Origin of the sequence: Corynebacterium xerosis NBRC 16721 = ATCC 373 (genome assembly GCF_001552415.1) — a bacterium.
Taxonomy (GTDB): domain Bacteria; phylum Actinomycetota; class Actinomycetes; order Mycobacteriales; family Mycobacteriaceae; genus Corynebacterium; species Corynebacterium xerosis.
This window is the reverse complement of record NZ_BCRD01000001.1, coordinates 112810-574182: the sequence shown is the minus strand read 5'-3', so window position 1 is coordinate 574182 and position 461373 is coordinate 112810. Positions and strand designations below refer to the sequence as shown.

Below are 461373 nucleotides of genomic sequence, written 5' to 3'. Positions count from 1 at the left end.
ACAGGGGTCTCCGACGACGGATTGATCACGATGGTGTTGCCGGTCAGCAACGCCGGGGCCATCTTGCGCGCAATGAGGAAGAACGGGAAGTTCCACGGCAAAATGCCGCCGACGACGCCGATGGGGCGGCGGGTGAGCAGGATCATTTCCCCGGCACGGTCGGACGGGATCACCTCGCCCTCGATGCGGCGGGCCCACTCGGCCATGTAATCGAGGTAGTCGGCGGTGAAGTTGGCCTCGACCGTCGCCAAGCCACGGGTCTTGCCCTGCTCTACGACGAGCATGTCGGCGAACTCATCGGCCCGATCGCGCAGCAGCGCGGCGATCTTGCGCAGATACCCCGCCCGCTCGATGTTCGGCAGCGCGGCCCACGCGGGCTGCGCCGCCTTGGCCGCGGCGATGGCGGCGGCAGTCTCCTCCTCGCGTGGTGCGCGGCGGGCGTGTTCCGCCGGCGCGGACGTTGCAAGCGCGAGCCTACCCCCGAAACAACTTTTCCCGGCCGAAGTCAAGCTTTGAATCCAGATCGATTCAGGCCCGGTCAGCGACGTTCGAGCATCGACGAGTCCAGCTCGCCGTGGCGCGAACACCGCGCCGACCAGCCGTCCGGGCGGACCTGGACCACCATGCGGCGGCCGCACAGCCGGCAGTACCGCGGGGCCTCGAGCCCGGCGCGGGCGGAGTGGCTGCGCGGGCGCTCCTCCCCCGCCGCCAGGTGCGCACCGGTGAAGGGGTCGTACTCGGGCGGATCGCCCAACAGCGTCGCCCGCAGCAGTTCCGTCGAATCAGGGTTCGTGCCCCGGCGCGGCACGGTGGAGGTCATCGCTACACCGTCGCGTTCAGGGCCTTGATGGGCAGGCGGATCTTGCCCAGCATGTCCAGGTCCTGCTCGGCGGGGCGGCCCAGGGTGGTCAGATAGTTGCCCACGATGACGGCGTTGATGCCGCCGAGCAGCCCCTGCTCCGCGCCGAGGTCGCCCAGGGTCAGCTCGCGGCCGCCGGCGAAGCGCAGGATCGTCTTCGGCAGCGCCAGGCGGAAGGCGCCGATGGCGCGCAGCGCATCCTTGGCGGCCAGCGGCTCGCGGCCCTCGAACGGGGTGCCCGGGCGCGGGTCGAGGAAGTTCATGGGCACCTCGGTCGGGTTGAGCGCCGCCAGGTCCTGCGCGAACTCGGCGCGCTGTTCCAAGGTCTCGCCCATGCCCAGGATGCCGCCGCAGCAGACCTCCATCCCGGCCTCCGCCACCATGCGCAGGGTCTCGGCGCGATCCTCCCAGGAGTGGGTGGTCACGACGTTCGGGAAGTGCGAGCGCGCGGTCTCCAGGTTGTGGTTGTAGCGGTGGACGCCGGCCTTGGCCAGTCGGTCGACCTGCTCCTGGGTGAGAATGCCCACCGACGCGGCGACGTTGATGTCGACCTCTTCCTGGATGACCCGCACGGCCTGCTCGAGCTGCGACAGGAGGTTCTCGTCCGGGCCCTTGACCGCGGCGACGATGCAGAACTCGGTCGCGCCGGTCTTCTGGGTCTGCTTCGCGGCGTCGACCAGGGCGGGGATGTCCAGCCAGGCGTTGCGCACGGGCGACTGGAACAGGCCGGACTGAGAACAGAAGTGGCAATCCTCGGGGCAGCCGCCGGTCTTCAGCGAAATGATGCCCTCGACCTCGACTTCTTCGCCGCACCACTTCAGGCGGACCTCGTGGGCGAGGGCGAGCAGCTCGTCGATGCGGTCGTCGTCGAGCTGCAGGACGGCGAGGGTCTCGGCGTGGTCGAGCCCCTCGCCGCGGCCGAGCACCTTCTCGCGGGCGATTTCGAGGACGTCGGCGGGCGAAACGGCGGTCATTGATTCTCCTGGCTGGTTGTGGCGTCGGCCGTGCCCGGGCACTGCCGGCGAAAAACTTGAACACCGTATTGAACGATGTTCGGGCCTGAATGTACCCCGCGGCACGAACACCGTTCAAGACGGCTGGCCGGGCCGCTCACCCCCCGCTTTCCGATAACGTGGATCACGTGCAGCTCACCAAGGACATCATCATGGACGCGGCGATGGAGATCCTCGATGAATTCGGACTCCAGGACCTGACCATCCGCCGCCTGGCCCGTCACCTCGACGCGGCCGCCGGCGCGATGTACTGGCACTTCCCTTCCAAGCAAGCGCTTCTCGGCGCCGTCGCCGACCGCCTGCTCCTCCCCTTGTCCGAGCTCGAGCCCACCGGCGACTGGCGTGCCGACGCCACCGCCTTCGCCGAGGCGCTCCACGGCTGCCTGACCTCCCACCGCGACGGAGCCGAAGTCGTCTCCGCCGGCCTGGCCACCGACACCGTCTCCGTCCGTCCCGCCCGGCTGCTGGCCCCTTTGCTTTCCGACGCCCCGATCGACGAGCACCTCACCCGGGACGCCGCGGCGACGCTCGTCTACTTCATCCTCGGCTCCACCGTCGACGAGCAGACCGCCGCCCAGCTGGCGAAGGTCGCCGACCCCGGCGACGACTCCGCCGCCGCGAAGAACGCCGAAACCCACGGCCGGCGCATCCGCAACGGCGTCGACCTCATCGTCGCCGGCATCGCCGCCGGCGGCGCCTGAGCCTCGCAGGCACCGCCACACGAGCGGGCGCCGCATGCGCACCGGGCCCGCCGCATGTGCCCAGGTGGGCGTCGTCAAGCACAAGCCGTGCACCCGTAACGCGCCGAGAGGTTTGCTCGGCACGTGAGTACGGGGGCCATCCCGGTATGGTTATCAACATGACAAACGCGAACTTCGACGGCGAACACCAGGTCTGGCCCGGAGACCCCTACCCCCTGGGCTCCACGTACGACGGTGCTGGCACCAACTTCGCCCTGTTCTCCGATATCGCGGAAAAGGTCGAGCTGTGCCTCATCGACGCGGACGGCGCCGAAACCCGCATCCCGCTCGAAGAGGTCGACGCGCACATCTGGCACTGCTACCTGCCCGGCATCATGCCCGGCCAGCGCTACGCCTACCGCGTCCACGGCCCCTACGACCCGGCCAACGGCCACCGCTGCGACCCGAACAAGCTGCTCGTCGACCCCTACGCCAAGGCATTCGACGGCGACTTCGACGGCCACAAGTCGCTGTTCAGCTACGACATCGACGACCCGAGCCAGCGCAACACCGACGACAGCCTCGGCCACACCATGACCTCCGTGGTCATCAACCCCTTCTTCGACTGGGCCACCGACCGCCAGCCGAAGCACCCCTACTCCGAGACCGTCATCTACGAGGCCCACGTCAAGGGCATGACCATGACGCACCCGGAGGTGCCCGAGTCGCTGCGCGGCACCTACGCCGGCCTGGCGCACCCCGCAATCATCAACTACCTCAAGGACCTCGGCGTCACCGCCATCGAACTGATGCCCGTCCACCAGTTCCTGCAGGACGACCGCCTGCGCGACCTGGGCATGCGCAACTACTGGGGCTACAACACCTTCGGGTTCCTCGCCCCGCACCAGGACTACGCCGCCTCGTCCAAGCCGGGCGGCGCCGTGTCCGAGTTCAAGGGCATGGTCCGCGCGTTCCACGACGCCGACATCGAGGTCATCCTCGACGTGGTCTACAACCACACCGCCGAGGGCAACCACATGGGCCCGACCATCTGCTTCCGCGGCATCGACAACGCCGCGTACTACCGCCTGGTCGAAGGCGACAAGCAGCACTACATGGACTACACCGGCACCGGCAACAGCCTCAACGTCCGCCACCCGCACTCCCTGCAGCTGATCATGGACTCGCTGCGCTACTGGGTCTCCGAGATGCACGTCGACGGCTTCCGCTTCGACCTCGCCTCGACCCTGGCCCGCGAGTTCCACGACGTCGACCGCCTGTCCGCGTTTTTCGACCTGGTCCAGCAGGACCCGATCGTCTCGCAGGTCAAGCTCATCGCCGAGCCGTGGGACGTCGGCGAGGGCGGCTACCAGGTGGGCAACTTCCCGCCGCAGTGGACCGAGTGGAACGGCAAGTACCGCGACACCATCCGCGACTACTGGCGCGGCGAGCCGTCGACGCTGGGCGAGTTCGCCTCGCGCATCACCGGTTCGTCCGACCTGTACGCGAACAACGACCGCCGCCCCACCGCGTCGATCAACTTCGTCACCGCCCACGACGGCTTCACCCTCAACGACCTGGTCAGCTACAACCACAAGCACAACATGGCCAACGGCGAGGACAACCGCGACGGCGAGAGCCACAACCGCTCGTGGAACTGCGGCGTCGAGGGCTACACCGACGACGAGACCATCCTGCGGCTGCGGGCGCAGCAGCGCCGCAACTTCCTGACCACCCTGCTGCTGTCGCTGGGTACCCCGATGATCAGCCACGGCGACGAGATGGCCCGCAGCCAGAAGGGCAACAACAACGTCTACTGCCAGGACAACCAGCTGGCGTGGATGGATTGGAACCAGGTGCGCACCAACTCGGAGCTGGTGGACTTCACCCGCTACCTGCTGGAGCTGCGCGCCGAGCACCCGGTGTTCCGCCGCCGCCGCTTCCTGAAGGGCGGCCCGCTGGGCGCCGAGACCGACGACCGCGACATCGCCTGGCTGACCCACGAGGGCCGCGTCATGTCGCAGGACGACTGGGACTTCGATTTCGGCAAGTCGCTGATGGTGTGGCTCAACGGCGCCGCCATCACCGAGCCCGACGCCCGCGGCCACCGCATCGTCGACGACAGCTTCATGCTGTGCTTCAACGCCCACCACGAGGACCTGACATTCCAGATCCCGGGCACCGAGTACGCCGCGGAGTGGGAGGTCCTCATCGACACCACTGAGCTGACCGGCCGCCCCACGCGCGAGCGCCTGGTCCAGCCGGAGCGCGAGCTGCGCGTCCCGGCGCGGTCGACCATCGTGCTCATCGAGAAGCACTAGGCGACGCCGGCCGGCGCGGCCACGGTCAGCGCGGCCAGTTCGGCCAGCTCGGCTTAACCCACCCCGAATGGTTTAACCCACCCGCTGTAACGGGTGGGTTAAACCATTCGGGGTGGGTTTGCGCATGGGCGCGGGAGCCGGCGGGCCCGGACATGCGAAAGCGGCGCATTCCCTCGTGGGATGCGCCGCTAATTTCTGTCGTGGGCCGGCCGTGCATACATGGGCGGGCCGTGATCGGTGGCCGCCGGGTCGAGCCGGGCTTGCGTGGGATCGAACCGGGTCCAAGGGGGGCGCGTCGGTTTGAGACGGACCTCGCCGGGTCGCGCCGAGCCGAAGCTGGTTGAAGAGGCCTGCCGGGTCAGGCCGAGCCGAAGCGGACCTAGGAAGCCTGCCGGGTCCAGTACTCGGCGCCGGTACCGAAGTAGTCGCCCAGCCGGCGGGCGAGGTCGGGGGTCAGGTTGGTGCGGCCGGTGCGGAAGCGCTCCAGCGTCGAGCTGGGGACGTTGATGGCGACGGCCAGGCGGTAGATGCTCATTCCCCGCGGTTCGAGGAAGCGCTGGTGGAGGATGGTGCCGGGATGGGCGGAGACTGCGTTGGTCATGCGTGCTCTCCTCGTGGATCGTGACTGAGTGTTCAGGCTGATTTCTCAAGGCGACGGCGACCGGGATGGGTGCCCCGGCCGCGCGACGGTGCTCAGATTAGCGCCGGGACCCCCTCCTTGCCGAACGGGCATTCCGGGGTCGAAGAATGTGTGAACCTTTCTTCGCCAAACCATAATGAGTGATGAATCACACTCGCGCAACACTGTTACCCCCGTCACATGGGGGTGGGCCGCTAGGCTCGTGGGCATGCAGGTTCTCGACTTCCGCCTTTCCGGCGCCATCGTCCGCGTGTCCCTGGATTCGCCGCCGTCCGCATCGGCGCACCGCATCGCGCGGACGCGCAGCACCGACGTGGCCGATGCCTCGGCATCGCTTTCCGACGCCGCGGCGGGAGCGTCCCTGACCGCCCCCGGGCGGCTGCTGCCGGGGCGGTTGGATCTCGGCGGCGATCTTCCCTCCGCCCGCGTGACCGCGGCGACGCTGCCGGCGGCCCGGGCGCTGCTGGAACTGCTCGACTCCCCCACCGCCGAGGCGCTCGCGGCGGCCGCGGGGAAGGGCACGCCGGGCGTGACCGTTCCCGAAGATGGCGAGGGCCCCTCGGCCACCGGCAACGGCTCCGCCGACACCGGCCCCGCCGGCGGCACAGCCGGCGGCACCGGCTCCCCCGGCGGCTCCGCGGATGGCGCTCCCGCGGCGGCGGGGACCCCGTCATCGCCGCCGCCACACGGCGACGATCCCGACTTCTTCGCCTTCGACGTCGAGACCGCCAACGCCGACGAGGGTTCGGTCATCCAATTCGGCATCGCCGCCGTGCGCGACGGCAAGGTCGCCGAGACCTACTCCTGGCCCTGTCGACCGCCGGCCGGGCTCGAGCAGTTCGACGAGGACAACATCGCCATCCACGGCATCACGCCCTCCGACGTCGTCGACGCCCCGCCGTTCGCCGACGTCGCCGAGAAGTTCGGCCGCCTCGTCGACGGCACCCCGGTCGTCGCCCACAACGCCAAGTTCGATTTCACGGCCCTCAAGCGCGGGTGCGCCGCCGCCGGCATCGACGTGCCCGACGTCGCCTACGCCTGCACCTACCTGTGGGCGCGCCGCGTCGGGTTGCAGGTGGAGAACTACCGCTTGCCGACGCTCGCGCGGGAAGCCGGAGCCGCCGACTTCGACCATCACGACGCAGCCGCCGACGCCGCGGCCTGCGCCGAAGTCGCCCTGTGGCTCATGCGCGAGCATCCGGGCCCCGAGCCCACGACGAATCCCGTGAAGTACTCCGAGAACCTCGGCATGGAAATGGGGATGCTCTTCGGCAAGCGCCTCGTCCCGATGCAGACCACCGGCCAATCGCAGGTCACTTCGGGTGCGGGCGGGGCCCGTCGCAAAGCGGCGAGGTCCGGAGGCGCGGCGGCGCAGGACCGGCGCGCCAAGTGGGACGCGGTGAAGGCGCCCGAGGTGATCCCGGAGAAGAACGAGGACGCTGACCCGGACGGGTTGCTGTTCGGGCAGAACGTCACCCTCACCGGAGATTTCGCGCCCTACGACAAGGGGCGGCTGTGGGAGCTCATCGCGCAGGCCGGCGCGACCGTGGGCAAGAACACGACGAAGAAGACGACGATCCTCGTCGCGGGGCCGTGGGACTCGATGACGTCGAAGGAAAAGAAGGCCCGCGAATACAAGGACAAGGGCCAGGACATCGAAATTTGGGATGAAAAGCAGCTTTTCACCGTCCTTGGGCTCGAGGAGACGCCTCCCTTCTGAGGTCCTCGGCCAGCCGCCGGAAAGGCGGCTGCCACCCCCGAAATTCACCCCCTCCAAAATAAACGGAACCGTTCCGCGCTGCGGCGCGTCCAATCACGTGACATCGTCCCCCATGCAGGAGGTCCTCACGTGCAACGGCCCGTCCCCGAACTCCGTCCCGCCACTTGGCTGACCACCGCACCCGCAGACGTCGATTGGCGCGACGCGGGTGGCGGGCTGGTCGGCGTGGTCGCCGAACCCGGGTACGGCGTGGAGGCCGCGGCGAGGGTGCTGATGGAACGTCACATCGCCCGCGGCAAGCTCCACCTGACGGCCCGGCCGGCCGCGGCGGTGACCGGATCGGGCGAGGCCGACGTGCGCGCGGGGATCCAGATCGGCTCACCGGCGGCGCGCCCGACCGGGTGGTTGGCCGAGGTCAGCCCGCTGCTGGAAATCGACGGCCACCTGCGGCGGCTGTTCGGCGATCGGCCCGTGTACTTCCCGGCTTCCGTCGATCACCTGCTGGCGCTGCCCGCGGGGGCGGACCTGACCCGCGCGTACCTGTGGTCGGCGCGGACCTGGCGGGCCTCCCCCGACCCCGTGTCTCCTCTGGCCCTGACCCTGGGCGATGACCGGCTGGCGGTCCACTGCCCCGCCGACGGGCACGCGGCCCACGAAGCGCACCGTGCCGCAGTGCTGCTCGCGGCGGGCCAACGCCGCCCGGAATCCCACTACGATGGTCGAAGTGACCGAAACAGGGCCCGCGTGCCCGCCCGCTGAACGGCGGCCGCGCGGGACCCGGTGCCCGGTGGCTCCGCCGACCACGGCGGATCGATGAAAAGCACACAGAAAGGCGCGTGAACGGGTTCCATGAACCGACTTCCCATCACCTCCACCTACCGACTCCAGCTGCGAGGCCCCAAGGCGGACGAGGAAGGCCGGGCGTTCACGTTCGCCGACGCCGAGAAGCAGGTCCCCTACCTGGCGGATCTGGGCATCTCGCACCTGTACCTGTCGCCGATCCTGTCGGCCGTGCCGGACTCCAACCACGGCTACGACGTCATCGACCCGACCACCGTCAATCCGGAGATCGGCGGCATGGCGGGCCTGCAGTCGCTGGCCGAGGCCGCGCACGCCGCGGGCATGGGCATCATCATCGACCTGGTGCCCAACCATCTGGGGGTCGAGGACCCGCAGCTGAACGAGTGGTGGTGGGACGTGCTCACCAACGGCCGCGACTCCCAGTTCGAGCCGTACTTCGACATCGACTGGCACGAGGACAACGGCGCCGGCGGCAAAATGGGCCTGCCGGTGCTGGGTTCCCCGGAGGACGTCGACAAGCTGGAGATCGACCGTTCCGGCGACGAGCCTCTGCTGCGCTACTACGACAACGTCTATCCCCTGCGTCCCGGCACCGACGAGGGCACCCCGCAGGAGATCCACGACCGCCAGGCCTACCGCCTGATGTACTGGCGCGACGGCGTGATCGGCTACCGCCGCTTCTTCTCGGTCAACGGGCTGGCCGGCATCCGCCAGGAGAACCCGGTGGTCTTCGAGCACACGCACCGCATCGTCCGCGAGCTCATCGCCGCCGACATCATCGACGGCGTGCGCATCGACCACCCGGACGGCCTGTCCGACCCGTTCGGCTACCTCTCCGAGCTGCGCCGCCTGCTGGGCGACGACAAGTGGCTGGTCGTGGAGAAGATCCTCGGCCCCACCGAGCCGCTGGACCCGCGCCTGCAGGTCGACGGCACCACCGGCTACGACGCGCTGCGCGAATTCGACAACGTCTTCATGAACCGCGAATCCCGCGACGCCATGAGCATGCTGGCGCTGCAGGAGTCGGGGTCGACGTGGGACAAGTCGGCCGTCCACGCCACCGAGCGGGCCCTCAAGCGCGAGGTCGCCGCGAACGAGCTGGCCGCCGAGGTCCGCCGCCTCGCCCGGGCGCTGCGCCGCGACAACTGGTCGACCGGCGGCGACAACGTCACCGAGGAAGAGCTCATCGACACCATCTGCGAGCTCGTCGCCGCAATGCCGGTCTACCGCGCCGACTACGTGTCGCTGTCGCGCGTGACGTCGTCGGTGATCCAGCAGATGGTCGCCCGTTTCCCCTCCCGCGTGTTCGCGCTGGACCTCATTTCCGCGGGCCTCATCGCCCAGGGCGAGGCCGCGACCCGCTTCGCGCAGGTCTGCGGCGCCGTCATGGCCAAGGGCGTCGAGGACACGACGTTCTACCGCGCCTGCCGCCTGATCAGCCTCAACGAGGTCGGCGGCGACCCGGGCCGCTACGGCATGTCCGCGGCGGAGTACCACCTGCTGCAGTCGGAGCGGGCCCGCCTGTGGCCGCGCACCATGACCGGCCTGTCCACCCACGACACCAAGCGCGGCGAGGACGTCCGCGCCCGCATCATCCAGCTGTCCGACATCGTCGGCGACTGGGCGGAGAAGGTCCGCGACTGGACCGCGGTCACCCCGGCGCCGGACGGCGCCACGGGCTATTTCCTGCTGCAGAACATCATCGGCGTGTGGCCGGCCGACGGCGAGATCACCGAGGAGCTGCGCGACCGCCTGCACGCCTACGCCGAGAAGGCGATGCGCGAGGCAAGCGTCCACACCACCTGGACCGAGCAGAACGCGGACTTCGAGCTGCACGTCATGCGGTGGATCGACGCCCTGCTCGACGGGCCGCTGCGCGACCGCATCACCGAGTTCGTGCAAACCATCGACCCGGCGGCCCGCGTGACCAGCTGGTCGCGCAAGCTCCTGCAGCTGACGTCCCCGGGCATCCCGGACACGTACCAGGGCACCGAGTTCCTCGAGGACTCCCTGGTCGACCCGGACAACCGCCGCTTCGTCGACTACGCCGCCCGCTCCCGGGCACTCGATCAGGTGCGCCGTGGAGACGTGGATCCGGCGGACGGGGACGTCGTCAAGCTCATGGTCACCCACCACGCCCTGACCCTGCGCAACGAGCGACCCGAATCCTTCGTGGGCGGCACCTACCAGCCGGTGTTCGCGGAAGGCTCCGGCGAGCGGTACCTGGTGGGCAACGCGCGCGGGCCCGTCGGCGGCGACCAGGACGTCATCACGCTGGTCACCCGGCGGCCCATCGGCCTGGAGCGAGACGGCGGCTGGGGAGACACCACCATCACGCTGCCCGAGGGCATCTGGACCGACCGCTTCACCGGCAACGCGTGGTCGGGGACGGTGACGGTGGCGGCGATGTTCGGCACGTTCCCGGTGGCGCTGCTCGTCGCCGACGATCCGGAAGCGTAGGGGCCGGCATGGCGAAGTCGAAGGGCGGCGCCCGGCTGCGGGAGCTGCACGCGCGTTACGACGATTGGACCGCCGCGCACCCGAGGGCCAAGGAGGACTTCGCCGGCGCGATCGGGGAATTGCTTTCCGACGCCGGCCTGGCATTCGACAACGTCACCGCGCGGGTGAAGACGTGGCGTTCGCTGCGGATCAAGGCGATGCGGCGGGCCGAGGGCGGCGAGTTCGCCTACCCCGACCCGTGGTCCGACGTCCACGACATCGTCGGCGTCCGCGTGACCACCTACCACTCCAACGAGATCCCCGACGTCCTGGCGGTGCTGGGCGATTCGCTGGAGGTGCTGCGGACGATCGACAAGACCGCCGAGACCCGCATTTCCGGCCAGTTCGGCTACGGCTCCCACCATCTGGTGTGCCGTGTCGGCGAGGGCGCTCCCCCCGGGCTGGCACCGTACCGGGGCCAGCAGTTCGAGGTGCAGGTGCGCACCGTGCTGCAGCACGCGTGGGCCGAGTTCGAGCACGACATCCGCTACAAGTCGCCGGACGGGGTCATCGACCCCCGCATCGACCGGGCGTTCGCCCTGGCGGCGGGGCTGATCGAGCTGGCGGACCAGCAGTTCGACCAGGTGGCGGCGATCCTCGACGAGGAGCGCGACGATGCGGCCGGCGGGGATGGCGCCGGCGGCGACGGGGACGATGCGGCCGATGCCGTGGAGCTCGGCGCCGAGACGCTGCCCGGCCTGCTGACGCTGCTGCTGCCGACCGTGCCGCGGTCGAAGTCGGAGCATTACGCCTGGTTGGAGGAGCTTCTCGACGCCAACGGCGTGACCACCGTCGGGGACCTGCGCGATCTGGTGGCGCCCGAGCGCGTCGCCGCCGTCGAGGAAGCGTTGAAGTACCGGTTCCAGCCGGGCCACGTGCGCATCATCGACGACCTGCTGCTGGCGGCGTTCGGCTCCGACCACGTCACCCGCACCGGCAAGTCCGGCGCCCACCCGGCGCAGCGGCCGGCGCGGTTGCGGTCCCGGCTGGCGCAGATGCGCAAGGCCGGGGTGGTGGGTTAGGCGGGGTCGGGCCGAACCCCACCTCCACGAGAGGCGGGGCGGGCTCACCCCACCTCCACGAGATCACGATCCACGCCCCCAATCGCGATCTCGTCCGACGTGCGGTGAGTCAGTCTCTGCCGCGGAGCTTGTCGATCTGCCGACGCTCGCGCTTGGTGGGGCGGCCGGCGCCGCGGTCGCGGACCGGCAGCGCGGCGTACATCTCGCGCAGCGGCGGAGCGGGCGTCTTGTCCACGTAGCAGGTCTTAGCCACCGGGGCACCGACCCGCTTGGCGATCGTGCGCGTGACTTCCACGATCGTCTCGCGGTGGTTCGCCCACACGCGGATCTCGTCGCCCGGCACGACCTGCTGGGCGGGTTTGACGGCGGTGCCGTTGATTTTCACGTGCCCACCGCGGCACGCGTCGGCGGCCTGCGAGCGGGTCTTGAGCAACCGCACCGCCCACAGCCACGCGTCGACGCGCACGGGCTTGGAGTCGTCGACGTGATTCATGGTGATCGGGCTCTTCGGGGTCGGGAGGGGGTGGCCGTGCCGGGTCTGGCGTTCGGGTCCGGGTACCGGTGCGCCGCTACGCGTTGTCGCGGTGGTTGACGATCTTCTGGACCTTCTGCCAGTTGATGAAACCGCCGACGACGCCGATGACCGTCAGGATGATGAACAGCGACAGCGACGACGCGAGAAGGCCGATGGCCACGCCGGCGACCACGCCACCGCCGGTCCACACCACGGCATTGCGGCTGTACCGGCGCACCGCGTCCTTGCGCTGCTGGATCGGATTGGAGTGGTACGGCTGAAGGCTGCTCATGGGGGACATCTTAGGCAGATCACTCGCCGGTGTAGGTGCCGGGGCGCTTCTCCATGAATGCGTCGAGGGCTTCGCGGTGGTCGCGGGAATGGTGTGCCAGGGCCTGCATCGCCGACGACAGCTCGAGCACGCCCGCCAGCGACTGGTGCTGGGACTCGCGCAGCAGCTTCTTCGCCATGCGCACGGCGTTGGGCGGATTCTTGGCGACGCGGCCGGCCAGGGCGCGGGCGGCGTCGAGAAGCTCATCCGGCTCGACGACCTCGTTGACCATGCCCCACTCCAGCGCCTTCTCGGCGGTGACGCGGTCGCCGGTCAGCGCCATTTCGGCGGCGCGGGCGGGCCCGAGGGTCTTGGTCAGCAACCACGCCCCGCCGTCGCCCGGAATGATGCCCAGGCCGACGAAGCTCTCGGAGAACCACGCCTTCGTCGAGGCCACCCGCATGTCGCACATGAGGGTGACGTCGCAGCCGGCGCCGACCGCCGGACCGTTGACGGCGGCGATGACGGGCACCTCGCAGTTGTACAGCGCCAGCGGAATGCGCTGGATCCCGGACCGGTAGGACTGGCGGATCTGGTGTGGGGCACCGCCGAACATCCCGGAGCGGTCGACCATGTCCTTGACGTTGCCGCCGGCGGAGAACGCCGGGCCGGCGCCGGTGAAGATGACGGCCCGCACGTCGAGGTCCGCGTTGACCCGGTCGACGTTGGCCACGATCGCGTCGATGACGTCCGGCGAGGAGATCGGGTTGCGGATCTCCGGAAGGTTGATCGTCCACGTCTCCACGTGCCCGTCGCGGTCGACGAGCAGCACGTCCTGGGTCATGGTTCCTCCACGTTCGTCCACGTCCACGGGCATTGCGCCCCTTCGGTGACCCAGGTTACAGACGATTCACGCCGGCGCTTCCGTCCACGTCTCCCCCGCCTCGCCCGACGTCAGCGCGCCGTGCGTGATCGCCTGCAGCACGCCGTCGAGGCGGTCGGCGCCTCCGGGTTCGACTTCCACGAGATGCTTTGCGACGGTTCCCCATTCGGTGTCGGAGATGGCGAAGCCGCGGGCGCGCAGTTCGGCCTCGACCCGGCCGGCGTCGGCGGCGTCGACCTCCACGGATCGGATCTCGCGGCGCACCCGCTTCGCGCGCGGCACGTCGGCGAGGCATTCGGACACGGCGTCGGAGTAGGCGCGGACGAGCCCGCCGGTGCCGAGCTTCACGCCGCCGAAATACCGGATGACCACGGCGGCGACGTCGGTCAGCCCCGATCCGACGAGTACGTCGAGCATCGGGCGGCCGGCCGTGCCCGAGGGCTCGCCGTCATCCGAGGACCGCTCGACGCGGTTGGCCCCGGGCACCTCGTGGATGTACGCGGAGCAGTGGTGGCGGGCATCGGGGTATTCGGACTTCGCCATGGCGATGAGGTCGCGGGCTTCCCCACCGTCGTCGGCACGCCCGATCCACGTGATGAAGCGCGAACGCTTGATCTCGATTTCCCCGGTGGTCAGGGAACCGCGGGCCGGGACGATGAGGGACGACATGGCCACATTGTCGCACTCGCCCGCGCGACACCCGGGCCCGGCCTCTGCCGTGAACGTGGCAAACCCCTACCATCGGTGACATGAGCAACTACCGCGTCTGGGCCCCGTACGCCGCCGAAGTGGAGCTGTTGACGGGTGATCCGTCGGCACCCGAGCACCACACGATGACAGCCTGCGAGGACGGACCGGACGGTTGGTTCGAGGCAGACAAGGCGATGGAGGTCGGCGAGCGCTACGCCTTCCGGCTGCGCGCCACCGCCGGCCACGGCGCCCCGCAGGAGGACGACTCGGCCGAGGCCGCCGACTCCGCCGCCGAGGCCGGGGACGCCGCCGCAGCCGATCCCCGCGTCGGCGACTGGACCATCCCGCTGCCCGACCCTCGCTCGCGCCGCCAGCCCGACGGCCCCCACGGCTTCTCCGAGGTCGTCGACCTGGGCGCCCACGATTGGCGGGCGAAGGACTGGACGGGCCGCATCCTCCCCGGCGGATTGATCTACGAGCTGCACGTGGGCACCTACGCCGAATCGGGTGATTTCGCGGGCGTCGAAAAGCGGCTGGACCACCTGGTGGACTTGGGCGTGACGCACGTGGAGCTGATGCCGGTCCAGCCGTTCGGCGGCGACCGCAACTGGGGCTACGACGGCGTGAGCTGGCACGCCGTCCACGAGGGCTACGGCGGGCCGGAGGGGCTGCAGAAGCTCGTCGACGCCTGCCATGCCCGCGGGCTGGCGGTCATCCTGGACGTGGTGTTCAACCACTTCGGCCCCGACGGCAACTACGTCGGTTTCTTCGGGCCGTACACCTCCGGCGGCAACACGGGCTGGGGCGAGGTGGTCAACCTCATCGGGCCGGAGTCCGACGAGGTCCGCACGTACGTCCTCGACGCCGTGCGCCTGTGGCTGGCGGACTATCGCATTGACGGGCTGCGCCTGGATGCGGTGCATGCGCTTCACGACGAAGGCGCGTTCCACATCCTCGAGCAGATGCAGGTCGTCGCCGACACCGTCGCCGCGCAGACCGGCGTGCCGCGCAGCCTCATCGCCGAGTCCGACCAGAACGACCCGAAGCTGGTCAAGCCCCGCGCCGCCGGCGGCTACGGCCTGGCCGCGCAGTGGGACGACGACGTCCACCACGCGCTGCACACGGTCGTCTCCGGCGAGGACCACGCGTACTACTCGGACTTCGGCACCGTGGAGACTCTGGCGCAGACGCTGCGTGAGGCGTTCCACCACGCCGGCACCATGTCGACGTTCCGCGGCCGCATCCACGGCCGCCCGCTGGACCTGTCGGTGCAGCCGCTGAGCGCCTTCGTCACGTACACCACCACGCACGACCAGACCGGCAACCGCGCGTCCGGCGACCGCCCGTCGATGAACCTGACGCCGGCGCAGCAGGCGCTCAAGGCCGCGGTGGTGGCCTGCTCGCCGTTCACCCCGATGCTGTTCCAGGGCGAGGAATGGGGCGCGTCGACGCCGTTCGCGTTCTTCTGCTCCCACGAGTCCGACCTGCTGCTGCGGCTGACCCGCGAGGGCCGCATCCGCGAGTTCGCCCGCGCCGGCTGGAACCCCGAGGAGATCGCCGACCCGGCCGATCCGAAGACGTTCGAGGAGTCGAAGCTGAAGTGGTCCGAGCTCGCCGACGAGCCCCACGCCACCATCCTCGACGCCTACCGCGCGCTGTTCGGGCTGCGCCGCACCCGCCCCGCGCTGGGCTCGCCGTGGGCCGATTCCGTCGAGACCGCCGTCGAGGGCCAGACGCTGCTGCTGACCCGCCGCGCCGACGGCGACGTCGTCCAGCTGGCGGCGAACTTCTCCGGCGAGCCCGCCGAGGTCGCCGTCGACGCCGCGTACCTCGATCTCCTGCACACCCACGTCGACGCGCCGGCTGCGGTCGGCGACGGCGTGGTCAAGCTCCCCGCCTGGGGCTACGCGGTGCTGGGTTAGGTCTGTCGCCGGAACCGTGCGAGCCCACCGACTGGACCTGAAACGATGACCGCGATGGACGGCGCTCGTCTCCAGCGCATCTCCCGCAACGCGGCCCTCGAGCTGCCCGCGGCCGAGATCACGCACCCCTTCGGCCCGGAGTGGGACGTGTTCAAGGTGGCGGGCAAGATGTTCATGCTCCACCACCGCCTCCCCGACCACGGTGCCAAGGACGTCGACGCGCCGGGTGGCACGGCCATCATCGTGGTCAAGGCCGAGCCCGGCGACGCCCACGCCCTGCGCCGGGCGCACCCCTTCGCCTTCCCCGGCTACCACCTGAACAAGAAGCACTGGGTCACGGTGGTCGCGCCGGGCGAGGTCACGGGCGCAGGTTCGCTTGACGACGCCGACGCGCACCGCTTCACCGCCCCCGACGATGCGCCGGAACCCGCCACCGAACTCGACGAGATCACGTTCGAGCGACTCGTTCGCGAACTCGTCGTCGATTCCTACCGCAACGTGGTGCTGGGGCTGCCGAAGGCGAAGCGCCCGGTGGACCCCATGCGCTTCGGGTCGGAGAGCTAGCGGGCTGTCCGGGTCAGCCCTCGTTCGCCGGGGTGACCTCATCCGCCGCGCGGCCGCCGATGATCGCCGTGTAGGTGACCAGGCCGAACGTGATGCCGGTGGCGACCATGACGGCGAACATCATGGGCCCGATCCCGATCGGCAGCAGCGCAATGACGCCGCCGATGAGAGACACGGCGCCGGCGATCATCGTGAGCGTCTTGGTCCGCACGTGCGCCGCACGCCATGCTTCCTCGCTGGCCATCGTCTTCGACGTCCGGATGCCCGCAATCGAGTTCCGCTTGAGCTTCCCCGACGCCGCGGCGCGCGCCATCCAGATCAGCATCAGCCCGGCGCCCGCCATGACGGCGAACATCACCAGTCCCAGAATGTCGGCTTCGCTCATCGTGCTCGCTTCCGTTCGTTCCCTTGTTTGCCGGTGCTCGGTTCCATGCGCGCCGGCACACAGTACTTCGCCCCCGGCGCCTACTCGGAAATGAAGTCCGGCAGGTCGTCTTCGGTGATCTCGGCGGACATCGGGACCTCGTCCACGAGGAGCTCCGGCGCCGCCTCAGACGCCGCTTCAGGCTCCGGCTCCGGCTCGCGCGGCTCCGTCAGGTCGCCGTTGATCGCATGGGTGACCAGGGCGTCGGCGATGAGCAGGTCGCCCATCACCAGCGTCGGCACCATGTCGGCCAGCTCCGCCCACAGCGGGATCAGGCTGCGCACCACGGTGTCGTCGACGTCGGGATTCGCGGCCTTCTGCCGCGCCAGGGCACGGGCGGCCACGGCGATGAGCAGCGACGTGCCCGGCACCAGCGTCCAGTGCAGCGACGGGTCGTCGGCGTCGATGCCGTCGAGCTTGTGGAACCGCACGTTGACGGCCTTGCGCAGCTTCGGCGACGTCCGCGACACCGCCTGGAACAGCGCCCGCGACGCCGCCGCCAGCCCCGGCATGATGCCGGCGTCGACGATCTCGGCGCGGTTGGCCACGACCTCGTGGATGGCGGTGAACCGGGCGTCGTCGTCGGTCAGCGGCCCGGGCACCATGCGGTGAACGTCGAAGACCTGCGCCAGAATGGCGTTGGCCTGCGGCTCCGGCAGCGCGGTGATCTGCACCGACGACTTGTCGATGCACGCCGACTCCAGCGTCGTGTCCTGCCCCGTCGCCAGCGCGCGGATCAGTGCTTCGCCGCCGGCGCGGCGCAGGTGGTCGATCTGTTCCTGCTGCTTCGCGATGCTCGACGACGGATCGGCCAGATCCGCCATCGCCGCCATCGCGCCGAGCCACGGCACGCGGCGGCGGCCCGGCGTCGGGGTCTTCTCGGTGAAGTCGCCGAGCGCCAGACCGGAGGACACGACCATGCCCGGCTGATCGTCCAGTCGGATCGCCGAGCCGTTGAGCGCGGCCAGGCCGGTGCGCGGATCCGCGGTGAGCAGGCGGCGCAGGTTGTCCGGCGCCAGCGTCGCCGACACCTGCGGCATGATCGTCGCGCGACCGGCGCGCAGGGTCTCGAACAGCGACCAGATTCCCGTCAGCTCGCGGACGCCGAGAGAACCGGGGGCGGCGTCCACGTCGGGGGCCACGCCAGCGTCACCGCCATGTCGGGCGGGACCGCCGTCACCGGCGTCCACGCCCACGGCGTCACCGTCGCCGCCGTCACCAGCGGAATCATCCGCCACGACCGCGGCTTCCGGCGCCGGCCACAGCGGACGGCGGTCGGACTCGCGGCCGAAGACGACCTGGACGATGAGCGTGCCCGCGGCGCCGTCGGGAAGCGTGCAGCGGCCATCGACCACGGGCAGCGCCAAGGGCGTGCGCCACGGCTCGGACGGCGACCACACCCAGGCGGTCAGCGGCGACTCGGCGACCGCCGGATCGACGGTGACGATCAACTCGCCGCCGTCGCGGACGACCGAGCGGACCGGATCCTTCGCGGGGGCCTCGACCAGCGGCACCGACAGGCGGCGACGCCCGGTGACGCGCGTCCAATCCAGGCTGGTGGTCAAGTCGGAGAGCATGGCCACGCGGTCGGCGTAGGTGCCCAGGTCCGCGAAGGCGTCGTCGCCGCGCCGGGTCAGGGGCACGCGGCAGATGTCGCGCTCCCCCGACTTCACGGCCAGGTGCGCGTGGCGCAGCTCGCCGGGGGCGAACACCTTGAACACGCCGTGCGCGTCCACGCGGCCCGGGCGGGTGCGCAGGGTGCGCGAACGGCGGGCGGGGGCTTCGTCAGCGAGCGGGATCTCGAAACGCAGACGACCCGGCGTCACCCGCAGCTCCAGGTAGGCGCCCTCCTCGGTGGACAGCTCCACGGTGCCGCTGGACTCGGCGGGGCCCAGGCGCAGGATCGCGGGGGCCACCTCCAGCGGCTTCTCGCCCGACGTCACGCGGACCTCGGCGGGGCTCAGGCCCGATTCCTCGGGGATGCGGAAGCCGTCGCCGCCGCCGCGGCAGGAAATGTCCAGGTCCGCCTGCTCGGCCACCGCGACGTGCGCCTGGAAGCTACGGCCGCGCGGGTTGGTCAGGCGGACGACGAACTCGCCGAGCCACGGGTAGTCATCGTCGGTGAGCACGTCGACCTCGCCACCGGCGGCGGGGACGTCGAGGTCGTAGACCATCACCATGTCCTCGGCGAACTCGCCGTAACCGGTGAACTCGGCGACCTGCACCCGCCAGGATTCGTCCCGGCCGGACAGCGTCGGCGGGAACACCGCCACGGGACCGCCGGCGTGGACCGGGGTGCCGTGGACCGTGGCCGCCGCGTCGAGACGGGCGTGCGGCATGGTCAGCTTCGGGCGGCGCATCGGCGACGCCGACCGCACCTCCCCGACCACGCCGGGGCGCACGACCTGCAGGGCGTGGACGTCGCGCAGGTCGGCCTGCGCCACCTGCCACAGCTCCCACTCCGCGGGCACCGGGCCGGCCAGCAGCGGCACGTCCTCGCCGGTGACCGGGTCGATCAGGCGCGCGTCATCGGGGTAGACCACGTGCACGGACGTCGAATGCAGCGACACCTTGTCGGTGACGGACTGCCCGTCGTCGCCGAAGATCAGCAACGGGTCTTCCGTGTCGATGGCCGGCACGCGCCAGTGCGGGCCGTCGCCGAGCTCGACGAGGACCTCGCGGACCGGCTCCGTGACCGGCACGACGGGACGCGACGTGGCCTCCCCCAATGCCGAAGCGGGCTCGGCGACGACGGTGCCGCCGAAGGTCACCAGCCACGACCGGCCCGCGGGGGCCGACGGGGTGGGCAGCTGCACGCAGACGCGGTTTTCCTGCTCGTCGAAGAACAGCTGCGGGCGGCCGGTGGTGGCCACGACGCCCACGGCCGTGCGGCGCGACGGCGTGCCGGCGGGCCGGGCGCGCAATTCCTCGCGCGCCGCGTCGAGCAGGATCGGCGGCAGCCCGACGTCGTCGGCGCCGAGATCCTCCCGCGACTCCCAGTTGGCCGGGTCGGCGGCGGTGGCCATGACGTAACCCAGCGTCGCCTGCACCAGACGGCGCGCGCGGGCCGGCGCCGACTGCGCCAGCACGCGCAGCGCACGCGGCACATCGGAACCGACGTCCGCGGCGAAGCCCGACACCATCGCATCGACGTCGTCGCGGACGGGCTGCAGCTTCTGCACCAGGTCGCTCGACGACGCCCCCGCCGCGCCCGCGGCCTCCCCGCCGATGCCGGCGGCGTCCTCGATGCGCTCGATCAGCAACGGCATGACCGACTGCTGCACACCGGCGTGGAGCATCATCAGCCGCGACGAATCCTCGCGCGTGCCGGGTTCCGCGGCCGCGCCGTCGAGAAGCGCGACGTCGGGCAGGCCCAGCTCCCCCAGGATTTCCGGGACCCGCTCGACCACGTGCTCGACGAAGGCCCCGACGTCGCCGGAAGCCGAATCCAACTGCAGGCCCGCCGTCCAGTCGGCCCACAGATCGGTGGTCGACGCAACGCGCGCCGCCCGGCCGACCAGGGAGGCCAGCAGCACCGCCGGGAACGCGTCGGCGACGCCGCGGGCGCCGTCGACGTCGACGGTTTTGAGCAGCGGGCCGAGGAAACCGTCGATCCGCTCCACCTCGTCCATCCGGATGCCGCACCAGGCGACCAGGGCCTCCGCGTCGGAGTCGGCCGCCAGCGCGGTCAACCGGCCCCGGAGGTCGGCGTCCGCGGCGGCGAGCCAGGCGCGGAGGGGATTCGGATCATGCGGCGCATCGGCCATGGTTGGGTTCACACTCTCCTCTATGGGTCCCGTTGATCGGACTCATTCTAACGACGTTCGGACAAGTCCACTTCATGGGAGTCGGCGCCGCCGGCGCGGACGTCGGGAAGCACCGCCCGCACGGCTATCGCCGTTGCGATGCAGCAACCCACGGCCACGGCGGACGCCCAGCCCATGCCGCTGGTGAAGGCCTTGTCGGCGACGTCGATGACCGCCGCGGCCAGGTCATCCGGCAGCGATTCCGCCAGCACGTGTGCGGAGTTGACGTTGTCGGACAATTCGGTGCTTTGCGACGGATCCAGCGGAAGGTCCACCGCCGACAGCTCGCGGGAATACGTCCCCACGAGCACCGCGCCGAGGATCGCCGCGCCGAAGGCGCCGCCGAGCTCGTAGCCGGTCTCCGACAGCGCCGACGCCGCACCGGACTGCTCCGGCGGGGCGGAGCCCAGGATGATGGTGTTGGTGACCGGGTCGATCATGCCGGCGCCGACGCCCAGCAAAATGAACGAAGCGCCGAACCACACCTGTGCGCCGGTGCCCGACGACACCGCCGGCCAGATGCCCGAGGCCTCCACGACGTGCATGGCAAGCCCCGCACCGGCCAACGTGATGGCGATGAGCAGCAGCGGGCGGGCGGAGAACTTGCCGACCATCTCGCCGGTGATCATGGTCGCCGCCATCGACGCCACCATGCCCGGCATGAGCAGCAGGCCCGCGTGCACCGGGCTGATGCCCAGCACGACCTGCAGGTACTGCGTCAGGTAGAACATCGCGCCGACGAGCAGGAACGACGACATGGCGTTGATGACCACGGCCATCGCGTACGCGCGGTCGCGCAGCAGCCGCACGTCGACCAGCGGGTGCGGCGAATTGTTCAGGTGCGACACCAGCGCACCGGCGGCGAGGATCGCGGCGGTGGCCAGCAGCGCCGGGATCCACCACGCCAGCCCGGCCGTCGCGGCCTTGAGCGCGCCGACGACGCCGAACAGCGCCGCCATCGACAGCACCGCGCCGGCGACGTCGAACTTGCCCGGCGACGACGACTTCGACTCCGGCAGCACCAGCAGGCCGCCGGCGATGACCGCCACGGCCACGGGCACGTTGATGATGAACACCGAACCCCAGTGGAAATGCTCCAGCAGCCACCCGCCGAGCACCGGCCCGATGATGGCGCCGAGCGAATAGCACGAGATCCACACGGCGATGGCGCGCGGCAGCTCGTTCTTGTCGGGGAACATCGCCTTGATCAGCGACAGCGTCGACGGCATCAGCGTCGCCCCGGCCACGCCCTGCAGTGCACGGGCGATGATCAGCATCAACGGGCTCACCGAGTACGCGGCCAACAGGGACGCCGCACCGAAACCCGCGATGCCCCACATCAGCAGCTTGCGGCGGCCGATGCGGTCGCCCAGCGTGCCCATGGTGATCAGCAGCGTGGCGATGACGAAGGCGTAGATGTCGACGATCCACAGCAGCTGCGTGCCCGACGGATCCAGATCCCGGGAAATCGCCGGCAGGGCGAAGTTGAGCACCGTCATGTCGATGGCCAGGATCACCACCGACAGCGCCAGCACCGCCACTCCCCACCAGCGCAGCGGATACGAGGTGACGTGGGCGTCGCAAAGCCCCGCCCCCATGTTCTTGTCGCGGCCGTTTTCGCGCATGAAAGACCCCTTTCCATCCGTGGCGCTGGCGGACCATCACCTGCCGGGGGCACGGCAGCCGGGGTCCTCCCCGACGTTCACCCGCGTGGATCACGGGGTCGCCGTCCTCCCGCCTTGGATAGCAGGGGTCTTCGTCAGGCCGGCCCCGTGGTGCGGTCACCGCGGGGCCAGTCTTTTCTGCGTGCCGCGCCAGCGTAACAGGCGATTACGCGGCGGCGCCATGCGGCGAAGGCGCGCGACGAAGGCACGCGGAAAGCTACGTCAGGAAGTCGTATTCCGGGGTGCCCGGCATCAGGCGGCGGCAATCCAGCGGAGACTCGTCCATGCGGGCGACCAGCGCGTCGAGATCGCCGGCGTTGCGCAGCTCGATGCCGACCAGCGCGGCACCGGTCTCGCGGTTGTTGCGCTTGAGGTACTCGAACAGGGCGATGTCGTCGTCCGGGCCGAGGATGTCGTTGAGGAACATGCGCAGCTGGCCCGGCTTCTGCGGGAAGTTGACCAGGAAGTAGTGCTTCAGGCCGCGGTAGACCAGGGAGCGCTCCATGATCTCGGCGTAGCGCAGCACGTCGTTGTTGCCGCCGGAGATGATGCAGACGATGACCTCACCCGGGCGGGCGTTGAGCTGGTCGAGCGACGCCACCGACAGCGCGCCGGCGGGCTCGGAGATGATGCCCTCGTTCTGGTACAGGTCCAGCTGCGCCACGCACACCGCGCCCTCCGGGGCGATGACGGTGTGGATGCGCGAACGGTTGCGGTCGATGATCTGGTACGGCAGGTCGCCGAGCTTCTTCACTGCGGCGCCGTCGACGAAGGGGTCGACGGAGGGCAGCTCGACGGGCTCGTCGGCGGCCATCGCGGCGGTGAGGCACGCGGCGCCGGCGGGCTCGACCGCGACCACGGCGGTGCGCGGCGACATGTCCGCGAAGTAGCTGGTCACGCCCGCGAGCAGGCCACCGCCGCCAACTGGGACGCACACCGTGTCGGGCGTGAGGCCCTGGCCGGACAGCTGCGCCACGATCTCCGCGGCGACCGTGCCCTGGCCGACGATGGTGTTGAACGAGTCGAACGGCTCGATCATCCGCGCGCCGGTGGTCTGCGCGTCGGCGCGGGCGGCGGAGGCGGCCTCGTCGAAGCTGTCGCCGGTGACGATGATCTCCACTGCGTCGCGCCCGTGGTAGGCGATGCGGTCGCGCTTCTGCTTCGGCGTCTGGTTGGGCACGTAGATGCGGCCCTTCACGCCGAGGGTGCGGCAGGCGTATGCGACGCCCTGCGCGTGGTTGCCGGCGGATGCCGCGACGACGCCGGCGGCGCGTTCCTCGTCGGTGAGCTGCACCATCGCGTTGTAGGCGCCGCGGATCTTGTACGACCGGACGTCCTGCAGGTCCTCGCGCTTGAGGAAGACCCGCGCCCCCGTCAGCTCGCTCAGCCGCGGGCAGAACTGCAGCGGCGTCGCGGCGATCACCGACGAAATCCTGGCCTGGGCGGCCTGGATGTCCGCCGCGTGGACGAGGCGGCGGGCGGTGTCGGTGGACGGCGCGGAAGAAGCGTTCATGGACGTAGACGATACTCGCCCCGGTCGCCGAAAGTGGAACGCAGGGTTCACGAGATGGGACGTGGGTCGCGCGGCGGGGACCGCGACGGAAAAGTGGCTTCCCCGATGAAATTGTTCGCCGCCGCCGGTAGCGTGAGCCCATGAACGAGCACAGAGCTTTACGACGAACCGCCGCCGCCCTGTTCCTCGTGCCCGCCCTGGCCGCCGGCGCGTGTTCGACGGGCGATGACGGCGCATCCGGCGCAGCGGCGCCCGACGAAGCGAACATGGGCGTCGAGTCGTCCGAAGCCGGCGGCGGCCCGTCGCCGAGCGTGGGCGACGACGGGGGCCCGATCGCGGAGGACGACGCACCCGAGCCCGTGGCCATCGACGCCGACGCCATCCAGTTCGAGCTCGGCGGAACGCAGATGCTGTGTTGGGCGGACGCAGACGACGGCAGCGACGACTCGGTGTTCGGATGCCAGGGCGCGGCGGGATGGGACGCGACCGAGGGCCCCTCCCCCGCATCGGTGCTCCTGTTCACCGTCGCGGACGACGGCGAAGGCGAGGGTAAGGGCGAGGGCGACGGGGACGACAGGGGCGGCGTCGGTGGCGGCGACGCAGACGACGCAAAGGAGGGCGTGCATGCCGTCCAGGCCAATGCCCCGGAGACCGCCTGGCAGATCCAGGGCGTCCGTTCCGGTGGCCGATACCTTCTCGGCGACGCGACGATCGACCTCACCGATCGCGACCGGTTGACGTTCACCGTCGAGGTCGGCGACGGGGAGACCGAGTCCGGCTGGGTCACCGTCGAGGAATACGGCTGGGACGAGTAGCCGCCCCATCTTCGGCACGAACGAACCCGGCAGCTAGATAGACGTCCAATGGACAGAAAGAGGTGGTTGACCACGTCTTTCTGCCCACTGGACGTCTTTCTGCGGGGCACGCTCCCGGGGTGCGGGCCGGCCGTCGCCAAGCAATAGCTGCCCCTGTGAAGAGGCAGTTGCGCCGCAACCACTACCGCGCCATTAATTTTGGCCCGGATAGTATGGAGGCCATGACGCTACGCAAAAGACGCAACTGGAATGACCCCGGCAACTGGGTCCTCCCCGACGTTCTCACGAATCTCGCTGATGATCGAGACGAGGCTGACTTCACCCCAGCCGCCCAAGTACTCGCGCAGTATTTCCGGCGACGACCCGACGGACGCGTCTTCTTCAGCGGCGCGCGCTTCGATCGCCTCGGACGCAGTGATGATTCGAGCACATGCAACCGATTCACCGCCGAAGACATCGTCGCCGTGTCGATGTTGAGCGAGGACATCCCCGCACACGCTGCACTGGAGCTTACCGGTGATCCGGAAAACAAGACCGCCGACGACATCTCAGAAGAATTGAAGAAACTACCGCCCACGCTAACTCTCGCGGAAGCGAAACTCAGGACGACCGTGAACGGGGTCGAAAAGAGGGGTGTGCACTACCTGACGATGCAGCGTCTGTGGAGGCTCGTCACCCGTTCCACCGTGGAGCCATCGGGAGGGGAAAAGAAGGGGATCGGCGTAACCAGAGGCAGCAAACTTCTGGCAAGGAAGCGACCCCACCTGTTTCCCGTCATCGATGACGTCGTCAAGAGAACTCTCGCTCCAGGCGATCAACCCAAGTACGTCGGGGACAATTACTGGGTCTCCATGCAGGACGAACTCACGAAGAACAATGGTCGGCTCTTGCTGGACCTGCACCGGATCCGCCAACGCGCCGGCGATCTTCTCGAACCCATTCAGCACGATTCAGATCTTTCGGACATCAGCGTTCTCCGCGTGTTCGATGTCATCGTCTGGATGACCGGCAAAGGGTACAAGCCCGAGGATTGGAAGCCCTGACACGGTGAGACACGCTCGGCGGCGCGTCAATGCCTGGGAGCGAGTTGGACGAGAAGACAGATAGACGTCCAGTGGACAGAAAGAGCTGGTTGACCACGTCTTTCTGTCCACTGGGCGTCTTTCTGCGGGGCACGCTCCCGGAGTGCGGGCCAACTCGTCGTAAAGCAGCCACAGGGAACGGGACGACGCGCACGAATTCCGGCCACAGCGACGGACACCGACGACGGAAACCTACGTTTCGGCCAGATAGACACGTTTGAACGTGGGTATCTGGCCGAAACGTAGGTAACTGGCTCCAACTGGAGTCGGGCGAAAGCGGAGGCGAGGCCCGGCACGCCATTGACGGCGCCGCCGTCCTGTCACTGCCCGCCGGACCTCCGTCACTGCCCGCCGGCGCGCTGCCCCGCCGCTACCCCAGGATGCCCGTGCCCATCGTGGCCTTGAGATCGCCGAACAGGCTCGACGACTTGGTCACGCGCAGGTGCTCGCCGAGGACCATCAGCGTCGAGTTGTTGCCCTCCACGAGGTTCAAGTAGACGTCCGAGTCGCCCTTGTTGTTGACCAGCACGCCCTTGAGGCGGGCGATGTTCTCCGGCGTGCACTGATCGGTGCGCATGGTCAGGCGGATCGGGCTGCCCGACCCGTTCAGCCCCAGGTCCGGGACCTTCAGGTCATCGCAGACGATGGACAGGCGGTCGTCCCGGTACTGGACCCGGGCGCGGACGAGAACGATCGCGTCCTCGGCGACCAGCGTCGACACCATCGCGTACGTGCGAGGGAAGGCGAGGACCTCCACCGACGCACCGTTGTGGTCCTCGAGTCCGACGATCGCCCACGGCAGACCGTCCTTATTCACGCGGCGATCGACGCTGGAGATGATGCCGCCGATGACCACCTCGGTGTTGTGCGGCACTTCGCCGCCGACGATGGTGGTGATCGCCGTGTCGGTCTGCTGCGCCAGCGACTCCTCGAAACCGTCGAGCGGGTGACCCGAGACGTACAGGCCCAGCATCTCGCGCTCGAGGGCGAGCTCGTGCTTGCGCTCCCAGTTTTCCTCGGGGATCTTCACCTGGAACACGTTCTCGGCGTCATCGCCGGCTTCGTCGCCGCCGCCGAAGTCCGCGAACAGATCGAACTGGCCCTTGTCGGCGGCCTTCTTCGTCGGCAGCGCGGCGTCGACCGCGTCCTCGTGGATCAGCGCCAGGCCCTTGCGCGGGTGGCCCATCGAGTCGAAGGCGCCGCCCTTGATCAGCGACTCCGTCACGCGCTTCGAGCACGGCAGCGTGTCGATCTTGTCCAGGTAGTCCGAGAAGTCCTTGAACGCGCCCTTCTCCTCGCGGGTGGCGACGATCGAATCGACGACGTCGCGGCCGACGTTGCGGATGGCGCCGAGGCCGAAGCGGATGTCCTCGCCGACGGACTGGAAGTTCATCGCCGACTCGTTGACGTCCGGCGACAGCACGTGGATGCCCAGGTGGCGGCAGTCCGACAGGTAGATGGCGGACTTGTCCTTGTTGTCCGCCACCGACGTCAGCAGCGCCGCCATGTACTCGGCCGTGTAGTTCGCCTTCAGGTAGGCCGTCCAGAAGGACACCAGGCCGTAGCCGGCGGCATGCGACTTGTTGAACGCGTAACCGGCGAACGGCAGGATCGTGTCCCACAGCGTCTTGATCGCCGCGGCCGAGTAGCCGTTGGACTTCATGCCGGCCTCGAAGTTGATGAACTCCTTCTCCAGCACCTCCGGCTTCTTCTTGCCCATGGCCTTGCGGAAGCCGTCGGCCTGGCCGGCGGTGTAGTTCGCCACCTTCTGCGAGATCCTCATGATCTGCTCCTGGTAGACGATCAGGCCATAGGTCTCGGAGAGGATCTCCTGCAGCGGCTCCTCCAGCTCCGGGTGGATGGGCACGATGGGCTTGACGCCGTTCTTGCGGTCGGCGTACTCCCAGTGCGCGTTGACGCCCATCGGGCCGGGGCGGTACAGCGCCAGGGCGGCGACGATGTCGTTGAATTCCGTCGGGCGCATGCGCTTGAGCAGCTCGCGCATGCCGCCGCCGTCGAGCTGGAACACGCCGAGGGTGTCGCCGCGCGCCAGCAGCTCGTAGGTCGGGCCGTCGACGACCTCGAGGGTGTCCAAATCGATGTGCTCGTCGCGGTTGGACTGGATGTTCTCCAGGCAGTCGCCGATGACGGTGAGGTTGCGCAGCCCCAGGAAGTCCATCTTCAGCAGGCCGATGGCCTCGCACGCCGGGTAATCCCAGCCGGTGATGATCGCCCCGTCGGCGGCGCGCTTCCACATGGGGATGTGGTCGAGCAGGGGCACCGACGCCATGACGACGGCGCAGGCGTGCACGCCGGTCTGGCGCACCACGCCCTCCAGGCCGCGCGCGGTTTCGTAGATGCGGGCGACGTCGGCGTCGGTCTCGATGAGCTGGCGGACTTCGGCGGCCTCGCCGTAGCGCTCGTGCGACGGGTCGACGATGCCGCCGAGCGGGATGTCCTTGGCCATGATCGGCGGCGGCAGCGCCTTCGTGATGCGGTCGGCGATCTGGTAACCGGGCTGGCCGAACTGCACGCGGGCGGAGTCCTTGATCGCCTGCTTGGTCTTGACCGTGCCGAAGGTGACCACCTGCGCGACCTTGTCCTCGCCCCACTTGTCGGCGGCGTAGCGGATCATTTCGTCGCGGCGGCGGTCGTCGAAGTCGATGTCGATGTCGGGTGCGGAGGGGCGCTCGGGGTTGAGGAAGCGCTCGAACAACAGGCCGTGCTCGATGGGGTCGATGTTGGTGATCCACGTGGCGTAGGCGACCAGGGAACCCGCGGCCGAACCACGGCCCGGCCCGACCTTGATGCCGATGTCGCGGGCGTGGGCGATGATGTCGGCGACGATGAGGAAGTAGGACGGGTAGCCCTTGCCGTCGATGACCTCGATCTCGTATTCGGCGCGGCGGATGTACTCCTCGGGCACCTCCCCACCCTCGAAGCGCTTCCGCAGCCCCTCCATGACCTGGTGGCGCAGCCACGTCGTCGGCGTCTCACCCTCCGGCACGTCCGCCTTGGGCATGCGATCGTGGGGGTGCTCTTCCCAGATCTCGTCGTAGTCGCCGACCCGCTCGGCGATGAGCAGAGTGTTGTCGCAGGCGTCGGGCACCAGGTGGTCCCAGGTTTCGCGCATTTCGGCGGCGGTCTTGATGAAGTAGCCGTCGCCGTCGAACTTGAACCGGTCCGGGTCGTGCAGGGTCTTGCCGGTCTGCACGCACAGCATCGCCTCGTGCGCCTTGGCCTGGTCACGGGTGACGTAGTGGCAGTCGTTGGTCACCACCGGCGGCAGCCCCAGCTTCTTGCCGATCTCCAGCAGCTCGGTGCGCACCCGCGTTTCGATGTCGAGCCCGTGGTCCATCAGCTCGAGGAAGTAGTTGTCCTTGCCGTAGATGTCCTGCCACATGCCGGCGGCCGCCAAAGCCTCGTCGAACTGGCCCAGGCGCAGGCGCGTCTGCACGTCTCCGGAGGGGCAACCGGTGGTGGCGATGATGCCCTCGGCGCGTTCGGCGATGATCTCGGCGTCCATGCGCGGGTACTTGCCCAGCTGTCCCTCGTAGGACGCCAGCGACGACAGGTAGAAGAGGTTGTGCAGGCCCTGCACGTTCTCCGCGAGCATCGTCTGGTGCAGGTAGGAACCGCGGCCGGAGACGTCGTCGCCCTTCTGGTGCGGCTCGCCCCAGGTGATGCGGTTCTTGTTGAAGCGGCTCTCCGGCGCCATGTACGCCTCGATGCCGATGATCGGTTTGACGCCCTTGGCCTTCATCTGCCGGTAAAAGGCGTTGGAGCCGAACATGTTGCCGTGGTCGGTGACGCCCACGGCGGGCATCCCCTGCCGGGAAACTTCGTCGGCGAGCAGATCGATCTTCGCCATGCCGTCCAGCATCGAGTACTCGGTGTGGTTGTGGAGATGCACGAAGCTGGAGTTGGCCATGGATCCGGATTGTAGGCGGTGGCCCGGATCGGGGGCCAATGGCGCGGAATTTAGAACAAAATTAAAGCCCTACCTGCATATATCCATGTTCGCAGACGTGTGCAAGGTCACGTTACCAAAACTTTACAATCGCCGACCCCAAGCCCATACTTGAGCCCATCCTCACGTTTCACCTCAGGAACGTATTCCGCCGGAAGGTCTTCGGCGGGAACCCTCCAAGGAAAGGACACGCGATGTTCGCTCCCCTGCCCGACGGCGTCTTCACCCTCTTCCCCGCCCAGGCCCTGAACAACGCCATCGCCTCGATGGACCGCCGCCCGGTCGCGGCCGGTTACCTGGCCGACGGCGACGTCATCTCCTCGGAGACCGACGCCTCGCGCTACAGCTGGCTCGTCTAAGACCCGTTTATCCGGGTCGGCCGCCGGCCGCTCCGCGCAGCGCCCCTCCGCATGTCCCCGGACATGTCGTGGGGCGCTCGGCATTTTGCTTGACGACGGCCCGTCGCCGGCCCTGCAGGGCCTCACGCGCCTTATGCCGGCAAATCGGACTGCCGTTGACAAAGGCGGCTGAAACGTCCGCGCCGTCCGTCCTGGCGGCGTAATCTTTCTGCCATGAATGCACCGGTCAAGTCCGAGCTCGATCCTGTCCCCCGGACGGTGCGCTCCGCCGTCGCCGCGGAACGCCTGCCGGCGCTCGTCGTCGACCGCGACGCGGTCGACGCCAACGCCGCCGACATGCTGCGCCGTGCGGGCGGCACTCCGATCCGCGTCGCGTCGAAATCCCTGCGCATCCCCGGCCTGATCTCGTACATCCTGTCGAAGCCGGGCTTCCAGGGCGTGTTGGCGTACACGCTGGCGGAGGCCCTCATGCTCTACGCGGAGGGGGTCAGCGACGACATCCTCGTCGCCTACCCCACCGCCGACGATGCCGCCGTGGCGGAACTCGCCGCCGACGCCGGGGCCCGGGCGGCCATCGCGATCATGGTCGACTCCGCCGAGCAGCTTCCCGCGCTGGCGCGCCATGCCTCGGAGGAGGCCCCGTTGCGGGTGTGCCTCGACGTCGATGCGTCGTGGAAGCCGGTGCCGGGCGTGCACATCGGCACGCTCCGTTCCCCGACCCATTCCCCGCGGCAGGCGGCGGATCTGGCACGCGCGGTCGACTCCACGCCGGGGCTGCGGGTCATCGGCGTGATGATGTACGAGGGCCACATCGCCGGAGTCGGCGACGCCGGCTCCGGGCCCCGCGGGGCGGCCATCCGCCTCATGCAGAAGCTCTCGCGCAAGGAATTGGCCAAGCGCCGCGCCAAGGTCGTCGCGGCCGTGGAGGCGGCCGTCGGGAAGCTGGAACTGGTCAACGGCGGCGGCACCGGCTCCCTGGAGTCGACGTGCGCCGAGTCCGCGGTGACCGAAGCCGCGGCCGGCTCCGGATTCGTGGGGCCGACGCTGTTCGACAACTACCGCGCCTTCACCCCGACTCCGGCGAGCTGGTTCCTCCTGCCCGTCGTCAGGCGCCCGAAGAAGGACACCGTCACCGTGGCCGGCGGTGGCCGCATCGCCTCCGGCCCGGCGGGCACCGATCGGCTGCCCAGCCCGTCCTTCCCCGCCGGCCTGTCCTACGCGCCCGACGAGGGCCCCGGCGAAGTGCAGACGCCGCTGACCGGCGACGCCGCCCGCACCCTGCACATCGGCGATCCCGTCTGGTTCCGCCACGTCAAGGCCGGCGAAACCGCCGAGCACGCCAACGCCGCCATCGTCGTCGCCGACGGCGCCATCATCGACCGGTGGGACACCTACCGAGGAAAGGGACTGATCTACTCGTGAACGAAAAGCGGTGGAGCAACTGGTCCGGCACCCAGACGTGCGTGCCTGGCACCGTGCATCAGCCGGCGGACTCCGAGGAAGTCGGCCGCATCGTCGGGGACGCCGCGGCGTCGGGAAGCACCGTGCGTCCCCTCGGCGCCGGCCATTCCTTCACCCCGGTCGCCGTCACCGACGGCCACCGGGTGCAGCTGGACAAGATGGCCGGTTTCGTCGGCGCGGACGCCGATGCCGGCACCGTGACGCTGCGCGCGGGCACCCGCCTGCGCGACGTGCCGGGCATTCTGCGCCCGCGCGGACTGGCGTTGGCCAACCAGGGCGACGTCGACCCGCAGTCGCTGGCCGGCGCGGTGTCCACGGGCACCCACGGCACCGGCCTGGGCTTCACCGGATTCGCCGGCATGGTCCGCGGTTTCCGCATCGTCGGCGCCGATGGCGAGGAAGTCCACGCCCACGAAGGCGCCCCGGGTGTGGCCGGCGAGCTGTTCCGCCTCGCGCGACTGGGCATGGGCGCCTTCGGCGTGGTCACAGAGCTGACCATGGATGGCGTGCCCGCCTTCCGCCTGGCCGCCGACGAGCACCCCGAGGACTTCGACGAGGTGCGCCGCACCTTCCCGGAACGCGTCGCCGCGGTCGACCACATGGAGTTCTACTGGTTCCCGGGCACCGACGTGGCGCTGGTGAAGGAAAACACCCGGCTGCCGGGCATCGAGGACATGGAATCCGCCCACGACCCGGGCCTGCTGGGCCGGGCGGGCGACTTCATCGCCGACGAGGTCATCAACAACGCCGGTCTGCTGGCGATGTGCGAAGCCGCGAAGGCCGTGCCGAAGCTGACCCGGAAGCTCAACGCCTTCGCCGCCAAGACGGTGTCCACCCGCCGCTACGTCGACGAGGCCCACAAGGTCTTCGTCTCCCCGCGCCGCGTCCGCTTCTCCGAGATGGAGTACGCTGTGCCGCTGGAGACTCTGCCGGAGGTCCTCGACGAGGTCCGCCGCACCATCGACCGCCACCGCGCGTGGGTGTCGTTCCCCCTGGAGATCCGCGCCGCCAAGGGCGACGACGTGGCCCTGTCCACCGCCTACGGCCGCGACAGCGCGTACATCGCCGTGCACCGCTACCACCGCGAGTCCTACCGCGATTACTACGGTCTGCTGGAGCCGATCTTCCTCGCCGCGGGCGGCCGCCCGCACTGGGGCAAGCTGCACACCCTCGGCGCCGAACAGCTCCGGGAGCGTTACCCGCTTTTCGACGACGCCGCGGATCTGCGCCGCCGCGTCGACCCGGACGGGGTCTTCCTCAACGATCACCTTCGGCAGCTGTTCGGGGAGTAGCGCTCCCGTTTCGCTCCTCCGCTTCGGCGGGCTCCGTCCGCTCCAACGGATCGGCGGGCCCCACCCGCTCCGCCGAATCCGCGGACCGAACCCGTTCCGCCCGCCGGGCGCGGCGGGTGCGGCGGTGGCGGATGACGATGTCCGCGATGAACACCGCGACGGCAACCCAGATGATGACGTAGCCGATCCAGCGGGCCGGCTCGAGGTGCTCGCCGGCGATGAAGATGGCGATGCTCATCTGCATCGTCGGGGTGATGTACTGCATGAGACCGATGGTCGACAACGGGATCTTCTTCGCGCCGATGCCGAAGAGGAGCAGCGGAAGAGCCGTCGCAAAGCCGGCCGACACCAGCAGCAGCGCATGCCCGGCACCATGCGCGGTGAAGGTCCCCGTGCCCTCCCGGCCCAAATAAACCAGATAGGCGATGGCCAGCGGGGTCATGATCATCGACTCCGCGGTCAGCGACGCGGTCGCCGACAACTGCACCCGCTTCTTCAGCAGCCCGTAGAAGCCGAAGCTGAACGCCAGCACCAGCGCCAGCACGGGAGGCCTGCCGACGCCGATGGTCAGCACGACCACCGCGATCGCGGCGATGGCCACCGACCACTTCTGAAGGGGGCTGAGGCGTTCCTTCAGGAAGATCACGCCGAGCAGCACCGACACCAACGGGTTGATGAAATAGCCCAGGGCGGCCTCGGCGACGTGGCCGGAATTGACCGCGTAAACGTAGACGCCCCAGTTCACGGCGATGAAGATGGCCGCCAGCGACACGATCCCCCACGTGCGCGCGGACGCCTCGCGCAGCTCGCGCCATTTGCGCATGACCAGCAGGACGATGGCCATGACCACCAGCGTCCACACGAAACGGTGCGCCAGGATCTCCACCGGGCCCGCCGGCTGCAGCAGCGGGAAGTACAGCGGGAAGATGCCCCACAGCAGATACGCGAGGAAACCCTGGATCATCGGGGCGCGCCGGCGGGGTCGGGGGCGGGTGCGAAGGCATCGGCGGGGGCGGGCTCCGGCGGCGCGAGCGGCCGGACGCCGAATCGGCCGTACACCGCGTCGGCGGCCAACGCCTCGACTGCGGCGACTCCGGGGCGTCCCTCGATGGCGCGCAACTGCTCGAGCGGCGCCCGGACCAGCAGTCCGGTGATCCCATGCTGGCCACCGCCGACGACGGGGCCGGCAGCGCGGGCGATCAGATCCAGCTCGGCACGGATGACGTCCGCGCGGGACTGGCCGGCCGTCGGCTCGGCGATCGGGCGCGACGCCATCGGGCCGACGTACAGGGTGCCCACGCGAAGGCCCTCGATCCCGTCCACGGCCGCCGCGGCGGCGTCGGCATCGGCGGGCGGATCGAAGGTCACCAGCGCCCAATGCTCCGCCCCCTCCTCCGCGGCCGAACCGTCGGCAAGCGGCGGCGGGGTGCGCAGGCTCTCGGATGCCCGGGCCGCGTAGTCGGCGACCGACTCCCCGTTTTCGGGGCCCGCGAAATCGCCGTTGACGTTCATGGGGCCGCTGACCCGGTCGGACCCGGACATCAGCACCAGGGTGACGGCGAGACCGATGACGCACAGGATCGCAATGGCCGCCATGACGGGACTGACGCCGTCGGGCGCGGACTTCTTTTCCGGCTCCGGGGCGCGGTGGCGGCTCACTGGGCCCTCAACACGTCGAGGGCGTGCTGCAGGTCATCGGGGTACGGGCACTCGATCTCCATCCAGCGGCCGTCCGCCGGATGGCGGAACCCGACCGATACGGCGTGGAGCCACTGGCGGGTCAGGCCCAGCTTCTCGGCCAGCGCCTCGTCCGAGCCGTACATCGGATCACCGCAACATGGGTGGTTGAGCGCGGAAAAATGCACGCGGATCTGGTGGGTGCGGCCGGTCTCCAGGCCAACCTCCAGCAGCGTCGCGGGGGCGAAGGCCTCCAGGGTCTTGTAGTGCGTCACGGCGGGCTTGCCGTCGCGGCGCACGCAGAACCGCCAACCGGCCGACGGGTGCCGCCCGATCGCGGCGTCGATCGTGCCGGACGAAGGATCCGGGTGGCCCTGCACCAGCGCGTGATAGGTCTTGGAGACCTCGCGATTCTTGAACGCGCGCTTGAGCACCGAGTAGCCGCGCTCCGAGCAGGCCACGACCATCACGCCGGAGGTGCCCACGTCGAGGCGCTGCACGATGCCCTGGCGCTCCGGCGGACCGGACGTCGAAATGCGGAAGCCCGCGGCGGCCAGACCGCCGATGACGGTCGGACCGGTCCACCCCACCGACGGGTGCGCCGCGACGCCCACCGGCTTGTGCACGGCCACCAGGTCATTGTCGTGGTATAGCACGTCCATGCCCTCGACGAGCTCTTCCTTGGGCATCAACGGCGCCTGGACCTCGGGCAGCAGCACCGACAGCCACGCGTCCTCGCGAAGGCGGTCGGACTTGCCCACGTCCACACCGTCGACCTGCACGTCGCCGGCTTCCGCCAGCTCCGCGGCGGCGGTGCGCGACAAGCCCAGCAGCTTCGCCAGTCCCGCGTCGACGCGCATTCCCGCCAATCCCGGCGGCACGGGCATCTGCCTCGATTCACGCATCGGCCGTCTCCTCCCCCGCGCCCTCGCGCTTCGTTTCCGTCTCCGTCTTCGCGTCACCCGTCATCTCGTCGACGTCCGGGGAAAACATGATCCATGCGGCGAGCATGATCACGCCGACGGTGATCGCCGAATCGGCGAGGTTGAACACCGCGAAACCGCGCACCGACAGGAAATCGACGACGTGGCCGAAGTAGAACGACGGATCGCGGAACAACCGGTCGATGAGGTTGCCCGCCGCGCCGCCGGCGATGAGGCCGGCGGAAATCGTGGGCCATGGGGTGCGCAGCCACTTCGAGCCGACGGCCACGGCGACGATGAACACGATCTGGATGGTCGTGAACAGCCACGTCGAGCCGGTGCCCATGGAAAACGCGGCACCGGGGTTGCGCAGCAGCGTCAGCTGGAACCATTCGCCGAGCAGGTCGACGGGGGCCTTGCCCTCCAAAGCGTCGACGGCGACGATCTTGGAGACCTGATCGATCGCAGCGACCGCCAGGACCGTCGCCGCCAGCAGGCCCCGCTTCGGGCGCAGGGCCGACCACCGCGAGGCGGTGGCGTCGGGCGGGGAAGTCGGCTCGGGTCCTGTGTTGCGGGGGTTGGTCACCCGTCCATCATCTCCCATGTCCCCCGTTCGGGGCCAACGAGGGGCCGACGGTAGCCTGGGCGGGGTGAAGATGCGTTCGCTTGCCCCCGTGTTGCTCGCCGCCGGCTTGTTCCTGACCGGCTGCGGATCCGACGACGCCCCGGAAACCGCCCCGGTGCCGCTCGAGGTCCCGACGGTCACCCTCGTCGACCCCGGCGAAGGCACCGCCGAGGTGGTCGAATGGGCCGACGATGGCGCGGAACAGGACACTTCGATCGTGGTCACGCAGGGCTTCACCCAGCGCGCCGAAGGCGAGGGCGCCGACGATTCCGCCGACTCCACCACGCCGGACACCCGGCTGGAGATGCCGGTGTCGGCGTCGACGTCGGGCTCCGGCGAGGATCGCGCCGTCGAAGCCGAGATCGGCGTGCCCTTCGGCTCCAACGCCGAACTCAACGACGACATCGCCACGGCCGAGGGTTTCGTGGCGAAGTGGACCGGCGATCGGACCGGCCGCATGCTCGAGCTGCAGCTCGGCGCCCCGGAGGAAGCCTCCGACACCGCCCGCGCCGGCACCGAGGCCGCGCTGCTGCAGTGGGCGCGCCTGCCCATCGTCTTCCCGTCCGAGCCGATCGCGCCGGGTGCGAAGTGGACGGTCGAAAGCCACGTCGGCGGGGATTCCTCGCTGCGCCAGACCCTGACCTTCACGCTCGACTCCCGCGACGGAGACCAGGTCGAACTCGACGTCGAGGTCCTGCAGACCCCGACGGTCACCGAGCTCGACGCCGGCGAGGGTCTGTCGCTGAAGGTCGTCGATTCGGGCACCGAGACCCGCACCGGCGAATTGACCATCGACCTCGGCTCCCCGCTGCCGACGGCCGGCGTCATCGACTACGTCACCTCGGTGTCCTATGGCGACGATGCCGCCGACGAGTCCGGCACCCGCATCGTCCAGCAGACCCACCGGGCCGTGCAGTTCGGCAAGTAGCCGCGCGGCCTGCTCACACGGAGCACCGGCGCGGCGAAGGCCCCGCATCCATGCGATGGGTGCGGGGCCTTCGTGCGTTGCGGTGGCCGTGCGTTGCGGTGCCCGTGCTTTGCGACGGTCCGTGCAGCAGCCGAACCGTTAGGCCGGCGGGGCCTCGGGGGCCGGGGGCGCGTCAGCCGGCGGGGCCGGAGGAGCCTCCGGAGCCGGCGGGGCGGGCTCGGCCGGCGGGGCCGGAGGAGCCTCGGGGGCCGGGGGCGCCGGCTCGGCGGGCGGGGCATCCGGCGCGGCCGGGTCACCTTCCGGGGCCGGCGGCGGGGGCTCGACGCCCTCCGGCAGGCACATCGGCGGCACCTGATCCGGCGCGACGTTCTTGACCAGCTCGCACGCCCACGTCTGCGACAGCTTCCACTGCCCGTCGACGTTGACGAACTCGACGCCCTCGATCAGCTGCGGCTGCTGCTCCGGCAGGATGAAGTTCACGCCCGCCAGGACCGAGTCCGGGGCGTAACCGGGCAGCACGGGCTCGACGACCTCGAGCGCGGCTCCCGACTCCTGCTTGGACCGCGTCATCACGTCGAAAAGCTCCGTGGCCTCCTCACCGTTTTCGACGGTGGCGGCCTTCTCCTCGACCGGCAGGTTCGGGTCGGTGGCGCGGGCCAGGATGTCGTTGAGCTCCATGGCCGTCGGGAAAGCGGCGACCTCGGAGGCGGAGGTGGTGGTCGTCGAGGTGGACTCGTCGGTGCCCTCCCCGTCGTCGCCGCACGCCGCGAGGGTCAGTGCGGTGGCGCCCGCGATCAGCGTCGCGGTCAGGCTGCGGTGGAACTTCATGTCACTCCTCATCGGACCGGCTCCCCGCGCGCGTGTCGCACGGCGTCCCGGCCCGTTGTGCGGGGGTTTCGCTGTTGTTCGGTATGCCCGACGATTCTACACCCGACCACGCCTCCGTAGAGTGGTGCGCATGTCCGACACCGATGCCGCACCCGCCCGTCTCGTCGTCCTGACCACCGGCGGGACGATCGCCTGCACCAGCGACCGCCAGGGGCACCTGCTGCCCGCGCTCGACGGGGAATCCCTCGTCCGGCCGATCGCCGACCGGTTCCCCGCCGGCTCCGTCGAGGTCGAGGTCCGCGAGATCGCCCACGTCGACTCCGCCTCCATGACGCTGGCCGAGGTCGACGAGCTCAACGCCGTCATCCACGAGATCCTCGCTGACCCGGGCGTCGACGGGATCGTGGTCACCCACGGCACCGATTCTATGGAGGAGACGGCCATGGCCGTCGACGTTTTCCACGACGACCAGCGCCCCGTGGTGTTCACCGGGTCGCAGAAGCCGTCCGACCACCCCGAGGCCGATGGCCCGAACAACCTTTTCGAGGCGATGGTCGTGGCCATGGACGCCTCGGCGCGCGGCATCGGCGTGCTCATCGTCTTCGGGCATGCGGTGCTGCCCGTGCGCGGCGCCGTGAAGTGGCACACCACCGACGAGCTCGGTTTCGCCACCAACGCGCCGGAGGATCCGGTGCGCCCGACTCCCCTGCCCGTGCAGGAGCTCGCCGACGTCCGCGTGGACATCATCCCGGCGCATGCCGGTTCCGACGGCACCTTCGTCGACGCGGCGCTGGAGGCCGGCGCGAAGGGCCTGGTCATCGAGGGCATGGGCGCCGGCAACGTCGGCACGGCCATGGCCGCGGCGATCGGCCGGGCCATCGACGCCGACGTGCCGGTGGTCATGTGCACCCGCGTGCCGCGCGGCGACGTCCACGGCACCTACGGCGGTGCCGGCGGCGGCGCGACCCTGGCGGCCCGCGGCGTCGTCGGCGCCGGGTGCGTCCACGCCCCGCAGGCGCGGATCATCCTCGCGGCGGCCATCGCCTCCGGCGCGCACCCGCAGACTCTGTTCTAAGCGTTCCGCACCTCCCCCGATTCCGGCTTTTAGCCGCTCCCCCGTTCACCGCTCCTCGGCTTCCCCGTTTCCCGCGTTCCTTCTGTGACCCGTTTCCAGCTCCTCCCTGATCACACGGCACCACAGCAGTCGTGTTGGGGTACCGCGACGCGACACCGCGTTGCCCGTGGACGCGTACCAGCCTGAGCCAAATCCCGAGATCAATACCCCGAAAGCAGTGGATACACGGCGTTCAAATCCCGAGATCAGACGTGATCTCGGGATTCTCCTTCCGGGGTTTGGAAAACCGGCGGGCCCTTTCGGGGTTTGGAAGGTCGGCGGGCCGACGCTGGGTGAAACCTGGGCGTGGCCGCCCGTTATGCCGCCGGGTCCTTCACCGCCCCGCTGACTCGCCCGACTCGACCGTCGGGTCCTTCACCGCTCCGCTGACTCGCCCGACTCGGCCGCCGGGTCCTTCACCGCCCTGCTGACTCGGCTGACTCGGCCGTCGTGCCAGCCGCCGCCTGCTCCGCCGGCACGTCTTTCGGCGGCTGGTCCGCCCACTCGGCGGCGTCGTCATGCTCGGTGAACCAGTCCTCCCAGTCCAGGCTGCACAGTGGCGAGCATTCCCGCAGATCCGGATCATCCTCGGCGAGGCTCACGCCCCGACCCGGCCCGGACGACCGCGATTCGAAGCGCACCGACACCACGCCGTGGCCCGACCCCTGCACCCACCCGTGCCCGTGCTCGGGATGGTGGACGTCGGAGGTCGGCGCCCATTTCGAGTCGGACGCCCGGAACGTCGGCAACGCCCCGTCGCCCGTGAGCTCGACCAACCCGGCGGGCACGTCGGCCAGTCCCGGGACCGTGTCTTCGACGACCTGCCCGCGGTCGAGCTCAGGAAAGAGAACCGCCTGCATCGTGGCGTCGAGCCCCGACAGCCCCACGCCGACCAGCCGCACCGGCCCGATCGACGCGGGGTCGAACGCGAGGCGGTGCGCCACCGACAGCAGCGTCTCCACGTCCTGGGTGGCGTAGGGCAGCGTTTCCGAGCGCGTGTGCAGGCTCAGATCGGCCAATCGCACTTTGACGGTGATGGTGCGGGCGCCGCGACCGTCGGAAAGCAGCCTGCCGTGCGACTTCCGCCCGGCGCGCTCGATGGCCGACCGCATCTGCGCCGACGACTCCAGGTCGCGCGGGTACGTGTACTCGGCGGAAATCGACTTCGCGATGTCCCGTTCCTTCACCGGCCGATCATCGATGCCGCGGGCCAGCAGCTGCAGCGCCGGCCCGACCGTGCGGCCGAGCGTGATCTCGACGTCGCGGGGCTCCATGGCGGCGAAATCCGCGATGGTTGCCACGCCCTGCGCCTTGAGTTTGGCCTCCGTCACGGGCCCGACTCCCCACAGCTTTCCGACGGGCAGCGGGTCCAGCAGTTCGTGCTGCCGCGACTTTTCGATGATGTACACGCCATCCGGCTTCGCCAGCCCGGAGCCGATCTTGGCGAATTGCTTTCCCGGCCCCGCGCCGATCGACGACGGCAGCCCCGTCTCGTCGCGGATGTCGGCCCGCAGCTTCTGCGCCCATTCCTCCACCGTCGCCGCATCGGCGCCGACGAGTTCGGCGGGCTCCATGAACGCCTCGTCGACGCTGAGCTGCTCGACGACGGGGACGCGCTCGCGGATGATCGAGAACACCCGGCGGGAAACCGGGCCGTAGATGCCCTTGCGGGGGCCGACGACCACCGCCCCCGGCGGCATCAACCGGCGGGCCTGCATCATCGGCATGGCGGAATGGGCGCCGTGGGCGCGGGCCTCGTACGAGCAACCCGCGACCACCCCGCGGCCGCTGACCCCGCCGACCAGGACGGGGCGGCCCCGCAGCGTCGGCCGGGTCAGCTGTTCGACGGACGCGTAGAACGCGTCCATGTCGATGTGCAGGACCCAGCGATGCATGATCGACCAGCATAGGCGGCGCCCCGTGCACCGGGTTCGTCGGGCTCGTCGGGTTGCGAACAGCCCGGCTCAGGCCGCTTCGGTCTCCCCGCCACCGGCGTCACCCGACTTCGCGGCGGGCTCCCGGCCATCGGCATTGGTCGACGTCGCCGCGGTCTCCCTGCCACCGGCATTGGTCGACGTCGCCGCGGGCTCCCGGCCACCGACGCCGCGCTTCTTCGGCCGCACATGGGCCCGTGCCGCCAACAACGACAGCGCGTACTCCACCGCCACCGGCGGCACGTCCATGGCGTCGGCCACGCCCAGGATGACGTCCTTCGCCCACGGCACCGGAACCGCCCTGCCCAGGCCCAGGAAACGCAGCACCCGCACGCCCGGATCCAGCACGTCGGAACCGGCGAGCAGGCGCATGTGGCAAAACGACGTCTCCCCCAGACCATGCACCCGCAGCCATTCGTTGCGCAGGGCCATGGGGCTCACCAGCAGGCGGCCGCGGAAATCCTCCATGCCGACGATCCCGGCATCGTCGAGCACCGTGGCAGCCTCCTCGGCGATGGTCGTCTTGAGCCTGCCGGCGATGCGGTTGCGCGGAAACACCGGGCGCCGCGCCGCGGGTTCGCCTTCCACCACCCGCACCGGGCCCGCCCCCGTCAGGCCCGGCAGATTGCGCAGCGCCACCGCCAGATCCCACGGGGTGACCGACGCGATGCCCTGTTCCATCTGCCAGTGCCGCCACCGATCGAGGATCCGATCGACGTCGACGCTGCGGGCCCGGACCGAGAACACCGCGTCGATGATGCACTCGGCCATGTCCGCCCGGCGCGCCCACGTCCACGGCCAGGTCTTGCCCGGCCCGAACTCCTCCTCCGTCAACCGCGCCACCGCATCGACGGTGCCCAGGTACTCGAGCTCCTCCGGCCCCGTCTCACCGCCATCGGACCACGACGTCGACTTCATCCCCGTTTCCCCCTTGTGTTCCCCGGGCCCGGACCATCCGGTGCCCGACGCCACGAACGCTAAAGCCACCGCCTCCCGAGTGCAGCTCGGGAGGCGGTGGCCGGCAAACGATTGTGGATCAATCGCGGGTTGTGGATGGAACGGATCAGGCCTTGGCGACGTCGGCGGTGCAGCCGTCGCCCAAGTCATGGGCCAGGGCGCCGCCATCGACGACGACCTCGAAGGACGTCGCCAGCACCTCTCCGGCGATGAGGTCCTTGTGGCGCTGCGCCCACTCGGCGCGGGCGGCCGGGACGTTCATGGTCACCGACACGCGGTCGGTTATCTCCAGGCCGGAGGCCTTGCGGGCGTCCTGCAGGCCGCGGATGCGGTCGGCGGCCCAACCGCGGGCCTCCAGGTCTTCGGTGACCTCCATGTCCAGCACGACCAGACCGTCGACGCCGTCGACCTCGGCGGTGGACTCGGCGTTCTCTGCCACCAGGCGGCGGGTGTACTCGCCGTCCTCCAGGGCGATGCCGCCGGCGACGACGCGGCCGTCGACGACCTCGTAATCGCCGGACTTCACCGCCTTGATCACCGTCTGCACGTCCTTGCCCAGGCGCGGGCCGGCCGCGCGGGCGTTGACGGCGACCTCGAAGCGTCCGACGGACGCGACGTCCTCGGTCAGCTCCACGTCGTCGACGTTGACCTCGTCGCGGATGATGTCCTTGAACTGTTCCAGGGCGTCGGCATCCGGGATGGCCACCGTCAGCTTCGGCAGCGGCAGGCGGTTGCGCAGCTGATGCGCCTTGCGCACGCGCGACGAGGCGGAGCACACCGCACGGACGTCGTCCATCGCCGCCACGAGCGCGTCGTCGTCGGAAAGCTCGTCCACGGTCGGCCACGGGGCGAGGTGCACCGACCGGCCGCCGGTCAGGGACTTCCAGATGACCTCCGACGCCATCGGCAGCATCGGCGCCGCCAGGCGCGTCAGCGTCTCCAGCACCGTGTACAGGGTGTTGAAGGCCTCCGGATGCGCCTCGTCGCCCGCCCAGAACCGATCGCGCGAACGGCGCACGTACCAGTTGGTCAGCGCGTCGCAGAACCAGCGGATCTCGTCGGTCGCACCGGCGATGTCCGTGTCGTCGAGCTTCGCCGTGGTGGCCTTCACCGTCTCCGCGAGCTTCGCCAGGATGTAGCGGTCCAGCACATTGGTCGAATCCGTCGCACGCTGCGCCGGCTTGGAGGCGTAGAGCTGCAGGAACGAATACGCGTTCCACATCGGCAGCAGCGCCTGGCGCACGCCGTCGCGGATGCCCTGCTCGGTGACCACCAGGTTGCCGCCGCGCAGGATCGGCGAGGACATGAGGAACCAGCGCATGGCGTCGGAGCCGTCGCGGTCGAAGACCTCGTTGACGTTCGGGTAGTTGCCCTTCGACTTGGACATCTTCAGCCCGTCGTTGCCCAGCACGATGCCGTGGGCGACGACCTTCTTGAACGCCGGGCGGTCGAACAGCGCCGTCGACAGCACGTGCAGGGTGTAGAACCAGCCGCGGGTCTGCCCCGAGTACTCGACGATGAAGTCCGCCGGCGAGTGGGTGTCGAACCACTCCTTGTTCTCGAACGGGTAGTGCTTCTGCGCGAACGGCATGGAGCCGGACTCGAACCAGCAGTCCAGGACCTCCGGCACGCGGCGCATCATGGACTTGCCCGTCGGGTCATCCGGGTTCGGGCGCACCAGCTCGTCGATGTCGGGGCGGTGCAGCGACTTCGGCCGCTGCCCGAAATCGCGCTCCAGCTCTTCCATCGAACCGTAGACGTCCACGCGCGGGTACTCGTCGTTGTCCGACACCCACACCGGGATCGGCGACCCCCAGTAGCGCGAGCGCGAGATGTTCCAATCGCGCGCGCCCTCGAGCCACTTGCCGAACTGGCCGTCGCGCATGTGCTCCGGCATCCACTCGATCTGCTCGCGGTTGAGCTCGACCATGCGGTCGCGGAACTTGGTCACGGCGACGAACCACGACGGCAGCGCCATGTAGATCAGCGGCTCACCCGAACGCCACGAGTGCGGGTAGGAGTGCTCGATGGTCTGGTGGCGCACCACGCGGGCGGCGGCCTTGAGGTCGCGGATGATGTCCTTGTTCGCGTCGAAGACCAGCTGGCCCTCGTACGGCGGGGTCAGGGACGTGAACTTGCCGTCCATGTCCACCGGGATGACCAACTCGATGCCGTACTTCTGGCACGTGTTCATGTCGTCCTCGCCGAAAGCCGGAGCCTGGTGGACGATGCCGGTGCCGTCCTCGGTGGTGACGTAGTCGGCCACGAGGATCTGGAACGAATTCGGGTTGTCGGCGAAGAAGTCGAAGATCGGCTGGTACGTCAGACCCTCCAGCTGCGCGCCGGTGTAGGTGGCCACGATCTCGCGGTCCTTGCCCAGCTCCTTGGCGAAGCCGGCCACCAGGTTCGACGCCAGCAGGAAGGTGCGGCCAACGAATTCGGCCAGCCCCTTCTCACCGACCCGAACCAGCGAGTACTCCACGTCCGGGTGCACGGCCAGCGCCAGGTTCGACGGCAGGGTCCACGGGGTCGTCGTCCAGGCCAAGGCGGCGGCGTCGGAAAGCTCCGGGTGCGCGGCCAGCGTCGCCTCGCCGGCGGAACCGGCCACCGCGCCGGTGACCGGGAACGTCACCGTCAGCGTCGGGTCCTGGCGCATCTTGTACGAGTCGTCCAGGCGCGTCTCATGGTTCGACAGCGACGTGTGCTCGGCCCACGAGTACGGCAGGACGCGGAAGCCCTGGTAGATCAGGCCCTTGTCGTAGAGCTCCTTGAACGCCCACATGACCGACTCCATGAAGTCGGGGTCCATGGTCTTGTAGCCGTTGTCGAAGTCGACCCAGCGCGCCTGGCGGGTGACGTACTCCTGCCACTCGTTGGTGTACTCCAGCACGGAGGTGGCGCAGTACTCGTTGAACTTGGCCAGGCCCATGTCCTCGATCTGGCCCTTGTCGGTGATGCCCAGCTGCTTCTCGGCCTCCAGCTCCGCGGGCAGGCCGTGGCAGTCCCAGCCGAAGACGCGGTTGACCTGCTTGCCGCGCATGGTCTGGTAGCGCGGCACGATGTCCTTGACGTAGCCGGTCAGCAGGTGCCCGTAGTGCGGCAGGCCGTTGGCGAACGGCGGGCCGTCGTAGAAGACGTACTCCTCGTCGCCGTCGCGCTGGTCGATCGACGCCTGGAAAGTTCCGTCGGCGGCCCAGAAATCGAGGACGCGATCCTCCAGGGCCGGGAAGCTGGGGCTGCCGGAGACGTCACCGAACTGGTCGGTGCGCGGGTAGGCGCCGCCTGCGGGGGTGGGCTTGTTCACGTGGGTCCTCCATGGTCGACTGGCCCCCGGTCACAGCCGGGGAAAGTGCCACGGGGACGCCGGTCGGCGCGGTACCACCCCGCTTGACCACGGGCCCTCCGGTGGAAGGTTCCGCGATCCGCTCATCGTCCGGGCTGTGCGGGCCCGACCCGTCCGGTTCTACTGGGCCGCCGCGCCCTGGGGCATGGCGGCCGTTCTTCCGGAAACGCTCCCCGGTGATTGCCGGATCACTGCGCGTGCATACGTTGGGACAGTATAGTCTCCGCCCCCTGCAACGGCGAAGCGCCCGTCCCCATTCCCTCGCGCGGAGGGAAACGGGGGCGGGCGCCTGCGGCCAGGTTGGCGTTACGACGTGCCGGCGCGGAGCCGGTGCACCGTGCCTAGTTGTTGTAGCCGTCGGCCGGGGCGGCGGACTCGCGGGAGTTGAGGTCCTCCAGCTGAGACTCGAGGAACGTCTTCAGGCGGGTGCGGTACTCGCGCTCGAAGATGTGCAGCTCCTCGATGCGGGCCTCGAGGGCCTGCTGCTGCTCCTTGACCGTGGTCATGATCTCGGTGTGCTTGCGCTCGGCGTCGGCCTGCAGCTCGGCGGCCTTCTCCTGGGCGGTGGTGATGGTCGCCGTGGAGCGGGCGTCGGCGTCGGAGATCATCTGCTCGCTGCGCTGGCGGGCGTCGTTGAGCGTGGTCTCGGACTCCGTCTTCGCCTCGGAGAGCATCTGCTCGCTGCGCTGGCGGGCGTCGGCGAGGGTCTCGTCGGCCTCGCGGCGGGCGTTGGCCAGGGTCTCGTCGGCCTCGCGGCGGGCGTTGGCCAGGGTCTCCTCGGAGCGGGAGTCGGCGTCGGCGACGGTGGACTCCGCGTTGGAGCGGGCCAGCGACAGCATCTCGTCGGACTCGCGCTTGGCGTCGGAGGTCAGGCGGTCGGCCATCTCCTGGGCCAGGCCCAGGACGCGGGCGGCCTGCATGTGGGTGTCGGCCGTAGCGGACTCGCCGGACTGGGCCGGCGCGGAGACCAGGCCCTGCGGCTGAGCGTCGGCGTCGGTGCGGGGCTCGCGGGAAGCGGCCTCGGCACGGGCCTCGGCCTCGGCGGCGCGATCCTCGGCGTCGCGGACGCGGTCCTCGGCCTCGGCGCGAAGTCGCGAGGACTCCTCGTCCAGGCGGCGCTCGTAATCCTCGCGGAGCTCGGCCTCGATGGAGGCGCGCAGCGCATCCTCGTCGACGTCGGACGCCGGAGCGGAATCGGAAGCCGCGGCGACCGGGGCGGCGGCGCCGGAGCGCGCGACCTCCAGATCGCGCTCGAGATCCTCGACCCGCAGGCGCAGGTCGGCGTTCTCGTCCTGGAGCTCGCCCAGCGCGTCCTCGACGAGGTCGAGGAACTGGTCGACCTCGTCCTCGTTGTAGCCGCGCTTGCCAATCGGCGGCTTGCTGAACGCGACGTTGTGCACATCAGCTGGAGTCAGCGGCATGGAGAGTTCCCCTTCAAAATTTGTGGACGCTGTAATTTCACGGGCGCCGCCCGCCTTGTCTGGCCGGGAACCCGCACGTCGGACCCGGACTCCCACCGTTGAATGGGCGGGAGTTCACGATCCTCGTTTGACGATACTTGTTTCTTCCCGGTCCATACTACCGACTTAACACCTGCAACACACGTCAAGCGTGGCCCCAAAACCCCAGGAAACCCGCGAGTCGGTGACTTCAACTCGCGCCCCAAACCCTAAACCTCCCGCTCAACCTGGGACTTTGCCCTCTTCCCGGTCAACCGCCGACTCGAATGCAGGGTCCGCGGAATTGAAGGTGATTCACTCGCTTTCGGAACGGTTTACACCGAAACGGACACCCCCCGGACGCTCCCCCGGACGCTCCTCCGGGCACGCCGAACGTGCCCCCGCACCGCCCCGGAAACGCGAAAACCGGCGGGCCACCACCTCGGGTGGCCCGCCGGCGAGCGGGATCAGAACGCGAATCCCGCCAGCACCGCACGGAGGATCATCAGGATGAAGAACAGGACGAGCACCGACACATCGAGCTGCACGCCGCCCATGGGCATGGGCGGGATGACCCTGCGCAGCAGCTTCACCGGCGGATCCGTGATGGTGAAGATGATCTCTCCGACCACCGAAAACGCCCGGCCCGGCTGCCACGAACGGGAAAACGACTGGATCATCTCGATGACGATCCGCGCCAACAGCAGGTACGTGAACAGCTGGACGAGGATGAGAAGGATGCCGAGGAAAGTCTGCACGGCCTAGAGCTTAGACGGACAGGCGGTCGCGGTCGGTATCCGACAGCTCCACGCCCTCCGGCAGCAGCGTGAAACGGGTGCCGTCGGCCTCGATGCGGCCGCGCAGCGCGAACGCCAGGCCGGCGACGAAGTCCAGGTAACGCTTGCGCTCGCCGGGCTCCAGGTCGACCAGGTCGAACACGACGATGTCGCCGTCGCGGAAGTTCTCGCCGATCTCGCGGGCCTCGGAGTACTTGTCCAGGAACTCCGTCTTCGGCGTGATGTGGTGCACCGACGGGGTGACCGGGCGATCAAGCGGGCGCAGGTGCGGGCGGTCGTAGGAGTCGGTGCGCTCGTCGCGGTCCGCGCGGTCGTCGCGCTCGTAACGGCGCACGCCCGCCTCGCGGGAGTAACCGGGCTCGCGGCCGCGGTCGAAGTCGTCCTCGTACTCGTCGGAGTAACCGGCGGAGGGACGGTAGTCGCGGTAGGAATCGCGCTCGTAACCGTCGTCCTCGAAGTCGGAATCGTGGGCCGGCGTCAGGCCGAAGAAATCGGAGAACTTCCTGGAGATGTTGGACATGTCCATCCTTTGCATGTCGTGGTTCATGGTGCGGTGCTGTCCACAAACGTACCCGGAGGGGCCGTGTTCGCCGGGCCGACACGCCCGGCCCCGACATGCGGTGCCGTCGTTTTTCCGACGGCGCCTCAGTCGTCGCCGAGAAGCACCACGACACCGGCCTGACGACCGGTTTTGCCCTCGCGCCGGTACGAAAAGTACTCCGGTTCCGAGATGGTGCAGCGCGGTTCGGCGTTCATGTTGGTCACGCCCAGCCCGTGCAGCTGGCGCATCAGCCCCGCCCGGACGTCGATGCCCGGGGTGCCCTTGCGCGTCACGGTCCGGGACCCGGGCAGGTGCTTTTCGACGTCCGCCGCCATCGCTTCGGGGACTTCGTAGGAATCGCCGCCCGCCGCGGCGCCCAGCAGGGCATGGGTGTTGGCGGGATCGGCGCCGAGCTCGACCATCGCCGCCACCGTGCGGGCGACGATGCCGTTGCGGGCGCCGATGCGGCCGGCGTGCACCGCGGCGATCACGCCGGCGTCGTCGTCGGAAAGCAGAACCGGGACGCAATCGGCGACCAGGACCGTCAGCGCCAAACCGGGCACCGTGGTGACCGTGGCATCGGTGGCCGGCACGGGACCGTCGACGGGGCCGTCGACGACGGTGACCGTATTGGAATGGATCTGCTCCATCCACACGAAGCGAGACGGGTCGAGGCCCATGCCCTCGGCCAGGCGGCGACGGTTGGCGGCCACGGCGGCCGGGTCGTCGCCGACGTGGTCGCCGAGATTGAAGGAGTCGTACGGGGACGCGGAAAACCCGCCGCGGCGGGTGGTCAACACCTTGCGCACGCGGCGGGTTCCGCTCCTCGGAGAGGAGATGCCGGTCATCGGTCGCCCGGCCTAGGCCCAGCCCGGGAGGTCGAGGCCGTCGTCCTTGGGGGCGCGGCGGTCATCGCGGCGATCGTCGCGCCGGCCGTCGCGGCGGTGCTCGCCGCGGTAATCGTCCTCGCGGCGGATCTCGCGGGAACCGCCGGTGAACAGGCCGCCGGAGCGGACGTTGTCGCGCGGGATGAACTCCGAGCCGCGGTCGGCGTCGCGGTCGCGGGCCGGCTCGGCATCGCGGGCGGCGTCGCGGTCGCGGTCGTCCTCGCGGGAACGTCCGAGGTGGTCGCCGCCGGGCAGGGCGGATTCGGTGGCGGCCTGCGGGGCGGGCTGCGCCGGGGTGACCGGAACCTTGCGGGCGCGATCCTCGAAGCCGGTGGCGATGACCGTGACGCGGACCTCGTCGCCGAGGTTGTCGTCGATGATCGTGCCGAAGATGATGTTGGCGTCGTCGTCGGCCTGCTGCTCGACCAGCGAGGCGGCCTGGTTGACCTCCATCAGGCCGATGTCGGAGCCGCCCGCGAAGGACAGCAGCACGCCGGTGGCGCCCTCCATGGTGGTCTCCAGCAGCGGCGAATTGATGGCCATCTCGGCCGCCTTCTGCGCGCGGTTCTCGCCGCGGGCCGAGCCGATGCCCATCAGCGCGGAACCGGCCGAGGCCATGACGGAGCGGACGTCGGCGAAGTCGACGTTGATCATGCCCGGCGTGGTGATCAGGTCGGTGATGCCCTGGACGCCGTTGAACAGGACCTCGTCGGCGGCGCGGAACGCCTCCATCATGCCGATGTTCTCTTCGCCGATCTGCAGCAGCCGATCGTTCGGGATGACGATGAGCGTGTCGCAGGCTTCCTTGAGCTGCTCGATGCCCTCCATCGCCTGCTTCGTGCGGCGCTTGCCCTCGAAGGAGAACGGCTTGGTGACGACGCCGACGGTCAGCGCACCGGCCTTCTTCGCGATGGACGCGACGACCGGGGCGGCGCCGGTGCCGGTGCCGCCGCCTTCGCCGGCGGTGACGAAGACCATGTCGGCGCCCTTGAGGGTCTCCTCGATCTCGTCCTTGTGGTCTTCCGCGGAAGTGCGTCCGACCTCGGGGTTCGCGCCGGCGCCCAGTCCGCGCGTGGCCTCGCGGCCGATGTCGAGCTTCACGTCGGCGTCGGTGAACATCAGGGCCTGCGAGTCCGTGTTGACGGCGATGAACTCGACGCCCTTCAGACCCTCCTCGATCATGCGGTTGACGGCGTTGACGCCGCCGCCGCCGACTCCGACGACCTTGATCACGGCGAGGTAGTTATTCGGGGAGGTCATGTGGTTCTGCTCGCCCTTCCTTTGATTGCGTTCCCGGCTTTTGTTGTCCGCCCCATCATCGTTCATGGAATGGCGGAGGGCCGCCACCGAACGCCCGGCGTGTCGGCACCCTCAAGTAAAGGTTGAAGGCTAGTTTCGCACTGAGGGCGCCACCGGATTGGACACGTTCCAGCGCTGTCCCTCGCGATCCATGACGATCTCGGCGGCACGGCCCTTCTCCGAGGCGCGATCGGACGAACCGAAGTAGATCTCCCGGCCGTCGTGCAGGTTGAGGGAGATTTCCGTGGGGCCCGGGGCGTCGACGCGGGCGACCTCGCCCCGGACGCGTTCCGGCAGCGCGCCCAGCACGTCGAGCACCGCCCGCACGGTGGCGGGGTCGGGATCGAGCTTCCCGGGCGCGGGATTTTCCACCCGCGGCACGCGCACCATTTCGACGCTGCCGGGCGGCGGCGGCGCGACCAGGAACTCGACGCCGTTCGCATTGAAAAGGTGCTCGCCGTCGGTGGCGCGGATGTGCAGCACCGGGGCATGCTCGACGACTTCCACGGTGATCGCCGATGGCCAGGAACGGTCCACGGTCACCTTCTCCACCCACGGCTGCGCGGCCACGGCCCGGGCCGCGGCATCGGTGTCGACCCGCGCCAGCTTCTCGCCGGTGGCGATGCCGGTGGCCTCGGACATGGCGGCGGCGTCGCCGTTGACGACGCCTTCCACGCGGACCTCGTCGACCGTGGCCACGGGCGTGAACCACAGCACCGCCCAGGTGATCGCCGCGAGGACGGCCAGCGCGAGAACGACGATTCCGGCGCGCTTGGCGCCGCCGGAGGCGCGCATCAGCCCAGCTCCCGCAGGATCTCGTCGGCGAGCATGGTCACGCTGCCGGCGCCGATGGTCAGAATGACGTCGTTGGGGCCGGCGACCTCGCGGACCCTGCCCGGCGTGCTGGTGAAGTGCGGCTCGAAAATGGTCGGCACCGTGACGTCGCGGGCGATCAGCGCACCGTCGACGCCGGGCTCCGGCTCCTCGCGGGCGCCGAACACGTCGAGGACGATGACCCGGTCGGCCAGGGACAGCGCCTCGGCGAATTCGACGGAGAAGGCCTTGGTGCGCGAATACAGGTGCGGCTGGAACACCGCGACGACGTTGCCGGTCCCGGCCTCGTCGACCAGTTCGCGGGCCGCCCCGAGCACCGCGCGGACCTCGGTCGGGTGATGCGCGTAGTCGTCGTAGACGCGGGCGCCGTCGAAGTCGCCACCGTCGATGCGGCCGTGGTAGTCGAAGCGCCGGCGCACGCCGCTGAACTCGCTGAGGCCGCGGGCCATCCGGACGAGGTCGGCGTCGACGAGCCGTCCGCCGACCAGGGAGGCCAGGGCGTTGAGCGCCATGTGGCGGCCCGGCTGGCGAAGCTCGAAGGTGATCCGGTCGCCGAGAATCGTGGCTTCGACGCGCGCGCCGCCGCCATGGGCGGTCCACCCGTGGAGGACGCCGCCGGCTTCCAGCGCCGGGTGCGCCTCGAGCGCCTCCGGTCCCCCGTACCCGAGCACGCGGATGCCCGCGGCCGCGGCGCGCTCGCCCAGCGCGGCGGCGTGCTCGTCCTCGGCGCAGACCACCAGCGCACCACCGTCGACGATGCGCCCGGCGAAGGCGTCGAACACCGCGTAGTACTTGTCGGCCGTGCCGTAGAAGTCGAGGTGATCCGGCTCGATGTTGGTCACCACCGCGACCTGCGGCGAGTAGGTCAGCAGCGAGGCGTCGGATTCGTCGGCCTCGGCCACGAAGACGTCGCCGGTGCCGTGGTGGGCGTTGACGCCCGCCTTCGACATCAGGCCGCCGACGGCGAACGACGGGTCCATGCCCGCCGCCTGCAGCGCCGCGACGCTCATCGAGGTGGTCGACGTCTTCCCGTGCGTGCCCGCGATGAGCAGGGCGCGGTTGCCCTCCAGCAACATGCCCAGCACGTCGGAGCGCTTCAGCACCGAGATGCCCAGTTCCTTGGCGCGGGCGAGCTCCGGGTTGGTTTCCGGGATCGCGGCGAAGGACACGACGACGGCCTCCGGCAGGCTTCCCGACGCATCGAGGTTCGCGGCGTCATGGCCGATGGCGACGGTGGCGCCCATCGCGCGCAGGCCGACCACGGCGCGGGAGTCCTTCATGTCCGAACCGGACACGGTCACCCCGCGGGCGAGCAACAGGCGGGCGACGCCCGACATGCCGGCGCCGCCGATGCCGATCATGTGCACGCTGGCGGGCAGGGCGCCCGGGGTGCGGGAATCTCCGGTGATGGTGGAATCGCTCATCTGGTGGTCACCTCAAGGGAAAGGAAGCGGACGGGAAGGAAAGGACCGGTAAAGAAGGAACGGGAAAACGCTACGGGGATCGGCGCCGGCGGCCGTCATCCGCGGCCGTGCCCGGACATCGCGGCCGCGAGCACGCGGCGCGCGATCAGGTCCGCAGCGTCCCGGTGCCCCGACGCCGCGGTGGCGCGGGCCATCTCGGCCAGCCGGTCGGCGTCGGAAAGCAACGGGATGACGGTGTCGCGGATCGACGCCGGGGTCAGCGAGGCATCCGCGATGAGCAGGCCGCCGCCGGCTTCGACGATGTCCGTGGCGTTGAGCGCCTGCTCGCCGTTGCCGTGCGGCAGCGGGACGTAGACCGCCGGCAGGCCCACGGCGGAAATCTCGGCGACGCTCATCGCGCCGGAACGGCACAGGATCAGGTCCGCCGCCGAATACGCCAGGTCCATGCGGTCGACGTAGGGCACGGCGACGTAGGGGTGCTCGGCATCTGCGCCGGCGCCCTCCGGCAGCGTCACCGTGTTCTTCTTGCCGTGGGCGTGGAGCACCGAGATCCCGGCGGCGGCGAACTGCTCGGCCGCGCCGGAGGTGGCCTCGTTGATGCTCCGCGCGCCCTGCGAACCGCCGGTGACGAAGAGGACCGGCCCCTCCGCCGGCAGGCCGAAGAACTCGCGAGCCTCGGCGCGCAGTGCCTCCCGATCCAGCTGCGACAGTGCGCGGCGCACGGGGATGCCGACGACGTCGCCGGGCATCCCGGAGCCGGCGACCGCGGCCAGGCCCTCGCCGCCGAGCTTCACGCCCAGCTTGTTGGCCATGCCGGCGCGCGCGTTGGCCTCGTGCACCAGGAAGGGAATGCGGCGCCCCCGGCGACAGGCCAGGTAGGCGGGAGCGGAGACGTAGCCGCCGAAGCCGATGACCGCGTCCGCGCCGACGTCTTCGAAGATCTTCCGGGCCTCGGCCACCGCGCCGGCGACGCGCAACGGCAGCTTGAGCAGATCGCCGCTGGGCTTGCGGGGCACCGGCACCGGCGGGATCAGCCGCAGGTCGTAGCCCCGGGCCGGGACCAGGGTGGTCTCCAGGCCGCGATTGGTGCCGAGGGCGGTGATCCGGGTGTCCGGGGCGATCTCGCAGATCGCGTCGGCGACGGCCAATGCGGGCTCGATGTGCCCGGCCGTGCCGCCGCCGGCGACGACGATCGACAACGGGGAGCCGTCGGGCCGGGTGAAATCACGGCCCTGCGGGGTGGCTTCGGTCACCGGTTCCTCCTGTCGGGGCCGCCCGGCCGGCGGGTGCCGCGGCCGCGGGGACGGCGATCCCCTCGTTCGGATTCACGGTACCGCTCCGCGACGCCCCGGGAGGAACCGCCCGCGCGGCCTCCCCTGTCGTCGCGTCGGGCCCGCGCATCGGACCGGTCGCCGATGCCCGTCCGGGTCGGCCGGGTTCCGGGCCGTGCTTCACGACGGCCCGCGCGGCGCTCCCCACGGTCGCCGACGACGTCATCGGCGCCCGTGACGGGCGGGCCGAAGCGCCGGGTCTCGCGGTTGCCGGCGGGGACGCGCGCATCCCTGCGGGAGGGGTCGTACGGCAGTGGCTCGGGCAGGCCGAGGATGCGGTCGATGGCCGGGCGGCCGGACGTCTGCATCGCGGAGACGGACTCCGGCTCATGCCGGGCGCACGTGGCCAACAGGCCCATCGACAGCAGGGTCACGATCGCCGAGGTGCCGCCCGCGGAGATCAGCGGCAGCTGCAGGCCCGTCACCGGCAGCACGCCGACGACGTAGCCGATGTTGATGAACGCCTGGACCACGGTGGCCGTGGTGATCGTCCCGGCCATCAGGCGCAGGAAGGGGTCCGCCTGGCGCTGGGCCACGCGCAGCCCGACCCAGCCCAGCGCACCGTAGAGCAGCACGACGATGACCGCGCCGAGAAAGCCGGCCTCTTCGCCGATGATCGCGAAAATGAAGTCGTTCTTCGCCTCCGGCAGATAGAACCACTTCGCACGGGACTGACCGAGTCCCACTCCCGTCATCGACCCGTCGGCAAGCGAAAGAATGCCCTGGTAGGACTGGTACGCCGGGCCCTGCGTGTCCTCGAAACGACCGAACAGGGTGTTGAAGTACACCGAAATGCGGGCCGAGCGGAAACCCGTGGTCAGGGTGGCGATGCCGACGACCGCGACGCCGACGGCCACGATGCCGCCGACGATGAAGCGCGGGATGCCCGCGAACCACATCAGCGCCAGGACGACGAAGCCCATCGACGCCACCATGCCCAGGTCGCGCTGGAAGAACACCAGGCCCAGGATCAGCGTCGAGATCGCGCCGAACGGGATGAAGATCTGCTTGACGTCGGTGGCCGTGCGCAGGCGCTCGGCCAGGAACTTCGCGCCCCACACCGCCAGCGCGACCTTCGCGACCTCCGACGGCTGAATGGAAACGCCGCCGACGTAGATCCACGACTGCGCGCCGGTCTCCTCCAGGCCGATGCCGATGCCCGGGATGAGCACCAGCACCAGCATCACGAAGGCGACCAAAAGCCCCACGGGCGCGAGCTTGCGGATGGTCTCCACCCGCACGCGGCTGACCGCCCAAAACATGAACAAACCGGCCGCGACCATGACGGCCTGGCGGATGAAGACGCTCCACACGCTGCCCTCGGTGCCCGACTGCGCCATCGACGACGACAGCACCATGACCAGGCCGATGCCCGTCAACAGCGCCGTGATCGCCAGCAGCACGTGGTAGTCGAACAACGGGCGCGAGATCCAGTCCCGCAGCTGCGCGCGCATCTCGGAGCCGCGCGCGTCGTTCCGCGCACCGCCCCTGCCCGCGCCCCGATCGGCGCCCTTGCCGGCGCCGCGTTCGCGTTCCGATGGCCGGGTCATGACGTTTCGTCCCCGGTCGCGGTGGCCGCCCGGGCGCCGTCGGCGAAGAAATCGCCGCGCTGGGCCATGCCGGTGAACATGTCCAGGCTCGCGGCGGCGGGCGCCAGCAGCACCACGTCACCGGGCTGCGCCGCACCGGCGGCGGCCGAACACGCCTGCGCCATCGCCGTGGCGGGATCGGTCTCCCCGATCACCGTCACCGGCAGGCCGGGCACGGCGTCGGCCAATGCCTCGGCGATGACCTGTCCGTCGACGCCCAGGACCACGGCGGCGCGCATCCGGTGGGCGTGGTCGGAGATCAGCTGACCGACGTCTGCTCCCTTGAGCTGGCCGCCGGCGACCCACACCACCGACTCGTGGCCGCGCAGGGCGGCGTCGGCCGCGTGGGGGTTGGTGGCCTTCGAATCGTCGATCCAATCGACGCCGCCGGCCGAGTGGACGACCTGCCCGCGGTGCGCGCTGACCGTGAAGCCGCGCAGCGCTTCCGCGATGTCCTCGGCGCGGACGCCGGCGGAACGGGCCAGCGCGGTGGCCGCCAGCGCATCGAGCACGCCGGCCGGGCCCGGCGGCGAAATGCCGTCGACGGCGGCGATGTCCACGCCGCCGAGGCCGGAGTCCTCGTGCGGCACGTCCCGGGACCGGTCGCCGAAGGCGCGGTCGAGGATGCGGCCGTCGCGGACGCCGATCTGCCCGTCCGCCGGTTCCCCGATGGTGAACCCGACGGCAGCTGGAGCCAGACGCCCTGCGGCGGCCAGCGCGTCGACCTGGCCGACCACGTCGGCATCGTCGAGGCCGTAGACGGCCACGCCGCCGGTCAAGGCGATCGCCTTGTCGGCGCCGTAGGCGTCGTAGGAGCCGTGCCAGTCGATGTGGTCCTCGGCGAGATTGAGCAGCGCGCCGGCGTCGGGACGCAGATCGGGCGCCCAATGCAGCTGGAAACTCGACAGCTCGGCGGCGAGCACCTCCACGCGCGGGTCCGCGGTGAGCGCGTCGTGCAGCGCCACCCCGATGTTGCCCACGGCGGTGCCGCGGTCGCCGAGCATGGCGGCGAGCATCGCCGTGGTCGTGGTCTTGCCGTTGGTGCCGGTGACCACCAGCCAGGTGCGCGGGGCACCCCACGCGCCGGCCCGGTCGCCCGCGTAGGCCACCGCGACGTCGCCGACCACCGGGACGCCGGCGTCGGCGGCATCGACCAGCAACGGCGTGTCCGGTCGCCAACCCGGTGACGTGACCACCGCGGCGGCGTCGGAAAGCAAACCCCGCGCCGCATCGGAAGTGCACCACGTGACCCCGTGCGCGTCCGCCATGGCGCGGCCGCGCTCGGCGGAATCGTCGACGAGGTGGATCTCGGGGCAGCCGAGATCCGAAAGCAGCTTGATCGCGCCCTCCCCGGACACGCCCGCGCCGGTGACCAGCACCGCGCCCGAGCGAACCAGGGCGACGAGATCGACGGACGTGTCCGAGCGCGTCATCGCATGACCCCCGATTGCATCAGCCAGTCGGAATAGAAGATTGCGGAACCCAGCATGTTGAAGATGCCGGCCAACAGCCAGAAGCGGATGACCACGGCCGTTTCGGCCCAGCCCTTCGCCTCGAAGTGATGGTGGATCGGCGCCATTCGGAACGGGCGCTTGCCCGTCGTCTGGAACGCCGCGATCTGGATGGCCACCGACGCGACCTCGAGCACGAAGATGAAGCCGATGATGACCATCAGCAGCTCGGTCTTGGTGACGAAGGACAGGCCCGCGATGAGGCCGCCCAGCGCCAGCGAACCGGTGTCGCCCATGAAGATCTTGGCCGGCGCCGCATTCCACCACAGGAAGCCCAGGCACGCGCCCAGGCCCGCCGCGGTGAGGATGCCCACGTCCAGCGGATCGCGCACGTCGTAGCAGCCGGCGCCGATGGCAACGTCGCAGGAATTGCGGAACTGCCAGAAGGCGATGGCCGTGTACGTGCCCAGCAGCAGCGCCACCGCGCCCGCGGCCAGGCCGTCGAGGCCGTCGGTGAGGTTGACCGCGTTCGACCACGCCGCGATGACGATGAACACGAACACCAGGAACACGATCATGCCCAGCCACACCGGGCCCGGGGCGAGGTTCCACGTGGTGATGTCGCGGGCGAAGGACAGGCTCGTCGAGCCCGGCGTGATGCCGGAGGCGTCCGGGAATTGCAGCAGCAGCACGCCGAAGATCAGCGCGGCGGCCAGCTGGCCCACCAGCTTCGCCGTCTTGTTCAGGCCCAGGTTGCGGCCCTTGTACAGCTTGATGAAGTCGTCGGCGAAACCGAGCGCGCCCATCGACAGGGTGAGGAAGAGGACCAACAGGCCCGACGCGGAGGGACCCGAACCGGTCTGGATCATCCCGATCGCATGCGACCCGAAATATCCGGCGAGGATGCCGGCGATGATGGCGATGCCGCCCATCGTCGGGGTGCCGCGCTTGCGCAGGTGGCTCTTCGGCCCCTCCTCGCGGATCTCCTGCCCGATGCCCTCCGCGGAGAAGCGGCGGATCAGCACCGGGGTCAGGAAGACCGACACGATGAACGCGAAGGCCCCGCTGTAGATGAGTTGAGTCACTTATCTCGCCTCTCGGTCGAATTCTGCTGCGCCACCGGAACGAGAGCGTCCGCGACGCGCCACAGGCCGTCGGCGTAGGACGCCTTGACCAGTGCAACATCACCGGGCCGGATCTCCGCGGCAACGGCTTCCGCCGCCCCGCCGGTCTCCGGCGCACGTACGGTATTTAACCCCATGGACTCGGCGGCGTCCGCCAGGGCACGCACGTTGGCGCTGTCGCCCACTGCGACCAGACGGTCGACCCCGTGGTCGGCCAGGTACCCGGCCAGCGCCGAGTGTTCGTCGACGGCGGCGTCGCCGAGTTCGCCCATCTGCCCCAGCACGGCCCAGGAGGTCGCGCCGTCGCGGGCGCCGGCGGCGAGCACCAGCGCGTCGACGCCGGCGCGCATGGAGTCGGGGTTGGCGTTGTAGGAGTCGTTGATGACCGTGACGCCGTCGCCGCGGGTGCGCATTTCCATGCGCCGCTCCGAAGCGGCGACGTGGGTGGACAGGGCGGCTGCGACGTCGGCGGGCGCGAGCCCCGCTTCCACGCCGACGGCCGCGGCGGCCAGGGCGTTGGGCACCTGGTGGGCGCCGTGGACCTCCAGTTCGACGCGGTGCGCGGAACCGTCCGGGCAGTGCAGGGTGAAGGATGCGCGGGCCAGATCGTCGACCGAGACGTCGGTGGCGCGATAGTCGGCGGCACCGGAGGCGACGCCGAAGGTGACGACCTTCGCGCGGGTCCGCGGCGCCATGCCGACCACGAGCGGGTCGTCGGCGTTGAGCACGGCCACTCCCCCGTCTGCGGCGTCGGGAAGCGCCTCGACCAGCTCGCCCTTGGCCTGAGCGATGGTTTCGCGGGAGCCGAACTCGCCGAGGTGGGCGGTGCCGACGTTGAGCACGGCACCGATCTTCGGCGGCGCGATGCGCGCCAGGTGGGCGACGTGCCCGACGCCGCGGGCGCTCATCTCGGCGACCAGGTAACGGGTGTCGCGCGTGCAGCGCAGCACGGTGTACGGATGGCCGATCTCGTTGTTGAACGACCCCTTCGGCGCGACGGTCTCGCCGTCGGTGCGCAGGATCGTGGCCATCATGTCCTTGACGGAGGTTTTTCCCGCCGAACCGGTCACTCCCACGACCACCAGGCCGTCGGCGGCCAGCTCGTCGACGTCGCGGCGGGCCAGCTTGCCCACCGCCTCCAGCACCGCGGCCCCGGAGCCGTCCGGGTCGTGCGCGAAGGCGTCGGCGTTGGATTCTTGGGCGCCCAGTGGCTTGACGACGACGGCGGGCACCCCCACCGGCCGCGCCGCCAGGACCAGCGCGGCTCCGTCGACTGCGGCGCCGGCGGCGAAATCGTGGCCGTCGGCCCGGGCCCCGGGCAACGCGAGGAACACCGACCCCGGGGTCACCCGCCGGGAGTCGAACTCGACCGGGCCGGTCACCACCGCGTCGGCGTCGGCGTCGTGGAGCTCGCCGCCGACGATGGCGGCGATCTCCCCTGCAGTGCGCTGGATCATCTAGTCCTCGCCCTCTCCCTCGGTCGACGTGGTCGCCGCGGAAGCCCCGGACGTGCCCGGAGCTGCGCCGGCACGGCGGCGCAGCGCCGCGCGGACCTGCTCGCGGTCATCGAAATGGTGCTGGACGCCGTTGATCTCCTGGCCCGTCTCGTGCCCCTTGCCCGCGACCACGACCGCGTCGCCGGCGCCGGCGAGGCCGATGGCCACGTCGATGGCCTCGGCGCGATCGCCGATGTTCTCCACGCGGATCGGGTCGATGCCCACCGCAGCGGCCCGCTTGGCCGCGGCCTCCACCGCGCCCTGCGTGACGGCCTCGCGGATCAACCGGGGATCTTCGGTGCGCGGGTTGTCGTCGGTGACGATGACGACGTCGGCGACGCGGGCGGCCTCCGCGCCCATGAGCGGGCGCTTGGAGGAATCGCGGTCGCCGCCGGCGCCGATGACGGCGATGACGCGGCCGACGGTCTGGGCGCGCAGCGTGCGCAGCACCTCGCCGACGGCGGCGGGTTTGTGCGCGTAGTCGACGACTGCGAGGAAGTCCTGGCCCTCGTCGATGCGCTCCATGCGGCCGGGCACGGCGACGCCGGCGATGCCCGCCACGGCGTCGGGGCCGTCGACCCCGAGCGCGGCCAGGGCGGCCCAGGCCACCGAGGCGTTGGCGATGTTGAAGGCCCCGGGCAGCGGCACCTCGAGAGCGACGGACTTTCCGTGCCCGGTCAAGGTCACGTGCTGGACGCCATTGTCGGCGACGGAGATCCCGCCGGCCCGCCACGTGGCGGCCGGCGCGATGCGGGAACCGTCGTCGGCGATCTTCGCGTCCTCCGCATGCGGGGTGCCCACGGTGTCCACGACCACGCCCGGCGCCTCGGCGATCTCCGCCATGCGGCGGCCCCAGGAGTCGTCGACGCACGACACCACGCGGGCGGCGTGCAGCGGCGAATCCGGCCGGAACAGCGCCGCCTTGGCGTTGAAGTAGTCCTCCAGGCCGTCGTGGAAATCCAGGTGGTCCTGCGACAGGTTGAGGAAGCACGTCACGTCGAAGGACACGCCGTCCACGCGGCCGAGCGACAGCGCGTGCGAGGACACCTCCATCACCACGTGGGTGACCCCGTCGGACACCATCTCGTCGAAAAGCCTCTGCAAAGCCGGCGCCTCCGGCGTGGTCAGGTGACTCGGGACCGTGCGGCCGTTGATGCGGGTGCCCGTGGTGCCGATCAGCCCCGTGCGCTTGCCGGAGGCCAGCAGCGCCGCCTCGAGCAGATACGTGGTGGTGGTCTTGCCCGAGGTGCCGGTGACGCCGATGACGGTCAGCTTTTCCGACGGGCGGCCGTGGACCTCGGCGGACACGGTGCCGAGCACCGCGCGGACGTCGTCGACCAGCAGCACCGGGCGGTCCAGCTCACCGGACTCGCGCAGGATGGCCAGGCCGTCGGCGTCGGTGAGGATCGCGGCGGCCGGCGACTGGTGGGCGTACGTCGCCCCGTGCACGCGGGTGCCGGGCAGCGCGGCGAACAGGCCGCCCTCCGGGGTCTCGGCCGCGTTGAGCTCGACGGCGGCGATCGGAGGATCGGCCGGGCCGCCGGATTCTGCTGGCAGCACGGTACCGCCGATCATGTCGGCGAGGTGTCCGAGAGTGACGGTCATGATGCTCCTTGGGCGTTCGGCGGGTGATGGCGATTGTCGTGCGCGGGTCTCGCGCGGGACTGTCGGGCGGTCCCGGCCGGGTGGGCCGGGCGCCCCGGTTACGGCTGCAGCAACAGCGTCCCCTCTTCGCGGGGCGCCGGCGGCACGTTGTAGCGGTTGAGGGCCCATGCCGCGATGTCGCTGAACAGCGGCCCCGCGGACTGTCCGCCCTGGCCGTGGACGCCGCGGACGGGCTCGTCGAGCATGATGCCGATGACGAAACGCGGGTCGTCCGCCGGGGCGATTCCGGCGAAGGTGATGTGGTACTTCGAGTTCGAGTACCGGCCGGTGTCCGGGTCCACCTTCTGGGCGGTGCCGGTCTTGCCCGTGAGCTGGTAGCCCTCGATGCCGTCGCCGGCGGCGGTGCCGGACTGGCGGCCGGTGGGGTCGGACTGCAGCACGGACTGGAACATGTCGCGCACGGTGCGCGCGGTCTCCGGGCTGACCACCTCGACCGAGTCCGGGCGTTCGGCGGGCACGACGGTGCCGTCGGGCGTGGTGGTGGACTTGATGATCCGCGGCGGGATGCGCACGCCGTCGTTGGCGATGGTCTGGTAGATGCCGGTCATCTGCAGCAGCGACATGGCCATGCCCTGGCCGATGGGCAGGTTGGCGAAGGTGCCGCCGGACCACTGCGGCCGCTGCGGCACCAGGCCCGCCGACTCGCCGGGCAGTTCCACTCCGGTGGACTGGCCCATGCCGAAGTCGTGCAGCAGCTCGGCGAAGCGGTCCGGGCCCAGGCGGTCGGCGAGCATGAGGGTGCCCACGTTCGACGACTTGCCGAAGATGCCCGTCGTGGTGAACGGCTCGGGGCCGTGCTGCCACGCGTCGGCGACGGTGACGTCGGACATGTGGATCGAGCCGGGCACGGTGATGACCTCGTCGGGCGTGGTCACGCCGTCTTCGATCGCGCCGGCGGCGGTGATGATCTTCGCCACGGACCCCGGCTCGAACGGCGTCGACACCGGGGTGTTGCCGATGTTGCGGCCGTCCTCGACCTCGCGGCCGATGTCGCGGTTCGGGTTGGCGGTGTCGGACTGCGCCATGGCCAGGATCTCGCCGGTCTTGGCGTCGAGCACGACGGCGGAGGCTTCCTTCGCCCCGGAGTTGTCCTTCGCCTGCTGGACCTGCTGCTGCACGAAGTACTGCATGTCCGCGTCGATGGTCAGCTCGTAGTCGGTGCCGTCGATCGGCGGGTGCTGGTCGCGGGTGGAGCCGGGGATGGCGATGCCGTTGGCGGCGATGTCGACGGTGCGCCCGCCGTTGACGCCCTGCAGCGTCGCGTCGCGGGAGGCCTCGAAGCCAAACTGGCCGACGCCGTCCATGCCGATCTTGCCGATGACGTTCGCCCCGACCGCCCCATTCGGGTACTGGCGGATGTCCTGGCGCTCGGAGACGAGCTCGGGGAACCGTTCGACGACGGCGGCGGCCTTGTCGGGATCGACGTTGCGCACCAACACCTCGTAGGTGCTCTCCTCGTCGCGGAGCTTGTCCAGGATCTCCGTGGAGCTGATTCCGCCGGGGGTTTCGCGGATGCCTTCTTCCTCCGGCTTCTCCTCCGCTTGACGACGGCGGCCGTCGCGCTCCTTTTCGGCGTCCAGATCGGGCATGTCGAGCATCGTCGGCAGCGCTTCGGCGATGTCCTTCAGACGCTCTTCGTAGGTCGGATACTTGTCGGGCCACAGCTGGTGGGCTTCCTCCAGGTGCGCGCGCAGGCTCGACGGGTGCGCGGTGAGGCTGCGGGCCTCCAGCGTGAACGCCAGGGACGCGCCGTCACGGTCGGTGATCGCGCCGCGGCGGGCCGGGTCGACGACCTCGATGGTGCGCTGGCTCTGGGCGCGGGCCGCCAGATCGGGGCCGGCCACGAGCTGGACCCAGCCGAGCCGGGCGATGAGCACGACCACGATGATCGCTCCGATGCCCTGGAGCATCTTGCGCCGGCGGTGGAACTCCGAGCCCGAGGAATCGACGCGTTCCGACGACGCCAGCGCGCGGTTGCGGCGCGGCGTCGGGCGGGTCCCCGATTCGACCGGGATACGACGACCCCGGCGATCCCGGAACTGTCCGGAATCGCCGTGGTCGTCAGAGGAACGGATCATGCCTGGTGCCTTCTCGGTCGACGGAGCGCGGCGGCGTGCCGTGCTCGCATGCGGGCGTCAGTCTACAGCCGGGGCGGGTGCGCCCCCGGGATTGACGTCCTCGGCGGGAGCCGGGGCGGGCGCCGGCGCGGGGGCGGCCGGCGGTCGGGCCGAGTTGGGGGCGTACGGGGCCTGGGCGGGCAGCTGCGGGGCCACCGGGCTGCCTTCCTGAATGGCCGGGGCCTGCATGCCCGGCACCCGGTCGGTTTCCGCGGGATCCGACGTCGGGGCGTCGGGGCGGACCGCGGCGCCGTTGATGTCGACGATGCGCTGATGGGCCGGATCACCGGGACGGACCTCGTGGACGGCGTCGTCTTCGCCGACGACCAGGATGGCCGGCTGCTCGACGTTGAGCATGCCGGCCTCGGCGGCGCGGCGGGCGATCTCGGCGGTGGAGCGCTGGAACTCGACGTCGCGCTCGAGGACGGAGATGCCGTCGCGGAGGCGCTGTTCCTCCTGGCGGGCCTCGCTGAGCTGGAACGTCTGGGAGGTCGACAGGCCCGACAGGCCCATCGCCAGCATGATGCCCAGGACCACCACGATGATCGAGCCGACGGCGAACCGCACCGTCGACTTGTCGGCGGTCGTGTTGGTAAGACGGCGGCCGCGGAGCGAGACGATCTGCCGCGAACCGGTGCGGCCGCGGTAGGTGGAACGCCGCCCCTTGCCCCGCCGGGCGGGTGCGGGCGCCGCGGGCGACGCGACGGAGCCGCGCCCGATCGTGCGGGCGGGGGCGTCGTCCGTGATGGTGGCTGCCATGGCTACTCCCGTGGTCATCGCCGTGAGCGGCGGGTCGTGGTGGTCGGTGTTTCGGTGGGTGGTGCTGTGGTGCTGAGGTGAGTGGGTTATTCGGTTGTGGTCCGTTCGGCGGTCACTGCGGCGCTCCCGGTCAATCGGTCCGGGTGCGTTCGATGCATCTGACGCGAACCGGCGCGGCGCGAGGGTTGTCCTCTATCTCCCGCGCGTCCGCTTTCACGGCCCCGCGGGTGATCAACCGGAACTTCGGCTCGTGGCCCGGCAGTTCCATCGGCAGGCCCGCGGGCGTCGTCGACTTCACGCGCTCCGCGAACTCGCGCTTGACCAGGCGATCCTCGAGGCTCTGGTAGCTCATGTAGACCGTCCGGCCCCCGACCGCGAGGCCCTCGCAGGTCATGGGCAGGACGTTCTCCAGCGCCTCCAGCTCCCGGTTGACCTCCACGCGCAGCGCCTGGAACGTGCGCTTCGCGGGGTGTCCTCCGGTGCGCCGTGATGCGGCCGGGATGGCGTCGTAAAGCAACTCCACGAGACGACCCGACGTGGTGAACGGCTCCTTCTCGCGCTCGCGCAGCACCGCGGTGGCGATGCGGCCCGCGAAACGCTCGTCCCCGTACGTCGACAGGATCCGGGCGAGATCGCCGTGCGAGTAGCCGTTGAGCACGTCCGCCGCGGTCGGGCCCGTGGTGGGGTCCATCCGCATGTCCAGCGGCGCGTCGACCCGGTAGGCGAAACCGCGGTCCACCTGGTCCAGCTGCATCGACGACACGCCGAGGTCGAACAGCGCGCCGGCGACGCCGACGTCACGGGCCAGCGCGATGGCGGGCGCCTGCGGATCGAGGTTGGCGGTGTCGTCGGGATCGAAGCCGGGCACCGCCACGGCGCCGTCGATGCCGATGACGTCCGCGAGGCCGTCGAAACGGGTCTGGACCCCGACGAAGCGGTCGCCGAAACGCGCCAGGCGCTTGCGGGCCGAGGTCAGAGCCGCGGCGTCGCGGTCGAGGCCGATGAGGTGCAGCCCGGGGAAGGTCTCCAGCAGATGCTCGGCGTGTCCGCCGGCGCCGAGGGTGCCGTCGACGACGACGGCGCCGGTTCCGTCGGGCGAGCCAACGGCGGTGATGCCGGGTTCGAGGAGGGCGGTGACGCGATCGAGGAGGACGGGCACGTGACCGTGCTCGCCGGATTTCCGGTCGCCGGGGGCGGCTGCGGAATCGCTCGCGGCGTTGGCCGCCGAGCTGTTCGCGGCGTTGGCCGCCGAACTGCTCGCGGCAGCCGAGGCGCTCATTCCGGATGCAACTTCAGCACCGTCGACCACTCCAGTCACATCGTTGACATCGGTCATCGGCACTCCCTCCGGACGTTCTCGCTTGGCCTGGTTTTCCTCGCTTCATTCGATCGCGGGGTGCGTGCACAGGGCCCTGCCCGACCCGAACCTGGTATCGGGGAAGTACACCAGGGTCGGTTCGGACAGAGTCCTTGCGGACGCTCCCGTCCCGGGCGGCGCGGCGAGTCCTACAGAACCCCGAACAGCGAATCGTCTTCGCCGTCGGAGAAGTCTTCCTCGTGCTCCGCCTGGTAGGCCTCCCAGGACTGCTTGTCCCAGATCTCCAGGAAATCGATCGATCCGATGACCACGCATTCCTTGGTCAGGCCCGCGTAGGTGCGGTGATCCGCCGACAACGTGATGCGCCCCGACCCGTCGGGCCGCTGCTCATCGGTGCTCGCCGCCAGGTTGCGGATGAAGGCGCGGGCGCGGGTGTTGGTCCGCGATGCCTTCGTCGCGCGCTGCGCGAGCTGGATGAACTCGTCCTTGGGGTAGACGGCCAGCGAGTGGTCCTGCCCCTTGGTCACCATCAACCCGCCGGCGAGTTCGTCGCGGAACTTCGCCGGGAGCGTCAGACGACCCTTGTCGTCCAGCTTCGGGGTGTAGGTGCCGAGGAACATGTCGCTGCCGGCTCCTCTCCCCTTACCCGGACGATGCGGTGGCGCCGCATCTCGTCATCTCATCGGTATTCGTCTTTTTCCTGCGATGTCGGTCGACCTCTCCAACATCACGGCCCACAGTACCCCACTTTGCCCCACTAGCAACACCTCCTCGCCCCACTTTCATGCCGTTCATTCACCCTGAAAACCTGTCAACCTGCATATTCCCAGGTGGGGCGTTCGCCCGCACACAGTGTCACGGCATTGCTTCACGACGATTTCGACCACAACGGCGTGGCCACCCGGCGTGTCGCGCATCACATCTTTAAGTGGAACGAGTTTTGCCCCGACCTGGCGTTTCTCCCCACAACTCTCAACTTCGCCCTGCGAGCCCTGGCTCCGACAGCCCGGCACCGGCGGAACGGAAGCCCGTCCGCACGGCCTAGTGGGAGAAAGCGGGGACTCGAGGTGGGGCGAAGTGGGGACAGGCCGATGCGCCTTAACCCACCCCGAATGGCTTAACCCACCCGTTAGAGCGGGTGGGTTAAGCCATTCGGGGTGGGTTTACGTCATCACCGGTGCGACGCGCACCGTTCGGGTCGGCCCCGAGCGCTAAGAGACGCCCGGCGCACGAAAAACCCCGCCCCGGCAATGGCCGGGGCGGGGTCGGGTGAAACTCGGGGATTCCGCGAAGGTTCGGGAAAAACGCAGGGAGCCCGGAGAACTCCGGGAAGTTCGAAAAGCTCGGGTCAGCGCCCCTGGAAACGCCCGCGGAAACGGTCTTCCATGCCGCCGCCGGACGAACCCTGTCGGCGGGGCTTGCGGGACTTCGCGGACGAGCGGGATCCGTCGGCGCCGACGGACACGAGCTTCGCCCCGTCACCGGACCCGGTCAGGGCCCACACGCCGGCGCCGAACATGGCCAGGAAGCCGACGACGCTGAGCGTCACGAACCACAGGCTGATGTTCGCCAGCGCCATGCCGCCGATCAGCAGCAGCAGCCCGACGCCGATGATGGCGATGACGCGGGGACTGAAGCCCCGGGACGTTCCACCGGAATCCAGGCCCATCGACTTTCCGGACATGGCGGAACCGAACTTCGGATCCTCGGCATACAGCGCCGATTCGATCTCGGCGAGCATCCTCTGTTCCTGCTCGGAAAGTCCCATGGAATCCTCCCCTGACCCGTGGTCGGGATAGTCGTTGTCTCGATCACCGCACCGGCGGCACCTGCGCGCGGCCACTACGGTCCTTCTCACAAACTTCAACGGCCGAAGCGCCTCTTTTGTTCCCGAATCCGCCCGGCGCACCGCATGCCGCGCGAAGATCGGGGTCCTCGCCTCATATGCGGGCCAGTGTACGCACGCGCCCCCGCCCGAACCACCACATTCCCGCGGGGATCAGGCCGCGTCTCCCCTCGCGAATCAGGCCACGTCGGACAGCATCCCGAAATCCGCCTCCACCTCCGCCAGAAAGTCGGCCGCCATGGCCTGCACCCGCCGGGCCTCGAGCTCGTCGACGCCGCGCACCAACCCCAGCCGCACGTCCTCCCACTGCCGGGAGAACGCCTCGAACCGGGCCGCCCAGCCGGAGTACTCGGGCGCATGCCGCCGAACTCGCGCCCACGCACTGTGATCCTCCTTGCGGCGCCGGCCCGGATTCGCGGCCAGCACCGCGCCCGCCACCCGCAGCGCCGCCTGATACGACAGGTCCAGACGATCCGCCGGCGCCGCCACCCGCGCTTGCGACAGCAGTGACGACGCCCGCCCCAGGAAACTCACCGCCTGCGGAGACAGCCCCGACGGCGCGACCACCGCGCTCCTCCCGTTCCCGATCCGTGCCATCCGACTTCTCCTTTCCGTTCATCCATCGTCCGCGCCACCACCGGCGCCGACATCGACCACTCTTTCGACGGGTACCGCACCACCGGACCGCCATCGCCTGCGCGACGACCCGAACACTAAATCCTCCGTCGGATTCACCCTCCAGCATAATCGAACATCCATTCGTACACAATGGTCAATCGGCGGTTCCCCGCAGTTCGACGACCCGCACCGGCCCGTCGTCAAGCCCCCGAACCCCGCGCACCCGCCCCGGCTAAGCTGGACGGGTGCGATACAGCGTCCTCCCCCTGCCGGAACCGATCTTCCGGCTCCGGCTCCACGAGGCCGTCTCCCTTTACGTCCGGGCGATGGGCTACGACCCGTCGGTCATCGATTCGCGCGTCCGCGCCTGGGCCCTGGCCCGCCACGAGCCCGGCTGGTCGGCCGTCGCCGCAATCGCGCACCCCCACGACGTCGCGGCCCACGTGGCCCTGGCCGATCCGAGCTTTCCCCTGGCCGGCGTCGCGTATTGCCAGACGGGCACGTCCACGCAGTGGTGGCACGTGCAGGTCCGGGCGGGCTTGGCCGCGCGCCGAGCCCCGCTCGATGCCGTCACGGGCACTCTCGGCGATTACGTCGAGCTCGCCGAGATCCACGTCGACCCCCGCCACCAGGGCGCGCGGCTGGGCGAACGGCTGCTCGTCGAGCTGATGCGCGGCCGCCCCGAGGCCCGCGTCCTGCTGTCGACCCCGGAGGTCGCCGCCGAGGCCAACCGCGCGTGGCGCCTCTACCGCCGGCTCGGGTTCACCGACGTGCTGCGCGACTTCCACTTCGCGGGCGATTCCCGCCCATTCGCGGTGCTCGGGGCGAAGCTTCCGCTGCCGGGCCCGGGCCGCGCGGATTCGCTTGACGACGCCGCCGGCACCGCAACCGCCCGACCGTCCGGGAAGGGCGATCAGAATGACCGTTGAGACGAAATCCCGCACGATCCGCGGGTCCGATCCCGGCGCACGTTCGCCCCGGTGGCGCGGACGCGTCCGGAAAACCCTGGCGGTGGCGGCCCTCGCTCCGGCGCTCGCGTTGTCGGGCTGCTTCACCACCGATGCGGCGATGACCATCACCGGCTCCGACCGCGTCAACGGCACCATCCACGTGTCGGTGCCCCAGGGCGCGACCGACCGCGAGAATCTGTGGGACGTCCCCGATGCGTTCAGCGACGGCGTCACCGTGGAGAACGGCGTGTCCGGCGGCGACCGCACGGCAACCTACGTGGTGCGCGACCTGACCTTCGAGGAGGTCCACGACCTCGTCGATTCCGCGGCGGGCGACGCCATCGACCTCGAACTCGAGCGCATCGGCGGCAACCAGGTGTCGGTGTCGGGCAAGGCCTCGCTCACCAGCCACCCCGGTGCGCGCGTCACCCTGGCCATCGCGTTTCCCGCCCCCGTCACCGGCACCAACGGAACGGTCGATGGCGGCAACACCGTGCGATGGACCATGGACGGCGGCCGGGACACGACCTTCTGGGCCTCCTCCCCCGCCGGCAGCACCGACCGGGACCAGCTGATGCTGTGGGCCGGAATCGTGTCCGCCGCCGGCATCCTGGCCGCGCTGCTGGTGTTCCTGTGGGCCCGGCGCGACCACGACATGAGGGACTAGAAGCCGCCCCGCAGCATGTCCTGCCCGGTGCCCCAGGCCGGCGCCATGCCCAGGTTGTGCAGCACTTCCTGTGTGGCGCGGGCGAAGTTGAGCGTCATGAAGTGGATGCCGGGCACGCCCTCGGAGATGAGGCGCTCGGCCATCTCGGTGGTCACCTCGATGCCGACCTTGCGGATCTCGTCGCGGTTGGCCTCCTCGTCGCCGGCCGCGGCGCGGGTGAGGCGCTCGTCGAGCGCCGCCGGCAGCACCGAACCGGACAGCTCGAGCTGGCGGCGCACCGAACGCATCGACGTGATCGGCATCAGGCCCGGGATGATCGGCTTGGAGCCGTGTTCCGGGTCCGCGGCGGCCAGGCGGTCGCGCAGTCGAAGGTAGTGGTCGACGTCGAAGAACATCTGGGTGATCGAGTACTCGGCGCCGGCGCGGAGCTTGGCCAGCGTGTACCGGGTGTCGGACTCCAGGTCGGGGGCGCGGAAGTACCCCTCGGGGAAGGACGCGATGCCGATTTCGAAATCGGCGAATTCCTCTTCCGACCGGATGAACTCGATCAGCTCCGACGCGTAGCTCAGGCCGTCCTCCATCGGGGTCCAGTCCCCCAGCGGGTCACCCGGCGGGTCACCGCGCAGCACCAGGAGATTGGTCAGGCCGCGGTCGAGGTACGCGCGCAGGATCTCGCGCAGCTCCGGCACGGTGTGGCCGACCAGCGTCAGGTGGACCAGCGTGGTCAGCGGTTCGCGGGACACGCGCTCGGCGATGCGCAGCGTGCGGTCGCGGGAGGACCCGCCGGCGCCGTAGGTGACGGAGGCGAAGGACGCCCCGAGGTCGTGGAACGCCTCGGCCGCGCGGAGCAGCCGCTCCTCCGCCGCGTCATCCCGCGGCGGCATGAACTCGACGGAGAACGGGACGGGGCCGGGACTGGGCAAGGTCAGCGCGTGGCGGACGGGAACCTGGCGGCCCACCGCGGGTGGCGGGAAGTCGGACATGACCGGTTATCTTATTGGGAGTAGGACGCGGCGCGCCGACCCGGCCCCCGTTTGGCGTCGAATACACCCGAAAGGTGGCGTGATGGCCGACTCAGCGAACCATCCGGAGATCAAGCCCGGAATGTCCCCCCTCGACGTCCCGGCGGCGGTGACCGGGGCGCTGACGGACTTCTTCGGGGCCAGGGCCGGCATGGTCGCGGACATCGACGAAGAGTTTTCCCGGGTCATCGGCGCCTTGTCGGACTTCACGCTGCTCGGCGGCAAGCGCGTTCGCCCCGCCTTCGCGTGGGCGGGTTGGCTCGGCGCCGGCGGCGATGCGGGGCTCTGCGCCGACGCCGAGGACCCGGAGGCGGTGTTCCGGTCGGTGTGCGCCCTGGAGTTCATCCAGGCCTGCGCGCTGATCCACGACGACATCATCGACGCCTCCGCCACCCGCCGCGGCAACCCGACGGTGCACAAGGTCTTCGAGTCCCGTCACCGCGACAACGGATGGCGCGGCGACGCCGGGCACTACGGGCAGTCGGTGGCCATCCTCGCCGGCGACGTCGCCCTGGCCTGGGCCGACGACATGTTCCACGGTTCCGGGCTTTCCGACGCCGCCCGCAACCGCGCCCGCGAGCCCTGGTGGCGCATGCGCACCGAGGTCCTCGGCGGCCAGCTGCTGGACATCACGGCGGAAGCCTCCGGCGATTCCCGCGTCGGGGTGGCGGAGAAGGTCAACCGCTTCAAGACCGCCGCCTACACCATCGAGCGGCCGCTCCACATCGGCGCGGCCATCGCCGGCGCCGACGACGCCATCGTCGACGCCTACCGCGAGTTCGGCCTGGACATCGGCATCGCCTTCCAGCTTCGCGACGACCAGCTCGGCGTGTTCGGCGACCCCGCGGTGACCGGCAAGCCCGCGGGCGACGACCTGCGCGAGGGCAAGCGCACCGTGCTGGTCGGCACGGCGCTGGCCCGCCTGCGCGAGTCCGATCCCGACGGCGCCCGCCACCTCGACGACAAGCTCGGCCGGGTCGACGGCCAGGACGACGTCGACGAGCTGCGCGAGCTCATCCGCGGCTCAGGCGCCGATGAGCTGCTGGAAGTCGAAATCGACCGCCTCACCCGCCGCGGATTGGCGGCCCTGGACTCCGCCCCGATCGTCGACGAGCAGCGCGAACGGCTCGCCGAAATGGGCCGCCGCGCCACCGCCCGGGCCTGGTAGCCCGCCACCGGGCCAGACGACAGCCACCGGGCCATACGCCAGCCACAGAACAACGAGGACGTAGAACACGTGCAGAACCCCGCTCCCGCCATCATGAAGTTCCTGCCGCTGTCGCCGGTGCCGGGGCCGCGTCGCCTCGTGCCCGCGGCCGCGGCCGGGCAGGCCCGGGACGTCGTCGTCATCGGGGCGGGGCTGGCCGGGCTGACGGCCGCGCTCCACCTTCTCGGCGCCGGCCACCGGGTCACCGTCGTCGACTCCGCCGACCACGTCGGCGGCCGCTGCGCCACCGAAGACGTCGCCGTCCCGGGTGCGGGCGTCACCGTCCGCGCCGACACGGGCGCCACGGTGTGGACGATGCCCCAGCTGGTGGAATCGGCGCTGGCGGCCGTCGGAAAGCGGATCGCCGACGTCGACCCCGACTTCCAGGTGCGCAAGCTCTCCCCCGCCTACCATGCGACGTTCCACGACGGCCGGTCGATCGACGTCTACGGCAATGCCGCGCGGATGAGCGCCGAGATCCGCCGCTTCGCCGAAGCCGGCGGCGACGATCCGGAGCCGCGCGTCGCCGGTTACCTGGAGATGCGCGAGTGGCTGGCGAAGATGTTCGCCTCCGCGTACCCGCACTTCATGTCCGCCAGCTTCGATTCGCCGCTGGACATGATCGGCGATGCCGGGGCCGCCGGCGATCTGGGCCATCTCGCGCAGCTGGGGGCTTTCGGGTCGCTGGGCCGCCGCGTCGACGCCCTGCTCGGCGACGAGCTGCTGGCCCGCGTGTTCAGCTTCCAGTCCCTGTACGCCGGCGTCGCGCCGAAGAAGGCCCGCGCGGTGTACGGCTGCATCGCCCACATGGACACCACCATGGGCGTGTATTACCCGACGTCGTCGCGCACCGGCTCCGGCATGGGCGCGATGGCGGAGCTGATGGCCGCCGCGTTCGTCGAGGCCGGCGGTGATCTGCGGCTGTCCACGCCCGTCACGGGCCTGGCCGTCGGCGGGCGCGATCGGGGTGTCACAGCGGTGGTGGTCGACGGCGGGTCCTTCCCCTGCGATGGCCTCGTCGCCACGGTCGACCTCCCGGTCGTCGAGGGCTGGCTTTCCGACGCCGGCGCCCCGGCCAAGCGCCGTGCGGTGCCGACCCGGACGTCCCCGTCCGCCATGGTCGCCCATGGTGCGGTGCCGGTCGACGTCGCGCGCCAGTGGCCCCGGCGCCACCACCTGATCTCCTTCGGCGAGGCCTGGGACGAGACGTTCCGCGAGATTTCCGCGCCCCGCGGCGGTTCCCTGATGTCCGATCCGTCGCTGCTGGTCACCCGCCCCGCCGTGACGTGCCCCGACCGCATCGTCGTCGATGCCGACGGCCGCGAATGGGAGCCCGTCAGCGTCCTGGCGCCGTGCCCCAACCTCGCCTCCGCCGACGTCGATTGGGATCTCGTCGGCCCGGCGCACCTGGCCGAGGTCACCGCGCTGCTGGAGGACCGCGGCCTGACGGGCATCGCGGAGCATTGGTCCGTCGGCAGGCTCGACACGCCCGCCACCTGGGCCGACCAGGGAATGATCGACGGCAGCCCCTTCGGATTGGCGCACCTGTTCCGGCAGACCGGGCCGTTCCGGCCGCGCAACCTGTCGCCGCGCCTGCCGGCGAACCTGGTGCTGGCCGGATCGACCACCGTCCCCGGCGTCGGCGTGCCCACCGTCATGATTTCCGGCGCACTGGCCGCCGACCGATTCACCGGAGGTGCGGTGCGATGAACGACGCCGTCACGGACGTCGCATCCGGCGACGCTCTGCCGCAGGAAAACGCCGGGACGGGTGGCGCGACGGCCGTCGCAAAGCCATCCCGGACCGGCACCGCGCGCGGCCGCTGGTTCGGCGACCCCGCACGCCTCGGTTTCCTGGGCGCGCTGCTGGTGGCCATCGGGTCCTACGGCGCCGGCGCCACCCGCTATCGCGGCGGCGTCGTCGACGCGCTCGGCCTGGGCTGGATCACCTACGGCCACGGCTTCGCGCTGTTCGAAACGCTGATCTGGATCGGCATCATCGTGCTGCTCGGCGGTTGGCTGCTGGCCGGCCGACAGCTGATCTGGAAGAACCGGGCCACGCCGGCGGAAACCCGCCTCAACGGGCTCAACCGGTCGCTGCTGTGGTGGCTGGTTCCGCTGTCGCTGTCGGCGCCGATCTTCTCGCGCGACATCTACTCGTATCTGATGCAGGGCGCGATGATGCGCGACGGCTTCGACCCCTACAGCGAAGGCGCCGCCGTCAACCCCGGCCCGATGCTGCTGGAGGTCTCCGCCGACTGGCGCAACACCACCACCCCGTACGGCCCGCTGCACCTGGGCATCAACGAGGTGATCACCCGCATCGTCGGCGACAACATCTCCATCGGCGTCGTGCTGTTCCGGATCCTGTGCATCGCCGGTTTCCTGGCCATCGCCTGGGCCATCCCGCGCATCGCCCGCGAGCTCGGCGGCGACCCGGCGCTCGCGCAGTGGCTGGGCGTGCTCAACCCGCTGGTGCTGCTGCACCTGGTGGCGGGACTGCACAACGAGTCGATCATGGTCGGCCTGGTGTCCCTGGCTCTGGCCGCCGGCCTGATGATGCCCCGCCTGCGCGGCGCGATCGTCGCGTCGCTGCTCATCGGCGTCGCGGTGTCGCTGAAGGCCACCGCGGTCATCGCGCTGCCGTTCCTGGTGTGGATCGCCGTGACCCGCGGCGGGGAGCTGCCCCGGTGGTCCGACGTGTTCCGGCGCTTCCCGTCGCTGCTGGGCTACGGCCTCGGCATGTCGGCCCTCATGGTCGGCGCCCTGACCGCGGTGACCTGGGCGACCGGGTCGACCTGGGGCTGGCTGACCGAGATCAGCGGCAACACCAAGGTCATCAACCCGCTGGCGGCGCCGTCCGCGGTGGCCGGCGTCATCTCGGCGATCATGGCCTGGATCGACGACACGGTGGTGTTCAACTCCATCGTCGCCGTCACCCGCACGGTGTCCTCGGTGATCATGGTGCTGGGGCTGGTCATCTGCTGGTTCGTGTTCCGGCAGAACCCGCGCCGCAACATGGCGGGCATGGTCGCGGCCTATGGCGTGGCCGTGGTGTTCAACGCCGTGGTGCTTCCCTGGTACTACGCCAGCCTGCTGACGCCCATCGGCACCATACGGCCGCGTCGTTGGCTGGTGCAGGGCACCGTCTTGGCGACGCTGATCCTGTGCCTGTCGTTTTCCGGCGGCGGCAACAACCGCTTCTACGACATCCCGTGGATGTTCGTGGTCACCGTGGCCGCCTGGTTCGCATTGCGTTGGTTGGTTAACGGAAAACTCCAGCGGCCGGTGACGTGGCGTGGCACGCTCCATGAAGAAGATGTGGCGCCCGAAAGCAGTCGGAGCCCCTGACCGAGGAGCCCGCCCGTGACCGCCGCACCACCCGCATCACCCACCAGCACCGACACCGCCACCGCCACCAGCACCGACACCACTGGCCCTGGCCGCCTCGCCGGCACCCGAACCGGCCGGGGCTCGCGCCGGCGTTTGGCGGCATCGTTGATGGCGTTGTCGCTGGCGTCCGTGCCCCTGCTGGCGGCACCCGCAATGGCCCAGCCCGCCGGCCCCGATGGATCGGTGGGTTCGGCGGGCTCGTCGGGCTCTGCCGGTTCGGCGGGCTCATCCGCCATCGGCGTCGGCCCGGAGGGGATCGGCCAGGCCCCGGTCGACTCCCCCGTCGTGCCCGCCCCGGCCGGCACGATCCGCGCCGACTTCGGTGCCCCGGGTCCGCATGCGATCACGGTGACCAAGGAGGCGCGCGCCTGCGACGACCTCATCCACGATCTCTACGCCGACGTCGTCGAGGCGACGATGAACGTCCACGAGCGCCCCTCCTGCTACGACACGTTCCCCGGCGGCACCGACTCGCCCATCGGCGTGCAGTTCTACTACCCCACCGGCGTGGCCGAGGGAACGGTCGCCTCGGCCCCGCTGATGATCCTCAGCCCCGGCGTCGGCGCCAACGCCGGGATGATCGACCGGCAGGCGCGCCTCTACGCCAGCCACGGGTACGTGGTCGCGATGGGATACACGCTGGTCAATTGGTTCGGGTACCAGGTCGAGCTCGCCGCGAAGTCGGCCATCGACCATTCCCTGGACCCCGCGTCACCGTTGCACGGGAAGATCGACTTCTCGCGGACGATGCTCGTCGGGCAGTCGGCCGGCGGCGGGTCGGTGGCCCGGATGGGAGGGCTTCTCGACGGCGCCCTCAACGGATACCGCGACGTGGATTTCCGGACGGCGGGGTTCGTGGCGATCATGCCGGGACCGGCCGATTTCGGGACGATGAGCCCGCCGTCGTCGGTGCCGGCGCTGTTCACCATCGCCGAGCACGAATCGCTGGTGCCGTGGCCACTGTCGCGCCCGGCCTACGACCGGCACCAGGGACCGGCCTGGTGGACCGTGGTGAAGGGCACGTCGCACGGGTCCTACCTCGATGACCCGAAGTACACCGCCTACGGCGCCCTGGTGCTGTCGTTTTCGACCCACGTCATGGGCGGCGGGGCCCCGGGCACCGATGGTGCGCAGTCCGCCCCGGATGCCTCGGCCGTGTACGTCGGCGAGGACTACCGGCTCGCGTCGGATCCGGAGCTGATGATGACCGAGCGGAAAGGCTGAGCCGAAACGTCGGGCCGAAGGGCCGGCCGGAAAGGCTAGAACGCCATCGCCTGGGCGCGGCGGATGACCTCGCGCGCCAGGTGGCCGTGCAGGCCGTCGATCGGGCGGCCGGGCAGGGACTCGTCTTCGGTCCACAGCCAGGTCAGCGCCTCCTCGGGGCGGAAGCCACCGTCGGCGAGGACGGCCAGGGCGCCGGACGCGAATTTGTTCACCCCGTCGTCGTCGAGAAGCAGGACCGGGACCTGGGGCACGCCGCGGCGATCGACGGCGACGAGCTTGCCCTCCTGCAGCAGGGCGTGGACGCGGGTCACCGGGACGCCGAGGTGGTCGGCGACGTCGGGGACCACGAGGGTCTCTTCCTCGGCGGGCAGGACATCGGGGCACGTGGGGATCTTTCTCACGCAGCAACCATACCGCGCCCGGGCCGCCCGCCCGCCCGCGTTGGCACCGGCGCGCGGCGGTCGGCCATACTGGTGGGCGGCAACGGGAGGAGAACAGGCTGATGGCTGAAGTGAGCGAGGGCGACGTCCTCGACGGCCGGTACCGCATCGGGCCGCTCATCGCGCGCGGCGGCATGAGCTCCGTCCACCGCGCGACGGATCTGCGGCTGGGCCGCGACGTCGCCGCGAAGGTGATGGACCCGCGGTTCGTCCACGACGAATCCTTCCGCGTCCGCTTCGAGCGCGAGGCCCGGGCGGTGGCCCGCATGGCCGACGAGTCGCTGGTCAACGTCTACGACCAGGGTTCCGATCCGGCCGGGCACGTCTTCCTGATCATGGAGCTCGTCGACGGCGGCACCCTGCGGGAGCTGCTGCGCGAGCGCGGCCCCATGCCTCCCCACGCGGCGGCGGCCGTGCTGCGGCCGGTGTTGCGCGCGTTGTCGCTGGCGCACGAACGGTCGATGGTGCACCGCGACATCAAGCCGGAAAATGTGCTCATCTCCGATTCCGGCAAGGTGAAGCTCGCCGACTTCGGTCTGGTGCGCGCGGCGGCGGATTCGAAGGTCACGTCGAATTCCGTCATCGTGGGCACGGTGGGTTACCTGTCGCCCGAGCAGGTCACCGGCGCAGAGGTCACCCCGGCCTCCGACGTGTATTCCACGGGCGTCCTTCTCTACGAGCTGCTCACGGGCACCACCCCGTTCAGCGGCGATTCCTCGCTGGCGGTCGCGCTGCAGCGGCTGAACAGGGACGTTCCGCCGCCGTCGGAGATCATCGACGGCGTGCCCCCGGAGTTCGACGACCTGGTGGCGCACGCCTGCGCCCGCGAGCCCGGGGACCGGTTCGCGTCGGCCGCGGAGTTCGCCGCCGAGCTCGACGACGTCATCGACGAGCTGGGGCTGCCGCCCTTCCGCGTGCCCGCCCCCGTCGATTCCGCCGCGCACCGCGCCTCCCGCACGCGCGACGACCTCGACGCGCCGGATCCGGAGGACGTGCGGGGAACGGAGCTTTTCGACGGCCCGCCGGAGCCCGGTTTGTTCGGCCCGCACGCCCATGACGGCATGAACGAGACGCGCCATGACGTCCCGGCGGCACCGCTGCCGCTGCCCGGCACCTTCGCCTCCCCCGACGCCGGTGACGGCTACGGCGAGGGTTTCGGGGACGACTACGCGGAGGATTACGGCGACCACGCCGATGACCGGCACGGTTACGACGGCGCCTACGACGACCGCGACGATTTCGCCGCCCGCCCCGACGCCACCTCCGTGCTGCCCGGCGTCGTTCCGGGCGCACCGGGAGCGGTGCCGGGGATGCCGCCGGGCGCGCCCGGCCAGCCGCCGTACCGCGCCGACGTCCCCGCACCCCGCCACGCCGCCCCCGAGCACGGCGACGGCGGCCACGACGGGCACGGCGGACGAGGCGCCACGCCGGCACGTCGTCAAGCCGGAGCGCGCGAAGGCCGCCAGCGCACCCGCACCGGCTGCGCCATCTGGTTGATCATCGCGCTCATCGCGACGCTGGGCATGGGCCTGGGCGCGTGGTGGCTCGGCTCCGGGCGCTACGGCGAGGTGCCGTCGATCTCGGGGATGACCGAACAGCAGGCGTCGGCGGCCGTCAGCGACGCCGGTTTCGAACCCGTCGCGCAACAGCAGTACCACGACGCGGTGCCGCAGGCGCAGGTCATCGGCACCGAACCGCTCGCCGGAGCGCGCGCCGTCAAAGGAGCCCCGGTAACCGTGGTGGTCAGCCTGGGCCGCCCCACCGTGCCCGCCCTGCCCGGCGACCGCTCCCCCTCGCGGTACTCGACGATGCTGAAGGAACGCACCCTCGTCGAAGCGACCGGCGACCCCATGTACTCCGAAACCGTCCCCAAAGGCTCGATCCTCATGATCGAGCCCGCCGCCGGGCAGACCGTCGCCACCGGCTCCATCGTCACCGTCCACCTGTCCAAGGGGCAGGCCCCCGTCAACGTCCCCGACGTCGTCGGCCTGGACATCGACGACGCGCGGAAGGTCATCGAAGACGTCGGCCTCACCGTCGCAGACGTCACCGAGGAGTTCTCCGACAGGTACGACCCCGACGCCGTGATATCCGTCTCCCCCGAGCCCGGCACCGGGCTGGCGCGAGGTTCGGACATCACGCTGACCGTCAACAACGGCATCGAGGTGCCCGACGTGGAGGGCCTGTCCCTCGACGAGGCGCGCAAGAGGCTCACCGACGCCGGCCTCGCCGTCCGCAACGTCACGCGCTCGGAGGACTCCCCGCGCAGGGGCGGCCAGGTCGACTCCACCTCCCCGCAGGGCGGCACCATGGTCGAACCCTCCAACGCAACCGTGGACATCGTGGTCTCCGACCGCGTCGAGGTGCCCAACATCCTCGGCTCGAAGATCGGCGACGCCCGCGAAAAACTCGAAGAGCTCGGGCTGAAACTGAAGATCAGCGGCGACGCCAGCGACGACGACCGCATCTACAGCCAATCCCCGCGCTCCGGCAGCGACGCCAAGCGGAGCGACGAAGTCACCGTCCGCGGCTTCTAGCGGCGCGCGGGCGGCGCGGGCGGCACGCTGGTGGCACGCCCGAGGTGCGCCGAGGCCCCCGATAGCCGAGTTCCCGGCCCTCAGCTTCTCAGCGGGATGTCCACCAACGCCTGGGTGGGTGCCGCGGAACCACCGGCGGGCTCCACCGAGATCATCAGGCGGTCCGCGGCGTCGACGCCGTCGATCTCCACGGTCATGTCGTCCGTGACGTCCTCCGGGCCCATGACGCCGACGGAACGACTCGACTCCGCCCCCACCAGCCACATCTGGTACGCCGACCCCTCGTCGGGCGCCGGGACGCCGGTGAGGTGGACGGTGGCCTCCGAATGGCCCTCGACCAATTCCACCTCGACGACCCCGCCGGCGACATCGACACGTTCCACCACCGTCGTCGGGGTCTCCGACGGCCCCGCCACGACGGAGCCGCCGTCGCCGTCACCCGTGCCATCGGCGCCGCCGCTGCCGTAGGTCGACCACCACACGCCGCCGCCAATGGCCACGACGACCGCCGCCGCGGCAGCCAACCCCCGGGAACGCAGCCGCCACCGATTCATGCCGCGGGTGCCGACGCCTGCGCCGCCACCGGCCGCACCCCGACGCCCGGAGCTGATGGGCACCACGGTGGCGTCCTCCGCCGACGGGGACCTGCCCGCCACGGCATCCAACACGGATCCCCGCAATCCCGCCGGCGGCGCGACCGCGGCGGATGCGGCCAAATCCGCGGCATCACGGCGGTAGCGGTCCACGAGGTCGTCGAAAAGCGGATTGTCCCGGCGAAGCTCCCGGACGAATTCCTCATCCCCCGGATCCACCGCATCGACCGCGACGAGCGCGGCCCACGACTCAAGCTCCGGGGCGTCGCCGCCGCCGGACGTGGAATTGACGTCGTTGACGTTCATTCGCCCAGGCACCTCCTCAATGCGATCAAACCATCCCTGATCCTCGACTTCACCGCGGACAATCCCGTGCCGAGCCTGCGCGAGATCTCCTTCTGCGTCATCCCGCCGAAGTAGGCCAGGTCCAACGCCTCACGCTGCAGTTCGGACAGGGTGCCCAGGCAGTCGGCGACCTCGCGGCGTTCATCGTCGGCGAGGACGTCTTCGTCGGCGCCGCCGCCCACCGGACGCGCGGCGTCACGGTCCGCGGCCGCATCTGCGCGGCGGCGGCTCGCGTCGATGCTGCGCACGGCGTCGACGGCCCGGCGGTGCGCGATGGCAAGCGCCCATCCCGCCGCCGAACCCCGGGTGGGATCGAACGACGCCGCCGAGTCCCAGATCGCCAGCCACGCATCCTGCGCGACATCCTCCGCGATCTTCGGATCGACCACCACGCGCAGCGCCATTCCGTAGACGCGCGCACCGAAGCGGTCATAGAGCTCGGCGAACGCGTCCCAGTCTCCCCCGGCGATCTGGTCGATCAACTCGCCTTCGGAGAGGACCCGCAGCGCGCGGTCGCCGCGTGGAATCGGTGTCGGCACCGGAACTCCCTTCTTGGCCGCCCCTGTCCGTCGCCCATGCGGGGCGCCGCGGGTGCAGGCCGGCCACCTCCGACAGTAACGCGAAAAACTTTTCCGAAAAAGTTCCGCCACCGACCCATCCCCGACCGGTGCGGCTCCGAATACACCGTGACGGCCGGCAATCAGGTTGCAAAGGCCGACGACGATTTCCCACCCGCGGAACCGATTGGCGCGGCCAGGGAAACCGACGTTCACGACCCACGCCGGGCCCACTTCCGGGCCCGACTAACCGAAAAGGAACTCTCATGCGCACCTCGAACCGACGTACCGCCGGCGCCGCCGCCATGCTCGCCGTCGCGGCCCTGACCCTCGTCGCGTGCGGCGACGACGCGGCGACCACGGAGAACACCGACACCACCACGGCGACCTCGACGGCCACGTCCACCACCGAGACCACGGCCACCGAGACCTCCGCCGCCGGCGAGGGCGCCCCGGCCGGCCCGGGCTGCCAGGCCTACGCCGAGGCCCACCCGGATGGCCCGGCGTCGCTGGATGCGATCGCCGACCAGAACATCGTCGACGCCATCCAGAACATCCCGGAGCTGGCCACCCTCACGTCGGCGCTGACGGGCGGCCTCAACCCCGACGTCAACCTTGCGGCGACGCTGCAGGACGGCGAGTGGACGATCTTCGCGCCGACGGAGGACGCGTTCGCCAAGGTCGACGCCGCGACGCTGGAGGCCCTCCAGACCGACGCCGATCTGCTGACCGCGGTGCTGACCTACCACGTCGTTGATGGCCAGGCCGGCCTCGATGCGGTGGAGGGCACGCACGCCACCGTGCAGGGCGACGAGGTCGAGGTGACCATGGACGGCGAGACGATGATGGTCAACGATTCGAACATTTCCTGCGGCGGCATCAAGACCGGCAACGCCACCGTGTACCTGATCGACTCGGTTCTGCTGCCCCCGACGGAGTAGTGTGCGGGCCCGTCCGGCCACTCGGGCGCCCGTCCATTCAATGGCTCTGAAGCCGGTTCCCCTGCCCCGGGGAGCCGGCTTCGCCGCGTGCGCGGGCCGGTACGGTGGTGGCATGGGTGGCATGGACGGAGGCGGGGCACAGGGTGGCGGTGGGCGGCCCCTGTCAGGTCCGGTTGCCCGCAGGCGGGCCGCGCTTGACGACGCCGACGGGCCACCCCATTTGCGCGTCACCGACGAGCCAGCTCATCGCCACCGGCGGCTTCTCGCGGCCAAGCAGCGCGCCGACGCCGTGGTGGAGGAAACCTCCGCCGAGGTGGCGCGGAGCTTCGGCGCCCCGGGCTGGGGTGCGATCGCGTCGCCGGCGTCATCGGGTTCACCCGCGTCGTCTTTCTTCCCGGCCCGTCCGCCGGCCGTGAGCCGGTTGACCTTGATTCTGGTTCTCGTCGCCCTCGTGCTCATCGGGCCCCGGTTGATCGGCACATTGCTGGCCGGGTTGGCGGGCGGGGCGGGGCTGCTGATCCTGGCGATCGTGGCCGGCGCGGGGCTCTACGTCGCCGGTGGCCGGTTGTTCGCGCGGCGCCGCGCCGAACTCGCAGGCGAAAACACCGCGGTGGTCCTCGACCAGCTGGCGTCGGATTCCCGGCGCCGACTCACCGCAATCATCGACGAGTGGTTCCGCATCGACGACACCCTCGGCATCGGCACCGCCCTGGAGTCCGCGTACGCCCGCGAACCCCGGTCGCCGGAGCTGGACCGGGCCCGCCGGTCGATCATCGATTCCATCGACGACGCCATGGCCGACGGCCACGACGCCCTGGCCGCCCTGGGTGACATGCTTGGCCCGGGCGGACGGGCCGGGTTTGGCGGGCAGTCCGGGGTTGGCAACATGACGGGCGGTCCCGATGCCGCCACCAACCCCGATACCCACGCGGCCAGCACCGCCGCCGCCAATGCCGAATGGCTGCGCCGCATAGACGCCGCCGACCACGCCTACCTGCGGCTGCGCTTCTACCGCCGGGCGCTCGACAACTGACGCGACAAAGGGGCCCCGGCAGCCAATCATGCCGGGGCCCCTCATCGCGGGCGCGGGCCGTCGTAAAACAGACGGCGCGGACCTTTAGTTGCGGAGCATCTCCGCAACCAGGAACGACAGCTCCAGCGACTGCTGGGTGTTCAGCCGCGGGTCGCACGCCGAGGCGTAGCGGCCCGGCAGATCGACGTCCGCGATGTCCTGGGCGCCGCCGAGGCACTCCGTGACGTCCTCGCCGGTCAGCTCGATGTGCAGGCCGCCCGGGTGCGAGCCGATGGCGCGGTGGACCTCGAAGAAGCCCTGCACCTCATCGACGATGCGGTCGAAGTGGCGGGTCTTGTAGCCGTTGGACGCACTGTAGGTGTTGCCGTGCATCGGGTCGCACTGCCAGATGACCTTGTGGCCGGTGGCCTCGACGGCCTCGACGATCGCCGGCAGCACCGAGCGCACCTTGTCGTTGCCCATGCGCGACGTCAGGGTCAGGCGGCCGGGCTGGAACAGCGGATCCAGCTTCTCGACGTAGGCGACGGCCTCTTCCGGCGTCGTCTTCGGGCCGATCTTCACGCCGACGGGGTTGCCGATCATCGCGGCCAGCGCCACGTGGAAATCGTCGAGGCCGCGGGTGCGCTCACCGATCCACAGCTGGTGGGCCGAGAGGTTGTACAGCTGATCATCGCCGGACTCGTCGTGGGCCAGGCGCAGCATCGCGCGCTCGTAATCGACGACCAGGGCCTCGTGCGAGCAGTAGATGTCCGCGGTCTGTAAGTTCGAATCGGACACGCCGCAGGCCTGCATGAAACGCAGGGCGTGGTCGATCTCGCGGGCCAGATCCTCGTAGCGGGCACCGGCCGGGGAGTTGGTGACGAACTCGCGGTTCCACTCGTGGAGACGGTGCAGGTCGGCGGTGCCGGAACCGGTCAGCGCGCGGACCATGTTCATGGCCGCCGACGCATTGGCGTAGGCGCGGACCATGCGGGCCGGGTCGTGGACGCGGGCTTCCTCGGTCGCCTCGACGCCGTTGACCATGTCGCCGCGGTAGCTGAGCAGCCCCTCGGAATCGCGGTCGGCCGAACGCGGCTTGGCGTACTGGCCGGCGATGCGGGCCATCTTCACCACCGGCGTCGACGCGCCGTAGGTCAGGACGACCGCCATCTGCAGCAGCGTCTTGATGTTCGCCCGAATGTGGGGCTCGGTGTTGGACTCGAAGGTCTCGGCGCAGTCGCCGCCCTGGAGCAGAAAAGCACGCCCCATGGCCACGTCCGCCAGCTCCTGCTTGAGCTTGCGCACCTCCGGGGCCACCACGATCGGCGGCACCGACTCGAGGATGCGGCGCACGTTGGCCGCCGCCGAGGGATCCCACGACGGCTGCTGCAGCGCCTGGCGCGACAGGGCGTCTTCGAAGCGCTCGCGGATGCCGTCGGGAAGCGGGGGAAGATCGGGGAGATCGTTCACGGGAAGGTCAATGGTCCAACTCACGGAAGCAATCGTAGCCGACCACGAGAACCACTCCCGCAGGTGCCGGGTCCCGGGGGCGGTGGGCAGGCGGCCGAGGCGGAATCAGCGCGGCGGGAAGACCCTCGAAATCTCGCGGAACCGCACCAGATTGTGGCGCGCGTCCTCCAGCGCATCGTGGCGGCCGTCGTCCTGCCTGGACAGGCGCGGCTCCCCCGCCATCTCCCAGTACTGCTTGAGCTCGCGGGTGAACCGCGGGATCTTGCGCGGCAGGCGGGTCATGTCGCCCCACAACTGGGCGAAGACCACGTGGTCGTAGGCGCCGACCCACGCCCACAGCTCCGGGTCTCCGGCACCGGGCGCGAGCAGGAAACGCTGCAGCTCATCGCGGATCGTCGCCCGCGACTTCCACAGCGGCGACGACGGATTGGGCAGCTGGCCCAGCACGTTGGCCCGCACCCACGGGCCCGCGGCGCGGGCATCGAACTCCGAGGAGATCGCGTAGTACTCGCGGCCATCCTCGGCGACGACACCGATGGAGACCAGATCGATGGTCCGGCCGTCTTCGATGAACTCGGTGTCGTAGAAATAGCGCACGATGGACAGGATAACCGCGCCGACCCGGGGAACTGCTCCCCGGGTCGGCGCGGTCGAATATCGGCGGCGGTGAATCGGCCCGCCGGATGCCGCGGGGTCTTACGCCAGCGGACGCTCCAGGCGACCGCCCGGCTCGGTGCCCTCCGGGTATCCGTCGCCCGCGGCCAGCGACGCCTTGACCTCGGCCGAGTACGCGTCGACGTAGGTCTGGCCGCTGAGCTTCTGCAGCGCCACCATCAGATCGTCGGTCAAAGCCCGGGCGTTGGCGTACTCGTCGCCGCGGTCGCGGTAATCGGCCGGGTCCAGCGGATCGCCGATCTCCACGCCGACCTTGCGGGGCCGCGGGAACCAGCTGCCGATGGGATTGACCTCGCCGGTGCCCTTCATCGCCACCGGGTACACGGGCACGCCGGTGCGCAGCGCGACGCGGGCCAGGCCGGTCTTGCCCCGGTACAGGCGACCGTCGGCCGAGCGCGTGCCTTCCGGGTACATGCCCAGCAGGTCGCCGCGCTCCAGCACGGCAATGCCGGCGTCGAGGGCATCCTGGGCGGCGTCGCCGGACTTGCGGTCGATGGGCACCTGGCCGGTGTTGGTGAAGAAGAATTTCTGGATCCGCCCGACCAAGCCCGGGGACGTGAAGTACTCCTTCTTCGCCAGGAAGGTCAACTGGCGGGGAACCACCAGAGGAAAGTAGAACGAATCCATCACGGCGAGGTGGTTCGACGCCATGATCGCCGCACCCTGTTCCGGCACCTTCTCCCCGCCCACGTACGTGGGGCGGTTCCACACGCGCAGGAACGGGCCGATGAGCACGAACTTGAAGAACTTGTACCAGGGGTTATTCACGGTCGCTAACTTTACCCTCAGCTTCGGCGCGCGCCAGATCAGCCGCGCCGATCATCCCCGCGTCGGCACCGAGCCGGGCGACCTCGATGCGGGCGAGCGGGCGGTGGCCGGCACCGGTGATCTCGCGGGCGAACACCGCGCGGGCCCGGTCCAGGTATTGATCGGCGGCCTGGGCGACGCCACCTCCGATGACGATCAGCTCGGGATCGAAGAGGTCGGAAACCAGCGCCAGGGCCCGGCCGAGCCAGTCGGCGAAGTCGCCGACCGCGGCCTCCGCCAGGGGATCTCCGGTCTGCGCCGCGTGCATCACGTCGGAGCCGGTGGCGGTGCCGTCGATGCACGACTCGGCGAGCGGGCCGTGGAACCGTCCGGTCGTGGCCAGCTCCCGCGCCGTGGCCGCCAGCGCGGTGCCGGAGCAGTAGCGCTCCAGGCAGCCTCGCTTGCCGCAGGAGCAGGGACGCCCGCCGGGCACGACGGTGAGGTGCCCGAACTCGGGGGCGGTGCCGTGGGCGCCGCGGAAGATCTTTCCGCCGCTCATCATCGCGCCGCCGATGCCGGTGCCCAGGGCGAACAGGACCCAATCGCGCGCGCCGCGGGCGGCGCCGAAGCGGTATTCGCCCCACGCCGCGGAATTCGCGTCGTGCTCCAGGCTCACGGGGATCGGCAGCCGCTCCCCCAGCCGCGCGGCGACGTCGGCATCGCGCCACGGCAGGTGCGGCGCGAATCGCACCACGCGCCGTTCCGAATCCAGGAATCCGGCGACGGCGAGCCCGACGGCGACCGCATCGGGATGATCGACGAGCAGCTCGGCGGTCATCTCGACGATGCCGTCCTCGAGCGCCTCCGCCGTGCCGTTGGAGGACTTCTGCACCCGGTCGATCACCGCACCGTCGGCCGTGACCACCGCCGCGCGCAGGTGCGTGCCGCCGATGTCGAAGCTGATGGTCGGCCCCTCGGGCGTGGCTCGTGGCGGGATCGTCACGTGGGGCTCCTCATGGGTGGTGGCCGGGTCGGGCGGGGCCGAATCGGTGGCGCGGCAGGTCAGGGCAGCCGCGCTGGATCGGCGCGGAACCAGACAAGAATATCCCCCCAGCCGGACTCCCACGTATCCGGAGGCGTCACCCGCACCTTCTCCTGCTCGCAGACCGACAGGATCGCGGGGGCCGGAAACCGCCTCGAATACCCGGCGACCTGGGCCACCACGCCGGCCGCGGTCGTCTCGACGCTGACGGTGGGTTCGGGGAAATCGGCCGGATCTGCGCCGTCGTCAAGCAAAAAAGCTTGACGACGGGCCGACGCGCGAGCCCCCTCGCCCGCCTCGCCGGAATCGACGCGCGGAGCATCGCCGTCGAACTCGGGGAACGCCAGATGCAGGGGCGCGCGCACGCGCATGCGGTACAGGCGGGCACCGTCACCGCCGACGCCGAGGTCCGCCATGGTCAGCCGCGGCTGCGGCGGGTCGGGCACATCGTCGACCACCACGCCGATCCACGTCGCCAGGCCGGCCACCCGCGCATCGACCGCGCCGCCGGTGCGCAGATGGACTCCCCCGGCCTCGACGATCCGCTGCCACGAATTCCCCCACGACCACAGCGCCTCCAGCAGGCGGGCCCGGCGGGAGCGGTCGCCGAACACGTCCGGCATGGAGCGGTGCCGTTCCACGCGGGGATTGATCAGGTCCAGGATGTCCGCCAGCTGCGCCGGGCCCTGCACGCGCCGCAACCACGACATCTGCCGGTCGGGGGTCGGGCCGATGCGCACGCCCGCCGGGGCCGTGCCCGCGATGGTCTGCGCCTTCGCCCACACCAGCAGCCGCTCCAGGCCCGCGAAACCCGTCAACGCCTCCAGCGCCGACCGGTCGGCGTCCATGCCGCGCAACAGCGCCACCGCATCGGCGACGGGATCCGGGCCGGCCTCCGCCCACTCCAGATCATCCGGCAGAAAGGTCTCCGGGGTGCGGTCGCCGGGGGCCCCGGGCACGAGCACGATCGGATGCCGGGGCGCCCGCGGCGGCTGGGGCATCCGGGGCATCTGCGGTTGCGGGGATTCCAGGGTCACTCAGGCAGACCCTCGACGCGGCGCTTCAGCGACTTCAGCGCCGTGTCCACGATCCGGTGCTCGGCCTTGCGCCGCAACATGCCCAGCATGGGCACGGCGGTGACGATCTCCAGCTCGTACAGCACCTTCGTCGCCCCACCGTCGGCCTCGGTGAGCACGTAACGGCCGGACTGCGACTTCTGCAGCTGCGACGACAGCAGCGACCAGCTCACGCCATCGTCCGCCCATTCGTAGTCGAGCTCATAGACGTCCTTGAGCACCGTTTCCAGCGTGAACTTGGCGCGCTTGGGCCGCAGCGGACGGTCGCCGGCCTCGGTGACCTCGGCCGCCGTGGTGCCGGTGGCCCACTCCGGGTAGGCGGGGACGTCGCCGATGACGTCGAGGATCCGCTCCCGAGGGGCGTTGATCAGGATCTGTCCCTGCGTTCGGTCGCTCATGCCCTCCGAGGTTACCTGCGGGGCCCGCCGCCTGCGAGGATCCGGCAAAGTCGGGCTCCCATGACCTCCCACGTCCAGTGCTCGACGACGTGCCGGCGGCCTTCCTGTCCCATGTGCCGGGCTTTTGCGGGGTCGGCGCACACGCCGATGACCGCTCGTGCAAGTGCCGGGACGGCGCGGCCGTCGACGACGACGCCGGTCACGCCGTCGACGACCGTTTCCGGCGCGCCCCCGGAGTCGCCGGCGATGACGGGCACGCCGCAGGCCTGCGCCTCCAGGTACACGATGCCCAGGCCCTCCACGTCCAGCCCCCGGCCGCGCGTGCGGGCGGGCATGGCGAAGACGGTGGCCGCGTTGTAGTGGTCGGGCAGCTCGCCGTAGGGCACGGAACCGGTGAAGATCACGTGGCCGGCAACGCCGGTGGACGCGGCGAGTTCGCGCAGCGTCTTCTCGTGGGGGCCGGCGCCGACGATCATCAGGCGGGCGTCGGGCAGCTGGTCGAGCACGGCGGGCATCGCCGCGATCAGGGAGTCCTGGCCCTTGCGGGCCACCAACCTGGAAATGCAGACGATCAGCGGTTGATCGGGGGCGATGCCGTGGCGGTCCCGGATGCGCGCGCCGGCGTCGGAATCCGGGCGGAACCGGTCGACGTCGACGCCCGAGGGCAGCCGCTCGAACGCGGTGCGCGGCCCGAAGGCGGCGGCGAAGCGGTTGCGGGTGTACTTCGAGATGTACGTGACCACGTCCGATCCCTCGCCGATGATCCTCAGCGCGGTGCGCGACACCGGCAGCATCGACCACCCGACCTCGTGGCCGTGGGTGGTGGAGACGATCCGGGCCGCCCCCGCCCGCCGGCACGCCTGCGCCAGCAGCCCCATCGGGGCCGCCGCGCCGAACCACACCACGTCGATGCCCTCGTCGGCGATGATCTTCGCCGCCGCCCGTGCCACGTGCGGCAACGGCAGCAGCACCCGGTCCCGGAGCCGGTGCACGCGGTACGGCAGCGCCGCGTCATGCTCGCGGGTCTCCGCGCCCGGGATGCGGGTCGACGCCAACACCGACACCGACTCGGGGTCGAGCGTGCCCAAAAAATCCCGCAGATACGATTCGATGCCGCCCTGGCGGGGCGGGAAATCGTTGGTGATCAACAGAACGCGGCCGTGCGCGCCACGCGGGCCGTCGTCAAGCCTGCGCGCGCTCCCCTGCCCCGGAACGGTCATGGACCCGCGATGCCGGCCGCGGCCGACACCGTCAGTAGCGGACGGCGCCCATGTAGGGGCCGCCCTGCTCGATGGGCACGACCTGCACCGGCACCCCGTAGGTGGAGGCGTGGATGATCATGCCGTTGCCCACGTACATGCCCACGTGCGTGATGCCCTCGTAGAAGCCGATCAGGTCGCCCGGCTGCAGCTGATCGCGCGACACCGGGGTGCCGCCGGCCAGCTGCGCCTGCGACGTGCGCGGAATGGACTTGCCCAGCTGCTGGTAGGCCCAGTACATCAGACCCGAGCAGTCGAAGGCGTCCGGCCCGGCCGCGCCCCAGGAGTACGGGGAGCCGACCTTGGTCATCGCGGCGTCGACGGCCCCGGACGAGCCGAGCAGCTGGCCCAGGCCCTCGGTGATCGGGTTGTCCTTGGCGCGCCAGGCGGCGAGCTCCGCGGGCGACAGGGAATCGACGCGGTCACGGACCTCCTGCGTGCGGCGCTCGAGTTCGCCGGTCTTCTTCTCCAGCTCGCCGCGCTTCTTCTCCAGCGCGCCCAGCTGCACGCCGGCGACGGCCTTCGCCGACGCAGCGCGCGCGAAGCGATCGGCGGCCTCGCGCTGGCGCTTCGACACCGCCGAGAGCGTGCCCTCCTTCTCGCGCGACATCTGCGAGACGTACGACGAACGGTCCAGCGCATCCTGCGCGTCGTTGGAGCCGATGACCGCGGTGATCGGGTCCACGACGTCGCCGCGCATGCGCTGGCGCGCGAACTGCGAAATCTCGTCGCGGTGCCGGTCGACCTCGCCGCGCGCCGCCTCGGCCGAACGGGTCGCTTCCTGGACCTCGCCCTGCAGCTTCCGGACCAGTTCCTCTTGCTTGGCGACGTCGCCGTCGAGGCGCATGACGTCCTGGGAGTTTTCCTCGGCTTCCCGGGACAGCTCCTCCAGATCGGCGATGATGCCGTCGGCGGTGAGTTCCTGGGACATCGCGGACGGAGCGATGGCGACGGGGGCGGCCAGACACGCGACCACGGAGGCGGAGGCGATCAGGCGGCGGAGATGGTTCCTGCGGTGGCGCACGGTGCGGGATGGCCTTTCGAAACGGGATGCGCGGGCGATGGTCGCCGGCGCATCGGCAAGTCCCCGGTCAACGGGTCATTCGGCGTAACTTTAACAACGGTTTCGATGCCGGTCGAATCACTTCGGCGTGATTTCCCGGACATCTGCACCGGGAGTGAAACGTGTTGCCTGAAGTGACCCCCGTGACGGGAAAACCCGGGGCGCCCCACCCGCACGGCCCCCGGAAAAGCACCCGGGACAAGCACCCCGGAAAAACCATGAGGCGGGGCCCGGGAAGAATCCCGTGGCCCCGCCCATCATGGCAGGAGTCGAATTCGCTTAGAAGCGGACGACGGAGTGGACCGGCATGTAGTCGATGCTGGTCTCGTGGACGTTCTGGCCGGACTGCGGCGCGTGGATGACGTTGTTTCCGCCGGAGAAGATGCCCACGTGGGTGGCGCCCGGGTAGAAGACGATGATGTCGCCGAGCTGCTTGCCGCCCATGCCGACCGACTGGCCGCCGTCGGCCTGGGCCTGCGAGGTGCGCGGGATGGACTTGCCGACCTGCGAGTAGGACCAGGAGGTCAGACCGGAGCAGTCGAAGCCGCCGGGCTGGGTGCCGCCCCACACGTACGGGGTGCCGATCTGCGAGCGCGCGGCGTCGACGATCTTCTGGCCGGTGGAGATGGCCGGAGCGGCGGCGGCGGAGCGGTTGACGATCGCGTCGGCGCCCGGGATGGCGCCGGCGATGCCCTCGATGTTCTGGATGTTCTGGACATCCGGGACGTCGAAGGAACCGACGCCCGGAATGTTGATCGGGGCGGCCGACGCGGTCGGCGCGGCAAGGGCGGTGATGCCGGCGACGGTGGCGCCGAAGGCGGCGGCGTTGCGGGCGATGTTGGAACGGCGCTGGTGCTTACCCATGATGAAAAACTCCGTGTTCTCTTCCATTTGGTGCCGACCGGGTTAGCTGACGGGTTCGGGAGAAAAGGAAGATCTCCCTACCCTCCGGCTGTCGCCGGTGGGATTCACCCCAACGAAAGGAGTGGGTCCCCGGTTCGTCGCCCTCGCGGGCGCCGATTAGGCTTTGGTTTCCTGCCATGAGCGGCACCTCTGGGAGGGCCCCGCTTCAATGTCTCGGCAAGGTTACGAAATGGGAACGGCTCTTGTCCAGCCAACGCGCCAAGTCCGAATCGAAATCGGTTCGTTACCGCCATGAACCCCAATCCGTTACCCGCCCGTTATGAAACCCCGTTTTTCCGTCGATCCATAGTGTCACGCCGCGATAACGGGCCGAGACCTGCACCTTTTACACTCGCCCCCGGACTGCGTCGCGACGGCCCCCGACAAGGTGAACGGTGCTAAAATCACACTTATGTGAAACGCGTCACATTTTGTGATTCGAGGCCGGTTCGCGGCTCAGCTTTCACATCCGCCACAGCGACCGGCAACCGCGGTCCGGCCGATCCGGGCGGCACCCTAGAATCGGTCGGGTGACCGCCGATGACCCGCTCCAGCTTTCCTTGACCGACGCCGTTTCCGGCTTCGGCGCCGGGTCGTCGCAAAGCAATGGCGGCGATTCCGGAGATGAACCGGGGCCGGGCACCGACGAACTCGGACTGGGCGAGACCACGTTCGTTGTCGTCGACCTCGAAACCACGGGGATGCGCGCGGGCGAGGACCACATCATCGAAATCGGCGCCGTGCGCGTCCGCGGCGGCGTCGAAGAGGGACGGTTCAGCGCCCTGATCGATCCGGGAATGAGGCTGCCCGGCTTCATCACCGAGCTGACGGGGATCACCGACGCCGACCTCGACGGCGCCCCGCAGCTGGGCACCGTGCTCCCCCGCTTCCTGGAATTCGCGTCGGGCGCGGTGTGGGTGGCGCACAATGCCCCGTTCGACATCGGATTCCTCCGCGCGTCATGCGGGCAATTGGGCATCGCCTGGCCGGCCCCCGCGGTCGTCGACACCCTGCAGCTCGCGCGCCGGTTGCTGGACCGGAAGCGGACGGGCAGTTTTCGCCTCGGCGACCTCGCCCGCTACGTCGGCGCCGAAGTGACGCCGAACCACCGCGCGCTGGATGATGCGGCGGCGACCGTCGACGTTCTCCACCACCTCATCGAGCGTCTGGCGGGGCATTCCGTCGAGACCGTGGGCGACCTGGAGCACTTCTCCCCCGACGTCGATCCCCGACTGCGCGAGAAGAAGGCGCTCATCGCGGATGCCCCGCATGCCCCGGGCGTCTACGTATTCCGGGGCGCATCCGGCGATCCCTTATATATAGGTACGGCGGTGAACCTGCGCCGCCGCCTTCTGCAGTACTTCACGGGCGCCGATCCGCGCCGCCGCATGGTCGAAATGGTGATGCTGGCCGAGTCCGTCGACGTCGCCGAGTGCGCCCATGGCATGGAGGCCGAAGTGCGCGAGGCCCGGATGCTCGCGTCCGCCCGCCCGCCGTACAACCGGCAGCGCAAGGAACCGGGCCATGGGTGGTACCTCAACCCGCCGACGAAGAAGGGCGGGCCGAAGGTGTCGCGTGTGGCCGGCGGCGAGGATGCGATCGGGCCGTTCCGCACCCGCAATGCCGCCCAGGCGACCAAAGACACCCTCGATCTCGACGCGGGCAATTTCGGGGAAGTCGCCGGCGAGCTGCGCGCCGGAGGAGCGGAACTCATCGCACGGCTCGTCGACGACGTCTCCGCGGCGGCCGACGCCGGACGCTACCGCCGGGCGGCGTTCCTCCGGGACATCACCGCGGATCTGATCCTCGCCCTCGATCGGCGACAGCGGTTGGGTGCGCTGGCCTCGATCCCCCAGCTCCAGGCTGCGTTCCCCGATGGCCGCGGAGGGTGGAACCTCGCGGTGGTCCGCCATGGGCGCCTCGCCGCCGCCGGCCGCTCGCCGCGCGGGGCCAATGCCGCCCACGTCGCCGGGCTGCTCGCGGACTCCGCCGAAACGGTGATCCCCGGCGAAGGCCCGTACCTCGGCGCGAATCAGCACGAGCTCCAGGTCGTGCACAACTGGTTGCTTCGCGACGACGTCCGGATCGGACCGAGCGACGCGCCGTGGACGTCTCCCGCCGCGGGCGCGGGCCGGTGGCGTGAATGGGCGGCCGCCGCGGTGGCCGCCCGCAAAAGCTGACGCGGCGCACTCCTTATACAAGGTGCGCCCTTATATAAGGAGTGCGCCGCGTGCCATCGCATCGTGCGCCGTGCCCTTCCGACGCCTGGGACGACGTCGTACGGCGAACGGCTCGTCAGCGGCCCGTGGCCGCCGCCATGATCTCGGCGCAGCGGCCCGAGTCCAGGGTCTCGGTCACGATGGCCAGCGCCCGGGTCAGCGCCGACTTCAGGTCGCCACCCTCGAGCCCCCGGGACGCGACGATCGCGGCCGCCGAGTTCAACAGAACTGCGTCGCGGATCGGACCGCGCAGCTCCCCCGTCCACACCTTCCGGGCGACCTCGGCGTTGTACGCCGGCTCGCCACCGCGCAGGGAATCGGCCGGGGCGAACTCCATGCCGTAATCGCGGGGATCGATGACGTCCTGCACGACGGTGCCATCCTCGACGATGAACACCCGGGTCGTGCCGGTGACCGTGATCTCGTCGAGCCCGTCCGAACCGCGGACGACCAGCACCCGCTGGCCGCGGCGGGCGAACGCCCCGGCCATCGTCTCCATCTGGTCCTCGAAGGCGCAGCCGATGAGGCTCGCCGCCGGCTGCGCCGGGTTGGTCAGCGGGCCGAGGAGGTTGAACAGAGTGGGCACGGCCAACTGCGAGCGGACGGGACCGGCGTAGCGCATCGCCGGGTGGTAGGTCGCGGCGAAAAGGAACCGGAGAGAGAAGTCCGGGTGGGCCGGCGACGTCACGTGGCCGTCGGCGATGTCGAAGCCGAGTGCCTCGAGCATGTCCGCGCCGCCCGACTTCGACGATGCGGCGCGGTTGCCGTGCTTGAGCACCGGAGTGCCGGACGCGGCCACGACGACCGACGACATGGTCGAGATGTTGACGGTGTGAGCGCCGTCGCCGCCGGTGCCCACGATGTCCACTGCGCCGGAGGCATCCGGCACGGCGGCATCGGCGGCATGCGACAGCATCCCCGTGGCCGCCGCGTCGAGCTCGGCGGCGGTGATGCCCTTGGCGAAGATGCCGAAGGCGAAGGCCGCGACCTGGGCATCGGCGGCCTGGCCCGTCATGATCTGGTCCATGGCGAAGCGGACGCCCTCGGCGGGAACCTCGCGGCGAGCGCCGATGAGGCCCAGGACCTGCCGCCAGTTGGCCTGGCTCGGGTTAACGGTCTGCTGGGTCATGCGTCGCTCCTTCTGTTCGATGGTGCCGCGGCCGGGCACCCGGCCCGCCGCGGCGGAATGCCGCTTGCCTGGTGAATATTACGGCGCACTTGGCTTCCGCGTCCCGCCGGGGCGCGGCGAGCGCAAGGGGTGGGTGCGATCGCCTGGCGCACAGGTCGGGTGCGATCGCCGGCTGCACGAGACACATGCGGCCGGGCGCGATGCCCCGGTGCGTTGGTCGTCTGCCGGGGTTTTATCCCCTGGGGGTATGCGCGCCCCCACAACCCATCAATGCCGGGGCATCGGCTAAGATTGCGCACTAACCGAGCGAGCTTTCCGACCCAGGGTCAGGGAACCGCTCACGGTGCGGCCGACTCCATCCCCCTGGGATGGTCGGGAACCGCACCAGCCGTCCACGCGGGATGGGTCCCGCGCCATGGACGGAGGCACGGGGGAACGGGGCCAGAGACGGGCCGTCGTAAAGCAACGCGAGAAGTTCCCGGCGATGGGAAAAATTACTGTAACTCTCAGGAACCTTCAGAAACGACCTGGGGTTTTACAGAAAACTTTCCCAAAACGGGGGTTGCAACGTGACTCTTCCTTAAGAACAGGTCATACTGTCTAACGTGACGAGCGCAGTTGAAAACACAGGTATGACAGCACCACGTCGTGCCGCGACACTGAACCGACCGAACATGGTCAGTGTCGGGACGATCGTGTTCCTGTCTCAGGAATTGATGTTCTTCGCCGGCATGTTCGCGATGTACTTCGTATCGCGCGCGAACGGCCAGGGAGAATCGTGGGATTGGGGTACCGGCCACCTCAACGTCCCGTACGCACTGGCGATCACTGTGATCCTGGTGTCGTCTTCGTTCACCGCCCAGTGGGGCGTGTTCGCGGCCGAGCGGGGCGACGTGTTCGCCCTGCGCAGGTGGTATGCCCTTTCGACGCTGCTGGGCGCGATCTTCTTGGTCGGCCAGGGTTACGAGTACTTCACCCTGGTCGGCCACGGAATGACCATCCAGAACTCCGTCTACGGTTCGGTCTTCTTCATCACCACCGGCTTCCACGCCGCTCACGTCCTCGCGGGCGTGCTGGCGTTCGTCGTGGTGCTGATCCGTACCTTCAAGTCGAAGTTCACCCCGGCGCAGGCGACGGCCGCCATCGTGGTCTCGTACTACTGGCACTTCGTCGACGTCGTGTGGATCGGCCTGTTCATCACCATCTACTTCATCCAGTAGGCCGTAACGGCCGACACCCCCGGTGCGGCCTACTACAGCCATCCACTTTCCACGCACAACAAAGGGAAAAAGATGGAAAACCATAACCCCGCAGCTGAGGACCGCACGTCCTCCGCGGTGGCCGGCCGAAAGGCCAAGGGCCGCCGCAAGATGCGCCGCACCGTTTCCGGTGTCATGGCGCTCGCCCTCGCCCTGACCGGCGCGGGCTTCCTGGCCAATGCCCTGACCCCCGACGCCCAGGTCGCGACCGCCCAGCAGGACGACGCGGCGCTGATCCAGGAGGGCAAGGAGCTTTACGACGTCGCGTGCATCACCTGCCACGGCGCAAACCTCCAGGGCGTCAAGGACCGCGGCAAGTCCCTCATCGGCGTCGGCGAAGGCGCGGTGTACTTCCAGGTGCACTCCGGCCGCATGCCGATGCTCCGCAATGAGGCGCAGGCCGCCCGCAAGACCCCGCGCTACTCCGAGGAGCAGACCCTCGCCCTCGCCGCTTACGTGCAGTCGCACGGAGGCGGCGCCGGTCTGGTCCGCGACGAGGACGGCTCCATCGCCATGGAGTCCCTCCGAGGCAAGAACTACGACGCCGAGAACGGCAAGATGGATCCCCTCGACATCGCCCGCGGTTCCGAGCTCTTCCGCCTGAACTGCGCGTCCTGCCACAACTTCACCGGTCGTGGCGGCGCGCTGTCCGGCGGCAAGTACGCCCCGATTCTCGACCCGGCCAATGAGCAGGAGCTGTACCAGGCCATGCTCACGGGTCCGCAGAACATGCCGAAGTTCTCCGATCGTCAGCTCACCGCCGACGAGAAGAAGGACCTCATCGCCTACATCAAGAACTCGGCGGAGACGCCCGGCCCGTCCGGCTACCCGCTCGGCGGCCTCGGCCCCGTGACCGAGGGCCTGTTCATGTGGATTGCCGGCATCGTCGCTCTGGTGGCGGCCGCACTCTGGATTGGATCCCGACAGTGACCGACAACGTGAAGAAGAACTACAGCTCCGAGGAGCTGTCGAAGATGAGCAACGACGAGCTGGCCCGCCTGGGCACCGAGCTCGACGACGTGACCATCGCCTACCGCAAGGAGCGCTTCCCCATCAAGGGGGACCCGGCCGAGAAGCGTGCCGCCGCCGGCGTCATCGCCTGGCTGGTTCTCGCGGTCGTCCTGGGTCTGGCGTTCATCGCCGTGTACCTGTTCTGGCCCTGGGAGTACAAGGGCCACGGTGACGAGGGCCTGTGGATCTACACCCTCTACACCCCGATGCTCGGCATCACCATCGGCGGCTCGATCATCGCCCTGGGCGTCGGCGCCGTGAAGTACACCAAGCGCTTCGTGCCCGAGGAGATCTCGGTGCAGCGTCGCCACGACGGCGCGTCGTCCGAGACCGACCAGAAGACCATCGTCGCCCTGCTGAACGACTCCTGGGAGACGTCGACCCTGGGTCGCCGCTCCGCCATCAAGGGTCTGCTCGGCGCCGGCGCGGTGCTGGCCGGCATCGGCATGATCCTGCCGCTGGGCGGCATGATCAAGAACCCGTGGAAGCCCAAGCACGACATGGACATCACGGGCGACGGCACCCTCTGGACCACGGGCTGGACCCTGGTCGAGCAGGGCGAGAAGGTCTACCTGGGCCGCGACACCGGCGCCATCGCCGAGGAGGGAAGCCACGGCTTCTCCTTCACCGGCGTTTCCCGCCTGGTCCGCATCCGCCCGGAGGACCTGTCCGCCGGCGCCATGGAGACCGTCTTCCCCCTGCTGGAGGAGGACGTCAACGACGGCGACCGCTACTCGCCCGACGCCGAGGTCTACGAGGCGCACATGCACTCGATCCACGGCTCGCGCAACGCGGTCATGCTCATCCGCCTGCGTTCGCAGGACGCCGCCCGCGCCACGCTGCGCGCCGGCCAGGAGGAGTTCCACTACGGCGATTACTTCGCCTACTCCAAGATCTGCACGCACATCGGTTGCCCGACCTCGCTGTACGAGGCCCAGACCAACCGAATCCTGTGCCCGTGCCACCAGTCGCAGTTCGACGCGCTGCAGTACGGCAAGCCGGTCTTCGGCCCCGCCGCCCGCGCGCTGCCCGAGCTGCCCATCGATGTCGACGAGGACGGTTTCCTCTACGCCAACGGCAACTTCATTGAGCCCGTCGGCCCGGCCTTCTGGGAGCGTCAGTCATGAGCAAGAGCAATAACCGCGTCGCACTGATGGCGCGCAACATGGACGACCGTTACACCATGTCGTCCGGCATCCGCCGCCAGATCAACAAGGTGTTCCCCACGCACTGGTCCTTCATGCTGGGCGAGATCGCGCTGTACAGCTTCGTCGTTCTGCTGCTGTCCGGCGTCTACCTGACCCTCTTCTTCGATCCCTCGATGTCGAAGGTCATCTACGACGGCGCCTACGCGCCGCTCAACGGCGTGGAAATGTCCCGCGCCTACGAGACCGCCCTGCAGATCTCCTTCGAGGTCCGCGGCGGCCTGTTCATCCGCCAGGTCCACCACTGGGCCGCGCTGCTGTTCGCCATCTCGATCATGGCGCACATGTTCCGCATCTTCTTCACCGGTGCGTTCCGCAAGCCGCGCGAGGCCAACTGGGTCATCGGCTGCATCCTGCTGCTGCTCTCGATCGCCGAGGGCTTCATGGGCTACTCGCTCCCGGACGACCTGCTCTCGGGCGTCGGTCTGCGAATCATGTCCGCCATCATCATCGGCCTGCCGGTGATCGGCACCTGGATGCACTGGATGATGTTCAACGGCGACTTCCCGGGCGACATCATCATCCCGCGCCTGTACATCGCCCACGTGCTGATCATCCCGGCCCTGCTGCTCGGCCTCATCGCCGCTCACCTGGCCCTGGTCTGGTACCAGAAGCACACGCAGTTCCCGGGTGCCGGCCGCACCGAGAACAACGTCGTCGGCGTCCGCATCATGCCGGTCTTCGCCGTCAAGGCGCTGACCTTCGGCCTGATCAACATCGGCTTCATGGCCTTCCTGGCCGGCGCCTTCCAGATCAACGCGATCTGGAACCTGGGCCCGTACAACCCATCGCAGGTTTCCGCCGGCTCGCAGCCGGACATCTACATGCTGTGGACGGACGGTGCAGCGCGAGTCATGCCGGCGTGGGAGCTCTACATCGGCTCCTACACCATCCCGGCCGTCGTGTGGGTGGCGCTGCTGCTCGGCCTCCTGGTCGTGCTGCTGTTCGCCTACCCGTTCATCGAAGCCAAGATGACCGGCGATAACGCCCACCACAACCTGCTGCAGCGTCCGCGCGACGTGCCGGTTCGTTCCGGCATCGGCGCGATGGCCCTGGTCTTCTACACCCTGCTGACCCTCTCGGGCGGCAACGACCTGATCGCCTACCACTTCCAGATCTCGCTGAACGCGATGACCTGGGTCGGTCGAATCGGTCTGATCCTGCTCCCGCCGATCGCGTACTTCGTCACGTACCGCATCTGCATCGGTCTGCAGCGTTCCGACCAGGCCGTCCTGGAGCACGGCATCGAGACCGGCATCATCGACCAGCTGCCCTCGGGCGCCTTCATCGAGGTGCACCAGCCGCTGGGCCCGGTCGACGAGCACGGCCACGCCGTCCCGCTGGAGTACCAGGGCGGTTACGTCCCGAAGACGATGAACGCCCTCGGCGCCGCCGGTGCCCCCGGCCGCGGCGGCTGGTTCTCCCCCGACTCGCAGGACATCGCCGACGAGGCTGCCCGCATCGAGGACGAGAATCACCACCAGCGCACCCAGATGCTGCGCGACCTCGAGACCCGCAACGCCGAAACGCGCGGCGAGCTCGACAAGTAAGGCATAGCGCCACGCAACTGCGCTCAACGACGACCGCCCCGGCCGCGAGATGAAAATTTCGCCGCCGGGGCGGTCTCGCATTTCCGGACCCGCCACGCCAACTCGGCGCCATTCGGCCAACTCTCAGGCGCGTAAGCTGGACACATGAACATCTGACGCCTCCCGTCGCGCACGCCATCGTCGTAAAGCAACCGAACGGCGACCGCATCGCGCGACCACTCCCCTCCCCCACTCCAATCCAGCTATGCAGGAGGCGCCGCAATGGCCGAATCTCCCCTTCCCTTCATCGACGGATCCGCGACGCAGCTCGTGGCCAACTCCGTCAACTACGACTACGAGGGCACGCCGGTGCTCCGCGACGTGAACATGACCGTCTCCGCCGGCGACGTGCTGGGGCTCGTCGGGGACAACGGCGCGGGCAAGTCGACGTTGCTGTGGGTGCTGTCGGGCCGTCGCAAGCCGACTTCGGGCACCGTGTCGCACGTGGGCACGCGCGTGCTGGGCTCGCAGGAGCTCGAGGCGCCGTTCGAGTCGACGGCGCGGATGCTCGTCGACGAGGCGCTCGGGCCGTCGAAGCGACGCCTGCAGGCGCTGGAGGACGCCGCGGAGGCGATGTCCGTGGCCGATTCCCCCGCGGCGTCGGAAGCCGCGGAAAAGGCCTATTCCACGCTGTTTTCGGACGTCATGGCGCACGACGACTGGAACGCCGAGCATCACGCGGAAGTCGTCCTCGACTACCTCGGCCTGTCCGGAGAAGGCCCCGATGGCCCGGTGCTCGACCAGAAGTCCGTCGAGCTCTCCGGCGGCCAGCGGGCCCGGCTGGGGCTCGCGCTGACGCTGATCCGCAAGCCCGAGATCCTGCTTCTCGACGAGCCGACGAACCACCTCGACGACCGTGGCCGCCAGTTGGTCATCGACACCATCGTCGCTCACCCCGGCGTCGTGGTGGTGGCCACCCACGATCGCGATTTCCTCGACGCGGTGTGCACCGTCATCGGCGACCTCGTGCCGGGGCGCGAGGGCATCGGAATGTTCCGCGGCAACTACACCGACTACGACAAGCACCGCCGCCACGAACGCCAGCTGTGGGAGCACCAGTGGCGCACCGAGCAGCACGAGAAGGCGCGGCTGGAGCAGACGATCGAGACGGCCGCCGAGGGCGCCGGCCCGGTGCGTGCCAAGCGCGACAACGAGAAGATGGGCTACGACCACTCCGGCGGCCGCGCCGACCGCCAGGTCGCCCGGCGCATCCGCTCGGCGCGGCAGCGGCTCGAGGAGCTCGAGGACGATGGCGTGTCCAAGCCGCCGGCCCTGCTGGGTTTCGACGCGCCGCTGACCAAGCCCCTGTCCACCAAGCGCGCCCCGTCGGGCAGCGACGAGGACTTCCACGTGAAGCTGCGCGGCGTCGTCGTGCCCGATCGCATCCACGTCGGTTCTCTGACCATCCGCCCCGGCGACACCATCGTGGTCACCGGGCCCAATGGCGCGGGCAAGTCGACGCTGCTGAAGGTCATGCTCGGCCAGGTCGCCCCGGCCGCCGGCGAGATGCGCATCGGCCAGGAGGCCCGGATCGCCATGCTGGCGCAGGAGCAGGATTGGGCAGATCCGACGCTGAGCCCCAATCAGCTGTACGACGCCAACCCCAACCCCACCGTCACCCTCGACGACTTGGGGTTGCTCACCGCCCGCGACGCCAAACGCCCGGTCGGCGATCTGTCGGTGGGCCAGCAGCGCCGCGTCGCGCTGGCGCTGGTCGTGGCCAACCCGCCGGACATCCTGCTTCTCGACGAGCCGACGAACCACTTGTCCGTCGACCTCATCGAAGAGGTGCAGGACGCCATCGCGGAGGCCGAGGGCACCGTCATCGTGGTGACGCACGATCGCCGCATGGTCGATCGCCTGGAGGCGCGGCACCTCGTCGTAGAGGAAGGCGAAGTCACCGAGCTACCGCGGGGGAAGAAGCCCGTCGAGTTCGCGTAGGCACGGCATGCGGAAACCCCGCCACCGGAAGGCCGGGTGGCGGGGTTTTGTCGCGTCCGCGTCGGATGATCGGGAGGATCACCCTCGCGGGCTGCCGGAGAGCTGATGCTCCCCGGCGGGCCGGTGAGCTAGTGCTTCTCCGGCGGGGTGATGTACTGCGTGTTCAGCTTCGTGCCGGCGAAGATCAGGATGACCGCGCCCAGGACGATGAGCCAGTACGCCATGAAGGCGATGCCGTAGCCCAACAGCAGGATGCCCATGGTCATCACGAACGGCCAGATGGAGCTGGCGGAGAAGAAGCCCAGGGTGCCCGCGCCATCCGCGACCTCGGCCTCCTCCCAGTCGGAGGGGGTGATGTCCGAGCGGACTTCGGTGAAGTGGAAGTACACGCCCAGGAACAGGGTCAGGAGGGTGGACATCAGCAGGCCGGTGGCGCCGGCCCACTCGAGGCGGCCGTGATTTTCGTTGATGACGCTGCCGGTGTCCTGGAGGTACATCGTGCCGAAGATGTACACGACGGTCATAACGCCCAGGAACACGGTGAGACCGTAAAACAGCTTTGCTGCGGACTTCATGTCTGACTTCTTTCTGGAGTCGTCGGGCGGTTACTGGTTGAGGTCGACCGTGTTCGCCTCGCGGTCACCCATGTCGCGGGTGTCCAGGCGGCCGGCGTTGAACGGGCTGGTCGAGACCGCGAACGGATCCTCGCCAATGGCCTCGAGCGCCTCGGCGTTGGTGGCCTCGGGGTTGTCGAGACGGAACTGCATGTACTCGGCGAAGGCTTCGCGGGAGACCGCGCGGATCTCGAAGTTCATCATCGCGTGGTAGGTGCCGCACATCTCGGCGCAGCGGCCGACGAACGCGTTGGAGTAGCTGTCGCGCGGGTTGTCCACGGGGCGGTTCTCGATCATCGCCGAGGAGATCTCCTCGATCTGGAAGCGACGGTTCGACTTGTTGGCCTCCGGGTGCGGGAAGGCGTCGCGCTTGAACAGGAACTCGGGGACCCAGAAGGAGTGGACGACGTCGGCGGAAGCCAGGTCGAACTCGATCGGGGTGTCGGTCGGGAGAACCAGGACCGGGACCTCGTCGGTGGTGCCGAGGGTCTCGACCTCGTTGAAGTACAGGTAGGACAGGTCGGCCTTGGACTGGCCGTGGACCGGGTAGTCCTTCTGGTTCTGCTCGCCCTCGCCGGAGTGCTCCTCGCCGGTGAAGTAGACCTCGGGGCCGGTGGCCTCGCGGCGGCCCTCGTAGTCCTCGCCGCCCATCAGGTCACCGGAAACGTTGGCGTAGCCGAACTTCCAGTTCCACTGGAACGCGGTGACGTCGACGACGACCTCCGGGTCCTTGTCCATGGCAGTGACCTTGTCCTGCGTCTGGACGGTGAAGAAGAACAGGGACATGACGATCAGGATCGGGACGATCGTCAGAACCAGCTCGAGGGGGACGTTGTACGCGGTCTGGCGCGGGAATTCGTCCTTGCCGGCCTTCTTGGCCTTCTTCGCGGAGAAACCGACCATCGAGTAGATGGTGAGGCCCCACACGGCGATGCCGATGATCCAGGCCGCGACCCAGACCCACACCCAGAAGTTGCCCATGGCCTCGGCCTCGGGCGTAACGCCCATCGGCCAGCCAAAACGCAGCAGCTTGAAGAAGCCGTTCTCCGGCGGGTTTACGTCGCAGCCGGCGAGCAGGGTGGCGCTGCCGGCGAGGACGCCGAGCAGGCCGAGCTTACGGGCGGCTCCGTACTCTCTACGCTGATTCACGTGTGTCTGCCTTCCTGATCCACACAATTCCTTAAGAACCCATCAGGGTTCTGTCTTTCCCAAGCAGGTTAGCCCATTCCTGTGAATTCTCCACACTGGACTGACCCCACGGGGTGTCACCGAGTATAGACGGGCTGATAAAAGGCTGAGAAGGGGCACGGCCATGGGGGTGCCGTAGGTCATGGTGATCCCGGTCACGCTCCCGCGCGGGGGCGCGTGGCGCCGGTTTGCTTTGCGACGCCGAGGTTTTCGCGCAGCGGCGCGGGAATTCGCCCACGCCGCATGGGGGACTATTGTCTTACCGGTCCCCTCCCCCACGAAAGGTGTTCGCGAAAGCCATGTGCGGTCTCCTCGGAATTCTCACGGCCCGCTCCGATGCCGCGGACCTCGTGCCCGCCGTCGAGCGTGCCCTGCCCTGCATGCGCCACCGCGGCCCCGACGAAGCGGGCACGTGGAACGACGCCGACCTCGTCTACGGCTTCAACCGGCTGTCCATCATCGACCTGGCGCATTCGCACCAACCGCTGGTGTGGGGCCCCGAAGACCAGCCCGACCGTTACGTCCTGACGTTCAACGGCGAGATCTACAACTACGTGGAGCTCCGCGAGGAACTCACCGCCGCCGGCTACACCTTCAACACGTCGGGCGACGGTGAGCCGATCGTCGTCGGTTTCCACCACTGGGGCGCCGACGTGGTCAAGCACCTGCGCGGCATGTTCGGCGTGGCCATCTGGGACACGGTCGAGAAGAAGCTGTTCCTCGCCCGCGACCAGTTCGGCATCAAGCCGCTGTACTACGCGACGACCGGCCGCGGCACCGTCTTCGCCTCGGAGAAGAAGACCATCCTCGAGATGGCCCCGGAACTCGGCGTGGACGCCAAGGACGTCGACAAGCGCGCGCTTGTCCATTACATGGACCTGCAGTACGTGCCGGAGCCGGAGTCGCTGCACACCGACATCCGCCGCATCGAGTCCGGCTGCACCGCCACCGTCTCCCCCGGCGGCAAGGTCGAGCAGACGCGCTACTTCCACCCGAACTTCCCCATCCGCCCGGTGCCCAAGGGCGGCGAGCAGGCCGTGTTCGACCGGATCGCCGAAGCGCTGGAGGATTCCGTCGCCAAGCACATGCGCGCCGACGTGACCGTGGGCTCCTTCCTGTCCGGCGGCATCGACTCCACCGCCATCGCGACGCTGGCCAAGCGCCACAACCCGAATCTGCTGACCTTCACCACCGGCTTCGAGCGCGAGGGCTTCTCCGAGGTCGACGTCGCGGCGGAGTCGGCGGCGGCCATCGGCGTGGAGCACATCGTCAAGGTCGTCTCGCCGGAGGAGTTCGCGGCGGCGATCCCCAAGATCATCTGGTACCTCGACGACCCGGTGGCCGACCCGGCCCTGGTCCCGCTGTACTTCGTCGCCGCCGAGGCCCGCAAGCGCGTCAAGGTCGTGCTGTCCGGTGAAGGAGCCGACGAGCTGTTCGGCGGCTACACCATTTACAAGGAACCGCTGTCGCTGGCCGGCTTCGACCGCGTGCCCGGCCCGCTGAAGGCCGGCCTGGCCAAGCTCGGCGACGCACTGCCCGATGGCATGCGCGGCAAGTCCCTGCTGCAGCGCGGCACCACGCCGCTGGAGGACCGCTACTACGGCAACGCCCGCTCCTTCAACTGGGAGCAGCTGCAGCGCGTCCTGCCGTGGGCGCCGCGCGAGTGGGACCACCGCGAGGTCACCGCCCCGATCTACGCCCGCTCCGAGGGCATGGACCCGGTCACCCGCATGCAGCACCTGGATCTGTTCACGTGGATGCGCGGCGACATCCTGGTCAAGGCCGACAAGATCACCATGGCCAACTCGCTGGAGCTGCGCGTGCCGTTCCTGGACCGCGAGGTGTTCAAGGTCGCGGAGACCCTGCCGGTGGACATGCGCATCGCCAACGGCACCACCAAGTACGCCCTGCGCAAGGCGATGGAGCAGATCGTGCCGGCGCACGTGCTCAACCGCCGCAAGCTGGGCTTCCCGGTGCCGATCCGCCACTGGCTGGCCGGCGACGAGCTGCGCGGCTGGGCCGAGGACGTCATCCGCGAGTCGCAGACCGACGAGCTGATCGACAAGGCGCAGGTGCTGCAGATGCTCGCCGAGCACCACCCGACCGAGCGCGACCACTCCCGCCGCCTGTGGACCATCCTGGCGTTCATGGTGTGGCACGGCATCTTCATCGAGGGCCGCATCGATCCCGGCATCGAGCAGCGCGACTACCCCGTGCAGCTTTAGGGCCGCGCGCCGACGACGCACCGACGAGATCGCGATTCCATCCCGGAATCGCGATCTCGTCGTTTCCGGCGGCCATCGGCGCCCACGAGATCACGATCCACGCCCTCAATCGCGATCTCGTCGTTTCCGGGCGGCGCCGGCGCCCACGAGATCACCATCCACGCTTTCGTTCGCGATCTCGTCGGGTGCGCTTCGCCAGGTGCGCGCACCCATTGCTTTTCGGCTTCACGGCGAGCGTCACCACGGGCGGCGCCCCGTCTGCTTTACGACGCCCACCCGCTCCCCGTTCGCCCCTCCCCCAATTCCTGGCCGGCTCGTCGCACGTTGGCCCAACGGACCCCGGTCATTGAAGTTTCGTGCAAATATGGTGCACGCACTGCACATTTGAAGCCCGCGACCAGCGCCGATGCATTGGCCAACGCGCGGGGTGTAACTGCATATGCACGAAACCCCGGAGGCGTGCGACGGCGGCACGAAACCTCCGGATGCGAGCGGCGGCCATGCGGAACGTCGACCGTCGCAAAGCACGGGACGGCGACCGTGAGGCTCGACCCGCCCCCGAAACGCGAAAACCCGCCGCCGACCACGAGGGTCGGGGCGGGATCCGGAGTTCAGTCGATCAGGCGGGGCCGATCATCCGGAGTTCAGTCGATCAGGCGGGGCCGATCATCCGGAGTTCAGTCGATCAGGCGGGGCCGATCAGTTGAACGAGTCGCCGCAGGCGCAGGAGCCGGTGGCGTTCGGGTTGTCGATGGTGAAGCCCTGCTGCTCGATGGTGTCGGCGAAGTCGATCTTCGCGCCCATCAGGTAGGGCACCGACTGGCGGTCGACGACGAGGCGGACGCCGCCGAACTCCTCCGACACGTCACCATCCAGGTTCCGGTCGTCGAAGTAGAGCTGGTAGCGCAGGCCCGCGCAGCCGCCCGGGGCGACGGAGATGCGCAGCGACAGGTTGTTGGCGCCTTCCTGATCGAGGAGGGCCTTGGCCTTGGCGGCGGCGACGTCGGTGAGGGTCACGCCGGTGGTCTGTGCGGTGGTCATAGCGTGGTGCTCCTTGGTAAGCGGTGCTGGGTTACTTCGGGGAACGCGGCCGGGGGACGTTCTATTCCCCATCGGCCTTCCCGTCGGCGATGCGGATCAGCGGGGCCGTGGCCGCCGCCTCAACGCACCGTCGGCGTTCCGATATGGCCGAAGGATACCCTTGGCACCCTAGTCCCGTGGCGCGTGCCCCGCCAGCATCCGGGAAATGTCCCGGAATCCGGCGCCCCTCCCCGGTCCGGCGCGCCACTTTGGGCCGTCGCCGCAGGCCCGATAGGGTGTTGGCCGTGAAGACGCCCTGGAAGAAGAACGAGTCCCCCTCCGCCGCCGCGGACGCAGCCAACGCGGATGCCGCCGGCACCGGCGCCACCGACAATGGCGCCGACCAGCGCGGTCACGCCCCGACCTCGGAGGAGGCCGCCCGCACCGCGACCGGCAAGAGCCGCGCGTACACGCCGAAGAAGGGCCGTCCGACTCCGAAGCGCAACGAGATCGAGCGCGCCCACGGCACCCGCCGCGGCCCGATCACTCCCCCGAAGACCCGCAAGGAGGCCCGCGAGCAGCGCAAGCAGCAGAAGGCCACCATGTCGAAGGAGGAGCTGAAGGCGCAGAAGGCCCGCGAGCGCGCCGATCGCCGCGAGCAGCGCCGCATCGCCGACGAGCGCATGGCCGCCGGCGACCCGAAGTACATGCTGCCCCGCGATCAGGGCCCGGAGCGGGCGCTGGTCCGCGATTGGGTGGACTCGCGCCGCTTCTTCGCCAACGTGTTCCTGCCGGTCGCTCTGGTGCTGCTGCTGATCATGTTCATCGGCCAGGCGTTCCCGGTGGCGGCGAACGTGGCGTCGATCTTCTCGATGATCCTGATCATCGTGCTGGTGGTGGAGGCCATCACCATCGGCAAGCGCGCCAACAAGCTCGTCCGCGAGCGTTTCCCGGACACCGACGCCGCCGGCGCGGGCCTGGGCTTCTACGCGTACTCCCGCGCTTCGCAGCCGCGCCGCCTGCGCACCCCGCGCCCGCAGAAGAACATCGGCGACGAGGTTTAGGCCGCCGGTGCGGACTCTCGTCCTGGGTGGGGCGCGTTCCGGCAAGTCCGCGTGGGCCGAGTCGCTTTTCGACGGCCACCGCCCCTCCGGTTCGCAGGGGGATCCGATTGCCGTCGACTACGTGGCAACGGCGCGGCCCTGGCCGGGCGCCGATGGCTTCGACGCCGATTTCGCCGCCCGCATCGCGGGGCACCGGGATCGGCGGCCGGCGCATTGGCGCACCGTCGACGACGTCGACGCCGTTGAGGCGCTGCGTCGCCCCCTCTCACCGCACGTGCTCCTCGACGATGTGGGCACGTGGTTGACGGGTGTCTTCGACCGCGAGGGTCTGTGGGACTTGCCCCGGGGGTCGGTGGCGCCGTGGACGGACGAGCTCGTCGCCGCGGTCCGAGATTGGCCCGGCGCAGGGCCCGCCACCGGGACGTCGGCCAGGTCCTCCACCGCACCCTTCGCAGGGTTCTCCACCGGCTCTTCCACCAGTCCCTCCGCCGGGTCCGGTGACGGCTCCCCCGCCGTAGCCGATGTTCCGGGCGAATCGGGGGAAACGCGGGACGTCGTCAAGCGCGAACCGCACCTGGTGATTGTCACCCCGGAAGTGGGGATGGGCGTCATTCCCGAACACCGGTCGGGCCGGCTGTTCCGCGACGAAATCGGCCTGCTCAACGGGCGTCTTGCCGAGGTATGCGACCAGGTGGTGCTCGTCGTCGCCGGCATGCCGCTGCGCCTGAAGTGACGGCGCGGACCGGGGCGCCGCCGCCGAACGGACCCGTATCCGATGGCTGGGATAATCTTTTGAACCATGACCAACAATCGCTTCGGTACCGTCGTCGCCCCCGATGAGCATGTCGAGCAGCTCGCCCGCGAGCGCCAGCTCCAGTTGACGAAGCCGACGGGCTCGCTCGGTCGCCTGGAGGACCTCGGCGTCTGGGTGTCCGCGTGCCAGGGCCAGTGCCCGCCGAAGCAGCTGGAGGACTGCCGCGTCGTCGTCTTCGCCGGCGATCACGGGGTGTCGGCCAGCGGCGTGTCGGCGTACCCGACCGAGGTGTCCATCCAGATGCACGCCAACATCAACGCCGGCGGCGCGGGCGTCAACGCCATCGCCGGGGTGGCGGGCGCGTCCGTGAAGTCCGTGGACATTTCGCTGGACCACGAGGCGGAGGGGCCGTTCCGCGTGCGCCGGTCCTGCGGTTCCATCGACGTCGAGGACGCGATGACGCAGGACGAGTGCGACCGCGCCATCGAGGTGGGCAAGAAGCTGGCCGACGACGCGATCGACGAGGGCGCCGACCTGCTCATCGCCGGCGACCTGGGCATCGGCAACACCACTCCGGCGGCGGTGCTCATCGGCGCGGTGACCGGTTCGGAGCCCGTCACCGTCGTCGGCCGCGGCACCGGCATCGACGACGAGGGGTGGAAGCGCAAGACCGCCGCCGTGCGCGACGCGATGTTCCGCGTCCGCCGGCTGCGCAATGATCCCGTTGAGGTCCTGCGCCGCGTGTCCTCCCCCGACATGACCGCCATGGCAGCGTTTCTGGCGCAGGCCGCGGTGCGCCGCACCCCGGTGATCCTCGACGGCGTGGTCACCACCGCCGCGGCCCTGCTCGCCGACCAGATGGCGCCGGGCGCCCGCGCGTGGTGGGTCGCCGGCCACAAGTCGGCCGAGCCCGCCCATTCCATCGCGCTGCGGCACCTGGGCCTGGAGCCGCTGCTGGACTACGGCATGCGTCTGGGCGAGGGTTCGGGTGCCGTGGCGGCGCTGCCGATTCTCAAGCACTCCGTCGCCGTCCTGTCCGAGATGGCGACCTTCGGCGACGCGGGCGTGTCCGACAAGGACGGCGCCGTGCCCGCCCCGACCGCCGCCGACGTGTCCGCACCGCCGGAGGCCGCGGGCTCCACCGACTCCGCGGACTCCCCGGACTCCCCCGACGACCGCCCGGGCCACCGCGAGGGCGGCGAGCAGCCGTCCCAGCGGGACTGATCCGCCCGTGTCGGGAAAGGCCGGCCCGTCCGAGGACGCGTCCCTCGACGGTGACCGCGCGGTTCACGGGAACGCCGTCGCCGAGGGGGTCGGCACGGCCATCTCCTGGTTGACCATCGTGCCCATGCGCGGCGCGACGGTCTTCGACCGCATCACGGGCCGCCGCGCCCTGGCGGCGGCGCCGGTGGCCGGCCTGGTGCCCGGTCTGGCCGCGGTCGCCGTCGCGACGATCGTCGTCGGCGGCGCCCATCTGCTTTCCGACGGGCGGGGGCCCACCGCCTCCGCCGCAAACGCGATTTCCACTGCCGCCGTCGCCGCCGCCTCCCCCGCCACCGCGCCCCTGCTCGCCGCGCTGATCGGCGTGCTCATCGTCTGCGCCTCCGAATTGACCACCCGCGCCATGCACGTCGACGGTCTCGCCGACGTCGCCGATGCCCTGGGCTCGTACCGCGATCCGGAGGGCGCCCGCGAGATCCTCCGCTCCCCCGACGTCGGGCCGATGGGCTCAGCGGCGGTCACTCTGACGCTGCTGGGCCAAACTGCGGCGATGGCGGTGCTCGCGCATGGCTTTACGACGACGCTGTTCCCCACCGAAGCAGCCTTGTTCCCGGGAGTCGGCGGTGCCGCCATCGTGACCGCCGCTCTGGTGCTGGTCCTGCCCTTCATCATCGCGCGGGCCGCGGCAACCACGGCCTGCCACCGCAGTCTCCCGCCGATGTCACCCACGGGTTTCGGCGGTCTCGTCGGCGCGACGCAACCCACGTGGACCGTGGTGGCCTGGTGGTTCCCGCTCACGGTCGCCGCATGGTTCCTCGCGGGGGCGGCGGGGATTCTCGCATGCCTGGCGGTGGTCCTGTTCACCGTTCTTTTCGCGCGCAAGCTGGTCACGCGCCTGGGCGGGATCAACGGCGACGGCCTCGGTGCGATCGTGCAGCTGTCCACGCTGATCGCCGCCGTTTTCCTCGCGCTGGGGTGACCGAGCGCGGATGCGCCCCCTCCACGGCGAACGGGGTTCGCCCTGGTGACGGCCGGTGCCGGGGGTGGGGCCACACCTCTTTCGCACCCGAATTGGACTTACTCGAAAATGACCATTGACGAACTCGGAATGGTCGGCCTAGACTGAGGGCACACCGCCGGAGAGGCGGAGTAGGAGGCTCGTTTCGGGGCTCGCCCAATTAAATCAAGCGCCGTCCGTTTGCCGGGGCGCCACTCACGAGCACACCTTCGACCTCCGGGTTTTACGGAATGCGCCTTGCGGAATGACTGCCGCGAGGCGCATTTTCGTATTCGCCGAGCATTCGCCGCCTAATTTCAGTTTCACGACACGGTGAATCCGATTCCCCCACATTCCCCCTCGCCCCCACACACGTTCCGTAAATGTCGGGGGAATCCAGGCGGACTTCATTTTCCGCTCAGAAACGTACCGGAGGGAACGTGCCGGCGGGCCGTCGTCAAGCTGCACCGCGCAGCGGAACGCAAAGAGAAACACGCCGGGTGGACAGGTACACGTGGTGTGCCACATGTACCTGTCCACCCGACGTGTTTCCGCGAGTCGACCGGGGCGCTACGCCTCCGGGGACTCCACGAGGGTGTGCAGCCAACCGTGCTCGTCGGGGACGTCGCCGCGCTGGATGCCGGTGAGGCGCTCGCGCAGCTTCATGGTCCACTCGCCGGTCTCGCCGCCGTTGATCTTGAACGACCCGTCGCGCGAATCGACCTCGCCGACCGGGGTGATCACGGCCGCGGTGCCGCAGGCGAAGGTCTCGGACATCTTGCCGCTGGTGGCGTCGTTCTCCCAGTCGGCGGTGGACACGCGGCGCTCCTCGACCTCCATGCCCATGTCGGCGGCGACGGTGAGCAGCGAATCGCGGGTGATGCCCGGCAGCAGGGAACCGGACAGCGCCGGGGTCACCAGCTTGACGCCGGCCTCGCACTCGTTGTCCGGGTAGAGGAAGGCGAGGTTCATGCCGCCCATTTCCTCGATCCAGGTGCGCTCGATGGCGTCGAGCCACACGACCTGGTCGCAGCCCTTCTCCTCCGCCTGGGCCTGCGCGGCCAGCGAGGCGGCGTAGTTGCCGGCGAACTTGGCGTCGCCGGTGCCGCCCGGGCAGGCGCGGACGTACTCGTGGGACAGCCACACCTTCACGGGGTTGATGCCGCCGGTGAAGTACGCGCCGGCCGGCGAGGCGATGAGCAGGAAGGTGTAGGACGACGACGGGTGCACGCCGAGGGTGCGCTCCGTGGCGATGAGCATGGGGCGCAGATACAGCGACTCCTCGCCGCCGGCTTCGGGCACCCACGCCTGGTCGACGTCGACGAGCAGGCGCACGGCCTCGAGGAACAGCTCCTCCGGCAGCTCCGGCATGGCCATGCGCGCGGCGGAACGCTGGAATCGGCGGGCGTTCTGCTCGGGGCGGAACGTCACGATCGACCCGTCGGCGTGGCGGTAAGCCTTGAGCCCCTCGAAGATCGCCTGGCCGTAATGCAGCACCGACGACGCGGGGTCCATGGTCAGCGGCCCGTACGCCTCGACGCGCGCCGAATGCCACCCACGATCGGCGTCCCAATCGATGCGGACCATGTGGTCGGTGAAGTACTGGCCGAATCCCGGCTTGGCCAGGATGCGGGCGCGCTCCTCGTCGGAGCGCGGGTCCTCGTTGCGGACGATGTCGAAAGTCGTGGCTGCCATGGCGTACATCGTAGACCCGCCCAGTTTCGCGCGTGGCGAACCCCCGGCGGCCGATGGTGGTGCGGCGGTACGGTGGTGGCGATTCACCGGGATCGGCGGGTTGCTTTGCGACGGCGCCGGTCCCCCGATCCGTCTTGAACCGAAAGAGGAGCGCCCGCATGACCGATTCCCGCACCAATGGTTTCGCCACCCCCAACTCCACCGTCCTGGGGCAGCTGCTCCCGGCGACGGGCACCCGCGTCGACGTCGTCGCCGGCGGCGATGCCGCGGTGGCCGATCTCGGCGCCGATTGCCTGCTGGTGGCCTTGCTCGACGGCGATGATCTGGAGCTCGTCGCCTCGTCGGCGCTGGGCGACAAGGCCGCGGAGGTGCTGACACTGCTGGAGGCCGTGGGCGCGTCGGCGAAGCTGGAGAAGGTCACCCGCATCCCCGCCCCGGAGGGCACCGGCGTGGCGACGATCGCCGCCGTCGGACTCGGCGACGGCGACCCGGATTCGGAGACCATCCGCCGGGCGTCCGGCGCCGCGGCCCGTGCGCTGGGCTCCGTCGGTCACGTGGTCTCCGCGCTCGGCGAGCTCGACGCCGCCGCGGCGGCCGAGGGCTTCGGCATGGGCGGCTACTCCTACGACGGCCTGAAGAAGAAGGGCGCCGATTCGGACGGCGACCATGCGAAGGAAGACGACGAGGCCAACGGCACGCGCACCCTCACCGTCCTCGGTGCCACCGAGGAGGAGGCCGCCCGCGCGGCGGCGGTCATCGACGCCGTGGCGACGGCCCGTGACTTCGTCAACACCGCGTCGTCGCACCTGTACCCGGAGGTGTTCGCGGACGCCGCGGCGAAGCTCGGCGAATCCGCCGGCGTCGAGGTGGAGGTGCTCGACGACGAGGCGCTGGCGGCCGGCGGCTTCGGCGGCCTCACGGCGGTCGGCGGCGGATCCGCGCGCGGCCCGCGCCTGGTCCGCATGACCTGGGCCGGCAGGTCGGGTGACGGGAAGGCCGGGAACACCGCAGCGGCGGACGGCGGAGCCGCCCCGAAGGTCGCGCTGGTGGGCAAGGGCGTCACCTTCGACACCGGCGGCATCTCGCTGAAGCCGGGCGCGAACATGGAGAACATGATCTCCGACATGGGCGGCGCCGCGGCGGTCATCGCCACCGTGGTCCTCGCCGCACGACTGGGCCTGCCCGTGCCGGTCACCGCGACCATCCCGATGGCGGAGAACATGCCCGGCGGCCGCGCCTACCGCCCCGGCGACGTGATCACGCAGTACGGCGGCACGACGGTCGAAATCCTCAACACCGACGCCGAGGGCCGCCTGATCCTCGCCGACGCTCTGGTGCGCGCCTGCGAGGACGAGCCGACCCACCTCATCGACACGGCGACGCTCACCGGCGCGCAGCTCATCGCCCTCGGCGGCCGCACCCCGGGCGTGCTGGGCACCGACGAGTTCCGCGACCGCGTCTCCGAGCTGTCCCGCGAGGTCGGCGAGGGCGGCTGGTCGATGCCGATCCCCGAGGAGCTGGCCGAGGGCCTGAAGTCCCCCGTCGCCGACCTGCGCAACGTGTCCAACTCCCGCGAGGGCGGCATGAGCGTCGCCGCCGCGTACCTGCGCGAGTTCGTCGGCGACGACGTCGAGTGGGTGCACATCGACGTCGCCGGCCCGGCGTTCAACACCAACGCGCCGTGGGGCTACACCCCGAAGCGCGCCACCGGTGTTCCGGTGCGCACCATGTTCGCCGCACTGGAGGATCTCGCGGGCGAGTAAACCGCCCGGCCGGCCCGGGTGGCGACGGGCGTCGCAAAGCAACTGCCCGGCCGGCCCGGGTGGCGACGGGCGTCGCAAAGCAACTGCCCGGCCGGCGCGGGTGGCGACGGGCGTCGCAAAGCAATCGCGCCCCGCCCCCGGTTAACGCCGCAGTCCCCGCCCCACCCGGACGACGGCCCCGCGCGAGCCCGAACCGCACCCCCGCACATGCCCGACGCGCCGCAACCCGGCACGTCGGGCATGCCGCGTAAGCGGGAGAGTTTGCGAAACGGTACCCTAGTTCGTGATCACCAACTATTGAGCGATTGTCGAGGAGAGCACACATGGCGACCTCTGTTGAGATGCCCGAACTGGGCGAATCCGTCACCGAGGGCACGATTACCACCTGGCTGAAGAAGGTCGGCGACACCGTCGAGGTCGACGAGCCCTTGCTGGAGGTTTCCACCGACAAGGTGGACACGGAGATTCCGTCGCCGGTCGCCGGCGTGCTGCTCGAGATCCTGGCCGAGGAAGACGACACCGTCGACGTGGGCGAGGTCATCGCCAAGATCGGCGATGAGGACGAGTCCGGCGACTCCGGCTCCGACGATTCCGCCGACGAGGCGGAGGAAGACGAGGCCGAGGAGGCCGCCGAGGACGAGGCCGCCGACGACGAGAAGTCGGAGGACAAGTCCGAGAAGCCGAAGAAGTCCGGCGGCTCCGGCAAGGCCACCGACGTCGAGATGCCCGAGCTGGGCGAATCGGTCACCGAGGGGACCATCACCACCTGGCTGAAGGAGGTCGGCGACACCGTCGAGGTCGACGAGCCACTGCTCGAGGTCTCCACCGACAAGGTCGACACCGAGATCCCGTCGCCGGTCGCCGGCACCCTGGTCGAGGTCCTGGCCGAGGTCGACGACACCGTCGACGTGGGCGCGGTCATCGCGCGCATCGGCGACGCCGACGCCGCCGCGTCCGACGACTCCGCTGATTCGGACGACGAGGATGCGGACGTGCCCTCCGAGGAAGCCATCGAGGAGTCGGAGTCCAAGGACGACAACGACACCGTCGAGGAAGCCAAGGACGAGTCGGCCGACGAGGAGAAGAAGTCCGAGAAGCCGAAGAAGTCCGGCGGCTCCGGCAAGGCCTCCGACGTGGAGATGCCGGAACTCGGCGAGTCCGTCACCGAGGGCACCATCACGTCCTGGCTGAAGGAGGTCGGCGACACCGTCGAGGTCGACGAGCCGCTGCTCGAGGTCTCCACCGACAAGGTCGACACCGAGATCCCGTCGCCGGTCGCCGGCACCCTGATCGAGGTTCTCTTCGACGTCGACGACACCGTCGACGTGGGCGCGGTCATCGCGCGCGTCGGTGACGCCGACGCCGCCGATGATGGCGACGACGCCGAGGTGGAGGCCGCAGAGGCCGCCACCGAGGAGAAGGAGGAGCCGAAGAAGAAGGACCAGCCCAAGAAGGCCGAGCCGAAGAAGGAGGAGAAGAAGCAGGAGGCGAAGTCGGAGAAGTCCGAGCCGAAGAAGGACGACGCCAAGAAGGACGACGCGAAGTCCTCCTCCAACGCCGAGGTCCCCTACGTCACTCCCCTGGTGCGCAAGCTCGCCGACAAGCACGGCGTCGACCTGTCCAAGGTCGAGGGTTCGGGCATCGGCGGCCGCATCCGCAAGCAGGACGTGCTCAAGGCCGCCGAGGGCGGCACCGAGGCGACCAAGGGCGACGAGCCGGCTTCCTCCAACTGGTCCACGAAGGGCGTCCGCCCCGAGCTGGCCGACCTGCGCGGCACCACCCAGCGCGTCAACCGCATCCGCGAGATCACCGCGGCAAAGACCCTCGAGTCGCTGCAGACCTCCGCGCAGCTGACCCAGCTCCACGAGGTCGACATGACCGAGGTGTGGGACCTGCGCGCCGAGAAGAAGGCCGCCTTCGAGGAGAAGCACGGCGTGAAGCTCACGTTCCTGCCGTTCTTCGCCAAGGCGATGGTCGAGGCCCTGGTGTCGCACCCGAACGTCAACGCTTCGTGGGACGACTCCAAGAAGGAGATCACCTACCACGAGAAGGTGAACCTCGGCATCGCCGTGGACACCGACCGTGGCCTGCTCTCCCCGGTCATCCATGACGCGCAGGACATGTCCCTGCCGGAGCTGGCCGCCGCGATCGTCGACATCGCCGACCGCGCGCGCAACAACAAGCTCAAGCCGAACGACCTGTCCGGCGGCACGTTCACCATCACCAACATCGGTTCCGAGGGTGCGCTGTCCGACACCCCGATCCTCGTCCCGCCGCAGGGTGCGATGGTCGGCACGGGCATCATCAAGAAGCGCGCCGTCGTGGTGACGGAGAACGGCAGCGACGCCATCGGCATCCGCGCCATGGCCTACCTGCCCATGACCTACGATCACCGCCTGATCGACGGTGCCGACGCGGGTCGCTTCATGACCACCGTCGTCGACCGCCTGCAGGTCGCGAACTTCGAGAGCGACCTGGAGCTCTAGTCCGATCGGGTTCCCGGGCGACCGGGAGCCCGACTTGAGCTCGATTTCCGCAGCCGGCCGCTGCATCCGAAAGGGTGCGGCGGCCGGTTTCGGCATTTCCGGGGCCCACCATCCGAAAGGGTGCGGCGGCCGGCTTCGGCATTTCCGAGGCCCACCATCCGAAAGGGTGCGGCGGCCGGTTTCGGCATTTCCGAGGCCCACCATCCGAAAGGGTGCGGCGGCCGGCTTCGGCATTTCCGGGGCCCACCATCCGAAAGGGTGCGGCGGCCGGTTTCGGCATTTCCGAGGCCCACCATCCGAATTTAGTCCGAACTCGGGGGCCTGCCATCCGGATTCTGCCCACGCCCCGGCCCAGGTACACGTCGAATGGACAGGTACATGCGGAATGCCGCGTGTACCTGTCCATTCGACGTGTTCCTGTGGGCCTGTCCCAAGCTTCGACGCCACAGAAAGATGCCGGGCGACCAGAAAGAAGTGGTGTACCGCATCTTTCTGGTCGCCCGGCGTCTTTCTGCGGGACGCGGGCGGACGAGGTGAGCGACGGGGAGGTGCGCGGTCGCGGTGCGGGCGGTCGAGGTGGGCGGCGGAAAGGTGCGCCGCGGCAATGAGGGCGGGTATGCGGGCGACGGGAGGTCCGCAGTCGCGATGCGGGCCGGGGGCGGGCCGCAAGGAGGGACGTGGCGGGCGAGGTGGGCGCGGGCCGTCATAAAGCATGACGGGGCTAGACTGCTTCGCATGACGAACACGGTCAGCACGAAGGAATCCGAGCACGCCACCGCCGCGGACGCCGCCGCAGACGCCACTGCAGCAGACACCGCAGCAGACACCGGCGCAGATACCACCACCCCGGCGACGTCCCCGACCGGCTCGATCCGCGCGTCCGCCGAACCGCTGGAGATCGCCGACCTCGGCGTGGTCGACTACGTGGACACGTGGCACAAGCAGGCCGAGGCCGCGGCCGCCCGCGCCGCCGGCGAAATCGGCGATCAGCTGTGGGCCCTGGAACACCCGAGCACGTACACGGCCGGCAAGCGCACGCAGCCGGAGGACCGTCCGGACAATGGCCTGCCCGTCGTCGACGTCGACCGCGGCGGCCGCATCACGTGGCACGGGCCGGGGCAGCTGGTGTGCTACCCGATCATCAAGCTCGCCGAACCGCTGGACGTCGTCGATTACGTGCGACGCATCGAAGAGGCCGTCATCCACGTCGTCCGCGACCTCGGCCTGGCCGACGCCGGCCGCGTCGAGGGACGTTCGGGCGTGTGGCTGCCGGCGGGCGTCGTCGGCGGGCAGCTGAAGCCGTCGCGCAAGGTCGCGGCGATCGGCATCCGCGTCACGCACGGGGTGACCATGCACGGCGTTTCGCTCAATTGCGACAACACCCTCGACCACTACGGGCACATCGTCCCGTGCGGCATCGCGGACGCCGGCGTGACCACTCTCAGCGAGGAGCTCGGCCGCGATGTCACCGTGGCGGACCTGCGGGAACCTTTGACTTCGGCTATCGCCGCCGCTCTCGACGGCACGCTCCGCGTCGAAAAGCACGATCTGTAGGGTGGGGGCCATGTCTACCGCACCTGAAGGTCGCCGCATGTTGCGCATCGAGGCGAAAAACGCCGAGACGCCCATCGAGCACAAGCCGTCCTGGATCCGCACCACCGCGAAGACGGGCCCCGAGTACAAGGCGATGAAGAAGCGCGTGTCCGGCGCGTCGCTGCACACCGTGTGCCAGGAGGCCAACTGCCCGAACTTGTACGAGTGCTGGGAGGACCGGGAGGCCACGTTCCTCATCGGCGGCGACCAGTGCACGCGCCGCTGCGATTTCTGCAACATCGCCACGGGCAAGCCGGAGCCGCTGGACCGCGACGAGCCGCGCCGCGTGGCCGAGTCGGTCCGCGAGATGGGCCTGCGCTACGCCACGGTGACGGGCGTCGCGCGCGATGATCTGGCCGATGGCGCGTCGTGGCTGTACGCGGAGACGTGCCGCCAGATCCGCGAGCTCAACCCGGGCACGGGCGTGGAGCTGCTGGTCGATGATTTCCGCGGCGACGGCGAGGCGGCGGAGGCCGTGTTCGAGGCCCGTCCGGACGTGTTCGCGCACAACATCGAGACGGTGCCGCGCATCTTCAAGAAGATCCGCCCGGCGTTCCGCTACGACCGCAGCCTGGAGATGATCTCCCGCGCCCGCGCCGCCGGCCTGGTCACGAAGTCGAACCTGATCTTGGGCATGGGCGAGGAGCGCGACGAGATCCTCGGCGCCATGCAGGATCTGCACGACGCCGGCTGCGACATCCTCACCATCACGCAGTACCTGCGCCCGTCGGCGATGCACCACCCGATCGACCGCTGGGTGAAGCCGGAGGAGTTCGTCGAGCTGTCGGAGGCCGCCTACGAGATGGGCTTCGCCGGCGTCATGGCGGGCCCGCTGGTGCGTTCGTCGTACCGCGCCGGCCGTCTGTTCGCCCGCGCGCTGGCCGCCCGCGGCGAGAAGCTGCCGGAGCACCTGTCGGCGCTGGGCGAGGACGTCTCCACCAACCAGGAGGCGTCGTCCCTGTTGGAGCGTTACGGCGCGTCGAAGGATTCCGAGGTCGCCCCGGCCCGCTAGCCCGGTCCCTCCCCGCTAACCCGGCCCCTCCCCTTCTTTCGCGTTTTTGCTTTGCGACGGCCCGGCCGCCACGTCATTCCGTGGCGGCCGGGCCTTCGGCGTGGGACGGTGGTCGTCGTCAAGCAAAAGGGGCGCCCGCCAACGCCCGGGCCTGTTTCATCCCCCGAAACGCGCATGCCCTAGAGTTGTGGCCATGGCGAACAAGGATGAGCTGAAGGCGGCGAAGAAGGCCCAGCGGTCGGCCAAGCGCGCGAAGCGCAAGGAGACCCGCGGCCAGTTGTGGCAGGCCTTCAAGCTGCAGAAGTCCCGCGACAAGAAGCTGATCCCGTACATGCTGCTGGGCCTGCTGGGCCCGGTGCTGGTGCTGTTGCTGATCGGTCTGCTGCTCGGTGGCATGTGGGTGTGGTTCCTGCCGCTGCTGGGCCTGTCGATCGGTTTCGCGGTGGCGATGTGGATCTTCACCAAGCGGTTGGAGGCGTCGTTCTACTCCGAGGCCGAGGGCCAGATGGGCGCGGCCGGCTGGGCGCTGGAGAACATGCGCTCGGGCGTCGGCGTGACGTGGCACGTCAAGACGGCGGCACAGGCGAACCAGCAGCTGGATGCGGTGCACCGCGTCATCGGCAACCCGGGCGTCGTCCTGGTCGGCGAGGGTGACCCGAACCGCGTCAAGTCGATGATGGCCCGCGAGAAGAAGACGCTGGCGCGTTTCCTCGGCGACACCCCGATCTACGAGATCATGGCGGGTTCGGGCGAGGGCCAGGTGCCTGTGAAGAAGCTGCAGCGCGAGATGCTGCGCTTCCCCCGCAACTACAACAAGGACCAGGCCAACAAGCTGGCGTCCCGCGTGGAGTCGATGGAGAAGATCCGCGATGCCCGCGCCGCGCTGCCGAAGGGCCCGCTGCCCAAGGGCGCCCGCCAGCAGTCTATGAACCGCCGCGCGCGCCGCATGCAGCAGCGCCAGGAGAAGCGGGACTAGCTTTTCCCCGGCTTTCCGGTTCGGTCTCCGCCGTCACCCCGTTCGGGGTGGCGGCGGTTTTGCCGTTTCGGGCATTTCCGTGTTTTTCCTGCTTAACGACGCCTCGGCGGCATCTTCGAGCGGCCGTCTCCTCGCCGGGAGCGGATCCGGGAAGTGTGCCACGATGGGGCTCGTGCAGATACTCGTCGAAAATCAGCTGTTGGCGTTGCTCGTCATCATGGTCCTCGGTTTGGCCATCGGCCAGATCAAGATCTTCGGTTTCAAGCTCGGCGTCGCCGCCGTGTTGTTCGTGGGCCTGGGCCTGGCCACGTTCGAGCCGGGGATCCACATCCCGCCGTTGATCTACATCCTCGGCCTGTCGCTGTTCGTGTACACGATCGGCTTGGAGTCGGGGCCGGAGTTCTTCGCGTCGCTGAAGTCGCGCGGCGTGCGGCACAACCTCTTCGGCCTGGGCATCCTGGCGTTCGTGGGCCTCGAGGCGCTGCTGATCATCAAGCTGTTCCCCATCGGCGAGGCGGAGGGCATCGGCACGTTCACCGGCGCCCTGACCAACACCCCGGCGCTGGCCGCGGTGGTCGATTCGCTGCCGCACGTCATCGCGGACGACCCCGACCTGGAGAGCAAGCTGGAGATGCCGGTCATCGGCTATTCGCTGGCGTATCCGATCGGCGTCATCGGCGTCATCGCCTCGGTGGCGATCATGTCCAAGGTGTTCCGGGTCAACCATGACAAGGAGGCCCTGGACGCGGGCGTGGCGGCGCTGCCGCTGCACACCCGACGCATCGAGGTCGAGCGCGCCGGCCTGCCGTCCGTGACGGACCTTCCGGGCAAGCTGGGCGTCGACGTGAGCATCTCGCGCATCGAGCACAAGGGCCGCCTGTACGTGCCGGCGGAGGGCGACACCATCGAGGTCGGCGACGTCGTGTCGGTCGTGGGCACCGAGGACGAGATCCCGGAGGCCGCGAAGCAGATCGGCACGCTGCTGCCGGGTGATCCGACGCACGACGGCCGGCTGGAGTTCCGCCGCATCTTCGTGTCGTCGGACACGGTCTGCGGCATCCCGCTGTCGCAGTTGCACCCGAAGATGAACGGCATGGTCATCACCCGCGTGCGCCGCGGTGACCTGGACATGGTGGCGTCGCCGGACATGAAGCTGGAGCTCGGCGACCGCGTACGTGTCGTGGCCACGCCGGACCGCATCAATTACGCGACGAAGTTCTTCGGCGACTCCTACAAGCGCCTGTCGGACGTCAACCTGTTTCCGCTGGTCCTGGGTCTGCTGCTCGGCGTGCTGCTGGGCATGATCCCGGTGCCGATCCCAGGTGGCGTGTCCATTTCGCTCGGCTCCGCCGGTGGTCCGCTGGTCGTCGCCCTGGTGCTCAGCGCCCTGGGCCGCACGGGCCCGCTGGTGTGGCCCATCCCCTACTCGGCGAACCTGGCGTTCCGCCAGGTCGGTCTGGCGCTGTTCCTCGCCGGCATCGGCACCACCGCCGGCGCGAGCTTCAAGGAGGCCCTGTCCGACCCGTCGTCGCTGACGGTGCTGGGCATGGCGGCGATCATCGCGCTGAGCTCCGCGATTCTGACGCTGGTCATCGGCCACAAGTTCCTGAAGATCCCCTTCGGCCAGACCGCCGGCATCCTCGCCGGCCTGCAGACCCACCCGGCGGTGCTGCAGTACGTCAACGACCACGCGAAGAACGAGCTGCCCGCGATGGGCTACTCCACGGTGTATCCGATGGCGATGATCGTGAAGATCATCATCGCCCAGCTGCTCGTGGTCGCACTGATGTAGCTGCGCCCGTGCCGGCGCAGCCCCACCGAGATTGATCCAACGGCGCCCGTGTTCCCGCAGCAATCCCCGGGGCTCCCCTCATGCGGGGTGGCCGGAACGTGGGCTTCGCCTCATCTGCACCCCGGTTGCACGCCCCGGCCGCCGGAGATCACGTGAGGGCCGCACCCCAGGGGCCCGCCGACCGCCCCGGTTTACGGATCACGGCAAAACGAAACCGCCGTCGCCCCTGGAAAGGGGTGCGACGGCGGTTTTCCGTTGTCACCGGGCCGGTGCCCATTCAGAGGCCCCCACGGCGGGAGGCCCCACGAGAGGACGCCCGGATCCTGGAGCCCGAATCCTGGGCCCGCTTCCGTGGGACCGGTTTCCGCTAACCGCGGACGACGGCGGTGCCGGTGGCGCGGTCGTGCATGCCGCGCAGGTCCGAATCCTGGATCGCCGGCGGCAGAAGCAGCAGGGTCAGGAAGGAACGCAGGAACGAGCGCCACAGACCGACGCGGGTGCCGGGGACGTCGACGCGGGCGACGCCCATGCCCAGCATCGCCTGGCCCGGGGTGCGGCCGAACAACCACACCGACACCGTGCCCACGACCAGGAAGATCAGCAGGGTCCAGGTCGCGGTGAACGACTGCCACGCGATGAACGGGTCGCCGAACTGCTCGAGCTGCTCATCGCTGGGGCCCGCGAACGGGTAGACGGCGGCGGTGAGGAACATGCTCACCACCCAGTCGATCAGGATGCCGCCCACGCGCCGCAGCAGCGACGCCTGTGACCCCTCCCCCGATTGGTTCAGCCCGAGGTTCTGCCCGGGGTACGAGGAAAGGTTGTCGGGGTCGTCGAATTGCCCGGGGACCTGGGGTCCTTCGAGCCAATTGCTCTTGTCGGCCATGGGGCCACAGTGTAGCGGCCCTTTGCTTTGCGACGAGCGTCGGCCGATTCGTCGTCAAGCAAAAAAGCCGGGCCACCGCGAAACCCCTCCCCGCATCGCGACCCGGCCCGAAACGGCCCGTGTGGCGCGCGTTACGTGGGCGGGGCGTAAACGGCGCGGGGGAATTTCGTTAAAGTGGATTACGACATTCGCCACGTAAGGAGTCGCACATGAGCTTCACCTCCCCCGCCGAGGTCGTCAAGTACATCGAGGAGGAGGGCATCGAGTTCGTCGACGTCCGCTTCACCGACGTCCCGGGAACCGAGCAGCACTTCACCATCCCGGCTTCGGCCTTCGACGAGGACGCCGCCGCCGAGGGACTGGCGTTCGACGGTTCGTCGATCCGCGGTTTCACCACCATCGACGAGTCCGACATGACCCTCCTGCCGGACCTGGGCACCGCGAAGATCGACCCGTTCCGCAAGGCCAAGACGCTGAACATCAAGTTCTTCGTCCATGACCCGTTCACGCTGGAGCCGTTCTCCCGTGATCCGCGCAACATCGCGCGCAAGGCCGAGGAGTACCTGCAGTCCACCGGCATCGCGGACACGTGCTTCTTCGGCGCGGAGGCGGAGTTCTACATCTTCGATTCCGTGAAGTTCCGCACCGACGCCCACGCCGGCTACTACGAGGTCGACTCCGTCGAGGGCTGGTGGAACCGCGGCAAGGACGAGAACCCGGACGGCTCCCCGAACCTGGGCTACAAGACCCGCATGAAGGGCGGCTACTTCCCCGTCGCGCCGTACGACCACTACCAGGATCTGCGCGACGAGATGTGCAAGCACCTGGCGGACGCGGGCTTCGAGCTGGAGCGCCAGCACCACGAGGTCGGCACCGGCGGCCAGCAGGAGATCAACTACAAGTTCAACTCCATGCTGCATGCGGCCGATGACCTGCAGAGCTTCAAGTACATCATCAAGAACGTCGCGTGGCGCAACGGCAAGTCCGTGACCTTCATGCCCAAGCCGCTGGCGGACGACAACGGCTCGGGCATGCACGCCCACATGTCGCTGTGGAAGGACGGCAAGCCGCTGTTCTTCGACGAGTCCGGCTACGGCGGCCTGTCCGACATGGCGCGCTACTTCATCGGCGGCATCCTGGAGCACGCCGGCGCGGTGCTGGCGTTCACCAACCCGACGCTGAACTCGTACCACCGCCTGGTCAAGGGCTTCGAGGCGCCGATCAACCTGGTGTACTCGCAGCGCAACCGTTCGGCGGCCGTGCGCATCCCGATCACCGGCTCGAACCCGAAGGCCAAGCGCGTCGAGTTCCGCGCCCCGGACCCGTCGGGCAACCCGTACCTGGGCTTCGCCGCGATGATGATGGCCGGCCTGGACGGCATCAAGAACCGCATCGAGCCGCACGCCCCGGTGGACAAGGACCTCTACGAGCTGCCGCCGGAGGAGGCCGCCGACATCCCGCAGGCGCCGACCTCGCTGGAGGCGTCCCTGCAGGCCCTGCGCGACGACCACGAGTTCCTGCTCGAGGGCGACGTGTTCACCGAGGACCTGATCCAGACGTACATCGATTACAAGTACACCACCGAGATCGAGCCCGTCCGCCTGCGTCCGACGCCGCAGGAGTTCGAGATGTACTACGACTGCTAGGTTCCGCTCCCGGCTTTTCGACGATCACCGCCCCGTTTCGGCCTTCTGGCCGGGCGGGGCGGTTTTCGTCGTGAAGCCGCCTCCAGTCGGATCTATGCTCGATGCCGAAAGCCTATTTTGATGGGGTGATTTCCGTTGAAGACCATGCAACGCCTCAGCGAGGCGTACCGGGGCGCCCGCGTCGAGAACATCGACGACGAGTCGCGGTACGTCATCATGAGCGACTGCCACCGCGGCGACGGGTCGAAGGCGGACGAATTCCTGAAGAACAAGAACTCCTACACCGCCGCCCTCGACCATTACTGGAACGAGGGATTCACCTACGTCGAAGCCGGCGACGGCGATGAACTCTGGGAATACGACTACAAGCACATCATCCGCGCCAATCGCGCCGTGTGGGAGCGTCAGCTGAAGTTCCACCGCGCCGGCCGGCTGATCCGGATGTGGGGCAACCACGACGTCGTTCTGCAGGATTCCGGCTTCGTGCGCGAGCACCTCTGGAACACGGAGCATCCCGGCACCGGCGTGGCCGGGCCGTTCTTCGCCGGACTCGTGCCCGTCGAGGCCGTGGTGTTCCGCCGGGACGACACCGGCCAGGAGATCCTTCTGGTCCACGGCCACCAGGGTGACCTGCCGAACGATCAGATTTGGCGTTTCAATCGCCTGATGGTGCGGTTTTTCTGGAAGTACATGCACCGGCTCGGGTTCAACAGCCCGACGAGCCCCGTCGCCAACTCGTACAAGCGGCACAAGGTGGAGCGCAATTACGTCAAGTGGATCCGCAAGAACCGCAAGGCACTCATCTGCGGCCACACCCACTGGGAGAAGTTCCCGGGCGACGGTGACATGCCGTATTTCAACGCCGGCAGTTGCGTCTACCCGTCGCACATCACCGCGCTGGAGATCGTCGGCGGCACCGTGGCGCTGGTGCGGTGGCGCGTCGACCCGAACGACGACGGCATCCTGCAGGTCACGCGGCGCGTGATCTCCGGCCCGGCGCCCATCGCGGACTTCGACATCCGGAACTGACCCCGGCCCGAAATCGGCCGTTTGTCACGGCTTGGCGACGACCCGCGGGGCACGTGTCTTTTTGTTTCCCGCAATGGGATAATGGCGTTCATGAACGCGAAAAGCACGGGCGCATCCCTCGGCCGACAGGCGAAGTCCCACGGCCGGCAGGCGAAGCGGAAAATCGACCACGGGGCGAACAAGACCGCCGATCATCCGGCGCTGACCATGCTGGCGCGCGCCGGCTACGTGGTCACGGGTCTGCTGCACCTGATCATCGGCTGGTTCGCCATCCGCATCGCCACCGGCGACAGCGGCGGCGAGGAGGCGTCGAACTCCGGCGCGCTGGCCGAGATCGCCCAGGCCCCGGGCGGCAAAATCCTGCTGTGGGTCGCGGTGGCGGGCCTGGCCGGACTCGCCCTGTGGCGGCTGATCGGCATCTTCGTCGAGGAGGAAGCCAAGGACAAGGCGAAGAGCCTGGTCCTGGCGCTGGTCTACACGTCGCTGGCCGTCACCACGTCGACGTTCGCCCGCGGCGGTTCCTCCTCCGACGGTGAGACGGCCACGGACGTCACGGCGAAGGTCCTGGAACAGCCGATGGGCGTGGCGCTCGTCGTCGCCGCCGGCGTGGTGGTCCTCGGCGTCGGCTTGTACAGCATTTGGAAGGGCGCCAGCCGGGGCTTCAAGGAGGACCTCGAGGCCGGCGCCGAATCCGGCCACGTCGGGTCGGCCATCGTCACCGCGGGCGTCGTCGGCTACATCGCCCGCGGCATCGCGTTCGGTATCCTGGGCGTGCTCATCGCCATGGCGGCCATCACCAATGATCCCGAAAAGGCCGCCGGCCTCGACTCCGCGCTGCGCACACTGGGCCAGCAGCCCGCGGGCTCGGTCATGCTCATCGTCGTCGGCGTCGGCGTGGCCCTCTACGGCCTGTACAGCATCGCCCGCGCACGGTACGTGCGCCGCTGACGCCGCTCCCGCGCCTTTCCGCGCCACGTGGGCGTCGTAAAGCGCCCTACCCCAGGCCAGTCTCGCGCAGCGTGATGTTGATGCGCCCCGCCCCCAGCCCGCAGCCGGCGGGCGCCGTACCCGCGTGCACGGCCGTGACCCCGTGGTACGCCAGGCGCGACGCGCCGCCGAATACGAACGCGTCACCGGACTCGAGCACCACGTCCCGGTACGGGCGATTGCGGTTGTCGGAGTTGCCGAAGCGGAACGTGCACGCGTCGCCGATGGACAGGCTCACCACGGGCGCGCGGCTGACCTCGTCGCGGTCCTGGTGCATGCCCATCCGCGCGTCGGCGTCGTACCAGTTGGCCAGCGCGGCATCCGGGGTGTAGCTCTGCGTGGGCCCGGGGATTCCGCTTGACGACGGCCCCGCGCCCCCACCGTCCGCCGCGGTCCCGCGAAGCAGCGTGGAGCCCGCCGCGGTCTCCTCCACCGTCGCCGCCGCCTCGACGGCCGAGCGGCCCAGGCGCACCATCCAGTCGGGAAACGGCAGGACGGGGTTGCCGTTGACGTCGATCGCGGTGCGCGTGTACTCGTACGGCCGCCAATGCCAGCCCAGGCACACGGTGCGCACGCTCATCGGTTTGCCGTGGATGGCGGCGGCGCGGGCGGGCACGGGGCCGGCGGCCCACTCGCGGAAACGATCGGCCAGCCACGCCTGCTGCCGCAGATCCAGGAACCCCGGCAGCCACACCGCGCCCGGCGCGATGACCGCGTCGGGTCGGGGATCCGGGTGGGCGTCGAAAAGCGTGGGCATGGTCCGATCGTAGGCCCGAAACACCACGGTTATGACAGTGGCGCAGCTCACAACAGGTGTTACATGCGCGAAACACGCAGGAACGGGATGCGAAACCTCGGTCCCATAATTTCGTTTTCGTCAGATAGCGAGGGCCGGGACGTCCCGGCGCCTCGCCCGCACATTCCCCGACAGTCCAATCGAGGAGTCACCGTGGGCTTCACCTCCCCCGACCAGGTCATCAAGTACATCGAGGACGAAGGCGTCGAGTTCATCGACGTCCGCTTCACCGATGTCCCCGGCATCGAGCAGCACTTCACCATCCCGGCGTCGGCCTTCGACGAGGATGCCGCTGCCGAGGGCCTGGCCTTCGACGGTTCGTCCGTCCGAGGGTTCACCACCATCGACGAGTCCGACATGGCGCTGCTGCCCGACCTGGCGACCGCGACCCTCGATCCCTTCCGCAAGGCCAAGACGCTGAACATCAAGTTCTTCGTCAACGACCCCTTCACCCTCGAGCCGTTCTCCCGCGACCCCCGCAACATCGCCCGCAAGGCCGAGGAGTACCTGCAGTCCACCGGCATCGCCGACACCTGCTTCTTCGGAGCCGAGGCGGAGTTCTACATCTTCGACAAGGTCCGCTACTCCACCGAGATGAACGCCGGCTTCTACGAGGTCGACTCCGTCGAGGGCTGGTGGAACCGCGGCAAGGAGAACAACCCCGACGGGACGCCGAACCTGGGCTACAAGACCCGCATGAAGGGCGGCTACTTCCCCGTCGCACCGTACGACCACTACCAGGACCTGCGCGACGAAATGTGCCTCAACCTGGAGCAGGCCGGCTTCGACCTGGAGCGCGCCCACCATGAGGTCGGCACCGGCGGCCAGCAGGAGATCAACTACAAGTTCAACACGCTGCTCCACGCCGCCGACGACATCCAGAGCTTCAAGTACATCATCAAGTCCACGGCCTGGCGCAACAACAAGTCCGTGACCTTCATGCCCAAGCCGCTGTCCGGCGACAACGGCTCCGGCATGCACTGCCACCAGTCGCTGTGGAAGGACGGCAAGCCGCTGTTCCACGACGAGGCCGGCTACGCGGGCCTGTCCGACATCGCCCGGTTCTACATCGGCGGCATCCTCAAGCACGCCGGCGCGGTGCTCGCCTTCACCAATCCGACCCTGAACTCGTACCACCGCCTGGTCAAGGGCTTCGAGGCCCCGATCAACCTGGTGTACTCGCAGCGCAACCGCTCCGCTGCGGTCCGCATCCCGATCACCGGCTCCAACCCGAAGGCCAAGCGCATCGAGTTCCGCGCCCCGGACCCGTCGGGCAACCCCTACCTGGCGTTCTCGGCGATGATGATGGCCGGCCTGGACGGCATCAAGAACCGCATCGAGCCCCATGCCCCCGTGGACAAGGACCTCTACGAGCTTCCCCCGGAGGAGGCCGCCGACATCCCGCAGGCGCCGACCTCCCTGGAGGCCGCGCTGGAGGCGCTGCGCAACGACCACGAGTTCCTCCTCGAGGGCGACGTGTTCACCGAGGACCTCATCGAGACGTACATCGCCTACAAGTACGAAAACGAAATCGAGCCCGTCCGCCTGCGCCCCACGCCGCAGGAGTTCGAGATGTACTACGACTGCTAGGCGCCGCCAGTCGCTTTCCGACGCCCCGCTTCGGCCATCCGGCCGGGCGGGGCGTCGTCGTGAAGCTTTTGCGGTGAAGCCATCTCCGGTCGGCTCTATGCTCGGTTGGGAGAGCAGATTTCTTTTTGGAGTGATCCCGTTGAAGACCATGCAGCGCCTCACGGAGGCGTACCGAGGTGCTCGCATCAAGCCCATCGATGACGGGACGCGGTACGTCATCATGAGCGATTGCCATCGCGGGGACGGGTCGAAGTCGGACGAATTCCTGAAGAACAAGAACTCCTACACCGCCGCGCTCGACCACTACTGGAATGAGGGCTTCACCTACGTCGAGGCCGGCGACGGTGACGAGTTGTGGGAGTACGACTACAAGCACATCATCCGCGCCAACCGGGCCGTGTGGGAACGCCATCTCAAGTTCCACCGCGCCGGCCGGCTGATCCGGATGTGGGGCAACCACGACGTCATGCTCCAGAATCCGGGGTTCGTGCGCGAGCATCTGTGGCGCACCGAGCATCCCGGCACCGGCGAGGACAGGGAGTTCTTCGATGGGCTCGTGCCGGTCGAGGCGGTGCTGTTCCGCCGGGGTGGCACCGGCCAGGAGCTCCTGCTCGTCCACGGCCACCAGGGGGACCTGCCGAATGACCAGGCGTGGCGCTTCAACCGCTTCTGGTTGCGGGTTTTCTGGAAGTACATGCACAGGCTCGGCTTCCACAGCCCGACGAGCCCCGTCGCGAACTCGTACAAGCGGCACAAGGTGGAGCGCAACTACGTCAAGTGGATCCGAAAGAACCGGGTGGCGCTTATCTGCGGCCACACGCACTGGGAGAAGTTCCCGCGCGACGGTGACTTGCCGTACTTCAACGCCGGCAGTTGCGTCTACCCGTCGCACATCACGGCGCTGGAAATCGTCGGCGGCACCGTGGCGCTGGTCCGGTGGCGCGTCGACCCCAACGAGGACGGAATCCTGCAGGTGACGCGGCGCGTGATCTCGGGGCCGAAGCCCATCGAGGACTTCGACATCCGGGACTGACCGTCGGCAAGCGTCCCGTGCCCGTTCCACCCGGGGAGAAGTCCCTCCCCCACCTGCGGCTCCGGTGAAGATCGCTCACGAGGACAGGGCGGCGCGGGTGGCCCACAATCGGTGCATGCATATTGCCGCCGCCGGATCCGGCTGGTCGAAAAGCCGCATCCTGATGCTCACCGACTGCTACGCGCCGACGGTGAATGGCGTGGTCAGGTCGATTGTCGACCTCGCGGACGGCCTCCGCGACGCGGGCCACGACGTTCGGGTGCTCACGTTCGGGGAGGGGCTCGGCACGTCCTTCGATGGCCACGTGTACCGGTTGCCGTCGGTGAGCGCGGGTGCGGTGTACCCGCACGCGCGGATTGGCCAGATGATCGGGCGGCGCGTCCTGCGGCTCGTCGCGGAGTGGGCGCCGGACGTGGTGCACAGCCACACGGAGTTTTCGGCGTTCCTGTGGGCGCGGGCCATCGCGCGGAGCACCGGCGCCGCGCTCGTGCACACGTACCACACGCTGTACGCCGACTACACGCACTATTTCTGCCCGAGCGAGCGCATCGGACGGGCGCTGGTGCGGTCGTGCACGCGGCACGTGATGAACCGCCCCGACCGCATCATCGCGCCGACGGGCAAGGTGGCGTCGGTGCTGCGGGACTATGGGGTGGGGTGCCCGGTCGACGTCATCGGCACGGGCGTGGACCTGGGGCGTTTCCGCCCCGATGTGCTTGCCGACGCCGCCGGCCCCGCGCCCAATTCGACGTCCGGCTCCGCCTCCCGGGATCTCGCGGCCGCCGTCGGCCTCTCCCCCGGCGTCCCGACGGTCCTGACCGTCGGCCGCATCGCCGCGGAGAAAAACCTCCGCGAGTCGCTGGCGTTGCTGGCGCGGCTGGACGTCCCGTGGCAGTGGCTCATCGTGGGCGATGGCCCGGATGCCGGGAACGTCCGCGACCACGTCGGCAAGCTCGGTGTCGGCGACCGCGTGCACATGACCGGCGCGGTGCCCGCCGACGAGGTGCCCCGGTATTACGGGCTGGGCGACGTGTTCCTGACGTCGTCGCGCAGCGAGACGCAGGGCCTGACCTGCCTGGAGTCGCTGGCGTCGGGCGTGCCGGTGGTGTGCCCCGCCGATGAGGCGTTCGCGGGCGTCGTCGTCGACGGGATCAACGGGCACCGATACACCGGCGCCGACGACTTCGTTGCGGCGATGACCGCCTTGCTTTCCGACGCCGACCTGCGGCGCTCGCGATCCATCGCGGCGCGCAGGAGCGCGGGCGCGCTGGGCCGCGACCGGTTCGTCGCCGAGGTGCTGGCCGCGTACGGGCGGGCGCGGGCCGATGCGATGACCCGGTGCCGCGGCATCCTCCGCCGGCGCGATGCGGTGCGGGTGCGGGTCCGGTGACTACCGAGCGCGGGTGCGGGTGCAGTGACTACCGAGCCGGGGTGCGGGACCAGATGTCCGCGCAATCGGCGCAGGAGTCGTCGGCGATGACGCCCCCGCGCTGCAGCTGCGCGTAAAGCCAGCAGCCGAGGCAGAAGCCGGCGAAGGCCTCGAGGCCCACGGCGACCAGGAACACGGCGAGGATGCCGACCGCCACGAACGGCGCGCCCGCGACCAGCGCCGTCAGCGCCGCGGCCGCGAACACCACGCCGATGCCCTGGGCGAACCGCTTCGGGGCGGCGGACGTCAGCCGCGGCTCACCGAACAGCGGCGCCAGGAAATGCACCGACAGGCGCCCGAACGGCGACAACTTCGGCCCCGAGATGACCCGCAGCACGAAACCGATGAAGAGCACGGCGGCCAACGCGACGGCCACGCCGCCCGCGCCCGCCCTCCCCGACCCGGCGGCGGCCCCGTCGGCAAGCGCGGCCTGCCGGCGGACGCTAGGCGTTGACCTCCGCGCGGATCTTGTGCTTCATGATCTTGCCCGAGGGATTGCGGGGCAGACCCTTCGCGATGATGACTTCGCGCGGGATCTTGTACTTCGCGAGCTTCTCGGACAGGTGGCTGCGCAGCTCATCGACGCCGAGATGCTGCCCGTCGGACGTCACCACCACGGCGACGACCGTTTCACCCCACTCCGGATGGGAACGGCCGACGACGGCGACGTCGCGCACCCGCTCGATGCCGCGGATCGCCTCCTCCACCTCGTTGGAGTACACGTTCTCGCCGCCCGTGATGATGATGTCCTTCTTGCGGTCGATGACGTAGACGTACCCGTCCTCGTCCACGCGGCCGATGTCGCCGGTGCGGTACCAGCCGTCGATGAACGCCTCGGCGGTATCGCGCGGGTTGGACATGTACACCTCCATGACGCTGTCGGTGCGCATCCAAATCTCTCCCTCGCCGCCGGCCTCGACGTCATGGCCATGGTCGTCGATGACCTTCAAATCAACGCCGAGCATGCCGCCCTTGCCGATGGAACCGGCCTTGCGGACCTGGTCCGCGGGCTTGAGGACCGCGCCGGCCGGGCCGGTCTCCGTCATTCCGTAAACCTGGTAGAAGTTCTGCGTGCCATAGGCGTCGATGAGCATGCGGGCCATGTCCTCGCCCAGCGGTGCCGCACCGTAGATCAGCTTGTCGGCGGCACTGAGGTCGTAGTCCTTCGGAGACTCACCCTCGGCCTTCGCCATCTGGACCGGGCCGATGAAGGCGATCGGCGCACCGAACACCGAGGTGATCTTCTCGCGCTCCATCAGGGGGAAGAACTCGGCCGGGTCGTAGTCGCGCATGAGCACGACGGTCGCGCCGACGAACATCATCGTCAGCAGCCAGTTGTTCAGCGGGGACGCGTGCCAGATGGGCATGGCCATGAGGAAGCGGTCGTCGCCGGTGAAGTGGATGTTGGCCGTGACGTTCGGGGCGATGGAACTGACGCCCCGGTGCGTGTGGACGCAACCCTTCGGGGCGCTGGTCGTGCCCGAGGTGTAGAGGATCTGCGCGTACTCGGTGTCCTCCGCGAGCGGGCCCGAGAACGGTTCGGCGTCGTCGACCGCCCGGTCGAAGGTGCCGCCCTCCCAGCTGGTGGTCATCCACTCGAAGCCCGGCGCGCCCTCCCGCGCGGCCTCCACGAGCTCCTCCGACGCGATGCCGAGGACGGCGCCCGAATGGCCGGCGATGTGCTCGAGTTCCGGCCCGGTGAGCTTGTGGTTCACCGGGACGAGGACGGCGCCCATCCGCCACAGGCCGTACATGGCGACCACGAAACCGGGGTCGTTGTACGTCATGACCAGCACGCGGTCACCGGGCAGGACGTTCTTCGACTCGAACACGGTGGCCGCCCGGTCGGCGGCGTCGCGCAGTTCGCGGAACGTCATTTCCCGGTCGCCCCACTTGAGTGCGGTGTGGTGCGGTCGGCGACGAACGGTCGCGTCCAGGACATCGACGAGATTCATGGATTTCTTCCCTCCAAGTGGTTGCGCAATGTAGCGTGGGTCACATTGAACCACAGTTCAATTCTTGAGCGAAAGGTTTTCCGGGGATGGCCTACAAACCGACGGAAGAGACGCGGCGCAAGGGCGTCGCCAAGCGCAGGCGCATCATCGACGTCGCGCACGGACTCCTGTCCACGGGCGGTTTCGCGGCGGCGACCGTGCGCAGGACCGCCGACGGGGCGGGCATTTCGACGGGCTCGGTGTACTCCTACTTCGGCAGCCGGGACGAGCTGCTCGCGGAGCTGTTCCGGGAGCTCGCCTCCCATGAGTTCGCCGTGGTCGACCAGACCGTCCGCGCCGCGGAACCCGCGGCCCGGCAGCGCCTCACCGCCCTGGTGGAGACCTTCGCCCGGCGCGCCCTGCATGCCCCGCAGACGGCGGAGTCACTTCTGTTCGAGCCGGTGAACCCGCTCGTCGAGGCCGAGCGCCTGAAGTTCCGCCGCCGGTACCACGGGCTCATCGTCGAAATCCTCGAGCAGGGCATCGGCGACGGGACCCTGCCCGCCCAAGATCCCGAGGTTTCGGCCCGCGCCATCACCGGCGCCATCGCCGAGGCCCTCATGGGCCGCCTGTCCCCCGAGCCATCCGAGGCGGACCCAGAAACACTCATCGCCAACATCGTCACTTTTTGCATCCGAGCAGTTGCATCCGAGCAGTAGGAGTATCAGCGTGAGCCCCACCCATACCGTCCTCAACCAGGCGGCGCCGCGCGTCGACGTCAACGAGTTCACCGCGAACACGGCGCTCGTCGAGTCGGTGGCGAAGTTCGCCCCCGCCGCCGACACCGCGAAGCTCGAGGAGATCGGCCGCGTCGTCGGCACGGCGGGCTACCAGCGGGACGCGGAAATCGCGAACACGATCACGCCCGTCCACCACTCCCACGACCGCTGGGGGAACCGCGTCGACGACGTCGAGTTCCACCCCTCCTACCACCGCATCATGGGCCAGTCGGTCGAGTGGGGGCTGCATACGTCGGCGTGGGCATCCCCCGGCCCGGGCGCGAACGTGGAGCGGGCGGCGGGGTTCATGCTCGCCAGCCAGATCGAGGCCGGCCACGGGTGCCCCATCTCCATGACGCACGCGGTGGTTCCGGCGCTGCGCTACTCCCCCGGCATCGCCGACGAGTGGGAGCCGAAGCTCCTGTCCACCGACTACGACCCCGAGCTGCGCGACCCCGCCACGAAGCAGGGAGTCATCTTCGGCATGGCCATGACGGAGAAACAGGGTGGCTCGGACGTCCGCGCGAACACGACCACGGCGACGCCGAACGCGGACGGCACGTACACGCTGCGGGGCCACAAGTGGTTCTGCTCGGCCCCGCAGTCCGATGCTTTCCTCGTGCTCGCCCAGCTGGAGGAGGGACTGAGCTGTTTCCTCGTGCCGCGCATCCTCCCGGGCGGCGAACGCAACCCGTTCTACGTGCAGCGGCTGAAGAACAAGCTGGGCAACAAGTCGAATTCCTCGTCGGAGATTGAGCTCGACGGCACCATCGGGCATCTCGTCGGCGAACCCGGCCGTGGGGTGCGCACCATCATCGAGATGGTCAACCGCACCCGCCTGGACTGCGTCCTCGGCGCTGCCGCCGGCATGCGCCAGGTCGTCGCCGAGGCGTCGTGGCATGCCCGGCACCGCAAGGCTTTCGGGGCGACGCTCATCGACCAGCCGGCCATGACGAACGTCATCGCCGACCTCCACCTGGAGGCCGAGGCCGCCACGTGGCTGGCGCTGAGCCTCGCCGCGGATCACGACGATCCGGCCCAGGCGTCCTACCGCCGGTTGGCCACCGCCGTCGGCAAGTACTGGGTGTGCAAGCGCGGCCCCCATCACGCGTACGAGGGGATGGAGTGCCTCGGCGGAAACGGCTACACCGAGCTGTTCCCCCTGGCGCGCCGCTACCGCGAGCAGCCGGTGCTGGCGATTTGGGAGGGCTCCGGCAACGTCATGGCGCTGGACGTGCTGCGCGCGATGGCGAAGGAACCCAAGGCGTTCGCCGCCTTCGACGAGCGCATGGCGCGCTCGGCGGGCTCCCACGAGCTTTACGACGCCCAGCTCGCCCGCACCCGCGATCTCGTCGGCCAGGCCGCGAAGAACCCGGCCGGCGCACCCGCAATCGCGCGCCGCCTCATCGAGGCCATGGCCCTGACGATGCAGACGCAGACGCTCATCGAGCACGCACCCGACGCCGTCGCCGACGCCTACATCCGCGGCCGCCTGTCCGGCGACCGCGGCATCGAATACGGCACCCTGCCCGAAGGCACCGACGTCAAGGCGCTCGTCGAGCGCGCGTGACCGTGTGAGACCCGCCCATTTCAACGGATCCCGCACAAATCACCCCCGCAGGCCGCCCCTATCGACCCGGTGCCTCACTGGAGAAAGACCACCGGACGAACATATGTTTGAACCCGTCCTGGCCCGATCCCCGGAGCGCATTCCTTCCGGTGAATAAGATGAGCTTATACGCGCGAACAACACGCGCGTGATATCCGGCAATTTTTCCAGATACCCGAGCAGCGCAACCCCCGATAGCCGCCGTCACCCCGGGCGATAGGCGGGTTTCGCACACCGGCGGATCATTCACAAAGCAAATGAGGATAAGTTAATCGTGCAGTTGACGGAGCCATCCGAAATAATCGACTTCATCTCCGACGAAGACGTCAAATTCGTCGACATCCGTTTCACGGATTTGCCGGGAACCGAACAGCATTTCACGATTCCCGCATCCGAATTCGATGAGGCCGCAATGGAGGAGGGGCTTGCGTTCGACGGGTCCTCGATCCGCGGCTTCACCACCGTCGACGAATCCGACATGACGCTCCTGCCCGATTTGTCGACCGCGCACGTCGACCCCTTCCGCGCCGCGAAGACGCTGAACATCAAGTTCTTCGTGCACGACCCGTTCACGTTGGAGCCCTTCTCGCGGGACCCGCGCAACATCGCCCGCAAGGCGGAGGAGTACCTCCAGTCAACCGGCATCGCGGACACCTGCAACATCGGCGCCGAAGCCGAGTTCTTCCTTTTCGACAAGGTCAGCTACTCCACCGAATCCAACAACGGCTTCTTCCACGTCGACTCCGTGGAGGGCTGGTGGAACCGCGCGGAGGACGCCAACCCGGACGGTTCACCGAACCTCGGCTACAAGACGCGGATGACCGGCGGCTACTTCCCCGTCGCCCCCTACGACCATTTCCAGGACCTGCGCGATGAAATCAGCCTGGAACTGGAGGGATGCGGTTTCCAGTTGGAGCGATTGCACCATGAGGTGTCCACCGCGGGCCAGCAGGAAATCAACTACCGCTTCAACTCGCTGCTCGCCGCCGCCGACGACATGCAGGTGTTCAAGTACGTCGTGCGCAACACCGCCTGGCGGGCGGGCAAGTCCGCGACGTTCATGCCGAAGCCGCTGGGCCGCGAAGCCGGCTCCGGCATGCACGCCCACCTGTCGCTGTGGAAGGACGGGGAGCCCCTCTTCTTCGATGAGGAGGGTTACGCCGGACTGTCGGACATGGCCCGCCACTTCATCGGCGGCATCCTCGAACACGCCGGCGCGCTCATCGCGTTCACCAACCCGACGATGAACTCCTACCGCCGCCTCATCCCCGGATTCGAGGCCCCGACGAACCTGGTGTACTCGCAGCGGAACCGCTCCGCGGCCATCCGCATCCCCATCACGGGCGCGAACCCGAAGGCCAAGCGCATAGAATTCCGCGCCCCGGATCCGACGGCGAACCCGTACCTGGCGTTCGCCGCGATCATGATGGCCGGCCTGGACGGCATCAAGAACCGCACCGAACCCTCCGAGCCCCTCGACAAGGACATTTACGAGCTCGACCCGGAGGAGGCCGTGGGCATCCCGACCACCCCGGCGTCCCTGTCCCTGGCGCTGGACGCGCTCGAGGCGGACAAGGAGTTCCTCCTCGAGGGCGACGTGTTCACCGAGGACGCCCTGGCCGCGTACATCGCGTACAAGCGCGAACATGAGATTGCGCCGTCCCTGCTGCACCCGACCCCGTTCGAATACGAAATGTATTACGACGCCTAAAGCGGCGGACCGCGGCGCCAGTCACCGCCGAACCACCGCCCGCAACAACGGGCCGCAACAACGGGCGGAAACCATCGCCCAGAACAACCGGTTCCCGACAATTTTCCCATCCCCCAATTCGAAAGGTATTCATGCCCACTTCCCCGTACGACGGCATGCCCAACATCGATTTCCTCTACCTGTCCGAGCCCGAAATGATCGAGGCCGGCGTCACCGATTCCGTGGCGTGCGTGGAGACCATGGAGGAGACGCTCATTCTGCTCGCCGACGGCGATTACCGGATGGCGGGCGCCTCCGCGAATTCGCACGGTGCGCAGGTCAACTTCCCGGACAACCCGGAGCACGAGGGCATGCCCGCCAATGGCCCGGACCGCCGCTTCATGGCGATGCCCGCGTACCTGGGCGGCCGTTTCCGCGCGGCCGGAGTGAAGTGGTACGGCTCCAACGCCGAGAACCGCAAACATGACCTGCCCCGCTCCGTCCACGTCTTCGTGCTGAACGACGCGATCACCGGCGCCCCGATGGCGATCATGTCGGCGAACCTGCTGTCGGCGTACCGCACGGGCGCGGTGCCGGGCGTCGGGGTGAAGCACCTGGCGGTCGAGAACGCGGAGACGGTGGGCATCATCGGCCCGGGCGTCATGAGCCGCACCATCTTCGACTCGGCCATGTCCCAGCGCCCGGGCATCAAGCGCCTGAAGATCAAGGGCCGCTCCCCCGAGTCCACGAGCCGGGTGGCCGAGTACTTCCGCGACAAGTACCCGCAGCTGGAATCCGTCACGGTCGTCGATTCGGAGCAGGCCGCCATCGAGGATTCCGACATCCTCATCGCCGGCACGTCGACGTCCCCGGACGGCCCGAGCGGTTTCCCGTACTTCAAGCGCGAGTGGATCAAGCCCGGCGCACTCATCCTGTGCCCGGCCGCCGCCCGCTTCGACGACGACTTCATCGCCTCCGACGCGGCGAACCTGGTGGTCGACTACACCGGCCTGTACGAGGAGTGGTTCAACGAGAACGGCCCCGACGTCACCTACGAGCGCCTGCTGGGCATCCCCGGCAACCGCTGGTGGGACATGGCCGAGGAGGGTTCGCTGCCGAAGGAGAAGCTGGTCAACATCGGCGACATCGCCGCCGGCCGCGCCCCGGGCCGCGAGAACGACGAGCAGATTTTCTGCTACTCCATCGGCGGCATGCCGGTCGAGGACGTCGCCTGGGCGTACGACGTCTACGAGAACGCGCGCGCCAAGGGCATCGGCACCACCCTGAACCTGTGGGAGAACCCGGTCCTGAAGTAGCGCGGGACCCCCGACCGCGCCGCACCGGGCGCCGTCATTGCCCGGGATCGCCGGAACCGCGCCGTCGGAAAGCAACTGCTTGCCGACGGCGCGGTTCCGCCTTCGGGTGAGGCCCCGCCCCGCCCGCTCCTACAGCGAGTCGCCGAAGTCCTTGCGGAACTGCTCGACGAGGTCGCCCATCCAGTTGCCCTTGGTCTTCAGGCGGCCGTAGAAGAAGCGCAGGATCTCCGGCTCCTCCTCCCATTCCATGCCGCCGATGAGGCGGCGGTTCTGGTACAGCCAGTCGAGGCGGTCGATGACGTAGTTGACCTGCGACAAGGTGAACACGCGGCGGGGCATGGCCAGGCGCACGAGCTCCATGTCGGCCAGCGGCTCGTTGCCGTCGGCGTCGCGCTGCTCGGCCATCGTGCCGCGTTCCATGCCGCGGACGCCGGAGGCGACGTACAGGGCGGCGGCCAGGGCGGCGGCGGGGTACTCGTTCTGCGGGACGTGGTCGACGAAACTCATCGCGTCGACGTGCGCGCCCAGGCCACCGGCCGGAGTGATGACGGGGATGTTGCGGCGATCCAGCTCATCGACCATGTACTCGATGAACTGCGGGCCCTGGTTGATCATGTCCTCGTCCATGGTCTCGTCCAGGCCGACGGTGATGGCCTCCATCTCGCGGACGGACATGCCGCCGTAGGTGAGGAAGCCCTCGAACATGGGCACGTAGCCGCGCATCTTCTTGAAGGTCTCTTCGTCGCGGATGCAGATGCCTCCGCCGCGGCCGAAGCCGAGCTTGCGTGCCGAGAAGTACAGGACGTCGACCTCGTCGGCCATCGCGCGGGTGATCTCGCGGATGGACATGTCCTTGCACGCCTCTTCGCGGGTCTTGATGAAGTGCAGGTTGTCGGCCAGCAGCGACGCGTCGAGGACCAGCGGCAGCGAGTGCTCGCGACAGGTGGCCGCGACCTCGCGGAGGTTCTCCAGCGAGAACGGCTGGCCGCCGATGAGGTTGGTGCCGGCCTCCATGCGCACGTGGCTGATCGCCTCCGCGCCACGCTCGTCGATGAGGCCCCGCAGCGCCTCGACGTCGAAGTTGCCCTTGAACGGATGGTCGGAGGTGACCTCGAGCCCCTCGGGGCGGATCAGCTCCACGACCTCGCCGCCGTTGACGGTGATGTGCTGCTTGGTGGTGGTGAAGTGGTAATTCATCGGGATCAGCGTGCCGGGGCGGATCATCGTCTGGCTGATGATGTTCTCCGCGGCGCGGCCCTGGTGGGCGGGCAGGAAGTAATCCATGCCGAAGATCTCGACGAGCTTGTCGTACAGGCGCGTGTAGGTCGCGGAGCCGGCGTAGGCGTCGTCGGCCATGAGCATCGCCGCCTGCTGATCCTGGCTCATCGCGTTGACGCCGGAGTCGGTGAGCATGTCCAGGAACACGTCGGCGTTCTGCAGCAGGAAGGTGTTGAAGCCGGCCTCTTCCATCGCCTCGCGCCGCTGCTCGATCGGCAGCAGCGTCAGCTTCTGAATGATTCGCACCTTGTGGATCTCGAGCGGCAGCTGCTCACCGCGGTAGAACTTCACCTTCGATACGTCCGGGGCTCCTTTACATAGGCGGATACTCACGTTGGCCGGGACCGAAACCATCATCCCATGCGGGTGCGGGTATCGGCCCTTCGGGTGACGATCACTTCAGGCGAGCGAACCAGTACTGCGCGACGGGTTCTTCGGTGTCCGCGAAAGCGAGGCTCGCCGGAACGACGCCCTCGGGCACCTCGAAGATCCACGTCATGGACGTCGAAAAGCCGGGGTTCATCATGTCGTCGCACACGGGATTGCCGGGGATGTCGTGGAGCGCGTCGACCCGCTCATGCCTCCGCCCGAGGTCATCGACGAGCTGCACCCGGACGTCGTAGCCGCAGACGAGGTCCCATGCACGGTCCCCCGTGTTCACGACCGTCGTGCGCACGGTCGCAAACGTCCCACCGGGCCGGGCGTCGACCTGCTCGACGTACGTCACAGGCCCTTCGACGCCGACCTCGAAGCGGTGCTTCACCACGTCACGGGCCGGGGCCACGGTGACCTCATCGATCGTCAACGTGATGCCGGGGCCTCCACCGGCTGCCCCGGCGACGGACCATGCACCGGTCTCGTCCGGCGCTCGGACCGGTCATCCGCGCCCTCCGCCACCGGATCCGCGTCTCCGATGGAGTAACCGCCGAAGCCCCCGCCACCCGAGGACCCGGAGGGGATGGCCACGCCCACGCCGACCCCGAGTGCGAACACGACCGCGATGACCGCGACCTTCACCGCCGAAGATCCCCGGCGAGCACCATCCGTCCACGTCATGGCATCAATGGTACGGCCCCCAAAACCTCACGCCCCGGTAACGATCCCGCTTCCATGTGAAAACGATCCCTTGCGCCGAGAGTGCACCTCGTACACCATGGGCGGAAGGAGCAACTTTGCAGCCCGGCGAACCATCGGACGATGGGCGTCGCAAAGCAAAGTCGCCCGGCTGCATCCCGACCCGCAGCACCCCGATCAACGAGGAGAACGACATGCGCAAGACCACCATCACCCGCACCACCGCCGCCATCTTCGGCGCCACCCTGCTGCTCGGCGCCGCGGCATGCTCGTCGGACGAAGTCAAGGACAACACCGCCCAGGCCACCGACGCCGTCGAGTCCGCCGTGAACGACGCCACCGGCGGCAACGAGGCCTCCGAGGAGACGTCCGCCGAGGAGTCGGCCGCCCAGGACGAGGGCACCGGCGAGGAGGCGGACGTCGAGACCGAGGACGTCGCCGAGGGCGATGTGCCGGTCGAGGTCACGGAAGCCGCGCAGGCCGCCAATCTGGGCGAGTTCAAGTCCGCCGAAAAGGCCGGCGACAACGTCCTCGCCGAGTACGAGAACGGCTGGGTCGCCGCGTCGCCGGACGGCGGCACCCACCCGATCGTCGGCATGATCGGCGAGACCTGGAAGGAAGACGGCGCGCTCGGCAACGAGGTCGGCCTGCCCACCGCCGGCGAGACCGAGATCGAGGGCGGCTGGGAGCAGACCTTCACCAACGGCACCATCCAGTGGACCCAGGACGAGGGCGGCGAGTTCTCCGCCAAGTACGTCTAAGCGGCTCAACGCGAGCCCATCGCTTGACGACGGGCCGACGCGCACCATTGACCGGCCCAGCCCCGGGAGCATCGTCGGATGCCCCGGGGTTTTGGCGTACCCGGGCACATCTCCCCCGCCTCGCGCGACTCAGGAGAGGCCGCGCACACCACAGGATTAATACCCCCCGGGGGATATGGGTTACAGTTGCCACATCAACTAAATCGGCCGCGCCTTCGGGCGCGGCCGCCCCATGTCCACGGAGGTCCGATCATGTCCCCCACCCAGACGAAGGCCCCGGCCGCTGCAACGCCCATCCGCGGCCTCATCCCGCCGCTTCTGCTCGGAGTGCTGGCCCTGGTGTCGGCCGCGGAACCGATGTCGATCAACATGTACCTGGCCGGATTGCCGCAGCTGGGCGACGAGTTCGACATCGACCAGGCCGCGGCCCAACTGACCATCACCTTCTTCCTCGCCGGCATGGCCATCGGGCAGCTCGTCGCGGGCCCGGTGTCGGATTCGCGCGGGCGCCGCGGCCTGTTCATCGCCGGCGCCGCGGGACTGCTCCTCGCCACCGCCGCGGCGGCGCTCGCCCCCGGAATCTGGACGCTCTACATCGCCCGCCTGGTCCAGGGCCTCGCCGGCGGCACGGCAGTCGTCCTGGCGCGCGCCGCGGTCGTCGACCTCGTGCGCGGCCCGGAGGTTGCGCGGATCTTCTCCATCCTCATGCTGCTCGGCGGCATCGCGCCGGTGCTCGGCCCGATCATCGGAGGCCTGCTGGTCGAGCCCGTCGGCTGGCGCGGCATCTTCTGGGTGCTCGTCGCCATCAACGCGATGATCCTCGCCGGCGTCGTCTTCGCCGTCCCCGAGACCCTGCCCGCCGAGCGTCGCAAGGACGCCGGTTTCGCCCCGATGCTCGCCAGCGCGCGGTCGCTGTTCTCCGACGGCGCGTACGTCGGCTTCGCGGTCGCCTTCATCACCTCCTTCGGCACGATGTTCGCCTACGTCGCGGCGTCGGCGTACGTCCTGCAGGAGCACTACGGCTTCTCCCCCGTGCAGTACTCGGCGATCTTCGCCACGAACACCACCGGCCTGTTCATCGTTGGACTGGTCAACGCGCGGATCGTCCGCAAGCTCGGCCCCCTGCCCATCGCCAAGATGGGCAACGCCATCTTGCTGGCGGCGACTGCGGGATTGGTCGCAGCTTCGCTTGCCGACGCCCCCGCCCCCGTGATCCTCGCCCTGCTGTTCATCACGGTGGCTTCGATGGGCGTGAACATGCCCAACAACTCCGCGCTCGCGGTGTCCCGCGCCACCGGCATCGCGGGTTCGGCCTCGGCGTTCATGGGCTCGGGCCAATTCATCGTGGCCGGCCTGCTCAGCCCGCTCGTCGGAGTTGCGGCCGCCGCCGGCATGTCCCAGCCGGTCGCCATGGCCGTCGTCATGTTGGCCTGCGCCGCAACCGCCACTGCATCGTTGCACGTCGCGGCGCGGGCGGCGTTCCCGAACTCGACCGATGGCCCCACCGATGGCGCCACCAATGACGCGAGCGACGGCACGAGCACTGGGACGAGCGCCGACACACGCCTTTCCGACGACCATCGCCGTGCCCGAAAGGTCCACAGGTCGACCAGAAGGGGAATCGTTACAGAACCGTGATGCTCCCCGGGCTGATTCTCAGGTTCGAAACGCCCCTCTCGAACGACCTGGGTGAACATCGTTTGTAACCCATGTCACAAACTGAGAGCTTCCCGTGAAGGCACGCGCTTCCCCGCCCGAAACGGCCCGATGGACCCGACCCGCCAGTGCACGTGAACAACATTCTCCTTACCGTGGTCGACACCGGCCGCCGCTCAGGGGCGGCCCGAGAAAAGCACCACGGAAGGAAGATCGACATGGCCAACGAGAAGAACATCAAGGATCTCTTCAACGCCACCGCTTACGACCGCAACGGCGACAAGCTGGGCGCGGTCAAGGAGGTTTTCGTCGACGACAACTCCGGCCAGCCCACCTTCGTGGAGGTCGGCCACGGGTTGTTCGGCATGAGCAGCAGCCTGGTGCCCATGCGCGGCCACCGACTTTCGGGTGACCAGCTCCAGCTGGCCTTCGACAAGGACCGCATCAAGGACGCCCCCAACCTCGACGCGGACAACCACCTGACGCCCGAGGACCAGCGCAACATCTACGGCCACTACCAGCTGACGGATGCCCAGGACAGCGAGCGCTACCTCGCCGATGAGCGCCGTGAGCGCCACGCCGATCCGCATCACGACGGCCGACGCGACGGTGACCGCGACCTCCGCGACGGCGACCGCGATCTCCACCGCGACTCCGCCGCCGGTGCCGGCGGTGCCGGCGTTGGCGCGGCCGGTGCCGGAATCACCGCCGGGCTCGCCGATGACGGCCGAGTCGGCCGCGACGAGCACGGCATTCACGACGAGCACGACGTCCGCGATGACCGCGATCTCCGCGACCGCGGCCAGACCCGACCGGGCCAGGTCCATGACCGCCCGGACCACGTCGACTCCGATCTCACGCCCGAGGAGCTGAAGCGCCGCGCGGCCCTGCGCGATGACGCCGACCTCCGCGACGCCGACCGCGCCGCCGCCCTCGACGGCCAGGCGCCCCGCGACGACGATCGCCACGGCCACGTCGGCCACCCCGACGACGTCGACCGCCACGACGTGTCCGATCTCGGCGGCCACGACGCAGTCGGCCGCGACCGTGATGCCAGCGCCGGCCACGGTGCCGACCACGACTCGGGCCACGGTGCCGACCGCGACTCGGGCCTGGGCGAGGTCCGCCTGCGCCGCCACGTGGTCACCGACTACGAGACCATCGAGGTCCCCGTGACCCGCGAGGAGATCCGCGTCGAGCGCGACACCATCTCCGATCGCGACGCCCACGACGCCGGCCACGGCTCGCGCGACGCCCGCGACCTCCGCTAGGCCCATCCCCCGGCCCCCCCACGGGAACCCGGCCACGGCCCCAACGCCGCGGCCGGGTTTTCGCGTGCGCACCGCGGCCGCTTCACGACGATGCGGCCGAGACGTGCAGCCAGTGGCCGTCGTAAAGCACACCGTTCAGTAAGGTTGGCCCCGTGGACTACATTTCGACGCGCGACCCGAAGCGAACCCCCGCCAAGTTCTCGGACATCCTCCTCGGCGGCCTCGCCCCCGACGGCGGTCTGTACCTGCCGGTCGAGTACCCGCAGATCGACGACGCGACGCTTACGCGTTGGCGCGACGTTCTCGCCGACGAGGGCTACGCCGCCCTGGCCGCCGAGGTGCTGCAGCTGTTCGTCGACGACATCCCCACCGACGACCTCAAGGCCATCTGCGCCCGCGCGTACACCACCCCGAAGTTTTCCGACCCGGACATCGTGCCCGTCACCGAACTCGAAGACGGCCTGTGGATCGGCCACCTGTCCATGGGCCCCACCGCCGCGTTCAAGGACATGGCCATGCAGCTGCTCGGCGAACTGTTCGAGTACGAGCTCGCCCGCCGCGGCGAGACGCTGAACATCCTCGGCGCCACCTCCGGCGACACCGGGTCCTCCGCCGAATACGCCATGCGCGGCCGCCACGGCATCTCCGTGTTCATGCTCACCCCCGCCGGGCGCATGACCCCGTTCCAACAGGCGCAGATGTTCGGCCTCGAGGACTCGAACATCCACAACATCGCCCTCGACGGCGTCTTCGACGACTGCCAGGACGTGGTCAAGGCCGTCTCCGGCGACCTGGAGTACAAGGCCGCCAACCGCATCGGCGCCGTCAACTCCATCAACTGGGCGCGGCTGATGGCGCAGATCGTGTACTACGTGTCGTCGTGGATCCGCATGACGGAGACCAACGACCAGAAGGTCAGCTTCTCCGTGCCCACCGGCAACTTCGGCGACGTGTGCGCCGGCCACATCGCCAAGTCCATGGGCGTGCCGATTGACCGGCTGATCGTCGCCACCAACGAAAACGACGTCCTCGACGAGTTCTTCCGCACCGGCGCCTACCGCGTGCGCAGCTCCGAGGAGACCCAGGCGACGTCGAGCCCGTCCATGGACATCTCGCGCGCGTCGAACTTCGAGCGCTTCATCTTCGACCTGCTCGGCCGCGACGCCGAGCGCATCGCCGAGAAGTTCGGCGTGAAGGTCAAGCAGGGCGGTTTCACCCTCACCGGTGACCCGGCGTTCCCCGAGGCGTCCGCCGTGCACGGATTCCTGTCGGGCCGCTCCACCCACACCGACCGCGTCGAGACCATCCGCGACTGCTGGGAGCGCCTCGGCGTCATGGTCGACCCGCACACCGCCGACGGCATCCACGTCGCCCGCGGCCTGCGCGACCAGGTGTCGACGCCGATCGTGTGCCTGGAGACCGCGCTGCCGGTGAAGTTCGCCGACACCATCATGGAGGCCACCGGCACCGAGCCGGACATGCCGGAGCGGTTCGCCGGGATCATGGACGCGCCGCGTCGCGTCGTCGATCTGCCCAACGACGCCGACGTGATCAAGGACTTCATCCTGGACAACATCGCCACGAAGTAGGGGCGACGGGGTTCGCCGCCCGATTCGGGGTGCCACCGGAGTGTCGGCGGCGCCCCGTTTCGCGTTTTCGGGGCCTGGCGTTGCGACGCCATCGGGTCCTCCGCTTCGCCTTTCGGAGCGGCGGCCGGCCAATCCCCCGGGAGTCGACCCCTCCCAGCCGGCATGCGCACCACGGGGTCGCCCGTCCCATCGCTAAACCACGGGGTCGCCTCCTCCCAGCCGGCCCGTAAACGCCGGGGTAGCGCCCCATGTTTGCGACCCCGCTTTTTCCATGAGGGGGCCTCCCACAGTCTCAAATCCCAAACCCCGAAAGGAAAAACCCGAGATCAACCCCGATCTCGGGATATGAACGGCGGTCATGCACCCCTTTCGGGGTTCTGATCTCGGGGTTTGGCAACCTGCGGTCTGATCTCGGGGTTTGGCAAGCGTCGGCTCCGTTATCGAGGTCGGGGTTTGGGAAGCCGCGGCCGCTCCCCATCGGGGTTCGGCGTCCGGGCTGAGCACTGACGGACCCATTTGCCGGGGCCTAGCTGTGGCGATCGAGTTCCGGCGGGCACAACTAGGAGGTCACGCGTGCGGGCACCACATGAGCGTCGCAAAGCACTGTGCCACACCCGAAGATCACCCCCATGAAACACGCGACGCGAATTTCCATGAACGGCGTAATCCCCCCGATTTCCACCCCCAAATATTCGGCAAAACCCGTGATCAATCCGTTATCGACGGTTTCACCCTTCCGCTTACCTGCGCCATCGGCAACAATCGGCCCCTGCACTTGTCCGCAGCACCCGTCCGCCGTCGAAGGAGACCTTCCGTGCAGCGATACACCACCGAGACCACCCGCCCCGAAACCAACACAATCGGACACGGGGCGCCGGTCGCCGTCGACGAGGCCGCCACCCATGCGAGCGCCTCCCCCGCCGCCGATGCGGGCGACACCAACGTTCCCGCGCCCCGCACCGAGACCACTCTCGCCGCCACGGTCTCCACGGCCATCGCCGACGTCATCCTGGCCCGGGCCGACCACGTCTTCGGGCTGGTTGGCAACGCGAACTCGCACGTCGTCAGCCACCTGACGTCCCGCGGCTTCCCGTACACGGCCACCCGCCACGAGGCCGGCGCCGTCGCCGCCGCCGACGCCTTCTTCCGCGCCGGCGGCGGCATCGCCGTGGCCACGACCACCTGCGGCGCCGGGTTCACCAACACCATCACGGCGCTCGCGGAGGCCAAGGCCGCCCGCGTGCCCATGGTCTACGTCACCGGCTCCGCCCCCGCCGCCGGCCCGCGCCACTTCGATCTGAACCAGGCCGGGCTTCTCGACGCGCTGGGCATCGACCACTTCACGCCCACCCCTGCCACCGCGGCCGCCGACGCCCACGCCGCATTCGCGCTGGCGCAGACGCACCAGGAGCCGGTCGTCCTGCTTCTGCCCTTCGACCTGCAGACCGCCCCGCTGGCCGACGGCGGCGACGTCTTGTCACGCCCGGAACTCCTGCGCCCGGCCCACGCCACCCCGACGCGCCCCCTGTCCGAGGCCACCCGGGCCGAGCTCGCCGCCGTCGCCGACGCCCTCGCCGGCGCCCGCCGCCCGCTCATCCTGTCCGGCCGCGGCGTCGTCCGCGCCGGCGTGGCCGCGGACGTCGCCGCCCTCGGCGACCGCATCGGCGCGGTCCACATGCATTCGGCGATGGCCCGCAACGTCATCGGCGGCGAGTGGTGCATGGGCACCGCCGGCGGCTTCACGCACCGCGCCCACGTGCCCATCGCGCGCGACGCCGACGTCGTCCTGGTCCTCGGCGCCAGCTTCAACGCCTTCCAGTCCCGCGGCGGGTCGCTGTTCTCGCCCGATGCGACCATCATCCACCTGACGTTGGAGGAGCATCCGTCGAACCGGGACGTCGATAAGCGGCTCTTGTGCGACCTGACCACGGTCATGCCCGTGCTCGACGGGCTCGTCGCCGACCGCACGACCGGCGCCCGCGCGACCTGGCGAGACGAACTCGGCGCCCTGCCCCCGGCCGAGGACCCCGCCACCCAGCCCGAGCTGTTCCACGAGCGCGGCGCCGACGGCCGCCTCGACCCGCGCGCGGCCCTGCGCGAGCTCAACCGGATCCTCCCGGCGCAGCGCACGGTGTGCACCGACGGCGGGCATTTCCTCGGTTGGGTGCCCATGTACCTGGACAGCCCGGATCCGCGGGCGCAGGTGCTGGTCGGCACGGCGATCCAGACGATCGGGCTGGGCTTTCCGACGGCCATCGGCGTCGCCGCCGCCCGCCCCGATGATTACAACGTGCTGGTCACCGGCGACGGTGGCGGCCTGATGGCGCTGTCCGATGCCGAGACCGTCTTCCGCACGGTGCGCCGGGGTGCCGTCATCGTCATGAATGACGCGGCCTACGGCGCCGAGCTGCACCAGTACCGCGCGGAGGGCCTGGACACCGCGTCGATGGTCATCGACGACATCGATTTCGCCGCGGTCGGCCGGTCGCTGGGCGCGCGCGGGGTCACCGTCGCCGACATGTCCGACTTCGCGCGGGTCGCCGAGTTGCTTGACGACGACCCGAACGGCGTCATCGTCATCGACGTGAAGATCTCCCGCGAGGTCATCGCCGACTTCATCGCCGAGGTGCTGAAGAAGCAGTAGCCGCCGGAGCGATCGCGCAGCGGGTCGAAGCGCCGCATTGACGCGGCGTCGAGCCGGCGGGCGTCAGTACAGGTTCTGGTTCGGCAGTTCCCCGTCGAGGACGACCCTGTTCTTCTCGTCGCTCCAGGTGAACGTGATGGTCGTGGTGTACTTCGGCGACGCGGCGTTGGGCTCGCCGGACTCCATCAACGCCTCCCAGTCCTTGTACTCCACTTCGAACCAGCCGTCGCCTTCCCCGATGATCCAGCCCTGCTGCGGGGCGGTGCTGGCGTCGACGCCCAGGTATTCGCCGTCATGGAACATGAGGATCTTCGTGGCGAATTGCGAGTTGCCCTGGGGCATCTGGTGGAACAGCGCGTAGGTCAGCTCACCGCAGGAGTCGTAGTTGGTTTCGGTCAGCTCCCAGCGGTCGCCGGCCGATGGAGGCTCCACGCCGGCGATGGAGTCGGTGATGATCGGGGCACTTTCGTCGACCCCGCATTCGGCGCCGCCACGGCCCTGGCCCCCGCCTCGATTCCCGGCATCGCCGTTTCCGTTCCCGCCGTCATTACCGCCGGGCGTCGGCGACGGTGACCGGCCCGACGCATCCCCGTCGGTGCCCTCGCCGGCGGTGGTGGTCACCGTCGAGGTGACGGTCTCCGGTGCCGCCTGCGCCGAATCCGCGTTTCCGTCCGCGCCACCGCCGCCGTCGCCGCCGTTGGAGCAGCCGGCCAGCGTCAACGCCAGCGCGCACCCGGCCGCCGCGGCCCCGCGCATCACGCCGATCCGGCTACGCACCCGCCCCACCTCCCGTGGTCTCGCCGTGGCCGCCATCGAACTCGGCACGGAAGGCGTCTTCGATGTCCTCGCCGGACACCACGAACGTCACCGCCACGACGTTGTCCCACACGTCGTTGCCGCGGGCGACGATCGCCCGGTGCGCGGCGGCCGCGACATCGACCGCCGGCCAGCCGTAGGCGCCCGCGCCGATCGCCGGCACGGCCACCGAATGGGCCCCGACCCGGTCGGCCGCATCCAACGCGCTGCGGAACGCCGACTCCAGAACCCCGATGTCCGTCTCCCCCGCGTTCCTGTTCGGCCCCACCGCATGCACCACCCACTGTGCGGGGAGGTCATGCGCGGAGGTGATCACCGCGTGGCCCGGGGGCAGGCCGTCGGAAAGCGATTCTTCCCGCAACCTGCGGCATTCCACCAGCAACCCGGGGCCCGCCGCGGCATGGATCGCGCCGTCGACTCCGCCTCCCCCCAACAGCGTCGAGTTGGCGGCGTTGACGATCGCGTCGGCCTTCGCCGTCGTGATGTCCCCGCGAACGATCGCGATGTCCATGGTGCGCACCCCTCCCGGGATCCTCGGGCAATTACCTTCGGGTGTACACGTATTTCACCGATCCCGTGTTGCGACCCCCGAGAATCGGGGCGGCGCGGGCTGCAGCCGGGCACAGGGCCAGAGCAGGGCCAGAGCTGAGCCGGTGCGGGACCGGGGCGGGGTCAGAACTGGGCCGGAGCGCCGCTGCCGACGACGGCCCCTCAGATCTTCCGCGGCCGTTCGTGGGCGTGGTGCGCCGGGGTCTCCAACTGCAGCGTCGCATGGCCGACGCCGAACTCGTCGGCGAGGCCGGTCTCCATGTCGCACAGGATCGAGCAAGCGTCGTCGAACCCGAGGCCCTCGTCGACGGTGACGTGGGCGGTGAGCACCGCGTCGGTGCCGTGGATCGACCAGATGTGCAGGTCGTGGACGCCGTGGACGCCGGGGCGGCCTGTCATCCACTCCTCGACCACGCGGGCGTCGAGGCTCGACGGCGCCAACTCCAGCAGCACCGCGCCGGCATTGCGGATCAGCGCGATGGCCTGCGGGATGACCAGCACCGCGATGAGCACAGCGGCAATGATGTCCGCCCGTGCGAAACCGGTCCAGCGCACGATCAGCGCCGACACGAGCACGCCCGCCGAGCCCAGCGCATCGACGACGACGTGCAGCAACGCGGCGCGCAAGTTCATGTTGTCCTTGTCGCCGCCCGCCAGGATCGCCGCGGCGATGAGATTGGCCGCCAACCCGATCGCGGCGACGATCAGCACCGTCCCCGACGCGACGTCGGCCGGTTCGGACCAGCGGCGGAACGCCTCGACGAGGATCCACACCCCCGCCGCGCCGACGAGCACCGCATTGAACATCGCGGCGAGCACCTCGGCCCGGCGGAATCCGTAGGACGCCATCTTCGTGGCCGGACGCGCGCCGATCCACGCCGCCGCCAGCGCCACCAGCAAGCCCAGCGCATCGGAGGCCATGTGCGCGGCGTCGGCGAGCAGCGCCAGGGAGTTGGCGACGACGCCGCCGACGACCTCGGCGACGAGGATGACCGCGGTCAGCCCGAACGCCAGCGCCAACCGCGGCAACGCGGTGCTGGAGTGGTCGTGATCGTGGACGTGGAAAAGCCCGTGACGGTGGTCGTGGTCGTGGGAACCGCCATGGCCGTGGCCATGCGCTGGCCCGTGGCCGTGGCCCTGGTCGTCGGCGCGCCCGCGGGCACCCTCCTCATTCGACATAACCCCAGGCTAGGCCCGGTCGGCGGCGAAAGCGAACTTGAAAACGGTTCCCCGGTTCCCCGCCAATGCCACGGCGTCACCCCGGTCGTTCCGCTGCTACCGCTCGTTTCCCTCCGTCAAGTACGCGACGGTGTCCTCCGGCGCCTCGAGGAACTCCCGCATGTCCGCCACGGCCCCGCAGTCGCGCCACGCGGGCACGTCGATGCCGTCTTCGCCCAGTTCGAAGATCGTCGCGCCGGGGATGGCCAGCAGGATCGGCGAGTGCGTGGCGATGATGAACTGCGCCCCGCCCTTCGCCAGCTCGTGGATCTGCGCCAGCAGCGCCATTTGCCGCATCGGCGACAGCCCCGACTCCGGCTCGTCGAGCAGGTACAGCCCGTCGGCGAACCGGTGCGTCACCATCGCCCACACCGATTCCCCGTGCGACAGGTGGTGCAGCTTGTCCGGCCCGTAAATCGGTGCATTCGGCGGCTTCTTCGCGATCTCCTCCAGCATCCGCAGGTGCCCCTCGGCCCGCAGGAAGAACGCGTCGGTGGGGTTGGCCCGCCGCACCAGCCCCATCGCGCGATGCAGCGGCGAGGCGTCGTCGAGCCCCGAGTACCGCATGTGCCGCGATCCGCCGTCGGCATTGCACCCGGCGAGCACCGCGATGGCCTCCAGCAGCGTCGACTTGCCCATCCCGTTGTCCCCGGCGATGAGCGTCACGGGCGTGGGCAGGGGAAGTTCCCGCAGGTCACGAAGATGCTTGACGACGGGCAGGTCCAGCACCCACCCGTCGTCCCCACCGGATCCGGCGTCCCCGAACACGGCGTCGGCGTCGGTGACGCGCAATGCTCTGACGTACGGCGCACGGTCCGGATACCTCATGCCCCGAGAGGATACGCGCGGCGGACGGGCCTAGACTGCCGACAATGACCGTCGATCCACGTTCCCGCATCACCGGCCGCGCCCTCACCGTGTGGGCGGCCGCGGTCCTGGTGTATCTGGCGGCGATCACGGGGCGCACGTCCTTCGGCGTCGCCGGCGTCGAGGCGCTGGACCGCTTCGGCGTCGACGCTTCCCGCCTGGCCGTGTTCACTGCGGTGCAGGTCGGCGTGTACGCGCTGGCGCAGATCCCGGTGGGCCTGGCCATCGACCGGTTCGGGGCGCGGCGGACCATGGTCATCGGCGCGCTGGTCATGGCCGTCGGCCAGATCACGCTGGCGCTGACGGCGTCGTACCCGATCGCGATCCTCGGCCGCGTGCTCATCGGCGCCGGCGACGCCAGTGCATTCCTGTCGGCCATGCGCCTGCTGCCCGCGTGGTTCCCGCTGAAGGTCACTCCCCTGTTCACCCAGCTCACCGCAGGGCTGGGGCAGATCGGTCAGTTCGTCTCGGCCGTGCCGTTCCTCATGCTCCTCCACGCCGAGGGATGGACCGCCGCGTTCCTGGCACTGGGCTCCGGCATCGCGCTGGTCGGCATCGCCGCCGCCGTCGCCATCGCCGACGTGCCGAAGGCCCCGGCCGAACCGGGCGAGAACGCCGGGGCGTCGTCAAGCCACAAGCCCGACGACCGGGCGACCGTGCGCGAAATGCTCGGCATCGTGCTGCGCCATCCGGTGTGCTGGCAGGGGTTCTTCACCCACTGGGTCGGGCTGATGCACCAGGCGACGTTCACGCTGCTGTGGGGCATGCCGCTGATGACGCTGGCGATGGGGCTGACCCCCGCGCAGGCCGGCGGCGTGCTGGTGGTCAACACCGTCGCGTCGGTGGCCGCCGGCCCGCTGATGGGCATGGCGTCGTCGCGATTCGGGGCGCGGCGCGGCACCCTGACCGTGGTCATTTCCGTGATCCTGATGGGCATGTGGGTGGTGTTCCTCATCCCCGGCACGCCGCGCGGGCTCGCCGCGATCGTGGCGCTCAACATCGCGATGGCCGCGCTGTCGTCGGCCTCCGGCCTCGGCTTCGATTCCGTGCGCGAAGCCGTCGACCGCCGCGCCCTGGCCACCGGCACGGGCCTGTCCAACATGGGCGGATTCCTGGCGGCGATGATGGCGGCGCAGGGCATCGGGCTGCTTCTCGACGCCTCCTCCGACGGACGCGCCTACCAATGGGCGGACTTCCGCGTCGCGTGGATCGCCATCGTGGTGGTGTGGGTGATGGGCATGGCCGGGTTGATCACCGCCATGATCGCCCGCCGCCGCATCGAGCGCCGCGAACCCACGTCCGGGACACGGTTACGACATCCGTAAAGTGGACGGAATGAACAACGTTGACATCCGATCCCCGTTCCGGGAAACGCTCCACGCCCTCACCGAGGACTGCCGCAAGGTCACGGACGGGGAGAATGCCACGTACATTCCGGCGCTGGCCGACGTCGACCCCGACCTGTGGGCCACCGCCGTCATGAGCCCCGAAGGCGACCTCTACGCATTCGGCGACGTCGACCACGAGTTCACCATCCAGTCGATGTCGAAGCCACTGGTTTACGGCCTGGCCATCGAGGAGCTCGGCCTGGAGAAGGTCCTCGAGCGCGTCGGCGTCGAGCCCTCCGGCGACGCCTTCAACGAGATTTCCCTGGATGAGCGGGGCCGGCCGGTCAACCCGATGATCAACGCCGGCGCGCTGACCGTCCACGGCCTGCTGCAGGAGCACGTCGGCGGCCGCGCCGACGACCTCATCCTCGAGGGGCTGTCGAAGCTGGCCGGCCGGCAGCTCAGCTCCGACAAGGACATCGGGCAGGGCGAGCGCGACACCGGCTTCCGCAACCGCGCGATCGCCAACCTGTTGCGGTCGACCGAGACCATCACCTGCGACCCGCTGCAGGTCTTCGACGGCTACAGCTGGCAGTGCTCCATCACGCTCAACGTCTGCGACCTGGCGACCATCGGCGCGACGCTGGCCACCGGCGGCGTCCATCCCGTGTCCGGCGAGCGGGTGTTCCGCGAGGAGACCGTGCAGTGGATCCTGTCGGTGATGTCGACGTCGGGCATGTACAACTCCGCGGGCAACTGGATGAACTACGTCGGCGTGCCCGCCAAGTCGGGCGTCTCCGGCGGCATCTTCGGCGTCATCCCGGGCGAGCTGGCGCTGGCGTCGTTCTCCCCGCGCCTCGACGACCACGGCCACTCCGAGCGCGGCAACGCGTTCTTCCACCGGGCGTCGTCGGACCTGGGGCTGCACATGATGCGCGTGACCGGCCGCCCGCACGGCGCCCTGCGCCACCGCGCCGTCGTCGACTTCGATTCCGACGGCGTCCAGGACACCACCCTGCTGCGCCTCTACGGCGACATCGACTTCTGCTCCTACGAGGCCATCGACCGCGAGGTCACCCGCGGCGCCGCCTCCGGCACCGGCCTGTTCGTCGACCTCGTGGAGGTGCGCTCGCTGGCCCCGAAGGCCAAGGAGCTGCTGGAGGAGCTGCTCGAGTCGGCCGGCGAGAAGACCACCACCTACGTTCACGATCCGGCGGATCTGCTCGACCACGACGCCTGCGCCGCTCCCCAGTGGGTGGATCAGGCGGAGATCCGCGAGTACCGCGCGGACCAGCCGGAGCGCCGCAAGCCGCGCAAGCTGCTGCGCCGCCGAGACGCGCGCAAGCCCGGCAACGGCAACGGCAAGAAGGCGCAGCCGAAGTCGGTGCAGAAGCGGTCGGACTCGCGCCGGAAGTAGCCGTCGGGCTCGCTCCCGAAGCTGCTGCCGAGCCTCTGTCCGGACGTAGCCGTCGCACCCTCCCACCGCAGCGGCGAGCACGACCCCGGTGACGCACACCACATCTGGTTTTATTGCGCCGCCACGGGACCACCAATATAGTTGACATGACACCATTTAATTCACCTGCTGAAGGAGCACCCCACACATGAAGCTCGGCATCATCACCGGCACCACCCGTCCCGGCAACGCGGGCACCACCGTCGGCGAGTGGGCCATCGAGTCCCTCTCCGGCCGCGACGACATCGAGATCAAGGATCTGAAGGTCATCGACTTCGACCTCGACCTGCTCAACGAGCCGACCATGCCGGGCCAGGCCAACGGCGTCTACGAGAACCCGAAGACCACCAAGTGGGCCGAGGCCGTCTCCGAGTGCGACGGCTTCCTGTTCGTCACCGGCGAGTACAACGCCGCTCCCCCGGCCGCATTCAAGAACGCCGCGGACCTGCTCTTCGTCGAGTGGAACGACAAGCCCGTCGGCTTCCTGGGCTACGGCTTCGGCGGCGGCGCCCGCGCCATCAAGCACTGGCGCGACATCGTCGGCAACCTGAAGATGAAGGCCGCCGACTCCGAGGTCTCCATCTTCCTGGGCGACGAGTTCGCCGACGGCAACTTCGCCCCCGCCGAGGGCCGGGCCGCCGAGCTGAACAAGCTCGTCGACGAGATCGTCTCCCTGAAGGGCTAGTCTCCCCGCCCCAGTGGACGGCATTCCCCGCCTGGAGCGGGCCTTGTTCTCCGCCCCGGCGGACGGCATTCCCCGCCCCCGGGCAAAAACACCTCGAATGGACAGGTACATGTGGCACACCACGTGTACCTGTCCATTCGGCGTTTACCTTCGAAACAACGGCGGCTGGATCGGCACGCCCGGGCCGCTAGAACAGCGGCGGCTGGATCGGCACGCCCGGTCCGCTGCCGGAGTCGGGCCGGCGCAGCGGATCCTCGATGGTGGTCATCTCGGGCTTCTTGCTTGACGACGGCCCGGCCGATTCCCCGTTCTCCCGCTCCCCCGTGGCACCCGATTCACCCACGGCGGGATCGGCTGCCGCCCGATCCGCAGCGGCGGAATCGGCTGCATCCCGATCCGTCGCGGTGGGCCGCTCGGCGAGGTCGGCGACGTCGAAAAGCGGAGGTTCGATCGACTCGTCGATCACGAGGAAGTTCCCGGAAGAATCGTCGTCGACACCCACCCCATCGGAGTGCCCTTCGCCGGAACCTCCGCCACGAGCGTCGTCGCCGGCATCATCGGGTCCATCGCCATCTCGCGCGTCATCCGCGTAGACCGGCGTGTGGTCGGGGGCGATGTCCAGGCCGAGGTCGAGCTCCTGCTCGAGGACGCGATCGACCGGCTCTGCGACGGACTCGTCGACCGGCTCGTCGACCGGCTCGTCGATGCCCCCGACGCCCCACCGTTCGGCGTCGGCCCCCGCAGATTCCGCGTCGCCGTCGTCATCGCGGAAGAGCCCGGGTGCCGCGCTAGCCTCCTCGGTTCCCTCGGCCCCCTCGGTCCCCTCGGCCACCCCGAATGCTCCCGCGAGGTGCACCGGCAGCAGGGTTTCCAGGTCGGCGGCCTCCTCCAGCGCGTGGAGACGGTGCCGCAGAATGCGCAGCCACGGGCCCGCCGCGGTGACCGACCCGACTTCCTCCAGGATGGCGGGAATGTCGCCGGCGTAGTCCTCCAGGGCGTCGGACAGCGAATCCTCGGTGAACACCCACAGCGACGTCGCGCCGCATTTCTCCCGGTCGGCGACCGAATCCAGCGTGACCGCGAGATCGTGGGCGGGCACGCCGCGCACCATGGCGACCAATTCCAGTCGATCGGCGACGAGCAGGCTCGGCGGGGTGAGCAACTGCGCCCGCTTGCCCACGGGGATGAACTCCCCCGCCTCGGCGGCGATCATGTCCACGGCCTCGTCGACGGTCGGTTCCTGCCCGGAGAACCACGCCGGCACCATGGCGTCGGCGACGACGCGCGCCGGCTTCCCGGCTGCCCCGTCGACCATGAGCCCCAGCACCCGCATGCCCTGCATGACGCGGCTGAGCAGCATGCCCCACATGTCGTCGAGCCCGTCGAAAAGCGCGCCGCACGTCCAGCCCAGACGTGATTCGACGCAGCAGGGGTACCACATCATCCCCTCGTCCAGCTCGGAGGCGAACTGCACTGCTTCACGACGGATGCGCGCGGCCACGGCGGCCATCAGCTCCGGAGAGGGCATCCACCCCTCCGGCGACTCCTCCCCGACCCACCGGTCGGGGCCGCGGAGCCAGCCGGCTACGAGCCACGCCCAGCGGCGCGACGCATCGGCGGTGAACCAATTCCCGGCCGAGCGGGCGGTCGGCTGGCCGGTGATGGGGTTCATGAATCCGGCACCGGCGAGCATGCCGACGACTTCGTGGACCACGGATTCGTCGGCCCCGATCGAGGCGGCGAAGTCGTGGACGGCCACCGCGCCCGCGAACTCGTGGAGGCCTCCGGAGCCGAGGTAGCCGCCGTCCTCCCACAGCTGCATGACAGCGGTGGCCACGGCGACGGCCGCGGTCGCCGCGCGGCCGGGCTCCTCCGCCCCGATCCACGCGGGCCGCTGCTCGACGGGGTGGGGCGTGGGCAGCCACGTCCGCCCGAGCTTCAGCGCCAACGCCACCGGCGACAACAGCGAGGCGTTGACCTCGGTCTTGGGCTGTTGCGGAGACTCGAGCCGCGGGGCGTCGGGCTCCGCTGCCTCATCGGCCGCGTCACCTGCCCCCGCAGCCGCTGACTCGTCGGCCGCCGCATCCCCCGCCGCATCCGACGTCTCTTCGGGCGCTTCCTCGGCGTGCCGCCCCTCGACTCCGTCGAAGGCGGAGGGCACATCGAACTTCACGCCTAGCAGATGGTCGATGGCCCAAGCCACGGCCGCCGCGCGGCGCTCGCCCCACGCCGATTCGTCGAGGAAGATGCCCTCGCGGGCGAACAGCAGCAGCTCCTTCTGGATGGCGTGCGGCGCCGTGGACACCAGGGCGCGGACGCGCCGCGGCGAACAGTAGAAGGCACGCAGCCGAGCGAGCACCTCGTCGTCCGTGGCCTCGTCGATCTCCGCGTCGGCCAACAGGCCGAGGTCGGCCATGCGCTTGCGCAGCACGTCGCGGGGCGTGAACTCCGCCAGGCACTCCACCGGGGTGGCCATCGTCGCATCCTGCACGAGGATGTCCGACACGTGCGGCGGGACGTTCCACACGCCCGCCGGCTCCTGCCAGGCCAAACCAAGGTCGCCGGCGCGCCCCATCAGCGCGGCGACGTCCTTCGTCGTCGCCGGCACCCGCGTGTTCGACGGCGGCTGATCCCCGTCGTGCGGCATGGCGTCGGCTTCGGAACCCCACACCGCCACGGCGGCGATGTCCTCGACGGCCGCGGAATCTTCCAGGACGTGGACGAGTTTGACCGCCTCCAGCACATCCGGAGTCGCGGCGGACACCGCGGTCTGGGCGGCCTCGCGGGTCATGAGCAGTTCGGCGGATTCGCTGCGGGACCCCGGAACCGGGACTCCCGGGCAGGCGACGCGCAGGAGCCTCCGCAACTCCGCCTCGCCCAGACGCCCGACGTGTGCGCCGAAGTCCGGGCGGGCCGCGTAATTCACCCTGCTCTCCATTCGGGTCATTATGTCCCATCGGGCCGGAGGATGGGGAGCGTCCCCCCTCCTTCGGGCCCGGCGCGCCGCTAATCGTGCGCTGGGCTCTCCTCGCCCCAGAACACGCGATCCACCACGCGCCGCGAATGGCGGGTGACGCGCAGGTAGTTCTCCATGAACCCGTTGTTGTCGTCCGGGTCCCATCCCGCCGCGCCCGCGACCTGCGCCAGCTGGGGGCCGGGCTGCGGCAGTTCGTCGGTCCGCTTGCCGCGGGTGAGCACCAGGGCGTTGCGCGCCTTCGTCGCCGTCAACCACGCCGTGCGCAAGGTATCGGCGTCGTCTTCGGGGAGGATCCCTTCGTCGGCGAGCGTCTTCAGGCATTGCAGCGTCGACGTGTTGTGCAGCCCCGGCACGTCGTGGGCGTGCATGAAGGTCAGCAATTGCACCGTCCACTCGATGTCCGTCAGCGCGCCCGACCCGAGCTTCGTGTGCGTGCGCCGGTTCGCGCCGCGCGGCAGGCGCTCCTTGTCCACGCGGGCCTTCATGCGGCGGACGTCGCGCACGACCTGTTCGGAGGCGCCGCCCTCCGGATACCGGAACTTGTCGATGCCCCGGAGGAACCGCGTGCCCAGGTCCTTGTCCCCGGCGATCCACGTCGCGCGCAGCAGCGCCTGGATCTCCCAGGTCTCGCCCCAGCGCTCGTAGTAGGCGAGGTAGGAATCCAGGGTGCGCACCGGTGGGCCGGACCTGCCCTCGGGGCGCAGGTCCAGGTCGACCTCCAACGGCGGGTCCTGGCTCGGCTTCGCCAGCCGGCGGCGCAGTGCGTCGCAGATGCCGATGGACCAGCGCACCGCGTCGTTGTCGTCGGCCAACGGCTCCCCGTCGTCGCCGACCGCAGGCTCGCACACGAACATCACGTCGGCATCGGAACCGTAGCCCAGCTCGCCGCCGCCGAGGCGCCCCATGCCGATCACCGAGATCGTCGCCGGCACCGGTTCATCCGGGTGCTGCGCGCACCAACCGCGGATCTCGGCGGCAAGCGCCGCTTCGAGCACGTTGTCCCACACCAGGGACAGCGAGGTGCACACGGATTCGACGTCCATCATCCCCAGCAGGTCCGCCGAGGCCACGCGGGCCAGCTCGGCGCGGCGCAGGGCGCGGGCGACGCCGATGGCCTTGTCCGGGTCCGTGTGCCTGTTGGCGGTGGCCACCAGCGATCGGCCCACGGTGGCGGGATCGGTGTCCAGCAGCTTCGGTCCCGCCGCACCGTCGCCGTAGAGCTTGATCGTGTCCGGCGCCGACACCAACAGCCCCGACACGTACGGGGATGTGCCCAGCACGTGCATCAGGCGCTCACCGACCACGCCCTCGTCGCGAAGCATCCGGAGGAACCACGTCTTCTCCATCAGCGCGTCGGAGAGTTTGCGGTAGTTGAGCAGACCGGCGTCCGGCTCCGCCGTGTCCGACACCCACTCCATCAGCGTCGGCAGCAGCATCGCCTGGATCCGCGCCTTGCGGGAGCTTCCCGACGCCAACGCCGTGAGGTGGTCGTACGCCCGGTCCGGATAGAGATAGCCGAGTGCCGCCAGCTGGCGCTTCGCGGCGTCGGCCGACAGCTGCATGGTGCCGATGTCCTGCTCGACGACGGAGTTGAGCAGCGGGCGGAAGAACAGCTTGTTGTGCAGCGTCCGGATCTGCCGGCCCGTGGCGCGCACCCGCTTGGCCAGCGCGTCGGCGGAGCTTTCGGAACCGGCGGGGATCACGCCCGCGGCCCGTCCCAGCCAACGGCGGGCGGCGAAGTCCTCCTCCGGCGGCAGCGTGTGGGTGCGGCGCATCTTCTGCAGCTGCAGGCGGTGCTCCAGCAGGCGCATGAATTCGTAGCACTCGATGAGCACCCGGCCGTCCTCGCGGCCGACGTACCCGGCCTCCACCAGGGCGTCCAGCGCCTCGACGGTCGGCAGGACGCGCAACGATTCGTCGTAGCGGCCGTGGACCAGCTGCAGCAGCTGCACCGCGAACTCCACGTCGCGCAGGCCGCCGCGGCCGAGCTTGAGCTCGCGCAGCTTCAGCTCGTCGGGGACGTTCTCGATGACGCGGTCGCGCATCGCCTGGACGTCCTCCACGAAGGAATCGCGCTGGGAGGCCGACCACACCAGCGGCGACAGGGCCTCGACGTACTCGCGGCCAAGGTCCAGGTCGCCGGTCATGGGCCGGGCCTTGAGCTGCGCCTGGAACTCCCACGTCTGCGCCCACCGCTTGTAGTACGCCTGGTGCGACTCCAGCGTGCGCACCAGCGCACCGGACTTGCCCTCCGGCCGCAGGGCCGCGTCGACCTCGAAGAAGCAGCGGCAGGACACGCGGACGAACTCCGCGGCCAACCGGGTGGCGCGGGCATCGGCGGGCTCGGCGACGAAGATGACGTCGACGTCGGAGATGTAGTTGAGCTCGCGGGCGCCGCACTTGCCCATGGCCAGCACGGCCAGGCGCGTCGACACCGGCGAATCCGGGTAGGTGGTGGCCACGGCCACCGACAGGGCGGCGGTCAGCGCGGCGTCGGCCAGGTCCGACAGGGCCTCGGTGACCTTGGTGAACGGGATCGGCGGCTGGCCCGGGCGGCGCGGACCGCGCGGGTACGTGCCCGCGAGGTCGGCTGCGGCCACGCGCATGATCAGGTTGCGGTACGAACGCTTCATGGCGACGTCGGCGTCGCGCCCGGTGATCCCGGCACGGTACAGGCCCGCCTCCTCCAGGTCCGGCGACGACGGCGTCGGCTCCCGGTATTCCAGCTCGGCGGCTTCGGCGACCGAAACATCGTCGGTGCGCACCGGGGCCTCCGGAACCGCTTCCACGGCGGTGAGCATGTCGCGGAACATGTCCGCGCGCGTCGGCAGGTCCGCGAGCAGCAGCGACCACGTCGCGGGATTGGCCACCATGTGATCGCCGAGCATCGACGAACCGCCGAGCAGCGCGAACACGCGGGTGCGCATGAGCACCTGCTGGCGCATCGCCGCATCCAGCGCCGACCATGCCGCCCACTGGGGCACCTCGCCGGATTCGATGCCCGAGTCCAGCCGCTCCTTCAGCCGCACCAGGGACTTCAGAGCCAACTCCGGATCGGCGGCGCCGGCGAGCCCCCACAGCAGCTCCAGGCCGTCCTCGTCGTACCAGCCGAGCTCCTTCAAATCGGCCAGCGCCCGCTGCCCGTCGGGCAGGCCGATCGCGGCGGGCGTCGGCACCGACTGCCGGGACGTGCGGGGGCGGTTCCTCATCACCATGGCGATCCGGTTCCTAGTAGTCGAGGTTGGTGCGCAGCTCCCAGGCGGTGACCTGGCTCTGGTACTCGCGCCACTCGCGCCACTTGTTGCGCAGGAAGAACTCGTGGACGTGGTCGCCGAGGGTGTCGGCGACGAGGTCGGACCGCTCCATCTCCCGCAGCGCCTCTTCCAGCGACGTCGGCAGATCGCGGTACCCCATTGCCCGGCGCTCGCGGCGCGTCAGCTCCGAAATGTTGTCCTCCGCCTGCGGCGGCAATTCGTAGCCGTCCTGAATCCCGCGCATGCCGGCGGCGAGGATGACCGAGTACGCCAAGTAGGGGTTGCACGCCGAATCGACGGAACGTATCTCGACCCGTCGTGAAGCAGCCTTGCCCGGGGAGTACATGGGCACGCGGACCAAAGCGGAACGGTTGGCCAGGCCCCACGTCGCCGCGGTCGGCGCCTCGTCGCCGAAGACCGTGCGCTTGTAGGAGTTGACCCACTGATTGGTCACGGCCGAGATCTCCGGCGCATGGGTGAGGATGCCCGCTATGAAACTGCGCGCCGTCGACGACAACTGGTGTTCGTCATCGGGGTCGTGGAACGCGTTGTCGTCGCCCTCGAACAGCGAGATGTGCGTGTGCATGGCGCTGCCCGGCTGATCGGCGAACGGCTTGGGCATGAAGGTGGCGCGCACGCCGTTGCGCATGGCCACCTCCTTGATCAGGTAGCGGAACGTCATGATGTTGTCCGCCATGCTCAGCGCGTCGGCGTACCGCAGGTCGATTTCCTGCTGGCCCGGCGCGTTTTCATGGTGCGAGAACTCCACCGGGATGCCCATCGCCTCCAGGGCGTTGATCGCGTGGCGACGGAAATCCGGCGCCTTGTCGTGCACCGCCTGGTCGAAGTAGCCGCCGTTGTCCGTGGGCACCGGGGGCTGGCCGTCGGTGTCGAGGGAATCGACGAGGAAGAACTCGATCTCCGGGTGGATGTAGGACGTGAAGCCCTGGTCCGCCGCGGCCTGGACCTGCCGGCGCAGCACGTGGCGAGGATCGGCCCAACTGGCCTGGCCGTCCGGCATGGAGATGTCGCAGAACATGCGGGCGGTGTGCAGCTCCTTGTCGTCGTGGAGCCACGGCAGGATCTGGAACGTCGACGGGTCGGGGCGGGCGATGGTGTCGGCCTCGGAGACGCGGGAGAAGCCCTCGATGGCCGAACCGTCGAAGCCGATCCCCTCCTCGAACGCGCCCTCCAACTCTGCGGGGGCGACGGCGACGGACTTCAGGTAGCCGAGGATGTCCGTGAACCACAGGCGGATGAAGCGGATGTCGCGCTCCTCGATGGCGCGGAGGACGAATTCCTGTTGGCGATTCATGCCCCCCAAACTACGCGGGCGACCCGCCTTCGTGTGGTGTGCCGGTGTGGCATGCTTGGCGACCATGAGCACCCGGAAGATGCGCCTGAACGATCTCGCAGCCCGCAAGGCCGAGGGCCGGCCCTGGGCGATGCTGACCTGCTACGACTACTCGACGGCCCGCGCGTTCTCCAACGCCGGCGTCGAGGTGCTGTTGGTCGGCGACTCCGCCGCCAACGTCATGTACGGCTACGACACCACCACCGAAGTCTCGCTCGACGAGCTGATCCCGCTGGCCCGCGCCGTCGTGCGCGGCGCCCCGAACGCGCTGGTCGTCGCGGATCTTCCCTTCGGCACCTACGAGGCGTCCGACGAGCAGGCCGTCCTCAATTCCGCCCGGATGATGCGCGAGACCGGCGCCAACATGATCAAGATCGAGGGCGGCGAGCGCATCGCCCCGCGCATCCGCGCCCTCGTCGCCGCCGGCATCCCGGTGATGGCGCACATCGGGTTCACCCCGCAGTCGGTCAATGCGCTGTCGGGATTCAAGGTCCAGGGCCGCGGCGAGGGTGCGGAGCAGCTGCGCCGCGATGCCCGCGCCGTCGCCGAGGCCGGCGCCCACTCCGTCGTCCTGGAGATGGTCCCGGCCGAGCTGGCCAAGGAGATCACCGCCGAACTGCCCATCCCCACCTGCGGCATCGGCGCCGGCAAGGACTGTGACGGCCAGGTGCTGGTGTGGCACGACGCTTTCGCAGTGCCGTCCGACGGCCGCCGCCCATCCTTCGCCGCCGTGTTCGGCGAAGTCGGCGAGCTGCTGGAAAATGGTGCCCGCGATTACGTGGCCCAGGTCGAGTCCCGTGACTTCCCGCCCGTGGACAAGGATTTCAAGGGCTGATTTCACGGGCGACGGACGTTGCCGGGCGTTCGACGAGGGTGACCCGCCGCCACCGTCGCCATCCCACGGCCCCACGGCCGTGACCGATACCCACGAAACGGGGCCGTCGGCACCTGCTGGGCCCTCCTATCCGGGGGTAGGATCGAGGCCATGAATGCATCTGGCGCCACCCCCGCATCCACCGCTTCCGCGAGCAAGCGGGAGCAGACCGAGCCCACCGCGACCCTCGAGGTCGAGGTGAAGTTCTCCGCTCCGGAGGAGGCCGTGGCACCCGGTTTCGATTTCGTCCCGGGCGTCGCGGGCGTCGACGTGGAGGTCCGCGAAATGTCGGCGATGTACGTCGACACCGCGGACCTGCGGCTGACCCGGGCGAAGCGGACGCTGCGCCGCCGCACCGGCGGCCCGGACGAGGGTTGGCACCTGAAGACCCCGGCGGAGGCCGGCCGCATGGAGTACGGCGCCGACCTGTCGGAGGGCTCCGTGGAGGGCGAGGGCGCCGATGCCGTCTACCGTGTCCCGGAATCGCTGCTGGCGCCGGTGCGCTCGATCGTCCGCGAGCATCCGCTGGGCCCGATCGCGCGGGTGGACAACGTCCGCCACGTGTCCGTCCTGAAGAACGCGGAGGGCACCCCCATCGCGGAGTTCTGCGACGACCACGTCACCGCGGCATCGCTGCTGCCGGGCGGCGCGGAGACGTCGTGGCGCGAGTGGGAAATCGAGCTGATCGGCGACATGTCCACCGATCCGGCGGGCGCGCAGCTGCTCGAGCGTCTCGGCGCGGTGCTGCGCATCGCCGGGGCGACGCCGTCGGACAGCCCGTCGAAGCTGGCCACGGCACTGGGCGATTCCAAGGACGCCGCCCCGGTGCCGCCGTCGCCCGCCGATCTGCCGGAAGGCACCCCGGGCCGGGCGGTCGTCGATGCGCTCGCGGCGAACGTGGCCAAGATGGTCGAGTGGGACCCGAAGGTCCGCCGCGACGAGTGGGATTCGGTGCATCAGATGCGCGTGGCCACCCGTGAGCTGCGCAGCCACATGCAGACGTTCCACGGCATCCTGGTCGGCGATCGGATCGCGCACATGGAGTCGGAGCTGAAGTTGCTGGCCGGCGTGCTGGGCGTGGCCCGGGACGCGGAGGTGGTGGCTGAGCGGTTCGAGAATCAGCTCGAGCGCGACGAGGCCGACGTCATCGACGGCGAGATGCGCGAGGAGCTCATCGCCGACATCCGCCGCGATTACGACCGCGCGCACCGCCGCGTCGTCGCCGCGCTGGATTCCAGCCGTTACCTGACGCTCCTCGATCAGCTCGACGAGCTGCTGTCCGATCCGCCGGTCAACCCCAATGCTGCGGAGGACGCGGAGCGCGAGGCCGCGGAAGCCGAGGCGAAGAAGGCCGAGAAGGCGGCGAAGGCAGAGACCGAGTCCACGGCGACCGAGACCGCCGAGCCCCGCGCCGATTCGCTTGACGACGCCGACGCCATCGCCGAGGAGCCGGAGGACGACGGGGAGCCGTCGCCCGCCGAGGCCGCCGCGCGCATCGTCGACGAATCCGGCGAGGAGGCGGGTCACGCCGAATCCGCAGAGGACGCCGACGCCGCCGAGCTTTCCGCCCCCGGCACCGATGCGGACCCGACCGACGATGTGGCCGCCGGGCCGTCGGAAAGCGAAGAACCCGCGGCCGACGAGCCCGCCCCGGCCCCGGAGAAGTCGCCCGAGCAGATCCGTGCCGAGACCAATGCGGTGCTGGCGATCCATCTGGCGAAGGCGTTCAAGAAGTTCGAGAAGCGCCACCGCCAGGCCATCGAGGGCCGCGGCGACAAGTCCATCCCCGTCGCCGACCGCGAGGAACGGTTCCACGACGTGCGCAAGGCCGCCAAGAAGCTGCGCTACTCCGCCGAGGCCGCGCAGTCGACGGGCATGCCGACCAAGAAGCTCTACGCCGCGTGCAAGACGCTGCAGTCGTCGCTGGGCGATTTCCAGGACACCTGCACCGCCCGCCACGTGCTGCTGCAGAAGGCGCGCCGCGCGCACTCGCACGATCAGGACACGTTCGGCTACGGCGTGCTGTACCAGATCGAGCGCATGGACGGCTTGGCCGCGCTGGAGGCGTACGACGACGACGTCGCCAACGTGCTGAAGGCGTACGGGAAGCTCGAGTCGAAAATGGACAAGGCGCGGGAGAAGGCGGCCAAGGAGCGGAAGGCCCGGGCCAAGGACCGGGACAACGACAAGGACAAGGACCGCGGGAAGGGCGCGAAGAAGCGCCGCTGACACCGAGAGTTGCGGACGTGTCAGCGTTTTCAGTAGTCTCCCTTGTTGGCACATCACCATTCGGCGCGGCGGCCCGCCGCCCGGATGGCTCGACGAATCTCACGAGGAGACACATGACCTTCCCCGCCCTTCCCGCCGTCGTCCGCGATGTCCTGGCCCTCATCGCCCGCATCGGCCTCGGCGCCGTCGTGCTGGCCCACGGCTGGCAGAAGATCTTCGACTGGACCATCGCCGGCACCCAGGCCGGCTTCGAGGGCATGGGCGCCCCGGCCCCGACCGTCACCGCGTGGATCGCCGCGATCGTCGAGTTCGTCGGCGGCATCCTGATCCTCGCCGGCGCGTTCCAGCCGATCGTCGGCATCATCGTCGCCCTGCAGATGGCCGCCGGGTGGGCCATCGCCCACACCGGCGCCGGCATGTTCGTCGGCGACGGCGGCCCGGAGCTGGTCATCGCCATCGGCGCCGGCGCGCTGTTCATGGCCGCCCTGGGCTCGGGCCGCTTCTCGGTCGACGCGGTCCTCGCGTCCCGACGCGCCGGCCGCACCGGTGACGCCGATGCCGCGTCGGCCACCACCGGCAACGCCACCCGCGTCCGCGCCTAATCTGCCGACGTCTGCCGCCGCCCCTGGGTCCCGTCCCGGATGAACGGGCGGTGACGGCGCCCGAACGAAAGCCCCGCGAGAGTCGAACTCTCGCGGGGCTTCGTCGTCTCCGGTGGCGGGGTCGATCAGGCGTCGGCCGGGGGCTTGCCCCACTCCTCGTCTTCCTCGTCCCAATCATCGGCGGCCTCGTTGCGGGCGGCGACGCGTTTCATCGCGGCGCGGGCCTCCGCCTCGGTGGCGTAGGGGCCCATGCGATCGTCCCAGCCGCTCTGCTTGCCCCGGGTCACCTCGCCGGTCGAGGGCGTGTAGTACCAATCCTTGGCGTCGTCGGACATGTCATCCTCCTGGGAAGTCACGGTTGCCCGGCGACCGCGTGGCCCTCTACGGGGTCGCCGCGGCCGATGGGCCGGTTGTGTCCAGATTACCCGCGGGTACTATCTCAGGTCATGGCTCGCGGCGACGCGGCCCCGGATTCACCGGTGGCCGCGGCGCCGCCGCGCCCATTGCATCGTCCCCGTCGAAAGGTCCCCAATGCCCGTCCCCGCCGCCGTCGAACGAGTCCGCGAATCCGCGGGAACGGACGCGACGATCGCGCATGCGCCGGGATCGGTGGAATTGCTCGGCGAGACCTGCGCCGCCACCGGCGGCATGCTGCTGGCCACGGCGCTGCCCGTCTCCGCCGCCGTGGCTCTGGAACCCAACGACACCGGTGAGCTGACCGTCATCTCCACCCGCGAAAAGACGTCGTTGCCGATGCCCGACGCTGTGCCCGCCGGGTACCCGGCCGAAGTCACGGCAATCGCCGCGGCCGTGGTTGCCATGCAGCACACCATGCACCTGATCCCCCGCACGGGCTCCGGGCTGACGGTGCGGTGGGCGTCGACCATCCCCGCCGGCCGGGGGCTCGGCGAGATCGCGGCGCTCCAGTCCGCGGTGGCCCTGGCCGCCAACGCCCGCTGGGGCGACCGCGACGACGTCCCCACCCGCGCCCGCCTCGCCGCCGCCCTCCACGAGACGGCCGTGGCCCACTACGGCGACCACTGGCCTCTGCACCCCTACACCGCAGCGTTGCGCAGCCGCCCAGATTCGGTGCTGACCTGCAACCACGCCGACGAGGCCGTCACCCAGAACCAGCGGCCCGACAACCTCGCGCTGATGGTCGCCTACTCCCCCGACATCACGGGCGCGTCGCCGCAGGTCGAACGCCACGAGTTCTTCGCCGACGCCTGCTCCGCCTTCGGCGTGCCCACCCTCCACGGTCTGCCCGAAGCGCAGCCGCGCGTGCTCGAGTGGGTCCGCGCCCGCCGTGAGGTCCATCCCGACGGCGACGCCCCGACGGTGGGCCGGGCGACCAAGTGGCTCGACGACGCGTCCGGCTGCTCCGACCGCGCCCGCGCCGTGTCCGCGCACCTGCGCCACGGCGACTCCGCGGCGGCGATGGCCGGCATCGCCCACGACGTCGCCGTCCGCGACACCGCCCCCTCGCCGGACTCGCCGCTGGGCCGCCTGGTCGCGTCCCTCGACGGCCGCGACGCGGTGGCGCGCTGCTGCCCGGCGCGCGGTGCGGCCGTGGTCGTGTGGGCCCACGCCGACGACGCCGACGACGTCGAGGCGGCCATCCGCCGCGACGGCGGCACCGTGCTGCGGGTCACCGACACCGACGCCGGCACCGCGCTCAACTCGCGGTTCTAGGCTCGATCGAACTGCTGGGTCGACCGTTCCCCTAGTCCGCGGGCCAGGCGAACAGGACCCGCGGCTCGACGGGGTTCGACGGATCCGCCGTCACCAGGCTGATTCGCGGGGCGCTGCCCTCCGGGGGCACGCCCGCCTCGGTGGTCCCGCGGCAGTTGGCGAACACCGGCGGCTCGAACACGAACACCTCGACCTCCTCGCCGCGATCGTGGAGCACCGCCGAATCGAAGGCGTGCCCCACCCACGGCTCCAGGACGACGGCCTCCGTCAGGTCCAGGCACGCGCGATCCACCCGCGACGCCAACTGCCCCGACGTCGCCATCGACGAGATGGCCTCGTCCACGCCGCCGTCCACCCAGGTCGGCACCTCGAGCGTCGCCGTCTCGCCCCGCCGGTGCGCCGCGATGGCCAGGCAGTACTCCAGGCCGAACCGGTCGATGAGCCTGCGCAGCGGCGCGGTGACGTGCGCGTACGGCCCGCCCACGCCGGAATGGACGGGCACGCCCTCCGACGCCTCCGCCGAACCGTCGTCAAGCGCCCCCAACCGCTGGTAGCCGGAGCCGCGCAACAGGCGCGACGCGTCCTTCATCACGGCCATCCCCCGCGGCGAATCGGCGTCGACGCCCGCCAGGAACGCGCTGACCTCGGCCACGCCCGCGCCATCGGCGAGCTCGTAACCCAGGGCACGCGCCGCGACGCGGAACTCCGCCAGCGCCTCCTCCCCGGCCGGGCGCAGCGTCCGCAGCACGCCGACGCCCGCTTCCGCCATCATCTGCCCCGCGACCATCCCCGCCAGCAGCGAAATCTCCGAGTTGAAGTCCATCACCGGCGGCCGCGCATCCAGGTGCAGCTCCCACCGGCCATCGCCCGTCGGAGCCACGGTCTGCGAGGGCAGGCGCAGATTGATTGCTTCACGACGAAGCGCCGACCCCTGCCGCGCCCGCCCCAACTCGGGCAGCGCCGCAATCGAAGGGTGCGGATCCCCCGCGTCGAACGTCGCCTGGACCTCCATGTACTCCAGCCGCGCCACCGACCGCACCAAACCCGGGTAGACGTCCCAGGACGTCGGCTCGCCATCGGCGCCGACGACGATGTCCCAGACGATGGCGGGGCGGTCGACGTCGGGAAGCAAACTGCCCGCGTCCTCCGACAGCGCCGCCGGGTGCAGGCGCGTCGGCTCATCCGGCAGGTAGATCGTCTGCCCGCGGCGCATCGCCTCCGCCGCGACCAAGGAATCCGGGGCGATCAGCCCGCCGACGTCGGCGATGGCGTAGAGCACGCGCCAACCGGCGGCGCCCGTGGCGTCGTCCACGACCTCGGCCAGGTGCATCGCCTGATCCAGGTCCATCGAACCGGGCGGGTCGATGGTCACGAACGGCACGTCGCGCAGATCCGTGCGCGCGGCACGGCGGTCGGCGGCGGCCGCGGCATCGGCGTGGACCTCCGGCGCGAAGGTCTCCGGCACCCCGAATTCACGGGCGACGGCGCGGAAGTCGAGGGCTGCTGCATAGAGCTTCATGTCCGCCCAGCCTAATGGCGAACGCCGCCCGCGTCGCCGGATAGCCTGGTGGTGACCGCACGGCGAACGCCGCGCAAGCCGCCACCATCGCCGCGAACGCCGAGCGCCGACGCAGCCGCGGGCACGCGCCCGCACGCATGCGCCCGCGAACCCCATCCCGGACCCAGGAGCACCAATGAGCCCCCGCACCACCGCCGACCCCGACATGACCAAGGCGATCCTCCCCGACTCGGCGCTGCCGACCCACTGGTACAACCTCGCCGCCGACTTCCCCGAGCCGCTGCCGCCGCACCTGCACCCCGGCACCCGCGAGCCGCTGAAGCCGGAGGAGATGACGCCGATCTTCGCGTCCGGGCTGGTCGAGCAGGAGTTCTCCACCGAGCGCTGGATCGAGATCCCCGAGCCGATCCGCGAAATCTACCGCCTGTGGCGCCCCGCCCCGTTGGCCCGCGCCCGCCGCCTGGAGAAGGCGCTGGGCACCTCCGCCCGCATCTACTACAAGAACGAGTCCGTTTCCCCGATCGGTTCGCACAAGCCGAACACGTCGGTGGCGCAGGCGTACTACAACATGCTCGACGGCATCGAGAACCTGACCACCGAGACCGGCGCCGGCCAGTGGGGCGCGTCGCTGGCGTTCGCCGCGCAGTTCTTCGGCCTGGGCGTCGAGGTGTGGCAGGTCCGCGCGTCCTACGACTCGAAGCCGTACCGCCGGATGCTCATGGAGGTCTACGGCGGATCGGTGCACCCGTCGCCGTCGGATCTGACGGAGGCCGGCCGCGCGATCCTGGCGAAGACCCCCGACACCCCGGGGTCGCTGGGCATGGCGGTGTCGGAGGCCATCGAGGTCGCCGTCGGCGCCGACAACTCGCGGTATGCGCTGGGCAGCGTGCTCAACCACGTGATGCTGCACCAGACCATCATCGGTCAGGAGGCTGCGGCGCAGCTGGCCATCTTCGGCGAGTCCGGGCCCGACGTCGTCGTCGGTTGCGCGGGCGGCGGGTCGAACCTGGCCGGCCTGACTTTCCCGTTCATCGGGCATTCGCTGACCGGTGAGGTGCTTGACGACGGCGCCTCGTCCTCCACCCCGACCTCCCCGTCGGGTGCGGCGGGGACCCAGGCGGCCGGGGCCGGCAGCGGTACCGCGGTGAAGCGGGATGCCTCGGAGTTCCTGCGCGATGGTGCGCCGCGCATCATCGCGGCCGAGCCGGCGAAGTGCCCGTCGCTTACCGAGGGCGAGTACCGCTACGACCACGGTGACGTCGCGGGCCTGACGCCGCTGCTGAAGATGCACACGCTGGGCAGCGACTTCGTCCCGGACCCGATCCACGCCGGTGGCCTGCGCTACCACGCGATGGCGCCGATGGTGTCGCACGCCGTGGAGCTGGGCCTGATGGAGACCACCACCGTCGAGCAGGAGGACGCGTTCGCCGCCGGCATCCGCTTCGCCCGCTGCGAGGGCACCGTCCCGGCGCCGGAGTCCAACCACGCCATCGCCGCGGCGTGCGCCGAGGCCGCCAAGTACGACGGTGAGCCGGGCACGGGCCCCGTCATCCTGATCGGCCTGTCGGGCAACGGTTTCCTCGATCTGCCGTCCTACGCGAAGTTCGTGTAGTTCCGGCAGGCCACATGGCCCGGACCGCTCGAGAGGTCCGGGCCATTCACGCGTCGCCAACCCCTCGACGAGGTCGCGTGGTCCGGGCCATCTACGCGAGCCGAGGTCTCCGACTCACCGGCGAATGAGGTGAGGGCCGGGCCGTCGTAAAGCGAAAAGCGCATGCCGCCACCGCACCCGCCGCTGTCGCCCCATTCTCCGGGGAGTCGCCCAAAATGGGACAGATCATGGTCTCAAAACGCCAGGTCGGGCTCGATCTCCGTGTCCCGTTCTGGGCGATAGAAAACTGGCTATCGCTCGGGACGGGAACGCGGCCCAACTTTCACGCGGCGTCGTTGCCGCGCACCCGACGAGTCCGGTACCCATCAGGCCACCGCTCGCCGGCTCCGACGAAACGCGCCGTCGTGCGCGCCCCAGCCGCGATCTTCGCCCGCTGCGCCACCAGCAACTCGCGGATCCGCCGAAGCGCCTCCCCCGACAAGATCTCCTCCCACGTCACGCGCAGCACGGCCAGCCCCTCCGCAATCAACTCAGACTCGCGCCGCCACTCACGGTACGACCGCTCACCGGGATCCCCGTAGGCGCCCAGGAACTTGCCCTTCCCATGAACTTCGATCATCGCCAGATGCCCCGGAAATCCAAGGTCCACGTACCCGATCAACACCTTGTCGGCCCGAAACACCCGGAGCTGCACTTCAGGCGCCGGCAGTCCCGCTTCAATGATCTGAGCGCGCAAGATCGACTCGGCGGCGCTGTCCGCGAACTGGGTCGCATACGCGACGGTCTGCAACGCCCGCCGCGGATTCGTCGACCGATTGGCCGAACGCGCGAGCTCGATGATGTCGTTGTTCACCTCCGGATCCGGGTCTGCCGCGTGGCTCCGTAGTTCTGCGTCCGCGATGCGTCGATCGAATATTTCCAGGCCCCACGCCAGCGCGGCACTGCGCCCGACCACGACCATGCCCTCGCGCGAGTCGACCGCGGTGAGGTGAGTGACCCGCCGGCGACCGGTGGCGTCCAGCGTGCTCCATTCCGTGGTCGGCATGAAGGTGTTCGGATGCACCCTGTGCAGCTCGCCGTTGCGGCATCTGCGGCTGAGCGTCTTGCGTTCTGCTTCGGTCGTCCCCCTGAGTATGTTCACGCTTGATTTGACGCGGTTCGCGAGCGATCGGTTCCATCGAATCTCCCGTCACCTCCGCGTGGGGGTGTTCGACGGCAAGACGGTGGTGTCACGAGGACAAGGGCTCCGCTGCGCATGCGCCGGCCATGTCAACCAAGTAGCAAACTCACTATCGCCCAAAAAGGGACATTCACTGACGGCAAAACCCCAGGTCACGCTCGCACGGTCTGTCCCGATTTGGGCGACTCCGCCGAATTTGGGGCTGTAGAGGACAGAGTGCCGGAACACCCCGGCGCGCCTTGTTCAGGCCGCGCGCCGACGCGGACTTCGGGCGACCCAACCCGAAAAAGTGAACGTGAACGAGCCGGCCTGTGAGCCGGATTCTGTTCCCGCCGTGCCTTTCGGCGCCGACGGGCGATGACCATCCATCTCGACGCACCATCGCTGGGCGCCTGAAGCAGCTGACCCTCGAACTCGGGCGGGCGCCCTCGATCGTCCGAGCAGGCACACCGCGCGAACGTGGTGCGCCCTCTTGCCTTGCTCCCGGTGGGGTTTACCGAGCCGCCGCAGTCACCTGCGGCGCTGGTGCGCTCTTACCGCACCTTTTCACCCTTACCCGGTTCGTCGCGGACGAGTCCGCGCCGCCCGGGCGGTTTGTTTTCTGTGGCACTGTCCCGCGGGTCGCCCCGGGTTGCCGTTAGCAACCACCGTGCCCTGTGGAGTCCGGACTTTCCTCGGCGCCGGGCCGGGCGCACCCTGCGGTGCGCTGGTCCCCGTGCCGCGGCCATCCGACCGGCTCGCTCACGTGGTGGGACTTTACAGCACTTGCTTTACGACGCCCACGTCCCCGCCCCACGGCCCGCCCCTTCCGGTGCGGCGGGATGCATCACCAGGGTGACCGAGGCCGGGAACGTGAACCTACCGCAGGTGGGCGGGAACGTGGATCTACCGCAGGTGGGCGGGAACGTGGACCTATCGCAGGTGGGCGGTGTCGTTGACCAAGGTGACCGACGACGGCCCGTCGGCGTAGAACTCGGCAACCGACAACGACGCCAAGTCCAGGTGCAGGCGGGTGAACAGCTCGAAGCCGCAGCCGATGCCCTGGCGCAGCAGCGCCTTGACGGGCGTGACGTGACTGACAACCAGGAACGTGCCCGTGCCGTACCGCTCGGCGATGCGTCGGCGGGCGCGGGCGACGCGGTCGTCGACGGCGCGGAACGCCTCGCCCCCCGGCGGCGGCAACTCGGGGTCGGTGAGCCAGCGGGAGTGGATGTCGGCGTCGCGGGCGGCGGCCTCTCCGAAGGTCAGGCCCTCCCAGGTGCCGAAGTCGGTTTCGCGCAGGTCATCGTCGACGTGGATGTCCAGTCCCAGTTCGGCGGAGGCGTACCCGGCCGTTTCCAGGGCGCGGGCCAGCGGCGAGGCGATGATCCCGCCGATGTCCCAGTCGCCCAGCGCCAGCCGTTCGGCAGCTGCGCGGGCCTGACGGCGCCCGAAGTCGGTCAGCGACGGGTTCGACGTCGATCCGCTGTAGCGCCGGTCGACGCTCATCGGCGTCTGCCCGTGGCGCAGCAGCAACAGGCGGGTCGGCTCCCCGACCGCGCCGGTCCACCCCGGGCTGGCCGAGGTCGCCTCGCGCGCCGCCCCCGACCCGGAAGTCGTGGACACCAGGCCCTTGTCGGCGTCGGCACCGCCGTCCGTGCCGGCCCCGGCGCCGCGGCCCACGGTGGCTTCGCCGCGTGCGCCGCCCTCCGCGCCGCTCATCGCTTGTCGCCCTTGCCTGCGGCGTTGAGCGTCACCGGCCGCACCAGCCACGCGCGGCACTCGGGGCAGTTCACCACTTCTTCGGGCGCCAACGTCTCGAAGCTGCGCATCGTCGACGCGTCGAGCTCCATGTAGCAGCTGCGGCACGTGCGCCCATCGAGGCGAGCGACGCCGATGCCGGTCTCTGCGGTGATCTTGTCGTAGCGCGACAACAGCTTCGCGTCGACGGATCCGCGCAGTTCCTCCATGCGCCGGCTCAGGCCGTCGACCTGCGCCTGCATGTCCAGGTCCGCGTCGGCCAGGCGCTTCTCGGCGGCCCGGATGCGCACGTCGAGCTCGTCGGCATCGACGTCGGTGTTCAGCTCGTGGGCGTCGCGGGTGTCGCGGACGTCGGCGATGTGGTGCTCCAGCTCTTCGCGGCGGCGCAGCGTCGACGCCAGGTCATGTTGCAGGTCGCGGCGCACGTCCGGGTCCTCGGCTGCCTCGAGGCTGCGACGGTCCTCGTCCTCGCGGCGGCGCAGCTTCGCCAGGTCGGACTCCAGCTTCCGCACGTCCACGCCCAGGTCCTGCGCCGACAGCCGCGACCGCGCCGAACTGGTCCGCGCGGCCGCCCGCTCGGCCAGCAGAGCCGTCAGCTCCGCACGCTCGGGCGTCGACTGGCGGCGCGCCTCGAGCCCGTCCATGCGCGCCTGCGCCTCGGACAGCTCCAGGATGGTCACCTGGGTGACGGGATCGAGTTTCATCGGTTCTCCTCGGGAATATCGGTGGTCGTGGGGGCGTGGTCGTCGTCAAGCGAAGCGCCCGCGGCGACGGTCCACGGGTCCGTTCGGATGTCCAGGACCTCGGTCTCCAGGTCCAGCGCGCCGGCCAGCAGATCCGCGGCCTGGCCGCACCAGGGGAATTCGCTGGCCCAGTGGGCGGTGTCGACGATGCACGGCCCGCCGTCGCGCAGCGCCTCGTCGACCGGGTGGTGGCGCAGGTCGGACGTGACGAACGCATCGACCCCCAGCTTGCGCGCCGTATCCAGGAAAGAATCGCCCGACCCCGAAGCCACCGCCACGCGTCGGATCATCCGGTCCGGGTCGCCGGCGCCGCGCACGCCCCATTCGGTTGCGGGCAGTCGCTTGCCGACGCGGCCGACGAAATCGCGGAAGGTCATCGGTTCGTCGAGATCGCCGACGCGGCCGATGCCCAGGGCCGACTCGGGGTCGAGGTCGCCGACCTGGGACTCCAGGATGTCGAAGCTCGGCTCCTCGTACGGGTGCGCCGCCAGCAGCGCCGCGTGGACCTTCGCCCGCAGGTGCGGCTCGGCGACGAACTCGATGCGCTGCTCGTCGACGTGTTCGACCTCGCCGCGCTCGCCCAGGAACGGGTTCGCGTCGTCGCCGGGGCGGAACTGGCCGCGGCCGGTCAATTCAAAAGCGCAAGAGTCGTAATCGCCGACGGACCCGGCGCCGGCATCGAACACGGCGTCCTTGACGGCGTCGGCATGCGAGGCGGGCACGCGGACGACCCACGCGTCGAGGTGCCGGCCCGGCTTCGGCGCCAACGGCGCTCCCGGGTGCACGCCGAGCAGCTCGGCGAGCCGGTCGTTGACGCCGGGGCGGGCGGAATCGGCGTTGGTGTGCGCCGCGAACAGCGCCACGCGGCCGCGAATGAGCTTGTGCAGGATCCGGCCCTTCGACGTATCCGCCGCCACCGACGACACCCCCCGCAGCAACAGCGGGTGGTGGACCACCAGCATCTGCGCGCCGGACGCCAGCGCCGCGTCGGCGACGGCATCGGTGCAGTCCAGGGCGACGGCCACCCGCGACACCGGCTCATTCGGATCGCCGCAGATCAACCCGACCTTGTCCCACTCTTCGGCCAGTTCGGGCGGGTAGGCGGCGTCCAGGACGCGGCGGACGTCGGCGACGGTCACGTTCATCTGGGGATCCTCTCGGGTGGATTTCGGGCGGCGGCTATTCAGTTGCGGCACAGCGGTCGCGGCGCTGCGGCCGGGATGCTCACCGTTCACTCTGCACCACGGCGATGCGGGCGACCTCCCCCACCAGTGTGCCGACGTCCGCCGCGCCGCGCACCGCCAGCCGCCACCACGACGGGCCGAGACCGGGGAAGGTGTCGCAGCGTCGGACGGCCACGCCGCGGTTGGCCAACGTCAGGCGCGCGGCCTCCGGGTCCTCCACGGGCGGCCGGGCAAGGACGAACGGGCCGGCCGCCGGTTCGACGTCCCACCCCGCGTCGAGCAGGGCCCCGACCATCGCCGTACGTTCGCGAACGACGTCGGCGCGCTCCAGTTCCAGAGGCCGGCCCATGCCGTGTTCGGCGACCAGCCGCATCGCGTGCAGCTGCAGGGTCCCCACCGGCCACGCCGGGCGGCGCGCGGCGAGCTTCGCCAGCACCTCCGGCGCCCCCAGCGCGTAACCGCACCGCAGCCCCGCCAGCGCCCACGTCTTGGTCAGGCTGCGGAACACCAGCACGCCCGGATCACGCACCGACGCGACCTCCGCGCCGGCATATTCGTCGGCGGGGACGACGTCCATGAACGCCTCGTCGACCACCACGATCCGGCCCGGCCCGCGCAACGCGAGAATCTCCTCGCGCGCATGCAGCACCGACGTCGGGTTCGTCGGATTGCCGACCACCACCACATCGGCGTCGGCGGGCACTCCCGCACCGCCGCCCCCGCCGAGCGCCTGCCGCAGATCCCAGGGCCGCCGCAGGATCACGCGGTCGACGTCGACCCCGGCGGCGCGCATGGCGGCCTCCGGCTCGGTGAACTGCGGGTGGATGACCGCGGTCCGCCGGCAGATGTTCGGCAGCAACGCGAACCCCTCGGCCACGCCGGCCAGCAACAGCACCTCGTCCGCGGTGCGCCCGTGACGAGCCGCGATGAGCTTGCGCACCCGCCTGTCGAGCATCGGGTCGGGATACGCCGACAGCTCGTTCAAGTGCCCGCCGAGGCCGTCGAGAAGCCATCGCGGCGTGGTCCCGCGCACGTTGACCGCGAAATCCACCAGGGCCCCGCGCGCCGCGACATCGCCGTGGTAGCCCAGATCCCCGGCGAACCCGTCCGCGTCCGCCTTGTGTTGCGCGCCTGCGGCCGCCGCCGTGCCGGATGCGCCGCCGTCCCCCATTTCCATGCCCTTCAGATTGCCACATCACCCGGATCGCGGATCACCGCCCGCCCCGGCCATACTGGGTGCATGGCCCTCACCGCCCCCACCCTGCTCATCGACGTCGACGGCACCATCAGCGATTCCCTCGCCGGCATCCAGGCCAGTTTCCGCGCCGCCATGGACGCGGTGGAACATCCGCTTCCCGACGCCGCCTTCCTGGCGTCGCTGGCCGGCCCACCGATGCGCGACTCGATGGAGGGCATCGGGTTGAGGGGCGAAAGCCTCGACGAGGCGATGCGGGTCTACCGTGCCCGGCAATCCGGCGGCGGCTGGGCCGACACCGCAATGTTCCCCGGTTGGCCGGAGCTCCTCGACGGTTGGCGCGCCGATGGCATCCGCTTGGCGACGGCCACGTCGAAGGGCGGGCACTTCGCGCGCAAGGTGCTGGCGGAGTTCGGGATCCTCGACCGGTTCGACTTCATCGGCGCCGCCGACGACGGCGGGCACCGGCACCAGAAGGACGACGTCATCGAGTACACCCTGCGCACGCTGGGCCTGCCCGCCGATGCCGACGGGGCCGCGCGCGCCGACGGGGTGGTCATGATCGGCGACCGCATCCACGATCTCGAGGGCGCGAAGAAGTTCGGCGTGCCGTGCATCCTCGTCGGCTGGGGCTACGGGCCGGATTCCGAACGCGAGCTGGCCGACGCCGTCTGCCGCTCCCCCGAAGAGCTCGACCGGATGGCGCGGGAGTTGCTGGGGATCTGACGCCCACATTCCGCCACACGCGATCGGCTCCGGCCCAGCGCCCCGGCGGCCGCGGCACCTCCGAGCGGGAAATTGGCTCCGGCGACGCGGGCGTTATACCTTGTCATTCGGAAAAAACGCCCCGCGCGCGGCGGTCCCCGATCGGGGCCGGCGCACACGCGGGCCGCCCGCTTTTCGCCGGCCGACCGCGGTCGGCTCCTTCGCCCGACTCCTTCACCCGGACCCTTCACCGAGGAGAACCCATGTCCGCCCCTGGCCGCACCGAATCCGTGTACCTCGTCTTCGTGTGCAGCGGCAACATCTGCCGCTCCCCGATGGCGGAGATCATCGTCCGCGAAGCCGTCGAGGACGCGGGGCTGACCGAGGACGTCCTCCTCGCCTCCTGCGGCATCGGCGCCTGGCACGTCGGGCAGCCGGCGGACTCCCGCGCCCGCGCCGAATTGGAGGGCAGCGGCCGCGACTCCACCCACGTCGCCGCGCAGCTCGGCGCCGAGCACGTCGACGCCACGCTGTACATCGCCATGGACAACGGCCACGTCTCGCAGCTGATCGCGCGCGGCATCCCGGCGGAGAAGATCCGCCTGATGCGCTCCTTCGACCCGGACTCCCCCTCCGACGCCGACGTCGCCGACCCGTATTACGGCGACGCGTCCGGCTTCACCCGCACCCGCCGCGAGATCGAGGCCGCCACTCCGGGGCTCATCGCCGCGGTGCGCGACTTCCTCGAGGACTCGTCGACGCGCTGATCCACCGGCGCACAGATCCGGCCGGCGGCGTCGTAAAGCCCTACAGTTCCTTCAACTCGATGCGCTCGCGGTCCTTGGGGCGCGGATCCTTGCCCGTCAGGGTGCGGACGCGGAACGTCCAGATCTTGTTGATCACGAAGTTCGCCGGCGTGCCCAGCAGCACGCCGATGAGGTTCGCCCAGTAGAAGCGGGTGCGCAGGCCGCTGGAGTCGTCGAAGATGTGCTCCGGCAGGGCCAGCGGCGACGTGGGGTTGGTCAGCACGGTGATGGTGATCAGGCTGACGACGAGGCCCGACAGCCCGGCCAGCAGGAACGGCCCGAACTGGCGGAACCAGTTGGGGCGGTCGTCCACCCGGAACGTCCACGAGCGGTTGAGCTGGAAGTTCCAGATGTTGGCGATGAAGAACGCCAGCGTGGCGTAGACGTGCGACCAGCGGATGTTCCAGCGCGTGCCCAGCAGGTTCGCGAACACGTCGTGCTCGTTGACGCCCCATTCCAGGCCGGCCTTGCGGGCGGCGATGGCCACCGCGGTGTTCACCAGCACGCCGGTGCCGCCGACCAGGCCGAACTTGATGAACTGACGGAAAACCGTGCCATAACGCGAACGCGATGACGTCTTTGCGGCTGTGAACACGGGCACCTTCCGGCGGGTGGGGCGTGCGGGGGCGATGACGGCGGACCCCACACGAACGACGGGCTAACGGCGAATTCTACTCCACCGCCGTGCCCGAACGTGTTCGCCGATGATCAACGTCACGCAGCGCCGCGCCCCGATCCCCCCTGCCGTATCCGGGGCGATCCGGGCGGGTGAGTAAGGTGGGCGGCGTGAAATCCCGAATCCGCCAGTTCCTGACCCCGGGCTGGGTGCTCACGGCCGTGGTCTGCGTCGCGTTCGCCTATCTCGCGTTCACCGTGCTCGCACCGTGGCAGCTCGGGAAGAACGAGGCGACGCAGGAGCGCAACGATCAGCTTCGCCACGCCTTCGAGGTCGACCCCGTGGACGCCTCCGAGCTGTTCCCGGACAGCGGCGAGCTCGCGGAGGGCACCGAATGGCGGCGGGTGACGCTCAACGGCGAGTATCTGCCGGATTCGGACGTCCTGCTGCGCAACCGCCCGGTCGACGGCACCCCGGCGACGCATGCGCTGACCGCCTTCCGCGCCGACGACGGGACGCTGTACCTGGTCAACCGCGGTTTCGAGACCCCGTCCGACGGCGGCATCCCCGACATGGACAAGGCCCCGTCCGGCGAGGTCGAGCTGCTCGGCTACGCCCGACGCGGCGAGATGCTCCCGGAGCGCCCGCCGCTGGAGGGTGGCCCGGGCGAGCCGACTCAGGTCTACGGCCTCAACACCGACCAGGTCGGCGACGTCATGGGCCTGGATCTCCACGCCGATTACGTCCAGCTCGCCGAGGACCAGCCCGGCGGCCTGCGGTCGATCCCGTTGCCGACGCTGGAGACCGGCCCGTATCTGGCCTACGGCATCCAGTGGATCTTCTTCGGCCTCATGGCCCCGGGCGCGCTGATCTGGTTCATTTACGCGGAGGCCCGGGAGCGCCGCCGGGACCGGGAGGAACAGGAGGCCGCCCTGCGGACGTCGCTTGACGACGGTTCCGCGGCCGCATCGTCCGCCGTGCCCGCGGCCGCCACGGGGGCGCCGCTGGGCGGGACGGTGGGCGTCGTCAAGCACGAGGGTGACCGTGACGCCGCGGCGCCTGAGCCCGCCGCCCCGTCGGGCGATGCCGCGCAGGCCGACGCCGCGCCGGAGGGCCGAGCGCCGGTGGATCCCGCCGAGGAGCGTGCTCGGCGCATGGCCGCCCGCTACGGCGACTCCGGGCACAAGGGACGCCGCCGCCGGGGCCATGGCCTCGACGGCGAGAGGTTCTAGGGACGTTCCGGGCCGGCCGGCCGAATCAGCGGGTCGCGGCGGCGAGCAACAGGCCACCGAGGCACAGCGCCGCGGTGATGTCCTGAACGCGCCGCGTCAGGCGCACCGCCCGGCGCACGTCGGCGACCGCCGGCGCATGCCCGGTGCCCAGCGTCGCGCGGTGCTCGACTCCCCCGTCGTATGCGGTGGCGCCGCCGAGGCGCACCCCCAGGGCCCCGGCGGCCGTGGACTCCGGGATGCCGGCGTTCGGGCTGGGATGGGCGGGGGCGTCGTCGCGCCACGCGCGCCAGGCTCCGGCGCGATCGGGTCCGGCGATGACCGTGGCGATGCCCGTCAGGCGGGCGGGCGCCCAGTTGATCGCGTCGTCGAACTTCGCCGACGCCCACCCGAAGTTGCCCCACTTCGGCGTGCGGTACCCGACCATCGCGTCGAGGGTGTTGCCGCAGCGGTGCAGGACCACGCCGGGCGCGCCGAGCGCCGCACCCCACAGCAGGGTGCCGGACACCGCGTCGGAGGTGTTCTCCGACAGGGACTCCACCGTCGCCCGCGCCACGCCGTCGAGGTCGAGCTTCGACGGGTCGCGCGAGCACAGCCACGGCACCAGCTCGCGGGCAGCGGCGAGGTCCTCGGCTTCCAGGCGGTCGGCCATGCGCTCGCCGGTGCGGGCCAGCGTCGTGCCGCCGAGCGACGCCCACGTCACCGCGGCCAGCGCGGCGTTCGGGAACCGTCGGGCGGCCAGAGCGGCGATCGCCGTGGGCCCGCCGACGAGCACCGCGGCGTAGACCACTCCCCGCGGCTTCGAGTCGGCCCAGATCCGCTTCTCCAGCCGATCGGCGGCCGTGCCGAACCACGCCACCGGATGGTGCCGCGCCGGGTCGCCGAACACTCGGTCGGCCGCGCATCCCGCCGCGATTGCGGCGGCCCGGCCCAGAAGGCGTCGGGTGCGGGTGGGCGTCATCGCTTCTCCTTGACGTGGCGGGCCACATTCGGGCGCTGACCAGCGTTTGGGTCAATTTGGGTCAAACCCGGGGCCCCCGTGGGCCACGAAAGCCCCGTCCCGGTGACGGACCGGAACGGGGCTGACCTGCAACAATCGGCAGGAAATCACGTGCGGCGAGAGGGTTTCGAACCCCCGACCGCTGGTGTGTAAAACCAGAGCTCTACCACTGAGCTATCGCCGCGGAAGTCGCACGCGCGACGTCGCGAAAAACGGTAACACACCCGTTGAGACGGTCATTCTTCGGCCCGTCGCGCCGCAGATCGTCCCGAGGTGGCCGCGTTACTGGCGCTTGACGCCCCGCTGCACCAGGCAGTTGCCCTGCCACTCGCCCAGGCGGATCGCCGAGGTACCGGTCAGACCGGCCAGCTGCGCCGACTCGTCGATGAGGCCCGGATCCACGAACCGCGGGCGGCCGGCGCCCGGGGTGATCAGCCAGATGCGGCCGTTGTCCGTCATCGGCCGGGCGGCGTCGACGAGTCCGTCGACCAGATCCCCGTCACCGTCGCGCCACCACAGCAGCACGACGTCGACGACCTCGTCGGTGTCCTCGTCCAGCAGATCTTCGCCGAGGAACTCCTCGACGGACTCGCTGATGGCGGTGTCGCAGTCGTCGTCCCAGCCGACCTCCTGAACCCGCCGGCCCTTTTCAATGCCCAGCGAATCCGCGTAATCCTGCACAGCGCCAGTGGCGTCGCCCACTTCTCCGGTCCTCCAAATCTCGTGATTGCCGGGGGCTCCGTCATCGCCCACCGGTTCTTTCCCCGCGGAGTTTACCGCCCCGGGTGGGCTTGTACAGGGATCGGGGCCTTCGAGCGTGACAACGGGCCCACGCGGGCACGTGAAATCGACGACCAAGCGGCCCTGCCCTCCGAGTGGAAACGGCAGTAGAGTGGTGTGGAAAACAATTCGGGCAGTGACCCGCCCACGACCCCTGGGCGCCGACCCGCCCAGATGACCCGGGAGGAATACCAAATGGCCGACACGGCGGAACGACACGTGGACGACTCGAACTTCGCGCTGATCCGCGACGGCGTCGAGTCCTATCTGACGGACTCCGACCCCGAGGAGACCCGCGAGTGGCTCGAATCCCTCGACGGCCTGCTGGAGGAAGCCGGGCCCGACCGCGCGCGTTTCCTCATGCTCCGCCTGCTCGAGCGCGCCACGGCCAAGCGCGTGGCCCTGCCGCCGCTGACCTCCACGGACTACGTCAACACCATCCCCACGACCATGGAGCCCGAGTTCCCGGGCGACGAGGCCGTGGAGCGCCGCTACCGCAAGTGGATCCGCTGGAACGCCGCGATCATGGTCCACCGCGCGCAGCGCCCCGGCATCGGCGTCGGCGGCCACATTTCGACCTACGCGTCGTCGGCTCCGCTGTACGAGGTGGGCTTCAACCACTTCTTCCGCGGCAAGGACCACCCCGGCGGCGGCGACCATGTCTTCTTCCAGGGCCATGCCTCTCCCGGCATGTACGCCCGCGCGTTCCTCGAGGGGCGACTGGACGAGGATGACCTCGACGGTTTCCGCCAGGAGGTCTCGCGCCCGCAGGGCGGCATCCCCTCCTACCCGCACCCGCACGGCATGCCGGACTTCTGGGAGTTCCCGACCGTGTCCATGGGCCTGGGCCCGATGGGCGCGATTTACCAGGCGCGGTTCAACCGCTACCTCCACGACCGCGGCCTGGTGGACACCTCGCAGCAGCACGTGTGGGCGTTCCTCGGCGACGGCGAGATGGATGAGCCGGAGTCGCGCGGCCTGATCCAGACCGCCGCGATCAACAACCTGGACAACCTCACCTTCGTGGTCAACTGCAACCTGCAGCGCCTCGACGGGCCGGTGCGCGGCAACACCAAGATCATCCAGGAGCTGGAGAGCTTCTTCCGCGGCGCCGGCTGGAACGTCATCAAGGTCGTGTGGGGCCGCGACTGGGACAAGCTTTTCGAGAAGGACACCGAGGGTGCGCTGGTGGAGCTGATGAACGGCTTCCGCGACGGCGACTACCAGACGCTGAAGGCCAACGACGGCGCGTTCGTCCGCGAGCACTTCTTCGGCCGCGACCCGCGCACCGCCAAGCTCGTCGAGGACATGACCGACGAGGAAATCTGGAGCCTGTCGCGCGGTGGCCACGACTACCGCAAGATCTACGCCGCCTACGCCAAGGCGATGGAGACCAAGGACCAGCCGACTGTCATCCTGGCGCACACCATCAAGGGCTACGGCCTGGGCCACAACTTCGAGGGCCGCAACGCCACGCACCAGATGAAGAAGCTGACGCTCGACGACCTGAAGCGTTTCCGCGACAAGCAGGAGATCCCGATCTCCGACGAGGTCCTGGAGAAGGACCCGTACCTGCCGCCGTACTACCACCCGGGCGAGGACTCCGAGGAGCTGCAGTATCTGAAGGAGCGCCGCAAGGAGCTGGGCGGTTTCATGCCCGAGCGCCGCGAAACCTACGAGCCGCTGGTCGTGCCGGAGATGGATGCGCTGAAGTCGATCCTGAAGGGGTCCGGCAAGCAGCAGGTCGCCACGACCATGGCAGTGGTGCGCATCTTCAAGGAGCTCATGCGCGACAAGGAACTGGGCAAGCGGTTCGTGCCGATCATCCCGGACGAGGCCCGCACCTTCGGCATGGACTCCTGGTTCCCGACGCTGAAGATCTACAACCCGCACGGCCAGCAGTACACCCCGGTCGACCATGACCTGATGCTGTCGTACAAGGAGTCCGAGCAGGGCCAGATCCTGCACGAGGGCATCTCCGAGGCCGGTTCGATGGCGTCCTTCATCGCCGCCGGCTCGTCCTACGCCACCCACGGCGAGGCGATGATCCCGCTGTACATCTTCTACTCGATGTTCGGTTTCCAGCGCACCGGCGACCAGATGTGGCAGGCCGGCGACCAGAAGTGCCGCGGCTTCCTGCTCGGCGCCACCGCCGGCCGCACCACCCTGACCGGCGAGGGCCTGCAGCACATGGACGGCCACTCCCCGCTGCTGGCGGCGACGAACCCGGCGGTCGTGGCTTACGACCCGGCGTTCGCCTACGAGGCCGCGTACATCATCCGCGAGGGCATCGACCGCATGTACGGCGAGGGCCGCGGCGAAGACGTCATGTACTACCTGACCATCTACAACGAGCCGACCCCGCAGCCGGCGGCGGCCGAGGACCTGGACGTCAAGGGGCTGCTCAAGGGCATCTACCTGTTCAAGGAGGAAAAGGGCGAAAACCACGTCAACCTCCTGGCCTCGGGCATCGGCATGCAGGCCGCGCTGAAGGCCGCGGACATGCTGGCCGAGGAGTACGACATCCCCGCGTCGATCTACTCGGTGACGTCGTGGAACGAGCTGGCCCGCGACGGCCTGGCCCGCGAGACCGAGGTCCTGCACAACCCGGGCGAGTTCCACGAGCGCCCGTTCGTGCAGCGCGTCCTGGAGGATGCCGACGGCCCGTTCATTTCGGTGTCGGACTTCCAGCGCGCCATCCCGGAGCAGATCCGCCAGTGGGTGCCGGGCGACTACACGGTGCTGGGCTGCGACGGGTTCGGTTTCTCCGACACCCGCGAGGCCGCCCGCCGCTTCTTCAACATCGACGCCGAGTCCATCGTCGTCGCCGCGCTGGCCGGTCTGGCCCGCGAGGGCAAGCTGCCGGTGTCGGTGGCGCAGAAGGCGGCCGAGAAATACAAGATCACCGATCCGACGGTGGTGTAGCCGATCACGGACGAGGACCGGGCTCCCCACGACCTTCGGCACCTGCGCGGGCCGTTCGACGTCATCGGTGACGTCCACGGTTGCCTGGCCGAGCTCGTCGACTTGCTGACGAGGCTCGGCTGGGACGTCGGCGCCGACGAGGTGGGGCGCCCGGTTCGTGCATCTCATCCCGGTGGCCGCGTCGCGGTGTTCGTCGGGGACCTCGTCGATCGCGGGCCGGACACTCCCGGCGTGCTGCGGTTGGTGATGGGCATGTGCGACGCCGGTGACGCGCTGTGCGTGATGGGCAATCACGATTGGAAGCTCGCCCGCGCGTTGGGTGGTGCCGACGTGACCGTCCACCACGGGCTGGCGGAGTCGCTGGAGCAGATCGGGGCGGTGGCCGAGGGGCGGCGGGTGGCCCCCGACGGGCGCGCCCACCCGGCCGAGCCCGATTTCCCGGAACGGGTGCGGGGTTTCCTGCGGGCCCTGCCCATCCACCTCGTTCTCGCGGGCGGCGATCTCGTCGTGGTGCACGCGGGGTTGAAGGAGGAGTTCCACGGCCGTGCGTCGCGGGAAGCCCGGGCCTTCGCGCTGTACGGCGACGTCGGAGGGCGCGCCCCCGACGGCATGCCGATCCGCCGCGAATGGGAGCGGGACTATTCAGGTGCGGCCAGGGTGGTCTACGGGCACTGGCCGGTCACGCGGGCCGAGTGGGTGAACAACACCATGTGCCTGGACACGGGCTGCGTTTTCGGCGGGACGTTGACCGCGTTGCGCTACCCGGAGCTCGACGTGATCGGCGTCCCCGCGCGCGACCGCTGGTGGGAGCCATCGCGGCCTGCGCGGGAGCCCGCTCTGTAGCCTGGGACGTGACCTTCTCGCGGACCGACGGATGGAGCGGACATGACCAGCAGCTTGGGCGATGCCCTCAGTGCTTTGCTTGGCGACGGTGCCGGCGCGGCCGGTGATTCGACTTCCGGCGGATCCGGCGGGAAGTCGGGCGGCCGGGGCGCCGGCGGCACCGCGCTCGATGGGCTGACCGGTGCCCGTGCGGAAGTCACCGACGTGCTGCTGCGCATCCTCGGCGACGAGGCACCCGAGGAGGCCCCCGGCCTGGATTCGACTCTGCGCGGCGACATCGGGCTCGACCGTCTCGGCGTGGTCGAGTTGCTCGTGCGCTGCGAGGAAGAGACCGGCGTGCGCTTCGGCGACGAGGACGTTACCGGCATGAAGACCCTCGGCGACGTGATCTCCCACGTCGAATCCGGCCGCGAGAAGTAGCCCCCGCCGTCACATCACGGCACGCCGGGGCAGCAGTTCCATCACGTCGCAGATGATGCCCTCGCCGTCCCCGGCGGCGCCCTCCCCCGGTTCGCCCTGCGGGAGGGCGGTTGAGGCGTCCGGGGGGGCGTCGTCAAGCGATCCCGAATCGGAAACGGCGGCGACCGGCTCCCACGCCTCGAAACCGGAGGTGCCGGGGCGCAGGGGTTCTAGGGCGGCGTCCCAGGCGGTGCCGAGCTCGGCGTCGAGGGCGCGGGCCATGCCGGGGGCGTCGCCGCGGTGGGCGGCCATGATGGCGCGGAGGCGCTGCTCGCCGATCTGAATGTCGCCGGCGGCGTCGGTGACGCCGGACCACGTGCCCAGCGCGGGGACGTGGCAGTGGCGCTGGCCCTGGTCGCCCGGGATGTCGGCGGCCGGGTCCTCGGTGATTTCGAAGGTGAGGTCCGGCCAGCGCGCGAGATCGCCGACCAGGCGCGCGGCGGCGCCCGCGGGTCCGCGCCATTCGATTTCGGCGCAGACGCGGGTGGCGTCGTCGGGGCGGGTGCGCCAGATCGACGCTGCCGGGCGGGTGCCGTCGGGCAGCGTCATTCCGGCGCGGGCGAGGGCCCACGCGACGTGCGGCGTGAGGGCCGGTCGCGCTGCGTGGATCCACAGCACTCCGGTCGAGTCATGTCGGGACATGGTCACCTGCGGTGTCGGCGAAGAGACGGGGCGCCACCGGTGGTGCCGGTGGCGCTCCGCCCCAAGACGAGGCTCGTCTTCCCCTACGCCCTCGTCGCCGGGACGTCGCCGCTCGTCGGTGGGTCGTCTGGTTGCGGTCGGCCGCGGTGCGGCTTCGTGCTTTACGACGCCCCGAGCAGCGATGCCCAAGTCAACTGATGGGGCCAGTGTCTACTGGTGGGCGACGTGCGACAAGGGTCAAGTCGAGGTTGACACCCCCGAACATTGAAGTGTTCGTTGAGGTTTGGAGGGGTGCCCGGAGGTGGGCGGTGCTGCTCGCCGAGCGAAGGGCGGCGACCGGTGTTAGAACTCTTGTCGTGCGCGTACGACACACCGTTGCGCGTTCGATTCTTGAGATTCGGGGGGATCCAATGGCACCGACAACGCGCATGGGGCGCGTCACCGCGGCCGCGTGCATCGCCGTGATGGGCGCTGCGGGGTTGAGCGCATGCACCGCATCCGGGGCAACCGACGGCGGTCGCACCGGTGAAGAAGAAGCCACGGCCCTGCCGCCGGGAGTCTTGCCGCCGAATGACCCGCCGCAGCCCGGCGACGCGCGGCTCGGCCCCGACGGCCACTACGACTACTCCGCGCCGGACTTCGTGCTGAAGAACCCGTGCGATACGGAGGCCTATGAAGTGGCACTTCGGAACGGATGGACGCAGCCGTCGTTCGGGACAGTCCGGCGCGATGAGCCTGCCGAGAAGACATGCTCAATCATCAAGGACTCAACGGGGATAGTCCTCTTCTCGTTTTCCAAGAATCCGGCGGAGTTCTTGGTGGAAGGCTCTCAAGTGTCCTACGAAGAGTCACGCGGGATAGGCATCGCCGTCATCAAAGCGCCGAATCTCTTTGGAGAGTCCTGCTTCACCGGTGTCGAGACACCCAATGGACTGGTCGGAGCGCTAACGGGTGTTGGTGGATTCTCTAATCACCAGACAATTGAAAGCGCCTGCGCCGAAACTAAGCACATCTACCATGAACTTTTCGGGGGAATTCATGCAGTTTAAGGCAACTTTAACTTCTATTTCTGAAGTTCAAGCCACGCTTCATTCAGAGGCTTTCAACGCGAGTTTGAACGCCACTCCTTCGCTCGCCGGGTACTCCCCCGTGCCGTCGATGCAGATGGTCGCCACCCAGCATTCGTCGGCGATCGTGGGGTCGTCGGGGTGCTCGGTCGTCGTCTCCGCCGCCATCGACGCCGAAATCCAATGGTCCGCGGCGAACCTGAAATCGATGGTCACCGCGCTCGAATCCCATGAAATGGACACCGGCGCCGCCTTCGAATCCATCGACCCGCTCAACGCCCCGAAGAAGCTCCAGGTGGCCAACGGCATCGTGCACCATGCCTTCGGCGCCCGCCCACCGTTCAACCCCGGCAATCTTGTCTTCACCCCCGCCGTCGTCGGTCCAGAAGTAGCGGAAACAGCGGAATCGCTGCTCGGCAAGTTCTCCGCCACCAACGACGCCGCCGTCGGCGACGCCATCACGTATTGGACCGGCTACGCCTCCCGCATGACCGCCCTTTCAACCACGCTGGCCGACGCCGCCCTGAAACTCGCCGCCGACAACGAAGGCGCCGCATTCGACGCCGCCGCCGCCAGCCTCACCGGCCTGGCGGGCCGAGTGGCCAACGTCGCCGTCTCCGCCCGCGCCATCACCGGCCACCTCGGCGCACTTCCCGCAGTGAAAGCCATGGCCATCAACGTCCTCGGCTCGATCGCCAACCAATCGCAGGCGATCCCCGACGCGGCCGCCCGCGAAGCTTTCGAACGCGCCGAAATCGCCGCCTTCGTCGGCGGCCCCTACCTCGGCCAATTGCAGACGGCCGTGCCGACGCTGCCGAACCTCACCCAACCCGACTTCTCCGTCAGCGCCCCCGACCTCGTCGCATCCGGCATCAACGGCGGACACGGCATCGCCGGCGCATCCCAAGTGGGACTCGCCCCGGCGGGCATGACCTCGGCGGCCGCGGCACCGGCGTCGGCGGCTTCGTCCATGGCACCGGCCACCGCCGGCCCCATTTCCGGTCCCAACGGCATGACCCCGGCCGGCGGCACCCCGTCGACCGTGCCGATGGCGCCCTCGACGTCCGGGCCGGTGCCCACGCTGCCCGGCACCTCCGCCCCCATGACGCCGTCGGGTGCGACGGCCCCGGCCTCCATCAATTCCGGTGGCGCGATGCCTCCCGCCCCCACCGGCATGGCCCCCGCAGGAGCAACCTCCGGCACCGGCGGTGCGGCCGGCGCCGGTTCCCGTGGCGCCTCCGGCATCGGCGCGATGGCCGGGCTCGGAGGCACCGGCGGCGGCAGGATCGGCGGACCCGGTGCCGGCGGCGCGGGCGGAGTCGGCAACGGTGCCGCGGCCCGCTCCCGCGGCAGCTTCGGCACCGGAGGACACCCGGTCACTGGGTCCGGCAAAACGCCATCGACCACCGCGGTGGCCCGCACCGGCCCTCTCGGGGCGACTGCGCAGGGCACGGCGTCGTCAAGCAAGAATGGCGGCACCGCCCACGCACTCGGCGCCAACCGCCACGGCACGCACCGCGGCGAGACGAACGTCGGCACGATCCGGGGTGTCGGACGCGACTTCGAGCAGGACGAATACCAGCGCGAGCTCTTCGGCGACGAGCCCGTCACGGTCCCGGCCGTCATCGGCGCGAACGTCCGCGGGTAACGGGCCCCGGCGAATCCCCCGCGTCAGGCCGCCGAACCGCCACTACTCGGCGTCGTCGAAGACGCCCCACAGTTCGTCGTTGAAGTCGGCCCACAGGGGCTTGGCCCAATCGCCGAAGGGCCGGTCGGTGAGCACCACGGCGGCGCGGCCGGTCGGCGCGTGAACCCACAGGAACGTGCCGGCCTGGCCGAAATGGCCTGCCGCATCGCCGGGCATCGACTCACCGAACCACAGGCCCTGACGGGACTCGGGGCGGGAAAAGATCTCGAAACCCAGCCCCCAATCGGCCGGCTTCTGCGAACCATAACCGGGCACCACGCCGTCCAACCCCGGGAACTGCACGGTCAACGCCTCGGCGACCGTATCCGGGTGCAGGACGGCCGGGTCGAGGATCTCATCGGCGAAGCGCATCAGATCCCCCACCGACCCCTCGCCGCCGTGCCCGGCAGAGCCGTGCAGCACCGACGAGCCCATGCCCAGAGGTTCGAACGTCGCCGCCCGCAGGTACTGCGGGAAGCTCATGCCGGTCTCCTCGGCGACGCGGTCGGCGATGATGTCGAAGCCCGCCGAGGAATACAGCCGACGCTCCCCCGGCGCCTTCTCCGGCTTGCGCGAGGCGAACCCCACGCCACCGGCGTGCGACAGCAAATGGCGCACGGTGGCCCCGGGCGGCTCCAGCTCGTCGTCGAGCTCGAACACGCCCTCCTCCACCGCCACCAGCATCGCGTGCGCCGACAGCAGCTTGGTCACGCTGGCCAGGCCGTACACGCGGGAATCGTCGCCATGGACGACCCACCGGCCATCGGCGCCGCGGGCGGCGGCGCACACGGACTTCACGGGCCACTCGTCGACGGAGGCCAGCTGGCTGGACAGGGCGCGGGAAAGCTCGGTCATGCCACCAGGCTAACGCGAGGAGGAAACCCCGGCCCGGCCGCGGTCGCCGGACTCATTGCTTTGCGACGCCTCTCGACCCGCATCCGACGCCGAACCCGCAACGGCGGTGGTGGAACCGGCGGACTCGGAACCGGTGGTGTCGGCGACGGTGCCAGACTCGGAATCGGCCGGGTCGTCGTCAAGCGAACGCGGCTCGCCCTCGAACGCGGCCGGATCGATGATGCCGGCGCGCTTGGCGACGACCGCCGGAACCAGCGCCTGGCCCGTGACGTTGACGGCGGTGCGGCCCATGTCGACGATCGGCTCGACGGCCAGCAGCAGGCCGACGCCCTCCAGCGGCAGGCCCAGGGTCGACAGCGTCAGGGTGAGCATGACCGTCGCGCCGGTGGTGCCGGCGGTGGCCGCCGAACCCAGCACGGAGACGATGACGATGAGCAGGTAATCCGTCATGCCCAGCTCCAGGCCGTAGAACTGCGCGACGAACAGGGCGGCGATGGCCGGGTAAATCGCGGCGCAACCGTCCATCTTCGTCGTCGCGCCCAGCGGCACGGCGAAGGAGGCGTACTCGCGGGGCACGCCGAGGCGGCGCTCCGTGACGCGCTGCGTCACCGGCATGACGCCCATCGACGAGCGGGTGACGAAGCCCAGCGACGTCACCGGCCACACGCGGCTGAAGAACGCGCCGACGGGGATGCCGTTGAGGCGCAGCACCGCCGGGTAGATCACGCCGATGACCACGATCAGGCCGATGTAGATGGCGATGGTGAACTTGCCCAGCGACCCGAGCGCATCCCAGCCGTACTCGGCGACGGCACGGCCGATCAGGGCCGCGGTGCCGATCGGCGCCAGGCGGATGATCCACCAGAGGACCTTCTGGATGATCTGCAGCAGCGACTCCGTGCCGCGCAGGAACGGCTCCGCCGGGGCACCGACCTTGACCGCGGCGATGCCCAGCGCGATGGAGATGACCAGCAGCTGCAGGACGTTGAATGCGGGGTCGGCGCCGTCCTCGGAGAGGTTCACGCCCAGGCCGAGGATGTTCTCCGGCACCACGCCGGCCAGGAACGCCCACCACGAACCGGTGGACGACGGGGCTTCGGCGGCCGCGGCATCGACGCCGGCGCCGACGCCGGGCTTGACCCACAAGCCGATGAGGATGCCCGCGATGACCGAGATCAGCGACGTCGCCGCGAACCACAGCAGCGTCGACACAGCCAGGCGCGCGGCGTTGGTGACCTTGCGCAGGTTCGCCACCGACGTGATGACGGCGGTGACCACCAGCGGCGGCACCATCAGCTTCAGCAGCTGCACGTATGCGCCGCCGACGGAGTCGAGCACGGCGCGCAGGCCGGAGCCCTCGCCGGTGCCTCGGGCGATGAAGCCGAGGATGAGGCCGATGATAAGGCCGTAGATGACCTGGGCGCCGAAACCGGTGGCCCAGGCGGGGAGAATGCGGCGGCGCCCGGTGGTGCCCGGGTCGGCGGCCGCGTTCGAGGCCGCGGCGGAAGTGGCCGCGGAAGATTCTGTGCTCACGAAAAGAGCCTTTCCATGGGATGGGAAAAGGATGGGAGGAACGCGGCGTCTCGGATGGGAACGTCCGCTTTACGACGGTCCGGTCCGGCGCGGTGGTTCACACGGCGCGGAAAGCGGCGGAGCGTCGGACGGCGCCGGACGAGTTCGGGTGGCGCCGGGTGACGTCGAAAAATCCGGGGGACGTCAGGGGATGTCGGGGATCCGGGAAAGGGGCCCAGGGGCGGGCACCGGCGGGGATCCGGTCAGGCGAATGCCACGGGGCGCGGACACATGTCCCCGTGGACGTGGCCCTGGTCCAGCCAGAGCCGTTGCGTGAGCATCATCGACATGGGGGATACCGTAGAACCAGACAAGTTGGTCTGTCAACGATCGGTGAGCGGGGCAACGTCGTCGGCGGTGCAGTGACGGCGGTCACGTCGTCGATGAACGCGCCGCCGAACCAGGCATCCGACGCAGGGCACCGCCATCCGGAACCGAGTACGCGACCCCGTTGACCGCATGCGCAACCCCGCTGACGAGGCGCTCCACACCGGAGTCGCACTTGGTGGCACAGTGGACGCATGAACGAGAAACGAATTCTCCGCGGCCTGGCGCTGGCCGGCACCGCCGCCATCACCCTCGCGATGACCGCCTGCGCCGCCGACGACGCTGATGACGCGGCCAACGGCACCGCCGCGACGGCCGCATCCGCCGACGCCGCCGCCGACGGCACGTCGCCCTCCCCCGGCGCGGCGGCCGCCTCGTCGCAGCCGGAAACGGAGATGCCGGAGGCCGAGGACGCTGGCCCCCACAACGACGCCGACGTCTCCTTCAACCGCATGATGATGGCCCACCACCAGCAGGCGGTGGCCATGTCCGGGCTCATCGAAGGCCGCACCGACAACGCCGACATCATCGAGCTGGGCAAGAAGATCGCCAAAGCGCAGAGCCGCGAGATCGAGCAGATGAGCGCCCGTCTCGCCGCCTGGGGCGAGGATCCCACCGCCCCCTCCGTCCACGAGCCGCACGACGGGCACGAGGGCCACGGCGAGTCCGGCGAGGACATGCAGGGCATGCTTTCCGACGAGGCGATGCAGCAACTCGCAGAGGCCCAGGGCCCGGAATTCGACCGGCTCTTCCTCGAGGACATGATCGAGCACCACGAAGGCGCCGTGGCCATGGCGGAAGACGTCATCCGCGACGGCGAAAACGAGCCCACCCGCGCGCTGGCGGAAAACGTCGTCGATTCCCAGAAGAAGGAGATCGACGAGATGAAGAAGCTCCTCGGCGCCTGACCCCGGGGGCATGGCCCCGGGTCCGCGCTGCCGGTCTCGCGCTCTCGGCCCGTGTTCCCGAGTCCGCGTTGCCGTGCTCGTGCTCTCGGCGCGTGTTCCGGGGCCAGGGTTTCGTCGCCCATGGTCTACCGTTGAGACATGCTGCTCCATGTCTTGTGGGTCATCGGCATCACCGCCGAAGGAATGACCGGCGCACTGGCCGCCGGTCGCCAGAAAATGGACCTCTTCGGCGTATCCACCATCGCCTGCGTCACCGCAATCGGCGGGGGCACGATCCGCGACCTGGTGCTCGGCCACTACCCATTGGTGTGGGTCGAAGACCCGCAGTATCTGCTGGTCATCATCGGCGCGGCGATTCTGACGGTGTCCATTTCCTTCCTGATGCAGCACTTCCGGGTGCTGTTCCTGGTCCTCGACGGCATCGGCCTGTCCGCGTTCGCCGTCATCGGCATCCGTGTGGCACTGGAGATGGGCCACGGCTTCATCATCGCCGTCGTCGCCGCGGTGCTCACCGGCGCCTTCGGCGGCGTGCTGCGCGACCTGCTGTGCGACCGCGTGCCGCTGGTGTTCCAGAAGGAGCTCTACGCCTCCATCGCGCTGCTGGCCACGATCGTGTATTTCGCGCTGGACTGGCTGGGGGCGTCGGAGACGGCGACGATCATCATCTCCGTGCTGGTCGCGTTCATCACCCGCCTGCTGTCGATCTGGAAGAGCTGGAGCCTCCCCGTCTTCGACTACCAGGAACGCGACTACCAGCGCGACCCCAGCCAGCGCCTGTGGAGCTTCTTCCGCTGGGGCGGCCGCAACTCCACCGGCGGCACCGGGGATGCCATGGGGGACGACGGGGCCGCCCGCTGACGGGCTCCCCCGATTCAACGACAATGCCGCCCCACCTCGAATGCAGGTGGGGCGGCATTTTTCGTGCGTGCCCCCGGCGGGGCTCGAACCCGCGACCTATGGATTATGAGTCCACGGCTCTAACCGACTGAGCTACAGGGGCGATCCCGAAAAGCGGCGCTGCCGCACCTCGGCGATCGCGGCGGTGCCGCACCGCAATAATCTAGCAAGCACGCCACTGCGGCAGTGCCATCACCGTCGTCAAGCAATGCCACCGGCACCACCGGCCCACGACAACCAACCGCGCGCGCCGCGCCGCCACCCGCCGGAACCCAACCCCGGGGCTCCCTCCGGACCGTAAATCGGGTGGTCGCGGCGGGCACCCCTTCCCCGCCCGTGGCAGAGTTGGGGGCATGCAGCATGAAGATCGCCCCACCCCCGGCACGCACCGCACCATCCGGCCCATCGACGCCACCGTCGAGCGGCTCATGCCGGACACCGACCCCGATGAGCCGACCGTGGTCATCTGCGGCTCGCTGCACCAGGACCACCTCGCCCAGGTTCCGGAGTTCCCGGTGCCCGGTGAATCCGCCATCGTCGACAACGACTCCCGCGCCCTCGGCGGCAAGGGAGCCAACCAGGCGTCGGCCGTCGCACACGCCGGAGTGCGCGCGGTCATGGCCGGCACCGTCGGCGAAGACCCCGCCGCGGACCTGGTGCTGGCGGAGCTGTCCGCCAACGGCGTCGACGCCCACTCCGTGCAGACCACCTGGGACGAACCCACCGGCACCGCGTACATCGCCATGACCCCCGAGGGCGACCACATGGTCTTCGTCTCCCGCGGCGCCAACACCGTCACCGACCCGCTCGAGTTCACCCAGGAAATCGCCGAGGCCGACGTGCTGCTGGCCCAGGGAGAGCTGCGCCCGGAGGCCACCGAACAGCTGGGCATGATCGCCAACCTGCACGGCACGCGGTTCATCCTCAACCTCGCGCCGGTGACCGTGGTGACGCCCACGCTGATCGACAGCGCCGACCCGCTGATCGTCAACGAAACCGAGGCGTGGGAGATCCTGCGCAAGCTCGGCGCCGCCGAAGGAATCCGCCGCGGCGACCTGCCCTCGCAGATCGATTCACTGCTGCAGTACTGCCCGTCGGTGGTCATCTCCATGGGCGACAAGGGCTGCGTCTACGCCCGCGCCGAGGTCGACGGCGGCGACGGCATCGTGTGGCACCAGCCATCGCTGACCGTCCCGGCCGAGGAAATCGTGGACACCACGGGTGCCGGTGACGCGTTCGCCGGCACCATCGCCGCCGAGCTCGCCCGCGGCGGCAGCGCCGAACGGGCCGTCGCGCTGGGCACCGCCGCAGGTTCGCTGGCCGTCCGGTCGCTGGGTGCGACGGCGTCCTACGCCGACCAGGCGACGCTCGAGGCCACCGTCGCCGCACCGGACTTCCCGCAGCGCCGCCGCCTGGCCGAGACCAACAAGGGCGAATAGGCGGCGGGCCGCGGGCGGCGAAGTCGCCCGGATCCGCCGGAACTCCCGCGAGGTCGTTTCACCTGCAATAGCCTGGTGCCCATGACGAACGACAACGACACTGCGGCACCGTCGACCATCGCCCATTCCATCCACGGTTCGGGCCCCACGCTGGTGCTCATCCACGGGATCTGCCATTCGCGCCACGCCTGGGACGACGTGTTGCCCGGTCTCGTCGATCACTTCCGCGTGGTGGCCATCGATCTGCCGGGCCACGGCGAGACGCCGGATCCCGATTCGCTTGACGACGAAGTCGGCGAGCGCATGATCGACGAACTCGCCGAATTCCTGCGCCTCGTGTCCGTCGACGGCGAAACGCCCCATGTGGCGGGCAATTCGCTGGGCGGATATCTGGCGTTGGAACTGGCCCGGCGCGGGCACGCGGCGTCGGCGACCGCCTTCAATCCGGCGGGATTCTTCCACGGCCCGTGGGACCAGCGCCGGACGGTGGCGCAGTTCCTGGCGCTGCGCGGCGTCGGCCGGGCGTTGAAGCCGGTGCTGCCTCTGATGGCGAAGACGGCGGTGGGCCGCACGGCGATGTTCGGCATGTTCTCGTCGAAGCCGTGGCGACTGGCCCCCGACGCAGTGGCCCGTGACGCGAAGAACATGCTGGGCAACAAGGTCATCGACCACGGCCTGAAGGCCAGTTTCGACTACTCCCCCGACGTCGCCGGCGCGCCCCAGACGGTTTTCTGGGGCACCACCGACCTGACGCTCATGCGCGGTTGGAAGCGCCACTTCGAGGTGCTGCCGGACGTGCCGCTGCACCTGCTGCCGGGGCTCGGCCACGTGCCGATGGTCGACGACGGCCCCACCATCGCCGACTGCATCCGCCGCAGCGCCGGGGCCTAGCGGGCGCCCGCCGCCTCGACCGCCGGGGCCGGCTTGGCCACGCGAAGGTCATACGACGAAGCGTCGAACTTCTTCGTCTTCGCGCGGAACTTCCAGGTCCAGCTGGGCCACACCGCAGGGGCGTTGCCGTGCTCGTCGAGGTACCAGGAGCCACAGCCGGTGACCCACACGGTCTCCGGCAACCGGTCGCGGATCCAGTCGTTCCACTCGCCCTGGGCCCGCGCGGACACCTCGGCGACGTCGGCGCCATGGCGGCGCTTGGTCTTGAGCATGTCCATGAAGTAATTCACCTGGGACTCGATCATGTAGATCATCGACGAATGTCCCAGACCCGTAGCCGGGCCCATCAGCACCGACAGGTTGGGGAAACCGTGGATGGTCGTGCCCTTGTGCGCGCTCATGCCCTCGCGCCCCCACATCTGCGACAGCGACTCGCCCTCGCGGCCGTGAACCAGCTCGAACGTCGGCGAATCGGTGACGTGGAAGCCGGTGCACACGATCAGGACGTCGATGGGGCGCTCGGTGCCGTCGGCGGTGGTGATCGAATGAGCGTTGACCCGCTGGATCGGATCGGTGACCAGGTCGACGTTGTCGCGGGCGATCGCCGGGAAGTACGTGTTCGAGATCAGCATGCGCTTGCAGCCGATGGTGAACTTCGGGGTCAGCTTCTCCCGCAGCTCGCGGTCGCGGACCTGCACCCGCAGCATGCCCAGCGCGGCCGCCTTGATCGGCGCCATGAGGTGCTCGTTCCTGGTCAGGCCGGGAATCTGCATCTCGCGGAAGAACCAGTCCTGCCCGCGAACCACCTTCCGCAGGCCGGGCACGTTGCGCAGCGCGGCACGCTCCCACCCGAAGTAGGCGCGGTCCAGGCGCGGGATCACGAACGGCGCCGTGCGCTGGTAGACGTCCAGGTGGCCGACGAACGGCGCGATCTTCGGGACGATCTGGATCGCCGAGGCGCCCGTGCCGATCACCGCAACGCGCTTTCCGCGCAGGTCCGCGTCGTGGTCCCACCGCGCGGAGTGGAAGATCTTGCCCTCGAATTCCCCGATGCCCTCGATGTCCGGCAGGCGCGGCTCGCACAATGCGCCGACGCCGAGCACCAGTTCGCGCACCGACCACGTGGTGGTCTCCGGGGCGGTGCCATTGGCTCCAGTGGCTCCATCAGGCCCAGTGGCTCCATCAGCGCCGGCGGCGCCGTTCGCTCCGGAGGCACCGGCGGCACCAGCGGCGGAGCCCTTCCCGAAGACCTTGTCCACGTTCTCCCCGGACGTCGCCACCCCGGTGACGGCGTCACCGGCGTCGACCTGATGCGGAAGCTGGCGCGTGGTCACCAGCCAGCGGCCCGCGGCATCGTCCCAGCGGGCATCGACCATCTCCGTGCGGAAATCGATGTGCGGGTACAGGCCCTCCTCCACCGCGACGCTGCGCTGGTAGTCGGCGATCTCCGGCTGCGTGCCGAAGCTGCGCGACCAGTCGAAGTCCTGCGCGAACGACAGGGAGTACAGGTGGCTGGGCACATCGCATGCCGCACCCGGGTAGGTGTTGTCGCGCCAGGTCCCGCCGACCTCGTGGCCGCGGTCGATGATCCGGAAATCCTCGATGCCCTCGCGCAGCAGGTTGGTTCCGGTGGCGAGGCCGGAGAAGCCCGCGCCGATGATCAGGATGTCGGTTTCCTTCACGGAATGGTTCATGGCCCGAACGATAGCCCCCGTCGAGCGGCGGTGGGGGCGTTTTCTGCGACCGGTTGCCAAATGCCCCGAATGTGGAAACGGCCCCCGCGAAGACAGGGGCCGAATGCGGTGACCGCCCGCCCGGCAGGTGTCGGCAGGAGGAGGCCGAGGCGGCGGCGGTCCCGCGCGGGAGGCCGGGGCGGCGGCGGGTCCCTCCCTATTCCTCCTCGAGCAGGTTGGTCACCAGCTCCGCGATGCGCGACCGCTCCGACCGCTGCAGCGTCACATGGCCGAAAAGATCGTTGTCCTTGAGCTTCTCGATGATCGCCGCCACGCCGTCGTGGCGCCCGACCCGCAGATTGTCCCGCTGCGCGACGTCATGGGTGAGCACCACCCGCGAGTTCGCCCCCAGGCGCGACAGCACCGTGAGCAGCACGTTGCGCTCCAGCGACTGCGCCTCGTCGACGATGACGTAGCTGTCGTGCAGGCTGCGCCCGCGGATGTGCGTCAACGGCAGCACCTCCAGCATCCCGCGCGCCTGGATCTCCTCCATGACGTTCGGGCTGACCAGCCCCTCCAACGTGTCGTACACCGCCTGCGCCCAGGGGTTCATCTTCTCGCTCTCCGACCCGGGCAAGTACCCCAGGTTCTGGCCGCCAACGGCGTAGAGCGGGCGGAACACCACGATCTTGCGGTGCCTGCCATGCTCCATCACCGCCTCCAGGCCGGCGCACAACGCCAGCGCGGACTTCCCGGTGCCGGCGCGCCCGCCCAGCGAGACGATGCCCACCTCGTCGTCGAGAAGCAGATCCAGCGCGATGCGCTGCTCCGCCGAACGGCCCCGCAGACCGAAGGCCTCCAGGTCGCCGCGCACCAGCCGCACACCGCCACCCGGCAGAATTCGGCCCAGCGCCGACTGCGTGCCTGCGGTCAGCTGCACCCCGCAATGCACCGGCAGCTCCCGGGCGGGCACGCCGTCGGCGGTGGCGGCGTCGTCGCGAAGCTGCACGAAGCCATTGCGGAACAGCGCGTCGATGTCCTCCGACGCCGCGCCCACCTCCGCCAGCCCCGTGTAACCGGTGACCACCACATCCTGCGCGTGGTACTCGTCGGCGGGCAGCCCCACCGCACCGGCCTTCACGCGCAGCGGAATGTCCTTGGTCACCAGCACCGTGTCGTGGCCCTCCGCCCGGAAGTTCAGGGCACAGGCCAGGATGCGGTGATCGTTGGCGTCATTGCGAAAACCCGCCGGCAGCACCGACGGGTCCGTGTGATTCAGCTCGACCTGCAGGGTGCCGCCGTCTTCGTTGGCGGGCACCGGCAGGTCCAGGCGTTCGTGCCGGTGGCGCAGATCCTCCAGCTGGCGCAGCGCCGTGCGGGCGAACCAACCCAGTTCGGGGTGGTGCCGCTTGGCCTCCAGCTCGTTGATCACCACCAGCGGCAGCACAACGGAGTGCTCGGCGAATTTCCGCAGCGCATGCGGGTCGGACAGCAGCACCGACGTGTCCAGCACGTAGGTGCGCAATGCGGTGTCCCGGCGCCGGTGGTCGGCGGTCCCGTCGGAGGGCCGGGCTGAAGCGATGGTGCCGCCGCGCGTCGTCGCGCCCGCGTCCACCACCTCCCCATCCCGGATCAGAGGGGTTCGGTCAGTGGTCGCGGTCGTGGTACGCAACGTGGCTCCTGTTCCGTCCGGCAGCTTCCCCCTGCCGGACGAGCGCCAGGGTAAGGACGCGAGGTGGAAATCACATTGGTGGAAGATGAACAGCGCGTTAACTATCCGGCGCCCGGTCGTTTGCCCAGCACAGGTGCTTTACGACGCTTCGACCGCCGTCACCTCCGAATGTCGCCGGGGGCACTCGGAAGCGGGTAATTTGGCCCCATGACACATTCCACCCCGAGCCCCGGTCGTCGCGAGAGCCTTCAAGCCCGACTCGAAGTCGCGGTCGGGCGCGGGGAAATGACCATCGACGAGTACGACTCCCTGTGCGGTCGGGTGTGGGACGCCGGCCACGATGATGATTCGACGGAACTCGACGCCGTCGCCGGCCGCCTCGAACGCCTCGAGTCTGCCCGGGCGCCCGAAACGGGGCGCTCCCCGTCGCCGGGGCCACCGGCCCAGTCCGCGAACCCCTACCGCAACCCCGACCCGTACCGGCCGCGTCCGGCCGACGGGGCTGCGCCGGGAAAGGAACTGGTGGGGCCCACCCCGGATGATGACCGGCAGTCCGGCACGCCGGCGATCTTCTCCGACAAGACGTTCACCGGGCGGTGGGCACCGCAGGCGACGACGACGTGGTGGGGCATTTTTGGCGACGTGAAACTCGATCTGCGGGAGGCCAACTGGCCTGCGGCCCGAATCGAGTTGGATTTCCAGTCCGCTTTCTCCGACGCGACCGTCATCGTCCCGCCGGGCACCATCGTCGTCGATCGCACGACCTCGATTCTGGGGGAGGTGAGCATCAAGACGTCGTCGACCGCCCCGGCGAACGGCCTGACCGTGATTCTCGACGGCGTTCTCGTGTTCGGCGACATCAAGGTCAGGGATCGCTGAGCCGCCACCGGCGGCAGGGCCCCGAGCCAGAGGCCGGATGACTCAGTTGGGGACCTGGAGCGCCTCCAGCATCGACAGGTACGTGTTCATGGTCTCCTCGAACTCGAAGGATCCGGCATCGAGCTCCGCACCGATGATGCGCGCCGTTGCGACGCCGAACAAGGAGTGAACGATGATGCGCGCCGACGTCCGCACATTCGGAGCCCACCGGAAGCCACCGCGTTCCGCGCAGCGCTCGAGTTGAAACTCCGTCCCCTCGATGAACGCCTCGAAGTACCGGAGCGCCGCCATTCCCTGATCTCCCTCCTGCTTTACACGCGAGGAGAAAATGACAAGTTCATTGAGGATGTACACATGTTCCCACTCGTCCACCAGAAGCTTCAGGACGACACGGAGAAAGTCCGAGACGGTGTCGACATTCTCCTCTTCGAATTTCCCCAGGAGCATGGAAACGGTCTCACCGTACATCAAATCGAGGAGTTCGCCCTTGCCGGAGAAGCAATAATGGAAAACACCCAAGTGAGCGTTGGCGCGGGCGCACACGCTCCTGGTGGTGACGGCGGCCACCCCCTCTTCCAGGGCGATATCGAGCGCCGCCCGAACCAGGCTCGCCCGCCTTTCGATGGCCGGGACACGCGACGTCAATTCAGCTCCCAATCCGGCCCGCCTCCCTCATTCGCAACGAAGGAAGGGGCCCATTACGCGCACTCATCTTCGAAACCGCAAATCAGCCTCAAGCGCACCGATTCGCCCTCATATCTCACGGACATACTACGCAATCAACAATAATCCCGGACCAATTGCCGTCAAAGTCAACCACATCCGAAACCCCACCCCGAAGCGCGACAATAAATTGCCCGCCCCAATCAACAATGGCCGCTCCCCACCGAACCATCCATGCGGCGGCCGGCCGGACACGAAAAAGGCGGGCCCGGGAAAATTTTCCCGGGCCCGCCTCGTGCGGCTCCTCCAGCTGGACTCGAACCAGCAACCCTTCGATTAACAGTCGAATGCTCTGCCATTGAGCTATGGAGGAATATCCGAAGCACGTCCCCGTGCGACGGATCATTACTCTACCCAGAACCGATATGGACGCCAAATCACCAGGTCATCCCAAAAATCGACACAGTGTCCGCCTGGCTCCGGACGCCCACCCCATGGCCCGGAATCGCACGCCGGACGACCCCACCCGGGACGTCGCCAAGCACGGGGCGAAGCCGGCTCGAAAGCAGGGGGCGAAGCACGGGGCCAAGCACGGGGCGAAGCCCATCCGGCGGCTTTGCTAACCTGACCCCCGACACGGGGTGCCCGGCAGGATCCGGGCTGAGATCACACCCGCCGAACTTGATCCGGTTGATGCCGGCGGAAGGATGTTGCCATGGGCACCGCCCACGTTCCTGCATACTCGCAGTTCCCCCAGGACTGGACCGGAGGCTGCGTCACATGCGGCGCCGGCCGGGACGGGCGAATCCCGCGGGTGCTGTCCATCGCCGGCACCGACCCCACCGGCGGCGCCGGACTGCAGGCCGACCTGAAGGCGTTCTCCGCGCACGGCGCCTACGGCATGGGCGTGGTCACCGCACTGGTCAGCCAGAACACTCGGGGCGTCCGTGACGTCCACGTGCCGCCCGTGGAATTCCTCCGCTCGCAGTTGGACGCGGTTTCCGACGACGTCGCCATCGACGCGATCAAGATCGGCATGCTTTTCGACGCTCCGATCATCGCCGAAGTCACCGATTGGCTCGAGGGACTGCGCAGCGGTAACACGGCCGCAGCGGATGCGGCCGGGGACGCGGCGGCCGGAATCGCCGCCCAGGATGCGCCCACCGCCGACGACGAGTTCCTCGACGGCACGCCCTCCCCCATCGTCGTGCTCGACCCGGTGATGGTGGCCACCTCCGGCGACCGGCTGCTCAAGGAGGAGGCCGAGGACGCGCTGCGTGGGCTGCTGCGCCACGTCGACCTGGTCACCCCCAACATCCCGGAGTTGGCCGTGCTCGCGGGCACCGCCCCGGCCACGATCCCCGGCGAGGCCCTGGACCAGGCGCGCATCGTCGCCGCCGAATACGACGTGCTGGTGCTGGCAAAGGGCGGGCACCTCATCGAGGGCGAAGTCATCGACGCCCTCGTGCGCCCCGACGGATCGGCCGAACGGTTCACCGGCCCTCGCGTGGGCACCCGCAACACCCACGGCACCGGCTGCTCGCTTTCGGCCGCGATCGCCGCCCTGTGGCCGCGCACCGGCGACCCCGTGCGGTCGGTCGGGGTGGCCAAGGCATGGATGACCTCCGCGCTGCGGCACGCCGACGAGCTCGAAGTCGGTGAAGGCAACGGCCCCGTCCACCACTTCGCCCAGCTGTGGGAGCGCGGCCTGGCGCCCGACGCCGCGACCATCGCCGATCAGTGGTGGGAGTCCATCGCAGATCTGCGCGACGCCATCGACGACCTGGACTTCATCAAGGGCCTCGGCTCGGGTTCGCTGCCGGAGGAAGTGTTCCGCGACTACCTCGCTCAGGACGCGCTGTACCTCAACGGCTACGCCCGGGCACTGGCCGCGGCCTCCGCGCTCGCGCCGACGCAGGAGGAGCAGATGTTCTGGTCCTACGCCGCCCACGGAGCCATCGCCGGGGAGATGGAGCTGCACCGCGGCTTCATCGGCGACGACGCAGGCAGCGTCGATGAGGGTGCCGTGGAGGCGTCACCGGTCACCCGCGCCTACGTCGACCACCTCGTGGCCACCGCCGCCCGCGGCTCCTACGGCGAACTGATCGCCGCCGTGCTCCCGTGCTTCTGGCTCTACCGCGACATCGGCCACCGCCTGGTCGCCCGCAACCACGGTTCCCATCCGTACTCCCGCTGGCTGGACACCTACGCCGACGAATCCTTCGACGAGGACACCAACCGCGCCATCGACATCTGCTCGACCTACGCCACCACGGCGACGACGACCGAGCGCGCCGCCATGGACCGTGCGTTCCGACTGTCTTCGTGGCACGAGGTGGAGTTCTTCGCCGCACCCATGCGCGGCTGACGGGGAGCGCCGGGCCACGCGATGCCGACCCGCCGTGCGGGTGACGCAGTTTCGGGCAGACCGGGCCACGCGGCTGACGCGGCCCGCGGATCTCCCTAGGCTGGTGTGCATGACGAACACCGACGACACCCCGACCACCTCCCGCCCCGCCGATGCGGGCGCCTCTGCGCCGACGGACGCCCACCGCACCGTCCGCGGCATCATCGCCCGCGGCAAGGGCGAGCCGGTGGAGATGACCGACATCGTCATCCCCGCACCCGGCGCCAACGACGTCATCGTGGACATCCAGGCCTGCGGCGTCTGCCACACGGACCTCGCGTACCGCGACGGCGACATCAACGACGACTACCCGTTCCTCCTCGGCCACGAAGCCGCCGGCGTCGTCTCCGAAATCGGCGAGGACGTCACCCACGTCGAGGTCGGCGACTTCGTCGTGCTCAACTGGCGCGCGGTGTGCGGCGAGTGCCGCGCATGCAAGAAGGGCGAGCCGAAGTACTGCTTCGCCACGCACAACGCCTCCAAGCCCATGACGCTCACCGACGGCACCGAGCTGACGCCGGCGCTGGGCATCGGCGCATTCTCCGACGCGACGCTGGTCCACGAGGGCCAGTGCACCAAGGTCGACCCGGAGGCCGATCCGGCCGTCGCGGGCCTCCTCGGCTGCGGCGTCATGGCCGGCATCGGCGCGGCGATCAACACCGGCGACGTCAAGCGCGGCGAGACCGTGGCCGTCATCGGCTGCGGCGGCGTCGGCACCGCCGCCATCGCCGGCGCGAAGCTGGCTGGCGCGACGACGATCATCGCCGTCGACATCTCCGACGACAAGCTCGCCACCGCCCGCGAATTCGGCGCCACCGAGACCATCAATTCGAAGGACCTCGCCGCCGACGCCCCCGGCGCCACCGGCGAGGACGATCCCGTCGTCAAGCGCATCCACGAACTGACCGGCGGTTTCGGCGCAGACGTCGTCATCGACGCCGTCGGCCGCCCCGAGACCTACGTCCAGGCCTTCTACGCCCGCGACCTCGCCGGCCGCGTGGTGCTCGTCGGAGTACCGTCGCCGACGATGAAGCTGGACCTCCCGCTTCTCGACGTCTTCGGCCGCGGCGGCTCCCTGAAGTCCAGCTGGTACGGCGACTGCCTGCCCGAGCGAGACTTCCCCATGCTCGTCGACCTCTCGCTCAACGGCCGCCTGCCCCTGGGCGACTTCGTCACCGAGCGCATCGGCCTCGGCGACGTCGAGGAGGCCTTCGACACGATGAAGGCCGGCAAAGTGCTGCGCTCCGTCGTCACGCTGTAGCCGCCGCGCTGCTGCCCCGGGCGCTTTCCGGGGAGCGCCTTCGCTTTACGACGCCCGCCGACCCCGGGTCGGCGAGCGCACCCCTTGCACGTCCTTTCATCATCCGCCCCCTTCAATCACGGGAGAGAGCAACCATGAGCTCCGATTCGCACGACGCCGCCGGCCGCATCCGCAAGCAGGGCGACCTGATCATCGACCACGTGGTCACGTCCGGCACGTTCGCCCTCGACGGCGGTGAATGGGACGTCGACAACAACATCTGGGTCTTCGGCGACGAGAACGAAGTCATCGTCGTCGACGCGGCGCACTCGGCCGCCCCGATCATCGACGCCGTCGCCGGCCGCCGCGTGAAGGCCATCGTGTGCACCCACGCGCACAACGACCACATCACCGTCGCCCCGGAGCTGTCGGAGAAACTCGACGCACCGATCCTCGTCCACCCCGGCGACCAGATGCTGTGGGAGCAGACGTGGGGAGATCTCGGCCACGACACCCTGAAGCACGGCCAGAAGATCGAGGTCGCGGGCACGGAGGTCGTGGTGGTCAACACCCCGGGCCACTCGCCCGGCTCCTGCTGCCTCTACGTGCCCGAGGCCGGCGAGCTGTTCTCCGGCGACACCCTGTTCTCGGGCGGGCCCGGCGCGACGGGCCGGTCGTACTCGGACTTCGACACCATCATCGATTCCATCCGCGACAACCTGCTGACGCTGCCGGAGGAAACGATCGTGCGCACCGGCCACGGTGACCACACCACCATCGGCCGTGAGGCTCCGCACCTGGAGGAATGGATCCGCAGAGGGCACTGACCCGCTGTTGCTTTACGACGGCCGCCGATCGGCTCGAACCCTGATCGGCGGACGGCCGCCGTGCCGCGAGCCCCGGGGAGAGTGCCCCGGTTCTCCCGGCCCTCAATCCACCTGCGCCTTCATGCCCCCGGCGTTTTTAATCCAACTGCCCCTTCATGCCACCGGCCCCTTAGTCCACCTGCACCTTGAGCGCCTCCGCCAGCAGTTCCCGGCGGTAGTCCTCGAGGGCGAGCAGGTCGGCGAACAGCTGCCGGTACCCGGCCTCGTCGTCGGAGGGCCGCATGCGCGCGAGCATCGACTTGACCTGCGCCACCTGCCCGCCGACCCACACTTCCTGCAGGCGGGCCAACACGGACGACGAGTAGGCGCGCAGCATCTCCGGATCGACGCGGATCTCCTCCACTCCCAGCTCGGTGACCAGGGCGCGGCCCACGGCATCGTCGATCTTCCCCAGCAGCGCGGTGACCCATTCGGCGCCGCCGCTGTGCGACGCCACCCCTCCCGCTTCCTGGGTGGCGTCGAAAAGCGCCCGATACGTCGGATGCGAAAACGTATCCGGCGACAACGCGTCGAACACGGGCCCGGTGATGACGGGCTCCTGAATCGCGAGCTTCATCGCCTCGCGCTGGACGTGCAGCTCCGGGTCGCGGGCATCGGGGTACGGCAGCATCGGCCGCGCGGGCGCCCCACCCGGCGCACGGCCGGCGGAACCACCGGGGCCCCCGGAACCACCGGCACCATTCGCACCACCGGCGCCACCGGCGCCACCGCCGAAGCCGGGCGCCCCCGGCCCGGCCGCGTCGTCCTCGTCGCGCTTGCGGATCGGCCGCCTGCGGGGACCGTCGTCCTGCGACGGATTGCGGGCCTCGTCGCGCACGCGGCGGACGAACTCGGCCTCGTCGTTCCAGCCGACCCAGCCGGCGACCTCGCGGGCGTACTCGTCGCGCAGCGCGGTGTCGCGGATCTTGCCCAGCACCGGCACCACGCGCCGCAGGCCCTCGACGCGGCCGTTGGGCGTGGTCATGTCGTAGTCGGACAACAGGGTCCGCAGCACGAACTCCACGAGTGGGGTGCGCTGGGCCACCAGATCCCGCACCGACGCATCGCCCTTTTCCAGGCGCAGGTCGCACGGGTCCATGCCATCGGGGGCGACGGCGACGTAACTCTGGCCGGTGAACTGCTGCTCCCCCTCGAACGCGCGCATCGCCGCCTTCTGCCCGGCCTCGTCGCCGTCGAAGGTGTAGATCAGCTCGCCGCGGAAGAAACTGTCGTCGAGCATCAGCCGCCGCAGCATCTGCAGGTGCTCCTCGCCGAAGGCGGTGCCGCACGCCGCGACGGCGGTGGTCACGCCGGCGGCGTGCATGGCCATGACGTCGGTGTAGCCCTCGACGATGACCGCGCGGTGGCCCTCCGCAATCGACTTCTTCGCATGATCCAGGCCGAACAGCACCTTCGACTTCTTGTAGAGCATCGTCTCGGGCGTGTTCATGTACTTGCCCAGGTTGTCGTCGTCGAAAAGCTTCCTCGCACCGAAACCGATGACGTCGCCGCTGATGTTGCGGATCGGCCACAGCAGCCGCCGGTGGAATCGGTCCATCGGCCCCTTGCGCCCCATCCGCGCCAGGCCCGCCTTCTCCAGCTCGTCGAAGGAAAAGCCCAGCCGCTGCAGGTGCTTGGTCAACGTGTCCCAACCGGCCGGCGCATACCCGCAGCCGAACTGCTTGGCCTGCTCCATGGTGAACCCGCGGTCGGTGAGGAACGTCCGCGCCGTCTCCGCATCGGGCTTGCCCAGCTGCATGGCGTAGAACTTCTGCGCCTCACGGTTGGCGGCGATGAGCCGCTGGCGCGTGCCCGGCTCCTCCCGCCGGCCGGTGCCGCCGCCCTCGTAATTGATGCGGTAACCGATCTTCTCGGCGCACGCCTCCACGGCCTCGGGGAACGTCAGGTGCTCCATCTCCATGAGGAAGCTGAAGACGTCCCCGCCCTTGCCCGTCGAAAAGCAGTGGTAGTAACCGTGATTGGGCCGCACGTGGAAGCTGGGCGTGCGCTCGTCCTTGAACGGCGACAGCCCCTTCATCGAATCCGCGCCACCCGGCTTGAGCTGGACGTACTCCGCGACGATCTCCTCGATCGGCGTACGTTCGCGGATCGCCGCGATGTCGCTGTCGGGGATGCGTCCTCTTGCCATGGCACCACCTTAGCCGCGCGCCCTCCGTGCCACCTGGGCGGGCGGGCCACTCCACGGGGCCGGCAGGGCGCGCGATCCAGCCGGGCGGGCCGTGGCACCGATTGCTTTGCGACGCCGCCGCACATGCGAAACTGACCGGGACACCGAAATCGGACGGAAACTACTAGGAAAAGGACGAACGGGCGGGAATGGACGGGAAGAAGGGCAAGGGGATCCTCGCGGCGGGCGGCGCCCTCGTGCTGGCGCTCGCCGGCGCGTGGCTGGGCATCGACCTCGGGGGCGATGGCGGCGCCGGGGGTGCCGGCGGCGATGGCAACGGCAGCGGCGGCAATAGTGGAGACAATGGCGGCAACGCCACCGCGACGGCCACCGACGCACGGCCCACGGCGAACCGGGACGGCGGTGAGCCCGGCGATCACCGCGATGGTGGCGAAACCTCCGTCGGCGAGGGCACGTGCCCCGTCGACACCCTGCCGCCGCAGGCCGACGACGTCATCGACCGGATCCTCACCGACCAGGACCACCTGTACTCCGCCCACGACGGCAAGCACTTCGGCAACTACGAAGGCATCCTGCCGAAGCAGCGCGGCAGCTACTACCGCGAATACACCGTGGAAACCCCCGGTCTCGACCACCGCGGCGCCCGGCGCATCGTCGTCGGCGGCGGCACCGAGGAAGACCCGGACGTCTGGTACTACACCGACGACCACTACGAGTCCTTCTGCGCGATCCCCGATGCCGAGGACTAATATCCGGGATATGGAGTCCACCACCGCGCACCCCAGCCTGACCACGCCCAAGCCCCTGGCATGGCTGTACGCCATCGGAGCCTTCATCGGTCTGATCGCGTCGATGACGCTGACCGTCGAAAAGTTCGAGCTGGCCGAGGATTCTTCCTACGTCCCGTCCTGCACGTTCGGGGAGTCCTTCACCTGCGGCTCGGTGATGATCAGCGAGCAGGCCGCCGCCTTCGGCATCCCCAACCCACTGCTGGGCATTTCCGGTTTCTCGGTGGTCATGGCCATCGGCGTGCTCATGCTCACCGGCGCGGCTCTGCCGCGCTGGTTCCGCACGGCCTTCGTCATCGGCCTCGGGCTCGCTTCCATCTTCTGCCTGTGGCTGGCCTACCACGCGGTGTACAGCATCCACGCCCTGTGCATCTACTGCATGGTCGTGTGGGCCGTGACCATCACCATGTTCTGGTTCGCGTTCCTGCGTTTCATGGGAGACGCCGCCGACCGATCCCCCGGCTCCGGCCTGGCTCGGGTGCACGCGACGCTGAACATGCTGCGGTTCCCGATCCTCATCGCGGTCGTGGTCTTGATCGCCGCGCTGATCATCATCGAGTTCGGGTTCTTCTTCTAGACCGGCACCCACTCGCCCGGCCCGTGAAACGGCCCGCCCCCCGCGCGGCCACTACCCCCAGGCGGCCACCAGCGACGGGCGGCCACTACCCCCAAGCCGCCGATACACCCGCGATCTGCCGGTCGAGCCGCTCCACCCGCGACTCCGTCATCGACGCGATCTGATCGACGATGACCCGCAGCCTCGCGGCATCCGACTCCGCCTGGTCGTACATCCAGCGGTACACCGGATCCAGGGCCCCGGGCGCGCCCTCCTTCAAGTATTCGGCGACGCGGAACAGCCGGTCGCGCTCCCGATCCTGCCGGCGGATGTGGCGGGGCAGGTCCATGACGTAGAGCACGGCGATGGTCTTCAGCATTGTCACCTCCGCCAAGATCCCCGCAGGCACGGCCAGATCCGCCTCATAGCGCCCCAGGGCCCGGTCGATGGGCTGCTTCGGGCCGAAGATCCCTTCGGCGTCGCTCGACGACGCCCACGAGGCCCGCGCAGCGCTCCTGGTACCTGCGACCGACGCGGTGACGAAACGGCCGACCAGCTCCGACGTCATCCGTTTCAGCGCCACCATGGACTGCAGCGAACCGTCGTAGGACGCCGCGGCGGAGACCACGGGCAAGCTGGCCAGCCGTCCGGCGGCCTCCACCAGCTCCGCCGGATCGCCGCCGAACGCGAGGGCCCCCTTGTCCGCCAGCGCCGCCAACTCCACGGTGTCCCACAGCACGCCGAGGTCGATGCGGCCGGAGACGATGCCGTCCTCGACGTCGTGGACGGAATAGGCGACGTCGTCGGACCAGTCCATGATCTGCGCCTCGAGGCACTGCCGCCCATACGGGGCGCCCGCCCGGATCCAGTCGAGGATCGGAGCGTCCTCCTGGTACGCGCCGTACTTCGTCCGCTTCGTGCCATCCGGCGCAATCGGGGTCCACGGGTACTTGCACGCCGCGTCGAGGGCCGCGCGCGTCAGGTTCAGGCCACACGGGTTGCCGGTGCCGTCGAGGGTCTTCGGCTCCAGCCGCGCGAGGATCCGCAGCGTCTGTGCATTGCCCTCGAAACCGCCGCACTCGGCGGCGATCTCGTCGAGCGCCCGTTCGCCGTTGTGCCCGTACGGCGGATGCCCGATGTCGTGGGTGAGCCCGGCCAACTCCGCGAGATCCTCGTCGGCGCCGAGATCCGATGCGATGCCCCGGGCGATCTGCGCCACCTCCAGCGAATGGGTCAGCCGCGTGCGCGGCGTATCGCCATCGTGGGGCCCGACCACCTGCGTCTTGTCCGCCAACCTGCGCAACGCCGCCGAATGCAGGACGCGGGCGCGATCCCGGGAAAACGCCGTCCGGTGCGCCTCCACGGTCTCCGCCCCCGGCAGCAGGGACAATTTCGCGCCCTCCACGAGGATGCGATCGAGATCGGAAGCTGAATAACGGAAACGTGCGGCCACCAACCCATCATGCCGCCGACTCGAATACGCCGCAGTTAGGCGCGCTGTAATCCGGCCGCAGCGCATTTCCCCGGTGCGGCCCGCCGGGCCCGCGGCACATTCCCCCGGTGCGACCCGCCGGGCCCACGGCGCCCACGTATCCTCGGGGCATGACCGAGCACGATCACAGCCGCCGCCACTTCCAGCACGCCGAACGAGCAACGGTGCCGGGACGTCGTCAAGCACGCGGCCCCGTGCCCCGCATCTCCGCAGCCCTCGGAGCCGGTGCACTCGTCGCACTGTCCGGGCCGGTGGCCGGCATGCTGCTCGCATCGGCGCCGGGCCCCTTCGGGTCCGCGACCCCATCGTTCGGCCCGCCCGCCGCACGCGCCGAAGCGCCCCAGCGCTTCGACGGCCGGATCTGGGACGCCGCCGACGTGCTCACCGACGGCCAGGAAGCATCCATCAACGAACGCGCCGCCCAACTCCAGCAGGACCAGGGCACCGTGATGCGCATCATCTACGTGAACTCCTTCGACGGCACGTCCGCCGACCAGTGGGCCCAGCAAACCTGGCAGGCACTCGGCGGCACCCCGAACCTCGCCGTGTTCGCCGTGGCCGTCGGCGACCGCAACGTCGGCGGCTACGCCGGCCGCGACGCCCACGCCTCCGGCCAGGACCTGGCCAACGCCGCCGTGCCCGCACTGGGCACCGACGACTGGGCCGGCGCAGCCGTCGCCGCCATCGACGAAGCAACCGCCCCCACCGCCGCAGACGGTCTCGGGGTCCTCGGCGCGGGCGCCGCCGGTGCCGCGGCCATCGGCGGCGGCGCCTGGGCGTGGTCGCGCCGCAACCGCAAGAAGCGCGTCGCCTCCGAAATCGAGGAGGGCAAGACGCTGCGGCCCGACGACGTGGCCTCCCACGACCGCCTGTCCACCGACGCCCTGGACACCCTCGCCAGCGAAGAACTCGTCTCCACCGACGAGTCCATCCGCCTGGCCACCACCGAACTCGACCTGGCCCGCGCCGAATTCGGCGACGCCCGCGTCCGCGACCTGGCCACGGCACTGGTGAACTCGCAGCGCACCCTCAACCGCGCCTTCGAACTGCGCCAGCGCATCGACGACGGCGCGACCCTGCCCGAGGCCGAACGCCGCGCCATGCTGCTGGAGATCATCTCCACCTGCGGCACCGCCGACGACCGCCTCGACGCCGAAGTCGCCCGCTACGGCGAAATGCGCGCGCAGCTGCTCAACGCCCCCGACGCCCTCGACCACCTGATGCAGCGAGCCATCGACCTGCGCACCCGCATCCCCAAGGCGGCCACCACCCTCGACGGCCTGCGCGCCCGCTACGACGAGGACACCCTCGCGTCGATCAGCGACAACATCGACATGGCCACCGAACACGTCAACATGGCCGAGCGCTCCGCCGACACCGCCCGCGGCCTGCTGGCCAAGCCCGCCGGCGAACAAGGCGGCCTCATCGACGCGCTGCGCGCCACCGACCTCGCGCTGGACCAGGCCGAGAAGCTCGTCGAAGGCATCGAGCACGCCGACGACAACATCGCCCAAGCCGTCGCCGGACTGCAGGCGCTGATCGCCGAAGTCCGCGGCGAAATCGACGAAGCCACCAACCTCCTCGCCGCACCCGACGCCGCCAACGTCGACCGCGATGGCCTGGCCAAGGCCGTCGAATCCGGGCGCAGCGCCCTGGGCGTCGCAGAAACGAAGGGCTCCACCGACCCGCTCGGAGCGTGGACCGCGTTGACCGATGCCGACGCCGAACTCGACGAAGAACTCGAAGAAGCCCGCGACGCGGCGAACGCCTTCGCCCGCACCATGCACACCCTCCACAACACGCTTCACGACGCCCGCGCCCAGATCACCGGCGCCCGGGACATCATCGGCACCCGGCGCAGCATCGTCGGCTCCACCGCGCGCACCCGCCTCGCCGAAGCCGAACGGCACCTGGCCATCGCCGAGGGCATCGCCGGCGACCCCGGCGATGACGCCGCACGCCACCCGCGCCGCGGCATCCAGGAAGCCCGCACCGCCGCCCAGCTCGGACGCCAGGCCGCCAAGGCCGCACGCGACGACATCAACCGCCACCGCCAACGCATGAATCAGCACCGCGGCGGCGGCAACTCCGGCGCCATGATCGCCGGCATGGTCCTCGGCAGCATGATGAACGGAGGCGGAGGCTTCGGCGGCGGCTTCGGTGGCGGCGGGGGCTTCGGAGGTGGCGGCGGCTTCGGCGGCGGCTCCGGAGGTTCCGCGAGCTTCTGACGGGCTGGCGCCGCAACCGCATTAGACCGAGCCAGGCCCGGCCCACTGCATCAGGCCGGGCGGAGACCCGGCCCACTGCATCAGGCCGGGCGGAGACCCGGCCCCCATCAGGGCGGGCCCCGCACGTGCCCCATCAAGAACAACCGGGCGCCTACCCCAGCAAGCGCGCCGGACCGTCCAGGTGGGCGCACGCGAACGACGCCGCCGCCAACAACTCCGGATCCACCCCGGCGGCATCGGGACCGCCCCCAACGATCTCCACGACGACGCGGCCGCGACTCAACTTCGTCCGCGCCACCAACCGCCGCTCGTCGACCGCGACGACATCGCGCCCCCGCTCACCGTCCCGCCGATTCAAGCTCAACTCGCCACCGGGACCCGAGATCACCATGTGCGCGACGGTCAACCCGACCGCACGCACCCGCCACCACGCATCCGGCGACGACACCGTGAACGACCGCCCCGTCAGCCCACCCGGCGTGACCCGCCAACCGACGGCCAACGGGGAACCGGCGGCGTCGTAAAGCGAACCACCCCCCGAAGAAGGCTCCCCCGAAACGCGCCACGGCCCGGCGGCATCACCGGGGATCGGGCCGTGACCCTCCCCCGGAACACCACCGGGCCGTGCGTCGCGCACCATGATCGCCTACGACACCCACACCCACACGAGGTAGGCGATGAGCAGCAGCAGGCAAATGGTCAGAATCCAGGTCGAGCTGATCATCCGGTACTCGAGGACGCGGCGGGCGACCCAGCTGAGGAAAATCTTCTCCTCATCTGGCAGGGCCCGGCCGGCATCCGTGTCGTACTGGATCTCCGCGGTGCGGACGCCGCGATTGGCGCCCGTGAACTGGCCGAGCTTGCCGCCGCGCTCATCCTCGATGACGTAATTCTGCGCGCCTTCGCACACCACGAAAATGGTGCGGTCCCCGCCCAAATCGACGTCGATCTTCTTCGCGCGCGACAGCTTCGAACGGTCCTTGCCGCCGGCCGTGAACACGCGGCCATCCGGCAGAGTCGCCACCAAGCGCCCCTCACCGACGACGTCGAGATCCCAGGCCCCCTGCGCCGTGGCGATGGCCTCCTCCGGCCCGACGCGCACGTACTCCGCCACCTCGGCACCCTCCGCGATCACGGGGATGCGGACCTCGTCGCCGTTCTTGACCTCGTCGCCCAAACGCCAGCTCTCCCAATGGACGACGGTGCCGTCATCCAGGGTCGCCGCATGCGACTCGTCGATCTCTCGCAGCTGCGGAGTGGGGGCTGCGGCGGTGGAATCCGTGGAGGCGACCGCGTCCGTGGAGGCCGCGGAGGCAGCCGACCCGCCGACACGCGGAGCTTCCTCGCGACCGGCGGACTCGCCGACACGCGGAGCTTCCTCGCCATCGGCGGGGCCGGCGAGCTTCGGGCCGTCCACGGGATCCGCCTCCGGCACCTTCGGGGCCTCGACGTCCTCCGCGGGAGTCACGGTCGGCTCGTCGGAAAGCCCCTCCGGGTCGACTGCCGGACGGTCGTTGTTGTCGCTCATGCGATGTCTCCTAGCTGACGAATGCGGTCGTCGATCCCCGGGCCGGTGCCCAAGACCGGTTTAGCAGCCCACCAGGCGCTGCGCGAGGTAGCCCTCGAGCTCGTCGATCTTGACGCGCTCCTGCTCCATCGTGTCGCGCTCGCGGACGGTGACGGCGCCATCCTCCAGGGTGTCGAAGTCGACGGTGACGCAGAACGGCGTGCCGATCTCATCCTGGCGGCGGTAACGGCGGCCGATCGCACCCGACGTGTCGTAGTCGATGGCCCACAGGCCGCGCAGCTTGTCCGCCACGGCCTCGGCCGTCGGGGTCAGCGTGTCCTTCTTGCTCAGCGGCAGCACGGCGACCTTCACCGGCGACAGGCGCGGGTCGAGCTTCAGCACGGTGCGGGTGTCGGTGCCGCCCTTGGCGTTGGGCACCTCCTCCTCGACGTACGCGTCGCACAGGAACGCCATCATCGCGCGGGTCAGACCGAACGACGGCTCGATGACGTACGGCACGTACTTCTCGCCGGTGACCTGATCGTGGTAGCGCAGATCCTCGCCCGAGTGCTCGATGTGGCAGCCCAGGTCGTAGTCGGTGCGGTTGGCGACGCCCATCAGCTCGCCCCACTCGTTGCCCTGGAAGTGGAAGCGGTACTCGAAATCGATGGTGCGGGCCGAGTAGTGGGCGCGCTCATCGTCGGGAACGTCGAACTGGCGCATGTTCTCCGGGTTGATGCCCAGGTCGATGAACCAGTTCCAGCAGGCGTCGACCCACTCGTCGAACTTCGCCGGGGCGTCGTCCGGGGCGGTGAAGTACTCGATCTCCATCTGTTCGAACTCGCGGGTGCGGAAGATGAAGTTGCCCGGGGTGATCTCGTTGCGGAACGCCTTGCCCGTCTGGCCGATGCCGAACGGCGGCTTCATGCGCGCGGTGGTCATGACGTTCTTGAAGTTGACGAAGATGCCCTGCGCCGTCTCCGGGCGCATGTAGTGCAGGCCGACCTCGTTGTCGACGGGACCGAGGAAGGTCTTCAGCAGGCCCGAGAAGTTCTGCGGCTCGGTCCAGTTGCCCGGCTGGCCGGTCTCCGGGTCCGGGACGTCGGCCAAGCCGTTGGCCGGCGGGTGGCCGTGCTTGGCCTCGTACGCCTCGAGGAGGTGGTCGGCGCGGTAGCGCTTGTGGGTGTGCAGCGACTCGACCAGCGGATCGGTGAACGTCGCGACGTGGCCGGAGGCCTCCCACACCTGGCGCGGCAGGATGATCGACGAATCCAATCCGACGACGTCCTTGCGGCCGGTGACGAAGGTCTTCCACCACTGGCGCTTGATGTTTTCCTTCAGCTCCACGCCCAGCGGACCGTAGTCCCACGCGGAGCGCGTACCGCCGTAGATTTCACCGCAGGGGTAGACGAAACCCCTGCGCTTGCACAGGTTCGCGACGGTATCGACGACAGACTTCGGGGCCACTGCCTCAAACGCTCCTTGTTACGGTGTCCCGTTCCGCGGCGGATCCGACGGACACGGGATGACGGTGGGCGGCGCGTGTGGCCGCCCCGTGCAATCGACGGCCCGGTTGGACCGTCAACGAGTGCCCCCACTCTAACCGCCGGGCCGTGTTCCATGCCCATCGGCCCCGGGAAATCGCCGAGGGTAATGTCGGTACACGAAACAAGCTTTGCGACGGCCCTCCGCCGCGCAACCATCGAAGCGCCGGAGGATCACCGTCGGTAACGGAAAGGTGGGCGATGTCTTCCACGAACGGTCAGTCAACCGACGGCCATGCCTCGGTCGGTGATGCTGCCGGAGACGCTGCCTCCTCGGCCCCCTCCCCTTCGGCCAAGTCACCTTCGGCCACTTCCACTTCGGGCACGTCACCTTCCGCCGCTTCCCCCTCGGCCCCGAAGATCGGCGTGCGAAGCACCCGCCAGCGCAAGGCCGTCATCGCGGCGATGAGCGACATGACCAAGTTCAGTTCCGCCAAGGACATCCACCAGGTTCTGGAGGAACGCGGCGACAAGGTCGGGCTGACCACCGTCTACCGCACCCTCCAGTCGCTGTCCGAGGTCAAGGCCGTGGACGTGCTGCACACCGACGCCGGCGAAGCGTTGTACCGGCTGTGCGGTGACCATCATCACCACCTCGTGTGCACCGACTGCGGGGAGACGGTGGAGATCGGCGGCGGTCCCGTCGAGGAATGGGCCGGCGACTTGGCCTCCGAGCACGGATTCCGCCTGACGGGGCACACCGCCGAAGTGTTCGGCGTCTGCGCAGATTGCCAGAACGAGCCCGACGAGGGGTAGTCGGCGTCAGAAGTGTTGGGCGCCACCCGTATCCGGACGTCACCAGCATCCTGGCGTCACCAGTACCCGGACGTCGAGGTCATCTCCCGCTGCTCCGACTGGTACGTCGCCCACCAGGTGTCGGACCAGCCGGGAGACCTTCTCGCCGCCGGCGAATCGTTGAATTCCGGGGATTGCCCGGGTTTGACGTGACCGACGCGGCCCGTTTCCCGTGGATGCGTTGCCCGACCGCTGGCGTCGCCGACGTCGGCGTCGTCGTTTTCCCGGTGATGCTCGGGACATCGCAGCGTGCAGTTGCCCATGTCGGTGAGTCCGCCGAACAACCATGCGTCGATGTGGTGGGTTTGGCAGGCGTCGGCCGGTTGTTCGCAGCCCGGGTACGTGCACACCGTCTCGGCCGCCAGCAGCAGGATGCGTTGCCACAAGTCCGCCGTGCGCCGCGATCGCCCCAGGTCGAGGGGCCGCCCGGTGATGTCGTCGAGCAGCGCCAGCCACGCGTACTTGTGCGCTCCGAGTGCCGCCAGTTCCGGCAGTGTCAGGTCGATGCCGGTGTTCGTCGGAAAGCGCCTGAACCCGCGGCCGCACCGTGAACCGCCCTCCTCATTCGGCGGCCCTTCCGACGCCGAGGTTCCGGATGTAGTCCCTTCCTGTGCCGGGGCTTCCGATCTCACGTCTGCCGGGCCCCGCCAATCGGACTCAACACCATCCGGCGAAGTACCATCCGGCGGGGCACCATCGGGCGCGGAGCCATCGAAGTGACCTCCATCACCGGTGGATCCATCCGGTGGGGCACCATCGGGCCTCGCACCATCGGGGGCGAGGATCCGCAGCTCCCCGTCGAGGTCCGACGCCCTGATCGACACCACGATCGATGCCACCGCCGGGTTGGCACGTGCGAGTGGCTTGGCCCGGCCCGAATATAGGTCCGCCACGAACGGGCAGCGATCGGGGTCCCACCACGTCGATTCGGTTCGCAGCCATCTCAGCAGGCCCCGCCCTTCATCTTCGGGGCTTCCCCGCATTTCCGAGCCACCGGGCCCCTCCCCGGCGGCGCCGCCCACTCCCCCGGCACTCTGCTGCAGCACGGACAGCAGCACGTGATGCAACGCGTGGACTCTGCGCTGGGTCAGGGTGCGCGGGTCATTCACCCCCTCGGGCAATTCGAGGAACGCCCCCGGGCCCGCGTTGAGATGCAGGAGCGCATTGAGCACCGACGCCGTCGGCGCCGGCAGCATCGCGTCGAGCTTGCACAACCCATTGACGTCAGGAGCCCGCACGGTGAGCCGTGCCTGCGACGTGCCGGCCTTCGTGGGCGACTTCCGCTTCTCCAAGCGCGACCTCGCCTCGCCGGTGCACATCGACCGGAACAAACCCGCGGGCGTCGAGTCGACGTTGTCCGCGATGGCCTCGGCCACCTCCTCCATCAATCCGGTTTCCTGCCCGCGGAAACCATCGATGACCTCACCCATCTGGGTGGCGCGGCCCACCGGGAAGTTCCCCTTTCGCGCGGACGTCGCCAGGCGTCGCCCCACGGCCGAACGTCGCTCATGCTGTTCCGCCTTGGCCGCCGTTTCCTCCGGCCCGGCATCCGGCGGAGGCTCCGGATCCGGTTCGGGATACAGGGTGTCCCGGTACAACAGCAGTTGGCGGGATTCCGTGTCGGTGAGGTCGAACAGCCTCTTCAGGTACGTCCGCGCAGTCGCGCGCCCGCCATCCCGCTTGTGCAGCTGATTGACCACGACTGCGTCGGCGAACTCGGCGAACACGAAGTCCATCTTCCTCGCGGCCGCCCGGAGCACCGCCAGCCCCTTTTCCATGGCACCCACGTCGTCCACGTGCCCGTCCGCCGCTCCGACCTGCCCGATCGGGAGGTCCATGAGCTGTTCCACCGCCGCATCCACTTCATGCACGAGCGTGACGACGGCCAGCCTCAAGCCATCGGGCCCGGCACCCATGTCGAAGTCTTCGGGAGATTCCACCGCGTTCCCGCGGCGTTCCCCGTTCGCGTTGCCGCCCGCATTTCCGTTCCAAACGCCCACCGACACGGTTCCCCACCCGATTCATCCAGTCGCCCGTCTGTTCGCAATCGCCAACCTACCGCGACCCCAAACCCCTTGCAGGCAAACTACCGTTCGATTTTCCGGAACTACGTCGCGCACCCGCGAAAACGTGGGCTCCACACCGAATTCGAGCCGTCGCAAAGCACCATCGGCCGCAACCCCCGCCGACCTCCCCCATCGTTGTACTTCCGTACCCGACGCCCCCCCCTGCTCCGGCCACGCTCTACTCCCGCCCCCGGCCGGGCTCTGCTGCGGCTGCCCTACTTCACGCCGCCGAAACGCCGATCGCGCTTGGCGTACTCGACCACGGCGGCGCGCAGGTCCTCGCGGGTGAAGTCGGGGAACAGCCGGTCCTGGAAGACCAGTTCGGCGTAGGCGGACTGCCACGGCAGGAAGTTCGAGGTGCGCCGCTCGCCGGAGGGCCGCAGGAACAGGTCGACGTCGGGCATGTCGGGTTCGTCGAGGAAGCGTCCGAAGGTCTTCTCGTCGATGTCACCCGGCTTCAGTTCACCCGCCGCCGCCAGCCGCGCGATTTCCCGCGCCGCGTCGGCGATTTCGGCGCGGCCTCCGTAGTTGACGCACATGTACAGCGTCAGGTTGGTGTTGCCGTTGGTCTGCCTTTCGGCGATCTCCAGCTCCTTGATCACCGAGCGCCACAGCCGCGGCCGTCGCCCGGCCCAGCGCACACGCACGCCCTTGGCGTCGAGTTCGTCGCGCCGGCGGCGCAGCACGTCGCGGTTGAATCCCATGAGGAATCGCACCTCGTCGGCGGAGCGCCGCCAGTTCTCGGTGGAAAACGCGTAGGCCGACAGGTGCGGCACGCCCATTTCCAGGCAGGCGTCGACGCAGTCCATCAGGACGGCTTCGCCGCGCTTGTGGCCTTCGGTGCGCTTCATGCCGCGCTCTTCGGCCCAGCGGCCGTTGCCGTCCATGACCAGCGCGATGTGCTGGGGCAGGAATTGCTCGGGGACCGGCGAGTCGTGCGGGATGGGGTTCGGCGTCGGCGAAGTCACCTCCCCATCATGCCCCACGGCGTCGGCGGTGCCCCAACTCCGTAGGCCATCCGGGCGCGGGCCGTTCGCTTTACGACGGCCCCTCTTCCCCCCACCTGGCGTCCACGAAGGTCAGGGCTGACACGCGCCTGCCGAGGTGGAATTGCAGGTGCGCGGTGGCCAGACCGCGGGCCTGGGCGGCCAGGGGGCGGAATCCGCGGTGGCCGGCGACGGCTTCGACGTAGTCCCAGCGGTCGTGGGCGAGCCACCACATGAGGCGCAGGACGTCGGTTGGCGGCGTCGCGGCGCCGGGGGGCCTGCATTCGACGCAGACGGCGCCGCCCGCCGAGGGGGCGAAGGCCTTGTGGGGGCCGGGTTTTCCGCATTGCGCGCAGTCGAAGAGGCTCGGCGCCCAGCCCGCTTCGGCCATGGCCTTGAGCAGGTAGGCGGTGAGCAGCAGCCCGGGGGTGCGGCCCGTGATTCGTTCGCCGCCGCCGGTTTCCGAGTGCGCCAGGGCCTCGAGCGCCTCGACGGTCAGGTCCCACAGCCCCGGCGATGGCGTGCCTTCCTCACCGGCGAGGCGCTCTGCGGTTTCGAGCACCCCGCAGGCGCAGGTGTAGCGGGCGTAGTCGTCGACGATGGGCGCCGCCCAGGTGCGCATGGCGTCGGCCCCCGTGATGGTGCCGAGGTTGCGGCCGGGGTGGATTTGCACGTCGACGTCGACGAAGGGGGCCAGCCGCGACCCGAACCGGGATTTCGCGCGCCGGACTCCCTTCGCCACGGCCCGCACGATTCCGTGGCCGCGGGTGAACAGCACGATGATCCGGTCGGCTTCCCCCAGGTCGTGCCGCTTTACGACGATCGCCCGGTCCCGGTAGCTTTCCGCCATCGTTGGTTGCGCCGTCTTCTTTTAGCGGCGCTGCTCGAGGTTCTGCAGCGACTGGGCGGAGCGGATGAGCGCGAGACTCGCCTCCAGCAGCACGCGGAACAGGGCGAGCTGCAGGACCAGGGCAACGAGGATGAACGGCACCCCGAGCAGCAGGAACAGGACGCCGAGACCGGGATCCACGTCGAAGACGCCGGCTGCACCGGTGATGGTCCACACCAGAGCGCCGAGGACCATGACGACGGTGACCAGGATGTAGACGATCTTCACGATCGACGGCGTGGCGTACTTGCGGAAGGAGAAGTCGAACAGCGCGGAGAAGAAACCGGCATCGCGGCCAGTGCCATTACCGGTGCCGGTGCCGGTACCAATGCCAGTGGCCGGGTACCCGGAGTAGTCGGGGTACCCCGTCCGGGCGTTGTGGTCGCCCGCAGTCGCGTAGCCGCCCGAGGAGTCTCCCCAGCCGCGGTCGCCGGAGAAGTTGCCGAAGTCGTTTCCGAAGCCGTTGCCGGGGTCGTTCGTGTCGGTCACGGTGCGCCTTTCGCTCGTCGATCAACGACCGACGTTACCCGGTGCCCCGGAAACCACCGGCCACGGCCCGAAAGGGGCCCGTCGTCTCACGTGCCGGATCCCCGAGGCAGGTTCCGCGATTGCCCGCCCCAGAAGGAAGGGCTGCCCGGCCACCGGGGCCGAGTCGGCGATTGCTCGTTCTAGAAGCCGAGGCGGCCGAGCTGCTTCGGGTCGGACTGCCAGTCCTTGAGGACCTTGATGCGCAGATCCAGGTAGACGTTCTCGCCGAGCAGCTCGATGAGCGACTTGCGGGCCTTCTGCACGGTCACGCGCATGCGGCCGCCGTCCTTGCCCATGAGGATGTGCTTCTGGCCCGGGCGTTCGACGTAGATGACGGCGTGGACGTCGGTGACGCCCTCGCGATCGGCGTTGGGCAGCACCTCGTCGATCTCGACGGCCACGGAGTGCGGCAGCTCTTCGCGCAGGCCACCGAGCGCGGCTTCGCGGATGAGCTCGGCCATGCGGGTGTCCCGGTCCTCGTCGGTGACGTGGCCCGCCGGGTAGTACTTGGGGCCTTCCGGCAGCTGCGAGGCCATGACCTTGACCAGCGTGTCCAGGTTCTCGCCGGAGTTCGACGACACCGGCACCAGCTCGGCTTCGGGGCCGAGGAGGTCGTGGAGTTCCATCAGGCGCTCGGCGACGGTGTCGCGGGCGACCTTGTCGGTCTTGGTCACGATGCCCATCAGCTTCGTGTTCGGGCAGGACTCGCGCACGGACTCGAGGATCCAGCGGTCGCCCGGGCCGATCTTCTCGTCGGCGGGCACCGACATCGCGATCAGGTCGACGTCGGCGTATGCCTCGGCGACCATGTCGTTGAGGCGGTGGCCGAGCAGCTTGCGGGGCTTGTGCAGGCCGGGGGTGTCCACCACCACGATCTGGCAGTCGTCGCGGTGCACCACGCCGCGCACGGGGTGGCGGGTGGTTTCCGGCTGGTCGGCGGTGATGGCGATCTTCTCGCCCACCAGCGCGTTGGTCAGCGTGGATTTTCCGGTGTTGGGCCGGCCCACGATGGACACGAAGCCGGAGCGGTGGCCCGGCGGGGTGGCGTAGTCGTCGGAATCGCCGCCGATTCCGGCGCCCGCCAGCATGTCGTCCAGGTTTCCCATGTCAGTTCTCCTCTTGCTCGTGTCCCGCGCCGGCGTCCGCCGGCTCGGGGTCGACGGGTTCCACGACCACTGCGTGGACCCGCATCCTGCCTCGTCGGTCCCGCGCTCCTTCGGCGGTCAACCGCAGCCCGCCGGCCTCGACTTCGGCGCCGGGCAGCGGCACGCGGCCCAGGCCGTAGGCGATCAGCCCCGACACGGTGTCTACCTCGTCCTCCACGCCGTCGTCGAAGCGGATTTCGCGCCCCTCGGATTCGTCGTAAAGCTCGATCAGTTCCCCGAGCGACAGGCGCGCGACCACCCGGTACCGGCCGTCGCCGAGCGGTTCGATGGGCGCGCGTTCGTCTTCATCGTATTCGTCGGCGATCTCACCGACGATTTCCTCGAGGATGTCCTCGATGGAGATCAGCCCCGCCACGCCGCCGTACTCGTCGACGAGGACGGCGATGTGGTTGCGGTCCCGCTGCATTTCGTCGAGCAGGTCGTCCAGCGGCTTGGAGTCCGGGACGAAAGTGGCCTGCCGCATCACGTCGGTGACGGGGACGCTGCGACCGCCGTCGGTGAGCGTGTACGTCTGGTGCACCAGGTCCTTGAGGTAGACGATGCCCACGATGTCGTCGGCGCCGTCGCCGATGACGGGAATGCGCGAATGCCCGGAGCGAACGCACAGCGCCACGGCCTGGCCGGCGTGCTTCTCGGATTCGATCCACACCATTTCGGGGCGCGGCACCATCACCGACCGGGCGGACGTCGACGCCAGGTCGAACACCGACTGGATCATGCGGCGCTCGTCGTGTTCGACGATTCCGCGTTCGCGGGCGATGTCGACCATTTCGCGCAGTTCGACTTCCGTGGAAAACGGGCCGTCGCGGAAGCCGCCGCCGGGGGTCAGCACGTTGCCGGTCCAGATCAGCAGCTTTTCGACGGGCCCCAGCAGCCGCGAGACCCCGCCGAGGATGACGGCGGAGGCCAGTGAAATCGAGTACGGGTTGCGCCGGCCCAGGGTGCGCGAGGTGACGCCGAGGACCAGGTAGCTGAACAGGGTCATGGCGACGATGGCGGCCGTGATGGCCCACGCGTCGGAGTGGATGAACTCCATCGCGATGACCGCGACGAGCACCGCCCCCGCGACTTCGCACAGCGTGCGCAGCAGCACGAGGACGTTGACGTTGCGGGCGCGGAAATCCAGGACGCGGACCAGCGCCTTCGCGCCGGCGACTTCGTCGCGGACCATTTCGGTCACGCGGGCCCGGGAGATGGCGCTGACGGCGGTTTCGACCGTGCTGAGCACACCGGCGACGGCCATGAGCAGGATGACCGTGAGGATCATCCACACCGACGCGGTCATCGTGCGGCGCCCGCCTCGCCGTCGCGGCCGTCGCGGTCGGCATGGCCCCGGCGACCGTCGCGGTCGTCGCCGTTTCCGTCGCCGTCGAGCCGCTCGTCGAGCTTTTCGCGGTCGGCGGCCGACGGGAACGCGCCGGCGTTGATCGGCTTGGCCGGGAAGTCGGCGCCGCGGCGCTCGACGTCGTCGTACCAGTCGGCGAGCAGCCCGTTCTGCAGGGCGAACATCCGGCGTTCCTCGTCGGATTCGATGTGGTCGTAGCCCAGCAGGTGCAGCAGGCCGTGGACGGTGAGCAGCACGAGTTCATGGCTGAGCGGATGGCCCGCCTTCTCCGCCTGGCGGGCGGCGAAGTCGGGGCACAGCACGATGTCGCCGAGCATCGACGGCCCGGGCTGCGGAGCCTCGGGGTGGCCGGAGCCGGGGGTGAGCTCGTCCATGGGGAAGCTCATCACGTCCGTCGGCCCCGGCAGGTCGAGCCAGCGGATGTGCAAATCCTCGATCGTCGGCTCGTCGACGAGGTGGATCGACAGTTCGGCGGCCGGGTGCACGTCCATGCGGCCCAGGGCGTAGCGGGCGACGTCGATCAGCGATTCCTCGTTGACGCCGACGCCGGATTCATTGAAAACCTCGATGCTCATCGGTCCTGGCTCCTGCTGTTCGCGCTCGTGGTCATGATCACGGACTTGGTCATGCTCATGCTCATTCGTCGTCCCCCGACTTCCACTTCCAGTCCCCGCCGGCGTCGCGGACGCCGTGTGCGCCCCTGTTCGCGCTGCCCTTGGCGGCACCACGCTTCGCAGCGCCCTTCGAGCCCTCCGCCTTCGAGCCGGCGGCCTTCTTCCGTTCGGCGCGTTCCCGCTCCGCGGCATCGTGGTCGTCGTAGGCCTCGACGATCGCGGAGACCAGGGAGTGCCTGACCACGTCGCCCGCACCCAGTTGAGGAAAAGCGATGCCGTCGATGCCGCCCAGGATGCCGCGCACCACGTCGAGGCCGGAACGCTGCCCGCGGGGCAGGTCGACCTGGGTGGCGTCGCCGGTGACGACCATCTTCGCCCCGAAACCGAGGCGCGTCAGGAACATCTTCATCTGCGCCGGCGTGGTGTTCTGCGCTTCGTCGAGGATGATGAACGCGTTGTTCAGCGTCCGCCCGCGCATGTACGCCAGCGGCGCGACCTCGATGACGCCGGATTCCATGAGCTTCGGGATCAGCTCGGCGTCCATCATGTCCCGCAGCGCATCGTGCAGCGGGCGCAGGTAGGGGTCGATCTTCTCGTGGAGGGTGCCGGGCAGGAAGCCGAGGTTCTCGCCGGCTTCGACGGCCGGGCGGGTCAGAATGATCCGCTCGACTTCCTTGCGCTGCAGCGCCTGCACGGCCTTGGCCATGGCCAGGTACGTCTTGCCGGTGCCGGCGGGGCCGATGCCGAAGACGATGGTGTTGCGGTCGATGGCGTCGACGTAGTCCTTCTGCCCGTGGGTCTTGGGGCGCACGATCTTGCCGCGCCGCGCCACGATGCCTCCCCCGGCGAGCACATCGGCGGCGCTGCCTTCTCCCCCGGCGCCTCCGCGCGCGCCGACGTCCGCACCGACGAGCCCGACGGCCCGCGTGACGGAGTCGGTGGACAAGTCGTGCCCGCGCCGCGCCATGGATTCGAGTTCCTTGAAGGCCCGCGCCGCAGTGGCGACCTGCGACGGCCGTCCGGTCACGGTGACGGTGGTGCCGCGGGCGTGGACGTCGGCGCCGAGGAGGTTCTCCAGCAGGCGGAGGTTCCGGTCGGCGTGGCCGAGCACGGTCGGGGCGTGCTCGGGGTCGAGCTCGACGATCGCCTGCGTGCGATGGTCGACGCTGTGTCGGTCGGGCTGTCGGGTCGGGTCCGTCACGCCGGGTGAATCCTCGTTTCCTTCGCGTGGCCGCGTGCTCCGCGGCGGTGTCCCGGTGTCACCGGGTTTGCCACGATCTTAGGTCGTCGCCCGGATCGGGCGTGCACCGGCGCTCCCCGGGCCCGGCTGGGTGCCGCTTGACGACGTCCCGGCGCGGGAACCCGCCACGCCGCCGGTTGGCTCACGCCGTGAATCTCCGGAGGATGCGGGGCACCGACGGCGCGGCGACGGCCACCGTGATGATGCGGACGACGTGCATCACCACCACCAGGCCCGCGCCGCCGCGCTCGGCGACGAACCCGAAGACCGGTTCGCTGGCCCCGGGTGCCGTGGCCAGGTAGGCGTCGACGCCGCCGGCGATGCCGAGCCCCCACATCGCCCAGGCGCAGGCCGCCATGGCCGCCATCAGCATTCCGACGCCTACCAGGATGTACGGCAGCGACCGTCGGAACTCGGCGATGTTCTCGCCGTTCATTCCCGAGCCCGCCGCCGTGCCCAGCACGATGAATGCTGCGGCGATGGCCGCCTGCGGCATGTCGGGGACGACGTCGGGCCAGATCAGCGCGGCCGCGGCGCCGGCGAGGATGGCCGGGATGAGGAATGGCGCGGGAAACCGCGGGATCAGCTTTGCGACGACCGCCCCCAGGCCCATCGCGGCGAGGATCATCGCCCAGCTGGACCAGCCCCCCGCCCAGTGCTCCCAGGTTCCCGTGTGCGCTGCGCCCGACGCTGCGGTCGTTTCCTCCGAGGCGGGGCCGTCGAGAAGCAGCACGACCAGGGGCAAGCTGAGCGACACGATGAGCAGGCGCAGGTACTGGGCGAAGACGACGAATTTCTCGTCGGCGCCGGCTTCCCGGGCCAGCGCGAGCATGAGCGACGCCCCTCCCGGCAACGTCGCCACCACCGAGGTGGCGCGATCGACTCCGGCACGCCGGTGCAGCAGGGTCGAGGCACCGAAGGCCACCAGCATCGACGCCACGGTGATCAGCAGCGCCAGCGGCAAGCCCGCCAACAACTCGCCCGCCTGGGATTGGGCAACAGGGCCGACCGCGAGCAACGCGATGACCGTCTGCCCGAACCGGTTCGGCCACGGGCGGGTCCACCCCACGTCGGGTGCGGCGCGGCCACCGGCGACCAGGGACAGCACCACGGCAACGACCATCGCCCCGACGAGCCACCCGGCGGGAACCCCCGCCCACGCCGCGACTGCCCCGCCGGCCGCGCACAGCAGCCAGGGAACGAGAAAGGCAATGGCCGCGCGGATTCCGCTCAGCCCCAGCGTCGCGTCAGGGGGCCGAGGGCCGACGTGGCGGCGGCACCGGCCAGGGCCGTGCGCAAGACCGTCGGGCCCAGGACCACGGGGACCGCCCCGGCGGCGCGGAACAGCTCGATCTCCTCGTCGTCGACGCCGCCTTCGGGGCCCACGACGAACACGATCTCGGCGGCGTCGACCGCGGCCGCGGCGACCTCGGCGAAGGGCCGGTGCTCGGCCTCGTGGAGGACGGCGGCGACTCCCCCGCGGCCGACGACATCCTCGATCAGCGCGGCGACGTCCTTGCCGGAATGCAGCTCCGCCACCGGCGGAATCCACGAGCGGCGGGCCTGCTTGGCGGCCTCGCGGGCGGTGGCCGCCCACTTGTCGCGGGCCTTCGCCGCCTTCGGCCCGGTCCACTTGGCCACGCACCGGCGCGCCGACCAGGGGACGATGGCGTCGACACCGGCCTCCGTCATCAGGTCCACGGCCAATTCGGCGCGGTCCGACTTCGGCAGGGCCTGCACGACGGTGACGTGCGGCGTGGGCCGGTCATCATCATTTGCGGACAGGACGTCGCATGTCACGCGGGAGCCGTCGGCAAGCGAAATGCGGGCATGGGCCCGCCGGCCCGAACCGTCCACGAGGAAGACCTCGTCGCCGGCGGCCAGGCGCTGCACCTTGACGTGCTTGGCTTCGGGGCCGTCGAGGGTGATCCCGGTGCCTGGTGCGGGCAGGGCTACGCCGAAGTCGGCGAGGAATACGGGCAGGCCCATGGCTCTCCTGATCGTCGGCGGTGCGGTGGTCCAGCGGTGCAGTGTTTGGCTGTACGAGGTCCAGCTGTGCGTGTCTAGCGGCGGCCGCGGAATCGGGAGAAGAAGCCGCGGTCCGCGGCCTGCCCCTCGGCGACGCGGGTGCCCTCGTCGCGGTGGTCGCGGAGCTTCTCCAGCATCTCGCGCGACTTGCCGTCGAGCTTCGTGGGCACGGTGACGTCGACGTGGGCGATGAGGTCACCGGCGCCTTCGCCGCGCAGGCGCGGCATGCCGCGGCCCTCGACGCGCATCGACTGGGCCGGCTGCGTGCCCGGCTCGACGCCGACGGTGATCTTCTCGCCGACCAGGTCCTCGACGTCCAGCGACGTGCCCAGGGCCGCGTCGACCATGGGGACGTGGATGGTGACGTGCAGGTCGTCGCCCTCGCGGGTGAACACCGGGTGCGGCTCGGCGTGGACCTCGACGTAGAGGTCGCCGGCCGGGCCGCCTCCCGGGCCGACCTCGCCCTGGCCGGCCATGCGGATGCGCATGCCGTCGGCAATGCCCGCCGGGACGTTGACGGTCAGGTCGCGGCGCGACTTCACGCGGCCGTCGCCGCCGCAGTTGTTGCAGGGGTCGACGATGATCTCGCCGGTGCCCTGGCAGCGGCCACAGGGCCGCGACGTCATGACGTTGCCCAGGAAGGAGCGCTGAACCTGCTGGATCTCGCCGGTGCCGTTGCAATCGCCGCAGACCTTCGGCTTGGCCTTCGACTTGGAGCCGGTGCCCTCGCAAACGTCGCAGAGGATGGCCGTGTCCACGGTGATCGGCTTGCGCACGCCGGTGAAGCACTCGTCCAGGCCGAGCGAAATGCGCAGCAGCGCGTCCGAGCCCGGCTGGACGCGGGAGCGCCGCTGCCGCTGGCCGCCGCCGGCGCCGCCGAAGAACGCCTCGAAGACGTCGCCGAGGCCGCCGCCCCCGAATCCGCCGAAACCGCCGCCGTAACCGCCGGCGCCGCCACCCTGATCCATCGGGTCGCCGCCGAGGTCGACGATGCGGCGCTTCTCCGGGTCGGACAGCACCTCGTGGGCCACCGACGCCTCGCGGAACTTCTCCGCCGCTTCCTCGTCATCCGGATTGCGGTCCGGGTGGTACTTCAGCGCGAGCTTGCGGTAGGCCTTCTTGATCTCCGCGTCGGAGGCGTCCTTGGACACGCCGAGGATGCCGTAGTAGTCACGAGCCAACGTCAGTTACTTCCTTACGCATCTGTCGAAAATCACATGTTTGAACCGTCGGAAGAATGTACCAGCGCGCGGGCGCTCACCCGTCACCCAGCACCCGGCCGACGTACTGTGCAACGGCCGCGACGGACGCGATTGTTCCCGGATAGTCCATGTAGGTCGGGCCGACGACGCCGAGCCCGCCGAGGATCGCGCCCGACGTGCCGTACCCGGTGGAGACCACCGACGTGCCGCGCAGCTCCTCGTCCTCGTTCTCGTCGCCGATGGACACTCGCACCTGGTGGAGGTCCTGGACGGCGGACAGCAGCTTGAGCACCACGACCTGCTCCTCCAGCGCGTCGAGCACCGTCGGCAGCGTCGACGGCAGGCGCCCGTGCAGGCCGGAGCGCGTGAGGTTCGACGCGCCCGCGAGGATCAGGCGGTCGTTCGGCCGGTCGATGAGGGATTCGATGATGACCGCCGAGCACCTGATCACCACGTCGCGCACGTCGGCGGGCGCGTTGGCCGCCAGGTCCGCGATCGACGCCGAGGCGTCGGACAGTGTCTTGCCCGCCATGGTCCGGTTGAGCATGTCGCGCAGCGGCGGCACCTGGTTCGGGTCGATGGGCGCGGCGAGCTCGACGTTGCGCTGCTCGACGCGGCCGGTGTCGGTGATGATCACCAGCAGCAGGCGCACGTCGGCCAACTGCACGACCTCGCAGTGCCGCACCCGCGACGACTGCAGCGTCGGCAACTGGACGACGGCGACCTGACGGGTGAGCTGGCTGAGCAGCTGCACCGACCGGCGCAGCACGTCCTCCAGGTCGACGCCGCCTTCGAGGAATTCGAGGATCGCCCGGTGCTCCGCCTTCGACAGCGGCTTGACCTGCGAGATCGAGTCCACGAACAGGCGATAGCCCTTCTCCGTGGGAATGCGCCCCGACGACGCGTGCTCCTGGGTGATGAACCCTTCGGCCTCCAGCACGGCCATGTCATTGCGGATGGTCGCCGAGGACACGCCGAGATTGTGCTTGTCGACGAGCGCCTTCGAGCCCACCGGCTCCTGCGACGCGACGTAATCGGCGACGATCGCGCGCAGCACCTCGCGGCGGCGCAGTTCGGTCTGGCTGGACATCGGTCGCTCCACTCCTTCGGGTGCTCGCGTGCTCGGATTCTCATGTACGCGGGTGATCGCGCACCCGGATACTCGCGTACCCGGATACTCTCGGCCGCCGCGTCCGGGCGTCGCCGGGGCGGGCGGCGGCGTTCGTCGGACGAGTCTACCCGCGGGGGCGGGCAGTTCCGGCCCGGCGGGCGGTCACCGTCAATTGCGTGACGACGATGACGACCACCGGCACCATGGCCACGGCGGCGAGCCCGGAGTAGCCGATGGCCACGAGCAACGGTCCGCCGGTGAGCCCGCCGACGACTCCGGCGAGGTTCATGCCCAGGTCCGTGCGGCCCTGCACCGCCGCACGGGCGGGCTGCGGGGTCGCCTTGGTCACCGCGGCCGAGCCGCCGACGACGGACGCCGACCAGCCCACTCCGAGGGCGAGCAGCGACAGCGCGATGAACAGCATGTCGCCCCGACTCAACCAGATGAGCACCGCGGACACAACGAACAGCCCCTGGCCGACGAGGATCGTGGCGGCCGATCCGAAGCGGTCGGACGCCCAGCCGAAGACCGGGGACAGCGCCCACATGCCGGCGATGTGGAGGCTCATGATCACGCCGACGAGCGACAGCGACGCATGGTGGCCGGTCATGTGCAGCGGGGCCATGGACATCAGCGTGACCATGACGAAGTGCGCCACCGCCACCGTGGCCTGGCCTGCGATGACCAGAGCCTTGCCTTCCGGCCGGCGCATGCCCGCCGATGCGAGCTCCTCGCCGGTCCCGGTGGCGGGCTCGGCGGCGCTCTCGGTCACGGACGCGGCGGCGCTCGCCGACGCGGGCTCCTCGGCCTCCTCGACCTTCTCGACCTTCCGGGTCTCCCCCGCATCCGTCAGGCGGGCGATTTCCAGTGGATCCGGCCGGAGCATCACGGCGTACAGGGCCGTGGCCAGCAGCTGCGCGATGATCGTGATCAGGAAGGGGCCGGTCAGCTCCGGCAGCCCCAGCGCCCTGGCAGGCCCACCCGACGGCGCCAGCAGCAGCGGTCCGGTGACCGCGCCGACCGTCGTCGACCACATCACCGCCGAGAGCATCAGGCCGCGGCGGTGCGGCAGCGCGGCGTCGGCGGCGGCGAACCGGGCCTGGAATCCGACGGCCGACCCGACGCCGAGGACGAGCATGCCCGGCATCAGCAGGGCCGTCTCGCCGATCGCCGCGGCGATGGTCGCCGTGGCGGCGCCGATGGCGGCCAGGGCCGACCCCGTGGCCAGGGACACCCCTCGGCCCTTGGCGATGGCCAACCGGGCCAGCGGCACCGAGGCGATCGCCGCGCCGAGGGTGCTCAGGGTCGCCGCCATGCCGGACAGCTCCGGGGACCCGGAGACCTCGGCCATCATCAACGCGCCGACGCTGACCGCCGAGCCGACGCCGAGGCCGCCGAGCATCTGGCCCAGGACGAGCACAACGATCACCCGGGTGCGCGTCGCCTGCGGCACCTGGCCGGAAGAAAGATGGTTCATGACGGGGACCATAGTCCCGGGCGGCTGCGGCACGCCCGGCGGCTCAGCTGAGGATGTCGACGATGATCGCGTCGGCCAACAGCCGACCCGCATCGGTCAGGCGCACGCGGCCGTCGGCGAGGGTCAGCATGCCCGCGGCCTCCTGGGCGCGGGCGCGCTCGATCTCCTCCGGGCGCAGATCGGACTGCGGCATGCCCTCGGACAGCCGGAGGCGAAGCATGACCCTCTCGATGTGGCGGTCATCGTCGGAAAGCAACTCGGTGTCCCGGATCGGCAGCTCCCCGCCGGAGACGATCGAGGCGTAGCGCGCCGGGTGCTTGACGTTGTGGAAACGGCGGCCGCCGATGTGCGAATGCGCGCCGGGGCCGGCGCCCCACCAGTCGCCGTCGCGCCAGTAGATCATGTTGTGCAGGCACTCGCCGCCGGGCTTCGCCCAGTTGGAGACCTCGTACCAGTCGTAGCCGGCGCCGCGCAGGGCGGCGTCGATGCGCTCGTAGCGGTCGGCGAGGTCGTCGTCGTCGGGCATGGGCAGCTCGCCGCGGCGGACCTTGCGCGCCATGGCGGTGCCCTCCTCGACGATGAGCGAATACGCCGACACGTGGTCGACGCCCGCGCTCAGCGCCGCCTCCAGCGACGCGTCGAGGTCGGACATCGACTCCCCCGGCGTGCCGTAGATGAGGTCGAGGTTGACGTGGTCGAATCCGGCGGCGCGGGCCTCGCGGGCGGCCTCCACCGGGCGGCCCGGCGTGTGCACGCGGTCGAGGGTGGCCAGCACGTGCGGTGCCACGGACTGCATGCCCAGGCTCACGCGGGTGAAACCGGCCTCGCGGATGCCTGCGAAGAACTCCGGCGACGTCGATTCGGGGTTCGACTCGGTGGTCACTTCCGCGCCGGGCGCCAGACCGAAGGTGTCGCGGACACCGTCGAGCAGCCGGGCCAGGCCGTCCGCGCCGAGCAGCGACGGGGTGCCGCCGCCGATGAACACGGTCTCGGCGGGCCGCACTCCCGCGCCCTCGCCGGACTCCGCATGCGCCGCCGCCAGGGACTCCGCCCCCAACTCCAGTTCGCGCGCGATGGCGTCGAGGTAGCTTCCCGTCGACGCCCCCGTCCCCAGCTCGCCGGCGGTGTAGGTGTTGAAGTCGCAGTACCCGCACCGCGTCGCGCAGAACGGCACGTGCAGGTAGACGCCGAATGCGGGGGCCGTCACACGCGCTCCGCGGCGCGGCGGCGGGCGACCTTGCGCACGACCTCGTCGATGCGGATGCGCTCCATGAGGAACGCCGGCGGACGCCGCCCGCGCAGCGACTTGGCCACCGCCGGGTGCGTCTCGGGCACCGTCACGCACCATGCGGCGGCGGCACTCAGCGCACGTCGGCCGCAGCGTGCGTACAGGGCGGGGATCTGCACGGAGCCGAGGACCTCGACGCCGCGGATGTTCTCGGCCGACACCCAGTCGGCGAGTTCCTCCAGGTACGCGGCGGTGCTTTCCGACCGCGCCAGCAGCGCATGCGCCACGGTCGGCACGGCGACGGGGTGGCGCAGAGGCGCGGGAATGGCCGACAGTTCGGCGACGTCGACCGGCTTCGGCTCCGGCCCCGGCGGGCGGTTCGGCATCGGCCCCAGCTCGCCGCGGCGAATGCCCGAGGTGAACGCCTGCCGCAGGCCGGCCAGTTCGCCGACCAGCGGACGCGCGTCTTCCACGGCTTCGTCGACGATGTCGGCCAGCTCCAGCACGCATTCGTCGACCAGTTCCCGGTCGACGTCGGCGATGGCCTGGGCCAGGTGCTCGATGTGCTCTGCGACCTCGTCTCCGATGTCGTAGAGCTCCTGGGTGATTTCCCGGAGCCGGAGGCGCGCGTCGTAATGCTCCACCGCGGTCCTCCTCGCCGGTCGTGCCCTGCCGGGCTGCCTGGGGCCGGTGCTCCACCGACCGTCTCCTCGGGTCGTCGGGGCCGCCTGCGCGTTCCCCCGACAACCTCGAACGTCCCCACCATAAGGGTGCGGGGGCCGGTGCCCGTGGAGCGACACCGGCTCGGCGGGTGGTTTCGGTTGTTGCTTGACGACGGCCGCCGCGAGAACCACGGCGGCCGTCGCAAAGCAGCAAGCCCGGCACCCCATGTGGAGTGCCGGGCCCGTCGATTCGCGGATCCGCCGCACGAGACGGCGCGGTGCCGTGGCTCACGGTGATGCGCGACTAGCGGTGGTACATGTCCTCGACCTCGCGGGCGAACTTGTCCACGACGATGTTGCGCTTGACCTTCATCGTCGGGGTCATCTCGCCCTCCTCCTCGGAGAGGTCGCGCGGCAGGATGTGGAACTTCTTGATCGCCTCGGCGTGCGAGACCAGCTCGTTGGCGGCGTTGACCGCGTCCTGGATCTCGGCGCGCAGCACGGCGTTGGCGGCCAGCTCGCGCACGGTGGTCTGCTCCGGCACGTTGTGCTCGGCCTTCCACTTGCCCACGGCCTCCTCGTCGAGGGTGATCAGGACCGAAATGAACGGGCGACCGTCGCCGATGACGACGGCCTGCGACACCAGCGGGTGCGAGCGCATGCGGTCCTCCATCGGGCCGGGCGAGACGTTCTTGCCGCCGGCGGTGACGATGAGGTCCTTCTTGCGGCCGGTGACCCGCAGGTGGCCGGTGTCGTCGAGCTCGCCGAGGTCACCGGTCTTGAACCACTCGCCGTCGAAGGTCTTCTCCGTGGCCTCGTCGTTCTGCCAGTAGCCCTTGAACACCACGGGGCCCTTGAGCAGGATCTCGCCGTCGTCGGCGATCTTCACCGAGCAACCGCCGACGGGGCGACCGACGGTGCCGATGACCTGGTCGGTCGGGGTGTTCACAGTGATGGCGGCGGTCGACTCGGTCAGCCCGTAGCCCTCGTAGACCGTGACGCCCAGGCCGCGGAAGAAGTGGCCCAGATCCGACGACAGCGCCGAACCACCGGAGATGGTGTACTGCACGGCCTCGCCCATGGCGGCCTTGATCTTGGCGAAGAGCAGCTTGTCGTACATCTTCAAGCGCAGCTTCTGCGCGGTCGACGGACCCGCCGGGGTGTCCAGGGCCTTCGAGTACTCGATGGCGGCGGCCTCGGCGCGCTCGAACAGCGCCATGCCGAAGGCGCCCTTCTCCTTGGCACCGGCCTGGGCGGAGTCGCGGACCTTCTCGAACACGCGCGGCACGCCGAGGATCAGGTGCGGGCGGGAACGCTGGAACTCCAGGGTCACCGTAGTGGTGTCGGCCCAATGCGACTGGGTGGCACCGCCGACGATCGAGGCCAGCGACACGGCGTTGGCCAGAACGTGGGCCAGCGGGAGGAACGTCAGGATGCGGTTGCCCGGGCGGGCGATGACGCCGATGTCGTTGGTCAGGATCGCGCGGACCTCGGACAGCCAGTTGCTGTGGTCCAGCATGCAGCCCTTGGGGCGGCCGGTCGTGCCGGAGGTGTAGATCACCGACGCGAGATCGGCGGAGGTGGACGCGTCGATGCGGTCCTGGACCTCGGCGTCGTCGATGTCGCGGCCCTCGTACATGAGGGTGTCCACGGCGGCGGCGTTGATCTCCAGCACACGGCGCAGCTGCGTCGGGGACTCCGACAGCGGGGCGTGGCCCGAGTCGTCAATGATCAGGTTCTTCATCCGCTCGGTGTGCTGGCGGCCCTCGGTGATGGCGAAGACGGCACCCGAATCCTCGATGATCCAGCGGATCTGGCCCGCGGAGGAGGAACCGTAGATCGGCACGATCGTCGCGCCCGCCATCCAGATGGCGATGTTGATCAGGTTCCACTCGTAACGGGTCTCCGACAGCAGCGCGACGCGATCGCCCTTCTGGACGCCGTTGGCGATGAGGCCCTTGGCCACGGCGAAGGCTTCGTCGTGGAACTCCTGGGCCGTGACGTTGACCCATTCGAAGTTCTTCGGACGCGTGAACATGACCAGCTTCGGACGCTTGGCCACCAGCTCCTGCATGGCGGTGACGACCGTTTCCTTCTCGCCGACCGCGTACTGCGCTTCGGTGCTGTACTCCCGCATGGTGCTATTCGTCTCCTTCAGCTCGTCCATCGGCTATTCCCCCGCATGTGCGCCTGGTCCGGGCCGCGGCGGCGCGGGACACGGCGGATGATCCGGTGTGACATCGATTACTTCCAGAACCAACCTACGGGACGGCTGTCGGGAGGGTGCGGGAACGGCCGACAAAGATGAAAATGTCATTTCAATGAAATATCCGTTCCGCCCGGACAGGTGCCCGCATGGGGTGGCTGGCATGATGGGTCGCGTGACCAACGACGACGCGAAGCTTCCCGTGACCGCCCCGCTGACCGACCTCGCCGCCGATCTCGGCGTCGCCACGCGCTTCACCGCGCACAACGGCGAAGAGACCACCGTGTCCAGGGAGACGATCCTGAAGATCCTCGCCGCCCTCGACGTCGATCTCGGGGACGACCCCGCGGATCCGTCGGACGAGGACATCGTCGCCGCACGCGATGCGTGGGCCGATGCCCGCTGGCGCAAACTCCTGCCGCCGGTGGTCGTGAGCACCAGCGGCACCTACAAGGAAGTCCTGGTCCACGTCCCCGACGGCACCGACGTTTCCGTCACGGCCATCCTCGACGACGGCGCCGAGTGGCCGCTGGCCCAGGTCGAGCACAACGTCGGCCCCCGCGAGGTCGACGGCGTCCTGCTGGGCGAGGCCGCCTTCGCCGTGCCGGAGAACCTGCCCCTGGGCTGGCACACGCTGCGCGCCGTCAACGGCGAGAACACGGCCGAATGCGAGCTGGCGGTGACTCCGGGCCGGCTGTCGACGGCCGACACGTTCGTCGACGAGCCCGCGACCGGCGTGATGGCACAGCTGTACTCGGTGCGCTCCGAGCGGTCCTGGGGAATCGGCGATCTGACCACCCTGGGCGACCTGGCCAGCGTGTCCGCGCGCGAGACGGGGGCGGACTTCGTGCTGATCAACCCGCTGCACGCCGCGGAGCCGTGCCCGCCGGTGGAGGATTCCCCTTACTTGCCGACGACCCGCCGCTACGCGAATCCGCTGTACATCCGGGTGGAGATGATCCCGGAATTCGCCTACCTCGACGAAGCGGACGCCGCCGAGCTGCGCGAATTGGCCGCGGGCTTCCGCGAGCTCAACCGTTCCGCCGACGAGATCGACCGCAACCCGATCTACGCCGCGAAATTGCGTGCCCTGCACGCCATTCACCACATCCCCCTGTCGGAGGTCCGCCGCGCCGATTACGAGAGGTTCCTGAACGAGCAGGGCCGCGGCATCCTCGACTACGCGCGCTGGTGCGCCGACCGCGACATCGAGATGCGCACCGCCGCCCGCGACCACGGGGAGTTCCCCGGCCTGGTCACTCCGCTGGGCGCGCACGAGGACGTCGAGGAGCTGCGGGAGGAACTCGTCGACTTCCACTGCTGGCTGCAGTGGATCCTCGACGAACAGCTCCGCGACGCCCAGCGCGCCGCGACCGATGCCGGCATGCGCATCGGCATCATGGCCGACCTCGCCGTCGGCGTGCACCCGGGAGGTTCCGACGCCCGCAATCTCGCCGAGTGGATGGCCCCCGACGCGTCGGTGGGCGCCCCGCCGGACGGGTTCAACCAGCGCGGCCAGGACTGGTCGCAGCCGCCGTGGAACCCGCACAAACTCGCGGAGGCGTCGTACATGCCGTGGCGCGACATGCTGCGCACGGTGCTGCGCCATTCCGGCGGCATCCGCGTCGATCACATCCTGGGCCTGTTCCGTCTGTGGCTGATGCCGCGCATGGAGTCGCCGGCCAACGGCACCTACGTCCACTTCGACCACGAGGCGATGGTCGGCATCCTCGCGCTCGAGGCGGAGCTCGCCGGCGCCGTGGTCATCGGCGAGGATCTGGGCACCTTCGAGCCGTGGGTGCAGGAGTACCTGGCCCAGCGCGGCATCATGGGCACGTCGATCCTGTGGTTCGAGTCCGACGGGCCGGGCGTGCCCAAGAACCCGTCGAACTACCGCCGCCTGTGCCTGTCGTCGGTGACCACCCACGATCTGCCGCCGACCGCCGGTTACCTCGACGGCGAGCACATCAAGCTGCGCGATCGCCTCGGCCTGTTCAACACCGACGTGTCGGAGGAAGAGGCGCGGGACCTCGAATGGGTCGCCGAGAACCTCGCGGCCGTCGACGCCGCGGGCTGCTTCGAGGGACTCGAGGACGCCGAGGGCGAACCGATCTCCGGCCGGGACTGGCGGAACCTGTCCCGCGAAGAGCTCCCGGACGCGGGCCCGCTGATCGTCGGCCTGCACCGGTACCTGGCCCGCACGCCGTCGGCGCTGACGTGCATGGCGCTGGTGGACATGGTCGGCGACCGCCGCACGCAGAATCAGCCGGGCACCACCCACGACCAGTACCCGAACTGGTGCGTGCCGCTGACCGACGGCGAGGGCCGCGCGCTGCTGGTGTCCGATCTGCCGCAGTTGCCCCTGTTCGGGGCCGTCGCGGAGGCCTCCGCCCGAAATTGACGGTCACCGGGGGTCCATCACGTGCCCGTTCGCGGGGCACCGGACCCCCTGAACCAGGCCCCCGGGCGCGCGATCGGGGCCCTGCTGGGATGATTCGGCGGTGACCGATAAATCATCCCGTTCCGTCGGCCCGACCATCATCGTGGTCGGGCTCATGTTGTTCGCCATGTTCTTCGGCGCCGGCAACCTCATTTTCCCGCCTCAGCTCGGCGTCGAGGCGGGCACCGCATACGCGCCCGCCATGGCCGGCTTCCTGTCGACCGCGGTGCTGCTGCCCGCGCTGGCGGTGATCGCCGTGTCGGTGTCCGGCAACGGCATCGTGGACATCGCGTCGAGGGCCGGAAAGATCTTCGGCCTGGTGTTCTCCATCGCGGTGTACCTGTCCATCGGCGCGCTGTACGCCATCCCCCGCACCGCGAACGTCGCCTTCGAAACGGGAGTCGCGGGTCTGGCGGGCACGACGTCGGCGTGGGCGCTGTTCGCGTTCACGGCGGCGTTCTTCGCCGTGTCGCTGTGGCTGTCGCTGCGCAAGGGCGGCATCGTCGATTCGTTGGGCCGGTGGCTGACGCCGGCGCTGCTGATCCTGATCCTCGCGCTGGTCGTCGTCGGCGCCATGACGCTGAACGCCGAGCCGGGCGCCCCGACCGAGAAGTGGGCGGAGTCCCCGTACACCGCCGGTTTCCTGGAAGGCTACCTCACCATGGACTCCCTGGCGGCCCTGGTGTTCGGCATCGTGGTCATCGATTCGCTGCGGTCGCGGGGCATCCGCAAGCAGCGCCAGGTGGTCACGTCGTCGATCCTGTCCGGCGTCGTCGCCGTCGTCTTGCTCGGCGTGGTCTACCTGGGCCTGGGCCGACTGGGCCAGGGCATCGAGGGCGAGTACACCAACGGTGCGCTGTTGCTGTCCGACGCCGCCAACCAGTCCTTCGGCGCGGCGGGCGCGTGGGTGTTCGCGCTCATCGTCCTGCTCGCCTGCTTGACGACGGCCGTCGGCCTGATCGCGTCCACCGCCGCATTCTTCTCCTCGCTGACCCCGCGCATCGGGTTCCGCGCGTGGGCCGTCGGATTCACCCTGGCGGGCCTGTTGATGTCGAACCTTGGGCTGGAGACGATCATCGGCATCGCCATCCCGCTCAACGTGTTCCTGTACCCGATGGCCGTGGCGCTGGTGTTCCTGACGCTGCTGCAGGCGGCCCTGCCGTTCAAGCTGACGTGGTCCTACCGCATTCCCGTCGGCGTCGCGGCCGTCTTCGCGCTGCTGGATCTGGCGCGCGCCCTGGGATTCGAGCCGAGCGAAACCATGCCCATCCTCGGGGATCTGCCGCTGTACGAGCAGTCGCTGTCGTGGGTCATCCCCACGGCCATCGCGCTGGTGGTGTGCCTCGTCGTCGACGCGCGCGCCGGTGAACCGGCGCCCGAGCCCGGTGCCGCCGCGGCCGACCGCGCCGGTACTGCGAAGGCGTCCTCGGTCCACGCCTGAGCCTGCGGTCTTGCCCCGCGCACGTGACTTGAGTCCGCGGTCGCGCCGCAGACACGCGAAAAGGCGGTCGCCCCCATCGGGGCGACCGCCTTTCATCGTTGGGCCGTCGGTTCGCCGTCTGTTCGCCGGTGCGCCGTCTGTTCGCCGGTTCGCCGTCTGTTCGCCGGTGCGCCGTCTGTTCGCCGGTGCGCCGTCTGTTCGTCGGCTCGCCGTCGGCGTCAGATCTGCGTCAGCAGCCCGGCGACGAGCACCAGAATGATGAGCACGAACAACGCGATCTTCACGGGTGACTTACGCATGGTCAGGTCTCCTCTTCCACGTCCCGGCGCATCAGCCGCGATCGTGCTCAACCAATTCGATTCTCGCCCTGTCTGCGCGGGTCGGCCGTTTGGCCCACCGCCCGGACACCCGGCCCACGACGATGTCGATGAGGCCGATGAACGCGAAGGCCGCGGCCCCGCCGACCGGCAGCAGGAACGCCAGCAACGCGAGGGTCTGGCCGAACACCGACAACTGCGTCAGCCATTGGCCGATCGCGTCGACGGAACCCTCGAGGGCGTGGTACACGGCGGTTCACCTTACCCGATTCGTCGAAAAGCCCTTAGCCCACCGACGCGTCCGCGCCGGACAGGCCGCGGCGCTCGAGCAGCGGGCGGATGTCCTTGTCGCGTCCGCGGAACTCCCGGTATGCGCCGGTGAAGTCGATCGCCCCGCCCCTGGAGAGGATCAGGCTGCGGAAACGATCGCCGCCGGCGCGGGTGGCGCCACCGTTGTCGGCGAACCAGCCGAAGCCGTCGGCGTCGAGGGCCTCGGCCCAGAGGTACGAGTAGTAGCCGGCGGAGTAGCCCCCGGCGAAGATGTGGTTGAAGTACGAGGAACGGTAACGCGGGGCGAGGTTGGCCACGTCCAGGCCGAACTCCTCCAGCGCGCGCTGCTCGAACTCCCCCACGTCGCCGACCGCGGCGGCTTCCTCCGGGCTCAGCGAATGCCACGCGAGGTCCAGTGCGGAGGCCGCGAGGTATTCGGTGGTGGCGAAACCCTCGCCGGCGGTGCGGGCCCGCTTGACCGCCTCGACCAATTCACCGGGAATGGGTTCGCCGGTGTCGACGTGGAACGCGTAGTTGGACAGGATCGACGGCTCCAGCGCCCAGTTCTCGTTGATCTGGGAGGGGAACTCGACGAAGTCGCGGGGCACGTTGGTGCCGGAGAACCGCGGGTAGCGGACGTCGGAAAGCAGCCCGTGGAGGGCGTGCCCGAACTCGTGGAAAAGCGTGGTGACCTCGTCGAGGGTCAACAGCGCCGCCTCCCCCTCGGCGGGTTCGGCGATGTTGAGCACGTTGACCACCACGGGCTTGGTGCCCAGCAGATGCGACTGCTCGACGAAGGAGCTCATCCACGCGCCACCGCGCTTGGTGGGGCGGGAGAAGAAGTCGGTGAGGATCAGGCCGATCCCGGAGTCGGCGCCCGCGTCGGAACTGGCGTCGGCGTCGGAATCGGCGTCGGCGTCGCGCACCTCCCACACCTGCACGTCGGGCGCGTAGCCGACCAGGTCCTCGCGGGGGACGACCTCGATGCCGAACAGCAGCTTCGCGGCGTGGAAGACGCCGTCGCGCACCACCCGGTCGAGCTGGAAGTAGCGGCTGAGTTCCTCGCCGTCGACGGCGAACTCCGACGACCGGCGGCGCTCCGCCCAGTAGGGCCAGTCGGGGGCGCCGACCTCGGTGGCGCCTTCGTACGCGTCGTCGCCGGTCTCCTCCGCGGCCAGGTCGGCGACGCGCTTGTACTCGCCCTCGGCATTGGCCACGGCGGCCGGCGCGAGATCGGTGATCAGCTTCTTCGCCGCCGCGGCGTCACCGGCTGTTTCGTCGGCGATGACGTAGTCGGCGTGGGTGTCGTAGCCGAGCAGGCGGGCGCGTTCGGCTCGCAGGCGGACCTCCTCCAGCAGCACCGGCCGGTTGTCGTGGCCCTCGCCGGTGCCGCGGGCGATGGAGGCCGCGTAGACGCGGGCACGGGCGTCGGGCGACTCCAGGTCGGTGAGCACCGCCTGCACGCTGGGCAGATCCAGCGGGATCAACCAGCCGGCGTCGCGACCGGCCTTGCGGGCGTAGCGGGCGAAGTTGTCCTTCGCCGCCTGCGACAGGCCCGCCAGCTCGGCCTCGTCGGTGATGGCCACGGCCCGTTCGTTGGTGTCGGCCAGAAGGTTCTCGCCGAAAGCGGTCGACAGCTCCGACAGCCGGGAGTTGATCTCCTTCAGGCGCGTCTTGCCCTCGTCGTCGAGATCCGCGCCGGCGCGCCGGAAATCGCGGACGACCTTGTCCAGCAGACGGCGGGCTTCGTCGTCGAGTTCGGGCACCTCGCCGGTCCCGGCGTCCGGGCCGGACGGTGCGGCCGCCGGGCCGTCGTAAAGCTCCGCGACTCGCTTGATGCGGCCCCACAGCCCTTCGTTCAACCGGACCCCGTCCATGTGGGCGGCCAGTTCCGGCGCGATGACGGCCTCGATGGCCAGGCGCTCGTCGGTGGCGTCGGTGCCGGCGACGTTGAAGAAATACGCGGCCACCCGCTCCAGCAGGCGGCCGGACGCCTCCAGCGCCTCGAGGGTGTTGGCGAACGACGGCTCTTCGGGATTGGCCACGATCGCCGCGATCTCGGCATCGTGGTCGACGAACGCGGTGCGGAAAGCGGGGATGACGTGCTCGTCGCGGATCGCGGCGAAGTCGGGCAGCCCGTACGGCAGCGTCGACGGCGCGAGCAACGGATTGTCGGTTGCCGTGCCGGTTGCGGTGCCGGAGGTGGCGCGGGAGTCGGTGGTCTCGGGGGACGTTGCGTTCATGGCCACCCACCATAGCGCCGACGCCGGACGCGCCCCGCCGCTATCGTGGGCCCGGAAAAGACGCCGACCGACGGGAGTTGATCCGCGCCATGGGCTCCGGGGACCGATACAGGAAAAGGATGCTTGCCGACGGAATCGTCGCCCACGCACACGACGCGATGGTCGAAGTGCGCGACGACCGGTTGCGCGTGGTCCGGCTTGCGGCCACCGACGAGGACGGGCCGGTGGTGATCCTCGACGTCGGCGCCGACGAGGTGCTGCGCACGGCGTGGTCGGTCAAAACGGTGCCGGGCGGGATGGGCGGTGACGGCGGGGACGCGAACCCCGGCGGCGGGGACGATGGCGAGCAGGTGCTCGTGCTGGACATCGTCATGCGCGACCCGGATTTCGATCCCGGCCAGGGCCCGATGGAGTGGGCGCCGCTGCGCATTCCTTTTCCGCTGGAGGCGACCGACGACGTCCGCGCGCTGCGTTCGGCCATCCACGCCGGCTCCGCGCGACGCCGGGTGGCGGAGCCCGCCGGTCCGGACCCGGTGCCGGCGACTCCCCCGCCACCGCACCCGGACCACCCGAACACCCCGCGCGCCGACCTCGCCGCCGCGATCGACAGGATGGCGCACCGGGACGCGCCGTCGACGGCGGCGTTGCACCACCTGCGCCACTACCCGCGGCCCGATGAAGTTTTCCTCGAGGTCATGGCGGCCACCCACGCGAACATGCCCGGCGTGCTGGCGGTGACCACCACCCGCGTGTTGTTCGCCCACGACTCCGCGAAGACGGCGGTGGCCCACGAATTCCCCGTCGACGCGATCCAGTCGGTCGAGGGGGTGGCCAACGACGGCGAGCGGCCGTCGGCGGTGAAGATCGTGGTGACCTCGCCCGACGACTGGTTCCTCGGCGTCGGCAACTGCCATTGGCAGGATGTCGAGCGGTTCACCGCGGCGCTGCGCTGGGCCATCGGCCGCCGCCGCAAGGTCGGGGCCACGCTGCCATCGGAGCCGGGCCCGACGGAGGCGTTCCGGATGTGGGAAGAGCTCACGCTGGCGGCGAAAGCGGGCACCATCGGCGCAGAGGAGCATGACGCGAAGATGTCCGGGGTGTTGTGGACCGCGGGTTTCTGATCCCGGCCACCCGCCCGAACCTCGTCCCCCTCCCCCGACCTCCGGCTATCTCCGCGTCGATTCGAACGACGTCCAGGCGTCGACGCCGTGAAACGGCTCGCCCGGGTGCAGGGCGACGCGCCGCCACGGGCTCAGCGCGGTATCCAGGCAGCGTGCCATGGACGTCGCCCGACGCGCGGTGTCGTCGATGGCCGACGACACATCCGCCTGCGACGACCAGTACAGATGGCCGACGACGTAACCCCGCGCGTACTGGCCCCAGTTCGCGTAGTAGCACCGTGCCAGCTCGAGGTTGTGGGCGAGCATGTCCCACGCCTCCTCGTGGTCGATGTAGCCGACGGTCGCCCCGCCGCGGGCGAGCATCGCCGCGCGCATGAGGTCCCACGACATGACGTGCGGCGGGAGCTCGCCGCCGATGCACGCCGCGCCGCCGGCCCGCAGCACCTGGATCCACGCGCGGTAGTCGTCAGTGAAGAACCCCGGCTGCCGGCCGTGGAACGCTTCGACGTCCGCCAGGAACCGCAGGTGCCGCGATTGGAGACTGTCGCGGTGCGTCGGATGGGCGTCGTCGGCGGTGGCGCCCCCACCATTCATGGAGCATCCCGATCCAATCGCCGATCTGCGCGGCCGGGTCGCGCGTGCCCGGCAGCATCGGAAGTTGGCCGTTGTCGGCGCGCCAGGCGAAAGAGAACTGAAGGCCCGTGGCCAGGGCCAGGATCGATTCGTCGTCGAGCGGGGCACCGGACCACGTGAATTCGATTTCCTTCGACGGGCCGCGCGGGTCATCGCCGAGGAACATCGACGTGCGCGGAGGCCCCTCGGGTTTCGTTCGCGAAAACAGTCCCATGGTGGCCGATGGTAGGGCCGCGAAGTCGCCCGCGCAGCCATCCGGCCACTTACGCTGGATACATGGAAGATCCCCGCACCACGCCCGACGCCGGTCCTGATTCCACCGTCCCCGCTGCCGGTGCCGACGACGGTGCCGACGCCGCCGCCGGTCCCGAGCTCTCCGGCCACGGCCACGACACGGGCGTACTCACCGTCGACGCCCCGGCCGGGGCGTTGACCGGGCGGGTGCGCGACGGGGTGCTGCGGATCCACACCATCCCCTACGCCACCGCGGCGCCGTTCGGCCCGGCGTCGCCCGCCGCCCCGGGCCCACATGATGGCCGCGAGCCGATCGGCGACGTCATCGGCGACGGTTCCGGCACGCCGTTGCGCGATGGCGTCGGCCACATGCAGTTGACCGTCACCGCGCCGATCGCTGGCGTCGCAGGAGAGCGCAACCGCAACGGGGCCGGCGCCCGCCCGATCCTCCTGTGGATCCACGGCGGCCGGTTCGAGGAGGGCCACCCCTCCGAACCGTGGTGCGGCGCCCGGCATTTCGCGGAGCAGGGCATCGTCACGGTGTCCCTGGGCTACCGCAAGAAGCTGGACGGTTTCTGGCGCCGGCCCGACGAGGGCCGGGCCCCGTACCGCGCCGTCGACGATCTGCTCATCGCCCTGCGCTGGGTCCGCGACAATGCCGCCGCGTTCGGCGCCGACGCCGCCAACGTCACCTTGTCCGGCCAGTCCGCGGGCGCCGGCCTCGCCTTGGCGCTGGCGTCGGACGCGCGGGCGGAGGGGCTGGTCCACCGGGTCATCGCGCTGTCGCCCGGGTTGTCCCGGGGTTCCGGCGGTGCTTTGCGACGTCTCCTCGTCCGCCTCGCGGGTTTCCCCGCCTCCGGCGACGTGACCCGCGAAGTGGCGGCGAAGGCGTACCGGGCCGTCGCCTCGGTGGCGCCGACGGACACGGCGGTGGGGCCGCGCATCCGCGAGATCCGGGCCCGCGTGCCGCTGGTGGTGACGGTGACCAGCGAGGAGTTCCATTTCGCGCCGCCGCTGATCAAGGCGGATCAGCTGCCGGGCGCCCGCGCTCTGGCCCGGGTCATCGGCGCCGCGCACGGCGGCGTCGGCCCGCTTCCGCCGGAGGCCGGTGATCGGCCCATCGGCGGCGTCATCTCCGATGCGGCGATCCGGGCCAGCGCGGTGGCCGTCGCCGACTCGTCGGCCGCCGCGGGCATGCCCACGTGGGTCGGCGAGTTCCGTCCGGGTGCCGGCACGGGCATCGGCCCCGACGGCAGGGTCACCGAGGGGGCACCGCACTGCGTGGATCTGCCCCGGTTCTTCGGCCGCGAAGAAGGCCACCCCTTCCACGGAGAAATGGTGTCGTTCATCCGCAACGGCGATCCCGGCTGGCCCCGCTACCGTGCGCCCGAGCGGATCGGCCGCATCTGGTCCGGCGGCGGCGCCGAGGCGGTGGAGACCGAGGAGCCCGATCCGTGGGGCGGTGTGCGGGCGATGTTCCGCCGGCGGTGACGCCCCCGCGAGCCGTGGGCGGCCCGCCGGGCCCCGGGGTCAGCCGCCGGAGAGCAGATGCTCGCCGAGATAGGGCAGCGCGAAGGCGAGATGCCCGTACTTCGGCGCCCGGACGAGCTCCCGTTCGATCAGCCGCGCCCGCCGCGGCGACAGGCCCTGCGGCGTCAGGCCGAGTTCGGCGGCGATGTCGCCGGTGGCCACGGCGTCTTCGCCGGATTCGGCCATGAGCCGGGCCATCGCGTCGAGGACGATGCGTTCGCCGTCGGGCACTCCCCGCAGTGAAGGTCGATGGACCTGCGCGCCCATCCGGTCGATGGCCCGGTCGCGGATATCGGATACGTCGGCGGAGGTGATGGCCGGCCCGTCGTCAAGCGAGGCCCGGGCCCACGCCAGCGAGCCCACCAACTGGATCAAATACGGGTACCCGCGGGAAATGTCGGCGGCCGATTCGGCGGCGTCGGCGTCCATGGGGCGGCCGCCGTCGGCGGACGTGCGGCGCAGCGCATCGATGGCGGCGTCGCGGTCCACGGGGCCGAGGTCCAGGCGTTCGGCGCGGCGCAGGAACGTGGTGCCGTCGCGGGAGAGCAATTCATCGATGCCGTGCGGCAGGCCGGCGGCGGCGAAGGCGACGTCGAAATCATCGCGGACCAGGTCCTGGTAGGCGGTGGCCAGCTCCTGCATGGCGGCGGGATCGGCACTCTGGACCTCGTCGACTGTGATCAGCAGACCAGTGCCGCGAGCGCGCAGATGCGCCGACAGCTCCCGCAGGCGAGCGATGAGGGTCGGCGCCGGGCGATCGTCGGCGGGCGCGGAGACGTTGATCGAGCCGATGCCCGTGATCGACGCGCCGGTGACGGCCCGGCGCGGCGGCTCATCGGCGACGTCGGCGATGAGGCCGGGCACGGTGGTGCCCACCAGATCTGCGATGAGTGATTCGCCGACGTGGGCGCGCGCGATGACCCATCCCTGGGCGCGGGCGACGTCCTCGAGCTCATTGAGCAGCACGGTTTTGCCGATGCCCCTCGCCCCGCTGACCAGGATCGCCCGGTAGGGGCTGCCCGGGCCCTCGGCGAGCGCGAGTTCGAAATCGGCCAGCAGGCGATCGCGGCCGGCGAGGACCTGCGGCGATACGCCGAAAGTCGGCCGGAAGGGGTTGCGGGGCCGTCCGGCCCCCGTCCTTTCCACCATCTCCGCCGTCTCCTCGCGTTAGATCCGTTATATCCGGAGTTTCATTGTAGATCCGTTAGATCCATGTATCCGGTGTAGATCCGTTAGATCCCCCTAGAGTCCCCTAGAGTCCCGTCTCCAGGACGACCTGCAGGATCTGCCAGCACACCAGCAAAGTGATGAGGGTGATCAGCACCGCCCATACGCCGCGGTACTTCATGAACAGGTTGTCCCCGTGCGGGTCGCCGTCCGGGGCTTCGCCGCGCTCGTGCATCGGCCGCGGGTCGGGGCTGCCGTCCCACTGGGGCCGCGGGTCGGGGCCGCCGTCCCACCGGGGATCGGATTCGTCGTCTCGTCGCTGCGGTTCCATGCGCCCCATCATGCCGGAATCGCGATCGCGCCGGAGTCCGGTGGCCGCCGATCACCCACCGCTCACCCATCGCCGATCCGTCCCCCCATCCGTCACCGCATCGCCACCACCCCATCACCGGCCCGCCGCCGATCCGACGCGGCTGATAGCTTCGGGATCATGTCGCTCGACCTGCTCGACCCGGATAATCCCGCCCTCTCCCCCGTGTCCCCGAAGCTGGCGACGGCCCGCCGGATCACGGCGGCCATCTGGTATCTCCCGCCGCTCATCGCCTTCGCCGCGCTGGCGGTGTTTCTCCACGTCCTGTGGTGGATCGGCGCCGCGGCGGTCGCCGTGGTTTTCATCTGGAACCTGTGGCTCATCGGCCGCCAGGTCTCCGCGCACCGATACCGCGAGGACGACGAGGACATGATCGTCGCCCGCGGCCGCTGGTGGCGCTCCGTCACCGTCGTCCCCTACGGGCGCATCCAGTTCATCGACATCGACGAAGGCCCCCTGCTGCGGCTTTTCGGGTTGGCCACGGTCAAGCTCAACACCGCCTCCGCCACCTCCGACGCGCAATTGGCCGGCCTGCCTCGCGCCGATGCCCGGGCCCTGCGCGAGCGGCTGTCCGAACGAGCCCGCGAGAGGATGGCCGGGCTGTGACCGGCCCCGTCGGACCCGGCCGCCGCCGTGTCCATCCCGTCACCCCGCTGCTCGTCGGCGCGCGGGCGTTGGCCGCGGCGATTGCCGTCATCGCGTTCAACGTGGTCCAGCAGTCGTCGTCCCTCGGCGACCTGGTCGACTTCGTCACCGATTCGGGCCCGCTCGTCTGGCTGGCCGTCACGGGCATTGCCCTGCTCATCATCGCCATCACCGCCGTCCTGTCCTGGGTGTCGTGGAAGTACCGCTTCTTCGAGCTTGCCGACGACGAGGTCCGCATCGGTTCCGGCTGGCTGATCCGGTCCCGGCGCACGGCCCGGTTCGACCGGGTGCAGGCCGTGGACATCAACCAGCCGCTGCTGGCGCGCATCGCCGGTTTGGGCGAAGTGAAGGTGGAAACCGCCGGCGGCAAGGATTCCGAGCTGACCATCCGATTCCTGACCATGGACGATTGCCGGGCGGTGCGCGCGGCGGTCCTGGCGGCCAAGCGGGAGGCGGTCGATGCGGAAGTCGGGCCCAACGGGCCCACCGGGTCCGCCGGATCCGCCGGGGGCTCCCTGCCCGCGGGGACCGCGGCCACGGACCCGGCCACGCCGACCGGCCCCGGCCATCCGGAGGGCAGCACCGCTCCCGTCGACCCGGCGCGGGAAACCCCGCTCCACGGCCCCGTGCCGCCGGACCGTCTCTTCGTCTCCGCGGCTCTCGGCCCGGGCCTGCTGGTGCTGCTGGCCGCGCCGATCATCTTCTTCGGTTCCTTCGCCGCCATGACCGCCTTCGGCCTCGTCGAAGGCGTGTCCGTCGGCGAGGCCATCGCCTTGACCTTCGGGGCCATCGCCGGCACGTCTTTCGTAGGCGTCGCGGTGTTCCTCGTCGGCATCGTCGCCTCCGTCTGGCAGAAATGGAACCGTTTCCACGGGTTCACGCTGTCCGCCGACGACGACGCAGGCCGCCTGCAGATCCGAGCCGGCCTGACCGCCACCCGCCGACAGACGATCCCCGTCCGCCGCATCCACGCCCTCCAGATCATCGAGCCCGCCTGGTGGCGGCCGGTGAAATGGGCGATGGTGCGCATCAACGTCGCCGGATACGCCGGCGAAGGCTCCGAAGTATCCACGACCCTGCTGCCCGTGGCGCCGCTCGACGACGCCGACGCGATCGTCGACGCCGTCATCGGCCGGGCCACCGGGATGGCCCACGCCCCTTCCGAGGCCCGCTGGGCGACTCCCCGCCGCGCGGTGTGGATCTCCCCCATCGACTGGCGCAACCAATCCGTGCGCATCACCCCGCGCGCGCTGGTCGTCACCTCCGGCCGCCTGCACCGCCGCCGCGCCGTCATCCCGTGGTCGCGGATCCAAGGCCACACCCTCCGGCGCGGCCCGATCACCCGGGCGCTGTCGCTGGTCGACGTGCGCATCGATCTCGTCGGCGGCCCCGTCACCGTCACCGCGGCGCAGCTCGCACCGGACGATGCGGAGCGCCTGACCAGGGTGCTCGACGAACGGCGCGGGGCGTGAGGCCGTCGTAAAGCGGCAAACCGGGGACGCCCACCTGCCGATGCGGGCACCTGCCGGCCGAAACCGGGCACCCGCCGGGGCCCCGACCCCGACCATCGGAGTCAACCCCGAGGAAGCATCTGCGGATTGACCGGCGTTTCCCTACCCTGGTCCCCATGCATGATTGGTACCGCAGCGCGGTGTTCTACGAGGTTCTCGTGCGCGCGTTCAACGACTCGGACAACAACGGCTCCGGGGACATGAACGGGCTCCGGGAAAAACTCGACTACCTGCAATGGCTCGGCGTGGATTGCCTCTGGCTCCCGCCGTTCTACGACTCGCCCCTGCGCGACGGCGGTTACGACATCCGCGACTTCCGCGCGGTGCTGCCCGAATTCGGCACCGTCGAGGACTTCCGCCTGTTGCTGGAGGAAGCCCACTCCCGCGGCATCCGCGTGATCACCGACCTGGTGATGAACCACACCTCCGACAGCCACGAATGGTTCCAGCAGTCCCGCATGGACCCCGACGGGCCCTACGGCGACTTCTACGTGTGGACCGACGACCCGGACACCTACTCCGGCGCGCGCATCATCTTCGTCGACACCGAGGAATCGAACTGGACCTACGATCGGGTCCGCGGCCAGTACTACTGGCACCGCTTCTTCTCGCACCAGCCGGACCTCAACTACGACAACCCGGCCGTGCAGGAGGCGATGATCGATGTCCTGCGCTTCTGGTCCGACCTCGGCATCGACGGCTTCCGCCTCGACGCCGTGCCGTACCTCTTCGAGCGAGAGGGCACCAACTGCGAGAACCTGCCCGAGACGCACGACTTCCTGAAGAAGTGCCGCGCGGTCATGGACGAGGAATACCCGGGCTGCGTCCTGCTGGCCGAGGCCAACCAGTGGCCCGAGGACGTCGTCGAGTACTTCGGCGACCCCGAAGTCGGCGGCGACGAGTGCCACATGGCGTTCCATTTCCCGCTGATGCCGCGCATCTTCATGGCCGTGCGCCGCGAGTCCCGCTTCCCCATCTCCGAGATCCTCGAGTCGACCCCGGACATCCCGTCGTCGGCGCAGTGGGGCATCTTCCTGCGCAACCACGACGAGCTGACGCTGGAGATGGTCTCCGACTCCGAGCGCGACTTCATGTACGCCGAGTACGCCAAGGACCCGCGGATGAAGGCCAACATCGGCATCCGCCGCCGTCTGGCGCCGCTGCTGGAAAACGACCGCAACCAGCTCGAACTGTTCAACGCGCTGCTGCTGTCGCTGCCCGGCTCGCCGATCCTGTACTACGGCGACGAAATCGGCATGGGCGACAACATCTGGCTCGGCGACCGTGACGCGGTGCGCACCCCCATGCAGTGGTCGCCGGACCGCAACGCGGGCTTCTCCCGCTGCGACCCGGGCCGCCTGTACCTGCCGACCATCCAGGACCCGACGTACGGCTACCAGGCCATCAACGTCGAAAGCCAGATGAGCTCGTCGAACTCCCTGCTCAACTGGGTACGCCGCATGGTCCACGTGCGCAAGAAGTACCGGGCCTTCGGCCTCGGCGACTTCCGCGAGCTCGACAACTCCACCCCGTCGGTGCTGACGTACCTGCGCGAGTACGACGACGAGCGGCTGCTGTGCGTCAACAACCTGTCGAAGTACCCGCAGGCCGTCGAGCTCGACCTGTCCGAGTTCGCCGGCGCCATTCCGGTGGAGCTGACCGGTTCGGTGCCGTTCCCCGAGATCGGGGCCGATTCCTACCAGATCACCCTGCCCGGCCACGGCTTCTACTGGTTCGAGCTGCAGACCCCGCCGGAGGCACCGGTGATCGCCGCGTCGTCGGCGGCGCCGACCGTGCCGGTGGCGCAGGCCATTTCCGACGCCCCGGTGCCCGCGACCGCCGGCGCGCCCGATGATTCCGATGAGCGAGAGGCGAATCGATGACCGACAACGGAAATTCCCACCCCACCTCCGGCGATCTCGGCGGCGGCGCGTCCGCGGGCCCGATCGGCGAGGGGTTCACGCTGCCCGACGCCGATCTGATCGCCTCGGAGCTGGTCCGCACGCTGCCGCTGCACCGGTTCTTCGCCGACAAGGCGGCCGGCATCGACGGCCTGGACGTGCTGGTTCACGCGCCGGCGGTGCGCGGCGACACCGAGTCCCCGGACGTGGACCTGCTGTTCGTCCGCGTGCACAGCGGCGGCGCCTCCCCGGCGTACCTGCTGCCGATCGCCTGGGGCGACGCGCTGCCGGCGGCGCACGAGGATGCTCTGCTCGTCGCCGGCGAGGGCGTGCTGGGCTACGACGCCCTGGTCGACCCCGCCGCGGTGACGGCGCTGGGCCGGGCCCTCGCGGCGGACGGCGCGCTGGGCCCGATGGTGCTGAAGAAGGTGCCCGGCGCCGAGCTGCCGGTGCCCGAGAAGGGCCGCCCGATGGGCGTGGAGCAGTCCAACACCTCCGTCATCTTCGACGACGAGGTGATGATGAAGGTCTTCCGCCGCCTGCACCCGGGCGTCAACGCCGACGTGGAGCTGCTGGCGGCGCTGTCGGCGGCCGATTGCGCGTCGGTGCCGCGCCTGTACGGCTGGGCGGAGCTGGAGGTCGACGGTGAGAAGTACACCACGGCGATGCTGCAGGAGTTCGTGCCCAATTCCGCCGACGGCTGGTCGATGGCCCTGACGTCGGTGCGCGACATCATCCGCGAAGCCGACCTGCAGCCGGAGGATCTGGGCACCGCCTTCGGTTTCGAGGCGGCCGCGCTGGGCGCGGCGGTCGCGGAGGTCCACGAGAATCTGGCGGCGGCCGTGCCGGTGCGCGGCCGGGTGTCGGGCGAGGAGCTCGTCGCCCCGATGCGGGTCCGCCTGGCCCATGTGGCCGGGCTGGTTCCGCAGGTCAATGAGCTTTACGACGCTGCCGAGGCGGTATTTGAGAAGGCCGCGGAATCCGTCGACGACGACGGGGTTCCGGTGCAGCGCATCCACGGCGACCTGCATCTGGGTCAGGTGCTGCGCACGCCGCGGCATTGGCTGCTCATCGATTTCGAGGGTGAGCCGTCGCGACCGTGGGACGAGCGGCGCTTGCCGGATCACCCTTTGCGAGACGTCGCCGGCATGGTGCGGTCCTTCGATTACGCGGCGCACTACCCGCTGCTGACGGGCCGGGAGGATTCCCGCCAGCAGCGTTTCCGCGTCGCGGAGTGGGCCGACCACAACGTGGATGCGTTCCTGGAGGGGTACGCGTCGACGTCGGGGCGCGATCCCCGAGACGAGGCGGCGCTGCTGGATGCGTTCATCCTGGACAAGGCGATCTACGAGTGCCTGTACGAGGCCCAGAACCGCCCGGGCTGGCTGGAGCTCCCGTTGGCCGCGGTGGCGAGGTTGCTTGACACCGAATAGACCGCTTGGTCTATAGTGGCGGCAGGTCCAGAGTTGCGGCGGGCTGCACGAGCCCCGGGACTTCATCGCCGCACGGCAACCGCGGTTCGAGCCTCGGTGCCCTCCCGGGAAGACCGGCCACCGCCGGATCTCCGGCGGTCGGAAGAACTCGACCGGGAGGAACCCGCCATGCGCGCCATCGACGCCGCCACCACCACGAACTCGTCCACGAGCCCCGCCGCGAACGCCATAGCGACAGCAGCCGCGAACGAGCCCCGAATCGCGCCCCAGAACACCACGGGCCGCCACCACTCCCCCTCCGACGCCCGCCGCCTGCGCTTCGCGGCGGCATGGCATCGCCGCAGCACAGCCGGCACCACGGCCGACCCGTCACTGCGCCCCGCCTACACCGCACCGATCGCCGCGCCGGAGGCCCCGCCGGCCGACGCCCTCGTCGTCACGCCGCAGTCGCTGGATGCCGCCGACGACGGCGAGCGGCTCATCGCCATCGCCCCGGACGGGCGGCGGCTGCACTTCTTCCATGACGGCCTTTTTCGGTGGTCGACGCGCACGGCCGCCGAGATCGTCGTCGACGCCGACGTCGCGCCCGGCCCGTCGCCGCGCCGCCTATGGGTCCGCCATCCCGACAATGGGACATGGTGGACGGATGCGGCCGTATGCCACTTCATCGACTGACCGCTCCCGGATCGACCGACCACTCCCGGCACCGATGCCCGGCCACCCCAATGTCCGACGGCCCCGACAAGGGCCATGGCCGCACCGGACCGCGATACGTCAGCAGCCACTGACGGGTGTTATGGTCAGCACATGCTGACCATTGCCCCGCGTCTCGACGTCATGCACCGCCTCGGCCGCGCCATGGCCGATCCGACGCGATCGCGCATCCTCATGACGCTCCTCGACGGCCCCGCCTACACCGGCGCCCTGGCCGACGATCTGGAGCTGACCCGCACCAACGTCTCCAACCACCTTGCGTGCCTGAAGGACTGCGGCATCATCTTCGCCACCCCGGAAGGCCGCCGGACCCGGTACGACATCGCCGATCCGCACCTGCGCAAGGCGCTCAACGATCTCCTGGACGTCACGCTCGCCGTCGACGCCGACGCCCCCTGCCTCGACCCGTCCTGCCCGGTGGAGGGCTGCTGCGACGCGAGCACCACCGCCGACGCCGACGCCGACCCCGGGTCCGAGCCCGAGCCCGAGGCCGAACCCGCAACCGAGGAGACCGTCCGATGACCTCGGCCTGCGGCTGCTCGCACGTTGCCCCCGAACCCACGGACTTCTCCGAGCCGGAGGCCCCGCCCACGCCCTGGTGGTGCGATCGGGAGGTCCTCGTCCCGGTGTTCTCCGGCGTCGCGCTGGTCGCGGCGTTCCTGATCGGCCTCGCGGCCCCCGACGCCACCGAATCCGCCTCGTCGGCGACGCTGGGCGGCGCGTGGACGCTGCCCGACTCGGCCGCCGGCGTCGCCTCGCCGGCGCTGTATTGGCTCGCGCTGCTGCTCGGCGCGTCGACGTTCGTGCCCGGCGCGCTGACCGGCCTGTTCCGGCATCGCCGCCTCGGCATCGGTCTGCTCATGACCATCAGCGCCATCGGCGCCGTCCTCCTCGGGTACGTCGCCGAGGCCGCGGCCCTGGCGTTCCTGTACTCCATCTCGGAGGCTCTCGAGGACAAGGCGATGGACCGCGCCCGCCGCGGCCTGCGTTCGCTGCTCTCCCTCATCCCCGACACGGCGACGGTGATCGACCCGGATTGCGGTTCGCGCCGCACCATCCCCGCGCGCGAGATCCGTCCCGGCATGCGGTTGGCGGTGCCCGCGGGTGGGCGGGTGCCCACGGATTCTTTGCTTGACGACGCCCACGCCACCGTCGATTCCTCGTCCGTGACGGGCGAGTCGATCCCGGTCGAGGTCGCCGCCGGCGACGAGATCATGGCAGGCGTCATCGCGGTCGGCGCCCCGATGACGGTGACGGCGACCGCGCCCGGCGACGACAATTCCCTGACCGCCGTGGTGCGCCTGGTCGAAGACGCTCAGGCGGAGAAGGGCGACCGCGCCCGCATCGCCGACCGCATCGCCCGGCCATTGGTGCCCGGCGTGCTCGTGCTGGCGGCGGTCGTGGCGATCATCGGTTCCCTGCTCGGCGATCCGGTCGAGTGGATCACCCGGGCCCTGGTGGTGCTGGTGGCCGCCTCTCCGTGCGCGCTGGCCATTTCAGTGCCGGTGACCGTGATTTCGGCCATCGGCGCGGCCAGCCGCTTCGGCGTCGTGGTGAAGTCCGGTGCCGCGTTCGAGCGGCTCGGCGCGATCGGCCGCGTCGCCATCGACAAGACCGGCACCCTGACCCGCAACGAACCGACGGTCACCGCCGCCATCGCGTCGAAGCCCATGCGCGAGCGGGGCGTCACCGCCGATGACGTCCTGGACTGTGCGGCGGCCCTGGAACGGCATTCGACGCACCCCTTGGCCGCCGCCATCACGGCGGGAGCTCTCCGACGGGAGGCCGGAACACCCGGGGCCGACGGCGCCACCGAACGAGTCGATGCGGCCGAACGAGCGGCCACCACCGAACCCCCGATCGCGGTCGATGTGCGGGAACGTGCGGGCACGGGACTGACGGGCACCGTCGGGGGCACGGCCATCGCCGTCGGCAGCCCGCGCAACCTCGACCCCGGCGATCTCCGCGACGAGGTGCACCGGCTCGAAGCCGACGGCAACACCGTGGTCGTGGTCCACCGGGACGGCGAACCCGCGGGCATCATCGCCGTGCGCGATGAACTGCGCCCCGAAGCCGCCGAGACCGTCGCCGCACTCGAGCGCGCCGGCATCGGCGTCACCATGCTCACCGGCGACAACCGCCGTGCCGCGCATGCGCTGGCAAAGCAGGCCGGCATCGGCGACGTCCGCGCCGAACTGGCCCCGCGCGACAAATCCGATGCCGTGACGGAGCTGGCCGCCGCCGGGCACGGCCGCGGCCAGGGCGTCGCCATGATCGGCGACGGCATCAACGACGCGCCCGCGCTGGCATCGGCCGACATCGGCATCGCCATGGGCGCCACCGGCTCCGATGCCGCCGTCGAGTCCGCCGACGTTGCGTTCACCGGCCATGACCTGCGGTTGCTGCCCAAGGCTCTGGAACATGCCCGCCGCGGCCGCCGGATCATGGAGCAGAACATCGGCCTGTCCCTGCTCATCATCGTGGGGCTGCTGCCGCTGGCACTGACCGGCGTCCTCGGCCTGGCGGCGGTGGTGTTCATCCACGAAGTCGCGGAAGTGGTGGTCATCCTCAACGGGCTCAGGGCGGCGAAGGCGGAGATCTGACTCCCGGGTGCCGGGCATCACCCGACCCGAGGGAATACCCTCCACCGGGCCCGGGTTATATGGGGTTGGCCGTTCGCGGCCGCGCGGCAACCCCCGCGCCCGCCCCTGGGCCGGTTCCCGGATCAATGCCCCGCCTGCCTCCACCCCCGACAGGAGCCCTCCCGTGAATTATCTCGCCAGGATCCTCGGCACCACCAAGGTGCTGTGGCCCTTCTACGTGGGCATCATCATCAGCTCGATCGGCACCGCGATCGCCTCGCTGGTCAGTCCTTTCCTGATCCGCGACGCCACGGACACCATCGTCGACGCCATCGGCGCCGGCGACCCGGACACGGTCGCCCGCGCGGTCACGGCGATCGTCTGGCTGGCCATCGGCCTGCTCATCGCGGACCTGGTGCAGACCGTCGTGCACAACCTCGGCGGCTACCTCGGAGACGTGATGACCGCCCGCATGCGCGAGATCCTGTCCACCCGCTACTTCGCCAAGCTCCTGTCGCTGCCGCAGCGCTACTTCGACGACCAGGTCACGGGCACCATCATCGCCCGCCTGGAACGGTCGATCACCAACGTCACCCAGTTCCTGCAGTCGTTCTCGAACAACTTCTTCCCCATGCTGCTCACCGTCTTCGCGGTGCTCGGCATCACCGGCTGGCACTACTGGCCGCTGGCGCTGCTGCTGGCGACGGTCTTCCCCACCTACATGTGGCTGACCACGCTGACGTCGAAGCGCTGGCAGAAGATCGAAGGCAAGAAGAACGAGCAGGTCGACATCGCCGGCGGCAGGTTCGCCGAGGTCGTCGGCCAGGTCAAGGTCGTCCGCTCCTTCACCGCCGAGGTCCGCGAGGTCGACGACTTCGCCGGTCACTACGACCGCACCGTGGGCCTGACGCGCGAGCAGTCGTCGTGGTGGCACCGCATGGACGCCCTGCGCGGCGGCCTGCTGAACCTCATCTTCTTCGGCATCTACCTGCTGCTGTTCCTGCGCACGCTCCACGGCGACTTCACCATCGGCACCATGGTCATGCTCATCCAGCTGGTGAACATGGCCCGCCAGCCGGCGATGATGATGAGCTTCCTCGTCGACGCCGCGCAGCGCGCCGTCGCCGGATCCCGCGACTACTTCGACGTCATGGCGCTCGAACCGGAGGCGTCCGCGCCGAAGGAACTCGTCGCGGCCGCCGCCACCGACGGCGGCGGAAACGCAAGCGCCGGGTCGTCGTCAAGCGAGGGCGAGGACGGCGCGGCAGCCCGCACCGCCCCGGCCCGCCTGGCCCCGCCCGCCGACGGCTCGCCGGTGATCGACCTCGACGACGTCACTTTCGCCTACGAGGACGGCAACCCGGTGCTCGAGGGAGTGACCTTCAGCGCCGGCCGCGGCGAGAAGGTCGCGCTGGTCGGCGAATCGGGCGGCGGCAAGTCGACGCTGGTCAACCTGATCCTCGGCTTCTACCAGCCGACCGGCGGCGCGCTGCGGGTCTGCGGGGCCGACGTGCGCGACGTCGACATGGGCGAACTGCGCAATTCGGTCGGCGTGGTGTTCCAGGACGCGGCGCTGTTCTCCGGCACCATCCGCGAGAACATCGCCTACGGCCGCCCCGACGCCACCGACGCACAGATCGAGGACGCCGCGCGCCGCGCCAACGCCGACGCGTTCATCCGCCGCTTCCCCGACGGCTACGACACCACCATCGGCGAGCGCGGCCTGAAGCTGTCCGGCGGGCAGAAGCAGCGCGTGGCCATCGCGCGGGCGATCCTCAAGGACGCGCCGGTGCTGCTTCTCGACGAAGCGACCTCCGCCCTGGACACCAAGGCCGAGCGCGAGGTGCAGCGCGGCCTGGAGAAGCTCATGGAGGGCCGCACGACGATCATCATCGCCCACCGCCTGTCCACGATCTCCAACGTGGACACCATCGTCACGCTGGATCAGGGCCGCGTCGGCGAGGTCGGCTCGCCCGCCGAGCTGGCGGTGTCCGGCGGCATCTACGCCGAGCTACTGAAGCTCACGGCGTCGGCCTCGGCGGCCGACCGCAAGCGATTGAAGCAGTTCGGCCTGGAGGTGTAGCCGGGCGGGACGGGGGCCCCAGGGGCGGGAAGTACGGTCTGCCCGGGGGCCTACGCCGCCCGGTCGACCCAGGACACCAGGTCGCTGCCCAGGATCTCCGGGCGGCGGGGGCCGTCGTACGCGAACAGGGTCACGTAGTCGGCGAAGGTGAAGGAATCGGCGGCGTCGTGCTGGTGGGCGGCGGGGGTGGCCAGTGCGGCGGTCATGTCGGTGGACTCCGGGGTTCGTGGTCGGCTGTCTGCGTTCGCTTTTCGACGAGGACGTCCGCACGGCGACCGATGGAGAAGGGGCCCTCTCGGGGCCGGCGCTACGGTCGCGGCGCGGACGAATGACAGCTGCACATCGACGACGACGGAACCGCACGATGAATGTTCGCGTGGACCATCGGGTGCTCCTTTCGTCGATGCGTCTGCCCGGGAATCCGGGGCCTTCCCCGGCGGGATGCCGGGCGTTCCCGGCGACTGATGAACAACTTAGTCTAGTTTTGCGCCGGGAGTAAACCCCTCGCCGGAAAAACACGGACGATCGGCCCGTCACCTCCCCCGATGCGGGGGCAGCGCGGGTCCTTCATGGATTTTCCGGGGCGGAGCCGTCCAGGTCGACGACACCTGCGGTCGGCGACAGCGGACCCGACCGGTACAGACCGGTCTAGTCACGACCAGTTACGGTCGCGGCACGATGTAGCGGCCGGCGGCGGGCACGGCCTCGACGGAGACCGGCAGCGTGGCCATCAGGTCCCCGTCGGCGTAGGCGCGGTGGCCGCCCACGCCGAGGAACTCCACGCGCGCGGCGCGCGTGCGGTGGACGGTGACCTCGTCGACGTCGACGTGCTCGCCCGTGAAGACCTTGGAAAACGTCATGGCCGCCTTCGTGCGCGACGCCTGGCCGATGACCGTGATGTCGAGCAGGCCATCGGAATGGTCGGCGGTCGGGCAGATCTTCATGCCGCCGCCGTAGCTGCGGGTGTTGCCGAAGGCCGCGAGGATCATCGGGGCGTCGAGGACCGTGCCGTCGTCGAGCGTGATGCGGAAGGGCAGCGCGTGGAAGTTGAGGAACTCGGCGAGGATCGCCAGGTTGTAGCGGCTGCGCCCATGCGGCCAGGTCATCTTGTTGACCCGGTCGGAGACCAGCGAATCGAAGCCCGAGCACATCACGGTGCCGAACCAGCGGGCCGTGCCGTCGTCGGCGGTGATGCGGCCCAGGTCCGTGGTGATGGAGAATCCGTCGGCGACGACGTCGGCGGCGGCTTCCGGGGAGCTGGGCAGCCGGTACTCGCGCGAGTGGTCGTTGCCGGTGCCGGCGGGGATGATGCCCAGCGGCAATCCGGTGCCCGCCTGCACCTGCAGCGCCAGGTTGACCATGCCGTCGCCGCCGACGACTACCAAGGCGTCGACACGCTCATCTGCGGCGACCTCCGCCAACAGGGACTTCGACGCATCTTCGTCGCGCCCCTGGACCGCGACCACGGACACCCCCCGCTCCGTCAGCCTGGCCATGGCGCGCTCGGCCGCGTGCGCGGCCCGGCCATGGCCGGCCCGGGGATTGGTGACCAGCGCGACCGCGCCGATTTCGGTCATCCCCATCGGGTACTTTTCGGGATCAAACGTCACGGCACCAGTTTGCCAGGATTCATGATCCCCGCGGGGTCGATCGCGGATTTGATCCCGCGCAGCACCGCGACGCCCACCTCCCCGATCTCCTCGGCCAGGTACGGGCGGTGGTCCGCACCGACCGCGTGGTGATGGGTGATCGTGCCGCCGCCGTCGATGATCGCCCACGACGCAGAGTCCTTGGCCCGGCGCCACTGCCCGCGCGGGTCGTCGGACTGCGCGCCGATGACGGTGAAGTACAGCGACGCCCCCGTCGGGTAGACGTGGCTGATGTGGCACAGGACGAACGCCGGAGCCGGTGCGAGGGCCTCCGTCACCGCCTCCCCCACGGCCGCGTGCAGCGCGGCGACGTTCGACCAATCGGTGGCGGTTTCCAGCGTCTCGCACAGTGCGCCGGCGTCGAGCAGCGCGTCGCGCAGCACCGGCGCCCCGAAACGCCCGTGCTCCCACGCCTCGGCGGGGGCGGGGCCGGCGGATTCGCCGCCATTGGCTTCGAGGATCTCGCGGGTCCGCGCCATGCGGGCCTCGACGTCGGCGTCGGACCCCGCGGGCCCCTCGTACATGGTGATGCACAGGCATCCGGGGTTCATGTTCATTTCGCCGATGGACTCGGTCGCCCCCGCGAGATTGACCATCGTCTCCGGCTCGTCCGACAGGCGGATGACCGTCGGCCCGGCCCCCAGCTGCGCGACTTCGCGGACCCCGGCCGCCCCCGACGCGAAGTCGGGGAACCGGAAGGCCTCGTGGCGCACGACCTCCGGCTTGCGGTGCACGCGTACGCGCACCTTCGTGATCACGCCGAACGCCCCCTCGGAGCCCAGGAACACCTCGCGCAGGTCGGGGCCGGCGGCGGAGGCCGGAGCGGCGTGGCCCGCTTCGACGATGCCGGTGGGCGTAACGACGGTCAACGCCCGCACCATTTCGTCGAACCTCCCGTAGCCGGCGGAATCCTGTCCCGACGAGCGCGTCGCCGCGTAGCCGCCGATGGTGGCGTAGGGGAAGGACTGCGGGAAGTGCCCGAGGGACCAGCCCTTCTCCGCGAGCAGCTCCTCGGCCTCGGGGCCGGTCAAACCGGCTCCCAACGTCACCTCACCGGAGACCTCGTCGAGGTCCTCCACCCCGCGGAAGCTCCCGAGATCCAGCGAAATGACGGAGGAGAATTCACCGCGGACGGGATTCACGCCGCCGACGACGGACGTGCCGCCGCCGAAGGGAACGACGGCCACTCCGCGCTCCGCGCACAGTTCGAGGACCTCGAGCACCTGGTCCTCGTCCGCGGGGGCGACGCACGCGTCGGGGGCGGCCACGACGTCGCCGGACCGCCACTCGAGCAGGTCGAGATAGGACTTGCCGCGGGCACGGCCCACACGCTGATCGCGGTCCGTCGACACCGCGGCGGCACCGACGATGGCCTCCAACGCCTCCCGGTCGGCGTCGGAAAGCGAAGAGTCGGTCAACCGCACGTCGTCGAGCTCCGGCCGGGATCCGGAATCCGCGTCGATGCCCAGCATCGCCGACAGCAGGCCGCGCGAGCCGTCGCCGAGGGGGCGCGCCTCATCGGGGGTGCCCCACAGGAAAGGATGCATGGGCGGGGCGATGATGGGGTGCACGGATCGCGACATGGTCATGCGACCAACTCTAACCCACGGCCGTAACAGTTAAGTAAGTTATGTAACCGGCCATAGGTGCGCGCGATTCCGTGCCGCCGGCTAGGCGGCGCCCCGACCCGACACCCGGATCCGACCGCCCCGCCACGCCACGCCCTCCCCGACCCGACCGCCCGCGAAACGCCGAAGGAGCCCCGATGAGCGACACCGCCCTCAACGCCGAACGCCGCGCCCGCGAATGGGCGGAGCTCGAGGCCGGCCACCGGCCCGACCTGCTGGTCATCGGCGGCGGCGTCACCGGCGCCGGCATCGCGCTGGACGCGGCGGCGCGCGGACTGGACGTCACGCTCATCGACGCCCACGACCTGGCGTTCGGCACGTCGAGGTGGTCGTCGAAGCTGGCCCACGGCGGGCTGCGCTACCTGGCATCGGGCAACGTCGGCATTGCCATGCGGTCGGCCCGCGAACGCGGCACGCTCATGGAGGTCACCGCCCCGCACCTGGTCCGGGCGCTGCCGCAGGTGGTGCCGGTCCACGATTCGGTCGCGCCGAAGAGCCTGATCCCCCGCGTCGGGTTCTTCCTCGGCGACCTGCTGCGCGCCGCGGCGGGAACGTCGCCGAAGACGCTGCCGCGGTCGCGGACGGTCAGCGCCCGCCGCGTGGCCGAACTGGCCCCGACGGTGCGCCGCGAGGGGCTGAAGTTCGGCTTCGTCAACAACGACGGGCAGCTCGTCGACGATGCCCGCCTGGTCATCGCGCTGGCCCGCACCGCCGCCGGCCACGGCGCGAAGGTTCTGACCAAGGTCCGCGCCACCGGGGCGACGGGCTCGGGAGCCACGCTCCGCGACGACGTCTCCGGCCGCACCATCGACGTGCGCGCCGGAGCGGTGGTCAATGCCACGGGCGTGTGGGCCGGGCAGTTGGCCGACGGCATTTCGGTGCGCCCCTCGCGCGGCACGCACCTGGTCGTCGACGCGGCGAGGCTGGGGAACCCGACGGGTTCGTTGACCGTCCCGGTGCCGGGCAGCGTCAATCGTTTCTGCTTCGTGCTGCCGGCTCAACTCGGCCGCGCGTACATCGGGCTGACCGACGAGGCCTCCCCTGGCCCGATCCCCGACGTCCCCGAGGTCCCGGAGGCGGACATCGTCTTCCTCCTCGACGTGATCAACCGGGCTCTGGCCGTGCCGTTGACCCGCGACGACGTCGTCGGCGCCTTTGCCGGTCTGCGCCCGCTCATCGACGCCGGCGACGGCGACACCGCGGACCTGTCGCGCGAGCACGCCATCATCGTCGGCGACGACGGGCTGATCACCGTCACCGGCGGCAAGCTGACCGAGTATCGGCTGATGGCGGAGCAGGCGGTCGACGGGATCGTCGCACGGCTGTCGGGGGCCGCGGACGCGCGGGGCGGGGCCTTCCGGGATTGCTTCACGACGAACCTGCCGCTGGTCGGAGCGCCGGGCGCAGACGACGAGTCGGGGCGCATCCGGCGACCGTCGTCGCCCGCGTCGGCGTCGGAGCCGCTGCCCGAATCGCTGCCCGAATCGCTGGGGCGAAGGTACGGCGCGGAGGCCGAGGCGGTCGTGGCGGCATGCGCCCTGGAGCGGCCGCTGGATCCGGTGGCGCCCGGCATCGACGTGGTGCGCGCGGAGTTCGCGTGGTTCGTCACGCACGAGGGCGCGCTCGACGTCGGCGACATCCTCGACCGGCGCAGCAGGATCGGCCTGGTCGACGCCGACCGGGACGCCGCCCTGCCCGCCGCGGAGGAGGCGCTGAGGTTGTTCGGGCGGTGATGCGGGGCCACCCCCGGCGCAATATAGACCCCTCGGTCTACTTTCGTCGGTTCCGGGTGTATCGTGGCCCGCATGCCTGACGTGACCTTCCCCAGCATCGAGACCCTGCGCGCCCGCGGCACGCTGAAGTGGACCGCCTACCCGGATGACGTCCTGCCCCTGTGGGTGGCCGAATCCGACGCCGCCACCTGCCCCGCCGTCATGGACGCCGTGCGCGAAGCGGTCGACCGCGAGTACTTCGGCTACCCGCGCCGCAGCGTCGCCGACCTCGCCGGGGCCACGTCCGATTGGTACGCCGACCACTACGCCTGGCGCCCGTCCGCCGACCGCATCCACCCCGTCGCCGACGTGGTGCGCGGCGTCACCCTGGCGGTGCGTCACCTCACCCGCCCTGGCTCGGCCATCGTGCTGCCGGTGCCCGCCTACATGCCCTTCTTCGAGGTCGGCCCGGCCGCGGACCGCGAGATCGTCCACGTGCCCACCCTCCCCGACGGCCCCGACCCGGCCGCGGTGGAAAAGGCCTTCGCAGACGGCGCCGGCAGCCTGATCCTGTGCAACCCGAACAACCCCCTCGGATTCACCTTCACCGCCGAGCGACTGCGCGAGCTGGCGGACATTGCCGCGAAGTACGACGCCCGGATCATCTCCGACGAGATCCACGCCCCGGTCGTCCTGGACGGCAACCACGTGCCCACCGCGTCGGTGTCCGATGCCGCGGAGGCCGTCACCGTGACGGTCACCGCCACCTCGAAGGGCTGGAACACCGCCGGCCTGAAGTGCGCGCAGATCATCCTCAACGAGGCCGACGACGCCACGTGGCGCGGCCTGGCCCACGTGATCAAGGAGGGCGTGTCCACCCTCGGGATGGTCTCCGCCACTGCGGCCTACCGCGACGGCGGCCCGTGGCTCGACGAGTTCAAGGACGTCCTGCGGGCGAATTTGGACACCATCGAGCGGCGCCTGCCCGAGATCGCCCCGGGTGCGGTGATGAACCGGCCCCGGGCCTCGTACCTGGCGTGGATCGACTTCCGCGGCGTCGACGGTCTCGTCGATCGCGACGGAAATCCCGTCGAGCCGCAGAAGTGGCTGCTGTCCAATGCGAAGGTGGCCCTGAACCCCGGCCCCGCGTTCGGCGAGGGCGGCGAGGGCCACGTGCGCCTGAACTTCGCCACCTCACCCGAGATCCTCGGCGAGGCGCTCGACCGCATCGGCGCGGCCCTGGCGAAGTAGCGCCGCCGCCACGCAAAGCGACCCCCGAAAGCGGATGCTCCGGGGGTCGCGGCCGTCGGGGGCGGGTGGTGGGGCGGGACCTGCCCGGGAACCGGGGCCAGGGGCCGGGAACCTAGACGGGAACGCCGTTGACGGTCAGCGAACCGTCGGGGTTGACCGTCACGTCGGCGGCCATCGCCGCGGCCATGTTGATGCGCACGTGGGACGCGCGCCCGTCGGTACGGTCGAGCGGGTAGCCGGAGTCGATGGAGGTGGCGGCGAGCACACGGTTGCGCTGCTCGTTGGTGAGATCCGGGTGCGTGGTGGCCAGCAGGCCCGCGTAGCCGGCGGGCACGGTCACCGGGACACCGGCTTCGCCGACGCGCTTGAAGCCGTAGGTCATGCGCTCGGTGTACTGGGCGACGGCGGCGTCATCCGACAGGTAGGGCACGTCGCGGGCGGCGCACTCGGCGATCGTCCCGCCGCAGCGCCACTCCAGCTCCGCACGCACTTCGGCGGCCGCGGCCTGGATCAGCCCGCGGAACTCCGGATCCGACCACCGATCGGCCGCGGCCTGATTGCCCATCATGCGCCCGCCCATGACATCGAGCGGGTAGTGCACGCCCATGACCAGGCGCGACTGACCGGCCTCGGAGGAACGGGCCTGAATCTGCGGGGCGACCTCGGGCAGCATCATCGACATCAGCGTCGCCGTCCACGCGGCCTTGTTGGTGTGGCCGGACGGGTAGGACGGGGTGGTCGAGTACGGGTCGTCGTCGCCGGGCTGATCGCGGTAGTAGCGCTCGATCCGGTCGGGGGCGACGACGAACGGCCGGTCGTAACCGTAGGTGTACTTCTCCGCGAACGACGACGACGCGATTCCGCCGGCGCGCGCCAGGTTGCCGGACATCAGCGCCGTCATCTTCGGCAGCCGCCCCTCGTTCACCGCGTCGCGGAAGTGACCGCCGAGCTCCTGGCCGAAACCGGCGGAGAGGTTGACCAGCGGGTCGTCGTGGTCGTCGGCGAGCGCCAGCAGCTGGGCCTCGCGGTCATCCTTCGCGGCATTGTTGATCTTGACGACGATCTCGAGGTTCTCGTCCATGACCTCCGGGTGGTTCTCCCGCAGATCCACGAAGGGGTGGACGACCGAGTGGTAGAAGATCCCCTCGTCGGAGGCATCCGAGCGGTACGCGCGGGCGATGTAGTCGGCCGGGAACGGCTGCGGGATCGGCGCCCCGTTCTCGTCGGCGGCCACCTGCTCGCGGCCGGGCAGGAAGCTCGGCGGCCCCACCGGGGGCAGGCCCGTCACACCCGGCAGCGCGTCGCCGGTCGCGCCGGGGACGGCGTCGCCGACGGCACCGGGCACCGCATCATCGCCGCCTTCCGGGGCGATGGCGCCGGGGACGCCCGGAATCCGGTCGCCGCCGATGCCCGGCAGGCCATCGCCCGCGGGCAGGCCCGGGATCAGATCCTGGGCGCCGGCGGCCGGGGTCAGCGGCAGGGTGACGGCCAAGGCGGTGATGGCGGCGGCGGAACGCAGGCCGGCGCGGACGAAACGGCGGGAACCGATCTTCACGGTGCGGGTACTCCTGTGGCGTGGTTCGATTTCTCGAAGACTTCGGCGGCGACGCACGCCGCCGCCACGAAACGCGGGACGAGGGCAGTCGCCGGGAACTCAAGCACCCTATCGCGCCGTTCTTTCCAATTGGCGGCAATCCGTCAACGACACGGTGAACCGCAGATTAACGGAAAGCCACATGTTCGGGCCCCGCCGAAACATCCCGGGGATTCCGCGAACCGGCGTGCGGCGCCTCCCCCGGGCGAACGACTCGCTCGAGGTTGGCGCAGCCCCTACCTGGATTGGAAAGCCCTCTCCTCCGGGTGGACGCCCCCTACTTGGAGTAGTCGTAGAAGCCGATGCCCGACTTGCGGCCGAAGCGGCCGGCCTCGACCATGCGCTTGAGCAGCGGCGGAGCGGCGTAGGTCGGCTCGGCGTACTCGTCGTACATCGCGTCGGCGATGAACTTGACGGTGTCCAGGCCCACCATGTCGGCCAGGGTCAGCGGGCCCATCGGGTGGGCGCAACCGTTGACCATGCCCGCGTCGATGTCTTCCTTGGTGGCCACGCCGTCCTGCAGCATGCGGATCGCGCCGAGGATGTACGGCACGAGCAGGGCGTTGACGATGAAGCCGGAGCGGTCCGTCGCCTTGATGACGGTCTTGCCCAGGGCCTCGGAGGCGTAGGCGTGGGCGCGCTCGGCCTGCGTCTCGCCGGTCGACAGGGTGACCACGTGCTCCACCAGCGGCAGCACCGGCACCGGGTTGAAGAAGTGCAGGCCCATGACGCGCTCGGGGCGCTTGGTGGCCGCGGCGATCGACTGGATCGGCAGCGAGGAGGTGTTCGACGCCAGGATCGCGTCGGGGTCCTCCATGACCTCGTCGAGCTGGGAGAAGACGCTGGCCTTGACCTCGGGGTTCTCCACGATGGCCTCGATGACCAGCTGGCGGTCCTTGAAATCGGCGAACGACGTCGTCCAGGAGATGCGGCCCAGGATCTCGTCGCGGGCGGATTCCTCCAGCTTGCCGCGGGAAACGGCCTTGTCCAGGGACTTCTCGATGCGGGCCTTGCCGCCGTCGAGGAATTCCTGCTTGGCCTCCCAGACCAGGACGTCGCTGCCGGCCTTCGCGCAGACCTCGATGATGCCGGAGCCCATCTGGCCGGCGCCGACGACGCCGACGCGGGTGATTTCATTCGCCATGTTCGTGTTCACTCCCGTGGATTGCCGTGACGAGGCGATCCCGCCGGGAGCCCTCCCGGGATCCCGCGTGATCGCGCTCACTTTTCTCCCCACCACGTTACCGGCGATTCACTCGCCCCGCGCCGAAACGGGAGCTTCGCCCCCGATGGCGCAGCGGTGGCACCCCGATGGCACCCGGGGCACCGCCCCGCTCGTTGCCCCGATCATTGCCCCGATCACTGCCCCGGCAGGGACACGAGCCTCGGTTCCAGGGCCTTGAAACGCTCGGTGGAATCGCGCGCCACGTCGGCGATGTCGGGATCGCCGGCCTCGATCAGGCCTTCCCACGTCGTCCGCAGGCGCGGAACGTGCGTGCGCACCAGATCGCCGAAGGCTTCCTCCGCCCGGGCACCGGAGGCCCCGAGCACCGCATCGATCTCCTGCCGGGAGATCATCGACGAGCCCCCGTCCGCATCGAGTCGGCCGACTTGTGTCTCCAGGATCCCGCGCAGCTCCCCGGCCGCACCCTTCGTCTCGCCGGACACGGCGCCGTCGGACTGCACGTGCTCGGCGGCGCGCAGCAGCTCTTCGGCGTCGGCCACCAGGTGCGCGGCGCGCTGCTCGGCGACGCCCTCGTCGGCGACCGACGGCGCGGAACCTTGCGGCGCGTCCTGGTTGCCGACGGTGCTCGGGTCGTAGCCGCAGCCGGTCAGGGCGAGTGCGGCGGCCACGCCGGCCGTCGCAAAGCCGAGCCGGAACCTGCGGCCGCCCCGCGCCGAACGGGACCGGGTCACTTGACCTCCAGCTCCCCCATGCGGTCCCAGCCGTCCTTGCCCTCGAGGGTCTGGGACACGATGCGCGGGGTCTCGGTCAGCAGCGGCTTGATGGTGTCCATGGACGCCTTGAAGTGATCGGAGTTGACGTGCGCCTCGGCGGCGTCGTCATCGAACGCCTCCACCAGCACGTACTCGTTGGGGTCCTCGACGGAGCGGGACCATTCGAACCACTTGTTGCCGGGCTCCGCGCGGGTGGCGGCGGTGAAATCGGCGACGTGGGTCATCCACTCGTCGGCGTACTCGGGCTTCACGGGGAACTTGACGACGATGAAAATCATGACGCCAGCATACGTGCCCCCGCCCGGTGCGCGACGGCCCCGGACGCGGGCGCCGCTGGAAATGCCGTCGCCGAGCGGCTTTCCGGAAAACCGGGGCGCGCGCCGGAAAACTACTTCGGGGAACCGGCCGGGCCCGCGTCGGCGTCGGCCGGATCGTCGATGATGTCGTTGTCCGGTTCGACGGCGGGGTCCACGGCCGGATCGTCGATGATCTCGCCTTCGACGCGGACGTCGCCGGCGATGACCAACGTGCCGTCCTCGTCGTAGGTGTACTCGATCGGCGGCAGTTCGTTGCCGTCCTCGTCGTAGCCCGGGGCGGGCATCGCCTCGTGGGCGGCGAGCTTCTCCGGCGTATCGGTCTTGCCCCACCGGCGGGTCTTCGGCCTGTGGACGGCCATGTGGTCGTCGCTCATGCCCTTGACCAGCGACCACATCATGACGAAGTGCATGAAGAAGAACGGCACGCCGATGAGGATCACCACCTCCTGCAGCGCCAGGATCCCCGATTCACCGGAGATGACCAGCATCGCGCCGGCGACCGCGCCGATCATGATGCCCCACAGGATGCGGTACGACGTCGGGGCCTTGTTCTCCTCGCCGGTGGACATCATGTCGGTGACCATCGCGGCGGAGTCGATGGAGGTGACGAAGAAGATCATGATGATCAGCAGCGCGAACACGCTCATCACCGTGGCCAGCGGGTACTGCTCCAGCAGGATGAACAGTGCGGGCGACGGGTCCTCGCCCGCCACCACCGGCTCGGACAGCACGCCCGGGTTCGACGCCTCCAGCTCGAAGCCGGCGCGGCCGAAGATGGAGAACCAGATGATGACGAAGACCGTCGGCAAGCCGATGACGCCGGCGATGAACTGGCGCACCGACCGTCCGCGGGAGATGCGGGCGACGAACATGCCGACGAACGGCGACCAGCAGATGGTCCACGCCCAGTAGAAGACCGTCCACGTGCCCTGCGACCACTCGGGGTTCAGGTTGTACGAGTCGGTCCAGAACATGATGCGCGGCAGCTCGCCGGCGTAGATGCCCACGGTGTCCACGACCTGCTTGAGCAGCGTCAGCGTCGGGCCCATGAGCAACACGAACACCATCAGGGCGACGGCCATCCAGATGTTGACGTTGGACAGTAGCTTGATGCCCTTGTCCAGGCCGCGCGCCACCGAAATCGACGCGACGACGATGATCGCCGCGATGAGCAGCAGCTGGATCAGCGACGTTTCCGGCAGCCCCAGCACGCGGGAGGCGCCGGAATTGATCTGCATGGCGCCCATGCCCACGGACACGGCGATGCCGAAGACGGTGCCGATGATGGCCACCGAGTCGATGAGCTTGCCGGGCCAGGCGTAGATCTTGTCGCCGAGCAGCGGCGCGAAGATCGACGACACGCGCGGCGGCAGCTTGCGCTTGTAGATGAAGTAACCCAGCGCCAGGCCGGGCAGCGCCATGATCACCCACATGTGGATGCCCAGGTGGTAGATGGTGAAGCCCATCGCCTCCTGGCGCGCCTCGATGCTCATCGGGTCGAGGCCGCGCGGCGAATTGATGGCGTGGTTCATCGGCTCGGCCACGCCCCAGAACATCAGCATCGACCCGGTGCCGCCGGCGAAGAGCATGGCGAACCACTCGGTGACGCTGTACTCGGGCTGTTCGTCGTCGTCGCCGAGGACCAGGTTGCCGTAGCGGGAGACGAACACGCCGACGAGGAACAGCAGCGCGACGGACACGCCGCCGATGAACAGCCACCCGAGGTTGGCGGTCACCCAGCCGGAAGCGGTGGAGTACGCCTCGCGGGCGGTGTCCCCCAGCGCCACGGTCGCGATGACGAACGCCAGGATGAAGCCGACCGAGGTCAAGAAGATCAGCGGGTCGGTCTTGAGCCAGCGGAATTTCGTCCGCTTCTTCCCGTCCGCCCCGACTTCCTGGATCGAGCGCGGTTTGTCCTCCCCCTTTCCGGTGTCCGCGCGTCCGTCGTCCGTGGCGGGTGCCGCACGACCGACGGGTGTTTGTTCAGCGGGAATGGAATCCTGGGGATTCATCCGGGGGCCTTCCATGGCTCGTTGACAGTGACATTTTTATCGTAACGCACGGTGAGCCGGCCTCATCGAATGGCACCATGTGGGGGCCGACGCCATCAGGGAGTTTCCGTCCCCGGTGGCCGACGGCACTCGCGCGGCCATCTCCGGCCGCGCCCCATTCGTCGAAAGGACTGGCCCGCGTGCATGGTTATCGTTTCGGGGAGCGCGCCCTCGCGGTGTATCTGTCGTCGATCACCGGCTTCATCGACGCCCTGGGCTTCCTCTACCTCGGCGGCTTCTTCCTGTCGTTCATGTCGGGCAACACCACCCGCCTGACCGCGGCCTTCGCGGAGGGCGCGTGGGAGGTCGTGGGCAAGGCCGCCGGCGTCATGGCGCTGTTCCTGGTCGGCGTCATGATCGGCGCCCTGATCAGCCGCCTCGGCCATCGCCACCTGCCACCCACGCGCCCGCGCGAGGCGGTGCTGCTGTTCATCTGCCTCACCGCCACCATCGCGTCGATCTGGGTGGTCACCGGCGAGGAGCTGCCCGCCGTGCTCAGCCTGTCCTTCACGGTCGGCGCGATGAACAGCATCTTCGAGCGCGACGGCGAAGTCTCCATTTCCCTGACGTACATGACGGGCACCCTGGTGAAGATGTCGCAGCGTTTCGTCGGCGCCTTCTTCGGCGGCTCGCACCGCGATTGGATCGGCTACTTCCTGTTGTGGGTGTCGTTGGCGGTCGGCGCGGTGTTCGGCGGTTGGTGCTTTACGACGATCGGCCTCAAGGCCGTGTGGGTCGTGACCGCGATGATCATCGGGGGCACCGCCGTGGCGCTACTCAACCGGCATCGTCGCCGGGTGGCGGGCCTGCACGTGTGACGCCAGATCTCGGGCCGCCCGCGGTCCGTCGCAAAGCACGGGCCCGGGCCCCCGAAAACACCGTTCGGCGACGTGCCGACCCGTTCTTGGGCAAAATGGTTGCCATGGACGCAACTCCGAACAACCAGGTCCCCCTGATCTTCCCCTGCAACGGCAAGACGCCCCGGATCCACCGCTCGGCGTGGATCGCCCCCGGCGCCGTCATCATCGGCGACGTGGAGATCGGCCCCGATTCGTCGGTGTTCTACGGCTCCGTGCTGCGCGGCGACATCAACTCGATCCGCGTCGGCGCGCGCACGAACATCCAGGACAACTCCACCGTGCACGTCGACGCAGACGCGGAGACCGTGCTGGGCGATGACGTCACCGTCGGTCACATGGCGCTGATCCACGGCACCACCGTGGGCAACGGCACGCTGGTGGGCATGAAGTCGGCGCTGTTGTCGCATTCGAAGGTCGGTGAGGGATCGCTCATCGCCGCCGGCGCCGTCGTGCTGGAAGGCCAGGAGATCCCGCCGCGATCGCTGGCCGCGGGCGTGCCCGCGAAGGTCCGCCGCGAGCTCGACGACGCCGCCGTGGAGGGGTTCATCCACCACGCCGCGAAGTACATCGAGACGTCCCACCTGCACGACGGCATTTCGCCGGTGCCGCTGTCGGACGTCCTGTTCGACTAGGGGCCGTGCCCCGGCGGGTCGCGTATGCCCCGGCAGGTTGCGAGCGCCGTGGCCCGGGGCTTTGGCTTTGCGACGGACCGGCCGCCCCTCCCCTACACGTGGAGCGCGGTGAAGGGCGCGAACGGCAGCAGCCGGACGACGGTCCAGATCACCAGCACGGCGATGGTGACGTGCGGCAACCATCTCCAGCTGGTCCAGTTCGGCAGGCGGGCGCCCATGGTGCGGGCCATCCACACCACCCATGCCCACGCGAGCAGAACCACCGCGACCAGCGCGATGGCGTTGTAGCGGATGGCGCCCGTCAGATCGAAATGGGTGAGCGAGTAGAGCATCCGCGCCGTGCCGCAGCCCGGGCACGTGATTCCGAGCAGGGCCTTCGTCGGGCACACCGGCGTCGGGCCGCCGGGGGTCGTCGGGTCGGCGACGGCCAGCGCGGCGCACCCGCACACCGCGCCGGCGGCCACGAGGAGCGGGCCCGCCGGCGACGTGGCGAACCACGTTCCGGCGCGGTCGCTCACGCTCACGGCGCCACCGGGCGCATGATCGTGAGCGTGATCGTGGGCGTCGGAGCAGACGTGCCCATGGGCCTGGCGATGTTCTGGGCCCTGCCCGCGGGCGTCGCGTTCCACCATCGGATCAGTAGGTGTTGAACGTGGCGTCGTAGCTGCCTGTGGCGAACATGATGATGTTGGCGATCAACCCGAGTACGGCGAGCACCGCCGCGACGATCATCCACAGCTTCGCCTTCTCGGAGGCCGCCTGGGCGCCCTGATAGTCGCCCATGTTCCACAGGGAGTCGACCTTGTTGCCGAAGACGATGGCGGCGATGCCGGCGGGCAGCCCCAACAGGCAGCAGAAGAGGAAGCCGCCGATGGTCGCGATGATCGACGGGACCATGAAGTTCTGCGGCTTGCCGCCGGAGGGCGCGGACTGGGAACCGTAGGCGCCGTAACCGCCCTGGCCGTAACCGCCCTGGCCATAGCCGCCTTGGCCATAGCCCTCCTGGTATCCGCCCTGCGCACCGGACTGGTAACCGCCGGCGCCATAGCCTTCCTGGTAGCCGCCCTGGCCGTACCCCTCGGAGCCACCCGCCCCGGGGCCCGGCCGGTACCCGCCCTGGCCGTACCCCTCCGAACCGCCACCCGCGGGACCTGCTTGGTAGCCGCCGTCGCCGTAGCCCTCGGAGCCGGCGCCAGTGGGACCGGCTTGGTAACCGCCGTCGCCGTAGCCCTCCTGGCCGCTGCCGCGGTAGCTCTCGCCGTAGCCGCCCTGCCCGTCGCCGGGCTCCTTCGGGTCATTCGGGGAGTTGTCGTTCGGATTGGTCATGGAGTTTCCCTTTCACGAGAGCCGACCACGTCGGGCTTCGGCGGAGCCGCCATCGTGTGATTGGCGCTGCGGAAGATTTTACGCGGGAAATCGACTCGGCACAGCGATGCCCGGGTCGGCGGCGCCGGCATTCGGCTGCTCCGTCCCTGCGCCGCTCGACGGATCAGCCGATCGCCGTTTCGTACGCCTCGACGGCCCCGGCGCACGCATCGGACGTGGCGCCATGTTCGGTGACCAGCACGTACTGCATGCCGTCGTCCGCCATCTCGCCGGCCAGGCACTGCGAAAACGCGGTCACCAGCGTGTCCTCGACCACCCACAGCGATTCCGGCGCATCGGGCGCGCTCGTGTCCCGGGCCGGCTTCGGCTCGGACTCGGCGGCGATGACGTCGTACTGCAGCGCCGGGTCGTTCATCAGCAGCGCCAGCCGCCCGGTCCCCGGATCCTCGAAATCGCACCAGTCGGCGGCAGTGTCGTGGTTGGTCAGCTCGTACCCCACCGCCGTCATGCGCGCCATGACCTCGTCGGAGCACATGTCCACCACGGGTCCGCCCGTGGTCGGCAGGTCCGGGCGCGGCGCGGCGGAGGCTTCGGGCACGGCACCGCTTTCCGACGCCGCCGTCCCCGCATCATCGGCGCACGCGACCAGTCCACCGCCGAGCCCGGCCACCGCGATCACGGCGGCCGCCAGCGGAATCTTGCACCCCACGGTCCGCCGACCGCGCCTCAACGACCCCACGCCGCGCACCTACACCTCGGCGCCGGCGTCGGCCATCTCGCGCAGCGCCGCGGCTCCCCGATCCGCGTCGACCGCGGCGATCTGGTTGACGTGCACCGTGACCTCGAAGCCCTCGCGCAGCGCATCGAGGACCGTCGCCCGCACGCAGTGGTCGGTGGCCACGCCGACGACCTCCAGGTGCGTCACCTCGGCTGCACGGAGGGCGTCGGCAAGCGACACCCCGGCCTCGGTCTTGCCCTCGAAGCCCGAATACGCCGCCTCGAACTCGCCCTTGGTGACGTCGATGCGCACGGCCTGCGGATTGGTCAGGGCGAAGTAGTCCAGGGCGCGGACCATCTCGGGGTGGATCTCCGAGCCCGGTTCGCCGGCGGCGCAATGGCGCGGCCAGCTGTCCACGTAGTCCGGCTCGTCGGACCAATGCGAACCCGGGTCGATGTGGTTGTCGCGGGTGGTCACCAGCACGGAGTACTTGCCCGCACGGCCCGCGAGATGCATGTGGGTGGCGCGGTAGGCGGCGACCGCGCCGTCCACAGCCAGCGACCCGCCCTCGGAGAAATCGTTCTGCGCGTCGACGACCACGAACGCGGTGGTCGGACGCTCCTCCGGGTCCTCCACCACCTCTTCTTCATTGGCGGTCTGCACCGAACGGTAGGTGTCGGCGAAGGACGGCCGGCGCGACGTCATCTGCGAAGGATCGGCCGGGATCTGCAGCGGATCACCCTGCGGGTCGGGCCGCGAACCGGGCGTCGGGCCCGGCTGCAGGTCGAGGCGCTCGGGCTGGTTTTCCTGCTCGTTCATGGTTCCCGATCATGCCATGCCCGGCGGATCGCCCACCGCCCCCATCACCCCATCGGCCACTTCGCGGGCCCGGTCCCCACTATCGGCCCTTCGGCTCAGTCTTTGGCTCCAGCTTGGACTTCAGCTAGGACTTCGGCTTGGACTTGCGGAAATACAGGCGCTTGCGCACCCGGGCGACCACGTCGCCTTCCTCGTCGACGATGTCGCATTCGAACCAGCGCAGGTGCTTGTCACCGCCGGCGACCTCGGCGCGGATGTCCTCGATGACCTCGGCGGGCATCTCGATGACCGCCCGCACCGTCCCGCGCCCGGGCTTGAGAAACTCGATGGACGCCTCGGTGTCCCACACCCGGTAGCCGGGGCCGAGCTGGTGCAGCGCGAGGATCATGAAGAACGGGTCGGTCATCGACTGCATGGTGCCGCCGAAGACCGTGCCCACGGCGTTGGTGAACCACGGGCGCAGGCGGTGCTTGACGACGAGCCGCGTGCCATCGTCGTCGGCCTCCTCGATGCGCACGCCGGCGCCGAGGTACGGGGGCCACATCCACATGAAGCGCTTCAACTGCGCCGGGGTCCATCGCATGTGAATCGACGTTACCGGCGTGCCGAGCGCCACGGGCGGGTTTCACGGTCGAATGCCGCCGCCGCGCATAGAATGCCGTTCATGAACCAATGCACGAGCACCGGCCGTTCCGAGTCCCGGGCGACCCTCCGATGAGCGGCGGCCTCGCGGCGCTGCTCGACGACGTCGCGGCGCTGGCCCGCGCCGCCGCCGCATCCGTCGACGACATCGCCGCGGCCACCGGCAAGGCCGGGGCCAAGGCCGCCGGCGTCGTCATCGACGACGCCGCGGTGACCCCGCAGTACGTCACCGGCATCGAGCCGAAGCGCGAGCTGCCGATGATCTGGCGCATCGCGAAGGGATCGCTGGTCAACAAGCTGGTGATCATCCTGCCGATCGCCCTGCTGCTGTCCCAGTTCCTGCCGTGGCTGCTCACGCCGATCCTCATGCTCGGCGGCTCCTACCTGTGCTTCGAGGGCATGGAGAAGGTGTGGGAGAAGATCTCGCACAAGCTCGACAAGGAAACTCCGGAAGAACGCGCCGCCCGCGAGGCCGCCGCCCTCGACCGTGAGCCGAAGGACGAGGACGCGCTGGTGAAGTCGGCGATCTTCACCGACCTCATCCTGTCCGCGGAGATCATGGTCATCTCCCTCAACGAGGTCGCCGACGAGGCCTTCGTCCGCCGCGCGGTGATCCTCATCGTCGTGGCGCTGGCGATCACGGTGCTGGTCTACGGCGTCGTCGGCCTGCTGGTGAAGATGGACGACATCGGCCTGGCCATGGCCAAGCGCAGCGACGGCTTCGCCGGGAAGTTCGGCGAGGGCCTGGTCAAGGCGATGCCGGTGGTGCTGACGATCATCGGCGTCATCGGCACGTTCGCGATGCTGTGGGTCGGCGGCCACATCATCCTCGTCGGCGTCGACGAGCTCGGCTGGCATGCGCCGTACCAGTTCGTCCACCACCTGGAGACCCTGGTTCCCGCGGGCTTCCTGGCCTGGGTCGTCAACACGATCTGCTCGCTGATCCTGGGCGCGATCTGGGGCGCGATCCTCGTCGCCATCATGCATTTCCTGCCCTTCGGCCACGGCAAGGGCCACGGCTCGGATCATGGGAAGGGACACGACGAGACTCACGGTACGGGGCACGCCGAGGACGAGCGTGGGCACGGGCACGATGGCGCGGTCGCCGGCCGCACCACCCACGCCTCGGAGGAACACACGTCGCGCATCCGCGCGTCGGCCGGTTCCGCCACCCCGGGCGGCATGCTCGCCGACCGCGACGCGAGGAAGAAGGGCACCACGGCCCACTAGGCCCGCGGCACTCCCCGTTCCCGAGAACGACCACGGCCCCGACGGTGATCACCACCGTCGGGGCCGTCGCCGTTCCAGTCGAGGCCGCGTTACTTGAATTCGCCGTCGACGTACATCCAGCGCTTGGACCGCAGCATGAACGTCGACCGCTCCCACAGCTGCCCCGGCCCATCCGCATCGCGGTAACGGGCGCGGAACTCGACGATCCCCTCGCGGTCGCCTTCCGCGCCGTCGACCACGTCGACGATGTCCAGGCCCAGCCACTCGACGTCCGGTTCGAAAGTGATGGCATCCGGGCGGCGGCGCGGGTGCCACGTCATCCACAGGAAATCCGCCTCGTGGGCCGCGTACGCGCTGTAGCGGGCCGCCATCAGCTCCACCGCGGTCTCGGGCAGGCGCTCCCGCCGGTGCAGCGGGGCGCAGCAATCCCCGTACCGCGGTGCCTCCCCGTCGCTCCGACGGGCAGCGCCGCCGCACGGGCACGGTCGGCCGTCGTCAAGCCGAACCCGCGTGAACAACGGTCCCGCACTCATGTCGCATCTCCCATCCCCGGTCTCCCCGGCCCCGAACACTGCCGGACAGGTTAGCCCATCACAGGAACAGCAGCAGGCTCACGGCCATGACCGCCATGCCCAGGATCAGGCCGTAAATCGCCGTGTGGTGGCGGCCGGTCGACTCCGCCGCCGGCAGCAGCTCGTCGAGCGAGATGAACACCATCACGCCCGCAACCATGGCGAAGGCGACGCCCATGGTCACCGGGCCCAGGAACGGCATGAGCACCAGGAAACCGATCAGCGCGCCGGCCGGCTCCGCCAAACCCGAGAGGAACGACCACTTCAGCGCCTTGGCGCGGCTTCCCGTGGCCTGCTGGATGGGCACCGCGACCGCGATGCCCTCCGGCACGTTGTGGATGGCGATGGCCACCGCGACCGGGATCGCGAGCTGCGGATCCTCCATCGCGGAAATGAAGGTGGCGAACCCCTCCGGGAAATTGTGGATGGCGATGGCCAGCGCGGTCATCGTGCCCATCTTCATCATCCGGCGGCGCTGCGCCGACACTTCCGGATCGTCGATCGACCCCGGTTCATGCGGGTTGATCGGCTCCGGGACCAGCCGGTCGATGACGGTGATGAGGGCGATGCCGCCGAAGAACGCGGCGATCGCGGCCCAGCTTCCGCCCACGGTGCCCCACGCTTCGGAGAGTTCCGCGATGCCCTTCGGCAGGATCTCCATGAAGGACACGTAGAGCATCACGCCCGCCGAAAAGCCCAGAGCCCCGGCCATGAACCGGGGGCCGGGATTGGACCGGCCGACGGAGATCAATCCGCCGATGCCGGTCGACAGGCCCGCGGCCAGAGTCATGCCGAAGGCGAACCACAGGTTTTCCACTTCGGGTCAGTCGCCTCCTCGCGAACCGTCATCGGGCGAACCTTTCGCCACCGACTTCCAATAAGAAGATAGCGCGTCACCCGGATCAGGGCCGCCCGGCCTGCGGCGGGCGGGGGCGGCCCCGGCGATCAGTCACGCGACTTGGCCACTCCCCCGAGCTCGTACACGCGGAAAGCCACGCCATTGCGCTCGCCGATCAGGGCGCCGGCCTCCGCCAGCATCGGCGGGATGAAGTCGGCTGGCTTCGGGTGATCCGGCAGGTCGGCGAGGTACTCGCGGTGGCACTCCAGGGAGGCGACGGATGCGGCGACGTCCTCGTCGTCGACGGCGACGACGTGGGTCGGATCGCCCACCTGGCCGACGAGGAACACGTCCGGCTCCCACGGCTCCAGGCCCTCTTCTTCGGCCAACTCGCGGAAGACCCACCGGTTGCCGGCGTCACGGGCGGCGTCGATGGCGGCGCGGCCCGCCGCGCGGTGATCGGCCTGGTTGAGCCCGTGGGGCGCCTCGAATTCGAAGGTCAGCGTGACCACGGCGTCGGGCCGGAACTGACGGATGCGGCGCGCGATGTCGCGGCGCAGATCGAGCCCCTCGACGAGGTGGCCGTCGGGGTGGTCGAGGATGACGAGGTCATCGACGCCCACGCACTCGCACGCGGCGCGCTGCTCCTCGGCCCGCAGGGGACCGACCTCGGCGGGATCGCGCTTCATGCCCGCCTCGCCGGCGGTGAGCAGGAGGTACGACACCTCCACTCCCGCCCGCGTCCAGGCGTTCACCGCCGCCGAAATGCCGTATTCGGTGTCATCGGGGTGCGCGACCACGCACAGCACCCGCTCCCAACTGCGGCAGTCGAGGGCATTGATCCGGTTCTCGTTCGAGGTCATGTCACCGACCCTATTCGTTTCAGCGCACGCCGGGGCGGGCCTGACCTTCGGCGAAGCCGGCGGCGGACTGGACGCCAACGACGGCGCGCTCGCGGAACGACGGGATGTCGGCGGCGCCGGCGTAGGTGAACGAGGATCGCACGCCGGAGACGATGCCGTCGACGAGGTCTTCGACTCCCCCGCGATCGGGCTCGAGGCGGATGCGCGCCGAGGAGATGCCCTCCTCGAACATCGCCCGGCGCGCCTTCTCGAAGGCACCGGTGCCGGCGTTGCGCGATTCGACGGCGCGGTGCGAGGCCATGCCGAAGGACTCCTTGTACATCTCACCGTCCGCATTGATCTTGAGATCGCCCGGCGATTCGTGGGTGCCGGCGAACCACGAGCCGACCATCACGTTCGAGGCGCCGGCGGCCAGCGCCAGAGCGACGTCGCGGGGATGGCGGACCCCACCGTCGGCCCACACGTGGGCACCGAGTTCGCGGGCGGCCGCGGCGCATTCCAGGACGGCGGAGAACTGCGGGCGGCCGACGCCGGTCTGCATGCGGGTGGTGCACATGGCGCCGGGGCCGACGCCGACCTTGATGATGTCCGCACCCGCCGCCACCAGATCGCGCACGCCGTCGGCGGTGACGACGTTGCCCGCCACCACCGGCACACCCGGATCCAGCGCGCGGACGCGCTCGAGGGCCCGGATCATCGAGTCCTGGTGGCCGTGGGCGGTGTCGACGACCAGGGTGTCGGCGCCGGCGTCGAGCAGCGCCCGCGCCCGGCCCTCGACGTCGCCGTTGATGCCCAGCGCCGCGCCCACCCGCAGGCGCCCGTCGGCGTCGACGGCCGGGCGGTACAGCGTGGCTCGCAGGGCTCCGCGGCGGGTGACGATGCCCGCGAGCTTGCCCTCGTCGTCGACCACGGGCGCGAGCTTGCGGCTGGCGGCGACGAGGCGGTCGAAGGCCTCCTCCGGATCCACCGACGACGGCAGGGTAAGCAGGGTGCCGCTCATCAGCGTTCCCACCTGTGCGAAGTTGTCGGATCCGCGCAGGTCCTTTTCCGTGATCAGCCCGATGGGCACGTCCCCGTCGACGACGACCGCGGCACCGTGGGCGCGCTTGGGCAGCAGGTTGCGGGCGTAGCCTACGGTGTGGTGCGGCTTGACGGTGATCGGCGTCTCGAACACCAGGTCCGCCGCCTTGACCTTGCGGATCGTCTCGGCGGCGATGTCGGCCGGCACGTCCTGCGGCAGGATCGCCATGCCTCCGCGGCGGGCGATGGTTTCCGCCATTCGGCGGCCGGACACGGCGGTCATGTTGGCCACGACCAGCGGAATCGTGGTTCCCGTGCCATCGGAGGTGGACAGGTCCACGGACATCCGGGAACCCACCGACGACCGCGACGGGACCATGAACACGTCGTCGTAGGTGAGCTCGTACGGGGGCTTCGCGTCATCGAGGAATCGCATGGCCGCCAGGGTAACCGCGGGCGCGGATCGGGCACCGGTTGCAGCCTCGCGGCCATGACACCGAAGCGCACGCCACACCCCACCTATGCCTGATTGGCGGGCGGCGTGGAATGGAGCACCGGCGATCAACGTGGGTGGCTCACAACAGCGGAACGAACCGATACGCCCCATGGGCCGTGATGGTGATGTCCTCGACACCGGCGCCGGTGCCGTCGTCGGCCCCGTCGTCATCGGCGCCGCGCGCCCTGCGCACGCGATACATCTCGCCGTCGGCGGGTGCGACCATGATGCCGCCGGGGGCGAGTTGGGCGATCAGGCCGTCGGGAAGCGAATCGGCCATCGCCGACACGAGGATCCGGTCGAAGGGCGCCAGACCCGGCAGACCGAGCACCCCGGGTTCGGCCGGATGGATCTCGGCCCAGGGCACGTCGAAGGCCTCGAGGTTGGCGCGGCCGCGCTCGAAGAGCTCGGGCACCAACTCGACGCCGTGGACCTCCCCGGCCGGGCCGACGAGTTCGGCCAGGATCGCCGTCGACCATCCGGACCCGGATCCGACGTCGAGGACGCGGGCACCGGTGGGGACGTCGAGGAGCTCCATCATGTCGGCCACCGTCGACGGCTGCGAATTCGTCTGGCCGAACCCGATGGGCAACGCCGAGTTCAACCCCGCGTGGCGTTTGACGTCGCCCGGCAGGAATCCTTCGCGCCGGACTCGGCGCATCACCGCTTCGATGTGCTCGCGCGCCGCCACGGTCCTCGCCCCTCTCCGGGTGGGCCGCCGGACGACGGCCCGAGTTGCGCCCAGCCTACGCAGCGCGCCGTCGCTCCACCGCGCCATCGGCGCCATCGGCGCCGGACGCAGACGCGGACGCGGACGCCCCATCTTTCCGGTTCGGATGTGAGCCACGCGACACCTGAAGTAAAGTCGCCCTCTATCCACGGAGTTCACCCCCGTTAACCGGACGGGTGTGTCCACCGACCACGGTGGCGGGAAAGGCGAAGGAGGACGCATGACTGCGCGAGCCGAGACGAATGCGGGGCGAACCGTCGCCAAGCGAGCCGATGCCAAGCGGGCCGACGCCGCCGTGCGGAAGCCGCGAACGCCGGCGCGCACCGGGCTCGTCTTCGCCACCGTTGCCGCGCTGCTGCTCAGCGCCGGCTGGGCGGCCAATCACTTCGCCTCGGTGCTCGTCGTGCTGCGCGACCAGCAGAACTACTCCCCCGTCCTGGTCAACGGAGCCTTCGGCATCTACGCGCTGGGACTGGTGCCCTTCCTGCTGCTCGGCGGGATGATCGCCGACCGCGTCGGCGCGCGCCCGGTGGTGCTCGTCGGCGGCCTCGTTGCGGCCCTGGGCAACCTCAGCCTGCTGCTGTGGCACGGGGCGGCGGGCCTGATGATCGGCCGTTTCATCGTCGGCCTCGGCGTCGGTCTGGCAGTCAGCGCCGGCACCGCGTGGGCCGGGCGGTTGCGCGGCGCGAGCGGCGTGACCATGGCCGGAATCGTGCTGACCTCCGGTTTCGCCACCGGCCCCATCGCCTCGGGGCTGCTGGCCCATTTTCTGCCGGACTCCGCCACGATCGCCGTTCCGTTCATCGTCTCGGTGGCCTTGTCGCTGGTGGCGGTGGCCGCGTCCGCGATCGTCGGAGACGCCCGCCACGAACCGGTGCAGCTGGACCCGCCCTCCGGACGTGACCCGGCCGACGATGCTCCCGGTGGAAGTCACTCGGCAACGGCGGACGACGGGGACGCGGCCGTCGCAAAGCAACCCGAAACCGAACCCGAGCTCCGCCCCGCGCACCCGCACGGGATGGGCGTTGCGCTGGCCACCTCCCTGCCCATGACACTGTGGGTCTTCGCGTGCGTGACCACCGCATTCCTCGTTCTGGCGGGTCGCGTCAGCGCGCACTTCAGCTCCGGGGTGCTGCTGCCGGGCCTCGCCGCTGTATTCGCGTTCGGATCGGCCCTGACTGCGCAGGCGCTGGGCCGCAAGTTCGGGTTCGGCCCCAAGTCGGGCATCGCCGGAGCCCTGTTCGCTGCGGCGGGCATGACGCTGGCGGGCCTCGGCGCGGAGGCGCCGCCGGTGTGGCTGTTCCTGGTCGCGTCGATGCTGCTGGGCACCGCGTACGGGCTGTGCCTGCGCGAGGGGCTGCTGGACATCGAGACGTTCTCGCCGCCGAAGCACCGGGGCACGGCCATCGGCATCTTCTACGTGTTCACCTACCTGGGCTTCGGGCTGCCCGTGCTGCTGGAATGGCTGCTGCCCATCGCCGGCCCGTCGGTGCCGCTGTTCGTCCTGGCCGTCGTCGCCGTCGGTTCGGCGACGGTGCGCGCCCTGCAGCTGCGCGCCGGCATCTTCGCGGGACGCTGACGCAGCTGACTCCAGGGCTTTTCGCTTGACGACGGCCACTCGCCCGCCCACCCGGCCGGGCATCGGCATTACCCTGGGCATCGACGGGAGGTGACGGCGATGTTGGTGGCGTCCATTCTCATCGCGATCGGCGTGCTGGCCATCGTGGCAGCGGTCGTGTGGCTGGCCCTGCGCACCCGGCGTGCGGCGGGGAGCTTCCGCACCACCGCCGTGGTCACGGGTTCGATGGGGCGGCCCCGCGATGATCTGCGGGCGATGGTGCTCAAGGTCGTCGACCGGGACGGCACCGAGCGCATCGTGACCGACACCTTCTACAGCAACTTCGCGGCCGGCAACGTCGGCCAGGTCGTCGACGTCGAGATCGGGCGGCCGGGCCCCGGCGGCGAGCCCGGCGAGGTGCGCGTGCCCCGCCAGGCGAATCCGACGTTCCTGCTCAACGCCCTGCTGGTCTCCGTGGGCGTCGCGTTCCTGCTGGCCGGCATGTTCGTGCTGATGCAGGCGACGGGTTAGAGCCGCCCGGGGGCGCGGTAAGGTTCTCGGGCCCAGCGCACCACGATTTTCGAAGACCACGAACACGACGAACACGACCACGACGACGAGGACGGCACAGTGAAGCTCACCATCATCGGCGGTTCGAAGGGCACCGGCGCGGAGCTGGCGACGGTGGCCATGGACGCCGACCACGATGTCACGGTCGTCTCCCGCAGCGGCACCGGCCCGGCCGGGGCGACGATCGTCACCGCCGACGCGTCCGCCCCCGCCGATTCCGGGACGCTGCGCGATGCCCTCGCCGGAGCCGACGCCGTCGTGGTCACCGTCGGCGGCGCGAAGGGCGTGAAGAACGCGCGCGCGACCATCACCCGTTCGGTGATTTCCGCGATGGCCGCCGCCGGCGTGCGCCGCCTGGTCGTCCAGTCCTCCCTCGGCGCCGGCGATTCCGGCTCCCAGATGCCCGCCCCGCTGCGCGTGCTGATGTCCGCCCTGCTGGCCAAGCCCCTGGCCGACCACGACGAGCAGGAGGCCGCCGTGTTCGCCTCCGACCTCGACTGGACCGTCGTGCGCCCCACCGGCCTGAAGGACAAGCCCGCCACCGGAACGTGGCGGGCCCTCGAGGTCTCCGACGAGGGCACCCTCGGTGGCTCCATCCCCCGCGCCGACCTCGCCGCCTGCATCCTCGACGTGCTCGGCGATGACGAGACGGTCGGCAAGGCCCTGGGCGTGTCCAGCTAGCTGCGCCCCCAGGCGGCACGGCTATTTCGGCCGCAGCTGCAGCAGCCGACCACCGGCACCGTCTTCGAGGACCCACAGCGAACCATCCGGGGCCTCGTCGATGGCGCGGATGCGTTCGCCCATGTCCCACTCTTCGGCCACCGTTGCACGGTCCCCGTCGAGGTCCACGCGGACGATCTTCTGCCCGGACAACCCGCCGAGCAAGGCGGATCCGCGCCAGCCGTCGAAAAGCGAGCCGCGGTAGATCATCAGATTGCCCGGGGACATCGCGGGCACCCAGTGGGCGGACGGCGCCGTGAAGCCATCCCCGTCGGAATGGTCGGGGATGTCGTCGCCTCCGTAATGGACGCCCATGGACGCCTCCGGCCAGCCGTAGTTCGCGCCGGCCTCGATGCGGTTGAGCTCGTCGCCGCCCTGCGGGCCCATTTCCGACGACCAGATCGCGCCGTCGGCGTCTTCCGCAATGCCGAGAGGATTGCGGTGGCCGATGCTCCACAGTTCCGCGGACTTGTCGTCCCCCTCCGTTTCGCCGGCGGGCCGGTCATCGCCCTCCCCCGCCCACGGATTGCCCGGCGCGGGTTCGCCGTCGAGGGTGAGCCGGACGATGGCGCCGAGATTGTTCGACGTGTCCTGCGCCGGCGTGAACTCCTGGCGATCGCCGGTCGTGATGAAGAGATGGTCGCCCTGCACGAGCATGCGCAGCGCGAAATGACCGCTGCCTTCTGCGGGCGTCTGCTCCCAGATGACGTCGAGGCCGCTCAGTTGCCCGCCGCCGACGTCGAGCGTGCCCCGCCCCACGACGCCCTGTGCGCCATCCGGATGATCGCGCACCCAGCTGAGGTAGACGGTGCCGTCGTCGGCGAAAGTCGGTCCCGGGATTACGTCGTGCAGGCCGCCCTGCCCGGCATGACGGACTTCAGGTGCTCCCTCGACGTCGATGACCCCGCCGGTGGCCTGATCGCGGAGCTTCAATCCGCCGCCGCGTTCGGCGACGAGAAGATGCTCCCCGCCGGGCAGGAAAGCCATCGACCATCCCTCATCGAAGGTCCCGTGTTCGGTGACCGCAAAGCCTTCGTCGAGCTGGCCGGATTCCCCCGCGTCGGCCGTCCCACCGGCCGCCCCCGCGGAATCGGCGCCCTCGACGGGCCGGTCCCCGCCGGAACCACCGGCGCCTGACGTGTCGTCCGATGGCGCGGAGCACCCCGCCACGAGCAGCGAGGCGGCGGCGGTGAGGGCGAGAAGTCGTCGCATGGCCGAAGTCTACGGTCGTCGAATCCTTGGCCTGCTGTCCTCGCGCTGCCCCTACCCGATTCGCCCCGTCGTCGAGGCGAACCCAAGCCACGTGTGGCGGTTGTTCCACCAGCACCAACCGACCTTCGGCGCGTTCTTCCGCTGCGCGCCATCGCGGCCGGTGCCGTTGGAGATCCACAGCGCCGGCGTGCGCGAATCGAAGGTCGCGTTCTTGCCGGGCTTGGGCTTGCGCGACGCGATGGTCATGAAGCACGTGTTCCGGCCGAGCGCTTCCGGCGCCTGCAGCACCCAGTGGATGCCCTCGGCCAACGTCATCGGTTCCCGGCCCACCGCGGCCATGTCCTCGAGCGCCTCGGCCGGCGACGCATTGCGCAGCTCGTCGCCGCGCCCCGGGTCGGCCACCGCGTAGACGACCGACTCCGGCATCGTCACCGCCGTCGGCGCGAACGCGTCGACGTCGACCATGTCCTCGACGATGAACCCGGGCAGGTCCTCCCCGCCCGCCGGATCCGGCAGCCGCAACAGCGGAGCCAGCGCCGACGCCGGCAGCACGGCCTCCGACACCACCAGCAGAGATCCGGCCGGAACCGTGTCTTCCAGGCCGGCCACGGCGTCGAAAAGCTCCTTTTCCGTCAGCCGACCGACGGCCGCAGCCAACGCTCCGACGTCGACCAACCGCCGCGCCTGCTGCTCCAACGAGCCCAAATCCGGCACGGCGCCGCCACCTTCCGCTTCGTTCACGTGCTCCCCTTCATTCGGCGCCGGATGCGCCCAGCGCACCCGACTGATGGACACCATCCAACGCCACTCCGCACGGAAATGTTCCCCACGTACCATGTCCGCATGGGAAAACGGCTCGCAGAGGAGCGCCACCGCCAGCTGCGGACGACGGGGCGCGTCGACGTCCCGCAATCCGTGGGCCACTCCCTGCTGCTGATCGTCTTCGCCATCGTGTTCATCGTCATCGGCGCGGCGATGTTGTACGCGACCATCGAGGCCTCCGACGAGTGGGCCGAGGCGTTCACGGGGCTCGAGGTGTGGATCGGCCTGTTGTCGCTGCTCTTCGGCGCCGTCGGCTTCGTCGGCGTGCTCATTCAAATGCGGTGGCGTGCGGCGCTGACGTTGACCTGGGACGGCCTTGCCGAACAGCGGATGAAGAAGGGCGAGCGCGTCACCGTTTCAATGACCGCCTGGCGGGACATCACGGGTTTTTCCGGCATGTACCTGGGCGGGCGCTGGCCGTTCAAGGGCCAGTACACGGTGTTCATGCATCTGGTCCCCGGCGCGTACGCCGCGTACCGGGCCGGCTTGTCCCCGACGATGCGCCGGTTGGACTCGGCCAACGCGTCGATGTTCGGGCACGGGCGGATTGCTTTGCGACGATTCTCCGGCGGCCCGAAAGCCCTGCACGAACTATTGGACCGGGCCCACCGCGATTTCGGCGCCCCTCCGGGGCCGGGCCACCACTGGGCCTGAGCCCCTTCCCGGGCCGCCGCCCCTGTGCTTCACTGGCGGCATGAAGTTTCTGCGCCGATACCGTTCCACCGGAGCCGACCCCCTGTTCGGCGATCCGCGGCGCGCCCATCATGGCGTCGCCATGGAGGGGTACTTCTGGCGGATCACCGACCCGGAGACCGGCCGCGTGGTCATCGCCCTGTGCGGCGCGAACAAGGGGCCTGACGGCACGTGGTCGACGATCGGACTGGCGTCGTGGCCCAACGGATTCGTGCGCACCGAGGCCCTCGACGGTTCCTGGACCGACCCGGACGGCCTCGGGGTTCGGGGCGGATTTTCCGAAGCGGGTGACGGACGCCCCGCCTTCGAGGGCAACGACCGTGAACTCCACGTCGATCTCGGCGAGGACGCCCGGCTCGACGTGACCTTCCATGAACTGGCCCCGTGGCCGCACAAGATCGCCGGCGGTTCGAGCGTCTTCCAGACCATCCCGGCGCTCAACCAATACTGGCACCCGTGGCTGCCGGGCGGCCGCGCGTCGGGCACCGCGACCATCGACGGCGGGACCTGGGAGTTCGACGGCGCGCAGGTCTACTCGGAGAAGAACTGGGGCCGCGAGGGCTTCCCGGTTTCCTGGTGGTGGGGTCAGGCGCAGGGCTTCGACGAGCCCGGCGCGTCGCTGGCGTTCGCCGGTGGGCTGGTCACCTCGGGGCCGATGAAGGTCGAGGTGACCGCGCTGGTGGTCATGCTTCCCGACGGCCGCGTCATCCGCCTCGGCGATCCCGTCGTCAGTCCCGTGACCACGACCACCGCCGACGAGGAGTGGAGGCTGTCGGGCCGGGGCTTCGGCTGGCGCATCGAGGTCGAGGCGTCCGCTCCCCTGGACCAGGCATTCGTCCTGCCGGTACCGTTGCCCAGCGAGCACCGCAACACCCCCGGCGACCTCGAGCATCTCGTGGGCGATTTGGAGGTCACGGTGTCGCGGTTCGGCAAGCACGTCTGGACGGGCACGACGTCCCTGGCCGCACTCGAGCACGGTGGCCTTGACCGCGCCCGCGCCGAGCTCCGCCGCCGCGGACTGGACGACACCCTGACCCACGCCCCGCCGTCCATGCCAATCGACCCCGACAATCATGGGAGCATCCGATGACCAAGCGAATCCTCCACGTCGCCACCAACGTCGACCGTTACGAGACCGACCCCGACGTCCCCACCGGACTGTGGCTGTCCGAACTCACCCACGCGTGGGACGTCTTCGAGCAGCACGGTTTCGAGCAGACCCTGGTCAGCCCGGCCGGCGGGTTCGTCCCCCTCGAGCCCAAGTCGCTGAAGTTCCCGTTCTACGACTCCTCCGCGAAGGCGTGGCACGGGGACCCGGCGCGCATGGCGCTGTTCGGCGACACCGCGAGCCCCGATGACCTCGACTCCGCCGATTTCGACGCGATCTACTTCACCGGCGGCCACGGCACCATGTTCGATTTCCAGTCCAGCGAGGGCCTGCAGCGGCTGACCCGGGAAATTTTCGAGCGCGGCGGCGTCGTCGGCGCCGTGTGCCACGGCTACTGCGGGCTGTTGGACGTGACGCTGTCCGATGGCGCCCGCCTCGTCGACGGTCGCGCGCTGACCGGCTTTTCCTGGCGGGAAGAGGTGGCGGCGGGCGTCGCAAAGCTGGTCCCCTACGACGTCGAGGCCGAGATGAAGGCGCGCGGAGCCGATTACGGGAAGAACCCGATTCCCTTCGGCCCGCACGTGGTCGCCGACGGCACCCTGATCACGGGGCAGAACCCGACGTCGGCGACGAAGACCGCCGAAAAGATCGTCGAGGCGCTGGGCGCCTGACGCCGTCGGCGGTCGGATCTATGCCCTCGCCGATGACGTGGTGGGGGCCATGGCCCGCATTCCCGCCCGCACCCGAGCACCCGCCCCCGACCCACGAGGATCACCATGGCCGACCACCTCCCGGGCAGGGGCGGCCCGTCCCCGGCGACCGCCTCCCGGACCCCCGATGACCTGTGGCGAGAGCTGCGCGCCAACGGCACCGTTATGCTCGAGCCGAAGCGATTTGAGCTGCGCTCGATCGCGGCGGGGATCGCGGGCGTCGCGCTGCTGATTTCGCTGGCCGGCGTGATCCTCGTGCTCGCGGGTGCCGCGGAGGTGGGGCTCGCGGCGTTCGGGGTCACCGGCTTCGGCCTCCTCATCGCGGGCACGCTGGCCCGCATCAGCCTCTTCTCCCGCGAATCGCAATGGGTGGTAGACCGCCGCGGCCTCACCATCGGCGGCGTCGGTCCGATCTCGTGGACCGACGTCGCGCCGACGACATCGCGGATGGAACAGTCGCTTTACGACGAAGGCCGCTCCCTCACCCTGGTCCTCCCCCTCACCGGGCACGGCAGCCGACGGGCCGCGCTGCTGCCGCCGCACGCGCAAAAAGTGCTTGATCCCGGACGCAGCCGGGCGTTGCTCGGCGGCGAACGGCCGATGTCGGCGATCCGGATCCCGAACATGAAGGGAACTCCGCGAGAGGACGTCGCCAGGTTCCTCGACGGTGCGATGGATCTCGCGCGCCGGGGCTTCCTCTGAGCCGGAGTCCGGCGCCGGCGATCGCCACCGGGCAGTGCGCCGGGCCGTCGTGAAGCGTGGCCCTACAGCTTCTTCACCACGCTCGACTTCAGGTACATCTGCCCCGCCCCGGGGACCTTCGCGTCGATGTCGTGGCCGTCGACGGGATCCTCGAGCAGGCGGATGTTGGTCACCTTCGTGCCGATCTTGATCGCGCCGCCGCCCTTGACCTTGAGTGACTTCACCACGGAGACGTCGTCGCCGTCGGACAGCACGTTGCCCACGGCGTCCTTGACCACCGACGCGGACGCGGCGTCGGCCTCCGCTGATTCGGCTTCGCCGGGCACCCACTCATGGCCGCACATCGGGCAGATGACCGACGAACCGGACTCGTAGGTGTACTCGCTGGCGCACTCGGGGCACGGCGGGATCTGGTCGGTGGCTGGCTCGGTCATGTCATTGCTCCAATTGTCGGATGAGAGGTGGGGGAAGAGTCGGATGAGAGATGGAATCTGATCGGCTTCATCGGGCGGAAGGCGATGGTCGTCGGCCGGCGACGCGCCCCTAGAACAGTTCGGTCTTTTCCCTGGACATGAACGCGCCCACGCCGGACGCGGTGTCCCAGCAGGTCAATCCCGTCTGCTCGGACAAGCACACGAAGTCGCCGTGGGACACCGCCTCGCCGTAGCCGACGACCTGCGGGGACAGGGTGTCGCCGGCGCCGAAAGCTCCGGTGCTCCACGGCGGGACGTCGCTGCTCGCGAACATGGAAGCATTGCCGTCGGTGATGCTCACGCTGTCGATCGGGCCGCCGGTGCGGGCCTCCCCGTAGGGCATATTGTCGTTGTAGCTGGCGATCCCGCACCGCAGCCCCGCCGACGAGATGCCGCAGCTGATGTTCCCCGACGGCGTCGTGAACACGGCGACGCCCCCGGACTGCGGCTTGACGGTCTGCACGGGCGACGGATCCGACGGGATGTCGGCCCTGCCCTCCGAGCCGCTCGACCGGGCGGGCTCGTCCCGTTCGTCGGAGTCGCCCTGCGTATCCGGCTCATCATCGAACGTCGGATTCGGTCGGTCCTCGGCTCCCCCGTCGCCGGACCCGCCGTCGCCCCCGTTCGCGCCGGCCGGCTGAGCGGTATTCTCCGCGGCCGTTCCCCCGTCCCCGGCGCTTGCATCGTTGCCGCCATCGGCGCCGTCCGCGCATCCCGCCAGCAGAGCGGCCGCCGCGACCGCGACCGCGGCGCCCCGGAACCGTGAACGCAGATTTCCCATGCTCATGCCCCACAACATACCCGCCGACTTTTCGTGCCGAACGCAATCGACGTCGCTGCTACCGTCGGCGCCATGAGACGACGCACCTTCGCCACGGCACTGGTTTCCACGGGACTCGTGGCGGTGACGGCGCTTGCGGGATGCGGCGGGCCGTCGGAAAGCGATGCGCCGACCGGCACCACGCAGTCCGTGCTTGACGACGCCGACGCCACCGAACACAGCTCGTCAGCCGCAAGCGACCAGGAGTTCCCGGACGTCCTCGACGCCGAGCTGACCCGCAGCGGCGACGAGCTCCGGATCGCGGTGACCATCTCCTCGCCGTACGACACCCCGGAGCGCTACGCCGACGGGTGGCGCGTGATGACCGCCGACGGCGAGGTGCTCGCCGAACACGACCTCGCCCACGACCACGCCGATGAGCAGCCGCTCACCCGTTCGCGCGGGCCGTTCGCGATCCCTGACGGCGTCGACGAGGTGGTGGTCGAAGGCCGCGACCAGGCCAACGGGTACGGCGGCGACACCGTCACGGTCGCGGTGCCGGAGTAGGGTGCCGGCCGACGTCACTGAATCGCGAGCGCGTCCACGTCGGCGTAGGAGATGACGGACGGGGCCAATCCACCGCCCGCGACGTTTGCGGCAACATCGACCGCGGTCTGGAGCGCGGCCCGGTACAACAGCGAACCGGTGGACACCCTCCGCACGCCGACGCCCGCAAGGGCCGGCACCGAGTGGCGGGCCGACGCCAGCGCGTTGACCGGCCGGGGGATCTCCCGGCACAACACCTCGAGGTCCTCCAGGTCGAGGTTGCCGGGAATGAAAATGCCGTCCGCGCCGGCGTCGACGTAAGCATGCGCTCGACGCAACGTTTCGGCGACGTCGGCCTTTTCGCCCAGCCAGTAGGTGTCGACCCGCGCATTGACGAAGAGGGCGGGGCAGCGTTCCTTCACCGCCGTGATTTTCTCCGCATGGCGCGCAGGATCCGACAACGAGCCGCCGGTTCCGTCCTCCAGATTGATTCCGTCGCTCCGCAAGGTTGCGACGAAGTCCGCCACCTCCGCCGGATCCGGGGAAAAGCCATCCTCGACGTCGATGGTCACGGGACACGGCAGCGTGCGCAACATCCGCGCGAGGGCCGACGTCGCGTCCCGCGCCAGACCGCTCGCGTCCGGCGCCCCCATCGCCGCCGCCACCCCGAGACTCGTGGTGCCGACTGCCTGGAAACCCGCCTGGGCGAACAGCATCGCCGACGCATGATCCCAGGCGTTGGGCAACACCAGGGGCTCATCCAGATGGTGGAGATCATGGAACCGCGAAGTCGTGGACATGCCCCGATGGTGCCAGGTATCGACCGGTGCAACCCGAGAAATTTTCTGGGGGACGGGAGCGCGAGACCCACCACCCTCGAAACCGCTGCATACTGGAGACGACAGCTCGAACCAGTGACCTGAATGGTCGGACGGTCGAATCCGAACGCGACCGGAGTTCAGGTGCGGTTCGCGTTCGAGAGGAGAGCCATGCCCGAGAGAATCCGGTTGCACCCGCACGAGAGCGAACTGATCCAGCGCTGGCACGGTGCCCACATCCGTGCCGCGGAGGAATCGGAGGAGTTCCGCAGGGGTTGGCGCGCCGCCAACATCACGCCGCAGGCGGACGAGGCTCGGCGATTGCTGGACACCCTGCGACGGACGAGGGACCTTTCGGCGTTCCAATCGGAGTCTAACCGCTGGTCCCGGAGCTTTCCCTCCGGATTCTCCGGAGTCGCGGGACAGATGATCATCAACCAAATCGCCAAAATCGCCCCCGACCACGAAGCTGCCATCACCGTATTGCTCGATGCGCTCGAGACTCCCACGGACATCGATGACGCCGCCGAGAAGATCAAGGGCCTCGCCGACTACCTCGATTCCATCAAGGTCGGGTCGCACCCGAGCCCGGCGCGCGCGCCTTTCGTCGCGTCGTATTTTTGGGGTCTCCAGGGGCCCGACACGTGGCCCGTCGCGTGGCCGAACTCGACGAACTACGTGGACTACTGCACGGGTATATCTGCTTACGCAGATCAGGGAGACCGGTACCGCGAGCTGCACCGATTCGCCACGGAGTTGGACGGAGACATCGTCCGCTTCGAAGAAGTCGCCGCATGGTGGGCAGACAACGACTCCGCGCTCATCGATGATTCCCTCTGCGACCGCGCCGCATGGCGCGTGAACGAGTTGCGCGAGGGCGCGGATCCGGAGCAGTTCCGCAACAACGCCCAGGCATTGGTGAACGTCGCAGCCCGCCTGGGGGCCGTGCTCGAGTTGGCGATCTCCGAAGCGGCGGGACGGACGCTCAAAGCGAAGAAGCCCTCTGTCATGTGGCAGGAGCTTCGGCCCCGCGGCGATATGTGGGTGGACTGGCGCGTTCCCGGCACTTATGGACTGTCCGTCCGCGCGTGGCTGAATGCGCATGGGATTGCCATTGGTCTGCGGCCGTTTCCGCATGCCGACGCCGGTGCCACGGAGGAGGCCGCCGGAATCATCGAGGCGTCCCCTCTGGGCGGATACGAAATCATCGCCGGTGGTCGATCGAAGATCGGCGTCGACCGGGGTTTCGTCGGTGGAGGCAGCGGCGAGGTGCTCTACGGAAAATGGTTCGACCGCAGTGAAATCCCGTCGCTGGACTTCGCCGCCGAAATGGTCCGGACCGCGCGCGACGTCGCCCCGCTGATGGCACAGCTCAATGGCGACGTCGAGGAGTCCGCCGACGACGACGATCTCGCGGCTCTCGTCTCCGAATTCACGTCCTCGGGATACCCGACGGAAGACGACGAACAGCACCGCGCCGACCGGCGGGATTTCGCGAAGACCCTTGACCCCATGGAATTGGAGGTGACGGACACTGCGGAATTGCGCAGAATCTGGAACTCGCGACGATTTGGCTCCACCGGCCCCATGTCCGTCCTGAACACGAGCCTCCGCGATGCCGACGACGCGGAGTACGAACGCATCCTCCGCACGATTTCGTACCTCTGTTGGGACGACGGGGAACCGGTGGCCACGAGAATCGATCGGGTTCGCGGCGACAAGAAGCTCAGGGTCAAGGGCCTCGGGGAATCGGTCATCATGAAGTTGCTGGCGATCTGCCATCCCGAACGATTCATCACGGTGTACCCCTACAACGGCCCCAAGGGGAAGTTGAAAATGCTCCGCGAACTGGGGATCGAGCCTCCGGCCGCGTCGTCTCGGGGTGAGCTGCAAGTCGCGTCCAACGATGTGCTGCGCGATCGACTGGATCGGCATTTCCCGGGCGACGCCTGGGGAATCGGTTCCTTCCTCTACTGGCTCATCGAGCGCGATGACGAGGTGGAGGCGGAATCCGAAACCGATCCGCTCGACGATCTCGCCGAAGAGCTTCTCGTCGACAGGGAGTTCATCGACGACATCGTCGCGCTTCTGAAGGACAAAGGTCAGGTCGTGTTTTACGGCCCGCCCGGCACGGGCAAGACGTTCTTCGCCCGAAAGCTGGCCGCGGCGCTCGTCCCGGACGTGGAACGCCGGCCGATCGTGCAATTTCATCCCTCGACGTCGTACGAGGACTTCTTCGAGGGATACCGCCCGGAAACCGACGTCGAAGGCGCGATGACGTATCAGCTGAAGCGGGGCCCTCTCGCAGACCTCGCCGCTCGCGCGGCGGAATCCTCGAGGGCCCGTCACATCATGATCATCGACGAGATCAATCGGGCGAATCTGCCGAAGGTCCTCGGCGAACTTCTGTTCCTCCTCGAATACCGGGACACCCCGGTCCGCACGTTGTACCGGCCCGACGATCCATTCGTGCTGCCCAAGAACGTCTGGTTCATCGGCACGATGAACACGGCGGATCGATCCATCGCGTTGGTCGACGCCGCATTGCGCCGTCGCTTCCACTTCGTCCCCTTCTTCCCCAATCACGGAAAGATGTCCGGGCTCCTGGAGAAATGGTTGGAACGCAACGACGAGCCCGCATGGGTGGGTGAACTCGTCGCACAGGTCAACGACGAACTCGAAATCGAACTCGGCGGACCGCACCTGCAGCTGGGTGCGAGCCATTTCATGAAACGCGGATTGAACAAGGACACGATGCGGCGCATCTGGGAGTACAACATCGCGCCGTTCATCGAAGATCAGTTCTTCGGGGATCCGGAACTCATCGACCGATTCGGTTTTGACCGGGTCTGGGCCCGATTCGAGAACGTCGCAGAAGAATCGATTGCGGAGGATTCCGCAACACCCGTTACGGAAGGCTGACGACGATGGTCGTCTTGAGCGAGTACTCCTTCGTGGATCTCGACCTCACCGGTCGCCAAGCCGCAGCACTGCAGCGAACCGGTTTCGTCACCGTCAGCCCCCTCGCCGGTGATTCCTGGCGGGTGACGGCGTCATCCTTCGTCGGGTCGCTGGTGGTCGATGGCGTCGAATTGCTGATTCGCCCGAAGATCAACGCCGAAAATCTGTTTCTTCTGCTGGAGCCCGGGCTTCCTCCAAACGCGTGGCGCCGAGAATCCTTCGACTACGGCGCCTCCCCGGATCTGCTGCCGGCCGTGATTTCCTTCTTCGCCAAAACCGTCGAGACGACTTTGGGCCGCGGAATACTGCGGTCGTACGAGTCGCGCCGCGACGAATTGATCGCACTGCGGGGCCGCATGGATTTCACCGGGCAGTTTCGGATGGGAGGGACATCGTCCCCTGTGGCCTGCAGCTTCGACGAGTACTCGCAAAACACGCCGGAAAATCGGGCACTCAAGGCCGCGGTCCGAAAGTCGCTGCGTGCACCACGCATCTCCCCTGCGATCCGTCGGCTTTTGTTGGGGCACGTTTCCGCTCTGGAGGACGTCGATGACGTTTCGGTCTCCCCCGGCGACATCGACGCCATCACATGGAATCGACTCAATCAGCACTATGAGCCGGCATTGCGGCTCGCTCGGCTCATCCTCGCCAACCTGACTTTGATGGACACCGAAGGCGCCAACTCTGCGCAATCCTTCACGGTGGACATGAATGATCTATTCCAGCGGTTCGTGACCGAACGCCTGCGACGGGTGCTTCGCGGACGGGCCATTGTCAAGGGCGAACCGACCCACCACCTCGGCGTGGGTCGCCAAATCCCGATGCAGCCGGATCTCGTCTTCACCTCGACCGATGGCGCCACCAATTTCGTCGGCGACGTCAAGTACAAGATCACCACCGACGCCCGAGCCCGGAGCCAGGACTACTACCAGCTCCTCGCGTACGTCACGTCCCTCGGCCTGCCCGAGGGGATCCTCATCTACTGCGGCTCGGACCCCGGGGGCTCGCAAAGGACCGTGCGGATCCGCAACACCGACAAGAGACTCACCGTGCACGCACTCGATTTATCGGGAACCCCCGCTCAGGTCGAGGATCAGATCCATTCACTCGCGGACGGAGTGACGGCCGCCATGCGCCGTGCACGCACCCGCGCGGAGCATTCGAATCGACAGTGATCGGGACATTGTGGCCGTCGGCTCGACGGGTGACGGCGGCGTCGTAAAGCAACGCCCGCCGACGGTGAAATTGCCCCTCGCACCCGGCCCCCGACAGGCGCATAATGTGAGGCACGCCACTCACCTTGGCGTCCACGAGCGAAGGAGCCGACCATGGCCAACCTGTCCACCTACATCGCATTCCCCGGCAACGCTGCGGAGGCATTCGCCCACTACCACGAGGTGTTCGGGGGCGATCTGAACCTGATGAAGTACGGCGACAACGAACCAATGGAGGGCATGCCCTTCGAGCCGGACCCGAACCTGGTCGCCCACGCGAAGCTGGACCTGCCCGGCGGCACCATCACCGGCGGCGACGGCATGCCCGGCGAGGAATACGTCGTGCAGGGGTCGATCTACTCGCTGCTCTACGAGTTCGACGACGTCGACGAGGCCCGCGCGAAGATCGATGCGCTCGTCGCCGCCGGCGGCACCGTGAACATGCCCTTCGAACAGGCGCCGTGGGGCGCATACTACGGGCAGGTCTTCGACAAGTTCGGGATCATGTGGGCCTTCAACGTGGAGCCGGAACACGGCTGACCGCCGCCGCTCGATTGACCGGCGGGCGCCACTCCGCCGGCCCCGGGCACATCGCTCATGAAATTGCCTTTCATTATCATCATGACGGAAGATTCCCGTCATGCCGGACGTTTCGGCGGCGCCGCATGACTGCCCGCTCCCCCGCCCCGCATCCCGGCCCGGCCCCCTGGCCGCCGCCGTCGTCGTTGCGGCCCTGACCGCGGCACTGGCGGTTTCGCTGATAGCGGGCACCGCGCTCGGCGGGGCGACCATCGCCTTCGGCGACGCCCTCCGATTCCTCTGGGCCGCCCTGACCGGCGGAGACCTTTCGTTCGAGGACGTCACCGGCTACCAGATCGTGTGGCGGATCCGGGCTCCGCGCGTTCTGCTCGCGGCCCTGGTCGGGGCGGCACTGTCCGCGTGCGGCGCGGTGACCCAGGCGCTGGTCCGCAATGTCCTGGCGGATCCCTTCATCCTCGGGGTGTCCGCCGGAGCCTCCGTGGGCGCGGTGTCCGCGACCATCGTCCTGGGCGGGTTCTCCACCCTCGGGCTGGCCGCTCTCGCCGCGACGTCGAATACCGTCCTCGTCGCCGCCGGCGCGTTCCTCGGCGCCATCGCCTCGAGCGCGTTGGTGTGGTTCACCGCCACCGGGGTTCCGCCGGCGTGAGCCCCGTGCGCCTCGTGCTCACCGGAGTCGTGATCGCCTCCGGGCTGCAGGCATTGATGGCGGTGATCATCTACCTGGTGCCGGACACCGAATCCACGGCCACGGTGCTGTTCTGGACGATGGGCTCGTTCGGCGCCGCCGCCTGGGGGCTGCTGCCGCCCGTCGCCGCCATGACCCTGCTGTCGCTGCTCCTCTTCGCGCGCCACGCGGCCACCCTGGACGTGCTGGCGCAGGGCGACGAAGCCGCCGCGGGCCTCGGAGTCGACCCGAACCGCGCCCGACGCGCGCTTTTCGCGGTCGTGTCGCTGGCGGCGGCCGCGGCGGCGTGCCCGCGGAGGTCGGCGGCGTGCGCGGCCTCGGCGGCATTTCCGCGGTGGCCGCGGGGTTGATCTACGCGGCCCTGGTCCAGCGCATCAGCCGCCCGGCCGCCACCGTCCTGGGACTGACGTTGCTAGGGGCGTTCAGCGCGGTGGGCACGGTGTCCGAGTGGCCGATGCTCGCCACCTTCTGCCTCGGCATCGGCGCGGCGACGGCGATACTCAACCCGACACTGCAGTCGGGTGCGGCCGCCTGCTTTGCGACGCCCGCCGAGCAGGGCCGAGCGGCCACGATGGTGACGGCGACGACGACGTTGACCGCCGTCCTCGCGGCGCCCGTCCTTGGCGCGCTGTCTCTCCTCGTCGGCTGGTGAGGGTTGCTATGGACGGTGGCGGCGCTGTCGCTGACGGCGGCGGCGGTGCTCGCCGGCACGTCGGCGCGGAGCACGGCCCGGGTCGGCGCCGGAGGTCGGCGGGGCGCATCGGATGGCATGGACGCTCCGGCCGCGCCGCGACCGGGTCGCCTGCCCCTGGCCACTGTGCTGCGCAACCGCGGGGCCGCGGCCCTGATCGGCATATCGCTGCTGCGCACGGCGGGATTCATGGGGGCGCTGGCGGTCGTCGCGGCCGTCTACGCCGAACGCCACGGACTGACCGGCGCCGGATTCACCCTGGTCTGGACGGTGTCCGGCGCGCCGTTTTTCGCGGGCAACTGGTTCAGCGGCAGGTTGTTGTCGGTGCGAGACGCGGATGCTGCCCTGATGGCCGGCGGCATCGTGGCATCCCTGGCGGGCGTGGCCCTCGTGTTCGCCGCCTCGCCGTTCACCCTCATGGTCACGGGAACGGCCGTGCTTGCCGTCGGGCACGCGATGATCGCCGCGGGCGTCACCACCGGACTGGCGCGACTCGCCGATCCGGCCCGGTCGGCAGCGCTGGCCGTCAACGGCGTCGCCCAGGCCGCGGGCACCGTCGCCGGAGCGGCGCTGGCCGGCGCCGGCTACGCGCTGGCCGGATGGCCCGGAGTCGCCTGGGCGCTCGCGGCCGTGACCGTTCCATGCGCCGCACTGCTGGTCATGACACGCGCGGGGCGGAATTGAAGGGGCGTCGCGTCCCCCTCGACACGTGCCAGGCGACGGCGCCGATCGTCGCTCCGGCCGCGACGACGAGAACCCCGGCGGTCAGCGCACGGAACACCGCGTGACTGAAAGGCTCGGCGGCGATCGCGGACAGGGCGACGATCGCGGCACCGGCGATGCCCGCCGCCACACCCGCGCGCATGGCCGGGCGCCCCACGAACGAGTCCGTCCCCGACGCGGCGGTGCCCTCCTCCGCCACACGACGCCGCGCCCGCAACCACCACAGCACGTAACCGGCAACGATGAGGGCCCCGCCGATGGAACCGACGTACTGCACCCACTTCACTCCGGCGAGACCCGCATGCTCCTGCGCGAACCACGCGACGTTGGAGTGCGCCCACCGCCCCTCGTGCGTGAGCTCATCGACGAGGGCATGGGAGGCCGCGCCGATCCACAACCCAGCCACGGCGGCGAACCACCGCACGGGCGCGCCGGTCGGCCGCCGCCGTCCGCCGACGACGCCGGGCTCTTTCGCCTCCATCCCGCGCGACGACGACAGCGTCGCCCCGGACGCACCGGTGAGCCAACGTTTCGGCAGAGCGTCGTAAAGCGGCGCGCGCACCACCAGCCACCAGGCCCACAATGCCAACCCGAAAGCCAGGCACCCGGTGAGCACGCCCGTCGGCGAGTGAGTGAAGGCGTACGTCAGGCCGATCGTCTCCAGCACCGCACCCCCGCCGATGGCATCCGCCCACAATGGAACGTCCGGGGTCAGGGAACCGATGGCGAGCGCCGTGGCCGGCAGGCCCAGGCGGCGAAGCGGCACGGCGAAAGCGGGATGCGACAACGTGTATGGCACGTCCGGCAGGCTACCCGCGAACGCAGCCACCGATCACAGAGTGCGCTTGAAACCGACGTGGCTCGCGCCGTAACCCAGCCGTTCGTAAAAGGACTGGGCCCTGGACCGGGACCGGTCCGTGGTCACCTGCGCCAGCGTCGCGCCACGGGCCCGGCCATGCTCATGCGCCCACTCCAGCATCGCGGTGCCGAGTCCCAATCCCGCAGTTCCCGGGGCGACCCGGACGCCTTCGATCTGCAGCCGCGTCGCCCCGTTACGGGACAGGCCGGGGAGGATCGACAGCTGCATCGTCCCGACCGTCGCCCCGGCCTCGTCCCTGACCACGGCGAGATACTGGCCCGGGTCACGGGACACCGCGTCGAAGGCGGTGTCGTACGCCGCATGTCCGACGTGGTCGCGGGCGCCGTTCTCGCGTGCGGCGCCGAGTTCGTCGTCGGAAAGCAAGGCGACGATGTCGGCGATGTCCGACCGGACGGCCCTCTGCACGCGGAACCTGCGGCCCGACACCGCGAGCAGGCCGCCGACGGACTCGAACGCGCGATTGCGGATGTCGCGGACCAGCGCGTCGAGCCATCCGCCCACGCCCGCGCGGGCCTCGGCGGTGTCGGGGTAGCGGCAGCGCAGGTGGAGGCCGGTGTCGTCGAGGATGAACCACAGCATGACGCCATCGGGGCGGACGCTCGCGCCAACGTACTGCGCGCCCAATCCGGTCGAATCGACCCGAACGGGAAGCCGACGCAGATCCAGCCAGGAAATGGCGAACATGCCCGGCGAATCCGGCATGCCGCCCCACGGTTCCAGGATGTCCTCCAACGGCCACGATCCCAGCCGCACCGCTTCCTTCACCGCGCCGGCGCACGCCTTCGGGTCCGGGTCGCCCGACTCGAGCACCGAATTGGTGATGAACCACCCCACGGAATCGTGCCACGTCCGGTCGTAGCGGCTGTGCACCGGGAACACCGCGCGCAGCGGGGCGCCGGCCAGCTCGCGCGTCACCGAGGTCATCGCCGCGACCACCGTCGACAGCGAGGAGACACCGTCGTCGCGGGCCTGCGCGGACAACGCCGCGGCATCGTCGACGTCGAGGACGTCGCGGACCTCGACACGCTCGACGTGCGGGCCCGGATCGCCCAGCGACAGGGGGAACCGCGGCATGACGCCACCGCTGGCCACCAGCACCTCCGCCCACCGCCGGCGGATCTCGTCGGGGGCGGGACGACGGCTCCTCATGTCTTCGGCGTGTTCGGCGAGCGCCGGGACGCCCGCCAATTGCGGCACGCGATTCGCGGCATTTTCGCCCAATGCTCCGAGCAAATCCCGGAGGATCACGAGCATCGACCACATGTCCGTATGCGAATGGTCCACGCCGATGATCACCGTCGTTTCCGATACCGCGTGAATTGCGCACAATCGATGGGACGGTGCGGAAAACGGCGTGCAGCGTTCGTCGAGGATCCGCCGGAGCGCCTCGTTCATGGCCTCACCGGCGCCGACCTCGTGGTCCACCCACTCCCCCGGTGCGACGTCGATCTCCTCCAGCGAGAAGTCCTGGGCATCGCCCGATTCGCCCTGAATGAAGGCCGATTTCAAGGCGCCGTGGCGATCCACCACCGCCAACCACGCCGCGGCGAGTCGATCGCAATCCACGACCGACGGCAGCGTGAAAGCAATGGCCATCCACGATCCGGGGCGTTCGCCATGGCCGACGTGGCGGCGCTGGTCGAACGAAATCGGCAATTGCCGTCCGGTGCGCGAAACGCGGACGTCGTATCCCGCAAGCTTGCCGAAAGGGAGGCCGAGGTGCGCTACATTGGTCAATCTCACGAATTCGACCCTACGGAGCAATTATCGCACCGTGGGACGCAAATCGAATTCGACATTTGATGTATACGATTCGGAAACGTGTCGGAAATGGGGCGCAACGTGAATGAGGGAATGAACCATCGATTCGCGGTGCCCGGCGCCGAGTTGGCCACGGAATTCAGCGACGAGGGCGGGCACGCGGTGGTCCAGCTGCACGGGCTGACGTCGAGCCGGGCCCGCGACCGTCTGCTCAACCTCGATTTGGGCCGTGGCCTGCACGGCACGCGGCTGCTGCGCTACGACGCGCGCGGCCATGGCGAGTCGTCCGGGCGCACGGTCGCGGAAGACTACCGTTGGCCGAATCTGGCCGAGGACCTGCTTTTGCTTCTCGACGACCGGTTCCCCGGCGAGCGCGTCCACGGCGTCGGCCCGTCGATGGGCTGCGCAACGATGCTTCACGCAGCGCTGCTCGATCCGGGCCGGTTCAGCAGTTTCACGTTGATGGCCCCGCCGACCGCGTGGGCGTCGCGCGTGGCGAAGGCGGCGGAGTACGAACGGACGGCGGATCTCGTCGACAAGCATGGCGTGGGTGCGCTGCTGGCGATCGAGCGCGATCACATCGATCCGCCGGCGATCGCGGGCGCGCCGGAGACCAGCCCCGACGTCCCCGCCCGCCTGCTGCCGTGGGTATTTCGCGGGGCCGCGAAGAGCGATCTGCCGCCGCAGAAGGCGCTGACCACCATCGACGTCCCGACCGCGATCCTCGCGTGGACGCAGGATCCCGCCCATCCGCTGACGACCGCGCAGGCGCTGGTGAAGCTCATGCCGCAGGCGGAGTTGCACGTCGCGACGACGAGGGCGGACGTCGACCGGTGGCCGTCGATGCTGCTCAACGACGTGTCCACGGTCGGGAGGTTGGGGCCCGGGGCATAGGCCCGGCCACGGATCGCGGCATTCCCCGCAGTGCCCGGGGAGCCTGCTCGCCGCCGTGTTGGCCCGGCGACTACGACACCGCCTGCACCTCGATGATCGCGAAAGGCGCGCCCTGGGGGTCGGCGACGACGGCATGGCGGCCGTGGGGCGAGTCGTGCGCCGGCTGCAGCACGGAACCCCCGTGCTCCCGCACCGCGGCAATGGCGGAATCGACGTCCTCGACGCCGAAGGTCACCCGCCAATGGGAGGGCGCTCCCTCGGGAAGCGCGCCCGCGGCTTCCATGAGACCGGCGCGGGCGGAGTCATGGGCGGCGTTGGTGACGTATCGGGCGCCGGCCGAGTTTTCCGGGGCGGTCTCCCACCCCAGAACTTCACGGTAGAACGCCGCATCCGCATCGAAATCGGTGGTCAACGACTCGAACCAGACGGCCGTGCCGGGACGCCCGGAAGTATCGAACCCATCGAAAGTACCCGTCTGCCACAGGCTGAAGGCTGCTCCCGAAGGTGCGGCGACGATGGCCATGGACCCCATGTCGCCGATCTGCATCCGCTGCACGAACACCTGGCCGCCGTGGGCGGAAACGTCGGCGACCGCGGCGTCGATGTCGTCGACCTTGAAATACGTGGTGAACCAGGCGGGCAACGACGGATCGAGCTCGCCCTTCTCGTTCATGTTGTGGGCGGCGCCGCCGACCGGAACCCCGACGTCGACCATCAGGTAGCCGCCGTAGTCCTCGCCGGTGGATGTGTAGTTCCACCCGAAAAGCTCCCGGTAAAAGTCCTTCGCCGATTCCAGGTCGGGTGCGCCCAGGTCGATCCAAACCGGTGCGACATTGTCGATGGTCATGGGATTCCTTCCTCGAGGGCCCCGGAGCCGGGGTGTGCGCGAGGATACCGGTGGAATCGCGGTCGCGTTAGGTCGCGGAATCAACCTGATCGTCGTCATCCACGCCCGCCTCGTCGAGGTCACGATTCTTTCGGCGGACCAGGGACTTCAGCCGTCCGGACGCGCCACTTGCCGCGCCCTTCACGGCAGACCCGGCGCCACTCGCCGCGCCCCTCACGGCAGACCCGGCGCCGCTGGCCGCGCCCTTCACGGCCGAACCAGCTCCGTCGAGCGCCGCTCGCGCCTCGGTGGACGCGGTCTCCGTGGCGTTCGACACGGCTCCGCCGACGGAGGACAGCACGGAATTATCGCGCAACGCTTCCTCTGCGTCGGCGTGCGTCACCAATGCTCGCCACTCGGCGGCGTCGACGTTGGGCGGCGGCAGCTCTCGGAGATGCTCCATGAGCCTCTTGGATTGTCCCCGCAGCGTCACGAAGGTCATGCCGCCGGAAATGACGCCGCCGGCCACGGGAACGACCTTTGTGACGGTCTTCGCCAGGCTGTCCTTCGTCAGCTTCACGCCGATGACCCGTAGCGTCGACTTCATCACCGGGTACCACGTGGTTTTCGTCAGCGCCTTGCCGGCGACCTGCTTTTGAATCGCCGGCCTCGCAACCGATGCCGCGAACACGGTCAAAGACGATGACGCCCCTCCCACGCCCAACATGACGCCGAGGAACATCGACAGCTTGCCCAGCGTCTCGTCGTCGACCTCTTTCGAATCTTCCAGAAACGACTGCCATCCGTAGACGTACGCGGTCTTCTGCATGACGCGGAACGCATGGACGTAGAACTGGGTGACGTCACCGGGAACGGTGGCCAGCAAACCGAAGCCTCCCGGTAGCCCCGCGGCGAAGGACAGTGCCGAAGACTTGCGGGTTTCGAAGGCGATGGCTGCGTTGGCCATGTCATCCAGGAGCACCACATCGATGCCTGCGGCCGCCGGCGACAACGCGATCGCCTCGTCGATCACCTCACGGGCGATACCGCGCTTATGCAGCTCCGAGCGGAGGAATTGCTCGCGTTCGATTCGAACTCCGCGAAGCCTCAAGACCGTTTTGAGGAAGCTCTTCGCAAACTCCTCGGCTTCCCGATTCTGCTCGCCGATCAGGTCGTTGATGGACTGATCAGCCTGTCCCGTCTCAGGAACGTCAGCCCCCAATTCCACGGGTTCGGCGTCAAACACCTCGTCGACCGATTTCTCGGCATCCTTCTCCGGGTCAACCATTAACTGGCTCCGCCTTTCGCGCGAATTGCGTTGGAATCCCCGACTATAGTTCCAGCGACGGAAATTCCCTGCCCAGGCAGGGGAACCCGTGTGCGAGGTCCATCCACAGGGTGAACGACCCGACCGGATTCATCCACAATCGGCCGCGCATCCGTTGCCGCCGCACCTCCCCCACCGCACGATCAGGTCATGGGAATCCGCTACTACGCATATCCGCTTCATCCCGACCACTACGAAGCCGCCGTCAAAGACCCTCGTCCGTTCCTGTCCGATGATCCGCTCGGGGATGCGTGGGGGCTCGTTCCGAATGGCGACGGCACGTCGACTATGGGAGGCAAGGCCGTCCCGCCGATGCTGTACCTGGACAAGTGTTGGCCCCATTTGCAGCGCCTGACTACGACCCCGCTCGGCGGCCACAGCCCAGCGCACGCACTGTTCGCCGGCGAGCCGACGATGCTCGACGGTGGGGTGGGCTGGGAAGGATTCTCGAAGGCGCTGAGCCCTGCGGAGATGAAGGTGATCGCCGAAGACTTGAAGGACGCGACTCTTTTCGACGACCGTGACGCTTTCGAACCAGGCGTCATCGAGGACATGCCTTCAGAGCTTCACTATGCCCAGCACTATCTGGAGAAGGCGAAGGACTTCGCGCAGGAGATGAGCGACAAGGGGCTCGGCGCGGTCTACTTGATCGCCTGAAAAAGTGGCTGAGGCCCCCTGCCCATCCCCCATTGCCTAGATAACTTGCGACAAGTAACCTTGCGAAGTGATCGCCTGCTGGGGCGGTGAACTCACCATCATTCACGCCATAAGTCCGGCACGAAACAAGTTTCTGAGGTGACGCCAATGCGACGCTCGCTTTCCGATCTCATCGCGTAAGCCGACGAAATGGCGGAGCGATTCGAGAACTACGAACCCGACGACGGGGACCTCAACGCCCCGTTGTCGCCGATCATGGCCGTCAAACTGGCCCAGTTTCGACGGAGTCAGGCGGAGAAGGAATTGGCGGAGGCGATCCGCACCGCGCGGACCGCGAACGTCTCGTGGCGCGAGCTCGGCGAAGCAATCGGCACGAGCGGCGAGGCGGTCCGACAGCGGTACGCCGAATAGTCGCCGCCGATTAGGGTGGGCCCCATGAACGACCTGACCATCGCATCGGGCCCGGGGATCCCCGGCGGCCTGGTCATCCCCGCCGCCGACCTGACCGAGCGCTTCGCCCGGTCGTCGGGGCCGGGCGGCCAGGGAGTCAACACCACGAACAGTAAGGTGCAGCTGTCCATCGACGTCGCCGTGTGCGGTTCGCTTTCCGACGGCCAGCGCCGCCGCGTCCTGCGCAACCTCGAAAACCGCCTGGACGGCACAGTCCTCACCGTCGCCGTAACCACGCAGAGGTCGCAGATCCGCAATCGGGCGGAAGCACGCGAGCGGATGGCCGCGCTGTTGCGGGAAGCACTGGCCCCGCCGCCTCCCCCGCGGCGCAAGACGAAACCGACTCGCGGGTCGGTGCGCCGCCGCATTGCCGCGAAGAAGCGGCGGTCGGAACTGAAATCGACGAGGAAGCGGCCGAACGTTTCCTAGGCAATCGCCGCAGAGACCAGGAAATTTCGCCGAAGAATCGACCGATCATCGCCGGCGGCGGGGACGGTACCGTCCGAAACGCGCCCGTGAAGGAGCGAATCCCCCTACGGTTAACGCCATGACCAGATCTGACGTGACCTTCCCCTCCGGAGATGGATCCTGCGCCGCGTGGCTGTACGTTCCCGACGACGCCCCTGCCCCGGGGCCGATCATCGTGATGGCCCATGGTCTCGGCGGCGTACGCCAGATGCGCCTCGATGCCTTCGCCGAGCGTTTCAGCGCCGCCGGCTACCGCTGCCTGGTGTTCGACTACAGGCACTTCGGTGCGAGCGCCGGGGAGCCCCGTCAGCTCCTGTCGGTGCGGCGTCAGCTCGAGGACTGGAACTCCGCGATCACCCACGCGCGGGGCCTCGACGGGGTCGACCCTGACCGTGTGGTCATCTGGGGCACGTCCTTTGGTGGCGGCCACGTGGTTCGGACCGCGGCGCGCGACCCCAGGCTTGCCGCGGTCATCGCGCAGTGCCCATTCACCGATGGATTGGCCTCGACGTTGGCGCTGCCGCCTGCGACCACGGTCAAGATCGGCCTGCTGGCCGTGCGCGATCTGCTCGCCGCGTGGCGCAACAAGGAACCTGTGATGGTTCCCGCTTACGGGGACCCGGGGTCGACCGCCCTGATGACGGCGCCCGACTGCGTGGCGGGCATCGAAGCAATTGTGCCCGCCGGAGATGACATCCGCTCGGACATCACGGCACGATTCGGGTTGGATATTCTGCGCTATTTCCCGGGACGACACGCCCGCAAGATCCAGTCCCCGGCGTACTTCGCGGTCTGCGAGGATGACTCGGTCGCCCCGCCGCGCCCCACCCTGCGCCATGTCCGCAAGGCGGCGAAGGGCGAGGTGCACACGCAACCAGGCGGTCATTTCGACATCTACGTCGGCGACGACTTCGAACGCAACGTCACCGGGCAGCTGGATTTTCTCGCTCGATATGTTCCCGTCGCCTCCGGCGAAGCCTGAGCGGGGCGAGGCGAACCCCGACACCCGGGAGACTTACCGCTCCGAACGCCCCATCGATTCGGGCGGCCGTCCGGCGAAACTACGCCTCGAGCACGTAGCGCAGGATCTCCACGACCTGATCGGTGGTGGTGCACCACGCCTGGGCGGCGGCGTCGACTTCCTTGAGCGGGTGGACGATGTCTTCGCTGTGAAGCGTGATGTACGGCTTGTCCAGGGCCGCGCAGTAGCCGGCGTTCCACTGCTTGTACTGGTCGCCGAAACGTACGACGACCATGTCGGCCTTCTCGATCAGCGTGCGGGTGCGGATGGAGTTGACCTTCGACGACTGGTGGTCGCGCCAGAACCCGGCGGGCGCCGCGCCCAGGTGATCGCCGGCAGCGTCGCTGGCGGGATGATCGGTCACCGGCGCGGTGAACACCACGTCGAGGCCGGCGGCCTCGGCGCCGCGCTGGATTTCTTCACGCCAATCGGTGTGGATCTCGCCGGAAAGGTACACGTTGAAGCTCATGGCCTGCTTTCTCCTTACGTCGATGGGCCGGTGAACGGCACCCGCAGCCTACCGGGACGCCAATGGCTAGGGTGGAATGACGACGGTTGATATAGCACCGAAATCAACTCCCACTTGGAGCCCACGCAGGAGGAATTCACCCGTGAACCAGCGACGTCGCGAAGTTTTCGATCTCCCCGGCTGGTGGCGCCAAGCCGTCGTCTACCAGATCTATCCCCGCAGTTTCGCCGATGCCAACGCCGACGGGATCGGAGATCTGGCCGGCATCACGTCGCGGGTGGACTATCTGCGGGACCTGGGCATCGACGCCGTGTGGTTGAGCCCGTTCTACCCCTCCGCGCTGGCCGACGGCGGCTACGACGTCGACGACTACCGGAACGTCGACCCGAAGATCGGCACCCTGGACGAGTTCGACGAGATGGTGGCCGCGCTGCATGCGGCCCACATCAAGGTGGTGGTCGACATCGTTCCCAACCATTCGTCGAACCGCCATAAGTGGTTCCGCGCCGCCCTGAACTCTCCGAAGGGTTCGAACGAGCGGTCCCGCTACATTTTCCGCGACGGCAAGGGAGAAAACGGCGAGCTGCCGCCCAATGAATGGCAGTCGATCTTCGGTGGCGGCGCATGGCAACGGATCACCGAACCCGACGGCAGCCCCGGCCAGTGGTACCTCCATTTGTTCGCCAAGGAGCAGCCGGACTTCAACTGGGATCACCCGGACGTGCACGAGGATTTCCTTGAGACCCTTCGGTTCTGGAGCGACCGGGGCGTCGACGGCTTCCGCGTCGACGTGGCGCACGGGTTGAAGAAGAACATGGATCCGGCCTTCGATGCCCTGGCGGATGTGCTGGGTGGGCGGGAGCTGTTCGTCGACGGGCAACATCCCGTGTGGGATCGGGACGACGTCCACGAGATTTACATGGAGTGGCGCGACGTCTTCAACGAGTACGACCCACCCCGCACCGCGGTCGCCGAAGCATGGGTCGCCCCGCACCGGCAGGCACGCTACGCGTCACCCGAGGGCCTCGGCCAGACCTTCAATTTCGACCTGCTGCAGGCGGACTTCCGCGCCGACGAGTTCCACGAAATCATCTCGCGCAACCTCACGGCGGCCGAAGCCATCGGGGGTTCCACCACGTGGGTGCTTTCCAACCATGACGTGGTGCGCCACGCCACCCGCTACGGGCTGCCCGGCGGCCAGGAAAGCAAGGGCGCTCCGGGAGCGGGGGCGCCCGCCGGCACCGGCAATGACGGAAAGCTGTGGCTTTTCGACGGCGGGGATCCCGCACACGTCGATCATGCCCAGGGTTCCCGACGCGCTCGCGCGGCGACGATGTTTCTTCTCGGGTTGCCCGGCTCGGCCTACCTGTATCAGGGCGAGGAACTGGGTCTGCCGGAGGTGGGCCAGATTCCCGACGAGGACCGACAGGATCCGGCCTTCTTCCGCAACCGGGATGTCGAGGTCGGCCGTGATGGCTGCCGCGTTCCGCTGCCGTGGAGCAGCCGGGGCCGGTCGTTCGGATTCGGCGACGACGGCTCTCACTTGCCGCAGCCGGACTGGTTCGGCGACTACGCCGTCGAGGTTCAGAATGAAGACCCCGCCTCAACCTTGAACCTCTACCGGCGGGCGCTGGAACTGCGCGCTGAGTTGCAGGACGACGAAAAGCTCGAGTGGGAGGACGTCACGGATTCGTCTCTGACTTTCCGCCGGCCTGGTGGATGGCGGGTGGTGCTGAACTTCGACACCGAACCCATTCCCCTGCCATCCGGCGAGGTGCTGCTCAGCAGCTCGGAGCTTGGCGACGACGGCCTACTGCCCGGCGAAACCTGCGCCTGGCTGCGCTGATCGGATGAACCCCCGGCCGACACGGTCGGGGGTTGTCCTTTGCCGGGCCCCGCCGGAGAACCCCATCAACAGTTGTAGTCTTTGGCCAACGAAACCCGTCTGACCTGCATGATCAGACGTTGAACTTGAACTCCACTACGTGTCGTTGCAAAGTCACCTTCTCATTCGTGAATAGCAGCTAAAAACCACCACACCCGCTATGTGCAGCAAAGATAGAGTGCACACCAGGTAGCCTCAGCCCCCGCTCCTCGTGCAGCAGCGTCCTTTAACAAGACATACATGGGATTTGCCCCACATACGGTTAATTCAGGCTTCCGATGTCGCCCAAGCGACCCGTTGAAACTTAACCGAACGGTCCGTGCGGAACGCTCGGCCGTAAATAGGATTGATGCCGAGCAAAGGCGGGCGCGAATGCATTAAACGTCCTGCCTGCTACCCCACCCCCCCCCCGTTCTACCGGTCCGACCACCTGCCGATGCACGATACCCGGACGCCGATGTGGGTGTGCCCGCTTGGCGCGTAGCATTGGCGACATGCGCATTTTCACCGTGGGCCACTCCAACCTCGAGTTCGAGGACTTCGCTGAAATGATCAAGGCTGCCGGTGTGGCATCCATCGTGGATGTGCGCAAGCTGCCCGGGTCCAGGAAGTACCCGTGGTTCAACGGCGACCACCTTGCCGAACACCTTCCCACATGTGGCATCACTTACAGCAGAAGCGAGGGCCTCACCGGGCGGCGCAACGTGTCCCACTCGGTGCCGTTTGAGGTTAACGGCAACTGGCGTAACCGCAGTTTCCACAATTACGCCGACCATGCGCTGGGCGAGGAGTTCTCGGACGCGCTCTCGCAGCTACGGGTGAACGCCGCCGAAACCCCCACCGCGATCATGTGCTCCGAGGCGGTGTGGTGGCGCTGCCACCGGCGTATCATCGCCGACCACCTCATCGCCCACGGTGACGAGGTTGGCCACATTATGGGCCTGGGTGCAGCCGGGGCGAAGGTGAGCGAGGCAACGCTCAACGACGGCGCAGTCATCGGCAACGATCTCCTCGTGCGCTACCCCGAGCGGGGCTAGCGCGTACACCAGAGGCCAGGGGTGCGGAAACTCGGACTACGCCTCAGTCAGCCACGGCATCCGCCTCGGCCTGACCTCATGCGCGACCTACGCCTTGTATTCATGGAGCGCCCGCCCCTTATGAGCAGCAGCATCGGAGGCACACCAGCAAATAGCACGCTCAAACGAGCTTTAGGGGCTCTTCGCGTTTTGGAGTGCGTAGCTGACCGCAGAGCCCGAAAAGGGCGGCACCGGTTCTCTCCGGGGGCGTCCGGTTCACCCCAACGGCCGAGGGGGAACATCGGCGACATCTGCTCCACGGTGTCCGGGGTCACGTACCCGGTATCGACTGGTCCGGGATTCACGCAATCCACGGTGATCCCTTCGTCGGCAAGCTGACACGCGAGAGTCAGGGTGATCCCCGCCGGAACGTTCGTGATTGCAGATGAGGACGTCGACGTGGCCGAACTCCGCCACCGCCCGATCCATCGTCGGCTCCCCACGGCTGGTCGGCGTCATGGGGACGATGATGAGTCAGCAGCAGATCGACGCCTAGCGGATCAGTTCCATCGCCCGGGCCTGGTCGAGCGCCGCCAGGTGCGGCAGAGGATCGATGCCCATGTCGGCGACGTAGGCGGTGAGCAGCTCACGGACCGTCGCCTCCAAGTCGGCGCGATCCCAGGGCTTGGCGATGTAGTGGTCGAGATCCGCCTCGTTGACCGCGACGATGGTGTCCTTCAACTGCGCCTGTCCGGTCACCAGAACCTTGCGGGTGGCGGCGGTGCGGTCGTCGTCCATCATGTCGACGAGGAACTCGACGCCGGTGGTGCCGGGCATGCGGTGATCGCACAGGGCGAGGGCGAGGACGTCGCCGTCGGCGCTGATTTCGTCGATGACCTCCCAGGCGTCGTCGACGTCGGAAGCCGGTTCGAGACGCACCGTGGGAGCGAAGACCTGCAGGTCCCGCTCGATGGCGGTGCGGACCTCCGGTTCGTCTTCGAGGATGAGGATGGTCAGCTTCATGATTCAGCTCTCCTGTAGTGACAGCGGCCCGGCGACTGGCAGGCCGACGATGACGCGGGTTCCCGCGGTGGACGTCTCGATGTTGATGGTCCCGTTGTGTTTGCTCACGATGGTGCGGCAGACCCCGAGGCCGATTCCCATGCCGAAGCGGACCTGGCCCTGCTTCGTGGTGAAGCGGGGTTCGAAGAGCCGGTCCAAGAGCTCCCCCGGGATCCCGGGGCCGTCGTCGATGACCTCGACCTGCACCCAGTCCGGCCTCGGCCGACTGGTGCGCACGGTGATGGTGGACCCCTTGCCGGATTCGATGAACGCTTCGGCGGAGTTGGTGATGAGGTTGGTCCACACCTGCGCCAACTGGCCCGGGGTACAGGTGATCGGGGGAAGTTCGGCGTAGTCGCGGCGGACGGTGACGCCCCGGAGCTTGTGGGAGGTCAGGCGGATGGTGTCGTCGATGCCCTGGTGAATGTCGACGTCCGTGACGGGGTCGCCGTCGGGGCGGGCGTAGGAACGCAGACTCGCCACGAGATCGGTGATGCGGGTGGCCGCATTTTCGACGTTGCGCAGGGCGGTGCCGATGGAGGCGGCGTGCTCCACCATTTCGAAGTCCAGATTCCGGGACTTGTGCACCTGGCGGACGAAATCCAGGTCGTGGACCCCGGCCAGCACCAAACGCGACGCCAATTCACGGTCCCCGGTGATCTCGGCGATCTCCCTGCGGATCTCGCGGGCCCGCTTCGTGCTGACCGCGTGGGACGAGCTGGCCGCCTCGATCGCGGAGAGAGCTCCGTCCGACCAGCGCTTGGACTTGCCGGTGTTCAGCAGGGCCTCGATGTCGTCGGCGAGGTGTTCGGCGGTGCGCTTGATCGCGGCCATCGGGTTGTTGAGTTCGTGGGCGACGCCCGCGGCCAGCTCACCGAGGGAGGCGAACCGCGCCTGGCTCATCAACTCCTTGCGGGCTCCCTCGAGGTTCTTCAATGCCAGGGCGAGGGCGGCGCGTTCCTGTTCCAGCAACGATCGAGTTTCGTGCCGTTTCACCTGGATGTCCTCGGCGCGTCGAAGCCGTCTGTCGTAGGTGCGGACGAACAGCGCGGTGATGAGCCGGTTGAGCTGCGGTTCCACGGAAAGGAGGTAGTTGAGCTGCTCGTAGGAGAGCTGGACCGCGACGACCTCGGTGGTGGTGCGCGCGGTGAAGAAGCCGACCCGGGCATTGGCCAGGGCGAGCAGTCCGATCACCTTGCCGGTGGAGGCGTGGTGCATGGTGATGTCGCCGGCGTCGGTGATGCGCCCGAGCAGCACCTTGCCGCTCAGGGCGAAGATCATCTCCTCGACGGCGTGCCCCTCCTTGGTGAGGTACACCCCCGGCGGGAACACCAGGCGGGGTTGGTAACCGAGATGGTGGTCGGCGGCATCGATGAGAACTTTGATGATCTCGATGTCGCTCATCGTGGTGTCGAGCACGAAGTGCTCGGGGAGCTCGTCGTGGAAGCCCACGGTGGGGTCCTCGTCGCTGCGGTGGTGCCAGTAACGGCGCAGCTGCTGGAGGAGCGTTCGGATGAACGTGTCCTCCTTGATCTCCGGGGTATAGGCGAGCATGTCCAACCGCCCCAAGTCGGTGAGCAGGTCCAGCCCGCTGATCGACGGCGCGGTGGACAACACCAGGATGCGCGTGTGCCTGAACCTCGGATCGGTGACGAAGGAGACGAGGGGATGGTCGGCCGGGAGGCCGTCGTCGTGGAGCGTGACCGTGATCAGCCCCAGATTGTCGTCGTCGCCGATCTGCTCGAGGACGGACGGCAGATCGGGCCCGTTCACCACCCGGTGCCGCTCCCCCAACGTGCGGCTGACGAGAGAATAGAGATACTGGGTGACCTCGGAGCGGCCGACGATGGCGATCGTCGAGTGCGGCAATCCTTTGCGCAGGGGCATCTAGCCCACCAGCCCCAGGGCCGTCCACAGTGGCGGGGCGGCGAAGACGAGCAGAGCGGTGGCCACGCCGCCGACGGCCAGACCGATGAAGGCCATTTGGCCGATCTTGATTTCGCCGGTGGCATAGGCGATGGCGTTCGGCGGCGTGGAGATCGGCATCGACATGCCGACCGAACAGGCGATGGCGACGACGACCGCCACCAGGAGCGGGTTGACGCTGTCCAGCGAGACCGCCAGCGACACCGCCAGGGGAACCAACAGGTTGGCCGCGGCGGAGTGCGAGATGACGTTGGCCAGGCCGAAACTGATGAGACCCAGCGTGGCCAGGATCGCGAGGCCGCCCAGGGACGTCCAGTCCACCGAACCGACGAGCCACGCATCCAACCCGGTGGCGCCCACGCCGGTGCCCAGCGCGATGCCTCCGGAGACCAACCACAGCACCGGCCAATCCAGGGCCTGGACGTCCTTGCCCTTCATGACCTGCAACGCGAGGAGCGCCACCACCGGGAAGAAGCCGACGATGTTGGAGGAGACGCCGTGCAGCGGCTCCGAGACCCACAGGAGGATGGTCAAGCCCGCGATGACGTAGAACACCTTCGCGTCGAGGGCCTTGTTCCAGCGGGATTCCATGTCGATCTCGATGCGCGCGTCTTTCGGAATGAACGTCAGGCACAGCAGAACCCACGCGATGGCCAGCACGACGAGCATGTACGGCACGGCCAGCACCATCCACTGGGTGAAGGAGACGGAAATGCCGTGCTCCTGCAGCACGCCGATGGCGATCGCATTCGGCGGCGTGCCCACCGGGGTGCCGATGCCTCCGACGTTCGCCGCCAGGGGAATCGACAGCGCGACGCCGGCCCTCGCCTTGCCCGCGGGAAGCGCCTTGAGAATCGGGATGACCACCGCAAACATCGTCGCGGTGGTAGCGGTATTCGACATGAACATGCTGAGCAGGGCGGTGATCAGCATCAGGCCCAGCACCGTCATCCGCGCGTTGCTGGGGAAGGGCTTGAGCATCACGGATGCGAGGTTGCGGTCCATGCCGTACTTCTCGGCGCCGTGGGCGATCATGAACCCGCCCAGGAACAGGATGATCACGGGGTTGGCCAAAGCCGCGAAATAGTCGGAGGCCGGAAGCACCGTGTCCGCCAGAGCGGCGTCTCCTCCGGTGGGATCGTCGAACGCCCCCTTCGAGACCAGCAGCACCTCCAGGAAGATGACCAGCACCGCCGTCGCGGTCAGAGGGATCGGCTCGAGCACCCAGAACACGATCGCCAACAGGAAAATCGCCAGCATTCGCTCGCCCGGTTCCGCCAGCCCGGGGATGTCCGCGAAGAACGGCACGAGGAACAGAACGGAGCCGAGGACGAACCCGACGATCTGCTTGGGACTCAGCGTTCTCGCGGCCTGCTGCAGGACCGGCGGCTTGGGTGCGTTGGTCGATCGCTTCCTCGCCCTGCGCGGAGCGGGAGCAGTTGTGGCGGAGGTGGCGGAAGAGGGTTTCCCGGGGGAATCTGCGACGTCGGCACTCATGCCTTCAATGGTAGGTCACGCCACAGAATTCGCACTGTTCACTGTAGGTGGCGGGAGTTGGCACAGTCGTCGGTGCCCCTGCCCGATCCATCGGGCTCCGAGCTCACCCTGATCTGGCCTTTCGGCCGCCCCGCTACACGTTGAACTTGAACTCCACCACGTTCCGAACGCGACTTACCTCTATGACCATGAACTTCACGCTCTCAATCGCCAACGCGCGCCCTGCCTTGTTATACTTGGTGGCGTAGTCGAACGTCGGCTACTACCCCGACCGGAGCGGTGCTCCTCCGGCGGAAAAGATGAAGACCCCGGCACGAGCACACCGGGGTAAGAGGGACTGGCGGGCGACCCACCACCTTCGGATAACAGGGCAGAGTCGCGTGTCGGATGCAAGGGATGGGCTCCTCCGACTGCCACTGGTGACCCACACTCGCGGGATCGGCGTGACTCCCGACGCGAGGACAGAGGCCAGAGTCACGGGTTCCGAGCGAGATGGACGCGCTCGGGTAGACCGGCCGATTGCGAACCACACTCGTCGGGCCTGGCGCTCCAGCGACGAGGACAGAGGCCAGAGCGCAGCCGCCCTCATCGGTAGGTGAGGGACTCAAGAGGCGGCCACGAGTACACGGGTATTGACTCCTGAGGAGTCCCTGTGTCCTCGACACACTACGTCCAGCCCACTTTTCTCACCCTCCGACAGGCGGCCGCCGAGGGCTATGCCGCGTACTCCACCCTTCGAAAGTACATTGCGGACGGGCGGCTGCCCGCCGTCAAGGTCGGTTCTCGCGTCAAGGTTCTGCGGTCTGACCTTGACGCCCTCGCGGTCCCCAAGCGACAGCCCACTTTCGAGGAGCTTGAGGCCGCCGCAGAACGGCTCGTCGCTTCCGCTCCCCCGCTGAGCGACGCCCAGCTCCGTCGCCTCAGAGCGATCTTCGGCGGTGCGGCATGAGCGCCGGGCTCGCGTGCACGAAAGACCTCTTCTTCACGCGCGACACCACTGAAACCCCTGGTAGAACGGCACTGGCGGCACCGCCGTATGGGGAGCAGCCCCATGACGCCGCCGCCGCCGATGCTCGCGACCTGGTCGATGCGGCGGGCTGGTCTCGGACAGTGGTGGCGGACTCGGCGACGTCGCGGAAGCACCCCGCCGAGTTCGAGGTCCTGACTCGTTCGGTAGCACGCGGAGCGCGCGGCGCTGCCGGCTTCGGGCAGTACCCCTCGGTGGCCGCGATGTCCACGGATCAGGATTCCATCGTCATCGGCTTCGACACCGAGTTCGTGACTGTCGATCTGGTGGATGCCGACCGTGTATGGGTCGGCGAGGACGAGCACATGGTGCGGAAGATTGTGTCCTACCAGTTCGCCGCGATTGACCCTCTCGATGATTCCCAGCTCCGGCTCTGCGTGGTCATCCCCCGGAGCTACAGGGGGCCGCGCGGCGCTCGTACGGCGCGGCTGTCCTTCGAGAAGAGCCTTGAGATCGCGATCATGAGCCTGGGTCTTCATGAGCACAGGCTCGCAGTTGGGTGGACTGACAAGGGCGTCTCGGCGCAGTCTGCCATCGGTGACGACGGCAAGTCCCACCCCTCGGTGTGGTTCAAGCACAGTCCCGAGGGGACGCCCAGGGCGTTGCCGATCACCTTGGTCGCGCACTACCAGCACGCCGACCTGACTACTTTCGTCGACCGCCGGAAGGCGATCAACGTCTGGAACCAGGCGTATCCCGGTCGGTCGAAGACGCTGTCGGATCGTGCGGGTTGGGACGGTCGACGTGCCCGGTGGCTGGACGGTCGCGCGCCGGACATCCTCCGCACGGTGATCTCGGCCAGCGCGGGCATGGTTTCGAACAAGCCCGCCCGCATGGTGCTTTCCGGCGAGAACTGGCGGTGGAAGCTGCCGGTGGAAGTCTCGATCCGCGACACGATGGCGCAGAGCGGTGCTGAGCCGCTCAAGGCACTCGGTGCGGCGATCGGGGCGCCGAAGCTGGATGTTCCTGGTGACTGGATCACCCGGATGGACGAGTACTTCGACGTGCATCCTGCGGAGTTCCTCGACTACGCGGCGAATGATGCCGTGATCGCTCTGGAATACGTGAGCCAGCTATACGGCGATCACCGTGCTGTCCCGTTGACCTTGCCCACTGCTGCGGCGAAGGCGGTGAAGGGCCTTATCCAGGACGAGCTGGGCGAGGGCCGCGACTTCAATTCCGTCTTCGGCGGACTCCACAAGGTGACGAAGACCCGCGAGGGTGCTGCCGGTGTAGACGAGCAGCAGCTCGACTTCTACCACGTCCGGGCGCTGGAGCCGATCGACGGTGCTGCGGCGACGTGGATCCATGCTGCGGCGATGAGCTTTCGAGGCGGGTACAACATGTCTGCCGAGCTTGGGCTGTTCGCGCGCGTGACCAGTGACTTCGATCTTCAGTCCTGCTACCCCACGTCCAGTTCGACGATTTGGGATGTCGACTACCAGCATCCCGATGGCGTGATTCTGAAGACGGTGAACAACGCCGACCTCACGCTGTCCGACTTCAAGAGCCCACTCACGCCGTTCCTCGGGTTCGTGAGCTTCGAGTTCCCGAGCACGGTCGCGTTCCCTTCGTTGCCGGTTCCGGTCGAGGGGTCGATGGTCTATCCGCTCACAAGCGGTGGTGCTCGTGGGGTCTGGGCAACCGGTCCCGAGGTCTGGCTCGCCCTCACGCTTGGCGCGACTGTGACCTGTCAGATCGGTCACTTCGGACGGGTCCTCACCGATGAGCATGGTGAGCCCTCTCGGCTTCTCCGGGGTGCGTACAAGCAGCTCCTCGATGACCGTGCGCGGGCCAAGGCGGAGTTCGGTGCGAAGTCGTTCGAGCAGAACGTCCTGAAGCTGATGGCGAACTCTCCCTACGGCAAGCTGGCGCAGGGAGTTATGGGCCAGCGGGGCTGGGATGCCTGGGCGCAGGAACGTGATGCGGTCGGCGGGTCCGCGATCACCTCACCCTGGCACGCGTCCATGACTACCGGCCTCGTGCGCGCGGTTCTGCTTGCGACGCTGAACCAGCTTCACAACCTGGGCTACAGCACGCCGTCCTGCACTACGGACGGATTCATCACGGATGCCGATCTGGACGTGGTCGACAGCCTCGACCTTTTCGGGCTCGGTCCGATCTGGCGTGAGTCCCGGCTCGCGCTGACCGGTTCGCAGAGGATGTGGGAGCGCAAGCACCAGCAGACCGACCTGCTCAACATCACTACCCGGGCGAACTTCAGCCGACAGCCTGCCGGCGTCCTGGCACACGGTGGCTACAAGCTTCCAGAGGGCATCGAGCAGGACAGCCAGGCCGACCGCGACCTCATGTACGAGCTCATGGCGAGTCGTGAGGGCGCACTCCCGGTGACGATGAAGGTCTTTCCCTCGGTGCAGGAGCTGACCCGCATCGACAAGCGGCTGGACTTCGCGCCGCGCGTGGTCCACAAGGAGCAGACCATCGAGTTCGACCGAAAGCGCCGCCCCGTCCCCGATGGGATGTCGGTCGACGTCATCGACATCGACGGCGTCCAGCATGAGGTCGCCCATGTGCACACCGTGCCCTGGGATTCTCCCGAGCAGGCCACGTTGGGGCGTTCGGTCGACCAGGGCCTCAAGGAGTGGGACGACGACCTCGGCGAACCCGTGTGGATTCGCTCCCCCGTTCGGCGGACTGTCGAGCAGTGGGAGGACTACTTTGCGCGGCTCGACGCTCTGCTCGATGAGGACGGTTCGATCGCCCATGCAGAGCAGCTGGAGCACATCGCCAAAGGCATCGTGATCGCCTTCCGCCAGGAGATCATCGACATCCCTTGGCTCCATCCGGGACAGCCTCTGGCAGACAGGCTCGATGCGTTCGAGGCATTCGGGCTGCCTCGCGTGAAGGAGCGGTTCTGGTCGCACGCCCGGTCGAAGGCCGAGCGCCAGATCGACATCGATCTGGAGGCGATCCGCCCCTACGTCAAGTGGATGCAGGCGATCGACCCCTTTGACGAGTCGGCTTCTGCTGGCGCTTCGTGAGGTGGTGACGATGCGCTACAGCCTCGGAGGACTTGCCTTCGCCACCAAGCAGAAAGTCGCCAACCACGCCAGTGCCGTGCTGAACCGAGCGGGGCTCGGGGAGGTCCTGCGCGGTTCCGATGAGTCGTTCGCCCGTGACCTCCTCGCCCACCATCCAGAGGCCGACCGCAAGCACGGCGCTGGCGTCTTCTGGATCACCGTCGCCCTCATCCCTGAGTGGGGCACGAGGAACTTTCTCGTCTTTCGGGAGGACGGGTCGATCGACAACTGGTCGATCAAGAAGTGCATCAACAACTTGCGACCGGAAGGTCACTGAACCGAAAGGAACTGACCATGAGCAACAAGACCACGACCAATCTCGACGAGCTGATCGAGCAGGAGCGCCGCCGTGCGTCCGAGCGCATCACCAAGCTCAAGCGTGCCGCCGCTGCCGAGCAGCGCCGCATCGACGAGAAGGTCATCGATCTGCTGCGCGACCAGAGCCCCGACCTCTACGACCGGCTCTCCGAGGAGGCGGCCGGTGCCTTGGAGGCAGAGAAGGCGAAGAGGTCGAGGCGTGCGAAGAAGGCGACATCGTCTTCGGGATCGGTGAACGACGGAACTGCCTCGCAGTCCGTCGATCCCGAACATGAGGAGGCGGCACCGTGGAACGGCTGACGACTCCGATCCGGGACTTGCGTCAGCGTCCCGGGGCCCCCTCGCCCGCAGGGAGCGCAGCGACCGAGGACGAGGGCCAGCGGTTCTTGGAGGACATGAGCGCCAGCGAAATGTCCGACGAAAACCCTGCTGGCCGTCTTCCGTACGCCCCGGAGAACGAGCCCGACTCCCCAAGCAGCGCTGGTCGGGCTCGTGCGGAGGGGTGTGCGGAAGACCCGGCCCTGCCCGCGGAGCAGCACCACGACTCCCAGGTAAACACCGGTCGTGGTACTGCGCAGAGGGCAGGGCCGGCCGAGGCTCCGGTGGAGCCTCGGAACAGCCGTCGTCGGGAGGTCTCTCTCGACGTCCGGCTGACGGTGGCTGATCGCGATGCGATCCGCCGCCGCGCCCACGTGCTCAGCGTCAAGCCGAGCGCATGGGCTCGCGCCGTCATGCTCGACGCGCTGGACTCGAGGTCCTCGAAGGTCGATCAGCTGGAGAACAACGCGGGAGTGGAGGAGGCGGCGGCCACGTCTCTTGCTCCGGCAGTAGAGCAGCTGCGTCGAGTTGGTGTGAACCTGAACCAGGCGCTCCGCAAGGGTGCTGCCGTCGATGACAGTCTCCTTCACCTGGTGATGGTTGCGGTGGACGAGGTGCGTGCCTCGCTCGGCGATCGGACACGGGTATGAGCACCGTGAACGTCCGCCCCTCGACCAACGCTGCAGGAGCTGTTGGGTACTTCCTCTACGGGCGTGACCCTGAGGTGCGAAAGGAGCTCCTCAAGGTCGGATCGACACGTGCAGCCGCGTATGCGATGTCCATGGTCGATGGCGGGACGACCCCGTCGGAGTTCATCGCGTGTGCCGAGGCGCACGCCGCTGCTCACGGTCGGACGAACCAACTTCAGAGCTACGTTCTGGCGTTCCACCCTGACGAGTTCGACGTGACCTCGCAGGCCGACCTTGAGCGCATCCGGGACGTGGCAGTCGAACTCGCCGAACGCATGCACAGCGCTGACTACATGATCGCGGTGCACTCTGACTCTTCCGGAGGCCATGGGCACGCGCACATCCTGGTCATCAACCACGACAACCTCACCGGTAAGAGCCTCCAACGGTACACATCGTGGAAGCACGGACTGCGCCAGCTGAACGACGAGCTGATGGCAGACGAGGGTCTGCGTATGCTCCCCGATCCGGAGGAACCGAAGCCCGACTGGGAGCTGCGCCGCGAGGCCTTCGCTCCGGGCGGGTTCGAGCAGGTCCTCGGCGACAAGGTCTACGACGCACTGACCGACTCACGCTCGACGAATCGCGAGGCGTTCGAACATGTCCTCGCCGGGCGCGGGGTCACGCTCGCGGTGACGAACCGCGACGGCTGGAGTTATAAGATGCGCCGGGATGACAACGGGAAGCTCGGACGGAAGAAGGCCTCGGCGCTGACACCCGAATTCACCGCTGAAGGTGCTCAAGAGATCTTCGACTATCACGCGCAGAAGGGACAGACTCATGGGAGCGCTGGACAGGATCAAGCAGGCCGACGAGCAGCAGAAGACTACGGAGCTCCTGGAGGCCTTGATCTCACAGCACGACGCCGACATGCAGCAGATCGCGAAGCTGACGAAGACCGTCGCCGACCTGACCGAGTACGTGAAGGTGATGGACGAGGAGCAAATGACGCGGCTGGATCGCCTGTCGACCTCGCGGCAGCACGAGCTTCCCTCCACGCTGCCGCTCGACGCCGAGACGAAGAAGCGGCTGACCGAGATCGAGAAGACGCTGAGCGCCGTCGCGCAGCAGCTGAGCAGCAGCGAGGTCGTGAAGCTGCCCGGCGGGTCCTCGGTAACCCGGGCGGACCTGGCCGCATACACGATGACGGCGAAGATCAGCGAGGAGCTGAAGACGACGACTTCAGCCTCGGCTGACCTCGCCGAGGCCATCCGTAAGCGCGGCCACGTCCGTATCGACACGGACAAGCTCACCGAGCACGCTGTGAAGGTGCTCGATCAACGTCTGGCGAAGGCGGTCGAGGCTCCCGTCCAGAGGGTCGAGAAGGCCGTCGCGGGGCTTGAAGAACGGGTGATCAGTCTCGGCGCCAAGAAGCTCGCCGAGGTGACCGACCGTGCCCACGACGTGGTCAGCGCTGTCGGGCGGGCCGAGCGGCGAGTCGAGCAACTTTCGGCAAGGGTCACCTGGGCGACGGTCGGTCGCATGTGCCTTGCCCTCCTCCCGTTCACCGTCGCGTTCATCATGCTCACGGGGATGGTCGGCGGGATCACACAGATGCTCGGCCTCGGGCCGCTGCTCGGATGGGCCTGGGACTCGTTCTCCGTTGCGAGTGTCTGGTGGGCGAAGGTACTCATTGCCCTCGCCGCCCTCGGCGGATGCGCTCTGTTCGGCTGGCTGCTTTGGTGGCTTGGAGAGAAGCTGTACGAGAGCTATCGGGGCTGGTAGTCGGAAGAAAAAGTGAGTGCCCGTAGCCGAAGCTACGGGCACTCTGAACTCAGTCGACGTAGGGGTCATCGCCGAACAGTTCGGCATCGGTGTCGTAGTGCCCGAGGAGGTCGCGCTGCTGGCGGATCAGCTCGACGGTTGCCTTGTGCAGGGCGAGCAGGTCATGGAGGTGGGCCTCCTCATCGCTCATCTCGGGGTTGCCGACCCACCAGCGAAACGATTCGGCGTGGCTGTAGGCGTTGGACTCAGCGCTCATGGTCGTTCCCTTCACAGGTCCCTGAAGACGTACACGGAGATTGCGTCGGAGCGGACGACCGTGTAGTCGAGTTCGAGGTCGCGGGTCCAGGCATTCCAATTGAAGTAGCGCACAAGCTCTTCCGGCGCGTCGTCCTGCGGGATGAGGCCAATCTCCTCGGCTAGGGTCTCGGCGTAGTCCCGGAAGCTGCCCCACGTACCGCAGAAGCGCTCTTCGAAGTCGGGAACCGACGGCAGGTCTCCGGTGCCTTCTGCGACGTAACTGCCGGAGGTCACCCAAGCGCACAGAGCCTCGCGCTGGTGTTCGGGGATGGCGAGAAGGACACGCGCCCACTCTGCCGCTTCCGACGGGCTCGTCTCGCCCGAGGTGGCGATGTTCTCGTGGTCCATGACCCACAGCTCCTCGCATCCACTGCGCACACGATGAGCGCCACCGTGGACGTCAGCAAGGGTGCCTTCGTCGGCAGTCTCGGCGTCGAACCATTCGCCGACGAGGCGAGCGTTGTTATAGCAGGCGAGGCAGCCGATCCAGGCTCGGGGCGCGGTGTCGGTGTGTGTTCGGGTTGTCATGGCGGTTCTCCTCCGTGGTCGAGGAGAGCGGCGGGCGCGACAGGCAGTCGTGCTCGGTGAATCGACGCGCTTACGCCACGTCGCCGCTCTCAAGAGGTCTCCCGGCCACGCTCCGCGTGGCTACCCAACCAGGTGGCCTACCTCCAGTCGACGACGACGGACGCGGTCCTGAACCCCTTGCGCCCACGCGGCTGTGGGAGAAGCGTGATCGTGGCGAGGGCGTCGATGGTCTGACGGCGTAGGTCAAGTGACGCTTCCCGAAATGCTGAGGCAGGGTCGTCGACGCCCAGGATCGGCGACAGCGCACCCGCGCGGCCTTGCATGAGTCGTTCGGCCTCCAGCTCCTGGATCCGCGCTTCTGCAGCGTCCCGTACGCGCTTGAGGTCACGTGCCTCAATGATCTCGGCATCGTAGTCGGCCTCTGCGCGCAGAATGCGCGCCCGCTGGTCGCTGATCGCCGAGCCGATGCCGGCCGCATGCGGCCCACCGTCCGCGACCTCGACCATAGCGGTCGCGTCCTTGCGTGCAAGACGTTTGGCGATGACCGTGGTGACGAAGTCGTCGATGGCGGCGCCCGAGCGGACGATGTGCCCTGCGCACTTGTACCCGCGCGGCGCCCCGGTCACCTTCTTTCCACACGTCTCGCCGGTGTCCTCATCGACGTATCCGCACCGGTAGAGCCCGCTGCCGAGGTGCTTGCGCTTGGTCGAGCCGGATGTATTCGTGACCCGCTCTGTATCGTCGAGGACTTGCTGCGCCTTCCACCAGGTCTCGTCGTCAACGATCTGCTCCCACTGCCCTCGGATCGGCTCACCGGCGTCGTCTCGGAGGATCTGTGCCTTCCACATCCGGCGTCGCTTCCCGTCAGCCTGGGCAAACTTCGGGGTGTACGTGCTCAGCGCCGCGTAGCGCGGGTTCCGCAGGATGCCCAGCACGGTCGAGGGAGACCACCGACCGTCCTCGACGATCGGCCGGGGTTCGAGGCCCTGCTGCTGGCGGGCGGCGGCGCGCTCGACGCTCACGGTGTGGGTGTGCTTGGGAAGGGGCGAAAGACCTTCGATCATCTCGGTGCCGCTGAGAGCCCGGGCGAGCGATCGCAGCGACTCGGGGTGCTCGATCCTGGTGAACAGGTCGTAGATCGCCCTCACGGCCTCAGCCTCGTGGGGGATCACCTCGCCGTCTACGGCGTAGCCGAGTGGGCGCATGCCCTTCGGAGCACGCCCCTGCATGGCGCGCTGACGCTGGGCGGCGGACTGGCGGGCACTCTTGCGCTCCATCTCGGCCCGCGCCACAGCCGCCTTGATGCGGGCATACATCCGACCGCCGTCGGTCGAAAGGTCCGCGTCGCCATTCGCCGTGACGAGGGCGAGGCCGCGCAGCTCGGCGGCGTCGATCCAGTCCTCCAGCTGTCGGGGCTGCCGGGTGAGCCTGTCGAGGTCGTAGCAGATGATCGCGTCGAACCGTCCGAGCGAATAGTCGACGACCATGCGGTCGTAGTCCGGGCGGATGGCGCTCCTGTCGGTGGCGCTCTTCGACTGGTCCACGTAGGTCTCGACGACCTCCCAGCGCCGGAATCGTGCAAGGTTCTCGCAGTCCTCGCGCTGGCGGTCGATAGCGAGCCCGTCCATCTCGCGATCCTGTGAGATTCGGAGGTAGATGGCTGCCTTGCGGGGCGCGGTGGAACGCTCGTTCATGTAGCCAGACTACACTATGACGTAAGTTCCGTCCGTAACTAATGATGTCACCATCAGTGTGCACAGTGGTAGAGTTGCACCATCTGACCAAACGCACAAGACGCCCCAGGAGACACCCATGCCGCAGCTGACGCTCAGCTTCCCCGACCTTGCCGAGCACGCAAGCCGAGTCCACCCCGAGCTTAGGACGCTCGTTCAGGAATTCGCCGAGACCGACCGCGCCCGGTTCACAGAGTCAGCGTCACTGTGTGAGACGTGGATTGACCCCGAATTCAAGAAACTACTCAACACTCTTCAACTCGATGGCCGGCTGCCTAACATCGATACAAACATCGACGCCAACAATGATTTCAAGCGCGTCTTGACGTTTACGTTGCCGGAGGGCGGCGAGACTACGGATGTCCGCGATATCATCCAGCATGCATGGGCGGCAACGGTCGACACATACGCGGGCGCCCTCTACCACCGAGCGAAAGAGATCGCGGCAGGAAACTCGAACTCGAGCTGGACCCCCGACCAAGCGACGAGCGCCCCCACTCTCTAGAGCGTAGGTCCACGTCAGGGCCTATTTCTCTGTCGAAGCGGTGTGAGGGGTAGAGGAGCTCGTCGAGCGCGCAATGGGCAAAGGCAGCGAAGCCGTCTACTCCGACGGCGACGACATGATCAAGCTCTGGCACGCCCAGCCGACGACATGAGCCGGTCGGCGTAGCCGATGAGACTGGTGATCAGCATGAGAACCTGGATGCAGTTGCGCTTACTGAACTGACGCGAGGAGACGCCATGCACGCTCGCGTGGCGCGAGTAGTAGTTCGGCACCTTGTCGCCCTTGTGCTTCCAGAACTGCTCGTGGGCGTTCCAGATCGGCAGCCAGACCATCGCCTCGTGGACACCCATCTCGTCGATGGCGGCCGGCACGTCCGCGCCCTTCTTCCGATTCGTGATGAGGCGTCGGGCGGCCTGGTCGGGGTAGAAGCGGTAGATGAGCGTGTCGAGCGTGACGGTGAACATCGCCTGGGCCGAGCGGAAGTGTCCAGAACGCATCGCGCCGAGCCCGTCGAGTACGAACTTCAGCTCGTCGCCGACTACGTCGCGGTTCGCCTGCTCAAGAACGGTAGCGCAGTCGTCGGTGATCGACTCGTAACAGTCACCCAGCACCCGCCGACGGCGCGAGCGGTCCTGTGCCCGGAGCAGGCGGAGCGCTGTGCGGCCGCGAGGCACCAGGTAGAGCGGGATGCCCTCCTGCTCGAGGAACTCATGCACTTGATAGGCCTCGATCTCGTCTGCGTGGCTCCTCAGATTAGGCGGGAGGAGCGCACGGTTGAACCCGCGCAACAGCTCTGGGTCGAAGAGCGGCTTCAAAGAGCCGCGCAACCCGTCAAGCATCGCGGACTGCCGGCTCGCGATCTGCTTGAGCATCGGCTCGATCGCTGGGCCGACTCCGACGCCCTTCAGCGTCGGAAAGTCGATCATCGGCCCCGTGAACGTCGGTAGGCTCGCCACGATCGACGCCACCTGCGAACTGACCCGCTCGTTGTATGGCTCGAGCACATTCTTGACCAGCGCGTCGTAGTCAGGTAGCGCCGACTTCATCTGCTCCTGGAGGCGCCGGTTCAACGGCCCCATGATGTCCCGCGCGTACGCCGAGGTGTCCGGGAGCATCGCCTTCATCTGCTCTCGGATAGGCGCGAGCTTGTTGGCGACGGTGACGTCGATGTTGGGCATCAACGACTGCGCGAACCCTGTCGGCAGCCGAAGCCTCACCCCGTCGTCCGCAGCAAAGTCTCCGTCTTGCTCGCTCTCAGAAATGCGCTCACTCTCTTGGGCGGGCTCGAGATCGTCCTTACGATCATCGTCGTCGCGTGTCATCGCACTCTCCTGGTCGCCGTGCTCGCCCAAACCGACGTTGCATCATCGAGGCCATTGTCGGCACTTTCAGAAACTCTTGTGCGTTTCACGTCGCTGAGTCGGTAGCACCCAACTGTGCAGCAACATGGGCGGCGAAGGTCGGGTCATCGTGGATGCGGGCGACGACGTCGTCGGCGATCTTGTTTACATCAAGAGGCCCGTCTGGGCCGTCATACTCCACCGACTGCGCGGGCCACTGGAAATCGACCCGCGGGGTGTAAGCGCTCTCTCCGTCGTCGCCGTAGGCGGTGAGGACATGATCAAAGACAAGCCGCACCTTCGAGGAGAAGATGTCAAGCGTGTAGGGTGTCTCAGGCAACTCTTGGTCCAGAACTCGTCGGATCGTGCTATCGACGTCATTCATCACGTCGACCTTGCGTCGCCAGTCTTGGACTAGTTTGTCATGGAGATGTTCCAGCAACTTCTTTGCGCTGGCCTTCACCGTGTCGCGCTCGTCGTCGGTGAGCACCGGATCGGGCTGGGTCAGCAGGTCAAAGATCGCTAGCTCTTCCTCGGTCATTCCCTCACGAGCCGACCGTTCTTCCTCCTCGGTCAGGTTCTGCGACAGCTCGATCAAGCGCCGCAGGTACTCGTCGATGTTCACGCTGCCGGAGTTGTAGTCGTCGATCAGCTGCTCGATCCGCTCGACGAGTTCGTACCGGGTGGGGTTGCGCGTCGCCGAGGCGATGGCCTGTTGGCGTAGCAGTTGCGCCAGTCGGTCCGTCTCGGCTCGCTTGCGACCAGCGAGCTTGGCCGACAGACCTTCGAAGTCGATCTGTGACAGATCGATGAGCGGATCGGGCTTGGTCCCCTCGGCAGCGGTTCGGATGACATATTCCTCGGCACCTACGGAGCGGTCGAGCAGTGCGTCCACCGCATCCGTGACCGAACCGAGGTCCGCCTCGGCCGGCCGTGTGACCTCCGCGATGCGCTCGGCGAGCACCCTGATCGCTGCGACGTTGCGTTGCTGCGCAGCAGCCTTGGGGTCGGGCAGGAGGGCCTTGAAGAGCTTCCGCACCTGGCGTGCCTTCTGCTGGAAGTCGGTGCGTGTGCCCTCGTCGACGAGTAGCGCCTCGACAGCTGCGTCGCGCTTGGCGACGTGGTCGAATCCTTCGGCGTCGCGCATCGCAGCAAGGTCGACTCCGACGCCGGTGCAGAAGGCGAACAGGTCGGCCACGGCAGCGTCCAGCTCGGCGGCGAGGGCGTCGATAATTTCGATCGGTGAGTCGCCGGCGTTCGCGGCCCCGTAGATCGCCAACGCCTTCTCCAGGTTCCGGAAGACACCGACGTAGTCGACGATCAACCCGTTGTCCTTCTCCGGGAAGACCCGGTTGGCCCTGGCGATCGTCTGCATCAACGTATGATTACGCATCGGTCGGTCGAGGTAGACCGTCGAGACACTGGGCGCGTCGAAGCCGGTCATCCACATCGCGCAGACGAACACGAGCCGCAGCGGGTCCTGGGCGTCCTTAAACTTCTCGGCCAGGTCCTCGCGGATCATCCGCTCGCGGTGCGGTCGGATGTCGAGGCCCTGTTCGTCAAGCATCTTCAGCTCGTTCTGGCTCTGCGAGACCACGACCGCCATGTCGGTGGTCTCCATGAGCTCGATCCGCGATGCCAGCCACGGACGCTCGAGCTCTGGCAACGCGTCATGCTCCGCCTTCAGGTCAGCCAGATGCTCGGTCCAGGCTTCTCGGACGAGGTTGTACATCCGCACGGCTGCGGCCTTGTCGAGCCCGACGTACATCGCCTTGCCGGTGAAGCCCCGGCCGACGAAGTGGGTCACGAGGTCCTTGGCGATCGTCTTCAGGCGCTCAGGACGTGTCAGCAGCGTGTATTGCGTACCGAACGCCCGAGCGAGCTGGCCCTCGGCGTCCTCGTCGAGCTCGGCCTCCTCGAGGAGTTCGTTGAGTTCCTCGGAGAAATTCTCGTTGACCAGCTGCAGCTCGGGAATGCGGTTCTCGTAGTACAACGGGACCGTCGCGCCGTCCTCGATCGCGTCGCGGAAGTTGTAGACGCTGACGTAGTCACCGAACTGCTCGCGCGTGGCCTGCTCCTCACCGGCGATCAGCGGTGTGCCGGTGAAGCCCATCATCGAGGCGTTCGGTAGCGCAGTGCGCATGTTCAGGGCGAGTGTGTCGTACTGGCTTCGGTGCGCCTCGTCGGTGATGACGATGACATCCGAACGGGTTGAGAGAACCGGCATCTGCCGCTCCCCCAACGCCTTCGAGGGCTGGAACTTGTGGATCAACGTGAACACGTACCGGTGGTCAGCCGCCAGCAGCTCACGCAGGTGCGCCACGGAGTCTGCGTGCACCCTGGCCTCGGGCGAGATCGCCCCGGCGTCGGCGAACTCCCCGTGGAGCTGAGTGTCGAGCTCGGTGCGGTCGGTGACCATGACAAACGTCCACCTGCCCGGCACCCGTCGCAGCACCTTCTGGCTGAACCACAGCATCGACAGCGACTTGCCCGAGCCCTGGGTATGCCAGAAGACTCCCAGGCGCTTGTCCTGCTCAGCACGCGCCCGGTGCAGGTTCTCGATCGCGGCGTTGACTCCGAGGAACTGGTGGGATCGCGCGAGAACCTTGATCAGGCCACCGGGCCGCTCCATGTACGCGACGAAGTTCTCTAGTAGGTCTAGCAGAACGGACGGGTCGCAGGTACCTCGAAGCGCAGTCTCCAGGGCGACCGCACCGCGGGTGCCGTGGGCGTCGATGACCTTCCAGTCGTTGAAGAACTCCCACGGTGCGTAAGTTGACCCAACCTTCGCCTGGCTTCCATTGGACAGCAACACGAAGCAGTTAGGGATGAATAGCTGCGGGATGGTGTCGCGGTAGTCGGTCAAGTTGTTGTCGTAGGCCGCCTTGACCGACTCGTTGGGCTCCTTGAACTCCATCAGCACTAGCGGTACCCCGTTGACGAACAGCGCCAGATCCAGCCGCCGGCTGTGCAGGTTGCCCTTGACCCACATCTGCTGCACCGCCAGCAAGTCATTGTTCGATGAATCCTTGAAGTCGAGGAACCGTAAGGTCTCAATCTGCTTCATGCCCTGGTCGTCAGTCCACTCCGCCAGATAGCCGTCACGCAGCAGGTCATGGACTTCCCGATTGGCGCGGACCCGGTCCATGGCTGTGCGGTCCTTCGTCAGCACCTCGATCGCCTCGTTGATAGCGATATCGGGCACGTATTCAGAGTTGATCTTGCGCATAGCAAGCCGCAGCCGGTGAACGAGCACGACATCACGTTGGGAGTCGCGCCCCAGGCTGCCCTCGGGTCCCAAGATCTCCTGGAAGGCGTCGACCGGAGTCCAGCCGAGCTCCGCCAGAAGCTCGATGCTCGGCTTCTCGACGTACCGGTACTCAGGACCCGTGGGAGTCATTACGCCACCTTCTCCGCGATCAGCGTGTCCAGGTTGAGCGACGACACGTCGATCTGCCCTGTCACGAGTTGGGGTAGCAGTAGATCGCGAATCGCTCCGAGTCGACTAGAGTGCTCCTCCAGTTTAGTTATGAGCGAATGGAGCAAGCCGACTTCACGACCAAATAAATGGGCTAGAGACGGTGGAGTCATCACCATTCTGATGTCCGCAAAAGTAGACTTGTTGATAATTGGTGTAGCCGATCCGGAAGCCATTCCTCTGATCCTCTCAGATGCGTGACTCAAGGCCTCATAAACATAAGACTCGGATGTTACCGAGTGATCAACGACAACTGAGTTCACCTGTTGGTTCGTCACCAACGGCTTAACAGCGAGGGTAACCTTGCCGATCGATCCGATAGATGAGAAGCAAACGGCACCCGCTGGCAGGAGTCGCGATTTGACACTAGCAACGCCAGCGTCTGAGAGATGCCGCGCGGGTCGGGCGTATAAGCGCCGCCATCCCATTTCGGTTGGGGTCAGGAATGGCGTATCATGTGCCTCCCCCCAGTAGCGTGGTTGCTTAGTCGACGGTGTAGCGCCAGTTACAATTCGACCAAAGGAACCGACTCGACCGACATGCCATCCCTCAGGGATTGGACCGAGAGCGGAGTCGACCATGGGCACATCGCCGTGGCCGGGGTAGCGGAACTTCACGAACCATTCTCGGTAAATGGCCCGCGCCATCTCCTCCAGCACCTCGACCCTCCGGCGGTTGTTCTCGATCAGATCGTCAAAAGCCTCCAGCACGTTGGCGATTGCTGTCTGCGTCGCTCGCGGCGGCAACCATAACGGCAGCGACCCAATCAGAGTGGGACTAATGTTGGGCTGGGCAGTTCCATAAGCGATCGCTTCCATCATGGATTTGATGCAAGGGTCTTGGAGCGCATATGCAATATAGCGAATTTCCGCTGCATCGGGGTCAACGAGCACAATTCGCCCAACCCGCTGATTCAGCAGGAGATGTTCATCGGTGCGAACAACACCGACCGAGCCGATCTCACCGCTCATGGTTACCAACACATCGCCGCGATAAAGCCGGTAGCGCGAGGCTGTGACTGCAACCTCGTCAGATACGTAGGAGCAGCCTTCGAGTTTGACCCGCCCAGCCCTTACATTCTGGATCTTAATGACCGGAACGCCGTCACCTCGCCAGTCGCGGCTCTTGAATGCAAAACCAGATTGCACCTTCGCAACGTCACTTAACTTACCCATATCGCCACTCATAGTTCGAGGATCCCTTGAACGGCCGCGTCGACCTTGGATCGCAGCACGTCGGCCTCGTCACTTAGCGCCGTGAACTCCTCGTACAACGCAGCGAGATCGCCCATGAAATCGACATCGCTCTCGTCGACGGCAGCAGTGCCGGTATAGCGGCCCGGGTTGAGGCTCCAACCTTGAGCTTCGATCTCAGCTCGAGTGGCGACCTTGCACAGGCCGCCGACATCAACGTACTTGCCATCAGGAAAGTTCTCCTTGAGTAGGACATCGCTGCCATCCACGGACTCAACGTCCTCGCCGCGGTAGAGCCGCACGATGTTGGCCAGGAACTCAATCTGCTCGGGCGTGAAGTCACGATGGGCGCGATCGATCTGATGGAAGATGTGCCGGGCGTCGATGAACAACACCGTGTCCTCGCGCGGCGTCCCGACCTTGGCCTTGTCGAGGAACCACAGCGTCACCGGCAAGGTGACTGTGTAGAAGAAGTTGGGGCTGATGCCAACAATCACGTCGACGGTTCCCGACTCGACCAGCTGCTTGCGGATCTCCTTCTCGGAGTGGCCAGCATCACCGGCCGAGTTGGCCATGACGAAGCCCGCACGGCCCTTGGGTGACAGCGCAGCATAGAACTGTTGGATCCACAGGAAGTTGCCGTTATCGGCCCTGGGAAGCCCAAACGGGAAGCGCTTGTCACCAGCGAGCTGATCCTTCTTGATTTTGTCGACGTTGAAGGGAGGGTTGGCCATCACGTAGTCGAATGCGCCGACCGCGCCATGCGGGTCTTCGTAGTAGCTGTTGGCCTGGCGAATATCCCCGGAGAGCCCATGCAGCGCAAGGTTCATCTTGGCCAGCGGGACGGTGTCCTCGGTCTTCTCCGTCCCGAAGACAGAGAGCTGGCGGCTGGCCGATTCGTGATGCCGCTCGACGAATTTGGCGCACTGGACGAACATGCCGCCCGACCCACACGCGGGGTCGAAGACTCGTCCTTGGAACGGCTGGAGGATCTCGACGATGAGTCGGACGATGGAGTATGGCGTGAAGTACTCGCCACCGCCCTTGCCCTCCTGCGCGGCGAAGTTGGAGAGAAAGTCCTCATAGATGAAGCCGAAGGCATCGCCCTCGAGCTGGGCGGGCAGCGGCGCGAAGAGTCGAAGCAACTCGATCAGTGTCGAACGCTCAAGCTTCTGGTAGCCGCGGGGCAGGATGTCCTTGAGCTCAGGGTTGGCCTCCTCGATAGCCTTGATCGCCTCGTCGGTGGCTTTCCCGATATCGGCACCTTCGGGCAGGTCGACAAGGTGGGAGAGGCGAGCCTCATCGGGGACGTACAGCACCGACTTCGCCTTGTAGTCCGCGGCCGTCGCAGGGTTACGTGTACTGGACTTGGCCTCGACCTCCCCCCGCACGGTCTCGAAACGGTTCTCGGCGTACGCGAGGAACACCAGTCCGAGGACCGGGTCGCGGTATTGGACGGGTGTTAGCTTGGAGTTCGCGCGCAGCTCGTCCGCGGCGCTCCACAGCGTCGAGCGAACCTTGGCGAGATCAGTTGTCTTCATTTCTTGCTCCCAGACGGAATCCCTGTACGGAACTCGACGACATCGCCGTCGTGCATGATGTAGTCCTTGCCCTCCTGGCGGACCTTACCCTTGGCCTTCGCCTCGGCCATGGAGCCGGCCTCGACGAGGTCGTCGAAGGAGACGATTTCGGCCTTGATGAAGCCGCGCTCGAAGTCGGTGTGGATCACGCCGGCGGCCTGCGGGGCGGTGGCGCCCTTCGGGATCGTCCAGGCGCGGGACTCCTTCGGACCGGCGGTCAGGTAGGTCTGCAGGCCCAGGGTGCGGAAACCGGCGCGGGCCAAGGAGTTCAGGCCCGGCTCGGTCTGGCCGATCTCGGCGAGCAGCTCGGCGCGCGACTCCTCGTCGAGCTCCAGCAGGTCAGACTCGGCCTTGGCGTCGAGGAACACGCAGTCGGCGGGCTCGACGGCCGACGCCAGCTCAGCGCGCTTGTCCTCGTCGGCCAGCACCTCCTCGTCGGCGTTGAACACGTAGAGGAACGGCTTGGCGGTGAGCAGGTGCAGCTCGCGCAGCGCCGCCATGTTGACGTCGCCCTTGGCGGCGAAGAGGGTGCGGCCCTCCTCGAGCACGGCGAGCGCGTTCTTGACGGCCTCGACCTCGCCGGCCTTCTCCTTGTCCTTCTTCGCTTCCTTCTCCAGGCGCGGGATGGCCTTCTCGATGGTCTGGATGTCGGCGAGGATCAGCTCGGTTTCGATGACGCCGATGTCGCTGGCGGGGTCGACCTTGCCGTCGACGTGCACGACGTCATCGTCGGCGAAGACGCGGACGACCTGGCAGATCGCGTCGGCTTCGCGGATGTTGGCCAGGAACTTGTTGCCCAGGCCCTCGCCCTCCGACGCGCCCTTGACGATGCCGGCGATGTCCACGAAGGACACCGTCGCGGGCAGGATCCGCTCGGAGCCGAAGATCTCGGCGAGCTTCTCCAGCCGCGGGTCCGGCAGCTCGACCACGCCGACGTTGGGCTCGATGGTGGCGAACGGGTAGTTCGCGGCGAGCACGTCATTGCGGGTCAGCGCATTGAACAGGGTTGACTTGCCGACGTTGGGCAGACCGACGATTCCAAGAGTAAGGCTCACGGCCACCATCCTACGGCCCCGCTTTCGCTTTACGACGATCCGGTCCCCGTGCTTCACCGGAGCCGTTGCGGCGACGTCGGAGGCGGATGATCACGATAGCGAACTAACACTGTGATGGGGATTGCATTTCAACCAAGTAAACAATATGATGAAGCCACCCGATCAGGCCCCGGACCTTAAAGGGGACTGATAAATTCTTCATCATCTTTCCCCTGCCAATGGAGACCAACACCATGAGCACCAAGACCGCCGGCACCACCGGCACCAAACCGGGACGGGAGGTGTTTTCGACCCGCGCCGCCTTCCTCTTCGCGGCGATCGGCTCGGCCGTGGGCCTCGGAAACATCTGGCGTTTCCCGTACGTCGCCTACGAATCCGGCGGCGGCGCCTTCCTTATCCCCTATCTCGTCGCACTGCTGACGGCGGGCATCCCCCTCCTCTTCCTCGACTACGCGCTGGGCCACCGCTTCCGCGGTTCCGCCCCGAAGGTTTTCCGCCGCATCAAGCCCTGGGCCGAGCCGCTCGGCTGGATCCAGGTCGGCGTGGCCTTCTTCATCACCATCTACTACTCGGTGATCATCGCCTGGGCCTTCATGTATTCGTGGAAGTCCATCGGCAAGGTCTGGGGCGACGACCCCGACGCCCACTTCAACAACGACTTCCTCCAGGTCGACGCCACCGCGGTGACCTCGCTGGACTTCGTGTGGCCCATCGCCATCGTCCTGTTGCTGGTGTGGGTCGGCGTCCTCGCGGTGCTCGCGCTGGGCGTGGACAAGGGCATCGGCCGCACCTCCCTGATCTTCATCCCGCTGCTCGCGGTCCTGTTCATCGCCCTCGTGATCTACGCGTTGACCCTCGACGGCGCCGCGGCCGGGCTCGACGCATTCTTCACCCCGAACTGGGAGGCGCTCGGCGACTCCTCGGTGTGGATCGCCGCCTACGGACAGATCTTCTTCTCGCTGTCCGTGGCCTTCGGCATCATGCTGACCTACGCGTCCTACCTGAAGCCGCGCTCCAACCTGTCCAGCTCCGCGCTGGTCACCGCCTTCGCCAACTCCTCCTTCGAGGTCCTGGCCGGCATCGGCGTCTTCGCCACCCTCGGCTTCATGGCCACCCAGGCCGGCGTCGGCGTCGGCGACGTCGTCTCCGGCGGCATCGGCCTCGCCTTCGTCGCCTTCCCGTCGGTCATCTCGCAAATGCCCGACGTCGTCGGCCCGATCTTCGGCGTCCTGTTCTTCCTGTCACTGGCCATCGCCGGCTTCACGTCGCTGATGTCGCTGCTCGAGGTCGTCATTTCGGCCGTGCAGGACAAGCTCAACCTGGCCCGCGTCCCGGCGACCCTGGGCATCGGCGGACTGATGGCCGTGCTGGCCCTGATCCTGTTCCCGACCACGTCGGGCCTGGTGACCCTGGACATCATGGACAAGTTCACCAACAACATCGGGATCGTGGGCGTCGCCTTGATCAGCATCGTCGTCCTCGATTGGATCATGCGCCGCATGGACGAGTTCGGCCTGCACCTCAACGCCGTGTCCTCGTTCAAGGTCGGCACGCTGTGGCGCATCTTCGTCGTCAACGTCACGCCCATCATCCTGGGCATGATCCTGTTCAACGAGGTCCGCGGACTGCTCACCGAAAACTACGGCGACTACTCCGACACCCAGATCAACGTCTTCGGCTGGGGCGTCATCGGCGTCATCTTCTTCGGCTCGCTGGTGCTCACGGTCCTGCCGTGGCGCGGCCGCCACTCGCTCAGCGGCCCGCCCGGCACCGACTTCGGCGTCACGCCCGCGTCGCGCCAGCGCACCCACCTCCCCCGCAAGGCCTCCACCGGCGATCCCATCGCCGCCGAGGACGCGCACACCGGTGCGCCAACCACCACCGCCGTCGCGGACTCCCCCGCCGGCCGCGGATCCACCGCGGCATCCGCCGCGAACACCGACTACCGGGAGGAGTAGACCATGTCCGGAATCGCGATCGTCATGATGGCGCTGTTCATCCTGATCATCTGGGGAGGATTCATCCTCGCCGTCATCAACCTGACCCGCCACCCCGATGACACGTCGGGCGAACTGGCCGACGCCCCCCACGCCGCCAACGAAGTGCTCGCCGCACACGAAGAGCAGTAGGCGTCGCAAAGCAACGACCCCGAATTCACCCCGCCGCGAACCACGTGGCGGGGTGAATTTCGCTCAACGACGGAATGAACCTCCGGGATGATTCCGCCATTGATGGGGGAATTGCCCCATAATGGCGATGTGAGCAAAGACGACGAAACGCGCGGCGGATTTTCCATCCGCGACGACCGCGACATGATCGACGAGGTCATGGGTGCCGAACCCATGCGCGCCGACCAGGCGCTGTCCGTGCCCGAAGACGACCACCGACGAGCCGCGGCGACTCCCCCGCTGAAGGAAGACGGCGCGGAACTCGACGAACTCCTGCAGGAGTCGGGGGGCGAGTCGATCGACCGCGCCGACGTCATCGGCGAAGGCACCCGGTGGTTCGCCGGCTGGTGCCTGCGCTTCCTCATCGTCTGCGCCGCCCTGTTCGTGGCGTTCACCGCCCTGGGAAAGGTGTGGGCGGGACTGCTGCCGGTGCTGCTGGCGCTCATCGTCGCCACGGTCCTCGGCCCGCCCGCCGCGTTTCTCATCCGCCACAAGTGGCCGGCCGCCCTGGCCGCGCTGATTTCCCTGCTCGGCGCGATCGGCATCGTCAGCGGCGTCATCGCGCTGATCGCCCCGACCGTCCGCTCCCAGCTGCCGCACCTGAAGGAACAGTTCACCAGCGGCATCGTGGAACTGCAGTCGGTGCTGCAGGGCCCGCCGTTCAACGTCGAGGACGAGCAGCTGCTCGACCTGCTCGACCAGGCCACCAACTGGATGCAGGAAAGTTCCGGCGACATCGCCAACACCGTTTTCCAGGGCATCAGCGTCGTCGGCAGCGTCACCGTCACCCTCGTGGTGATGCTCGTGCTGACCTTCTTCTTCATCAAGGACGGCCGCCACTTCCTGCCCTGGCTGCGCTCCATCACGGGCCGCCGCCTGGGCTGGCACCTCACCGAGGTCTTGACCCGTTCGTGGGACACCCTCGGCGGATTCATCCGCACGCAGGCACTGGTGTCGTTCATCGACGCCGTGTTCATCGGCCTGGGCCTGTGGCTCCTGGACGTGCCGCTGGCGCTGGTGCTGGCCGTGATCACGTTCTTCGCCGGCTTCATCCCGATCGTCGGTGCGTTCACCGCCGGCTTCATCGCCGTCGTCGTCGCACTGGTCGCCAACGGCATGACCACCGCGATCCTGGCGCTGGTGCTCATCGTCGTGGTCCAGCAGGTCGAAAGCAACATCCTGTCCCCGATGCTGCAGTCGAAGGCCATGAACCTGCACGCCGCCATTGTCCTGCTGTCCGTGACCCTCGGCGGCACGATATTCGGCATCATCGGCGCGTTCCTGGCCGTCCCGGTCGCCGCGATGATCGCCGTGTGGCTGCGCTACCTCGGCGACCTGACCGACCTGCGCACGGGCGACAAGACCGCGGCTGACATCAAGTTCGCCACAGAGGCCGGGTCGATTTCGGGCCTGCAGACCGAGGCCGCCGGCCGCGCCATGCGAGATCGCCTCACCGCACTGCGCCTGGGCGGCGGCAAGAACACCGACCCGAAGAAGGGCGCGAACCACACCGCCGAGGCCGATTCCGTCGCCGCCTCCACCGCGGCCCCGACGACGACCGCCGCCGCGAACGACCCGCTGGCGAGCTCCGACGATGCGGGCGTGACCACGACCGCGTTCGGCCGGATCTCCAGCGCGGTGACGGGCCGCTTCCGCAAGCGCTGACCGGCGCGACACACCGCAGTTCGGGGCCGCGCATTCGGCTCCGCGCCGCCGCCAGGCGGTAAGGTCGGGAAACGTGTCCGACTCCGCAGCCTCAGCCCACCCGAACGCCTCACGCCGTTCCGGGCCCCGGCGGCTCCCCATGTGGGCGCCGCCGTTGCTGTTCGTGCTGGCCGCGGCCGTGGGCACCGTCGCGGCGCTGCCCACGGGCAGCATCGGTCTTCCGTATCTGATCGCCTTCGCGGCCGCCGCCATCGTCGGCACGTCGTTGGTCGATCCCCGTGGCCTGGTGGTCACGGTGGCGCAGCAGCCGCTGATGTTCACCGCGTTCACACCGATCGTGGCGTGGTTGATCGCGTCGTGGTCCGATCCGTCGGTGGGCGGCGCGTTGGAGACCACCCCGACGAAAACGCGCCTGATCACCGCCGCGTACCCGATCGTCCAGTATTTCCCGTGGATGGCGCTGATCTCGCTGGTCTGCGCGGCGATCGCGATTTGGCGTTACCTGGACATCACGCGGGTCAACGCGAAGACGGACAAGGAAACGCGCCGCGACAAGGCCCGGCTGCAGAAGGCCGACGAGACCACCACGGTGTCCGCCACCCGTGCCCGGAAGCGGGTCGCGGAGTCGGATGCGCGGGTGCGGCATTCGCGGGGCAAGGATGCTTCACGACGGCCCGCGTCCGAGATCATCCAGGCCGCCGAAGAAAGGCGCCGCCGCGCGGCGGAGCGTGCGCGTGCCGCCCAGGAAGCCCGCCGGGCCGTGGAGGCCGACCGTGCCTCGACGCGCGATGACGCCCGCCCCGAGCGGCCGCCGGTGCAGGGTCCGGAGCGCGCTCCGCGCCGCCGCGATCCCCGTGCCGAGCAGCGCATGATGGAGCAGCGGGCCGCCGCCGGGCGCCCGTCGCCGCGCCGGGATGAGACCCGACTGGCGGATGATCGCCGCGACGATCCGCGTGCGCGCCGCCACCAGGAGATGCGCCGCCGGGAGGAGCTCCAGCGGCAGGACCCGCGCCGTGGCCGCGACGCCCGCGATCCCCGTGATGCCCGCGACTTCCGCGAGGCCGACCGCAACGCCGGCGATGGCCGCCGCCGCAGGGAGATCCGCTTCGACGAGCCCCGGTCGGACCGCAGGGGCGACCGCCGCGACGATGTCCGCGGCACCGATCCTCGCCGGCGGGATGCACGCCGGGACGACCTTCGCAGGGAGGATCCGCGGCGCGATGAGCGTCGTGAAGCCCCGCGCCGCCGGCCCGTCCAGGAATGGCCGCCGCGCCACGAACGGCCGCGCCACTCGTCGCGCGACGACCGCCGCCGCGACTGACGCGACCGGCACCTTCCATCGCCGTCCCTCCCGGTCCCCGACCCGAAGCCCCGCACCCCGCACACGAAAAAACCCCGGGATCACTTCTGATCCCGGGGTTCGCGCGTAATGGCCGGCGCTACCGCTGGACGCGGGCCTCGCGGAGCTCGCGCGGCAGGGAGAACACGATCTTCTCGCTGGCGGTGCGGACTTCCTTCACCTCGGCGTAGCCGCGCTCGGCCAGGTAATCCAGGACACCCTTGACCAGGATCTCCGGCACGGAGGCACCGGAGGTCAGCCCGACGGTGGTGACGCCGTCGAACCACTCCTCCTGGATCTGGTGCGCGTAGTCGACCAGGTGCGAATCGCGGGCGCCGGCCTGCAGCGCCACCTCGACCAGCCGCTTGGAGTTCGAGGAGTTCTGCGAACCCACCACGATCACCAGGTCGCACTCCGGGGCCAGCGCCTTCACGGCGACCTGACGGTTCTGGGTGGCGTAGCAAATGTCGTCGCTCGGCGGATCCTCGACGTGGGGGAACTTCTTCTTCAGCAGGTCGACCATCTCCAGCGTCTCGTCGACCGACAGAGTCGTCTGAGACAGCCACACCAGCTTTTCCTCGGGGCCGAAGTCGAGGGCCTCGATGGACGCGGCGCCATCGACAAGATGAACGCGATCCGGGGCCTCGCCGGCGGTGCCCTCCACCTCCTCGTGGCCCTCGTGCCCGATGAGCAGGATCTGGTAGCCGTCGCGGGCGAAGCGCTTGACCTCGTTGTGGACCTTGGTCACCAGCGGGCACGTCGCATCGAAGGTGTGCAGATCCAGGGTCCGGGCCTGGCGGTGCACCTCCGGGGACACGCCATGGGCGGAGAACACCAGGTTGGCGCCGTGGGGCACCTCGTCGGTCTCGTCGACGAAGATGACGCCCTGGTCCTCGAAGGTCTCGACCACGAACTTGTTGTGCACGATCTCCTTGCGCACGTACAGCGGGGCCCCGTGCATGGCCAGGGCCTTTTCCACGGTCTCTACGGCGCGGTCGACGCCGGCGCAGTACCCGCGCGGGGCGGCCAGCAGCACCTTCTTCTCGGCGGCGGTTGCGTCGGTTGAGGTAGTCGTCATGCGCCCCACCCTAGCCAATGGCACCTACAATCGACACCAGCCGACCCCGTACCGTCTTGCAGGAGTGTTGACATGCCCGCACCGTTGCCCATCCGCCTCGCGGCGGGCATCGCCGCCACCACCGTCGAGGAAGCTTTCCGCCTCCCCTACCGGCTGCGCAGGCTGCCGGGCCAGGTGGCGGGTTCCGCGTTCACGTCCGCCGCCGGCACCGCGATGCGCGCCCGGCAGAACGTCACCGATCTGGTGGCGCGCGGCGACATGGTGCTGGAGGAGTTGTCCACCCCGGTCGAGGAGCAGCCCGCGTGGGCGACGTTCGACGAAGACGGGGACCCCGACACCGCCGCCGCCCGGTCCGCGGCATCCGCCTCCGCTGCGGCCGCAGGTGCCGCGGGCGAGCTGCACACCCCGGCCCAGGTGGCCGGGGAGGTCGGATACGCCGACATGGACGCGGAGGATCTGGAGGATCTGATCCCGATGCTCGACGCCGCCCAGTTGTCCGCGCTGAGCCGCCACGAGCGCGATCTCGGCGACCGCCCGGCGTTTCGCACGCTGCTCGACAACGCCCTGCGCGGCTGACGGGCCGGGAGCGGGATGTCGAAGCTGAGCACCACGCCGGAGGCCCCGGTCCAGGTCCGCCGTCTCAATCAGATGGTGAAGGACTGGATCGAGCAGCTGGGCCAGATCTGGGTGGAGGGCGAGATCGCGCAGATCAGCTCGAAGCCCACGTGGAAGCTGTCGTATCTGACGTTGCGCGACACGCAGGCCGACGCGTCGGTGTCGGTGACGTGTTCCACGGCCTCGCTGCGGGCGCATCCGCTGAACACCGGCGATCGCGTGGTCATGTTGGGCAAGCCGGCGTTCTACGCGGGCCGCGGGTCGTTTTCCCTGTGGGCCACGCAGTGGCGGCCGGTGGGCGTCGGCGAGCTGCTGGCGCGCATCGAGCGGTTGCGGGTGGCCCTGGCCGCGGAGGGGCTTTTCGACGCCCGCCTCAAGCGGCCGCTGCCCTTTTTGCCGCGCCGCATCGGCCTGATCACCGGCCGCGGGTCGGCCGCCGAGCGCGACGTGCTGTCGGTGTCGCAGGCCCGCTGGCCGGAGGTGGATTTCCAGGTGGTCAACACCATCGTCCAGGGGGCGAAGGCGGTCTCCGAGATCATCCCGGCGCTGGAGTCGCTGGACGCGGACCCGACCATCGACGTGATCATCATCGCCCGCGGCGGCGGTTCCGTGGAGGATCTGCTTCCCTTCTCCGACGAGGCCCTGGTCCGCGCGGTCAGCCGCGCCACCACCCCGGTGGTCTCGGCCATCGGCCACGAGCCCGACAATCCGTTGCTCGACCACGTCGCGGATCTGCGGGCGGCCACCCCCACCGACGCCGCCAAACGCGTGGTGCCGGACGTCGCGGAGGAGCGCCGTCGCATCCGGGATCTGCGGGACCGCTCCGCGGCTGCTTTGCGACGCTGGGTGGACCGCGAGTCGCGGATCGTTTCGGACCTGCGCTCGCGCCCGGTGCTGTCGGATCCGATGACCCCCATCCGGGCGCGGGCCGAGGACATCGGCCGTGGCCGGGACCGGTTGCGCGGCGCCATTTCGCGGCGCCTGGAGCGCGAGGAGTCGATGGTGGCGGGATTGCGCGGCAAGGTGTCGGCGCTGGGTCCCGCGGCGACGCTGGCCCGCGGGTACTCCGTGGTGCAGGTCCAGCCGCGCGATGGTTCGGGCGATCAGGTGGTCACCACCATCGAGCAGTCGCCGCCGGGTTCGCAGTTGCGCATCCGCGTGGCCGACGGTTCGATCACGGCGGCGGCCATGGGCGTCAAGCCGGCGGACTGACCGACAAGAACTTCACGACGACGAGTCGAAGATACGACGAGCAGGAAAGACAGCGGAGGAACGCAGATGAGCCAGGACGTTTTCGGAGCGGGCGACGGGCGGGCGGCCGAACAGACGCCGGTCGAGGAACTCGGTTACGAGGAAGCACGCGACGAGCTGGTGGAGACCGTGAAGCTTCTCGAGCTGGGCCAGATGGGCCTGGATGATTCCCTGGCGCTGTGGGAGCGCGGCGAAGCACTGGCCCGCCGGTGCGAGGAGCACCTGGCCGGGGCGAAGGCCAAGGTCGAGGCGGCGCTGTCGCGCGGCACCGACGGCGCCGGCGACGGCAATGGTGCCGGTGCCGGTGCCGACGACTGAGCCGAGAGCCGACCCGCCGAAAGCCGGAGACGGCGCGGGCCGGCTCTCGGGCTAGTTGGTCCGCTTCTCCAGGATCGGCGCGTCCTGCATCGCCTTCGCGAGGGTGCGGTACTCCTCGTCGTTGGCCGAGCCCTCCAGGAGGATGCGCACGTCGCCGAGGTCGGCGACCCAGGTGCGGCGGGTGTTGGGGTCGACGCCTTCCTTCTTCACCCACGTCACGCCATCGACGTCGACGGTGCCGTCGCTGATGCGGGCCTTGCCGTCGGCCGGCAGATCATCGGCCGGGGCGCTGGTCTGCAGGGCGTGGACGTAGTCGCCGTTGGCGGTGACGAACCCGAGGATCGTCGTGATGTGCTCCCCCGCCATGCCGGCGCGCACCGAATTCGGCTGCCAGCCTTCCGGCGACGCCGGCTCGCGGACCGGGTAGTCGGCGCGCTGGGTTTCCATTCGCAGGAACGCCGACGAATCGACCTCGCGGACGGGGCCGTTGTCCGGCGTTCCCGGGTTGAAACTGCACAACCCGGTGAACCCGACGGTCAAGATCATGGCGAGGCCCAAGACCACGAGCGTCATGGTCATGTCGCGGCCATCCTGCAGAATCCTGGGCTTCTCCGATTTCACGCGGTCAAGTATGCCATTCGGGCCCTCCGACGCCGTCATCCGGTTGCGCGCCGGTGGCGAGGAGGCCGGGACGTCGTCAAGCGAAAGCGCGCCAGCCGGGGCAATGGGGCCCGACTACCCCCGAACACGACTGCCTCGGCCGCCGTCCCTTCCGAAAAAGTGGAACACTTGGGGGGAGCCCATGTGGGGCGCGTCCCGCATGGCCGTCGGCCCCGGAAACCGGGCCGGCGAACCCTCGCGCGCCGATCAAACACGCTTCATCATCTACGACGGAGGCCATCCGAACATGACTGCTCTCAATCCCGAAATCCCCGACCGCAACCTGGCGATGGAGCTCGTCCGCGTCACCGAGTCCGCGGCACTGGCCGCCGGCCAGTGGGTCGGTCGCGGTCAGAAGGAGAAGGGCGACGGCGCCGCAGTCGACGCGATGCGCAAGCTCATCAACACCGTGACCATGAACGGCGTGGTCGTGATCGGCGAGGGCGAGAAGGACGAGGCCCCGATGCTGTTCAACGGCGAGAAGGTCGGCAACGGCGAGGGCCCGGAGGTCGACATCGCCGTCGACCCGATCGACGGCACGACCCTGATGGCCGAGGGCCGCCCGAACTCCATCGCCGTGCTGGCCGCCGCCGAGCGCGGCTCGATGTACGACCCCTCCGCCGTGTTCTACATGGACAAGATCGCCGTCGGCCCCGAGGCCGCGGGCAAGATCGACATCGAGGCGCCGGTCGACCACAACATCAAGGCCGTCGCCAAGGCCAAGGGCCTGCGCAAGGAAGACGTCACCGTGATGGTGCTCGACCGCCCGCGCCACGCGGACCTGATCCGCGACATCCGCGAGTCCGGCGCGAAGATCCGCCTCATCGGCGACGGTGACGTCGCCGGTGCCGTGGCCGCCGCGCAGAGCACCAACTCCGTCGACATCATGATGGGCGTCGGCGGCACGCCGGAGGGCGTCATCACCGCCTGCGCCATGAAGTGCATGGGCGGCGAGATCCAGGGCAAGCTGCACCCGCGCGACGAGGCCGAGATCCAGAAGGCCCTCGACGCCGGCCTGGTGCTCGACACCGTCCTGACCACCGATGACCTGGTGCGCTCCGACAACTGCTACTTCGTCGCCACCGGCGTCACCAACGGCGACATGCTGCGCGGCGTGGCCTACCGCGGCAAGGGCGCCTGGACCCGTTCGCTGGTCATGCGCTCGAAGTCCGGGACGGTCCGCAACATCGAGGCGTGGCACTCGCTGGAGAAGCTGCGCCAGTTCTCCTCCGTGGACTACGGCAAGGACGGCTTCCCGGACATGGACCTGTAAAGACGGGCCCGCAAGGGACTGCGAGCAGGACGACGCAGAACACCGTTCGGCGGCCCGGGCAATGGCCCGGGGCGCCGCCCAGAGCTTCGCAACCGGCCGTGGTGGCCCGGTCGCGGGGATCACACGCACCCGCCGGGGGTGGGGATCGCCACAGGCCCGGCGGGTGCGTCATACTTGGGGGTGGAATCCATCCACCTTTCACACCTCAGATGGACCCGAGACGAAAGAGGAATTTATGACCGAGCAGCAGTACCGCATCGAGCACGACACCATGGGCGAGGTCAAGGTGCCCGTCGACGCCCTGTGGCGTGCGCAGACCCAGCGTGCCGTCGAGAACTTCCCGATCTCCGGCCGTGGCCTCGAGTCCCAGCAGATCCGTGCGATGGGCCTGCTCAAGGCGGCGTGCGCGATCGTGAACAAGGACCGCGGCCTCCTCCCGGGCGAGCAGGCCGACGCCATCGTCGCCGCCGCCAAGGAGATCGCCGAGGGCAAGCACGACACCGAGTTCCCGATCGACGTCTTCCAGACCGGCTCGGGCACCTCGTCGAACATGAACACCAACGAGGTCATCGCGTCGATCGCGAAGGCCAACGGCGTCGAGGTCCACCCGAACGACCACGTCAACATGGGCCAGTCGTCCAACGACACCTTCCCGACGGCGACCCACGTCGCCGCCACCGAGGCCGCCGTCAACGACCTGATCCCGGGCCTGAAGGTCCTGCAGGAGTCGCTGGCCAAGAAGTCCGCCGAGTGGAAGTCCGTGGTCAAGTCCGGCCGCACCCACCTGATGGACGCCGTCCCGGTCACCCTGGGCCAGGAGTTCGGCGGCTACGCCCGCCAGATCGAGCTGGGCATCGAGCGCATCGAGGCCACCGTCGCCCGCCTGGGCGAGCTCCCCATCGGCGGCACCGCGGTCGGCACCGGCCTGAACACCCCGGCCGATTTCGGCGGCAAGGTCACCGACGAGCTGAAGAAGCTCACCGGCGTCGAGCAGCTGACCGAGGCGAAGAACCACTTCGAGGCGCAGGCCAACCGCGACGCGCTGGTCGAGTTCTCCGGCGCCATGCGCGTCGTCGCCGTGTCGCTGTACAAGATCGCCAACGACATCCGCCTGATGGGCTCCGGCCCGCTGACCGGCCTGGGCGAGATCCGCCTGCCGGACCTGCAGCCGGGTTCGTCGATCATGCCGGGCAAGGTCAACCCGGTTCTGTGCGAGACCGCCACGCAGGTGTCCGCGCAGGTCATCGGCAACGACGCCGCGGTCGCCTTCGCCGGCACCCAGGGCCAGTTCGAGCTGAACGTGTTCATCCCGGTCATGGCCCGCAACGTGCTGGAGTCCTCGCGTCTGCTGGCCAACACCGCCCGCGTGTTCGCCGAGAAGCTGGTCGACGGCATCGAGCCGAACGAGGAGCACATGAAGAACCTCGCGGAGTCCTCGCCGTCCATCGTGACGCCGCTGAACTCGGCGATCGGCTACGAGAACGCCGCCAAGGTGGCCAAGACCGCCCTCAAGGAGGGCAAGACCATCCGCCAGACCGTCATCGACATGGGCTTCGTCGACGGCGAGAAGCTGACGGAGGAGGAGCTGGACAAGCGCCTCGACGTGCTGGCCATGGCCAACACCGATCGCGACTAGCCTCCGCTTTTCGGCCGCCCGTCGGCCGAGTCGCTTCACGCGCCGCGCCCCGTCCCAGGTTTTTCCGGGGGCGGGGCGCGGTGCTTTGCGTATCGTCGTTCACCAATGGGCCAGTGTCGATCCGGCCCCGGTCGTGGCCATCGGCGCGGCCGGCACGAACCACGAAAGGACGCTCCCATGGCCTTCCGCCCCCTCGCCCCGTCCACCGCCAGGTTTTCCCATCTGGTGTTCCAGCCGCACGAGCGGGTGTTCGCGTGGTTCGAGCGGCCCGGCGCGGTGGCGCGGCTGACTCCGGGGCTGCTGCCGATGACGCCGGTCGTGGAAGCCGAGAACCTCCGCGACGGCATGACGGTGTTCGACATGCCGGCCCGCGCCGGGTGGGAGGCCCGCCACGATCCCGAGGAGTACGTCCGCGGCCACCGCTTCGCCGACTACGTCGCCAATCAACCCTGGCGCGGCGCACTGGGCTGGCGGCACGTCCACACCTTCGAGGATGTCCGCGGCCCAGGCGAGGATCGCCCGGCGTGGTGGACGAACGTCGTCGACGAGGTGACCTCCCGCGTGCCCGAACGGGCCCTGTCGGGCGTCTTCGCCTACCGCGGCGCCGTCCTCGACGGCGACCTCGCCGCGCTGGACCGCCTGACCGGCCGACTGGGCGACGGGTTCGCCCCGAAGACCATCGCCGTCACGGGCGCCTCGGGCACGGTCGGCTCGGCGCTGTCGGGGCTGCTGTCGACGGCCGGCCATGACGTCGTCAAGCTCATTCGCCCCGCGAACGGCACCGCGAAGCACCCGCCGCAACCCGGTGCCCGCGTCTGGGACCCGGACAATCCCGCACCGGACCTTCTCGACGGCATCGATGTGCTCATCCACCTCGCCGGCGCGCCGATCGCCGGGCGTTTCACCGACAAGCACCTGGCGAAGGTCCGCGATTCCCGCGTCGGCCCGAGCCGGAAGCTCGCCGAGCTCGTTGCTGCGTCGCGGGTCGAGGCGGTCGTGTCGGCGTCGGCGGTCGGGTACTACGGGGCGGATCGGGGCACGGAGCTTCTCGACGAATCGGCGCCCCCGGGGTCCGGCCCGCTCGCCGACATCGTCCGGGACTGGGAAGCGGCGTGGGCCCCGGCGCGGGAGGCCGGCATCCGGGTCACGTGCGTGCGCACCGGGCTGGTGCAGGCCGGCGGCGGCGGGCTGTTGCCGATCCTGGCCGGCATCACGTCCACGGGTCTGGGCGGCAGGCTCGGCGGCGGCGGGCAGTGGTTCCCGTGGATCGCGCTGGACGACCTGCTCGACGTCTACCACCGCGCCGCCGTCGATCCGGCTCTGGAGGGGGCGGTCAACGCGGTCGCGCCGGGTGGCGTCGACAATGCCGAGTACACGCGGACGCTGGCGAGGGTGCTCCGGCGCCCGGCCGCGATCCCCGTGCCGAAGGTCGCCCCCTCGCTGGTGCTGGGCGGTCGCGGCGCCGAGGAGCTGGCCTTCGCCAACCAGCGGGCGATCCCCGCCGCGTTGCAGGCGGCGGGCCATGAATTCCGCTTCCCGGACCTGGAAAAGGCGCTCCGCCACGAGCTGCTGCGGGCGGGCTGAGCGCCACCTCCGACGGCGTCGCCGTCCCGTCGCCGAGCCTCGCGGCGGGCCGACGATCGCAAGCATGCCGACATGACGTCGATAAGTTACCCCCGGCGCGGGTACGTCATTCACCTCGAGTGCAAAATGCATGCGAAACTAGCGCAATGAGCTCCGGACGCGTCTCAGACCGACTACCCGTCAAACACATCACCTCCAAGGCGATGGCCGCCATCGCCATCCTGATCGGCCTGCTGTTCGTCGGAGGCCTGACCGGCCTCACCGCGAACCTGGAACCGGGCGATTCCGCGCCGGCGACCCTGCCGCAGGACTCCGAATCCGCCAAGGTCCAGGAACTCGCTTCCGAGTTCCCCGGCGGCGACCAGCTCACCGCCATCGCGGTGTTCTCGCGTGAGGACGGCGAACCCCTCGGCCCGCAGGACATCGGTGCCGCCAACGCCTCCGCCGAGGCGATGGCCGGCATCGAGCTGCCCGAATCCGCCATGGAGCAGCTCGGCGACTGGGAGGGCGACAAGTCCGTCGAGCAACTCTCGCCTGCCGTGCCGCTGGCCGACGAGGCCGCCCAGGCGATCCTCGCCCTGCCCGGCGAGATCAACGGCGGCGGCCTGGCCGACTCCATCGCCGACATGCGCGACGCCGGCAAGGAAGGCCTGCCCGAGGGCCTGCAGCTCCAGGTCACCGGCCCGGCCGGTTTCGCCGCCGACACCGCGTCGGCCTTCGACGGCGCCAACTTCGCGCTGCTGGGCATCTCGGCGCTGGTCGTCGCGGTGCTGCTGATCCTCACCTACCGCTCCCCGATCCTGTGGCTGATCCCACTGCTGACGGTGGCCATCGCCGACCGCGGCGCCTCGCTGCTCGTCGAGTTCGTCGCCTCCTTCACGCCGCTGCAGTTCGACGCCTCCACCTCCGGCATCATGTCCGTCCTGGTCTTCGGCGCCGGCACCAACTACGCGCTGCTGCTGATCAGCCGCTACCGCGAGGAGCTGCGCCGCCACGAGGACCACCGCGAGGCGCTGGCCATCGCCACCCGCGCGTCGACGTCGGCGATCGTGTCGTCGAACCTCACCGTCGTCTTCGCCCTGCTGGCGCTGGCGCTGGCCGTCGTGCCCGCCTACCGCTACCTGGGCATCTCGCTGTCCATCGGCCTGCTCGTGGCCCTGGCCTTCGCCCTGTTCGTGCTGCCGGCGGCGCTGTCGCTGTGCGGCCGCAAGCTGTTCTGGCCGAAGATCCCCACCGTCGAGGACGAGTCGAAGACCGCCAAGTCCTCCGGTTGGTACCGCGTCGCCGACGTCGTGTCCAAGCGCCCCGCCGCCTACCTGGCGGGCATGGTCGTGCTGCTGGCGGTTCTGGGCACCGGCCTGTTCGGCGCGAACATCGGCCTGTCCACCACGGAGCAGTTCCGCACCGAGTCCGAGGCCGCCGACGGCCTGGACACCATCGCGGAGTTCACCTCGGCCGGCGCCGCGTCGCCGCTGTCGGTCATCGCCCCGGCCGAGTCCGCGGACGAGGTCACCGAGGCCATCGAGTCCGTCGACGGCGCGCAGATCCAGGGCCCGCCGACCGAGTCCACCGACGGCACGCTGACGCGCTTCACCGTCGTCACCGATTCCGAGCCGGCCACCGCCGACAACTTCCGCGAGATCGAGGATCTCCGCGCGGCCACCCACGCCGCCGACGACTCCGCGATGGTCGGCGGCCAGTCCGCGCAGACGCTGGACACCCGCGACGCCACGGCCCGCGACACGCTGTTGATCGTCCCGATCATCCTCGTGGTCATCCTGTTCCTGCTCATGCTCATCCTCCGCGCGGTCGTCGCCCCGATCTTCCTGCTCATGGCCACGACGCTGTCGGCCTTGGCGGCGCTGGGCGCCGGCGCGCTGGTCTCCGAGCACATCTTCGGCTTCCCGGCCCTGGACGTCTCGGTGCCGCTGTACTCCCTGATCTTCCTCATCGCCCTGGGCATCGACTACACGGTCTTCCTGGTGCTGCGCGCCAAGGAGGAGGCCGCCGGCCACGGCACGAAGGAAGGAATGTCCCGTGCGGTGGGCCTGACCGGCGGGGTCATCACCGCCGCGGGCATCGTGCTCGCGGCCGTGTTCGCCGTCCTGGGCGTGCTGCCGCTGATCACCCTGGGCCAGGTCGGCATCGTCGTCGGCCTGGGCATCCTGCTGGACACCTTCCTGGTGCGCACGCTGGTCGTGCCCGCCCTGTTCGACCTCCTCGGCGACCGCATGTGGTGGCCGTCGAAGCCGCCGAACGAGCGCGCCGACGCCGACTCCCGCGAAACCGTGGACGCCTGACACCCCGGTTTCGACCCCGCCGCAGAACTTTTCGCTTTACGACGCCTCGTCCGCCGCCTCCGTGCGGTGGCCGGGCCGTCGTAAAGCGTTCTTTTTTTGGTGGACTCGACGGGGGCGGTAGCGGCATTCACCGAATCGGCGCATCCTGGACGGCATGTACCCGGACGTCTATTCCGCCGCCCCCGACCACCACGACGCCATGCCGCACCGCCGTGCGGGCACCTCCGGCCTGAAGCTGCCGGAAGTCTCGCTGGGCCTGTGGCACAACTTCGGCGACGACCGCCCCTTCGACGGCATGCGCGCCATCGTGCGCCGCGCGTTCGACCGGGGCGTCACGCACTTCGACCTGGCCAACAACTACGGCCCGCCGCCCGGGTCGGCCGAGGAGAACTTCGGGCGGCTGCTGGCCAAGGATCTCGCGCCCTACCGCGACGAAATCACCGTCACCAGCAAGGCCGGCTGGTGGATGCAGGAGGGCCCGCACGGGTTCGGCGGGTCGCGCAAGTACCTGGTGGCCAGCTGCGACGCGTCGCTGAAGCGCATGGGCCTGGACTACGTCGACGTGTTCTACCACCACCGCCCCGACCCGGACACTCCGCTGGAGGAAACCATGGCGGCGCTGGACTTCATCGTCCGGTCCGGCCGGGCGCTGTACGCGGGCATCTCCAGCTACTCGCCGGCGACGACCCGGCGCGCGCAGACCATCGCCCGCGAACTGGGCACTCCCCTGGTCCTCCACCAGCCGAGCTACTCCATGTTCAACCGGTGGATCGAGCAGCCGGGCAGCGGCGGGGACAGCGGTGTTGACGCGGGCAGCGGCAACGGCACCGGCACTGGCGGCGCGTCCCCCAGCCTCCTCGAGACCGCCGCGGAGGAGGGCATGGGCGTCATCGCGTTCTCCGCGCTGGCGCAGGGCCTGCTCACCGACCGCTACCTCGGCGGGATTCCCGAGCACTCCCGTCTGGGCGACGGCAAGATGGACCGCTCCTTCCTCGGCGACGAGACGCTCGCGGCCATCCGCGCGCTCAACGGCATCGCCGAAGACCGTGGCCAGACGCTCGCCCAGATGGCCATCTCCTGGGTGCTGCGGCGCCCCGAGGTGACCTCGGCACTGATCGGCGCCAGCTCCGTGGCGCAGCTCGACGCCAACCTCGATGCCGCCGGCGCCGCGCCGTTCAGCGACGAGGAGCTCACCGCCATCGACGAGTGGGCCGTCGACCGCGGCATCAACCAGTGGGCCGGTGCGACGGAGTCCGTGAAGGACTGACCGCCGCCCCTGCCGCATCGTCGGAATGTGGCGCGTCCCACGTGGACGCCCCACGGCGACCAATCCCACAGGAACCTGCATTGCGGGCAAACTTGCACCGGGTGTATGTTTGCACCTTGTGGAAGACAACGTGAACCCGGAGTGCGGCCTGCGCGAACTCAAGCGCCGCCGCACCCGACGCAGCATCGAGGATGCGGCGATCACCCTCATCGCCGACCGCGGATACGACGGCGTCACCGTCGAGGACATCTGCGCCGAAGCCGAGGTGAGCCGCCGGACCTTCTTCAACTACTTCTCGTCGAAGGACCACGCGATCTTCGGCCGCGGGATGCTCTCCTTCGGCGACGAGGAGGCGGCGGAGTTCGCCGCCACCGCCGGAAACGACCCCCTCGCGGCGCTCCTGCGCATCGTCGAAGGCGGCATCGTCCAACCCTCGACGGAAGACGACGACCTCCCCGACCGCGCCGAACGTCACCGGCGGCTGCGCCGCCTGCGCCGCGAAATCATCCACGCGACCCCGCACATGCTCACCGCGTCGATGACCAGCCAGGCCACGACGCTGCGCAACATGCGCACGGCCACCGCCGACTACCTCGCCGCCCACCCGGAAGTGCGCCGGGCGCCGGAGCTTTCCGACGACGAGGAAGCGGCCCTGATCACCGCGCTCATCCGCGAATCCGTGTGGTTCGCCGCCTCGAAGGACTCCCTGGGCATCGACGGCAACCCCGTCCGAGACGCCCTGACCACGATCATCGACTACTCGAAGGAGCTGGAATGGTAACCCCGTCCAACCCGGCCGCCAACCCCGCAATGGCACCCGCGGCCAAGGCCACCACCGACGCGACCGCCGTGAAGGCCCACGAGACCGTCGTCGCGGAAAACCGCGGCCACCTGGGCCTGATCTTCGCGGCCCTGATCCTGTCGATGCTGATGAGCTCGCTGGGCCAGATGATCTTCTCCACCGCCCTGCCGACCATCGTCGGCGAGCTCGGCGGCGTCGAGCACATGTCGTGGGTGATCACCGGCTTCCTGCTCCTGCAGACCATCGCCCTGCCCATCGCCGGCAAGCTCGGCGACATGATCGGCCGCAAGGGCCTGTTCATGTTCGGCATCTTCGCCTTCATCGTCGGCTCGATCCTGGGCGCCATCGCCCAGGACATGACGCTGCTGATCATCGCGCGCTCCGTCCAGGGCATGGCCGCCGGCACGCTGATGGTGTCGTCGCAGGCGATCATGGCCGAGGTCGTCTCCGCCCGCGAGCGCGGCAAGTACATGGGCATGTTCGGCGCCGTCTTCGGTCTGAGCTCCGTGCTCGGTCCGGTCCTCGGCGGCTGGTTCACCGACGGCCCCGGCTGGCGCTGGGGCCTGTGGATCAACGTGCCGCTGGGCCTCATCGCCCTGGTCGCCGCCTGGCGCTACCTACGCCTTCCCAAGCGCCCCACCACCGGCGACTTCGACTGGATCGGCACCGGGCTGATGATCGTCGCCACCTCCTCGCTGGTGCTCATGACCACCTGGGGCGGCACCCTTTACGCGTGGGGATCCCCGATGATCATCTCGCTCATCGTGGTCTCCGTGATCGCCTGGGTCCTGTTCGTCATCGTCGAAAAGCGCGCGAAGAACCCGCTGGTGCCGATGAAGCTCTTCGCCAACCGCAACTTCGTGCTCACGACGGTGGCGGGCCTGGCCATGGGCGTCGGCATGTTCGGCACGATGGCGTACCTGCCCACCTACCTGCAGATGGTCCACGGCATGTCGCCGACCGCCGCCGGCATGATGATGATCCCCATGATGGTCGGCATGCTCGGCACGTCGATGACCGTCGGCTGGATCATCAGCCGCACCGGCCACTACAAGTGGTACCCCGCCGCGGGCATGGCGCTGGTCGCCCTGGCCCTGGCGCTGATGTCGATGATGAACCCCGGCACCACCCACCTGGCCATCGGCGGCATCCTGTTCCTCATGGGCTTCGGCCTCGGCCTGGTCATGCAGGTGCTGGTGCTGGTGGTGCAGAACTCGTTCCCGCTGCGCGTCGTCGGCACCGCCACGGCGGCGAACAACTTCTTCCGCCAGATCGGCGGCTCCGTCGGCTCGGCCGTCGTCGGCGCGATTTTCATCCACCGCATGCAGGACCTGCTGGTCCAGCGCATGCCCGCCGACGCGGGCTTCGACCCGGCGGCCGGTGCGACGTTGACGCCGGCGATCCTCGAGTCGCTGCCCGCCCCCATCCACGACGTCGTGGTGTCCAGCTACAACGACGGCTTCACGCCGGTGCTGATGATGCTGGTGCCGCTGATGGCCGCCGCCGCGGTCATCCTGGCCTTCGTCCGCGAGGACAAGCTCAAGGAGACCGTGGAGTAGGAATCAGGCCCCGACCTGGTCGGCCGCGTTGTCCAGCTTCTCCAGGACGGGCCGCACCGGGTCGCCGGATTCCTCGGCTTCCTTGATGGCGCGCTTCTCGGCGCGCTCCTCCGGCTTTTCCAGGAGCTTCTCCAGGATGATGATGTCGCGCCACTGGCCGGCCATGGGCCCGTAGGTCATCTTGGCCATGTGGTGGTAGACGCCGACCTCGCGGAAGCCGAGCTTGCGGTGCAGCTTCAGCGATCCGACGTTTTCGGGGAACACCCACGAATGGATGGACCAGCAGCCCTTCTCGGTCGCGTCGTCGATGAGGTGGCCCAGCAGCGCGCCGGCGATGCCCATGCCCTGCCCGTCCGGGTGGACGTAGATGGAGTCCTCGATGACGCCGCGCAGGATGTGGCGCTTGGACACCTGCGACGCCGACGCCCAGGCGAGGATCTTCGACGGATCCTCGTCCGAGGTCGCCACGTAACACAGGTCCAACCGCTTCAGCGAAGCGAACCCGTCCCAATCGGGCGCCGAATGCTCCCACGAGGCGTGCCCGGTGTCGAGCCCGATCTCGTAGATCACCTGCACCTGCGGGTAGTCGTCTTCGCGCATCTGCCGAATGCTGAATCCGCGGTTTCCGTCAGCCATGCTTCCAGTCTGTCCGATTTGATCGGCCGCGTCGAACGAATCGATGAAAACCCTGTTCAGCGGCGCCGCTTGGACTTGCCGGCGCCGCCCTTCTTCTTGTTTCCCGGCCCGCCGGGGCGTCCGCCCCGCTTGGCTCCCGACTTTCCGCTGCGCCCACCGCCCCCGTTTTCCGCTTGACGACGAGCCTGCTTCGCCAACGTCTTCTCCCGGGCGCTGAGCTTCTTCTTCGGCGTCTCGTCCTCCGCCAGCGCCGAGCGGCGCGACCCTTCGCGGCGGCCGCGGACGATTCCGGCCAGCTCCTGCGTCAGTTCGTCGTCGCCGTCTTTGGGCCAGGTCAGCCACAGGGTGGTCGGTTCGGCGCCGGGCGCCGGGGCAACTTCACGGTGGACGACGCCGCGGGCGTTGAGCGCGCGCAGCAGCGGCCGCGGCGCCAGCACCACGCCGGCGCCGGTGGCCACCACCTGCAGCATCTCGCGCACCTCACCCGGATCGGCCGCGGCGAAAGCATCGAGAAGCACCGTCTCACCGTCCAGATCCGCGCGGTCGACGACCTCGCCGTCCTTCAGCAGCGCCAGGACGTGCTCCTTTTCCGCGGCGATCCCCGGTGCCTCGTCGTAAAGCCGAATGCGGTGGAGCGAATCGTCCTCACGCGGATCCCGCGCCAACGCCATGTCCGCACGGCCGGCGAGGACCTCGAGAACCGGGTCATCCGCAGAAAACGACATCAGCCCCTGACCCGTGCGCTCGCGATAGCGGCCGAACCACTTCTCCGGCATCGCGCCCGGCACGAAAGCCACGCGCAGCACGCGGGCGGGCCCCTCCTGATCGGGGGCTGCCTGGGCACGGTCCGCGGGGTCGGTCGACATGAACGCCATGCTATCGGCCGGTGCTACCGTGGGGCGCATGAAACCCCTGACCGCGGCCAAGAAACTGGGCATCTACCTGCCCGCGACCCCCGAAGATTTCCAGCAGTCGGACTTGAGCCACGAGCAGTTCGTGCAGCTCCAGCAGAACCCGCCGGAATGGCTGGCCGACCTGCGGCGCACCGGCCCGCACCCGCGGCCCGAGGTGGCGCGGCGACTGGGCATCACCATCACCGCCCTGAAGGCCAACGACATGGACAAGCCGTTGACCACCGACGACATCAAGGCCCTCCTCGCCGACCAGCCCGACTGGCTGCGCGCGGCCCGCACGTCCCTGGCCGAGCAGCGCGCCGGCGCCGCCGAGCGGGAGGACGGGGGCGCGGAGTGACCGGGCGCGACGCCGGCACCGTCGACCTCGCCCACGACGTCCATGAGCCCCGCACCGTCGCAGAGGGCGCTGCGGCGGACGGCGGTCCAGTCGACGGCACTGCGGCGGACGGCGCTGCGGCGGACGGCGCAGGGTCACCGGACTCCCCGAAGACCGCCATCCTGCTCGGTTCGCTCGGCGCCTCCCGCGACATGTGGGCCCCGCAGGTGGAGGCGCTGGCGGACAAGGCGCGCATCATCACCGTCGATCTGCGGGGCCACGGTGAATCGCCCGCCCCGGCCGGCGATTACCAGATGTCCGACTTGGCGGGCGACGTCCTGGCGCTCATGGATTCCCTCGGCGTCGATCGGGCGCACCTGGCCGGCCTGTCGCTGGGTGGCGCCGTGGCGCAGACGATCGCGCTGGAGAACCCGGAGCGCATCGCCACCCTGACGCTGATTTCCACCGCCCCGAAGTTCGGCGAGTCCGACGCGTGGCTGGACAAGGCCGCGAAGGTCCGCGCCGAAGGCACCGGCGTGCTGGCCGACACCGTGGTGGGCAATTGGTTCACCGACGAGTGCTTCGCGTCGAATCCGACACTGCCGCAGCGCTTCGCCGACGGCATCCGCGCCACCTCCGACGAGGGCTACGCCGGCTGCTGCCACGCGATCGCGGGCTTCGACTCGCGCGACCGGTTGGCTGAGATCACGGTGCCCACCTGGGTCATCGCGGGAGCGGAAGACACCTCCACGCCCCTCGACGTGGTCACGTCGCTGCACGACGGCATCCCGGATTCGACGATGACCGAGATTTCCCCGGCGAAGCACCTGGTCAACATCGAGAAGGCCGAGCAGGTCAACCGCGTCCTGGCCATGCACTGGGGCGTGTAGCGCCAGCCTCTTCCCCGCGCGCTTCCACCTCCCACGAGATCACGATCCAGGCCCCCGATCACGATCTCGTCGAATGTGCAGCCCACCGAGACCCACGAGATCACGATCCAGGCCCCCGGTCACGATCTCGTCGAATGTGCGGCCCGCCAACAAGGCCCACGCACAAAGCGAGGCGGCCATCCTGTTCCAAGGGATGGCCGCCTCGCTTTTCGTGTGCAATTGGAGGTTGCGTGTGACTGACTGTCGTGACTGTCGTGGCAGTTGACCACTGGGCGCAACGATAAACCCCGACCTGCACCGACGCGATTAAAACAACGAAAAGCTTTCGTTAATCACCCCCGCCGAACCGGGCACCGTTCGAAAAACGGCGAAAGATCCCCGCTGGTAAATGCCACTTTTTTAGGCTGCCCTAAGTCAATGAAGAAACGGTGAAGCGGGGGTAGCGCCGACCCGTCGAAAAGCGCCCCAACCTGCACGTTTCCTCCCGAAAGCGACCCTGTCCGCCCATCACGCAAACGTGACGCGGACCTCAGCTTTGGCAAATTCGGGGGCAATGCCACGGATCTAGGTGTCGCCGGTCACATATTTATGCATAATGGTTGAGACAGACATACCGGGGATCGCGGGCCCGCTCCACTGGCCCGCACGCACCCGCACCCGATCTACGAGGAGACGCCCCCATGAAGGACTTCCTGCCCCGCACTCACTTCAACGAAGAGCACGAGATGTTCCGCGACATGGTCCGCGGCTTCGTCGAGAAGGAGATCACCCCCAACGTCGAGCGCTGGCACAACGAGGGCATGCCGGACCGCGAGGTCTTCCAGAAGGCCGGCGCCCTGGGCCTGATCGGCATGTCGACGCCGGAGGAGTACGGCGGCGGCGGCGAGATGGACTTCCGCTACAACCAGGTCCTCAACGAGGAGCTCACGCAGGCCGACTGCGGCTCCATCGTGGTGTCCTTCGGCACGCTCAACGACCTCGTCGCCCCGTACCTGGCCAAGTTCGCGTCCGAGGAGCTCAAGCAGAAGTACCTCGCCCCGATGAACGCCGGCGAGCTCATCGGCTGCCTCGCCATGACCGAGCCGGGCGCCGGTTCCGACCTGGCGGGCATGCGCACCTTCGCGAAGAAGGACGGCGACGACTGGATCCTCAACGGCTCCAAGACGTTCATCTCCAACGGCGTCCTGTCCGACTTCGCGCTGGTCGCGGCGATCACCGACCCGTCGAAGGGCCGCGCCGGCGTGTCCATGTTCGTGGTCGACTCCTCCCTCGAGGGCTACTCCAAGACCGGCCCGCTGAAGAAGGTCGGCCTGAAGGCCCAGGACACTGCGGAGCTGCACTTCGACAACGTCCGTGTCCCGGGCGCGAACCTGCTGGGCGAGGAGGGCGCCGCGTTCGGTTACCTCCGCACCAACCTGGCCCACGAGCGCCTGACGCTGGCCGTCGGCTCCGTCGCCGCCTCCCGCCGCGCCTGGACCCTGGCGTACAACTACGCCCAGGAGCGCGAGACCTTCGGCAAGCCGCTGATCCAGCACCAGGTCCACGGCCACTACCTGGCCGACATGGCGTCGCGCATCACGTCGCTGCAGGCGTTCGTCGACCAGGCCGTCATGGCCCACAACGACGGCAAGCTCGACGAGACCGCCGCGTCGATGGCGAAGTTCTGGACCACCGAGGAGCAGCAGGACATCGTCACCCGCTGCCTCCAGATGTTCGGCGGTTACGGCTTCATGCTGGAGTACCCGATCTCGACGCACTACCTCGACGTCAAGGTGCAGACCATCTACGGCGGCACCAACGAGATCATGAAGGAAATCATCTTCCGCCGCATCGCCAAGGGCGGCGCCGCGTAAGGTCCGCTCTTCGGCGGGCGCCGGCGCTCCTCCTGGCCCGGCGTCCGCGGTGCGGTTTCCGCGCCCCGCTTGATCGCATTTTCGCTTGACGACGGCCCGTTCCCCACGTGGGAGCGGGCCTTCGCCGTGTGCGGCGTGAACGTGGGGCGACGGAGCAAAGCCGGTCCGTGTCCCGGCTCCACATGGCTGTACCCTCTGGGGCATGCCGACTTCACCCGCCATCGCCGGAAGCACCGATGACGCCACCGCCACGGTGAACGTCGGGGGCCGCACTTTCCGGGTGCTCGTCGCGCTCGGCACCGCGCTGGCCACGTTCCTCGTCATCGGCCTGCCCACGGACATCATCCCCAACCCGCTCTTCGGCCGCGACGTGCCGGTGCGCCCGTGGGAGCTGCCGGTGCTGGTCGCCACGTCGATGCTGACCGGCGCTTACTTCGGCCTGCAGCGCCCCGGTGCCGAGAGATCCGCCCCGGCGATCGGTGGCGCGGGCCTGGCCATGTTCGCCGTCGCCTGCCCGGTGTGCAACAAGATCGTGTTGCTGGCGCTGGGCACCTCCGGCGCGCTGGGGTTCTGGCAGCCGTTGCAGCCCTTCCTGGCGGCGATTTCGCTGGTCGCGTTGCTCGCCGCGGTCATCTGGGCCTGGCGCCGCAATCCCTGCGGCGACGACGGCTGCGACGTCGGCTGCGCCGTGCGCTGATCAGGCGCCACAGCCGCGCCCCGTCGACCTCCCGCAGTCACGTCCGACTCCGGCCGATCCCCCATCGGCCGCCACGGCCGGTCCCCCAGTCGGCCTCCGGCACGCCTCTCCCCCACTTCGGGATTACCGCCCCGTGAACTCCGGGGCGCGCTTGTTCAGGAAGGCGTCGACGGCCTCCTTGTGATCCTCCGTCACCACCAGTCGCTTCTGCGCGCCGGACTCGCGGTCGGCGATGGCCAGCATCGCCGAGGCATCCTTCACCAGCGCCTTGATCTCGCGGTAGGACCCCGTCGGCCCCGACGCCAGCTTCCGCGCGAACGCCTCCGCGGCCTCGTCGGCATCATCGCCGTCCACGACCTGCGTCACCAGCCCCAACTCGAGGGCGCGGGAGGACCTGATCGGCTGGTCGTCGTAAAGCAACTGCAAAGCCTGCGCCGGGCCGACCAGCTGCGGCAACAGGTAGCTGATGCCGCAGTCCGTGGCCAGGCCGATCGACGGGAACGCCGCCTTGAACGACGCCGATGCCGCCGCAATGCGGAAATCGCAGTTCAGCGCCAACGACCAGCCCGCGCCGGCCGCCGCGCCATTGACCGCCGCGACCACCGGCACCGGAATCGCCGCCAGCGCCGCGATCATCGGGTTGTACTCCGTGTCGACCTTGTCCATCGCCGACGGCTCGGTCATCTCGGTCAGGTGTTCCTTGAGGTCCTGACCCGTGCAAAACACCTTCTTGCCGCCCTTGAGCAACACCGCGCGCACGGGGCCCGGGTCGGCGGTCGCGTCGCCCGAGCCGGTGGGGCCGGTTTCGGGCTTGACGACGCATTGTTCCGCCGCCTCCTCGAACGCCTGCCGCAGCTCCAGGCGCAGCGCCCGATTGAGCGAATTGTGGCCCTGGGGGCGGTCGATGGCGATGGTGAGCAGGCCGGCGTCGCGGGTGACGGAGACGAATTCCATGGCCCCCACGCTACCGGGTGGAGTCCCCCGCCACACCCGAATCGGCGGCGGCGATGCGTGCCCGGCTCCGCGCGGTGAGCCACCAACCGACGACAAACGCCGGGACGAGGAACGCCGCCGACCACAGCAGCGTGTAACTGCCCACCGGGTAGTCCATCGCCATCAGCACCACGACACCGGCCAGGAAGGCCAACACGATGACGTCGCCGGCGCCGCCCAACGGGGCCCGGTAGGAATGCCGCTCCACCGCACCCCGGCGAGCAGCGCGAAGGTAACCGAGGTGCGCGATGACGATCATCGACCACATGCACAAGATCGCGATCGCGCCCATGTTGAGCACCACCTCGAACGCGGCCTCCGGCACGACGTAATTGAGCACGATGCCGAGCACGAACATCGCGGTGGTCAACCACACACCGCCCATCGGGACGCCATGGGCGGACATGGCGCCGAGGAACTTCGGGGCCGAGCCGTTGATCGCCAGCGGTTTGAGGATGCGCGCCGTCGCATACAACCCGGCGTTGACCGAGGACAGTGCCGCTGTGAGCACGACCAGGTTCATGACGTCCGCCGCGTACGGCACGCCGAGGGCATTGAGGAAGGTCACGAACGGCGACTCCGCCCCGTCGTAAGCGCTTGCCGGCAGCAGCAGCGCCAGCAGGAACACCGACCCGACGTAGAAGAAGATGATGCGGAACACCGTGGCATTGATTGCCTTGGGGATCTCCCGGCGCGGATTCTCGGTCTCACCTGCGGCGACGCCGATCATGTCGATGCCCGCGTAGGCGAAGACGACGCCCTGGGTCATCACCACCAGGGGCAACACCCCGTTGGGGAACCAGCCGCCGCCTTCGGGAATGGTCGACAGGCCCGGATCATGGCCGTCGACGGGCGTGCCCATCGCAAGCACCACCACGCCGACGATCATGAACAGCACGATCGCCGAGACCTTGACGAAGGAGAACCAGAACTCCGCCTCGCCGAAGAACTTCACTCCGAGGAGATTGAGCCCCACGACGATCGCCAATGCCACCGCCACGAGGATCCACTGCGGCACGTCCTGGAACAACGGCCAGAATTTCAGGTACACCGCAATGGCGGTCAACTCCGCGATGCCGACCGTCACCCACGCCAAGAAGTACACCCAGCCGGCGAAGAACGCGGACTTCTCGCCGAGGAACTCGCGGGCGTAGGACGTGAACGACCCCGACGTCGGCCGGTGGACCACCATCTCGCCCAACGAGCGCAGCATCAGATAGCCGATGACGCCGCACACCGCGTAGACGATGGCCAGCCCCGGCCCGCCCGCGTTGAGGCGCCCGCCGGCACCGAGGAAAAGCCCGGTGCCCAGCGCTCCGCCAAGCGCGATCATCTGGATGTGGCGGTTCTTCAGGTCCTTGCGGTAGCCCGCCACTTCGGCGTCATGCCGCGTCACGTTCGTCATGCATCAAATTTACAATCCGACTGAACGCGCGCATCGCCGGGAGCATGGGTAAGACCGGGAGCCCCAACCCAAGTACACGTCGAACGGACAGATACATGTGTTCTGCGGCATGTACCTGTCCATTCGACGTGTGTCTGCGGCGTCGATTCGCCACGGGCAGTCTGCAGGGCGGCCGCTATCGGTGGGGCGGCCGGCTGCGTGGGTCACCGCCGGCGATGCACGCACCTCCGGACACAGAAAGAAGTCGGGTGGGCGGAAAGATGTGGCACACCACTTCTTTCCGGCCACCCGACTTCCTTTTGCAGCGTTCACGGGGCGAGGCCCCGGAGGCGATCAGAAATCCGGGAACCCGACGAACGGAACGAACGATACAAACAGTACGAAGTCGTCGAACGATACGAACGGTACGAACGCCGCGAACGCGACCTAGACGATCGTCCAGTCTTCGAGGCCCTCGTACAGCGGGAACTCCTCGGCCAGCTTGGCCACGCGGGCGCGCAGGGCCTGGGTGTCGGCGTTCTTGCCGGCGGCCAGTGCGGTGCCGATGATATCGGCGACCTCTTCGAACGCCTTCTCGTCGAAGCCGCGGGTGGCCAGGGCCGGGGTACCGATGCGCAGGCCGGAGGTGACCATCGGCGGGCGCGGGTCGAACGGCACGGCGTTGCGGTTGACGGTGATGCCGACCTCGTGGAGCAGGTCCTCGGCCTCCTGGCCGTTCATCTCCGAGTTGCGCAGGTCCGCGAGCACCAGGTGCACGTCGGTGCCGCCGGTGAGGACGTCGACGCCGGCGTCCTTGCAGTCGGCGGCGGTGAGGCGCTCCGCCAGCAGGCGCGCGCCGGTCAGGGTGCGCTCCTGGCGCTCCTTGAACTGCTCGGTGCCGGCGATCTTCAGGGCCACGGCCTTGGCGGCGATGGCGTGCATCAGCGGCCCGCCCTGCTGGCCCGGGAAGACGGCGGAGTTGAGCTTCTTGGCGTAGTCCTGCTTGGCCAGGATCATGCCGGAGCGGGGGCCGCCGAGGGTCTTGTGCACGGTGGTGGAGACGACGTCGGACGCGGCGACCGGCGAGGGGTGCAGGCCGGCGGCGACGAGGCCCGCGAAGTGGGCCATGTCGGTCCACAGCTTCGCGCCGACCTCGTCGGCGATGGCGCGGAACGCGTCGAAGTCCAGGTGGCGCGGGTAGGCGGACCAGCCGGCGATGATGACGTCGGGCTTCTCCGCCAGCGCCTGCTCGCGGACCTTGTCCATGTCGACGCGCATGGTGTCGGGGTCGACGCCGTAGGCGCCGACCTCGTAGAGCTTGCCGGAGAAGTTCAGCTTCATGCCGTGGGTCAGGTGGCCGCCGTGGGCCAGGTCCAGGCCCAGGATGCGGTCGCCGGCGTTGATCAGCGCGTGCAGCACCGCGGCGTTGGCCTGGGCGCCGGCGTGCGGCTGGACGTTGGCGAATTCGGCGCCGAAGAGCTCCTTGGCACGGTCGCGGGCGAGGTCCTCGACGACGTCGACGTTTTCGCAGCCGCCGTAGTAGCGGCGGCCCGGGTAGCCTTCGGCGTACTTGTTGGTCAGCACCGAACCCTGCGCCTGCAGGACGGCGCGGGGGACGAAGTTCTCGCTGGCGATCATTTCCAGGGTGTCGCGCTGGCGGGCCAGCTCGCCGTCCATCGCCTCGGCGACGGCCGGGTCGAGGTCGCGCAGGGACTGGTAGCGGACGTCATCACTGGGGATACCGGTCATGGGTGGGCCAACAACCTTTCGAAGGAAGCTACGGGTTCGGTGCCATCGTAGTCCCCCGCCCCCGGCGGGGCCGATTCGGTCCTCGACACATCCCCCGGCATTGGGTTGCGGGGGCCTCGTGCTTCACGACGGCCCGCCTCCGTACCCTTCGCCCGCGACATGGAGTTCGGTCAGAACACCACCCAGCCGATGGCGCCGGCGGAGAGCACGACTGCCCACGCGGGGAGCTTGAACTTGGTCAGGGCGGCCAGCGCGGCGACGGCGACGACGAAAGTGCCGGGCCCCGAAATGCCGTGGGTCCACACGGGGTCGTAGAAGGCGGCGGCCAGCAGACCGACGACGGCGGCGTTGATCGCGGCGATCGCCCCGCGGGCCTTCGGGTTGGCGGCCTGCTTGGCCCACACCGGCATGACGGCGATGAGCAGCAGCATCGAAGGCAGGAATATCGCCAGCGTGGCGATCAGCGCGCCGAGCACCCCGGCCTGCGCCATGCCCAGGTAGGAGGCGAAGGTGAACAGGGGCCCGGGCACCGCCTGGGCCAGGCCGTATCCGGCCAGGAACGTGTCGGCGTCGACGCCTTCGGGAACCAGGCCGCCCTCCAGCAGCGGCAGCACCACGTGGCCGCCGCCGAAGACCAGCGCACCGGCCCAGTAGTACGTCCCCCACCACTGCGTCGCGGCGAGGGCGAGGATCGCCAGGAAAGCCACCAGCGCGGCGATCGACGCCCACGCGGGCACGGCGTAGGCGAGGTGGGCGGGCTCGGAGGCCAACTCGTTCTCGGCTTCGTCCTTGGCCTCGCCCTTCGCATCGTCCTTGGCCTCGCCCTTCGCATCACCGCCCCGGTCACCGCCCCGGATGAGCACCAGGCCGATGATGCCCGCCACGACGATCGCCCCGACCTGCGCCCACACCCCCCACGCCCCCGGCGCGAGCAGCGTCAGGGTCATCGCGCCGACTGCGACGGCGGCGGTCAGCCGGGAGTTCACCAGGTTCTTGGCCATGCCCCACAGCGCCACCGCCACCACCGCGACGGCCGCCGCCTTCAATCCCTCGATGGGCCCGCCCAGATCGCCGAAGTACGCCACTCCGACGGCGGCCAGAGCCAGCACGAGCGCGGAGGGCGTCGTAAAGCCGACGAAGGCGGCCAGCAGACCCGGCAGCCCTGCGCGGCGCCAGCCCAACGCCATGCCGACCTGCGACGACGCCGGCCCGGGCAGGAACTGGCACAGGGCGACGACGTCGGCGTACTCGGCGTCGGTGAGCCACCTGCGCTTGCCCACGAACTCCTCGCGGAAATAGCCCAAGTGCGCCACGGGGCCGCCGAAGGACGTCAATCCCAGCAGACCGAAGGCGGAAAACACCTCACCCACGGAGCCGGGATGGCGGCGGGACGCACCACCCGCGGCAGCACCCGCAGCATCCCCGGACGAGGCGTCGGTCACTTCTTTCATGTCCGTAACGTTAGGGCACCCGGACGACGAGCGCAGGCCGGGCGGTTGGCATGATGGGGACATGACCCGCGCGCAGGCACCCGGCCCCTACCTGGAGTTCGACAGGCGGCAATGGCGCGAGCTCCGCGAGTCCATGCCGCAGGTGCTCACCGCCGAGGAGGCCGAACGGCTCTCCGGCATCGGCGAGAACATCGACCTCGACGAAGTCGCCGAGGTCTACCTCCCGCTGTCGCGCCTGATCCACCTGCGCGTGCAGGCCCACCGCGAGCTCAACCGCACCACCGCGACGTTCCTCGGCGAGGAATACCAGAGCGTGCCGTTCATCATCGGCGTCGCCGGATCCGTGGCGGTGGGCAAATCCACCACCGCCCGCCTGTTGCAGGTGCTGCTGGAACGCTGGGACACCAACCCTCGGGTGGATCTGATCACCACCGACGGTTTCCTGCACCCCTCCGCCGAGCTCAACCGGCGGGGCATCATGCAGCGCAAGGGCTTCCCGGAGTCCTACGACCAGCGGGCGCTGATGCGCTTCGTCACCTCGGTCAAGGCCGGTGTGCGCGACGTGAAGGCGCCCGTGTACTCGCACACCGCCTATGACCGCGTGCCCGGGGAGTTCGAGGTCGTCGATCAGCCGGACATCCTCATCGTCGAGGGCCTCAACGTCCTGCAGACCGGCCCGATGCTGATGGTCTCCGACCTGTTCGACTTCTCCGTCTACGTCGACGCGCGCCGCGAGGACATCGAGCGCTGGTACATCGAGCGGTTCCTCAAGCTGCGCCACACCGCGTTCCGGGCGCCGGGCGCGCACTTCTCCGAATACGCCGGGCTGGACGACGACGCCGCGACCGTCGAGGCCCGCCGCATCTGGCAGACGGTGAACCTGCCCAACCTGATGGAGAACATCCTGCCCACGCGCGTGCGGGCCTCGCTGGTGCTGCGCAAGTCCAGCGATCACACCATCGACCGCGTGCGCATGCGCAGGCTCTAGGCATCATGTCCCGGTAAGTCACCTCACCTGGCGCGGGTCGCTTGACGACGTCCCGGCGTCACTCCCCCGCCGGCGTGCCCAGCCAGTCCACCAGCGCATCGAGTTCGGCGAAATCGACGCGGTCGGTGTCCTTGCCGTAGGACTCCAGCATCTGCGAGTCGTTGGGCGTCGGATCCTTCTTGCCCTTGATCATGCGGGTCATGGTCCACATCACCGCACGGTGCTTGCGCGACATGATGGAGAACATCAGCCGCCCCGGCAGGTAGTGGCGGTGGACGCGGTCGGCGACGTCGTCGAGGGCGGCGCCGGCGGGGTCCTTGGCGCGGACCTCCTCGAGGATGGTCATGCCGACCACCGCCAACGCCATCTTGCGCTCCGGGTAGGTGCGGGCCACGGTCTTCATGACGTTGGCGCCGCCGAACGTGCCGGCGTAATTCGGGGTGAAGATCACCAGCGGCGCATCGGGGCGCTGCTCCAGCGCCTCGTCGAGCTCTTCGGCGGGGTGGGACTTGGACCCGCCCTGCCCACCGAGCAGCAGGCCGCCAGTGCGGCGCGCGAACTCCGCCGCATACTCGGCCGTGGATCCGTAACGGGTGTTGGAGACGACGACGATCGGCTGAACGGGAGTGGTGTTCGACATACCCCGATTGTGCCCCGTTCCGCCCGGCAATGCCGGGGCCGCAACCGGGACGATGGACCTTCGAGCAGGTCAGCGGCCGAAACGGCGGCTTCGCTGGGAGAAGTCCCGCAACGCCCGCAGGAAGTCGATGCGGCGGAACTCCGGCCAGTACGTGTCGGTGAACCAGATCTCCGAATACGCCGACTGCCACAGCAGGAAGCCGCTGAGCCGCTGCTCGCCCGAGGTGCGGATCACCAGGTCCGGATCGGGCTGGCCCGACGTGTACAGGTGGCCGCCGATGGCCTCCGGGGTGATGCGATCGACGATGTCGGCGCCCTCCACCCCTTCAGCGGCGGCGTCGCCGACGATGCGGCGGACCGCGTCGACGATCTCCTGCCGGCCGCCGTAGCCCACGGCGATGTTGACCTGGATGCCGTTGTTGCCGGCGGTCAGCTCCTCGTCGCGGCGCAGGCGGGCCGCCATGTCGTCGGGAAGCAACTCCAGGTGCCCCACCATCCGCAGGCGGATGTCCTCGCCCGCGCCGGCGAGCTCGTCGGCGACGTCGCCGATGATGTCGAACAACAGCTCCAGCTCATCCGCCTCGCGGCGCAGGTTTTCCGTCGACAGCAGATAGATGGTGACCAGGCCGATGTCCTGCTCCGAACACCAGGACACGAACTCCGCGATCTTCCGGGCCCCCACCCGGTGCCCGTGGCTGACGTCGGTGAACCCGGCCTCGCGGGCCCACCGGCGATTGCCGTCCGCCATCACCGCCACATGCTGCGGGCGCGGCAGACCCGCGAGCGAGCGGGCGAGCCGCCGCTCGTAAAGCGGGTAAGCGAGTCGGCCGAGCACCCGCGGAAGCTGGAACGGTTTCACGCGGACGAGTCTACCGGCAGGGGCCCGCCGCGCCGGATCAGGCCTGCTGGGGGCCGTCTCCGCGGGCCTCGCGGCGGGCGCGGACCGCAGCCGCGAGGTCGCGGAGCAGAACGTCGGTGGTGTCCCAATCGATGCAGGCGTCCGTGACGGACTGGCCGTAGGTCAGCCCCTCGCGGCCATTGACCACCTTCTGGTTGCCCCCGACGATGAAGGACTCGACCATGATGCCGTCGATGCCGTCGTCGCCCGCCGCGATCTGCTCCGCGATCTCGCGGACGACCTCGGCCTGGCGGACCTCCGACTTGCCGGAGTTGGCGTGGCTGGCATCGACCATCAGGCTGCGCGGCAGACCGGACTTCTCCAGCCGGGCCTTGGCGTCGGCGATCGACTCGGCGTCGTAGTTCGGTCCCGCCGTGCCGCCGCGCAGGATGATGTGGCAGTTGGCGTTGCCGGCGGTCTCCACCACGGCGGCGCCGCCGTCGTCGTTCATGCCGAAGAAGAAGTGCGGGTTGGCCGCCGACACCAGCGAATCGACCGCGACCTGGACGTTGCCGTCCGTGCCGTTCTTGAAGCCGATGGGCATGGACAGGCCCGAAGCCAGCTGGCGGTGCACCTGCGACTCCGTGGTGCGCGCGCCGATGGCGCCCCACGCCACCGCGTCGGCGATGTACTGCGGGCTGTTGGGCTCGAGGAACTCCGCACCGACCGGCAGGCCGACCTGCAGCACCTCGATGAGCAGCTCGCGCGCCATGCGCAGGCCGTCGAGGATCTCGAAGGAACCATCCATGTGCGGGTCGTTGATCAGGCCCTTCCAGCCGACCGTCGTCCGCGGCTTCTCGAAGTACACGCGCATGACCACCAGCAGGTCCTCGCTCAGCTCGTCGGCCACGGCCTTGAGGCGGCGGGCGTAATCGACGGCGGCCTCCGGATCGTGGACCGAGCACGGGCCGACGACGACCAGGAGCCGGTCGTCCTCGTTGGCGATGACGTCGGCGATGGCCCGGCGGGCGACCTCGACGTCGTTGGCCAATTCCTCGCCGAGCGGGACGTCGTCAAGCAACTGCTTGGGCGACGGCAAGTCGTGGAACGCGACGACGCGCTGATTGGACGTCGAAGCGGGGTTCTCGAGGGAAGTCGGGGGCGTCATGGCCGTGGGTGCCTTTCGGGGTCGGTGCGTGTGGGCGAATCGATTGGGTACGTGGTTCGTTCATGGCGCCGGGCGTCGCCCTCCGGCACTGGGCCGGATACGACGAAAGGCAGCTACCCGAATCTTCGGGTGCTGCCTTTGGGGCTCCGGCGTGCGCGTGGCGTCTACTTCGAGGGTGCATGGCTGACCGTGGGGTCAGCGGCCGGAGCCCCACTCAAAATAAAATCGCCAGTTGCGCATGTCACAAATCCTAATCCTTGGAACGACGTTCCCGCAATTCGGGCTCCCCCGAAAAGCGGTCCTCGACGATCGCCTCGCCGTCGAGGCCACCGGACGACTCGTGGTCGGCCATCGCGCGGTCGATTCCCTCGATGTCGAAGGGATCCATGCCGTGCCCCTCCGCGAACGCGCGGCGGCGGCGCATGCGCTTCATGCGGCGGGTCAAGTCCACGCCGATGAGCAGGATCACGACCAGCAGCAGCACGATGACCAGAAGGCCGATCGGGGACGCCTTGCCGAAGTCCGCGCCCATCGGGCCCACGGGGTTCTGCGCGAGCAGCGTCACGTCCATGGCGGCCTCGGCCGCTGCGGCATTCCAGATTTCCATTGCCTGGGGCATGTCAGCCTTCATTCCTTAAATGCTCTGCGGCCCGTCGGCCGCGGATCCGTCGCCCGGCGCCTGGCCCGGCGCTTCTTCCGGTGCTTCGTCGGGGTCGATGCCGGCGAACAGATCGTCCTCCGGCAGCGAGGTGCGCACGCGCGTGCGCGCCAACTCGAATTCCTCCGTCGGCCACACTCTACGCTGCACGTCCGCCGGCACCGCGAAGAAAGGCCCGTTCGGGTCGATCTGGGTGGCATGGGCGCGCAAGGCATCGTCACGGGCGTCGAAGAAGTCCGCGCACGGCACCTGCGTGGTCACGCGCTCCATGATGTCGCCGCGCTCGGACACCCAGCGCTTCAGCGGCTCGCCCAAGGGGCTGGGCAGGCCGCGGTCCACGTAGTACGCGTCCAGCGCCAGCAGCCGGCGGCGGACGAACCCGTGGGTGTAGTACATCTTCTTGATCTCCCACGGCTCCCCCAGCTCGGGGTGCGCGTCGGTGGCGGCCTCGGTCCACGCCCGCACGGAAATGATGTGCGTCATGATGTGGTCCGGGTGCGGGTAGCCGCCGTTTTCGTCGTACGTGATCAGGACGTGCGGCCGGAACTCGCGGATCGCCTGGATCAGCGGCTTGACGGCGTCCTCCACCTTCTCGCGGGCGAAGCAGCCCTGCGGCAGCACCGGCGTCGGCGACCCTTCCGGCAGACCGGAGTCGACGAAGCCCAGCCAACGATGCTGCACGCCCAGGATGCGGGCGGCTTCGGCCATCTCGGCGACGCGCACCGCGGCGATGTCCGCCACGACCTCCGGGCGGTCCATGGCGGGGTTGAGGATGCTGCCGCGCTCGCCGCCGGTGAGGGTGACCACCATGACGTCGTGCCCCTCGGCCGCGTAGCGGGCCATCGTCGCCGCGCCCTTGCTGGACTCGTCATCGGGGTGGGCGTGGACCGCCATCAATCGCAGGCTCATGCGGTTTCCTTCCAGTCCGGTACCTGTTCCGACATCCGTACAGTCTACGGGGCCGGTTCCCCGCCCCCGCCGGGGGTCGCGCGGATCCGTCCGATACAGTTGGGGGCATGTCGGACTCGAAGGCCTCCAACGTCGATCGCGGTCGCGGTCGGGACACCCGCGCCACCGGGAGCACGCGCAGCGCGCGTTACGGCGACACCAATCGCCGGCTGCCCGGAAAGCTGATCGTGGTGGGCCTGGTGGGCATGCTCATCATCGCCATGGCCTACATCTTCGTGCAGATGAACCGCGTGTCCACGCCGGACGTCACCGCCACGCAGGCCGGGTGGGCGCGCGAGGAGGGCCGGGAGGACGACGTCTTCATCTTCACCCTCGACGTCACGCGCGAGGATCCGTCGATGGACGCGTACTGCATCATCTACGCGCTGAACTACGACGTCGCCGAGGTCGGCCGCCGCGATGTGCTGATCCCGGCCGGCGGCCCGTCGACGGTGCGCATGGACGTGCCCATCCAGACCCGCGAGCAGGCCGTCGCCGGCGAGGTGTACGGCTGCTCCACGGAGATGCCGAAGTTCCTGGGCAAGTGATTCCCGGCGGCGGGGCGGTTAACGCGGTGTGACCCGCCGGTGGTATCCTGACCCCGTTCACGGCCCCAGTTGGGGCCGGTTTTTCGTATCCGGGCTGGAAAGACCAGCTTTTCCGCCGATCGACGGCCCGTCGACAGCGTTGACGACACAGGAGGCACCATGACCGACTCCAACAACCCGTGGCTCACGCAGGAGTCCTACGACAAGCTCAAGTCCGAGCTCGACGCCCTGTACGAGAACCGCCCGATCATCGCCGCCGAGATCAACGAGCGCCGCGAAGAGGGCGATCTGAAGGAGAACGCCGGATACGACGCCGCCCGCGAGCAGCAGGGCCAGGAGGAGGCGCGCATCCGCTACCTCGAGGATCTGCTGCAGCGCGCCACCGTCGGCGAGACCCCGCAGGAGTCGGGCGTCGCGCTGGTCGGCACCGTCGTGCACGTCTACTACGACGGCGACGAGGACGACAAGGAGACGTTCCTCATCGGCACCCGCGGTGCGGATTCGTCCAACCCGAACCTGGAGACGTACTCCACGGATTCGCCGCTGGGCCGCGCGCTGGTCGGCGCCAAGGAGGGCGAGACCCGTTCCTACAAGTCCCCGACGGGCGACGAGGTCGAGGTCACGCTGATCAAGGCCGAGCCGTACGACCCGGAGTTCCAGGACTAAGGTCCCGGACGGGATTCCGAGCCAGTCCCGGCAGCCGGCCCCTTGTCGGGGCGCGGCATGAAGCGGCGGAGGGTTTTCCCTCCGCCGCTTTTTCGTGTGCCTTTGCTTTTTGCTGCTTTTGCTTCACTGCCCTTGCATTACTGCCCTTGCTTTGCCGCCTTTGCTTTGCGACGGTCACGCCCACGCTTCCCGGCGGGGGCGCTTTTTCATGCCCGGACGTCATTCGGGCACGCGAAAGGGCCCCGGCGAATGCCGGGGCCCTATTCTCACGTGGCGCGTTCACGCCACCGCGTCGCCGCTAGTCCCTGAAGTAGGACAGCAGACGCAGGATCTCGATGTACAGCCAGACCAGGGTGACCGCCAGGCCGAGGGCGACGCCCCAGGCGTAGTTGGCGGGCGCACCGGCGCGGACCAGCTTGTCGGCCTGATCGAAGTCCAGCAGGAAGCTGAACGCGGCGAGGCCGATGCACACCAGCGAGAAGATGATGGCGATGGGGCCGCCGTCGCGCAGCGGGGAGCCGACGCCGAACACGGCGAGCAGCAGGTTGCCCAGCGCCAGGACCAGCACGCCGATCAGCGCGGCGGTCATGAATCGCGTGAACTTCGGAGTGACGCGGATGGCGCCCGACTTGTAGACCCAGAGCATGCCGGCGAACACGCCGATGGTGGCGATGACCGCCTGCGAGATGAGACCGAAGCCGTTGGTGCCGGCGACGTCGAACCCGGCGAACATGAAGCTGACGCCACCGACGAACAGGCCCTCCAGCGCCGCGTAGGTCAGGGTGACCGGGGCGGAGCCGTACTTCTTGCCGAAGGTGGAGATCAGCACCGTCACCAGGCCGCCGATGGCGCCGACGATGGTGAGGATCATGGCCAGGCCCAGGTTGACGAACGCGGCGATGGCGAAGTTGACCGCCGCGAACGCGACGATCACGGCGAGCGTGATGCCGGTCTTCGCCACCACGTCATCCACCGTCATGGGCCGAACGTTCTGCGCCTGCTGCGGCGCGCCGTACTGCTGCTGGCCGTACGGGTCCTGGCCGTAGCCCTGCTGGCCGTAGCCGCCGGGGCCGTACTGCTGCTGCCCGTACTGGTGGGCACCGGCCTGGCCGCGGGCGACGGTCTTGGTGAGCGAGCTGAATGCGGGGTTGGAGCTTTCGCGCACGTCGTCCTTCCTTCCGGCCTGTTGCGGCCGAGTAATTGTTGCCTTACGAGACGTATAACGGTCGAACCGTCCCGATTGTTCCCGATTACGGGGTTTTTCGCAGAGGGAAATGCCTCACCGAAACCGCATGTCGGCGGGGTACGATCGGGGAACCGGAAAGAAATCGATGACGCGGAGGATGACATGGCTGGCGATTACGACGCCGACACCACCGGTGACTTCGACGAGAACACCCTCGACGGTTCCGAGGGCCTCGACGCGGACCACATGACCGGCGACGGCGAGAACTACGTGATGGACCCGCCGGACCGTTGGCGCGGGGCCGAACCCCACGACACCCTGGACCGCCGTCTCGCGGAAGAAAAGCCCGACGTCGATCCCGACGAGGACCCGGACGTGGACCCCGAAATGCGATACGGCGACGTCGACGGCCACGAACCGTTCGAATTCGGGGAAAGCGGCAACCGCGACCCCGATCACAGCCGCCGTTTGGGTTATACCGACAACTAGGGCAATTAGCTGGCCAACCGCTCAGGGCAGCGCCCAACCATCGAGGCGGCGCCTGGCTCGTACGGGGCCGGCTCTCGGCTGGCGGTGGGCGTCGTCAAGCGGGAACCGAAATGGGTTCCCCGCCCAAACCGGCCCGGCGATCCGGACCGCCGCGTACCATCGCGCCCATGAACGCGACCACGACCGAGACCGACCGCGCCACCGGCGCGCAGGCCATCCGCAATCCCCTGACGCCCGACGTCGTCGAGCGCCTGCTCAAGCGGGCCCCCGTCGCGGGCTCGGAAACCCGCACCATTTCGACGCCCTTCACCGGCGAACCGCTGGCCGAGATCCCCGTCGGCGACGCCGCGGACGTCGACCGCGCCTTCGACCGCGCCCGCTTCGCCCAGGCCGCATGGGCGCGCGTGCCCGTCAACTCCCGCCGCGAGGTGCTCCACCGCTTCCATGACCTGGTGCTCACCCACCAGGGCCAGCTGATGGACGTGGTCCAGGCCGAGACCGGCAAGAACCGCGCGTCGGCGTACGAGGAAGTCCTCCACGTCGCCATCACCGCCCGCTACTACGGCAATCAGGCCGAAGCGCTGCTCAAGCCCGCCAAGGCCCACGGCGCGCTGCCGGTGCTCAGTCCGACGACCGTCTACCACCACCCCAAGGGCGTCGTCGGCGTGATCAGCCCCTGGAATTACCCGCTGACGCTGGCCATCTCCGACGCGCTGGCGGCGATCATGGCCGGCAACGCCATCGTGCTCAAGCCCGACTCCACCACCCCGTTCTCGGCGCTGCTGGCCGTTGACCTGCTCTACCGCGCGGGACTGCCGGAAGACGTCGTGCAGGTCGTGCCCGGCCCCGGCTCCGTCGTCGGCCAGGCCATCGTCGCGCAAGCCGATTACCTGATGTTCACCGGCTCGTCCGAGACCGGCAAGTCCCTGGCCAAGCAGTGCGGCGAGCGCCTGATCGGGTTCTCCGCGGAGCTCGGCGGCAAGAACCCGCTGATCGTCGCCGAGGACGCCAACGTCAAGGCCGCCGTCGAGGGCGCGCGCATCGCGTGCTTCACCAACTCCGGCCACCTGTGCGTGTCCACCGAGCGCATGTACGTCGCCGAAGAGGTGTGGGACGAGTTCGTGCCCGCCTTCGCCGACCGCACCAAGGCCATGAGCCTCGGTGCCGGCTACGGCTGGGAGGCGGAGATGGGGTCGCTGCAGTCGCAGGGCCAGTTCGACATCGTGCAGAAGATGGTCCACGACGCCGTGGAAGCCGGCGCCACCGTCCTCGCCGGCGGCCGCGCCCGCCCGGACCTGGGCCCGCTGTTCTACGAGCCGACCATCCTCACCGACGTCCCCGAGGGCGTCGAGCTGCTCACCGAGGAGGTCTTCGGCCCGGTCGTCGTGGTCCACCGCGTCGCCGACGCCGAAGAAGGTATCCGCCGCGCCAACGACTCGCGCTACGGCCTCAACGCCTCGCTGTGGTGCTCCCCGTCGCGCGCGAAGGAGCTGGCGCCGAAGATCCAGGCCGGTTCCGTCAACGTCAACGACGGCTTCGCCGCCACCTTCGCCTCCGTCGACGCGCCGATGGGCGGGTTCAAGGAGTCCGGCGTGGGCCGCCGCCAGGGCGCCGAGGGCCTGCTGAAGTACACCGACTCCCAGACCGTCACCGTCCAGCGGGTGTCCCCGATCTCCATGCCGATGCTGGAGCGCGAAACCTACGCCAAGGTGTTCACCACCGCGCTGAAGCTGGGCAAGAAGTTCGGCGTGCTGCCGTAAACCGCGGTACGCGAAGAAACCCCGGGCAGATGCGCCAACATCTGCCCGGGGTTTTCCCGTTCGGTGCCCCCGGCGAGACTCGAACTCGCAACTCGCGGATTTTAAGTCCGCTGCCTCTGCCAATTGGGCCACGGGGGCTTCACGACGGCTCGCGTTCCACGCGGGGACGTCGTAAAGCAAAAGGAAGCCGGGCCCCGGCTCGCCGTGTCGGCGGCGGGACCCCCGCCCGGCGCTACTGCTGCGCGCGGGCGAGCTTCTCGTCGATCAGGCCGGCGACGATGCCGTCCAGAATATCCTTCTCGCTGACGTGGAACTCCAGCGGCGGCACGTTGGCGCGGGAGGACTTCGCCTCGGCGGCGACGGACTCGAACATGTCCATCAGGCCGTCGATGACCACGACGCCGCCGGCGAAAACGTCGGCGCGGCCCGGGTGCATGACCGGGTTCTCCGCCAGGGTGCGGCGGTCGGTGTCCAGCACCGACTGGTTGAGCGAGCGCAGGGCGTTGAAGCGCAGCGTGGACAGGTGGATGGCCGACGGATCGTAGGTCTCCAGGCCCTGCGCCAGCGCCGACAGCGTGGTGTACGTGCCCGCGCAACCGACGATGGTCTTCGCGGAGGCGACCGGCACCGACTCGCGCACCGACCGGCAATGCTCGGCGACGTAGCGGCGGGCGACGTCGACCTGCTTCTCGGTCGGCGGCGAGTCCCGCAGGAACCGCTCCGTCAGGCGGACGCTGCCCATCGGCACCGACAGCGAACCGTGGACCGTGCCGTCGTACTCGCCGACGATGACCTCGGTGGAGCCGCCGCCGACGTCGATGACGCAGAACGGGCCCTCCTCCGGGTGGAAGTCGTCGACGGCGCCGCGGAACGACAGCGCCGCCTCCTCGTCGCCCGAAATGACCTGCGCCTCCACGCCCCAGTCGGCGAGGATCTCGCGCGTCATGGAGAAGAACTCGTCGCGGTTCGACGCATCGCGCGACGCGGACGTCGCCACCATGCGCACCGCCTCGACGCGCTCGGTGCGCATGAGATCCGCGTAATCGGTCAACGCCGCGCGAACGCGCTCGAGCGCCGCGTCGGCCAGTCGGCCGGTGGCGTCGACTCCCTCGCCCAGCCGCACGATCTCCATCACGCGGTGCAGCTCGGTCATCTCCAGCACGCCGTCGACCTCGCGGACGTCGGTGATGAGCATGCGGATCGAGTTCGTGCCGCAGTCCACGGCCCCGAAGCGGGTCATCCGTCACCCCTCTCGATGCCCAGGTCCGCGCACGTCGGCCAGTCCTCCGGGATCGCCGTGCCGCGCAGGCCCGTGCCCTCGGCCGCCAGCGCCACGGACTCGGTGCCCAAACGGAAGTGGTCCGGGCCCTCGGCCAGCGCGTAGGCGATGAGCACGTGCATGCACTTGACGCGGTCGGGCATGCCGCCGCCGGAGAAATCGGTGCCCAGATCCTCGATGGCGTTGCGCTCGCGCAGGTAGTGCTCGTGGGCGGCGCGGTAATCCGCGGCCAGCTCCTCGTCCTCCAGCAGGCGCGCGGACATGTCGCGCATCACGCCGGCGACCTCCAGCCGCGACGCCTCGGCGGTCAGCCGCGGGTCGGTCAAGTAGTGCAGGGTCGGGAAGGGCGTGCCGTCGTCCAGGCGCGGCGCGGTCTTCACCACGCCCGGCGCCCCGTCCGGGCAGCGGTAGGAGATCTCGAGCACGCCACGCGGCGTGCGGCCCAACTGCGCGGCCACGGCCTCCAGATCGGCGGGGTCAACGGTCATGGCGGATCCTCCTGTCCCCGCCGTCCGGCGGCGGGTCCTGGTCAACGGTGATTCCAAAAGAATTTTTGCTTTACGACGACTACGGCCGCACCCCCAAAGGCGCTGGCCAGTTGGTCACCTTACCGGCAGGCACACCGGTTATCCGATTTACGGTGCCGGTTCGGGCGCCGGTTCGGGCACGGTCGGCAGCCGATCCGGGCTGGTCGCCTCGTCGCGGGCGGGGTTGGCCGGCTTCTCCTCCTCGGGAGGCAACGACACCGAATCCCACAGCTGCTCGTACCAGGGGGCGGTCGGCAGGGTCTCCTCCCCCACGGGGCCCTCCCCATCCGCCGTGCCCAGCGCGGGATCGACGATGCGGAACGGGGTCTCCCCCTCCTCCACCAGCCCCAGCCGGATGCGGGCCTGTTCCTTGATGTATTCCGGATCGGAGAACCGTTCCTTCTCCGCCTGGAGCTCGCGGGTGCGCTCCTCCATGCGGGCGATGTTTTCGCGGGTCTCCGCCAGTTCGGCCCGCTGCTCCGCGTACGTGCGCAGCGGCACGGCCAACACCAGGACCAGGAACAGCAGCAACACGGCCATGGTCAGGGTCTGCCACGGCTGCAGCGACGACAGGCCGCCGCCGACGCGCCCATCCGACGCGCCGGCGGCGGATCCCCCTCGTCCCCGGCGGCCCCGTGCTGTAGTTCCCATGACCGGAAGCATACCCGGCGCGGCACGCCGAAAGGGGCCGGGTCGATGATCGACCCGGCCCCTTTTTCCGGCGGTTTCACCGCCTCGCCCCCGCCCCACCGTCGGACGGCGGAGCGGGGTCGGTGCGGATTACTTCTTGAAACGCGGGAACGCGGAACGGCCGGCGTAGACCGCGGCGTCGCCGAGCTGCTGCTCGATGCGCAGCAGGCGGTTGTACTTGGCCACGCGCTCGGAGCGGGCCGGGGCGCCGGTCTTGATCTGGCCGCAGTTCAGGGCGACGGCCAGGTCGGCGATGGTGGTGTCCTCGGTCTCGCCGGAGCGGTGGGACATCATCGACTTGTAGCCGTTGTTGTGCGCCAGGGCGACGGCCTCGAAGGTCTCCGACAGGGTGCCGATCTGGTTGACCTTGACCAGCAGGGCGTTGGCTGCGTCCTTCTCGATGCCCTCGGCCAGGCGGGCCGGGTTGGTGACGAAGAAGTCGTCGCCGACCAGCTGGACCTTGTCGCCGATCTGCTTGGTCAGCTCGACCCAGCCGTCCCAGTCGTTCTCGTCCAGCGGATCCTCGATGGAGACGATCGCGTACTCGTCGACCAGGTCGCCGTAGACCTTGGCCATCTCCTCGGCGGTGTGCTTGCCGCCCTCGAAGTTGTAGACGCCGTCCTCGAAGAACTCGGAGGACGCGACGTCGAGCGCCAGCGCGACGTCCTCGCCCAGCTTGTAGCCGGCGGCCTCGATGGCCTCGTTGATCAGGTCCAGCGCGGCGCGGGTGGAATCGACGGAGGGGGCGAAGCCGCCCTCGTCGCCCAGGCCGGTCGACAGGCCCTTGTCCTTGATGACCTTCTTCAGCGAGTGGTAGACCTCGGCGCCGACGCGGAGGGCCTCGGAGAAGGTCTCGGCACCGATCGGGGCGATCATGAACTCCTGGACGTCGACGCCGGAGTCGGCGTGCGCACCACCGTTGAGGATGTTCATCATCGGCACCGGCAGGACGTGGCCGTTCGGGCCGCCCACGTACTGGTACAGCTCCAGGCCGGCGGACTTCGCGGCGGCGTCGGCGACGGCCATGGACACGCCGAGGATGGCGTTGGCGCCCAGCTTCTTCTTGTTCGGGGTGCCGTCCAGGTCGATCATCAGCTTGTCGATCTTGCGCTGTTCGTCGGCGAACTCGCCGAGCAGCTCGTCCTGGATCGCCTCGAGGACGTTGTCGACCGCCTGCTGGCAGCCCTTGCCCAGGTAACGGTCGCCGCCGTCACGCAGCTCGTACGCCTCGTGCTCGCCGGTGGAGGCGCCGGAGGGCACCATGGCGCGGCCGACCGAGCCGTCTTCCAGCGCGACCTCGACCTCGACGGTCGGGTTGCCGCGGGAGTCGAGAATTTCCAGCGCGTTCAGTCCGATGATGGGGGCAGCCATAAGTCACCTTTCCGCCGGAACCCTTCCGGCCGTATGACTTCGATTGTGGCACGTTTGCGTGGATCGCGCCGCCGCGGGAACCCCGCCCGGAAGCCCCGAAAGGGGGCCGCTCCGCGGCGCTGCCCGCGTGTCTCGCGCAAGCGGCCTCATGCCGACTGGTTCAGCGCGTAATTGGCCGCCGCGTCGCGGACGTCGCGGACGTACTGGTCGGACTGGTTGTACGACCTGATCGCCGAGGTCCAGCCCTCCGGCGTGGCCAGGTCGCGGCCGCCGGAGCACAGCAAACGCGCCGACGACGCCGCGGCGTCGTCGATGTGGTGCGGGTCGGCGACGCCGTCGCCGCTGGCGTCGATGCCGTGGCGCCGCCAGGTCTCCGGGATGAACTGCATCGGCCCCACGGCCCGGTCGAATTCCGTGTCGCCGTCGAGGGCGCCGCCATCGGTGTCGCGGATTTCCGCGAACCCGGGGGACCCGTCCAGGGGCACGCCGACGATCGGCGGGCGCACCACGCCGTCGGCCTGGATTTCCGCCGGCTTCATCCAGTTGCCGGTGTAGGTGCCGTGGCGGGTCTCCACCTGGCCCAGCCCCGCCAACGTATTCCAGCTGAGGTTGCACTCCGGCCACGACTCCGCCGCGATGACCTCCGCATTGGCGTAGGCGCGGACGGCGGCCGACGGGATGCGCGTCGCCTCGGCGATGGGCTGCGCCCACTGGGCGAGCTGGTCGGCGGTGCGGCCGGGCGCGTGGACGTCGACGCGCGGGGCGGCCTCGGCCGCGGCCGGCGGAACGTTGTCCGGGATGGGCTGCTTGGTGAACGGCGCCTGCACCGGTCCGACGAACATGGCCATCGCCCCGACCATCGCGATGATCGCCAGCACGGCGATCGTCGTGAAGCCGAGGCAACCGCACCCCGCCGACTTCCGGCCCCCGCGCGCCGACCCGCGCTTGGGGTCGCCGGACCACGACGGCACGTCGCGGCCACGACCGCGTCGGCCGCCGCCACGGGGATCAGCGAAGTCGGACACGGGAGCCCATCCTACGGATCAGGCCGCCGAACGTGGAAAGGCCAGGTCACTCCGCCGATTCGTTCGAATCCGCGGGATCCTCCCCGGCCGCGGGGCCACCGAGGGAGTCCAACTGCATGAGGAATTCGCGGGCGACGAAACGCGTGCGCGCCTCGGCACCGGACTCCAGCTCCAGGCCCGGGGTCGGGCACATCAACTCGACCGGGATGTCGGAATCCGACATGCCCAGTGCGCGGGCCCGGCGGATGGCCTCCTCGGCCAGCGCCAGCGCCGGCAGGAACTCGGCGGGCTGCGAACGCGGGCCGCCGCGGCCGGCGGTCCACGCCTCCTCCTGCTCGGCCAGGGGCATCAGCTCCGCGCCCTCGCCGAGGTCGCGGGAACCGTCGAAGAGGTACGGCTTGCGCAGCCGCATCTTGTCCACGAACGCCCCGGCGACGTCGTCGATGTCGAAGTCCTCGGCGACCTCCGCCTGGAACAGCACCTGCAGCAGCAGATCCGACAGCTCGCCGCGGACGTCGCCGCCCTCGTTGACGGCGTCGATGAACTCGAACGCCTCCTCGATCAGGTACGGCAACAGGCTGGCGTGGGTCTGCCCCGCCTCCCACTCGCCGGTGCGGCGAGCGGCGGACATGACGTCGATGGCCTCGGCCACGCGGGGGAACCGCTCCCCCAGTTCGCCGCCCGCCGCCGCGGGTGCGGTGGCCGATGCGGCGTGGGCGGACGGCGCGGCGGCCGGGCCGTCGTCACGCGAATCGGCGGCGACCCGCGCGGTGCCCTCGTCCGTGTCCTGCGCCGGGGCCGCAGAAGTCGCGGCGGAGGCGGCGGCCGGGGCCGCAGTGGCCGCAGGAGCAGCGGACAGAACGGCGGCGGCCGGCGACGGGGCCTCGGCGAGGCCGACGTCGAAGATGCGCTCGCCGGCGGCGATGCGGTCCTGGACGTCATCGTTGTCGACGTCGGTGGTCACCAGGATCTCCGCATCGGACACCGAATGCCCGCCCGCATCGGCGATGGCCCAGCGGACGCGGATGGGCACCTCCTCGGTGTAGGACACCTCCCCCGTCAGCAAACTCGCCGCTTCGAGGGGAATCGCGGTGGGAAACCGCGGGTCGAGCACGATGATGGTCATTTCTGATCCTTTCCGCCGTGGGCTTCGCCGACGATGTCCATGACGGGGATTCCCGCCATTCCGGTGAGGAAATCGGCGACCCATTGCACCAGCGCGACATCGCGCACCGGCTTGGCCCGCAAACCCTTCCCTTCCTTCGGAACCGCCACGGAAACGGTCCGCGATGCGGCCCGGTACGTCGATTGCGGATGCAGGCGCTTCAAACGCACCTGCTTCGAATCGGCGAGTTCCATGGGTCCGATCTTAATGTGCGCACCCGTCGCTTGAACCTCATGCACGCCGAACTCGCGGCAAATGATTCGCAATCTCGAAATCGCCGCAAGGCGCTGCACTTCGATCGGCGGCTCGCCGTAGCGGTCGACGAGCTCGTCGAGGACGACGTCGATGTCCTCCATGGCCTGCGCCGACGCGAACTTCCGGTACGCCTCCAGGCGCAGCCGCTCCGAGTCGACGTAACTGGCCGGGATGTTCGCGTCGACGGGCAGGTCGATGCGGATTTCCTTCGGTTCCTGCGCCGACGCGTCGGGCGTTTCGCCATCGGCCACCGCCTTCATCGCGGCGACCGCTTCGCCGACCAATCGGACGTACATGTCGAAACCGACCCCGGAAATGTGGCCGGATTGTTCCGCGCCGAGCACATTTCCCGCCCCGCGCATTTCCAGGTCCTTCATGGCCACCGCCATACCGGCGCCGAGATCATTGTTCTGTGCGATAGTGGCCAGGCGGTCGTAGGAATTCTCCGTCAGCGTCTGATCCGCCGGATACAGGAAATAGGCGTAGGCGCGCTCGCGGGAACGCCCCACGCGGCCGCGCAGCTGGTGCAGCTGCGACAGGCCCATGTGGTGGGCGTTTTCGACGATCAGCGTGTTGGCGTTGGCGATGTCCAGGCCCGTTTCCACGATGGTCGTGCACACCAGCACGTCGAATTCGCGGTCCCAGAAACCCTGCACCGTGCGCTCGAGCATCTCCTCGCCCATCTGGCCGTGGGCGACGACGACGCGCGCCTCCGGCACCAGGTCGCGGACCTTCTGCGCGGCCTTGTCGATGGTGCTGACCTTGTTGTGCAGGTAAAACACCTGGCCATCGCGCAGCAGCTCGCGGCGGATGGCCGCGGCGATCTGCTTGTCCGACTGCGCGCCGACGTAGGTCAGCACCGGGTGCCGGTCCTCGGGCGGGGTGAGGATCTGGCTCATCTCTCGAATGCCGGCCATGGACATCTCCAGCGTGCGCGGGATCGGGGTCGCCGACATGGTCAGCACGTCGACGTGGTTGCGCAGCGCCTTGATGTGCTCCTTGTGCTCGACGCCGAAACGCTGCTCCTCGTCGACGATGACCAGGCCCAGCTGCTTCCACGACACGCCGGTCTGCAGCAGGCGGTGGGTGCCGATGACGATGTCGACGGTGCCTTCCTTCAGCCCCGTGAGAATCTCCTTCGATTCCCTCGTCGACGTGAAGCGGCTCAGCCCCCGCACCGTGACGGGGAAACCCTCCATGCGCTCGCTGAACGTGGCCAGGTGCTGCTGGGCCAGCAGGGTCGTGGGCACGAGCACCGCGACCTGCTTGCCGTCCTGCACCGCCTTGAACGCCGCGCGCAGCGCAACTTCGGTCTTGCCGTAGCCGACGTCGCCGATGAGCACGCGGTCCATCGGCGCGGGCTTTTCCATGTCCGCCTTGATCTCGGCGATGGCGGTGAGCTGGTCCTCCGTTTCGGCGAAGGGGAAGTTGTCCTCCATCTCCGTCTGCCACGGCGAATCCGGGGCGAAGGCGTGGCCCGGCGCGGCCTGCCGCTCGGCGTAGAGCTTGACCAGCTCTTCGGCGATTTCGCGGACGGCGCCGCGGGCCTTGCGCTTGGTGGTCTTCCAGTCGGAGCCGCCCATCTTCGACAGGGTGGGCTTTTCGCCGCCGACGTAGCGGGTCAGCTGATCGAGGCTCTCCATGGGCACGTAGAGCTGGTCGGGCGGGCCGCCGCGCTTGCCGGAGGCGTACTCCAGCACCACGTATTCGCGGCGCGCCTGGTCGTCGCCGGTGCCGATGGTGCGTTCGGTGAGTTTGACGAACCGGCCGATGCCGTGGGTGTCGTGCACCACGAAGTCGCCGGCTTCCAGGGCGAGCGGATCCACGCGGTTGCGGCGCTTGGCGGGCTTGCGGCGCCCGCCGCCGATGTCGGTGACGCGGTTGCCGGTGACGTCGGCTTCGGCGATGACGGTCAGCGCCCCGCCGTCGGTGCGCGGGAACACCAGGCCACCGTGGCTGACGCCCTGGTAGACGGTGATGCGCCCGGGTTCGGGGTATTCGGGGCCGGTGGCGATGCGGCAGGCGATGCCGGCTTCGCGGAACTTCTCCGCTTGACGACGGACGCCGGCCGGCGTTCCGGCGATGTAGGCGACGCGTTCGCCGCCGACGGTGGCCTCGCGCAGCTGCGCCATCATGGCCCCGATGGCCTTGAGGTCGCCGCGGGGTTCGGGGCCGGGTTCGTAGGTCAGGGGCAAAACGTCGTCTTCGGTGACGCCGCCGTCGAGCATGCCGGGCGGGGAAATCGACCACCACGGGGCGCGGCGGACCTCGTCGAGGTGCCGGTAGGCGCTGGCGTCGAGCCCGTCCGCCGGGATCGGCGCGCCGCCGCCCATCGCGGCGGTTTCCCACGCCGCGGCCATGAACTCGTCGCCGGTTGCGATGAGGTCCGCGGCGCGGGAACGGATGCGCTCCGGGCCGCACAGGAGAGTGTGCGCGCCGTCGGGCAGCAGCTCCGTCAGCGGCACCAGCGGGCGGTCGGTCAGCAGCGGGATCAGCGCCTCCATGCCGTCGACCCACTGGCCGTCGGAGATGCGCACGAGCATTTCCTGCACGTCGCCGGAGCGTTCGCCGGCCATTTCGCCGGCACGCGCCTTCACCGCGTCGTCGAGGAGCAGCGCCCGGCAGGCGTGGACCTCCACCACGCCGGCGGAATCGCCGGCCTCGACCTCGGAGATGGTGCGCTGGTCGCCCACGGAGAACACGCGCATCTCGGTGATCTCGTCGCCCCACAGCTCCACGCGCACTGGATTGTCGGCGGTGGCGGGGAAAACGTCGACGATGCCGCCGCGCACGGCGAACTGCCCGCGCCGGCCGACCATGTCGACGCGCGAGTAGCCGTGGCGCTCGAGCTTCTCCGGCAGGTCGGGCACCTCTTCGTCGACGGCGAGGCGGATGGCCTCCGCGCCGTCGTCGAGCACCGGCTGCACCAGCGACCGCACCGCGGCGACGACGACGGTCACCGTGCCCGCGCGCATGCCGGACAGCACCGCCCGGCGCGTGGCCACGGTGTCCACCGCCGGCGACAGCCGCTCGTGCGGCAGCGTCTCCCACGACGGGAACATGGCCACCTTAGAGCCCAGCATCGACCGCAATTCCGAGGTGAGGTCCTCGGCCTCGCGCCCGGTGGCGGTCACCGCCAGCACGGGGGCCTTGGCGGCCAGCGCCGCGATGAGATGCGGCCGCACCCGGTCGTTGCCGGTCATGTGCAGTTCGGGCTCGCCGAGATGCTTCACGACGCCCCGCAGCTGCGGCTCCCCCGCCACCACCTGCGCCAGCCCCGACAGCGGGGCCACCATCGCCCCCGTCTTCGACCCGGTCATCGGGCCTCGTCCCCGCCGCGCCGGACCTTGTCGGCCGGGTCCGCTTCGGGGCCGGCGCCGAGCACCGCGCCCTGCTCCGCGGCCGGGCCGTCGACGTCGCCGCGCAGCACCGGGTGGGCCTCCATGCCCGCCAGGCCGTTCCAGCAGAGGTTGACGATGTGCGCCGCCACGGTCTCCCGGTCCAGCGTCGTGCCGTCGGTGGCCTTCGCCGTCCCGCGGTCCTCCCCGGAACCAGTGCGTTCGTCCAGCCACCACTGCGCCGTCTGCGACACCATGCCCACCAGGGCCTGCGAATACAGCACCGCGGGAGCCTCATCCAGGCCCGCACGGGTGAACGCGGCGCCGAGAATGTGCGACACGCGGCCGGTGGCGTTGCCCAGCAGCGTCGCAAAGCCCTGGTTCGACCCCGGATCGCGGGCCAAAATGGTGAACCCGTCCGTGTGATCCTCCACGTAGGCCAACAGCCCCACGACGGCACGTTCGATGCGCGCCCGCGAACGGCCCCGCGAAATCGAATCGGCGATGACGTTTTCGAGGCGCTCCATCTCCTCGGCCACGACCTCGCGGTACAGGCCGTCCTTCGTGCCGAAATGCTCGTAGACCACCGGCTTGGACACCCCCGCCCGGGAGGCGATCTCCTCCATCGACGTGCCGTCGAGGCCACGTTCCGCGAAGGTCGCCCGGCCGACGTCGAGGAGTTGCCTGCGACGTTCCGGCCCGCTCATGCGCCGACGTACGGCATTGCCCGGATTTCCCATGTCCCCGAGCCTATCGTGACCGCGCGGCACGCCCCGAGCGCGGGCCGGTGGCGCGGGTGCGGGGTCGCGCATGGGCCGGGGTGCGGGTTGGTGTTCAGGTTGGGGTGCGGGTTGGGGTGCGGGTTGGGGTGCGGTCCCGGCCGCCGGTGTTGCTAATCTGATGCGCGGTGCACGCCCCCGCGATAGCGGCGGCCGCGCCGGTCCCCCGTGGTGTAATGGCAACACTCCTGATTTTGGTTCAGGCATTTCAGGTTCGAGTCCTGGCGGGGGAGCTTAGGGAACACTTGCTCGAAATCGCCGGGTGTCCGCCGATAACCTGCATGCATGGCGCTCTACGACAAGCTGGTTTCCCCGGCCGACACCTCCGACATGCCGGACGACGTCGCCCGCGACGTGCCCGCCAACGGCATGAAGTTCATCGCCGCCAACGGCCTGCAGAACGCCGGCGACCAGGTGATCAACCCGAAGACCGTGCTGCCCTGGCTGCTGACTGCGCAGGGCGCGCCCGGCCTGGCCATCGCGCTGCTGGTGCCCATCCGCGAGTCGCTGTCGATGCTGCCGCAGGCGGCGCTGACGCCGTGGGTCAAGCGCCGGGCGCACCGCAAGTCCGTGTGGATCCTCGGCTCGATCACGCAGGGCGTCATGGCGCTGATCATGGCCCTGTCGGCGGCGGTGTTCGACGGCATGGCCGCGGCAGTGGCCATCCTCGCGGCGCTGGCGATCTTCGCGCTGGGCCGTTCGCTGTGCTCGATCGGCTCTAAGGACGTCCAGGGCCGCACGATCCCGAAGGGCCAGCGCGGCCAGATCACCGGTTTGGCGACGGTCCTGTCCGGCGTCGTCGCCATCACCCTCGGCCTGGGCATCCGCTGGTTCGGCGGCGATGACCTGCCGACGTCGGTGCTGACCTGGATGATCGCCATTTCCGCGCTGACGTGGTTCGCCGGCGCGGTCGTCTTCCACCGCGTCACCGAACCCGCCGGCGAGACGTCGGAGGATTCGGCCGGGTCGTGGGTCAAGGAATCGTGGGAGTTGCTTTCCGACGACGCGCCGTTCCGCAACTTCGTCATCGTCCGTTCGCTGCTGCTGGTCTCCGCCCTGTCGCCCGCCTTCTTCGTGTCGCTGTCCGCCGAACGCGGCGACGGCGAACTCTCCGGGCTGGGCCCCTTCCTCATCGCCTCGGGCGCGGCGGCCATCCTCGGCGGGCAGGTCTCGGGAAAGTTGAGCGACAAGTCGTCGAAAAGCACCATGACGTGGGGCGCGGGGCTGGCCTCTGTGATCCTGCTGGCGGTGATGGCGCAGGTGACCTTCGCCGAGGACTGGTCGGGGTGGGCGCTGCCCGTGGCGTACTTCCTGATCACGCTGACGCACACCGGAGTGCGCGTGGCCCGCAAGACCTACGTCGTCGACATGGCCGAGGGCGACCAACGCACCACCTACGTCGCCGTGGCGAACTCGGCGATGGGCGTGATCCTGCTGGCCACCGGCGCCATCTCCGGCGGGTTGGCGATGCTCGGCACCATGTGGGCCCTCGGGTTCTTCGCCGTGCTCGGGCTGATCGGCGTGGCCATGGCCCGTGCCCTGCCCGACGTGTCGGCGAAGGGCTGACGCGGGCCGCGCACCCCGCACCGTGGGCGGGGCCGGGCGGGAGTACCGTGGCCGCGTCTTCCGGAAGGTAGGGTTTCCGGAGGATCCCACGACGAACCGCACGAGGAGACTGACATGAGCAACGGCACCGGCACGCCCACCGCCGTCGTCATCCTGGCCGCCGGCCAGGGCACCCGCATGAAGTCGGACACGCCGAAGATGCTGCACGGCATCGGCGGCCGCACGATGCTGGAACACGCCCTGCACGCGGCCCGGGGCGTCGACCCCGAACAGATCGTCGCGGTCGTCGGCCACCAGCGCGAGAAGGTCGTCCGCGCCATCGCCGAGTGGGTGGGCGGCATCGCCGATGCCGAGGGCGACGGCGCCCTGCCCGGTGGCGTGGCCATCGCCCACCAGGAGGAGCAGAACGGCACCGGCCATGCGGTGCAGTGCGCACTCGACGACGCCTCGCTGCAGGAGTTCGAGGGCACCGTGCTGGTGACCACCTCCGACGTGCCGCTTCTCGACGCCGACACGCTCTCCGCCCTGCTGGCGGAGCACAACCGCAAGCCGCGCGCCGCCGTGACGGTGCTGACGTCGACGGCGGAGAACCCCCATGGTTACGGCCGCATCATCCGCAACTCCGACGGCGAGGTGCTGCGCATCGTCGAGGAGAAGGACGCCACCGACGACGAGCGCCGGACCACGGAGGTCAACTCCGGCGTCTACGCCTTCGACGCCGCCACGCTGCGCCACGCGCTGACCCAGCTGAACACCGACAACGCGCAGGGCGAGCTGTACCTGACCGACGTCATCGGCATCGCCCGCGAGGCGGACCGTTCCGTGCGCGGCCACCGCCTCGACGACGCGATGGTCGTCGCCGGCGTCAACGACCGCGTGCAGCTGGCCAATCTCGGCGCCGAGCTCAACCGCCGCCAGTGCGAGAAGGCCATGCGCGGCGGCGCGACCATCGTCGATCCGGCGACCACGTGGATCGACGTCGACGTGGAGATCGGCCGCGACGTGACCATCCTGCCGGGCACCCAGCTCCACGGCGCCACCGTCGTCGGCGACGGCGCCACAGTCGGTCCGGACACCACGCTGACGGACGTCACCGTCGGCGAGGGCGCCACGGTCTTCCGCGTGCACGGCACCGAGTCGTCCATCGGCGCGAATGCCCAGGTCGGTCCGTTCACGTTCCTGCGCCCCGGCACCGTGCTCGGCGAGGACGGCAAGCTCGGCGGCTTCGTCGAGACGAAGAAGGCCGTCATCGGCCGCGGCTCGAAGGTCCCGCACCTGACGTACGTCGGCGACGCGGAGATCGGCGAGCACTCCAACATCGGGGCGTCGAGCGTCTTCGTCAACTACGACGGCGTGAACAAGCACCGGACCGTCATCGGCTCCCACGTGCGCACCGGCTCCGACACCATGTTCATCGCCCCCGTAACCGTCGGTGACGGCGCGTATTCGGGTGCGGGTACTGTAATCAAGGACGACGTTCCCCCGGGTGCGTTGGCGGTCAGCGGTGGCCCCCAGCGCAACATCGAGGGGTGGGTCCAGCGGAAGCGGCCGGGCACCCCGGCGGCGGAAGCGGCCGAGGCGGCGCAGGCCGCGGCGGGCGATTCCACCGATGTCGGCGCCCCGGGCGACGGCAATCCCGACACCTCCGCGTAAGCCGAAGAACGACCAGGAAGGCCAGGCCGATTACATGACCGGCGAGTGGATCGACAACCAGAAGAACCTCATGATCTTCTCCGGGCGCGCGCACCCGGAGCTCGGTGACGCGGTGGCAAAGGAGTTGGGCGTCGAGCTGACCCCGATGACCGCCCGCGACTTCGCGAACGGCGAGATCTTCGTCCGTTTCGAGGAGTCCGTCCGCGGCTGCGACGCGTTCGTGCTGCAGGCTCACCCGGCGCCGCTGAACAAGTGGCTGATGGAACAGCTGATCATGATCGACGCCCTGAAGCGCGGTTCCGCCAAGCGCATCACGGCGATCCTGCCGTTCTTCCCGTACGCGCGCCAGGACAAGAAGCACCGCGGCCGCGAGCCGATTTCCGCCCGCCTGGTGGCGGATCTGCTGAAGACCGCCGGCGCGGACCGCATCGTGTCGGTCGATCTGCACACCGATCAGATCCAGGGCTTCTTCGACGGCCCGGTCGATCACATGCACGCCATGCCTATCCTGGCGGACTACATCAAGGAGCACTACTCGCTGGAGAACCTGTGCGTGGTCTCCCCCGACGCCGGCCGCGTGAAGGTGTCGGAGAAGTGGGCCAACACCCTCGGTGATGCGCCGCTGGCGTTCATCCACAAGACCCGCAGCGTGGACGTGGCCAACGAGGTCGTGGCCAACCGCGTCGTCGGCGACGTCGATGGCCGCGTGTGCCTGCTCATCGACGACATGATCGACACCGGCGGCACCATCGCCGGCGCGGTGAAGGTGCTGCGCGAGGCCGGCGCGGCCGACGTCATCATCGCCACCACCCACGGCGTGTTCTCCGGCCCGGCGGCCGAGCGCCTGTCCAAGTGCGGCGCCCGCGAGGTCATCACCACGGACACGCTGCCGCAGACGCACGAGGGCTGGGACAACCTGACGGTCCTGCCGATCGCGCCGCTGCTGGCCAAGACGATCCACGAGATCTTCGAGAACGGTTCCGTGACCACCCTCTTCGAGGGCCAGGCGTAGGTTCCCGGAGGATCATGCCCACCGACGCACCCGTTTTCCGCCCGGCCACCGAGGAGGATCGGCCGACGATCCATCGCCTCCACCGCCTCACGGAGGTGTGGGACGGCGACCGGGACATCGACGACGACCTCGGCCCGAAGTTCGCGGCCGATGACGTGAAGTACGTCGACCGGTGGTCGGCCGAGCGGGATGGGGCGATCATCGCGGAGATCTGCGGCGACGTCGCGGGAGGGGCCTGGCTGCGGCACTTCACGGCCGACGACCCGGGCTCGGGGTACATCAGCGACGAGATTCCCGAGGTGGCCATCGCCCTGGAGCCAGATTTCACCGGCCGCGGCCTCGGCAAGAAACTGATGGCGGCGGCCCTCGACTTCGCCCGCGACCGCGGAGCCCCCGCCGTCAGCCTGACCGTCGACGAGAACAACGAGCGCGCATACCGCGCTTATCTCGGCATCGGTTTCGAGTTCACCGCCGGCAACGCGGAGGCCGAGGGGTACCGCGTCATGGTGCACCGGTTCTGACCGGCGGGCGATTTCCCGGGCGTCGCCGTTTCGTGTAGCATTCCACGGGTTATGTCTCGGCGAGGGTGGCCGGAAGACGCGGACGCGGGAAGCGGACGCGGCGAAGGCCCCGTTATCGACGCGACGCATGCAACACCCGGTGCAATCCGGACGCGCGTGCCACGTGATCGACTCCCGAACCCCACGATTTCAAGGAGTCAGACTATGGCCAAGCCCAACATCATCAAGCTGGAAGCCCGCGAGCGCACCGAGTTCGGCAAGGGCGCCGCCCGCCGCGCCCGCGTCGCCGGCGACATCCCCGTGGTCATCTACTCGAAGGACCTCGACGCCCCGAAGCACGTCCTCGTCGATTCCATCGAGTTCCACGGCGTCATCCGCAACTACGGCGTCAACGCCGTCCTCGACCTCGACATCGACGGCGAGTCGCAGCTGTCCATGGTCAAGGCCCTGGACCAGAACCCGCTGACCCTCAACATCGACCACGCCGACCTGCTGGGCATCCACCGCGGCGAGAAGGTCGAGGTCGAGGTGCCGATCGTCCACGAGGGCGAGCTGGCCCCGGGCGACGCCCTGCTCATGCAGGACGCCGACACCATCCTGGTCCTCGCGCCGGTGCTGTCGATTCCGGAAGAGATCGTCGTGTCCGTCGAGGGCCTGGACGTGGGCGCGCAGATCCTCGCCTCCGACGTCCCCCTGCCGGAGGGCCTCGAGCTCACCGACGACCCGGAGCTGCTCATCATCAACATCGTCGAGTCCGAGGAGGACCCGGCCGGCGACGTCGACGCCGACGTCGAGGGCATGGGCGAGGACGAGCTGCCCGACGAGCCCAAGGACGAGGAGGGCGAGGGCGGGGAGTAAATACCCCTCCCCCGCCTTCGGGCATGCGGCCGGTCCTGGATCGGTCGCTACCCGTGCTTTGCGACGCAGCCCCCACTGGATTCGTTTCCGGCGGGGGCTTCGTCGTGCGGTGCCGCGGTCCCGCGCGGGTCGTCGCAAAGCACATGTGGGAAGATGACGGGCATGTTCGGACGCGCCAAACCCTCCCCCGCCCCGTCGGATGCCCCGCCGATCCTCGTCGTCGGCCTGGGCAATCCCGGCCCGAAGTACGCGGACACGCGGCACAACGTCGGGCAGATGGTGCTCGACGAGCTCGCGGAGCGGACCATCCCGATGCCGTCGACGTTTTCCGCGCACAAGCGGTCCAACGCGGAGATCGTGCAGACCCGCTGGACCGTCGGGGCCGGCGACGCCGCGGCCGAGCGGCAGGTGATCCTGGCCAAACCGCGGACGTACATGAACGTCTCCGGCGGGCCGATCAGCGCGCTGGCGAAGTTCTTCAACGTCGAGCCGACCGACGTCATCGTGGTCCACGACGAGCTGGACCTCGACCCCGGAGTCATCCGCCTGAAGCGCGGCGGCGGCGAGGGCGGTCACAACGGCCTGCGATCGACCACGAAGTCGCTGGGCACGAAGGATTACCTGCGGGTGCGCGTGGGCATCGGCCGCCCGCCGGGGCGCCAGGATCCGGCGGACTTCGTGTTGCGCGCATTTTCCACGGCCGAGCGCCGCGACCTGCCGTTCTGGCTGCAGGACGCCGCCGACGCCGTGGAATTGCTCGTCCGCCATGGGCTGGAGGCCGCGCAGAATCAGGTGCACCAGCGGTAGGGGCGGCCGCAGGCCCACCCCGTCCGGGGCTGTTTCGATGAGAGTCCGCTCATCTTCGGATCATCATGGCTTCATAGGCGCTGACCAGTTCTTTTCGCGGAAATGAATGCTTGACGACGGCCATTGTGGCGCCTTGTCCGCCCTGCTTCACTGGGTTTCGCCACCCACCACGAGGACGGGAACGGGAAGCCACCGGTTGGCGGATGACCCGACTTTCGTCCCCTGCACCTAAGGAGCAGAACCATGGACATCACGGGATTCTTCGCCGGCGTCGTCGCCGCCGTCACCGCCTTCTTCGGAGGTGCGGCGCCCGATCAGCCCGCGCCCGCCGACGCCCCGCCCCCGGCCCCGCCCGCCGTCGTCTCCGTCGACGACGACTGGGATGACCGGGACGACGACGATTGGGACGACCCCCGAGACGACGATGACGACGACGATGACGACCGCTGGGACGACTAAGCACGTCGCTCGCGGAGCCGTCGGTCCGTCGTAAAGCGTCCGCTCATCTGGATACGTCGCCTCCGGGTGACGGGGCCTCGCCTCACCACGGGGCCACCAACCACCATCCACCAACCACCATCCTCCAAACTCCGGTCGCCAAGCCCCGACCACCAAACTCGGACCACGAGATCGCGATTCAGAACCTGAATCGCGATCTCGTCGTCTCCGAGCCGCCTCACTGCCGACGAGATCGTGTTGGAGGAGCTCAATCGCGATCTCGTCGCCCATGCCCTCACATTTCGGCCACGAGATCGTTCTGGTGGAGCTCAATCGCGATCTCGTGACGGCTCCGCGGGAGCAAAGCCGCAGCCGCACCCCACCGCCTCTCGCTCTCGTGCCATATGGACGCCACCTGTTTTCGCCAGCTGCGGAAACGCGTTTATCGACGCGGCGTTGGCATCTATATGGCCTGAAAAACGGCGCGGCGTCGGAATCTATATGGCACGGAGAAGGCGCGGCCCCCGTCCGAAAACGGGGGCCGCGCCTTTCACGCGTTCATGTCGAGCTCGTCATGTCGAGCTCTTCGTCTCACGCGGTCATCGTCCTGGGTCCGTGAGCTCCGACCGGCCGGGGTCGCGGATCCCCGACCGGCCAAGTGGTGACGGGTCGGGGCCGGCCTCAACGACCTACAGGTCCTCGAGGTGCTTGCGCTTCGGGTAGATGCGCGGGCGGGTGCCCAGCACCTCCTCGGCGACGCGAACGACCTGGTTCGAGTAGCCGAACTCGTTGTCGTACCAGACGTAGAGCACCAGGTGCTTGCCCTGCGCGATGGTGGCCAGGCCATCGACGATGCCGGCATGGGTGGAGCCGACGAAGTCGGTGGACACGACCTCCGGGGAATGGATGTAGTCGATCTGCTGGCGCAGTACGGAGCGCAGCGAGACCTCGCGGAGGTACTCGTTGACCTCGTCGCGGTCGACCTCGTTCTCCAGGGTCAGGTTCAGCACGGCCATGGACACGTCCGGGGTGGGCACGCGGATGGCGTTGCCCGTCAGCTTGCCCTCGAACTCCGGCAGCGCCTTGGACACGGCCTTGGCGGCGCCGGTCTCGGTGAGCACCATGTTCAGCGTGGCGGCGCGGCCGCGGCGAGTGCCCTTGTGGAAGTTGTCGATGAGGTTCTGGTCGTTGGTGAACGAGTGGACCGTCTCGACGTGGCCGAACTCGACGCCCCACTTGTCGTTGACGACCTTCAGCACCGGCGTGATGCCGTTGGTGGTGCAGGACGCCGCCGACAGGATCTTCTCGTCCGCGTCGATGCCCTTGTGGTTGATGCCGTAGACGATGTTGGGGATGTCGCCCTTGCCCGGGGCGGTCAGCAGCACCTTGTCCACGCCCTTGGCCTTGAGGTGCTGGCCCAGGCCCTCGCGATCGCGCCAGCGGCCCGTGTTGTCGATGACCAGCGCGTCGTCGATGCCGTACTCGGTGTAATCGACGGTCGACGGGTCGGAGGAGTAGATCACCTGGATCGGGGTGCCGTTGGCCCAGATGATGTCGTTGTCCTTGTCGACGGAGATCGTGCCGTCGAAGGCGCCGTGGACGGAGTCGCGGCGCAGCAACGACGCGCGCTTGACGATGTCGTCCTCGCCGTTCTTGCGCACGACGATGGCGCGCAGGCGGGCACCGTTGAACACGGCCTCGCGGGACAGGAGGATGCGGGCCAGCAGGCGGCCGATGCGGCCGAAGCCGTAGAGCACGATGTCGGCCTTCGGGGTCTCGTGCGCGGTGCCGATGACGTCGGCGAGCTCGCGCTCGAGGAACTCGGCGAGGTCGCCGCCCTCGGCCTCGTACTTGGTGGCCAGGGCACCCAGGTCGATCGACGCGGTGCCCAGGTCCATCTTCACCAGCTGCTCGATGATCGGCAGCGTCTGCTGCAACGGCAGCTCCTGCGAGGTGATGCGCCGGGCGTAACGGTGCGACTTGATGATCGACGTCTCGGTCGGGTTCTCCAGCAGACGGCCGAAAATCGAGGTGACGACGTTCTTCTCGCGTCGCAGCTGGCCGAGCAGCGGGATCATCTTCTCCGCGAGGACGACTCGCTCGTTCCAGTCGCTGTGGTTGATCGGTGCCGGCGTCGCCATGGATCCTCCTGGGGTTCAAGGGGCGTAGATGAGGGCGTGAAAATCTGGGCGCATCACGAGCGCCCAAGGAGCCCTTTCGCGTGTTTGGGGTACTTTTCGGTTTGAAGAGTCCTCCCTTAAAACTACGTCGTTCGCGCAACGCACGCCCCACCGGGTGTGACCGTTCGCCCCACCCACCACGGCCCTATTTCGCATCCGGGTATCGGAGTACGATGCACCGACGCTCGCCGGAAGGCGCGCGAGCGCCTGACCGGGCGCATGGCACCGGGCCGGCACCCCGCCGGGTGCACGACAATCGAAAGGACGCACATGTCCATCATCGAAGCGGAGGGCCTGACCAAGGTCTACTCCGCGTCCTCCGGGGAGGTCCGCGCGCTCGACGGCCTCGACCTCGCCGTCGAAGAGGGAACGGTCCGGGGCATCCTCGGCCCGAACGGCGCGGGCAAGACCACGTGCGTGAAAATCCTGACCACCCTCATTCAACCGACGGCGGGTTCCGCCCGGGTCGCGGGCATCGACGTGCTCGCGCAGCCTGCGCGGGTCCGCGACGTCATCGGCACTTCCGGCCAGTACGCCGCCGTCGACGAGCAGCTCACGGCGCGGGAGAACCTGCGCCTGATCGGCCGCCTCTATCACCTGGGCCGCGCCCGCGTGGAGGAGCGGACGGACGAGTTGCTCGATTCCTTCGACCTCGCCGACGCCGCCGATCGCCCCGTGAAGGGTTTCTCCGGCGGCATGCGGCGCCGCGTCGACCTGGCCGGCGCGCTGGTGGCCGAGCCGAAGGTCCTGTTCCTCGACGAGCCGACCACGGGCCTCGACCCGAAGGCCCGCATCGGGCTGTGGGACGTCATCCGCGACCGCGTCGGCCGCGGCGTGACGGTCCTGTTGACCACGCAGTACCTGGAGGAGGCCGACCAGCTCGCCGACGACATCAGCGTCATCGACGACGGCCGCGTCATCGCCGAGGGCACGGCGGACCAGCTCAAGTCGCGCGTCGGCGGCCAGCAGGTCGAGGTCACGGCGGCGCGGATGGACGATGTCGCCGCCCTCCGCGACGCCCTGGCGCGCCACGCCTCCGGCCCCGTCATCGTCGATGGCCCGTCGCTGCGGGCACCAGTCATCGACGGCACCACGTCGCTGACGCGCTTCCTGGCCGACGTCGAGGGCGTCGAGCTCCACGACGCCGGCCTGCGCCGCCCCACCCTGGACGAGGTCTTCCTCTCGCTGACGGGCGACGCCCCGGCCGGGCAGGAGGATCCGCGATGAGCAACTGGTTGACCGACGTCGGCGCGGTGATGAGCCGCAATTTCTCGCGGCTCAAGCGCTCCCCCGACGTCATCGGTTTCGCGCTCTTCCAGCCGATCATGTTCGTGCTGTTGTTCAGCCAGGTCTACGGCGGCGCCATCCAGGTGCCGGGCTCGAACTACACGGAATTCCTCATGGCCGGCATCTTCGCCCAGACCGTGGTGTTCGGGGCGACGTTTTCGGGCACGTTCATGGCGCAGGATCTGAAGGAGGGCATCGTCGACAGGTTCCGCACGTTGCCGATGTCGCAGGCGGCGGTGCTGTTCGCGCGCACCTTCACGGACTTGACCATCAACACGGTCTCGATGATCGTCATGCTGCTGGCGGGCCTGGCCGTCGGCTGGCGGTTCAACGACGGGGTCCCGAAGTTCCTGGCCGGCGTCGCACTGCTGCTGTTCTTCGCGTGGGCGTTTTCGTGGGTGCTGGTGTTCGTGGGCCTGGTGGTCTCGACGCCGGAGACGCTGAACAACGCGGTGTTCATCATCCTGTTCCCGTTGACGTTCATCTCCAACGCCTTCGTCCCCTCGGACACGCTGCCGACCGTGCTGCGAGTCTTCGCCGAGTGGAATCCGGTCTCCGCGCTGGTCCAGGCCGCGCGCAGCCTGTTCGGCAACCTGCCCGACGGCCCGCCGCCGGACGTGTGGACCATGCAGCACCCGGTCATCGCGGTGCTCGCCGGTTCCGTGGCCATTGCGGCGGTGTTCATGCCGCTGTCGATCGCGCGTTTCCGCCGCAGGGAATGACGGTTCGCTTTACGACGTCCCGGCGCCCACGCCATCGGCCCGGCACCCCTCGGTGCCGGGCCGATCGCCTTCGGTGCGCGACTGGTGCGCGAGCGCCCGTCAGGCGTGCTTGTCCTCGGCGCCGCCCTCCGGCTGGACGGTCCACTCCGGCGGGACGTCCTTGCCGGATTCCTCGTCGGCCTCGGCGTCGTCGGCGGTGGCCTGGACGATGCCGGCCGCATGGTGCGACGGGGCGTAAATGGAGTACAGGCGCAGCGGCTCGTCGCCGGTGTTGACCACGTCGTGCCAGGCGCCGGCGGGGACGACGATGGCCCACCCGTCGGAGACCTCCTGCTCGAAGTTGAGGTCGTCTTCGGCCGGGCCCATCTTGCAGACGCCCTTGCCGGCGTCGACGCGCAGGAACTGGTCGGTGTCCGGGTGCGCCTCGAGGCCGATGTTGCCGCCGGGCTCGATGGACATGAGGGTGACCTGGAGGTACTTGCCGGTCCAGGCGACGGAGCGGTAGTTCGCGTTGTCGCGGGTCTCCGTCTCGATGTCGAAGGCGTTCGGCTTGGGTCCGATGTCGCTGATGCTCATTGAAAATCCCTTTCCGTGTGAATCCGTCGAACAATGTGGATCGAACCGAGTGGCTCGGTCTGACTGGATCGAACTGAGTGGATCGGCCCGATCGGCTCGAACCGATCGGCTCGAACCGGGTGGTCCGACCCGGGTGCGCCGATCACGTGCATCGGCGTTCACCCCCATGGTGCCACCGGTCACCCGGTTCGCGCCGGGGCGTCGTCCCGCCTCCCGCGCTTCCGCCGCTTCGGAGACCGCCCGGACGGCCATTAGACTGCCCACCATGAGCCGGAACACCGCAGACGACGCCGACGCCACGAACGAGGCCCGCGACGCCGCAGCCACCGCCCCGAAGGTCCTCGCCACCGGGTCGATCCCCGCCGGCGACGCCGACGTCGTCGCCGCACTGCTGGAAGGCGAGTTCACCATCGCCGAGCTCGACGAGGCGCTCGACGCCTACGACGGCACCGGCATGGACCGCTGCCTGTCCGCCGCACTGGAACTGCGCGCCCTTCTCCACGAGCACGGCTGGTACTTCGCGCCGGAGTCGGGTCTGGTCGAGTTCCTGCTGTTCCCCTCCGACCCGGCGGCCGTCGACGTCGCGCCGACCGTCTCCTTCGGCGTGGAATGGCCCACCAACCCGATCACCGGCCTGCCCCGCGCCGTCCACGACGTCAGCGTCTCCGCGCCGCTGCCCGACGACCCCGGCACCGCCACCGCCATCCGGTTCCGTTCCGTCAAGGACTTCGCGCCCTATTCCGCCGCCGTCAAGGACCCGGACCCGGACAACTGGCCCGCCGAGCTGCAGAGCAAGAGGTTCAACCCCGACGACGAGATCCGCGCCTACGCCGAAAAGCTCAGCAAGGGCGCGGGCGGAACGTCGTAAAGCCCTGCGACTATCCTTGATCACCCAGCACCAACCAGCAGCACCGCAAAGGAACCCATGAGCACCCTCGCCGATGAAGCCGCACGCCGCCGCACGTTCGCGGTCATCGCGCACCCCGACGCCGGCAAGTCCACGCTGACCGAGGCGCTGGCGCTGCACGCGCACGTCATCAGCGAGGCCGGCGCCGTCCACGGCAAGGCCGGCCGCAAGGCCACCGTCTCCGACTGGATGGAGATGGAGAAGGACCGCGGCATCTCCATCGCCTCGTCGGCGCTGCAGTTCGAGTACGCGCCCGAGGACCACGACGGCGAGCCGTACATGATCAACCTGGTGGACACGCCCGGCCACGCGGACTTCTCCGAGGACACCTACCGCGTGCTGACCGCCGTCGACGCCGCCGTCATGCTCGTCGACGGTGCCAAGGGCCTCGAGCCGCAGACGCTGAAGCTGTTCCGCGTGTGCAAGTCCAACGGCATCCCGATCGTGACGGTGATCAACAAGTGGGACCGCCCCGGCAAGGCGCCGCTGGAGCTGATGGACGAGATCGTCGCCGAAATCGGCCTGCAGCCCACTCCCCTGTACTGGCCCGTCGGCGAGGCCGGCGATTTCCGCGGCCTGCTGCGCCGCGGCGAGGACGGCGAGGCGGAGGAGTTCATCCGCTTCGAGCGCACCGCCGGCGGTTCGACCATCGCCTCCGAGACGCACCTCGACCCGGAGGCCGCGGCCGCCGAGCAGGGCGACACGTGGGAGACCGCCGCCGAGGAATCGGAGCTCCTCTCCGCCGACGGCGCCGACCACGACCAGGAGATGTACCTGGCCGGCGACACTTCGCCGGTGATCTTCGCCTCGGCGATGCTCAACTGGGGCGTCCACCAGATCCTGGACACGCTGTGCGAGCTGGCCCCCGCGCCGGCGGCCCGCGAGTCCGATCCGGTGGCCATCGAGGCGGCGACGGCCGGCGGCCACGGCGCCATCGACGCGGTGCGCGAGCCGGAGGACGACTTCGCCGGCGTCGTGTTCAAGGTGCAGGCCGGCATGGACGCCCACCACCGCGACAAGCTGGCGTTCATGCGCGTCGTTTCCGGCGAGTTCGACCGCGGCATGCAGGTCACGCATGCGCAGTCGGGCCGCAGCTTCTCCACGAAGTACGCGCTGACCGTCTTCGGACGCACCCGCTCCACCGTGGAGACCGCCTTCCCGGGCGACATCGTCGGCCTGGTCAATGCCGGTTCGCTGGCGCCGGGCGACACCATCTACTCCGGCCGCAAGGTGCAGTTCACGCCGATGCCGCAGTTCGCGCCGGAGCACTTCCGCACCCTGCGGGCGAAGTCGCTGGGCAAGTACAAGCAGTTCCGCAAGGCCATCGAGCAGCTCGACGCCGAGGGCGTGGTGCAGATCCTGCGCAACGACGCCCGCGGCGACGCCGCCCCGGTGATGGCCGCCGTCGGTCCCATGCAGTTCGAGGTCATGCAGGCCCGCATGCAGGTCGAGTACAACGTCGAGACCGTCGCCGACCCGATCCCCTACTCCGTCGCCCGCCGCACCGACGCGGAGACGGCGCCGGCGTTGGCCCGCCAGCGTGGTGTGGAGATCTTCACCCGCTCCGATGGCGCGCTCATCGCCCTGTTCGGCGACAAGTGGAAGCTGCAGTTCATCGAGAAGGAGCACCCCGAGTTCACGTTGGAGACGCTGGTCGCCGACTAGGGGTACAGGCGGGCGTCGTCGAGCAAGTCCTTGCTTTCCGACGGCCCGGCCGGGCACCCGGTGCGGTGGTTGAATGAGACCATGCCGAACGTGGACGAGGCGTGGAGCCGTGACCGCATCCCGGATCAGACCGGGCGCACCGCCGTGATCACCGGCGCCAACTCGGGAATCGGGTTGGCGGCGGCGACGGAACTGGCGCGGCGCGGAGCGGACGTCATCATGGTGTGCCGCAACGCCGGGCGCGCGGCCGAGGCGCGGAGAATCATCGACGCGGCCGGGCCGGGCGCCGTCGACGTGGTGCTCGCGGACATGTCCGAACCCGACGGGGTCGAACGGGCCGCCGACGAGATCGCCGGCGTCGGGGCCGTCGGGCGAACGGGGCGGCTGGACCTGCTGATCAACAATGCGGGCCTCATCGTGCCCGGCGGCCATGCGGAGAATTCCGTCGGCTGGGAGCTGAACTTCGCCACCAACTGCGTCGGCGGGTTCCTGGTGGCCCGCCACCTGCTGCCGCTGTACCGCGACGTGGAGGGCGCACGCGTCGTCGAGGTGTCGTCGCTGGCCCACGGGCACGTACGGGACCTGCGGTGGCCCGACCCGAACTCCCCCGAGGTGCACGGATATGCGGCATACGGGCAGTCGAAGCTGGCGTGCCTGATGTTCGGCCGCGAACTCGACCGGCGGTTGGCCGCGGCCGCATCGTCGCCGTACGGTGCCGCCCGCGCCCGCTGCGTCATCGCCCACCCCGGCATCGCGGCGACCGCGTTCATGGGGCGGTTGCCCGGCATCCTGGGCCGCATCGGCGAGCCCGCGGTGCGGCGATTGTTCGCCGACGCGGAGGAGGGCGCCGATCCGCTGCTGGCCGCCGCCACCGACGCGACCATTCCAGGCGGATCCTTCATCGGCCCGACCGGGCTTTTCGAGGCCACCGGCGCCGTCGGTCCCGCCAAGTCGTCGAAGGCCTCGCTCGACGCCGGCACCCGCGCGCGGTTGTGGTCGTACACGGAAGATCTGACCGGCGTCGACTTCGTCGTCTGAGCGGGGCGCCGACATCCGCCGGTCAGCCGTCGATGAGCGCGACCATCCGTTCGTGGTACATCGGCGGCATGCATTCGGCGGCGACGACGCGGGCCGCGGCGTCCTTGTCCCCCTGCGCGGCGCGGAACGCGACCTCCATGGTGACGTCGTGATCGGGGTCGCCCAGCAGGTGGATCGCGTCACCGGCGGTGATCCGGCCGGGTACGGCGACGCGGAAATACGAACCACATCGGCCGCGGGCGCTGAACTTCTTCACCCAGCCCCTCTCGTCCAGCCAGCCGGCGAACGTCCGGCAGGGTTGGCGCACCACGGACACCTGCAGCTCGGCGGCGCCGATGCGCACCCGCTGATTGATCTTCAGCGCCGCCAGGTCCAGCCCGACGGTGGTGAGATTCTCGCCGAACGTGCCCGGGGCGAATGCGCCGTCAGCTCCACTTTCGCCGTCCGCGAGATCGCCACCCTCGTGAGCGCCACCCTCGTGAGCGCCACGGGGGCCGGCCTCCCGCCCCAGCTCGGCCCACCAAAAGTCCAGCTCCTCGCGGGCGAAGGCGTAGACGGCCTTCTGCGCGCCGCCGTGGTGCTTCACGTCGCCGATGACGTCTCCGACTACCCCGGAGCCGTCGCCGTAATTCGGGCCCGGCGCGAACACGTCGATGTGCGGCACCGGCCTCTTGTCGATGCCGCTGACCCGGTCCGCCCCGCCCGGGTCCGGCCGCGGGGCGGCGACGTTGACGGAGATGACGCGGGCGGTGGATCGATCGGCCATGTGCGCGAGCGTACAGCCGGGCGATCCCGCGGTCAGAAGTACGAGTTTCCGCCGCGGTCCCAACGGTTGAACTGGTCGCGCCGTGCCACGTCCCCGCTGCGCCGCCGCTTGTTCTTCCTGACGGCGCGCTTTTCCAGGAGACCTTCCACGCCGTCACCCAGGGGCAGCAGGATCAGCGCCATGACCAGCACGGCGAGGAACACGACCACCCAGAGGACCGCCAGCACGGGATAGGCCAGGGCGACCGCCCACGGCAGGAACGACAGCGAGGCATCGAGCCCGTTCATCGCGGCGACGATGCCCCATGCGATGGCGATGAGCACGAGCACCAGCACCGGGTGAAAACGCACCCTTTCGCCGGCCGCGTATTTCGCCGACGACACGCTGCGCCGCCACACCGATTCTCGGTTTTCGTATCCGTCCCGACCATGGTCCTCCATCATCGGCGGCTCACCGCTCCCTCAGCCGCTGCCCCAGGTGCTCCCCCAGCACTCGCGAGCATTCCGCCACGCCCGCGGCCCACAGCTTCCCCGCGGATTCGTCGGCGGGGTCGGACACCAGCTTGATCAGCTCGACCGGCACGCCGTATCGCCGCGCCACCCACGCGATGGCGTAGCCCTCCATGTCCACCAGGTCGGCGGTCTCCGCCAGGCGGGCGCGGGTCGCGGAGTCCTCCACGAACAGGTCGCCGGTGGCCAGCACGGTTCCCGCAGCGCCATTGCTTGACGACGTCCCGCCGCCCTCCCCTTCGCCCGGCACCTCGAGGTCGATCGGCGGATATGCGTCGGCGCCGGCGAGTTTGCGCACCGCGGAATGCGAGAAGTCGTGGAGGAGCACGCGGGAGATGCGGTGTACGCCGTGGAGGGAGGACGCCGGGCCGTCGTCAAGCGAGCCTGCCGTGCCCACGTTGAGCACCGTCGCCGGAAGCGGGCCCCGGGCCAGCGCCTCCGTCAGCGCGGCGGTGGCGTTGATGCGGCCTATGCCCGTGAGCAGGACGGGAACGTCGGCGCCGAGGTGCTCTGCTTCCTCGCGGGTGGCGACGACCAGCAGCGGGGCCTCGGGATCGACGGGCGCGAGCAATTCCGGAACGGTGATCATGGGGCCAGGGTAGCGCTGACCTGGGCGGCGGCGGGGCCGGGAGCCAGGAGTCGGCGGCGGACGGGAGGGGGCGGCGGCGCGTGCGGCGATGGAGACCATTGACGGGTCCGCGACTAGTGGTTAGGTTCGGGTGGCAACGTTCATGTGGCGTGGATCACGTTTCAATCGGGCTCCGGCTACATCGACAACCGGCAATCAAACCGGCGATCAGACCGGCGATCAGCACGAACAACCAGGAGGACCGCAATGACCACCTACGCCCACCCCGGAACCGACGGCGCGAAGATGTCGTTCAAGCCCCGCTACGGCAACTGGATCGACGGCGGATTCCAGGATCCCGTCGACGGCAACTACTTCGAGGTGATCTCCCCCGTCACCGGCGAAGTGTTCACCGAAGTCGCCCGGTCCACCGCCAAGGACGTGGAGAAGGCCCTCGACGCCGCCCACGCCGCCGCGCCCGCCTGGGGAACGACGCCGCCGGCGGAGCGGGCGAAGGTGCTCAACAAGATCGCCGACCGCATGGAGGAGCACCTCGAGGAGATCGCCGTCGCCGAGACCTGGGACAACGGAAAGCCGATTCGCGAGTGCCTCGCCGCCGACATCCCGCTGGCCATCGACCACTTCCGCTACTTCGCGGCCGCCGCCCGCACGCAGGAAGGCAGTCTGTCGCAGATCGAGGAAGACCTGGTCGCGTACCACTTCCACGAGCCGCTCGGCGTCGTCGGACAGATCATCCCGTGGAACTTCCCCATCCTCATGGCGACGTGGAAGCTCGCCCCGGCGCTGGCCGCAGGCAACTGCATCGTGCTCAAGCCCGCCGAGCAGACCCCGGCGTCGATCCTGCACCTCGTCGAAATCATCGGCGACCTGCTGCCGAACGGCGTGCTCAACATCGTCAACGGTTTCGGCGAGGAAGCCGGCGCCGCCCTGTCCGGCTCGGACCGGATCTCGAAGATCGCCTTCACCGGCGAGACGACCACCGGCTCGATCATCATGAAGGCCGCCGCCGACAACCTCGTGCCCGTCACCCTGGAGCTGGGCGGCAAGTCCCCCAACATCTTCTTCGACGACATCATGGACGCCGACGACCCGTTCCGCGAGAAGGCCGTCGAGGGCTTCTCCATGTTCGCGCTGAACCAGGGCGAGGTGTGCACCTGCCCGTCGCGCGCCCTGGTCCACGAGTCCATCGCCGACGAATTCGTGCAGCTGGGCATCGAGCGCGTGTCCAAGATCCGCCGCGGCGACCCGCTGGACACCGAGACCATGGTCGGCGCGCAGGCGTCCAAGGAGCAGCTGGACAAGATCCTCAAGTACATCGAGATCGGCAAGTCCGAGGGCGCCAAGCTCGAGCTCGGCGGCGGCCAGGCCCAGCTGGACGGCAACCTGTCCGGCGGCTACTACGTCGAGCCGACCATCTTCTCCGGCGTCAACGATATGCGCCTGTTCCAGGAGGAGATCTTCGGCCCGGTGCTCGGCGTGACCACGTTCTCGTCGATGGACGAGGCCGTGAAGATCGCCAACGACACCATGTTCGGCCTCGGCGCCGGCGTGTGGTCGCGGTCGAACAACAACATCTACAAGGCCGGCCGCGCCATCCAGGCCGGTCGCGTGTGGTGCAACGCGTACCACGTGTACCCGGCGCACGCGGCGTTCGGCGGCTACAAGAAGTCCGGCATCGGCCGCGAGAATCACCTGATGATGCTCTCGCACTACCAGCAGACCAAGAACCTGCTGGTCAGCTACGCCACGGATCCGACCGGCCTGTTCTAGGTCGGCGCTGGGCCGGCGGTGGGCTCGGTGCTGGGTCGGCGCTGGGCCGGCGGCGGGCTCGGTGCTGTGCCAACGCTGGGTCGGCGCTGGCCGGGCGCCCGACCGCCCATCCCGCTTAACCCACCCCGAATGGTGGAACCCACCCGTAATAGCGGTTGGGTTACACCATTCGGGGTGGGTTAGGCCGTGTGCGGGGTGGGGCGGGCCGTTCCCGGGGGGTTAGGCCGTGCTTCGGGGTGGGTGCGGCCGCCGCAACACCGGCGAACGCTAACCGCACGCCGCGAACCGCAGCTCCCGTCCGACCCACGTCACGCGCGACCGTCCGTAGGATGGTCCGCGTGACTTTCCGTTCCGACAATTCCCGTTCCGCCCGCGCCTCCCACGCCGAGGAGCGCGCCCGCCTGCTGGTGCAGGAGGTGCTGGATCGCGATGAGCGCCTGCGCTCGAATCTGTCGTCTCCCGACGTCGACCCGTGGGAGCACCGGTTCATCGCCGACGACTCGATCGTGGAGGGTCCCATCGCGTCGTGGCGCGAGGACGCCTCCCGCGCCCGCCGCCTTCTGCGCCGCTACGACATCCAGGCCGGGTACCGCGAGAAGATGCGCGACATGGAACGCCGCATCGACGCCATGCTCCACTTGGCCGAGAGCCTGGAGGAGAGCTGGGACGCCGCGGCCGCCGCCTCCAAGAGGCTTTCCGACGCCGAGGCCCGGGACGCCGAGGCCTTCGCCCGCGAGAGGAACCGGCAAACCGATGCGGCGGAGGTCAAGCGCCGCCGAGACGAGAAGCGCGAGGAGTTGCTGCGCCGGGCGGAGCACCTGGCGTCCGACGCATTCGACCGCACGCGCGACGTCGGCGGCGAAGTGGTCCGCCGTTCCCTCGACGCCGGCCGCGAGGCCCTGGAGAAGCTGCCCGGCATCGGTTCCTGGCAGCTGCCGCGCCCGGGCCGCAAGTCGCGTGACGATGAACCGCGTGAGGTGCGCAAGGCCGAGGCCCGCGACCTTCGCCACGAGCCGCCGCTGCCGGAGGAGTAGGCACCGCCCGAGGAGCAGCGCTTAGAACCGTCGCACATTCGCGACTAGGGTCACGGTCATGCGCGAAACACCCTCTCGCCCCGTTGTCTCCGGCGACCTCCGGTCCCCCGATTTCCCCGCCGCCCCGGCCGACCTGCGCCTGGTGGTGGTGGACATGGACGGCACGCTCCTCGACGAGGATGGCCGTCTGCCCGCCGATCTTCCCCGGATCCTCGACCGGCTGCGGACGGAGGGCATCGTTTTCGCCCCGGCCTCCGGCCGCCAGTACGCGACGCTGCGCGATATGTTCGCCGGCGTGCACGGCGATTCCGGTGCCACGGTCGATTCCTACATCGCCGAAAACGGCAACGTCGTCGTGCGCGATGGCGAGCTCACCGCGGCCGAGGGCATGGATCCGGCGCTGGTCGACGAGGTCATCGATGCCGTGCGCGCCGCCCGCGCCGACGGCATGCCGATGGGCCTGATCGTCTGCCACCCCAAGTGCGCCTACGTCGAGATCGATCAGCCCGGCTTCACCGACGAGGCCGCGAAGTACTACCACTCCCGCGAACTGGTCGACGACCTGCACGCCGTCAACGATGGCGCCATCAAGCTGGCCATCTTCGACGAACGCGGCTCCGAGCTCGTCGCCGCGCCACTGATGCACGACCTCGTCGGCGGCCGACTCGAGGTCGCCGTCTCCGGTGCCTGCTGGGTGGACATGATGGTGCCGGGAAGCCACAAGGGCCACGCCGTGCGGGCGCTGCAGGAACGCCTCGGCGTCACCGCGGCGCAGACCGCGATTTTCGGCGATTTCCTCAACGACCTGCAGATGATGTCCGCGGGCGACATGTCCTTCGCCATGGCCAACGCCCACCCGGACATCAAGGCCGCCGCGAACTACCTGGCGCCGTCCAACACGGAGGCCGGCGTCGTCGTCACGCTGGACAGGCTGCTCGACGAGGCCGCCGCGGCCCGTTCCTGACGCTGCACCCGCACCCACGTGACGAATCCCCAGGTGACGAACACCGCGTAGAACAGGTACAGCGCCGCCGACGGGTAGTAGCCGCCGAGGAAGAGCAGGGGCACGCCGACGACGTCGACGGCGATCCAGATCAGCCAGAATTCCGTCCAGCCCTTCGCCATGCCCCACGTGGCCAGCAGCGATCCGACGAAGATCCATGCGTCGGCCCACGGGCCCCACGACCCCAGCGCCTCGAAGATCTTGGCGCACACGATGGTTCCGCCGACGGCGATGGCCAGCATGGTCAGGCGTTCGCGGCCCGTCGCCCATCGGGGCATGACGGCCGCCGACGAGGAGCGGGCGCCGGCGTGGCCATTGCCATTGCCATTGCCATCAGGGTGAGCGTGGGCTGCAGCCTCCGCCACTGCCGCGGCGGCCCGGCGCGTCTGCGTCCAGCGCCACCAGCCGTAGACGCTGACCACCAGGAACATCACCTGGCGGCCGGCCTGGCCGTAGAGGTCGAGGTCCTGCGGCGTGTGGAAGACGCCGCCGAGGAAGACCGTGAACAGCAGGATGTTGCCGGCGATGCCCACCGGCCAGGCCCAGACCAGGCGGCGCATCCCCAAATACGCCGAGCCGAGACCGAATACGTTGCCGACGACCTCGCGCACCAAAATGGGCACGCCCCCGATGGTCAGCTCCGCCGTCAAGAATCCGACGAGTGCGGACATGACTGAATCCACGATGAATCTCCTTCTCTCCCATCCGGACTATGACCGTCGGTTCCGGGTTCCAACCGGATCTGCTGACCTCCCTTGCGGGAGCGCTCGCGGACTCGTCCGGGCCACGGATGGCCCGGCGTCACCGCCGGTGGGGAATTTCGCCCCGCCCTGAGAACTTGTGGGGCCGACGTTAGCAGCGACTCACTCCCCCGGTCCCCGAATGGGTGGAAAAACCCGCGGCAAAATACCCCCGGGAGATTCGCATTAGTAGTCTGGGGGCATGGCCACTCCGACGCCTGGTCCGGCGACACCACGTCCGACGACAACGCGTCCGGCGAAGCCGCGTGCGACAAAGCCGCGCGCAACGACACAGCGTGCAACGAAACCGCGCAAGCGCCGCCGCACTCCGGGCTGGGTGCCCGACCAGCACGGCGCGTGGTTCATGGTCACGGTTCCGGCGATCACCGGCGTCATCCTCGCCCCGTCGTGGACGGCCATTCCCCTGCTGTTGACCTGGTGGTTGGGCTATTTCACGTTCTTCGCCGGCAGCGTCTGGATCCGTTCCCGCTTCCGCGAGCGCAACCGCCCGCCGGTGCTGGTCTACGGTTCCCTCGCCGCTGCAGCGGGCTTGACGACGCTGCTGTTCAACTGGCGGCTGTTGATCTGGGTCCCGGCGTTCGCGCCGCTGGTGGTCATCGCCGTCCACGAAGCGTGGAAGCGGCGCCCACGGTCGCTGCTGTCGGGCGTGTCCACCGTCATCGCCGCCTGCCTGATCCTGCCCGTCGCGGCGTGGGCGGGCGATGGCCTCGACGCGCGGGCGTGGGCGGCGTTCGGCGTGTACCTGGCGTTTTTCGCCGGCACGGTGCCGTACGTGAAGACGCTCATCCGCGAGCGCGGCTCGACGCCGTGGTTCATCGGTTCCGTGGCGTACCACGTGGTGGTGCTCATCGCCGCGGCCCTCGCGGTGCGCATCACCGACGGCGACCCCGTCCATCCTTTGGCCATCGCCGTCGCGGCCGTGCTCCTGGCCCGTGCGACGCTGATGCCCATCACCGGTGCCCGCCGCGCCAAGCCCTGGACCCCGAAGACCGTCGGGCTTCTCGACGCCGCCATCACCTGCCTCGTGGTCGTCGTGGTCCTGCTGTAACCGCACCCTCCCCATCCCCGTCGGCCCCGTCCGCAGCGGTCGCGGGCGCGCGATCACCGCGTTCGGCCCGTCCGCTGCGGTCGCGGGGGCGCTGCAGCTGCGGTAGCTTGCCGGGCATGAGGGGGGACTCATCCGGCGCGTCGACGCCGACTCAGCAGATCATCTTCAATCCGACCACGCGGCCGCAGGCTCCGACGACCCGGCACACGCCACACATCGAGCACCGCGACGATGTCCGCGACACACGCCCCGACGTGCACCTCGAGGAGTACCTCGACGAAAGCCGAGCCGATCACCGCGCCGAAGGCCGAGGCGATCACCGCGCCCGAGCGGACCACCGCCCGCTGACCGTCGGCGACATCGCCGACCTGGTCGCCGAACGGCCACGCCCGGGCCGCGGCTGGCGCGCTGCGGTCCACCGCGCCTCCGGCGGCCGCCTCAACCCCGGTGAATCGCCGGCCGAACGCGAGGAGCGGGAGCTGCTCGAACGCATCCGCCGCCCGGTCATCGGCGACTACCGCGTCGCGGTGCTCAGCGTGAAGGGCGGCGTCGGCAAGACCTCCACCACCATCGGCCTGGGCGCGACCTTCGCGTCCCTGCGCGGCGACCGCGTCATCGCCGTCGACGCCAACCCGGACTTCGGGACGCTGGCCCACCGCGTGCCCGACCCGAATCCCGCCACGGTGCGCGACCTGCTGCGGACGCCGTCCACCGACCGCTACGCGGAGGTCCGCGCGCACACCACGCAGGCTCCCTCCCGGCTGGAGGTGCTGGGCAGCGAACGCGATCCGTCGATAAGCGAGGCTTTTTCCGCCGCCGACTACGAACGCACGCTGGACATCCTGCGCAGGCACTACAACATCCTGCTCACCGACTGCGGCACCGGATTGGTGCACGACACGGTGGGGGCGATCCTGGCGCAGGCCCACTGCCTGGTGCTGGTGGCCACGCCCGCCCTCGACGGCGCGCGATCGGCCTGGGCGACGCTGGACTGGCTGTCGGCGCACGGGTGGGCGGACCTGGTGTCGTCGACGGTCGTCGTGGTCAACCAGCTCACCGACGCCGGCGCCGACGCCGAATCGCTGCGGGACCTGTTCGGACAGCGCTGCCGCGCGGTGCAGGTGATCCCGCACGACCCGCACATCGCCCGGGGCGCGGACATCGACGTCGACATGCTGCGCCCGACCACGCGCGTGGCGTTCCGCGAGCTCGCAGCGATGATCGCCGACGACTTCGCGGCCCCCGGCGGGCGGCACAGGTAGGCGGGCCCACGAGATCGCGATCCAGGGCCCGGTTCGCGATCTCGTCGGTGCCGGTGGCAGTGATTGGCCCGGCCCCCGTCGGCTTCCCCTGCGACTCCGGTAACTCCGGTGACCCAGGTGCCCCGGCTCCCCTCCGCTACCGCGCCTGGCAGTTCGGGCAGTAGAAGACGCGGCGCGATTCGATGGGCGTCTCGGCGACCGGTGTGCCGCACACGTGGCACGGCTGTCCGGTGCGGCGGTAGACGTAGACCTCGCCGCCGTGGTCGTCCTCGCGGGGCGCGCGGCCCATCGCCTCGGGGGTGTGCTCGGCGCGGATGGTGTCGATGCGGCCGACGCGGACGCCGTCTTCCATGAGCAGGCGCAGGTCCTCCCACATGTCGCCGATCTGATCGGGCGTCAGCGACTCCCCCGGCATCAGCGGGTGGATGCCCAGCCGGAACAGCGTCTCGGTGCGGTAGATGCTGCCGACGCCGGCGTAGAGCTTCTGGTCGACCAGCAGCGCCCCGATGGGCCGGCGCGACCGGCGCACGCGGGCCACCAGCGTCGACGGGTCTGCGTCGTCGCGCAACGGATCCTCCCCGACGCCGGCGATGGCGGCGGTGCGATCGGCGTCGGTGATCAGCCGGCACCACTGCGGCCCGCGCAGATTCGCGGACTCCTCGCTGTTGGAGATGTGCAGGCGCACCTGCCCGGCGGCGTCGTCGGGGCCCTCGAACTTCAGCTGCCCGATGAGGCCGAGGTGGATGTGGACGATGTTGTCCGGTCGGGGCACGTCGAATTCGACGAACAGGTGCTTGCCCCACGCCTCGGCGTGGTCGATGGCGGCGCCGTCCAGCGCAGCCGCCTCGGCGGCGAACCGCCCCTGCGGGCTGGTCACCGACAACGGGCGGCCCGCAAATCGCGCGTTCATCTCACGCGCGAGACGGTGGATGACATGTCCTTCGGGCATGCCCTCCAGGCTATCGCGCCCCTACTGCACGGCCTCGCGGTAGGGCGTGGCGTCGACGTCGCCGGTCTCCGCCGGCTGCCACCGCGGATTGCGGTCCTTGTCCACCAGCACGGCGCGCACGCCCTCGGCGAAGTTCGGGTCGTGGCGCAGGATGCGGCCGATGGCGTACTCGTTGCGCAGGCCGGCGCGCAGGTCGACGCCCTCGGCGGCGTTGGCGGCGTAGAGCTCCGTGCCGGCGACCAGCGACGTCGGCGACGCCGAGCGCAGCAGATCGTTGATCACGCGGCGCTCCTCGCTGGAGCAGGCGCCGCCGTCGAGGGCGTTTTCGATCTCGCGCCACGTGTCGTGGCCGAAGACCTGGCGCGCGCACGGCGCGAAGGAGGCCAGCTTCGACTCCCCCGCCTCCGCCGGGTCGGCGGCGAACTCGCCCAGTGCGGCGTCGATGCCGTCGGCGTCGACGGCACGGAGGAAGTTCTCCAGCGAATCCTGCGGCACGAAGTGGGTGGCCCAGCCGGACCACAGCAGGTCGGCGGCGTCGAGGCGGTAACCGGTCAGGCCGAGGAACCGGGCGATGGCCGGCTCGGGGTGACCGGCGGCGGTGTCGACGTGCTGGGAGAACCACGAGATGCCCACGTCCGGCACGAAGCCGATGGCCATCTCCGGCATCGCGGCCGACGCCCGCTCGGTGACCACGCGGTGCGAGCCGTGCAGCGACACGCCCAGGCCGCCGCCCATGGCGATGCCGTCGATGACGGCGACGTAGGGCTTGGGGAACTCGGCGATCTCGGCGTTCATCTCGTACTCCTCGGAGAAGAACGCGTCGCCCGCCTCCGAGTCGCCCGCCATCTGGGCGTCGCGCACCTGGCGGACGTCGCCGCCGGCGCAGAACGCCTTGGGGTGCTCGGACACGACGACGACCTGCTCGACGGCGTCGTCGTCGCGCCACTCGGCGAGCGCCTCGCGGACGTGCCGCACCATGGGCAGGTCCAGCGAATTGAGCGCCTTGGGGCGGTTGAGGGTCAGTCGGCCCGTGCGGCCGGAAACGTCCTTGATCACCGAATCAGTCATGCGCCCAGTGTGGCACACGACACATGCGCTCCGCCACAGAAAGTTAATCGCGGTTCGCGCTTTTTTCGCCCGTCCCCGGGGCACCACCGTCGCCCACCGCCATCATGCTTTGCGACGGATCGACCCTCCACGCCGAGCGGCGGGAGGGTCGATCCGTCGTAAAGCGAAATGGACCCGCTACTTCTTGCCGTCCTTGCCCTTCGCGGGCTTGGCTTTCTTGCCGTCCTTCGCCTTCTTCGCGGACTTGGCGGCCTTGACCACACCCTCCTCGAGCTTGCGGGCGACGTCGGGGACGTAGCGGAACTCGGTGCGCGGCGGGCGCTCGTAGGACGCCTCGGACGCCGGGCGCTCCGGGATGGTCGGCATCTCGCGCTCGATGTGCTCGTACGGAATGGTCGACAGCAGGTGGCTGATGACGTTGATGCGCGAACGCTTCTTGTCCTCGGACTCCACCGTGTACCAGGGGGCCGACGGAATGTCGGTGTGGATGAACATCTCGTCCTTCGCGCGGGAGTAGTCCTCCCAGCGGGTGATCGACTCCAGGTCCATCGGCGACAGCTTCCAGCGGCGCAGCGGATCCTCGCGGCGCGACTCGAAACGCTTGACCTGCTCCTCGTCCGAGACCGAGAACCAGTACTTGCGCAGCATGATGCCGTCCTCGACGAGCAGGCGTTCGAAGATGGGGGCCTGATGCAGGAAGCGGCGGTACTCCTGCGACGTGCAGAAGCCCATGACGCGCTCGACGCCGGCGCGGTTGTACCAGGAGCGGTCGAAGATGACGATCTCGCCGGCCGTCGGCAGCTTCTCCACGTAGCGCTGGAAGTACCACTGGCCCGACTCGCGCGACGTCGGCGCCGGCAGCGCCTCGATGCGGCAGGTGCGCGGGTTGAGGTACTGGGTGATGCGCTTGATGGCGGATCCCTTGCCCGCGGCGTCGCGGCCCTCCATGATCACCACGACGCGCGCACCGGTCTCGACGACCCACTGCTGCATCTCGACGAGCTCGGCCTGCAGGCGCTTGAGCTCCTTCTCGTAGGCGTTCTTCTTGAGCTTCGGCGGGCGCTGCACGTCGTCGTTGGTCATGACAGGAAGTTTACCCGGAGTCATCCTTCCCGAGATTTTCCCCGGGTGTGACCTTCGCCGGGGGCCGCGGCCGCTTTACGACGCCTACCGCCGCGTGTAGAACCGCAGCGTCAGCTGCGCCGTGATGCCCGCGAACAGCGCGCCGACGACGACGATGATCGGTGCGACCAGCCAGATGTCGGCGTTGGTCACCGGCGCGATGAGCTGCGCCTGGTACAGCCCCTGCATGGCCGGATCGATGACCGCGGCCTTGCCGGCGAACAGGCCGGCGACCGCCAGCACGCCGCCGATGACCGCCGCGATGACGGCCTCCAGGACGAACGGGGCCTGCGTGAACCAGCGGGTCGCGCCGACCATGCGCATGATCTCGACCTCGGTGCGGCGCGAGTAGGCGGCGATCTGCACCATGTTCGCGATGAGGAAGATCGCGGCCAGTGCCTGGATGCCCGCGATGAGGAACGTCGCGTTGCGGATCGAGTCGAGGTTGGACGCGGCGTTGCCGATGTCCTCGCGCTGGTCCGTGACGTGGACGACCTGCTCCATGTCGCGCACCGGGTCCAGCGGCGACACGTCGGTCGGGTCCTCCAGGCGCACCAGCAGCACGGCGGGCAGCGACTCCGGGGTGGCGTTGGCCACCAGCGCCGGGTCGGTGTCCTCGAACAGCGCCACGAAATGCTCGTAGTTCTGCTGGCGGTTGCGGTAGGTGACCTGCTCGATGCCGTCCTGGCCCTCGAGGGTCTCGCGGACCTCGGCGCACGCCTCGGAGCCGCACGTCTCGTCCTCGGCGGAGATGGTCTCGTCGAGTTCGATGAGCACCTCCACGCGGTCGAGGTAGAGGTCCTTGGTGTCGTTGGTCATGCCGGTGACCAGCAGCCCCGACGCCAGCAGCGCCAGCGAGATGGCGGTGGTGATGATCATCGCCACCGTCATGGTGATGTTCTTGGTCAGTCCGGAGAAGGCTTCCCCGAGCACGAAGCGGGTTTTCATCGAATTGTCCCTGCGTCCTTGATTCTCAGTCGTCGTTCCCGGTGGTCCCCGGCGGCCCTAGCGGCCCAGCCCGTAGACGCCGGTGGCGTCGTCGCGGACGAGCTTGCCGTTGTCGAGTTCGAGCACGCGGCGGCGCATGGCGTCGACGGTGTCGTTGTCGTGGGTGGACATGACCACGGTGGTGCCCATGCGGTTGATGCGGTCGAGCAGGAGCATGATCTCGCCGGAGGTGTCCGGGTCGAGGTTGCCGGTGGGCTCGTCGGCGAGCAGGATCAGCGGGCGGTTGACGAAGGCGCGGGCGATGGCCACGCGCTGCTGCTCGCCGCCGGACAGCTCGTGCGGCATGCGGTTGGCCTTGCCCTCCAGCCCGACCATCTCGAGGGTTTCGGGCACAGCCTTCTCGATCTTGTCGCGGCTCTTGCCGATGACCTGCAGCGCGAAGGCGACGTTGTCGAAGACGTTCTTCTTCGGCAGCAGACGGAAATCCTGGAAGACGTAGCCGATCTTCTGGCGGTGCTTGGGCACCTGGCGGTTCGACAGCTTTGCGACGTCGGCGCCGTTGATGGTCAGCGTTCCGGAATCGGGCTTCTCCTCCCGCACCATCAGGCGCAGGAACGTCGACTTTCCGGAGCCCGACGGCCCGATGAGGAAGACGAATTCGCCCTTGCCGATCTCGGCCGACACCTTGTCCAGGGCCGGCCGAGTGGAGGTCGCGTAGGTTTTGGTAACCCGGTCGAAAGTGATCACGAGCTTCACCCTAGTGGCCAGCCGCCCCACGTGTCACATGAGTTTCATGGACGTGGAGCAGGGTCCGTTTCCAGGGACCCAAGGATCACCCACCGGAGCACCGGCAAGAAGAAGCCACGAAGAACACCAAGGAGGAGCGCCCATGATGGAGCACTACGAGAAACCGTTCGCCGTCCAACTCGAGTGGTTCCGCGCGGAGGCGCCGGCTCGGGTCAACTCCATCCTCGAGCGGCACGGCCTCTCCCCCGAGGAGTTCTACGCGGCCGATGCGTTTCCGGCCACGGTGCTGTCCGCGATCAGGGATTCCGCGACGGGCGGCGATGGAGACGGCACCGATGCCGGTTACGGCCGAAATGGCGACGAGGATCGGGTACGTGACGAACTGGTCCTCGTCATGGGCGAATGGCTCGTCCAGCAGGGCTGCGGATACTGGAGCATTGGGCCGATCGACCACGATCGCCCGCACACCGCGGCCATCATCCGCCTCGGATTCGGGGTCATGAATACCGGGACCGGCGGATTCGCGGTTCTCGCTTCATGGGCCGAAGACATCGTGCGCGGGGGATCCGTTCAGTTGGCGGCGGACCTCCTCGACTACGACGCGCGCCACGCGGACCGCTAACCCACCCCGAATGAGCTAACCCACCCGCTGTAACGGGTGGGTTAGCTCATTCGGGGTGGGTTAAGGACGGGAGTGGCCACCGGGCTCGGACACTGGGGCGGCTACCGGGGCCGGCCGCTAGGACGCGAGCCCCTCGCGGAAACGCTCCTCGCTGCGCGATGCCACGGCCGCGCCGAGCAGCAGCAGGCGGATCGACCGTGCGGCGGCGTCGGCGAGCAGGGCGCGGCCATCGCGAACGGCGTCCTCCAGCGCCATGGGCACCGTCATGATCGACGCGATGGCGCCGATGCCGCAGTCGTGGACCTGCGGGGCGCCCCGACCGAGGGAGCCCGCCAGCGCCAGCACCGGCGCTCCCCCGCGCTGGGCGCGACGGGCGATTTCGGCCGGCACCTTGCCGTTGGGGGTCTGGAAGTCGATGGCGCCTTCGGCGGTGATGACCAGGTCGGCGGCGTCGATGAGCGCGTCGATGTCGCCGGCGCCGAGCCCGCCCGTGCCACCGGCCCCGCCGTTGCCACCGATCCCACCGGGTCCCCCGGCGCCGGAGTCGTCGAGAAGCACGTCGAAACGCGACCGCGGCACCGCCCCGATGGCGGCCAGGCCGGCACCCAGCCCACCGGATGCGCCCGACCCCGGCCCGCGCGCGACGTCGACGGGCGGCGCGAAGGCCCCCTCCAGCAGCCGCGCCCACGTGGTCATCGCGGCGTCGAGCTCCTCCACGCGCTCCGGCGTCGCCCCCTTCTGCGGGCCGAAGACGCGGGCGACGCCGCGCGGCCCGGTGAGCACGTTGTGCATGTTGCAGGCCAAGGTGATCGGCGTCGATGCCAACGCCGGATGCAGCCCCGACGCATCGATGGACACGGCGTCGATCAGGTGCCCGCCGCCGTCGGGAAGCTCGCGCCCGTCGCGGTCGAGGATTCGCGCACCCAGCGCCGACAGTGCCCCGGCACCGCCGTCACAGGTGCCCGAGTCGCCGCAGCCGAGGACGATGCGGTCGACGCCCTCGTCGAGCGCGGCGGCGATGAGCTCGCCGACGCCGCGGGTGGTCGTGGCCCCGGGGTCGCGCAAGTCGTCGGGCACCAGCCGCAGGCCACCGGCCGACGCCATCTCCAGCACGGCGGTCCTGCCTCCCGACCCGTCGTCGACGATCGCCCATTCGGCGAACACCGGCTTACCCACCGGCCCGGTCACGCGCGTGGTGCGCCGCGCCGCTCCGGTGCGCGCGGCGATGATGTCGACGGTGCCCTCGCCACCGTCGGGCACGGGGTAGATGTCCACGCGCACGCCGGGCAGTTCGCGCCGGATGCCGCCGGCGATGGCCTCGGCGGCCTCGACCGCCGACAGGCTCTCCTTGAATCCGGACGGGGCGACGAGGACGCGCTGGGGAATGAACATGGTCATGATTTCTTCTCCTGGGTGATTCGGGTGACGGCGGTTCGGCTGACCGTGCTTCAGGTGTCGGTGATTCGGCTGGTGGTTGCTCGGACGGTTGCTTTGCGACGGCCGGGTGGGCGCGTCACGCCCCGGCCCCCAATCCCATGACCGGCCAGATGAGCAGCGCGAACACGGCGATGAGGACGATGGTCGGCAGCGCGATGAGCGCTGCACTGCGCAACCGGTACGCGTCGCCGAAGACGGGAATGCCCTGTTCGGCGGGGACGGTGGCGAACATGGCCATGGGCTTGGCGGAGCTGTTCATGGTGTGGCAGAACCCGGCGGCGGCCGTCGACGCGAACGCCGCGATGACGGGGTCGGCGCCGGCCGCCGGTGCCAGCGCGATGACGATGGGCACCAGCACCGTCGACCGGGCCGAGCGGGACTGGATGATCAGGTGCGCGGCCGCGGAGACCACGATGACCCCGACGAGGAACACGGGCGCCGCCGCCTCGCCGCCTGGCGCGACGTCGGCGAGCATCCCCGTCAGCGCCGCCGCGGCGCCGGAATCGATCAGCGCGCCGCCCAGCGCCAGCGTCGCCGCCATGAACAGCAGCAGCGACCACGGCACCTTCTTCAATGCGGCGCCGAATCCGAGCGGCCCCCACGACGGCAGGGTGATCACCAGCGCGCCAAGGAGGGCGACGATGGCCGGGTGCACGCCGTGGAGTTCGTCGGTGGACCACAGGCACACCACGGCGACCAGGACGATCATCGAGCGCGACTCGTGGATGGTCAGCGGCCCGGTCACGGGTGCGTTCCCGGGGACGCCGGCGGCGAGATCGGCCAGAGACAGGTCGAGGCGCTGCCGCCGCTGCTCCCGCGTCGATCCGGCCACCAGCACGATTTCGGCGGCCAAGTGCGACGACGCCAGCGCCAGCGGCATGCCGACCATGAGCCAGCCGGTGTAGCCGATGGTGCCCAGGTCCGCGCGGTCGAGGATCTGGTCGGTGATCAGGTGCGCGCCGGCGCCGATGTACGAGCCGACCGCGGAGAGCAGGATCACCGTCGGCAGCGCGAGGCTGAGCACCACGACGAGCCACCGGCGCTGCGGCCCCAGCGCCGCGGCCAGGGCGATGAACACGGGCAGAACCAGCGCGGCACGGCCCGAGGTCGCCGGGATGGCGAACGCGGTGGCCACCACCGCCAGGGTGAGCAGGTGGACCAGGCCGCGCGGGGTCCGGCACCCGGCGGCCAGGTGCACGGCGGCGCGCACGCCCAGGCCGGAGGCGGCGACCGCGCCGGAGATGACGAAGGCGCCGATGAGCAGCCACGTCGTATCCTCGCCGAGCGCCTCGAAGGCGTCGTCGGCGTCGATGACCCCGATGAGCACCAGCGTCACCGCCGCACCGAGCGCGATGTAGGTGTCGCCGATCTTGGTGAAGGACCACAGCCACACCGCGATGGCGAACACCGCCAGCGTCACGGTGGCGTCGAACCCGATGCCCTCCGGCAGCGACCACAGCCCGGCGATCATGGCCAGCGCGGCGACGATCGCCGCCGGCCGCATCACGGTCCGCATCGGCCCCCGCGCCGAGCGGAACCATTCCAGGGGGCCGCGCCGTCCCGGTTCGTCGGGGTCGGCGTCGGTCACCGCGGGCATGGGGGCCGCGGGCGGGGTGGTGGCGAAGTGCGCCGGGCCGTCGGAAAGCGTGTTTTCGCAGGTCTTTTGCTTGACGACGCCGTGGTCCGGCCCGTTTTCGGGTGCACTGGATGAACCGGACGTGCTCGTGCACGGCCGGGAAAGGTCGTTGATCATGGCAGGCGATACCCCGATCCGCGGATCGTCTCGACGCGGTGGGCGCCGATTTTGCGCCGCAGCGCGCGGACGTAGACGTCGACGACGTTGGACGCCGGATCGAAGTCCAGGCCCCACACCCGGCCGAGCAGCTGGGCGCGGGAGAGGATCTGGCCGGGGTGGCGCAGGAAGACCTCGAGCAGGCCCATCTCGCGGCGCGACAGATCGACCCACTTTCCGTCGACGTGGACGCGGTGGGCGCGCAGGTCGAGCTGCAGGTCGCCGTGGCTCAGGCGCCCGGAGGGCTCGGCGGAGGCGACGTCGTCGCTCAGGCGCAGGCGGACGCGGGCGAGCAACTCGGCGAACTGGAAGGGCTTGGTCATGTGGTCGTTGGCGCCGTCCTCCAGGCTGCCGACGGTGTCTTCCACTCCGTCGCGCGCGGTGAGCACGATGACCGGCACCTGTACCCCCGACTGGCGCAGGCGCGTGAGCACCACCCGCCCATCGATGATGGGTAGGCCGAGGTCGAGGACGACGAGGTCGTACTCGCCGCCGCGGGCCAGCTCGTAGGCGGTCAGACCGTCTTCGGCGACGTCGGTGGCGTAGCCGGCGTCGCGGAGGCCGCGGCAGATGAAATCGGCGATGCCACGGTCGTCTTCGGCGACGAGGATGCGGCTCATGACGGCTCCTTCGGGTCGGTGGTGGTCGGGTTGCTGGTGGTCGGATCGGTGGTGTTCGGGTTGCCGGCCGGGCCAGTGGTGGTTGGTTCGGTGGCGCCCGGGGCAGAATCGGGGCCGGCGTTCTGCGCGGCGTCCGGATTCACCGGCGGGAACGGGTTGGTCGGCGGATCCGGGTCATCGGGGCGCGTGCGGTTCTCCGACCCGGGGTCGATGGCCCAGGACTCGCCGGGGGAGGCACCGGCACCACCGGCGTCGCCGGCGTCGCCGGCGTCGCGGGGAGTCGCAGGCGCAGGACCGGCCGGCAGCTCCAGGCCGAACGTCGCGCCCTCGCCCTCCTTCGACGTCACCCACGCCGAGCCTCGATGGGCGTCGGCGATGGCCTTGACTATGGACAGCCCCAGTCCGGCGCCACCCTTGTTGCGCTTCGCCCCGCCGCCGGTGCCGCGGGAGAAGCGGTCGAAGACGTGGCGGGCGTCGCGGGCGGACAGGCCGGGCCCGTCGTCGGTGATCCACAGGCGCAGCAGGCGATCGGCGCCGGAGCCGGTGACGCGGCTGCCGATGCGCAGGGCCGACCCCTCCGCCGTGTGATCGACGGCGTTGGACGCGATCTGGAGCATCGCCTGCATAACTCGCTCGCCGTCGACGGTCGCGGTGGTCTCGGCGATCTCCTCCACCAGCCACTCGCGGTCGCCCAGGGCCTGCGCCTTGGATTCCAGTTCCAGGGTGAGGTCGGCGACGTCGACGGGCCCGGGGACGACGAAGTCCGACCGCTCCGCCCGCGCCAGGGTCAACAGCTCGGAGACTATCCGCGACATGCGGTCCAGCTCCGTCGTCGCCAGATTGATCGACCGCTCGCGCTCCTCGCCGGAGGCGCCCTCGAGCAGCTCCAGCTGGCCGCGGATGACGGTGATCGGCGTGCGCAGCTCATGGCCGGCGTCGTCGATGAAGCGGCGCTGGGTCGCGTAGGAGGTCTCCAGGCGATCGAGCATCCCGTTGAACGTCAACGCCAACTCGGCGATGTCGTCGCGGCCGGTCACCGGCACGCGCCGCGACAGGTCGGTGTCCTGGATGCGAGCGGCCACGCGGCGGACCTCGCGCACCGGCGCCAGGATCTGCCCGGCGACCAGCCACGCGATGAGCAGCGTCAGCAGCAGACCGCCGACGGCCACGCCGGAGATGACGCGCACCTGGTGGTGGACCTCCGCCCGCTCGGCGGCGGTGAAGGCCGCGACGACCAGATGATCCGGATCGGGGCCTCCCGTCAACGCGACCTGGCCCCAATGGACGCGTCCGTAGGCGTCGGATTCGAAGATGCCGGACGGCTCGTCGGACTCGCGGATCGCCCGCAGCAGCTCGCCGTCGCCGGCCAGCCCGCCGGGGTCCATGCCATCGGGGCCCGTGCCCCGCTCGATCTGCAGGACCTGATCGCCGACGATGCCCGCGATGACCTCATCGGCCTCCGGGATCTGCCGCGACAGGAACACCTCGAACAGGCGCGTCGACGACTCGAAGGGCTGCCCCGTCTCCGGGTCGGCGCCCTCCACCGCGAATCGGCGGAACTCCTCGACCTCCTGCTCGACCTGCGCGTTCGCACCGGCTTCGACCTCGGACAGCATGATCGTTCGGGTGGTGAGGATGATCGTGAACAGCACGATGCCCAGCAGCACCATGATCCACGTGACGATCCGCCATCGGGCGGAGAACCGGGAGCCGACGACCGGCTCATCGGGGCGATCGGCGGCCTTTCCCGCTGCGGCGGCCATCAGTCATCGTCCCAATCATCCGAGCCGTCGTCCCAATCGTCGTCCCAGTCGTCGTCCCAATCATCGCCGCCGCCGTAGTTCGGGGCCGGCTGATAGTTGAGATTCGGCGCGGGCGCCGGGGCGGGGGCCGCTCCCCCACCGGAGGAACCGCCGGCACCGTTTCCGCCGCCGGAGCCACCGGCACCGCCGGCATTTCCGGAACCGCCGGCGCCGTCCGCACCCGAGTCGGACCCGCTTGCGCCATCACCGGAATCGCGGCCGGAATCATCACCCGAATCATCGCCCGCGGCACCGCCGTCGTCGCCCGCGTCACCGGCGCGCGGCGCCGGAGGCAGCTCACGATCGGTCACCGCGGGTTCGCTCGACACGTTGGGCGGCGCGTCATCCGAGGTCAGCGCACCGCCGGCCACCGCCAGCAGCACCGGCACGGCGATCACGCCGGCCAGCGGCAGCACCTTCTTCATCATGTCCATGACTCAAGCATGAACGCCATGCATGACCGGCGCATGAAACCCCGATGAGAGTCCTTTCATCTTGGCAATCACCGCGCCGGCCCGTCGCAAAGCAGACCCGCACGATGAGGTGCGGCGCGCTACTTGCTCCGCTGCCTGCTCCTCGGCCTACTCCGCGACCTACTCCTCGTCCTGCGAATCCATGCGCCAGCGGATGCCGGCCTCGAGGAACCCGTCGATGTCGCCGTCCAGCACGGCCGAAGGGTTGTTGACCTCGTGGTTCGTCCGCAGATCCTTGACCATCTGGTACGGGTGCAGGACGTAGGAGCGCATCTGGTTGCCCCACGACGCGTTGCCGCCGGCACCGAGGGCGTCCATCTCGGCCTGCTCCTCCTGGCGCTTGCGCTCCAGCAGCTTGGCCTGCAGCACGCGCATGGCCGACGCCTTGTTCTGGATCTGAGACTTCTCGTTCTGGCAGGTCACCACGATGCCGGTGGGCACGTGCGTCAGGCGCACCGCCGAGTCGGTGGTGTTGACCGACTGGCCGCCGGGGCCGGAGGACCGGTAGACGTCGACGCGGATCTCGTTGTCCGGGACGTCGATGTGGTCGGTGGTCTCCACCACCGGCAGCACCTCGACCTCGGCGAACGATGTCTGACGGCGGCCCTGGTTGTCGAACGGCGAAATGCGCACCAGTCGGTGCGTGCCCTGCTCCACCGACATGGTGCCGTACATGTACTCGCCGTGGACGACGAACGTGGCGGACTTGATGCCCGCCTCCTCCGCGTAGGAAATGTCGTAGACGTCGACCTTGTGGCCCTGCTTCTCCGCCCAGCGCGTGTACATGCGCATGAGCATCTCGGCGAAGTCCGCAGCGTCGATGCCGCCGGCGCCGGCGCGGATGTTGATCACGGCCTCGCGCTCGTCGTACTCGCCCGACAGCATGGTCGTGACCTCGAGGGACTCGATGTCGGCGCGCAACTCGGCGCGCTCGGCGTCGGCCAGCTCCACGGCCTCGGCGGCGGAATCGCCCTCTTCCTCGTCGGCGAGCTCGTACATCACCGGCAGATCGTCGAGCCGCTCGCGCAGCGACGAGACCTTCTTCAGCTTCGCCTGCACCTGCGACAGCTGCGAGGTGACCTGCTGCGCGTGGTCCTGGTCGTCCCACAGCGACGGGTCGGCGGCCTGCGCCTCCAGCTCGCGGACGCGGTCGGACAGCTCCGCGGGGTCGACCACCTTTTCAATGGTGGTCAACGTCGCATCGAGGTCATGGAGGTCAGCGGTCACGTCGGGATTCACGCGCTCCACTGTAGCGAACGGGCCTCCGCCGATTTCGGGCGCGGGCGGGCCGGTCGCGGCGGCCCCGGCGACGCCCCGAGGGTGAACGGGAGTTCCCGAACGGGCGCGCATGCGGGATCCGGCGCCGCGTGCACAATGGGGGCCATGACGGATGACGCGACGACCTCTCCCCTGGACCCGCCGATCGAGGACACCATCGACGACGCTTCGCTTGCCGCCCACGTGGTGCGCCGCGCCGCGGAACTCGCGGCCCGGATGCGCGCGGACGGGCTGGAGACCGAGTTCAAGACCTCCATCTCCGACGTCGTCACCGCCGCCGACCGTGCGGCGGAGCAGCTCGTGGTCTCCGAACTCGCGCGGTTGCGGCCCGACGACGGCATCCTCGGCGAGGAGGGCTCCGCCAAGGACGGCACCTCGGGGCGCACGTGGGTCATCGATCCCGTCGACGGGACGTACAACTTCACGTCCGGCTCCGACTACTGGTGTTCGGCCATCGCCCTGGTCGAGGGTTCCCCGGACGATCCGGAGCGGATCATCCTCGGCGCGGTGCATCGGCCGTCGGAAAGCGTCACCTGGATCGGCGGCCCGGACCTGCCGACGACGCGCACCGATGAGCGCGGGACCGTCGAATTGGAGCGCATCGGCGACGCACCGGCCGGCACGCTCAGCGTGGGCACGTACCTGCACACGACATGGCTTGGCGACGGCCCCTTGGTGGCGGCCTGGCTCGAAGCGGCGGGGCGATTCGCCACGTGGCGCATGCTCGGCTCGGCGTCGGTGGATTTGGCCGGGGTCGCCGACGGGCGCGTCGGGGCGTGGTTCCAGCATTCGGTGGCGTCGTGGGATTGGCTGCCCGGCCACGCCCTGGTCGCCGGAGTCGGCGGCGCCAGCGCGCTGGTCGACGGCTGGCGCATCGCGGGCCCCGAGAACGTCGTGGCCGAGCTCGCGGAAACGCTGAAGAAGGTGTAGGGGAACGGGGGAAGCACCGGCGCAGGCGCCGCCGGGGGACGCGCACGTCTAGAAGTGCAGCAGCCCGATGACCACCAGCAGCACGGAGACCAGGTAACCGGCTCCGCGGGAGAAGGCCTCGCGGTTGTCGCGCCCGCGCTGGAACATGCCGCCGAGCCACGACGTCGGGTTGAGGCGGACGAGGCCGACGAGGATGGCGACCAACGTCGGCAAGCTCAAGGCCACCGATGCGTAGAGGATGAGCCCGAGGTAGCGGTCGAGCGTCGGCAGCCCGCCGGCGGAGAGCACCGCCAGCCCCAGGAAAAACGGCCCGGACGTCACCGACTGGATGGCGCCGAGGACGAACCCGGTGGCCACCGTCATCATCGACGGGGTGCGCAGGGGCCGCAGGATTCGATCGACCAGTGCCGAGGAATCTCCGCCGCGCCACGTCATCACCGCGGTGGCGATGCCGGTGAGGATGAGCAGCACACCGAACAGCGGGGATTCGACGAGCGTCTTGATCTTGTCGCCGAGGCCGTCGAAGACGAAGAGCACGCCCAGCGCCAGGACGGCCACGCCCAGCCAATCGCCGATGATCAGCAGCGGGGTGATCCGGCGATAGCGGCCCGCGGGCAGCATGAGACCCAGCGCGACGACGACGGCGATCAGCAATACGTTGATCGAATCGATGAACGCGTAGGTCAGGGCGTGGAGCATGCGGGGGCCTTCCGGTCGACCGGTCTAGACTACCCGGCATGAGCGCCTACGCCGATGACCTCGCCCTCGCCCAGCGGCTCGCCGACCTTGCCGACGCGGTGACCATGCCCCGCTTCGGTGCCGCGGATCTGTCCGTGGAGTCGAAGCCGGATCTCACGCCCGTGTCCGACGCCGACTTGGCCTGCGAGCGGGAGCTGCGGGCCCTGCTTTCCGACGAACGCCCCGACGACGACGTCCTCGGGGAGGAATTCGGCGGCGACGCGATGCTCGCGGGGCGCCAGTGGGTCATCGATCCCATCGACGGGACGAAGAACTTCGTGCGCGGCGTGCCCGTGTGGGCGACGCTGATCGCGCTGCTCGTCGACGGCGTGCCGGTGGTCGGCGTGGTGTCCGCGCCGGCGTTGGGCCGCCGCTGGTGGGCCGCCGAGGGCTCCGGGGCGTGGAAGTCGGTGGCCGTGGGGTCGCCGGCGACGTCGGAGGCCCCCGCCGAGGCAGTCGGAGCTCCGGCACCGAAGCGCCTTTCCGTGTCCCGCGTCGGCGACGTCGCCGATTGCTCGGTGGCCATTTCTTCCCTGACCGGGTGGCGCGACCGCGGCTTGCGCGATCAGCTCATCGCGCTGACCGACGATGCCGGGCGCCTACGCGGCTACGGCGACTTCTTCTCTTATTGCCTGGTCGCGGAGGGTGCCGTCGACGTCGCCGCGGAGCCGGAGGTGTCGCTGTGGGATCTGGCGCCGCTGGCGATCCTGGTCGCCGAGGCCGGCGGCCGCTTCACGTCGCTGGCCGGAGTCGATGGACCCCACGGTGGCGACGCCATCGCCACCAACGGGCTGCTCCACGACTCCGTGCTCGACTACCTGAAGTAGCGCCCCGAAGCAGCGCCTCAACTTACACCCGTTAGCCACCCACCCCTATCCATGCCCCATGAGGTGACGCTAACCTGATCCGCGAAAGCTCACGGAGATGGAAGCGGGTGCGGGAATGGGCAAGGCCAAGAGCAAGGCGGGCAAGGACAAAGACAAGGTTAAGACCAAGGCGAAGAAGGCCAAGGCTGCGAAGGCCTCCGCCACAACGGCGCTGCGCCTGCCCGCCTGCTCGAAGGCCGAGGCCAAGGCCGCGAAGAAGCTCCTGGACAAGGATCCGTTCAAGCTCGCGACAATGACGCCGAAGAAGAAGTGCTGCAAATCCGGCACGCGCTGCCTGCGCTGCCCGGTGGTGCTGCACAAGCTCAACCGCGAGATCAAGAACGGCGAGGTCGACCGCGCCGCGCTGCTGCTGGTCGCGGCGAAGGCGCGGGTGCGGTAAACACTCGCGCCGCAGGCGTCGGCGCGTAAGTCTCCAGCGCGCCGACCCGTCCCCTTACGCCAGGCGGAATCCGCCGCCCGGGCCGCCGTGGAGGTTCATGTCGTCGATCTGGGCGCGCACGGACGTGACGACCGTCGGCGCGAACACGGGACCCTGCAAAGGCGTGGTGCACGCGGGTGCCGAGTTGGCGCCCTTGACCATGGCCACGAGGCGATCACCGACGAAAACCGGGGCACCCGAATCGCCGGGCGCGGCGCAGATCTGGGTGGACACGTGCGGATCCCCGGGCGCACCCTGCAGCCAGGTCGGGCCGCACGAACGTCCGGTGGCCACGCCCTGCTTGCAGGCGATCTCGCCGGGCTCGGGCAGCTCGCCGACCGATGCGACGCGGGTGTCGCCGTACGCCGACGCCGGAACGGCACGCGAATTGAGCACCAGCACCGAGTAGTCGAAGGTCGCGTCGACGCGCTGGACGGTGCCGACGACGCCGGCCTCCACCGCGTCCATGGAACGAACCTCGGCACCGGGGCCGCCGCAGTGGCCGGCGGTGATGCCGATCAGGCGGTCCGCGGAGTCGCGGCCGGCGGCCGTGAGGGTGCACACCGCGCGCCCGTCACCGTTGCCGACGAGGATCGGCGTACCCGGCCCCATCAGCGCCTTGCCCTGCGCGGCCAGCCGGTCGGCCTCGGCGGGCGCGGTCGGCGAGGAGAACCACACGCCGTCGACGCGCTTGTGCACGGGCCCGGGCGACGCCCCGAGGATCTTCGACACCGGGTCGTCGGCGACCTCATGCGGCTCCATCGAATACTCGAGGGCCGAGTAGTCCAGCGCGTAGTCGTGCTTGACGACGCTGGATTCGTGACGCCCCGGCTGGCCGGAATCGACGGATTCGGCCGGTGCCGCCGCCGCTTCCCCCGCCCCGAACATCGGGATGAACGCCGCCGCGATCAGCGCCACCGCGGCCCGCTTGCCCCTGAAAAAGCCCATCTGCCCTGCCACGCCCCATCCGATTGCGTATCCGTCCACAAAATGCCGTGTGTACTGGCATTTTCCACATGTCCGGGCGACCTTACCCGCCGACCCGAACCTGGGGCCAATGTTACGGAAGTTGCGGATGTGATTTGCAACATGGTCGTCGAAAAGCAAAGGGGCGCAGCGGTTCCCAATGACGAAACCCCCGCGGCACCATGTGCCACGGGGGTCCGCTTCCCCTGCCCCGGTCGCCACCTGACGCCCGCTTCGCGGCGAACGCGATGCGGGCGGTGAACCGGGCGAAGACTCCTACTTGCCCTTCATAGTGCCGTGCTCGGCGAGATTCTGGTGGAAGGAGAACGCGGTCGCCAGATCATGCGGGGTGTGCATGGGACGACCCCCCGAGGTGGCGCGCTCGACGTACTCCTCCAGCAGCGGGCGGTAGTCCGGGTGCGCGATGGCGATCATCTTCTTCGCGCGGTCACGCGGGGCCAGGCCGCGCAGGTCGGCGTAGCCGTACTCGGAGATGACCACCATGACGTCGTGCTCGGTGTGGTCGATGTGCGACGCGAAGGGCACGATCGCCGAGATGGCGCCGTCCTTGGCCAGCGACGGGGTGATGAACGACGAGATGAAGCCGTTGCGGGTGAAGTCGCCCGAGCCGCCGATGCCGTTCATGATCCGCGAACCGGAGACGTTCGTGGAGTTGACGTTGCCGTAGATGTCGGCCTCGATCATGCCGTTGGTGGCGATCAGGCCCACGCGGCGGATGACCTCAGGGTGGTTGGACACCTGCAGCGGGCGGGTGATGATCGACTCGCGGTAGCGCGCGGCCTCCTTGTTCATCCGCTCGGCGTACTCCGGCGACAGCGAGAACGACGTCGCCGAGGCGACCGTCATCTTGCCGGCGTCGATCAGGTCGACCATGCCGTCCTGGATGACCTCGGTGTAGGCCTGGATGTTCTCGAACTTCGAGTCCAGCAGGCCCGCCATCACTGCGTTGGGCACGTTGCCGACGCCGGACTGCATGACGTAGCCGTCGTAGGCCAGGCGGCCGCCGGCCACCTCGCCCTCGAGGAAGTCGAGGAAGTTGCCGGCGATGCGCTGGGAGACGTCGTCGATCGGCTTGAACGGCGAGTTGCGGTCCGGCGAATCGGTCTCGATGACGGCGACGACCTTGTCGGTGTCGATGTCGATGTACGTGGTGCCCACGCGGTCGCCCGGGTTGTTGATGGGGATCGCCGTGCGGTTCGGGCGGGACTGGACGCGGTAGACGTCGGCCATGCCCTCCAGGTCCACGGACTGCCAGGAGTTGACCTCGATGATGATTTTGTCGGCGGCGTCGAGGTACTCGACGTTATTGCCGACGCCCGACGACGGCACGATGTGGCCCTCTTCGGTGATGCGCGCGGCCTCGACGATGGCGAAGTCCAGCTTGCCGAAGAAGCCCTCGGAGACCTGCTGCGCCGAGTGCGACAGATGCATGTCGGCGTACTTCATCTCGCCGGCGTTGATCTTCTTCCGCATGATCGGGTCCGACTGGTACGGCATGCGGAAACGCAGGGCGTCGGCCTCGGCCAGGACGCCGTCGCAGTCCGGGGCGGTCGACGCGCCGGTGTACAGGTCGATGGCGAACTCGTCACCGCGGGCGTGGGCCTCCTTGGCGCGCTCGGCGATGGCGGTCGGCATTTCCTTCGGGTAGGCGGCGCCGGTGAAGCCGGACATGCCGATCTTCGCGCCGTGGCCGATGAACTCGGCGGCCTCGGCGGCGGACATGATCTTGCCGCGGAGCTTCTGGTTGGCAATGCGCTCGGTCATGGTTTTCGTTCCTTCTCTATGCAGTCGTTGCTGTGGGTGCTGGAGGTGCTGTGGGTGCTGTGAGTGCCGTGGGTGCTGTGCGACGCCCCGGCGCCCGCACTTGTCGGCGGGCCCCAGGGGCGGACGGGGACCTACTCGGCCCAGTCGTTGGCGCGGATGATCTCGACGAAGTCGTCGCGTTCGAAGCCCGGCAGGAAATGCTCGAGGACGTCGGCCTTGACGTTGCCGAAGGTGGTCTCCGGGCGGTGCTTGATGCCGTCGGTGAAGGCCTGCAGAATCTGGTTCTTGAAGTCCGGGCGCGGGTGGGCGGCGGTGATCTCGGCGCGCTGCTCGTCGGTGAGCTCGTCGTAGTCGATGCCGAGGACGTCGAGCTCGACGCCGCGGGTGACCAGGGCGATCTCGGGGGCCATGTGCAGCGGGATCTCGGGCGTGGTGTGCAGGGCGATGCCGGCCCACGCGAGGTCGGCGCGCTCCTCCGCCAGGCCATGCTCCAGCAGGAATCGGCGGGCCTCGTCGGCGCCGTCGATCTCGAAGCGCTGGTCGTCGCGGCGGTACTTCTCCGTCAGGCCCAGGTCGTGGAACATCGCGCCGACGTAGAGCAGCTCGGGGTCGAAGTCGAGCTTCTCCTGCTCGCCGCGCAGGGCGCCGAACACGTACACGCGCCGGGAGTGGTCGTAGATCAAGTCGGATGCGGCCTCGCGGACCAGCTCCGTCGCTTCCTTCGCCAGCTTGCTGTCGGGGATCTTGATTCCGGCGATTTCCTCGGCCATGTCAACACCACTGCCTTCCGTGTCGGGTTGTCGGGGGTCGATGGAGATGCTTTGCGACGCCAACGTCGCACCACCTCTGGCCTCGATGATCGTTTTCGGCGATATACTTTCGCCATGTCCAGGCAGCCATGTTTCCCACGATTTCGGACATCGCCGTCCGCCCGTACGATGCCGGTGTTACGGACCGGGAGACTGGCCGTCGCAAAGCAATCGGCGACGATGAACGGGGACGCGCGATGAAGCGGCGCATGGGGCTGATCGTGTTCGACCGGGTGACCATGCTCGACGTCAGTGGGCCGGCGGAAGTGCTGAACAAGGCCGACGTCATCAACGCGACGGTTGGTGCCGGCGGCACGGGCGTCGGCGTCGGCGTCGGCGGCACCGGATACGAGCTTCTGTACATTTCCCCCACCGGCGGCAACGTCCGCACGTCGTCGGGGATGACCATCGCCGACACCGTCACCCCGGACGGCGTCGGACCACTGGACACGCTGATGGTCGCCGGCGCCGAGCACCTCGCCACCGATCCGATCGACGCGGAACTGCTCTCCACCGTCGAGACGCTGGCCACCGGGGCCGGACGCGTCGCGTCGGTGTGCACGGGCGCGTTCGCCCTTGCGGAGCTGGGCTACCTGGACGACCGCCGGGCCACGACGCATTGGCGCCACGCCGACCTGCTGGCCCGCCGGTACCCGAAGGTGCGGGTCGAACCGGACATCATCCACATCCGCGACGGCCGCTACCTGACGTCCGCCGGCATCACCGCCGGCATCGACCTGACGCTGGCACTGGTGGAAGAGAATCTCGGCGCCGACGTCGCCCGCGCCGCCGCCCGCGACATGGTGATGTTCATGCAGCGCCCCGGCGGGCAGTCCCAATTCTCCGCGGCGCTGGATACGCCCCCGGGCGCCAACCGGGTCCTGCGCGAACTCCTCGCCGCCATCAAGGCGGACCCGGGCGCCGACCACACCGTGTCGTCGATGGCGGCGACGGCCAACGTCAGCACCCGCCACCTGGGCCGAATGTTCCACGACGAGCTGGGCACGACGCCGACCCGCTGGGTCGAGCGCATCCGCCTGGATCGGGCGCGGCAGCTGATCCTGGAGGGCCTGCCGGTGACGAAGGTCGCCGAGCTGTCGGGCTTCAGCAGCGACGAAACGCTGCGGCGCTCCTTCGGCCGACACCTGCACACCACCCCGACGGAGTACCGGGCCCGCTTCGCGTCGGCGCTGCCCTGACGGTGCCGCCCGTAACCGCGCCGCCGAACGGGCCATCGAAAGGACCCGGACACGACGAAGGCCCCCGGCACAATGCCGAGGGCCTTCGTTCACGTGGTAGCGGGGGCAGGATTCGAACCTACGACCTCTGGGTTATGAGCCCAGCGAGCTACCGAGCTGCTCCACCCCGCGTCGACTGCTTGCACACCGTAACACGGAACCAACTGATTCCATAATCACGCCGCTTGCAGCGGGCGCTGATCTTTCGAGAGAATCTCTCGCTGACCAACGAGACGTAACACTAGCACCGAGCCTCAACTCTTGGCCAATCCCCTGGTCAGCGCGGTGCATGCGCTTTACGACGGCCGACGTCCGCATGGGAAGGCGCCCCAACGGGAAACCGGGCCGCACCCGGAAGGTCTCCCCTCCTCGGTGCGGCCCGGTTCGTCGCCAAGCAATCCGCAGCGGTTACTGGCCGTTGGCCTTCTGATAATCGGCGACGGCCTTGTCCAGATCCGCCAGAGCCTGGCCCTGCGCGGCGAAGTCGCCGCTTTCCTGGGCGGACTTCAGGCGCTCGAGGATCGTGGAGATCCGGCCGGCGGCCTCGTCGCGGGCGGCGACGTCGACCTGGCGATCGGACTCGGGACGGGCCTCCGTGGTGCCCTCCTGGGTCTCGCCCGCACCATCGGTGCCTTCGCCCTCATCGTCCGGCATGGCATCCTCCTCGCCGCGCACGCGGGCGACGTCGGTGGAATCGATGCCGACCTGGCGCAGCGCCTCCGACACGGTCGGCGCGTAGCCGACCTCGCCGCGGTAGGACACCAGGATGCGCAGGAGCTTCGGGAACGCCGTCTCCTGGCCCTGGCGCTGCGTGTACACGGGCTCGACGTAGAGGATCTCGCCGTCACCGACCGGCAGGGTCAGCAGGTTGCCGTTGGTCACCACGTTGGTGCCCTCCAGCAGCGTTCGGTCCTGGGCGACCTCGTCGGCGGACATCATCGTGTCCTGCGCCTGCTTCGGGCCCATCGTCTGGGTGTTCGTCGGCAGCGCGCGGATGGTGATGCGGCCGTAGGTCTCCGGATCGGACGACACCGTCATGTGCGCCGAGAGGAACTCGCGCTCCAGGCCACGGAAGGCGGAGATCAGCTGGAAGCTGGACTCGCCGGTCTCCGGGTCGGCCGCGACGACGTAGTACGGCGGCTGCGACAGGCCCTGGTCCTCCGGCGCCGTCGGGTCGTTCGGCACCGACCAGAACGCGTCGTTGGTGAAGAAGATGCCCGGGTCGGACACGTGGTAGCGGGCCATCAGCTCACGCTGGACCTTGAACAGGTCCTCGGGGTAGCGCAGGTGATCCTGCAGCGCGTCGGAGATCTCCGACTTCGGCTTGATCACGTCCGGGAACACCCCGCGCCATGCCTTGAGCACCGGGTCATTCTCGTCGTACTCGTAGAGCTCCACGGTGCCGTCGTAGGCATCGACCGTGGCCTTGACGGAGTTGCGGATGTAGCTGACCTCGCTGTTGGGCAGCGGGCGCGACGTGCCGTCCGGGTTCAGCGAATCCTGCGTCGCCTCCTGGAGGCTGGTGCGCTCCGAGTACGGCATCGACGCCAGGGTGGTGTAGCCGTCGACGATCCACTTGATCCGGCCGTCGATGACCGCCGGGTAGGTACGGGTGTCCGTGGTCAGCCACGGGGCGACCTTCTGCACGCGCTCGCGGGGATCGCGCTCGTAGATGATCTTCGATTCGGGGCCGACGCGATCCGACAGGAGGATGTTGACCTCCTGGTAGCGGGTCGCGAACATCAGGCGCTCGAAGATGTTGCCCACGCCGACGCCGCCGGAACCGTCATAGGTGAAGTTGCGGCCGTCGGCGTCGTACTCGAAGTCGGTGCCGTCGCCGGAACCGCCGACGATCGCGTAGTCCGCGTCGGAGTTGGCGATCACCGGGCCGTAGTAGATGCGCGGCTGCTCCAGCTCCAGGTTCATGCCGTTCGGGTCCTCGGACTCGAACAGGTCGGCCACGGTGTACAGCGGGTAACCGCCGCGCGCCGAGCCGGCCTCCGCCGCAACCTCGTCGACCCGGTTGGCCGGGGCGGCGACGAAGCCGTTGCCGTGGGTGTACACGGTGTGGCGGTTGATCCAGTCCTGCTGGTTGCCCTGCAGGGTCTGCGGGTTCATCTCGCGGGCGGCGACGACGAAGTCGCGCATCTGGCCGTCGACCTCGTAGCGGTCGATGGACAGCGACTCCGGGAAACCGTAGAAGTTCTTCAGCTGGCGCTGCTGCGTGAACGTCGGCGACAGCACCTCGGGGTCGAGGATGCGGATGTTCGCCAGCGTGTTGGTGTCCTGAGCGATGGACTCGGCGCCCTCCTCCTGGGAGGCCTCGTCTTCTTCTTCCTCGCCCGGAACGCCCCAGTTGCGCTCGACGCTGACCTTGTCGTCGGTCAGACCGTAGTGGTAGCGCGTGGACTCGATGTTGCGGGCGATGTACTCCCGCTCCTTGGCGGCGCGGTTCGGCGACACGGAGAACTGCTCGACGACCAGCGGCCAGGCCACGCCGATGATGCCCGCGGAGACCAGCATGAGCACCGTCGCCATGGCCGGGATGGCCAGGTTGCGCAGGAAGATCGACGCGAAGAACGCCGCGGCCACGACCAGGGAGATGACCAGCAGCACGATCTTGGCGGGCAGCAGCGCGTTGATGTCGGTGTAGGAACCGCCGGTGAAGGTCTGCTGGCGGTTGCCCAGCATGTCGTAGCGGTCCAGCCAGTAGGCCACTGCCTTGAGCAGCATGAACACGCCGGCCCACGAGGCCAGCTGGGCGCGCGCGGCCCCGGAGACGCGGGTCTTCTCGCCCGTGGTCGGGTTGCCCGCGCGGATGCCGCCGAGCAGGTAGTGCGTCAGCAGCGACAGCAGAAACGCCACGATGATCGCCAGCACGGCGGTGTCCACCAGGAACCGCCAGAACGGCAGATCGAAGGCGTAGAACCCGAGGTCCTTCTGGAACTGCGGGTCGGTCTGGCCGAATTCCTCGCCGTTGAGGAACAGCTGCACGGTGCGCCACCCGGCCTGGCCGACGAGGCCGGCGAACAGGCCGAACACCAGCGGCACGCCGATGAGCACCGGCTTGACGCCGGACTCGACCATGCGGCGGTAGATCGCCTGCGGGCTCTGCGGGTCGAGCGGCCCCGGGTCATCGGGACGGTGGCGCCAGGCCAGCCACATCGACAGGAACACGATCGCGCCGACGATCGCCCCGATGAGGAAGAACAGGATGACCCTGGTCACCCACGTCTTGGCGAAGACGCCGCGGAAGCCCACCTCCCCGAACCATTGGAAATCGACGTAAACGTTGACGAGGACGGGAACGAGCAAAGCAAGGATCGCGAGGATCATCACCGTGGTGGCGAGCCACCCCGGTTTCGGCATGCCCGTGCGTCCCAGTCTGGTCGGGCTGGTGGACAAGGGGTCTCCTAGTCGTTACGGGTTGTGCGGTCGTCCCCTACTCTATTGAAAAACCCCTGGGGGCAAACCCGGTATCCGGCTTGTTCGCCGAGGGCCGCCAAGCTTTCGGCCCGCCGCGGACTTTCGGGGCGTACCCTTCGGCGTCGCCGCGACCCCGGCCGACCCCTCGCAATCCCCGCCCCGCACTCACCATCCCGCAATCCCCGCCCCCCCCCGCAACCAGAAAGGCGCCACCCATGCCCGACAATCGCGCACTGACCCCGCAGGCCCTCAACCGCGCCACCCGCGAGGCCGTCGATTTCGTCCACGCCGAAGGCTGGGACGCCCCGCCGACGCTGTTCGCCCTGGTCCCGACCGAGCTGGTCGCCGACGCACTCGACCCGGATCTGCTCGACGAGTCGCCGCTGACCGTCGTCGTCCAGGAGGAGCTGCCGGAGGGCATCGACGGCGGCTCGCCGGAGCTGTCCGATTTCATCGCCCGCACCACCTGGCCGGAGGGCGTCATCGGCGCGGTGCTGTCGCAGGAGATCCTCATCGTCGCGCCGGAGGACGCCGAGTCCGTCGAGGGGCTCAGCCTCGAGGAGATCCGCGCGTCGGCGGGGTCGGGCGCCGCGCGGCAGGCCCGGCTGATCACGGGAGTGCTTGACGACGGCCCGTCGCTGACCCTGATCCAGCCGCGCCCCACCGACGCCGAGCTCGCCGAGCGGGGCCCCTTCGCCGAGGACGACATCGAGCTGCGGTCGGGAGAGGGGCTGGCCGATGGCGTCGTCGCCGCGCTGCGGTCGACGTTTCTGGCGTGACCATCGGTCACTCCACCCCCACCTGCCTCACCCTCCCCGGGCACGTCGCCGCAATCATGCACGGTTGATGCACAACGGCGCTTCCAGGAGTTGACTTCACCCGACAAAACGGGTTTGATAACGCCAAGATAACGACGCCGTAACGCCACGGTTCGCTCCGGAGGGCCCGCATCGGCGTCGTCAAGCATTAGGCGCCACGCCCCGGACGCCCGCAGGAAACGAACGAAGAGGACCCGCATGAAGTCGACCACGACCCGCCGCATCCTGGCCACCACCGCAGCCGTGCTCACCGCCGGCGGCGCCCTCATCGCGGGCAACACCGCCACGGCCAACCCCAACGGCGAGTACGTGGCCTTCGGCGACTCCTTCGTGGCCAACCCCGGCGCCACCGACGAGGCCAACGGCACCGGCCGCCCCGGCGCCGTCTGCCCGGTGTCCACCACCAACGTAGGCCACAACGTCGCCCACCAGCTGGGCATGCAGCTGCACGACTACACCTGCAACGGCACCGTCGCCTACGTCCCCACCACCCCGAAGACCCTGGCCGGCTACGTCGAGACCGCCATCCAGAACGGCCACGTCAACGTCAACACCCAGCTGATCACCGTCGCCATCGGCGCCAACGACGCCATGCAGGCGTTCTGGGCCCCCAACGAGGTGCAGAACGACATGTTCCACCAGTCGGTCACCGCCTCCATCAACCGCCTGAAGGAGCACGCCCCCAACGCCCGCGTCATGGTCATCGGCCTGCCCGAGATCGCCTCGCGCGACGGCGAGAACTACATGTGCCCCGCCAACGTCTTCGGCAACGCCCCGCGCGTGCCCGCCGCCCCGGTGCGCGTCCTCGAGGAGAACCTGCAGGCCCGCCAGTTCGGCGTCGCCCAGGCCACGGGCTCGACGTTCATCAACATGAAGGACGTCTCCAACGTCGACGCCGCGATGTGCGGCCCGGACGGCGAGCGCCACGTCTCCGCGTTCCTGGACTCCGATGTCGCGAACTACAACATGCCCAACCACCTCACCCACGAGGGTTCCCGCGTCGTCGCGACCCAGGTCGCCAACGCGTACCGCGGCTAGTCCGCGAGGCTTGCGCGATAGGTGCGCACGGGTCGTCCGCTGATCCAGGGTTTTCCGGCCCGCTCCCTGCGTGGGGGCGGGCCGGTTTTTTGCTTTGCGACGCCCGCCGGGACCCATCACCCCCACCTCGCCGGTTCTCGCCCCGCCGATCCCACGAGATCACTATCCAGGCGCTCAATCGCGATCTCGTCGGATGTGCACCCCACCAGTTCCCACGAAATCACGATCCAGGGCGTCAATCGCGATCTCGTCGGAAGGTGGGGGCCGTATCGTCGTGAAGCATGAAGGAAGCGCAAGCGAACCCGAACGCCGCGGACGACTCGAGCCGCGAAGTGTGGTCGATGTACGACGCGGACCGCATCCCCACCGGCACGACCATGGCGCGCGGGGACGAGTTCCGCCCCGGTGAGCTGCACATGGTCGTCCACGTGTGCATTTTCGACTGCGGCTCCGCTGGTGTGGGCCCAGGTTCGGCTGCGGGCTTGAACCCGGGCTCGGGTTCGGTCGCGGGGACAGGTTCGGTCGCGGACTCGGGAGATGAAGTCCGCATGCTGATCCAGCGGCGCACCGACGACAAGGCCGGCTGGCCGGGAATGTGGGACGTGACCGTCGGCGGCAGCGTCACCGCGGGCGAATCCAGCGCTCGCGGCGCCGAACGCGAGGTGCTCGAGGAGTTGGGCCTGCGCATCGACCTGACCGGCACGCGCCCAAGCTTCACCTTCAACTTCCGCCACGGCTTCGACGACTTTTACCTGCTGCGCGCCACCGATCTCGCGCCCATCGACCTGGGCGCGCTGGCGATCCCCAACGACGAAGTCGCCGAGGTCCGCTGGGCCACCCGCGCCGAGATCCACGCGTTGCGGGACGCCGGCGAATTCATCCCCTACCGGCCATCCGCCATCGATTTCGTCTTCGACATGCTCGGCCGCAACGACATTCTCGACCTCGCCGACGAGGGCGGCCGCCCCGGCACGGACGCGGCGGACTTCGGGTAGCGGGCCGAAGCGGTGGGGCGCGGGCGGCGTCGCAAAGCAGAACGCGCATCCGCCCCACCGGACATGAAAGAACCCGCCCACCGTTTCCGATGAGCGGGTTCCGCGTGGAGCCGCCGGGAATCCACCTCAATGGCTTTTGACCTGCACTTACATCGCGCATTGCGGCGCATATGCCCGCTAGTGTGCCCACTGTCGATGCCACGCGGGATCTCCATCGCATTCACGCGCTCGGGACATTCCCCGCGATCGGGCAGACCACCAGCCATATCACCCACACCCGAATCATCCCGAGGTCGGGACCGCCACGTTCTGTGCCACGGTCTACGTAAATCCCTACACCGGCAAGAGGGATGGACGACCGGGGGCGGGGGAGCCCTCCCCCTCGTGGCTCCCTAAGCGACCGAGGGGCACTTGACCATGGGCGATGCACTTCCAACGACGCTACGGCCAAATGCGAACAGGGGTTTTGCCGGTGCGCCGCTCGACAGGCGGGACAGTCGTTCTTGTGCCACACTTCGACGTGGCCGCATCCCCCATGCGGCCACGTCCCGGCAGGCTCCCATCACCCCCCGATTGGTTGAGCCGCCGGGACACCTCTTTCCTTGGAACCCGTACAGATCCCGGGCGACCTCCCGCGCGGCCCCGCTCCACGGCCCCGGGGCGGGGACGCCCCCGGTGCGGCGGAGAGAGAGAACCTGACACCACACGATGCGGGGAGTCAGCTCCGGCACCCGTCCAAGATTTCAGGCGGGGGGCCACGGCACCCATCCATTTCCGCCAGATCCGCCAGCGATGCTCAACGGGCACGCCCCACACGGTGCCCGCCCACATGCCGGCCAACAACTCGTGCGGCATCGCGTCGGCGGCATCGCGGCATCCGTTTTGCACGGGGCAACGCCGGCATATGCGGCGTGCTCGGTCATGGCGGGCGGCACGGGTGGCTATGTCAACCCCACTTGGCCCCTGGATGACGGCCAGAAATGGACCCACCTTCGCGTCACCAGCGGCATTACAGCGCGTTCAATCAGCTCGTTCTGAAGGTCTGTCGGTAGGCGCTTGGTGTGGTTTCGAGGGTCTGGTTGAAGTGACGGCGCAGGGTGCTGGAGGTGCCGAGTCCGGTGCGTTGAGCGATGGCTTCCATGGGCAGCGTGGTGGGTCAGGGCTCGAGGTCGATGCGTGTCTCCGTGCATCGGTAGCCGGCTCGCGTGAACGCTGCTGCCATGGGTGTGTTCACGGCGTCGGTGGTTGCGGTGATTCGTGGTGCCCCGGCTGTGGCGTGGAAGGCGGTGATGAACGCCAGGAGGTCATCGACGTATCCGTGACCGCGGTACTCGGGCAGGACCGCGAGGTAGCCGACGTTGCGATTCGTGGGTGTCGCCGAAGGGATCGCGATGCCATTGATGGTGCCCTGCTGGTCGTACGCGACGCGCCACCAGTCGCGGTCGCCGGGGCAGGAACGGTAGTAGTCCACCTCGTCGCGAGCCAGGCTCAGTGTGTCGGTGGTGGCCAGCTCGCGTCGCGTCGTGACGTCGAGCGGGCCGTGGGCGGCGCGGGCGATGAGGTCGATGAACGTGCTGTCGTCTGCCTGCTCGAACCGCAGTCGCGGGCCGGGTTCTTGCATCGGGCTGCCCTGGTCCCATTGGAACTGGCGTCGCTCGTTGTGCTGCCTCAGGCCAGCAGCGGCGGCTGCCGCGATCTTCGCGTGGACGTCGTGCGCTACGGCGGTGTTGTCGCGCCACGTGACGGGGACACGCATGGTGTGCGGCAGCGGGGTCCGGGTGCCGTGAGCTTCCAAGGCGGCGTGGCCTCGTTCCAACAGTGCGCTGAGGATCGCCTCTGGCGAGTCGTGGCCCGCGACAGCATCCCACACGTCGAGCGCGATCGGCTTGTGCTCGTCTCGTCCCCACCACAGGGCCCGGCCGATGATGTTGCCGTCATCGTCGAGGGCGACCTGCGACCAGTGTGGCTGCAGGCGGCCGGCAGCGATCTCGGTCTGGATCTGGTCCGGTGTCATCCCGACCGCGGGCATGGTGGGCATCTCGGCGGCTTGGTGGAGAAGTTCCGCTGTGGGTGTCTCGATCCTCATCCCGTAGATGGTTGCGTGGGTCTGATCCCGACGCCAGCGATTTTCACCGCAGACGGGACTTGACCGCGAGGCCGCCCAACCGGCGTACATCGGCCAATCGGTCATGTCAGACACTTCGAGGATCGCGGCAGATCAGGTCGTCTTGGTGTGCATGCCCACGTTGACGACCCGGCCATCGGTGGCCCGGTAGAAGAAGCGGGTCACACCCCATGGCTCTTCGGTGAGTGGGTGCACGATTTCGAGGCCGGCGCGGCGGGCGCGCTCAAGAGCCTCGTGCACGTCATCGACGAAGACTGAGACATCGGGGTTCACGGGACCGGAAGCGTCTCGCGTCATCACGCTGAGCTGGTGGCCGTCATCGTCTGCCAACGTGACGATCCATCCGTGATCCATCACAGGTCTCAGGCCCAAGACCGCTGCATGCTCTTCTGTGGCCTTGGCCAGGTCAGTAACAGTCAGGTTTGGAACGACTCGGTTCACTCGCATGGCAATACCTAAGCACACCGGCGTGAAGACCAGTAGAGGAACCAAGTTCCTGTATTCGGCAGATGATCAATGTCACGCGCCTGTGGTGGGGGTGTGGTGGCGGGCGCGGGTGTGGGCGAGGCGGTAGGAGTTGGTGCCGGTTTCGATGATGGTGGCGTTGTAGGTGAGGCGGTCGACGATCGCTGCGCACAGGCGGGGGTCGGTGAAGGTGTCGGTCCAGGCGGAGAAGGACTGGTTGGACGCGATCGCGATGGCGTTCTTCTCCTCGCGTTCGGTGAGGACCTGGAACAGCAGTTCGGCGCCTCGCCGGTCGAGTTCCATGTAACCGAGCTCGTCAATAACGAGGAGGTCGACGCGTCCGTAGCGGTTGATGGTCTTGGTGAGTTGTTTCTCGTCGGCTGCTTCGACGAGTTCGTTCACGAGCCGGGTGGCGAGGGTGTAGCGGACGCGGTAGCCCTGTTCGGCGGCGGCGGTGCCGAGCGCGATGAGCAGGTGGGATTTGCCGGTGCCGGAGTCCCCGATCAGGCACAGGGGGTCGCCGCGGCGGATCCAGTCGCCGGTGGCGAGCTCGTTGATGGTGGCGGGGTTGATGTTGGGGTTTGCGGTGAAGTCGAAGTCGGCGAGCCATTTCTCGCGGGGGAAGCCGGCGCTCTTGATGCGGCGCAGGGTGGAGCGGCGGTCGCGGTCGTCGACCTCGGCGAGCAGGAGTTCGGCGAGGAAGCCTTGGTAGGTGAGTTGTTCCTTCGTGGCGGCCGCTACGGCGTCATCGATCACGGCGCGGATCGTGGGCAGCCGGAGCCGGCGGCAGGCCTGGTCGATCGCGGCTTGGGCGGCTTGTTCGGTGAGGCTGTGACGGCGGCGAAGACCGCCCTGGCGGTTGCTGGTGCTGGTGGTCATGGGGTTCCTGTCTGGGTGTGATGGTGGACCTCGGCGCTGGCCGGGGCGGGGTCGGGTTGACGGCGGCGAAGGAGTTCGTCGTAGGCGGTGACGGTGGGCAGGGGTCGGGTGTCTTCGGGTAGGTGCGCGATGGCCTGGTGTGGGTCGGTGGGGCGTCGTGGTGGCAGGTTCACGACTGTCCCGCCCCTGGTCGGGGTGGCTGGGGTGGGTGTGTGGCCGGTGGCGTGGCGGCGGGCTTCGACGGCGACGACGTCGGGGCTGATCGCGCCGACCGACAGGGCTGAGGTGATGCCGGCGAGCACGGCGTCGGCGGGGAGGGATCGGTGGAGCAGGAGCACGTCGATCAACGCTTGGGTGCCGGCGACGTCGCCGCTGGTCTTGCGGGCGGCGGCCCAGAACGCGTCGTGGGCTGCGGTGAATGCTCCGGCGGCGCGGGCCTGCGCGAGGGCGGTGGAGCCGGGGAACGCGCCGGGCTTGTGGCGTAGGACTTCGAGGTAGTGGTCCAGCTCGACCCGGGTCACGCCACGGGTGCCGAGGCGAGGGTGGGTGGCGAGGACGGTGCGGCCCTCGAACACGACCACGCACGAGGCCCGCAGGGACACGCGGACGCGTTGGCCGATGAGGTGCGCGGGGACGGAGTACTTGACCATGCGGACGGTGATCAGGGCGGAGCGGTCGACGCGGGGGTGGAGGATCAGGCCGGGGTCGAAGTCGTCGGCCGGCAACGGTGCCAGGTGGGGCAGCTCGGCGTGGTGGTCCTGCCCGATCGTGTTGGCGTGGCCGGTGATGCGGCGGGTGTTGTCGTCGACTTCCCAGGCGCGGATCTTGTCGTTGAGTTCGTCCAGGGTGGCGACTTCGGGCATGGGGGTGAGGTGGTTGCGGCGGAACCATCCGACCTCGCCCTCGACGCCGCCTTTCTCGTGGGCGCCGTCGATGCCGGGCTGGCAGTAGAACGCGTCGAAGCCGTAGTGGGAGCGGAACAGCACCCAGCGTTCGTTCTCGTCGCGTAGCCGGTCGCCGCCGTGGATGACCTGGACGACGGCGGAGGTGAGGTTGTCGTAGCGGATGTGGCGGGTGGGGATGCCGCCCAGGGCGTGGAAGGCCTCGATGTGTCCCTCGAGGAAGGCCTCCTGCCCGCCGGTCGGGTAGACGCGGTGAATCGCTTTGCCAGAGTGCGACAGGCGGTAGACGAACATGTGGCACTTGGTCTTGACGCCGTCCAGGATCACGTAGACCTCGCCGAAGTCGACCTCAGCCTCCGCGCCGGGCGCGTGGTCCTGCGGCACCATCGCCTCCACCCGGCGCCCGGCCTCCAGATCGATCTGCGCGCGCCGGACCCGCACGTAGTCCCTCACCGTGGAGTAGGACAGGTCGGTGGCGCCGTGCTCGTCGCGCAGCCGGGCCAGAATCCTGGTCGCGGTATGACGCTGCTTGCGCGGCGCGGTCAGGTCATAGGTGAGCATCTCGTCGATCGCCGGCTTGCACGGGTCCAGGCGCGGTGCTGTACGGACCGGTTTCTTGCGGGGTGGGGGTTCGGCAGCGGCGAGTGCCTGGCGGACGGTGCGGCGGTGGACTCCGTGTTTGCGGGCGAGCTCGCGGATGGACAAACCCTCCACTCGCGCGTCGTGGCGGATATCGGCGTACAGCTGCACTCGTGACCCCATCTTGGCTCCCTTGCCCTCGCGACTGGTTCCCAGTGATGGGGACCAGCGTGAAGGGGTGGGGCCAGTTCAGACCGTCAACACCCCGGCAAGTCGCACGCGGGGCCAGATCAGGCCGTCACAACGGGGCCGAACCAAGCTGTCACAACCACACGGGCGGCGGGTGATTCCCCGTGCACGTCGGCATCGAACAGCGGTGCGCGCCCGACACATGCCGCGCCCTCCAGGTTGGCACCGCCGGCAATCGATGCGGCCAACCCCCGGATTCCCCCATCCTCGGGTGCATCGGCGGCGGTGCGGAGGTGATGGACCAGCGATGCGATCTCGGCATCATCCACGACGGTCGTCGCCCAACGACTGAACAGAGTAGAAGTTATCCTCGTGAGCGCATTTCTTCCAACAGAATGTCATAACGGATCATATCGGACATTTTTTCATTCACGGGTTATTCATGCCCTCACCTGCCCCGATGCTCCCCCTTGTGCCATGACAGTCTACCTGATCGGCAGCACTGTCGAAAGGTAAGCGGTGACTAGTCGTGACACGTGGCGCGGCACGCAGCATCGGCCCCATGTCCGCCCACCGATACCTGCCGCCGGAGAAAGCCCGGCACGTGCTGATCTGCCGGCAGTGCGGCATGGACTTCGACGCGCAACGACGTGACGCCGCCTACTGTTCGGATACCTGCCGACAGGCCGCGCACCGGCAGCGCGCGCGGGCAGCGCGGAGAACCCACGGTCAGGCATAGCGGCGACGCGTACACCCTCGGGCGGTGGCACCGTGCCCACCGGAGGGGTCTCCCCCACCCCGGCATCGGCCCGGGCCGGAGATCTCCAGACCCGTAGGCAACGCGAGCGACTGTGGCATCCGGGGGACGATTCCACGGGGTGGGGAGGGGTCTCCCCGTGGGGTCCGGACGGGAGGGGGATTTTTGCAAGGCCGTGGGGATGCTCCCGGGCAGCAAGGTCGGTTCCCCTCCCCCTGGGGTGCCTACGATCGCGGGGAACCCCTGGCATCGGCCCGGGGCGTGGGGTGCTCGGGTCTCCCTCCCCGCGCATGTTCCGGTCCCCCATCGCGCGCGCGTGCGCGGGCCGTGGTTTCGGTGCGTTTGGTTTCGGCTTCCGCGCGCGTGTACGCGCCCGCGTACGGGCCGGCGGTGAACGTCCGATCGGGGGCCGTACCCGTTGGGTGTCCGGTCCTGCCGGTCCTATGGTCCTATGCAGGTCACGACGTGTTTTCATGGTCCTTTTGGCCGTCCTTTTCGTCCTATTCTCCCGATGTGCAGGACGATTAGGACGACGTTTAGGACCGCCGAAACCACTGCTGACCTCGGCAGGACGGCAGGACGGCCAGGACCGCACTACACCACTCGATACACGGCGTTTCCGTCGTGCTTGCCCCTCTCCAACCGCCCGGCGCGGACCGCAGCCGCGATCGCATCGGGCAGATGCTCCCGAATATCAGACTTGCCGGATTGGGTGACCTCTCCCGAGGTGTGCCACTGCCCATCGGCGTGGCGCGCAATCCACCGTTGCACGTGCCCATCGGCGCGTGCCCGGAGTTTGGCATCGGCGGCAACCTCGGAATCTTGCCCGCGCTGTTCGGCGCGCTGTCGCCGGTTCCGGCGGTCGCTGGAGTTCCGGATCCGCTGGACCTCGGCGCGGGTGGCATCGGAGACGGCCATGACGTGGCCGGCCAACTTCCAATCGTCGGCGTTGACCTCTGCTCGGCCCGCCAGCAGCGCAAGGGCGGCGGCGATCTTCTCCCGTGCCAACAGCGCGTGCCCGTCCATGTTCTGCCGTTCCAACCCGCCGTGCAATGCCTCCAGTCGCGCGGCTCGCACCGCGTGGGCAACGGCATCGGGCATGCCCATCTCGCGCCCCCCGGGGGGAATCTCGGGCAGGCGCACCACTTCCGCGCCGGGCCACGGTTCCTGGTGGTGCGGGGCGGTGGGGTCATCGACGCGCATCCACATGAACCGTTGGGGTGTTCCGCCGGCGGCATCATCCAGCAGCACCCCGGCGCGCAACGGCTGCACCCCGGCGATCATGCACATGCGGTACGTGTGAGCGTCCAGCGCGGTACGGCGTGCCCGCTCGGAATTGGTGAACCCGAGGGTCTCGCCCATCCACGCCTGCCGGAGGACGGGCATAAGCGTCGATCCCTGCCGGCCTTTCTGCGCTTCCATCATGTCGATCTCGGGCACGTCAATGACCGCGCGGGCCGGCGGCGGGGCATCTTCGTCCCCGCCGTCGCCGGCAAAGATCCGCACCAGCCCCTCACCGGTCCCGAGGGGGAATTGCGGCGCGCGGGTGTTGTGCCCGTCCGGGCCGGTGATCGTCAGGGCGCGCCGGGCGCATGCGGTGGCCCCGCCCTTGCCGCTGCCGGGCGGCCCGACCAGCCCGGCGAACAGGTTCAGGGATGCGGGTCCGCCGACGTATCCGGGCAATTGCACCTCGGGAGGGGTTGCGGCAACCACGTCGACCAGACACACCCCGAGGACGGCCCACGGCCCGGTCAGCGAGGCGCGGGCGGCGGTGCGGATGTGGTGGAGGATGGGGCGGGCGGTCCAAAAATCATCGTCGCCCATGCCCGATGATGCTTCCGCCGGCAGGGGGTTGCCGGCGACGATGTTCTTCACGTCGGCGGGGCAGGTGACTTTTCGACGGTTCACGCGACGTTCCCCCGTCCCATTCGGGCAATGGCGTCCTTGTGCTCGGGGTAGATCTCGTACAGTTTCCGCAAGATCGGCAACGGGAAGACCCCGACCAGCCCGGCGGCATCCAGGGTGAGCACGGCCCCGAGGGCGGCTTGCTCGGGGAACGGACCGGGCGTGACCTTGTACGGGTCGAACTCCGGTGCCCATCGGCTATCGCGCCGGGCATGGGCGCTGCCGGCGGCGCGGTAGGCGCGTTCCCGGTCCACCATTTCGGCAACGGTGCTAGAATCGTTGGTGACCTCCCACTGATTCGCCCTGGTTCCCGCCGGGGCGTTTCGCTTTTCACTCATCGTCACTGCCACCTCCCAGGGCGGCATTCAGCAGCACATGTGCAGCGGCGGCAAGTTCCTGCCACGTCGCCTGCACGGTGGTTTCCGGACGGCCATCGTTGGCGGCGGGCCACAACGTGAGTTCGTACGTGCGACCGTCGGCGCGCTCGGGCGCGGAGATGCGGCGCACCTCCAGGTCGCCGCCGTCCACCTCGGGCACGTCGACGGCATGCACGAACGTCATGGATCCGGCGAAGGTGCCCCGGGTGGGCATCGGCGGGGCGATTGCGGCGCGGATGCGGTCCAGCAGGTGCACCAGCGTTTCACGGTCGGCGGTGACGCTCGGGGTGTCGTCGCCGCCGTGCAGGGTGACGGTGTGCGCGGCGGTTGCGGGGTCTCCGGGCGTGCGCTGGATCTCCACCCGGTACGTGTTCACCCCCTCGCCCGCATCGAAGAAGACGGGGACGATATCCAGGGGAATGCGCATTACGCACCGCCCTGGGTGGACGGAATCCAGCGGACCGATTCTGCGGCGGCATCGGCGGGGATGCGGATCTGTCCGCCGATCTTGCCGGCGCGGAGGTTGCCCCGGGCGATCTCGCGCCGGACGGTGGCAACGCTGACCCCGGCGATCTCGGCCCACTCCGGGATGGAGTAGAACTTGTGTGGCAATGCATGGGTAGACATTGGATCTAGCCGTTCTCCGCGCCCCATTCGGGCGCGGGTAGTAAGCCGGACTCCCATCCGACTTGACTACAGCAATCCCATTCTGGGATCGCGGCGACTAGAAACTTTCGCATCCCCTGATTTCGTGTTGGTCGTGGCGGTTCAGGTCAACCGGTCACGTACGGCACAGTTATCGCCGGGCAGGCACCATGTTGCCGACAGTATACACATGCACGCTATTGACTGGCCATGTTTATCGCCTTACGGAGACCGGATACGGGGATCCGGGTAAGCCCGGCGCGAACTAGCCGTTCTACGACGGGAGCAAGTACCGTTTCCCGCACCTTGAAATCGGGAAACGAAACGTACCCGCCCGCCATCTCCCCCCTGCCAGGCTGCTTAGTGATCCCCTGGGGCTTCACGCCGGCCACCCCAAACTTCGCCTTGAGTCTCAAGAGTCCCGATCGATGCTCGGGCAAAGGAGTCCCATCGTCGGGATACAAGTACAGGTCAACCCCGTCAAATACTCGGAAGTTGGGGCGACCATCTGAATCGAACTCCGGGGGGTCGAATTCGTCCACTTCATGAGCCTTCCCCTGGGGATCGACCCAGTAACTCGGCGGCGGCGGCCCAATGTACTGCCTGCAAGAAACGACGGTCAGCGTCCCCAACGCGTGCCCATCCTCACTCGTTACAACCAGCGCCCCATAGGGCGCACGCTCACTTTTCTTCCGTGCCATGCCGATTACCTTCCATTGTTCGTGTCCAGCCCGGCGCGCCGGGCATCCAGTGTTCCGGCTACGCGGCGCATCATGTCCTCGGGGCGTTGCGCGCGTACCTGCATGTACGTGTTGAGCACCGTCGATACGTCCTCTTGACCCGTGATCGCCCCGATTTCCTTGGGCGATGCACCGTTTTCGGCTAGTCGGGTGGTCAGCCAATCGCGGCCCACGTGCGGGTGGAGATCGTCCGGCAGGCCAGCGGCATCTCGGGCGCGGTTGAACACGGACCGAAACGAGGTGTCCATGACGCATTTGCCGGTGGCCGTCGTGGTCAGCAGTGCATCCTCGGCGGTGCCGGCGTGCGCTCGGGCGCGGAGGACCTGGGGCACGAACTCGGCAAAGACGGGCACCCGGCGGAACCCCGCATCGGTTTTCGGGTCTTGGGCGACCATGGTCGTTTTGCCGTCGATCTGGAGCCGCTGGACGTTGCCCTGCACTTGCACGTGCACCTCGGGTAGCAACGGAGGGGCAACGGGCGATACCTGGACGTTGGCGCGTCTCAGGTTCAGCACTTCCCCGATGCGCATGCCGTGGAACAGCATCAAGCATGTTGCCGCGCGGTACTGCTCGGGCATGGCGTCCAACAGCGTGTACAGTTCCCAGTCCTCGGGCAGGCGCTTGCGCTTGGGGCGTGGCTTGCGAGCTTTGACGGTGACCGGGGAAAAATCGACCAACCCATGCTCCACGGCGTGCCCCATGGCTTCCCTGAGCTTGCCGAGGGCTTGCCAGTTGCGTTGCGCGGTTGCCGGGTATTGCCGGTTAATCGCATCCCACCAGCGGGCCACGTCCGGCGGGGTCAGCGATACCACGGGGATTGTGCGGAGTTTCGCCGCCGCCCCGTCGATGTTGAGGATCCGGTTGGTCACGATCGCGTCATAGGTTTGGTACGTCGATTGCCGGAGTTGCTCGCCGTCGACTTCGGCGCGCTTGCCGTCCAACCAACGGCGCATCCAGTCGCCCACGGTGATCGTGGCCGTTTCGCGGCTGTCGGCGCGCACCGCCGGATGCTCCCACAGTCCATCGCGGATCGCGCGGGCTTCCGCGATGAGCCATGCATCGGCGGCCATGCGGGTATCGAACGTGTGCGGCCCGCTCACTCGCCGGGGAAGGCCCGGAGGGTAGTCGGTTCCGGCGGGGATCGTGTAGCGCGCCTGCCACCGCCCGGACTTGAGTTTCCGGGCCGTTCCAAACGACATTGGTGCCTACCTAGGTGGGGATCCTCTGAAAGATTGAACCCGCCGCGTGCCCTGTGGCGTGCCCACGGCGTGCCCACACATGATAACCCATGGTCACTGTTGCACTTCCGGGGCTACCGCAAAACAGCAGGTAGGCAAAGGAAAACCCCGGCCACCAGGGCCGGGGGAAATCCAATTGTGGAGCCGCCGGGAATTGAACCCGGGTCCTCCGTCACCTCGCCAGGGCTTCTCCGTGCGCAGTTCGCGCGTGGTCTCTGCTCGGCCCTCCGGTTCAGTCGAACATGACCGGATGACGGGCCCAGTCGCAAGTGAGTGTCCCCGCCGACCCTTGCGACCAAGTCGGCGAGCGAGCCCCACTAAACGATGCCAGGGTCCGGATCAGAGGCCTACCCGGTCTGACAGACACGCGGTCGCTGCTTAGGCAGCGAGGGCGTAGTCGCGCTGAGAGTTCTCGGCGCTTAATTGGTTGCTGCGACGCTTGCGGTGGTCTCCAGCCTTCACCGGCACGCTTCCCCTGGCTCAATGTACGAAGTCGAAACCATGTCGGCCCCTTACACGCCCGCCGGACGGGATGCGGCTTGATTGCCCGGCAGGATGGTTCAGCTTAACCCCGTTGCTTGCGGTCGTCAAGGGGCCTGCGGGCGTCGCTTGACGACGGCCCGCGAGCGGCCTACCCCTTGATGCCCTTGATGCGGCGGCCGGCATCGCGGGAAGCGAATGGGTGGCCACGGCGGCGGAAATTCAGGGGCCGCCCATGCGGTTCGAGATGGCTCACCGGTATTCGAACGCCAGTTGCGCATCCTCGTCGATGGCGTGGATGATCCCGGAGTAGAAGACCTTTGTCTGATCCTTCAGCAACGCATCATTTCGACGCACATGTTCGGTCTTGGCTTCGCCGTTGAGGATGTCGGTGATGACGGCCGCCGTGTCGATCTCCGGCGAGACGAAGCGCAAAACCCCGCCGTCTTCCAATACCGTCTCGAAGGTCGGGTCGCTATGGCCGATGAACGTGAACGCCGGGATGACGATCGTGAATTCGTTGTCCGCCGTCTCGCGGATGTCCACGTCCTTCCCCTCGATGCCGAGCTTCGCGGTGTAGGTGTACTGCAGGAAATGGGTGCGGCCGGAGCCCGGCACACCACGCCCGAACGCGGTCCTGCGGGTTTCGGTCTTGTACAGCCCCTGCACCGAGCTGCTGACCAACACGACCTGCTCTTCGCGCTCCACGGCGTTGACGATCTCGGAGGTCGACGACTCGGTTTCGACGCCAATGGGCTCGGACAACGCCGACGAGGTCGAGCGCCAGATAAAGACGCCTAGCACTAGAATGATCGCCATCAGTGCCGCCACCACCAGCACAAACACATCAATTTTCGATTTTTTCGACCCGAACACGTCTTCCTCCGTTGATCGCGGTGAGCGGTAGTGGTGTGCGGCATTTCCAGTGCCGCAGCTGCTATCCCGTTAGCATCGCATCTTTTGCGCCGACCCCGCGCCCGCCTACCCCTTGATGCCCTTGATGCGGCGGCCGAGGTCGCGGGTGATCTCGCGTTCCTCGGTGCGGCGCTTGATGTCCTGGCGCTTGTCGTAGTCCTGCTTGCCGCGGGCCAGGCCCAACTCGACCTTGAGGCGGCCGTCCTTGAAGTACAGCTTCAGCGGGATGAGGGTGTTCTTGCCGTCGCGGACCTTGCCCATCAGCGAATCGATCTCCGCCCGGTGCAGCAGGAGCTTGCGGGCCCGGCGCGTCGGGTGGTTGGTCCAGTTGCCGTGGGAGTACTCCGGGATGTGCAGGCCGCGGAGCCACACCTCGCCGTCGTCGATGGTGGCGAAGGCGTCGTTGAGCGACGCCTTGCCCTCGCGCAGCGCCTTGACCTCGGTGCCGACCAGCACGACACCGCACTCCCACGTGTCCAGGATCGTGTAATCGTGGCGGGCGCGGCGGTTGGTCGCGATCACCGGATTCTGGTTCTTCGCGTTCTTCGACTTCTTCTTGGCCATAACCCCTCCCAGCCTAGTCGGGCGGCGGCCCGCCCCCAATCCCCGCCGTGTTACGGCCGCATTTCATCCCGCCCTTCGTACGCGATCGGCGATGGTTTCCGTTACTTTCGAATACGAGCACCGTTCACCACGGTCGCCGCGTTCCCCGCCCGACGGTCCCCGATGACCGCTCGCGAAGCGGGGGTCACCGATCCCATGACCGACGAGAAACGACATTGGAGGGGCCATGGCGCAGTCCACGGGCACCACAGAGAAAAGACGAGGCGACGGCGGTGACGGAGGGAGATCCGCCGGCACCGCCACCGACAAGCCGAAGGGTTTCCTGGCCGGGTTGGAGCGGGCGGGCAATGCGTTGCCCAACCCGTTCTGGCTCTTCGTCATCCTGGCCGGCGTGGTCATCGTGTCGTCGTGGCTGGGCTCGAAGGCCGGGATGTCCGCGAAGGACCCGGCCAGCGGCGAGGTCATCGAGGTGCAGAACCTTCTGACCTCCGAGTACCTGCAGAAGATGGTCACCGACGCGGTGGACAACTTCGTCACCTTCGCCCCCCGTCGGCCTGATCCTGGTGTGCATGCTCGGCGTCGCCATCGCGGAGTACTCCGGGTTCATCGGCGCGGCGATCCGCGCGGCGGTGTCCAAGGTCCGCTCCCCCATGTGGCTGACCTACGTCGTCGCCCTGGCCGGCGTGACCGGCTCGGTCGCCTCCGACGCCGTGTACGTCATCCTCATCCCGCTGGGCGCCGCGGCGTTCCGCGCGGTGGGGCGCAACCCGATCGTCGGCGCGATGGTCGCGTTCGCGGCGTCGTCCGCCGGCTTCAACTCCTCGCTGGTGCTCAACATCACCGACGTGCTGCTGGCCGGCATCTCGACGTCCGCCGCCCAGTTCGTCGACCCCGAGTACGTGGTGTCCCCGCTGGCGAACTACTTCTTCTCCATGGCCTCAGCGCTGGTGCTGTCGGCGATCATCACGGCGGTGACGGAGCTGTTCATCGTCAAGCACACGAAGAAGACCATCGACGAGTCGAAGATCAACTACGAGGCCGCGGCGTTCACCAAGCCCGGCAACGGCGGCTCCGACTCCGACGACGACGTTCGCTCCGATGCCGGCGCGACGACCTCCGTCGGCCGCGTCGGCGATCGCGCCGGCCGCGACGAGAAGAGGGCCGCGAAGAAGACGGCGGCCGACTCCCACACCGGATCATCGTCAAGCGAAAGCCGTGCCGACGACACCCCCAACGGTGAAACCCGCTCCAAGGAGGAGCTGCGCGACGAACTCGAGCTCGACCCCCGCGAGGCCAAGGCCCTGAAGGTCGGCGGCTTCGCTGCGCTGGCGACCGTCGCCGCATGGGCGGCGCTGCTGTTCATCCCGGGCTCGCCGCTGCGGGGCGAGGGCGACGGCATCCTCAATTCCCCGCTGCTCACCGACATCGTCGTGCCGATCGCGCTGCTGTTCGCCATCGTCGGCATCGCCTACGGCCTGTCCATCGGCTCGATCCGCGATTCGTCGGACATCCCCGACTTCATGGAGAAGGGCCTGTCCACGCTGACCGCGATGATGGTGTTGTTCTTCGCCGTCGCGCAGTTCACGTCCTACTTCTCCTGGTCGAACCTGGGCCAATGGACGGCGATCAAGGGCTCGGAGCTGCTGACCAAGGCCGACCTGCCGCCGCTGGTGTTGTTCGCAGCGCTGGTGCTGATGGTCGCGGCGCTCAACCTGCTGATCACTTCCGGTTCCGCCCAGTGGGCGCTGATGGCGCCGGTGGTCGTGCCGATGCTCATGTACGTCGGCATCACCCCCGAGGTCTCGCAGATGCTGTTCCGCATCGGCGATTCGCCGTCGAACATCATCACGCCGATGTCCCCGTACTTCGCGCTGGCGTTGACGTTCCTGCAGAAGTACTACAAGCCCGCGGGCGTGGGCACGCTGATGTCGCTGGCCATCCCATACTCCGTCGCAATGCTGGTGGGTTGGTTCCTCTTCTTCACTCTGTGGTACCTGCTCGGCATCCCGCTCGGTCCGGGCGTGCCGGTGCGTTAAGCGCCGCGCCTCCCCCGGTTTTCGCTTTACGACGAACCGGCCCGCACCGAATCAACGGTGCGGGCCGGTTTCGCCGTTTCCGGCGTCACCGCCCGGCGCCACCGCCGGGCGGGGTCTTCGGCTTCAACGTCAGGATGTGAATGCTCACGCCCGTGCCGATGACGGCGAAGATCACCCACGGCCACGGCTTACCTATCAACCACGCCGACACGATGAGGCCCAGCCACATCACGGCCAGCGTCTGCAGCTTGTACGCCAGGGTCATTTCCCCGGAGTAGTACTGGTGCAGGTAGGAGCCGAAGATGCGGTGGCCCAGCAGGTAGTTCAGCAGCCGATCGGAGGCCTTGGCGAAGCACAGGGCCGACAACAGCAGGAACGGCGTCGTCGGCAGCAACGGAACGAACGCCCCGATCGCGCCGAGGCCCAGGCTGATCAGGCCCACCGCGTTGAGCGCCCACCGCAGGGCGCGGGACTTCACGGGCCGCAGGACGGGCGGGCCCGCGGTGGCACCGGGGCCGTCGGGGCCGCCGGAGCCACCGGGGCCCGCCGAATCCGGCCCCGCCGCCCCGTCAGCCGTCATCGGTGACGACGCCGCGCGCCATGCGGTGCAGGGTCTCGCGGATGGTCTCTTCCCCGGCGCCGCCGGCCTTGACCAGTTCGGCGCCGCGCTGGATGGCGGCGTCGATCAGCGCCCGGGAGGCGACGGCGACGTCCCCGCCCATCTCGCGGAGCAGAGATTCGACGATCGGGTCCAGCGCGCCGTGGGCCTCCTGCACGTCCGGGTCCATGAAGGATTCGGGGACGTGCTGGGCGGCAACCATGAGGGGGCCGTGGTCGCCCTCGATGAACAGGCGGAACGTTTCGTCGATGTACACCTTCAACCGGGCGACGGGGTCGTCGCCGACGGCGTCCATCGCGGCGGTGATGCCCCCGGTCCAGTTGGGGATGACGTCGAGCAGCAGCTGGACGATCAGGTCCTTGCGCGACTTGACGTACAGGTAGACGCTCGACCGGGCCAGGCCCATCGCCTCGGCGACCTCGGTGAGGGTGGGCACTTCGCCGCCGGAGTCGTTGATCAGCTTTTCGGCGGCGTCGAGGAGCGCGCGATGCTGAGCGGCACGATGCTCCACGACGGTGGGGCCGGTGATCTTCGGCATGGCGTCTCCTCTTCGGGTCGGGGCCGCGTCAGTGCTGGTCGGCGCTGGTCGGCGCTCGCGGGCGCGGGCCGGCGTCGAACGCTGCTGTCGTCCTCACCGTACTCCGACTGCCTGCGGTTTCATACCGCTTGACGACGACCCGACGTAAAGAGTCGACAAACCTCGTCGTCCGGGCCCCGCGGGCGCCGCCCCGCCCCGCTACGCCTCGCGCGGGCGCAGCTTGCCGTCGGCCATCTCCAGGACGCGGTCGCAGTGGCCCAGGACGCCGAGGTCGTGGGTGACCATGACGGTGGCCACGCCTTCGTTGCGCGATTCCTCGGCCAGCAGCGCGACGATCTCCTGCGAGCGGCGGGTGTCCAGGGCCGCGGTGGGTTCGTCGACGAGCAGGACGTCGGGGCCGCCGACCAGTGCGCGGGCGATGCCGATGCGCTGGCGCTCGCCGCCGGACAGCTGCCCTGGGCGGTGGTTGGCGCGGTGGCCCATGCCGACTGCTTCCAGCAACTCGTCGTTGGACTTGCGGCCGCGGTGGCCGAGCAGGCGGGCGGCCAGTTCCAGCTGGTCGCGGGCCTTCAGCGACGACGGCAGGTTGCCGGACTGGAACACGAATCCGATGTGGCTGCGGCGCACGCGCGCCAGGTCCTTGTCCTTCATGTCGTCGAGCACCTCGCCGCCGAGGGTGACGGATCCCGACTGCGGCGTGGTCAGCGCGCCGGCGACGGCCAGCAGCGTGGACTTGCCGGAGCCGGAGGGTCCGACGATGGCGACGAACTCGCCCGGGTGGACGGTCAGGGAAACGTCGTCGAGGGCGTGGACCGTGGAGTCGCCGTCCCCGAAGCTGACGCTGACGTGGTCGAGGACCAGTGCGGGTGCAATTCCCGGATTGGCCGGAGTGGCCGGGGTGGCGGGATTGGTGTCGGTCATCGGTTCTCCCCCAATGCGGTGAGCGGGTCGGTGCGGGTGACGCGGAAGACGGCGACGGAGGCGCCGATCAGTCCGAAGACGAACAGCAGGGCGGCGCCGGTGAGGACGGGCGCCAGTTCGGTGGCGTACGGCATGGGCGAGGCTTCCAGCCCAGCGCCGAGGGCCAGCGCCAGCGCGACGCCGACGCCGATGGACAGCGCGAGGATGACCACGGCCTGGCCGAGGCTGTCGCGCAGCAGGAAGCCCTTGGTGGCGCCCATGGCGCGCATGACGGCGATGTCGCCGGCGCGCTGGATGGTCCACACGAGGAAGAAGGCGCCGGTGACCAGGGCGGCGATGATGTAGAGGAACCACTCGATCATCGACAGGGTCATGGTCTCGGGGCCGTAGCCCGGGGAGGAGTCGAAGGATTCCTCGAGGGTGCGGGCGTCCAGGCCGGTCGCCGCGGACAGCGCGTCGAGGCCGGGGACGACGCCGTCGGCGCCGCGGGCGACGACCACGCTGGCCTGGGTGTAGGCGTCATCGGGGGCAGCCTCGCCGTCGCGGGCGCCGGCGTGGATCTCCTGCCACACGTCGAGCGGCGCGTAGGCGATGTCGACGTGGCCGAAGGTGCGCTGGCCGTCGGCGAATCCGACGATGGTCAGCGGGGTCTCCAGGCGCTCGACGGTGATGACGTCGCCGATGTTCAGCCCCTCGTCCTTCAGCGTCGCGGACACCACGACGTCGTGCGGGGTGGAGGTGGGTTCGCCGGCGGCGCGGTCACCCGGGGCGGCCATGAGGGGCAGCGTCTCGCCCTCGACGGAATCGCCGGCGGCGGCGGTGCCGGGCGCCAGGAAGGAGCCGGGGTCGACGCCGACGAGGGTCAGGTCGACGGGCGTACCGTCCTGGTTCTTGGCGTTGACGATGGTCAGGCCCATCGGCGTGGCCTCGGTGACTCCGTCCGCGGCGGCGACGTCCTCGGCCGAGGTTACGTCGACGACGGAGCGGGTGAACGCGGAGTCGGTTTTGGTGCCCTCTTCGAAGGCGATGGTCTCGGCGTTCATGGCCTTCAGGCCGGATACGCCGTCGTTGACCAGTCCGGCGGTGAGTCCGGAGATGATGACGATGAGGATGGACATCAGGGCCAGTACCAGGCCCATCAGCAGGAATCGGGTGCGCGCGAAGAGCATTTCGCGCCAGGCCAGGAACATGGGGCCTCCGGGGTCGGCGGGGTGCGGTGGTTCGAGCCGGGTTGGTGCGGCTTGGTGCGGTTTTTCCGCTTGACGACGGCCGATGCCCGCGCGGGATGCGCGCGAGACCAAAGATACCGACGCCATGTCGCCATGTTAACGACATACTGTCGTCATAATTAAATCGAAATGTCCACTTTGCCCGCCTTTGTGGCGAGCATCACCGGAAGATCCGGCCCCAGGAGCGGGCCAACCCCGATCCAGGGCCGAAGCAGGGCCGGACGGCTCCGTCAGCGACGCCAGAACGCCCACGCGACGGCGGCACCCACCACTCCGACGCCGGCGAGGATCCACGCCACCGGGGACATGCCCACCGCAGCTCCGACGGAACCGGCGATGGGATAGGTGATCAGGAAGCAGGCGTGGGACAGCGAGAACTGGGCGACGAAGACGTCGGACAGCTCGGACTCGTCGACGTTGCGGCGCAGCAGCCGCGCCGAGGGAGTCAGGATGAGCGACGCGCCGGCACCCAGCGCGAACCAGATCCCCAGCAGCGTCGGCCAGGACAGTTCACCGTCGCCGCCGAGGGCGAGCGCGGCCAGGACCAGGCCGACCGGGGACATCGCGGCGCCGACGAGCATGGGGATGCGGTCGGACACGGAGTCGAGGAGCTTCGGCAGCGACAGGGCGACCAGCATCGAACCGGCCCCGTAGGCGCCCAGGGCAATGGCGACGTCGGACTGCGGGCGCCCCGCACCGCCCTGGACGATGACGACCGTGTTGACCACGACCATCGCCGTGGCCGCCGCCACCGCCAAGTTGAGGAACAAGAGGCTGCGCAGCTGCGCCCGCCCGAGGAACAGACGCAGGCCGCGCGTGAGCCGGTCGAAGAACGGGGCCTCGTCGGCGGGCGGGATGTCGGGGAAGCGGGTGGCCAGAACCATGCCCGCGGAGATGATGAAGCCGACGACGGTGCCCAGGAAAAGATCGTCGTAGGCGACGACCGTCAGCAGTGCGGCGGCCAGCGCCGGGCTGAGCAGCGATTCCAGGTCATACGCCAGCCGGGACAACGACAGGGCGCGGGTGTAGTCCCGCTCGTCGGGCAGCACCGCCGGAATGACCGCCTGGAACGCCGGAGTGAACGTGGCCGACGCGGATTGCAGCAGGAAGATGAGCACGTAGATGTGCCACGGCTCCGACACGAACGGCAGACACAGCGCGACGGCGCCGCGCACGAGCCCGGCGATGGTCAGCAATCCGAGGGCGATGGTGAGCAGCCCCGTGCCCAGCAGCGCGATGACCTGCGCCGAAAACAGCGTGGCATATGTGCGGTTGCGCAAGACGTCGATCATGGCCACTCCCTCCGTCACCGCTCCAAACATCTTCATATCTGCATGTATGCGCATATTCTATCTCTAGGCCATGTGACCCGCAATCCTCCGAGGTCACGCGTGGCACGGGGCACAAAACGGCGGTGACGTGAACATGGCAACGTCGCTAAGCCAATGCCCGACGGCGCGGGTACCCTCCGTTTACATGCCCAGCAAGAACGTCACCTTCACCGGATCCACGGGCGAAACCCTCGCCGCAACGATCGACCTGCCCGACGGCCAACCCCGCGCCTGGGCGCTGTTCGCGCACTGCTTCACCTGCAACCGGAAGGTGCCGGGGGCCGCGCGGACGTGCCGCGCGCTGGCCAAGCAGGGCATCGCCTGCCTGCGCTTCGACTTCACCGGGCTCGGCGAATCGGGGGGATCCTTCGCCGACACCACGTTCCTGACCAACGTCGACGACCTCGTCGCCGCCTACGAATTCCTCGCCGCCGAATACACCGCGCCGTCGCTGCTGATCGGGCACTCCCTCGGCGGCGCCGCGGCGATCCTCGCCGGTCAGCGGATGCCCCTGGTCAAGGCCGTCGCGACGATCGGCGCGCCCTTCGACCCCGCGCACTCGATCTTCCACTTCGCCGACGCCATCGGCGACATCGACGCCCACGGCACGCAGACCCTGTCCATTGCCGGCCGCGACATCCCGATCTCGCGCGAGTTCCTGGAAACCCTCGCCGACATCGACCCGGAAACGTACATCCACAAGCTGCGCAGGCCGCTGCTGCTGCTCCACTCCCCGACCGACCAGACCGTCGGCATCGACAGCGCCCAGAAGATTTTCCTGGTCGCCCGCTACCCGAAGTCCCTGATGAGCCTGGACAAGGCCGACCACCTCCTGGTGAAGAAGGGCGCGCCGCAGCGGGCCGCCGATCTGATCCGCACGTGGGCCGAGCCGTACCTGCCCGCCGCCGCGGACGCATAAAGCACGCAGGGCACCGACACGGCCCCGATTCGACGGACGTAAAAGCGTTGGGCGTGGCAACATTGACGCATGAGCGCCATTAACCCCGATCATCGGCCCACGAACGACACCGACCGGCGGGCGAACCCCGCCCCCTCGGCGGGAGCGCCCCGCTGGTACGCGCCCGCCGGCGTGATCCAGGGCTTCCGGGAACCCGCCGCGGAGACGCGCGACCAGCAGGTCATGCGCGCCATCGGCATCCCCTACGCCTACGCCAACCGGCACGAGGTCCCGCAGCCGCTGACCGAGCTTCCCGACGGCGGCATGATCGTCGCCGACCTGCCCGGCCCGACGTGCCCGCAGCGGCCGTCGCCGGCGGGCAAGAAGATCGCGCCGCACGCGCAGCCGCGCCACCACGGCGAGCATTGCCAGCACCTGGCCATCACCGTGCCCGATGACACTCCGGCCGACGCGAAGCTGCCGGTGATGGTGTGGATCCACGGCGGCGCGAACATCGCCGGCGGCGGCGACATCCCTCGCTTCAACCCGTCGCAGATGGCCGCGGAGAACGACGTCATCGTCGTCTCCATCAACTTCCGCCTGGGCGCGTACGGCTTCCTCGGCGGCGGCGCCGACCGCGCCGAGGGCGTGCCCCCGGCCAACCTCGGCCTCATGGACATCCAGGCCGGGCTGGAGTGGGTCCGCGCCAACATCGCCGCGTTCGGCGGAGATCCCGGGCAGATCACCATGTTCGGTCAGTCCGCCGGCGCGGACCTCATCCTGTCGCTGATGGTGGTGGCCGGCGCCGACAAGCTGCGGGCCGGACGGGATGGCGGCGGGGACGTCGCAAAGCAGTTCCAGCCGCCGTTCCGCCGTGCCATCCTGCAGTCGCTGGCGTTCGGATTCCTCGGCGGGCGCGGGCCGATGTACGACGCCATGGTCGACGCCGCCGGCCCCATCGACCGCGGCGCCTCCGAGGCGGGCATCGCCGCCGCCGAGGACCGCGCCACCGAGGCCGCGCGTCCGTTCAAGAACGGGCAGGCCATGCCGTGGGGCGTGCGCTACGGCGCGGCGCCGATGCCCGACGAATTGCTGTTCGAGGCCGCACTGTCCGCCGCGACCGGAAGGCGATGCAGGCGATTTGGACGCAGTTCGCCAAGACCGGCGCGGTGGCCAACTCCGTGCTGGGGCGCGCGCCGTTCCTGAAGGTGGAGAAGGTCAATCCTGGGGATCGTCCGTGAGCGGCCCGATTCCCGCGGCCACTGCGTGATCACGCAGATACTCCCTCATGTACGGAAGCGCATAATCGACTTTCCCGTAGCCAGCTTCAACGATCATCTCGGCGTCCAGAAGGCGCCTCCGGTAGTTTCCCGCATAGGGGCGGCTGACGCCCATTCGATCCGCAATGTCCGCCACGACGCTGGGGCCATCATCGAGGGCCATATAAGCGAGGAAGCTTCGATCCACTCCAGAGAGGTCGTGCAGCGCAGGTTCATGGACCAGCTGGCCCATTTTTCGCCGAGCCTTCGCAACGCCCTTGACCACCGAGTCTTCGTCGATGACGTCGCCATTGCGAGCGCGAAATGACCAATCTCCGACGAGCTGAATGAGAAACGGATAGCCTCCGCATGCTCGTACAGCCGTCTCCAGAGCCTCCCCGACCCACGTCACTCCGGCATCCTCCGCAGGAGTCCCCAGCGCCATCCGAATATCCGAAGGCGCGACGGCCCCAAGATTGACCCGGTTCGCCCGACGGATGAATGTGATCGGGTTCGTGTCTTCTTTACTCTGGAGCAGCGGCTTGACCGCCGATGGAATGCCCGCCAGCACCACGCTGATCTCGCGTTCCTCACGGACCAAGTGCTGCGTCACTGCAGCCAGTTCGATCAACTCGTCCCTGCTGTGGTGGTGCAACTCATCGAGGGTGATGAGAACTCCCGCGGGCGGCTGCCCCACCGCCACGGCCATCGACTCGATCTGATCCAACAGCGCGTTCAGGGAAGCGCGCAAACCATCAGGCGCAACGCGGCTTCCCCCTTCCCATTGAACCCCGAAGCCGGCGGCCTGCACGCCACGAAGCTTCGGAACTTCCCGCCCTTCCAGCTTCTCGGCGTGGAGGTCCGCTTCATCTCCCAAGCGTCGACAGAAGCCCGGTGTCGCGGTTTCGGAGAGCACGACCCAGCCCCGCTCCCGGGCTCGGTCTTCGAAGCTGTTCAAAAGCACGGTCTTACCCACACCACGCGCACCCGTGACCACTGTGATGCGCTCATGCGTTCCCGGACCGTTGTCCAACGCATATGAAAAGTCCGAAATGACCTCATCCCGACCAACCAAAAGCGGCGGGTCCACGCCCAAACTTGCACGATATGGGTTCTTGACGGTTGTCATGCCCCCAAGGGCACCGAGACTTTTGAACGGTTGTGAATGTTATGAATCTTTTGACTCGGTGTGAAGGCGCGCGGACCTCTGTCCAGTACCCGCTCAGCCACACGAACAGCGCCGTTACTCCAGCTCTTCGCCCACTTCCATCCACCGCATCTCGATCTCCTCGCGCTCCTCGCGCAGCGCGGTGATCTCGCGGTCGATTTCGGCCAGGCGGGCGGTGTCGAGGTTGGCGACGTCCTCGGAGATCTTCGCCATCTCGTCGTTGAGCTTGGATTCCTTCTGGTCCATCTTCGCGATCTGCCGCTCCAGGCGGTTGAGCTCCTTGCGCAGCTCCCGCTCCTCCTGAGAGGACAGGGTTTTCGCGGTCCCGGAGTTCCCCGCCGCTCCCGCGGGCGCACCGGCGGAGGAATCGGCCGGGACGTCGTCACGCGAAACACCCGGGGCCGCCGCATACCCGGCGGTCGCCCGCGACGGCGCCGCGCCACCGACGCCGGCCGCCGCCAACGCCTTGCGACGCTGCAGGTACTCCTCGATGCCGCCCGGCAGGTTGGTCAGGCCGCCATCGCCGAACAGCGCCCACGTGGTGTCGCAGACGCGCTCGACCAGGTAACGGTCGTGCGAAATGACCACCAGCGTGCCCGGCCAGTTGTCCAGCAGATCCTCGAGCTCCTGGAGCGTGTCGATGTCCAGGTCGTTGGTCGGCTCGTCGAGAAGCAGCAGGTTCGGCTCGGCCATGAGCACGCGCGTGAGCTGCAGGCGACGGCGCTCGCCACCGGAGAGATTGCCGATGGGCGTGCGCTGGCGCTTCGGCGTGAAGCCCAGGCGCTCCGCCAGCTGCGACGCAGACATCTGCTTGTCGCCGAATTCGATGTAGGTGGCCACGTCCTCGATCGCGTCGAGCACCCGCATGTCCATGGGCAGATCGTCGAGCTCCTGGCGCAGCCAGCCCAGGCGCACGGTCTTGCCCTCGATGCGCTTGCCCTCGTCGAGCGGGTGCTCGCCGGCCAACGTGCGCAGCAGCGTGGTCTTGCCGGATCCGTTGACGCCGACCAGGCCGATGCGCTCGCCCGGCGCCAAACGCCACGTCAGGTCCTCGACCAACCGGCGACCGTCCGGCGCGGAGAACGCGGCGTCCTCCAACTCCACGACGACTTTGCCCTGGCGGCGCTTGGAAAACGCCATCAGCTCCACGCTGTCGCGCGGCGCCGGCACGTTGGAGATCAGCGCCTCGGCGGCCTCGATGCGGTAGCGCGGCTTAGACGTGCGGGCCGGGGCACCGCGGCGCAGCCACGCCAGCTCCTTGCGCGCCAGGTTCTGGCGGCGGGCCTCCGCCGCGTCGGCCTGGCGGGCGCGCTCGGCACGGGCGAAGGTCCAGTCGTTGTAGCCGCCGTCGTAGAAATCGACCTGCCCGTCGTGGACCTCCCACGTCTTCGTGGCCACGGTGTCCAGGAACCAGCGATCGTGGGTGACCACCACCAGCGCCGAGCGCCGCGACATCACGTGATCGGCCAGCCACTGCACGCCCTCAATGTCCAGGTGGTTGGTCGGCTCGTCGAGGATCAGCAGGTCCAGGTCCTGCACCAACGCCGCACCGAGGTTGACGCGTCGCCGCTCGCCGCCGGAGAGCTCCCCGACCTTCGTGTCCAGCCCCAGCTCGCCCAGCCCGAGGCCATCGAGGACGTTGCGGATCTTCGCGTCACCCGCCCACTCGTGTTCGGCGACGCCCAGCGGCGCGATGACGCTGTCGAAGATCGTCGCCTCCGGATCCAGCTCCGCGCCCTGCGTGACATGCGCCATGGCCAAGTCGTTGTTGCGCGACACGCGGCCGGAATCGGCGGGCTCGACGCCGGCGAGGATCTTCAGCAGCGTCGACTTGCCGCCGCCGTTGAGCCCCACCACGCCGATGCGGTCGCCGGACTGGATGCCCAGGCTCACCCCGTCGAGCAGGGTTTTCAGCCCGAAGGTCTTGCTGACGTTCTCCAGATTGATCAGGTTCGCCATTGCGGCTTCTCGAACTCCTCGCGGGGTCTGTTTGGTGGTGGTGCGGGTCGGTGGTCGTGCGGATGGTGGTGCGGGTCGGTGGTGGTCGGGAGTGATGCGGGTCGGTGGCACTGGTCGGTGATGTAGTGCCGCCGGGCTTACTGGACGATGCGCGCTCCCGGCGCGGGGCCGGATGCGGTGAGCGTGGCCGCGCAGGTGCC

The 461373-nt window shown here is 69.2% G+C and carries 399 protein-coding genes, 6 tRNA genes, 2 other RNA genes, 2 pseudogenes and 4 riboswitches (2 of these 413 cut by a window edge); of the genes and pseudogenes, 184 read left to right on the top strand and 225 right to left on the bottom strand.

Annotated elements, in window-relative coordinates; translation table 11 throughout:
• The 3 genes in view from aldA to bioB are tightly spaced (at most 29 nt apart) and all read right to left on the bottom strand, a layout consistent with a single transcriptional unit that may run on beyond the window.
• On the bottom strand, nt 1-509 hold the 5' portion of the coding sequence (aldA, locus tag CX1_RS02550) for an aldehyde dehydrogenase (RefSeq protein ID WP_205908701.1). The gene continues 901 nt to the left of window position 1, outside the view; 509 of the gene's 1410 nt are visible here — the first part of the coding sequence; the start codon lies at nt 507-509; the stop codon falls past the left edge of the window.
• A 29-nt stretch (nt 510-538) separates the two neighbouring features.
• The gene (bsaP, locus tag CX1_RS02545) at nt 539-820 is read right to left on the bottom strand and encodes a biotin synthase auxiliary protein BsaP (RefSeq protein WP_046651298.1); all 282 of its coding nucleotides are present in this window, start codon (nt 818-820) and stop codon (nt 539-541) included.
• Between the two features lie 2 nt (nt 821-822).
• The gene (gene bioB, locus CX1_RS02540) at nt 823-1833 is read right to left on the bottom strand and encodes a biotin synthase BioB (protein WP_046651297.1); all 1011 of its coding nucleotides are present in this window, start codon (nt 1831-1833) and stop codon (nt 823-825) included.
• A 167-nt stretch (nt 1834-2000) separates the two neighbouring features.
• On the opposite strand from bioB, the gene CX1_RS02535 reads away from it, so the two are divergent.
• Together CX1_RS02535 and glgX are read left to right on the top strand one after the other, a co-directional pair.
• Nucleotides 2001-2573 carry a TetR family transcriptional regulator gene (locus CX1_RS02535; RefSeq protein ID WP_046651299.1) on the top strand — a complete coding sequence of 191 codons (573 nt, stop codon included), beginning with the start codon at nt 2001-2003 and terminating at the stop codon, nt 2571-2573.
• A 158-nt stretch (nt 2574-2731) separates the two neighbouring features.
• The gene (gene glgX / locus CX1_RS02530; protein WP_060925216.1) at nt 2732-4873 is read left to right on the top strand and encodes a glycogen debranching protein GlgX; all 2142 of its coding nucleotides are present in this window, start codon (nt 2732-2734) and stop codon (nt 4871-4873) included.
• Nucleotides 4874-5252: 379 nt separating this feature from the next.
• On the opposite strand, the gene CX1_RS02525 is transcribed toward glgX, so the two are convergent.
• Complete coding sequence (locus CX1_RS02525) at nt 5253-5474, bottom strand: HigA family addiction module antitoxin (protein ID WP_046649476.1); 222 nt, start codon at nt 5472-5474, stop codon at nt 5253-5255.
• A gap of 247 nt (nt 5475-5721) precedes the next feature.
• Here CX1_RS02525 and CX1_RS02520 point away from each other — a divergent pair, with 247 nt between their 5' ends.
• The 4 genes from CX1_RS02520 to CX1_RS02505 all read left to right on the top strand — a co-directional run bounded on the left by CX1_RS02520 (nt 5722) and on the right by CX1_RS02505 (nt 11555).
• Complete coding sequence (locus tag CX1_RS02520) at nt 5722-7233, top strand: exonuclease domain-containing protein (RefSeq protein WP_146780776.1); 1512 nt, start codon at nt 5722-5724, stop codon at nt 7231-7233.
• Nucleotides 7234-7362: 129 nt separating this feature from the next.
• Nucleotides 7363-7992 (top strand): hypothetical protein, encoded by a 630-nt coding sequence (locus CX1_RS12235; RefSeq protein ID WP_102214646.1) that lies wholly within the window; start codon nt 7363-7365, stop codon nt 7990-7992.
• A 90-nt stretch (nt 7993-8082) separates the two neighbouring features.
• A complete protein-coding gene (gene treY, locus CX1_RS02510) occupies nt 8083-10494 on the top strand; it encodes a malto-oligosyltrehalose synthase (protein WP_060925214.1) in 2412 nt (803 codons plus the stop codon).
• Nucleotides 10495-10502: 8 nt separating this feature from the next.
• On the top strand, nt 10503-11555 hold the full coding sequence (locus CX1_RS02505; protein ID WP_046650128.1) for a GTP pyrophosphokinase: 1053 nt from the start codon (nt 10503-10505) through the stop codon (nt 11553-11555).
• Nucleotides 11556-11664: 109 nt separating this feature from the next.
• Here CX1_RS02505 and CX1_RS02500 read toward each other — a convergent pair whose 3' ends face one another.
• The 4 genes from CX1_RS02500 to CX1_RS02485 form a co-directional block, all read right to left on the bottom strand.
• On the bottom strand, nt 11665-12048 hold the full coding sequence (locus CX1_RS02500; RefSeq protein WP_046650127.1) for an RNA-binding S4 domain-containing protein: 384 nt from the start codon (nt 12046-12048) through the stop codon (nt 11665-11667).
• A gap of 76 nt (nt 12049-12124) precedes the next feature.
• On the bottom strand, nt 12125-12370 hold the full coding sequence (locus CX1_RS02495; protein ID WP_046650126.1) for a hypothetical protein: 246 nt from the start codon (nt 12368-12370) through the stop codon (nt 12125-12127).
• A 10-nt stretch (nt 12371-12380) separates the two neighbouring features.
• Nucleotides 12381-13184 carry a crotonase/enoyl-CoA hydratase family protein gene (locus CX1_RS02490; protein ID WP_060925213.1) on the bottom strand — a complete coding sequence of 268 codons (804 nt, stop codon included), beginning with the start codon at nt 13182-13184 and terminating at the stop codon, nt 12381-12383.
• A gap of 66 nt (nt 13185-13250) precedes the next feature.
• The gene (locus CX1_RS02485; protein ID WP_046650125.1) at nt 13251-13892 is read right to left on the bottom strand and encodes an IMPACT family protein; all 642 of its coding nucleotides are present in this window, start codon (nt 13890-13892) and stop codon (nt 13251-13253) included.
• 80 nt (nt 13893-13972) lie between these two features.
• Between CX1_RS02485 and treZ the strand changes: the two genes are divergently transcribed.
• Together treZ and CX1_RS02475 are read left to right on the top strand one after the other, a co-directional pair.
• The gene (gene treZ, locus CX1_RS02480) at nt 13973-15835 is read left to right on the top strand and encodes a malto-oligosyltrehalose trehalohydrolase (RefSeq protein WP_060925212.1); all 1863 of its coding nucleotides are present in this window, start codon (nt 13973-13975) and stop codon (nt 15833-15835) included.
• A gap of 45 nt (nt 15836-15880) precedes the next feature.
• On the top strand, nt 15881-16399 hold the full coding sequence (locus CX1_RS02475) for an MmcQ/YjbR family DNA-binding protein (protein ID WP_082719015.1): 519 nt from the start codon (nt 15881-15883) through the stop codon (nt 16397-16399).
• Nucleotides 16400-16412: 13 nt separating this feature from the next.
• On the opposite strand, the gene CX1_RS02470 is transcribed toward CX1_RS02475, so the two are convergent.
• From CX1_RS02470 to ilvA, 4 genes are all read right to left on the bottom strand, one after another.
• On the bottom strand, nt 16413-16784 hold the full coding sequence (locus tag CX1_RS02470) for an SdpI family protein (RefSeq protein WP_052753373.1): 372 nt from the start codon (nt 16782-16784) through the stop codon (nt 16413-16415).
• Between the two features lie 80 nt (nt 16785-16864).
• Nucleotides 16865-20602 (bottom strand): hypothetical protein, encoded by a 3738-nt coding sequence (locus tag CX1_RS02465; RefSeq protein WP_146780777.1) that lies wholly within the window; start codon nt 20600-20602, stop codon nt 16865-16867.
• 35 nt (nt 20603-20637) lie between these two features.
• A complete protein-coding gene (locus CX1_RS02460; protein ID WP_052753370.1) occupies nt 20638-22254 on the bottom strand; it encodes an MFS transporter in 1617 nt (538 codons plus the stop codon).
• A 256-nt stretch (nt 22255-22510) separates the two neighbouring features.
• Nucleotides 22511-23806, bottom strand: a complete 1296-nt coding sequence (gene ilvA, locus CX1_RS02455; protein ID WP_046651530.1) for a threonine ammonia-lyase IlvA — start codon at nt 23804-23806, stop codon at nt 22511-22513.
• Between the two features lie 140 nt (nt 23807-23946).
• On the opposite strand from ilvA, the gene CX1_RS02450 reads away from it, so the two are divergent.
• Together CX1_RS02450 and CX1_RS12230 are read left to right on the top strand one after the other, a co-directional pair.
• Nucleotides 23947-24621: a hypothetical protein gene (locus tag CX1_RS02450; protein WP_146780779.1), complete on the top strand. Its 675-nt coding sequence runs from the start codon at nt 23947-23949 to the stop codon at nt 24619-24621.
• 221 nt (nt 24622-24842) lie between these two features.
• Nucleotides 24843-25664, top strand: coding sequence for a DUF6308 family protein (locus CX1_RS12230; RefSeq protein WP_146780781.1), 822 nt, complete (start codon nt 24843-24845; stop codon nt 25662-25664).
• Between the two features lie 409 nt (nt 25665-26073).
• Here CX1_RS12230 and dnaE read toward each other — a convergent pair whose 3' ends face one another.
• A complete protein-coding gene (gene dnaE, locus CX1_RS02440; protein ID WP_046651527.1) occupies nt 26074-29634 on the bottom strand; it encodes a DNA polymerase III subunit alpha in 3561 nt (1186 codons plus the stop codon).
• Nucleotides 29635-29867: 233 nt separating this feature from the next.
• Here dnaE and CX1_RS12495 point away from each other — a divergent pair, with 233 nt between their 5' ends.
• From CX1_RS12495 to CX1_RS02430, 3 genes are all read left to right on the top strand, one after another.
• Nucleotides 29868-30032, top strand: a complete 165-nt coding sequence (locus CX1_RS12495; protein ID WP_162836792.1) for a hypothetical protein — start codon at nt 29868-29870, stop codon at nt 30030-30032.
• Nucleotides 30033-30245: 213 nt separating this feature from the next.
• Nucleotides 30246-31454 carry an alanine racemase gene (locus CX1_RS02435; RefSeq protein ID WP_060925210.1) on the top strand — a complete coding sequence of 403 codons (1209 nt, stop codon included), beginning with the start codon at nt 30246-30248 and terminating at the stop codon, nt 31452-31454.
• Complete coding sequence (locus CX1_RS02430) at nt 31451-32785, top strand: D-arabinono-1,4-lactone oxidase (RefSeq protein ID WP_046651526.1); 1335 nt, start codon at nt 31451-31453, stop codon at nt 32783-32785. The genes CX1_RS02435 and CX1_RS02430 overlap by 4 nt, the downstream gene beginning before the upstream one ends.
• Here CX1_RS02430 and rarD read toward each other — a convergent pair.
• From rarD to lspA, 4 genes are read right to left on the bottom strand one after another with little or no spacing between them, the layout of a single operon-like run.
• The gene (rarD, locus tag CX1_RS02425; RefSeq protein WP_046651525.1) at nt 32751-33749 is read right to left on the bottom strand and encodes an EamA family transporter RarD; all 999 of its coding nucleotides are present in this window, start codon (nt 33747-33749) and stop codon (nt 32751-32753) included. The genes CX1_RS02430 and rarD overlap by 35 nt on opposite strands.
• Nucleotides 33746-34444, bottom strand: coding sequence for a hypothetical protein (locus CX1_RS02420; RefSeq protein WP_060925209.1), 699 nt, complete (start codon nt 34442-34444; stop codon nt 33746-33748). The genes rarD and CX1_RS02420 overlap by 4 nt, the downstream gene beginning before the upstream one ends.
• Nucleotides 34441-35367, bottom strand: coding sequence for an RluA family pseudouridine synthase (locus CX1_RS02415; protein ID WP_046651556.1), 927 nt, complete (start codon nt 35365-35367; stop codon nt 34441-34443). Before CX1_RS02415 ends, CX1_RS02420 begins: the two co-directional genes overlap by 4 nt.
• Nucleotides 35360-35971 carry a signal peptidase II gene (gene lspA, locus CX1_RS02410; RefSeq protein WP_244465585.1) on the bottom strand — a complete coding sequence of 204 codons (612 nt, stop codon included), beginning with the start codon at nt 35969-35971 and terminating at the stop codon, nt 35360-35362. Before lspA ends, CX1_RS02415 begins: the two co-directional genes overlap by 8 nt.
• Before the next feature lie 64 nt (nt 35972-36035).
• Between lspA and CX1_RS02405 the strand changes: the two genes are divergently transcribed.
• Nucleotides 36036-36938 (top strand): hypothetical protein, encoded by a 903-nt coding sequence (locus CX1_RS02405; RefSeq protein WP_052753377.1) that lies wholly within the window; start codon nt 36036-36038, stop codon nt 36936-36938.
• Nucleotides 36939-37076: 138 nt separating this feature from the next.
• Here CX1_RS02405 and CX1_RS02400 read toward each other — a convergent pair whose 3' ends face one another.
• Nucleotides 37077-37766: a WKL family lipoprotein gene (locus CX1_RS02400; protein WP_060925208.1), complete on the bottom strand. Its 690-nt coding sequence runs from the start codon at nt 37764-37766 to the stop codon at nt 37077-37079.
• Nucleotides 37767-37896: 130 nt separating this feature from the next.
• On the opposite strand from CX1_RS02400, the gene CX1_RS02395 reads away from it, so the two are divergent.
• Nucleotides 37897-38841 (top strand): asparaginase, encoded by a 945-nt coding sequence (locus CX1_RS02395; RefSeq protein WP_060925258.1) that lies wholly within the window; start codon nt 37897-37899, stop codon nt 38839-38841.
• Nucleotides 38842-39296: 455 nt separating this feature from the next.
• Here the strand turns inward: CX1_RS02395 and CX1_RS02390 are convergent, their stop codons facing one another.
• The 22 genes from CX1_RS02390 to CX1_RS12225 form a co-directional block, all read right to left on the bottom strand.
• On the bottom strand, nt 39297-40775 hold the full coding sequence (locus tag CX1_RS02390) for a DNA polymerase IV (protein WP_082719012.1): 1479 nt from the start codon (nt 40773-40775) through the stop codon (nt 39297-39299).
• Nucleotides 40776-40844: 69 nt separating this feature from the next.
• Entirely contained in the window at nt 40845-41732 is an 888-nt protein-coding gene (locus CX1_RS02385; RefSeq protein WP_046650481.1) for a DUF8548 family protein, read from the bottom strand.
• A gap of 145 nt (nt 41733-41877) precedes the next feature.
• Complete coding sequence (gene ileS / locus CX1_RS02380) at nt 41878-45075, bottom strand: isoleucine--tRNA ligase (protein WP_046650480.1); 3198 nt, start codon at nt 45073-45075, stop codon at nt 41878-41880.
• Nucleotides 45076-45455: 380 nt separating this feature from the next.
• Complete coding sequence (locus CX1_RS02375; protein WP_060925207.1) at nt 45456-46535, bottom strand: DivIVA domain-containing protein; 1080 nt, start codon at nt 46533-46535, stop codon at nt 45456-45458.
• 485 nt (nt 46536-47020) lie between these two features.
• Nucleotides 47021-47311 carry a YggT family protein gene (locus CX1_RS02370; RefSeq protein ID WP_046650478.1) on the bottom strand — a complete coding sequence of 97 codons (291 nt, stop codon included), beginning with the start codon at nt 47309-47311 and terminating at the stop codon, nt 47021-47023.
• A 10-nt stretch (nt 47312-47321) separates the two neighbouring features.
• A complete protein-coding gene (locus tag CX1_RS02365; protein WP_046650484.1) occupies nt 47322-47870 on the bottom strand; it encodes a cell division protein SepF in 549 nt (182 codons plus the stop codon).
• Nucleotides 47871-47995: 125 nt separating this feature from the next.
• Nucleotides 47996-48739 carry a peptidoglycan editing factor PgeF gene (gene pgeF, locus CX1_RS02360; RefSeq protein ID WP_046650477.1) on the bottom strand — a complete coding sequence of 248 codons (744 nt, stop codon included), beginning with the start codon at nt 48737-48739 and terminating at the stop codon, nt 47996-47998.
• 12 nt (nt 48740-48751) lie between these two features.
• Nucleotides 48752-50038: a cell division protein FtsZ gene (gene ftsZ, locus CX1_RS02355; protein ID WP_046650483.1), complete on the bottom strand. Its 1287-nt coding sequence runs from the start codon at nt 50036-50038 to the stop codon at nt 48752-48754.
• Nucleotides 50039-50167: 129 nt separating this feature from the next.
• Entirely contained in the window at nt 50168-50872 is a 705-nt protein-coding gene (locus CX1_RS02350; protein ID WP_046650476.1) for a cell division protein FtsQ/DivIB, read from the bottom strand.
• Nucleotides 50872-52335 carry a UDP-N-acetylmuramate--L-alanine ligase gene (murC, locus tag CX1_RS02345; RefSeq protein WP_060925206.1) on the bottom strand — a complete coding sequence of 488 codons (1464 nt, stop codon included), beginning with the start codon at nt 52333-52335 and terminating at the stop codon, nt 50872-50874. The genes CX1_RS02350 and murC overlap by 1 nt, the downstream gene beginning before the upstream one ends.
• A 95-nt stretch (nt 52336-52430) precedes the next feature.
• Nucleotides 52431-53588: a UDP-N-acetylglucosamine--N-acetylmuramyl-(pentapeptide) pyrophosphoryl-undecaprenol N-acetylglucosamine transferase gene (locus CX1_RS02340; RefSeq protein ID WP_046650475.1), complete on the bottom strand. Its 1158-nt coding sequence runs from the start codon at nt 53586-53588 to the stop codon at nt 52431-52433.
• Complete coding sequence (gene ftsW, locus CX1_RS02335; protein WP_082719010.1) at nt 53585-55216, bottom strand: putative lipid II flippase FtsW; 1632 nt, start codon at nt 55214-55216, stop codon at nt 53585-53587. Before ftsW ends, CX1_RS02340 begins: the two co-directional genes overlap by 4 nt.
• Nucleotides 55213-56688 carry a UDP-N-acetylmuramoyl-L-alanine--D-glutamate ligase gene (gene murD / locus CX1_RS02330; RefSeq protein WP_060925205.1) on the bottom strand — a complete coding sequence of 492 codons (1476 nt, stop codon included), beginning with the start codon at nt 56686-56688 and terminating at the stop codon, nt 55213-55215. Before murD ends, ftsW begins: the two co-directional genes overlap by 4 nt.
• Nucleotides 56685-57791 carry a phospho-N-acetylmuramoyl-pentapeptide-transferase gene (gene mraY / locus CX1_RS02325; RefSeq protein WP_046649701.1) on the bottom strand — a complete coding sequence of 369 codons (1107 nt, stop codon included), beginning with the start codon at nt 57789-57791 and terminating at the stop codon, nt 56685-56687. The genes murD and mraY overlap by 4 nt, the downstream gene beginning before the upstream one ends.
• Entirely contained in the window at nt 57788-59287 is a 1500-nt protein-coding gene (locus CX1_RS02320) for a UDP-N-acetylmuramoyl-tripeptide--D-alanyl-D-alanine ligase (protein WP_060925204.1), read from the bottom strand. The genes mraY and CX1_RS02320 overlap by 4 nt, the downstream gene beginning before the upstream one ends.
• On the bottom strand, nt 59288-60931 hold the full coding sequence (locus tag CX1_RS02315) for a UDP-N-acetylmuramoyl-L-alanyl-D-glutamate--2,6-diaminopimelate ligase (RefSeq protein ID WP_082719009.1): 1644 nt from the start codon (nt 60929-60931) through the stop codon (nt 59288-59290).
• Nucleotides 60932-61029: 98 nt separating this feature from the next.
• Nucleotides 61030-62901, bottom strand: a complete 1872-nt coding sequence (locus CX1_RS02310; RefSeq protein ID WP_046649713.1) for a peptidoglycan D,D-transpeptidase FtsI family protein — start codon at nt 62899-62901, stop codon at nt 61030-61032.
• Between the two features lie 225 nt (nt 62902-63126).
• Nucleotides 63127-63867, bottom strand: coding sequence for a cell division protein FtsL (gene ftsL / locus CX1_RS02305; RefSeq protein WP_060925203.1), 741 nt, complete (start codon nt 63865-63867; stop codon nt 63127-63129).
• 130 nt (nt 63868-63997) lie between these two features.
• Nucleotides 63998-65146, bottom strand: coding sequence for a 16S rRNA (cytosine(1402)-N(4))-methyltransferase RsmH (gene rsmH, locus CX1_RS02300; protein WP_082719007.1), 1149 nt, complete (start codon nt 65144-65146; stop codon nt 63998-64000).
• A gap of 227 nt (nt 65147-65373) precedes the next feature.
• On the bottom strand, nt 65374-65805 hold the full coding sequence (mraZ, locus tag CX1_RS02295; protein ID WP_060925202.1) for a division/cell wall cluster transcriptional repressor MraZ: 432 nt from the start codon (nt 65803-65805) through the stop codon (nt 65374-65376).
• A gap of 728 nt (nt 65806-66533) precedes the next feature.
• Nucleotides 66534-66953: a DUF3040 domain-containing protein gene (locus CX1_RS02290; protein ID WP_060925201.1), complete on the bottom strand. Its 420-nt coding sequence runs from the start codon at nt 66951-66953 to the stop codon at nt 66534-66536.
• Nucleotides 66954-67208: 255 nt separating this feature from the next.
• Nucleotides 67209-67628 (bottom strand): SAV_6107 family HEPN domain-containing protein, encoded by a 420-nt coding sequence (locus CX1_RS12225; RefSeq protein WP_052753053.1) that lies wholly within the window; start codon nt 67626-67628, stop codon nt 67209-67211.
• A gap of 266 nt (nt 67629-67894) precedes the next feature.
• On the opposite strand from CX1_RS12225, the gene CX1_RS02280 reads away from it, so the two are divergent.
• Entirely contained in the window at nt 67895-68578 is a 684-nt protein-coding gene (locus CX1_RS02280) for a GNAT family N-acetyltransferase (protein WP_046649700.1), read from the top strand.
• A gap of 82 nt (nt 68579-68660) precedes the next feature.
• Nucleotides 68661-69266: an LppM family (lipo)protein gene (locus CX1_RS02275; RefSeq protein ID WP_052753052.1), complete on the top strand. Its 606-nt coding sequence runs from the start codon at nt 68661-68663 to the stop codon at nt 69264-69266.
• Here CX1_RS02275 and metF read toward each other — a convergent pair.
• Nucleotides 69263-70249: a methylenetetrahydrofolate reductase [NAD(P)H] gene (gene metF / locus CX1_RS02270; RefSeq protein WP_046649698.1), complete on the bottom strand. Its 987-nt coding sequence runs from the start codon at nt 70247-70249 to the stop codon at nt 69263-69265. The two genes, CX1_RS02275 and metF, sit on opposite strands and share 4 nt — an antisense overlap.
• A gap of 82 nt (nt 70250-70331) precedes the next feature.
• On the opposite strand from metF, the gene CX1_RS02265 reads away from it, so the two are divergent.
• The 4 genes from CX1_RS02265 (at nt 70332) to CX1_RS12645 (ending at nt 76111) form a co-directional block, all read left to right on the top strand.
• Complete coding sequence (locus CX1_RS02265) at nt 70332-71456, top strand: polyprenyl synthetase family protein (RefSeq protein WP_046649697.1); 1125 nt, start codon at nt 70332-70334, stop codon at nt 71454-71456.
• 69 nt (nt 71457-71525) lie between these two features.
• Complete coding sequence (crtI, locus tag CX1_RS02260) at nt 71526-73205, top strand: phytoene desaturase family protein (RefSeq protein ID WP_244465400.1); 1680 nt, start codon at nt 71526-71528, stop codon at nt 73203-73205.
• Nucleotides 73202-74845 (top strand): alpha-(1->6)-mannopyranosyltransferase A, encoded by a 1644-nt coding sequence (locus CX1_RS02255; protein ID WP_082719005.1) that lies wholly within the window; start codon nt 73202-73204, stop codon nt 74843-74845. Before crtI ends, CX1_RS02255 begins: the two co-directional genes overlap by 4 nt.
• Before the next feature lie 15 nt (nt 74846-74860).
• On the top strand, nt 74861-76111 hold the full coding sequence (locus CX1_RS12645; protein WP_217994755.1) for an alpha/beta hydrolase: 1251 nt from the start codon (nt 74861-74863) through the stop codon (nt 76109-76111).
• A 35-nt stretch (nt 76112-76146) separates the two neighbouring features.
• Here CX1_RS12645 and CX1_RS02245 read toward each other — a convergent pair whose 3' ends face one another.
• A complete protein-coding gene (locus CX1_RS02245) occupies nt 76147-76512 on the bottom strand; it encodes an Rv2175c family DNA-binding protein (protein ID WP_046649695.1) in 366 nt (121 codons plus the stop codon).
• 101 nt (nt 76513-76613) lie between these two features.
• Between CX1_RS02245 and CX1_RS02240 the strand changes: the two genes are divergently transcribed.
• The gene (locus CX1_RS02240; RefSeq protein WP_060925199.1) at nt 76614-79088 is read left to right on the top strand and encodes a PASTA domain-containing protein; all 2475 of its coding nucleotides are present in this window, start codon (nt 76614-76616) and stop codon (nt 79086-79088) included.
• A gap of 80 nt (nt 79089-79168) precedes the next feature.
• Here CX1_RS02240 and CX1_RS02235 read toward each other — a convergent pair whose 3' ends face one another.
• Nucleotides 79169-79987 carry an anti-sigma factor gene (locus tag CX1_RS02235; RefSeq protein ID WP_060925198.1) on the bottom strand — a complete coding sequence of 273 codons (819 nt, stop codon included), beginning with the start codon at nt 79985-79987 and terminating at the stop codon, nt 79169-79171.
• Entirely contained in the window at nt 79984-80565 is a 582-nt protein-coding gene (locus CX1_RS02230) for a sigma-70 family RNA polymerase sigma factor (RefSeq protein WP_046649693.1), read from the bottom strand. The genes CX1_RS02235 and CX1_RS02230 overlap by 4 nt, the downstream gene beginning before the upstream one ends.
• 284 nt (nt 80566-80849) lie before the next feature.
• Here CX1_RS02230 and CX1_RS02225 point away from each other — a divergent pair, with 284 nt between their 5' ends.
• Nucleotides 80850-81524 (top strand): fasciclin domain-containing protein, encoded by a 675-nt coding sequence (locus CX1_RS02225; protein WP_046649692.1) that lies wholly within the window; start codon nt 80850-80852, stop codon nt 81522-81524.
• Nucleotides 81525-81636: 112 nt separating this feature from the next.
• Complete coding sequence (locus CX1_RS02220) at nt 81637-82557, top strand: hypothetical protein (protein ID WP_146780783.1); 921 nt, start codon at nt 81637-81639, stop codon at nt 82555-82557.
• A gap of 84 nt (nt 82558-82641) precedes the next feature.
• Here CX1_RS02220 and CX1_RS02215 read toward each other — a convergent pair whose 3' ends face one another.
• The 9 genes from CX1_RS02215 to CX1_RS02175 all read right to left on the bottom strand — a co-directional run bounded on the left by CX1_RS02215 (nt 82642) and on the right by CX1_RS02175 (nt 91130).
• Nucleotides 82642-84030, bottom strand: coding sequence for a class II 3-deoxy-7-phosphoheptulonate synthase (locus tag CX1_RS02215; protein WP_046649690.1), 1389 nt, complete (start codon nt 84028-84030; stop codon nt 82642-82644).
• A gap of 81 nt (nt 84031-84111) precedes the next feature.
• The gene (locus CX1_RS02210) at nt 84112-84603 is read right to left on the bottom strand and encodes a polyadenylate-specific 3'-exoribonuclease AS (RefSeq protein WP_046649689.1); all 492 of its coding nucleotides are present in this window, start codon (nt 84601-84603) and stop codon (nt 84112-84114) included.
• Nucleotides 84604-84702: 99 nt separating this feature from the next.
• A complete protein-coding gene (locus CX1_RS02205) occupies nt 84703-85449 on the bottom strand; it encodes a lysophospholipid acyltransferase family protein (RefSeq protein ID WP_046649688.1) in 747 nt (248 codons plus the stop codon).
• Complete coding sequence (locus CX1_RS02200; RefSeq protein WP_174520139.1) at nt 85442-86425, bottom strand: ROK family protein; 984 nt, start codon at nt 86423-86425, stop codon at nt 85442-85444. The genes CX1_RS02205 and CX1_RS02200 overlap by 8 nt, the downstream gene beginning before the upstream one ends.
• A gap of 65 nt (nt 86426-86490) precedes the next feature.
• On the bottom strand, nt 86491-87429 hold the full coding sequence (locus CX1_RS02195; protein WP_146780785.1) for a hypothetical protein: 939 nt from the start codon (nt 87427-87429) through the stop codon (nt 86491-86493).
• A 74-nt stretch (nt 87430-87503) separates the two neighbouring features.
• Nucleotides 87504-87944 (bottom strand): SRPBCC family protein, encoded by a 441-nt coding sequence (locus tag CX1_RS02190; protein ID WP_046649685.1) that lies wholly within the window; start codon nt 87942-87944, stop codon nt 87504-87506.
• An 11-nt stretch (nt 87945-87955) separates the two neighbouring features.
• Nucleotides 87956-89164 (bottom strand): glycosyltransferase family 4 protein, encoded by a 1209-nt coding sequence (locus CX1_RS02185; protein ID WP_082719004.1) that lies wholly within the window; start codon nt 89162-89164, stop codon nt 87956-87958.
• Between the two features lie 31 nt (nt 89165-89195).
• Entirely contained in the window at nt 89196-90227 is a 1032-nt protein-coding gene (locus CX1_RS02180; RefSeq protein WP_046649683.1) for an NlpC/P60 family protein, read from the bottom strand.
• Nucleotides 90228-90545: 318 nt separating this feature from the next.
• On the bottom strand, nt 90546-91130 hold the full coding sequence (locus CX1_RS02175) for a C40 family peptidase (RefSeq protein WP_046649707.1): 585 nt from the start codon (nt 91128-91130) through the stop codon (nt 90546-90548).
• A 16-nt stretch (nt 91131-91146) separates the two neighbouring features.
• Nucleotides 91147-91303, bottom strand: a riboswitch (cyclic di-AMP (ydaO/yuaA leader).
• A gap of 396 nt (nt 91304-91699) precedes the next feature.
• Here CX1_RS02175 and CX1_RS02170 point away from each other — a divergent pair.
• A complete protein-coding gene (locus CX1_RS02170) occupies nt 91700-93349 on the top strand; it encodes a DEDD exonuclease domain-containing protein (RefSeq protein WP_244465399.1) in 1650 nt (549 codons plus the stop codon).
• A gap of 115 nt (nt 93350-93464) precedes the next feature.
• Here the strand turns inward: CX1_RS02170 and trpD are convergent, their stop codons facing one another.
• Nucleotides 93465-94517 carry an anthranilate phosphoribosyltransferase gene (trpD, locus tag CX1_RS02165; RefSeq protein ID WP_046649682.1) on the bottom strand — a complete coding sequence of 351 codons (1053 nt, stop codon included), beginning with the start codon at nt 94515-94517 and terminating at the stop codon, nt 93465-93467.
• 605 nt (nt 94518-95122) lie between these two features.
• On the opposite strand from trpD, the gene ctaE reads away from it, so the two are divergent.
• From ctaE to CX1_RS02140, 5 genes are all read left to right on the top strand, one after another.
• Entirely contained in the window at nt 95123-95737 is a 615-nt protein-coding gene (ctaE, locus tag CX1_RS02160) for an aa3-type cytochrome oxidase subunit III (protein WP_113570107.1), read from the top strand.
• Between the two features lie 72 nt (nt 95738-95809).
• On the top strand, nt 95810-96706 hold the full coding sequence (qcrC, locus tag CX1_RS02155) for a cytochrome bc1 complex diheme cytochrome c subunit (RefSeq protein ID WP_046649680.1): 897 nt from the start codon (nt 95810-95812) through the stop codon (nt 96704-96706).
• A complete protein-coding gene (qcrA, locus tag CX1_RS02150; RefSeq protein WP_046649679.1) occupies nt 96703-97914 on the top strand; it encodes a cytochrome bc1 complex Rieske iron-sulfur subunit in 1212 nt (403 codons plus the stop codon). Before qcrC ends, qcrA begins: the two co-directional genes overlap by 4 nt.
• Complete coding sequence (gene qcrB, locus CX1_RS02145) at nt 97911-99542, top strand: cytochrome bc1 complex cytochrome b subunit (RefSeq protein WP_060925197.1); 1632 nt, start codon at nt 97911-97913, stop codon at nt 99540-99542. Before qcrA ends, qcrB begins: the two co-directional genes overlap by 4 nt.
• A gap of 261 nt (nt 99543-99803) precedes the next feature.
• On the top strand, nt 99804-101522 hold the full coding sequence (locus CX1_RS02140; RefSeq protein ID WP_060925196.1) for an ABC-F family ATP-binding cassette domain-containing protein: 1719 nt from the start codon (nt 99804-99806) through the stop codon (nt 101520-101522).
• 128 nt (nt 101523-101650) lie between these two features.
• Here CX1_RS02140 and ctaF read toward each other — a convergent pair whose 3' ends face one another.
• Complete coding sequence (gene ctaF, locus CX1_RS02135) at nt 101651-102097, bottom strand: aa3-type cytochrome oxidase subunit IV (protein WP_046649678.1); 447 nt, start codon at nt 102095-102097, stop codon at nt 101651-101653.
• A 30-nt stretch (nt 102098-102127) separates the two neighbouring features.
• The gene (ctaC, locus tag CX1_RS02130; protein ID WP_060925195.1) at nt 102128-103285 is read right to left on the bottom strand and encodes an aa3-type cytochrome oxidase subunit II; all 1158 of its coding nucleotides are present in this window, start codon (nt 103283-103285) and stop codon (nt 102128-102130) included.
• Between the two features lie 338 nt (nt 103286-103623).
• Between ctaC and asnB the strand changes: the two genes are divergently transcribed.
• Nucleotides 103624-105549, top strand: coding sequence for an asparagine synthase (glutamine-hydrolyzing) (gene asnB, locus CX1_RS02125; protein WP_046649705.1), 1926 nt, complete (start codon nt 103624-103626; stop codon nt 105547-105549).
• Between the two features lie 699 nt (nt 105550-106248).
• On the opposite strand, the gene CX1_RS02120 is transcribed toward asnB, so the two are convergent.
• Nucleotides 106249-106590: a HesB/IscA family protein gene (locus CX1_RS02120; protein WP_046649677.1), complete on the bottom strand. Its 342-nt coding sequence runs from the start codon at nt 106588-106590 to the stop codon at nt 106249-106251.
• Between the two features lie 284 nt (nt 106591-106874).
• Between CX1_RS02120 and CX1_RS02115 the strand changes: the two genes are divergently transcribed.
• The 4 genes from CX1_RS02115 (at nt 106875) to CX1_RS02100 (ending at nt 110587) form a co-directional block, all read left to right on the top strand.
• A complete protein-coding gene (locus CX1_RS02115; protein WP_046649704.1) occupies nt 106875-107633 on the top strand; it encodes a DUF3043 domain-containing protein in 759 nt (252 codons plus the stop codon).
• 7 nt (nt 107634-107640) lie between these two features.
• A complete protein-coding gene (locus CX1_RS12750; protein ID WP_046649676.1) occupies nt 107641-108366 on the top strand; it encodes a bifunctional adenosylcobinamide kinase/adenosylcobinamide-phosphate guanylyltransferase in 726 nt (241 codons plus the stop codon).
• Between the two features lie 66 nt (nt 108367-108432).
• Nucleotides 108433-109611, top strand: a complete 1179-nt coding sequence (cobT, locus tag CX1_RS02105) for a nicotinate-nucleotide--dimethylbenzimidazole phosphoribosyltransferase (protein WP_082719001.1) — start codon at nt 108433-108435, stop codon at nt 109609-109611.
• Between the two features lie 7 nt (nt 109612-109618).
• Nucleotides 109619-110587 (top strand): adenosylcobinamide-GDP ribazoletransferase, encoded by a 969-nt coding sequence (locus CX1_RS02100; protein ID WP_060925194.1) that lies wholly within the window; start codon nt 109619-109621, stop codon nt 110585-110587.
• A 588-nt stretch (nt 110588-111175) separates the two neighbouring features.
• On the opposite strand, the gene CX1_RS02095 is transcribed toward CX1_RS02100, so the two are convergent.
• Entirely contained in the window at nt 111176-112300 is a 1125-nt protein-coding gene (locus CX1_RS02095; protein ID WP_046649411.1) for a branched-chain amino acid aminotransferase, read from the bottom strand.
• 158 nt (nt 112301-112458) lie between these two features.
• Here CX1_RS02095 and CX1_RS02090 point away from each other — a divergent pair, with 158 nt between their 5' ends.
• The 6 genes from CX1_RS02090 to CX1_RS02065 all read left to right on the top strand — a co-directional run bounded on the left by CX1_RS02090 (nt 112459) and on the right by CX1_RS02065 (nt 121922).
• Nucleotides 112459-114063, top strand: coding sequence for a leucyl aminopeptidase (locus CX1_RS02090; RefSeq protein WP_060925193.1), 1605 nt, complete (start codon nt 112459-112461; stop codon nt 114061-114063).
• Nucleotides 114064-114386: 323 nt separating this feature from the next.
• Nucleotides 114387-116549: a 2-oxoglutarate dehydrogenase, E2 component, dihydrolipoamide succinyltransferase gene (gene sucB, locus CX1_RS02085; protein WP_060925192.1), complete on the top strand. Its 2163-nt coding sequence runs from the start codon at nt 114387-114389 to the stop codon at nt 116547-116549.
• Between the two features lie 735 nt (nt 116550-117284).
• Nucleotides 117285-118103 carry a lipoyl(octanoyl) transferase LipB gene (lipB, locus tag CX1_RS02080; protein WP_082718999.1) on the top strand — a complete coding sequence of 273 codons (819 nt, stop codon included), beginning with the start codon at nt 117285-117287 and terminating at the stop codon, nt 118101-118103.
• A gap of 10 nt (nt 118104-118113) precedes the next feature.
• A complete protein-coding gene (gene lipA / locus CX1_RS02075) occupies nt 118114-119154 on the top strand; it encodes a lipoyl synthase (protein WP_046649410.1) in 1041 nt (346 codons plus the stop codon).
• Between the two features lie 193 nt (nt 119155-119347).
• Nucleotides 119348-120130 carry a DUF4191 domain-containing protein gene (locus CX1_RS02070; RefSeq protein ID WP_046649409.1) on the top strand — a complete coding sequence of 261 codons (783 nt, stop codon included), beginning with the start codon at nt 119348-119350 and terminating at the stop codon, nt 120128-120130.
• A gap of 172 nt (nt 120131-120302) precedes the next feature.
• The gene (locus CX1_RS02065; protein WP_174520134.1) at nt 120303-121922 is read left to right on the top strand and encodes an aspartate:alanine exchanger family transporter; all 1620 of its coding nucleotides are present in this window, start codon (nt 120303-120305) and stop codon (nt 121920-121922) included.
• A gap of 367 nt (nt 121923-122289) precedes the next feature.
• Here the strand turns inward: CX1_RS02065 and CX1_RS02060 are convergent, their stop codons facing one another.
• On the bottom strand, nt 122290-122808 hold the full coding sequence (locus tag CX1_RS02060; protein ID WP_046649406.1) for an RDD family protein: 519 nt from the start codon (nt 122806-122808) through the stop codon (nt 122290-122292).
• A gap of 209 nt (nt 122809-123017) precedes the next feature.
• Here CX1_RS02060 and glnA (CX1_RS02055) point away from each other — a divergent pair, with 209 nt between their 5' ends.
• The 3 genes from glnA (CX1_RS02055) (at nt 123018) to CX1_RS02045 (ending at nt 126431) form a co-directional block, all read left to right on the top strand.
• On the top strand, nt 123018-124454 hold the full coding sequence (gene glnA / locus CX1_RS02055; protein ID WP_060925191.1) for a type I glutamate--ammonia ligase: 1437 nt from the start codon (nt 123018-123020) through the stop codon (nt 124452-124454).
• 144 nt (nt 124455-124598) lie between these two features.
• The gene (locus tag CX1_RS02050) at nt 124599-125483 is read left to right on the top strand and encodes a metallophosphoesterase family protein (protein WP_082719051.1); all 885 of its coding nucleotides are present in this window, start codon (nt 124599-124601) and stop codon (nt 125481-125483) included.
• Nucleotides 125484-125573: 90 nt separating this feature from the next.
• Complete coding sequence (locus tag CX1_RS02045; protein ID WP_052753237.1) at nt 125574-126431, top strand: DUF1206 domain-containing protein; 858 nt, start codon at nt 125574-125576, stop codon at nt 126429-126431.
• Nucleotides 126432-126477: 46 nt separating this feature from the next.
• On the opposite strand, the gene CX1_RS02040 is transcribed toward CX1_RS02045, so the two are convergent.
• Entirely contained in the window at nt 126478-127227 is a 750-nt protein-coding gene (locus tag CX1_RS02040; protein ID WP_046650658.1) for an alpha-ketoglutarate-dependent dioxygenase AlkB family protein, read from the bottom strand.
• 192 nt (nt 127228-127419) lie between these two features.
• On the opposite strand from CX1_RS02040, the gene glnA (CX1_RS02035) reads away from it, so the two are divergent.
• From glnA (CX1_RS02035) to CX1_RS02025, 3 genes are all read left to right on the top strand, one after another.
• Nucleotides 127420-128856, top strand: coding sequence for a type I glutamate--ammonia ligase (gene glnA / locus CX1_RS02035; protein WP_060925189.1), 1437 nt, complete (start codon nt 127420-127422; stop codon nt 128854-128856).
• A 130-nt stretch (nt 128857-128986) separates the two neighbouring features.
• The gene (locus CX1_RS02030) at nt 128987-129889 is read left to right on the top strand and encodes a metallophosphoesterase family protein (RefSeq protein ID WP_060925188.1); all 903 of its coding nucleotides are present in this window, start codon (nt 128987-128989) and stop codon (nt 129887-129889) included.
• A 115-nt stretch (nt 129890-130004) separates the two neighbouring features.
• Nucleotides 130005-131279, top strand: coding sequence for a glycosyltransferase (locus CX1_RS02025; RefSeq protein WP_217994754.1), 1275 nt, complete (start codon nt 130005-130007; stop codon nt 131277-131279).
• A gap of 28 nt (nt 131280-131307) precedes the next feature.
• Here the strand turns inward: CX1_RS02025 and CX1_RS02020 are convergent, their stop codons facing one another.
• Nucleotides 131308-131694 (bottom strand): DUF4395 domain-containing protein, encoded by a 387-nt coding sequence (locus CX1_RS02020; RefSeq protein ID WP_052753035.1) that lies wholly within the window; start codon nt 131692-131694, stop codon nt 131308-131310.
• Nucleotides 131695-131761: 67 nt separating this feature from the next.
• The gene (locus tag CX1_RS02015) at nt 131762-133273 is read right to left on the bottom strand and encodes a class I adenylate-forming enzyme family protein (protein ID WP_046649595.1); all 1512 of its coding nucleotides are present in this window, start codon (nt 133271-133273) and stop codon (nt 131762-131764) included.
• An 86-nt stretch (nt 133274-133359) separates the two neighbouring features.
• Here CX1_RS02015 and CX1_RS02010 point away from each other — a divergent pair, with 86 nt between their 5' ends.
• From CX1_RS02010 to CX1_RS01995, 4 genes are all read left to right on the top strand, one after another.
• Nucleotides 133360-133971, top strand: coding sequence for a TetR/AcrR family transcriptional regulator (locus tag CX1_RS02010; RefSeq protein ID WP_046649594.1), 612 nt, complete (start codon nt 133360-133362; stop codon nt 133969-133971).
• A 10-nt stretch (nt 133972-133981) separates the two neighbouring features.
• Entirely contained in the window at nt 133982-135601 is a 1620-nt protein-coding gene (locus CX1_RS02005; protein WP_082718998.1) for an acyl-CoA dehydrogenase family protein, read from the top strand.
• 313 nt (nt 135602-135914) lie between these two features.
• Complete coding sequence (glnA, locus tag CX1_RS02000; RefSeq protein ID WP_046649593.1) at nt 135915-137351, top strand: type I glutamate--ammonia ligase; 1437 nt, start codon at nt 135915-135917, stop codon at nt 137349-137351.
• 131 nt (nt 137352-137482) lie between these two features.
• Nucleotides 137483-138646 (top strand): ornithine cyclodeaminase family protein, encoded by a 1164-nt coding sequence (locus CX1_RS01995; RefSeq protein WP_046649592.1) that lies wholly within the window; start codon nt 137483-137485, stop codon nt 138644-138646.
• 129 nt (nt 138647-138775) lie between these two features.
• Here the strand turns inward: CX1_RS01995 and CX1_RS01990 are convergent, their stop codons facing one another.
• From CX1_RS01990 to CX1_RS01980, 3 genes are read right to left on the bottom strand one after another with little or no spacing between them, the layout of a single operon-like run.
• Nucleotides 138776-140281, bottom strand: coding sequence for a tryptophanase (locus CX1_RS01990; RefSeq protein ID WP_255217624.1), 1506 nt, complete (start codon nt 140279-140281; stop codon nt 138776-138778).
• A gap of 37 nt (nt 140282-140318) precedes the next feature.
• Nucleotides 140319-140729, bottom strand: coding sequence for a DUF4352 domain-containing protein (locus tag CX1_RS01985; protein WP_046649591.1), 411 nt, complete (start codon nt 140727-140729; stop codon nt 140319-140321).
• Complete coding sequence (locus tag CX1_RS01980; protein WP_146780789.1) at nt 140726-140980, bottom strand: hypothetical protein; 255 nt, start codon at nt 140978-140980, stop codon at nt 140726-140728. The genes CX1_RS01985 and CX1_RS01980 overlap by 4 nt, the downstream gene beginning before the upstream one ends.
• 212 nt (nt 140981-141192) lie before the next feature.
• Here CX1_RS01980 and CX1_RS01975 point away from each other — a divergent pair, with 212 nt between their 5' ends.
• The 5 genes from CX1_RS01975 to CX1_RS01955 all read left to right on the top strand — a co-directional run bounded on the left by CX1_RS01975 (nt 141193) and on the right by CX1_RS01955 (nt 148919).
• A complete protein-coding gene (locus tag CX1_RS01975) occupies nt 141193-141759 on the top strand; it encodes an LGFP repeat-containing protein (RefSeq protein ID WP_046649604.1) in 567 nt (188 codons plus the stop codon).
• Nucleotides 141760-142011: 252 nt separating this feature from the next.
• Nucleotides 142012-143397 (top strand): multidrug effflux MFS transporter, encoded by a 1386-nt coding sequence (locus CX1_RS01970; protein ID WP_082718997.1) that lies wholly within the window; start codon nt 142012-142014, stop codon nt 143395-143397.
• A 236-nt stretch (nt 143398-143633) separates the two neighbouring features.
• Nucleotides 143634-144686, top strand: coding sequence for a PRC-barrel domain-containing protein (locus tag CX1_RS12745; RefSeq protein WP_255217623.1), 1053 nt, complete (start codon nt 143634-143636; stop codon nt 144684-144686).
• Nucleotides 144687-144838: 152 nt separating this feature from the next.
• Nucleotides 144839-146275 carry a threonine synthase gene (gene thrC, locus CX1_RS01960; RefSeq protein ID WP_060925187.1) on the top strand — a complete coding sequence of 479 codons (1437 nt, stop codon included), beginning with the start codon at nt 144839-144841 and terminating at the stop codon, nt 146273-146275.
• Nucleotides 146276-147089: 814 nt separating this feature from the next.
• Nucleotides 147090-148919: a thiamine pyrophosphate-binding protein gene (locus CX1_RS01955; RefSeq protein WP_255217622.1), complete on the top strand. Its 1830-nt coding sequence runs from the start codon at nt 147090-147092 to the stop codon at nt 148917-148919.
• Nucleotides 148920-148982: 63 nt separating this feature from the next.
• Here the strand turns inward: CX1_RS01955 and CX1_RS01950 are convergent, their stop codons facing one another.
• From CX1_RS01950 to CX1_RS01935, 4 genes are all read right to left on the bottom strand, one after another.
• On the bottom strand, nt 148983-149696 hold the full coding sequence (locus tag CX1_RS01950; protein WP_169793203.1) for an LppP/LprE family lipoprotein: 714 nt from the start codon (nt 149694-149696) through the stop codon (nt 148983-148985).
• The gene (locus CX1_RS01945) at nt 149689-150246 is read right to left on the bottom strand and encodes a macro domain-containing protein (RefSeq protein ID WP_060925254.1); all 558 of its coding nucleotides are present in this window, start codon (nt 150244-150246) and stop codon (nt 149689-149691) included. Before CX1_RS01945 ends, CX1_RS01950 begins: the two co-directional genes overlap by 8 nt.
• Nucleotides 150247-150446: 200 nt before the next feature.
• Nucleotides 150447-151463, bottom strand: a complete 1017-nt coding sequence (locus CX1_RS01940) for a cation diffusion facilitator family transporter (RefSeq protein WP_052753033.1) — start codon at nt 151461-151463, stop codon at nt 150447-150449.
• A 96-nt stretch (nt 151464-151559) separates the two neighbouring features.
• The gene (locus CX1_RS01935; protein WP_046649589.1) at nt 151560-152330 is read right to left on the bottom strand and encodes an AAA family ATPase; all 771 of its coding nucleotides are present in this window, start codon (nt 152328-152330) and stop codon (nt 151560-151562) included.
• A gap of 44 nt (nt 152331-152374) precedes the next feature.
• On the opposite strand from CX1_RS01935, the gene CX1_RS01930 reads away from it, so the two are divergent.
• From CX1_RS01930 to CX1_RS01920, 3 genes are all read left to right on the top strand, one after another.
• Nucleotides 152375-153694: an MFS transporter gene (locus CX1_RS01930; protein ID WP_046649588.1), complete on the top strand. Its 1320-nt coding sequence runs from the start codon at nt 152375-152377 to the stop codon at nt 153692-153694.
• A 10-nt stretch (nt 153695-153704) separates the two neighbouring features.
• Nucleotides 153705-155114, top strand: a complete 1410-nt coding sequence (gene glsA / locus CX1_RS01925; RefSeq protein WP_113570110.1) for a glutaminase A — start codon at nt 153705-153707, stop codon at nt 155112-155114.
• Between the two features lie 187 nt (nt 155115-155301).
• Nucleotides 155302-155838 carry an NADPH-dependent FMN reductase gene (locus CX1_RS01920; RefSeq protein WP_046649587.1) on the top strand — a complete coding sequence of 179 codons (537 nt, stop codon included), beginning with the start codon at nt 155302-155304 and terminating at the stop codon, nt 155836-155838.
• Nucleotides 155839-156025: 187 nt separating this feature from the next.
• Here CX1_RS01920 and CX1_RS01915 read toward each other — a convergent pair whose 3' ends face one another.
• The 3 genes from CX1_RS01915 to glnA (CX1_RS01905) form a co-directional block, all read right to left on the bottom strand.
• Nucleotides 156026-158776 carry a hypothetical protein gene (locus tag CX1_RS01915; RefSeq protein ID WP_152663167.1) on the bottom strand — a complete coding sequence of 917 codons (2751 nt, stop codon included), beginning with the start codon at nt 158774-158776 and terminating at the stop codon, nt 156026-156028.
• Between the two features lie 68 nt (nt 158777-158844).
• Entirely contained in the window at nt 158845-162030 is a 3186-nt protein-coding gene (locus CX1_RS01910) for a bifunctional [glutamine synthetase] adenylyltransferase/[glutamine synthetase]-adenylyl-L-tyrosine phosphorylase (RefSeq protein ID WP_060925184.1), read from the bottom strand.
• A 13-nt stretch (nt 162031-162043) separates the two neighbouring features.
• Entirely contained in the window at nt 162044-163384 is a 1341-nt protein-coding gene (gene glnA / locus CX1_RS01905) for a type I glutamate--ammonia ligase (protein WP_174520133.1), read from the bottom strand.
• Nucleotides 163385-163448: 64 nt separating this feature from the next.
• Here glnA (CX1_RS01905) and panB point away from each other — a divergent pair, with 64 nt between their 5' ends.
• The 3 genes from panB to CX1_RS01890 all read left to right on the top strand — a co-directional run bounded on the left by panB (nt 163449) and on the right by CX1_RS01890 (nt 167128).
• Nucleotides 163449-164258: a 3-methyl-2-oxobutanoate hydroxymethyltransferase gene (panB, locus tag CX1_RS01900; RefSeq protein WP_060925183.1), complete on the top strand. Its 810-nt coding sequence runs from the start codon at nt 163449-163451 to the stop codon at nt 164256-164258.
• A 150-nt stretch (nt 164259-164408) separates the two neighbouring features.
• Nucleotides 164409-166526 carry a CYTH and CHAD domain-containing protein gene (locus tag CX1_RS01895; protein WP_082718994.1) on the top strand — a complete coding sequence of 706 codons (2118 nt, stop codon included), beginning with the start codon at nt 164409-164411 and terminating at the stop codon, nt 166524-166526.
• Nucleotides 166527-166639: 113 nt separating this feature from the next.
• Nucleotides 166640-167128, top strand: a complete 489-nt coding sequence (locus tag CX1_RS01890; RefSeq protein WP_046649584.1) for a DoxX family protein — start codon at nt 166640-166642, stop codon at nt 167126-167128.
• Nucleotides 167129-167253: 125 nt separating this feature from the next.
• Here the strand turns inward: CX1_RS01890 and CX1_RS01885 are convergent, their stop codons facing one another.
• Nucleotides 167254-167463 carry an SPOR domain-containing protein gene (locus tag CX1_RS01885; protein ID WP_046649583.1) on the bottom strand — a complete coding sequence of 70 codons (210 nt, stop codon included), beginning with the start codon at nt 167461-167463 and terminating at the stop codon, nt 167254-167256.
• A gap of 196 nt (nt 167464-167659) precedes the next feature.
• On the opposite strand from CX1_RS01885, the gene CX1_RS01880 reads away from it, so the two are divergent.
• Nucleotides 167660-168820: a GHMP family kinase ATP-binding protein gene (locus CX1_RS01880; RefSeq protein WP_060925182.1), complete on the top strand. Its 1161-nt coding sequence runs from the start codon at nt 167660-167662 to the stop codon at nt 168818-168820.
• A 31-nt stretch (nt 168821-168851) separates the two neighbouring features.
• On the opposite strand, the gene CX1_RS01875 is transcribed toward CX1_RS01880, so the two are convergent.
• Nucleotides 168852-170339 (bottom strand): RNB domain-containing ribonuclease, encoded by a 1488-nt coding sequence (locus CX1_RS01875; RefSeq protein ID WP_046650662.1) that lies wholly within the window; start codon nt 170337-170339, stop codon nt 168852-168854.
• Between the two features lie 175 nt (nt 170340-170514).
• On the opposite strand from CX1_RS01875, the gene CX1_RS12740 reads away from it, so the two are divergent.
• Entirely contained in the window at nt 170515-171951 is a 1437-nt protein-coding gene (locus CX1_RS12740; protein WP_046650663.1) for a TrpB-like pyridoxal phosphate-dependent enzyme, read from the top strand.
• 322 nt (nt 171952-172273) lie between these two features.
• On the opposite strand, the gene CX1_RS01865 is transcribed toward CX1_RS12740, so the two are convergent.
• The 6 genes from CX1_RS01865 to cobC all read right to left on the bottom strand — a co-directional run bounded on the left by CX1_RS01865 (nt 172274) and on the right by cobC (nt 177975).
• Nucleotides 172274-173014 (bottom strand): hypothetical protein, encoded by a 741-nt coding sequence (locus CX1_RS01865; protein WP_146780753.1) that lies wholly within the window; start codon nt 173012-173014, stop codon nt 172274-172276.
• Nucleotides 173015-173427: 413 nt separating this feature from the next.
• Nucleotides 173428-173871, bottom strand: an RNA gene (rnpB, locus tag CX1_RS01860) — RNase P RNA component class A.
• Between the two features lie 172 nt (nt 173872-174043).
• A complete protein-coding gene (locus tag CX1_RS01855) occupies nt 174044-174832 on the bottom strand; it encodes a histidine phosphatase family protein (protein ID WP_082718993.1) in 789 nt (262 codons plus the stop codon).
• Nucleotides 174829-175575 carry a zinc ribbon domain-containing protein gene (locus CX1_RS01850; protein WP_046650665.1) on the bottom strand — a complete coding sequence of 249 codons (747 nt, stop codon included), beginning with the start codon at nt 175573-175575 and terminating at the stop codon, nt 174829-174831. Before CX1_RS01850 ends, CX1_RS01855 begins: the two co-directional genes overlap by 4 nt.
• Nucleotides 175572-176759, bottom strand: coding sequence for a Nif3-like dinuclear metal center hexameric protein (locus CX1_RS01845; RefSeq protein WP_046650666.1), 1188 nt, complete (start codon nt 176757-176759; stop codon nt 175572-175574). Before CX1_RS01845 ends, CX1_RS01850 begins: the two co-directional genes overlap by 4 nt.
• A 79-nt stretch (nt 176760-176838) precedes the next feature.
• Nucleotides 176839-177975 carry an Rv2231c family histidinol phosphate aminotransferase CobC gene (gene cobC / locus CX1_RS01840; protein ID WP_082718992.1) on the bottom strand — a complete coding sequence of 379 codons (1137 nt, stop codon included), beginning with the start codon at nt 177973-177975 and terminating at the stop codon, nt 176839-176841.
• 63 nt (nt 177976-178038) lie between these two features.
• Here cobC and CX1_RS01835 point away from each other — a divergent pair, with 63 nt between their 5' ends.
• Together CX1_RS01835 and CX1_RS01830 are read left to right on the top strand one after the other, a co-directional pair.
• Entirely contained in the window at nt 178039-178719 is a 681-nt protein-coding gene (locus tag CX1_RS01835; RefSeq protein ID WP_046650667.1) for an HAD hydrolase-like protein, read from the top strand.
• 242 nt (nt 178720-178961) lie between these two features.
• Entirely contained in the window at nt 178962-179465 is a 504-nt protein-coding gene (locus CX1_RS01830; protein ID WP_046650668.1) for a low molecular weight protein-tyrosine-phosphatase, read from the top strand.
• A 40-nt stretch (nt 179466-179505) separates the two neighbouring features.
• Here the strand turns inward: CX1_RS01830 and CX1_RS01825 are convergent, their stop codons facing one another.
• Nucleotides 179506-180099, bottom strand: coding sequence for a GtrA family protein (locus CX1_RS01825; protein WP_046650672.1), 594 nt, complete (start codon nt 180097-180099; stop codon nt 179506-179508).
• Between the two features lie 191 nt (nt 180100-180290).
• Between CX1_RS01825 and CX1_RS01820 the strand changes: the two genes are divergently transcribed.
• A complete protein-coding gene (locus CX1_RS01820; RefSeq protein WP_082719049.1) occupies nt 180291-181352 on the top strand; it encodes an SURF1 family cytochrome oxidase biogenesis protein in 1062 nt (353 codons plus the stop codon).
• Between the two features lie 25 nt (nt 181353-181377).
• Here the strand turns inward: CX1_RS01820 and CX1_RS01815 are convergent, their stop codons facing one another.
• The 3 genes from CX1_RS01815 to CX1_RS01805 all read right to left on the bottom strand — a co-directional run bounded on the left by CX1_RS01815 (nt 181378) and on the right by CX1_RS01805 (nt 183051).
• On the bottom strand, nt 181378-182310 hold the full coding sequence (locus CX1_RS01815) for a CobD/CbiB family cobalamin biosynthesis protein (RefSeq protein WP_060925180.1): 933 nt from the start codon (nt 182308-182310) through the stop codon (nt 181378-181380).
• Between the two features lie 151 nt (nt 182311-182461).
• Nucleotides 182462-182533 (bottom strand) — tRNA-Val (locus CX1_RS01810).
• Between the two features lie 98 nt (nt 182534-182631).
• The gene (locus CX1_RS01805; protein ID WP_046649994.1) at nt 182632-183051 is read right to left on the bottom strand and encodes a DUF3052 domain-containing protein; all 420 of its coding nucleotides are present in this window, start codon (nt 183049-183051) and stop codon (nt 182632-182634) included.
• A gap of 273 nt (nt 183052-183324) precedes the next feature.
• Here CX1_RS01805 and aceE point away from each other — a divergent pair, with 273 nt between their 5' ends.
• From aceE to CX1_RS01790, 3 genes are all read left to right on the top strand, one after another.
• Nucleotides 183325-186054 (top strand): pyruvate dehydrogenase (acetyl-transferring), homodimeric type, encoded by a 2730-nt coding sequence (gene aceE, locus CX1_RS01800; RefSeq protein WP_046649995.1) that lies wholly within the window; start codon nt 183325-183327, stop codon nt 186052-186054.
• Between the two features lie 102 nt (nt 186055-186156).
• Complete coding sequence (locus CX1_RS01795) at nt 186157-186897, top strand: metallophosphoesterase (RefSeq protein WP_060925179.1); 741 nt, start codon at nt 186157-186159, stop codon at nt 186895-186897.
• Nucleotides 186898-186939: 42 nt separating this feature from the next.
• Nucleotides 186940-187317: an acyl carrier protein gene (locus CX1_RS01790; protein ID WP_082718990.1), complete on the top strand. Its 378-nt coding sequence runs from the start codon at nt 186940-186942 to the stop codon at nt 187315-187317.
• Between the two features lie 9 nt (nt 187318-187326).
• On the opposite strand, the gene CX1_RS01785 is transcribed toward CX1_RS01790, so the two are convergent.
• Entirely contained in the window at nt 187327-187998 is a 672-nt protein-coding gene (locus tag CX1_RS01785) for a DUF3145 family protein (protein WP_146780756.1), read from the bottom strand.
• Nucleotides 187999-188426: 428 nt separating this feature from the next.
• Here CX1_RS01785 and CX1_RS12190 point away from each other — a divergent pair, with 428 nt between their 5' ends.
• Nucleotides 188427-189047, top strand: coding sequence for a hypothetical protein (locus CX1_RS12190; RefSeq protein WP_146780758.1), 621 nt, complete (start codon nt 188427-188429; stop codon nt 189045-189047).
• Between the two features lie 64 nt (nt 189048-189111).
• On the top strand, nt 189112-190713 hold the full coding sequence (locus CX1_RS12870) for a hypothetical protein (protein ID WP_146780760.1): 1602 nt from the start codon (nt 189112-189114) through the stop codon (nt 190711-190713).
• 42 nt (nt 190714-190755) lie between these two features.
• On the opposite strand, the gene CX1_RS01775 is transcribed toward CX1_RS12870, so the two are convergent.
• Together CX1_RS01775 and CX1_RS01770 are read right to left on the bottom strand one after the other, a co-directional pair.
• Nucleotides 190756-191607, bottom strand: coding sequence for a serine hydrolase domain-containing protein (locus tag CX1_RS01775; protein ID WP_046650000.1), 852 nt, complete (start codon nt 191605-191607; stop codon nt 190756-190758).
• Between the two features lie 9 nt (nt 191608-191616).
• The gene (locus tag CX1_RS01770) at nt 191617-193140 is read right to left on the bottom strand and encodes a dicarboxylate/amino acid:cation symporter (RefSeq protein WP_082718989.1); all 1524 of its coding nucleotides are present in this window, start codon (nt 193138-193140) and stop codon (nt 191617-191619) included.
• Nucleotides 193141-193700: 560 nt separating this feature from the next.
• Here CX1_RS01770 and CX1_RS01765 point away from each other — a divergent pair.
• Both CX1_RS01765 and CX1_RS01760 read left to right on the top strand, forming a co-directional pair.
• Nucleotides 193701-194414: a DUF305 domain-containing protein gene (locus CX1_RS01765; protein WP_060925176.1), complete on the top strand. Its 714-nt coding sequence runs from the start codon at nt 193701-193703 to the stop codon at nt 194412-194414.
• Between the two features lie 138 nt (nt 194415-194552).
• On the top strand, nt 194553-195272 hold the full coding sequence (locus CX1_RS01760) for a trimeric intracellular cation channel family protein (RefSeq protein ID WP_082718988.1): 720 nt from the start codon (nt 194553-194555) through the stop codon (nt 195270-195272).
• 68 nt (nt 195273-195340) lie between these two features.
• Here CX1_RS01760 and CX1_RS01755 read toward each other — a convergent pair.
• Nucleotides 195341-195414: transfer RNA gene (locus CX1_RS01755), tRNA-Ile, on the bottom strand.
• Between the two features lie 250 nt (nt 195415-195664).
• Between CX1_RS01755 and CX1_RS01750 the strand changes: the two genes are divergently transcribed.
• Both CX1_RS01750 and CX1_RS01745 read left to right on the top strand, forming a co-directional pair.
• Entirely contained in the window at nt 195665-196750 is a 1086-nt protein-coding gene (locus CX1_RS01750; protein ID WP_082718987.1) for a ribokinase, read from the top strand.
• An 81-nt stretch (nt 196751-196831) separates the two neighbouring features.
• On the top strand, nt 196832-197641 hold the full coding sequence (locus CX1_RS01745) for an alpha/beta fold hydrolase (protein WP_060925253.1): 810 nt from the start codon (nt 196832-196834) through the stop codon (nt 197639-197641).
• On the opposite strand, the gene CX1_RS01740 is transcribed toward CX1_RS01745, so the two are convergent.
• Together CX1_RS01740 and phoH2 are read right to left on the bottom strand one after the other, a co-directional pair.
• Nucleotides 197638-199335, bottom strand: a complete 1698-nt coding sequence (locus CX1_RS01740; RefSeq protein ID WP_046650433.1) for a flavin-containing monooxygenase — start codon at nt 199333-199335, stop codon at nt 197638-197640. The genes CX1_RS01745 and CX1_RS01740 overlap by 4 nt on opposite strands.
• A 196-nt stretch (nt 199336-199531) precedes the next feature.
• On the bottom strand, nt 199532-200932 hold the full coding sequence (phoH2, locus tag CX1_RS01735) for an RNA 5'-3' helicase PhoH2 (protein ID WP_409338810.1): 1401 nt from the start codon (nt 200930-200932) through the stop codon (nt 199532-199534).
• Between the two features lie 339 nt (nt 200933-201271).
• On the opposite strand from phoH2, the gene CX1_RS01730 reads away from it, so the two are divergent.
• A complete protein-coding gene (locus CX1_RS01730) occupies nt 201272-201865 on the top strand; it encodes a LiaF domain-containing protein (RefSeq protein WP_046650434.1) in 594 nt (197 codons plus the stop codon).
• A 42-nt stretch (nt 201866-201907) separates the two neighbouring features.
• Here the strand turns inward: CX1_RS01730 and CX1_RS01725 are convergent, their stop codons facing one another.
• Nucleotides 201908-202522 (bottom strand): TetR/AcrR family transcriptional regulator, encoded by a 615-nt coding sequence (locus tag CX1_RS01725; RefSeq protein WP_113570093.1) that lies wholly within the window; start codon nt 202520-202522, stop codon nt 201908-201910.
• A 307-nt stretch (nt 202523-202829) separates the two neighbouring features.
• Nucleotides 202830-202901, bottom strand: a tRNA-Asn gene (locus tag CX1_RS01720).
• 254 nt (nt 202902-203155) lie between these two features.
• Nucleotides 203156-203253: riboswitch (TPP riboswitch) on the top strand.
• Between CX1_RS01720 and CX1_RS01715 the strand changes: the two genes are divergently transcribed.
• The 3 genes from CX1_RS01715 (at nt 203244) to CX1_RS01705 (ending at nt 207002) form a co-directional block, all read left to right on the top strand.
• On the top strand, nt 203244-204896 hold the full coding sequence (locus CX1_RS01715; protein WP_082718984.1) for a bifunctional hydroxymethylpyrimidine kinase/phosphomethylpyrimidine kinase: 1653 nt from the start codon (nt 203244-203246) through the stop codon (nt 204894-204896). It overlaps the preceding riboswitch by 10 nt.
• Nucleotides 204897-205005: 109 nt before the next feature.
• A complete protein-coding gene (locus CX1_RS01710; RefSeq protein WP_082718983.1) occupies nt 205006-206196 on the top strand; it encodes an S-(hydroxymethyl)mycothiol dehydrogenase in 1191 nt (396 codons plus the stop codon).
• Nucleotides 206197-206330: 134 nt separating this feature from the next.
• Nucleotides 206331-207002 (top strand): MBL fold metallo-hydrolase, encoded by a 672-nt coding sequence (locus CX1_RS01705; protein ID WP_046650435.1) that lies wholly within the window; start codon nt 206331-206333, stop codon nt 207000-207002.
• A gap of 169 nt (nt 207003-207171) precedes the next feature.
• Here CX1_RS01705 and dnaG read toward each other — a convergent pair whose 3' ends face one another.
• Nucleotides 207172-209190, bottom strand: coding sequence for a DNA primase (gene dnaG, locus CX1_RS01700; protein ID WP_060925175.1), 2019 nt, complete (start codon nt 209188-209190; stop codon nt 207172-207174).
• A gap of 188 nt (nt 209191-209378) precedes the next feature.
• Here dnaG and CX1_RS01695 point away from each other — a divergent pair, with 188 nt between their 5' ends.
• Both CX1_RS01695 and CX1_RS01690 read left to right on the top strand, forming a co-directional pair.
• Nucleotides 209379-209939: a guanyl-specific ribonuclease gene (locus tag CX1_RS01695; protein ID WP_046650437.1), complete on the top strand. Its 561-nt coding sequence runs from the start codon at nt 209379-209381 to the stop codon at nt 209937-209939.
• A gap of 10 nt (nt 209940-209949) precedes the next feature.
• The gene (locus CX1_RS01690) at nt 209950-210555 is read left to right on the top strand and encodes a vitamin K epoxide reductase family protein (RefSeq protein WP_046650438.1); all 606 of its coding nucleotides are present in this window, start codon (nt 209950-209952) and stop codon (nt 210553-210555) included.
• 85 nt (nt 210556-210640) lie between these two features.
• On the opposite strand, the gene CX1_RS01685 is transcribed toward CX1_RS01690, so the two are convergent.
• Nucleotides 210641-211987 carry a deoxyguanosinetriphosphate triphosphohydrolase gene (locus CX1_RS01685; protein ID WP_046650439.1) on the bottom strand — a complete coding sequence of 449 codons (1347 nt, stop codon included), beginning with the start codon at nt 211985-211987 and terminating at the stop codon, nt 210641-210643.
• 149 nt (nt 211988-212136) lie between these two features.
• Between CX1_RS01685 and CX1_RS01680 the strand changes: the two genes are divergently transcribed.
• Nucleotides 212137-214254, top strand: a complete 2118-nt coding sequence (locus CX1_RS01680) for a TPM domain-containing protein (RefSeq protein WP_082718981.1) — start codon at nt 212137-212139, stop codon at nt 214252-214254.
• Between the two features lie 151 nt (nt 214255-214405).
• Here the strand turns inward: CX1_RS01680 and CX1_RS12175 are convergent, their stop codons facing one another.
• From CX1_RS12175 to CX1_RS01665, 3 genes are read right to left on the bottom strand one after another with little or no spacing between them, the layout of a single operon-like run.
• Nucleotides 214406-214894: a hypothetical protein gene (locus CX1_RS12175; protein WP_146780762.1), complete on the bottom strand. Its 489-nt coding sequence runs from the start codon at nt 214892-214894 to the stop codon at nt 214406-214408.
• Nucleotides 214895-214900: 6 nt separating this feature from the next.
• Nucleotides 214901-215782, bottom strand: coding sequence for a hypothetical protein (locus tag CX1_RS12170; protein ID WP_113570095.1), 882 nt, complete (start codon nt 215780-215782; stop codon nt 214901-214903).
• Nucleotides 215783-215842: 60 nt separating this feature from the next.
• On the bottom strand, nt 215843-217228 hold the full coding sequence (locus CX1_RS01665; protein WP_046651570.1) for a glycine--tRNA ligase: 1386 nt from the start codon (nt 217226-217228) through the stop codon (nt 215843-215845).
• A 437-nt stretch (nt 217229-217665) separates the two neighbouring features.
• Here CX1_RS01665 and CX1_RS01660 point away from each other — a divergent pair, with 437 nt between their 5' ends.
• A complete protein-coding gene (locus tag CX1_RS01660; RefSeq protein ID WP_046651584.1) occupies nt 217666-218061 on the top strand; it encodes a Fur family transcriptional regulator in 396 nt (131 codons plus the stop codon).
• A gap of 56 nt (nt 218062-218117) precedes the next feature.
• On the opposite strand, the gene CX1_RS01655 is transcribed toward CX1_RS01660, so the two are convergent.
• From CX1_RS01655 to CX1_RS01580, 16 genes are all read right to left on the bottom strand, one after another.
• Complete coding sequence (locus CX1_RS01655) at nt 218118-220040, bottom strand: HNH endonuclease signature motif containing protein (protein ID WP_146780764.1); 1923 nt, start codon at nt 220038-220040, stop codon at nt 218118-218120.
• A gap of 341 nt (nt 220041-220381) precedes the next feature.
• Nucleotides 220382-221110 (bottom strand): isoprenyl transferase, encoded by a 729-nt coding sequence (locus tag CX1_RS01650; RefSeq protein WP_255217629.1) that lies wholly within the window; start codon nt 221108-221110, stop codon nt 220382-220384.
• A gap of 94 nt (nt 221111-221204) precedes the next feature.
• Nucleotides 221205-222002, bottom strand: a complete 798-nt coding sequence (recO, locus tag CX1_RS01645; RefSeq protein ID WP_046651571.1) for a DNA repair protein RecO — start codon at nt 222000-222002, stop codon at nt 221205-221207.
• A 21-nt stretch (nt 222003-222023) separates the two neighbouring features.
• The gene (locus tag CX1_RS01640) at nt 222024-222530 is read right to left on the bottom strand and encodes a DUF4282 domain-containing protein (protein WP_052753383.1); all 507 of its coding nucleotides are present in this window, start codon (nt 222528-222530) and stop codon (nt 222024-222026) included.
• Nucleotides 222531-222709: 179 nt separating this feature from the next.
• Nucleotides 222710-223657 carry a GTPase Era gene (gene era, locus CX1_RS01635; RefSeq protein ID WP_046651587.1) on the bottom strand — a complete coding sequence of 316 codons (948 nt, stop codon included), beginning with the start codon at nt 223655-223657 and terminating at the stop codon, nt 222710-222712.
• Nucleotides 223658-223676: 19 nt separating this feature from the next.
• Complete coding sequence (locus tag CX1_RS01630) at nt 223677-225020, bottom strand: hemolysin family protein (RefSeq protein WP_046651572.1); 1344 nt, start codon at nt 225018-225020, stop codon at nt 223677-223679.
• Entirely contained in the window at nt 225017-225655 is a 639-nt protein-coding gene (gene ybeY, locus CX1_RS01625; RefSeq protein WP_082718978.1) for an rRNA maturation RNase YbeY, read from the bottom strand. The genes CX1_RS01630 and ybeY overlap by 4 nt, the downstream gene beginning before the upstream one ends.
• Nucleotides 225656-225716: 61 nt before the next feature.
• A complete protein-coding gene (locus tag CX1_RS01620; protein WP_082718977.1) occupies nt 225717-226895 on the bottom strand; it encodes a PhoH family protein in 1179 nt (392 codons plus the stop codon).
• A gap of 181 nt (nt 226896-227076) precedes the next feature.
• The gene (locus CX1_RS01615; RefSeq protein ID WP_240941849.1) at nt 227077-228123 is read right to left on the bottom strand and encodes an AbrB family transcriptional regulator; all 1047 of its coding nucleotides are present in this window, start codon (nt 228121-228123) and stop codon (nt 227077-227079) included.
• Nucleotides 228124-228164: 41 nt separating this feature from the next.
• On the bottom strand, nt 228165-228923 hold the full coding sequence (locus CX1_RS01610) for a 16S rRNA (uracil(1498)-N(3))-methyltransferase (RefSeq protein WP_046651574.1): 759 nt from the start codon (nt 228921-228923) through the stop codon (nt 228165-228167).
• 74 nt (nt 228924-228997) lie between these two features.
• Complete coding sequence (gene dnaJ / locus CX1_RS01605; protein ID WP_046651575.1) at nt 228998-230143, bottom strand: molecular chaperone DnaJ; 1146 nt, start codon at nt 230141-230143, stop codon at nt 228998-229000.
• Between the two features lie 76 nt (nt 230144-230219).
• Complete coding sequence (gene hrcA, locus CX1_RS01600) at nt 230220-231254, bottom strand: heat-inducible transcriptional repressor HrcA (protein WP_046651576.1); 1035 nt, start codon at nt 231252-231254, stop codon at nt 230220-230222.
• A gap of 145 nt (nt 231255-231399) precedes the next feature.
• Entirely contained in the window at nt 231400-232752 is a 1353-nt protein-coding gene (locus CX1_RS01595) for an MFS transporter (protein ID WP_046651590.1), read from the bottom strand.
• 43 nt (nt 232753-232795) lie between these two features.
• Nucleotides 232796-233959: a radical SAM family heme chaperone HemW gene (hemW, locus tag CX1_RS01590; protein ID WP_060925170.1), complete on the bottom strand. Its 1164-nt coding sequence runs from the start codon at nt 233957-233959 to the stop codon at nt 232796-232798.
• A complete protein-coding gene (locus tag CX1_RS12165; RefSeq protein WP_046651577.1) occupies nt 233956-234624 on the bottom strand; it encodes a hypothetical protein in 669 nt (222 codons plus the stop codon). Before CX1_RS12165 ends, hemW begins: the two co-directional genes overlap by 4 nt.
• Nucleotides 234625-234946: 322 nt before the next feature.
• Nucleotides 234947-236779, bottom strand: a complete 1833-nt coding sequence (locus tag CX1_RS01580) for an AMP-dependent synthetase/ligase (RefSeq protein WP_046651591.1) — start codon at nt 236777-236779, stop codon at nt 234947-234949.
• 232 nt (nt 236780-237011) lie between these two features.
• On the opposite strand from CX1_RS01580, the gene malQ reads away from it, so the two are divergent.
• Nucleotides 237012-239249, top strand: a complete 2238-nt coding sequence (malQ, locus tag CX1_RS01575; protein ID WP_046651578.1) for a 4-alpha-glucanotransferase — start codon at nt 237012-237014, stop codon at nt 239247-239249.
• Nucleotides 239250-239349: 100 nt separating this feature from the next.
• Entirely contained in the window at nt 239350-240729 is a 1380-nt protein-coding gene (brnQ, locus tag CX1_RS01570; RefSeq protein WP_060925169.1) for a branched-chain amino acid transport system II carrier protein, read from the top strand.
• Between the two features lie 218 nt (nt 240730-240947).
• Here brnQ and CX1_RS12730 read toward each other — a convergent pair whose 3' ends face one another.
• Genes CX1_RS12730 through CX1_RS01560 form a run of 3 tightly spaced genes read right to left on the bottom strand, consistent with a single transcriptional unit; the run spans nt 240948 to nt 243559 of the window.
• Nucleotides 240948-241079, bottom strand: a complete 132-nt coding sequence (locus tag CX1_RS12730) for a hypothetical protein (protein ID WP_255217621.1) — start codon at nt 241077-241079, stop codon at nt 240948-240950.
• Entirely contained in the window at nt 241060-241296 is a 237-nt protein-coding gene (locus CX1_RS01565) for a hypothetical protein (protein ID WP_060925168.1), read from the bottom strand. The genes CX1_RS12730 and CX1_RS01565 overlap by 20 nt, the downstream gene beginning before the upstream one ends.
• Nucleotides 241297-241330: 34 nt before the next feature.
• Entirely contained in the window at nt 241331-243559 is a 2229-nt protein-coding gene (locus CX1_RS01560) for a M3 family metallopeptidase (RefSeq protein WP_082718975.1), read from the bottom strand.
• A gap of 119 nt (nt 243560-243678) precedes the next feature.
• Here CX1_RS01560 and CX1_RS01555 point away from each other — a divergent pair, with 119 nt between their 5' ends.
• A complete protein-coding gene (locus tag CX1_RS01555) occupies nt 243679-244680 on the top strand; it encodes a hypothetical protein (RefSeq protein ID WP_060925167.1) in 1002 nt (333 codons plus the stop codon).
• Between the two features lie 45 nt (nt 244681-244725).
• On the opposite strand, the gene CX1_RS01550 is transcribed toward CX1_RS01555, so the two are convergent.
• A complete protein-coding gene (locus CX1_RS01550; protein WP_060925166.1) occupies nt 244726-245274 on the bottom strand; it encodes a DUF1266 domain-containing protein in 549 nt (182 codons plus the stop codon).
• 315 nt (nt 245275-245589) lie between these two features.
• Between CX1_RS01550 and CX1_RS01545 the strand changes: the two genes are divergently transcribed.
• On the top strand, nt 245590-247038 hold the full coding sequence (locus CX1_RS01545; RefSeq protein ID WP_052753386.1) for a carboxylesterase family protein: 1449 nt from the start codon (nt 245590-245592) through the stop codon (nt 247036-247038).
• A 39-nt stretch (nt 247039-247077) separates the two neighbouring features.
• Here the strand turns inward: CX1_RS01545 and CX1_RS01540 are convergent, their stop codons facing one another.
• Together CX1_RS01540 and CX1_RS12490 are read right to left on the bottom strand one after the other, a co-directional pair.
• Entirely contained in the window at nt 247078-248226 is a 1149-nt protein-coding gene (locus CX1_RS01540; RefSeq protein ID WP_060925165.1) for an ATP-binding protein, read from the bottom strand.
• Between the two features lie 103 nt (nt 248227-248329).
• Entirely contained in the window at nt 248330-248575 is a 246-nt protein-coding gene (locus CX1_RS12490) for a hypothetical protein (RefSeq protein ID WP_162488628.1), read from the bottom strand.
• A 159-nt stretch (nt 248576-248734) separates the two neighbouring features.
• On the opposite strand from CX1_RS12490, the gene CX1_RS01530 reads away from it, so the two are divergent.
• The 8 genes from CX1_RS01530 to CX1_RS01500 all read left to right on the top strand — a co-directional run bounded on the left by CX1_RS01530 (nt 248735) and on the right by CX1_RS01500 (nt 259483).
• Nucleotides 248735-249220: a PH domain-containing protein gene (locus tag CX1_RS01530; protein WP_046651583.1), complete on the top strand. Its 486-nt coding sequence runs from the start codon at nt 248735-248737 to the stop codon at nt 249218-249220.
• The gene (locus CX1_RS01525) at nt 249217-250731 is read left to right on the top strand and encodes a PH domain-containing protein (RefSeq protein WP_060925164.1); all 1515 of its coding nucleotides are present in this window, start codon (nt 249217-249219) and stop codon (nt 250729-250731) included. The genes CX1_RS01530 and CX1_RS01525 overlap by 4 nt, the downstream gene beginning before the upstream one ends.
• A gap of 155 nt (nt 250732-250886) precedes the next feature.
• Nucleotides 250887-252653: a maltose alpha-D-glucosyltransferase gene (gene treS / locus CX1_RS01520; RefSeq protein WP_052753058.1), complete on the top strand. Its 1767-nt coding sequence runs from the start codon at nt 250887-250889 to the stop codon at nt 252651-252653.
• Nucleotides 252650-254104 (top strand): maltokinase N-terminal cap-like domain-containing protein, encoded by a 1455-nt coding sequence (locus CX1_RS01515; RefSeq protein ID WP_113570096.1) that lies wholly within the window; start codon nt 252650-252652, stop codon nt 254102-254104. Before treS ends, CX1_RS01515 begins: the two co-directional genes overlap by 4 nt.
• 24 nt (nt 254105-254128) lie before the next feature.
• Nucleotides 254129-254257: riboswitch (SAM riboswitch) on the top strand.
• A gap of 15 nt (nt 254258-254272) precedes the next feature.
• Nucleotides 254273-254779: a hypothetical protein gene (locus CX1_RS12160; RefSeq protein WP_046649715.1), complete on the top strand. Its 507-nt coding sequence runs from the start codon at nt 254273-254275 to the stop codon at nt 254777-254779.
• A 132-nt stretch (nt 254780-254911) separates the two neighbouring features.
• Nucleotides 254912-255340, top strand: coding sequence for a Cd(II)/Pb(II)-sensing metalloregulatory transcriptional regulator CmtR (gene cmtR, locus CX1_RS01510; protein WP_082718973.1), 429 nt, complete (start codon nt 254912-254914; stop codon nt 255338-255340).
• Nucleotides 255337-257421, top strand: coding sequence for a heavy metal translocating P-type ATPase (locus CX1_RS01505; RefSeq protein WP_046649716.1), 2085 nt, complete (start codon nt 255337-255339; stop codon nt 257419-257421). Before cmtR ends, CX1_RS01505 begins: the two co-directional genes overlap by 4 nt.
• A gap of 163 nt (nt 257422-257584) precedes the next feature.
• Nucleotides 257585-259483 (top strand): ABC transporter ATP-binding protein, encoded by a 1899-nt coding sequence (locus CX1_RS01500; RefSeq protein WP_046649717.1) that lies wholly within the window; start codon nt 257585-257587, stop codon nt 259481-259483.
• 50 nt (nt 259484-259533) lie between these two features.
• Here the strand turns inward: CX1_RS01500 and CX1_RS12155 are convergent, their stop codons facing one another.
• The 3 genes from CX1_RS12155 to CX1_RS01490 all read right to left on the bottom strand — a co-directional run bounded on the left by CX1_RS12155 (nt 259534) and on the right by CX1_RS01490 (nt 262721).
• Nucleotides 259534-259689, bottom strand: coding sequence for a hypothetical protein (locus CX1_RS12155; protein WP_155867459.1), 156 nt, complete (start codon nt 259687-259689; stop codon nt 259534-259536).
• A gap of 456 nt (nt 259690-260145) precedes the next feature.
• Nucleotides 260146-261066, bottom strand: a complete 921-nt coding sequence (locus CX1_RS01495; protein ID WP_432264141.1) for a diacylglycerol kinase — start codon at nt 261064-261066, stop codon at nt 260146-260148.
• A 23-nt stretch (nt 261067-261089) separates the two neighbouring features.
• Entirely contained in the window at nt 261090-262721 is a 1632-nt protein-coding gene (locus CX1_RS01490; protein ID WP_046649718.1) for an FAD-binding oxidoreductase, read from the bottom strand.
• Between the two features lie 176 nt (nt 262722-262897).
• On the opposite strand from CX1_RS01490, the gene CX1_RS01485 reads away from it, so the two are divergent.
• Both CX1_RS01485 and CX1_RS01480 read left to right on the top strand, forming a co-directional pair.
• Nucleotides 262898-264493: a glycerol-3-phosphate dehydrogenase/oxidase gene (locus tag CX1_RS01485; RefSeq protein WP_060925163.1), complete on the top strand. Its 1596-nt coding sequence runs from the start codon at nt 262898-262900 to the stop codon at nt 264491-264493.
• Nucleotides 264494-264565: 72 nt separating this feature from the next.
• Complete coding sequence (locus CX1_RS01480; RefSeq protein ID WP_046649719.1) at nt 264566-265723, top strand: MalY/PatB family protein; 1158 nt, start codon at nt 264566-264568, stop codon at nt 265721-265723.
• A 112-nt stretch (nt 265724-265835) separates the two neighbouring features.
• Here the strand turns inward: CX1_RS01480 and CX1_RS01475 are convergent, their stop codons facing one another.
• From CX1_RS01475 to CX1_RS01455, 5 genes are all read right to left on the bottom strand, one after another.
• Nucleotides 265836-267278 carry a phosphatase PAP2 family protein gene (locus CX1_RS01475; protein ID WP_060925162.1) on the bottom strand — a complete coding sequence of 481 codons (1443 nt, stop codon included), beginning with the start codon at nt 267276-267278 and terminating at the stop codon, nt 265836-265838.
• 316 nt (nt 267279-267594) lie between these two features.
• The gene (locus CX1_RS01470) at nt 267595-268461 is read right to left on the bottom strand and encodes a 3-hydroxybutyryl-CoA dehydrogenase (protein ID WP_046649720.1); all 867 of its coding nucleotides are present in this window, start codon (nt 268459-268461) and stop codon (nt 267595-267597) included.
• A 215-nt stretch (nt 268462-268676) separates the two neighbouring features.
• Nucleotides 268677-269234, bottom strand: a complete 558-nt coding sequence (locus CX1_RS01465; RefSeq protein WP_046649721.1) for a hypothetical protein — start codon at nt 269232-269234, stop codon at nt 268677-268679.
• Complete coding sequence (locus CX1_RS01460; RefSeq protein ID WP_046649722.1) at nt 269231-269554, bottom strand: putative quinol monooxygenase; 324 nt, start codon at nt 269552-269554, stop codon at nt 269231-269233. Before CX1_RS01460 ends, CX1_RS01465 begins: the two co-directional genes overlap by 4 nt.
• A 110-nt stretch (nt 269555-269664) precedes the next feature.
• On the bottom strand, nt 269665-271605 hold the full coding sequence (locus tag CX1_RS01455; RefSeq protein WP_082719046.1) for a BCCT family transporter: 1941 nt from the start codon (nt 271603-271605) through the stop codon (nt 269665-269667).
• 179 nt (nt 271606-271784) lie between these two features.
• On the opposite strand from CX1_RS01455, the gene CX1_RS01450 reads away from it, so the two are divergent.
• Both CX1_RS01450 and CX1_RS01445 read left to right on the top strand, forming a co-directional pair.
• Nucleotides 271785-272462, top strand: coding sequence for a YoaK family protein (locus tag CX1_RS01450; protein WP_046649723.1), 678 nt, complete (start codon nt 271785-271787; stop codon nt 272460-272462).
• 104 nt (nt 272463-272566) lie between these two features.
• Nucleotides 272567-273136, top strand: coding sequence for a gamma carbonic anhydrase family protein (locus CX1_RS01445; RefSeq protein WP_046649724.1), 570 nt, complete (start codon nt 272567-272569; stop codon nt 273134-273136).
• Between the two features lie 92 nt (nt 273137-273228).
• On the opposite strand, the gene CX1_RS01440 is transcribed toward CX1_RS01445, so the two are convergent.
• The 5 genes from CX1_RS01440 to CX1_RS01420 form a co-directional block, all read right to left on the bottom strand.
• Nucleotides 273229-273654: a DUF2752 domain-containing protein gene (locus tag CX1_RS01440; RefSeq protein WP_046649725.1), complete on the bottom strand. Its 426-nt coding sequence runs from the start codon at nt 273652-273654 to the stop codon at nt 273229-273231.
• Nucleotides 273655-273772: 118 nt separating this feature from the next.
• The gene (locus CX1_RS01435; protein ID WP_060925160.1) at nt 273773-274462 is read right to left on the bottom strand and encodes a CD225/dispanin family protein; all 690 of its coding nucleotides are present in this window, start codon (nt 274460-274462) and stop codon (nt 273773-273775) included.
• 163 nt (nt 274463-274625) lie between these two features.
• Nucleotides 274626-275171: a hypothetical protein gene (locus CX1_RS01430; RefSeq protein WP_046649726.1), complete on the bottom strand. Its 546-nt coding sequence runs from the start codon at nt 275169-275171 to the stop codon at nt 274626-274628.
• A 39-nt stretch (nt 275172-275210) separates the two neighbouring features.
• Entirely contained in the window at nt 275211-275999 is a 789-nt protein-coding gene (locus CX1_RS01425; RefSeq protein WP_244465407.1) for an isochorismatase family protein, read from the bottom strand.
• A gap of 124 nt (nt 276000-276123) precedes the next feature.
• On the bottom strand, nt 276124-276582 hold the full coding sequence (locus tag CX1_RS01420) for a PaaI family thioesterase (RefSeq protein ID WP_060925159.1): 459 nt from the start codon (nt 276580-276582) through the stop codon (nt 276124-276126).
• Between the two features lie 131 nt (nt 276583-276713).
• Between CX1_RS01420 and CX1_RS01415 the strand changes: the two genes are divergently transcribed.
• Nucleotides 276714-277871, top strand: coding sequence for a DUF808 domain-containing protein (locus CX1_RS01415; protein WP_046649747.1), 1158 nt, complete (start codon nt 276714-276716; stop codon nt 277869-277871).
• An 89-nt stretch (nt 277872-277960) separates the two neighbouring features.
• On the opposite strand, the gene CX1_RS11910 is transcribed toward CX1_RS01415, so the two are convergent.
• From CX1_RS11910 to CX1_RS01390, 5 genes are all read right to left on the bottom strand, one after another.
• The gene (locus tag CX1_RS11910) at nt 277961-278404 is read right to left on the bottom strand and encodes a YchJ family protein (protein ID WP_082718971.1); all 444 of its coding nucleotides are present in this window, start codon (nt 278402-278404) and stop codon (nt 277961-277963) included.
• A gap of 58 nt (nt 278405-278462) precedes the next feature.
• A complete protein-coding gene (gene zupT, locus CX1_RS01405) occupies nt 278463-279260 on the bottom strand; it encodes a zinc transporter ZupT (protein WP_082718970.1) in 798 nt (265 codons plus the stop codon).
• 128 nt (nt 279261-279388) lie between these two features.
• Nucleotides 279389-280144, bottom strand: coding sequence for a PIG-L deacetylase family protein (locus tag CX1_RS01400; protein ID WP_060925158.1), 756 nt, complete (start codon nt 280142-280144; stop codon nt 279389-279391).
• 19 nt (nt 280145-280163) lie between these two features.
• On the bottom strand, nt 280164-281600 hold the full coding sequence (locus CX1_RS01395) for a GuaB1 family IMP dehydrogenase-related protein (protein ID WP_046649727.1): 1437 nt from the start codon (nt 281598-281600) through the stop codon (nt 280164-280166).
• Nucleotides 281601-281739: 139 nt separating this feature from the next.
• Nucleotides 281740-282351 carry a protein-L-isoaspartate O-methyltransferase family protein gene (locus CX1_RS01390; protein ID WP_244465409.1) on the bottom strand — a complete coding sequence of 204 codons (612 nt, stop codon included), beginning with the start codon at nt 282349-282351 and terminating at the stop codon, nt 281740-281742.
• Nucleotides 282352-282610: 259 nt separating this feature from the next.
• Here CX1_RS01390 and CX1_RS01385 point away from each other — a divergent pair, with 259 nt between their 5' ends.
• The 3 genes from CX1_RS01385 (at nt 282611) to CX1_RS01375 (ending at nt 285199) form a co-directional block, all read left to right on the top strand.
• Nucleotides 282611-283969 carry an MFS transporter gene (locus CX1_RS01385; protein ID WP_082718969.1) on the top strand — a complete coding sequence of 453 codons (1359 nt, stop codon included), beginning with the start codon at nt 282611-282613 and terminating at the stop codon, nt 283967-283969.
• Between the two features lie 99 nt (nt 283970-284068).
• A complete protein-coding gene (locus tag CX1_RS01380) occupies nt 284069-284479 on the top strand; it encodes a hypothetical protein (RefSeq protein WP_046649728.1) in 411 nt (136 codons plus the stop codon).
• A gap of 99 nt (nt 284480-284578) precedes the next feature.
• Nucleotides 284579-285199, top strand: coding sequence for an NAD(P)-dependent oxidoreductase (locus CX1_RS01375; RefSeq protein WP_060925157.1), 621 nt, complete (start codon nt 284579-284581; stop codon nt 285197-285199).
• A gap of 21 nt (nt 285200-285220) precedes the next feature.
• On the opposite strand, the gene CX1_RS01370 is transcribed toward CX1_RS01375, so the two are convergent.
• Together CX1_RS01370 and CX1_RS01365 are read right to left on the bottom strand one after the other, a co-directional pair.
• Nucleotides 285221-286450, bottom strand: coding sequence for a PQQ-dependent sugar dehydrogenase (locus tag CX1_RS01370; RefSeq protein ID WP_046649729.1), 1230 nt, complete (start codon nt 286448-286450; stop codon nt 285221-285223).
• A gap of 51 nt (nt 286451-286501) precedes the next feature.
• The gene (locus tag CX1_RS01365; protein ID WP_046649730.1) at nt 286502-287191 is read right to left on the bottom strand and encodes a DUF5701 family protein; all 690 of its coding nucleotides are present in this window, start codon (nt 287189-287191) and stop codon (nt 286502-286504) included.
• Nucleotides 287192-287293: 102 nt separating this feature from the next.
• Between CX1_RS01365 and CX1_RS01360 the strand changes: the two genes are divergently transcribed.
• From CX1_RS01360 to CX1_RS01345, 4 genes are all read left to right on the top strand, one after another.
• Entirely contained in the window at nt 287294-287926 is a 633-nt protein-coding gene (locus CX1_RS01360) for a hypothetical protein (RefSeq protein WP_046649731.1), read from the top strand.
• 40 nt (nt 287927-287966) lie between these two features.
• Entirely contained in the window at nt 287967-289055 is a 1089-nt protein-coding gene (locus CX1_RS01355) for a tocopherol cyclase family protein (RefSeq protein WP_060925156.1), read from the top strand.
• The gene (locus CX1_RS01350) at nt 289052-289744 is read left to right on the top strand and encodes a type 1 glutamine amidotransferase domain-containing protein (protein ID WP_046649732.1); all 693 of its coding nucleotides are present in this window, start codon (nt 289052-289054) and stop codon (nt 289742-289744) included. Before CX1_RS01355 ends, CX1_RS01350 begins: the two co-directional genes overlap by 4 nt.
• Before the next feature lie 204 nt (nt 289745-289948).
• Nucleotides 289949-290485, top strand: a complete 537-nt coding sequence (locus CX1_RS01345) for a hypothetical protein (RefSeq protein ID WP_146780767.1) — start codon at nt 289949-289951, stop codon at nt 290483-290485.
• A gap of 62 nt (nt 290486-290547) precedes the next feature.
• Here the strand turns inward: CX1_RS01345 and CX1_RS01340 are convergent, their stop codons facing one another.
• Together CX1_RS01340 and CX1_RS01335 are read right to left on the bottom strand one after the other, a co-directional pair.
• On the bottom strand, nt 290548-290919 hold the full coding sequence (locus CX1_RS01340) for a zinc ribbon domain-containing protein YjdM (protein WP_046649734.1): 372 nt from the start codon (nt 290917-290919) through the stop codon (nt 290548-290550).
• A 109-nt stretch (nt 290920-291028) separates the two neighbouring features.
• Nucleotides 291029-291745 carry a hypothetical protein gene (locus tag CX1_RS01335; RefSeq protein WP_146780769.1) on the bottom strand — a complete coding sequence of 239 codons (717 nt, stop codon included), beginning with the start codon at nt 291743-291745 and terminating at the stop codon, nt 291029-291031.
• 66 nt (nt 291746-291811) lie between these two features.
• On the opposite strand from CX1_RS01335, the gene CX1_RS01330 reads away from it, so the two are divergent.
• The gene (locus tag CX1_RS01330; RefSeq protein WP_046649736.1) at nt 291812-292285 is read left to right on the top strand and encodes a hypothetical protein; all 474 of its coding nucleotides are present in this window, start codon (nt 291812-291814) and stop codon (nt 292283-292285) included.
• A gap of 14 nt (nt 292286-292299) precedes the next feature.
• Here CX1_RS01330 and CX1_RS01325 read toward each other — a convergent pair whose 3' ends face one another.
• Nucleotides 292300-293064, bottom strand: a complete 765-nt coding sequence (locus CX1_RS01325; protein ID WP_060925155.1) for an isocitrate lyase/PEP mutase family protein — start codon at nt 293062-293064, stop codon at nt 292300-292302.
• Nucleotides 293065-293940: 876 nt separating this feature from the next.
• Here CX1_RS01325 and CX1_RS01320 point away from each other — a divergent pair.
• The 7 genes from CX1_RS01320 to CX1_RS01290 all read left to right on the top strand — a co-directional run bounded on the left by CX1_RS01320 (nt 293941) and on the right by CX1_RS01290 (nt 299857).
• The gene (locus tag CX1_RS01320) at nt 293941-296004 is read left to right on the top strand and encodes an McrB family protein (RefSeq protein ID WP_169793202.1); all 2064 of its coding nucleotides are present in this window, start codon (nt 293941-293943) and stop codon (nt 296002-296004) included.
• 14 nt (nt 296005-296018) lie between these two features.
• Nucleotides 296019-297218 (top strand): McrC family protein, encoded by a 1200-nt coding sequence (locus tag CX1_RS01315; protein WP_160298003.1) that lies wholly within the window; start codon nt 296019-296021, stop codon nt 297216-297218.
• Nucleotides 297219-297371: 153 nt separating this feature from the next.
• Entirely contained in the window at nt 297372-297797 is a 426-nt protein-coding gene (locus tag CX1_RS01310) for a VOC family protein (RefSeq protein WP_046649740.1), read from the top strand.
• Nucleotides 297798-297897: 100 nt separating this feature from the next.
• Nucleotides 297898-298443 carry an iron chelate uptake ABC transporter family permease subunit gene (locus tag CX1_RS12640; protein WP_052753063.1) on the top strand — a complete coding sequence of 182 codons (546 nt, stop codon included), beginning with the start codon at nt 297898-297900 and terminating at the stop codon, nt 298441-298443.
• A complete protein-coding gene (locus CX1_RS12635) occupies nt 298440-298832 on the top strand; it encodes an iron chelate uptake ABC transporter family permease subunit (RefSeq protein WP_217994753.1) in 393 nt (130 codons plus the stop codon). Before CX1_RS12640 ends, CX1_RS12635 begins: the two co-directional genes overlap by 4 nt.
• Nucleotides 298790-299134 (top strand): hypothetical protein, encoded by a 345-nt coding sequence (locus CX1_RS01295; protein ID WP_052753005.1) that lies wholly within the window; start codon nt 298790-298792, stop codon nt 299132-299134. Before CX1_RS12635 ends, CX1_RS01295 begins: the two co-directional genes overlap by 43 nt.
• Before the next feature lie 3 nt (nt 299135-299137).
• The gene (locus CX1_RS01290; protein ID WP_146780771.1) at nt 299138-299857 is read left to right on the top strand and encodes an MFS transporter; all 720 of its coding nucleotides are present in this window, start codon (nt 299138-299140) and stop codon (nt 299855-299857) included.
• Here CX1_RS01290 and CX1_RS01285 read toward each other — a convergent pair.
• Complete coding sequence (locus tag CX1_RS01285; RefSeq protein ID WP_160297993.1) at nt 299832-300695, bottom strand: DUF4184 family protein; 864 nt, start codon at nt 300693-300695, stop codon at nt 299832-299834. The two genes, CX1_RS01290 and CX1_RS01285, sit on opposite strands and share 26 nt — an antisense overlap.
• A gap of 33 nt (nt 300696-300728) precedes the next feature.
• On the bottom strand, nt 300729-302519 hold the full coding sequence (locus CX1_RS01280; RefSeq protein WP_046649494.1) for a GNAT family N-acetyltransferase: 1791 nt from the start codon (nt 302517-302519) through the stop codon (nt 300729-300731).
• Between the two features lie 111 nt (nt 302520-302630).
• On the opposite strand from CX1_RS01280, the gene CX1_RS01275 reads away from it, so the two are divergent.
• On the top strand, nt 302631-303431 hold the full coding sequence (locus CX1_RS01275) for an alpha/beta fold hydrolase (protein ID WP_046649520.1): 801 nt from the start codon (nt 302631-302633) through the stop codon (nt 303429-303431).
• Between the two features lie 70 nt (nt 303432-303501).
• Here the strand turns inward: CX1_RS01275 and CX1_RS01270 are convergent, their stop codons facing one another.
• Together CX1_RS01270 and CX1_RS01265 are read right to left on the bottom strand one after the other, a co-directional pair.
• The gene (locus tag CX1_RS01270; RefSeq protein WP_046649495.1) at nt 303502-304278 is read right to left on the bottom strand and encodes a VOC family protein; all 777 of its coding nucleotides are present in this window, start codon (nt 304276-304278) and stop codon (nt 303502-303504) included.
• A 67-nt stretch (nt 304279-304345) separates the two neighbouring features.
• Nucleotides 304346-305545, bottom strand: coding sequence for a hypothetical protein (locus CX1_RS01265; RefSeq protein WP_082718966.1), 1200 nt, complete (start codon nt 305543-305545; stop codon nt 304346-304348).
• 189 nt (nt 305546-305734) lie between these two features.
• Here CX1_RS01265 and CX1_RS01260 point away from each other — a divergent pair, with 189 nt between their 5' ends.
• The 4 genes from CX1_RS01260 to CX1_RS01245 all read left to right on the top strand — a co-directional run bounded on the left by CX1_RS01260 (nt 305735) and on the right by CX1_RS01245 (nt 308141).
• Nucleotides 305735-306241 carry a DUF1877 family protein gene (locus CX1_RS01260; protein ID WP_046649496.1) on the top strand — a complete coding sequence of 169 codons (507 nt, stop codon included), beginning with the start codon at nt 305735-305737 and terminating at the stop codon, nt 306239-306241.
• A gap of 189 nt (nt 306242-306430) precedes the next feature.
• Nucleotides 306431-306652: a hypothetical protein gene (locus CX1_RS01255; RefSeq protein WP_211255184.1), complete on the top strand. Its 222-nt coding sequence runs from the start codon at nt 306431-306433 to the stop codon at nt 306650-306652.
• Nucleotides 306653-306676: 24 nt separating this feature from the next.
• Nucleotides 306677-307120, top strand: a complete 444-nt coding sequence (arfB, locus tag CX1_RS01250; protein ID WP_046649497.1) for an alternative ribosome rescue aminoacyl-tRNA hydrolase ArfB — start codon at nt 306677-306679, stop codon at nt 307118-307120.
• A gap of 118 nt (nt 307121-307238) precedes the next feature.
• Nucleotides 307239-308141 carry an alpha/beta hydrolase gene (locus tag CX1_RS01245; RefSeq protein WP_082718965.1) on the top strand — a complete coding sequence of 301 codons (903 nt, stop codon included), beginning with the start codon at nt 307239-307241 and terminating at the stop codon, nt 308139-308141.
• A gap of 79 nt (nt 308142-308220) precedes the next feature.
• Here CX1_RS01245 and CX1_RS01240 read toward each other — a convergent pair whose 3' ends face one another.
• Nucleotides 308221-308649 carry a YtoQ family protein gene (locus tag CX1_RS01240; protein WP_046649498.1) on the bottom strand — a complete coding sequence of 143 codons (429 nt, stop codon included), beginning with the start codon at nt 308647-308649 and terminating at the stop codon, nt 308221-308223.
• Between the two features lie 142 nt (nt 308650-308791).
• Between CX1_RS01240 and CX1_RS01235 the strand changes: the two genes are divergently transcribed.
• Together CX1_RS01235 and CX1_RS01230 are read left to right on the top strand one after the other, a co-directional pair.
• On the top strand, nt 308792-310495 hold the full coding sequence (locus CX1_RS01235) for a glycoside hydrolase family 13 protein (protein ID WP_046649499.1): 1704 nt from the start codon (nt 308792-308794) through the stop codon (nt 310493-310495).
• A 533-nt stretch (nt 310496-311028) separates the two neighbouring features.
• Complete coding sequence (locus CX1_RS01230; protein ID WP_060925247.1) at nt 311029-311571, top strand: DUF488 domain-containing protein; 543 nt, start codon at nt 311029-311031, stop codon at nt 311569-311571.
• Between the two features lie 531 nt (nt 311572-312102).
• On the opposite strand, the gene CX1_RS01225 is transcribed toward CX1_RS01230, so the two are convergent.
• The 3 genes from CX1_RS01225 to CX1_RS01215 are packed head-to-tail and all read right to left on the bottom strand — an operon-like array spanning nt 312103 to nt 316035.
• Nucleotides 312103-312573, bottom strand: a complete 471-nt coding sequence (locus CX1_RS01225; protein WP_046649500.1) for a response regulator — start codon at nt 312571-312573, stop codon at nt 312103-312105.
• Between the two features lie 3 nt (nt 312574-312576).
• Nucleotides 312577-314499 (bottom strand): ATP-binding protein, encoded by a 1923-nt coding sequence (locus CX1_RS01220; protein WP_052753007.1) that lies wholly within the window; start codon nt 314497-314499, stop codon nt 312577-312579.
• Nucleotides 314500-316035 carry an SLC13 family permease gene (locus CX1_RS01215; RefSeq protein WP_082718963.1) on the bottom strand — a complete coding sequence of 512 codons (1536 nt, stop codon included), beginning with the start codon at nt 316033-316035 and terminating at the stop codon, nt 314500-314502. It lies immediately after the preceding gene.
• Between the two features lie 652 nt (nt 316036-316687).
• On the opposite strand from CX1_RS01215, the gene CX1_RS01210 reads away from it, so the two are divergent.
• The 7 genes and pseudogenes from CX1_RS01210 to CX1_RS01185 all read left to right on the top strand — a co-directional run bounded on the left by CX1_RS01210 (nt 316688) and on the right by CX1_RS01185 (nt 323153).
• Nucleotides 316688-316984: an excisionase family DNA-binding protein gene (locus CX1_RS01210; protein ID WP_046649501.1), complete on the top strand. Its 297-nt coding sequence runs from the start codon at nt 316688-316690 to the stop codon at nt 316982-316984.
• The gene (locus tag CX1_RS01205; RefSeq protein WP_211255185.1) at nt 316981-320064 is read left to right on the top strand and encodes a DNA-directed DNA polymerase; all 3084 of its coding nucleotides are present in this window, start codon (nt 316981-316983) and stop codon (nt 320062-320064) included. Before CX1_RS01210 ends, CX1_RS01205 begins: the two co-directional genes overlap by 4 nt.
• A 10-nt stretch (nt 320065-320074) precedes the next feature.
• A complete protein-coding gene (locus tag CX1_RS01200; RefSeq protein ID WP_046649526.1) occupies nt 320075-320380 on the top strand; it encodes a DCL family protein in 306 nt (101 codons plus the stop codon).
• Between the two features lie 17 nt (nt 320381-320397).
• Entirely contained in the window at nt 320398-320721 is a 324-nt protein-coding gene (locus tag CX1_RS01195; protein WP_046649502.1) for a hypothetical protein, read from the top strand.
• A 95-nt stretch (nt 320722-320816) separates the two neighbouring features.
• On the top strand, nt 320817-321389 hold the full coding sequence (locus tag CX1_RS12630) for a plasmid mobilization protein (protein ID WP_046649527.1): 573 nt from the start codon (nt 320817-320819) through the stop codon (nt 321387-321389).
• Nucleotides 321386-321868, top strand: a pseudogene (locus tag CX1_RS12910) (relaxase/mobilization nuclease domain-containing protein); the annotation flags it as partial. The gene CX1_RS12630 and the pseudogene CX1_RS12910, both read left to right, overlap by 4 nt.
• Nucleotides 321869-322208: 340 nt before the next feature.
• The gene (locus CX1_RS01185; RefSeq protein WP_046649503.1) at nt 322209-323153 is read left to right on the top strand and encodes a hypothetical protein; all 945 of its coding nucleotides are present in this window, start codon (nt 322209-322211) and stop codon (nt 323151-323153) included.
• 49 nt (nt 323154-323202) lie between these two features.
• Here the strand turns inward: CX1_RS01185 and CX1_RS01180 are convergent, their stop codons facing one another.
• The 3 genes from CX1_RS01180 to CX1_RS01170 form a co-directional block, all read right to left on the bottom strand.
• Nucleotides 323203-323409 (bottom strand): hypothetical protein, encoded by a 207-nt coding sequence (locus tag CX1_RS01180; RefSeq protein WP_211255186.1) that lies wholly within the window; start codon nt 323407-323409, stop codon nt 323203-323205.
• A gap of 11 nt (nt 323410-323420) precedes the next feature.
• On the bottom strand, nt 323421-323978 hold the full coding sequence (locus CX1_RS01175) for an antirestriction protein ArdA (protein ID WP_046649505.1): 558 nt from the start codon (nt 323976-323978) through the stop codon (nt 323421-323423).
• A gap of 137 nt (nt 323979-324115) precedes the next feature.
• Nucleotides 324116-325672 (bottom strand): recombinase family protein, encoded by a 1557-nt coding sequence (locus CX1_RS01170; RefSeq protein WP_046649506.1) that lies wholly within the window; start codon nt 325670-325672, stop codon nt 324116-324118.
• A gap of 118 nt (nt 325673-325790) precedes the next feature.
• Here CX1_RS01170 and CX1_RS01165 point away from each other — a divergent pair, with 118 nt between their 5' ends.
• On the top strand, nt 325791-326216 hold the full coding sequence (locus CX1_RS01165; protein ID WP_046649507.1) for a hypothetical protein: 426 nt from the start codon (nt 325791-325793) through the stop codon (nt 326214-326216).
• 119 nt (nt 326217-326335) lie between these two features.
• Here CX1_RS01165 and CX1_RS01160 read toward each other — a convergent pair whose 3' ends face one another.
• From CX1_RS01160 to ychF, 5 genes are all read right to left on the bottom strand, one after another.
• Entirely contained in the window at nt 326336-327538 is a 1203-nt protein-coding gene (locus CX1_RS01160; protein ID WP_046649528.1) for a hypothetical protein, read from the bottom strand.
• Nucleotides 327539-327623: 85 nt separating this feature from the next.
• A complete protein-coding gene (locus CX1_RS01155) occupies nt 327624-330956 on the bottom strand; it encodes a type I restriction endonuclease subunit R (RefSeq protein WP_060925151.1) in 3333 nt (1110 codons plus the stop codon).
• Nucleotides 330956-332221, bottom strand: a complete 1266-nt coding sequence (locus CX1_RS11895; RefSeq protein WP_082718962.1) for a restriction endonuclease subunit S — start codon at nt 332219-332221, stop codon at nt 330956-330958. The genes CX1_RS01155 and CX1_RS11895 overlap by 1 nt, the downstream gene beginning before the upstream one ends.
• Entirely contained in the window at nt 332218-333768 is a 1551-nt protein-coding gene (locus CX1_RS01150) for a type I restriction-modification system subunit M (protein WP_046649508.1), read from the bottom strand. Before CX1_RS01150 ends, CX1_RS11895 begins: the two co-directional genes overlap by 4 nt.
• Complete coding sequence (gene ychF, locus CX1_RS01145) at nt 333765-334862, bottom strand: redox-regulated ATPase YchF (RefSeq protein WP_046649529.1); 1098 nt, start codon at nt 334860-334862, stop codon at nt 333765-333767. Before ychF ends, CX1_RS01150 begins: the two co-directional genes overlap by 4 nt.
• Before the next feature lie 233 nt (nt 334863-335095).
• Between ychF and CX1_RS01140 the strand changes: the two genes are divergently transcribed.
• The 4 genes from CX1_RS01140 (at nt 335096) to CX1_RS01130 (ending at nt 340016) form a co-directional block, all read left to right on the top strand.
• Entirely contained in the window at nt 335096-336820 is a 1725-nt protein-coding gene (locus CX1_RS01140) for a sodium-dependent transporter (protein ID WP_082719043.1), read from the top strand.
• 3 nt (nt 336821-336823) lie between these two features.
• The gene (metS, locus tag CX1_RS11890; RefSeq protein ID WP_046649509.1) at nt 336824-336991 is read left to right on the top strand and encodes a methionine/alanine import NSS transporter subunit MetS; all 168 of its coding nucleotides are present in this window, start codon (nt 336824-336826) and stop codon (nt 336989-336991) included.
• A 183-nt stretch (nt 336992-337174) separates the two neighbouring features.
• Nucleotides 337175-338695, top strand: a complete 1521-nt coding sequence (locus CX1_RS01135; protein ID WP_371440213.1) for an AI-2E family transporter — start codon at nt 337175-337177, stop codon at nt 338693-338695.
• A 73-nt stretch (nt 338696-338768) separates the two neighbouring features.
• Nucleotides 338769-340016: a DUF6542 domain-containing protein gene (locus CX1_RS01130; RefSeq protein ID WP_146780773.1), complete on the top strand. Its 1248-nt coding sequence runs from the start codon at nt 338769-338771 to the stop codon at nt 340014-340016.
• A 118-nt stretch (nt 340017-340134) separates the two neighbouring features.
• On the opposite strand, the gene CX1_RS01125 is transcribed toward CX1_RS01130, so the two are convergent.
• Nucleotides 340135-341112, bottom strand: a complete 978-nt coding sequence (locus tag CX1_RS01125; protein ID WP_046650723.1) for a 4-hydroxy-3-methylbut-2-enyl diphosphate reductase — start codon at nt 341110-341112, stop codon at nt 340135-340137.
• A 72-nt stretch (nt 341113-341184) separates the two neighbouring features.
• Between CX1_RS01125 and CX1_RS01120 the strand changes: the two genes are divergently transcribed.
• The 3 genes from CX1_RS01120 to CX1_RS01110 all read left to right on the top strand — a co-directional run bounded on the left by CX1_RS01120 (nt 341185) and on the right by CX1_RS01110 (nt 343296).
• Entirely contained in the window at nt 341185-341688 is a 504-nt protein-coding gene (locus CX1_RS01120; protein WP_052753252.1) for a hypothetical protein, read from the top strand.
• A gap of 15 nt (nt 341689-341703) precedes the next feature.
• The gene (xseA, locus tag CX1_RS01115; RefSeq protein WP_046650722.1) at nt 341704-342939 is read left to right on the top strand and encodes an exodeoxyribonuclease VII large subunit; all 1236 of its coding nucleotides are present in this window, start codon (nt 341704-341706) and stop codon (nt 342937-342939) included.
• Between the two features lie 66 nt (nt 342940-343005).
• On the top strand, nt 343006-343296 hold the full coding sequence (locus CX1_RS01110) for an exodeoxyribonuclease VII small subunit (RefSeq protein ID WP_046650721.1): 291 nt from the start codon (nt 343006-343008) through the stop codon (nt 343294-343296).
• A 51-nt stretch (nt 343297-343347) separates the two neighbouring features.
• On the opposite strand, the gene CX1_RS01105 is transcribed toward CX1_RS01110, so the two are convergent.
• The gene (locus tag CX1_RS01105; protein WP_082718961.1) at nt 343348-343917 is read right to left on the bottom strand and encodes a DUF4245 domain-containing protein; all 570 of its coding nucleotides are present in this window, start codon (nt 343915-343917) and stop codon (nt 343348-343350) included.
• Nucleotides 343918-344203: 286 nt separating this feature from the next.
• On the opposite strand from CX1_RS01105, the gene glpX reads away from it, so the two are divergent.
• The 7 genes from glpX to CX1_RS01070 all read left to right on the top strand — a co-directional run bounded on the left by glpX (nt 344204) and on the right by CX1_RS01070 (nt 354377).
• Complete coding sequence (gene glpX, locus CX1_RS01100) at nt 344204-345229, top strand: class II fructose-bisphosphatase (protein ID WP_046650740.1); 1026 nt, start codon at nt 344204-344206, stop codon at nt 345227-345229.
• Between the two features lie 235 nt (nt 345230-345464).
• Nucleotides 345465-346865: a class II fumarate hydratase gene (locus CX1_RS01095; protein ID WP_046650718.1), complete on the top strand. Its 1401-nt coding sequence runs from the start codon at nt 345465-345467 to the stop codon at nt 346863-346865.
• Nucleotides 346866-347042: 177 nt separating this feature from the next.
• On the top strand, nt 347043-348449 hold the full coding sequence (locus tag CX1_RS01090) for a TIGR01777 family oxidoreductase (protein WP_060925149.1): 1407 nt from the start codon (nt 347043-347045) through the stop codon (nt 348447-348449).
• A gap of 203 nt (nt 348450-348652) precedes the next feature.
• Entirely contained in the window at nt 348653-350749 is a 2097-nt protein-coding gene (locus CX1_RS01085; protein ID WP_082718960.1) for an MMPL family transporter, read from the top strand.
• 154 nt (nt 350750-350903) lie between these two features.
• The gene (locus CX1_RS01080) at nt 350904-352016 is read left to right on the top strand and encodes an aldo/keto reductase (protein ID WP_046650717.1); all 1113 of its coding nucleotides are present in this window, start codon (nt 350904-350906) and stop codon (nt 352014-352016) included.
• Between the two features lie 118 nt (nt 352017-352134).
• Nucleotides 352135-352797 carry a TetR/AcrR family transcriptional regulator gene (locus CX1_RS01075; protein WP_052753251.1) on the top strand — a complete coding sequence of 221 codons (663 nt, stop codon included), beginning with the start codon at nt 352135-352137 and terminating at the stop codon, nt 352795-352797.
• A gap of 29 nt (nt 352798-352826) precedes the next feature.
• Nucleotides 352827-354377, top strand: a complete 1551-nt coding sequence (locus CX1_RS01070) for a DHA2 family efflux MFS transporter permease subunit (protein WP_060925148.1) — start codon at nt 352827-352829, stop codon at nt 354375-354377.
• Nucleotides 354378-354380: 3 nt separating this feature from the next.
• Here CX1_RS01070 and CX1_RS01065 read toward each other — a convergent pair whose 3' ends face one another.
• Together CX1_RS01065 and CX1_RS01060 are read right to left on the bottom strand one after the other, a co-directional pair.
• Nucleotides 354381-355013 carry a GNAT family N-acetyltransferase gene (locus CX1_RS01065; protein ID WP_046650716.1) on the bottom strand — a complete coding sequence of 211 codons (633 nt, stop codon included), beginning with the start codon at nt 355011-355013 and terminating at the stop codon, nt 354381-354383.
• A gap of 56 nt (nt 355014-355069) precedes the next feature.
• Nucleotides 355070-355879 (bottom strand): LysR substrate-binding domain-containing protein, encoded by an 810-nt coding sequence (locus tag CX1_RS01060; RefSeq protein WP_082719041.1) that lies wholly within the window; start codon nt 355877-355879, stop codon nt 355070-355072.
• A gap of 37 nt (nt 355880-355916) precedes the next feature.
• On the opposite strand from CX1_RS01060, the gene CX1_RS01055 reads away from it, so the two are divergent.
• The 4 genes from CX1_RS01055 (at nt 355917) to CX1_RS01040 (ending at nt 359683) form a co-directional block, all read left to right on the top strand.
• The gene (locus CX1_RS01055) at nt 355917-356264 is read left to right on the top strand and encodes a DUF5997 family protein (protein WP_113570099.1); all 348 of its coding nucleotides are present in this window, start codon (nt 355917-355919) and stop codon (nt 356262-356264) included.
• Nucleotides 356261-357133 carry an alpha/beta fold hydrolase gene (locus CX1_RS01050; protein WP_244465490.1) on the top strand — a complete coding sequence of 291 codons (873 nt, stop codon included), beginning with the start codon at nt 356261-356263 and terminating at the stop codon, nt 357131-357133. The genes CX1_RS01055 and CX1_RS01050 overlap by 4 nt, the downstream gene beginning before the upstream one ends.
• Nucleotides 357134-357813: 680 nt before the next feature.
• A complete protein-coding gene (locus tag CX1_RS01045) occupies nt 357814-358986 on the top strand; it encodes an acyl-CoA dehydrogenase family protein (protein ID WP_046650714.1) in 1173 nt (390 codons plus the stop codon).
• A 202-nt stretch (nt 358987-359188) separates the two neighbouring features.
• On the top strand, nt 359189-359683 hold the full coding sequence (locus CX1_RS01040) for a hypothetical protein (RefSeq protein ID WP_052753249.1): 495 nt from the start codon (nt 359189-359191) through the stop codon (nt 359681-359683).
• Between the two features lie 123 nt (nt 359684-359806).
• On the opposite strand, the gene CX1_RS01035 is transcribed toward CX1_RS01040, so the two are convergent.
• From CX1_RS01035 to chrA, 4 genes are all read right to left on the bottom strand, one after another.
• Complete coding sequence (locus CX1_RS01035; RefSeq protein ID WP_046650733.1) at nt 359807-360637, bottom strand: enoyl-CoA hydratase-related protein; 831 nt, start codon at nt 360635-360637, stop codon at nt 359807-359809.
• A 10-nt stretch (nt 360638-360647) separates the two neighbouring features.
• On the bottom strand, nt 360648-362081 hold the full coding sequence (locus tag CX1_RS01030) for an amino acid permease (protein WP_046650712.1): 1434 nt from the start codon (nt 362079-362081) through the stop codon (nt 360648-360650).
• 426 nt (nt 362082-362507) lie between these two features.
• Nucleotides 362508-363809 carry a serine hydroxymethyltransferase gene (gene glyA, locus CX1_RS01025; RefSeq protein WP_046650711.1) on the bottom strand — a complete coding sequence of 434 codons (1302 nt, stop codon included), beginning with the start codon at nt 363807-363809 and terminating at the stop codon, nt 362508-362510.
• Nucleotides 363810-363979: 170 nt separating this feature from the next.
• Nucleotides 363980-365260 carry a chromate efflux transporter gene (gene chrA, locus CX1_RS01020; RefSeq protein ID WP_046650710.1) on the bottom strand — a complete coding sequence of 427 codons (1281 nt, stop codon included), beginning with the start codon at nt 365258-365260 and terminating at the stop codon, nt 363980-363982.
• A 61-nt stretch (nt 365261-365321) separates the two neighbouring features.
• Between chrA and coaA the strand changes: the two genes are divergently transcribed.
• Complete coding sequence (gene coaA / locus CX1_RS01015) at nt 365322-366248, top strand: type I pantothenate kinase (RefSeq protein ID WP_046650709.1); 927 nt, start codon at nt 365322-365324, stop codon at nt 366246-366248.
• Nucleotides 366249-366306: 58 nt separating this feature from the next.
• Here the strand turns inward: coaA and CX1_RS01010 are convergent, their stop codons facing one another.
• The 5 genes from CX1_RS01010 to mca form a co-directional block, all read right to left on the bottom strand.
• Entirely contained in the window at nt 366307-366888 is a 582-nt protein-coding gene (locus CX1_RS01010) for an NADPH-dependent FMN reductase family protein (protein WP_046650708.1), read from the bottom strand.
• 69 nt (nt 366889-366957) lie between these two features.
• Entirely contained in the window at nt 366958-367746 is a 789-nt protein-coding gene (locus tag CX1_RS01005) for an isoprenyl transferase (RefSeq protein WP_060925147.1), read from the bottom strand.
• A gap of 37 nt (nt 367747-367783) precedes the next feature.
• Nucleotides 367784-368893, bottom strand: coding sequence for a 3-deoxy-7-phosphoheptulonate synthase (locus tag CX1_RS01000; RefSeq protein WP_060925146.1), 1110 nt, complete (start codon nt 368891-368893; stop codon nt 367784-367786).
• A gap of 250 nt (nt 368894-369143) precedes the next feature.
• Nucleotides 369144-369512, bottom strand: a complete 369-nt coding sequence (locus CX1_RS00995; RefSeq protein WP_255217619.1) for a hypothetical protein — start codon at nt 369510-369512, stop codon at nt 369144-369146.
• Nucleotides 369513-369527: 15 nt separating this feature from the next.
• On the bottom strand, nt 369528-370460 hold the full coding sequence (mca, locus tag CX1_RS00990; RefSeq protein ID WP_082718958.1) for a mycothiol conjugate amidase Mca: 933 nt from the start codon (nt 370458-370460) through the stop codon (nt 369528-369530).
• 107 nt (nt 370461-370567) lie between these two features.
• On the opposite strand from mca, the gene CX1_RS00985 reads away from it, so the two are divergent.
• A complete protein-coding gene (locus CX1_RS00985; RefSeq protein ID WP_046650706.1) occupies nt 370568-371047 on the top strand; it encodes a DUF4307 domain-containing protein in 480 nt (159 codons plus the stop codon).
• Between the two features lie 159 nt (nt 371048-371206).
• Nucleotides 371207-371713: a transcription elongation factor GreA gene (gene greA / locus CX1_RS00980; RefSeq protein ID WP_046650704.1), complete on the top strand. Its 507-nt coding sequence runs from the start codon at nt 371207-371209 to the stop codon at nt 371711-371713.
• Nucleotides 371714-372011: 298 nt separating this feature from the next.
• Here greA and CX1_RS00975 read toward each other — a convergent pair whose 3' ends face one another.
• Complete coding sequence (locus CX1_RS00975) at nt 372012-372878, bottom strand: Bax inhibitor-1/YccA family protein (RefSeq protein WP_046650702.1); 867 nt, start codon at nt 372876-372878, stop codon at nt 372012-372014.
• A 183-nt stretch (nt 372879-373061) separates the two neighbouring features.
• Between CX1_RS00975 and CX1_RS00970 the strand changes: the two genes are divergently transcribed.
• Together CX1_RS00970 and CX1_RS00965 are read left to right on the top strand one after the other, a co-directional pair.
• Nucleotides 373062-373388, top strand: a complete 327-nt coding sequence (locus tag CX1_RS00970; RefSeq protein ID WP_046650701.1) for a hypothetical protein — start codon at nt 373062-373064, stop codon at nt 373386-373388.
• Nucleotides 373389-373555: 167 nt separating this feature from the next.
• On the top strand, nt 373556-375148 hold the full coding sequence (locus CX1_RS00965) for a succinic semialdehyde dehydrogenase (protein ID WP_060925145.1): 1593 nt from the start codon (nt 373556-373558) through the stop codon (nt 375146-375148).
• A gap of 64 nt (nt 375149-375212) precedes the next feature.
• Here CX1_RS00965 and CX1_RS00960 read toward each other — a convergent pair.
• The 9 genes from CX1_RS00960 to CX1_RS00920 all read right to left on the bottom strand — a co-directional run bounded on the left by CX1_RS00960 (nt 375213) and on the right by CX1_RS00920 (nt 385538).
• Nucleotides 375213-375286: transfer RNA gene (locus CX1_RS00960), tRNA-Leu, on the bottom strand.
• Between the two features lie 94 nt (nt 375287-375380).
• Complete coding sequence (locus CX1_RS00955) at nt 375381-376388, bottom strand: Ppx/GppA phosphatase family protein (RefSeq protein ID WP_046650700.1); 1008 nt, start codon at nt 376386-376388, stop codon at nt 375381-375383.
• On the bottom strand, nt 376385-376915 hold the full coding sequence (locus tag CX1_RS00950; RefSeq protein ID WP_046650698.1) for a DUF501 domain-containing protein: 531 nt from the start codon (nt 376913-376915) through the stop codon (nt 376385-376387). The genes CX1_RS00955 and CX1_RS00950 overlap by 4 nt, the downstream gene beginning before the upstream one ends.
• A gap of 147 nt (nt 376916-377062) precedes the next feature.
• Nucleotides 377063-377605, bottom strand: a complete 543-nt coding sequence (locus CX1_RS00945; protein ID WP_046650730.1) for an FtsB family cell division protein — start codon at nt 377603-377605, stop codon at nt 377063-377065.
• Between the two features lie 129 nt (nt 377606-377734).
• Nucleotides 377735-379015, bottom strand: a complete 1281-nt coding sequence (gene eno, locus CX1_RS00940; RefSeq protein WP_046650697.1) for a phosphopyruvate hydratase — start codon at nt 379013-379015, stop codon at nt 377735-377737.
• Between the two features lie 146 nt (nt 379016-379161).
• On the bottom strand, nt 379162-379875 hold the full coding sequence (locus tag CX1_RS00935; RefSeq protein WP_113570003.1) for a lytic transglycosylase domain-containing protein: 714 nt from the start codon (nt 379873-379875) through the stop codon (nt 379162-379164).
• Nucleotides 379876-380086: 211 nt separating this feature from the next.
• Nucleotides 380087-381166, bottom strand: coding sequence for a MazG nucleotide pyrophosphohydrolase domain-containing protein (locus CX1_RS00930; protein ID WP_052753248.1), 1080 nt, complete (start codon nt 381164-381166; stop codon nt 380087-380089).
• Nucleotides 381163-384780 carry a transcription-repair coupling factor gene (gene mfd, locus CX1_RS00925; protein ID WP_060925144.1) on the bottom strand — a complete coding sequence of 1206 codons (3618 nt, stop codon included), beginning with the start codon at nt 384778-384780 and terminating at the stop codon, nt 381163-381165. The genes CX1_RS00930 and mfd overlap by 4 nt, the downstream gene beginning before the upstream one ends.
• Nucleotides 384777-385538 (bottom strand): TetR/AcrR family transcriptional regulator, encoded by a 762-nt coding sequence (locus CX1_RS00920; protein ID WP_240941856.1) that lies wholly within the window; start codon nt 385536-385538, stop codon nt 384777-384779. Before CX1_RS00920 ends, mfd begins: the two co-directional genes overlap by 4 nt.
• A gap of 201 nt (nt 385539-385739) precedes the next feature.
• Between CX1_RS00920 and CX1_RS00915 the strand changes: the two genes are divergently transcribed.
• The 8 genes from CX1_RS00915 to CX1_RS00880 all read left to right on the top strand — a co-directional run bounded on the left by CX1_RS00915 (nt 385740) and on the right by CX1_RS00880 (nt 392453).
• Nucleotides 385740-385810 (top strand) — tRNA-Gln (locus CX1_RS00915).
• 52 nt (nt 385811-385862) lie between these two features.
• The gene (locus CX1_RS00910; protein WP_046650789.1) at nt 385863-387143 is read left to right on the top strand and encodes an MFS transporter; all 1281 of its coding nucleotides are present in this window, start codon (nt 385863-385865) and stop codon (nt 387141-387143) included.
• 114 nt (nt 387144-387257) lie between these two features.
• Nucleotides 387258-388796, top strand: a complete 1539-nt coding sequence (glmU, locus tag CX1_RS00905; RefSeq protein ID WP_046650788.1) for a bifunctional UDP-N-acetylglucosamine diphosphorylase/glucosamine-1-phosphate N-acetyltransferase GlmU — start codon at nt 387258-387260, stop codon at nt 388794-388796.
• A 34-nt stretch (nt 388797-388830) separates the two neighbouring features.
• A complete protein-coding gene (locus CX1_RS00900; RefSeq protein WP_060925142.1) occupies nt 388831-389808 on the top strand; it encodes a ribose-phosphate diphosphokinase in 978 nt (325 codons plus the stop codon).
• A 14-nt stretch (nt 389809-389822) separates the two neighbouring features.
• A complete protein-coding gene (locus tag CX1_RS00895; RefSeq protein ID WP_046650787.1) occupies nt 389823-390329 on the top strand; it encodes a GNAT family N-acetyltransferase in 507 nt (168 codons plus the stop codon).
• Nucleotides 390330-390533: 204 nt separating this feature from the next.
• Nucleotides 390534-391187 carry a 50S ribosomal protein L25/general stress protein Ctc gene (locus tag CX1_RS00890; protein WP_046650786.1) on the top strand — a complete coding sequence of 218 codons (654 nt, stop codon included), beginning with the start codon at nt 390534-390536 and terminating at the stop codon, nt 391185-391187.
• Nucleotides 391188-391349: 162 nt separating this feature from the next.
• A complete protein-coding gene (pth, locus tag CX1_RS00885) occupies nt 391350-391994 on the top strand; it encodes an aminoacyl-tRNA hydrolase (RefSeq protein ID WP_046650796.1) in 645 nt (214 codons plus the stop codon).
• Nucleotides 391995-392237: 243 nt separating this feature from the next.
• On the top strand, nt 392238-392453 hold the full coding sequence (locus CX1_RS00880; protein WP_052753258.1) for a hypothetical protein: 216 nt from the start codon (nt 392238-392240) through the stop codon (nt 392451-392453).
• A gap of 668 nt (nt 392454-393121) precedes the next feature.
• On the opposite strand, the gene CX1_RS00875 is transcribed toward CX1_RS00880, so the two are convergent.
• A complete protein-coding gene (locus CX1_RS00875; RefSeq protein ID WP_046650785.1) occupies nt 393122-394573 on the bottom strand; it encodes a glyceraldehyde-3-phosphate dehydrogenase in 1452 nt (483 codons plus the stop codon).
• A gap of 309 nt (nt 394574-394882) precedes the next feature.
• Here CX1_RS00875 and CX1_RS00870 point away from each other — a divergent pair, with 309 nt between their 5' ends.
• Nucleotides 394883-395839: an ATP-binding cassette domain-containing protein gene (locus CX1_RS00870; RefSeq protein WP_046650784.1), complete on the top strand. Its 957-nt coding sequence runs from the start codon at nt 394883-394885 to the stop codon at nt 395837-395839.
• Nucleotides 395836-396621, top strand: a complete 786-nt coding sequence (locus tag CX1_RS00865; protein WP_046650783.1) for an ABC transporter permease — start codon at nt 395836-395838, stop codon at nt 396619-396621. Before CX1_RS00870 ends, CX1_RS00865 begins: the two co-directional genes overlap by 4 nt.
• A 99-nt stretch (nt 396622-396720) precedes the next feature.
• Here the strand turns inward: CX1_RS00865 and CX1_RS00860 are convergent, their stop codons facing one another.
• Complete coding sequence (locus CX1_RS00860) at nt 396721-397197, bottom strand: cupin domain-containing protein (protein WP_046650782.1); 477 nt, start codon at nt 397195-397197, stop codon at nt 396721-396723.
• Nucleotides 397198-397462: 265 nt separating this feature from the next.
• On the opposite strand from CX1_RS00860, the gene CX1_RS00855 reads away from it, so the two are divergent.
• The 3 genes from CX1_RS00855 (at nt 397463) to CX1_RS00845 (ending at nt 400807) form a co-directional block, all read left to right on the top strand.
• Nucleotides 397463-398065: a hypothetical protein gene (locus CX1_RS00855; RefSeq protein ID WP_046650781.1), complete on the top strand. Its 603-nt coding sequence runs from the start codon at nt 397463-397465 to the stop codon at nt 398063-398065.
• 57 nt (nt 398066-398122) lie between these two features.
• Nucleotides 398123-399769, top strand: a complete 1647-nt coding sequence (locus CX1_RS00850; RefSeq protein WP_046650780.1) for a peptide chain release factor 3 — start codon at nt 398123-398125, stop codon at nt 399767-399769.
• An 81-nt stretch (nt 399770-399850) separates the two neighbouring features.
• Nucleotides 399851-400807: an SDR family NAD(P)-dependent oxidoreductase gene (locus tag CX1_RS00845; RefSeq protein ID WP_060925141.1), complete on the top strand. Its 957-nt coding sequence runs from the start codon at nt 399851-399853 to the stop codon at nt 400805-400807.
• Nucleotides 400808-400829: 22 nt separating this feature from the next.
• Here the strand turns inward: CX1_RS00845 and CX1_RS00840 are convergent, their stop codons facing one another.
• The 3 genes from CX1_RS00840 to CX1_RS00830 are packed head-to-tail and all read right to left on the bottom strand — an operon-like array spanning nt 400830 to nt 402671.
• A complete protein-coding gene (locus CX1_RS00840) occupies nt 400830-401573 on the bottom strand; it encodes an MOSC domain-containing protein (protein ID WP_046650779.1) in 744 nt (247 codons plus the stop codon).
• Between the two features lie 32 nt (nt 401574-401605).
• Complete coding sequence (locus tag CX1_RS00835; RefSeq protein WP_146780656.1) at nt 401606-402016, bottom strand: hypothetical protein; 411 nt, start codon at nt 402014-402016, stop codon at nt 401606-401608.
• 7 nt (nt 402017-402023) lie between these two features.
• Nucleotides 402024-402671: a nucleosidase gene (locus CX1_RS00830; protein WP_060925140.1), complete on the bottom strand. Its 648-nt coding sequence runs from the start codon at nt 402669-402671 to the stop codon at nt 402024-402026.
• 246 nt (nt 402672-402917) lie between these two features.
• Between CX1_RS00830 and exaC the strand changes: the two genes are divergently transcribed.
• From exaC to CX1_RS00815, 3 genes are all read left to right on the top strand, one after another.
• The gene (gene exaC, locus CX1_RS00825) at nt 402918-404441 is read left to right on the top strand and encodes an acetaldehyde dehydrogenase ExaC (protein WP_046650777.1); all 1524 of its coding nucleotides are present in this window, start codon (nt 402918-402920) and stop codon (nt 404439-404441) included.
• Between the two features lie 338 nt (nt 404442-404779).
• The gene (locus CX1_RS00820; RefSeq protein ID WP_046650795.1) at nt 404780-405475 is read left to right on the top strand and encodes a hypothetical protein; all 696 of its coding nucleotides are present in this window, start codon (nt 404780-404782) and stop codon (nt 405473-405475) included.
• A gap of 58 nt (nt 405476-405533) precedes the next feature.
• The gene (locus tag CX1_RS00815; protein ID WP_046650776.1) at nt 405534-406439 is read left to right on the top strand and encodes a Cof-type HAD-IIB family hydrolase; all 906 of its coding nucleotides are present in this window, start codon (nt 405534-405536) and stop codon (nt 406437-406439) included.
• Here CX1_RS00815 and CX1_RS00810 read toward each other — a convergent pair.
• Nucleotides 406355-407149: a nicotinamide mononucleotide transporter family protein gene (locus CX1_RS00810; RefSeq protein WP_046650775.1), complete on the bottom strand. Its 795-nt coding sequence runs from the start codon at nt 407147-407149 to the stop codon at nt 406355-406357. The genes CX1_RS00815 and CX1_RS00810 overlap by 85 nt on opposite strands.
• Before the next feature lie 18 nt (nt 407150-407167).
• A riboswitch (FMN riboswitch) is annotated at nt 407168-407320 on the bottom strand.
• A gap of 235 nt (nt 407321-407555) precedes the next feature.
• On the opposite strand from CX1_RS00810, the gene CX1_RS00805 reads away from it, so the two are divergent.
• Together CX1_RS00805 and CX1_RS00800 are read left to right on the top strand one after the other, a co-directional pair.
• On the top strand, nt 407556-408287 hold the full coding sequence (locus tag CX1_RS00805; protein ID WP_046650774.1) for a YwiC-like family protein: 732 nt from the start codon (nt 407556-407558) through the stop codon (nt 408285-408287).
• A 116-nt stretch (nt 408288-408403) separates the two neighbouring features.
• Nucleotides 408404-409549, top strand: a complete 1146-nt coding sequence (locus CX1_RS00800) for a MinD/ParA family ATP-binding protein (protein WP_082718954.1) — start codon at nt 408404-408406, stop codon at nt 409547-409549.
• Between the two features lie 136 nt (nt 409550-409685).
• Here CX1_RS00800 and CX1_RS00795 read toward each other — a convergent pair whose 3' ends face one another.
• The 5 genes from CX1_RS00795 to ftsE all read right to left on the bottom strand — a co-directional run bounded on the left by CX1_RS00795 (nt 409686) and on the right by ftsE (nt 414383).
• Nucleotides 409686-410498, bottom strand: coding sequence for an Fpg/Nei family DNA glycosylase (locus CX1_RS00795; protein ID WP_046650773.1), 813 nt, complete (start codon nt 410496-410498; stop codon nt 409686-409688).
• Between the two features lie 21 nt (nt 410499-410519).
• The gene (locus tag CX1_RS00790) at nt 410520-411566 is read right to left on the bottom strand and encodes an enoyl-CoA hydratase/isomerase family protein (protein ID WP_046650772.1); all 1047 of its coding nucleotides are present in this window, start codon (nt 411564-411566) and stop codon (nt 410520-410522) included.
• Between the two features lie 177 nt (nt 411567-411743).
• Entirely contained in the window at nt 411744-412649 is a 906-nt protein-coding gene (gene ppk2 / locus CX1_RS00785; protein WP_046650771.1) for a polyphosphate kinase 2, read from the bottom strand.
• 84 nt (nt 412650-412733) lie between these two features.
• The gene (gene ftsX / locus CX1_RS00780; protein WP_046650769.1) at nt 412734-413636 is read right to left on the bottom strand and encodes a permease-like cell division protein FtsX; all 903 of its coding nucleotides are present in this window, start codon (nt 413634-413636) and stop codon (nt 412734-412736) included.
• 57 nt (nt 413637-413693) lie between these two features.
• Nucleotides 413694-414383 (bottom strand): cell division ATP-binding protein FtsE, encoded by a 690-nt coding sequence (gene ftsE / locus CX1_RS00775; RefSeq protein WP_046650792.1) that lies wholly within the window; start codon nt 414381-414383, stop codon nt 413694-413696.
• A 142-nt stretch (nt 414384-414525) separates the two neighbouring features.
• Here ftsE and CX1_RS00770 point away from each other — a divergent pair, with 142 nt between their 5' ends.
• Nucleotides 414526-415005, top strand: coding sequence for a hypothetical protein (locus CX1_RS00770; protein WP_046650767.1), 480 nt, complete (start codon nt 414526-414528; stop codon nt 415003-415005).
• Nucleotides 415006-415122: 117 nt separating this feature from the next.
• Here CX1_RS00770 and CX1_RS00765 read toward each other — a convergent pair whose 3' ends face one another.
• The 6 genes from CX1_RS00765 to prfB all read right to left on the bottom strand — a co-directional run bounded on the left by CX1_RS00765 (nt 415123) and on the right by prfB (nt 422368).
• Entirely contained in the window at nt 415123-416403 is a 1281-nt protein-coding gene (locus CX1_RS00765) for a glycerate kinase family protein (RefSeq protein WP_060925139.1), read from the bottom strand.
• A 115-nt stretch (nt 416404-416518) separates the two neighbouring features.
• Nucleotides 416519-418039, bottom strand: coding sequence for an SLC13 family permease (locus CX1_RS00760; RefSeq protein ID WP_082719039.1), 1521 nt, complete (start codon nt 418037-418039; stop codon nt 416519-416521).
• 152 nt (nt 418040-418191) lie between these two features.
• The gene (locus CX1_RS00755) at nt 418192-418854 is read right to left on the bottom strand and encodes a response regulator transcription factor (RefSeq protein ID WP_046651474.1); all 663 of its coding nucleotides are present in this window, start codon (nt 418852-418854) and stop codon (nt 418192-418194) included.
• Nucleotides 418851-420617 (bottom strand): sensor histidine kinase, encoded by a 1767-nt coding sequence (locus CX1_RS00750; protein ID WP_082718953.1) that lies wholly within the window; start codon nt 420615-420617, stop codon nt 418851-418853. Before CX1_RS00750 ends, CX1_RS00755 begins: the two co-directional genes overlap by 4 nt.
• Entirely contained in the window at nt 420617-421090 is a 474-nt protein-coding gene (locus CX1_RS00745; RefSeq protein WP_052753364.1) for a hypothetical protein, read from the bottom strand. Before CX1_RS00745 ends, CX1_RS00750 begins: the two co-directional genes overlap by 1 nt.
• Nucleotides 421091-421249: 159 nt before the next feature.
• A complete protein-coding gene (gene prfB, locus CX1_RS00740) occupies nt 421250-422368 on the bottom strand; it encodes a peptide chain release factor 2 (protein WP_046651485.1) in 1119 nt (372 codons plus the stop codon).
• Nucleotides 422369-422512: 144 nt separating this feature from the next.
• Between prfB and CX1_RS00735 the strand changes: the two genes are divergently transcribed.
• Entirely contained in the window at nt 422513-423337 is an 825-nt protein-coding gene (locus CX1_RS00735; protein ID WP_060925243.1) for an inositol monophosphatase family protein, read from the top strand.
• Between the two features lie 48 nt (nt 423338-423385).
• On the opposite strand, the gene CX1_RS00730 is transcribed toward CX1_RS00735, so the two are convergent.
• Nucleotides 423386-424036, bottom strand: a complete 651-nt coding sequence (locus CX1_RS00730) for a sulfite exporter TauE/SafE family protein (RefSeq protein WP_046651472.1) — start codon at nt 424034-424036, stop codon at nt 423386-423388.
• Nucleotides 424037-424074: 38 nt separating this feature from the next.
• Between CX1_RS00730 and CX1_RS00725 the strand changes: the two genes are divergently transcribed.
• Entirely contained in the window at nt 424075-424902 is an 828-nt protein-coding gene (locus tag CX1_RS00725) for an inositol monophosphatase family protein (RefSeq protein WP_060925138.1), read from the top strand.
• Between the two features lie 97 nt (nt 424903-424999).
• On the top strand, nt 425000-425341 hold the full coding sequence (locus CX1_RS00720; RefSeq protein WP_162836790.1) for a hypothetical protein: 342 nt from the start codon (nt 425000-425002) through the stop codon (nt 425339-425341).
• Between the two features lie 54 nt (nt 425342-425395).
• Here CX1_RS00720 and CX1_RS00715 read toward each other — a convergent pair whose 3' ends face one another.
• The 3 genes from CX1_RS00715 to CX1_RS00705 form a co-directional block, all read right to left on the bottom strand.
• Complete coding sequence (locus CX1_RS00715; RefSeq protein ID WP_052753362.1) at nt 425396-426328, bottom strand: trypsin-like peptidase domain-containing protein; 933 nt, start codon at nt 426326-426328, stop codon at nt 425396-425398.
• Between the two features lie 294 nt (nt 426329-426622).
• Nucleotides 426623-428131, bottom strand: coding sequence for a succinyl-CoA:acetate CoA-transferase ScpC (gene scpC, locus CX1_RS00710; RefSeq protein ID WP_046651470.1), 1509 nt, complete (start codon nt 428129-428131; stop codon nt 426623-426625).
• A gap of 131 nt (nt 428132-428262) precedes the next feature.
• A complete protein-coding gene (locus tag CX1_RS00705; protein ID WP_046651469.1) occupies nt 428263-428901 on the bottom strand; it encodes an HD domain-containing protein in 639 nt (212 codons plus the stop codon).
• Nucleotides 428902-429149: 248 nt separating this feature from the next.
• Between CX1_RS00705 and CX1_RS00700 the strand changes: the two genes are divergently transcribed.
• On the top strand, nt 429150-430139 hold the full coding sequence (locus CX1_RS00700; protein ID WP_255217617.1) for a GlxA family transcriptional regulator: 990 nt from the start codon (nt 429150-429152) through the stop codon (nt 430137-430139).
• Between the two features lie 94 nt (nt 430140-430233).
• On the opposite strand, the gene CX1_RS00695 is transcribed toward CX1_RS00700, so the two are convergent.
• Nucleotides 430234-430310, bottom strand: a tRNA-Met gene (locus tag CX1_RS00695).
• 276 nt (nt 430311-430586) lie between these two features.
• Nucleotides 430587-433547 carry a UPF0182 family protein gene (locus CX1_RS00690; protein ID WP_174520137.1) on the bottom strand — a complete coding sequence of 987 codons (2961 nt, stop codon included), beginning with the start codon at nt 433545-433547 and terminating at the stop codon, nt 430587-430589.
• A gap of 272 nt (nt 433548-433819) precedes the next feature.
• Between CX1_RS00690 and CX1_RS00685 the strand changes: the two genes are divergently transcribed.
• The 3 genes from CX1_RS00685 (at nt 433820) to CX1_RS00675 (ending at nt 436455) form a co-directional block, all read left to right on the top strand.
• Nucleotides 433820-434383 carry a PPA1309 family protein gene (locus tag CX1_RS00685; RefSeq protein ID WP_046651467.1) on the top strand — a complete coding sequence of 188 codons (564 nt, stop codon included), beginning with the start codon at nt 433820-433822 and terminating at the stop codon, nt 434381-434383.
• 237 nt (nt 434384-434620) lie between these two features.
• Nucleotides 434621-435460: a GDSL-type esterase/lipase family protein gene (locus CX1_RS00680; RefSeq protein ID WP_046651466.1), complete on the top strand. Its 840-nt coding sequence runs from the start codon at nt 434621-434623 to the stop codon at nt 435458-435460.
• Between the two features lie 281 nt (nt 435461-435741).
• Nucleotides 435742-436455 (top strand): NUDIX hydrolase, encoded by a 714-nt coding sequence (locus CX1_RS00675; RefSeq protein ID WP_052753361.1) that lies wholly within the window; start codon nt 435742-435744, stop codon nt 436453-436455.
• 441 nt (nt 436456-436896) lie between these two features.
• Here CX1_RS00675 and CX1_RS12905 read toward each other — a convergent pair whose 3' ends face one another.
• The 13 genes from CX1_RS12905 to smpB all read right to left on the bottom strand — a co-directional run bounded on the left by CX1_RS12905 (nt 436897) and on the right by smpB (nt 449215).
• Nucleotides 436897-437445, bottom strand: a complete 549-nt coding sequence (locus CX1_RS12905; protein ID WP_082718951.1) for a WhiB family transcriptional regulator — start codon at nt 437443-437445, stop codon at nt 436897-436899.
• 166 nt (nt 437446-437611) lie between these two features.
• Entirely contained in the window at nt 437612-438646 is a 1035-nt protein-coding gene (locus tag CX1_RS00670; RefSeq protein ID WP_217994752.1) for a GNAT family N-acetyltransferase, read from the bottom strand.
• A gap of 27 nt (nt 438647-438673) precedes the next feature.
• Nucleotides 438674-439027, bottom strand: coding sequence for a VOC family protein (locus CX1_RS00665; RefSeq protein ID WP_046651482.1), 354 nt, complete (start codon nt 439025-439027; stop codon nt 438674-438676).
• 72 nt (nt 439028-439099) lie between these two features.
• Complete coding sequence (gene istB, locus CX1_RS00660; RefSeq protein WP_046651464.1) at nt 439100-439924, bottom strand: IS21-like element helper ATPase IstB; 825 nt, start codon at nt 439922-439924, stop codon at nt 439100-439102.
• Nucleotides 439921-441588 (bottom strand): IS21 family transposase, encoded by a 1668-nt coding sequence (istA, locus tag CX1_RS00655; protein WP_046651463.1) that lies wholly within the window; start codon nt 441586-441588, stop codon nt 439921-439923. Before istA ends, istB begins: the two co-directional genes overlap by 4 nt.
• 1357 nt (nt 441589-442945) lie before the next feature.
• Nucleotides 442946-444226, bottom strand: coding sequence for a hypothetical protein (locus CX1_RS00650; RefSeq protein WP_052753359.1), 1281 nt, complete (start codon nt 444224-444226; stop codon nt 442946-442948).
• A gap of 29 nt (nt 444227-444255) precedes the next feature.
• The gene (locus CX1_RS00645; protein WP_146780804.1) at nt 444256-444594 is read right to left on the bottom strand and encodes a hypothetical protein; all 339 of its coding nucleotides are present in this window, start codon (nt 444592-444594) and stop codon (nt 444256-444258) included.
• A complete protein-coding gene (locus CX1_RS00640) occupies nt 444587-445060 on the bottom strand; it encodes a hypothetical protein (protein WP_046651461.1) in 474 nt (157 codons plus the stop codon). Before CX1_RS00640 ends, CX1_RS00645 begins: the two co-directional genes overlap by 8 nt.
• Nucleotides 445060-445260: a helix-turn-helix domain-containing protein gene (locus CX1_RS00635; protein WP_046651460.1), complete on the bottom strand. Its 201-nt coding sequence runs from the start codon at nt 445258-445260 to the stop codon at nt 445060-445062. The genes CX1_RS00640 and CX1_RS00635 overlap by 1 nt, the downstream gene beginning before the upstream one ends.
• A 724-nt stretch (nt 445261-445984) precedes the next feature.
• On the bottom strand, nt 445985-447217 hold the full coding sequence (locus CX1_RS00630) for a tyrosine-type recombinase/integrase (protein WP_046651459.1): 1233 nt from the start codon (nt 447215-447217) through the stop codon (nt 445985-445987).
• Between the two features lie 175 nt (nt 447218-447392).
• Nucleotides 447393-447768, bottom strand: a transfer-messenger RNA (tmRNA) gene (gene ssrA / locus CX1_RS00625).
• A gap of 220 nt (nt 447769-447988) precedes the next feature.
• Entirely contained in the window at nt 447989-448612 is a 624-nt protein-coding gene (locus CX1_RS00620; RefSeq protein WP_146780802.1) for a hypothetical protein, read from the bottom strand.
• 105 nt (nt 448613-448717) lie between these two features.
• Nucleotides 448718-449215, bottom strand: coding sequence for an SsrA-binding protein SmpB (gene smpB, locus CX1_RS00615; protein WP_046651458.1), 498 nt, complete (start codon nt 449213-449215; stop codon nt 448718-448720).
• Between the two features lie 226 nt (nt 449216-449441).
• On the opposite strand from smpB, the pseudogene CX1_RS12725 reads away from it, so the two are divergent.
• Both CX1_RS12725 and CX1_RS00610 read left to right on the top strand, forming a co-directional pair.
• Nucleotides 449442-449702, top strand: a pseudogene (locus CX1_RS12725) (AbgT family transporter); the annotation flags it as partial.
• An 82-nt stretch (nt 449703-449784) separates the two neighbouring features.
• Entirely contained in the window at nt 449785-451251 is a 1467-nt protein-coding gene (locus CX1_RS00610) for an AbgT family transporter (RefSeq protein ID WP_244465575.1), read from the top strand.
• A gap of 85 nt (nt 451252-451336) precedes the next feature.
• On the opposite strand, the gene CX1_RS00605 is transcribed toward CX1_RS00610, so the two are convergent.
• From CX1_RS00605 to CX1_RS00585, 5 genes are all read right to left on the bottom strand, one after another.
• Nucleotides 451337-451831 (bottom strand): YbaN family protein, encoded by a 495-nt coding sequence (locus CX1_RS00605; RefSeq protein WP_174520132.1) that lies wholly within the window; start codon nt 451829-451831, stop codon nt 451337-451339.
• A complete protein-coding gene (locus CX1_RS00600) occupies nt 451821-452408 on the bottom strand; it encodes a TetR/AcrR family transcriptional regulator (protein ID WP_113570117.1) in 588 nt (195 codons plus the stop codon). Before CX1_RS00600 ends, CX1_RS00605 begins: the two co-directional genes overlap by 11 nt.
• 198 nt (nt 452409-452606) lie before the next feature.
• Nucleotides 452607-453329 carry an ABC transporter ATP-binding protein gene (locus CX1_RS00595; RefSeq protein WP_060925135.1) on the bottom strand — a complete coding sequence of 241 codons (723 nt, stop codon included), beginning with the start codon at nt 453327-453329 and terminating at the stop codon, nt 452607-452609.
• On the bottom strand, nt 453326-454519 hold the full coding sequence (locus CX1_RS00590; RefSeq protein WP_046649873.1) for an ABC transporter permease: 1194 nt from the start codon (nt 454517-454519) through the stop codon (nt 453326-453328). The genes CX1_RS00595 and CX1_RS00590 overlap by 4 nt, the downstream gene beginning before the upstream one ends.
• 269 nt (nt 454520-454788) lie before the next feature.
• Nucleotides 454789-455850 carry an MFS transporter gene (locus tag CX1_RS00585; RefSeq protein WP_046649939.1) on the bottom strand — a complete coding sequence of 354 codons (1062 nt, stop codon included), beginning with the start codon at nt 455848-455850 and terminating at the stop codon, nt 454789-454791.
• A 184-nt stretch (nt 455851-456034) separates the two neighbouring features.
• Here CX1_RS00585 and CX1_RS00580 point away from each other — a divergent pair, with 184 nt between their 5' ends.
• Nucleotides 456035-456808 carry an alpha/beta hydrolase family protein gene (locus CX1_RS00580; protein ID WP_046649874.1) on the top strand — a complete coding sequence of 258 codons (774 nt, stop codon included), beginning with the start codon at nt 456035-456037 and terminating at the stop codon, nt 456806-456808.
• Nucleotides 456809-456877: 69 nt separating this feature from the next.
• Complete coding sequence (locus CX1_RS00575; protein ID WP_052753087.1) at nt 456878-457993, top strand: carboxylesterase family protein; 1116 nt, start codon at nt 456878-456880, stop codon at nt 457991-457993.
• A 12-nt stretch (nt 457994-458005) separates the two neighbouring features.
• On the opposite strand, the gene CX1_RS00570 is transcribed toward CX1_RS00575, so the two are convergent.
• The 3 genes from CX1_RS00570 to CX1_RS00560 form a co-directional block, all read right to left on the bottom strand.
• Nucleotides 458006-459175 (bottom strand): ATP-binding protein, encoded by a 1170-nt coding sequence (locus CX1_RS00570; RefSeq protein WP_046649875.1) that lies wholly within the window; start codon nt 459173-459175, stop codon nt 458006-458008.
• Between the two features lie 114 nt (nt 459176-459289).
• Nucleotides 459290-461173: an ABC-F family ATP-binding cassette domain-containing protein gene (locus tag CX1_RS00565; protein ID WP_046649876.1), complete on the bottom strand. Its 1884-nt coding sequence runs from the start codon at nt 461171-461173 to the stop codon at nt 459290-459292.
• A gap of 137 nt (nt 461174-461310) precedes the next feature.
• Nucleotides 461311-461373: the end of a 4-(cytidine 5'-diphospho)-2-C-methyl-D-erythritol kinase gene (locus tag CX1_RS00560; RefSeq protein ID WP_060925241.1), read on the bottom strand. It continues 861 nt past the right edge of the window; the window shows 63 of its 924 coding nt (coding positions 862-924); its start codon lies beyond the right edge, outside the window — the gene reads right to left on this strand; the stop codon is at nt 461311-461313.

Excerpts from the sequence above, each read along its gene's own strand:
- CX1_RS00790 (WP_046650772.1), bottom strand. The coding sequence starts at position 411,566 with ATGACTGATTCGGTGATCAAGGACGTTTCCGGCCGCACGGGCCGACTG.
- CX1_RS00965 (WP_060925145.1), top strand. The coding sequence starts at position 373,556 with ATGAACGCGACCACGACCGAGACCGACCGCGCCACCGGCGCGCAGGCC.
- ilvA (WP_046651530.1), bottom strand. The coding sequence starts at position 23,806 with ATGAACGCTTCTTCCGCGCCGTCCACCGACACCGCCCGCCGCCTCGTC.
- CX1_RS01730 (WP_046650434.1), top strand. The coding sequence starts at position 201,272 with ATGACCATCGACGAGTACGACTCCCTGTGCGGTCGGGTGTGGGACGCC.
- CX1_RS02475 (WP_082719015.1), top strand. The coding sequence starts at position 15,881 with ATGACCGCGATGGACGGCGCTCGTCTCCAGCGCATCTCCCGCAACGCG.
- CX1_RS01935 (WP_046649589.1), bottom strand. The coding sequence starts at position 152,330 with ATGAGGTATCCGGACCGTGCGCCGTACGTCAGAGCATTGCGCGTCACC.
- ctaF (WP_046649678.1), bottom strand. The coding sequence starts at position 102,097 with ATGAAGTCCGCAGCAAAGCTGTTTTACGGTCTCACCGTGTTCCTGGGC.
- CX1_RS00730 (WP_046651472.1), bottom strand. The coding sequence starts at position 424,036 with ATGCTCCACGCCCTGACCTACGCGTTCATCGATTCGATCAACGTATTG.
- CX1_RS01745 (WP_060925253.1), top strand. The coding sequence starts at position 196,832 with ATGACGAACGACAACGACACTGCGGCACCGTCGACCATCGCCCATTCC.
- CX1_RS01435 (WP_060925160.1), bottom strand. The coding sequence starts at position 274,462 with ATGACCAATCCGAACGACAACTCCCCGAATGACCCGAAGGAGCCCGGC.
- CX1_RS02010 (WP_046649594.1), top strand. The coding sequence starts at position 133,360 with ATGGCCTACAAACCGACGGAAGAGACGCGGCGCAAGGGCGTCGCCAAG.
- CX1_RS01680 (WP_082718981.1), top strand. The coding sequence starts at position 212,137 with ATGACCGAGCACGATCACAGCCGCCGCCACTTCCAGCACGCCGAACGA.
- CX1_RS01070 (WP_060925148.1), top strand. The coding sequence starts at position 352,827 with ATGGCACCCGCGGCCAAGGCCACCACCGACGCGACCGCCGTGAAGGCC.
- CX1_RS01110 (WP_046650721.1), top strand. The coding sequence starts at position 343,006 with ATGAGCCAGGACGTTTTCGGAGCGGGCGACGGGCGGGCGGCCGAACAG.
- sucB (WP_060925192.1), top strand. The coding sequence starts at position 114,387 with ATGGCGACCTCTGTTGAGATGCCCGAACTGGGCGAATCCGTCACCGAG.
- CX1_RS01060 (WP_082719041.1), bottom strand. The coding sequence starts at position 355,879 with ATGTCGACCGACCCCGCGGACCGTGCCCAGGCAGCCCCCGATCAGGAG.
- CX1_RS02015 (WP_046649595.1), bottom strand. The coding sequence starts at position 133,273 with ATGAATCTCGTCGATGTCCTGGACGCGACCGTTCGTCGCCGACCGCAC.
- CX1_RS01395 (WP_046649727.1), bottom strand. The coding sequence starts at position 281,600 with ATGCGATTCCTCGATGACGCGAAGCCCCCGTACGAGCTCACCTACGAC.
- glnA (WP_060925191.1), top strand. The coding sequence starts at position 123,018 with ATGAGCTTCACCTCCCCCGCCGAGGTCGTCAAGTACATCGAGGAGGAG.
- CX1_RS01270 (WP_046649495.1), bottom strand. The coding sequence starts at position 304,278 with ATGACCATCGACAATGTCGCACCGGTTTGGATCGACCTGGGCGCACCC.
- CX1_RS01380 (WP_046649728.1), top strand. The coding sequence starts at position 284,069 with ATGTTGGTGGCGTCCATTCTCATCGCGATCGGCGTGCTGGCCATCGTG.
- CX1_RS01085 (WP_082718960.1), top strand. The coding sequence starts at position 348,653 with ATGGCCGCCATCGCCATCCTGATCGGCCTGCTGTTCGTCGGAGGCCTG.
- CX1_RS01150 (WP_046649508.1), bottom strand. The coding sequence starts at position 333,768 with ATGAAGACAACTGATCTCGCCAAGGTTCGCTCGACGCTGTGGAGCGCC.
- CX1_RS01340 (WP_046649734.1), bottom strand. The coding sequence starts at position 290,919 with ATGACCGAGCCAGCCACCGACCAGATCCCGCCGTGCCCCGAGTGCGCC.
- malQ (WP_046651578.1), top strand. The coding sequence starts at position 237,012 with ATGATGGGTCGCGTGACCAACGACGACGCGAAGCTTCCCGTGACCGCC.
- CX1_RS00860 (WP_046650782.1), bottom strand. The coding sequence starts at position 397,197 with ATGAGCATCAGCGACATCGGACCCAAGCCGAACGCCTTCGACATCGAG.
- CX1_RS01855 (WP_082718993.1), bottom strand. The coding sequence starts at position 174,832 with ATGAGCGGCGCGGAGGGCGGCGCACGCGGCGAAGCCACCGTGGGCCGC.
- CX1_RS00580 (WP_046649874.1), top strand. The coding sequence starts at position 456,035 with ATGCCCAGCAAGAACGTCACCTTCACCGGATCCACGGGCGAAACCCTC.
- rsmH (WP_082719007.1), bottom strand. The coding sequence starts at position 65,146 with ATGAGCGCCTCGGCTGCCGCGAGCAGTTCGGCGGCCAACGCCGCGAAC.
- trpD (WP_046649682.1), bottom strand. The coding sequence starts at position 94,517 with ATGACCCAGCAGACCGTTAACCCGAGCCAGGCCAACTGGCGGCAGGTC.
- CX1_RS00765 (WP_060925139.1), bottom strand. The coding sequence starts at position 416,403 with ATGACCATGTTCATTCCCCAGCGCGTCCTCGTCGCCCCGTCCGGATTC.
- greA (WP_046650704.1), top strand. The coding sequence starts at position 371,207 with ATGACCGACTCCAACAACCCGTGGCTCACGCAGGAGTCCTACGACAAG.
- CX1_RS00950 (WP_046650698.1), bottom strand. The coding sequence starts at position 376,915 with ATGACCGTTGACCCCGCCGATCTGGAGGCCGTGGCCGCGCAGTTGGGC.
- CX1_RS00670 (WP_217994752.1), bottom strand. The coding sequence starts at position 438,646 with ATGACCGATTGGCCGATGTACGCCGGTTGGGCGGCCTCGCGGTCAAGT.
- CX1_RS00700 (WP_255217617.1), top strand. The coding sequence starts at position 429,150 with ATGGGGCTGATCGTGTTCGACCGGGTGACCATGCTCGACGTCAGTGGG.
- CX1_RS02350 (WP_046650476.1), bottom strand. The coding sequence starts at position 50,872 with ATGCGCGCCTCCGGCGGCGCCAAGCGCGCCGGAATCGTCGTTCTCGCG.
- CX1_RS12190 (WP_146780758.1), top strand. The coding sequence starts at position 188,427 with ATGGGGCGCGTCACCGCGGCCGCGTGCATCGCCGTGATGGGCGCTGCG.
- CX1_RS02525 (WP_046649476.1), bottom strand. The coding sequence starts at position 5,474 with ATGACCAACGCAGTCTCCGCCCATCCCGGCACCATCCTCCACCAGCGC.
- chrA (WP_046650710.1), bottom strand. The coding sequence starts at position 365,260 with ATGAAAGAAGTGACCGACGCCTCGTCCGGGGATGCTGCGGGTGCTGCC.
- CX1_RS00575 (WP_052753087.1), top strand. The coding sequence starts at position 456,878 with ATGAGCGCCATTAACCCCGATCATCGGCCCACGAACGACACCGACCGG.
- CX1_RS12490 (WP_162488628.1), bottom strand. The coding sequence starts at position 248,575 with ATGGAACCGCAGCGACGAGACGACGAATCCGATCCCCGGTGGGACGGC.
- CX1_RS01065 (WP_046650716.1), bottom strand. The coding sequence starts at position 355,013 with ATGGCTGACGGAAACCGCGGATTCAGCATTCGGCAGATGCGCGAAGAC.
- CX1_RS01175 (WP_046649505.1), bottom strand. The coding sequence starts at position 323,978 with ATGACAACCCGAACACACACCGACACCGCGCCCCGAGCCTGGATCGGC.
- CX1_RS01715 (WP_082718984.1), top strand. The coding sequence starts at position 203,244 with ATGGGCACCGCCCACGTTCCTGCATACTCGCAGTTCCCCCAGGACTGG.
- CX1_RS01240 (WP_046649498.1), bottom strand. The coding sequence starts at position 308,649 with ATGAGCTTCAACGTGTACCTTTCCGGCGAGATCCACACCGATTGGCGT.
- CX1_RS02190 (WP_046649685.1), bottom strand. The coding sequence starts at position 87,944 with ATGAGCGACCGAACGCAGGGACAGATCCTGATCAACGCCCCTCGGGAG.
- CX1_RS01740 (WP_046650433.1), bottom strand. The coding sequence starts at position 199,335 with ATGAACCATTCCGTGAAGGAAACCGACATCCTGATCATCGGCGCGGGC.
- panB (WP_060925183.1), top strand. The coding sequence starts at position 163,449 with ATGAGCACCCGGAAGATGCGCCTGAACGATCTCGCAGCCCGCAAGGCC.
- bioB (WP_046651297.1), bottom strand. The coding sequence starts at position 1,833 with ATGACCGCCGTTTCGCCCGCCGACGTCCTCGAAATCGCCCGCGAGAAG.
- CX1_RS00835 (WP_146780656.1), bottom strand. The coding sequence starts at position 402,016 with ATGATGGAGGACCATGGTCGGGACGGATACGAAAACCGAGAATCGGTG.
- CX1_RS01815 (WP_060925180.1), bottom strand. The coding sequence starts at position 182,310 with ATGACGCCCACCCGCACCCGACGCCTTCTGGGCCGGGCCGCCGCAATC.
- CX1_RS00970 (WP_046650701.1), top strand. The coding sequence starts at position 373,062 with ATGGCTGGCGATTACGACGCCGACACCACCGGTGACTTCGACGAGAAC.
- CX1_RS01090 (WP_060925149.1), top strand. The coding sequence starts at position 347,043 with ATGGCCTTCCGCCCCCTCGCCCCGTCCACCGCCAGGTTTTCCCATCTG.
- qcrC (WP_046649680.1), top strand. The coding sequence starts at position 95,810 with ATGGAAAACCATAACCCCGCAGCTGAGGACCGCACGTCCTCCGCGGTG.
- CX1_RS01230 (WP_060925247.1), top strand. The coding sequence starts at position 311,029 with ATGCGCATTTTCACCGTGGGCCACTCCAACCTCGAGTTCGAGGACTTC.
- cobC (WP_082718992.1), bottom strand. The coding sequence starts at position 177,975 with ATGGAAATGGGGGACGGCGGCGCATCCGGCACGGCGGCGGCCGCAGGC.
- CX1_RS01760 (WP_082718988.1), top strand. The coding sequence starts at position 194,553 with ATGCTGCTCCATGTCTTGTGGGTCATCGGCATCACCGCCGAAGGAATG.
- CX1_RS02450 (WP_146780779.1), top strand. The coding sequence starts at position 23,947 with ATGAACGAGCACAGAGCTTTACGACGAACCGCCGCCGCCCTGTTCCTC.
- CX1_RS01890 (WP_046649584.1), top strand. The coding sequence starts at position 166,640 with ATGACCTTCCCCGCCCTTCCCGCCGTCGTCCGCGATGTCCTGGCCCTC.
- CX1_RS02375 (WP_060925207.1), bottom strand. The coding sequence starts at position 46,535 with ATGCCGCTGACTCCAGCTGATGTGCACAACGTCGCGTTCAGCAAGCCG.
- CX1_RS00725 (WP_060925138.1), top strand. The coding sequence starts at position 424,075 with ATGAGCGCCTACGCCGATGACCTCGCCCTCGCCCAGCGGCTCGCCGAC.
- ftsX (WP_046650769.1), bottom strand. The coding sequence starts at position 413,636 with ATGAAAACCCGCTTCGTGCTCGGGGAAGCCTTCTCCGGACTGACCAAG.
- CX1_RS01835 (WP_046650667.1), top strand. The coding sequence starts at position 178,039 with ATGGCCCTCACCGCCCCCACCCTGCTCATCGACGTCGACGGCACCATC.
- CX1_RS01790 (WP_082718990.1), top strand. The coding sequence starts at position 186,940 with ATGACCAGCAGCTTGGGCGATGCCCTCAGTGCTTTGCTTGGCGACGGT.
- CX1_RS00760 (WP_082719039.1), bottom strand. The coding sequence starts at position 418,039 with ATGCCCGCGGTGACCGACGCCGACCCCGACGAACCGGGACGGCGCGGC.
- CX1_RS00855 (WP_046650781.1), top strand. The coding sequence starts at position 397,463 with ATGAGCCGGAACACCGCAGACGACGCCGACGCCACGAACGAGGCCCGC.
- CX1_RS02185 (WP_082719004.1), bottom strand. The coding sequence starts at position 89,164 with ATGACCGTTCCGGGGCAGGGGAGCGCGCGCAGGCTTGACGACGGCCCG.
- CX1_RS01495 (WP_432264141.1), bottom strand. The coding sequence starts at position 261,066 with ATGGGGATGACCGAAATCGGCGCGGTCGCGCTGGTCACCAATCCCCGG.
- CX1_RS00910 (WP_046650789.1), top strand. The coding sequence starts at position 385,863 with ATGGCGCTCTACGACAAGCTGGTTTCCCCGGCCGACACCTCCGACATG.
- CX1_RS01750 (WP_082718987.1), top strand. The coding sequence starts at position 195,665 with ATGCAGCATGAAGATCGCCCCACCCCCGGCACGCACCGCACCATCCGG.
- CX1_RS02175 (WP_046649707.1), bottom strand. The coding sequence starts at position 91,130 with ATGGGTAAGCACCAGCGCCGTTCCAACATCGCCCGCAACGCCGCCGCC.
- CX1_RS01310 (WP_046649740.1), top strand. The coding sequence starts at position 297,372 with ATGGCCAACCTGTCCACCTACATCGCATTCCCCGGCAACGCTGCGGAG.
- CX1_RS00630 (WP_046651459.1), bottom strand. The coding sequence starts at position 447,217 with ATGTCGTTTGGAACGGCCCGGAAACTCAAGTCCGGGCGGTGGCAGGCG.
- glgX (WP_060925216.1), top strand. The coding sequence starts at position 2,732 with ATGACAAACGCGAACTTCGACGGCGAACACCAGGTCTGGCCCGGAGAC.
- CX1_RS12155 (WP_155867459.1), bottom strand. The coding sequence starts at position 259,689 with ATGACCGCCGCACTGGCCACCCCCGCCGCCCACCAGCACGACGCCGCC.
- treY (WP_060925214.1), top strand. The coding sequence starts at position 8,083 with ATGAACCGACTTCCCATCACCTCCACCTACCGACTCCAGCTGCGAGGC.
- CX1_RS02070 (WP_046649409.1), top strand. The coding sequence starts at position 119,348 with ATGGCGAACAAGGATGAGCTGAAGGCGGCGAAGAAGGCCCAGCGGTCG.
- CX1_RS01515 (WP_113570096.1), top strand. The coding sequence starts at position 252,650 with ATGACCGACAACGGAAATTCCCACCCCACCTCCGGCGATCTCGGCGGC.
- CX1_RS00635 (WP_046651460.1), bottom strand. The coding sequence starts at position 445,260 with ATGTCTACCCATGCATTGCCACACAAGTTCTACTCCATCCCGGAGTGG.
- CX1_RS00665 (WP_046651482.1), bottom strand. The coding sequence starts at position 439,027 with ATGCGAGTGAACCGAGTCGTTCCAAACCTGACTGTTACTGACCTGGCC.
- CX1_RS01040 (WP_052753249.1), top strand. The coding sequence starts at position 359,189 with ATGCCGACTTCACCCGCCATCGCCGGAAGCACCGATGACGCCACCGCC.
- CX1_RS00865 (WP_046650783.1), top strand. The coding sequence starts at position 395,836 with ATGAGCAACTGGTTGACCGACGTCGGCGCGGTGATGAGCCGCAATTTC.
- CX1_RS01785 (WP_146780756.1), bottom strand. The coding sequence starts at position 187,998 with ATGTCCCGACATGACTCGACCGGAGTGCTGTGGATCCACGCAGCGCGA.
- CX1_RS12230 (WP_146780781.1), top strand. The coding sequence starts at position 24,843 with ATGACGCTACGCAAAAGACGCAACTGGAATGACCCCGGCAACTGGGTC.
- CX1_RS12745 (WP_255217623.1), top strand. The coding sequence starts at position 143,634 with ATGGCCAACGAGAAGAACATCAAGGATCTCTTCAACGCCACCGCTTAC.
- CX1_RS01220 (WP_052753007.1), bottom strand. The coding sequence starts at position 314,499 with ATGCCCCTGCGCAAAGGATTGCCGCACTCGACGATCGCCATCGTCGGC.
- CX1_RS01140 (WP_082719043.1), top strand. The coding sequence starts at position 335,096 with ATGAGCACCAAGACCGCCGGCACCACCGGCACCAAACCGGGACGGGAG.
- CX1_RS02490 (WP_060925213.1), bottom strand. The coding sequence starts at position 13,184 with ATGACCCAGGACGTGCTGCTCGTCGACCGCGACGGGCACGTGGAGACG.
- metS (WP_046649509.1), top strand. The coding sequence starts at position 336,824 with ATGTCCGGAATCGCGATCGTCATGATGGCGCTGTTCATCCTGATCATC.
- CX1_RS12630 (WP_046649527.1), top strand. The coding sequence starts at position 320,817 with ATGAGCGCCAGCGAAATGTCCGACGAAAACCCTGCTGGCCGTCTTCCG.
- CX1_RS02040 (WP_046650658.1), bottom strand. The coding sequence starts at position 127,227 with ATGCCCACGCTTTTCGACGCCCACCCGGATCCCCGACCCGACGCGGTC.
- CX1_RS00880 (WP_052753258.1), top strand. The coding sequence starts at position 392,238 with ATGGACATCACGGGATTCTTCGCCGGCGTCGTCGCCGCCGTCACCGCC.
- CX1_RS01160 (WP_046649528.1), bottom strand. The coding sequence starts at position 327,538 with ATGACACGCGACGACGATGATCGTAAGGACGATCTCGAGCCCGCCCAA.
- CX1_RS01120 (WP_052753252.1), top strand. The coding sequence starts at position 341,185 with ATGCCCGCACCGTTGCCCATCCGCCTCGCGGCGGGCATCGCCGCCACC.
- CX1_RS01975 (WP_046649604.1), top strand. The coding sequence starts at position 141,193 with ATGCGCAAGACCACCATCACCCGCACCACCGCCGCCATCTTCGGCGCC.
- glmU (WP_046650788.1), top strand. The coding sequence starts at position 387,258 with ATGAGCAACGGCACCGGCACGCCCACCGCCGTCGTCATCCTGGCCGCC.
- istA (WP_046651463.1), bottom strand. The coding sequence starts at position 441,588 with ATGGGGTCACGAGTGCAGCTGTACGCCGATATCCGCCACGACGCGCGA.
- xseA (WP_046650722.1), top strand. The coding sequence starts at position 341,704 with ATGTCGAAGCTGAGCACCACGCCGGAGGCCCCGGTCCAGGTCCGCCGT.
- CX1_RS01010 (WP_046650708.1), bottom strand. The coding sequence starts at position 366,888 with ATGTCGAACACCACTCCCGTTCAGCCGATCGTCGTCGTCTCCAACACC.
- CX1_RS02395 (WP_060925258.1), top strand. The coding sequence starts at position 37,897 with ATGTCCGACACCGATGCCGCACCCGCCCGTCTCGTCGTCCTGACCACC.
- CX1_RS02090 (WP_060925193.1), top strand. The coding sequence starts at position 112,459 with ATGACCGATTCCCGCACCAATGGTTTCGCCACCCCCAACTCCACCGTC.
- CX1_RS01550 (WP_060925166.1), bottom strand. The coding sequence starts at position 245,274 with ATGAATGGTGGGGGCGCCACCGCCGACGACGCCCATCCGACGCACCGC.
- CX1_RS01170 (WP_046649506.1), bottom strand. The coding sequence starts at position 325,672 with ATGAACGAGCGTTCCACCGCGCCCCGCAAGGCAGCCATCTACCTCCGA.
- CX1_RS02315 (WP_082719009.1), bottom strand. The coding sequence starts at position 60,931 with ATGACCGTCACTCTCGGACACCTCGCCGACATGATCGGCGGTACCGTG.
- CX1_RS02255 (WP_082719005.1), top strand. The coding sequence starts at position 73,202 with ATGAACGACGCCGTCACGGACGTCGCATCCGGCGACGCTCTGCCGCAG.
- CX1_RS02470 (WP_052753373.1), bottom strand. The coding sequence starts at position 16,784 with ATGAGCGAAGCCGACATTCTGGGACTGGTGATGTTCGCCGTCATGGCG.
- CX1_RS01695 (WP_046650437.1), top strand. The coding sequence starts at position 209,379 with ATGGACGGGAAGAAGGGCAAGGGGATCCTCGCGGCGGGCGGCGCCCTC.
- CX1_RS01980 (WP_146780789.1), bottom strand. The coding sequence starts at position 140,980 with ATGACGTGGACGGATGGTGCTCGCCGGGGATCTTCGGCGGTGAAGGTC.
- treZ (WP_060925212.1), top strand. The coding sequence starts at position 13,973 with ATGAGCAACTACCGCGTCTGGGCCCCGTACGCCGCCGAAGTGGAGCTG.
- CX1_RS01490 (WP_046649718.1), bottom strand. The coding sequence starts at position 262,721 with ATGACCATGTCGCGATCCGTGCACCCCATCATCGCCCCGCCCATGCAT.
- CX1_RS00870 (WP_046650784.1), top strand. The coding sequence starts at position 394,883 with ATGTCCATCATCGAAGCGGAGGGCCTGACCAAGGTCTACTCCGCGTCC.
- ftsW (WP_082719010.1), bottom strand. The coding sequence starts at position 55,216 with ATGACCCGGCCATCGGAACGCGAACGCGGCGCCGGCAAGGGCGCCGAT.
- CX1_RS00840 (WP_046650779.1), bottom strand. The coding sequence starts at position 401,573 with ATGGCCGATCGATCCACCGCCCGCGTCATCTCCGTCAACGTCGCCGCC.
- CX1_RS01350 (WP_046649732.1), top strand. The coding sequence starts at position 289,052 with ATGACCAAGCGAATCCTCCACGTCGCCACCAACGTCGACCGTTACGAG.
- CX1_RS00810 (WP_046650775.1), bottom strand. The coding sequence starts at position 407,149 with ATGTCCGCACTCGTCGGATTCTTGACGGCGGAGCTGACCATCGGGGGC.
- CX1_RS01995 (WP_046649592.1), top strand. The coding sequence starts at position 137,483 with ATGCCCACTTCCCCGTACGACGGCATGCCCAACATCGATTTCCTCTAC.
- ftsZ (WP_046650483.1), bottom strand. The coding sequence starts at position 50,038 with ATGACCTCCCCGAATAACTACCTCGCCGTGATCAAGGTCGTCGGAGTC.
- CX1_RS00745 (WP_052753364.1), bottom strand. The coding sequence starts at position 421,090 with ATGGACATGATGAAGAAGGTGCTGCCGCTGGCCGGCGTGATCGCCGTG.
- CX1_RS01830 (WP_046650668.1), top strand. The coding sequence starts at position 178,962 with ATGTCCGCCCCTGGCCGCACCGAATCCGTGTACCTCGTCTTCGTGTGC.
- CX1_RS00605 (WP_174520132.1), bottom strand. The coding sequence starts at position 451,831 with ATGACGGCTGACGGGGCGGCGGGGCCGGATTCGGCGGGCCCCGGTGGC.
- CX1_RS02235 (WP_060925198.1), bottom strand. The coding sequence starts at position 79,987 with ATGAACGTCAACGACGTCAATTCCACGTCCGGCGGCGGCGACGCCCCG.
- CX1_RS02415 (WP_046651556.1), bottom strand. The coding sequence starts at position 35,367 with ATGCGTGAATCGAGGCAGATGCCCGTGCCGCCGGGATTGGCGGGAATG.
- CX1_RS00945 (WP_046650730.1), bottom strand. The coding sequence starts at position 377,605 with ATGGGAACTACAGCACGGGGCCGCCGGGGACGAGGGGGATCCGCCGCC.
- CX1_RS02265 (WP_046649697.1), top strand. The coding sequence starts at position 70,332 with ATGGCCGACTCAGCGAACCATCCGGAGATCAAGCCCGGAATGTCCCCC.
- CX1_RS02025 (WP_217994754.1), top strand. The coding sequence starts at position 130,005 with ATGCATATTGCCGCCGCCGGATCCGGCTGGTCGAAAAGCCGCATCCTG.
- CX1_RS01425 (WP_244465407.1), bottom strand. The coding sequence starts at position 275,999 with ATGAACGAGCAGGAAAACCAGCCCGAGCGCCTCGACCTGCAGCCGGGC.
- CX1_RS11895 (WP_082718962.1), bottom strand. The coding sequence starts at position 332,221 with ATGAGTGGCGATATGGGTAAGTTAAGTGACGTTGCGAAGGTGCAATCT.
- CX1_RS02045 (WP_052753237.1), top strand. The coding sequence starts at position 125,574 with ATGAACGCGAAAAGCACGGGCGCATCCCTCGGCCGACAGGCGAAGTCC.
- CX1_RS02390 (WP_082719012.1), bottom strand. The coding sequence starts at position 40,775 with ATGCATCGCTGGGTCCTGCACATCGACATGGACGCGTTCTACGCGTCC.
- CX1_RS01415 (WP_046649747.1), top strand. The coding sequence starts at position 276,714 with ATGAGCGGCGGCCTCGCGGCGCTGCTCGACGACGTCGCGGCGCTGGCC.
- CX1_RS02140 (WP_060925196.1), top strand. The coding sequence starts at position 99,804 with ATGGCCGAATCTCCCCTTCCCTTCATCGACGGATCCGCGACGCAGCTC.
- bsaP (WP_046651298.1), bottom strand. The coding sequence starts at position 820 with ATGACCTCCACCGTGCCGCGCCGGGGCACGAACCCTGATTCGACGGAA.
- CX1_RS02485 (WP_046650125.1), bottom strand. The coding sequence starts at position 13,892 with ATGTCGTCCCTCATCGTCCCGGCCCGCGGTTCCCTGACCACCGGGGAA.
- lipA (WP_046649410.1), top strand. The coding sequence starts at position 118,114 with ATGTCTACCGCACCTGAAGGTCGCCGCATGTTGCGCATCGAGGCGAAA.
- CX1_RS12640 (WP_052753063.1), top strand. The coding sequence starts at position 297,898 with ATGCCGGACGTTTCGGCGGCGCCGCATGACTGCCCGCTCCCCCGCCCC.
- treS (WP_052753058.1), top strand. The coding sequence starts at position 250,887 with ATGCATGATTGGTACCGCAGCGCGGTGTTCTACGAGGTTCTCGTGCGC.
- CX1_RS02310 (WP_046649713.1), bottom strand. The coding sequence starts at position 62,901 with ATGCTCCAGGGCATCGGAGCGATCATCGTGGTCGTGCTCATCGCCCGG.
- murC (WP_060925206.1), bottom strand. The coding sequence starts at position 52,335 with ATGAGCGATTCCACCATCACCGGAGATTCCCGCACCCCGGGCGCCCTG.
- CX1_RS01360 (WP_046649731.1), top strand. The coding sequence starts at position 287,294 with ATGGGAAAACGGCTCGCAGAGGAGCGCCACCGCCAGCTGCGGACGACG.
- CX1_RS00920 (WP_240941856.1), bottom strand. The coding sequence starts at position 385,538 with ATGGGAAATCCGGGCAATGCCGTACGTCGGCGCATGAGCGGGCCGGAA.
- pgeF (WP_046650477.1), bottom strand. The coding sequence starts at position 48,739 with ATGACCGGCATCTCCTCTCCGAGGAGCGGAACCCGCCGCGTGCGCAAG.
- cobT (WP_082719001.1), top strand. The coding sequence starts at position 108,433 with ATGACCAACAATCGCTTCGGTACCGTCGTCGCCCCCGATGAGCATGTC.
- CX1_RS02365 (WP_046650484.1), bottom strand. The coding sequence starts at position 47,870 with ATGTCCAACATCTCCAGGAAGTTCTCCGATTTCTTCGGCCTGACGCCG.
- CX1_RS02220 (WP_146780783.1), top strand. The coding sequence starts at position 81,637 with ATGGGTGGCATGGACGGAGGCGGGGCACAGGGTGGCGGTGGGCGGCCC.
- CX1_RS00800 (WP_082718954.1), top strand. The coding sequence starts at position 408,404 with ATGAGGGGGGACTCATCCGGCGCGTCGACGCCGACTCAGCAGATCATC.
- CX1_RS00830 (WP_060925140.1), bottom strand. The coding sequence starts at position 402,671 with ATGATCACCGTTCCGGAATTGCTCGCGCCCGTCGATCCCGAGGCCCCG.
- CX1_RS01530 (WP_046651583.1), top strand. The coding sequence starts at position 248,735 with ATGTCGCTCGACCTGCTCGACCCGGATAATCCCGCCCTCTCCCCCGTG.
- CX1_RS01690 (WP_046650438.1), top strand. The coding sequence starts at position 209,950 with ATGGAGTCCACCACCGCGCACCCCAGCCTGACCACGCCCAAGCCCCTG.
- CX1_RS01915 (WP_152663167.1), bottom strand. The coding sequence starts at position 158,776 with ATGGAGAGCAGGGTGAATTACGCGGCCCGCCCGGACTTCGGCGCACAC.
- CX1_RS00985 (WP_046650706.1), top strand. The coding sequence starts at position 370,568 with ATGTCGGACTCGAAGGCCTCCAACGTCGATCGCGGTCGCGGTCGGGAC.
- CX1_RS01555 (WP_060925167.1), top strand. The coding sequence starts at position 243,679 with ATGCTTGCCGACGGAATCGTCGCCCACGCACACGACGCGATGGTCGAA.
- CX1_RS01185 (WP_046649503.1), top strand. The coding sequence starts at position 322,209 with ATGGGAGCGCTGGACAGGATCAAGCAGGCCGACGAGCAGCAGAAGACT.
- CX1_RS01920 (WP_046649587.1), top strand. The coding sequence starts at position 155,302 with ATGAAGCTCGGCATCATCACCGGCACCACCCGTCCCGGCAACGCGGGC.
- CX1_RS00595 (WP_060925135.1), bottom strand. The coding sequence starts at position 453,329 with ATGACCGACACCAATCCCGCCACCCCGGCCACTCCGGCCAATCCGGGA.
- recO (WP_046651571.1), bottom strand. The coding sequence starts at position 222,002 with ATGGCGGAAAGCTACCGGGACCGGGCGATCGTCGTAAAGCGGCACGAC.
- CX1_RS01710 (WP_082718983.1), top strand. The coding sequence starts at position 205,006 with ATGACGAACACCGACGACACCCCGACCACCTCCCGCCCCGCCGATGCG.
- CX1_RS01255 (WP_211255184.1), top strand. The coding sequence starts at position 306,431 with ATGGCGGAGCGATTCGAGAACTACGAACCCGACGACGGGGACCTCAAC.
- CX1_RS00685 (WP_046651467.1), top strand. The coding sequence starts at position 433,820 with ATGCCCGACAATCGCGCACTGACCCCGCAGGCCCTCAACCGCGCCACC.
- coaA (WP_046650709.1), top strand. The coding sequence starts at position 365,322 with ATGACCCGCGCGCAGGCACCCGGCCCCTACCTGGAGTTCGACAGGCGG.
- CX1_RS12740 (WP_046650663.1), top strand. The coding sequence starts at position 170,515 with ATGAGCCCCCGCACCACCGCCGACCCCGACATGACCAAGGCGATCCTC.
- CX1_RS12160 (WP_046649715.1), top strand. The coding sequence starts at position 254,273 with ATGCGCGCCATCGACGCCGCCACCACCACGAACTCGTCCACGAGCCCC.
- CX1_RS00570 (WP_046649875.1), bottom strand. The coding sequence starts at position 459,175 with ATGACAACCGTCAAGAACCCATATCGTGCAAGTTTGGGCGTGGACCCG.
- CX1_RS01765 (WP_060925176.1), top strand. The coding sequence starts at position 193,701 with ATGAACGAGAAACGAATTCTCCGCGGCCTGGCGCTGGCCGGCACCGCC.
- CX1_RS00935 (WP_113570003.1), bottom strand. The coding sequence starts at position 379,875 with ATGGTCGGGGCGATGGCCATGTTCGTCGGACCGGTGCAGGCGCCGTTC.
- CX1_RS01930 (WP_046649588.1), top strand. The coding sequence starts at position 152,375 with ATGACCGTCGATCCACGTTCCCGCATCACCGGCCGCGCCCTCACCGTG.
- CX1_RS01330 (WP_046649736.1), top strand. The coding sequence starts at position 291,812 with ATGAGACGACGCACCTTCGCCACGGCACTGGTTTCCACGGGACTCGTG.
- exaC (WP_046650777.1), top strand. The coding sequence starts at position 402,918 with ATGACCACCTACGCCCACCCCGGAACCGACGGCGCGAAGATGTCGTTC.
- CX1_RS01485 (WP_060925163.1), top strand. The coding sequence starts at position 262,898 with ATGAGCGACACCGCCCTCAACGCCGAACGCCGCGCCCGCGAATGGGCG.
- CX1_RS02400 (WP_060925208.1), bottom strand. The coding sequence starts at position 37,766 with ATGAAGTTCCACCGCAGCCTGACCGCGACGCTGATCGCGGGCGCCACC.
- CX1_RS01610 (WP_046651574.1), bottom strand. The coding sequence starts at position 228,923 with ATGGGCCTGCCCGTATTCCTCGCCGACTTCGGCGTAGCCCTGCCCGCA.
- CX1_RS02240 (WP_060925199.1), top strand. The coding sequence starts at position 76,614 with ATGGCTGAAGTGAGCGAGGGCGACGTCCTCGACGGCCGGTACCGCATC.
- CX1_RS00735 (WP_060925243.1), top strand. The coding sequence starts at position 422,513 with ATGACGGATGACGCGACGACCTCTCCCCTGGACCCGCCGATCGAGGAC.
- CX1_RS00590 (WP_046649873.1), bottom strand. The coding sequence starts at position 454,519 with ATGTTCCTGGCCTGGCGCGAAATGCTCTTCGCGCGCACCCGATTCCTG.
- CX1_RS02225 (WP_046649692.1), top strand. The coding sequence starts at position 80,850 with ATGCGCACCTCGAACCGACGTACCGCCGGCGCCGCCGCCATGCTCGCC.
- CX1_RS01345 (WP_146780767.1), top strand. The coding sequence starts at position 289,949 with ATGCTCGAGCCGAAGCGATTTGAGCTGCGCTCGATCGCGGCGGGGATC.
- dnaE (WP_046651527.1), bottom strand. The coding sequence starts at position 29,634 with ATGGCCAACTCCAGCTTCGTGCATCTCCACAACCACACCGAGTACTCG.
- CX1_RS01370 (WP_046649729.1), bottom strand. The coding sequence starts at position 286,450 with ATGCGACGACTTCTCGCCCTCACCGCCGCCGCCTCGCTGCTCGTGGCG.
- CX1_RS00895 (WP_046650787.1), top strand. The coding sequence starts at position 389,823 with ATGCCCACCGACGCACCCGTTTTCCGCCCGGCCACCGAGGAGGATCGG.
- eno (WP_046650697.1), bottom strand. The coding sequence starts at position 379,015 with ATGGCTGCCCCCATCATCGGACTGAACGCGCTGGAAATTCTCGACTCC.
- CX1_RS01845 (WP_046650666.1), bottom strand. The coding sequence starts at position 176,759 with ATGAACGTGACCGTCGCCGACGTCCGCCGCGTCCTGGACGCCGCCTAC.
- CX1_RS02460 (WP_052753370.1), bottom strand. The coding sequence starts at position 22,254 with ATGCGCGAAAACGGCCGCGACAAGAACATGGGGGCGGGGCTTTGCGAC.
- CX1_RS01445 (WP_046649724.1), top strand. The coding sequence starts at position 272,567 with ATGGACGCAACTCCGAACAACCAGGTCCCCCTGATCTTCCCCTGCAAC.
- CX1_RS01260 (WP_046649496.1), top strand. The coding sequence starts at position 305,735 with ATGGGAATCCGCTACTACGCATATCCGCTTCATCCCGACCACTACGAA.
- CX1_RS01180 (WP_211255186.1), bottom strand. The coding sequence starts at position 323,409 with ATGAGCGCTGAGTCCAACGCCTACAGCCACGCCGAATCGTTTCGCTGG.
- CX1_RS01505 (WP_046649716.1), top strand. The coding sequence starts at position 255,337 with ATGACCTCGGCCTGCGGCTGCTCGCACGTTGCCCCCGAACCCACGGAC.
- CX1_RS00955 (WP_046650700.1), bottom strand. The coding sequence starts at position 376,388 with ATGACCCGCTTCGGGGCCGTGGACTGCGGCACGAACTCGATCCGCATG.
- CX1_RS01895 (WP_082718994.1), top strand. The coding sequence starts at position 164,409 with ATGAATGCATCTGGCGCCACCCCCGCATCCACCGCTTCCGCGAGCAAG.
- CX1_RS00565 (WP_046649876.1), bottom strand. The coding sequence starts at position 461,173 with ATGGCGAACCTGATCAATCTGGAGAACGTCAGCAAGACCTTCGGGCTG.
- CX1_RS01910 (WP_060925184.1), bottom strand. The coding sequence starts at position 162,030 with ATGGTGATGAGGAACCGCCCCCGCACGTCCCGGCAGTCGGTGCCGACG.
- CX1_RS01400 (WP_060925158.1), bottom strand. The coding sequence starts at position 280,144 with ATGACCTCGAACGAGAACCGGATCAATGCCCTCGACTGCCGCAGTTGG.
- CX1_RS01560 (WP_082718975.1), bottom strand. The coding sequence starts at position 243,559 with ATGAACGCAACGTCCCCCGAGACCACCGACTCCCGCGCCACCTCCGGC.
- CX1_RS01705 (WP_046650435.1), top strand. The coding sequence starts at position 206,331 with ATGAGCTCCGATTCGCACGACGCCGCCGGCCGCATCCGCAAGCAGGGC.
- CX1_RS01275 (WP_046649520.1), top strand. The coding sequence starts at position 302,631 with ATGAACCATCGATTCGCGGTGCCCGGCGCCGAGTTGGCCACGGAATTC.
- lipB (WP_082718999.1), top strand. The coding sequence starts at position 117,285 with ATGACGAACACGGTCAGCACGAAGGAATCCGAGCACGCCACCGCCGCG.
- aceE (WP_046649995.1), top strand. The coding sequence starts at position 183,325 with ATGGCCGACACGGCGGAACGACACGTGGACGACTCGAACTTCGCGCTG.
- CX1_RS11910 (WP_082718971.1), bottom strand. The coding sequence starts at position 278,404 with ATGAGTGCGGGACCGTTGTTCACGCGGGTTCGGCTTGACGACGGCCGA.
- CX1_RS00610 (WP_244465575.1), top strand. The coding sequence starts at position 449,785 with ATGCTCGGCGTCGCCATCGCGGAGTACTCCGGGTTCATCGGCGCGGCG.
- CX1_RS00845 (WP_060925141.1), top strand. The coding sequence starts at position 399,851 with ATGCCGAACGTGGACGAGGCGTGGAGCCGTGACCGCATCCCGGATCAG.
- CX1_RS00675 (WP_052753361.1), top strand. The coding sequence starts at position 435,742 with ATGAAGGAAGCGCAAGCGAACCCGAACGCCGCGGACGACTCGAGCCGC.
- CX1_RS01195 (WP_046649502.1), top strand. The coding sequence starts at position 320,398 with ATGAGCAACAAGACCACGACCAATCTCGACGAGCTGATCGAGCAGGAG.
- mca (WP_082718958.1), bottom strand. The coding sequence starts at position 370,460 with ATGAGCCTGCGATTGATGGCGGTCCACGCCCACCCCGATGACGAGTCC.
- CX1_RS01205 (WP_211255185.1), top strand. The coding sequence starts at position 316,981 with ATGAGCGCCGGGCTCGCGTGCACGAAAGACCTCTTCTTCACGCGCGAC.
- CX1_RS02505 (WP_046650128.1), top strand. The coding sequence starts at position 10,503 with ATGGCGAAGTCGAAGGGCGGCGCCCGGCTGCGGGAGCTGCACGCGCGT.
- CX1_RS01385 (WP_082718969.1), top strand. The coding sequence starts at position 282,611 with ATGACTGCGCGAGCCGAGACGAATGCGGGGCGAACCGTCGCCAAGCGA.
- hrcA (WP_046651576.1), bottom strand. The coding sequence starts at position 231,254 with ATGTCCAGCCAGACCGAACTGCGCCGCCGCGAGGTGCTGCGCGCGATC.
- glsA (WP_113570110.1), top strand. The coding sequence starts at position 153,705 with ATGAACAACGTTGACATCCGATCCCCGTTCCGGGAAACGCTCCACGCC.
- metF (WP_046649698.1), bottom strand. The coding sequence starts at position 70,249 with ATGTCCGACTTCCCGCCACCCGCGGTGGGCCGCCAGGTTCCCGTCCGC.
- CX1_RS01325 (WP_060925155.1), bottom strand. The coding sequence starts at position 293,064 with ATGTCCACGACTTCGCGGTTCCATGATCTCCACCATCTGGATGAGCCC.
- CX1_RS01355 (WP_060925156.1), top strand. The coding sequence starts at position 287,967 with ATGAAGTTTCTGCGCCGATACCGTTCCACCGGAGCCGACCCCCTGTTC.
- CX1_RS00850 (WP_046650780.1), top strand. The coding sequence starts at position 398,123 with ATGAGCACCCTCGCCGATGAAGCCGCACGCCGCCGCACGTTCGCGGTC.
- CX1_RS01225 (WP_046649500.1), bottom strand. The coding sequence starts at position 312,573 with ATGAAGCTGACCATCCTCATCCTCGAAGACGAACCGGAGGTCCGCACC.
- CX1_RS01455 (WP_082719046.1), bottom strand. The coding sequence starts at position 271,605 with ATGAATCCCCAGGATTCCATTCCCGCTGAACAAACACCCGTCGGTCGT.
- CX1_RS02520 (WP_146780776.1), top strand. The coding sequence starts at position 5,722 with ATGCAGGTTCTCGACTTCCGCCTTTCCGGCGCCATCGTCCGCGTGTCC.
- CX1_RS01095 (WP_046650718.1), top strand. The coding sequence starts at position 345,465 with ATGACCGAGCAGCAGTACCGCATCGAGCACGACACCATGGGCGAGGTC.
- CX1_RS01470 (WP_046649720.1), bottom strand. The coding sequence starts at position 268,461 with ATGGCGAATGAAATCACCCGCGTCGGCGTCGTCGGCGCCGGCCAGATG.
- CX1_RS01135 (WP_371440213.1), top strand. The coding sequence starts at position 337,175 with ATGATCGACGAGGTCATGGGTGCCGAACCCATGCGCGCCGACCAGGCG.
- CX1_RS00795 (WP_046650773.1), bottom strand. The coding sequence starts at position 410,498 with ATGCCCGAAGGACATGTCATCCACCGTCTCGCGCGTGAGATGAACGCG.
- scpC (WP_046651470.1), bottom strand. The coding sequence starts at position 428,131 with ATGACCGAGCGCATTGCCAACCAGAAGCTCCGCGGCAAGATCATGTCC.
- CX1_RS01990 (WP_255217624.1), bottom strand. The coding sequence starts at position 140,281 with ATGATGGTTTCGGTCCCGGCCAACGTGAGTATCCGCCTATGTAAAGGA.
- CX1_RS00890 (WP_046650786.1), top strand. The coding sequence starts at position 390,534 with ATGGCCAAGCCCAACATCATCAAGCTGGAAGCCCGCGAGCGCACCGAG.
- CX1_RS02435 (WP_060925210.1), top strand. The coding sequence starts at position 30,246 with ATGAATGCACCGGTCAAGTCCGAGCTCGATCCTGTCCCCCGGACGGTG.
- CX1_RS00640 (WP_046651461.1), bottom strand. The coding sequence starts at position 445,060 with ATGCGCATTCCCCTGGATATCGTCCCCGTCTTCTTCGATGCGGGCGAG.
- ybeY (WP_082718978.1), bottom strand. The coding sequence starts at position 225,655 with ATGAGCATCGAGGTTTTCAATGAATCCGGCGTCGGCGTCAACGAGGAA.
- CX1_RS01035 (WP_046650733.1), bottom strand. The coding sequence starts at position 360,637 with ATGGAATTCGTCTCCGTCACCCGCGACGCCGGCCTGCTCACCATCGCC.
- cmtR (WP_082718973.1), top strand. The coding sequence starts at position 254,912 with ATGCTGACCATTGCCCCGCGTCTCGACGTCATGCACCGCCTCGGCCGC.
- rarD (WP_046651525.1), bottom strand. The coding sequence starts at position 33,749 with ATGATCCAGGGTTTCCTCGCGTATCTGCTGTGGGGCATCTTCCCGCTG.
- CX1_RS01940 (WP_052753033.1), bottom strand. The coding sequence starts at position 151,463 with ATGTCGAATGAGGAGGGTGCCCGCGGGCGCGCCGACGACCAGGGCCAC.
- CX1_RS00585 (WP_046649939.1), bottom strand. The coding sequence starts at position 455,850 with ATGATCGACGTCTTGCGCAACCGCACATATGCCACGCTGTTTTCGGCG.
- CX1_RS02290 (WP_060925201.1), bottom strand. The coding sequence starts at position 66,953 with ATGGGACTTTCCGAGCAGGAACAGAGGATGCTCGCCGAGATCGAATCG.
- glnA (WP_174520133.1), bottom strand. The coding sequence starts at position 163,384 with ATGAATCGCCAACAGGAATTCGTCCTCCGCGCCATCGAGGAGCGCGAC.
- CX1_RS02060 (WP_046649406.1), bottom strand. The coding sequence starts at position 122,808 with ATGGCCGACAAGAGCAATTGGCTCGAAGGACCCCAGGTCCCCGGGCAA.
- dnaG (WP_060925175.1), bottom strand. The coding sequence starts at position 209,190 with ATGGCAAGAGGACGCATCCCCGACAGCGACATCGCGGCGATCCGCGAA.
- CX1_RS01885 (WP_046649583.1), bottom strand. The coding sequence starts at position 167,463 with ATGTCCGACGACGCCAAGGATTGGTACTACACGCCCTCGACCGGCGAG.
- ppk2 (WP_046650771.1), bottom strand. The coding sequence starts at position 412,649 with ATGACCAACGACGACGTGCAGCGCCCGCCGAAGCTCAAGAAGAACGCC.
- CX1_RS01850 (WP_046650665.1), bottom strand. The coding sequence starts at position 175,575 with ATGAAACTCGATCCCGTCACCCAGGTGACCATCCTGGAGCTGTCCGAG.
- CX1_RS01460 (WP_046649722.1), bottom strand. The coding sequence starts at position 269,554 with ATGATTTTCATCGTCGTCAAGTTCCCCGTGAAGCCCGAGTACGCCGAC.
- smpB (WP_046651458.1), bottom strand. The coding sequence starts at position 449,215 with ATGGCCAAGAAGAAGTCGAAGAACGCGAAGAACCAGAATCCGGTGATC.
- pth (WP_046650796.1), top strand. The coding sequence starts at position 391,350 with ATGTTCGGACGCGCCAAACCCTCCCCCGCCCCGTCGGATGCCCCGCCG.
- CX1_RS01880 (WP_060925182.1), top strand. The coding sequence starts at position 167,660 with ATGCCCGTCCCCGCCGCCGTCGAACGAGTCCGCGAATCCGCGGGAACG.
- CX1_RS01875 (WP_046650662.1), bottom strand. The coding sequence starts at position 170,339 with ATGAAGCTCTATGCAGCAGCCCTCGACTTCCGCGCCGTCGCCCGTGAA.
- CX1_RS01125 (WP_046650723.1), bottom strand. The coding sequence starts at position 341,112 with ATGACGACTACCTCAACCGACGCAACCGCCGCCGAGAAGAAGGTGCTG.
- CX1_RS01245 (WP_082718965.1), top strand. The coding sequence starts at position 307,239 with ATGACCAGATCTGACGTGACCTTCCCCTCCGGAGATGGATCCTGCGCC.
- CX1_RS12170 (WP_113570095.1), bottom strand. The coding sequence starts at position 215,782 with ATGAGCGACAACAACGACCGTCCGGCAGTCGACCCGGAGGGGCTTTCC.
- CX1_RS01155 (WP_060925151.1), bottom strand. The coding sequence starts at position 330,956 with ATGACTCCCACGGGTCCTGAGTACCGGTACGTCGAGAAGCCGAGCATC.
- CX1_RS00705 (WP_046651469.1), bottom strand. The coding sequence starts at position 428,901 with ATGGCCGAGGAAATCGCCGGAATCAAGATCCCCGACAGCAAGCTGGCG.
- istB (WP_046651464.1), bottom strand. The coding sequence starts at position 439,924 with ATGACCACCAGCACCAGCAACCGCCAGGGCGGTCTTCGCCGCCGTCAC.
- CX1_RS02095 (WP_046649411.1), bottom strand. The coding sequence starts at position 112,300 with ATGGCAGCCACGACTTTCGACATCGTCCGCAACGAGGACCCGCGCTCC.
- CX1_RS01970 (WP_082718997.1), top strand. The coding sequence starts at position 142,012 with ATGTCCCCCACCCAGACGAAGGCCCCGGCCGCTGCAACGCCCATCCGC.
- CX1_RS00680 (WP_046651466.1), top strand. The coding sequence starts at position 434,621 with ATGAAGTCGACCACGACCCGCCGCATCCTGGCCACCACCGCAGCCGTG.
- CX1_RS02495 (WP_046650126.1), bottom strand. The coding sequence starts at position 12,370 with ATGTCCCCCATGAGCAGCCTTCAGCCGTACCACTCCAATCCGATCCAG.
- CX1_RS01215 (WP_082718963.1), bottom strand. The coding sequence starts at position 316,035 with ATGAGTGCCGACGTCGCAGATTCCCCCGGGAAACCCTCTTCCGCCACC.
- CX1_RS01080 (WP_046650717.1), top strand. The coding sequence starts at position 350,904 with ATGTACCCGGACGTCTATTCCGCCGCCCCCGACCACCACGACGCCATG.
- CX1_RS02385 (WP_046650481.1), bottom strand. The coding sequence starts at position 41,732 with ATGAAGTCGACGTCGTGGTCCGATGGCGGTGAGACGGGGCCGGAGGAG.
- mraZ (WP_060925202.1), bottom strand. The coding sequence starts at position 65,805 with ATGTTCCTCGGCACCTACACCCCGAAGCTGGACGACAAGGGTCGTCTG.
- CX1_RS00715 (WP_052753362.1), bottom strand. The coding sequence starts at position 426,328 with ATGGGCTTTTTCAGGGGCAAGCGGGCCGCGGTGGCGCTGATCGCGGCG.
- CX1_RS00900 (WP_060925142.1), top strand. The coding sequence starts at position 388,831 with ATGACCGGCGAGTGGATCGACAACCAGAAGAACCTCATGATCTTCTCC.
- CX1_RS00720 (WP_162836790.1), top strand. The coding sequence starts at position 425,000 with ATGGAAGCGGGTGCGGGAATGGGCAAGGCCAAGAGCAAGGCGGGCAAG.
- CX1_RS00600 (WP_113570117.1), bottom strand. The coding sequence starts at position 452,408 with ATGCCGAAGATCACCGGCCCCACCGTCGTGGAGCATCGTGCCGCTCAG.
- era (WP_046651587.1), bottom strand. The coding sequence starts at position 223,657 with ATGCTGGCGGGCGCCGGAATCGGCGGCGATTCCGACGACTACGCCACC.
- CX1_RS01595 (WP_046651590.1), bottom strand. The coding sequence starts at position 232,752 with ATGAACCATCTTTCTTCCGGCCAGGTGCCGCAGGCGACGCGCACCCGG.
- CX1_RS01540 (WP_060925165.1), bottom strand. The coding sequence starts at position 248,226 with ATGGTGGAAAGGACGGGGGCCGGACGGCCCCGCAACCCCTTCCGGCCG.
- CX1_RS12225 (WP_052753053.1), bottom strand. The coding sequence starts at position 67,628 with ATGGCACGGATCGGGAACGGGAGGAGCGCGGTGGTCGCGCCGTCGGGG.
- CX1_RS01945 (WP_060925254.1), bottom strand. The coding sequence starts at position 150,246 with ATGGACATCGCGATCGTTCGCGGGGACATCACGACGGCGAAGGCCGAC.
- CX1_RS01165 (WP_046649507.1), top strand. The coding sequence starts at position 325,791 with ATGCCGCAGCTGACGCTCAGCTTCCCCGACCTTGCCGAGCACGCAAGC.
- asnB (WP_046649705.1), top strand. The coding sequence starts at position 103,624 with ATGTGCGGTCTCCTCGGAATTCTCACGGCCCGCTCCGATGCCGCGGAC.
- CX1_RS00815 (WP_046650776.1), top strand. The coding sequence starts at position 405,534 with ATGCGCGAAACACCCTCTCGCCCCGTTGTCTCCGGCGACCTCCGGTCC.
- CX1_RS01420 (WP_060925159.1), bottom strand. The coding sequence starts at position 276,582 with ATGCGATGGACCCCGGCGCAGTTGAAGCGCTTCATGTGGATGTGGCCC.
- CX1_RS01030 (WP_046650712.1), bottom strand. The coding sequence starts at position 362,081 with ATGACGAACGTGACGCGGCATGACGCCGAAGTGGCGGGCTACCGCAAG.
- CX1_RS00750 (WP_082718953.1), bottom strand. The coding sequence starts at position 420,617 with ATGGCCGCCGCAGCGGGAAAGGCCGCCGATCGCCCCGATGAGCCGGTC.
- qcrB (WP_060925197.1), top strand. The coding sequence starts at position 97,911 with ATGAGCAAGAGCAATAACCGCGTCGCACTGATGGCGCGCAACATGGAC.
- ftsL (WP_060925203.1), bottom strand. The coding sequence starts at position 63,867 with ATGGCAGCCACCATCACGGACGACGCCCCCGCCCGCACGATCGGGCGC.
- mfd (WP_060925144.1), bottom strand. The coding sequence starts at position 384,780 with ATGACCGGGTCGAAGACGGGGGCGATGGTGGCCCCGCTGTCGGGGCTG.
- CX1_RS00995 (WP_255217619.1), bottom strand. The coding sequence starts at position 369,512 with ATGCCCCAGGCAATGGAAATCTGGAATGCCGCAGCGGCCGAGGCCGCC.
- CX1_RS00875 (WP_046650785.1), bottom strand. The coding sequence starts at position 394,573 with ATGGCGACGCCGGCACCGATCAACCACAGCGACTGGAACGAGCGAGTC.
- CX1_RS00690 (WP_174520137.1), bottom strand. The coding sequence starts at position 433,547 with ATGCCGAAACCGGGGTGGCTCGCCACCACGGTGATGATCCTCGCGATC.
- CX1_RS01545 (WP_052753386.1), top strand. The coding sequence starts at position 245,590 with ATGGAAGATCCCCGCACCACGCCCGACGCCGGTCCTGATTCCACCGTC.
- CX1_RS01335 (WP_146780769.1), bottom strand. The coding sequence starts at position 291,745 with ATGAGCATGGGAAATCTGCGTTCACGGTTCCGGGGCGCCGCGGTCGCG.
- glpX (WP_046650740.1), top strand. The coding sequence starts at position 344,204 with ATGACTGCTCTCAATCCCGAAATCCCCGACCGCAACCTGGCGATGGAG.
- CX1_RS00930 (WP_052753248.1), bottom strand. The coding sequence starts at position 381,166 with ATGACCATCATCGTGCTCGACCCGCGGTTTCCCACCGCGATTCCCCTC.
- CX1_RS02500 (WP_046650127.1), bottom strand. The coding sequence starts at position 12,048 with ATGAATCACGTCGACGACTCCAAGCCCGTGCGCGTCGACGCGTGGCTG.
- CX1_RS00755 (WP_046651474.1), bottom strand. The coding sequence starts at position 418,854 with ATGAGCCGCATCCTCGTCGCCGAAGACGACCGTGGCATCGCCGATTTC.
- CX1_RS01580 (WP_046651591.1), bottom strand. The coding sequence starts at position 236,779 with ATGCGGGAGTACAGCACCGAAGCGCAGTACGCGGTCGGCGAGAAGGAA.
- CX1_RS02320 (WP_060925204.1), bottom strand. The coding sequence starts at position 59,287 with ATGATCCAGCGCACTGCAGGGGAGATCGCCGCCATCGTCGGCGGCGAG.
- glyA (WP_046650711.1), bottom strand. The coding sequence starts at position 363,809 with ATGACCGGTATCCCCAGTGATGACGTCCGCTACCAGTCCCTGCGCGAC.
- CX1_RS02050 (WP_082719051.1), top strand. The coding sequence starts at position 124,599 with ATGCAACGCCTCAGCGAGGCGTACCGGGGCGCCCGCGTCGAGAACATC.
- CX1_RS01265 (WP_082718966.1), bottom strand. The coding sequence starts at position 305,545 with ATGGTTGACCCGGAGAAGGATGCCGAGAAATCGGTCGACGAGGTGTTT.
- CX1_RS01630 (WP_046651572.1), bottom strand. The coding sequence starts at position 225,020 with ATGACCGCGTCGGTGTGGATGATCCTCACGGTCATCCTGCTCATGGCC.
- CX1_RS00770 (WP_046650767.1), top strand. The coding sequence starts at position 414,526 with ATGATGGAGCACTACGAGAAACCGTTCGCCGTCCAACTCGAGTGGTTC.
- CX1_RS01045 (WP_046650714.1), top strand. The coding sequence starts at position 357,814 with ATGAAGGACTTCCTGCCCCGCACTCACTTCAACGAAGAGCACGAGATG.
- CX1_RS01775 (WP_046650000.1), bottom strand. The coding sequence starts at position 191,607 with ATGACCGAGCTTTCCCGCGCCCTGTCCAGCCAGCTGGCCTCCGTCGAC.
- arfB (WP_046649497.1), top strand. The coding sequence starts at position 306,677 with ATGAACGACCTGACCATCGCATCGGGCCCGGGGATCCCCGGCGGCCTG.
- CX1_RS00645 (WP_146780804.1), bottom strand. The coding sequence starts at position 444,594 with ATGAGTGAAAAGCGAAACGCCCCGGCGGGAACCAGGGCGAATCAGTGG.
- CX1_RS01055 (WP_113570099.1), top strand. The coding sequence starts at position 355,917 with ATGAAACCCCTGACCGCGGCCAAGAAACTGGGCATCTACCTGCCCGCG.
- CX1_RS02120 (WP_046649677.1), bottom strand. The coding sequence starts at position 106,590 with ATGACCACCGCACAGACCACCGGCGTGACCCTCACCGACGTCGCCGCC.
- CX1_RS01200 (WP_046649526.1), top strand. The coding sequence starts at position 320,075 with ATGCGCTACAGCCTCGGAGGACTTGCCTTCGCCACCAAGCAGAAAGTC.
- CX1_RS12495 (WP_162836792.1), top strand. The coding sequence starts at position 29,868 with ATGTTCGCTCCCCTGCCCGACGGCGTCTTCACCCTCTTCCCCGCCCAG.
- CX1_RS01480 (WP_046649719.1), top strand. The coding sequence starts at position 264,566 with ATGCCTGACGTGACCTTCCCCAGCATCGAGACCCTGCGCGCCCGCGGC.
- CX1_RS01000 (WP_060925146.1), bottom strand. The coding sequence starts at position 368,893 with ATGACGCCCCCGACTTCCCTCGAGAACCCCGCTTCGACGTCCAATCAG.
- CX1_RS12175 (WP_146780762.1), bottom strand. The coding sequence starts at position 214,894 with ATGGTGCGCGACGCACGGCCCGGTGGTGTTCCGGGGGAGGGTCACGGC.
- murD (WP_060925205.1), bottom strand. The coding sequence starts at position 56,688 with ATGACGCGCTCGGACACGTCCGTCGATCTCGTCGCCCTGGTTCGCTCG.